Source organism: Nostoc piscinale CENA21 (assembly GCF_001298445.1).
Classification (GTDB): domain Bacteria; phylum Cyanobacteriota; class Cyanobacteriia; order Cyanobacteriales; family Nostocaceae; genus Nostoc_B; species Nostoc_B piscinale_A.
This window is the reverse complement of the sequence record NZ_CP012036.1, coordinates 2,343,347-2,804,719: the sequence shown is the minus strand read 5'-3', so window position 1 is coordinate 2,804,719 and position 461,373 is coordinate 2,343,347. Positions and strand designations below refer to the sequence as shown.

The window sequence follows — 461,373 nt, the reverse complement described above, 5'->3', positions numbered from 1 at the left end:
AGAGTAAGTATTTAGCTTGTGCTTGCTGAAGCATTAGCTGTTGGCGTTCTATAGGAAGTTGCGGATCAAGCGTGAGTAATACTCCGCCACTCAACAGAACAGCGATCGCACTAGCAATCAATCCAAAACTTGGGCTTCCGTACACGGCGACGACATCACCCTTGGCGATACCATAACTCAGTATCACCCTGGCTAAAGCTTGAGATTTATTGCCTAATTCGCCATAGTTCCAAGTGCGATCGCCTTGACGCACTGCTGAAAGTTCTGGGTTGCTATTTACTAAAGAGGTAAAGGTTGTAGTGACTAATTCGTATTCTGGTTGTGGTATAGCTGTTGTGGGTTCTGGTAGCAACAGTTGAGCTTGCGGTGTAACAAGAGAATAAGCGGCGATCGCCCTATCAGGCTCGACAACAATTTGATTCAACAAATGATGGTACTGTTGCAGCATTTCCACCATTCGTTCAGAAGTAAATAGGTCAGCATTATAGAGTAGTTGCAGAGTTGTGCCTTCTTCTTGTTCTGCAACATACAAGCTTAAGTCAAACTTAGAAGCCGCTTCTGAAATCAAGATAGGTTTTACAGACAGCCCAAATAGTTCTAGTTCATTTTGTGCCAAGTTCTGTAAATTAAACCACACCTGAAAAATTGGGTTATGGCTGAGATTCCGTTCTGGCTGTAATGCTTCCACCAACATTTCAAAAGGCAAATCTTGATGAGAGTATGCTCCCAAAGCTACTTCTCGCACCCGTGATAATAACTCCCTAAAACTGGGATTCCCATCTAAACGGGTACGCAAGACCAGAGTATTGATAAAAAAGCCAATTAGTGATTCAATTTCTGCACGGTTGCGGTTAGCGATCGGTGTACCTATGCAGATATCATCCTGCCCACTATAACGCCATAGCAATATTTGGAATGCTGCTAACAGCGTCATAAACAAAGTGACACTTTCTTTTTGACTTAATTGTTTAAGGGCAATACTTAACTCTTTTGATAGCGTCAACTCTTGATAAGCACCGTGATAAGTTTGAACAGCCCCTCTAGGGCGATCAGTGGGTAGTGATAATAAAGTTGGTGCATCTTTTAGTTGTTGTTGCCAATAATTCAGTTGGCTTTGCAGTACATCCCCTTGCAACCACTGTCTTTGCCAAATTGCAAAATCTGCGTACTGAATCTGCAATGATGCTAAAGGCGACGGCTGACCTTGAGAATAAGCATTATATAAAGCTGCTAACTCTTGGAGAAACACACCCATTGACCAACCATCAGAGACAATGTGATGTATAAAGACCAACAATGCGCGTTCTGTCTGGGACAGTACAACTAACGTTGCCCTAACTAAGGGTTCATCTGCCAAGTTAAAAGGTTGTTGTGCTTGTTTTTGCACTAATTGCTGTGTAGCGATTTCTTTTTCGGTGGTTGGTAGATGTTGCCAGTCAATAATAGATAGTGACCAATTCGTTTCTGTTTGAATAACTTGAATTGGTTGTCCATCAACGCTAATAAAATTAGTGCGTAATACTTCGTGGCGATGAATAATTTCTTGTAAGCTTTGTTGTAGCGCAGCTTGATTTAAGTTTCCCACCAAACGCAAAGTTAGGGGCATATTATATGAGCTACCCAAAGACTGTAACTGGTCTAGAAACCACAAACGCTGTTGAGCATAAGACAGTGGTAATTGTGTATTGTTTGTCCTTCTTAAGATGGGTGGTGTAGAAAGTTCTAATTCCTGTTGCTGTAATTGCTCAATAAAATGCCCTAATTCGGCAACTGTTGCTCTGGCAAATAACTCACGCAATGGTAGTTCCACTTTAAAAATGTTGCGGATACGTGAAAGTAATTGCGTAGCTAGTAACGAATGTCCCCCCAGTTCAAAGAAATTATCATGTATCCCCACTTGCTCTACTTTCAGAACTTGCGCCCAAATATGTGCCAGCATTTCTTCAATAGGAGTACGTGGGGCTACATATTTGTCTATTCGTTCGCTTTGTAAATCTGGTGCGGGTAAAGCACGACGGTCTATTTTTCCGTTGGGAGTGAGTGGCATTGACTCCAAAATCACAAAAGCATTTGGAACCATGTACTCTGGGAACTTTGCTTTGAGGAATTGGCGTAGTTCGTCCATTGTGAGTTGGCAGTGTTGATGCGCTACTACGTAACCAACTAGGCGTTTATTATCCCTGTTATCTTGGCGGGCGATGACACAAGATGTCTGCACACACTCATGTTCGCTCAATGCTGCTTCAATTTCTCCTAATTCAATACGGAAACCGCGTATTTTTACTTGGTTATCAATTCGTCCCAAATATTCAATATTGCCATCAGGTAAATAACGCGCTAAATCTCCAGTTTTGTAGAGACGACCAGTGCCGAAGGGGTTAGGAATGAATCTTTCCTGCGTTAGTTCTGTCCGGTTGAGGTAGCCTCTTGCTAACCCGATTCCACCGATGTGTAACTCTCCTGGCACACCTACAGGTACTGGCTGTAAATTCTTATCTAAGATGTAAACTTGGGTGTTAGCGATCGCTCTCCCTATAGTGATTTTCTCATCTTCAGGGGTACATTTAGCGATCGTTGCACACACACTCGCTTCTGTCGGCCCGTAAGCATTGAAGAAGTTTCTACCAAAAGACCATTGCCTGATTAATTCCGCAGGACAAGCTTCTCCAGCGACAACTATTGTTTGCAATGCTGGCAGTTTCTCCACAGGCATAACTGCTAGTGCCGATGGTGGTAAGGTGATATGGGTAATCGCATAATCACGTAATCGCTCAATTAACGGCTGTCCTGGTAATAGTGAGTCTTTTGTTCCCAAGTAAAGCGTTCCACCTGAGCCAAAAGCCATGACAACTTCCCAAATAGAAGCATCAAAACTGAAGGAAGCAAACTGGAGAACGCGACTATCCGCAGTCAAGCCAAACGTTTGAATTTGGGCTTGAGCTAAGTTGCATAATCCTTTATGCTCAACCATCACACCTTTAGGTCTACCTGTTGAGCCTGAAGTGTAAATCACATTCGCTAAATGAAAGGCTCTAACTCCACTGTTTGGATTATCTTGATTGTTTTGGGCAATTTCTGACCAAGCTTTATCTAAACAAATAAGTTTGGCTTGATTTGGAGGAAGTTTATCAACGAGTCGTTGCTGAGTTAACAAAACTGGAACTTGAGCATCTTCTAACATGAAGCTCAAACGTTCAGGTGGATATTCTGGGTCAAGTGGCAGATATGCTCCACCAGCTTTAACAATCCCCAACAGCCCAACAATCATCTCTAAAGAACGCTCGACACAAATACCGACTAAAGTATCTGGTTTTACACCCAATGAGCGCAAGTAATGAGCTAAAGAGTTAGCACGACAATTCAACTGGTGGTAGGTGAGTTGTTGATTCTCAAATACAACCGCCACAGCCTCCGGTGTATGCTCAACTTGTTGCTCAAATAATTGATGGATACACTTATCAAAAGGAGAGTCTGCTCTCGTATCGTTCCATTCAACTAATAACTGTTGTTGCTCAAATGCTGTCAGCAGTGGTAATTGGGAAATCTGCTCTTTGGGGTTAGCAATAATGCCTTCAAGTAATGTAACAAAATGCCGACTCATACGCTCGATAGTGGCTGCATCAAATAGGTCAGCATTGTACTGCCACATTCCTACTAATCCACTGGCGGTGTTCTGGAATAATAAAGTTAAATCAAACTTAGCAACTGTGCTTTGTGTCGGCAAAGGACTGATAGTTAAGCCAGGAAGCTTTACTTCCGATATAGGAGCATTCTGAAGGACAAACAACACCTGAAATAGAGGCGTATAGCTGAGGTCGCGTTGTGGCTGCAATGCTTTGACCAACTCATCAAAAGGCAAGTCTGCATGAGTATAAGCTTGCAATATGCGTTGTCGTACTCGACCTAGCAATTCTTGAAAGCTGGGGTTGGCTGACAAATCGGTGCGTAATACTAAGGTATTGACAAAAAAGCCAATTAGCCCTTCTATTTCCAGGCGATCGCGGTTAGCAGTTGGCGTACCCACTAAAATATCATCGGAGCCTGTATAGCGATAAAGCAAAGTAACATAAGCGGTAAACAGCGTCATGAATAGGCTGGCTCCTTCTTGCCTACTCAAGTCGCTTAGTGCCTGACTCAGTTCGTTTGATAATTGGACATATTGAACTGCGCCCCGATAAGTTTGAATAGCTGGGCGAGGTCTGTCTGTAGGTAATTCCAGCAAAGTAGGAGCATTTTTAAGTTGGTGCTTCCAGTAATCAAACTGCGTTTGCAGGACTTCTTTTTGCAAATATTGTCGTTGCCAAATTGCATAGTCAGCATACTGAATTGGTAGCTTTGGTAGCTCTGGCGACAAGTTATTGCAGAGGGCTGAGTAAATAGTTGCTAACTCACGCATCAATATGCCTGTTGACCAACCATCCACAATAATATGGTGTACTGTGAGTATAAAAGCGTGTTCTGCCTCTTTGAGTTTCACTACACAAGCTCGAATTAGAGGAGAACTAGCAAGGTCAAACAAGCAATTAGCTTCTGTAGTAGCTATTTGTTGACAAGCAATTTCTCTTTCACTTTCAGGTAATGCTGTTAAGTCTATTACTGGCACAGTGAGAGTTAATTTATCAGCAATGACCTGGACTGGCTGTTCGTTGATGGTGCGGAAGTTGGTACGTAAAACTTCGTGGCGAGCAATAATTTTGTTGAGGCTTTGCTCTAGTGCCACAGTGTTTAATTGACCGTGAAGTTTTATTGCTGTTTGTTCATTATAGAAAGGACTATCTGGTTCTAATTGGTTTAATAACCAGAGTCGTTCTTGAGCATAAGATAGAGGTAAGTTTTGAGGGCGATCGCTTTTAATTAGAGTTAAATCTGTATTGGTGGCGGCATTTTTCTCTTGCAAAAACAAGATAATTTCTGCTTTGTTCTGAGCCAATAAGTTACGAGTTTCTGATGTCAATACTCCTTTTGGAGCATTAGCACGTAACTGCTCACCTTCAACCCACAACTTAACACCCTGGTTACTAAGGTCAGCTACCCATTGCTCAATATTCACAGAAAAATTACCTCCAATCACCTAATTCTTAATCCCTATCAAATATTTTTTCCTATTTAAATTGCAATTTATTATATTTATTGCATATTGATTTAATTGCTAAACTTACTGTCTAGAAATTGAAATTATTACTAGTTAATTATTATAAACTTTACTTTTTTAAATTATCAGTAGACAGATGATCCCATTTTTACCAATAAAATGCAATGCCAGTTAAGACATTTAAGATGTTAGAAAAGAGGACATTTAAGACACTTAAGACATTTAATAAGACAGTTAAGACATTTAAGAAACTACTTAATTTAATGAATAATTACTAACTTGTCCGGCACTAGGTTCTGCGCCTGAACTACTCAACTGCTATTAAAATACCCGCTTATATCCCCTAACCTTCTTAAAAAGAGCGCAGAAGAGTAAGAGAGAGACTTGAAAATCCTAAATTTTTAGTTAAAAACTCAGAATATTTTTGTCCCTCTCCGTGTGGGAGTAAAAAGTTGGAGTTCAAGCCTGCGGCGATCGCTTTACCAAAGACAAACTGAACTTGTCACAACAGGGATTGAGGAGAAATTTATCTAAATTGCAATTTCTTCTCGCTCATTCGTACTTAAGTTGGTATCTAGTTGGAGTTGTTCTTGTAGCTTGGATGTAATTTCAGCTATTGTGGGAGATTCAAACAAACTGGCAACAGTTAATTTAATAGAAAAAGCATTTCTTAATCGGGATAGTACTTGCACAGCTATTAAAGAATCTCCTCCTAATTCAAAAAAGTTATCATGGATGCCTACCTCTTTTACTCCTAATAATTCTTGCCAGATACCAGCAATTTTCTGCTCAGTTGCATCACGAGGAGCTACATAAGAATTAGGTAAATTGGGTCTTGAATAGTTTGCTGATAATTTTTCTGACTCAAAAGTTTCTGGCTTTATTTGTAATAGAATTTCTGATTCTTTCTGCCCAGATTTTGTACTAAATGCGGTTGATGCAGAAGCAACAGCCATAATAACCTGATGTTCAATTGCTTCAGTTTCAGGAAAAGCAGCAACTTGTACAAAATCTTGCTCTCGTAATGCTTCAAACCACTGGTCTAAGATAATAAAAGGCTGACCTGGGCTACGTCTTTTATCATCTAATGGTTTTAAAAGCAGACCCCAACTAATATCAAAGTCGATTTTCGGCTGAGTTATTTCCCACATTAAAAGGAAGCCGCCAGGAGCTAACAAAGAGCGTACATGATGGAAAGTTTGATCTATATTCCGAGTGGCGTGCAAAACATTAGTAGCGATGATGATATCAAAGCTGTACTTTTCAAAACCTTGTTCGGTTGGCGACTTGTCTATGTCTAGTAAGCGATATTCAACAAATGGATAGTCTTTAAATTTCTCTTGCGCTTGAGTTAGGAAACCACTACCAATATCCGTAAAAGTATAGCTGGTTTGTTGAGGTGGCAATACAGGTAATAATGCTTGTGTAGTGACACCAGTACCCGCGCCGATTTCCAAAACTCTCAGTTGAACAGATGATGGTAATGATTTGATTAGCTGCTCCAAGCTGGAACACACAATAGAGTTGTAGTAAGTAATTAAAGCAGATTCTGAATATGAAGGTTTGTTTTCTTTTTGGTAAACCAGTTCATTGAAAATCTCTAATGGTTCTTGTTCACCAGTAATAATAGTCGCTAAATTTTCACCACAACTTTGGATTAAATCTAAATCTATTAAAGATGAACCAGCAAACCTTGTTCTAACTTGTTCTAAATGTTCATGAATATAATTTTGGGAACATGGTACTAGTCCAGTAAATAATCCTTCTTGTTGTTGTAGTTGTTTTTGTTCGACTAATATTTGTAACCATCTAGAAAACAATTGCTCATAGCGGGGAGAAATATGATATTTCTCCAATAAATTCTCTAAAGCATACTTGTCTTGAGAATTACTAAAAGCCCCTAATTGTTGGAATGCAGAGTTAATGTAAGCTGTACATAAACCATCTAACCACTGTCTATTTTCCTGATAGGTTAACTCGTCGAGTTCTGCATTTCTAACACTCGCTTGCTTTTGACCTGCTTGTGTAAGCAGGTTCCACAGTTGTGATGTCGCAGGTATTTGCGAATTTTCCCAAGCTGTTTTTTGTGGCGGATCGATCCAATAACGTTGACGTTCAAAGGGATAAGTCGGTAAGGGAATATGATAATACTCATCCTGACTATAAAATCCAAACCAATCTACTTTGACACCAGCCAACCAGAGTTGACCAAATGTATTGCATAAAACATGAATATCGGATTGCTTTTCTTGAGGATGACGTACTGAGGTTAAGACAGTTTGTGCAGGTGGTTTGTCTGGATGTCTTTTAACTAATGTAGCTAATGTATGTCCTGGGCCTAATTCTAGTAAGACTTGCTCTGGTTTTGCTAATAACTTCTCAATACCAGAAGCAAACAGCACTGTAGAACGTAGATGTTGAGTGTAGTATTCAGGATTTGTGGCTTGGGTAGTTGTAATCCAAGTACCAGTTAGGTTGGAAATATAAGGCAGTTTTGGCGGATTTAAAGTAACTTTTTCAACTTGCTCTGTAAATGCCTCTAAGATTGGTTCCATCATTTGCGAATGGAAGGCATGGGAAGTATGCAGACGACGAGATTCAATTCCTTGAGCCGCAAGCTGATTTTGTAGTGTATCTATTGCTGCTATGGAACCGGAAACTACGCATTGTGATGGTTGATTAATTGCTGCAACAGAAAGTTCTTGTCCTAACAGAGGTTGTATTTTGTCTGCGGAGAGGGGAACCGAAAGCATTGCACCTGTGGGGAGTTGCTGCATTAGCTGTCCGCGTGCTGCTACTAGAGATAAGGCATCTTCTAAAGAGAAAACTTCTGCTAAAGTTGCGGTTACATACTCGCCAATACTATGACCGATCGCAGCTTGCGCTTCCACTCCCCAAGACTGCCATAATTTAGCTAAGGCATACTCAATTACAAAAATAGCAGGTTGGGCGATCGCAGTTTGTTGAAGTTGCTTTGACGCTTCATCAATCTTTTCATCACTAGAATAAATAATATGACGTAAATCTAATCCTAGTAAGGGTTGAAGGAATTCTGAACAATAATCAACTTGTTCTTTAAATACTGCCTCAGTTTCATAAATTTCCCGCGCCATGTTGACGTACTGAGAACCTTGACCGGGAAACATGAAAACAACAGGTCGTTCTGTAATCTCTGTATAGTTGGTAAATACTTGTTTTGACTCTAGACCCTTGACAGCATCTTCTAAGTCACGGCAAACTAACATCCGTCGATAATTAAAACCCCTGCGACCACTATTAAGGGTATAAGCTACATCGCCTAAATCAAGTTCTGAATGCTCTTTTAAATGTGTGATTAAATTAGCCGTCGCCTTCTCCAGCGCACTTGTAGTCTTAGCCGACAGACACAACAAATATTCTCTTTTGACTTTTGACTTTTGACTTTTGACTTGACTTGGTGCTTCTTCTAAAATCACATGAGCATTCGTCCCCCCCATCCCAAAGGAACTAACGCCAGCACGGCGAGGAGTGTTATCTGTTTTCCATTCCTTTAGAGTTGTGTTGACATAAAAAGGACTGTTAGCAAAATCAATTTTGGGGTTAGGTGTCTCGAAGTGCAAGCTAGGAGGCAGCATTTTATGTTGCAGTGCTAACACCGTCTTAATTAAACCTGCCACACCTGCGGCTGTATCCAAATGTCCGAAGTTGGTTTTGACTGAACCGATGGCACAAAAACCTTTTTTATCGGTGGTTTGATTAAAAGCTTGAGTTAAAGCGGCAATTTCTATCGGGTCTCCTAAAGGTGTCGCTGTACCATGAGCTTCGATGTAGGAAATTGTTTCGGCATCTACACCAGCTATAGCTTGAGCTTCACCAATGACTGCGGCTTGTCCGCTAACACTAGGAGCAGTGTAGCCGACTTTTGTTGCACCATCGTTATTAATGGCTGAACCTTTAATGATTGCATGGATGTGGTCGCGATCGCTGATTGCATCCTGTAATCTTTTTAATACCACAATACCAGCACCGCTACCTGCGATCGTTCCTTGTGCCTTAGCATCAAAAGTACGGCAGTGTCCATCAGGAGACAGAATCATTCCCTCTTGATGCAAATAACCTATTTTTTGAGGAATACACAGAGTCACACCACCTGCTAAAGCTATGTCACATTCACCATTTAAAAGACTTTGACACGCTACATGAACAGCAACCAAAGAAGTAGAACAGGCTGTTTGCACGTTGACTGCGGGGCCAGTCAAATCGAGTTTATATGCAACTCTTGTCGGTAAAAAATCTTTATCGTTGGATATTCCTAGCTGTACGGGGTCAAACGTTCCTAGTAATTGATGATGAGAATAGATATTGTTGAGAAAATACCTGTTCATCCCCACACCACCATAAACCCCAATTAAACCATTGTAGGTTTGCGGGTCATAACCAGCTTTTTCGACAGCTTCCCAAGCTAATTCTAAAAATAGGCGTTGTTGTGGATCTATTAACTCAGCTTCTTTGGCACTATAAGCAAAGAAATTTGCATCAAACAATTCAATATCTTCTAGAACACCGCTTGCTTTTACATAACTCGGATTACTTAGTAAATCAACAGAAACACTAGAGTTGATTAATTCTTCATCTGTCAGCCAAGAGATAGACTCTACACCTTCTCGTAGATTGTGCCAAAATGATTCAATATCTTTTGCGCCAGGAAATCTACCAGCAACAGCAATTATTGCTATTTCAGAATTATTAAATTCGTTATTTTCATGCACTATATTTGTCATCTTCCACCTTTTTTCTGAGAGCGATATTGTTGTCTGGATTGTAATTGCTGTTTTCTGATAGCTTTAATTTCACTCTGGGCTTGAGTTCGATAATTGTTTTCCTTAATAGTTTTTTCTTTTTGGGTTTTACTAGCTAAATATTGGCTGAGGCTATGGATAGTTGGGTAGTTAAACATATCAACTATTGATAGTTCAAAACCCAATTCTTTTTGTAGTTGTTGATTGATTTTTACTAGGAGTAATGAATGACCTCCAAACTCAAAGAAATTATTGTAAATTCCTACATTTTCTAGAGCTAATGCTTTTTGCCAAATGCCAGCAATAATTCTTTCTACTTCTGTATTTGGCATTACATAATCTAATGATTCTTGGTGTAAATCTGGGTTAGGCAGAGCGCGACGGTCTACTTTACCGTTAGGTGTCAAAGGTAAGAACTCTAGTATGACAAAAGCGGCTGGAACCATATAACCAGGCAATTGATTAGCCAAGAATTGACGGAGTTCTTCGGTTGTGAGTGTGACATCTTTTTGTGGCGCTACATAGGCAATTAAACGCTTATTACCTGGGGTTCCTTCATGAGCAATGACACAACAGTTTTGTACATCACCATGCTGTCCCAATAAGTTTTCTATTTCTGCCAATTCAATGCGGAAACCGCGTATTTTTACTTGGTTATCAATTCGTCCCAAATATTCAATATTGCCATCTGGTAAATAACGCGCCAAATCTCCAGTTTTATATAAAAGTGCTGAGTGCTGAGTGCCGAGTGCTGAGTGCTGATGTGTCCCCCTGCTCCCTGCTCCCTGCCCCCTGCCTCTTTCAAAGGGGTTAGGAATGAATTTTTCCTGAGTTAATTCGGGACGGTTGAGGTAGCCTCTGGCTAACCCGACTCCACCGATGTGCAACTCTCCTGGCACACCGACGGGTACTGGTTGTAAATTTTGGTCTAGGATGTAAACTTGTGTATTGGCGATCGCTTTTCCAATCGATATTTTCTCATCTTCTGGGGTGCATTTGGCGATCGTTGCACAGACAGTCGCTTCTGTCGGCCCGTAGGCGTTAAAGAAGTTTCTGCCCACAGACCATTGCTTGATTAATTCCGCAGGACAAGCTTCTCCGGCAACAATGATTGTTTGCAATGCTGGCAGTTCATCCACGGGCATAACTGCTAGTGCCGATGGTGGTAGGGTGACATGAGTAATTGCATAATCACGTAATCGCTCAATTAATGGCTTTCCTGGCAATAGAGAGTCTTTGGTTCCCAGATACAGCGTTCCACCTGAGCCAAAAGCCATGACGATTTCCCAAATAGAAGCATCAAAACTGAAGGAGGCAAACTGAAGAACGCGACTATCCCAAGTCAAGCCAAACGTTTGAATTTGAGCTTGAGCTAAGTTGCATAGTCCTTTATGCTCAACCATCACACCTTTCGGTCTACCTGTTGAGCCTGAAGTGTAAATCACATTAGCCAGATGAAAAGCTCTAACTCCACTGTCTGGGTTATCTTGATTGTTTTGGGCAATTTGTGACCAAACTGCATCTAAACAAACAACTTTTGCTTGATTTGGAGGAAGTTTATCAACGAGTCGCTGCTGAGTTAACAGTAGCGAAACTTGAGCATCTTTTAACATGAAGCTCAGGCGTTCAGGTGGATACTCAGGGTCAAGTGGCAGATATGCACCACCAGCCTTGAGAATGCCCAGTAGTCCCACTACCATATCTAAAGAACGCTCTACACAAATACCTATCAGCGTATCTGGTTTTACACCGAATGAGCGCAAGTAATGAGCTAAAGAGTTAGCACGACAATTCAACTGTTGGTAGGTGAGTTGTTGATTCTCAAACACCACTGCCACAGCATCCGGTGTACGCTCAACCTGTTCCTCAAATAATTGATGGATACACTTATTTTCAGGGTAGTCCAGCCATGTATTATTCCAATCAACCAATAACTGCTGCTGCTCAACTGCTGTCAGCAGGGGTAATTGGGAAATTCGCTCTTGAGGATTGGTGACAATTGCTTCCAGCAATGTTACAAAATGACCAGTCATTCTTTCAATTGTGCTGGCATCAAACAAGTCAGTATTGTACTCCCACACACCCAACAATCCTTGGGTAGTGTTTTCCATCGATAAAGCCAAATCAACCTTTGTAGTTGTACTTTCTACTGGCAATGAACTAACAGTTAACCCAGCAAGCTCTAATTCCTGTACTGGTGAATTCTGAAGGTTGAACACCACCTGAAACAGAGGCGTATGGCTGAGATTCCGTTCTGGTTGTAATGCTTCCACCAACATTTCAAACGGCAAATTCTGATGAGAGTATGCTCCCAAAGCTACTTCTCGAACGTGATTCAACAACTGCAAAAAACTGGGATTGTTTGCCAAGTTGGTACGCATGACTAGGGTGTTGACAAAAAAGCCAATTAACCCTTCTATCTCCGAGCGATCGCGGTTAGCAATTGGTGAACCCACCAAAATATCTTCTTGCCCTGAGTAGCGATAAAGCAGGGTATCGAATGCTGCCAACAGCGTCATAAACAGAGTACAACCTTGCTCTTGGCTCAGTTTTGTCAACCCATCAGTTAACCCATCTGAAATTAGAAACTTTTGATATGCGCCCACGAAAGTTTGCACAGGCGGTCTTGGTCGGTCTGTCGGTAGGGATAACAAGGCTGGTGCATCTTTTAGTTGCTCTTGCCAGTAATTTAGTTGCTTTTGTAATACATCTGCTTGTAACCACTGTCTTTGCCAAATTGCAAAATCTGCATACTGAATCGGCAATGGCGTTAAAGGTGACGGCTGACCTTGAGAATAAGCATTGTATAGTGCCATTAATTCTTGGACAAACACACCCATTGACCAACCATCAAAGACAATGTGATGTATAAACACTAACAAGGCGTATTCTCTCTCGGACAACCGTACTAATGTTGTCCTGATTAATGATTCATCTACTAGGTTAAAAGGTTGTTGCCCTTGTTGTTGCGCTAATTGCTGCAAAGCGATTTCTTTTTCGCTTGTCGGTAGATGCTGCAAATCAACAATTGATACTGATACTAACCCCTGTTCCCTAATCACTTGAGAAGGTTGTCCATCAACTGTAATGAAGTTAGTGCGTAATGCTTCGTGACGATAAATAATTTCTTGTAAGCTGTGTTCTAAGGCAGTTTGATTGAAAGTTCCAACTAGACGCAAAGCAACAAGTAAGTTATAGAAGGGACTATTGGGATTTAACTTGTCTAAAAACCACAAACGCTGTTGAGCATAAGACAGTGGTAACTCTGCATCTTTTGTTCTTGGTAAGATGGCTGATGTTGTTAGATCCTGTTGCTGCAACTGTTGAATGTGTTGGGATAATTCAGCAACCGTTGGCGCAGCAAATACGCTCCGCAAGGGTAATTCTATATTCAAGCTACTACGCACGCGGGAAACTAGTTGCGTTGCTAGTAGAGAATGTCCGCCAAGTTCAAAGAAATTATCGTGAATACCAACTGGCTCAACTTTCAGCACTTGCGCCCAAATTACTGACACAATTTCCTCAATTGGGTTACGTGGGGCGACATACCGATCCGATAATTGGTTGTGTAAATCAGGTGCAGGTAAAGCGCGGCGGTCTAGTTTCCTGTTAGGAGAAAGCGGTAGAGTCTCCAAGATAACTATTGCACTTGGAACCATATACTCTGGTAACTTTTCCTTAAGGAAGTTACGTACTTCGCTAATAGAGATTGTCTGCTCTGGTTGCGGCACAATATAAGCGATTAGGCGTTTATCGCCCGGTGTATCCTCACGGACAACCGCACAAGACGCTTGTATATCACTTAGTTGACCCAGTACCGCTTCAACTTCGCCCAACTCAATGCGGAAACCCCGAATTTTGACTTGATTATCAATACGTCCTAAAGATTCAAGCTTCCCGTCAGGTAAATAACGCGCTAAATCCCCCGTTTTATATAATCTACTCCCTCCTGCCTCCTGCCTCCTGCCTCCTGCCTTCTCAAAAGGATTTGGAATAAATTTCTCTTGTGTTAACTCAGGACGGTTAAAGTAACCTTGGGCTAAAAGCGCACCTGCAATGTACACTTCTCCTTGAACACCCACAGGTACAGGCTGTAGATATTTATCGAGGATGTAGATTTGGGTGTTAGAAATAGGTCGCCCAATGGAAGGTAGTAGCGGCCAAGTGTCTATGAAGTCAGGTAGGGTATAACTGGTGGCTAAATGGCTTTCTGATGGCCCATACTGATTGTGTAGAGTAATATCAGTTAGTTTACTCAACCAGCCAGATATCGCTGGCGTAATTTGCAACTGTTCTCCAGAAGTAATAATTTCCCGCAAACCAGTATTAACTATGTCATTCCCCAAGGCAACTTCTGCTAGTTGCTGTAAGCCAACAACAGGGAGAAACATTCTCTGAATTTGTTTCTCTTGCAGAAAACCTAACAGTCCTAAAGCATCACGGCGTAATTCTTCTGTAATTAAAAACAATGTACCGCCAGAACACCAGGTAGTGAAGATTTCCTGGAAGGAGACATCAAAGCTAACCGAAGCAAATTGCAGGGTTTTTGCGTCACGAGCAATTTTGAGATTGTCCCGATGCCACAAGATATGATTGCAAAGGGCAAGCTGACTCATGGCTATACCCTTAGGTTGTCCTGTGGAACCGGAAGTGTAAATTATATAGACTAAGTTATTGGGTTGTACGCCAGAAATTATGTTCTCTGTGCAGCACAGAGAAATATCTTCAGCGTCAGTATCTAAATAAACAAGTTTTGCCTGATTTGGGGGCAGTCTGTCAATAAGTCGCTGTTGAGTCAGTAAAACTTTAACTTGAGTATCATCTAAAATAAAGCTCAAGCGATCGCTCGGATATTCTGGATCAAGTGGTACATATGCTCCACCAGCTTTGAGAATCCCCAGCAGTCCGATGACCATTTCTAAAGAACGTTCGACACATAGACCAACTAAGGTATCTGGTTTTACGCCTAATGAGCGTAAGTAGTGTGCCAAAGAGTTAGCGCGGTAGTTTAATTGCTTGTAAGTAAGTTGTTGATTTCCAAACTCCACCGCTACTGCATCGGGTGTCAGTTCCACTTGCTCTTCAAATAACTGATGGATGGACTTATGTAGTGGATAATCTACAAAAGTATCGTTCCACTCCACTAATAACTGCTGTTGCTCACCTGCTGTTAGCAGTGGCATTTGAGAAATGCGTTGTTTTGGATTAGCAGTAATACCTTCCAGTAATGTGACAAAATGACTTGTCATGTGATCGATGGTACTAGCATCAAACAAGTCTGTGTTGTACTCCCACCACCCTGCTAATCCAGTAGGAGTGTATTCCATCGATAAAGTTAAATCAAACCTGGAAGTTGTGCCTCTGATTGGCAATCGATTTACGGTCAACCCAGTTAGTTCTAATTCAGATGTGGGCGCATTCTGGAGAACAAACATTACCTGAAACAGTGGTGTATAACTGAGATTGCGTTCTGGCTGCAATGCTTCCACCAACATTTCAAACGGTAAGTCTTGATGAGTGTATGCCTCCATTGCTATTTCTCGGACACGACCAAGTAATTCACTAAAACTGGGATTACCTGTTAAGTTGGTACGCATGACTAAGGTATTGACAAAAAAGCCAATTAACCCTTCTATCTCTGAGCGATCGCGGTTAGCAATGGGCGAACCCACCAGTATGTCTTCCTGCCCTGTATAGCGATAAAGCAGGGTATCAAAGGCAGCCAACAGCGTCATGAACAAAGTTACCCCTTGTTCTTGGCTGAGTTTTGTCAGCTGATTAGTTAGTTCAACAGACAGTGCAAATTCTTGATGTGTGCCGTTGTAAGTCTGCACAGGTGGTCTGGGTCGGTCTGTGGGGAGCGACAATAAAGCTGGTGCATCTTTTAGTTGTTGTTGCCAGTAATTTAATTGCCTTTGTAATACTTCCCCTTGCATCCACTGTCTCTGCCAAATAGCGAAATCTGCATACTGAATTGACAATGGTGCTAAGGTTGACTGCTGACCTTGAGAATAGGCGTTATATAGTGCTACTAATTCCGAGACAAACACACCCATTGACCAACCATCAGAGACAACATGGTGCATACACACTAACAAAACCTGTTCTGTCTCATTCAGCACTACTAATGTCGCTCTAATTAACGATTCTTTGGCTAAATCGAAAGGTTGAGTAATTTGTTGTTGCACCAATTGTTGGCTAGTAATTTCTTGTTCTGTTGTCGATAAATGCCGCAAATCAACAACTGAAACTGTCCAAATAATTTCTGTTTGAATAACTTGAGAAGGTTTGCCATCAACTGTAATAAAGTTAGTACGTAATGCTTCGTGGCGAGCAATTATTTCTTGTAAGCTTTGTTTTAGGGCTGCTTGATTCAAATTTCCCACTAGCCGCAAAGCCATAGGAATGTTGTAAAAGGGGCTATTCGGTTCAAATTGGTCTAAAAACCACAAACGCTGTTGTGCATAAGACAGTGGCAATTTTGTATCCATTGTCCGCCTTAAAATGGGCGGGTAAGTTAGTTCTAAACCTTGTTGTTGTAACTGCCCAATTGATTGTGCTAATTGGGCTACTGTCGATGCGGCAAATAACTCACGTAATGCTAGTTCTACTTTAAAGTTGGTACGAATACGTGAAAGCAGTTGGGTTGCTAGTAGAGAGTGTCCTCCAAGTTCAAAGAAATTATCATGAATGCCTACACGCTCTACTTTCAGCACTTGCGCCCAAATTTGTGCCAGTATTTCTTCAGTTGGAGTACGTGGTGCAACATATTTTTCTAACAGCGTGCTGTCTAACTCTGGTTTTGGTAGAGCGCGGCGGTCTATTTTGCCGTTAGAGGTGAGAGGTAAGGATTCCAGCAACACAAAAGCACTGGGAATCATGTACTCTGGCAGTTCTGCCTTAATAAACTGACGCAGTTCTGGGACTGTAGGAGATTGTTCGGTCTGCGGCACTACGTAAGCTACTAAACGTTTGTCGCCCGGTTCATCTTCTCGGACTATGACCACGCTTTCCCAAATGCCTGGGTGAGAAGCCAGTAATGCCTCAATTTCGCCCAACTCAATCCGGAAACCGCGAATTTTTACTTGATTATCGATGCGTCCTAAATACTCTAACTCGCCATTGGCTAAATACCGAGCCAAGTCACCTGTTTTGTATAGTCGTGCTTGAGGGTTATTGCTAAAAGGATGAGAAATAAACCGTTGTTGTGTCAATTCGGAACGATTCAAATAACCACGTGCTACCCCTTCTCCACCAACATACATTTCACCCGTAACGCCTATGGGTACTGGCTGTAAATATTCATCTAGTACATATACTTGTAAGTCGGGTATTGGGTGACCTATTACACTTGCCGTACTTTGCAAATCGGCTTTGCTCAATGGGCGATAGGTAACGTGTACGGTGGTTTCTGTAATCCCGTACATATTCACTAATTGAGGTGAGGTGTCGCCATGTCGCTCAAACCAAGGTTGTAAACTCTTGAGTTCTAAGGCTTCTCCACCGAAAATTACTAAACGTAAGTTCAATGAAGGGGCAGCAGTGGCGATCGCACTTTCGGCTTGAATTAACTGGCGGAATGCTGATGGTGTTTGATTGAGAACTGTGACTTTTTCTTGACACAATAAATTGTAGAAAGATTCGGGCGATCGCGTCACTAAATACGGCACTACTACCAGCCGTCCACCATACAGCAATGCACCCCAAATTTCCCACACAGAGAAATCGAAAGCATAAGAGTGGAACATTGTCCACACATCATCAGAATTGAAGTTATACCAAGCGTCTGTAGCTGCAAATAGACGAGTTACATTAGCGTGATTGACTAAAACGCCTTTGGGTTTACCTGTGGAACCAGAAGTGTAGATAACATAAGCTAAATTATCCGGTGTTGCGGTATTTTCTGGGTTTTTATTGCTATGTTGCGCTATTGTCGAGCGATCGCTGTCTATGCAAACAAGCTTTGCGCTATGTTCTGGCAGTTTGTTGAGTAATCCTTGTTGGGTAAGTAGCACAGAAACTTGAGCATCTTCTAACATAAAGCTCAAGCGGTCTTGGGGATACTCACTGTCAAGTGGCACGTAAGCACCACCCGCTTTGAGAATGCCCAGTATCCCCACGATTGTTAAGAGCGATCGCTCTACACACAACCCAACTAAAGTATCTGATTTTACACCCAATGAGCGTAAGTAATGCGCTAACTGGTTAGCGCGAGTATTTAACTCTTGGTAAGTCAGTTGTTGATTTTCATACACAACTGCCACAGCATCGGGTGTATGCTCTACCTGCGCCTCAAACAGCTGATGGATACACTTATCCTGAGAATAATCTGCTTGAGTGTTGTTCCACTCTACTAATAACTGCTGTTGCTCAGATTGTGTCAATAGAGGCAATTGGGAAATTGGCTGTTGTGGATTTGCCACAATCCCTTCAAGTAACGTTACAAAATGCCCTACCATTCGGGTAATTGTGCTGGCATCAAAAAGGTCAGCGTTGTACTGCAAAATCCCAGTTAAAGAAGAACTTCCTTCTGAAAGTGTCAAATTTAGATCGAACTGACCCTGCATCTGAGGAATTTCAAAAGGTTCGAGGATAAATCCTTCTTTATCTACTCCACCTTTTAACAAAAGTTTTTGTGCATGCTCAAACTGCCCCAAATTTTGGAGAATAAAGTTGAATACAGTTTGAAAAATTGGAGAGCGACTGGAATCGCGCTGTGGCTGCAATCGTTCTACCAGTAAAGCAAAGGGAAAATCTTGATGTGCCAGTGCTTGTGATAGTGTGTGACGAATTTGAACCAGAAAGTCCCTAAAACTGGGATTTTCTGAAAGATTTGCCTTTGTAACAACTAGACCGACAAAGTAGCCGACAATTGACGCAAATTCTGTCTGAGTTCTACCCGAAGTAGGAACACCAACTAGAATATCCTCTTGCCCTGTATAACGATACAGGAGAACCTGATATGACGCTAGAAGCAGGATATATAGGGTAACGCCTTCTTTTTGAGCTAATTTTTTGAGTTTTTCGCTAAGGTCTGGGGAGAGGCTAAAGTGATGGGAAGCACCGTTATAGGTTTGGATGGGTGGTCGTGGCCGGTCTGTTGGCAGATTAAGTACAGGTAATTCCCCTGCTAGTTGTTGCTGCCAGTAGTTCCAGAGCTTTTCTCCTTGGGCAGTGTTTAATAATTCTTTTTGCCAACGAATGAAATCAATGTAAGAGTGCTTAAGAGGAGTTAGAGATGGCTGATTCCCTGACTCTAGTGCAGGATAGCTTGTGATTAATTCTTCCAGCAGTGATGCCATCGACCAACCATCAAAAGCAATATGGTGTATCGACATCAACAGGATGTGTTCCTGTGGTGAAGAAGTGAATAAACGTACCCGGATTACTGGCCCATTTTCGAGGTCGAAGGGTTGCTTATATTCCCGAATAACTCTTTGCTCAAGTTCCTGCTCGCTCCAACTGGAGACATTTATTTGTTGAAAATCTGGTAGCTGACTTGGATGAATCTGTTGAACAACTTGATTCCCTTGCTTATAAAAGGTGGTACGCAACTGGGGATGGCGGTCAATCAGGAGTTGAAAGGTTTTTTGCAAAGTCGTGACATTTACCTGCGAACAGATACGACAAGTAAACGCCATATTGTAAGCTGGACTTTCAGGTGCTAATTGCCATAAAAACCACAGAGCTTGTTGACCGTAGGAAAGAGGATAAGTATTTAAAATATCTGGGCGATCGCGTAGTAACCCTAAAATCTCAGTTTTGTGCTGCTGTAGTTGAGCAACTATATCAGGAGTTAACAGCGACTTAGAACCACCAATACGCAATTTTTCTCCTTCATGCCCTAACTTAACCCCTTTAAAAGAAAGGTCTTGTAAAAATTCAACCAAGCTCATAGTTCTAACTCCACCCAATCGCTGTTTTCCAGATTCACTAACTGAAATTGCTCACTATCTTTGCTCTGGCTAGAAGCAAATTCTTGATCAACATCTAGAGGAAAAATTTGTAATGCCAAATAATTAGCCAACTTGGCAACCGTAGGATAATCAAAAGCTAAATTTGCAGGAACAGAGCATTTTAAAGAGTTTTGCAGACGGTTTCGCAATTCAACAGCAGTCAGAGAATCCATCCCTAGTTCAAAAAACCCTAGTTCCATATCTCGGTTTGAGAGATTACGCCCTAGCACTTTAGCGACTTGTGAGGAAATATGCTCAATTAAAAATGATTGGCGATCGCTTGCATTAGCCTTTTCTAATCGAGTACGAAAATCAGATTGTTCAACTTTCTTGGCTAAGGTGTAGCTAAAGTTAGCAAAGAACGGCGAACCAAAACTCGATTTACTCAAAAATTCCGACCAGTTGAAGGGTATTACTGCTACTTGAGCAGAAGATTGGTTCAACAATTGCTCTAGCACAGTTAATCCCTGTTGCGGCGCAATTGTACCAATACCACTCATCTGTATGCGATTTTGATTTCGGCTATCTAAGTTAGCTGTCATACCCACTTGTGACCAAGGCCCCCAGTTAATACTTATTCCAGGCAAACCCAAAGCTTGGCGATAATGGCATAAAGTATCCATAAAAGCATTGGCGGCTGCATAGTTGCCTTGTCCTGGAGAGCCAATCAGCGAACTCATCGACGAGAAACAGACAAAAAAGTCTAGTGGTAGATGTTGGGTGAAAGTATGGAGATTCCATGCACCTGCCACTTTGGGAGCCATCACTCGCCCAAAGCGTTCTAAGGATTGCTGCTGCAATACTCCATCATCTAGTACTCCTGCTGTATGTATAATTCCCTTGAGTGACGGTAGCTCTGAGTGGATTTTTTCTAGAACTTCAGCCACTTGATGAGGTTGAGAAACATCCGCTTGTAATACCAGAACTTTTGCACCTGATTTTTCAAAGCTGGATATTCTTTGTTTTGCAACAACAGATACCCCACTTCGCCCAATTAATACCAAGTGTCGCGCGCCTTTTTCTACCAACCACTGGGCTATCTCTAAACCCAATGCACCTAATCCACCAGTAATTAAATAACTCGCGTCTGGTTGTATAGATAATTGCCCTTCATTAGCTGATGTAGTGATTTGCGGCATTGATACTACTACTTTACCGATGTGCTTGGCTGCTGCCATATAACGGAAAGCATCTACTACTTGTTCTAAGGGGAATACTGTTTGAGGTAAAGGCTTGAGAGTACCTGTTTGGAATTGTTCTATTAGGTGCTGCAACATCGGGGAAATTAAAGCAGGATGCTGATGGTGAACTTCCCCTAAATCAAAAGCAAAATATGAAATATCATCTCTTAGGGCTTTGACTTGGCTCTCATCCCAGATGCCAATTTTGCCGATTTCGACAAATCTTCCCTCATGAGCCAGCACTTGTATGCTTTTGTTGATAAATTCACCATTCAAGCTATTGAGAACAACGTCTACGCCTTGTCCCTGTGTCAGACTCATCACCTCATCAGCAAACTCCAAGCTGCGGGAGTTCATGATATGCTTGACTCCCATTGATTTGAGAAATTCCCACTTGTTAACCGAAGCAGTCGCATATACCTCTGCACCAGCACTTAGGGCTATCTGCACTGCTGCCAAACCCACACCACCAGCCGCCGCATGAATTAAGACTCGTTCTCCTGGTTGGATTTTTGCTAGATGGTGCAACCCGTAGTGGGCTGTTAAAAATGCTAAAGGTATAGTCGTCGCTTCCTGAAAACTTAAGTTGGTGGGCTTTTTCTCTACAGTCGTTGCTGGTAAGGTGACAAAACTGCTGAAGGCATCGTGAGTTGTCACCCATGCCACAACTGCATCCCCGACTTTGAGATGGTCAACATTCTCTCCCACAGCCACGATATTTCCAGCACACTCAAAGCCAAAAGTCAACTCACTCGCTTGGGTAATGCCCATGTTTTCGGCATAATAATCTTTCAGCATTCCCAAAGCATTCAGGACATCCCGGAAATTGACTGCACTAGCTTGCACTTGAATTTCCACCTCGTTGCTTTGCGGTGGGCGACGAGTCATTGCTGCTAACGAGAGATTATCTAAGACACCATACTCAGATAGCTTTAATTGCACAGGTTGATGCGGTGCGATCGCAATTTGTTTGTCCTTATCAGAAATGGCTTTGCGCCGCGTCAGTCGCGCTACATATCGTTTGCCGTGACGAATGGCTATTTGGTCTTCTGCATCTGGAGAGCAAATTTCTGACCACAGCGATTGCAGATTGTCCTCATCAGCAGCTAAATCTAAGCGCACACATTGTAATTCCGGATGCTCTAGGGCAATGACTCGACCTAATCCCCATAATGCCGCCCCACTCAGTTGAACTGGCTGTAGCGATGTGCTATCTACCGCTTGAGTACCACGAGTCACCAACCATAGCCGAGGAGGTGTTGGGAAGTTGGCTTGCACTAGGTGTAAAACACTACCGCAATTGAGAAGTTGTTCTTGTTCTAACGCTGCAAGGGAGTTTTGCGACTGCTCTTGGTAACTCCACAGATGGATAATATTGCTTATTCCATGCTGGCTGACGGCACTGATTAATTTTTGCCAGTGATCTGGGAAACTAGGATCGATTTGATAATGTTGCTGGTCAATTTTCTGATAGCTAATACCAGCAGACACTAGGATATAATCGGCTCCTTGTTGTTGCAATTGGTTAGCCAGTTGTTGCCCTAGTCCTTCTGGGTCAGCCAAAATCAGCCAACTACCACTAGGGACGGCAAAAGATTGACTTTTTTCCACCGCTTGCCATTCAATTTCATATAACCAATCTGCAACATCTTGCTCCAGAGAATGCAGCAACAACTGGCGAGTCGCTTTTTTGGCTTCTAAACCTTTGATGTCTGCAATTAACTTTCCATAAGTATCAAACAGTCTAATATCCGTTATTAACTTGTCAGAATGGGAATTTTCTAACTGTCTTTGTACTGCATGACACCATAGCTGCTGACTTTGAGGACGTTGGTAAAACTGAAAACTCTCAATTGCGAAGGGTACAAAAGTATCATCATCCGGGAAGAAAAGGCTGGTCAGTTGCAAGCATGAGTCCAAAAGACCTGGATATAATTGATACTCCTCTAAGCTATCTATTGTCGAAAGCCATTTGAGTTGTGCTAAGGCTTCTCCTTCTCCACGCCAGATAGAATCAAGCCATTGGAAGCTTGCGCCTAATTGAATATGTCGCTTTTGCCAACTTTGATAAATTTCTTTTGAATCTATTTGTTGAGTACAGCGTTTCTGTATCTGTTGGAGAGAGATAGTTTCTGGTGCAGTGTTAACGCCAGAGGAAATTTTACCTGTGGCATGAACTAGCCACTCACTCACCTGAGTATTACCATTTGCACCTATATCAAAGCTAATCAGTTGGAAAGATGCGCTACTCTCCTCAAAAGACAATACTAACTGCACTGTCCGTGCTTTATCTTTGGAGATAGCCAACGCTTGCGGGAAAACAATATTTTCTAACAGAGATGACTCACTGCCAAAAGTCAACTCTGCTGCACCCAATAGTAAGGAGAGATGACAGGCTCCAGGTACGATAACTTGGTTATAAACTTGATGCTCTGCTAAAAACGGTAAGGTTTGAATACTAAATTCAGTTTCAAACAAGATTTCCTTGCTTAAGGGCAACTGGAGCTTTTTGTCTAGTAATGGATGCAGTTTTGCTGGTTGTAGCTGTTGATGCCGTTGTGGAGTATGTTCAAGCCAATAGCGTTGTCTTTGAAATGGATAGGTTGGTAGTGCTACTTTGCGGCGAGGATAATCTTGCTCCAGTCCTAACCAATTAACTTTGGCTCCGGCTACGTATAACTCACCTAAACTAGAGAGTAATTGTTGCCATTCTGGTATGCCTTCACGTAAAGAAGGTAGCCATAACCCTTTACCATCTGGCAAACATTGACGACCCATGCCCAGTAAAACTGGTTTCGGCCCGATTTCTAAGAATACTCCATATCCAAGAGTATGTAATGTTTGCATACTATCAGCAAACCGCACTGTTTGACGGATATGGTTCACCCAGTATTGCGGCGTTGTGATGCGATCGCCTGCCAATTCTCCAGTAACATTAGATACTAACTGAATTTGGGGCTGATTATAGATAACTTGATTAGCTATTGCTTCAAACTCAGCCAACATCGGGGTCATCAATGGCGAATGGAAAGCATGAGATACTTGCAAACGCTTGGTTTTGATTTTCTCTGCTTCTAGTTGCTGACAAACAACGGCGATATCTTCCCTAGTTCCAGAAATTACTACACTTTCTGGGCCATTAATGGCTGCTATTGCTACTCGTTGATTATAGGTTGCAATAACTTCTTTCACCTTCGCCTCACTAGCCATCAGGGAAACCATTTCACCCCCAGATGGTAACTGCTGCATCAACCGTCCCCGATGGGCAATGAGTTTTAGTCCATCTTCCAGGCTAAAAACACCAGCTACAGTTGCCGCTACATACTCACCAACGCTATGCCCCATGACGACATCTGGCTCAATTCCCCAGGATTTCCATAGTTGATACAAGGCATACTCAATCGCAAATAAGGCAGGTTGAGTATATGCAGTTTGATTCAGTAAATGCTCAAAAGCTTGTCTAGGATACAGTACCTCTAATAGAGAATGCTCCAGATAGGGGCGGAGAATTTCATCGCACTGCTCTAAAGTTTGGCGGAATATCGGTTGGGTGTCGTAGAGATGACGACCCATGTTGATGTACTGGGAGCCTTGACCAGTAAACAAAAAAGCTATTTGGGCTGGCTTGTTATGAGACTGGACACTCTGAGAAGATGTCAAATTAGCCAGTTTCTCTACCAACTCCTCCCTAGAGTCAGCCACAACAGCCAGGCGGTGGTTAAAATGCTCCCGGCCTGTATTCGCTGTATGGCATACATCTGCAATAGATACTCCAGAATTCGATATCAAAAATTCCCGATACCGATGTCGCAATTCATCTAAAGCCCTCAGAGTTTTTGCTGAAAGCGTAAGCAAGTGGAAAGGACACTCCCTTGCTCCCCTGCTCCCCTGCTCCCCTGCTCCCCTGCTCTTTCCAGAGGGTGCTTCTTCCAAAATCACATGGCAATTAGTACCACCAATTCCTAAAGAATTCACCCCAGCACGACGGGGATATCCTTCGCTCTGCCAATCTTTCAACGTAGTATTAACGTAAAAAGGCGTATTAGGTAAATCTAATTGGGGATTGGGTTGTTCAAAGTGCAGGCTTGGTGGAATTTTCTTATGGTACAGTGACAAGACTGTTTTGATAAAACCCACCACACCAGAGGCTATCTGAAGATGGCCAACATTGGTTTTGACTGAACCAACAGCACAAAAGTTTTTTGACTGCGTACTAGCGCGAAATGCTTGAGTTAGTCCGCCAATTTCAATCGGATCTCCTAAAGGTGTACCAGTTCCGTGTGCTTCTACGTAGCTGATGGTGTCTGCCTCAATTCCAGCGATCGCCATTGCTTCTGTGACTACGGCTGCTTGACCATCTCCATTAGGAGCCATGTAGCCAACTTTTGTACCACCGTCATTATTCACGGCGGAACCTTTGACAACAGCATAGATGTTATCGCCATCTGCGATCGCATCCTCTAACCGCTTCAAAACCACAAGCCCCACACCACTACCAAAAATCGTCCCCTGCGCTTTCGCATCAAAAGCCCGACAATGACCATCTGGTGTGACAATCATGCCCTCTTGATACAAATGGCCAACCTTTTGGGGTGCATTTACAGAAACCCCACCAGCTAAAGCCATGTCACTTTCACCACTCAGTAAACTAGCACAAGCCATGTGAATTGCTACCAAAGATGTAGAGCAAGCGGTTTGCACATTCACACTCGGCCCAGTCAAGTTGAGTTTATAAGAAATCCGTGTGGTTAAATAATCTTTATCATTAGCCACCATCATCTGCAAACCACCCATAGAATCGGTGGTTGCTACTTGCAGATTATCGTTAATATCAAGCTGATGGCGGTTGGGATAAACATTATTCAATAAATAAGTGTTCATCACCGCGCCGGCATAAATCCCGATCGCACCATCATAGGTTACAGGATTATAACCAGCAGTTTCTAAGCTTTCCCAGGCACATTCGAGTAAAAGCCGCTGTTGCGGGTCTAGTAATTCTGCTTCTTTAGTGCTGTAGCCGAAGAAATCAGCATCAAAAGATTCCACATCCGCTAATATTGGTTTGGCTTTGACGTAGTTCGGATTTTTCACCAGCACCGGATCTACACCTGCGGCGATAATTTCTTCATCGCTGAAAAACGATATCGATTCCACACCATTGCATAAATTTTGCCAAAATTCATCAATATTATTTGCACCAGGGAAACGACAGGACATCCCAATGACAGCGACATCTGCGTTGCCGACAGAATGGCGAGAACTCCGAACCTTCGAGCGTTTTTGACCTTGCACTACAGCAGGCGATTCTGTTTGCCCTTGGCTTAAGAAGTTCGCTAAGGTGCTGATGCTGGGATATTTAAACATATCCACAATGGATACTGGAACGCCAAAGAACTCCTGCAATTTACTCTGAGCCTGTACCAACAGTAGCGAATGTCCTCCAAGCTCGAAGAAGTTATCATGAATGCCGATTTCTTCAATACCCAAGACTTCTTGCCAAATCTGTGCTACTTGACGTTCAATGTCTGATACTGGTTGTGCTTGGTCGGCTTTTTGGTGTAACTCGCCTCTAGCAAGCTTATCTAAATCAATAGTGCCTGTCTTAGTTAGCGGCATTTGTTGTAATTGTACAAAATTACAACTACTGGGTGTGCCGAAGCGATCGCGCACCACTAATTTAGACAATTGCTCCCCAACCGAGGAATTACTAGCAGTAAAATAAGCCGTTAGTTTTTCGAGAGGGTAAATATCTTCTACATAACGGCGGATATATCTGTTACTAGCATCTAATCCCACTAACAATTGCGCTTGATTATGATGTAAACCGACGAGCAAAGAATACAGTCCTTGTCGTGCAGACATGGCATAGTAACCCGCTTTTTGAGCTAACTTGCTTCTTTGAGAATCCTGGCTAATGCCGATACCATCCCACAGACTCCAGCTAAAGCAATAGCTGTTCGACCCCTGAGTGCGCTGATAGTATGCAAAACTCTCTAGAAACCGATTAGCTGCGACAAATGTGCCTACAGCAGCGCCTCCCATGAAACTACTTACCGAAGAAAAGCTGATGAAAACTGCTTGGGGATGATCTAGTAGTAGTTGATTCAGTACCCAAGCTCCCCCAACTTTTGAGCGTAAGGCTGCTGACCAGCTTTCGTGAGTTTCTTCGATGAGACTGCGCTCTTGATAAGTTCCTGCTAGATGCAACACCCCATCTAATTGACACCCCCAACTAGACTTAGCCAGCTCAACTACCTGTTGCAAACGCTGCTTATCGCAGACATCCACAGCCTCATAGATGATTTCGCCACCTAGCTGTTCTAGTTCTTGATAAGCCGCGATTTTTTGAGATATGGCATCAGACTGTCCTGTATAGTTGTTCCATGTACTTCTTTCGGGTAGTTCAGTCCTACCAACCAACAGCAGCCTAGTTTTGTAATGCTTCAGCAAATACTTAGCAATTTCAACACCAACACCCCCAAGACCGCCGCTAATTAAATACATTCCACCTGGTTTAAAAGCAAAATCTTGCTTTTGTTGGGAGCTAAAATCTATTTTCTCTAATCGAGTAATCCAACGCTTTCCTTGGCGATAAGCCACTTCTTGTTCTTTTGATAAGATACGCAATTCTTGTAAAATACACTCTGTATTTACCGCAGTTTCATCTACTGTTAAGTCTAAATGACGACTAGTTAATCCTGGTATTTCCTGCCCGATGACTTTCACTAACCCAAGCAGTGGCGATTTCTCATAAGCAATCTCGTCAGCAGATGATACTAGCTGCGTATAATTAGAAACTACTAATAACTCAATAGAATTTTGAAATTTCTGAATATTAGCTAACGCTTTAATTAAGGATAGTAGACTAAAAGCACCATAAATTTGAGCCTGTTCCAAGAACTCTAAACTGTCAACTTCATTAATACAACTGTCATAAGTCCATAGGTGCAAAATTCTATCGATTTGAAAGCTGTTAGCGGACAAAGCAGATAGCAAACGCTGATAATGTTCGAGATTATTTGGCGCAATTTGATAGCGATTATTACTTATTTGCCTAAAGTCTCCTCCTGCTTCCACACCAACCCACGGTAGCCCCTGCTGTTGAAGTTCTGCACACAAATATTCCCCTAATCCTAACTGGTCGAGAAATACTAAGAAGTTACCATTAATTGCAGACTTTTGGCTGACAGGGAGTTTTCGCCGCCATGTTTTACGATAAAACCAATCTGGTAGTAAGTTGGGATTTTCTAAATTAATACCTAACTGTTGAATAATACTATCGAATTCACCCGCCACAAACATTTTGCTTAATTGGGCGCGTTGAATCTTGCCAATAGCAGTTTTGGGAATCATCTCCTTGTTTACAGGAATAATATAATTCGGATTAACGCCAATATTTTTAACAACTGCGCCGCGAATCTTTTTGATGATTTCTTTTAACAAGCTCTGCTCAGAAATAGCAGAATTAAAAAAGATTGCTAATTGATCTGCGTTACTATCAGAAAATTGTACGGCACAAGCAGCCGTATAAGATATTTCTACACCCTCAACTTCTTCAACTACTGACTCAATTTCGTGACTGTAATAGTTGATGCCATTGATAATAATGTCATCTTTATCTCTGCCAGTCAGTACGATGCGTCCTGACTGTAAATAGCCGATATCTCCAGTATTAAACCACCCATCTTCAGTAAAGGCTTCGCGGTTGCGCTCTAGATTTTTGTAGTAACCAGAGGTGACAGAAAGTCCTTTAACTTGAAATTTCCCAATCGTACCTTCAGGAACGACTTGATTATTTTCGTTAGTGATGCGAATTGATGCTCCTGGAATTGGTGGCCCAAGTTCTACAAATGACATCTCATCTGATGACGTTTCTAAAGAAAAACCATCAGACCAAGTTATTCCTGAGCAAGTTTCAGACATGCCAAAAGCTGGATGAATGGCATTAGGTGGTAAACCATGTGGTTGAAAGAGTTTCAGAAAAGTACGTGCTGTTTTCGGTACGATTTGCTCTCCAGCGTTCACTAAAAAGCGCATGGAAGATAAATCCCATGAGCGTTGATTTATTTCACTAGCACGTTCATTGAGTAAGGAAAAAGCGAAGTTTGGGGCCCAAGAAATAGAGGCTTTGTGACGCTCAATTAATTCCAACCAGCGGATAGGATTTTGCAGAATGTACTCTGTAGATACATGGACTTGCTTGCAACCTAAATCAACTGCCATTAGTCCTAAAAATACTATTGCACCCACGTGTTCTAATGGCATCCAGTTCAAAACAATGTCATCACTGGAGAACTTGTTCATTTGGGCTGTGCCAGCCGTCATACTTAAGAGGTTGCGATGAGTTAACATCACACCCTTAGGAAAACCAGTACTACCTGAAGTGAGTAATAGTAGTGCTAAATCATCTTCCTGACTTTGATGAATATTGCTATCTGGTTGGTTTTGGCGTAAATTATCTACTGTCTCTACTTTCCACTGTTCTATATTTAGAAGTGCTGGTAATCCCCGAAGGCTTTGCAGTAACTTCGAGCTTGTCAGAACAAGAGGTTGTTCTAGCATTTGCCAAGCATTATGCAATTTATTAACAGCACTATTAACCTGCTCATAGGCAGGCGCAATAGAAACTGGTACGGGAATAAAACCGCCTAGTATACAACCCCAAAAAGCGGGAATGAAATCTTGACTTTGATCAATTTGAAATATTACTTTGTCTAGCGGTTTTAAACCTAGCTTTCTTAAACCAGCTAATATTTTTTGAGCATCTAATAGTAAATTATTATAAGATTGACTAATCTCAGAGCCATCAGGTTGAATATAAATTAATTCTTTATTTGGAAATTTTAGAGCAGTCTTCTGTAGTGCTTCGCCAAGAATGTTTGGCGCGTTCTTTTCTCGCTTGAGTTCTCCACCATAATTGATAGCTAGTTTGTCATCAGATGAATTACGATTGTTATTTGAGCGAGAAGATTTAGATTTACTTGAAGTATGATCTGCTTCGCTTGTTAGAGTTTTCCAATCATTGAGTAAGTCTGATAAACGTAAGGATTGCTGCTGTTTTAAATCTTCTTGAATTACTACTGCTACTTTCTCAACTTCAGGTACTAATTGGATTTGCTCTGACCATCGCTGCAATAAATCATTATCCCTAATCTCAAAATGACTTAGAGCAGTTTCATCTATCTGTCCTAATGCAGTTAGCGGTAATGCTGATACTGGCACAATTTCTGTAGGTATCAATTCGTTAGGTAGAACTGTTTGTAGGTAAGACAATAATTGTTCTGGTACTAACAAACCTGATGAAACAACATAAGCAACTAACTCTGGTTTTTGGTTTTCTGCCTCTCTCTCTATTACTACGCAATCATCTACAGTCAAACTCGACCGGATAGCAACTTCTACTTCCCTATATGTAAAATTTTTATTACTTGAATTGACTAGAAATTGGTTACGTTCGTTTAACTGCATAAGGTTCTATATCCTTTTTATTTTTGGCTATTCAAAAATTAAAATTTAATAGTCATAATAACTAAAATTTTCACTTATAATTTTTTGCAATTATTTCAGTAGATAAATAATCTCAGTTTTATAGAAAAAATGCAATAGAAGTTAAGACACTTAAGTGAATAGCTAAGTGGACAGTTAAGACACTTAAGACACTTAAGATAGTAAAGTGGACAGTTAAGACAATTAAAATATTTCAAATCTTCAAAAGATAATTACTTACTGTCAGTTTTTTCTAACTAGATAATCACGCAGATATTTAATTGCTCTTGCTTTATACCTCTCAAGGTGATGCTGTTTCTGCACTACAAACTGATCCACTGCTGTTAGATTTATAAAAAATAGCGGCTTGTCGTAGTCATTGCCCTAGCCTGTTACTCTTTGTGATACATGGCAAACGCATCTAATACCAAACAAATTGCATTCAAAGATAGTAACTTGGGGCGGGAGTGAGGAGTAGGGAATAGGAATATGATGTTTGAGCGCAACTTATAGTTTTACGTAGCTAAACTACTTTTAACATTTTGTTTGCTGAAAACATTTTTATTTTAAGCAACTGCTTGCAATGAACAAAAAAAAAATTTACCTTTCGCTATTCTCAGAATAACGAACAATGGTAATTATGGCTTACGAATCTTGGTCAAAAGTTGTAATTCGTACAGTTTTGGAATGGGAAAGACGTAAAGCCGAGCTACAATCTACCTCGGCTATTCCAGAACAAAAAACAAAGTCCAAAAACAAAACTGCTTAGTAACGATACTCAATGGCTGTAACGAAGTGGCCATCTACACATATTTTTTTTTAGGCAGCCATTGAGTATTAATCGTTTATCTTGACCTTTCAACTCTTGCCAGTAACTTTTATTAGCAAAAGCCTGTATAATTCTTTCTTTAGCAATCAGGGATTCTTTGGCTGCATTATGAGTTGTTCCAAGCGCGATCGCAATTTGTTCTTTGAGGTCATTTTTGATTTGTTCGATTGCTGAACTTGGTGGTAAAGTTTCTAAAGTATTCAGTGATGCACGCAGCGTTTTTACTTCTGGCGGTTCCTCTACAGGAATTTGTTCATCTGTGTCAACTAAGTTCGCTAACCGTTCAGCTTCTTTCGCTAAAAAATCTACTACTTGGATATCTAATATTTTGGATGAAATCATATTTTTATTGCTACAGTTGCCAGCTTTATACAAACGGCACTGAAAATAATAGATAGCTTCTCCATCCTTATTTACCCGTTTTGCATGGCGTGTCATCGAACCTCCGCAATGAGAGCATTTGATTAAATTAGAAAACGGGTTGACTTCGTTATCTTCTCTGGAAGCCCAGCGGTTATTGCGATTTTCTCTAATAATTTGTTTTACTCTTTCATGCTCTTCGTAAGTGATGATTGCCTCATCGTCATGAGTTCCCCATTTTACTTTCCACTCATCAAAGTTTTTGCGTTTTCCCTTTGATTTAACGTAGGTATCATAAGGCAAACCCCCAGCATAAACAGGGTTTACTAATAACGCTTTTAAACCTGCGATCGACCATCTCAACCCAGACCAGGGATAACGCAAAGGATGGTTTACTTTATTTGGTGTAAAGACAATTTTATCTAAGTCATCATCATTGACAATTCGTGAAGATGTTTCTGGTTTGTTCAAATCAAAAGCTTTTGTTTCTATACCGAAATCTGCGTGCAGTTTACGCACAGTCGCCGCAACGGAACCGCACTCAAAAAAAGTATTAAAAATATACCTAGCTACATCAGATACAGTTAATTCTCTGCGTCCTTCTAATAAGCAAACGCATGGTGAGCGATCGCAAACATATTGATCTTTGTCGATACGATAACCTAATGGGGCAACTCGGTGACTTTTTCCTTGATTCACCCGATGACGACGTTCACTCTTTAACCTTTCTGTCACCATTCGCACCTCAAATTTGGCAGCCGCCAGCAACATATCTATTGTTAATTCACCGCCAAGGCTATCAGGGTCAACTCCTTGGTCTAAGGCTATCAGTTTAATTCCCTTGGAACGCAACACCTCCAACAATGAATAAAACAACCGCGATGATGAACCAATCCGGTCAATTCTGGTAAATTGCAGAGATTTAACTTTACCCTTGGGCGAAGTCTTCAAATCATTAATTAATTGTTGTAACCCTTCCCTAACTTCAGTTGTCCGCGACTGAATATCCCAGTACACTTTGGAACATCCTGCACCACGCAAGCGTTCTATTTGTTTACGCAACGCACCTTTATCTGTTTGCTGTTCCTCACCACTAACTCTCGCATAACCCCAAATTTCCATAACAGCGTATAGATACGACTTTCAATTATATTTGATAGCTCATACTTCTAGTCTCAGAAGTTCTCAGAACAGATGCAAAAGCATCAGGGTGAAATATTAGGGGTATAAATAAGAATGAGCGTCATTTATCTTGATAATAATGCGACTACTAAGGTAGATCCACAGGTTATAGAGGCAATGATGCCCTATTTAACCGAATATTACGCCAACCCCTCAAGTATGCACACCTTTGGCGGGCAACTGGCTAAAGCAGTGAAAACAGCCAGGGAACAGGTAGCCGCCCTCTTAGGTGCAGATGAATCAGAAATTGTTTTTACGAGTTGTGGAACCGAGGGAGATAACGCAGCCATTCGCGCCGCTTTGTTAGCCCAGCCAGAAAAGCGCCACATCATCACCACCCAGGTAGAACATCCGGCGGTGCTGAATGTCTGCAAACAACTAGAAACCCAAGGTTATAGTGTTACTTATCTTTCAGTAAATAGTCAGGGGCAGTTGGATCTAGATGAACTAGAAGCCTCGCTGACAGGGAACACCGCCTTGGTAAGCATCATGTATGCTAACAACGAAACAGGCACAATTTTCCCGATAGAGCAGATTGGATTACGCGTCAAAGAACGCGGCGCATTGTTCCACGTAGATGCAGTGCAAGCAGTGGGGAAGATTCCCCTGAACATGAAGACCAGTACAGTAGATATGTTAACTATGTCTGGTCATAAAATTCACGCACCCAAGGGTATTGGCGCGTTGTATGTGCGCCGGGGCGTGAGATTCCGTCCCCTGTTGATTGGTGGACATCAAGAACGCGGTCGCCGCGCGGGTACAGAGAATGTTCCTGGTATCGTTGGTTTAGGTAAAGCAGCCGAGTTGGAATTGCTGCATTTAGAAGAAGCAACTGCTAGAGAAAGACGGTTGCGCGATCGCCTGGAACAAACTCTCCTCGCTAAAATCCCTGATTGTGAAGTTAACGGCGATCCCAAAAATAGATTGCCCAACACCACCAACATCGGTTTTAAATATATCGAAGGTGAAGCAATCCTACTTTTGTTAAATAAACACGGTATCTGTGCCTCATCTGGTTCCGCTTGCACCTCCGGTTCACTCGAACCATCCCACGTTCTCCGGGCAATGGGTTTACCATACACTACCTTACATGGTTCCATTCGCTTCAGTCTTTGTCGCTACACCACCGACGCTGAAATCGATCGCGTCATTGAAGTCATGCCCGAAATTGTAGAACGTCTCCGCGCTCTGTCGCCATTCAAAAACGACGACGCAGGTTGGTTGCAATCGCAGTCATTAGTCAATAGTCATTAGTCATTTGTCAATGGTCATTTGTCATTGGTCATTTGTTATTAGTGACCAAGGACAAACAACAAAGAACAAATGACAAACAACAAAGGACAAAATTCATGTGGGACTACACAGATAAAGTATTAGAACTGTTTTACGATCCCAAGAATCAGGGAGTCATCGAAGCAACGGGTGAACCTGGAGTTAAGGTTGCAACGGGAGAAGTAGGAAGCATTGCCTGCGGTGATGCGCTGAGACTACACCTGAAAGTAGAAGTAGCAACTGATAAGATTCTAGATGCACGCTTTCAAACCTTTGGCTGTACCAGTGCGATCGCTTCTTCTAGTGCATTGACCGAAATGGTTAAGGGTTTGACTTTAGATGAAGCTCTGAAGGTATCTAATAAAGATATTGCCAATTACCTCGGCGGTTTACCCGAAGCCAAAATGCACTGCTCAGTTATGGGTCAAGAAGCCTTAGAAGCCGCAATTTATAACTATCGTGGCATTCCGCTGGTTGCCCATGACGATGATGACGAAGGCGTTTTAATTTGCTCCTGCTTTGGTATTACTGATACAAAAATTCGCCGCGTAGTGAAAGAAAATAACCTTACTACTGCGGAGCAGGTAACAAATTATGTCAAAGCTGGTGGCGGATGCGGTTCCTGTTTAACAAAAATTGATGATATTATTAAAGATGTAGAGCAGGAAGTCGCCACAGTCAGTAAAAACAGCAATAACGGCACAAAAACTACAGAAATTCTTAATTCCGGTCAAATAGCTACAGCCACAAGACCACTAACAAACGTTCAAAAGATTGCCTTAATTCAAAAAGTTCTCGACGAAGAAGTAAGACCCGTTCTGATTGCAGACGGTGGAGATGTAGAACTCTACGACATAGAAGGAAACACCGTTAAAGTCATCCTAAAAGGTGCTTGTGATTCTTGTCCCAGCAGCACCGCCACCTTAAAGATAGCGATTGAATCGAGACTGCGCGATCGCATCAGTAAAGAAATCGTAGTAGAAGCAGTCTAATTAAGAGTCATTTGTCATTAGTCATTGGTCATTAGCGAAATACAAATGACAAAGGACAAATGACCAATGACAACCAAAAGAACTTTCACAACTTCATAACCAACCGTATGTACATTATGCCAGCGAGATTTTCGGTAGAGCGATCGCCTCCGGCGGCGTTCTACAACCCCTCACAGCCATAGCTCAACAGGCGTGAGATTCTCAAACAAACGCAAAGACCGACTAAACCAACCAATTGTAGGAAAGAGAACCATGACTGACGATAAAATTAGACAGATAGCTTTCTATGGTAAAGGCGGTATTGGTAAATCTACCACCTCCCAAAACACCCTGGCAGCTATGGCAGAAATGGGTCAACGCATCATGATCGTAGGATGCGACCCTAAAGCAGACTCCACCCGTTTGATGCTCCATGCCAAAGCACAAACCACCGTATTACACTTAGCTGCTGAACGCGGTGCAGTAGAAGACCTAGAACTCGAAGAAGTAATGCTCACCGGTTTCCGTGGCGTTAAGTGCGTAGAATCTGGTGGCCCAGAACCCGGTGTAGGTTGCGCTGGTCGTGGTATTATCACCGCTATTAACTTCTTGGAAGAAAACGGTGCTTACCAAGATCTAGACTTCGTATCCTACGACGTATTAGGTGACGTTGTGTGTGGTGGTTTCGCAATGCCTATCCGTGAAGGTAAAGCACAAGAAATCTACATCGTTACCTCTGGTGAAATGATGGCGATGTACGCTGCAAACAACATCGCTCGTGGTATTTTGAAATACGCTCACTCCGGTGGTGTACGCTTGGGTGGTTTGATTTGTAACAGCCGTAAGACAGACCGGGAACACGAACTCATCGAAACCTTGGCAAAACGGTTGAACACCCAAATGATTCACTTCGTACCTCGTGACAACATCGTTCAACACGCTGAATTGCGTCGGATGACCGTTAACGAGTACGCTCCTGACAGCAACCAAGGTAACGAATACCGTGAGTTAGCTAAGAAGATCATCAACAACGACAAACTCACCATTCCTACACCAATTGAAATGGATGAATTAGAAGCACTGTTGATTGAATACGGTATCCTTGATGATGATTCCAAGCACGCAGAAATCATTGGTAAGCCCGCAGAAGCTACCAAGTAGGTAATTCCCTAATTAGGAGACAAGGAAAGTATGAAGATTGAAGTGTGAAGTATGAAGTGTGAAGTATGAAATCTAGAATATTTCAACCTTTAACCTTCAGCTTTGATCCTTTAGCCTTCAACCTTCATCCTTCTCCTCTCCCTCATCTCTTTTCCCCATCCTTAACAGTAACCGAGGCAGACATGACACCTCCAGAAAACCAAAATCTTGTAGATGAAAATAAGGAACTTATTAAAGAAGTTCTGAAAGCTTATCCCGAAAAATCTCGCAAAAAGCGCGAAAAACACCTCAACGTCCACGAAGAAAGCAAGTCCGATTGCGGCGTTAAGTCTAACATCAAATCCATTCCTGGTGTAATGACCGCTCGTGGTTGTGCTTACGCAGGTTCTAAAGGTGTGGTTTGGGGCCCTATTAAGGACATGATCCACATCAGCCACGGCCCAGTAGGATGCGGTTACTGGTCTTGGTCTGGTCGTCGTAACTACTATGTAGGTATCACAGGTATCAACTCCTTTGGTACAATGCACTTCACCTCCGACTTCCAAGAACGCGACATCGTATTCGGTGGTGACAAAAAATTAACCAAAATCATCGACGAACTAGAAGTTCTTTTCCCCCTCAACCGTGGTATCTCCATTCAATCTGAATGTCCCATCGGTCTAATTGGGGATGACATCGAAGCTGTAGCTAAAAAAGCTTCTAAGCAATATGGTAAACCAGTTGTACCCCTACGTTGCGAAGGTTTCCGTGGTGTATCCCAGTCTTTAGGTCACCACATCGCTAACGACGCTATCCGTGACTGGATTTTCCCTGAATTTGACAAGGCTAAGAAAAACAACACAATCGACTTCGAGCCAAGCCCATACGACGTAGCATTAATCGGTGACTACAACATCGGTGGTGATGCTTGGGCCAGCCGGATGTTATTAGAAGAAATGGGCTTGCGTGTTGTAGCTCAGTGGTCTGGTGACGGTACACTGAATGAGTTGATTCAAGGCCCTGCTGCTAAATTAGTTCTGATCCACTGCTACCGTTCTATGAACTACATCTGCCGTAGTTTGGAAGAACAATACGGTATGCCTTGGATGGAATTCAACTTCTTCGGCCCCACCAAGATTGCTGCATCTTTACGCGAAATTGCCGCTAAATTTGACTCTAAGATTCAAGAGAACGCTGAGAAAGTCATCGCTAAGTACACACCAGTGATGAATGCAGTACTTGAAAAGTATCGTCCTCGCTTAGAAGGCAATACCGTTATGTTGTACGTAGGTGGTCTACGTCCTCGTCACGTTGTTCCCGCCTTTGAAGATTTGGGTATCAAAGTTGTCGGTACAGGCTACGAATTCGCTCACAACGACGACTACAAACGTACCACCCACTATATCGATAACGCCACCATCATTTACGATGACGTTACCGCCTACGAATTCGAGGAATTCGTTAAAGCTAAGAAGCCTGACCTAATCGCTTCTGGTATTAAAGAGAAGTACGCCTTCCAAAAGATGGGTCTTCCCTTCCGTCAAATGCACTCTTGGGATTACTCCGGCCCTTATCACGGTTATGACGGATTTGCTATCTTCGCTCGTGATATGGATTTAGCACTCAACAGCCCAACTTGGGGCTTGATTGGCGCTCCTTGGAAGAAAGCTGCTACCAAAGCTAAGGCTGCTGCTTAATTCCCAAGAATAAACGGATAGCCTGGGGTTTGTCGCCCCAGGAACCGAGGGAAGAATGGTGAATGCTGAATGCTGGATAAAGACTTTTATTCATTATTCATGATTCATCACTCGTGACTCCCAAAGGGGAGGAGCGAAGTCCCCAGGCTCTCCCAACACTTCAATTACTACACCAACCAGCAAGCGTAGAGAGACAGACAAATGCCACAGAATCCTGACAGAATTGTAGACCACGTTGATCTATTCAAACAGCCAGAATACACCGAGCTATTTGAAAACAAGAGAAAGAACTTTGAAGGCGCACACTCTCCTGAAGAAGTTGAAAGAGTGTCTGAATGGACAAAATCTTGGGACTACCGGGAAAAGAACTTCGCTCGTGAAGCTTTAACCGTTAACCCCGCTAAAGGTTGCCAACCCGTAGGCGCAATGTTCGCTGCTTTGGGTTTTGAAGGTACTCTTCCCTTCGTTCAAGGTTCTCAAGGTTGTGTGGCTTACTTCCGTACACACCTCAGCCGTCACTATAAAGAGCCTTGCTCCGCAGTGTCTTCTTCTATGACAGAAGACGCAGCAGTATTCGGTGGCTTGAACAACATGATTGAAGGTATGCAAGTTTCATACCAACTGTACAAGCCTAAGATGATTGCTGTTTGCACCACCTGTATGGCTGAAGTTATCGGTGATGACTTGGGTGCGTTCATCACTAACTCTAAGAATGCTGGTTCTATTCCTCAAGATTTCCCAGTACCTTTTGCTCACACCCCCAGCTTCGTAGGTTCCCACATCACTGGTTACGACAACATGATGAAGGGAATTCTGTTGAACCTGACAGAAGGTAAGAAGACAGCTACCAGCAATGGCAAAATCAACATCATTCCTGGTTTTGATACCTATGTAGGCAACAACCGCGAAGTTAAGCGGATGTTGGGTGCTATGGGTGTTGACTACACCATTCTGTCTGACAGCAGCGATTATTTCGATTCACCCAACACTGGTGAATTCGATATGTACCCAGGTGGTACAAAGCTGGAAGATGCTGCTGATTCTATCAATGCTAAGGCAACAGTAGCTCTCCAAGCTTACACCACTCCCAAAACCCGCGAATACATTAAAACCCAGTGGAAGCAAGAAACACAAGTTCTGCGTCCCTTCGGTGTTAAAGGTACTGACGAGTTCTTGACTGCGATCGCTGAATTGACTGGTAAAGCGATTCCTGAAGAGTTGGAAATCGAACGCGGTCGTTTAGTTGATGCTATCACTGACTCCTACGCTTGGATTCATGGTAAGAAGTTCGCTATCTACGGCGATCCTGATTTGATCATCTCCATCACCAGCTTCTTGTTAGAAATGGGTGCAGAGCCTGTACACATCCTCTGCAACAATGGCGACGAAGCTTTCAAGAAAGAAATGGAAGCTATTCTCGCTGCTAGCCCCTTCGGTAAAGAAGCTACTGTTTGGATTCAAAAAGACTTGTGGCACTTACGCAGCTTGCTCTTCACCGAGCCTGTAGACTTCTTCATCGGTAACTCCTACGGTAAGTACCTGTGGCGCGATACCAAGATCCCAATGGTACGGATTGGTTATCCTCTGTTCGATCGCCACCACTTACACCGCTATGCTACCCTCGGCTACCAAGGTGGTCTAAACATCCTCAACTGGGTTGTTAATACTCTGTTGGATGAAATGGATCGCAACACCAACATCACTGGTAAGACCGATATCTCCTTCGACTTGATTCGCTAGAAATTGCTACAAGCTTGTTTGTTAAAAACAGCTAAGTAAGTCAAAAGGTAAAAGGCAAAGGTAAAAAACTTACTCTTTTGCCTTTTGACTTTTTACCTTTTACTTTTTAACCTACCTATCCCTTGATTCGTTTTCTCTATCATGGACAGCATCAATCACACTCACTCTCACGTTCATTTCCATCCACCTAACTATAAAAAGTCTCCTCTACTTAATCCTCTGCGTCGTCTGGTGGACGGAATTCAAGTTAAACATAATCGCTTCGCTCATCTAATCTGCCAGGTTATTCCTTGCTGTTGTCCTTTTGAGCGAAATATTAGTTTATTTGGTCGGACTTACCATATTCCGGCTTTATGTAAGCTGAATCCTCTCTATGATGAGTTTGTTGGCTTACGTTTTCGGGCTTTGTCTTACCTCGCTGATGAATGTGGTGAGGATGTGACAAGGTATATTTGCTAATTATCTTCAATCTCGCCTGAAGATAGGGGTTTGGGGCTATTTCTAAATATATATTTGTGTAGTTATATAAATGTCTCACCCCAAAATCAGGTAAACATTTTTTTATCTTTCGTAGTGAACGATACTTTTAAGTTTCTTGTAAAAGTCGATGTTATAGAAATGAATTACTGATGCACATGGGGAATTGTGTGTCGGGTATGGAAAAGATTTTTGCAGGAAGTTTTTGTGACAGTTAACAGTAATCGGTAGACTTCTGGCATAAGTGTTTTTTTGTTTCGCGCAAAGGCGAGGCAGCGCGTTGGGCGGGTTCCCCGACTTGAAGCGACTGCCGTCGCAAAGAGGTCTAGTGAATTGATGGGTGATTATTGTTAACTGTTTTTTCTAAAGTAGGATTTAACGAACCGCAAAGGACGCAAAGGACACTAAGGAATGAGAGTTTGAGAGAGTTCTTAGTTCAGTCCTAATCAAAGAATACTGAATTTTTATCGAACCACAGAGGCGCGGAGAACACAGAGGAAGAGAAATGAATACCCAAAAGAAGGTTAATGAACTGCTGAATGAGTCGGGATGCGAACATAATCAGCAGAAGAAGGGCGAGAAGAAGAATAAGTCTTGTACGCAACAAGCGCAACCTGGGGCGGCTCAAGGTGGCTGTGCTTTTGATGGGGCGATGATTGCTCTAGTCCCGATTACTGATGCGGCGCATTTGGTTCACGGCCCGATCGCCTGTGCTGGTAATTCTTGGGGTAGTCGTGGTAGTCTCTCTTCTGGGCCTGTGCTTTATAAGACGGGTTTTACTACCGATATGTCTGAAAATGATGTGATTTTCGGTGGTGAAAAGAAGCTTTACAAGGCAATTTTAGAAATTCATCAGCGTTATAATCCAACGGCTGTGTTTGTTTACGCTACTTGTGTGACGGCTTTGATTGGCGATGATATCAATGCTGTTTGCAAGGCGGCGGCTGAAAAAATTGGGACTCCGGTTGTCCCGGTGATTGCGCCGGGATTTATTGGTAGTAAGAATTTGGGCAACCGTTTTGGCGGTGAAGCTTTATTAGATTATGTTGTCGGGACAGCAGAACCGGAGTTCACAACGCCTTATGATATAAACTTGATTGGCGAATACAATATCGCCGGGGAAATGTGGGGAGTCCTGCCTTTATTTGAAAAATTAGGCATCCGCGTACTATCCAAAATCACGGGTGATGCTCGTTATCAAGAAATTTGTTACGCTCACCGTGCGAAGTTGAACGTGATGATTTGTTCGCGGGCGTTGCTGAATATGGCGAGGAAGATGGAGGAGCGATATGGGATTCCCTACATTGAAGAGTCTTTTTATGGCATTGATGATATAAATCGTTGCTTGCGGAATGTGGCTGCTAAGTTGGGCGATCGCGATTTACAAGAGCGCACGGAAAAGCTAATTGCAGAGGAAACGGCGGCTTTGGATATCGCCTTGGCTCCCTATCGCGCTCGACTCAAGGGTAAGCGTGTAGTTCTATATACTGGCGGTGTGAAGAGTTGGTCTATTATTTCTGCCGCTAAGGATTTGGGGATAGAAGTTGTGGCTACTAGCACCCGCAAGAGTACGGAGGAAGATAAGGCAAAAATCAAACGCTTGCTCGGTACAGAAGGGATGATGCTAGAAAAAGGCAATGCTCAGGAGTTGTTGCGATTGGTCAAAGACACAAACGCTGATATGTTGATTGCGGGTGGTCGTAACCAATACACAGCCCTAAAAGCGCGGATTCCTTTCCTCGACATCAACCAAGAACGCCATCATCCGTATGCTGGGTATGTGGGAATGTTAGAGATGGCACGAGAGTTATACGAAGCCCTCTACAGTCCTATCTGGGATCAAATTCGTAAGCCTGCGCCTTGGGATGAAGAAGCCGGGACTTTAAATAATTTTATGTCAGCAGATGAGATGTTCTCTGAAGAAATAGGGGTGTAGGGGGGTAAGGGTGGTAAGGGTGGTAAGGGTGTAAGGGCAAGAATTAAAAACGAAGTAATCATTATTTCCTCCCCTACACCCTATACCCCACACCCCTACACCCCCCCGAAGGGTCAAGGTCAATAGAAGAGGTATTTTAGATGGCGATCGTTACTGTTCCCGAAAAATCAGTTGCAGTTAATCCCCTCAAACAAAGCCAAGCTTTAGGTGCATCCCTCGCCTTTTTGGGATTAAAGGGAATGATACCTCTGTTTCACGGTTCTCAAGGGTGTACCGCTTTCGCCAAGGTTGTGCTTGTACGGCATTTTCGGGAAGCTATTCCCCTAGCCACTACAGCCATGACTGAAGTAACTACGATTTTGGGCGGCGAAGAGAATGTGGAACAGGCACTTCTGACGCTAGTTGAGAAGGCCAAGCCAGAAATTATTGGTTTGTGTACCACTGGATTAACAGAAACCAGAGGCGATGACATTGAACGCTTCTTGAAGGATATCCGCGATCGCCATCGGGAATTAGACCACATCCCCGTTATCTTTGCACCGACACCAGATTTTAAAGGTGCATTACAAGATGGTTTTGCTACTGCGGTGGAAAGCATTGTTAAAGAAATTCCTCAAGCTGGTGGAATTAGAAGCGAACAAGTCACAATTTTGGCTGGTTCTGCTTTTACTCCAGGCGACTTACAAGAAATCAAAGAGATTGTCACTGCTTTTGGATTAGACCCTATCTTTGTACCTGACCTCGGCGCATCTTTAGATGGTCATTTGGAAGATAACTATAGTCCGGTGACAGGTAGCGGTACGAGTGTGAAACAACTACGACAAGTAGGTTGTTCTGCTTTTACCATCGCTTTGGGTGAAAGTATGCGAGGTGCTGCCAAAATTCTAGATGAACGGTTTAACATTCCCTACGAAGTGTTTGGTGAACTGACTGGTTTGGAACCAGTAGATGAGTTTCTGCAAGCATTATCGATTTTGAGCAGCAATCCAGTACCCGAAAAATACCGCCGCCAACGTCGCCAATTGCAAGATGCGATGCTCGATACGCACTTTTATTTTGGTGCAAAAAGAGTATCTCTAGCATTAGAACCTGATTTACTTTGGGGAACAGTGCGCTTCTTACAATCAATGGGAACACAAATTCATGCGGCTGTGACCACGACGCGATCGCCTTTACTTGAAAAACTGCCAATCAAGAGTGTCACCATCGGTGATTTAGAAGACTTTGAAGAACTAGCAGTAGGTTCTGACTTACTGATTGGTAATTCTAACGTGGCGGCGATCGCAAAACGTCTGTCGATTCCTCTTTATCGTTTAGGTTTGCCCATTTACGACCGTTTAGGAAATGGTCTGTTTACAAAAGTTGGCTATCGCGGCACGATGGAGCTTTTGTTTGGCATCGGCAACCTATTTTTAGAAGCTGAAGAAGAGCACGTTAAACACTTTTTCAATGATGTTTAGGGGCTAGGGACTAGAGGCTAGGGGTTAGATATTAGGAAACGTTTTCAAACTCTATGATCCCCCCAACCCCCCTTAAAAAGGGGGGCTAAGAAACTCTTAAAGTCCCCCTTTTTAAGGGGGATTTAGGGGGATCTAAAAAGTTAAGAGGCTAAACGAATAGTTTGAAACAAGCCCTAGTAACTGGTAAATCTTCAATCAGTTTACTCATCACTAACACCCAAGTCCTAAAACTTAATACCTAATACCCAAACCCCACAAAGTAGGAGAACAGAATGAAAATTGCCTTTACAACCAGTGACCACACACACATCAATGCTCACTTTGGCTGGGCGAGAGAAATTGATGTCTACGAAATCAATGCCGAAGGATATCAATTTTTAGAAACTCTCAACTTTGAGGGTGAGCTAAAAGAAGATGGTAACGAAGATAAAATCACACCCAAACTTGACGCACTGGTTGACTGTGCAATTGTTTATGTGACAGCAATTGGTGGAACTGCTGCTGCTAAGTTAATCAAGAAAGGTGTTACCCCAGTTAAAGCACGCACCGAAGAAGAAAAAATTGAAGAAGTGCTAACTAAACTAGTCCAAACTCTTAAAGGTAATCCTCCACCTTGGTTGCGGAAAGCTCTCCAACCTAAAACAAAAAGTTTTACAGATGAACTTGAGAACGAAGCAACTGTATGAACGCAGATAATACTGTTAACGGAACTACTAGTCTCGCAGCCTTAAACTCTCCCTTCATTAAGGCTTTAATCCTTCAAATTCGGGGACAAGATAGTTATGGATTCTACCGTAATTGGTCAGATGAATTAATCTTGAAAGCATTCGTCGTCCCTAAAAAAAAAGAAACGCGAAATTCCCATTGAAGGCGAGGTAGATGCAGCAACACAAGCCCGGATTTTAGTATTCTTTCGGGCGATCGCTGCCAGAATTGAACAAGAAACAAATCTGATATCTCAGGTTGTAGTTAACATCAACCATGAGGGTTTCGGCTGGGCATTAGTGTTTTCTGGTCGGCTTTTGCTAACAGTCAAAACCTTAAGAGATGCTCATCGGTTTGGCTTTGAATCTCTAGAAAAGTTAGCAGAAGAAGGCGAAACTTTTGTCCAAAAAGGATTGGATTTAGTTAATCGCTTCCCCGAAGTAGGAAAAATTTAAAAGTAGTAGGTTGGGTGAAGCGTGAGCGTAACCCAACAAAGTCTTGATAATGTTGGGTTTCGTTCCTCAACCCAACCTACATTTAATTATCAATGACCAATGACAAAGGACAAATGACCAATGACCATCGAGGAATTGAAAACTCAAATTAAACGCCTCAACAGCAAAGCAGGTCAAATGAAAATGGATCTGCATGATTTAGCAGAGGGATTGCCAACAGATTACAAACAACTTATGGATGTTGCGGCGGCAACTTATGAAATATATCGACAACTAGATGAGTTAAAGCAGCAGCTAACAGAATTGGAGGGTAAATGAGTAAAACTATTGATGAATTCAAAAAATTAAATGATGCCGAAGAATATTTTCAATTCTTTGAATTACCTTACGACCAAAAAATTGTAAATGTAAATCGTCTGCATATATTGAAAAAGTTCTCGCAATATATCCAAGAAATTGACGAACAATCTGCTGATTTAACTGCTGAAGAAAAGCTAAATCAATATTGCTTGGCTTTGCAAAAGGCTTACGAGGTATTTCTCGAATCAACACCCCAAGAACAAAAGGTGTTCAAAGTCTTTAAAGACAAGCCTAAAAATGTAATTACGCTGACAGAACTCTCTTCTGATTAGGAGGTAAATAGTGGTTAACCTAACTCCTACCGAGTTAGAACGTTATAGTCGCCAAATGATGCTCCCTAATTTTGGCGAAGCGGCTCAGAAGCGCCTGAAGTCAGCGACAGTATTGGTTACTGGTGTGGGAGGATTAGGTGGTACAGCCGCGCTTTACTTAGCAGTAGCAGGCGTTGGTAAGCTCATTCTAGTCCGGGGTGGCGATTTACGCCTTGATGATATGAATCGTCAGATTCTGATGACGGATGACTGGGTAGGTAAGCCAAGGGTATTTAAGGCTAAAGAAACCTTGCAAGCTATCAATCCTGATATCGAAATTGAAGCGGTTCATGATTACATTACCCCAGAGAATGTAGATTCTTTGGTACAGTCCGCAGATATGGCGTTAGACTGCGCCCATAATTTTACAGAACGCGATTTGTTGAATGCAGCTTGCGTGCGCTGGCGCAAACCAATGGTAGAAGCTGCAATGGACGGGATGGAAGCTTACCTGACAACGATTATTCCAGGTGTAACTCCTTGTTTATCTTGTCTGTTTCCCGAAAAGCCTGATTGGGATCGGCGTGGTTTCTCGGTGCTAGGTGCTGTTTCTGGGACATTGGCTTGTTTGACGGCGTTAGAAGCAGTCAAGCTGATTACTGGGTTCAGTCAGCCTTTATTGTCACAATTGCTGACAATAGACTTAAACCGGATGGAATTTGCCAAGCGTCGTTCATACCGTGATCGCTCTTGTCAAGTATGCGGCAATAATGCACCTTGGAGATACTCGCAATCTCCATCAATGGAAACCACCAGTAATTTTACAACTTAATAATAAAGGTCAATAGTCATTGGTCAATGGTGAGTCAGTGCGGTCTTGGGGGTTTCCCCCATGAGCAACTGACGTTAGCGCAGCGTTAGCGACGCAGGAGCGTCACCCGAAGGGTCAATAGTGATCTTTAAACTCTGGATTTTTGACTATTGACTAAATTATCAAATTCTAAATCAGAACAATCAATCGCTACAGATTAGGAGATTGAATGACTGTTACTTTAACAGAAAAAGCAGAATTTCGTTTGCGGGCTTTCCTGCGAGGTTCCGGTTCCGATGAGACTAGTACTAAAGGTATCCGAATCTCTGTCAAAGGTGGCGGTTGCAATGGCTATGAATATGGCATGGATGTTACCAGCCAACCTCAACCAGATGATTTAGTAATTCAGCAAGGTAGTGTGCTGGTTTACGTCGATGCCAAAAGTGCGCCTTTATTAGAAGGAATTGTGATCGATTTTGTCGAAGGGGTGGTAGAAAGCGGTTTCAAATTTACCAACCCTAATGCAACTAGTACCTGCGGTTGTGGCAAATCTTTCCAAGCAGGAGACTGTACGCCTACTGGTGTTCCTTGTAGCTAAAAGAAGAATCTTTTAGTGTCAAATCAACCATAGAGGCTTTCCGTAAACGTACTCCGCACCAAATGTCAGAGACACTAGCTACAACTCATCAAATGCAGTGTCTTCCTATTCATGCTTTCTCGAAGAGGAGACTGACACACTTCGAGAATTAACCGAACCGTAATGAGGAGAATCGGAAAATGGCTACCTATCAAGTAAGATTAATCAACAAAAAGGAAGACATCGATACCACAATTGAGGTGGATGAAGACACTACAATTCTGGACGCAGCAGAAGAAGCTGGTATTGAGTTACCTTTTTCTTGCCATGCAGGTTCTTGCTCTAGCTGTGTAGGTAAAGTTACAGAAGGTGAAATTGATCAATCCGATCAAAACTTCTTAGATGATGAGCAAGTATCTAAAGGATTTGCTTTATTGTGCGTTACCTATCCTCGCTCTAACTGCACAATTAAAACTCATCAAGAACCTTACCTCGTTTAAGTAGTGCTTTAGTTGCTATTTTTAGCAATTAATAAAAGGATGAAAGATGGAGAAATTTTCTTTATTTTTCATCCTTTAAACTTTATTCTGATGGTGAAATACATATCCCTGGCTTTAAATAAGTCGGGGATATTGTATATACAGCTTGTAAATTACATATTGATTATTCGACAGCAACGATAACATCTGATGCTTTAATCACAGCATAAGCTTGTTTCCCTTCTTGCAATTCCAGTCTATCGGCTGATGATTTAGTAATAATAGATACCAGCTCTATCCCAGGTGCTAATTCTAAAGTTACTTCGGTATTAACAGAACCAGTTACAATCTTTTTAACAGTAGTTTTGATTGCATTACGCGCGCTAATTTCCATGTTTTATTTCCTTTTGTGAGATACTAGTTCCAAACAATACCAACTTTTTGGAATTAAAAAGGAGTTTTTTATAATTTCTTTATAAATTAGCAGATATAATTTATACAAAATAAGTTGACTAAGCGATCGCAAATAAAAATACTCCACTAGAAAGAGATATTTCATCCTAAGAAGTAGCAAAATTCATATCCAATGGTTGATTTATTTGTTTAAAATTTTTATACGTCAACTACAGATGTAAAAATTAACTTTACAAACTAAGTATTACTATTAGCTTATATAAAACTTAAGTCTTTAAATGCAGATTTGTTTACAACATAAGTTTTAAAATTCAAATGTATTCTTTGCTGCAATTTGATAATTTTTTGAGTTAATTAACTCATATCGTTATGAGAATACACACTTGTTTATAGAACAAACTTATCAGAGTGATAATATATAAGTAAGCTAAATTGTTGCTAGTGAACCAAACTTCAGCAGCAAATGATTACAGGGTTATCGAAGACGTTTCTACCTAAATCCTGGTACATCTGAAAGTTAGGCAGACGATGCGATCGCTTCAACAATATATTAGGGAAATGTGTAAATCTTATACTGATAATTGATGATTCTACTAAGTATAACTTAGGGTTAATACTGCGTAATACCTGTGTCTAATTTTCGTAATGCTTAAACTAAGCAAACATAGTTTGGGAATAAGTGCAGCAGTTTAGAAATTCCCTTACTTGCAATACATAAGGAGCAGGAATTATGCGAGCCAAACATATTATGACTCAAGATGTAGCTACCATTCGCGGCTCCGCTACAGTAGCAGAAGCAGTGAAATTATTAAGGCTCAAACAACTGCAAGAATTGATTGTGGAACCTCGTCATAGTGGTGATGCTTACGGCATTGTGACTGAGAGTGATATTGCAGGCAAAGTGGTTGCTTATGGAAAAGATCCTCAAAGAACTTATGTTTACGAAATAATGAGCAAACCCTGTGTCACTGTAGATCCTGACCTTGATTTAGAATATGTTGCAAGGTTATTGATTAATACAGGGATGCGGAGTGCGCCTGTCATCCGAGGTGAATTACTTGGGATGATTACTATCAGCGATATTATCCATAAAGGCGACTTTGTAGATAAACCAAAACTCCTATTCTTGCAAAAAGAGATATATAAAGCTGTCTCCAACGCACGGGCAATTTCTGCGAACTACGGTGCAGACTCTAAACGCACAATTGAAGCTTGGGATTTCGTAGACGAACTCGAAGCTGAAGCTGGTTTTTATGGCGCACCCAAGCAAGATAAATCTTCTAGAGAACTATTCTCTGAAGAACCCAAACCAATGGTATCTGGGGAACAGCCAAACCAAACTATGAATGCTGTCTAAATGAGAGCATCTGAGAATTATTAAACTTTTGATCCCCCCTAGCCTCCCTTAAAAAGGGGGGAACCGGAATCAAAGTCCTCCTTTTTAAGGGGGATTTAGGGGGATCTACAAAATTAAAAAATTCTCAGACAACCTCTAACTATAAATTGACAGTATTGTCAAAAAGTTTTTTGTGAATGGTGGGCATTGTCCACCATTATCTTTTATTAGTCAATTGAGGCAATTTATGAAGCAGCACAGTCAACAACGTTTAAGTAAAACAACTTGTGAATGGTTAATAGCAAACAATTACAATCCTGAAAATTTAAATCAGCCTGGAGAAAATGGTGATACAGCTTTGATGAAAGCTACTAGGCAAGGTATTTATTCAGTCGTTCAAGAATTAATTAGTGCAGGTGCAGATATTAATGCCAAAAATAACGATAATAACAATGCCTTATGGTTTGCTTGCTTTGGCAACCATTATGAATTAATTAGTTTGCTTTTAAAAATGAAAATAAATATCGATAATCAAAACGATAATGGGGCGACTGTTGTAATGTATGCAGCTTCAGCAGGCAAAGCAGAAGTGGTTAAGTTACTTTTACAACACCATCCCAATTTGGATTTAAAAAACTTAGACGATTACAAAGCTATAGATTTTGCCAGCACCGTCGAAGTTTTAAGGATGCTGAAAGATGCTACAAAATGATTTATCTAGCAAAAACTTTCATCAAGCGACTAAACATTCTTACTTATCAGTGCAGCTTGATCCTAATTATGTAGACTCTACAACTCAACCATATGCTTTTAAGAGATATCCAAAATTTTATCGCAGGCTGCAATTAAATCTCCATCATCCAATCCACTCATTCATTTACTTAACAAGTGCAATCACCCTAGAAAAGACTTATAAGGATGTAGCCTACAAACTCCGTGTAAATCCCTCAGCAGGTGGGCTATATCCAACAGAGATTTATGTACAAATTCGTGGCATCCCGGAAATAGTTGATGGCATCTACCATCTAGAAGTTGAGAATAATTGTCTAACTCTTATCTATGAATTAATCGATGATGGCTTAGAAAGTTATATTATACAGGGCAAATGTATCAAAGGAATCATTTTTTTAATTAGTTGCGTTTATTATAGGTCTAGTTGGAAATATAAAAACAGAAGTCTGAGATATTGCTTTTTAGATAGCGGACACCATTTGGGTACAATTGCCGCATCGGCTGATCTCCATGACAAAAATATCCAGCTAATGTTTGATTTTGATAAGTTAGCTCTTAACTCTGACTTAGGTTTTGAGAATAAAGAGTTTGTGACTGCTTGTGTTTTATGTGGGGAAGTAGAAGAAAAGCAGGTGAGACGCTTAAGGCTGAAAGTTCCTTTTGTGAGTGGTACAGATTATTTTGAAGCTAATCAATTTATTGAGGATGGCTATCAAGTAACCGCTTTACAAAAGAGTCCAAAACAACAGCTAGAGCATCCCAAGTTTAAGTTTGACAAGGATAAATTTTATCAAACTGTTTGGCATAGACGTTCAAATAGACGTTTCCGGAAACAGTTGATTTCTCAAGAAGATTATTTCAGGATATTGTCACAACTAAAGCAAGCAATTCCCACAGAAAGTTGTGCAGCAATCAAAGTTTATTCAGTCGTGCATCGAGTAGAGGGGATATCCCCTGGGTTATATCAAAAACAATCATCTGATTAAAAAGTGGCGATTTTAGCGAACATACTGGTTATTTGTGCATTAATCAGGCTATTGCGCGTGATTGTGCAGTAACTTTGTTTTTTGTGTCTGACTATACAAGTTATCAAACCGCTATGCAGTTAGCAGGTTTTTTAGGACACAGAGTTTACCTGAGTAGTAATTACTTGGGGATACAATGTAGCGGAATTGGCGCGTTTTATGACGATGAAACCCAGAGTTTCTTAGAAACAAAAATGGATATTCTCTACGCAATGGCTATTGGCAATTAAGTAGTTTTGTAAGTAGAGATGGCTAGGTATATGTTCTGTTACAACGATGATTACGATTACCGTCCAATGCAACCGTCATCGGCAGATATTATTTTACGGCAACAACTAGAGCATTCTATTAGTAAATACTTTTATGAAGCGTGCGATCGCACAATTCAAAGTCTTCTTTCTCATTGTCGCTGGTATGTCACCAGTGATGCTAGTGCGATGACACTAGTAATTGAATGTCCCGACCCTGTTACCAACTGGCGAGTTTTACAACAAATTGTCGCAATGGGGACATTACTCCAGTCAATTGTGAGTAGTGCAAAAATTCGCGTTTGTCCTCCCGAAAGCCAAGGTATACCTTTTGAAATGAGGGTAGATGAAATTGCTGTTTACCGTGACATGGCTGGCTAGAAAGATGTATGAATGAGGAGAGTAGTAAAGGTCAATTAAATATTAATAATTGACCATTGACCAATTACAAATAATTGTAACTACCTCTTCAAAAACTCGGTCAGCCGCACGTTGAATTACAGGACTTAACTCTAGTCCAAGGCTAAGATTTGCCGCCTCAATTAAATAAACTGTCACATCTTCAGGAAACTCATCTTGAAATATTTTTCGTCCGGCGGCTAACGCATTATCCCAACGAAAATCATGCAAGTTATAACTGGGTTCCGGTAAAGCTTCCAATTCTTTACCCGGAACCTTAAATATTGCACCCGCTTCAGAATTAGTTGAACTAGCATCAATAATTACTAATTTTTTACTACCTCTAGCTTGAAACATTACCTCCATCCCTGCGGTTCCACAGTCATACACACGCACATGGGGGTGAGGATTTTCGGCTAGATATTGTTGTAAGCGTTGGGCGATAATTACACCCACCGCATCATCGCAGCGATTAAGATTTCCGCAACCGATAATAGTTAGCATAAATTACTAATTGTGCAAGTTGAAAGCATATTTTAGCTTGTGTTGGAGATAGGTGAGCGATCGCGCCTAACAAAAGACAATGACAACACCTCTAAAATCCTTCTTTGCGCCTCCGCGTGAGATAAAAATAGAACCAGTAATTTATCTACCAAAGATTTCATTGCCAAATCATTGTAACTAGTAGCAACACGGGGATGTTCTGTTCCTAACCGACTTATTTTTAATTCTAAAGCTTTTTGATATAAGGATTCAGCTTTACTATACTGTCCTGCTGCATAGTAGAGTGTTGCCAGATTACTGAGGCTAGTGGCGAAATAGAGATGTTCTGAACCATAACGATGTTTAATTATTTGTTGACACTGAAGCAAAAAAGGTTCTGCTTCTTTATATAATCCTTGTCCTTGATAAAACCAGCCTAATCCAGTAAAAGCCCAAATTAAATCTTCATCTTTAATAAATGCTGTTAGATTATCAGTGGCTTCTACTAAATGAGGAATTAGAGGAGTGAGTTGTTGAATCAAATCACGGGTAGGCTGTTGGGGGATTTGCTTGGTGACTTCTACCATTTGCGCGGTAAAAACTGTCTTCACCTCATCCGCCTCGCTTGACTCATCCAATTTCATCTGAAAATATTGCCGAATTAGTGGATGTAAACGATAAATTCCTTGACTTTGGCGTTGTAATAAATGCAGTTTGAGTAAATCAGCAATGGCTGTCTCCCAAATTTCTTGCAGTTCATCATCTTCAATTGCTTCCACATTAAAAGGAATGTCAGCCAAAGCATATAAACTTAGCCAACAACCCGCGCCTTGTGCATTCTCATCTAACTGTTCCCAACTCAAATCAAAAGCTTCAGCCACACCGTACTTATATTCCATCAACGGGTTAGCCTCAGCCATTGCTTCATGTTCCAGCCGCTTTTTCTCTAACCGCTTCAACAGTGTTTGCAGTGATAAATCTGGCATTGTATCCAGATATCGTCCCACCAACTCTAAAGCCAAAGGCAGATATCCCAAGAATTTACAAATTTTTCTCGCTACCCAAGGCTCATTTTTTAATCTTTCTCTGTCCACAAGCGACTTTAATAGTTTCATCGCCGCCAATGGTTCTAGAACACGAAGACTTACTTGTGACAGAGTTCTATCAAATTCCAGGCGGGTTGTGAGCAAAACTTTAAACTTAGATGAGTTTGCAGGTAGATAAGGCTTAACTTGGGTTTTGTAGTCTGTGACATCATCAAACACCAGCAAAACATCTCCAGCATCCCACCTATCCCAGCAAAGTTTTACCCTATCTACTAATTCCCTATCATCGGGTGCAATAAATTTAAACTTCGCTTCTGCAAATCTGAGAATTTGAATCCCAACATCAATACCTGGTGCTGATAACCAGCAAACTCCACCAGGATAATTTTGCAAATTTTGTTGAGCATACTGGGTTGCAAGTTCAGTTTTCCCAACGCCACCCATCCCAGCCACGGCGACAATAGCAACTTGCTGCGATTTTTGTATCATCTCGTGCAGTTGTTGTAATTCCGCCTCTCTCCCGACAAATCTTTCCCAAGGTACAGCCTGGAGGATATTGTGCTGAATTTCTTTTTTCGGCTGTGTCTCATCAACACCGTTATATTTTGTTGTCAGGTAAGCCTTTAATGTTTCCAGTTTTCCACGTTTAGAAGTAGCTAACTCAGGACAACTCTTAGCAAACTTGTCATAAACCTCAGTCATACGCTTTTTGAACGCCGCCGCACTGATATTAATGTCGCTGGCTAGTTTCGCTTCACTTTTACCTGAGTTTTCCGCCTGCAACCTGACTAAAAATGCCGCCGTTTGCTCTGGGGATAATTCATGAGTAGCCGCTTCTTGTCTTAAAAACTCAACCCATTGCATAGACAGCCTGAAAAAATTTACTTGATTCTACTTATCTTCTATTTTGCTTCTACTTTATCTCTATTTCCCAGGAATCTCCGGCTGTGATGTCAAGAATACGATTTATACAGTCGAGTTTTTCACAAAGTTCACTATGAATAACACCTCTACCAACTCCCAAACTTCACAGTTAATCCCCGCAACTTCCCCAGTAATTGAAAAACCTTCTGCTTGGATGCGCGATGGGTACAGTCCAACAGAAATCATTCTTGCAGCAGCGATTCTTACTTCCTTATTAATGGGCGGAACGGCTACTGTAATTATGGCAATGGTTGAGTTAGTCAAAACTGTAGTCCCAAGCCAAAAAAGAAAGTAGTCGCTTGTTAATTACTAGCGCCATTAGCCAGTGAGTTTAATCACTGGCTAATGGATATACTTTATGTCATCGAGAATTGATATAACCATTGTGGCGATCGCACAACAGCCGTAAATCTACCTGTAGTAGTCCGATATAATATTGTGTCATTCTTTGTTTTCCTAACTGGAGAAACCAATGGGTCGCGCCAAAAAGGTTGTCTTAGCATATTCAGGTGGTGTAGATACTTCTGTGTGCATTCCTTACCTCAAGCAAGAGTGGGGTGTGGAGGAGGTGATAACTCTCGCCGCAGATTTAGGCCAGGGAGATGAATTAGAGCCAATTAAAGAAAAGGCTCTCAAGTCGGGTGCTAGTGAGTCTCTGGTAATTGATGTCAAAGACAGCTTTGTAAAAGATTACGCTTTCCCGGCGATTCAAGCTAACGCACTTTACGAAAATCGCTATCCCCTGGGAACGGCGCTGGCTCGTCCCTTAATTGCCAAGATATTAGTAGAAGCAGCAGAGAAATATGGTGCTGATGCGATCGCACATGGTTGTACTGGTAAGGGTAATGATCAGGTACGCTTTGATGTTTCTTGTGCTGCCTTAAATCCCAGTCTCAAAATTTTAGCACCGGCGCGGGAATGGGGTATGAGCCGCGAAGAAACCATCGCCTACGGGGAAAAGTTCGGTATCCCCGCACCTGTGAAAAAGTCTTCGCCTTACAGTATTGATAAAAACTTGCTCGGCCGCAGTATTGAAGCGGGTGTGTTGGAAGATCCAGCCGCCGAACCCCCAGAAGAAATTTATCAGATGACGAAAGCGATCGCTGATACCCCCAATGAGCCAGAATATATTGAAATTGGTTTTACTCAAGGTATCCCCACTACTGTCAACGGTCTAGCTAAAAACCCCGTTGAATTAATTGAAACACTCAACGAGTTAGCAGGCAATCATGGCATCGGTCGCATTGACATGATTGAAAACCGCTTGGTCGGGATTAAATCACGGGAAATCTACGAATCGCCAGCAATGTTGGTGTTAATTCACGCACACCGCGATTTAGAAAGCTTAACTTTAACCGCAGATGTTACCCAATATAAGCGCGGTATAGAAGACACTTATACCAAATTGGTTTACAACGGTTTGTGGTACAGTCCCCTCAAAGCTGCTTTGGATGCGTTCATTCAAAAAACTCAAGAACGTGTCTCAGGAACAGTGCGGGTGAAGTTGTTCAAAGGTAACGCCACTATAGTCGGTCGTTGGAGTGACAACACACTTTACACACCCGACTTAGCCACCTACGGCGCTGAAGACCAATTTGACCACAAAGCAGCCGAAGGCTTTATCTACGTTTGGGGTCTTCCCACCCGTATATGGGCGCAACAAGATAGATAATTATTGTTCTAACAGGATTTTGATCCCTTTGAGCCTGCCATTAAAAAGGCTACAGTGTACACACAAGTCTTACTCAAGTTGCCTAGTAGCATTTTGATCCCCGCTAACCCCCCTTCAAAAGGGGGGAACTAGAATCAAAGTCCCCCTTTTTAAGGGGAGCCACTGCGTTGCGGAGGTTCCCTCCGTTGTAGCAAGTGGCGTGGATTTAGGGGGATCTCAATTTTTTTTGTTACTCACAGGATAACTTTTAAAACATCCTCTAAATACATACTGAATTAAATGTTTTGCATTCACTGATTTTCAACACATCGGTGAGCAAATCTATGCTTTTTGTTACGGAATTATAGCCAAAAAAGATAAGTTATGTATGATATGTTAGGGATTTTAAATTATGCCAATAAATATTAATATTTAAAACATGATACCCTTACAGGGACTGATTTCTAAGGAATATTCTGAGTTAAAAATAATGCTGAGAAACAGCAATAATTGATACAACTGCTAATTTTTGAAAACTAGTCTTCATTACAACTTTAAAATTTAATTGGCGGCACAATGGGGGCAGAGAAAGATTATTAAAAACTTGCGCTCGGAGACGAATAATGGTAGCGATCGCAGAAAATGTTCAGCATCGGCTTACTGTCCAAACTGTAGAAATTGCCCCAAACACCACGGCGATTCGCTGTCTTGACTGGGATCGCGATCGCTTCGATATCGAATTCGGACTGCAAAACGGTACGACTTACAATTCCTATTTAATTCGAGGCGAACAAACAGTTTTAATTGACACTTCTCACCAGAAGTTTCGCCAACTGTATTTAGACACCCTCAAAAGTATCGTCAACCCCAAGACCATTGATTACATTATTGTTAGCCACACAGAGCCAGACCACAGTGGCTTAGTGGAAGATGTATTGCAATTAGCACCACGGGCTACGGTGTTAGCTTCTAAAATTGCGTTGCAATTCTTAGAAGGTTTGGTACATGATCCTTTTTCCAAGCGAATTGTCAAAAGTGGCGATCGCATTGATATTGGCAAAGGTCACGAAATAGAATTTGTGAGTGCGCCTAACTTACATTGGCCTGACACCATTTTTAGTTTTGATCGCAAAACCCAAACCATCTATACTTGCGATGCGTTTGGAATGCACTTTTGTGATGATCGCACCTTTGATGAAGATTTAGAAGCGATCGAAGCTGACTTTAGATTTTATTATGACTGTCTGATGGGGCCAAACGCGCGATCGCTGCTGAATGCGATGAAGCGGATGGGCGAACTCGGCAAGATTAAGATCATCGCCAACGGTCACGGGCCTTTACTTTATCATCATCTGGATATTCTGACTGAGTGTTATCAAAGCTGGAGCCAAAGACAAGCCACAGCCGAAACCAGTGTTGGCTTATTCTACGCTTCTGAGTATGGTTATAGCGATCGCCTCGGTCAAGCCATTTCGGAAGGGATTCAAAAAACTGGTGTGGGTGTAGAGTTTCTCGACATCAGCACCGCCGAAGCTCAAGAAATTCAAGAACTTGCAGGTAGAGCAGCTGGCATTATCATTGGGATGCCTCCTTCTACCTCCGTCGCCGCCCAAGCTGGTATTAGTTCTTTAATATCAGTTGCTAAAGACAAACAGTTCTTTGGATTGTTTGAATGCTTTGGTGGGGATGATGAACCAGTCGATACCCTCCGCCGGAAATTCATCGACTCTGGTGTAAAAGAAGCCTTCCCCGCCATTCGGATTAAAGAAGCTCCCACCGCATCTACATATCAATTGTGTACAGAAGCCGGCACAGATTTAGGGCAAATCGTCACCCGCGAACGTAACATCAAGCAAATCAAAGCTCTTGATGTGAACATGGAAAAAGCCCTGGGCAGAATTAGCAACGGACTGTATATCGTCACAGCTAAAAAAGGTGATGTTAGCAGTGCCATGTTAGCTTCTTGGGTCAGCCAAGCCAGCTTGCAACCATTAGGATTTACAATTGCCGTTGCCAAAGACCGTGCCATTGATGCTTTAATGCAGGTAGGCGATCGCTTCGTGTTGAACGTCTTAGAAGAAGGCAACTATCAAGAACTCAAAAAGCACTTCCTCAAGCGTCTACATCCCGGTGCTGATAGATTTGCAGGTGTGAAAACCCAAACCGCCAAAAACGGTTCACCCATTTTGACAGATGCCCTGGCATATATGGAATGTGAAGTGCAGAGTAGTATGGAGTGCAGCGACCACTGGATTTTATACTGCACAGTCCAAGATGGTCGTGTTTCTAAACCCGATGGCTTAACCGCAGTCCGCCATCGCAAAGTCGGTAATTACTACTAAATCAAGTCTGAAGTCTGAATTATGAAGTCTGAAAGATGAATTGTTATGACTTCACACTTCATACTTCAATACGGTTCGGTTAAGATCCCCCCGCCTACGGCGACCCCCTTAAAAAGGGGGTAAAAGATAATTTTCAGCCCCCCTTTTTAAGGGGGGTTGGGGGGATCTCAAAATACTAAAAAGTTAACCGAAGCGTATTGAGTAACAGACAACGGCATAAAAAGACTTTCCTATTTCCAACTTCATACTTCATACTTCATCATGCCTTTTTCAGATTTTATTCAATCCGTTAAAGCTCGGTTTTTGCCCTTTTTATCTCAACATCAACCAACACCTATGAGCGATCCCAAACCCCGTGACGTACAGGTTTCTCCCATTGCGACCAACACCAAAGTTCTCAGAGCGCGTAGTCAGTCACGTTTGCGGTTTGAAATTGAATACGCATTAGAAAGAGGTACAACCTCTAATTGTTATCTGCTTGAAGGTGATAAAACTGCAATTATTGACCCACCTGCTGATACTTTCACAACCATTTTTTTGGAAGCCTTACAGCAGAACATTAATTTGAAAAAATTAGATTACGTCATCTTGGGACATTTCAGCCCCAACCGGGTGGGAACTTTAAAAACATTGCTGGAAGTGGCTCCGCAAATTACCTTTGTTTGTTCCCTTCCTGGTGCGGCTAATTTAAAGGCAACTTTCCCTGATGATAGTTTAAATATTTTGGTGATGCGGGGGAAAGAAACCCTCGATTTAGGCAAGGGTCATGTACTGAAATTCTTCCCCACGCCTAACCCTCGCTGGCCAGAAAGTCTCTGCACTTATGACCAGCAAACTCAAATTTTGTTCACAGATAAACTTTTTGGCGCACATATCTGCGGTGATGAAGTTTTTGATGACCACTGGGAACAAATCAAAGAAGACCAACGCTATTATTACACCTGTTTGATGGCTTCCCAAGCGAAGCACGTCGAATCAGCTTTGGAAAAAATTTCTGATTTCCAAGTGCGGATGTATGCAGTTGGTCACGGGCCGATTGTTCGCAGTAGTTTAATTGAACTGACCAAGGCTTATAGCGACTGGAGTCGTTCTCAACGAAATCGAGAAATCTCAGTGGCATTATTATACGCCTCAGCTTACGGTAATACTGCCACATTAGCACGAGCGATCGCTCTCGGATTAACTAAGGGTGGCGTTGAAGTTCAATCGATCAACTGTGAATTTGCTACCCCCGATGAAATCCAAGCCGCAGTGGAGAAATCAGACGGTTTCATTATCGGTTCACCTACCATCGGCGGTCATGCACCTACACCCATTCACACCGCTTTAGGTATTGTTTTGAAAGTTGGCGATAACAACAAAGTTGCGGGTGTCTTTGGTTCCTACGGCTGGAGTGGCGAAGCTGTAGAAATGATTGAAGGTAAGTTACGGGATGCTGGCTATCGTCTTGGTTTTGAAACTTTGAAAGTTAAGTTCAAACCTGACGATGTTACCCTCAAATTCTGCGAAGAACTCGGTACAGACTTCGCCCAAAACTTGAAAAAAGCAAAAAAAAATCCGTGTTCCTCAACAAGCTGCAACCCCTGTAGAACAAGCCGTAGGCGCATCGTTGGTTCAGTTTGCGTGATTACCGCCAAGCAAGGCGATGTTTCTACCGGGATGCTTGGTGCTTGGGTATCGCAAGCTACCTTTAACCCACCGGGTTTAACTGTAGCGATCGCCAAAGAACGCGCCATAGAATCTTTGATGTATCCTGGTGGTAAGTTTGCCTTAAATATCCTGGCAGAAGGCAATCACCAGGAATATATGAAGCATTTCCGCAAGAATTTTGCCCCTGGCGAAGACAGATTTGCTCAATTTACCACCACTGCGGCCGAAAATGGTTGCACAGTTTTAACCGATGCACTGGCTTACGTCGAATGTTCTGTTGAGCAACGTATGGAATGTGGCGACCATTGGGTAGTTTATGCCACCGTGGACAACGGTAAATTAATTAAGCCGGATGCTGTTACAGCAATTAATCACCGCAAAACAGGTACTCATTACTAACAATTTTCTCTTTCCCTAACCGCCCTGCGGATATTTACAACCAAAGCCGGTGCTGAAATTATTCTGGACAGCACTGGCTCTTTTTTATCTATAGGGATTTTTACTTGGCTAGAATACAAATTCATCTGCGTTTATCTGCGTCCATCTGCGGTTAATTATTTTTCGGCGTTATATAAATGCGGGATGATTTATCTCACGCAGAGGCGCAGAGGCGCAGAGAGAATAAGGAGTTGACAGGAAGTAGAGTCTTTCCCCTTGCACCCTGCACCCTGCCCCCTGCCTACACAGTGATAATATATCTTTTTAGTTGGGAGTTCTAATGTCCAACTGGGGCTTTGGCTCCTGCGCCACCCTTGCCTAAGAATAGCAACAAAGGTAAGGAGCAAAGAAACGCCACACCTACAACTCGAAAAATATCTGCAAATGACAAAACAGCAGCTTGGATATTTACAGTTTGTTCAAGTAAAGCCAATGCTTGTGTTTGGGCTGTGGTTGCATCCATTCCTTGACTCTGCATTGCGCCAGTGAGCATATCGAGGCGCTGATTGGTTTCAACATTATAGGGGCTGAGATCGGTTAACAAAATAGCACGGTGAAAAGCTTCGCGTTTATCTAGCAAAGTTGTGAGTATGGCAATGCCGATGCTACCACCAAGCTGTCGTGTCAGGTTGTAAAAGCCAGAACCCGCAGAAATATCTTGTTTGGGTAGCGGCCCCAAGGTCGCTAAACTCAGAGGTAAGAACATCAAGACTGTGAAAGCTCCCCGCCATACTAAAGGCCAGAATAAATCATCTGTACCTGTTTGGACAGTGAGTTTTGATAAGTCAAACATCACAAAGGCTGTTCCCACACCACCGATCGCAATCAATAATCGGGCATCAATTTTGGTGGATAATTTGCCTAAGAGAATCATCACAATTGCTGATGCTAACGCCCCAGGAGCCAGCAATAACCCTGTTTGTGTAGCGGTGAAATGTAGGATACTTTGAGCAAAAATCGGCACGGCGAAGAGTGCGCCATAAAGTCCCATACCAACAATTGCTGATAAAAAGCTTCCCGCCGCTAAAGAACGATGACGTAGTACTCGCAACGCCACAGCCGGATGAGATGTTTTTAATTCCCACCAAATAAATAGCCCTAATCCAATCACACTGGCTACTGCCAAACTAATAATGAACCCAGATGCAAACCAATCTTCTTGTTCGCCTTCTTCTAAAAAAGTTTGCAGACAGCCAATGGCAATTACCAATAGCCCAATTCCTAACCAGTCTACAGCTTGATTCTGGGTTTTACTTTTGTTGTCTGGGGGCAGAAACATCACAGCCATCACAACTGCTAAAATCCCAAAGGGAATGTTAATGAAGAAAATCCAGCGCCAGCCTAAAGCATCGGTGAGATAGCCGCCTAAAGTGGGGCCGATGGCTGGGCCTGATATTACTCCTACGCCAAATACTGCTTGTGCTAAACCTTGCTCGGCTGGGGGAAAGGTTTCAAATAAAATGGCTTGCGCTTTGGCTAATAGTCCACCACCAAATAACCCTTGAGCAATGCGCGATAAGATGAGCATCTGTAAGTTAATTGACAGTCCACAGACTACGGAAGCAGCTGTAAAGCCAATCAGGGAAAAGATAAAGTATGTCTTTTTGCCAAAGTAATCTCCTAACCAAGCAGATAAAGGAATTAAGACGACGTTGGCGATCGCATAACCAGTTACTACCCAGCCAATCTCACTCACGGTTGCTCCTAAACTGGCTTGCATAGAAGTCAAAGCTACGTTGACAATACTGGTATCAATTACTTCTAAAATTGCGCCCAAAGATGCTGTAAAAGCGATCGCCCATTTCAGCCTTCCCTGTACATAGCCAGCTTGGTTGAAGGTAGAAGTTTTAATATTAGCCATTTTGAATAGCAGTGATATTTAAATTTAGAAATTTTGAGACTTAGCTTTGATTTTTTTCTCTCGTTTATAATACGAGACTGTATCGTATTATATTAAGATAAGTCAAGGGTAAAGTTTGGTAAACCTAAAAAAAACTGCCTCAAGATAGATAAAGCTGCAATGGCGATATTTGATGTCAGAAGTTTGAGACTAACGCGATTATGAATAAGCACATCAGTTCACCCGGAAGACCACGTAGTATCAATGCAGATCAAGCCATTCTGCAAGCAACTCTGGAACTGCTGGCGGAAGTAGGATACCAAAGTATGAGTATGGAAGCGATCGCCATCCGGGCTGGAGTCGGAAAAGCGACAATTTACAGGCGTTACACCAGTAAAGAGGAACTTGTTGCAGATGCGATCGAAAGTGTGCGAGAAGATGTACAAATACCTGATACTGGTAGCTTTTGGGGAGATATGGATATTGTGATTGATCATGCAGCCCAGAGAATCCAGAGTCCCCTGGGCTGTCAGACACTAGCTTTAATTATTAGTACAGCTTCTAGTAATCCGCAGTTTGCTCAAGTCTACTGGAAAAAATATACAAAACCTCGACGTGATGCCTTTGCCGAGGTGCTGCAACGCGCTAAATTAAGAGGTGAAATTCAACCAGATGCCGATATTGAATTGATTATTGATTTGGTGAGTGGGTCATTATATTATGCGATCGTCTTTAAACCAACACCAAAACCACTGGCAGCTTATATGCGTCAGACTATGGAGCTAATTATTCAAGGTGTTGGCAAAAATTGACAATAGAAACTTTTGGACTCGATATTCTATTGATTGATTTTGACTTCTGAATTATTCAATTAATTGCTTGTTAGTTTTTAAGAATATTTTTAGGAAGGGCATTATTTAGTATGTAATGCCCACTTGACGAACTATTAGAAAAAAGCAAATAGATTAGTCAAAATCGCCTCTAAAGTTCTCAAGTTCTCGTCTAACTCGTCTAGGTGCGTTATCGTAGTCTACTTCTTGACATCCCCTTCTACCTCGGAACCAGTAATAGCCATCAGTATTGGTGACGTATCTATCTCTGGGACAAGCATACAAAACTCTAGGACGACGTTGACCGCCACTGATAAATTCAGATGCTTCACTGTCTAGTTCTTGGAGTAAAGTAGAGTTTTCACTCATGATTTTTCCCTCCGTTTTGACTAATTTGGTTAATTTTGCAATGAATAACAAAACAAATGTTTATTCTGCAAAGACTTAATATTTTCTGGTTGTAGTTTAAATAATTTGCTAGTAATATATCGTCCTACTATATGTATAATCAATTGAGTAAAAATTAATTCCCTAGATAGACGTACTCCCAAAAATCAGCGATCACACAATTTAACATTTGGTAAATTAGGCTTTTCTATGCTTAGATATTTTTAATCGACTTATTCCCAAGACTTCCAACGCACGTATGGACGAGAAGCAACTAGCTCCTTATATGCAATTCCAATATACGGTGTCCCATTAACTGACTCATTGATAATAGCTGGGAGATCGACACGAAAATAAACCTTTCCATTTCGGAACTGGAAATTATAAAAGCGAAATTCCTGCGAGTTAGCACTACCGATACAAGATGCGTAAGATTCACGAAGTATTGCTTCATATTCCACAAATCTCTCACCAGATGCTACCAATCTTGCAGGATTTGCAATTGGTCTAGTATCGGCAACAACAGTGTATTCCCCACCACCTTCAGAGAGAAGTGAAATAGCCCAAAGTCCAACTGTCTTAGGACATGTTCCTGTTTGAGATTTGATCTCAAGTATGACATTTGGTTTAGATAGTGATGACTCACTAGCCGTTGTAGTTTCACTCTTATTGTGAATACAGGCAGTTAATATCCCTAAACTGATGATTGAAAAAACTAGGAATAAGGTCAGACTTTTTATACTTTTGGCAGACATTTTTATAGCTCTCTTAATAAGATTTATTTGATAAGCAACAAGATACTAAATGTTGTAACACTAAAACATTTATCCTATTTGATATTAGTATTTATTATGAATAGTTACATCAACAAAAAGTTCCACATTTTTTGATAATTGCATCTAGACTGCCTTTATCGCAGTGTCTGCCGTCAGCAGATTTAGTTTCAAAGCTCTTTGACATCGATTTGACTCCAAGTAATTTTCCATCAAGAAATTGAATTCATCTGATTCATCTTGCTCTGAAATCAAATTCATTTTTTACACTGTCTCTACTCACTCTCTTCTTTGATTTGTCAAGTTTTTTTATACCAAATTAGATGAGCTTACCCTGATATTTTTCACTAACCAATGCCATCCATGTATAGCGATCGCCTATAGAATCAAATTCTGGATCAAGTTTCATCGGTAGTCTGATGCGCCAAAGCTTTTTGTGTAGTATTTGCCAATTAGGATAGAGCAGCTTAGGCAACATTTCTTGATATTCAAGCTCAGATATCTCAAAAGCTTTCCAGCTAAACTTGGGACTCATCCCACCACCAGCCCAACCCCTGAGCAGAAGAATATTGAGAATATGCAATGGGGGGAAAATATTACAAGCAGTTAAGTTGGGTAAGTCATATAAGAAAGTGGTTAAAAGCTCTTCTCGTTCACCACATTCACATTTACACCAATCTTGTCTAGAATATTTTACAATTCTTTCCATAATTTTTGAAAAGAACTCAGAGTTTAAATATTAACTCATAATTTTTAAGAAATTCAATCGCTTATACTCGATAAGATAACAATTTATCTGGTAAATTGGTTAGAGCGATCGCGCAACTCAATATTTGAGAAGCTTGGCTAAAATTTACTATGTTTGTAGCCAGGATTTTTTGTAGCAACAGTTAACTAATAAATATTAAGATAATATTAAATGAGTACATACAAAATTGCCAAGGAAGATAATGCTTTTGATCTACTCAGATTAATACTTGCTATTTTTGTAGTCATAACACATGGATATCTTATAGGTGGTTACGGATCGTCTGAACCTCTCGCTAGAATAATGGGCTTTAAATCTTCTTTTAATCTAGGAGAGACTGGGGTTATGGGCTTTTTTTCCTTAAGTGGATATTTAATTACTGCCAGTTTTGAACGTTATCGTAATCCTTTAATTTTTATCTATCACCGTTTTTTTAGAATATTTCCTGGTTTTTTGTTTTGCTTGTTATTCACGTCTTTTGTTATCGCTCCAACCATATATGTTTTAAACAATCATTATTTATCTGCTTTCCCTTGGAATGAATCATGTTCATACATTGTAAATAATATTTTTATTAATATTAAAAAAGTGGACTATTGGTAATATTATAGAACAGTCTGCCTACAAAGAATCTATAAATGGAAGCTTGTGGAGTTTATTTCCAGAAGTACAGTGCTATGGGTTCACACTTTTTGTTGGAAGTTTAGGATTATTTAGACAGAATCGAATAATATTGCTTGGAGTTGGTATTGGCATATTTTCTCTTTTTGTACTAAAAAGCTATGACTTAATATATGGCCCTACATTTATGATGCTTGGGGCATTTAACAGAATGCAAGCATATACTTCCTATGTAATAGGTTCTTTACTATACGTGTACAAAAAAAATATAAATATTGATGCAAAAGGTATTATCTTTCTTACGATCATTACGATTTTCCTCCTTAGATTTGGTGGTTATACTGCCATAAGCCCTATATTAATCTCATTAATTCTAATATATGGATTTACTTCTTTTAAATTCAGAATTACTTTCGATATATCTTATGGCATATATATTTACTCGTTTCCTTTTCAGCAACTACTATATAGTCTATTTGGTAACTATTTGCCTATTTATGTGTACTTATTGTTTAGTATTTTAGGTTCATGTATACTAGGGTTATTCAGTTTTTATCTAATAGAGAAACCGTTCATAAATATAAGAAAAATCTTAGATAAGCTAATATCAAATCCTGTTCAATCTTCAATTGATTTTAATTCAAATAAGTAGGATAAAAAGTATTGGTAGGTAGGCGATATATGTCTGTTTTGATTACTTTTGTTACTTATCACCAAACTCAACAAAAGTGCAGAATTGTAGGATGGTGGGATAAGCAAATAACTCATCCCACAAAACTATAAAAATCCATTGTAATTATTAACTACGCTGCCAGATTTTAATGGTTTTATCTAAGCTGGCACTGACTAACATATCACCAGAAGTTGTAAAGGCTAGGGCTGTGACTATATTACTATGTCCGGTAAATGTGCCTAGCAATTCTCCGGTGTTGAAATGCCAGAGTTTAATGGTTTTATCTGCACTACCACTGGCGATAATTTGCTCATCTGGACTGAGAGCGATCGCATATACTCGATCAGTATGACCTTTGAGGGTGCGAATTAATCTACCTGTCTCTAAATGCCAGATTTTAATTGTCTGATCCCAGCTACCACTAATTAACCACTGTCCATCAATACTAATAGTTAGGGAACGCACAATGTGAGAATGTCCAGTTAAACTGTGCAGTGGTTCGATTTCTTGCAGGGTGCTACATTCTGAGAGTTGGGCTGTTTTCCAGACTTTGATTTTGCGGTAACTACCAGTCACCAAGGTTTTGCCGTCGGGACTCAAGGCCAGGGCATGGGCGGCTGTATCATCTAAAGAGAGAGCGATCGCTACCTGACGCTGCATTAAATCCCAAAACAGAACTTTTCGATCATCACCACCAGTCGCTACCATCCGCCCATCTGGGGTAAAAGCAGTACAGCGCACCACACCATTATGTTTGTGCAAGATATCAATCAATTCTGGTGCGCCGACGTGCCAAATTTTCACTGTCGAATCTGCACCAACACTGATTAATGTATGTCCATCGGGGCTGAAAGATATAGAGTTCACATCATCCACTAACCCTGATGCTATCCAAGGCGCTTCAGATAATGTATCAATTAATTCCCCTTTGCTTAAGTCCCAAAGTTTTGTTTCGCCGCGACTCCCACTAGCTAAAATCGGGGTGACATTGCCATTGTGACAACGGGAAGCAAAATCAAGGCAATAAATACCTCTAGTATGACCTTTTAATGTTTGCCAAAATTCCCAATCACCAATGATTTCTTTTTGGGGATGATCTGATGAGACAATTTGAATGCTTTCTGCGATCGCTTGCTCTTCAATTGTTGGCAATATATCTTTTTTAGTAGTCTTTTTCGCTGTGAGTGACTCTAAATACCAACTTAATCCCCCTGCATATAAAAGGCTACTGGGAGTCACATAAGATTTAGTTTCCGAGAACTCCAGTTGATTACTCGGCAAAAACCCAGCAATTACAGCGTGCTTTTCATAGCCTAATTTGCCATTAGAAGGATAAAACAGACACAAGAAAATTAAAACTTGGTGCTGGCGTAACTCATCTTGAGTAACTGTCCACCTAATTTTATCTTTCTTGATACCGTTAAAACTTTCGCCATCAGCAGCATAAACTAACACGCTGTGTTTTGGACTATCCGCTAGGCAGTATGTAAATTTACTTTCGCCGCGTAAATTGCCTTCATCATCTAACACCATATTTTGAATAGTGTCTTGGGGCAACTTTTTCACTATCTTACCCAGCCGTTCCGCCATCACTTGTTCAACAATTTGCTCTCGCAAAAGATAATCTTCTGCTTGTTGTTGAAAGTGTTTGGGATAAGGAATCACCCAATCAGGCGGTTCGGGATATTCTGGCGGTATTGGCGGCGGATTTTTGGCGAGAATTTCGGCTTGTTGGTGCGATAATTCTTGGATTTTTGCCAATGAATCACCCCAAAATGCCATAATTTCGCTGTGACAACCTTTAACTTGACTGTCCAGTAAAGATAGGTCGTAAGTTTTAGGTTTTTTAATACGTTGAAGGAAATCAGCTTGCTGGGCTTGAAGTAAGCTAATCCAATCCATCTGCATTCCAGCGATACAATTTTGCATACCTACGGTAAGCTATACCAACGTAATTACTCAAGTTATATAACTTCTAGTAAAATAAAAATTCGGTAATCTTCGCAGTCTAACAGAACACATTTATGGAGATGTATCTGTAAAGTTCAGTGTGTAAAGATCACCCAAATCTCAGCATAATGATCTAATTGATACCACATTTGGGATCAGCAAGCTTCTTTGAGATTTTGCAAAAAGACTTTTAGTCAAAACTTGCTCCTAAAATCTCAAATCGTTATTGGGTATGAGTTAGATAGAGTTCTATGATGTCCACTAATTCTATCGGAACTAGAGAATGAGATACTGTTTTCTAGAAACAGTAATATTTCTAAAGACTAGTATGATTTAAGCAGAACTGGCGGGTTATTGGCAAAGTTCTTGAAATTTTGGCTGATGATGAATATTTTTGCTAAATTAAGAAGATTATGCTCTAAAAGTAGCAGAAGTGTTTTCCTCAATTGTGTATACTAACAAGCCGCAAAAGTGCTTGAAGCAATAGGAATTTAGGAAATAGAATGATGGTTGCGATCGCTGGTTTCTAACTGTTTAATCTTCATTTGTAAATCAAATTCTTCATGACTGACTATTGTTTCTAAATTGGCTATTCTTTGCTCTAATAGTTCTAATTGCTGTGATTGTAAAGCACCAGGCGGCGATTTTTTCTCATCATTCCGCCAGATAGCAATGGTTCCGGCTGTAGCACCACCAATAGCAGCTAAAGGTAGCAACGCTCCACTTCTCGTCACAGCCGAAAGCGGAATACACACTGCTAAAATACCCACTGTGATTCCCCAAATTCTCGTGGTAGATATTACTCTGATATCTTGAGATGTATTGGACATCTGTCTATCTCTATATAGATTTACTTGCTAGAATCGCATAATCGCCAGCAAAAATACCTCCTACGATGGGATTAAGCAAAAATACTCTACTGGATTTTAAGTATTAAAAATAACTCAAATATAAAAGGTTGAGTGGAGCGATCGCGAAACCCAACAAAATTAAGATATAGCAGTCCTAAGAGACAAGGGAGACAGGGTAGACAAGGGAGAGATGTTTGTAACTTATCGAGTATTGCTATGGATACTGAGTTTCGTTTTCATCTCAGCCGCAAGAATGTTCACCTTACTCAGCACTCTTCATAATTTGATACAATCCCTGGAGCATAAGTAACGAGTAGTTCAGCAATTCGTCATGACAAGTGAATCATACATTTTTCTAGCTGGGGCAAGTCGGGGTGTTGGCAGAGAAATTGCCAACTGTTTAACAGCACAACAACTCAAAGTCAAAGCACTGTTGAGAACTGAAACAGCTGCGGCTGAATTACAAGCAATAGGTGTCAAGACTGTTTTGGGTGATGCTATGAATGTTGGTGATGTGGAAGCAGCTATGCTCACCAATGAACCCATCCACACTGTTATTAGTACTATTGGCGGTTTACCGACAGATACAGAAAAACCAGATTACCTGGCGAATAAAAATCTCATTGATGCAGCAATCAAAGCCAAAGTCCAAAAATTTATTTTAGTAACTTCCATTGGCACGGGTAATAGTGTTGGCGCATTATCCCCGCAAGCATTGGCGGCGCTGCAATCAGTTTTAGTCGAAAAAGACAAAGCCGAACAATATTTAATTGCCAGTGGACTCACATATACTATTATTCGCCCTGGCGGCTTGAAAACAGAACCAGCCACAGGTAATGGCGTTTTAACTGAAGATACACGCATTGTTGGTAGTATCCATCGTACTGATGTAGCGCAATTGGTATGTCGTTGCTTAAATAGCGATCGCACCAATAATAAAATTTTGTCAGCAGTAGACAAAAATATGCTGTTCGGACAAATAGAATTTACGCAGTTTACTTTAGATTAGGGAATCGGCAAGATAGCGCCAGAAATTGATATGCTAAAAACCGAGACTAGTGAAGCATGACAGAAATAATTGCTCAAGTCTCGCCTCCTGCCTTCATATCATTTTTCCAAACAATGCCTGCGCCTACTATCACTCCAACGATCGCCTCTTTTCCCTTGACTGCCGTAGTCGGTCAAGAAGCGATAAAATTAGCCTTGCTGTTAGCAGCGGTCGATCCTGGTTTGGGAGGAGTGGCGATCGCAGGTCGTCGCGGTACGGCAAAATCTGTAATGGCTCGTGCTATTCACGCCCTACTACCGCCCATTGAAGTTGTTCCAGATTCCATTAGCAACTGCGATCCCACCCGCCCCGATGAATGGGATGATCTATTGTTGGCAGAGTACGCCGAAAAAGATATCCAGGATGTCCCTACACAAATCATTCCTGCGCCTTTTGTGCAAATTCCCCTCGGTGTGACTGAAGACCGACTTTTAGGTTCTGTGGATGTGGAACAGTCGGTGAAGCAGGGAGATACAGTTTTTCAGCCTGGGTTACTCGCTACCGCTAACCGGGGTGTACTGTATGTGGATGAAATCAATTTATTAGATGACCAAATTTCTAATCAACTTTTAACAGTATTATCCGAAGGTCGCAACCAAATTGAGCGCGAAGGTATTAGTTTTCAGCATCCTTGCAAGCCTTTATTTATTGCTACCTACAACCCAGAAGAAGGCGCACTACGAGAACATTTATTAGATAGAATTGCGATCGCCCTCTCGGCTGATGGTGTACTCGGACTAGATCAAAGAGTCCAAGCAGTAGAACAAGCGATCGCTTTTTCCAAATCTCCTCAAGAATTTCTTCAACAGTACAACGAAGACATCGACGGACTAAAAACCCAAATTATCCTAGCGCGGGAATGGTTAAAAGAAGTCACCATCACCCACGACCAAATTGCTTACTTAGTTAATGAAGCCATTCGCGGTGGTGTCCAAGGACACCGTGCTGAGTTATTTGCTGTACGCGTCGCCAAAGCCGCAGCCGCCTTAGAAGGACGCACCACTGTCAACGCCGATGATTTACGTCGTGCTGTCGAGTTGGTAATTGTACCAAGGGCAACTGTAGTCCAAACACCACCGACTGACCAACCACCGCCACCTCCTCCCCCACCACCACCACAAAACCAAGACGAGTCTGAACAAGACCAACAAGAGGAAGAGGAAGACAAAGAAGAAGACCAGCCAGAAGAACCAGAAAACCAAGAACCACCAAGCATCCCTGAAGAATTTATCTTCGACCCAGAAGGCGTAATTCTAGATGACAGCGTGCTGTATTTTGCCCAAATGGCGCAACGTCAAGGTAAATCAGGGAGCCGCAGCTTAATTTTCTCTGAAGACCGGGGACGTTACGTCAAGCCAATGTTACCCAAGGGTAAAGTCCGGCGTATTGCCGTAGATGCTACTTTGCGAGCTGCTGCACCTTATCAAAAAGCTCGACGTGAGCGACAACCAAATCGCAAGGTAATTGTCGAGCAAGGTGATATTCGCTCAAAACGCTTAGTACGTAAAGCCGGGGCATTGGTAGTATTTGTAGTAGATGCTTCTGGCTCGATGGCTTTGAACCGGATGCAGTCTGCTAAAGGTGCGGTTATGCAACTGTTAACTGAGGCTTACCAAAACCGCGACCAAGTAGCCTTGATTCCCTTCCGAGGAGAACAGGCGGAGGTTTTATTACCCCCAACACGTTCTATTGCTTTAGCAAAAAACCGTTTGGAAAGATTACCTTGTGGTGGCGGTTCACCCTTAGCACATGGTTTAACCCAAGCTGTACGTGTTGGTTTAAATGCTCAAATGAGTGGCGATATTGGGCAAGTTGTAGTTGTCGCCATCACTGATGGCCGGGGTAATATTCCGTTAGGGCGTTCTTTAGGCGAACCCCAAGAACCAGGAGAAAAACCAGATATCAAAGGCGAGTTATTAGAAATTGCTGGCAGATTTCGAGCTTTGGGAATGCAATTATTGGTAATAGATACCGAAAGTAAATTTGTTTCCACTGGCTTTGCCAAAGAACTAGCCCAAACAGCCGGAGGTAAGTATTATCATTTACCAAAAGCTACTGATAAAGCCATTGCCGCCATGACCAAAGGTGCGATCGCTGATCTAAAATCACGGTAGTTAGTCAATGGTCAATGGTCAATTGTCATTGGTCATTGGTCATTGATAGCTTTCTCCCCATATAACTCAGCACTTTTTAAACCTATGGTTCAGTCTTCTAATCAACGGCTGACTCTGGAAGAGTTTCTCGCACTTCCTGAAGGTGATATCACATACGAATTTGTTAACGGTGAAGCTGTTCCTAAATATAAAGACGATGAAATGTCACCGAAATTTTTTCATGGCTCGACTACTGGTGCTTTATTTATAATATTGTCTTTATGGGCAGAAAAAAAAGGGCGAGTAGTAGTTGAGTGGGCAGTCAAATTAACCCGAAATCAACAAGATTGGATACCCGTTCCTGATTTGACATATATTTCTTATAACCGCCTTGCGGCTGATTGGTTGCAAGATGAAGCTTGTCCCGTTGCACCCGAATTAGTAATTGAAATTATCTCACCCGGACAAACTTTTGGAGACATGGCCGAAAAAGCCACAGATTATCTCAAAGCAGGTGTTTCGCGGGTTTGGATAGTTGATACAAAAGCTAGAACCATTACTGTATTTGCCCCAGCTTCCTTACCTATCACATATCGTCATCATCAAGTAATTACTGATGACTTGTTGCCAGAGTTAGAAATTAGCCCTAACGCTATCTTTCAACGTGCAGGCTTAAATCCCTAAAATTTATTTGAATAGATGAAATTCTTTTTGGAGACGGCACCCTGACTTATATGCCCATGACAACCCTAAACATCTAGAGTAATATAGCGTTTCCTCATCTGCTGAAGTACAAATTTATCTGCGTTTATCCTCTTCAATCGGCGGTTAACTTATATAGCTGTACTTCATCAGCGTAGGGATAGCGATAAGTGGTTGGGCAAGATTAAATTTATGTGTTGAGGCAGAGAATATTTAACAGGAAAACAATGTTATTAATTAATCTTGTCTAAGTACTTAAATCCAGAACTTGGTTTATTAGTTAGAAGCGATTGGAGTTATAGAGTTTTCCTGTCAGCAATTTTGTAGTATCAAACATCAAGATCCTGAAGCTACAGCTTGAGGCTGTAAATAATTAATCAAATCATTAATGCCTTTTTGCAAATACCGTGTCACGGTCATTGGACTAGTACCAATGTTTTTAGCGGCATCTTTGCGTGAAAGTTCTTTTAAGAATACCATTTCTACTGCCATCCGGGGTTTGTCTTCTAGCATATTGATTGCCCCTTGGAGTTGTTGGCGTTCTTCTTCTTGTTGCTGCATCACCGCAGAACGAGGACAAGGTAGTGCTTCACCTAGAGTAATTTGACAATCAACATAGTGAACTGCTGTAGCATCCAAACTCAAAGGCATCCGATTTTGTGCAGCTAACTTTGTTTCTTGCCATTCTTGTACAGAAACCTTCAGTACCTTAGCAATTTCTGAATCTTTGGGAGGACGACCTAAAGATAAAGCCAATTCTTTGCGAATTTTCTGCCCTTCATTGTACAATTCTTGCCAACGACGAGGAATTTTTTAATAGCGTACTGCGATCGCGCAAGAAATGCAGCATCTCGCCACGAATATATGGCACAGCAAAGGAACTAAACGCATATCCTTGACTGGGGTCAAAACGCTCAATTGCCCTAATTAAACCAAAATAACCGATTTGTTCTAAATCTTCATAAGGTTCATTACATTGATGGCTAAATTTATGAGCCATCTTCCGCACTAAGCCAGTATGTAGCTGTACAAGTTGATTACGAAGTTTAATTGAGGGGTTCTGGTGGTATAAGTGTAATAACTCTATCCCATCAATTCGCATAGAAGACTCAATTGCTGCCATATCAAATCCTTTGTATTAACTCCTTTTCCTAGAAAAACGGAGTTGCGTATATAGTTCTTCAAAGCTGTAATTATTTTCCTTAGACCACGCTGATTAAACCATCGTCGTTCCACTGAACTTAATTCGGCTCTATCTCTGGCATTCAGTGTTTTTACGCATGATTTTCCCGACTCAGTTGTTGCAGGTGATTAGTGTTTTATCTATGAACTTGCTGAGTTAATTAATATTTATTTTTCGTAGCAAATCTAGATATTTTTGTAGTTAAATACTGGACTTATCCAAAAATATTGAGCCATCGGTCGGCAATATACAAAAAATCAGCAGTTGAAATTTTTGATTTAAATATATTTCTCCCAAGAAATAAAAATACGCGAAATATTAAAATTAATATTTATCTCACAAATTGTTAATTACTAAAACTAATGAAATTCCTCAAACCTAACCACAGCTAAGTTTGTAAACTTGAGTATCATCAAAAATTGCTTCCGGATTCTGAATTTTGACTGTTGAATTATTCTGCAACAATGATGCAGGCTAAGGTTTAGCACAAAATACCCTAGCTGATAAATGAAAATCTTGGTAAGAATAGGAATATACAGAACTTTTTTGCGCGAAAAACTCCAGTATGAGCAATACAAGTAACTTTCGTGAAGCTATCCGAGACGCTAGAACCCAAGCCCTCATCGGCCCAAATGTAATTGCGAATGCCTTACCTTACGTTGGTGGTGGTCTTGTTCTCACTGCCTTGGGAACCTACGGTGGTTTAGGCATTATCCGTACTAACCCTGAAATATTCTTCCCTACTTTTATTGGTGCAGTAATTCTAGAATTAATTCTGTTCTTTGTTGCCCAAAATGTTGCTGAAAAAGGCAATAAAGCTATTGCCCTGCCTTTATTGGCAACTTACAGCCTTTTGTCTGGTTATACTCTCAGTGGTTTAGTATTTGTCGCCTTAAGAACCCAAGGTGTCGGCATTCAAGGCATTGGTTTAGCCGCCCTTGGTTGCGGTGTCACCTTTATTGTTGCCCGTCAAGTTGGTTCAAATTTGTCTGAACAAGACGGAATAGCTTTGACAAAAACCATCAGTCTCGGTGTTATCGCCTTGATTGTGGTTTGTGCAGTGCAATTTCTCTTTGCTTTGTTTGGTGTTTATACCCCAACTTGGCTAGAAATCGGCATTTCTGGTTTAGGCGTGTTTTTATTTGTGGGAGTATCTGTCGTAGATTTCTACATCCTGCCCCGTACTTACCGTAACGACCAATACTTACCTGCGGCTTTATCGATGTATTTGACTTACATCAACTTGTTTGTCTTTATCCTACGGTTACTGATTGCCCTCAATGGCCGTGATTAAGTAACGATCAATAGCAAAATTTAAGAATTTTTTTAACCGTGGTGCAAACTTCAGTCGCCACGGTTTTTTATGGCTATGAGATATTCAAGGTAATTTTCGTAATACAATATGTAGTAATGTTTAACTGCAAGTAAGTAAAACTATGCTGACACTCTTAAGTCTCAAACACGAAGTAGAAAGGTTGTCGAATATCTTAGCTAAGGCTGAGGATTGTCTTTGACCTGCAAGAACTAAGTGCCAGAATTCAAAAGTTAGATCAATTAATTATCCAACCACATTTTTGGGAAAATCCAGAGCCTGCCTATCAAACACTTCAAGAAATTGAGTACATCATATATTACAGGCAGAAACAATATCAGCAATGGCGTTCCACATTAGAAGATATCAAGGTTGCTTTAGAATTAGTCGAAATATCAGCAGATGAGCAATTGTTACAAGAAGCAAAAACTAACCTTGCTCAACTTCAGAAAGAACTCGAAACAGCAGACATCAGACAATTACTATCTGAACCCTATGACAAAAAAGGCGCACTGCTGAGTATTACGGCTGAATCTCATGATGCAAATGCTCAGAAATGGTTGTACACTTTGTTCCAGATTTACTATAACTGGGCGAAAAAGCAAAATTACCACATAACTCCGATAGAAGAATCTTGTGGTAATGGTGGCATTATATCGGCTAGTTGGGAAATTACAGGGCGTTACGCCTATGGTTGTCTGAAATCAGAATTGGGAATACATCAACTCCAACGAATATTGCCTTTTGATACTAGCGGGAATTTACAGATAAGTCTGGCTAGAGTGGAAGTATTTCCCATCTTAGATGAATCCTCGGAACTTGAAATACCACAGAAGCATTTAGAAATTGCTCTGCCTCGTAATCAGGGAAATAGAAACCGTGCAGAAGTATGGGTGAGAGTTGTTCATCTTCCTACTAGGATAACTGTATTTTGTGAGTACGAACGCAGTCAGTTGGCAAACAAAAAGAAAGCCTTTGATGTTCTTAAGAGTAAACTAGCTGCGATCGCATTAGCTCAAGGTGTAAATTCAATTGCTGAAATTCAACCTCAGCGAATCAAAGATTTATCCAACAACATCATCCGTGAATATATCTTGCATCCTTATACCCAGGTGAAGGATTTACGCACCAATGCGGAGACAACTGCTGTCACAGAAGTTTTTAACGGTGAAATTAACTTATTCATCAAAGCTTATTTGCAACAAAATGTCCGCACCTCATACCATTTCACGAAAAATTTGATACCGATGTAAACCCTAAAAGCTTTGCTGTATCTAAGTTTTTTAATTGCGAATTGCGAATTGCGAATTGGTATCACCCAGCCAATAGCCGATTCGTTTTGTATAATTTCACAGTCACAGCAAAACAATTGGTTCAACTGCCGCTAAAATCAAAAAAACAAATAAAATCTCAAGAGCAAACTTAGAAAATCCATCCAAGTAGCTCTTAATTTAGCCAGCACTATGGAAGTCTTAGAACTCAAACGCGAAATCGAAACGTTGTCTAACCGCCTGGGTAAAACCCAGGACTATCTTTGACGTACCTGCACTGACAGCGAAAATTCACGACCTCGAACAAATATCAGCGCAGCCAGAATTTTGGGAAAATCAAACCGAAGCCCAAAAAACGCTGCAAGAACTGAACGACCTCAAATCCCACTTGGATACTTACAACCAGTGGCGAGCCAGCTTAGAAGATACTAAAGCAATGGTGGAACTGTTGGAGTTAGAAACCGACGAGTCTCTACTGCAAGAAGCGGAATCTACTATCACTAAGCTCAACCGTGACCTTGACCAGTGGGAGTTACAACAGCTACTCTCTGGCCCCTACGATGCGGAAGGTGCAGTGTTGACAATTAACGCTGGTGCGGGTGGTACAGATGCTCAAGATTGGGCATTTATGCTGCTGCGGATGTATACCCGTTGGGCAGAAGCACATGGTTATAAAGTAGCACTCAGTGAAGAATCTGAGGGTGATGAAGCTGGGATTAAATCAGCCACTCTAGAAATTACTGGGCGTTACGCTTATGGCTATCTGCGGTCAGAAACAGGCACACATCGCTTAGTGCGGATTTCACCTTTTAATGCCAATGGCAAACGGCAAACTAGTTTTGCTGGGGTGGAAGTTATGCCCCAAATCGATAATTCTGTACAGTTGGATATTCCAGAAAAAGATTTGGAAGTTACGACATCTAGGGCTGGTGGTAAAGGTGGACAAAACGTCAACAAAGTAGAAACGGCAGTCCGAATTGTGCATTTACCTACAGGTCTAGCTGTGCGCTGTACCGAAGAGCGATCGCAGCTGCAAAATAAAGAAAAAAGCCCTCGCCCGTCTCAAAGCCAAACTGCTAGTTATCGCCCGTGAACAAAAGGCGCAAGAAATTGCCCAAATTCGCGGTGATATGGTGGAAGCTTCCTGGGGTAATCAAATTCGCAACTACGTATTCCATCCTTACCAGATGGTAAAGGATCTGCGTACCAATTCCGAAACAACTGCGATCGCTGATGTGATGAACGGCGACCTCGATATGTTCATCCAAGCCTACCTGCGGCAAGAAAATCAGCTAGTAGATAGTAGTTCTGGTTAATGTGTAGAACTGCTGGGGGTAAGGGTTTAGGGGTGTAAGGGTTTTGCTCACTCACACCCTGACACCTTCTCCAACTGAAATTAGTCCGCGCAGGCGGACTTTGTTTGTGTAGCCGCGACTTCAGTCGCTGGGTGCAATATGTGACTTACTCACACCCTGACACCTTGTCAACCGAAAATAGACAAAATGGCAAGAGAACTGTAAGGAAACTGTTACATTTATATATAAAAGAGTTGGTTACGAAATTATTATGAGTGACTCTCCCTCAACGGAACCCCAACCAAGCTATGTCAAACTTGCTATGCGGAATATGGTACGCAAGGGTGGCACTTCCATAAAACATTTTTTGTTATCTACTGTGGGGCTATTAGCTGTTTTAATTGGTCTTGCTTACTTAACCCGTTAAAGACCAAGAAAAATCCTGCATTGCTGAGGAGTGTTTGTACTTGGTACAAGTTGAACTAAATTTGCAAGATATTTTTTCTGAGTCTTCCCCCGAAGTAGCTGTCAATGTTGAGGCTGAAACTTGGGAGAACTGGTTTTATCGCTGGTTAGAAAATCTTCAATCTGATTTACCGCCAGCGCCAAGCTATGAAATAGGGCTGCGCTTAACAGACGATGCAGAAATTCAATCATTAAATGCTCAATACCGACATCAAGATAAACCTACAGATGTGTTAGCCTTCGCTGCATTAGAAACGGATTTTCCAGACTGTGCGGAAATGGAGGGTGAACCTGTGTATTTAGGTGATATTGTGATTTCGGTAACTACCGCCCAACGCCAAGCCCAACGACAAGAGCATAGTTTAAAAACTGAGTTAGCTTGGTTAGCTGCTCATGGGCTATTACACCTTTTGGGCTGGGATCATCCTGATGATGAGAGTTTAATGCAAATGCTAAAGCAGCAGGTAATAATACTGGAGACAGTTGGTATTGATATTGACATAGAATATTAAAGTTTTTATGTCTGTCAGTGTTAATTTTTAGGCATCCTTTTATAATACTCGTGTAGAAAATTGCCGAGAAGTTGATTGGATGATTACAATCAGCGAAAATTCCCAGTTTACCCAAATGTATTGTTCTATTTTTTAGCTTATGTCCCAACAAGTTTCTCCTCCACCGCCAAACAAGCTATCATCACTGATCACTAAGGAAAGGGAATTCTCGTGGCAAGTTGCTGCTAATTTATTTGTGAGCTTTAAGTATGCTTGGGCTGGTATTACTTACAGTTTTCAGACTCAACGTAATTTTCGCATTCATGTGAGTTTTTGTGCTTTGGCGATCGCTTTAAGCTTATTCTTGCATTTGTCACCTGTGGAAATCGCTGTCATTGGGATTACTAGTGGCTTAGTTCTCGCACTAGAACTACTAAACACTGCGATCGAATCGTTGGTAGATTTAACAGTAAAGCAGACATACCACGAATTAGCCAAAGTTGCCAAAGATTGTGCGGCGGGCGCGGTGCTGGTTTCTGCTTTAGTCGCTATCTTGGTCGGTTGTACCTTATTACTACCGCCATTAGTCATATTAATTATGTCCAAGTTTTAAGTTTAGGTATTAGTCAAACTTATCCATAAAAAATTTCTCAACTGTGAATGACATAATTACTGACGCTGACGGCTAGAATCTGGTAATGATCACCAGGAGTCTAGGCCGTGATTGTAGTCATTGATAATTACGACAGTTTCACATACAATTTGGTGCAGTACTTGGGAGAACTAGCAGCAGAGTTCCCTGTAGCATCAGACATTCAAGTTTTTCGCAACGATAAAATCACTATAGAAGAAATCCAAGATTTACAGCCCGACCTTGTAGTAATTTCACCTGGGCCTGGTCGTCCAGAAGATGCGGGTATATCGCTGGATTTGATTGAAAAACTCGGCCCCAGCTTGCCAATTTTAGGTGTGTGCTTGGGGCATCAAAGTATTGGTCAAGTATTTGGTGGTAAAATCGTCTCTGCTCCAGAGTTAATGCACGGCAAAACTTCCCAGGTAACGCACACTGATATGGGAGTTTTTCAAGGAATAGAAAATCCGATGACCGCCACCAGATATCATAGTTTGGTGATTGACCGCGAAACTTGCCCGGAAGTGTTAGAAATCACTGCTTGGGTTGAAGATGGCACAATTATGGGAGTGCGCCATCGGAACTATCCTCACATCCAAGGAGTCCAGTTTCACCCAGAAAGTGTGCTAACTTCTTCAGGAAAACAGTTATTGCGAAACTTTCTGGAACAATTACCGACGAGAGAGTGATTAATGAAACGACGACAATTGATGGGCTATGCTGGGGCGGGGTTAGTCACAGCTTTAGTTTCTACTTTAGGTTCTCACTCTGAAGCTGACGCACAGTCTGGCGGTTTATCAGTTCAGTGGTTGGGTCATACTTGCTTTCTAATTTCTGGTGGCGGAGTCAAAATTCTCGCTAATCCCTTCCGTACAGTTGGTTGTACTGCTGGTTATCGTGCGCCAAAAGTCAGTGCAAACTTGGTCTTGATTAGCAGTCAATTATTAGATGAAGGCGCAGTAGAAGATTTACCAGGAAATCCCAAACTAGTATACGAAGCTGGCGTTTATGAGTTTCAGGGAATAAAATTTCAAGGAATTTCTACAGATCATGATCGCAAAGGTGGGAGACAATTCGGCAAAAACACCGCTTGGAGTTGGCAACAAGCAGGGATTAATATCTTACATCTAGGCGGGATTGCTGCACCCATTTCTCTAGAACAAAAAAATTCTCATGGGTCGTCCTGATGTGCTGTTTGTTCCGGTAGGTGGTAGTGCTAAAGCTTATAACGCCGAGGAAGCTAAACAAGCAATTGAGGTGTTAAATCCTAAACTGATCATTCCGACTCACTACCGCACCACAGCTGCTGATGCGAATGCTTGTGACATATCACCCTTGGATGAATTTCTCAATTTGGTGCAAGGGATCACCGTCCGCCGTAGCAATAGTGACACCATTACCATTACTTCTGGGAAGTTACCAGAAGATAAAGTGATTCAAGTTTTAAGCTACAAATTTTAAACTAACGGCTCAATGGATTTCTGTTTTGCGCGGCTGAAGTTACGGTTTGCTCAATTCTCTTTAACCTAGTTTCTGGACGTTTAGCATTTTCAATCCAAAAAAGAATGTTTTTCTTGGTGGAATTACTAAAGGCTGCAAAATTTAGGTTAGCCCAAGAGTTGGCTGCTAAAGCTTGTTGCAAATCTAGGGGAATGATTAATGCTTCGATCGCATCTAAAGAAGTCCATGAGCCATCTTTTTTCGCATCGGCAATTTTAGCAAGACCAGATTCTGCCATTAAACCTGCTGCAATTAACTCTTCAATATATTGCTTATTTAATTTTGACCAAACGCTTTTGGGTTTGCGGGGCGTAAAAATTTGCTGATAGCGGTTTTCATCTAAAGACTTAACTTTACTGTCAATCCACCCAAAACATAAAGCTTCTTGAACTGCTTCGCTATATCTAACGCTTGGTTGACCACTTTTGACTTTGTAATAAACTAACCAGATACCAGGGGAAGTGAGATGGTTTTTGGCTAACCACTCGCGCCATTGGCTGCGATCGCTGGCATAAATAAATTCTAATTGTTCCTCAAATTTTGGCATCGTCAAAAATCAGTGATTAGCTGAATTAATCTTCTCTTCCCTCTCCCTCTGAACGCAAGTTCGTATACATTAATTGATGGGCTGCAACAATCGGAGGGCAAAATGGTAGAAGAAAAAAAATGTGGTAGTCGTCGGTGCTGGTTGGGCTGGTTTAGGCGCAACCTACCATTTAGCCAAGCAAGGATACAATGTGACACTTCTCGAAGCAGGCCCCTATCCTGGCGGACTTGTTGCAGGCTGGAAAACTCCAGGTGGTAAATCTGTGGAAGCGGGGATTCATGGTTTTTGGTATCCTTACAGAAATATTTTTGCCCTGATTAACGAATTAGATATTAACCCCTTCACTACCTGGACTCGTTCAGCCCAATATTCACCCGCCGGCTTAGAAGTAGAATCACCAATTTTTCAAGAATTACCCCAACTACCCGCACCTCTAGGCACATTTCTCTACACGTACTTTCAGCGATTGCCATTAATTGACCGTCTCAGCGCCTTACCATTACTGTATGCTGTGGTTGATTTTGATAATTCTGATGCAGCTTGGCGGCGTTATGATTCTGTTACGGCGCGGGAATTGTTCAAAGATTTTGGTGTATCTGCCAGACTTTATCGTGATGCCTTTGAGCCGATGTTGTTGGTAGGTTTGTTTGCCCCTGGTGAACAATGTTCTGCCGCCGCCACATTAGGAATGCTTTATTATTTTATTTTGGCGCATCAGCCGAATTTTGATGTGGTTTGGTGTCGCGGAACTGTAGGCGAAAAAATCTTCCGTCCTTGGGTGGAAAAAATTGAAAAAGCTGGCGGTAAAGTATTAGCAAAACATCGTGTAACTGACTTAATTATTGATGATCAAAATCGCGCCACGGGTGTAGTTTGTGGTGATCAAGTCTTTAATGCTGATGCTGTAGTTTTTGCGGTTGGGGTAACTGGAATGAAGAAAATTGTTTCTTCCAGCCCTAGTTTGCAAAGTCGAGAAGAATTTCGGAATCTGAATAATTTAGGCGCAATTGATGTTTTAGCAACACGGTTATGGTTTGACCGGAAAATTGATATTCCCCGTCCTTCTAATGCTTGCTTTGGTTTTGATGTAACTACTGGATGGACATTTTTTGATTTGAATGCTTTGCATGATGAATATCATAATGAACCAGGAACAGTCATTGAAGCTGATTTTTATCATGCTAATCAGTTCCTCGGTTTGAGTGATGAAGAAATAATTCCAATTGTGCAGAATTATTTAGCAACTTGTGTACCAGCATTCAAACAAGCGAAAGTAATTGATAGCAGTGTAATTCGTTTACCAAATGCGGTAACGCACTTTGCACCAGGTAGTTATCGTTATATGTTGCCAGCTAGGACAAGTTTTGCCAATGTATTTATGAGTGGTGATTGGATTATTAACCGTCACGGTTCATGGTCGCAAGAAAAAGCTTATGTGACAGGTTTAGAAGCAGCGAATTTTGTTATGTCCTATTTAGGAAATGGTCAACCTGCTGAGATTTTACCTGTACATGAAGATGAAGTACATATCAAAATTGGGCGATCGCTCAACGAAAATGTACGTAATTTAAGTAAGTCTATCTTGCCTAATTTCTGGTTACCCTAGCAATTGGCTAACTTGAAATCAGTGTTAGACAAATCTGAAAAACCCCTCTCAAAACCTCTCCCCTCGAAACGGAGAGAGGCTTTCAAATACCCTTCCCTACAAGAGAAGGGGGTAGGGGATTAGATTTTTCAGGCTTTGATATTAATAAAAATACTTTTAAACAACCTCTAAACCCCAGATCCAAAAATTGGTATGAGTAAGATTTTCAACAGACGGCGACTACTACAATTACTTGGGATGACTGCTGTAGGAACTTCTGTTTCTAGCTGTGTAACTTCCTCAGCAGCAGCCGCAACAAATTGGGGATATATCGGCAAACAAGGGCCAGAATATTGGGGTAAGCTTTCACCAGATTTTCAACTTTGTTATACAGGTACAAGACAAACACCAATTAATTTACAATTTGATAGCGTCAAAAGTCTTGATAAAAATAATCAAGATTTATTAATAGTTAAATATCAGCCAGCGCCCTTAAGTTTAGTTAATAATGGTAAAACGATTCAAATTAACTATCAACCAGGAAGTTATATAGAAAGCGATCGCCAAGTTTATCAGCTGCTTCAGTTCCATTTCCACCACCCCAGCGAACACCACCTCAACGGCGAAGAATACGATATGGAACTGCATTTCGTTCACCGCAGTCAAGCAGGTAACTTAGCAGTAGTTGGCGTATTCTTAAAAGCAGGAGAGTTTAACCCCAATCTGCAAACAATTTGGGATGGTATACCCCAAACCCAGGGAAAAGAAAATCAGCTAAAAGATACCATCATCAACGCTGCTGAATTTTTACCAACAGAACGCAGATTTCTCACTTATTCTGGTTCCCTCACCACCCCACCCTGTTCCGAAAATGTGACATGGTACATCATGGAAACTCCCGTTGAGGTATCCAGTGAACAGATAGCTAAATTTTCCCAGCTATTTCCCCATAACGCACGTCCAATTCAGCCGTTAAACCAGCGCATAGTTTTTGAGAGTGTTAATGCTGATCAAACTTAATCAAGTAGTGTGCGCTGAGTTGACAAAAATAGATTTTGCGATCGCATTTTCTATAAATGGAGTCACAGAAATAGAAAGTGCGATCGCTTATCAGTGTGTTGTCTAGGTAAAAGCTTATTGCTTTGCACCCATTTCTAGTACAACACTACGCATAAAATCAATGCGCTTCTCCAAATCTAATTTTTCAATATTTTCTACAAAGTCATTTGTTTCTTCAGGTAATTCATAGTCAGAAGGTACAGTAATAATCTGATTACTTTCCATACCTTGTGCTAAACGTAACCACAATTCCAACTTTCCACTAGAATGTAAGGCAGTGTAAGCACGGCTAATATCACTGTTCGCACAGCCAGCAATATCACGCTGCGCTTGTAATTGCTGTTCTTTGGGTAAAGCTAGGATTTGATCATACACCGCGTTAGCTGTATCTATTTCAGCGTTATCGTTTCCCGAAGGAAGTATTTCATCTTTGATATCAAGATAGCCGAACCACAATAAAGCCAATTGAGTATCAACATCAAACTGGCGAAATTGTTTTACAGCTTGTCTAGTGCTTTCGTCGGTTGCGTAAGTCATAAAATATCTCCGATCACTTGAATTAAACTAAGTAATCAAAATTACTCAGGACAGTTAACTGTCGCTCACTCTCAAAATGCTATAAATCAAGCATTGTGGTTTAACCCTACCGGAGACAGAAATGATTTTTGCAGCTTTTGACAGATGTAAATAATACATTCCAAGCTAATAAATAACTGATCCTACTCAAATAGTTGAGTGTGATCGCTTACACAACAAATAACAGGTTTAAATGAAAATTTATTTAATTACTTGAAATTCACCATCTTTAGGTGAAACTAAAAAAACTAAATCTTTAATGTTTTGTGCGTTAACTAGGCGATCGTGATTCTTATCAAACCTTACTTTGGTTTTAGCACCTTCCACTACGAAATCAGGCTTGCTGAGTTCTTCATATAGACGTTTACGAGTTAAATTATTCCCACTTCTCTTTAACCCTTCTACAAGTGCTTTAGTTGCATCATAAGTCATTGCAGTTGCAAAGTTAATGTCTGTATTGTCTTGAGTTTCCCAAAGTCGCAGAGATTTCTGTTCAAAAATGGACAATTTATTATCATCATTTCTATGCCAATGAACAGCAATAATTAAATTACTCAATATGTCTTTTCTTTTTGATATATTTTCCAAGTAAGCAGTAGTTCCAGATAAAATAATTACATCTTTTCCATTTGCCAATATCCTATCAATCTCCCGGCTTAAAATATCATTACTAATTGGTAAAAAAAATTGTATCAGCTTGTTTACTATTGGCTTCTTGTAAACATTGTGTCATAACAATAGGATTATTAATTTGATATTCAGCAAAATCACATTCTGTTACAATGCTTACCTGTGGAGAAATTGCCTTTTTAAATTCTTGGCCAAAAGAAAAACTATAAGGATCTAAATGATTAAAAAAGATAGCAATTTTCTTACGTTTTTGTTTCAAGCTATAATTAGCTAAAGCTTTAGCAAAATGTGAGTCAATGGGAGATACTCGAAAGACATAGTTATTAATATCTAAAATTTCTCTTTTGTTAAATTTGATGCCTCTAATTGCAGTGCTAGTAGGAGAAATACTCACTAATTTGTTATCTCCTAGTTTTGGAGCGGCGTAAATTTTGCCTGCTTCCCAAGTCATTAAGCTATAGTAATGACCGATAACACCCAATATGCTTTCATCCTTGACAATTTTCTCCGCAACTAATCGAGCAGTATCTGGACTTTGTTCATCATTACAAATTTGAATGAATAATAATTTTCCGTTAATTTTGTTTTGAGGTTGTGTATTAATTTCGTCTTGAACAACAGCAACTCCGCGCAAATAATTTTCTATGCCTACACCATTATTTGGGAGAATTGGCACACATATTGCGACTTTAATAAACTTACCATTTTTAGCTGCGATCGCATTATTTAAATAAATCCTGATTTCTGGACTATTTGGATAATTTTTAAGATAATTAGAAAAGTTCTCAATCGCTAAATCATATTCTCCTTTTTTAAAAGCTGCCGTTCCTTTATTAAAATTTCTTTGTCCCAAAATAGGTTGAGTAGATTCAGGTTGTAAAAGAGATTTTTCTCCACAACTAAATAGAGGATCGTCAATACAAAGCGATGTAGGCTTCAAGACAAAATACGCCCAAACAGCCAATCCTAAAATTACACTTCCTAAACCTCCCATCATTAATTTTGTCCATAATGTTACAGGTTTCAATGATGAATTTTGGGATACTGGTTGTGCAGGCTGTTCTGGTAGCGATAAATTTTGAGGTTTGCTTGGTGATGAATTTTGAGAAGGTATTTGTACAGGCTGCTCTGATATCAATAAAGGCGGAGGTTGAGTATTAAAACTAGATTCTGGTAGCGGTGTTGGTGCAGATATTGTGGCATTATCTAATACTGCCATTACTTGACGCGCTGACTGGAAACGATAACCGATTTCAGCCGCCAGCATAGTATCTAAAATTGTCGCTAGTCGGTCACTAACATTAACATATCTTCGCCAACTCCATATATCGCCAATTCGCAGGTTTTCTGGAGTTTTGAATGTGAGTAAACAAACACAAGTTGCAGCGAGAGAATATAAATCTGAAGATGGAGAGACAGCTAAACCTGCTCGTTGTTCTGGTGAGGCGTATCCAGGAGTTGATATAGCAATAGATTGTTCTGCGGGTACACCTGCGATCGCTTGTTTTACAGCCCCAAAATCTATAAGATAAGGTACGCCTCTTTCTTCCAGAATAATATTTTCTGGTTTAATATCCCTATGAATTAACATCATAGTTTGTTGACTATGAATGTAATCTAAAACTGGCAAAATTTGCCGCAAAAAATTAACAACTTCATCTTCTGACCATTGTGTGTTTTTTATTTTTCTAAGATTACTACCGCGAATATAATCTTGTACTAAATAAAATACTGTTTGTGGTGATTCTAATGCTTGCTCAGATTCTTCTAAATTGGGAGCAGAAATTTCAAAGAAGTCTAATAATCTAGGTATTTGTGAATGATTTAGCTTACGTAAAATTTGTGCTTCCCTTTTAAAAGAATTTTGGATATATTGCAACTGTTCAGGTGTCCAAGGTGCATTAGAAATATTTGTAAGTCGTAATTGCTTAATTAAACATTCATGTTCTAAATGAGAATCCCAGGCACGAAACGTTCGACCAAATCCTCCACTACCGATTTGTTCTAAAGCTAAGTAACGCGTCTTTAAAACAAGTCGCATTCCACAATTACTACAAAATTTTTGTTTACCTTTGGCGTAACGAAATTCATCAGGAAGATCGTTTTCTGGGGTGCGGCAGTTAGGATTTGTACAGTAAACTTTCATAGATTAGCCTAGAGGTAGAAGAAAGTAAATCAATTTCCACCTGTGTTTAATGTTAGCAATTTGACACTTTCCCGAACACACCAGAACAATCGAAACTATACTAGTTCCTTGCTGAGTAAACTATAAAAAACAGACCTAACCCCTCAATTGCAAACTTTGGGGATGTGGTGCTAGACATTACGGTACAGTTATTATTGCATTTTTTTTTGACTTTTCTGTAACTCCGTAGCTATAAACAAAAGCTAGCAAAACCTCTCCTTTGAAAAATTTCTCTCTTAATCTGTTCTCGTTTTTGCTGTTCTGTATGAAACAGTCTTTGCTGCTTTAACCTTTCTTCTAAAAAAGCTTGTTCTTCATGTGTCAACGATTGAATAATTTGTGCTAAAGATTCAACTAACTTTAAATTCATAACACCTCTTCGTTTCCATATCAGAGAAGTCGTAACGTGAGGATAGATTGCGTACAGTTATTATGACAGTTTTCTTCAAATAGATACCATTAAAAGCTACTGGGTCTAGCTTCCACTCAATGCAACATCCAACTACACATCAGCTGTTGGTTATTACATCAACGCAAAAACTAGACCCAGTATAAAATTTAGACAACTAAATTGTTAATCTTAGCGTCTGTTGCCGCCACGGTAAGGTACTGCACTCATATAATCAATGTCAAAGGATGACATTTTTTGAGCGTAGTTACCGCTAGGATTGATTGCTGCTGCCAAATCTGCAAATTTGCGTGGATCGCCTTCCGCCAGACGTTTTTCTTGGAACTTGCGGGTGTAGAATTTGTCCAGGGTAAAGCGCCAGTCGGTTTGAACTGTACCTGCTTTTTCTTGGAAGTCTTCGCCGTAGCGGGGTGTTACCAAGTTGTGAGGACGGTCTACCAAGCGTTTGCGTTGGTAGGGTACGGTGTTCTCACCAAAGGCTTGGTTGTATTCTTCGCTGTCTAAAATAGCATCAACAAAGCCACCAAAACCTTTGGTAGCAATTACAATTGACCAAGCTATTTCTTCTTCTTTGTTGTAAGCACAACGACCTAATAAGCGTTTGAGGGCGATGTCAACTAAACGGTAGTTATTGTTGACAGAAACAACCAAACGATAGAAGGCTTCAGATTTAGCTAAACCCCGGATAAAATCACGTACAGAAACTGCACCAGTTTTCAGCTGAGATTCTAAAGTTACTTGGCGGTTGAACTTGAGAATTTCATGTTCGCTGAAAACTTGGCGGTAAGCTGCCCAAATAATGTTTTGGATATCAGTATAAGAACTGACATCTTCTATGCGATAGATATATGGTGTATTTTCGTTTTGGTCAGCAACACCAAAGCTTTTAACACGGTGGTTTTGACTGCTGGGTTTGTATTCAAGTAATGGCAGTGCCATGCTGCTTTTTCCTCTTATTAAAAGATTACACAGAGATTTAGCTGCTGATTAATGAGGAGGTTTGATGACTCAAATCCTCACTCATGCTTTATCTATTGTCCCGCATTAGGTTAGAACCCAGTATGAATTCCTAACCAATTTAGTACCAACAAGAAAGTTATTCCTGCGGACATAACAAGCAATACACCTAACAGTGCAGCACCATCAACATTTTGACTAGGTAGATATGACAAGGAGCGATAACCGCCACCTTTCACAATACCTGCACGTTCTCGATAGTCAGCACCATAGCGGGGAGTAAAGCTGAATGGTCGGTCTACGGTCATACGTTTGCGCTGATAAGGTACAGTGTAGTCACCAAAGGTTTCGGTATATTCTTCACTGTCAATCAAAGCATCCACAAATCCATGCCAACCGCGAGTAGCAATTTGAATAGACCAAGCTATTTCTTCTTCACGATTGTAAGGAGAGCGACCTAACAACCGTTTTAAGCACATTTCTACCAGCCGATAGTTATTATTGGGTGTGACTACTAGCTGATAAAATCGTTCTGATTTGGCCAAACCCCGGATAAAATCTTTAACCGTGATTGACCGATTTTTAAGTTGGGTTTCTAAGGCAATTTGGCGGTTAAATTTCAGAATTTCCTGCTCGTTAAAGACTTGGCGATAAGCTGCCCAAATTAGTCTTTCAATCTCGCTAGGAGAGTTGGCTATTTCTGTACGGTAGATATAAGGTGTATCTTCGTTGGTATCTGCCGCACCAAAACTACTAACTCTTTGATTTTGAGTTGTGGGTTTGTATTCAAGTAAAGGTAATGCCATACTAAAGACCGCCTTAAGAATAAAGTTGGCATTTTATAATTAGTCCGTCTTGACCATTTTGGATTTGAAACCCATGATTGTTCCAATTGGTATGAGTTACTTGCTCTTGATGATTTGGTAACTCGACGGAAAAACATTTAGAAGGTTATGAGTTAGCCTTTGCAGAGCTGATATCCTTCTTATACTTTTATCAAACCACTGAAAAACAACCCTTAGCGCACGGGGAAATTAGCACTGGAACTAATCGACACCGGGATACCTTGGGGTACGGTTTCTCTGGTGGTGTCGGGAATTTTGATGTTGGTGAGGTTAACTGGCGTGTAAGTAACTTGTCTGATGCTGAGGGAGTTAGCCAAAGCCAAGAAGTTTTTGATGTCTCCTTCTTTGTAGCGAGCATCTTCTAGCTTGTCGCGCCAGTAGTTACCGTAGCGGGGGGTAACTAGGTTGAAGGGTCTATCTTTATAGCGGCGGCGTTGGTAAGGAACGATGTTTTCGCCAAAGTTGGTGAGATATTCTTCGGAGTCAATTAAAGCGTCAACAAAACCATCCCAACCAGCTGTTGCTATTTTGATTGACCAAGCAATCTCTTCGTCTTTATTATAAGGCGCACGACCTAAAAAGCGTTTCAGGGCAATTTCTACTAAACGGTAGTTAGAATTTGTCTCAATGACTAAACTCCGAAAGGCTTCAGATTTGGCTAAACCGCGAATAAAGTCACGTACAGTAATGGCGCGATTTTTTACCTGAGATTCTAAATTGCCTTGGCGATGAAATTTTAAAATTTCATGTTCGCTAAATAGTTGGCGATAAGCTGCCCAAATTAATTCTTGAACATCGCCATCACTAGCACAGTTTTCGATGCGATAGGGTCTGGGGGTATTTTCGTTAGGGATTTCGTAACCAGGGACGCGCTGATTTTGAGAACTGGGTTTGTATTCTAGTAAAGGTATTGCCATAGTTTTAGGATTTGTCCTTTGTCATTTGTCCTTTGTCATTTGTTAATACTGACTTTTGACTACTGACTACTCAAGTTGTCTTAGTGCCAGGAAGATAACGGTAAGGTAGGGCAACGGCTGTGGGTTTAACTGTTGGTTGGGGTGTACCACCTTCACGGCTGTTGTCGGGGATATTCATGTCTTTGATTTGAGAGACAACGGACGCGGTTATGCGTTGATAATTACGTTCCTCGGTAATTAATTTGCCAGCCATTGCTAAGAAGTTGCTGGGAATTACACGCCGAATTTCTTCTTTGCTGGCATAACCTGTGGTGCGGGCGCTGTAGAAGGAACGGCCACCCAGGAAGTTGAGGGTTTGACGATCGCGCCAGTAATTGTTGTAGCGTGGATTAACTAAGTTAAAGGGTCTATCTTTGAAGCGACGGCGTTGGTAAGGTACGATATCATCACCAAAGTTCTGCTGATATTCGTCGCTGTCTAGCAATGCGTCGATAAACCCATGTAAACCTTTGGTGGCAATGACAATTGACCAGGCAATTTCTTCATCTTTATTATAGGCAGCCCGTCCTAAGAAGCGTTTCAAAATAATGTCAACTAAACGGTAGTTGGAGTTGATGTCGGCTACCTGTGTCCGGAAAACTTCAGATTTGCCCAAGCCTCGGATAAAGTCTCGGACATTAATTGCCCGATTCCGCAGTTGTGACTCTAAGAAGTTTTGGCGATTACTTTTGATAATTAAATGCTCGCTAAAAATCTGCCGATAAGCTGCCCAGATAATGGCATCAATATCTGTATCGTCAATAGCAGCAGATAAGCGATAAATAGTTGGAGTATCTTCGTTAGGTACTTCGTAGCCTTCTACCCGTTGGTTTTGGGAACTTGGTGAATATTCAAGTAGTGGTATTGACATATTTACTTTTACCTTGTTTTATGGTATACAAACAAGCTTATTAACGATAAGCTAGTTGCACACGAGCGCGGACGGCTTTTTCGGTATCGGCTGTGAGCATTTCGTTGAGTCTGGCGAAAATAGGCTGTTGCAAATCGCTATTTTTTGCCAAGGCTTGTAAACCCACAACAGCAGCATACCGAATAGACCATTCAGAGTCTTGAGAAATAAATATAAGTGTTTCTAAGGCTCTTTTGGGCGCTGTATGGCTTTGAGGAAAATCTAGCTTATGCCAGTGCAAGTTTCCTAAACCTTTGGCAGCAGCACGGCGGACACTGGGGGCAAAGTCTGTAGCAGCTGCACTAACTAATAAATCTAAAGCACGAGGGTCTGCGATCGCCGCTAAAGTGCGAATCGAATAAGCCCGCGCGCCATAGTTATAGTCATCAATTTCAGATATTAGCTGCGGTACTACCGCTTCTCCCATTTCTGTGAGGGCGGTGGCGGCTACTGCTGCTGCGGCTGGATTGTTATATCCAAACACGGCAATCAGGGTAGGAATTGCAGCTATATCTTTTGTGGCTGCCAAGTTCTGCACTGCTGTCACCATTTTTGCTGGTGTATCTGCTAAGGCGACGGCACGAATTAGTTCTTCAGTCATTGGTCAATGGTCATTGGTCAATAGTCACTTGTCATCAGCTTTGGACAAATGACAAGTGACTATAAAAGTGAATCCATCAAGTTCATTACCCGAATTGCGTCATCAGATACAGCAAGTTCTTCTAACTCGTCTGTTAATTGATGCTCTAGCAATCCTTTGAGGGCAATAAGTTTGAAGCTATTTTCGACCTGAGCTTGAGCGATCGCTTCTGCTGCTGCCAAATACCCAATTGCACCCAAATCCCCTAAGACAACGCGGCGCAATTTCAGATCGCCTGTTGCCAACATTTTCACTAACCTGTCTCCGTAGATGGGGTTGTGTGTGAGTTGGTACATGGCTCTGGCGGCGGCACATTGTACTCGTGGTAATGGATGCTCTAGGAAAGGCTCTATGAGTGGAATTGCCTCAGTGGCGTGAATCGCGCCCAAGGCTTCTATGACTGCTTCGTAGGGCTGGGTTAGATGAGGGAGTCCCTGTACTTGCACGGCCTCGGCTACACCCCCATCTAACATTTTGATCAGTGCTGGTGTGGCAGTGTGATCGCGCAACATTTCTAAAGACTGAGCAGCAGCTTCGCGCACATAGAAATCAGAACATTCTAGGCATTCAATTAAGCTTGGTACTGCTCTGGCATCACCTAACTTACCTAATGCTCTAGCTGCATTCCGGCGCAGAGGATAACCACCAAGTTCTGTTCTATCGGCTTCATCTTTTAATGCGGCAATCAACCCATCTACAGCATCTGCTCTGTTAACCCGGAACTTGCCCAGCCACCAAGCTGCATAATAGCGGAGACTCAAATCTGATGATTGCAGGTTAGCGATCGCTAGGTCTGGTGTGAGCTGTGGCCCGTTCTTTGGGGAAAATTGCTCCCCACTGGGTTCTATCATTGCCAGGGGATTATTCCTCGTCAGCAGTTAATGGCTCAATCTTGACGATTTTGCCGCCCAAACGGGTAATTCTTTGGTATTCTTCATTCATCCGGCTGTATGGCACGGTAATAAATACGCTACCGCTATTGCGAATGTTGTATTTATTCTTGTCAGTTTCGGAGTTTTGCCGCAAGCCTACAACTTCATAGCGAAACACACGACTAGCAGATGAAGAAACGCTACTAGCACCCAATGTGGTTTGACCGAACATTACTTCTATATCTCCTGTTTGGTTTACAATCCCTCTAGCAGCAATTTAAGCTGGTGTAACGCTGGCTATTTTGCCGCCTTGCTTATGAATTTGCTGGATTTTCTCAGAAAGCCGTTCGTAAGGTACGATAAAAGCGGTGCTGCTTCTTCTCACGCTCGGATAGCCGGGATTGCGAAGTCCTGTAACTTCAATGCGGTAAACACGATCAGCTTGTCCAACAGCATTGCCTAAATTCCGCTTCGGAGCTAAGTCTGCTGTTGCACGGAAACTCCAGTTGCTATTGCTGCCGGAGGGACCAATAATTGAAGATGATAGATTGCTCGCTAATTCCCGCGCTAACCGTGGCTTTTTACCTTCTACTTGGGCGCGATCGCTATTGGCATAGCCTCTGTATAACCGGAAAATCCGGTTAAAACCTACTGTCTTCTGCCCAGGCTGAGTTTCAAAACCACGATAGTAAGGCACGATGTTATCGCCGAAGTTGTTTTGATACTCTACAGAATCAATGTAAGAGTCAATTTCTGCGTCGTAGCCTTTGTTTTGGTACAAGTCGAGGTGATGAACAACTTCTGACTCATCGTAAGGAGCGCGACCCAACAAATGCTTGTAGTTGAGTTCGATCAAACGAGTTTGGAAGCTGTTATAGAAAAACTTGGTTTTGTAGAGTTCTGATTTGGCAACGCTACGCACGAACTCCCGCACTGTCAGGTTTCCATCCCGCAAGAGTGATTCTGCGCTTACCAGACGTTCTGATGCCATGATGTAATCATTACCCAAGACTTGCCGATACACGGCATGAATCACGGCTTCGACTTCTGCTTTGCTGGCGTTGGGGCGCAGTTCAACTCGACGTGCTTCGCTGTATGGCTCTGTCCCTAGCCTAGATGCTGCTGCTGTAATTGCCATCTTTTATCCCCTTATTGATGTTCGGCGGTTTACGCCTACTGCTTGCTCTAAAAAGCTTTTTGAATAAGAATTCAGGAGTCAGAAGTCAGAATAAATAGATTTAACCAATGCTGAATTCTGGATTCTGCATTCTTCTTCCTATCCCTACATAAAACTATGCCCGGAGCTTGATCCAACTGCTAGGTGATTACCATCCAGCACTTGCATCCCTCTCCGGGCAGAAAACTATCTAGCTGAGAGCGTTGATAGCGTAGTCGATGTAGGTGTTAGCTTCGTTAGCAGCTTGACCAGACAAACCATGATTAGCTTTGATGTATTTCAGAGCTTCTACGTACCAGCTAGGAGATAAATCAAAGGAGCTGTTGATTTCAGCCAAACCAGCAATCAGGTATTCATCCAAGGGGCCAGTACCACCAGCTACTAAGCTGTAGGTGATGATGCGGAGGTAGTGACCAACGTCACGAGCGCACTTGGATTTGCCACGGCTGTCAGCAGCAAAGTTAGGGCCAGGAGTGTTGGTGGTGTATGGGAATTTTTGGTAAACAGCTTGGGTTGCACCATCGATCAAGCGTTGAGCGTTGGAGGTCAAACCACGAGCAGCTTCCATACTAGCAGCAGCACGTACATAACGACCGTTAACAGCTTGTAATTCGGTGTTGCTCAGGAAACGTCCTTGGGTATCAGCAGCTGCGATAGCTTCGGTAATTGGTGTTTTAACCATCTTTTCAAATCTCCTTGGTATTTTTTAGTCTTTTTACCTGGTTGCCTAAATACTTTCGTATTGAGACTCTAGACTGCTATTAAGCAACAGCAGCAGCAGCACGATCAAAGTAGCCAGCTACTTCGGAGATCAATGCACTGCAATCACCTTTGGTGATACCGTTGGGATCGTTAGCAATGCTGATAGCTGCATCTTTCATTTTTTGAACGCCAACAGCTACGGAAGAACCAGGAGTACCTAGGGCGCTGTAGGTTTCACGCAAGCCGTTCAAGCAGCGATCATCCAGGACACTGGCATCACCAGCCAAAATAGCGTAGGTTACATAGCGCAAAATGATTTCCATGTCGCGCAAGCAAGCTGCCATACGACGGTTGGTGTAAGCATTACCACCAGGAGCAATCAATTGGGGTTGTTCTTCAAACAAAGAACGAGCAGCGTTGGTAACGATCGCAGAAGCGTTGCTTGTGATGCGGTTAACAACATCTAGGCGCTTGCTACCATCTTTAACAACAGCAGACAGAGCATCTAATTGCTCGTTGCTCAAGAACTCGCCTCTAGAATCGGCTTGAGAAGTTACCTTGGTGAATACATCTAATGTCATGGACTCTAATCTCCTAATTCCTTAGTTGAGAGATGTCTCGATTAAAACTGGTAATGTTTTATCAATTTGGGATGGAACCTAACAGACCAAGTAACCATTTCTCGTTTTGCTGCTCTCAAGTCCGCCTGTTGCTTCATGAGGAAAATTATGAGAACTAGGGTTTGTTTTATGAGAAACCAGCAAACTTTACGAATTGATTGCCTTGTTTATGTTCTGTCTGTTATTTACCCCTCCAGCTTATGTTTATACAACGCTATAGATCCTTTATTTGTTACAAATTGTGAATAAATAAGTTGCAGTCATAAGAACCACCTCAAATCCTTTACATACAAGGGCTGTAACTGAGAAGGTACACTTTTTTTTTGTTACACAACTTTACATTTGATAATTTTTTCCGGAAATATTGCGTGTTTAATATTTTCTTAAGCTTCTTGGAACCCTTACTGAGCAAGATATTGCTGTTTTACACCAGTTTTTGCATCCGGAAGGTTATTGTGAAGAAACATAAAATAAATATTTCGCAACATTTTCGTGAGTGCTGGGTTTAGGGTCAAGAGACGGTTCTCATCGGTCATAGGTCATGGGTAATTTGTTCGTTTTCCCTGACTCCAAGGCTAAAGTTATGCGCGATCGCACCACAGTATCGGCTTCTTGTGCGATCGCAGTTTGTAAAGCCGCCTTTGCTGTTGGTGTGGCTATTTCTTGTAAAGACACAGCCGCCGCATAACGCAGTCCCCAATCTTCAGGAGAAACCAAAGCCCAAATCAACTTTTCTTGTGCACAACCAATCACTTCTGCATCTTGAGAATTGCTAGCAATTTTTCCTAACCCGCGTGCTGCAATTCGCCGCACATTACCTTGGCAATGATTTGCGACAGTTGTACCCAAAACTTCCGCTAATAAATCCATAGCTTCCGTTGAACCAATTTGAGCTAAAGCTTGAATAATATACGCTTGTAATCCCTGATCACGAGAAGTTTCATAAGCAGCAATTAAGGGTTTTACTGCTACATTTCCCAACTTAACTAACGCCTCTAATGCTGCATTTTTCACCATTGGGTGATGATGACTTAAAGCTGTAATTACAGCATTGATAGAGTTTATTTCTGGAGTATCACTCACAGCTATAGCGGTAATTGCTGTAATGGCTTCTTCTGGTGTTGCAGCCTGATTTATTTGAGAAATTAATTGCTCATTCATGGTTTTGCTCATTGATAAAAAATGGCATAGTAAAATTGCATAGTAAAAAAGTAAAAAGCAGGAAAAAATAATTTTTTGCCTTGGAATTTGCAAAAAATTGATGATTTATCTTGTGGGGCAGTTATTCTGACCACAACATATTGAGAGCGTGTGAGAACACCCACCTCACAAGAAAATTTAAGTTTCTTGAATGGATTTCCCTTTTTACTTTTTACTTGCTATTACTAATCTCAAAAATTTATTCTGATTTTTAAAGTTGAATTAGTAAATCATCTACCGATTGAAAAATTAATAAAACTGTCTCTTCGGCATAATTATGACTTTCCAACAAAGCTTCTAAAATACGCTTTAAGTTTAATAACTTCAAACTATTAGGAACCTGGGCTTTTAAGATAGCCTGAATAGCTTGTTGATGACCAACTGCACCTAAGTCAAAAACAGCCGCCCAACGTAAATACATATTGTCGTGGTTAAGGTTTTTGACGATACGTTCAATGTATTCTGGTTGTTGCGTTAACAGATACATATATCGTGCCGCAGCACATTGAACTCGTTCCGAAGGATGTTGCAAAAAATCTTCGATTTGCGGACGTGCTGACCAAACTTGGAGTGTCGCTAATGCTTCAATTAAGGCTTCATAAGGTTGTTCTTGACTGGTTTCTAGGAGATGTAACAAAGGAGTCACAGCCCTTTTGTCACCAATAGCAGCTAAAGCCGCGATCGCAGTTTCCCTCAAACGCAAATCCTCATCGCACTCTAACGCTTTTACTAACGCTGGTACAGTTGGGGATTTTTCAATTGTCCTAATGCGCGGGCGGCTTGACGGCGTAGCGGATAACCCCCACCAGGAATGCGATAACCTTCATCAAACAAAGCCTCACACAATACCATACAGCCAGCTTGGACTTGATGTTTACCTAACCACCAAGCAGCGTAATAACGAATTTGATTATCCTCACTAGATAATGCCGCGATCGCACTTTCTGGTGAAAGAATGGGTTCAGCAGAGTTAGTAATAGTCATAGTGAAAAGGGTGTAAGGGATTAAGGGTGTAGGGGTGTAGGGATTTTTTGACACCCTTATACCCCTACACCCTCACACCCTATCAAAAAGAGAATTCCTGATTTTCGCTCTCAATTTACACTTGCGAAATGTTGATTATTTTACCGCCACGCTTGTGAATTTCTTGGTAGGTAGCGGAGAGACGTTCGTAAGGTACAGTGTAAACTTGGCGGCTACGGCGTACTGAAGCTTTAGAACCAATTGTACCGGCGATCGCTTCAATGATGAACATCCGACTATCTCCGCGTTTAGCCGCACTAATTAAAGTTGGTGCAGCTGAAGCAAAACCTGTACCTGCGGAAGTTGGAGGTAAAATTCCATTAGATAAATTCAATGAAACTTTCGTCCGCAAGCGAGAATTTCTCCGTCCCATTTGAGCATTATCACTATTACCAGAACCGCGATAAAGCTCACATATACGGTTAAAGCCGACGGTTTTCATGCCCGGAATTGATTGAAATCCCCGATGATAAGGCACAACAGAATTCCCAAAAGCATTGTCATATTCTGGGCTGTAAATGTAAGATTCAATATCTGCATCATAGCCACGCGCAGCATATAAATCTACATGGAAAGCAATCTCTGATTGATCGTAAGGCGCACGTCCCAATAAGTGCTTATAGTTTAATTCGATAAAACGCACTTGGGAGTTGTTATAAAAAAAGCATTCTTTGTAAAATTCAGATTTTGCCAAAGTTTCTACAAATTGCCGCACGCTAATTTTGCCATTTCGCAATAAAGCTTCGGCACTAGTAAATTTTTGACTGGCGTAGATTCCTTGACGACCAAAAATTTGCTGATAAGCAGCGCGAAATACTTTTTGTAATTCGTCTTCGCTCCAATTTTGGCGTAGCTCTACTTTAATGGCAATTTCATCTCTAATGGCTAGTCGGTCTGCAACAGAAGCACTCATTTGGAATATCGCTCCTTTGGAAATTTTGGTTAGCAATAAATTTGGGTCTTTGGCAGCAGAAAAACGCAACAATCAAAGTAGAAGTTTTCCCTACTAATTGAGCAATTTTCTATTGACAAAGACCCACAAGTTTGTATTAGCTTAAAGCATTAATTGCATAGTTGAGATAGGTGTTAGCTTCACCAGCAACATCACCATTTAAACCATGATTGTCACGTACAAATTCGAGTGCAGCTACATACCAACTAGGAGATAAACCCAAAGCACTATTGAGTTCACTTAAACCAGCAACTACATATTCATCTAAGGGGCCAGTACCGCCAACAACACAGCAATAGCTGATGGTGCGGAGATAGTGATCAATATCGCGTACACACTTGGATTTACCTTCGGGAGTAGACGCATATTGAGGGCCACTCATTTGAGTGGTATAGGGGAATTTTTGATAAACATGATTGGCTGCTGCTTCTGCCCATTTTTTGCCATTATTGCTAAATGCTTTCGCAGCTTCTAAACCTGCACGAGCGCGGTTGAAACGACCAAATACTGCTTGCATTTCGGTATTGCTGAGATAAGAACCGCGTAAATCAGCAGCAGCGATCGCTTCCGTTAAAGGTGTTTTCATAATTCTCCTAATCTCCTCGATTTTTGACTAATTCCTAACAACCAGTTTGCGAAAAGTTGGGACAAACAGTTTATTAAACGACAGCACCAGCAGCGCGATCAAAATAGCTGCCTAATTCAGCAATTAATTGGCTACAATCACCTTTTGTAATCCCCTTGGAGTCATTGGCAATTGCAATAGCAGCATCTTTCATTTTTTGAATTCCAGAAGCTACAGCATCGCCAGGAGTACCTAGTGCTTGATAGGTTTCACGCAGACCATTTAAGCAGCGATCATCCATCGCACTAGCATCACCAGCTAATACAGAATAAGTAACGTAACGCAGAATAAATCCTAAGTCACGAATACATGCAGCTTGGTTGCGATTGTGGAAACAAGCACCACCAGCATTAAAAAATTTGTGGACGTTCAGCCACTAAAGACCGATAAGCATTAGCCACAATTGAAGAAGCATTACTAGTGAGTCTGTTAACGATATCTAACCGCTTATTGCTATCAGCAACCATCGCTGATAATGCGTTGATTTCGTCGCCACTTAAATATGAACCTTTTTTATCGGCTTGTTCAACTACTTTGGAAAAAGCGTCGAGCATTTTCTATTCCTCCGACCATTCATTGCAGATATTTATGTGGTTCATAGCAATTAATCTATAGAGCAAAATTTATTGCAACCCAAAGTTACCATTTCAAATTAACTATTTGAAATAATAACTTTTTGCCGCAATTAACTATTCTTTAAAACAGCTAACTTTGCTTGTTTTTTAATTGCTTTTAAAACCTTGTTCGTATTTTATATATTGGTTGAGTTAGTTTATTCTTAAGTTTTATAAAATAGTGTTTCCCCATACAGCTTTTTCGCTAAACTGTCGCTCTACAAAGCTTTGACCCATTATCAGAAAATTTTTGCTTTACATTCCAACATTTTTAGACAACTTACTTAATATATTCTCTAGACTTTTTTGCGCTTAGTAACAAATACAACTTATATATCAAGAATTTCTGACAGTGTGGCTTGAGGAAATGATTAGCACAGCAGGAATCAAGCTACTGTTCAATCAGAACCAAAAGTTGAAAATTCAGGGTTCTTGATTGTTAACTTTGCATCTTTGGCTTCTAACAGGTGTTAGTAAGCTGTGAACACTTTGTTAGAGAGAAATTGTGATTTAAATCACAATTTCTCATTTTTCTGCACCAGATAAAAATCAAGGAGATGTAAAGTCTGAAATATATTCTTAATTTGCTTATAACTTTCTGTTTATAAGCATTTCATCTATTACTACAGCTTGTAAATCACATTTTTGCCCAGAATCTCTGTGTAAGCTTTTGTAAACCAAAGTAAAGCAGAATCTGAAAATTATTTATATTCTCTTTTTTTTAAGAAGAGACTGCGATTCTGCGACGCAGGACTTCTAACAAAGTTGTAAACGTTTGGGGTATGGGTGCTGTTACTTCAATCAAATCTTCTGAAATTGGGTGCTGCAACTTGAGTCGCCAAGCGTGTAATGCTTGACCAGGAAGATTTACGCCTACCGAACGACCAGAACTATAAACAGGATCACCCACAATGGGATGACCGATTTTGGCGCTATGAACCCGAATTTGATGAGTACGACCTGTTTCTAACTGGAAATTAATTAATGTGTAATTACCTAAACGCTCTAATATGTGCCAGTGTGTAACTGCTGTGCGTCCACCGTCTTCTACCGGAACGACAGCCATTTTTTTTTCGGTCTTGGGGATGGCGACCGATAGGAAAATCTATCGTCCCACTTTCAGTTTTTGGCGCACCGTAAACTACACCTAAATATTCTCGCCGCGCGGTTTTGGCTTGCAGTTGTGCTTGTAAGTGTTGATAAGCAATGTCAGTTTTGGCGATCGCGATCGCACCAGTGGTATCCTTATCCAATCGATGCACAATTCCCGGACGCTGAACTCCGCCAATACCGGGAAGGTTAGGACAATGTGCCAACAAAGCATTTACCAATGTGCCATCATAATGTCCCGGTGCAGGATGGACAACTAACCCAGCAGGTTTGTTGAGGATGAGTAACTGTTCGTCTTCGTAAAGGATATCTAGGGGAATATCTTCTGCTTGTAGCTCTAGGGGTTGTGCTTCTGGTATTTGTAGAGTAATGCGATCGCCTACTTTCACATTCTCCTTTTTAGACGTGCAGACTTGACCGTTAACTTGAACATTTCCCTGGTCAATTAACTGCTGAATGCGAGAACGAGAAACATCCGATAACTCTTGTGCAAGATAACGGTCTAAACGTGCGCTATTTTCTAAAACTTCTAAATTAATATCAGTCTGCATTGAGGATAGGAAGTGAGGAGTAAAGACTTTCAAGTATTCCAGTTAAAAGCTAAATATGTAAATTTCAGAGTTCACACTTCATCAGGGTTAATTCCCCTATCGTGGAGTAAAGCGCGGAGTGCTTCTAGTTGAGTTTCGGCTTGTTCGGCGCGTTGGCGTTCTCGTTCAGCTCGTTGACGTTCTTGCTCGGCTATTATTTGTGCTTGTTCGCGCTGTTGTGCTAATTCTAAATAGGTGAGAAACTTCTGTCCATCGGGACGATAAATTTGAAGTTCACCATCTGATAACTCAAAGCGAATACCCAAACGCGGACTTATCCAGTTGATCATTTGCGGAATTTCGGCTAATTCATTTTCTGAACGCAACCAACCACTCAACTCTGTTGTCTCTGGGTCATATATATAGTATTCTTCCACCCCATAGCGATCATAGAATTTATATTTGGCAATCATTTCTTTAGCAGTGTTGCTAGGGGAAAGAATTTCAAATACCACCTGTGGCGGAATGTTACCTTCTTGCCATTGTAAATAGGAACCGCGATCGCCTTTTGGTCTACCAAACACCACCATCACATCAGGCGCTCTTCGATTTAGGTTATTACCCTCAACAGGGTACCAAAACAAATCACCCGCTACAAATACATTTGGCTCATTTTGAAATAAAGTATCTAATCCGCCTTGAATCGTTACAATCAAGCGATATTGTTTCGTATTTTCCGCCATCGGCTGTCCATCAGTTTCCGGGTAGATGATGTCTTTTTTTTGTAGAAGAAGATAATTGAGTCACCATGAGCGTAAGTCCAAATTACACAAGTGGCATAGTTAATTCTAGCTTAATCATTCAATAGTTAGAATTCAGAATCCATAAGTCAGAATTCATTAGATTTGAATAACTCACCAAGCATTGCCAAATAAACAGCAAATAAATCTTGACTTTTAAACACTGAATTCTTACTTTTTTTCTACTCCTATTCAAGATGATTAATTACTGTACTTCTTTAAATTCTCCGGATCTATTGCTATATTTCCGACAATTAAAATCTTTAAATAATAATTATATTCCTATCTTCAGAGGTTGTTTATCATAAAACTAACTAGTTTTTATCTGAATACAGAAAAATCTATGATGTTGCCATCTACCATTTAGCTGAATTTAGATAACTAGCTTCTATCAAGTACATTTTTGACTTTTACATCAGATTGGATTGACAAAACACAAAAATATTTCCGGATAAATATTTTTTGACTAATAACAGCAAAGCCTGTTTTTAGTGCTGATGCTTCCATTAACTGCTGTAAGTCTTGTTCAGAATCAATTTTCAACTTATTACCGAGAAAATTCTACTATGGAGTTTTAAAATATACTAGAACTATAAAAAATTAGATGAGTCAGTATATACTTAAATTCGCATTTTTAGCGAAAATATCAGTATATAGAAGTTCATTTTGTTACTGATGGGTTGGAGCCAATACTTCTAAATGCAAAATATGATGTACTGTTAAACTAGCCAGATTATTGCAAGCGAAGAAAGCAAAATTGTTTTTTGGATAATGTTTACTGTGAACAAATCCAACTACTTTTTTGTTGAGCGATCGCTTAGTTTGGTATTTCCTAGTTAAGTGTAGTTAGGTTAGCAACATCTTATCAGAGATTGACTACTTTAGAGTTAGGGGTAAAGAATCTCTGTACTAACTTAAATGTGACCGCTATATTTAGCTCAATAGAATCTCGAAAATATTTACTTGTGGATACCGACTAGGTAATTCACTAATTTGACTTGCCAATATGTACTTATATCTAAAGATATTCCTATGAAAACCCTACCTATTAGTAGATATAGATTCTTTCAAAAAATCCAGCCCCTATCTTTATTAAAAAAAATCACCAATAAATCTGTCACTGGTTGTTTACAAGTATTTAGTACATCTGGTGCTTGGTCAATATATATAGATGAAGGTAAGCTAATTTATGCCTGCTATTCCGAAAAGATGTTTGAACCGCTTTACCGGAATTTACAACATTTGAGTGAGCAAATTTCGACTTTACCTTATGGTATTGACGCTCAACTCAGGGCAATATTTGAAAATGGCGCTGGTAGTCAAGCCATACCTAACCCAGATTATTTGGCAATTTGTTGGTTAGTTAATCAAAAGTATATTAGCCCAACAGAAGCAGCCGTACTCATTGAACAATTAGCGTTAGAAGTTCTCGACTCATTCTTGAACTTAGAAGAAGGTAGTTATGAATTCATCCCCGAAAGCTTTTTGGATGATATGCCTAAATTCTGCCATCTTAATCTCCGCTTGTTAGTCGAACGCTGTCAAAAGCGGGGAAAAGATGGAGTTTATCAAGATACTTCACCATATACAGAAAGTAGCTCTGTTGGGTTCAATCATCAAGGGTTCCGTTCATCAACAACTGTAGCGCAGCCATCGCCATTTACCACCCCAACTCGGACACAACCCAAACCGGAACCACAATTACCCAAAATCAACCGCTATCCATCACAGGCTAATAGCCCTAGCCATCATAACTATCAAACTCATTCTTCACCATCACCAGAGAAGAAAGTCTACACAATCTTTTGTATTGATAATAGTCCTGCTTTATTAAATGTCGTTAAGAATGCTTTAGATGAGCAAATATTTTCTGTGATTGGAGTTACAGATTCTTTAAAAGCTTTAATGGAAATTCTGCGGACTAAACCAGACATTATTTTATTAAATGTCGATATGCCTGACTTAGATGGCTATGAGTTATGCACTTTATTACGAAAACACGCATATTTTAAAAATACACCCATAATTATGCTGACTGAAAAAGTCAGTCTTATCGACAGAGCAAAAGCTAAAATAGCCAGAGCTTCCGGCTATTTGACTAAACCTTTTAACCAAGGAGATTTAATGAAAATTATCTTTAAGCATATTGTCTAATTTTTAGATTTAGTTAGAATAAATCAACTAAATCGCTTTTATGGAGATTCAGAATTGAGTATTACATGGGTAGGGACAATTCTGATATTAGAAGATGCTTTCAGTGAACTAGCAAATGTGCTGGAAGATAAAGGTTATAAAATTATTAAAGCCAAAACTGCAAAAGAAGCTTTAGAAATGGCTTTAGAAGAAAAGCCAGATGTAATTATTACTAATGTATTTATGCCAGGGATGAATGGTTTTGAATTGTGTCGCTTCCTTAAAAGTCATCCCAGTCAGGCGAAAGCACCTATCTTAATTTGTAGTACCACAAATCAGACTAGTCATCTTGTGTGGGGTAGAAAACAGGGTGCGGATGCTTATTTAAGCAAGCCTTATACCGCCGAAGAATTGCTGAATGCAATTCAACTGGTTGAGATTAACTAATTAGAACTAAGGGTGTAGGGGTGTACTTATTCCAAACCCTTACACTCAATCTCCACAGACAATCTGTGCCTAAGTCCTGATTGAGAATATCAGACTGATATAGCAATCCTAAATGATTTACAAACATTTCTCTCCCTTGTCGCTGTTGTTCACATATCAAATAGGAGTGCTATATGCACTAGACTTTAGCTTGAAATTTTTAAGCTTTCATAGCCAAATTCAAATTAATTGATTCGTCAAATTTCCAAGTGTAATTACCCGCAGCAGCAAAAGCCTCAGCTACGTGTAACACTTTTGCTTCTAAAATATCCTGCAATGACTCATCTGCATAATCAGCAGTATGCGCCATTTTTAACATATTGTAGTTGATAGTATCATGGGGTAATTTTAGCTGGTCAAAATCTGGAGTCAAATCATATTCGCCATTCTCTAATAGATGATGGTCTCCAGAATGATAATGAACATCAAACCACTCTCTGGTGATTCCTCTTCCATTGGGTGCAAACAGTATTTGAGACTCTGGCGAGTCGATAACACATTCTGAAATACCTACAGCGATAAATTCAACAGCTAACATTCCAATTAAGGCGTTTCGCATATCGGTTTCTTTATTAATCAAAGTATCCATTGCCATAATTGGTTCTGCTTTCTCAAGCTGGGCTAGGAGTTTAGCACCTTCAGGTGAAAGTTTACCTGTATGGGAATCAGCCATTATTCCCACAGCCGTCATTAACTTCTTCCAATAATCTAAATGACTACCTTCTTCAAAACCATAGTCTTTGGCAATACCAGAAATACCATGTTGTAGGGAAGCTAGAATTTTTTCGCGTTCTTTACCTGTGTAGTTGAAGACTAAAAGCAAATTACGGCTGGAATTTTGTTCAGAGAAGCGGTTCAAGAACTTTTTGACGTTTCTGATAACGGTGCGAGGAAATGTTTTGACTATTCCCCAGTAAATTGCTGAATATGACACTAGAGAAAAATAATCACCTGCACACATACCTTGGACTACCTTAGAAGCACCCATGATTTGTTTAACTCTCTGAGAGAGTTGAATTATCTCATCAGGCATTTCGGTTAGCAACCCCAATTCATCAACAAGAACTTTACCTTGTTGCAATTCTTCCAGTTTAATCAAGGGTGTATTCATGATGATTTTCTCTGTACAAGTAGGTGTGTTGATTCTGACCAAAGTGAACAATTAATTGCCAGCAAACTGAGAGAGTTTTTCAAAAAAAGTTGCTTGTGAGTATCAGCATTTTTTATTCTTCTAATCCTCAGTAACTATCCTCCTCAGATATGCCTGTAGAGTACGAATAGCCATACAAAGTCTGATCAGAAATTGGGAAATACGACGTAAGCCGCTTTAAATCAGCAGAAGATTTCAGCAGTTCTTTCTAGGGTAAATCCTAAGACTGGACTGCCTTACCACAGCGATTTATTTCCAACAAACTGACTCTTCTTTCGGGGGAGGATTTGAGAGAATCTAATACTTGTTGCTAATAGTCAAGAAGGCTTTGAAAATATGCTTTTCAGAGAATTTTTGAGAGGTTATCAGTACCTATACTCACCACTCAAAATGCTCCTAAGTATCCTTTTTTAAGGGGAATTTAGAGTAATCTGTCAAGGTTCATTACAACATTAAAAAGTTTTCAGACATCCTCTATGAGTAAGGTTAATTCTATCGAACTAGTAAGTAGTATAACTTAGCTTTTTTGGATTCTAAATAAATTATTAACGAGTAAGGTTATGACGATTTATCAAAAATAATAAAAAATTGATTTACACAAGGTGGTATAATGCGTTTTTTTATACATATTTATGGAAATTCAATAACTTATTACTGACAGTATTCTTACGTAAAAAAATTATGAATTTACAGAATATATTAATTAAAATTTACGCAATGCTGATAATATCATAAGATTCAAATTTTTAAAGCAAAAGTCGATTAAATAAGTATATTTCATTGTATACAGTCTTTAATTATCCGCTTTTATTTTAGTAATATTAAAAACATTATGTGAAATTAATGTAAGTTGTGATGTTTATTTACTTAAGTAATCAAATTAGAAAATATACTTGATATTAAGAGTATATTCTTTGGATTAAATTTAAACTTCTACTTTAATCTTTAACGAGATTATATTTACTTTCTAACTTGATACTTCAACTTGTTATGACTTTATTCATAGATATGTTCATGACTTTCTATTCATGTGGGAAGCGTGACTACATCTTTAAAATTGAAGCGATTTAGTAAAAATACGTGGGAGCATTCAATGCCTTTGACAAAATTTCATGTCATTACTGCCATGACTGCAACTGCTTTAAGCCAATTGACACAGAATTTTCAATTGTCAACTAATTCAGTTACACAACCCCATCTACTAATGCAACAGTGTCCGATGATAGCTCTTATAGCAGAAGAAGCAGAAGCAACAGCAGAGCAGAAATCTGAACTAAATCAAATTTGTCAGGATACACGCTCTCAAATCGAAAGTATTCTCACTCCAAAACAAAGGGAGGTGTTCGATGCAAATTTGAATCAGGGTAAGAGTTTACCTTCAGCTATTTCTGTCTTACAAAGTTCCCCTGAACTAAAATTTTCAGAGCAACAATGGGAACATCTCAAAATGATTCGCCAATCAACTCGAACACAAGTTGAACTCAAGATTACTTGGAATCAACGCCAAAAAACTCGCAAAACTCATTATTTACCAAGGTAAGAGGAAGTAGTAGACTGCCCCAACCTTGGTCAAGTCGCCAGCGTGTAATTGATGATTTAGATACTTTGTAATATGTTTTTAACGATGGTATTGAACGCTTGACTAACGGGAAAACCAGCCATAATTGCTATGAGTAGACCAACTAATAGCACAACAAAAATATCAATCACTACACTTAGCCTGGAAAATAATGCTTTATAGAAGACCAACAAGATAAAACCTATGATCACCGATAGGTAAAATCTCATCTCTTTAAACCATGCAGATTGATATGAAGATACTTGCTCTTGCTGAGGTTCAGATTCAACAGGTGATTGATTGTTTGTATTTAAATGAAAATATGAATTTTCTGGACGACAACCAGATAGTATGTCGTGCAGATTTACCACATAACCAATAACCGCGATCGCCGGCGCATCAAATTTTGTTTGTTCAACTTGCTCTACAATGGTGCCTAACTGACCAATTAATTCTTCTTGATCTGGTCTTGTACCCCAACGCACTAACGCAATTGGTGTTTCTAAACTTAAACCCGCAGCTGCTAACTCTTCAATAATGTGCGACAAATTATGAACGCCCATATAAATGACAATTGTCTCTGAACCGTGAGCGATCGCTTGCCAATTTACTTTCGGTCTATACTTACCAGCAGACTCATGACCAGTTACAAATGTGACTGAAGAACTATGTAGCCTATGAGTTAAAGGTATGCCAGCATAGGCTGGAGCCGCAATTCCAGATGTAATTCCTGGCACAACTTCAACGGGAATTCCGGCTTTGACTAAATCTGCCATTTCTTCGCCACCACGACCAAAAATAAACGGATCGCCGCCTTTGAGTCGTACAACAATAGTATGTTCTTGGGCTTTATCTATTAATAACTGAGTGGTTTCATCTTGTAATAGTGAATGTCTCCCCATCCGCTTACCAGCGTTGATTTTTTCGGCTTGGGGATTAATCATGGCTAAAATAGCTAGACTCACCAACGCATCATAAATAACTACATCGGCACATTCTAATAAACTTTTGCCTTTGAGAGTCATCAGTCCGGGGTCTCCCGGCCCTGCACCTACTAAATAAACTTTTCCCAAATTCTTCTGCTCTTCTTTTTCTGTGCAGTTCATTCCTTCATCAAATCCCAAATCAAATCAGCTAACTCTGCACTTGCTCCCAAAGGTTGAGCTAATTGGAAAGTCACAGCCGGAAATTTTAATTTTAGCGTTTCTGTGAGTTGAGCGATCGCATCGGTTATGCCACCTGCGAATAAAAAATATGGCAAAATCGCAATTTTTTCTTTACCAGCCGCTACCAACTGCTCTACTTGTGCTTCTAAACTAGGAGCCACAGACCAATAAGCTGCTACTGCACCTATATTTGCTGCTATGGTTTCGACTGGCTGTTGAAAACCCGGACGGCGGCTACCATGAGCAATTAAAACCCAGGCTTGGGTGATAATTTCAGCCATTTGTTGAGACAACAACTTGGTTAAACCAGGGTTACTACCTATATATGGTAGTAATTCCAAATTAAAATCTTTGCCCACGGCTTGTTGTGCTAACGCTACTTCTTCAGGGATTTCTTGCATCACATGGACTCCCGGTAGCAGAAATAACGGTATGATTTTGAGACTATCGCATCCAGCCAAAACAGCATGATGAGCAAATTCCTTGATTTGGATGTGCAGAGGTTCTGGACGTGTTTCTAAGTAAGCCAAGCCGACTAGCTTTTTGCTGGATGAGTAACTTTGCTGTTTTTGATTGATTAATTCTGTCAATTGCTGTAAAGCAATTTCTGGACGAGGATCACGGCTTCCGTGAGATACCAACAGATATGCAGATAACATGGGTAAAGGTGTAACTCTTGCTAACTAAGCTTAATCTTAGATGCGGGAGTTAGTTAAGGCTATTGCTGTTCAGCACTGTACGTATAAAAATTATGAAAAGCTCCGACTGTTTCAAACTTGTACCCAGGTAGCCAAGCACCAAGGGTTAAATCTGTACGATACACACTAAACAACAGAAAGTCTTGCCGTTCCGTTGTTGTTCTGATCAAATCTCGCATTTGGGGATTAGTGGAATCAACAAGTTTGTCACAGCGAGAATTAAGTAGGTTCTCAATTAACTTTGAGGTTTTTTTACACACATCATTTTTGAGATATTGGGTGAGTTGATTGACTGCATAATCTTCATACTCTTTGGATGTCGGATTGGTTTTAGACATAGCTACGCCAACTACAGCTATACTAGTGGCGATCGCCAATGCCATCATCGTCAAAAGCTTCATATTTCTCAGTTTCATCTTCTGATAGCTATTAGTGTTCCTGGACTATACATTAGTAAAGTCCGTTCCTTGAAAAAAAACGCTTGCTCAATCACTAAATAGATGCTATGATTATTAATCGATAAGTCAATGGCGAGCGTAGCCAAGTGGTTAAGGCAGTGGTTTGTGGTACCACCATCCGTGGGTTCGAGTCCCATCGTTCGCCCTAGATAATATAAATTACTCTAATTAAAAGTTATAAACCGGAATGGCTACAACTACCTTTAGCTATCCCAGTCACACTTTTATCAAAACTTTAATTTTAAGGATAGCGCAAGCAAGCACTTAGCCCCGACGAATGGAATTCGCGGCTATAAAAACGTAGACGCGCAAGCGGTGAAGCAGTGCGTTGGGAGGGTTTCCCGACTTGAAGCAACTGCTGAACCCGAAGGGCTTCCCGAAGGGTAGTCTGCCTATCGCGCTTGCGCTGCGCTTGGCGCACCACGCGGACTAGCAGAAAATTAAGGCTTTTGAACCCGCACAGGCGGGTTTTGTGTGTGTAGCCGCGACTTCAGTCGTTTGGTGCAAGATGTGAATAAATCTCAATTAAAAAGGGAAGCAAATTTAGTTGTTTGCTTCCCTATAAATCCTTTATTTTCCAATGTCACTGTTAGAAAATTCCTAAAAGAAAGATAAAAGTCATTCCGCAGAATATCATGAATGAGACAATTAAAATGTTGCCTATGCTGTGGTCGGTAGTTGTTAATTTATGTGAATGATCTTGCATATATACCGTCCCTGTTTCTAATTACTTCGTGGTGCAATTATAGCGAGTACAAATTTAAATTATTCTCACGAATCTCAAAAGTTGACTTTATTTGATTTAAATACAAACTCATTGTTGATTTCATAACATAAAGATTAATTTTTATTGCTAAAAATCCGGTGATAATTTTGTCAGTTGATATAGAAATTCGGTTTGATTAAAATTGACTGACTAATATAAATAATTATAATAAAATGTATATAAAATGATAAGTATACTGAATCCGAATAAGTATGATTTTTTTTACAGTTAAATCAAACCAAATTTAATTTTTAATTAGCCTTTGTTGATAAATTAAGCCAGGAAAAAATGAGATAATTTATCAGTCGATCGCTTTTCGATATCAATTGATAATTGAGGCATTTCAAGCAATAAATGTACTGAATCAGCCAAAAGTTAGGAAAATTGTCCGCCTATAGTTAGAGGGAATAGTACTGAGTCTTCGATACTTTAGGTAAAGAAGAACACGCGAGAAGTTTATACGCTTTGTAAAACACAGATAGAAAGAGTTTATCTGTGTTTATTCGTGTTTGTACTTATTGACTGTGAGGTGAATATGTCTGAATTGATTCAAGCAGTTCTAGAAAGTGAAGAAAAAAAATGATTTGCGTGCTTTCATTAGTGAATTACGCCAACAAGAAAAAAAATTATTTGCTGAGAAATGACATACTCCAGGTATATAGTGAATATTGCTCCAAAAATGGGAAGCCAGAAAAGTTTAATGCTTTATCTCTTTTAGGAAAACTCCTTTACTACACACAAGAAATCATTCAAGAAGACTCCAATTTTTGCTTTATTATCCGCCCTTACATTGCGAGTCAAGAAGTGTATCGACTCACAGCAGATTTGACGGCGGAAGCAATGACAGTACAAGAACTGCTGGATATGCGCGATCGCCTCGTCAACAAATATCATCCCAACGAAGGCGACTTGCTAGAATTAGACTTCGGCCCTTTTTACGACTACACCCCTGTTATCCGCGACCCCAAAAACATTGGTAAGGGGGTGCAGTATCTCAACCGTTATCTTTCTAGCAAACTCTTCCAAGACCCCAAACAATGGCTAGAAAGCTTATTTAATTTTCTGCGCCTGCACCAATATAACGGCATTCAACTACTAATTAATAATCGCATTCAATCACAGCAGCAACTTTCCCAGCAAGTAAAAAAAGCGATCGCATTTGTCAACGAACGCCCTAGTGATGAACCTTATGATGAATTTCGCTTTCAATTGCAAACAATGGGTTTTGAACCAGGTTGGGGTAATACCGCCCAACGGGTACAAGAAACGTTAAACATACTAGACGAATTAATTGACTCACCCGACCCCCAAACCCAAGAAGCTTTTATTTCCCGCGTCCCGATGATTTTTAGAATCGTCTTGGTTTCCGCACATGGTTGGTTTGGACAAGAGGGAGTTTTAGGAAGACCCGATACAGGTGGTCAAGTAGTTTATGTACTCGACCAAGCCAGAAATTTAGAAAAGCAGCTACAAGAAGATGTCTTACTAGCGGGTTTAGAAGGACTCAACGTCCAACCAAAAGTGATTATTCTCTCGCGCTTGATTCCAAATAGTGATGGTACTTTATGTAACGAAAGGTTAGAGAAAGTCCACGGTACAGATAATGCTTGGATTTTGCGCGTACCTTTGCGGGAATTTAATCCCAACATGACCCAAAACTGGATTTCTCGATTTGAGTTTTGGCCTTATCTTGAAACCTTCGCCATTGACTCAGAAAGAGAATTATTAGCAGAGTTCCACGGTAAACCCGACTTAATAGTGGGTAACTACACTGATGGAAACTTAGTCGCCTTCCTGTTAGCGCGACGGATGAAAGTTACCCAGTGTAACATCGCCCATGCTTTAGAAAAATCTAAATACTTGTTTAGTAATCTTTACTGGCAAGATTTAGAAGATAAATATCATTTCTCCCTACAATTTACTGCTGACTTGATAGCCATGAATGCTGCTAACTTTGTCGTCAGCAGCACTTATCAAGAAATTGTCGGTACGCCAGATAGTGTGGGACAATACGAATCTTATAAATGCTTCACCATGCCAGAGTTGTATCATGTGGTGAATGGCATTGAGTTATTCAGCCCAAAATTTAATGTTGTTCCACCAGGGGTGAACGAGAGTTATTACTTCCCCTACACACGCACTCAAGAACGGGTAGAAAGCGATCGCGATCGTCTTGCCGAAATGTTATTTACTTTAGAAGACTCTAGTCAAATTTTCGGCAAACTCGATGACCCCAACAAGCGCCCTATCTTTTCAATGGCGCGTCTCGACCGCATTAAAAACTTGACTGGTTTAGCCGAATGTTTTGGTCAAAGTAAAGATTTGCAAGAGCATTGTAACTTGATTTTAGTTGCGGGTAAATTACGCACAGAAGAATCAGACGACAACGAAGAACGTGATGAAATTATCAAACTTTATCACATCATTAATGAATATAATCTTCACGGCAAAATTCGTTGGTTAGGCGTACGTTTATCAAAAAGCGATTCTGGCGAAATCTATCGCGTAATTGCTGACCATCAAGGTATTTTTGTTCAACCTGCTTTATTTGAAGCCTTTGGTTTAACAATTTTAGAATCAATGATTTCTGGATTACCAACTTTTGCCACTCAATTTGGTGGGCCGCTAGAAATCATTCAAGATAAAGTTAATGGCTTTTACATTAACCCCACTAATTTAGAAGAAACAGCCACAAAGATTTTAGATTTTGTTACCAAATGCGGACAAAATCCTAACTACTGGGAGACAATTTCTCAAAAAGCGATTGACCGAGTTTATAGCACATATACTTGGAAAATTCATACTACCAAGCTGTTATCTTTAGCAAGAATTTACGGCTTCTGGAATTTTACTTCCAAAGAAAACCGCGAGGATTTATTGCGCTATCTTGAAGCACTGTTTTACTTAATTTATAAACCAAGGGCGCAACAACTTCTAGAACAGCATAAATATCGGTAATAATTTAAGGCAAAAGTTAAAAGTTAAAAGTCAAAAGAAAATAAACTTTTGCCTTTTACCTTTTAACTTTTCTTTTTATCTTGTCAGATGGAACCAAGTTCTTGGGCCGACTATGCCATCTACATTGATATTGCGACGATTTTGAAAGGCTTTGACCGCACTTTCTGTCAACGCACCGTAAACTCCATCTACACGAATTGTATAGCCATTAGCTATGAGTAACTTTTGTAAAACTCTCACAGCTAAACCTGAATTTCCAAAACGTAGATTAGGTACAGTGCGGCTACCTAATCTTGTAGACCTAGCTAATAAAAGTTCATCGTCACTCAGTTTTTGAGCGATGAGGCGTTGTGGACGCGGAAACTTGATATTTACAGGTTGAAAGTTCTTAAATTCTGATACGCTATATAAGTCTTTAGTAGGTTTTTTGTCGGTTTTTTTTACTAGATTTTTTTCAGAATTAGAATTAAAAGCTACTAGAGTAGCTTGGTGTTTTTCTTGCAGCTGTATAAATTCAGACGGCGTGTTTTGTTTATCTAAATCAACTTGAGATGACTGCCCCTGTGGTGTTTTCTGCACGCCATTGTCTAGCTGAATTACAGGCTGCTGGTTGATATGAGACGGAGTTGGTTGTTTGACAATTAACACGCCCGTCATCAGCAGGACAATATCACTCATTGTTTTTGATGTTATTAACACCCATATTTCCTTTGACAGAAAAATTGTCGTAGTTCCGGAATGGTGTGTCCTAAAAATAAAAAATATAATAATTTTGCGTAATCATAATCAACCGCGATCGCCTAGAAATCCTCAATCATGCCTGACACAATTGAAGCTGAATCGTTGATTTGGTTTTATGTCCCTGCTTTCCTTGAAAATAATAAACTCTAGATAATAAAAAAATTGACTCTATCTGAAGCAGTATCTCTGATGGTTAAGAAGATTTGAATAAGAAATTACTTTGATTTTTCAAACTTAATAAAGATACAAAATTATGGTTACGTAGCGAACAAAATTACAATTAATTCTATCTATCAGCAGAAGCGATCGCTAAATCAAAGTAACAGCGATCGCTATCTGAAAAATTATAACTATCCAATACTGGTAATTACTGGATGGAAGTAAAAAGCAAAACCTAAAACGGTATATGCAGCTAACAACAAAGTACCTTCCAACCAATTAGATTTACCATCAGAACTAATACTGTTGGCAATTAATACCGCCACAGTCACGGCTACCAATTCAAAGGGATTAAAATCTAAATCCATTGGTTGACCAAATATCCACCCGGCGATGACTAATACCGGGGCCACAAATAAAGCAATCTGCATACTGGAACCCACAGCTACAGATACAGAAAGATCCATCTTATCTTTCATCGCTACAGTCACAGCCGTGGCGTGTTCTGCAGCATTACCCACAATCGGCACTAAAATTACACCAGTAAACAGTGCTGTTAACCCTAATTGGGATGTGGCGGTTTCTAAGGAATCTACTAACATTTCTGATTCCAGTGCGACTAACAACGTGCAAACCAATAACACCCCAGTCCACAACCAAATATTTGGTTGCTCGTGAGAACCTTCATTGTCTTCCGCCTCAGCCACACCCACATCGTACAAATAGGTATGGGTTTTCATCGAAAACAGCAATGTCAAGGCATAAACCACAATTAACACCACTGCTACAGCCAAGGAAAGATTTTGCAGAGTTTGTTCACTAATTCCTTGAGAAGTATAGTTCATGGCGGTGGGAAGTAACATGGCAATCACCGCCAAATTCATTGAAGAAGCATTCACACGCGCTACAATCGGCTGGAAAGTTTGTTCTTTGTGGCGCAGTCCTCCCAAAAACATCGAAAGACCCATCACAAGTAATAAGTTACTAACAATCGAACCTGTGATACTGGCTTTGACTACACCAACCAGTCCCGCTTTCAAGGCAATTAAAGCAATAATTAATTCTGTTGCATTACCAAAGGTGGCGTTTAATAAACCTCCCAGCGTTGGGCCGACCACCACAGCAATTTCTTCGGTTGCTGTTCCCATCCAAGCGGCTAAAGGCAAAATCGCTAAACCAGCAGCGACAAACACTATTAAGTCTCCCCATTCGAGAAAATGCGCCGCTAGGGACACTGGAATAAACAGTAACAGCACGAAAAAAATAATGTTTTTACCTGACATTTGGTTACTTTAGTAAAAGTTATCCTGGAAAAATTCTGAGTGAAATATGGGGAAGATGAGGCAGTGAAGCAAGTAAAGTGAGTTAACAAAAATTATTCTTCCCTGTTTTGCTTATCTTCCTCATCCCCCGCAGTACTCATAACTCAGCACTCCAATAGGATACTCTCAACCTTTACTTAACCCATTGAGAGAATTTACTAAACTCGTGGCAATTTATCAAAATTGATGAAAACAGATCAATGCACAATGTAAACTAACGTTGTGTTTTGCAGATTTTCTGCAACATTTTGTAGCAATAATATCAATTTTCGGGTAGCATACTACACAGAAAATAGAGTTTAATAGATTCAAAGACAATTCATTTTGACCAATAGTCCCTAAATGTTGCAAATACCCAGATTTATCTGTGGGGTCAATCTAAAATCTAAAATTGTGAAATAGCTGAAAATTTAGCGATACTTGAGAAACAGAGATAAGATAACGCAGATTTCACACTCTAGTCAGACTGCTTTCTCAAGAATTAGACTGTATCCTATAGCCATAGTTTTAGTCTATACCGGATTTTGTGTTCAAGCCTGTGTAGATGAGGTTGGAAAACAAGCCTTTCCTTGTTGCCGCAAGTTTTTTGTTTTGGATAAATATACTACATGACTTCTGCTGCTGAATTGCCAGCCAGCTCTGGCGCTACGTCTATTAATCATCCCACTGCCCAAGATACTCACCAGCATAATCCCCTGAAAACAGCTACTGGTGTGTATGTCACAGTGCATGGTCATTTTTATCAACCACCGCGCGAAAACCCTTATCTAGACGCAATTGAGCGTCAACCAAGTGCTGCACCTTTCCATGATTGGAATGAGCGAATTCACTATGAATGCTATCGTCCTAATGCCTTTGCCAGAATCTTGAATGACCAAGGCGAAGTGATGGGGATCGTGAATAATTACGAGTATCTCAGCTTTAATATTGGCCCTACCTTAATGTCGTGGCTAGAACGCTATGATGTGGAGGTTTATCAACGAATATTAGAAGCAGATGCCAAAAGTGCCGATCGCCTGCAAGGTCATGGCAATGCGATCGCGCAAGTATATAATCACATCATCATGCCTTTGGCTAACGAACGGGATAAATATACGCAGATTCGCTGGGGCAAAGAAGACTTCAAATCCCGCTTTGGTCGTGATCCCGAAGGCATCTGGTTGGCAGAAACAGGTGTAGACTACGCAACTATAGAAGCTTTAATTGCGGAAGGGATTCGTTTCATTATTTTGGCACCATCCCAAGCACAACGTTGTCGCCCTCTACCCACAAAAAATGATCCCCAGCCAGAATGGCACGAAGTTGGTGGTAGTCAGATTGATCCCACCCGTCCCTATCGTTGCTATTTGAAAGGAAGTAAAGAATGGGGAATTGAAAAGGGGGATATCCTCAACTCACCACTTCCAACTCCCGACACTTCTAAATATATAGATATCTTTTTCTACGATGGCCCAATATCCCGCGATATGGGTTTTACCGATGTCACCTATAGTTCCCATCATTTAGCCGGACGTATAGGTTCAGCTGTGCGTGGGGATCATCGTCCCGCCCAATTGATATCTGTGGCTACCGATGGGGAAACCTTTGGACATCATAAAAAGGGTACAGAAAAAACCATCGCCTACGCCTTTACAGCCGAATTCCCCCGTCATGGTTGGACAGTTACCAACTTTGCCCACTACCTCAGCTTAAACCCCCCGACTTGGGAAGTAGAACTCAAGCCTATCACTGCTTGGAGTTGCGCCCACGGTGTTGATAGATGGCAAGATGATTGTGGTTGTGGTGGTGAGGGCGGTGTTTGGCATCAAAAATGGCGGCGGCCTTTACGTAATGCCTTAAATTGGCTACGGGATCAGTTAGTAGAAGTGTATGAAGAATATGGTCAGCAATTCTTCAAAGATCCTTGGTTAGCTAGGGATGAGTATATCAAAGTCATTCGCGATCGCTCACCCGCCAATGTCAGCCGCTTCCTTTCCCGCCATCAAACCCACAAACTCAACGCTGCCGAACAAGTAGATGCTTTGCGCCTCTTGGAAATGCAGCGTCACTCTTTATTAATGTTTACCAGTTGCGGCTGGTTTTTTGAAGAACTATCTCGCCCAGAAGGTACTCAAATTCTGCGTTACGCAGCCCGCGCCTTAGAACTGGCGGGAGATGTTGCAGGTGTGCAGTTAGAAAAAGGCTTCGTCAAACGCTTGGGTTTAGCACCAAGCAATGTAGACTTATTCAAACACGGCGGTGAAATATATCGTCAGTTAGTTCTCACCGCTCAAGTTAGCTTCAAGCAAGTTGCTGCTCACTATGCCATTACTTCGCTGTTTAATAATCATCGACCCGTAGAAACTTGCCATTTACCAGGACAAGATACCTCTGGTAAACTGCATCATCCTTGCCAAAAGCGAGTTTATTGCTACACAACTCATGAGTTAGACTATCAACGGCAACGGATGGGGGCGTTGACTTTAGTTGTCGGACATTTAAAATTAGTTTCCGAAATTACTTGGGAAAGCGAACATTTAGTGTTTGCAGTCCTGCATTTAGGCGGTTGGGATTTTCACTGTTGCATTCAACAGTTTACAGGGCGACGTGATTACAGCCAGTTAAAAGAAAAATTGTTTACCGCACTCCAGCAAGCCAGTGCAGCCCAGACTATTTTGGTGATGACACAGGTATTTGGCAATGAAACCTTTAGCTTACAGAATTTATTTGCCGAAGAACGCCACCGGATTATGCGGTTAATTAATCAAGAAACATTAACTCGACTCGACCAACTGTATACCCAAACATACCGCGAAAACTACGGTGTACTCATGGCCTTTCATCGGGATGAACTCGAAGTACCCCAAGAATTGCAAGTTGCTGCCGAGATTGCTTTAGGATATCGCTGTATGACAACATTGCGATCGCTAGAGCAAGACATCACAGAACCGCAATCTTGTGGTAATCACATTGTAGAATTAGAAGCGATCGCCACAGAAGCCAAACATCTGCGTTGTCGCTTAAATATTCCCGAAGGTAAGCAAATATTAGAGCAATTGATTTTGCGATCGCTCTGGCAATTATTACATGACACTAACGGTAGTTTTGCCACCGATATCCAACTATTAGAAAGATTAATTGATGTGGGATATCAACTCAATTTGGGTATTTCTCTCTATCGTTCTCAAGAACTATACTTCAGTTGTCTGCACAGTCAAATAGCACCAGCTTGTCTTACCAGCCTGATGAATAAACAAGATACTAGTCAATGTCGGCAGTTATTAAAATTAGGTCAAAAGTTAGCTGTTGATGTAAGGGCAATTTTAAGTCAGTTAGATTAGTATATTCCTCAAACTCAGATCCCCTACTTCTTGAAGAAGTCGGGGATCTTGCTATTCACGAATGATTGAGAATTGCTATAAAACTAAATTAATCAGCCAAATAATCTGGTCTGACTATATATAGGAATGATCGCTCCTATTAGCCTAAATTAAGGGAGCGATCGCTGCACAAACAAAAGTGGAACATTAGTAATTATGTATTGAGTAGCAATCTCATCTAACATACTTAAGATAGATTTACTATACGTCGTTAGACTGATATAGTAACTTGTCTGATTTATTTAACATCCCCAACTGTACCCTTGTGGTCACAGTCCATCCAAAATTGATTGACTGATGACTATTGAGCAATCAAACTATTAATTATCTTTTATGACTCGCATTATCGGTTTAATTAGTGGTACATCTGTAGATGGCATTGACGCTGCTTTAGTAGATATTTCTGGTACAGATTTAGACCTGAAAGTGGAGTTATTAGCAGGACAAACATATCCTTATCCTGCTGAACTCCGAGACAGTATTTTAGCTGTTTGTGCAGGTAAAGCCATTTCAATGGCAGAATTAGCAGCATTAGATGATGCGATCGCCTTTAGTTTTGCTCAAGCCGCTCAAAACATTCAAACAGCTCATCAGCCAGCAATTTTAATCGGTTCCCACGGGCAAACAGTTTATCATAGACCACCACAAAGCCAGGGAATCGGCAAACCCCAGTCCCTAGGTTATACGCTGCAACTGGGACGAGGCGAATTGATTGCTAGTCTCACAGGAATTACCACCGTCAGTAATTTCCGTGTCGCCGATATTGCGATTGGTGGTCATGGCGCACCCCTAGTACCCAGAGTTGATGCCTTTTTACTCAGCCATCCAGAAGAAGCACGCTGCATTCAAAATTTAGGCGGTATTGGTAATGTTGCTTACATCCCACCCCGCCGCGATAACTGGTTAGAAAAAATGCGCGGTTGGGATACAGGCCCAGGCAATAGCTTGTTAGATTTAGCAGTAGAGCATTTAACTAATGGTGCTAAAAAATATGACGAAGATGGTAAATGGGCAGCTACAGGTAGTCCTTGCCAATCTTTAGTAGAACAGTGGTTACAGCAAGACTACTTTCATCTACCACCGCCCAAATCTACAGGACGTGAGTTATTTGGTGTAGATTACTTAAATCAATGTTTAAAAGATGCTGGGCCATACCAACTCAGTCCAGCGGACTTTCTCGCCACCCTTACCGAACTGACAGCAGCTTCTGTTGTTCATAGTTATCAAACATTTTTGCCACAAATGCCACAACGGGTATTTTTATGTGGTGGTGGTAGTCGAAACCTGTATTTAAAAGAACGTTTGCAGTCATTATTAAAGACAATCCCTGTTTTAACTACCGATGAAGTCGGTTTGAGTGGAGACTTTAAAGAAGCGATAGCTTTTGCAGTTTTAGCCTACTGGCGACAGCTAGATATACCCGGAAACCTGCCATCCGCCACAGGCGCACCCCATGAAGTCCTGCTGGGAGAAATTCATCCAGCCGAAAAATAAGTTTTGCGGACTTAGCACCTGACATTTTTAGGTTTCAAATATATCTTTAAGTCGTAAGGGTACTTGATTAAGACAAGGAACTGAGAAGGTGGGTCATACTTTTTTTAATGGAACCAGGACGCTGGTCATTACAAGGCAATTGGCTAGAACACAATGGAATGCCAATCAGCGTTAAGGGTATGACCCTGGTTGCTTGGAATCGAGATAACTGGTTTACAATGGCAACCAAGCTGATTTTTCCTGGTAGCGATCGCTCAGAAATTTCCTTAGTATACAAAGGGCGGTTGCATGAAGGTGAACGCCAGTATACTTTTTTACTTCAACATAATTTGTTCGGGCAGATCGAAGGCGAAGGTTGGATTGGTCTGGATACAATTGTGCAACGCTATTGGGTACTGAGTGATCGTCAACGTCGTAGCGGCTTTGAAACAGTGTATCGTCTGTCAGATGATGCTTACTATTTAAGTTGTGGTGTCATGTCCGGCCATTCCCTCACGAGTACAATGGAAGCCAGTTTAGAACGGCAACCTCTGAAATAGTGCTGAGATGAAAGTACTGAGTGCTAAGTTGTAGAGATACTAATAACAGCACTGACATAAAACCTTTCAAACTCTCATTTCTCTGTGACGCGCCAGTGAGGGAGTCGGGGAATCCGCCCAACGCACTGGCTTCTCTGCGTCTCTGTAGTTTGAATTTCCGTATTTTATGTATTAATTCTGACATCAAAATTACATAATTTCTCCTCAGCACTCAGCACTTTTTCATATTTCAGCGATTGTAAATCAATAGAAACTATAGATAATTATTTAGTCAGATTTGGGCAGACTAGAAATACATCAACATTAGCGTGCGGAATGTGAGCAAACTTCAGGATGAATCTACCATTCCGTAGATTTGAATTGGCATCTTCCATCAGTTGAAAAAACTACTAGCTGACAAACCGCAGGCCAAAAGTAGAAGTTCTCGCTCCAGAGAACTAAAAACTGCTTCTGAACTTTATTGATCAGTCTAGAAACTCTTTCTATATTAATCAAAAATCCCAGTTTGAAAATACTTGTTTTCCTACACACTTAACATCAATCTGCTTTTGGAGTCGAATATTTTATGTCAGACCCCAACATTGGACGCTTACTCGGCAAACGCTACCAGCTTCAGGAATTAATTGGTACTGGAGCAATGGGTCGAGTTTATCGTGCTAAAGATATTTTGTTGGGAGGTGTACCAGTTGCAGTCAAGTTTCTCGCCCTCTCGATTCAAAATGAAAAGATGCGGTTACAAGAACGCTTTGAGCGAGAAGCAAAAACCTGTGCTTTGCTAGGACAAAAAAGCATTCATATTGTGCGAGTCATGGACTATGGCGTAGATGAAAATAATACGCCCTTTTACGTGATGGAATATCTTCAAGGACATAGCCTCAGTCAAATTATTCGTCAGCATCATTTAGCTTTACCCAGATTCTTGAGTATGGTGCGTCAAATCGGACTGGGGTTACAGTGCGCTCATGACGGGATTCCCGTTGATGGTGCTATTTACCCAATTATTCACCGCGATATTAAACCCAGTAATATACTCGTAATTCAAGACTCCAGCTTTGGGGAGTTAATCAAAATTCTTGATTTTGGCATTGCTAAGTTACTCCAAGCCAATAGCAATGACCAAACAAAATTTTATTTGGGAACTCTGGCTTATTCTTCCCCCGAACAGATGGAGGGTAAAGAATTAGATAATCGGTCGGATATTTACAGTTTAGGTGTGATGATGTTTGAGATGCTAACTGGCAAAATGCCGTTAGTAGCAGCAACTCATTCCTTTGGTGCATGGTACAAAACCCATCATTTGCTAGAACCACGTTCTTTTGCTGAAGTTAATCCTGGGTTGGAAATACCCAAACAAGTAGAAAATTTAGTCATGAGTTGTTTGGCTAAATCACCAAGCGATCGCCCCCAAAAGGTCAGCGAAATTTTGCAGGTGTTAGAATCCATCGAACAGAATTATCGCTCGCCCATCATTCAACCAGATAAACCCGCACCGAAAGCTGTAGCGACTCGTAGCTTAACAATTCCTGTAGAAGTTCAGCCTAAGACAAAAGCTGATGTACAGGTATTATCTTCCCATGATGAAATCCTCCGTTCTACTGCTTGGCCAGAAAACAAGCCAATTGCTGATATTGTCTTCCCCAAAACAATTCGTGTGAATAACGAAGTTTTACCAACTCTTTGGGTGATGCTACCACAGCAGGAAATTATCAAAAGGTTTGCCTGTAATCGTTATAATCAATTTCTCTTTCTGCCTGCACCACATCCGATGACACTGTGGATTACTGTTATTTACAATCGTCAACATGGTGTAAAGTGGCTGCCTTACTATCTTGATCTCAAAACTAGTTTTGGCCAAGAAATAACTAGATTACTCGCAAAAACTGGTTATTATCGATTGTTATTCTTTGCCAGAGAAGCACCAAGTCGCTGTTCTCACATCTTACTTTGTAGTATCGCTACGGCTCAACGCAAAAATCTTGAACAATGGGCTGAAGAAAGTCAAATATCAGCTTCATCTGTTGATCCGCAACTTAGTAAAAATGTACTAAAAAATGAATACGAAAGAATTAAACCCCAAATTTTATCTAAATTAGAAGCAACGGCTACAGACATTCCCTTTGATCTTTCCTGTTAGTAATGTTGTAGATTGCAAAATGTAAACTTTTGTGACGAAAAAACTATATTTGGTTGTAAGCCTTACGTTATAGCAAATATAATGATTAGCGATGGCGAGTGGTCAACTAAATTTAATTGGATCTACGCAAATCGTGCTATGTATCCAATACAGCACCTAAATTAGTTTGCTTAAATAGCCTTGAGTTAATCACCTGGGCTACCTAAAGTTGCTAATTTATCCCCTTACAATACAGTTTACTCTTAACAAATATGTGCAGCCTTTTATTTGGCTGGTCATAGTTTTGGGTTAAAACAATCAATTTACAATCGCTGATTTAAAGTTGACGCCCCAGCATCCCCAGCTCCTTTCCTTCTTGGAACCGAGCAAGAGAAGGAGGTCGCCCACTGCGACACAAAAATAAGTCTATGCCAGAGTGGAACCTGAATCTAAGCCCCACTGGTGCTTAAGTAACTCTTGGTAGGTAGCCTCGCGCACAACCATTTGCTCATAGAGCTTGACCAAAAAATCTTTTGCTTGGTCATGGCTCATGTGCTGTACCTGAGTAGCAAATGAACGAATGCTGAATTGTTGTTCCAAAGATAATTCAATTGGCTGGTTCATAGTTAGTAAACTCCGAAAAACAACGCGTAAAGGTGAGATTTAGGGACAGAAATCCTACAAAGGATAGTTTTGGGACTAGCAGTAGTTCTACATTTGTTCCTACGTATTAAGAAAGATAACAATTGTTTGACTATTTGCCCACACCCCTTGGGATTAATTTTTTTGTGCCCTTAACCGTCTTTGCCTAAACCTACTGGTATACAACTCAAGTATATCGAGGCAAATTCCGGGAAATTTCACAAATAGTGAATCTAAATACCTGATTTTGAGCCTTGCCGAGTTAAGCTTCTCTGGGAGGGAGAAACTAATGAGCGCAAAGGCAAATACAAGGTATTAAACCTGAATTATATTCGCCATACCGTATTAGGTGCAAGATGTCAATTCAACAAATTATATAAACTCTACCTCCAACTGCTAAATTTTGGAAGTTAAGAGTATTTTTATCAAGTTGTAAAAAATAAAAATGCTCAGGCTGAACAAATTGCTGAGTATATCTACTAAAAATAACGTTTGGCAAAAATTTGAGTCAGTTCATTTCAGGATTTACGCACAAACATTGTCTGTCAAGATTGAGTGAAAGGGTATAGGGGTAAGGGTTCGGATACAACATCCCTACACCCTTGATTTTTCATATCACTGTGTAAGTTCTACATTCTGGGCTTGTGGAGGTGGGCTGTATGGTCAGGCAGTGCATAGGAATGAAGAAACTGCCATTAACCACAGTAAACTTTACCAGCAGGGCTACTGGCGGGCGGAAAACATGAAAAACTTTTAGTCAAAAGTAATTTTGACCATTGACAATTGATGATTTTTGTGTTCAGTCTTGTATTTCTACGATCACGACTGTGATGTTATCATGTCCCCCTTGTTCTTTGGCAGCTTCTATGAGGGAGATAGAGGCTTTTTCCAGTATTGGGGTTTTGTGCAGATAATCAGCAATCTGTTGGTCTGCCAGCTCTTCGGTAAGACCATCACTACATAATAGCAAGCGATCGCTCCTTTTCACGTCCAGTGGTTGCACATCAAATTGATTCAGGTCTTCTCGACCCAAACACCGGGACAGCACATGGCGAAAAGGGTGCATTCTGGCTTCTTCCGGCGTGATGTCACCAATTTTAATCGCTCTGGCTACCCAAGTATGGTCTTCAGTGATTTGCTCTAGTTGTGAATCACGCAGGCGATACAATCGAGAGTCGCCAACGTGAGCGCACAAAGGAATGTGTGATTGACGGAAAAGTACTACAACTACAGTAGTACCCATATCAGCGCGTTCTGGATGATTTTGCTGATCTTGTAAGATGGCTTCATTGGCTTGCCATAAAGCTTTTTCGAGGATTTCGTCATCTGATTCAGCCCCATCCCAATTGGCTACTAAATAGGCTTGAATTTCCCTTGTAGCAATATGACTTGCTTCTTCACCGCCTGCATGACCACCCATCCCATCAGCGACGATAAAAAATCGCCCTTCAGGATCGATATAATAAGCATCTTGGTTACTAGAACGAATAAGTCCCGGATCACTAAAACCCGTGAATTTTAATTTCATAATTTTTTAAGGCAATATTTAATACATACGTTCATAACGGTCGAGGCGAAGAAGCAAACGGATCAGAATTACTGAGACGGCTGCTGCAATCAAGCCAGCTACTACCGCTAACCATACATAATGATTCACCAATAAAATGGTAGCTGACAGAGTAAATCCACTGATTATCAAAGCGTAGCTAATTCCGAGTTGAATACTTCCCTGTCGCCGTAATAGGCGTTCTGATTCGATAGAACGCACCCGCACCCGCATATCGCCCCGCTCTAATTTTTCCAGGGTATCTTCTAGTCTGCGGGGTAGACCAAATGCGGTTGTACTTACCTGTACTGCTTGACGACTTAGTTCATTTAAAAAGCTATTGCTGTCAGCGCCATTCATGTTTGTCATAAGCTGCATTGCATAAGGTTGGGCAACTTCCATAAAGTTAAATTCTGGATCTAAGCCCTTACCTACCCCCTCTAGAGTGGAAAAAGCTCGCATCACAAAAGTAAACGTTGCAGGAAATCTAAATGGCTGATTATAAGCTATTTCGTATAGATCATCACTAATTGCTGCAACTGATTGTGTTTCAAACGGCTTATCCATAAAATTGTCCAGCATATACTGGACAGAACGCCGGACTGGCCCCATATCATCGACTGGTGCGATCGCTCCTAAGTTAACTAGTGATTCTACTACGCGATCGCCATCTTTTTGGGCAATGCCAAACAGGGTTTCCATCAGTCCTTCTCGGACATTGGACTTAATGCGCCCCATCATTCCAAAGTCGTAGAAGATTAAACCACCATCTGCACCGACAGCAATGTTACCTGGATGGGGGTCAGCATGGAAAAAGCCATTATTCAGCAGTTGATGTAAATAAGCTTGAGCGCCTTGACGCGCAATTAATTTCCGGTCTAAACCCGCCGCTTCTAAAGCTTCATATTGACTAATTTTAATGCCAGGTAAATATTCTAAGGTCAAAACTCGCGGTGAAGCGTAACGCCAATAAACTCTAGGCACTTTCACCCAATCATAACCACGAAAGTTGCGACGAAATGTATCAGCGTTACGGCCTTCCCCAAGATAATCAATTTCTTCCCAAAGAATGCGGCAACATTCTTCATAAATCCCCATCCAATCTCGTCCCTTCCCCCATTTAGGATGGTTTTGGAAGTAACGAGCAATTCCTTTAAGAATCTGTAAATCGATTTCAAATAACTTTTTTAATCCAGGACGCTGTACTTTAACGACAACAGCTTCCCCACTGTGCAGCACAGCTTTGTGTACTTGTCCTAAACTCGCAGCCGCTAGTGGAATCGGTTCAAAACTTTGAAAAAGTTCCGGAATTTTCTTCCCTAATTCTTGCTCAATAATCGTTTCTACTTGCTCATAGCTAAATGCCGGGACTTTATCTTGCAGTTTTGACAACTCTTCAACATATTCACTCGGAAAAATATCAGCACGAGTTGAAAACAATTGCCCAACTTTAATAAAAGTCGGCCCTAAATCTAGTAATGTATTTCTCACCCAAATTGCTTGGGCTTTGCGCCTTGCTGCTTGTTTGGCTTCTGTTACACCACCTGGATAACTCCAAGATTTGTTATAACGCCAAACTTTGAACATAAAGGTCAACACAAAAGACCAAATGTCCACAAAACGGCGTTTACTAGAGTAGTTTTCACGATTCCAACGGTATGCTTTGTCTGAATAACTTTGTTCCATATCTTTTGCGTACCGTTGGTTTGTCACTGAATCAACTGGAAGATAAGACACTCTGATTCCTAAACTGTGTTTGATTAAAGAGTCATTTGTCATTCGTCATTGGTCATTTGTCAGTCGTCATTTTGACTCTTGACTATTAACTCTTGACCATTAACTAAACAGAACTGCTGCGATATCGCTGTAGTTCATTACGCAATAGGGCAATTTCGGCGCGTAGTTCGTCAATGTTGGCTTGCAAATCAACTGGGTCTTCTCCTACTGTTGTGGTTTGACCAACATTAGCCGCCTCTGCCGCCCGATTTGCTCTGACTGTGACTTCTTCTGTAAACTGACGCAGTTGCTCTCTGGCTTCGGCATCAAATTTACCTAGTTCACTGAGCGCATCAGTCAAGGCAACCTCTAGGCGCTCGTTAATCACTTCTGCTACTGCTCTGCCTACAAAAAAGGCTTGTAAAAGGGGGTTACTCATAAATTTTTGTTACGCTCGTCCGCAAGAGAATTATAACTTGCTCGTATGCTTTACCGCTTCTATCTGAGAGTTTGGAGTTAATTTTACAGGTTTAAAGTTACACCCTTTACAATTTTTTATTATAGTCATATAACTATATATTTATTAGTCACTCATAAAACATCAAATTAAGAAAATCTAAAAAAATCAGTTTAATTTAATTTTGATGGTGTTTTTTTTTGGATTGGTGAATTTTTTATTTTCACAGCTAAATATATATTTACATTTCTTAGTTTAGTTAGGATTTTAAATATTTTTTCTGCTTAAATGAAAAATAAAATGCTGAATTTTTGTTTAAGTTTTAAAAATTACAGCATTTAAAAGATTATAGTAGCAGATATCAAATAATAGTATTTTATCAAGATTGGCATATTTCTTTTACAAAATTATGTCCATCAAGTTTTGCTGTTTACCCAAAAATACACTTGGTAAGTTGACTTTAATTTTTGTTGCTATTAGTTTTACTCTTAGCAGCTGTACACCAGAAAGAAGAGCTATGCTCAGAGTTACGGCAGAAAATTTTCGTAATCAAGCTTTTGATGCGATTAATTTATATAGAGAGATTAATCAACTACAACTTAGAGATTCCACCAGGGATGATCCAGAGAAAATGATTGAGGAATTATTAAATAATCCTATTCTGGAAGATGATAGTAATGGTGGTAGTATCAATTTTCAAGAGTTAGATTTAATTATTTTAGGAGAAAAAAAGCAGCCAACAGAGCTTGATGCAACTTTAAACAATTTACAGGCAGAATATGATCAAGTTGTCGAGATATTTAGCAATCTGGAAGCAATTGATTATGGTAGTAGCAAGATAGTAGCACAAACGGCTCGACCAGCAAGGTGTTTAACTGTGAAAATGCTCCGTTTAGCGAAACTTTTGCAAGAAAATCCGCCAAAGCCCAAAAATCCTGAACGAGCAGATATTGGAGCCGAGTTAATTAAGCTGCGTCAAGCATATAGACAAGCGGATATATCAGACGCAGAGAAGGAAGCAATTGAAAAGCAAGTTGGTGTGTTAGTTAATCAGTGGCGCAGTTTGGATATTGAAGAAAAGGAACTGATAGAAACAGCGATCGCTAAATTTATAGTAGCAGCAGATAAAGGACAAAGACTATCCAAACTTATTGATGAATATCCCCATCTTAGCTTTGATGTGGTGGCAGCGAGAATTACCCAAATCTTAAATTTAACTACAGATATTACTGATAATAATTACAGTTCACTCAGAGCCAGAATCAATATTGTTGAGCAAGAAATAAAATCGGATAAAACTCTGAGTAGTTTCTTCATAGATGTTGTCAACGGACAATCTCAGCCTGATAAATCTCAACTTAAATGCCAAATTTAACAAGGTAAACACTATGAATAATCAGCCTGTGAATAACATTATAGCTGTAGTTGGCAACAAAGCAATAGAGAGTTTAGCTACAATTATTCAACAGTTACAAACAGAACCTAAAGATAGCATTGACTTATCAAAATTACAGTCTACAGAAGATGAATTAGAAGATATTTTACTCATGCTGCAATTTGAATTAAAGCAAGCTAAAGATAAAAGTAATTGGGATTTGGTGAATACCTTAAGACCAGCAATTCAAGAGTGTAAATATACTATTGATAGTGTGAGAGCCGCCATTATAAATAAAATTGTGATTGAAGTCAATTCTGATAATTTTGCCGAAATGCAGAAAATTTTAGCGAATATAGATGAAGCCAGTAAAACTCAAACGCAGATTAATGTGGCAATTGGTTTATTTGGCTTTGTGCGTAGGCTATTATCTGGAAGGATTTTGCTTTAGCAATTTATCTTACCCCCACTGATAACTGGTACAGGACTTAAACTAATACCCCGGACAAAAATATCTACACAAGTATCAATATATTCATCACTGGTATAACTCTTGTATTTGAGTTTAGCATTATGACAGAGCATACCTGCTAGTAGCATTCCGGTAAACATATCAACTGCGGGTGTGGGGTCAAGTTCCGGTCTGACTGTACCATTTTGCTGGCAAGATTTGAGATAAGCAATGAGTTTTTCGCTTAAAGGTTGAACAGCTTCTTGAATAACTTGTTTAGCTGCTTCGGGATGACGTTTAGCTTCCCCAATGAAAGTACGAATTAAATCTTCTTGCGCTTCTAACATTGAGTTATAAAGTTTGGCATAGTGTCTCAAATCAATACTGAGATTTTGTGTCCAGGTTTCGGGGTGAGCTAAAGCTTCTAACTGGAGTGCTAAAGCATTTTCAATAACTGCTTTGAGGAGTTGTTCTTTGCTGGCAAAGTGACGAAATAAAGTGACTTCATTTACGCCAGCAACGCGAGCTATTTCGCGGGTAGTTGCGCCTTGCACGCCTAAACTGGCAAATACCTGTGAGGCTGCTGCAATTAAACGTGTACGAGTGAGGGTGGATGAACGAATGTTTTTAGTCATTTTGCTTGCAAGTACTTACTTGCATTATATTTAAGGTTGAAAAAGGTTTTATTAAGCAACTTACTACAATATTTAGCAAACATTTGCAAAGTTATAACAGACTGATACTACTGAGATTAATAAAGTTTTACGAAATGCCTATCTACGTGTGTAACGATGCTTAACACCGATGGGGAAATATTCGCGATCGCCTGTTGCGGTTAAAGTTACCTGTGGTGTTTGATATTCTGGGGGGACGTAATTAGCAAACTCACCGTTCAGGCGTAAGAGTTGCACCAAAATTGACTCAGTAATAACTTGGCGTTTTTCTTCACTTTCTTCAACATCGGGTGCGAGTTCTACAACTACAGATAAAAATCGGTTCTTGTCTGCATCTTCTTGGACTTGCAAGACAAATTTACCTGTTACCCACCCTTGTACAGCTGGTTGTTCTAAACCGACAGATACATTTTCGGGATAGATATTGGCACCAAAATAAGACACTGTAAAGTTAGAGCGTCCAAAAACGTAGACGAAAGGTAGGGGATGTATTCCTCTTGATAAGTGCTGAGTGCTGAGTGCTGAGTGCTGAGTTTTGAGTGCTGAGTGTTGTACACTGAGCGCAGCCGAAGTGTGAGTGCTGAGTGCTTCTAGTGGGTTGAAGTTCCACTCTGCTAAAAACTCAAGCATTGCATCGTAGGTAATAACTCCGCCAGTGTCGAGGATGTCGTAACGTACTAGAGGAACGCCATTATCGCCAGAAAATAATAATGAGTTGTTCTGCACCTCGAAAAAGCGACTGCTGGGGTCATATTGTACTAATGTGGGTAGACGAGATTCGCCAAATAATGCTCTAGCAGCGTCGGGGTTTTTCGCTAAGAAACGGCGAATGCAAATACTCAACGGCGTTTCATTTCCCAATACTCCAGCATCCGCAGTTCCGTAAAGTGAGGCGAAATCATAACAAGGGTTTTGGGAACCTAGTCTGTCAGCAACTAAACTGCGCCATTCTTCGCTGAATACTTCTCCCGCCATCACTAGTTTGATGTGATATTGTGACCACTGCACACCACGACTTAAACCAGTATCAATAACATCCTTGAGGAATGGTGGATAACCCAAAAGAACAACTTGTTCAAAGTTTCCCCCTAGTTCTTGAACGACGCGCAAGATATCTTCTTTATTGTTACCGGGAGTAATAACGGTTATGGGATAACCTTTACTCGCCAAATAACGACAACAACTGGTAGTGAACATTCCTCCTACCCAAGTTCCCAGGGTGAAACAAATTACAGCTAGGGTGCGTCTAGTGTCTGCAAAAAAACTATCATGAAAAATCTGCTCAAAACGGACAGCAATTTGCAGTTCATCGGTGAAGAAGCGCGGCCAAAATGTCGGTTTACCTGTAGAACCAGAGGAAGCGGCTATCATATCGCACTCTGCTAATTGACCATTGCGACACAAGTCTGACAGAGGATAACGTTGTATATAATTTTCTTTAGCGATCGCAGGTAATTGCTGAAAATCTTCTAAAGTTTGAATAGTCGCTGGATTAATGCCTTTTTCGGCTAAAAACGCCTGGTATGCTGGTACATTCGCCGCCACATCCCGAAAAAATGTTAAGACTGTTTGTGAACCAGCAGTGTTGTGATGTCTCTGTAGTAGGGTTTCTATAGGAGTCGAGATAAAGTCCGTAAATGCCTTTGTAGCTCGCTGTTGTTGGAAATTAGCGTTCATAAATCTATATCCAGTCGTTGAATATCAAGCTAGATTTGATTTTAAACGCACAGTAAAGCGGAGTGTTCAGTTGGCTCAATAATATGTCTTACAGCCAGTTTAGTTTGCCCAGAGTTATTCAAGATTTCAACCTGACTTTGGTCGAAGGTGGTTCATTTTTACCACTGATGGAAACTGATGTGACTGCTCCCCCGTATTTGTTGGAGTTTTTGCAGCGTCACCTCCAGTTAGCGATCGCGCTGAATACGGAAAAGGCTCGGTCTGAATTAATTATCTGTCCATTGTTGTTAGCAGTCAAAGAAGCTTTACAAAATCAGATTAGTTTATTTTCTGGCGAAGATTTTAATGTTGATGCAGAAGCTGGTTTAACAGGTGTATGTGATTTTATTCTCAGCTTGTCGCCAGAGCAATTGTTTGTCAAAGCTCCTGTAGCCGTGGTGGTGGAAGCCAAAAAAGAAGACTTAAAAGGCGGTTTAGGACAATGTGTTGCAGAGATGGTAGCAGCATGGAAGTTTAATCAAGCAGCAAACAATACCATTAATACGATTTATGGAACTGTTACTACTGGCACAGTTTGGCGTTTTCTGCGGTTGCAAGACAGTACAATTACTATTGATTTGACTGAATATCCCCTACCACCAATAGAGCCTATTTTAAGAAGATTGGTGTATATGGTGAGTTGTCCGTAAACAGAACTATCCCAGTTGTAGTAATTTATAAAAACCCTACCTTATCCTTCAGCACCATGCAGGTTTATTGCAGTAAACAACACGCAAATTTTGAAAGTAATCGGTTTTGTACCTCTTGTGGTGAGCCGTTACCTCTTGCGGTTGGGCAGATTGTTAATCAACGCTATCAAATTATACGTCAGCTAGGGCAGGGCGGTTTTGGACGTACTTATTTGGCAGAGGATAAACAAAAAGCGAATCAAACGTGTGTGCTGAAGGAATTTGCACCCCAAGTCCAAGCACAGCAAGATTTACAAAAAGCCAAGGAGTTATTTGAAAGAGAAGCCAATGTTCTCAAGCAACTCCAGCACCCGCAAATTCCCCGGTTTCATACTTCTTTACAGGTGCAGATCGGCAGTAAAGATTTTTTCTTTTTGGTGCAAGATTATATCCAGGGTGAAAATTATTGCCAGTTATTAGAACAGCGTCAAGCCCAAGGACAAACTTTTACTGAAGAAGAAGTCATTCTCCTACTGCAACAAATCTTACCTGTGTTGTCCTACATCCACTCTAAAGATGTTGTTCACCGGGATATTTCACCCGATAATTTAATTTGGCGACGTTCTGACCATTTACCTGTATTGATTGATTTTGGTGGGGTGAAGCAGTTACCCGCTTCTCAAGGTTTTTGGTTTACTAAGTTAGCCGTGAATCATACTTTATTAGGTAAAAAAGGCTACGCCCCAGAAGAACAAATTCGCCAAGGCAAAGTATTTTTAAGCAGTGATTTATATTCTTTAGCGGTGACAATACTCGTATTATTAACAGGGAAGGAACCGCAAAAATTATACGACAGCTATCAAGGTTTGTGGTATTGGGGTAAGGAAATTAAAGTTAGCCCCAAATTAGAATCTGTATTGAAAAAAAATGCTGGCTTATAAACCAAGCGATCGCTATCAAACAGCCGAACAAGTCCTCAAAGATTTACCATCGCCAGCTGTCACCCAACCCAGCAATCCTTATCTTACCAAGCTGAAAACTCAAATCGTCGCCCCCGGACAAAAAACGCGCTAACGCCATTGTCAGTAAAATTCATCAAAGAACTCAAGCTGTCAGCCGCAAATTACCTTTACCTGTATGGTTACGTCCCTTTGCTGTAAGTATGGCGGGGACAGCCATAGTCGGGTTAACAGTAGCGGGAACTTGGGCGGCGGTAAATGCAGTAGTACGAGGCATTACATCTATCAGCATACCTTCAATTTCCTTGCCCACCATACCATCATTACCAAATCCCCTGGCGCAACCAGTCAGCAACAAAGGAAACGGGGATGTGATGGCGCGTCGTCAAGAATTAGAAATTTCCGAAGTCTTCTTTATTCGTATGGTAGACTCGTTGTTTTATGGTCAAAAGCCGGAAATGCAAGGGCGTACCATCACCTCAAAATCAGAAGATAAGGCTTTGCGGGATGAATGGTTGAGGATTGCTGATGACTTGTTGGATAAACTAGAACAGGCTGAACTCAGCCCCGCCGCCCGCCGGAAATTAGGTAGTTACAGTCAACAAGATTACGAAAGATGGAGACAGCAAGCTAGAAGTGGAAAATTAGGTGACTATACAATCAATCAATTAAATAGAGAAACCAATCAAAAATTTGAAGAGTTATTTCCGGGAAAGCAACGGGAGAAACAGCAGCAACAAACTTACGGTCAAATTTGGTATGCGATCGCGGCTGATAAAGTTAGTAAAATACAATCGAACAATTAGTTAAGGTGTCAGGGTGATGAGTGTGAGAGGAAGCAGGGGTTTAAGGGTACAGGGGTGTAAGGGTGTAGGGAAAGAATATATGACTCCGCATTCACCACTATTGACTATTGACCAATGACTAAATTTTATTGCTCTAAAGGTCATGTAAATCCCGCAGGTAGTCGGTTTTGTCTCCAGTGTGGTGAAAATTTGCAAGATATACCTGTAAGTTATGGTATCCAACCTGGGTTAACTTTAAGCGATCGCTATGTCATTGTTCGCCAAATCGGACAAGGCGGTTTTGGACGCACTTATTTAGCGGAAGATATCAACCGCTTCCGTGAACTTTGTGTTTTAAAAGAATTTTCTCCCCAAGTGCAAACAGCTTATGTGCTGCAAAAAGCCGAAGAACTGTTTCAGCGCGAAGCTAGTGTTCTCTACAAATTGCAACACCCCCAAATTCCCCGCTTTCGGGAACTGTTTCGCACTAATCTGCAAGGTAAGGAATACCTGTTTTTAGTCCAAGATTATGTAGAAGGACAAACTTACAACTCTTTATTAAATACCCGCAAACAGCAAGGGTTACGGTTTACAGAAGTAGAAGTCAGACAACTATTACAGCAAATTTTACCAGTTTTAGATTACATTCATTCTCTGGGTGTAATTCATCGAGATATTTCCCCAGATAATTTAATTTTACGCACCGCCGACCAACTACCAATCTTAATTGATTTTGGTGGTGTAAAACAAGTAGTCGCCACCGTAGCTTCTCAATATTACCAACCAGATGCAGCAGGTCAAACTCCACCACCGACTTTATTAGGAAAAATCGGTTTTGCACCATCCGAACAAATGCAAACTGGTGCAGTATCTCCCCACAGTGACTTATATGCTTTAGCAGTCACAATATTAGTATTATTAACAGGTAAACAACCGCAAGAATTATTAGATAACTACACCCTAACTTGGAAATGGCATCAAGAAGTTAGTCTGAGTCCGATGTTAGGTCAGGTGTTAGACAAAATGTTAGCACCCCGACCAAGCGATCGCTATCAATCTGCTAGTCAAGTTCTGCAAGCCCTGAACCCGACACCAATTAACTACGCCGTCACTCAACCACCAACACCACCAGCACCCGAAACCTCTGCAACTGTCGCTGTCTCCCCTTCTCCTCATATCAACTCCATACCACCCCGTCCGATTTCACCATCTCCTGCACCTATTCCCCAACCGCAAAGCCGTTGGACACCGACGAAAACTTTTGTGGCCACATTAGCTGTAGTGGGTGTGATTGGGGTAGTTTGGTTAGGCACGAATCGCCATCGTGGTGACGGTGGAAAAGTTGAACCCACACCCACCCCGACTGTGACTCAACCTGTGGATGCTTCGGAAAATTATTCCCCCGAAGAAAAGCAACGCAAAGAAAAATTAAGCGATCGCCGTCAAGCCTTGGGAATTGATCAAAGCTTTTATGTAGACTTGGTAAATCAAATCTTTTGGCGGAGAAATCCAAGTTTGCAAGGACGCACCCTCAGCAATAAACCAGAAGATGAAAGTCTGCGGGCGAAGTGGGATAGCACAGCTGACGAATTGTTAGGTAAACTAGGCTTTATCAGTGACCAATCCCGACGGAAACTAGGGAATTATACCGCAGCCGATCGCGATCGCTGGAAAGCAGCCGTAAATAACATTAACGTTGGTAGCCGCGCCTTATATGATTTAGGTGATGCAGCTTTTTACCGTATCTTTCCCGAACAGCGTGGCCGAGATTTTATGAAGGAACCCATCGGGCAAGTTTGGCATGGGTTTGTGAACGATCAACTAAATGCTATCGTCAATGGCAATGCTTTTGCCAAGATTGTCTTTGATACAGGCGCAACGAGTGAAACAGTCAGTGGAACTCTCAAACCAGGGAGTGGTAAAGTCTTCATTGCTGGACTAGCCAAAGGGCAAACCTTAGATTTAAACCTCAAAGCAAATTCCAAAGTTTTGTTATCAATTTATTCCCCTTCCGGCAAACTCAAACTCTTAGAAGACTCGACAAAACGCACTTTAACTACAGAGCTACCAGAAAAAGGATACTACGAGTTTGTAATTGTTTCTACAGCTACAACCCCAGTAGATTATCAACTCACCATCGCTGCGGAAAGCCCCATCCCTGTAGAAACACCCACACCCACACCCACAGACACACCAACAGAAACGCCTACACCGATAGAAACCCCTACAGAAACACCTACGCCTGTGGGAACAGAGCAGTAAATATTTACGCCGCTCTACTTAATCAGTCCACGATGGAATTTTCATTAATTACTTTTACCAAAGATATGGTAAAAGCTTGTATCGAACTCTTTCGATATAAACATCGTAACCTTTTAATTCCTGGCGTAAGAATTTTTCTTCAACTTGAATGCGTACAATTAACAGTACTATAGGTAATATCGAGTACAAAACTGCTGTGTATGATTCTAACCACAAAGGCATCCCAATCATCAATAAAATTGCACCTGCATACATAGGATGTCTCACCAAGCTATAAACTCCGGTGTCTATTACTATTTGTTGACGATCTGTCTGATGCTTGACTACTGGCGCAGCAAAAGTATTTTCCTTGAAAGAAAGAGAAATAATCCACCAACCCACAATAAAAACCAACAGTCCTAAGCTTGAAATTAGTTTACCCGGTTTGCTCAATAAGTGAAATTGGAACAAGTCTAGGGGAATAATAGCAATTAGACAGAAGAATGTAATGACGAAAAGGCTAGTAAGAATTTTGTCAGCAATAGGTTGACCTTCCTGGATAAATGGCTTGAGGCGTTCATTCCATAATTCTTCATTCTCTCGGAACACAGTGATCATCACTGCAATCACGCTAACAGAAACAACACCAAGAAATATCCACGCACGCCACCAAAAAAGTGTTCCTGCTGGAATAAATAATAGTCCCCCAAAAATCAAAAGATTCCAGAAAAGAGCAAGCAGAACCTTAAAAATGAACATACTCTTTTCCCTCGTTGTTTTTCACCAAAGGATTATTTTATTGTATCCAAATTTGTCAAGCCCAGTCACTGTCAGCATTTGCCATGTGCTGATGAGTCTATTAAACGACTCCATTCATTCCAAGAGCCATCGTAATTGCGAACATTTGGATAGCCTAGTAAATACTTTAAGACAAACCAAGTGTATCCAGAACGTCCACCGATCGCACAATAGGGGAAAATTTCTTTATCAGGTGTAATACCTTGGCTGGTATACAGATTTTTTAACTCAGCAAATGATTTAAAAGTACCGTCCTCATTCAGTGTCAGAATATGCTCAAGATGAACTGCGCCGGGGATATGTCCAGTGCGTTCATTAGCTTTGGGTGGCTGGTTAAAAAACCACTCGCCGTTGTATTCTTGAATTGTGCGGACATCTAACAAAATGCGTTCCTGTTGATGAATTGCAGTTTCAACTTCAGGATGTAATACTCTCAAACTATGATCAGGCGCTTGGGGTTGATAATCAGTGGTGGGAAATTTAGATAACTCAGTTGCAAGTGGATGATTTTCAGACTTCCATTTTTGATAGCCACCATTGAGAACTCGGACATTATCATGACCAAAGACTTTTAATAACCAAAAAATCCAGCCGCCGATGCCGGGATAATTGCCATAAGCAACGACTGTTGTATCATTGGTGATACCAGAGCGTGCCATGAGTTTAGCAAAAGCGATCGCATCTAAATTAATTTTGAAATCTGGTAATAGTAGGTCTGTAAAAATATTCCAAAATACAGAACCCGGTATGTGAGCATTTTGATAAAGCTCTGGACTTGTATCTACTTCAACAATGCGAACATTCGGATCATGGAGATGATCTGCTAACCATTGGGTATCAACGATAACTGATGGGTAAGCGTAATCAGAATTTGTAGTCATAGTTAATGTATCCCAAAATTTACACTCAGTACTTTGCTCTAAGATAAATTTGGTGGCAGTATTGCTACTAGACCTCAAAAGTGTACAATTTGCCTATGGTTGCATTACAAGATATATTTCGGGTAATTGCTCAAGCTGAAGATGAACAAACATTGCGATCGCACATATCCACAGATATCAGTCAGTATTTTGCTGCTACCCGCAGTGGGCTATTTTTCTTTGAGGAAACTCATCTGATTGACAAAACAATACTAATTGCCTTATCACCCAAATACAACCCAGTCGCACACTACTTACTAGAACGCCACGCCCCAGTTCACGAAGCCTTAGTAGTCGAACCAAAAACATGGAAAATGATTTGTCCCCGTCCTGATCACTATCATGTTATGGCTGGGCCAATTGTCAGCAATGGTAAATTAGTAGGTGCATTAGGTTTTACCCGTCAGCAAGACATACCTGCATTCGATTCGCAAAATCTCACAGATTTGAGTGCGATTTGTCTGCATATTTCTACTTGGGTAACAGTGACAAAATCCCTATATCCTTCTTTACAAACAGCAAATTTAACTCCTAGAGAAGTAGAAATTGCTACCCTAGTGGCGCAAGGGTGTAGCAATGCAGAAATAAGTCGTGAACTGTGGATTACCCAAAACTCTGTTAAACAAGCTTTAAAAAGAATGTTCCGCAAGCTAGAAGTTTCATCTCGCACGCAAATGTTGGCGAAGCTTTCTACAGCTACACAGTCCCAGCAATTGCCGAAACAGCAATTGTAATCCTCATCATAGAAATATAAATTTTGGTATTTTTTTAGATGAATTAAGAAATAGTAAATAAGGGTAATATACGCATCAGCGTCATGCACCTTACTTGACTAGTACTGGTTCTTGCTGAGGTAACGCAGAAACTGTGAGTGGGTCGTAGCCTAATTGTTGAGTAATTCGTTGTCTAGCTAAAACGCGGTACTCCCAAAAATGTTCTCCCGCAGCGCATAGTCCTAAATACATATTCAGAACTTGCGGTTTTGTCAGCAGAATTGCCCAGAGTTGTTGCCAGAACTGCACACGAATTTCTGGTTGACGTAAGCCTTGAAGCCAGATTAACTGAACAACAAGCCGCAATGCCTTTCCTGGAGACAATTGCATAGTTTGTTTTCGCCCTGCGAGGGAACCAAGACTCAGACATTGCTGAAAACAGCGTCTCAGATAGTTTCTGGGTTCATATAAATTCCATAAGCCTTCTACATATTCTCTCGCAATTTCATCAATGGAGCGTGTGGGGATGAAATTCATTAAGGTATTCTGGTCTCCTACTTCAGTTGCACCAATACCCTGATTCTCTAACAAACGCTGCTCTTTTTGCAGACGATTCCATAAAGCAGTATTGGGCAAAGCTTGAAGAATGCCCAGCATTGGTTGAGGAATATTAGTTTGTTCGACAAAAGCTTGAATTTGTTCTCCTGCGCCTGGACGTTCTCCATCGAAACCGAGAATAAACCCTGCATAGATGAGTATTCCTGCTTGATTAATCTTCTGACAGGCTTGCACAAGAGGACTACGAGTATTCTGCACTTTTTGTGTTAATTGCAAACTTTCTTGGTCAGGAGTTTCTATACCGAGAAAGACCGCATAAAAACCTGCTTCATTCATTAATTGCAACAGTTCTTCATCTTCGGCTAAATTCACAGAAGCTTCAGTGATGAATGTGAAGGGATAGGAGTGCTGTTTCATCCAAGGAATCAACTCTCGCAAAAAACGTTTGACGTTTCGTTGATTGCCAATAAAGTTATCGTCAACAATAAATAGTGACCCTCGCCAGCCTAAATCATACAGAGCTTGTAACTCAGCGATGGTTTGCTGAGGCTCTTTTGTGCGTGGTTTGCGACCGTAGAGTGTAATAATATCGCAAAACTCGCAGTTAAAGGGGCAACCGCGAGAAAACTGGATAGCCATCATTAAGTAAGCGTCCCGCTTTAGCAAGTCAAAACGGGGCATCGGGCTTTGGCTAACATCAGGTTTTTCGAGGGAGCGAAATATTCCTTGTTCTTGACCTTGATTGAGAGCTGCTAAAAACTGAGGAACAGTTAATTCCCCCTCATCCAAAATTAAATAATGCGCTCCAGCGTTCAAAGCATCTTGTGGAATAGATGTTGGGTAAGGGCCACCGACTGCTACTTTTTTACCTAAGCGCACTGCTTTTTGAATCAGGGCATGAAAATCTGGTTTCTGCACTAGCATGGCCGACAAGATGACAATATTGCACCACTCCCAATCAGCTTCTGTTTCCAGATTGACGTTGCGATCGCAAAATCTAATTTCCCATTCTTTGGGTAGTAGTGCTGCAACTGTGATAATTCCTAGTGGTGGTAAAACGGCTTTAAGTCCGGCGATTTCCATGAAGCGATCATAAGACCAAAAAGACTGGGGAAACTGAGGGTAGAGTAATAATGCTTTCATAAAATCCTGTTTGCAAAACTTCTGCTATCTCGGACTCCCATCAATAGCCAACATCATCAGTTTGGGAACTGATATGTTGCTCCAAACAAATTAACCTCTAATATCTGCATTACAGGTTGGGCATATAGGCATGATAAAAATAATAAAAGACTTAATTTGTTTTAGTCTTTTAAATTAGCAATACATTTGTTAAAAGATAGAGAATATATTCTTACTAAATGACTCAACAAAGACATCTTAAATACTACAACTCAGAAGATTGTTCCTCTCTCTGCCTAAAGTTATAACAACCTAAAATTCCTAGTCTACAGTCAGAATATTAATTGAAGAAGAATTCAGAAGTCAAAGTCAAGAATATCACCGAGAATGTAATACCAAATTCTCGCTCCTGACTCCTGAATTTTATTTTGAGAAACCAAACATTACCAGACTTAGCAATTTTTCAAACTATTGTTTTTTCGCCTCTGGTTTTTGATATTTACCTGGGTATTTTTTTTGGTAATAGTCTTCCATAATTTGTAGAATCATGGGGGCGGCGACGCTACCACCACCACCACCAGAATGTTCTGCAAAGGCGACAATTAGCAGGTCTGGATTATCGGCTGGTGCGTAAGCACCAAACCAAGCATGATTTTGTTTAACACGCCGTTTCCAGGCTTCGGCTGTACCACTTTTACCCGCTACAGGAGGAATTGTGGGTTTATTTAAAACCTTACCTGTACCGTCAGAAACAACTTTGCGTAGTCCATCACGCAAAATTTTAACGGTTGTCGGCTTCATATTTAAAGATTCGCGCCAATTTTGAGCATCTTCATTATCTTTAAGTAAATGTGGCTGGACTCGATAGCCGCCGTTAGCGGGGACTGCAAACATAATCGCTACTTGTAAAGGTGTGGTTTGTAAAGCACCTTGACCAATAGACATATTAATTGTGTCGCCTACAGTCCAGGGTATTTTCCAAGCTTTTTGTTTCCAATTTTCATCCGGGACTAAACCTTTGGTTTCTTCTGAGGCGAACTCAAAACCAGTTTTTTGACCAAATCCATATTTACGAGTCCATTCAATTAAAGTCGGGCCGCCAACACCTCTACCTATTTGATAAAAGAAAGTGTCACTACTCCATTGCATCGCGCCGACAAATCCCAAAGGCCCGAAACCTGCATGGTTCCACTCGCCAAATCGGGTTCCGCCAATATTTAAGGAACCGTAGGTTTGTAAAATGGTGCTGGGAGAAAATTTTCCTGATTCTAAGCCAGCCGTGGTTGTGACAATTTTAAAGGTGCTGGCGGGGGGAAAGGCGCTGAGGGCGCGATTCACTAGGGGATGGTCTTCACCTTGTACTGATTCCCAGTCTTTTTGCGTGAGTTTTTGTTTAGAAAAGATGTTGGGGTCAAAGGTGGGATGAGAAACTAAGGCTAAAACTGCACCATTTTTGGGGTTGATGGCTACTATAGCACCGTCGCGATCGCCTAAAGCTTTTTCGGCAGCCCTTTGAATGTCTAAATCTAAAGTTAAATGCAAATCATTCCCGGCTTTGGCTTGTTTTTCTCCTAATACCCGCAATGGTCGCCCAGCCCCATCTACTTCTACTTGCTGACCACCCCATTCACCCCGCAATAGTTTCTCATAAGCTTTTTCGACTCCCATTTGGCCAATAACATCACCTAAACGGTAGCCATCTTTTTTTCTTTCTTTTAACTGTTCTGCCGTTAATTCTCTGGTATAACCTAGTACATGAGCTAAGGCTGTGCCGTGGGGGTAGTAACGCACAGCTTCCGTATGAATTTCAACTTCTGGTAGTTCGTTTTCATACTCCTTGATTGCTGTGACTTGGGCTTCGTTTAAATCACGGGCAATTCTAATTAAAGAAGATGAATTTGCACCTGCTTCGTCTAGCTTTTTTTCAATGTCTGCTTGGGGAATATCTAAAATGCTGGCTAACCTCGGCCCCACAATTGGCCAAGAAGGTTTGGTATGCGCCATTGGCCAAAGATACACAGAACGAGGATAACGAGTACTGGCCAGAAGTTTGCCATTACGGTCAAAAATATTCCCCCGTTCTGGCTGTTTGGCAATAACTCGAATGCGGTTAGACTCTGCGCGTTGGCGGTGTGTGTTTCCCTCAACAATTTGCAAATATGCTAACCGCGCACCGATGCCACTTAACATTGTGAGGGTAAATATCATCAAAAATATAGACTGAAAATTGCGCCCGACTGTACGTGTATTTTTTTTGCCACCTAAAGGAGAAGGGTGTAATACTGCCATAAATAATGTTAATTACTGATAAGTACTATCTGTATACAATGGTTCTGAGCTTGTACCGGGTATTACTGTTAATTACAATAATTTTTTTGTATATAGTATTACTGATTTAGGTAAAACCATATCGCTGATTCAGTTTATCAATAATTATTGCAATTAGCCATTCGCAAAGTCTATGAGCAGCCTAAATTCTTCTAGAGAAATTAGAGACAAGGGAAGGGATACAAGGTAGATAGGATGTGGTAAAGAGTGTTTTTCAGGGGAAATGTTTACGCATTTGGGATATTTGAATAAAATAATCTAATTCTCACATTCGCAGATATATCAGTCTCCCGACTCCCTGTCTCGACAAGATGTTTAGAAATCAAATAGGATTGTGATATATCAATGGACTGGATTACGCTACTGCGATCGCTACAGTCTGATTTTATTCAAAGGCTAACATCTGGTTCTCTGCTACGTTGCGAAACAGAAGGTCAATATAGTGAATTAACTATAATTTCTGGGGAGAGATTAAAAATACTCCGCGACTTTTGCTGGCAAATGGCTGAAAAATACAAGCGGGTTTCGCCAGTACGTGATGTTTTTATCAGCTACCTCAAAGGTAAATTAGGTGAGGAAGTTGTTAAAGAACGTTTGGCTGATTTAATTACCGAAGTTGACTATGAGAAACGCTTTGGTGGCGATGGCAAGATAGATTTTACCCTAACTACTAACCCATCAGTCGGAATTGAAGTCAAATCTCGGCATGGTGGCCTTGATCGGGTGAGATGGTCTGTTAGTTCGGAAGAAGTAGAAAAAAATGCTGTTGTAGTTTGTATTTTAATTCAAGAAGAAGTACACGAAGCGCAATCTGAGTATCATCTTTTTTTAGCCGGATTTTTACCGACTCGGATGATTAAACTCAAAACAGGGAGAATTGCCTTTGGGATAGAACAATTATTATATGGTGGTGGTTTGCGTTGTTATTTAGAACAATATCAATCTACTATTAATTATCAGGAATTTCGGTCAGAAGATAATCAGAAAACACCAATTTTAGTTGCGCGTCACGCAGTTAATCAAGATAAGAAATTTTTGGTTATGCAGACAGAAATTGATTATGTCAAACTAGGTAATGATTTTTTTTATCAAGGGACAATATGCAAATGCGATCGCTAACTACAGTCAAGCTTTAAAATTACACCCAAATGATGCAGAAATTTATTATCAACGTGGGTTAAGCTATTATCAAATAGGAGATTATACAGAAGCGATCGCAGATTATTCCCAAGCTATTCAACTTAACTTCAGTGATGCCAAGCTATATATTAAACGTGGATTAGCGAGTTATCAATTAAGCGATTACACTTCAGCAATTAATGATTACTCTCAGGCAATTAATATCAATCCTCATCTAGCAGTAGCTTATAAAAAATCGTGCCGATGCTCGTTCGCATTTAGGGGATAATCAAGGCGCAATTGAAGATTACAGCCAAGCACTTAAAATTAATCCTAACTATGCCATAAATTATCAAAACCGTGACATGGCACGTTATTTTTTAGGGTATCAGCAAAGCTTTACTAAAGCTATTAAGTTAAATCCTCACGATGCTATTGCTTATAAAAACCGTGGTAACGCGCGTGCAGATATTGGTGATTATGAAGGTGCAATTGATGATTATACTCAAGTAATTGCTATTAACCCTGATGATGCCCATGCTTATTATAATCGCGGTAATGCTCGTTATGATTTAGGCGATCATGCCGGGGCTTTTGAAGATTATACTCAAGCTATACAAATTAATCCAAATTATGCCAATGCTTATTATAATCGCGGCAATGTGCAATCAGAAATCGGCGATAAGCAAGCAGCAATTATAGATTTTCAAAAAGCTGTAGAACTTTATCGTAAAGAAGGTAAATTAGATGCGCTTAAAGATGCGCGAGGACGAGTGTTAGATTTACAAATTGAAGAGTCGTTAGATATTTTGAATTTTTAACTTAAGTTAGAGGTTGTTTTAGTATAATTTCATACTTTATTCCAAGCTATGGAAAAAGCAATCGCCCTCGGCCAAGAGTCTGCGATCGCCTTTATGTAATCCCTATATCGGAGTACTACTATTATGATGCCACAAAATCAAATTTCAGCCCAGTCAAATTTACAACTATACTCCCTGGTTCAGAATCCAATTCCCTTATCCCCTGCTATGGTAATCTGATAGTATTTCTACTCGTTTCTATACATAAGTAGATTCATTTCCCATTTACCACTTCCTTTTGATTGCCGTTACAAAAACTGTAACCGTCAAAGGATGAGCCTCGAATTAATGCAATAGTTAATCATTAACGCATTGAGCATCAATCTTGATTAATCTTGGTAAGTGAGGTGGAAGAATGAATCGGCAAAAGTTAAGCGGAATGAAAGCAAGTTTTCTGCAAAGACGTTACGCTGTGAGTCTAGGAAGACGCTATGTTCTAGCGGCTGCGAGTGTAGTTTTGCTAGGTGTACTTGGTTGTTCTCAAGTCAATAGTAATAGTGATGCTCTTGCCGACTCGAAAATGCCTCAACCAGAATTACCATTGCAAAAAAAAACCGTCAAAGCTGATACAAAATTAGTAAATGCTAATAACAAATTTGGCTTTAAGTTGTTTTCGGAAATTTTACAAGCAGAAAGTAACGAAAAAAAACATTTTTATTTCACCTACTAGTGTAGCGATCGCCTTAGCTATGACTTATAACGGTGCTAGTGGTTCTACCCAGCAGGCAATGGCTAAAACCCTGGAATTACAAGGTTTGAGTCTGCCAGAAATTAACTCTAATTATGCTACTTTAAAAAGTGGTTTAGAAAATCCTGATACTAATGTGCAGTTAAGTATTGCTAACTCACTTTGGGTAAATAAAGATGTGAATTTGCGTCCAGACTTTTTGCAACGAAACCAAGAATTTTACAAAGCCAAAGTAGCCAATTTAGACTTTAAATCTGCATCTGCCTTAAATACTATTAATAACTGGGTTAATGATAATACCCAAGGCAAAATCAACAAAATAGTTGACCAAATAAAACCCAATCAAGTGCTGTTTTTAATTAATGCTATTTACTTTAAAGGGCAATGGAGTGAGAAGTTTGATAAAAACCAAACTGCTGAACATCCTTTTTACAGCGCATCAGGACAGCAAAAACTACACTCTATGATGTCCCAAACTGGGGAGTATCAATATTATGAAAACGAGCAATTTCAAGCAGTAAATTTACCTTATGGCAAAGATGGCAAAGTTAGCTTTTATGTCTTTCTGCCAAAACAAAACTCCAATCTCAAATCTTTTTATCAAAACTTAAATGCCCAAAACTGGGAAAAATGGTTAACACAATTTCATAGCCAAGAAGGTTTCATTCGCCTACCCAAGTTTAAAACCGACTACGAAGTTACACTCAACGATGCCCTAAAAGCTTTAGGGATGCAAGAAGCTTTTAGTCAACAAGCTAATTTTTCTGGAATGGGGAAAGATTTAGCTATTAGCGAAGTAAAACATAAAACTTTTGTGGAAGTCAATGAAGAAGGTACAGAAGCGGCGGCAGCGACATCAGTAGGAATTGTAGCCACATCCGTGAGAGAAAAGCCAGAACCATTCCGTATGATTGTTGACCGTCCTTTCTTCTGTGCCATTCGAGATAATCAAACAGGTAGCATTTTGTTTATGGGTTCGATTTTGGAACCAAGCTGATTTGATACCAAGTTGCAGTCGGGGTGGAAGTGGAAGGGGGACAAGGGAAGGGAGAGACTCAGCTTAGATTTAATTTTTCTCGCACTAATGTCTCATTCTTGAAACCAGTCAATACGGCTGTTCCATCTTTAACGAACAATGGGCGTTTGAGTAACATAGCATCAAGTGTGAATGCGTCTATCCATTGTTGTTCAGTCCAAGTCTTTTTTTTGTTCGCCTAAAGCGCGGTAAGATTGCCCGGAGGTATTTCGTATGGCAGCAGAACCCAGAGACTTTACCCAGTTTTCGACTTGCTCACGGGTAGGTGGTGTTTCTTTGGTGTTGATAAACTCATAGTCAATTTGGTTGTTTTGCAGCCAAGTTAGAGCTTTTTTGCAAGTACCACAGTTGGGTATGCCGTAGACTTGAACAGACATAATCAAATTTGAGCAACAATTTCCAGATATACCATTGATAGGTTTGAGATGATGCCTATGAATTATTTGCTCCTAGTTGGAGGCTATAAAGATTGGCATAGACTCCTTGTTGTTCTATTAGTTGTGTATGAGTGCCTTGTTCGACAATTTGTCCTTGTTGAATGACTAAGACTTGATCTGCTTGGGTGACGGTGCTGAGGCGGTGAGCAATGACAAAGCTGGTACGACCTTGTAACAACCGCGCGATCGCACTCTGTACTAATGCTTCTGTACGGGTATCAATACTACTAGTTGCTTCATCTAAAATCAAAATCCGGGGATTAATCAACACCGCACGGGCAATACTAATGAGTTGTCGCTGTCCTTGACTGAGGGGCGCACCTCGTTCACCTAATTGAGTTGCATAACCTTGTGGTAATGAAGTAATAAATTCATGCACATTTGCCAATTGAGCCGCACTTTCAATTTCGGCTTGGCTGGCGTAAGGAGCGCCAAAGGCGATATTTTCGGCTACAGTTCCACTGAACAGAATATTATCTTGCAAAACAATGCCAATCTGACGGCGCAAACTTGCTTGGGTAACACTCCGCACATCGATGTCATCTATTTTGACTGCTCCACCAGAGACATCATAAAAACGCAATATCAAATTAATGATTGTCGTTTTACCTGAACCTGTCGGCCCTACCAGTGCAATCATTTGTCCAGGACTGGCGTGTAAATTTACTCCTTTGAGAACGAGTTGCTCTGGATTATAGCCAAAGGTGACATTCTCAAATCTCACCTCGCCTTGAATTGCTGGCATTTCTTCCGCATTCCGCGCATCTTGGAGTCGGGCTGGTTCATCTAAGAGCAGAAAAATTCGCTCTAGTCCGGCAAAGGCTGATTGTGCTTGAGTGTAAAACTGGCTGAGAATTTGAATCGGGCGAAAAAAATTGTTGGACGTAGAGTAGAAAGGATGTGACTACACCAACGGTTGCGGCTCCAGTAACAGCGAGATAACCACCATAAGCGAGTACGCCTGCGGTGGCGAGGGTGTTAAGAAAATCAATTGAAGGTAAAAACGCCGCAGTAATGGCTACCGCTTCGACATTGGCATCCCGGTTAGCTGCGTTGAGGAGGTCGAATTCTTGAATATTGGTTTGTACGCGGTTAAATGCTTGGGCTTCGCGCACACTACTAATATCTTCTTCTAATTTGGCGGAAAGGTCGCCAATGGTTTGACGAGTGACGCGAAATTTAGTTCTAGCCCAACGAGCAAATAAGCTAGTAGTAAAAATCATCAGTGGCACAACTAGGTTACTCAATAAACCGAGTTGTACATTAATCGCCAACATAGCAATGACAATCCCAATCAAACTAAAAACGTTACCCAACATTTGGGCGACGGTTTGTCCAAATGCTTGATTGACTGTATTGACATCATTTAGTAGGCGACTCATCAAATCGCCTGCTTCACTGCGGTCAAAAAAGCTGAGTGGCAAACTCTGAATTTTCAGAAAGATATCTTGGCGCAGTTGTGCCAGTAATCGCTGCATAATCCAGCCAACACGCATAATTTGACCACGGGTTGCCGAAATACCAAGTACGTAGATGATTGCTAATAGTCCTAACAGCAGCAACAAACCGGGTAAATTACCTTGGGCAATTAGATGGTCAACTGACCAACCAAGCAAAAAAGGTGCGATCGCCTGAGTTGATGCACCAATTAGTACTAATGTCAAGGCAATGGGAATTTCTTTGCGATATGGTCGCAGGTATTGTAAAAATCGCCTGACGGTTGAGAGTTGCTGAGTTGCCAGTTGCTCAGATGCAACAATTGGGCTTGTACCTCTCATATTGTGACCGTTAAAAGACTGATCATAAAGGCTGCAAAGGAGCAGGGAGCAGGGGGAGAAAGAGTTTTGAGATTCCTGCACAGATGTGCTGAATCATAACTGTTTTACTGGGCATAAGGGACTTCCAACTCAAAAATATACTATCACTGCGTAGGCAGGAGACAGGGGGAAAAAGAAAAATATCCTCTCTCGAAAATTAGATATTTTCTTTTCTGCAAGTCCCTTGAGGCTTGATAGGAGTGTAAATCCCTTCCCTGTTCCCTTTATGTTGATGTTTACTGAAACATTACCAAACCAAATTCTTCGCCAGTGGGACGAAAACCGATCGCTTGGTATGCTGCTAGGGCTGGATAATTTTCTCGATTGGTAAATAAGATAGCACGTTCAACTCCGTGCGATCGCGCTTCTAATAATGAGCCAGCTACTACACATTTGGCGTAACCTCTACTCCTTAAGGCTGGTGGTGTCCATACGCCACCAATCTGCACAATATCAGGTAGCCAAGCATTAAAAGTTGTATAAGCGATGGGCATATCTTGGGCTACTAAAATCCAATGTCTCGCTCTGGCTTGGCGTGCTTCTAACTCACGACGACAATTTAAGACTAAATCAGGCGTGTGGAGATGTCCCAAGGCTTCGATATTATAGTCAGCACACCAATAGCTAAGTAAATCAAATTCTTCTGGGTAAGGTAAACGACATTCAACTTCTCCTGATGCTAAAGCGGGAGGTACTTGTAAATTTTGCAAGGTTAAAGATAACAATATTTCACTGTCATCAAGTTGAATTGGTTGTTCAACTAGTCCCAAAACTTGCTTTGTGGCTGCAACTTGCACTGCTGGGCCTGCAATTCCTAAAATTGGGCGATGGGACTGGTTGACTAGTGCTTGCACCACTTCCGCCAGATGCACTGGCGCTTGGACGATGATCATCCCATTCCAATAATGTGCGGCGACTGCAACTATAGTTTCATTAGCGATCGCCGCTATGTATGTTCCCTGAAATCTTGCACCTTGGTCAAGTAACCCTGCTTCGCGCCAATTTGAGCGCAAAAACATTGAAGTATCGGCGTGTTGCAACAAAAAGTTTTCGAGCAATGCTTCATCGCCAGGTTCCAAGGTTTTTAAGATAGCCACAAAAAACTCCGTTGCTTAGATGAGATATTGATCCTTTATTTCAAATAAATCAGTAAATTTAATCCAGGAATTGTGCGCGAAAGTGTCCACAAAATGAGGGTAATATAAACTACACCCAAACTCCATTGATACCAAGCAAGGGTAGCAATAATTCCTGGTAAATGTTGGTCACGCAACCGAATATCATTAAATCCTAATCGCACTAAATTATTCAAGCTAAAGTCATAGTAATTCAACCAATTCCAACGGCGATCGCTCAATAATGGCATATATCTTTCCCGAAATGTTTGATTGCGGGGAATCACTGGTAAACGTCCAATTAATAATCTTAATTGGCGGAATGTTCCATCTTCGGTGAAGTAAGAAACATCCATTAAATCATGATAGCGTCCTTGTTGATATAAACGAATTATTAAAGTGATTGGTACTGGGATAATAATCATCAATAAACAACCCAAGGTTAGCCAAGGCTGTTCAGCATTGCGGAATATAGCTAATAAACTGAAAAATTCTATACAACTAAAACCTAACAATATCGAAACAGTTTCGGAGCAAGTGGGAACTATTGGTATAGGATGAAGACGACGACAACGGTCTACTAACCAAAAGAGTAACCCAAAGTAAGCGATCGCCACACCACCCACACCAAAAGCTAACCAAAAATTTGTGCCATAACCACTTAATAAAAGTAGTAAACTTAAAGCCAACCAACTCCAAGCTTGTAACATCCATCCACCGACAGCTAGAGGTTCACCAAAACTCAGGTGATCGCTCAATTTATGATATGTTTCTAAATCAATATCTGCTAAAGTTAATAGCTCAGTATTATTACGAAACATTCTGATCTGACGACGGTTAATTATTTCTTCTGCTTGGGTTGCGGAAAAACCCAAATTTCTCAACCGCGTGCTAGAAGCAATATTAATATTTGTTCTCAACAACCTTTGATTTAACTCGATTAATTTGAGTCGCTGTTTGAGATACTCCAATTGATTAGCATCGGCAATTTGCTGCTGCTGACGAAAATTCTGACTTAAATTCCGTAAAACATTTTGATTACCTTGTAAACTTGGTACACAAAATCTCTTACCAATTTGACCAAGATTTCCTAAGATTTTGGCTTGGTTAGAATTAAAACTCAATCCTGGCACATTTAAAAAAAGCAGTTTTCGCAAAAATTGCATCACTAAAATCTGCTAAATTGAGAATACTAGCACCGCGTAAATTTACAGGCTGATTAAATTGGGCTTCCCGAAAGCTCACAGCTTGTTCAAAAGTTGCCTCTGTCAATAACATAAATTGATGAAAATTCGCTTTCGTAAATTGCAATTGACCAGCAAAGCGAACATCAGCAAAATTAACATTACTTCGCCATTGCACTTTATTGAATTTAGCCAACTGCTTAAACAAAGCTTGATTAAAGTTGGCAGATTGAACAAAAAAAACTACTACGAAAATCAGCCAGTTCTTGAAATTGGGCTTGTTTAAAATTAACGTTATCAAAAAAAATACTACCTTGAAAATTACTACCTTGCCGGAAAGTTGCATTCATAAAGCTAACTAGCCGACTAAATCTAGTTTCACTCCAATTTGCTGGTTGTAAGAATGTGGCATTTTGAGCATCTACAGCCTGAAGAAAGAAAGTATTTAGAAAATTTACTTGTCCATTAAAGCGAGTATTTACCAGCGTTAAAGTGCCACGAAAAACATTAATTTCACCAGAAGTATTTGAATCAGTTGCCAAAAGTGAGCGACAATCTTTAGAGTTAGGTAAAGCAATGGCTAATAACTGTAAACAAACTAGACGTAAACTTTCTAATTGTGCTTGTTCGGTAACAGTGAAAATTGGTGCGATCGCTTGAGCATATAAAGGTGTACGTAAACCTAAATCACTCCCAATAAAATCACCTTGAACTATAGAATAGCTCAAGTCTAGACCCAAAGGTTTTGCACCAGCCTTTTGCAATTCTTTCCGCAACAACTGATAAAAAGCATCCCGAAAATTGCTATTTTCTGGACGCAAATCAATCACCATCTGCCGCAAATCAACAGTTAAATTACCTTCGCGGAGTCTTGGTTTACCTATTCTTTCTTGTAAAATTTCCAGCGTTAGGGGTGTGCGTTCTAGTTGCGTTTGTGCAGCGACAGCAGACGCAGGTAGTGAAAAAATCAAAAATAAACCACAGAGGAACACAAAACATCAGATTATGAGCGAACCTCTGGGCTTTTCTCAGCATACCTTGGCGTTGAAAAAATAAATTACTCAAATGTCAGTTATTCATCACTAATCAGCAGCACAATTTTACCCGCGATCGCACCAGTTTCAATTAATTCATGGGCTTTTGCTGCATCTTTTAACGGAAATTGATGATTAACCTGAATTTTCAGCTTCCCTTGTTCCATCCAATTCGCGCATTGTTCTAAAATTTCCCCATGATGTTGCAGACTTTCATCCATTCCCAACAACATCGGTGTCAGCATCAATTCCAACCCTATGCGAAGATTGCGATTCCGCGCCGTTTTCCACACAGTATTAGCATCAGGTTCCAGAATCGTCACAATATCACCATACACCCGCACCGCCGGAAAGGTTTTTTGAAAAGTTTCACCACCTACGGTATCAAAAGCTAAATCTACACCTCCGCCATCAGTCCAATCTAAAGTAGCTTGAACAAAGTCTGTTTGTTTGTAAAATATCGGGTAATCTGCGCCAAGTTGCTGCACAAAATCCGCTTTTTCCGGAGTACTCACCGTTGTGGCGACAGCAGCATTTTTGAGTTTCGCCAGTTGAATGGCTACGTGTCCGACACCACCAGCGCCAGCATGAATTAGCACCCGTTCCCCTGGTTCTAATCTCCCCCGTTCGTATAAAGCTTCCCAAGCCGTAATCAATACTAATGGTGCGGCGGCTGCTTCCGCAAAAGACACAGATGCAGGTTTACGCGCTACAAATCGCTCATCGACAACTGTATATTCTGCATAATTACCTTGGTGTCCACCCAAGCCACCATAGCAGAAATAAACTGCATCTCCTGGACGAAACTTTTGTACACCAGCACCCACAGCTTCCACAACACCAGCACCATCACATCCTAAAATTGCCGGCATTTGATCAGGGTAAAAAGTGCCACGTTTACGCAGTTTCGTATCAATCGGATTAATCCCCGCCGCTACCAAACGAACTAAAAGTTGAGTATTATCCAAAGGAATACTAGGGGTTGGGACTTCCTGTAATTGCAGCACTTCGGGACTACCGGCTGCTTTCATTAAGACGGCTTTCACAATACTTTCCTCTTGGCTGACACTAGATGCTTGTTCTTTTGCAACTTTACCAGTATTACTATGTGTTGGAATCGTGGAGGTTTGATTAATTGATTTAAGATTGCTAATTTTAGCAAATCACTTTAGTAAAATAACAGAAATTACACGGCCTATACCAATTCTGTATGAAGATGCACTGATTAAAGAACGAACCACAAAGAGCGCAAAGAACACAAAGAAAGAAGAGATAAAAAATTCAATGCAGACTCACATAGAATTGCCATTTGACTATTTCTGACAAAAGTGGATGCTCCCTAGGTGTGTTCAAAACCCTTCATCCTTACACCCTCACTCCCACATTTTAAGTAATGCTAGGGATGTAGTTTGTCGTTAAAACAATCTATAACAGGTAATAATACTAAGTTATACCGTTTTTGTATGAAGAGGCAATTAATAGGTTGTTGTAGAGATGTTGTATACAAAATCTCTTCAGAATTTATAAAGTGTAACCTCTCATAGAATTGGTATGAGAATTTTAGATTTTGAAGTTTAGCCACAGACTATCTGTATTCAATTTAGTATGAACAATTAATTATTACTTACTAAATAAACACATGACTCCAATGAAATTATCTTTATTTGGTTTATTATCCAGTCTTAGTTTTATTTGTTGTTTAACTACACCATCAAATGTCACAGCAAATACTGTTACTGACAAACAACATCAACAAATATCTGTCCAAGAACTAGATTTGAAAAAGCAAATCTTATTCAGGTTAGGTTCAGTAGGTCGTGTCCAACAAGCATATTTTCTAGAACAGCAAGTTTTTGCCACTCAAATTAAACAATTAGGAATAGATGATCTAGAAAATAGTATCCCTGGTTATCAATGGCAAATATTTACTGATAAAAAAGCTAAAAAAAATTGCCATGACTGTATTATTACCACAGCAAAATAACTCTCGTACTTATGTTAACTTTGTTACCTTGACTACAACAGATACAAATGAGTATATTACACTCTCAACTTTATGTGAAAGTGAGCAAAATCAATTAATAATTCCCAAATTACCAACTAAATTTGTCAAGAATCAAGGTATTGAATGTCCCTCTGGGTTTAGAACATTAGAACTGAGTGAGAACGAAAATCAAACATTTGAACAGTTAGACAAGGAAAAAGAGCAGAGATTAATAGTGAGTCTGCTTAATTCTTTACAACAGCAATATTATTCCCAGAATCAAGCCTTTACGGATGATATTGATCAGCTTTTTGGGTTTTCCATAAATAAATTCGTCTCAAATCAAGACTTAAAAATTGAATTATTACCAATCAATAATCTCCAAAATGGGATTATTAGCATTGCATTGTTTCCTAGACAAACAAAAAAAAAGTTATCTGGGGATAGTGAGACGAAATCAATCTAAAATAGAACAGCCAAAAACAATTGTTTGTGAAGTGCCAGAAAAGGTATCTCTAGATTTAGAAAAATTTAAAAATCTACCCTTCAATAATTTATTTGCTTGTCCTCAATATTCTACCAAAGTAAGTCTTAGTCCAGAAGAAACAACAACTATCAACCAAGAAATAGAGAATTTTAAAAAGTATCAGGCTAAAATTCTCGAAATTAATCAACCTCAAAAGACACAGATTTTACAAACTGCTGATAAACTAGCCAAAGAGGGTAAATATCTCGACGCTCTACAAAAATATTATTTAGCATTAGGAGCTTTGGAAATTACTGAATATGATATTTTGACAGTGATGACTGAAGAAGTTAGCTTTAATCCAATTGTAGATAGTTTTTTTAAGAAAATTACACCTGTTTTAGAAGCAGCAAAACCTTCTCTACTGGCACAAAAACAAGAAATAAAATCAGAGATATTTGCGTTATTTGATAATTTTTCTGTAGAAGCGAACAGCCCAGCTAGAAAAATTCAAGAGATAGCAGCTTTACAATTAGGGTTCAATGTTTTAACTGTACATAGTCAAGAGTTTAAAATACCCGAAAATAAGGTTTTAGCTTTTGTTGATGTTGCGGACTTGTTGCAGAAACATTTTAATGATAAATCACAGGCATTTAATCATAAGTTAGATAAAAGATTGCGTAGTTACATTAATAAAAACAAAACTGCGATCACTACTATTCGTAACTTGCTATTAAATGATGCAATACCACGTTGGGGTATAGATTATAAGTGGGTCAAAGAAGGAGATTTTAATGCTCCTAGTCCTAGCTATATCGGGATGGTGAATTTACAACGTTTATTAATAATTGATATTTTAGATAAACAACAGCAAAGAAATACCCAAGAGATGCTGAAATCTTTAGAAGCATCTTGGAAACTCAGTGAATCATTACAAGATGAACCATCCTTGATTGGTCAACTGGTGAATCTAATTATTAGGCGATCGCAACTCCGCGTGCTGGAAAAAAATTGATAATTTACCTGTAGTTTGGCAACAGCGATTGCTAGAAAAAGACTATACCCAAGCCATGATTCAGGCATTAAATACAGAAGCTTTTTCACAGTTGCAAGGTTTAGAGAAAATCATTCCTCCAGAAAAAGATACGCAACTATCTCAGTTGTATCGTGATTGGTATGGAATTAATAACTTTAAACTCAATCAAGAATTATATACGGCGATCACCCAGAAAAAAGATAATCTTTGTTCTCTGAATGTGCAAGATTTAGAAAAACAGTATTTTCCTCAAAATGCCACAATTAGTCCCAGCTATGTTAAACAGGTGTTGAAGGCTCATTATCTGATGTTGGAATCAGAAATGCTGCAAAAAGTCTTACAAGTAAAAGCAGCTATTTACCAAGGAAAAGCACTACCCAGTGAGCTATCGCAAATGCCATCAAACATCTGCTTAGGTAATAAATGGCTATATAAATCTGCCGCTGATGGCAAATGGTTGATTTATCTTGATAAATCACCAATTTGGCAATCAGAAATTGAGCGATCGCCATTAACTTACACAGGGAAATTTAATGGTAGATGATAGGTTTCGGGAAGGGTGTAGGGGTGTATGTATATAAAACCCTTACACCTGATACCAATTCACAATTCGCAATTCGCAATTAAAAAACCTAGATGCAGCAAACTTTTTAAGGTTTGCATCTGTATGAAACATTTCATGAAATGGTATGACACCCCAAATCAATCACCTGTCAGCACTCCCAGTCTCTACTCACCACTTCCTTTTTTGCTAGTGCAGTTAAAAACTAGGTCATTGTGGGAATACTAAACATAGGGTACGGCGACTAGTTTATGAAGGGAGTCTTAATGGGTTTGGTGAATCTAATACTCTTGAGTTCGATGCTCTTGCCATTAAGAGTGAGCAACCCTATTCAAATCACTGATGGCACTGTTGTTGGGCATAATTTATTTCAGAGCTTCAGGCAATTCTCGTTTCCCAGCAACGGCTCTGTAACTTTTAGTCGTAATTCTCATATCCAAAATATTGTTAGTCGTAAAAGCGATCGCTCTTGGTCAGATATTTCTGATATCTCTGCATTGCGTAAATTTGGCACTATGAACGCACAAGCACCTCCTCCTACTGCACCAGTGCTTGTGTAAAAAACTTCTTGGCGACGTAATGTCAATTGACTCTCTAAATTTCTTCTCTCTACTCTTAATCTATAACTAACTATGAAATTCCTCATTCAACAACGTCGTTGGTTATATATCAGTCTGAGTGTTATGAGTTTGTGCTTGGCAATAACAATCACACCGGCTCAAGCATCTCGACCTGTCTCGACCAATTCTGTTGCTAGTCTTAATCTCAATGTATCTGCTACAGAATCTACAAATTGGCTAGAACAAGGACGAAAACTTTACCAATCTGGTAGCTTTGCAGAAGCAGTGAACGCATGGCAAATGGCAGTACAAAGTTACCATAACCAAGGCGATCGCTCCAACGAGGCCTTAAGTTTGAGTTATCTTTCTTTAGCACAACAAGAACTCAATCAATGGGAAGCAGCAGAAAAATCCATCACCCAAAGTGTAAAAATTCTGCAAACTGCACAACCGGCTGCCGATGCTATTATCTGGGCGCAAATACTGAATACTCAAGCCAATTTACAACTCCGCACTGGTAAAGCAGAAACAGCCTTAGATATTTGGCAAAAAGCGCAAAAATATTATGAGCAGGCTGGGGATAAAATTGGTAGTCTAGGTAGTCAAATTAACCAAGCCCAAGCCTTACAAAGTTTAGGATTTTATCGTCGCTCTAAGCAACAGTTAGAGACTTTAGCGCAAAAGTTGGCAGCTATGCCAGATTCTGAAATTAAAGTCAGTGGGTTGCGATCGCTGGGTTTAGCATTACACGCCATTGGCGATCGTAATAGCAAATCAGTATTAGAACAAAGTTTAGCAGCAGCCAACCAAATTGCAGCTAAAACCCAATTAAGTTCGATTTTGGTGAGCTTGGGGAAGGTGGCTTCTGATTTCCAAGACCCAGAAGCCGCCTTAAATTACTTTGAAGATGCAGAAATAGCTGCTACTAACCCTAATGAAGCTTTACAAGCGCGGTTAGCTCGATTCAAACTCTTGGTGGATTACGACAAACTAGAATACGCCATTCCTCTTGCACCACAATTACGTCAACAATTGGCTGAACTGCCACCTAGTCATAGTTCTTTAGGTGCAGCAATTAACTTTGTCGCCACCATGAATCGCATAGAAAATTCAGAGCGAGTTTTACCTAGTCAAGAGTTGGCACAACTAATGGCAGATACTGTTAAATCTGCCCAAAAAATTCAGGATAGTAGCGCCCAAGCTTATGCACTGCATGAATGGGCAGAACTCTACAGTCGCAAAAAACAGTGGTCTCAAGCACAGGAATTAGCCGATAAATCCCTGAAGATTGCCCGTGAAATTCAAGCAGATGATTTGATTGCTCAATCAGCTTGGCAGGTCGGAAAGTTGTATAAAAAACAAGGCAACCGTCCCCAAGCAATTACAGCTTATACCGAAGCCGTTAAGTCATTAAAGGCATTACGTGGGGATATGGTCGCGGTTAATCCTGATGTCCAATTTTCTTTCCGGGAAAGTGTCGAGCCTGTTTATCGGCAACTAGTGAGTTTACTGCTAGATGACCAACCTAGCCAGACAGCATTAACTCAAGCACGAGAATTAATTGAATCACTACAAGTTGCTGAACTGGATAACTTTTTCCGGGAAGCTTGTTTAGACAAAGCCCAGCAAATTGATCAAGTTGACCCCACAGCAACAGTAGTTTATCCAATTATTTTAAGCGATCGCTTAGGTATAATTTTCTCCCAAGCTGGAAAACCACTACGTTACTATGCCACTCCTAAATCTCAAGCGGAAATTGACCAAACTCTAGAGAATTTCCTGGTGGCTCTTAACCCAGTTTCCGACTCTAGTGAGCGAGAGAAATTATCCCAACAGATTTATGACTGGCTAATTCGTCCCGCAGAAGCTGATCAAACCTTTAAAGATACCAAGACATTGGTATTTGTCTTAGATGGTCGATTGCGAAATATCCCTATGGCCGCCTTGTACGACGGTAAACAATATCTGATTGAAAAGTATGCCGTGGCGCTTTCACCGGGATTACAACTGATGGCTGCTCAATCACTCCAACAAAACCGCATTGATGCTATTGTCGGGGGCATTAGTGAATCTCGTGCTGGTTTTAGTGCCTTACCAGCAGTGGAATCAGAAGTGAAACAAATATCTAAAAAAGTCCCTTCTTCCACATTGCTCAATCAACAATTCACCAGTGAAGCCCTAGCTGAGTATGTCAAATCTAGTAAGGCTAATGTTGTTCACCTCGCCACCCACGGACAATTTAGTTCTCGTCTGGAAAATACTTTCTTACTGACATGGGATGGCGAAGTTAACGTCAAGGAGTTGTCTGAACTCCTGAAAAATCGGAGTGGTAATTCTACCAAAGCGATCGAATTATTAGTCCTGAGTGCCTGTGATACAGCTAGTGGGGATGATCGCGCGGCTCTGGGACTAGCTGGTTTAGCTGTCAAATCCGGCGCACGTTCCACCATTGCCACACTCTGGCCAGTTAAAGATAAAGCTGCCCAAATGCTCATGACTCGCTTTTATGACCAGCTAAAACAACCCAAAATCACCAAAGCTGAAGCATTAAGACAAGCCCAAATTAATCTGATTCGCCAAACCGATTTCCGTGATCCGTTCTTTTGGTCTGCCTTTGTTTTGGTAGGGAATTGGTCTTAATTATGTAATATTACTTAGCTTGTCTGCCTCAAGAAAACATTAGCTTTATGGTTTTTTTACAGAGATTCAGATATAAATGCTAGTAGTGTTCCCATATTCACTAGAGCTTTTCAGTCTTCTAGAAATTTTTCCCACAATGGACTTGAAAGTATTTTCCATCACTGCATCAATGGGATAAGGTCAAATATGAAAAAACTTCGATATCTAACTAGCACATTGAGCATTATCGCTCTCATTGCTAGCAGCACATGGGCTAGTGCCTATGCTGTAACATTTACCCCACCTGTAAAAAATTCTGCGCCTAGAGACTCTACTGGTGGAGCTTCTCGTGGCAGTATATTTGTACCAAATAAAGGTAATAGTGCGCCCAGACAAGCAACTGGTGGAGCTTCTCGTGGGAATCTCTTTACGCCCAAAAAAGATAACAGCGCCCCCCAACAGGCATCAGGTGGGGCTTCTCGTGGGAATATCTTTACCCCTAAAAAAGATAACAGCGCCCCCCAACAAGCATACGGAGGAGCTTCCCGTTTAGGTACTTACTACTTGAATCCTGGAACTGTAGCAGCAACCGGGCCAGCAGCGTTGATAGCCCTTCTACCGGAAAACTTCTACGGCACTACAACTTCTGAACACCCGACAGTTTTGGTTTATCTTCCTGCTTCTAATGCTGAAGAAGCTGTATTCAGCCTCAAGGATGAAACTGGTAATACCCAATATCAAATGACCATTCCAGTGACTGGGAAAACTGGAGTTATGGCCATCAAATTACCAGCAGATGCACCTGCTTTAGCTGTAGGTAAAAACTATCAATGGTTCTTGGCGCTGAAGGTGGATGGAACACTTAGCCCCAGTACACCTTATGTTGATGGTTGGATTGAACGTATTCAGCCGACTGCTGAATTGACAACAGCAATGCAGCAGTCAGATGCTCTCCAACGGGCAGTTGCCTTTGGTAAAAGCGGAGTGTGGTATGACTGTGTAGCAACAATGGCTGCACTACAAACTGCTCAACCCGACAATCCCACAATTGTTAAGCAATGGCAAGAACTTCTTTCTTCCGTGAGCTTAAAGGATATTGCAACTGCTCCCTTAGTCGCATCAGCTAATTAGGGACTGAGGACTAGTAGTTCACCAACCCGACATGCTGTGTAGACCTAGCAGGGGTACAGGGGGCAGGAGGCAAGGTTGCAGGGGGAATTGGGTCAATATTTTATTCTCCTCCTTGCGCCCCGCTCTCTGCTCCCTATCCTCTACTCAGACAAGTGTTAGTGGAGTCATGGCTGATGAATACTAATCAATGTTATGTGCCTCCGGCGAAATTATGTGGCGTAAATTACAAAGTTTGATGCAACGCTCGCGTAGCGTTTTAATTATTACTCCCAGTGTCGCTCTTACAGTTATTGTTGGGCAGTCATTGGGACTTTTTAATTTGCCGGAGTGGAAACTTCGTGATGAATGGATGCGACAGCGTTCGCAAAATATAATAGCTGACGAAATCGTGATTGTCACAATTGATGAACGGGATATTCAATCGGTTGGTAAATGGCCGATTCCCGATGGGTCACTAGCGCAATTACTTCAAAAAATCCGATCGCAAAAACCCCGCGCCATTGGCTTGGATCTCTACCGAGATTTACCAGAAGGCAAAGGATATGAACAACTGGTAGAAGTTTTCCGTAGCACACCTAATTTAATTGGGGTGGAAAAAATTACTGGGGAGCGTGTCAATCCCCCACCAGAATTGCAAAAACTGGGGCAAGTGGGATTAGCAGATTTGGTATTAGATGGTGATCGCCATGTACGGCGTGCCTTACTCACAGCTGCTGATACCAAACAAGCCGGACAAATTAAAGCAGGATTGGCAACTATGGTTGCTCTCAAGTATCTGGAAACCGAAAAAATTTCTTTAGAACCAGTGAACGAAGAGCAACAGAAATTCCGCTTAAATCATCAAATTTATCTGCCCCTGCAAAACCAAGAAGCAGGCTATTCCGATACTGATGTGGGTGGTTATCAAATTCTGCTCAATTGGTATGGTGCCGAAACAGCATTTCGCACAGTGGCGATGCGGGATGTGTTAGCCGAAACAATTCCCGCCAACATGATGCGCGATCGCATGGTGTTTATCGGTTCAACGGCCTCCAGTACCAATGATTTCTTTAGCACACCCTTTAGTTCCTCTTTGATTGCTGCTCAAAAACCCACAGCTGGAGTTGTAATTCATGCCAATATTGCCCATCAAATAGTCCAAGGAGCAAAAACAGGTAAAGCAAACCTACATGGTTTTTCTGGCAATACCACGTCATTTTGGATTATTTTGTGGTCTTTGATTGGTTCTGGTGGTAGCTGGTGTTTAGCAAGTTGGCGTACCCAGCGCAACATTCCCGGCGGCAAAATTCTCTGGGCAACAGTAGGTATCAGTGGTGGTTTTCTGGTAGGTGGCTATGGGATATTTTTACAGGGTTGGTTGATTCCTGTTACACCAGGGTTAGCTGCCTTTATTAGTAGTGTGATTGCCACAACCAATGCCTATAAACAACAAAAGTTAGAAGAAGCCAACCGACAACTAGAAATTGCCAACTCTCAACTCTTAGATTATTCTAAAACTCTTGAGTTTAAAGTTGAAGAACGCACTCGTGAACTACTGGAAGCCAAACAAGCTGCTGATGCAGCTAACGAAGCCAAGAGCGAGTTTTTAGCCAACATGAGTCATGAGTTACGTACACCATTAAATGGCATTTTAGGTTTTGCCCAGGTGCTAGAGTTATCGCCAAACTTAACCGATAAAAATCGAGAAGGAGTCAACATTATCTATCAATGTGGTTCCCATTTACTCATGCTGATTAATGATATTCTCGATCTCTCAAAAATTGAAGCTCGTAAATTAGAATTGGTAGCAACTAATGTACATTTAGCAACTTTTTTACATGGGGTGACCGAGATTTGTAATATTCGAGCCGAACAAAAAGAAATAGGCTTTAACATCGTAGCTGATAATTCTTTGGCAACTGTAATTCAAGTAGATGAAAAGCGGCTCAGGCAAATTTTGATTAACTTACTCGGTAATGCTATCAAATTCACAGATAGCGGCAGCGTTACATTGAAAATCGATGTGATTGAGCAAAATTTGTCACAAAAAAGCCAGAATAATCCAGAAATTACTTATCAGAAAATTCGCTTCCAAATAGAAGATACAGGTATTGGGATGTCATCAGACCAATTAGAGAAAATCTTTTTAGCTTTTGAACAAGTAGGTGAAGCAAATAGAAAATCTGAAGGTACAGGTTTAGGATTAGCCATCAGTCAAAGAATTGCTGGATTGATGGGTAGTCAAATTCAAGTGCAAAGTAATTTAGGAGAAGGCAGTTTATTTTGGTTTGATATCACAGTACCAATACCAGTTTCCCATGACTGGAATACACATACTGTAACTGTCAGCAATCAAAAAATAATTGGGATTCGTGGTCGTGTACCACGAATTTTGATTATTGATGATGATCGCAACCACCTCTCGATGTTGAGTAGTCTACTACAAAAAATTGGTTGTCGCACTTTAGAAGCAACTGATGGTAAACAAGGACTACAGGTGGCAACTGAACATGAACCGGATATGATTGTGCTGGATTTAGCTATGCCAAATATGGATGGCTTTGAGTTAATGGTGCAATTACAAGAAAATCCCCAAACAAGTTTGATTCCGATTATTGTCTCTAGTGCTAGAGTCTTTGAAGAAAATCAGCAACGAAGTTTAGAAGCTGGTGCAACAGCATTTTTTACCCAAACCTTTACAAGTTGATGAACTATTAAATGCACTGCGATCGCTACTCAATGTGGACTGGATTTATGCCGAATCACAGTCAAAGCAGTTACCAAGTAAAAATGAGCCAATAGATGATAATGAACTGATTTTGCCATCTCAGGATATTTTGCAACAACTATATCATTTGTCCATGATGGGAGATATTCCTGCGATCGAGGCCATAATTGCTGAGTTAATCAAGCAAGATAGTCAATTTACTGCTTTTGCCAATACATTAGGTAAACTCACTGCTAATTTCCAAACTACAAAAATCCGTAAGTTCTTGAAAACATTTGTCACCACGGAGTCACATCAATGATTACTGAAGCTGTTTTGAAACCAATGCACATTTTATTGGTGGACGATAATCCAAATAATCTCAAGGTGCTATCAGAAGCGATTAAGGGATGTGGTTGGAAAGCACTGATGGCAACAGATGGTGAGTCAGCAATTGAACAAACAGAATACGCTCATCCTGATTTAATTCTCCTTGATGTGATGATGCCGGGGCTGGATGGATTTGAAACTTGCCGCAGACTGAAAGCTAATAATATTACCCAAAATATTCCGGTGATTTTTATGACGGCTTTATCTGATGCTACGGATAAAGTTAAAGGACTGGAAATTGGTGCTGTTGATTATATTACTAAGCCTTTTCAACAAGAAGAAGTTATTGCTCGACTAAAACTACATCTCAAAATCTCCCATCTCACAAGGACTTTAGAACAACGGGTGCAAGAACGTACTGCCGAATTAACTCATTCTCTACAACAATTACAACAAACTCAACTACAACTTATCCAAAGTGAGAAAATGTCTACTTTAGGACAATTAGTTGCAGGTATTGGTCATGAGATTAATAACCCGATTGGTTTTATTAGTGGTAACTGCTCTTATATTGAACAATATGTAAATGATTTATTTCGTTTGGTGGATTTGCAACAGCAAAAACTACCAGACCCAGATCCAGAAGTGGAAGAACTCATCGAAGAAATTGACTTAGAGTATTTATATGAGGACTTACCAAAACTTCTTTTATCAATGCACCAAGGAATTGAGCGTCTCAAAGACATCAGTCTTTCTTTAAGAACTTTTGCTAGGGCTGATATTTCTTCTAAAGTCGAGTTTCAAATTCATGAAGGACTTGATAGTACTATTATGCTCTTAAAGCATCGTCTCAAAGACCAAGGCGATCGCCCTAAAATTGAAGTTGTCGCCCAATACAGTGAACTACCCCCAATTACTTGCTATCCTGGGCAGCTAAATCAAGTTTTTATGAATATTATTGCTAATGCTATAGATGCTTTTGATGATTTACATCAAAACGTTTCAAAACAGGCGATATCACCTTGTCAATACACCATCACGATTACTACGTCTGTTGATAATCAGCAAGAAACTGTTTCAATTTGCATTGAAGATAATGCTTTAGGAATGCCGCCAGAAGTGCAAGCGAGAATTTTTGAACCATCTTTTACAACTAAACCTGTGGGTAAAGGAACTGGACTAGGATTAGCTATCAGCTATCAAATTATTGTGGATAAACATCATGGCAACATCCACTGCTTGTCTACTGCTAGTCAAGGAACAAAGTTTGTGATTACTCTGCCAATTTGATTTTTGGAATTTCAATCACACATTAACAGGTAATCAAAGCAAATATTTTTTATTAAGTGCCAACTGATGTAGATAATATAGAGTTTGAGTGTTTATAGATTTGGCTAGATCCCACACATAACCAACTAATATTTATCCTCTGGAATCAACTGGGATGTCTGCAATCCCACTAAATTTTGCTTCACATTTTTCCTTGAATAATTTTTGTCGATTAATCCCTCTTTTGTTACTTTAGGAAGAGAAAAAATCGCACTAGCATCATCAATGTTAACAGCAGTTCCTGCATAGCCATTGCCCACATTTTTCACACCTTGTTCATTTAGGACAAACCCACCAGCTAATACTAAATTCGCAGTGTTACTACAGCACTTTGCGTAACAGTTAGGCACAATATTTAAGAAGATAAAGTAAAAAATAAGATGAAACCATACTCAATAGATTTAAGAGAGAAAATAATTAGTGTTTACGAAGCAGGAAATACATCAATTAGGAAAGTAGCAGCAAGATTCAAGGTAAGTAAAAATACAGTGCAAGGATTGGTAAAGCAAAAACGGGAACAAGGAACGTTACAGCCAAGACCAGCAACGGGAGGAAAAGCAAGTCAACTGTCTGGTTATGAACACCAGATAGAGGAAATGGTGGCGGAATTTCCAGATTATACCCTAGCCGAATATTGTGAATATTGGGGAGAAAAAACAGGAGTCAGATTGAGTGAGAGTGCAATGTGCAGATTTCTCCAAAAACAAGAATTGACAGTCAAAAAAAACACTCAAAAGCAGCCAAGGTCACAGAGAAACAACACAAAATAAACGGTTAGAGTATTGGGAAATTATCCGGGATGTATTTGTAGATGACTTGGTGTTCCTGGACGAAATGGGAATATTGCTAGGGTTAATGCGGGAACTGGGCAGAAGTAAAAAAGGAACGCGGGTGTATGATGTCAAGCCATTTTATCGTGGAAGTCGGGTAACTGTCGTCGGGGCAATCAGCCACAAGTCCATCCTAGCAATGAAGACATTAGGCAAATCTATGACGGGTGATGACTTCAAACAATTTATTCAAGAAGAACTATTGCCTCAATTATGGCCCGGAGCAGTAGTAGTAATGGATAATTTGAGGGCACACAAGATCAAAGGTATCAAGGAGATGATAGAGTCCGTCGGTGCCAGAGTCGTTTACTTATCACCTTATTCCCCAGAATTTAATCCCATCGAACATTTATGGTGGCAACTCAAGGCATTTATCAGAAAGTTTTCTCCACATAATAAATTTGCCGTCGAACAACTCTTAGCTCTTGGAGTACTTTTATGCTCCAGTCAGCAACTTCAAAACTATTTTTCTCACTGCTGCTACTGTACCAGTTAGTCTCGCAAAGTGCTGTATATACTTGGCGATGCTGAAGGTCTATTAACCAGCCTAATTTTATTTCTGATTCCTGCATATATTCTGCCATGTTTTCTTGAATTAATTGCAGGTTCTGGTTGATGAATCTAATTTCAACTACAAAATCAGGACAAGTAGGAATAAACCATTCTTTTGGTGCTGACGAAAATGTATTCCATCGGTCTAATTTCATCCAAGCAGCATAAGGTAATCTATTTGCACCTGTTGATAACTTAAATCTTGTCTTTGCATCAAAGATTATACCTGCATGATGTTGTTGCGACCAAACACGCAGTTGCTCAAAGATACTTCCACTAAGATTTGCCATCTTCTCATCAATAGCCGACATAATTGATAGGTGTCCAAATCTATCTTTCTCAATACGTAAATGAGAATTTACTTGACAGAAATCAAAGAATTGTTGGTCTGTCATTTGTATTGATGGCGGCACTTGTAGAATTAAAGGTGATGGCAGCATCATATTTTAAAAGCTGGCTTGATTTTTCATTTTTATCTAAATACAAAAGAACGCAAAGATAAACTATTCTTTGCGTCTTGTACACAAACTGAATTAAAAATTTATCTACCGAGTGCTAAGTATTCAGCACTCAGCATTCATTACTTATTAGGCTGAGGAGTCATCCGTAAGTAGGGTTTAACTTCTTGGTAGCCTTTGGGGAATTTTTCTTTTAATACTTCTGGGTCTTTGAGAGAAGGTACAATTACACAATCATCACCATCTTTCCAGTCAGCAGGGGTGGCTACGCTGTAATTGTCGGTGAGTTGTAGTGAATCAATTACCCGCAACAGTTCATCAAAGTTGCGTCCGGTGCTGGGGGGGTAAGTGAAGGAAAGACGCAGTTTTTTTGTTGGGATCAATTACAAATACGGAACGCACTGTGACAGCAGCGTTAGCATTGGGGTGAATCATATCGTAAAGGTCAGAAACTTTACGATCTGCGTCTGCCAAAATGGGGTAATTAAGGGTGGTGTTTTGAGTTTCTTCGATGTCACCTACCCAGCCGTTATGAGATTCTACATCATCAACGCTGAGGGCGATCGCTTTAACATTGCGCTTATCAAATTCTGGTTTGAGTTTGGCAACTGTACCTAATTCAGTTGTACAAACTGGTGTGTAGTCAGCAGGGTGAGAAAACAGCACCACCCAGCTATCACCAGCCCATGTGTAAAAATCTATGTCGCCATGTGTAGACGCTTGTGTAAAGTTGGGTACTGTATCACCAAGACGGAGAGCCATAAGAGATTCCCTGTAGATAAAGAGGCAGATGTAGTCTATTTTGCCATCATCCCATAAAACATCGGTTTCCCTATCGGCTTTTAGCTATTTGTTACAAAATTTTAAGTCCTTAGCACGGAGGCAGGGAGAGATGCTGTGTAACTAGATGCGGCTTGATTATTATACAGATATAATGTTTATCTTTTACACTTAACCAATTAACTGAAAATTAACTTTTTGAGCGCACAATAGAAGCAGAATTTACTATTTGATTGCAGAGATTGCTAGATTACTCATCATTTTGGGAGAAGTGCATGGTTTTTCAAAGGTCTCGGTTTGTTACCAATCTTGTAGCAATCTCTACTTTAGTGTTAGTCACGGGATGTAACACTGATTCAACTTCTGATAATAATTTTTCAGGGTTAACAGTCAAGTTACTAGTCGGTAGTGCTTTGGGTGACTTTTGTAATCAAGCGGCGAAAAATTTTAATGCTACCCAACCAAAGCTAGATAATGGTACAGCTTTTCGAGTGAAATGCGAATCTTTGGGTAGTGGTGATGTTGTGACTGAGGTAGTGGCTTTAGCCAATCAATTGCAAAAGGGGACAGTACAAGCCAACGCACCAGATTTTCCGACAATTATTTCTCTAGATGGGGACATATATCACAGTCAGTTAATTTACCGGATGAATCAAATTTTTCCGGGGAAAAATTACATCCCAGAAATCACAGAATCACCACTGGTTGCGAACACGCCAATGGTTTTTATGGCGCAAGCTGATATCGCCAATGGTTTGCGGAAATTTGCAGATCCTTACAAAGCTTTGGTGACGGCTAAAACTCACCGTGATATTGACCCAACTTCGCCACCTTTAACAGTTCATTATGTACATTCTGCCCCGACTCGTTCTAATTCTGGGTTGCAGACTCTGGTCGCCCAATACGCCAGCGTATCAGGTAAGCGTCCTGAAGAAATCACTGTGGCGGATGTGCAGCAGTTTCAACCCCAAATTCAGCAAATCCAAAGCAAAATTACTCGTTACGGGGTTTCGACTAATTCTCTCGCCCAAGCAATGGTCAAGAATGGGCCATTTTGGGCTTCGGTTGGTTCAGTATACGAGTCGAGTGTAATTGTAGCCAATTCCGGTTTAGCAACAGGACAGCAGCGTTATCAAGCTGTTTATCCCAAAGCTACTTTTACCTCTAATATGCGGGCGATTATCCCGAATGCACCTTGGGTAAGCGCAGATGAAAAAGCTGCTGCGGAAAAGTTTATCACTTATTGGCGATCGCCAGAAACACAAAAAATTGCGACAGATTTGGGTTTACGTCCTGGAACCCCAGGAGTCGCTTTAGGTGCTAAGTTTCGTCCTGAATTTGGTGTAGAAGCCCAAGCCAAGTATGATTCCTTGCGTCCACCAAAGCCAGAAGTTGTGGATGCAATGTTAAAATCTTGGCAAGAATTGGCGAAAAAACCATCGTTGGTGGTGGTTGTTGTTGATTCTTCTGGTTCAATGTCGGGTGATAAATTGCCTGCTGTACAAAATACTTTACAAAACTATATTAAGAACTTGGGGCCGAAAGAACAAATTGCCTTGATTGATTTTGATTCGGTAATTCGTCCGCCTGTATTAGTCGATGGTACACCCCAAGGACGCGATCGCGGTTGGCAATTCATCAATGGACTGCAAGCTGATGGTGGGACAAAATTATACGATGCAGCTTTAGAAGCGAGAAATTGGCTACAACAAAATCTGCGTAAAGATGCAATTAACGCTGTGCTGATATTAACTGATGGTGAAGACGCTGGTTCAAATATTAAGTTGAATGAATTAGAAGAAGAATTGCAAAAAAGCGGTTTTGCAACTGACCAAAGAATTGGCTTTTTTACGATTGGTTATGGTAAAGAAGGTGAATTTCAACCGGATGTTTTAAAAGCAATTGCTGAGTTAAATGGAGGCTATTATTCTCAAGGTAATCCTGAGACGATTTCACAGGTTATGTCAAACTTACAGGTGGAGTTTTAAACGCAAAGGTACGCGGAGTTTTTTATGGTGAAGTTAGTCAATCCGTTGTATTATCCGTTGGCTATTTTGGTTGGTGGTTTAACTCTGTTTGTTGGGGTGCGGTTGGGGAATTTGTCTAGTTTGGTAATGTTACCTGTGGCGACTGGTGTAGCGGTAGCTGGTGCGAGTTTTTTCAAGTCTCGTGAAGCTGAGGTATTAGAGTTAGATAACCCAGCTTTAGAACGGGAAATATTAACAGTTAAATCGTCAGCTTTGGCATTAGCTAATCAATCTAATACTATGCGTGTGGAGGTGCAGAAATTATTAACTGATACTTTTCATGTGGAACTGTTGACAACGGTTTTAATCAGTTGCGATCGCGCTGCCGAACTTCCAACTAAACTTGATAAATTAGGAGTTAGTCTACATCACACAAATTCACTCCTTTCTATCGCAGCTTTACAACAGCAACTTACAGAAGTGAAAACCAAATTACCAGCTAGTTCTGGGGTGTCTCAACGACATCTCAATCAGTTGGCAGAGAGTCTAAAACGTAATATACAGTTAGCACAAGAAGGTGAAGATAGTCGCCTCGCCAGAGTTATCAATATTGCGACTTTAATTCAAGATTTTGCAGGTGTATTACAAAAACTGCAAACAAGATTACGTACATCTGATTTAACTGATTCTGAGCAAATTAACGGATTGCAATTAATTGCTGATGAACTCAACAGCCTTGCAGAAAATCTGGATTTAGTAGTAAGACAGTGAAATCATAAGTTCAGGAATCAAAACGGATTCCTATATATGCAGAAAAAAATCAGCCATCTCAAAAAGTTTACTTTCGCTGTCATCTTTGCCGAGTCGTTGATAGTTATCCCTATGCTGGTGTTGACACTTGGTAAATCAGTTAACTTAAAATGTCAACGACTTGAACCTAATTATGTCAAATGTCAGCAGCAGGTTAGCCATATATACGGTTTATGGTCAAATACGCCAACATCATTTAGATTAACGGGTATAGAGGTAGAAGATTATGTCTTTAAAGAAGATTTACCTGCGGGGACTTATATTTACCTCAAAACCAATAATCAAGAAGAAAAACTATATTTTTACGGGAGTAATTTAAAACCGGCATTAGCAGATAAAGAACGGCTAGAAACACTACTAAGTAATAATGGTCAAGCATCCTTAGAAATCATAGTTAAAGATACTTATTTGAGTGCTTTAGATTTGCTGACAATCTTGATAGGACTCAACATTATGGTTGTCTTTTGTATGGCTTTATTATTCTTATTTCTTGTGACTTTATGTGCCTTTATATTAGTTATTGCAAATAACTTCTTAAACAAAACAAAATAATATGAAACCTAAAAAATCTCAATTCAAACGCAGAAAACAAGTTTTTACCTCTGTCGCCATTATCGCAGCAGCATTAGGTTTAACTTACGCCCCAATTCCTGGTTTACAGCAAACAGTGGTCATTGTTAGCGGTACAGAACTACAAGAACCACTGCAACAACTAGAAGTAAAATTTGAGCAAGAAAATCCCAATATCAAGTTAGAACTGAAATTTCAGGGTTCTCAGGATATGGTGAACAATTATGTTGACCAGAAAAATGATTTTAAACCTGCGGTGTTAATTCCTGCTAATGGGGAAATTTTAACAGAATTAAGCGATCGCCTCCGTACTACCACCCAAACTGAACCATTTTATGAAAATCCCCAACCACTAGCAAAAACTCTATTAGTAGGTATCGCTTGGCCAGAACGGGGTAAAGTCCTCTTTCCTAATGGGCGCTTTCAATGGTCAAAACTGGAACAAGCAATGCAAGCTGGTAACTGGGGAAAAGTTGGCGGTTCAAGTAACTGGGGTAGTTTTGATTTTGTCACCACAGACCCCACTCGTTCTAATAGTGGTCAGTTAACTTTGAACCTGTGGACACAATCAAAATTGAGTGGAACTATCAACACCGATAGTTTCAACAACTCCTCAGTGCAGACACTATTTAGTTTAATTAAAAAATCAGTTTATCAACCGCCTCGTTCTACAGATATTCTCCTACAAGAATTTATTGTTAGAGGTGCTAATGATGCGGATGTCGCTACTGTATATGAAAGTGTAGCTTTATATCGTTGGCAACAATCAGCCGCCAGTAAAGGCAGACCATACCAAGTTTATTATTTAGACCCATCAATTGAAACTACAGCCACCGCCGCAATTGTCAGACGAGATGTAGGCGCAGGTACAGCAAAAGCCGCCAAGCAGTTTTTAGACTTTCTCACCCAACCAGAACAACAAGCAGTATTTGTTCGCTATGGTTTTCGTCCGGTGAATAATAAGGTTGATTTAAAAACTGTACCGAATAGTCCGTGGAATCAAAATATTCCTGGCGTAGAAATTAAACCGAGTGTGAAAATTCTTCCACCACCTGATAGCAAAACAATTACAGAAATTCAACGCCAATGGGAAAGGGCGAATTAAAGCAATTCGCAATTCGCTTTTTCCGTATTGTAACGGGAATTTAGAAAGAGCCACAACACTGGCGGCTTGATAGAAGTCGGGGACTTAAACCCCTAACTTTTTTTAATTGCGGGATGTGAGTTAAAAAATGGAATTCACTAAAGGATTAATAGTATTTTTTGTGATATTTGTTTTACCTATAGGGGTATACTTACAATGTTTCACAGAAAGTGTGTTTATCTTCAATCCTTTAATTGATACTAAATTACCTCCAGGTTTTACACTGCAAAAGTTCGACAGTATCAAACCAGGAATGACCTAAGCTGAAGTATCGAAAATTTTACCCACACAGATGTCTTCATCAGATGATGGTGATTCTTGGCGTTATGGTGAAGATGGTGCAGCACCCTTTGGGGATTTTGCGTGGTTTGAATTTAAAATACACTTTGATGAAGCCGGAAAAGTGATGAAAACAGAACGCCAAACATTTCATGACTAAATTTTCACAGTCAATTGCTGATAAGCTTGAATCATTTGGCGTGCGATCGCATCCCAGCTAAAATTTTCTAAGGCATATTTTTGAGCATTTTGTCCCCGACGTTGGCGTTCTTGGGGATTTTGCATAGCTTGTTGCAATAACTCAAACAACGAAGATACATCATTTTTACCCACCCATCCCGACTGACTATCGCCTACTTGCTGCCAAATATGCACCTGGTCGGAAATAACTACAGGTATCCCTGCTACCATAGCCTCAGCCACCGCAATACCAAAGTTTTCGTAATAAGAAGGTAAAACAAATAAATCAGCAGCTTGCAATAAACCAGCTTTCAATTCACCACTCACAAAGCCTGTAATGGTAGTATGCGATCGCAATGGTGAATTTTCGATTTGAAATTTGATTTTGTTTTCATAGTCTGGGTCTTGAGGATTTGTCCCAGCTAAAACAAAATGAAACTTGCTATCATTTGCCAAGAGTTTTTCTAAAGCTGGAATCAACAAATTCAAGCCTTTTTTGGGGTCAATACGCGACATAAATAGCACCAAAGGCACATCCTCCGGTATACCTAACTGGCTGCGTACTGCACTTGATGAAATTCTTTGCGTCGGTTTCACACCCAAAGGAATTACTAAATCTTTTGTATTAACTCCAAATCTTTCCGATATTTTTGCTTCTTGTTGACTAGTGAAATGAATCGCTGCTGCACCTGCTAAATTTTGGCGTTCAATCAACTCTACATACAGCTTTTTTTAATTGTTGTTTCTTCTGTAAATCAGCCGGATCAAGAGTACCTAAAGGACGCAAAATATAAGGTAATTTTTTTTTCACGACATACCGTCGCGGCTGCACTACTAATAGGAGAAAACAAAGCATGAATATGTGCTAAATCAAATTCGTTAGCATGACTTTTTAGCCAATTGAGTAAATCCAGCGAAAATTTATAGCGACGAAATGGCGCACAGCGAAAGTAAATTATTTCATAACCGTCTTGTTGAATTGGGCGATTTAAAGGTACATCTAAAGGTTGTTGACCAGTATCACCATTACTATCAGTTGTCAGAACAGTAACTTTTACACCTTCTTTTGCTAAAGCCGGCGCTAACCCTAATACCATTTGGCTTGGGCCACCATAAATTAAAGAAATCGATGGAACAATTTGTAGTATACGCATTTTAATTTAATCTTATTAAGAGGCTGCATATAAACCCTTCAGACTGGAAGTCTAGGGCTATACAAACAAAGCCTACACTTCAACAAGCTTAGTAATCACCTTCGCAGGCTAATTATCTGCTTCTTCATATCAATTTTGCATCAGATCCCCGACTTCTTTAAGAAGTCGGGGATCTAAAGACTGCAACAGCAATTTTCAATTAGCAGACATCGACGGTTGTTTATCAACAACTAACATTTGGGATTGTTGATCCAACTTAGTATAAGTCTGCCCATCATTCCAGAGGGATTGAATTACACTAGATAACGCATTCATAAAACCTAAAACATAGAACATACCACGGGACAAAATCGCCGCAAAAGAACCATTTTTGTTACAAGGCGGATGTCCCATAACCTGACAATCAAATAGACTAGCAGATAGTTGTAGAAATTCACTAAAAGTCAGGTTTTTCAATGCCATCAAGAAATTATTATGATAGAAAGTGAATTGATATTTGAGCGATCGCGTACTAATATCATGACACCCACCTGTTTCTTCACCTAAGTGAATTAAATGTGCTTCTGGGTCATACCAAATCTTATATCCTGTCTGTCTGATACGCAAACAAAAATCTGATTCCTCCCGTACAGCACTCCCGCGAAATCTCTCATCAAATCTCAGACTATACTTACTAAAAATCTCGCGACGAAATGACATATTACAACCCCTAGCTGTTAGCACCTGTTGGGGTCTAATCGTATGTACTAAATCCAGATAATGCCAAGCAAGACCAGGATTCATGGCTTGGGGAGGAAGGTATTCAATCTGTAATTTACCTCCAGATTCGCTTAATTTCATTCTGTCAAAAACTCGCCCAGCCACAGCCCCAATTTCTGGATTTTGTAAATAATTTTTTGCATGAGCCATTAAAAAGCCAGGCGTTAATTTTACATCATCATCAATAAATAAAATTATGTCTCCAGATGACCGCCGCACACCATAATTTCGCGCCCCAGGTAAACTAGCCCAATTCAACCGAAACCATTGAATTTTACCTGAAGCAGCTACTTCTTCCAGATAAGCTTGTACTTCTGGCTGGTGTTTTGGCGATTGATCCACCACCAAAACCTCAAAATGGGGATAGTCTTGATTGAGAACATCCACAATACTATCTTTTAGTGGTTCCTCTCGTCCGTAGGTCGGGATGATTACGGAAATTAAAGGCAAATCATTCATGTAATTGCATTCTCAAATAAATTGGTTACTTTGATAGTAGAATTACCCGTGGTTATGTTTGTAAAATCTCAGAGAAATTCACTCAATTAAAACTTGATTTTTAGACGTTTTTTTCTTGTTGGTGTTTTCAGGGTCAGCATCTTCTTTTTCTTGTTTATCCAGTATTGGTAACTTAAATAGTATTCCCGCAACAAACCAGTAATACACAGCTACGGGATCAACATCTAAAGGATAGTAGTAAGTGTTATAACTAATAAACAATATAAACACCCACATCGATGCTCCGTAACTGCGGAAATTACGGTTTTTTAGGGAACGATAAGTTTTAAACCCTGTAAATGTCAGGACATTAACTAAAGCGAAAAAACCTAATACACCAAAAATCCCAACCTCATATAAAACTTTGGGATAGTATGTCTCTACTAACTTAGTCTCACCCAAGGCACGCGCCGAGTTAGTCGCTCGACCTAAACCGCTTCCTATGGGAGTGTCTACATTTTTCCAGTTTTCCGTAAATTGGGCGATAATAAAGTCTTGTGGCGGTGAAGCATTCCAGCGTACCAAAAAACTATCAAGCCGTTCTTGCACAACTACCGGGTTAGTCACAACTGCAATTCCCAAAATTACTGCTAGTCCTACCCCAATAGGAATAAACCTTTTAAAGTTAGCAATTTGTCCAGTAAGTAATAGCAGCATCACAAAGCAAGTCGGTACTAAAGCTAAAGCAATTCTTTGTCCCGAAATTACTGCATTGACGAAGATTAAAGCTAAAGAACCTAAACTTGTTAACCGCCAAAAAATTGACGGGTCAGAAAAGCCTGTAGCAAAGGCAAAAAAGGTACTAGAAATTAAAAACCATGCCCATTGCCAAGGAGCAACAAATGTTCCAGGTAGGCGAATAATTCCTTGGCTGGGACTATAAACTAAAGCTCCACCAAAATAACATCGGGCATCAAGTGTAGCTTTAAATAAAGCCGCACCTTCTAAATTTCTTGTACCTTCACAAATGCCAACTACTAATAGTATGTATTGCAGAAATCCTAGCGCACAGCAAATGATGATGAGAATAATTTGTAAGCGTGTTATCCTCAAAAAATCTTTTTTATCACGAATGAGATAATACGCACAAGTGATTAAAGGTACATAACCTAAAAATACTTTTAAACCTAAAATTCCTAAGCCGATAGGTATTTCTTTAGCAGGTGTTTTGAATAAACCTGCGGGTGGGGGGTTAAGCTGCTGTCCACCATTAATAAATACCAAAGTTAGTAAGCTGGAAGCTAAGACAAAATACAAAGGAATTTTAATTGCTTTGGGGATAACGAATGGCAGCTTTTGTTGGCGGCAAATCTGCCAAAGTGCGATCGCGACTGGGATATAGAATGAATCTTTAGCCAATTGTAGAATCGGGCTATTACCAATGTAATAAGTAATTGTGCCGCCAAAGGGAACGTATATGATAAAGGCAATTAAAGCCTGACGGGGGTATTTATAAGAAAAAGACATAACCATTACCCCCAAGACAGCAGGTAACGCGGCCTTAATGCCGGCACCTAAAAACAGCAAAAAGCCTAAAAATAACGCAACAGATAAGGATTTAGTGAGTAAATCCATGAATTCTTTGCGGGCTTTATTTGCTTGACGCTTTTGGGCTAACCTTTCTTGGAGGCTAAGAGTCGGTGCGTCCTTTTTAGGCTGCTTTTTTGAGTTTTTTGATTTCTGGACTTTTGATTTTACTTTTGCCATAGCAGCGCCCTAGCCTGTTAGCCTTTGTATAAAAAGTGCTGGTTACTGAGTCAGAAATATAAATTTTCCAGTGCTTTTTTCTGGTTGATGATGGCTAATTACTCAATCCCGAAAGTTAAAACCCGATAATAACATAGATACAGCTGGTGTCTAATGAGACGCAAAAACTTGCTGATACTAAGTTGTAGTAAGTCCAAAAGTATTCTTTTTCTACTTCCCACTCCCAAGATTATTCTTGGCGCACACCTCCAACCACAGGTGTCACTTGGTTAGTCGAAAATGGATCTGTACCACCAGTCCAATTAAAGTCACTAATGCGAATGCTGAAACCGCCTAATTCTAAGACAGGATTGTAGCGTAGGGTAATGCCATAGGTGCGGCGGCTATATTCCAAAACATAGTCTGTACTGGTTTCTCTGCCTGTATCCAAGTTAATTGAGGTCTGAAAACCAATCCGAAATGGCCCATAAATTTGTTGAACAATTCCCGCGCTCAGGACTTGGTTATCAACAAATCGGTCAAACAAAAAAAGGCGATAATCCGCTAGTTAAGCCTCTAGAGTAAATGATATTAAAGCCTGTGTAATCAAAAAAAGGACGGGAAAAATGCCCAATCTGTCCTTGTAAGCCAACTGAACCAATGAGATTGGTTTGGTCATCACCATTGGTGTAATAAGTACTAGTACCTCTAATACTAGCTACTGCTTGTATATAAGGAACTATAGGTCTAGGTGTATAACGCAATCCGGCGGTAGCTGTGGTGGCTAATGGTTTTCCTTGCCAGAGAAACACACCAGTACTAAGAGCGGCACTGGCTTGTAAACGACCTAAAGAAACACGATCAATTGTTTGACCAATGTTGGTGCTAAATAAGTCTTGACGATCGCTATTAGCAGTAATATATTGTGCGCTTGCTTGATAGTCGAGGTTAATACCACTTTTCCCCAAAGGAATAATCGGTGAGGTGACAATTGCCCCTAAATTACTTTGGACAGTTTGAAAGCCAAGAGAACCGTTATACAAGCGATCTCGGTAACTATATTCCACATTTAAAAGATGGGGATTGCGATCGCCTAATTCTTGCCGCAGTCGCAAACTCGCTCGCAGATTTGAGTCTAGTTGGCTCAAGTCAAAACTCGTTAATTCTCCTGAACCGCGCAGTGTTGTTTTTGGGCCTAAAACCGAATTTAGTTTACTTCTCACACCAAACACAGATGCCGGATTCTCTATTCCTGACTGAATGGCTTTTTGTAAAAAAAACTGTGGTGTAATTGTCCAACTTGTTGTTTCGGTATTGATGGGTGTAAAACCCCGTTCCAAATATATACCACCACGGTCGTCACCATCATAACCAGGCGAAACAATTGCCGGAGTGACTTCTTGTTCTCGGCGGTCAATAGTTTGGCTATCTACGGGGATGGGTAAACTCAGACTTTGATCAAATACCAAACGCTGACGTTCGGTTTTAATACGGTCAATTAATGGGGCTTGGCGTGTTAGGGTAACTTTACTCGCCCGTAACTCTAGTTCGGGAGGTGAAAATGGGTCATTGGTAATTCGCACATCCCTGGCTTGCCAACCCCGTGGATAAAAATCGATATGTCTGGCTTCAAATCGCAGTCGCTTAACTTGTCCACCTTGTTTTGATAATGGTAAATTACTTGCACCACGACCACCGACAACCACATTCACTTCGCCCGGACTTTGAACATTGGTGAGGGGTTGATTGGCACGAATGCGATCGCTTGGTGGTCTGAGTTGTAAACCACCAGGGGTATTCTCAGCAGGTAAAAAGCCCAAATCTGTAGAGGATGTGGGGATATAAATTTCGCCTCTGCCATTTTCCAATTCCCCACTGTCTTGCAAAAAGTTATAAGTAAAACGTTGACCACGTAATACTTGATCACCTCTGGTTAAGGCAACATCCCCTTCCCCAACCGCAATTAAATTGGCTAAATTCACTTGTAGGCGATCAGCATCCACTACAGCCCCATCAAATCGAACCACCACATTACCTTCCGCCGTCACAATTCGTCGTTGCTCATCATATTCCTGGCGGTCTGAGATCACTTCCACAATTCTTTCTCTAACTACTGGTGTGGTTGTCTGTGATGGTTGTTGGGGAGTGGGAGAAGTTGTAGTTTGTGGAGTTGTTTGGCTGGGAGATTTAAATTCTATATTTGTTGGGGTATTTGATTGGCTGGTGAGGCTGCGAGATTTAAACTCAATAATATTTTGAACTGGCTGAGTGTTAGGTATATGGTCGCTAAATTTCCCCGAAAGATTAATAGTTTTTGGTTGCTGTGGCTGTGTGGTTGTGCTTTGTGATGCTGGTGGAGTCACTTGTTCAGCAACGACTTTTGCGGCTGGGGGGAATTGCTGAACAGATGACGGCTGAGTAATTTTTTCTGTGACGACTTTTGCGGGTGCGGGGATTTTTTCTGCCGATGCTGGCTGGGTGACTGGTTCAGTGACAAATTTTGCGGGTGCAGGGAATTGCTGAACAGATGCGCCAGTTTGTAAAGGATTTTCACCAATCACATTCCCTGACTGAACGCCATAACCAATGCTGAGTGGTTGCCCTAAACTTGTAGCATTTCTGGAGGGAGAAAACGGCGACAGTGCTGAGGGTAATGTTTCTGGTGTATGGGGAGTGGGTAGAGTTTTTGTCGTGACTAAATTATCTGAAGTTGATGCGATCGGTACTAATTGAGGTGATAGATTTTTAGTATCGGCAATTTTGGCAGTTTCTGGTTTTTCAGCAGTGTTTTGGGCATCACTAGCTGGTTCTACAAAAGCATGAGTTTGAGTCTTGTCAACTGATGACAGAGAATTTGTCGATTGGATCGGTTCAATAACAGGAGGCGGCGCAGGCGGCAGAACTGGGTGAAGCATATCTGGGCAATATTAACCTAACAAATAGCCAACGAATAGCCGGAAAGATGGGAACACCTGTGTCTTCCGACTTTTGCTTTCTGCCTACGTGCAGCAAGCTGCTAAAAAGAGGAAATCGCACTGTCTAGGACGCTGCTAGAAAACGCCTTCCTACTGGGGAGCAACTTTGCGATCGCCTCAACTGATGCCAGTTTTCTAAGTAGTATATTTTACTACTATTACTTTAGTAAAAACCCAGTTACTGTGAAGGGAAACTCCGTGTTAGCCAATGGCTGCGGATTTTCCCTGTGTAGCAACTGCTAATCAGTATTTAAGCGTAAAGCTTTCCCGTAGGATAGCAAGCAATTGTCTGTGACTGTGAGTGTTTTCCACCTTCCGGCAGTCGCGGATAATTTGTCTTGTTCTTACTCTAAATCCCGACGACCAGGGTTACGAGCAGGATCATTTGACAAGAATCCGAAGACAAAGATAGTCACAAAGAAGGCAACAACAATATAAACAGCGATTTTTAAAGTCAGCATAGAAATATCTCCAAAGGGGGTCGGAAAAAGCTTCTCTCGGTATCTGCTATGCAGAAAAGATAGCTCCTTTATCTTACCCAAATCTTGTCTCGTTTTGAGCGCACTCTGTTGAGAGGGGAGGCTATGTTATGACTACCCCATAGAGTATGGCACAAGTTCGGATATTATCTCATGCTGTGGGTTGTTTTATGGCAGAAGGCAGGAGGTAGGAGGCAGGAGGTAGAAGGCTAAGAAGTTTTCTTATTCCTGGCATTCAAGCTTTTATAAGTTGTTGACTGGCTAATGTTGTGACGTTAATTAATGCCAGAGGTTTCCTGAACTTTTAGGGTGTGAGGGTGTGAAGGTGTGGGGTGTAGGTATTCAAAACCCTTACACCCTTATACCTCTATACCCTTACACCCAGTCTCAACAGACAATATTGGTGCGTAAGTCTAACTTCATCAGTTCACTTTCAAACCAGCCCTGGCTTGAATATATTCTGCTAGTTCGATTTTTACGGGTACAGCATTCCAAATTTCTTGGCAATATTCTTTAATGGCTCGGTCAGAAGAGAATTTACCCATCCTAGCTGCATTGAGAATTGACATTTTTTGTCCAGTGTTCTTGGTCACTGTAAGCATGATTTACTTGGTCTTGACAGTCAATGTAAGACTGGTAATCGGCAAACAGCAAATAAGGATCGTGGTACAACAGTGAGTCTACTAATGGCCGGAACAAATTAGTATCACCATACGAGAAGAATCCGGAACTGATTAGGTCAATTACTTCTTTGAGTTGCGGATTGCTATGGTAATAATCCCAAGGGTTATAGCCTTTGGATTTTAAATCATATACTTGTTCGGTTGTCAGTCCAAACAAGAAGAAGTTTTCTGCGCCTACTTCTTCGCGGATTTCGATGTTAGCGCCATCAAGTGTGCCGATAGTTAGTGCGCCATTCATGGCAAATTTCATATTGCCAGTCCCGGAAGCTTCTTTACCAGCAGTCGAGATTTGTTCGGAAAGGTCGGCGGCGGGGTAAACTCGTTGACCAAACCTGACATTGTAATCAGGTAAGAATACTACTTTTAGGCGATCGCGCATATCGGGATCATTATTAATCACATCACCAACGGAGTTGATGAGTTTAATGATTAATTTCGCCATGAAGTAGCCAGGAGCGGCTTTACCACCAAAAATAAAGGTACGGGGTGTAATTTCCAGATTGGGATTGTCTTTGAGGCGTTTATAAAGGGTGATGATGTGCAGCACATTCAAGTGTTGGCGCTTGTACTCATGCAGTCGCTTCACCTGAACATCAAACAGTGATTCAGGATTGACTTCAATCCCGTGGTTTTCCTTAATATAATTTGCCAAATAAGTCTTAATATCTTGCTTGGTTTGCCGCCATTCATCACGAAACTCAGCATCTTCGACAAAAGCTTCGAGTTGCTTTAAATCTTCTAAATGGCTAATCCAATCTGTACCGATTTTACGAGTAATTAAGTTAGCTAGTAGGGGATTGCTGACTACTATCCAACGTCGGGGTGTGACACCATTGGTTTTGTTGGTGAATTTCTCTGGCCAAAATTCGTAAAAGTCACGCAGAACATCTTGTTTGAGTAACTCTGTATGTAAGGCGGCGACACCGTTAATTGCATGGGAACCAACACTGGCTAAGTGTGCCATGCGGACGTACTTTTCCCCACTTTCATCAATTAATGATAGCCGCGCTAGGCGATCGCTATCGTCGGGATATTTAGCACGCACTTGACCGAGAAAGCGTTGGTTAATTTCATAGATAATTTGTAAATGTCTTGGCAGTAAGTGACTAAATAGTTTTAAAGGCCACTTTTCTAGAGCTTCTGGTAACAGGGTGTGATTGGTATAGCCAAAAGTATTCTGTGTAATTTGCCAAGCTTGATCCCACTCTAGTTGATATTCATCTACCAATAGCCGCATCAATTCTGCCACACCGATAGAGGGGTGAGTGTCATTGAGTTGTACAGCAAATGATTGATGAAAAGTCTCTATGGTTTCGCCTTTTTGCAAATGTAGCCGAATCATATCTTGCAAAGAACAAGACACAAAGAAATATTGTTGTTCTAGGCGCAGTTCCTTACCTTGCACCAAATCATCGTTAGGATAGAGAACTTTGGTAATATTCTCGGAAACTACTTTTTTGTTGACTGCACCGTAATAGTTCCCATCGTTAAATGCTTTAAATTCAAAAGATTCAGGCGCTTCGGCTTTCCACAACCGTAAAGTATTAGCCGTGTTGACGCGATAACCTAAGATGGGCGTATCGTAGGGAACACCTTTGACCACTTTATCGGGAATCCAACGTACCCGATAACGGCATTTTTCATCGTAATAACCTTCGGTGCGACCACCAAACTTGACTTCTATGGTTTCTTCTAGACGGGGAATTTCCCAAGGGTTGCCTAAATGTAGCCATTTATCTGTGATTTCTACTTGCCAACCATCCCGAATTTCTTGGTCAAAGATGCCAAATTCGTAGCGAATTCCATAGCCAATGGCGGGAATTTCGAGAGTTGACAGAGAGTCCATATAACAAGCAGCCAGACGACCTAGACCACCATTTCCTAGTCCTGGTTCTTCTTCAATTTCGCGCAGTTGGACAAAATCTAGCCCGGTTTCTTCCACGGTTTGACGGACTAAATCGTAAATACCCAAGTTGATTAAGTTATTGCTCAAGTGCGGCCCCAAGAGAAATTCTGCTGAGAGATAGCTGACAACTTTGACACCTTTTTTTGTATAGGCTTCCGTAGTCTTGAACCAACGTTGCAACATGCGATCGCGCACGGTGTAAGCCAAAGCCATATAATAATCGTTAGGCGTGGCTGTCCCAGGATATTTACCTTGGATGTAAAAAAGATTATCAGCCAAAGCGCGTTTGATAGTTTCTTTACTTAACCCAGTGCGATCATCTTCAAATTCACACTGAAATATTGGAGCTTGCTCAAATGTCGTCATAATTATTTCCTATCAAGAATAGAGAGTAGACAAGAGCGAAATCACCACTCCTCACCCCTAAGTCATCACAGTTGGTTTCATGCTGTTAGTTCCTTCAACCAGAGTAATGAAACAAGCAAGTACTTATTAGGTATCAAGGTGATGTGCGGTGTGATTTTTCTCTAGCTGGCTCAATAAACTCTGAGGATTGCACCTTGAGTACCTGTACCGGAAAGTTTCACCATTACAGGAGAAGCTTGATAAAGCCAATGCGAATACCCTGTTTATGACTAAAACTGTCATTCACAGGGTTGGTATAACTTAAGTCATGATTATTCTATGACTTGGTTTCTTGAAGGGAAAAAAAAGACACACTTTTCTTTAGATACAGTGGTAAAAAGAGGCAGGGGAGCAGGGAGCGGGGAGCAAGGGAGAGAATATTAATATTTCCCCAATTCCCTCTGCAATCTTGCTTCTGTCCTTCTGCATTCTGCACCCCTGCGGTCTCAATGTGCAAATTTAATGCTTAACAGCTTACCCCTGTTTCGGATAATTGCTGATTCATCCGATTTTTGACGACTTTTGCAGGTACACCCACAGCCACGGAAAATGGCGGAATATCTTTAGTGACGACTGCACCTGCACCAATGACACTACCTTGACCAATGGTTACGCCATCTAATATTGTGACTCCATGTCCCAGCCAACAATCATCTTCAATCACAATTCCTTTGCGTGTAATGCCTTGGTCTTTAATTAGTTCTAAGGGATTTGTAAAATTGTGATTGTTAGCATATATGCCGGAGTGGGCTGCAATCATACAGTTTTTGCCAATGGTAATATCTCCCGGCCCAGCAATACATACATGAGGGCCGATGAAGGTTTCTTCGTCAATATAAATTGATGTGTTGTCTAAACAACCAATATCAACATTGCGTTCAATAGCTACACCATGACCTAAATAAATTTTATTGTTGGAATGTCCTTGAGCATCAATTCTCACGCCTTTAAAAATATGCACTTTTTTACCAATGGCGATGCAATTTGTACCCAAAAATTCCACACCGTTTTGAATATAAACTGAATTGTCTAACTGAGCAAAAATACTGCGATATAACCAATTGCGGAATTTTGTGCCGAAGGCAATTGTCGGAATATCTGCTAATAAGGTTGTCAGTATTACTTCTTTGAAGCGTTGAATTTTGGAGGCATATTTTTGGTTACTCATAGCTAGATTTCTCTGGGATAATTTTCTTTGAACGAAGTGAAATATAGAAGCTTTTGGTAGATCAATTTATTTGAAACTAATCCAATGCTGAATAGGTGAGCATTGAGCCGCAATTTGTCAAGATAAAAAAGTATTTGATGAACGCTAATCTCGTTTTATCAATGAGCGATCGCTTGAGATTTTTTATCTCTTCATCAATTACTTTTGGCATTTATTTTTTGCATTTAGTATCAAGATTAATCTCAGCCAGATACTAATGCTGCTGCTAATTTTTCCAGCAAATTCCAGATAACAACATCAACTATTCAACTGTTTGATAGTTGAAATAAATTGATATCTTTATCATCAAATTGCTATGTGCAGTTTTTTAAATATGTTCAATGACCTAATTAAACAAGAACAAATTGTTTCAACAACATATATATGTGATTGCTGAAGCTCAACACCTGCTGCGGACTGTTTAACAATCACAAGATAATTGCTGCTAATTGTCTTGTTATTTTTAAGTCAATTAAAAATCAATTTTTAATTAAGGTGGAGTATCACCAACTTCAGCCATCACATTAAAGTTTACCATCGGTGCAAACAAGTATGCGCTTCCCCGACTGCAATGACGACTTTCTTGCAATAAATTTCTAGAGTATACCGCTACGCTCATGTTGCACACGGATGATTTACAACTTAACCAAGTCACGATTTCATTTAGATGGGTGGCTTTTCATAACAATTGCCTCCCAGAATAACACATTTTATTTTTGATGGATCACTCCCAAGTCTGAAGTTTTTAACAATATAATTAATTTCCTAAAGTTGGTAGTTTAAACAACATTTGTTTTATTCCAACCAGCAAGATTACAAATTTTAGATTCGTAATTTAAGATACATTAAAATAATATAAAAAAATTTTGAATAAAGCAGATGAATTCGGATTCCGTTCTCCACCCAACCTACATTTGTAGCTATAGCAATCCTAAATTATTTATAAACGTCTCTTTCCCTTGTCTTTGTTGTTCACATATCAATTAGGACTGCTATAGATTTATACTCAGCACTCACACTTCGACTCCGCTCGGTGTACAGCACTCAGCACTTATTTCAATACAGTTCCGATTAGCTTAATTCTTTGTTTCTTTCCTTTCATACAGAAACTTTCGGCACGAAACCGGATATATAGCCATAATTGCCAAATTTGTAAATCACCCAATCAGGTGAACCATCTGGACGATGTGCCTAGGATATCTCTCATTATAAATTGTGAAGTCTAGAGAAAATCCACGTTATGAGAAGGAATCCTCACAAGAAAACCAAATTTACAGACTAAGCTCCTTTAAATTAACTCCCACACTTGGTTGAAATTATGGTTGAAATTAAACAAATCGTCCAGCAAGCTTTTAGAACTGGTTATTTGAGTATCGCCGATCGCAACCAGATACAAACTTTACTGCGGCGAGATTATGACTCAGAAGACTTGGATGCTTTTATCATTTTGCAACGAGCGATCGCCTCTGGTGAAGTGATGCAAGAATCAAAACCTCGTCCAAAAACTTCTGCCACCCACCACAAGGATAGCGCATCTAATATAAAACTCGCTTATAAGATAGCAGCAGAGTTGGCTTATGCGGCGGCTCAAACTCTGACAATGCCAAAAACACCACAAGATCAGCCTTCTTTGGGTAGCTAAATATTGCTAGTCAGACATTAACCTCTCTGTTCTTGTCAGAATAGGGAGCTTTGTTGTCATTTGTTGGTCAATTATTAAATTTTGCTTACCAAGCAGACACTCAAAAAGAACTTAAAAAATGAAAAATCCGCTTGGGGCAAGGTTCTGCACTGATTGTAGTCTCAGTTTTTAATACTTAACAAAGTCATCTGTACTTTACAAACACAGTATAAAGAATTGGCAGCATTAGATAAAGAAGGTAAACAATAACCATAGCTGAACTTGGAGAATTGCTAACCTATGCAGCCAATTCGCACATTCAATGTTTCCCCGTCACTACCGCCGCGCCTGGAACCACTGCGGCGGTTAGCATATAACTTGCATTGGGATTGGAATGTTGAAACCAAAGATTTATTTCGCCGTTTAGATACAGACTTATGGGAATCTAGCCATCACAACCCAGTGTTGATGCTGGGTACTATCTCCCAAGCACGGCTGTTGGAGGTAGTAGAGGATGATGGGTTTTTAGCACAAATGGATCGCGCTGCTCGTCAGTTAGATGATTATCTCCAAGAAGGAACTTGGTATCAAAAACAACGCGCTCAAAAGCCAAAAGAATGTTATGCCTATTTTTCAGCAGAGTTTGGCTTGGTAGACTGTTTACCTGTTTATTCTGGTGGTTTGGGGGTTCTGGCTGGTGATCATTTAAAATCTGCCAGTGACTTGGGACTACCACTAGTGGGTGTCGGCTTGCTTTATCAACAAGGGTATTTTGCTCAATATCTCAACGCTGATGGCTGGCAACAAGAACGTTACCCCATCAACGATTTTTATAATATGCCTTTGCACTTAGAACGCAATCCCGATGGTTCTGAATTGCAAATTGCCGTTGATTATCCGGGGCGCAAGGTATATGCCAGGGTTTGGCGGGTACAGGTGGGGATGGTGCCTTTGTATATGTTAGACACCAACATCGAACCCAATAACCAATATGATCACGACATCACAGATCAACTGTATGGTGGCGACATTGATATGCGTATCCACCAAGAAATCATGTTGGGAATTGGTGGTGTACGGATGCTCAAAGCTCTGGGCTATGATGTCACTGCCTATCACATGAATGAAGGCCACGCAGCTTTCTCGGCGTTAGAGCGCATCCGCATCTTAATTCAAGAAGAAGGTTTGAGCTATGCCCAAGCCAAACAGGTAGTAATGTCTAGCAACATCTTTACGACACACACGCCTGTACCTGCGGGGATTGACTTGTTCCCTCCCGATAAGATTTTGTATTATCTGGGATATTACGCAGATATCTTTGGTTTGCCCAAAGAGCAATTTTTAGGGCTGGGGCGAGAAAATACAGGCGATTTATCCGGGCCTTTCAGTATGGCGGTGCTGGCGTTGAAAATGGCGACATTTTCTAACGGGGTGGCGCAGTTGCATGGTGTGGTGTCGCGGCAGATGTTCCAAGGTTTGTGGAAAAAAGTCCCTGTCGAGGAAGTGCCAATCACCGCCATTACCAACGGCGTTCATGCTCGCAGTTGTGTGGCAAAATCAACCCAAGAGTTGTACGATCGCTACTTAGGGCCAAACTGGTCATCAGTACCACCAGATAACCAACTGTGGGAACGGATGGAAGCAATTCCCGATGAGGAGTTGTGGCGCAATCACGAACGCTGCCGTTTGGATATGGTACTGTATGTGCGGGATCATCTTGTCAAACATTTACGCGATCGCGGCGCTTCCCCTTCGGAAATTGCCCAAGCCCAAGAAGTATTAGATCCCTACGTTTTAACAATTGGTTTTGCCCGTCGGTTTGCAACTTATAAACGCGCTACCCTGTGGATGCGCGATTTAGAACGCATTCAACGCATTTTACTGGGTGATAAAAACCGTAAAGTCCAATTTGTCATTGCTGGAAAAGCCCACCCCAAAGACATCCCTGGAAAAGAACTGATTCGTGAAATCAATCATTTTATCCGCGAACATCATTTAGAAAAACAAGTTGTTTTTGTCCCTAACTACGATATTCATATATCTCGGTTGATGGTGGCTGGTTGTGATATCTGGTTGAATACACCACGTCGTCCCAGGGAAGCTTCGGGAACTAGCGGGATGAAAGCCGCAATGAATGGCTTGCCAAATTTAAGTGTTTTAGATGGTTGGTGGGATGAAGCTGATTATGTCCGCACCGGTTGGGCGATCGGACATGGGGAAAATTACGAAGATCCTAATTATCAAGATGAGGTAGAAGCTAACGCCCTCTATGATTTGTTAGAGAAAGAAGTTGTGCCTCTATTTTATGACCACCGCGACGAAGATGGCCTGCCCCGGCGTTGGGTAGCCAAAATGAAAGATGCAATTCGCCTGAACTGTCCGTTCTTTAATACAGCGCGGATGGTACGGGATTATGCTCAACAAGCTTATTTCCACGCCAGCGATCGCTATCATACTTTGGTGGCTGATAATTACGCCCCAGCCAAAGAATTAGCCGCTTGGAAAGCTAAACTCAGCGACCACTGGTTTAACATCAGAATCAAAGATATTGATGTATCTGTAGGTTCCGATATTAAAGTTGAGCAAAAGGTAGCAGTGAAAGCCAAAGTTGATTTAGCTACTTTGAGTAATGATGATATCCAAGTAGAGTTATATCAAGGTGCGATCGATGCCAACGGTGAAATCGTCAATGCGGTTCCGGTTGTCATGGATTACCAAGTCAAGATGACCAAGGTTTGAGTCTCTACACTGCCGATATTGTTTATACCACCTCTGGTTTTCAAGGCTTATCCTTGCGCGTGTTACCCAAACACCCGCACTTGTCTAATGCTTATGAACCAAGATTGATTGCTTGGGCGGAGTAGAAGGCAAAAGTAGAAAGGCAAAAGTAAAAAGGAAGACTTTTACCTTTTTATTTTTCACTTTTGACTTTTATTTGGGATGACAATGTAACCTGTGGTGCGATCACCTAATACTAAGTTGCGTTGTTCTCCCCAATACCACCAGTGTGCAGCCACATAGGCACAGATTAAACTATCTAGTTTGTCTTCGATGGCTTTGAGGGCTGCACCTGTGGAAGGTAAAAGGAAAAAGTCAAAAGGAAAAAGATGAGATTGTGGTGCTTTCAGACTAGGTTCGAGAATAGGTAAAACTTCGAGAATATATTGATAAAGTTTGATTAATTCTAAGCGACGCTCATTGATGCGTCCTTTTTTATATTTAAGAATGCGTTCTAAATTAAATAAATGCACAATTGCTGGGTGCGGAAAAACTTCTATTTGATATCTACCAAGTGTTTTTGCTGCTATCGTTGGTGCATGAGCAAAACCACGTGATTCTAATTCTAAGCCAAAGTTAATTGTCCGCTCGGCAAAAGCTAAATTTTGATTAGCAGGATAGCAGCCGGCGTGATATTTGCCAAAGTATTTATGAGTGAGTTTATCGGGGAGACGGCTACTTGTAGCGTTAGGAATCAAAGTCGGTGCATCAACTGCAATCATCGCTGGTGCTTCTGGTTGTACCCAGGTATCTATCCAAGTTAAAATATCGGCGATCGCATCTTGGCGATCTAAATCTAGTAATTGCAATTGTCCATCGATTAATTCTAAACAGCACAAGCCACTTGGTTGCGATTTCCAACCTAGATCAATCCCAAGAAATTTCATTTATAACTAACTAATTTATTTGTCAATACAATTGCACTATAGCAATCATCTGAGATTTTGCAAAATCGACGTTCAAATCCCCGACTTCTTCAAGAAGTCGGGGATATTGTAGTAAACACAATTGTATTTACAAGTAAGCAAAGAAATCAATATTGATTTCTCTGCTTGATCAACTTACTTTATTGAAAGGAAAAAGAAGACTTTTTCCATTTGTTCAAAATCTCATTAGTATTGAGTTTGAGAACCTTGGCCGCCGTAACAATCTTGTCCGGGTAAACACTTGGCAAATGGTGTTACTGTAATAATATTACCTACAACTAGACGTGCTGATGGTTGTTGTGAAATTATTGGCGATGACATTTCAGGTGATGATTCTTCTGCTGGGGATACTCCTTGAGTTGGTTGTTGACCACGACCATAATATTTACATCCTCCAGCTAAAAATTCTTGTTTTTCTGGAGATAAATCCACAAATAAATCGGATACTTTTGTTTGAAACAACATAATCTTGACCTCACTTACGTTACATAGGTATTTGTTAATTACCTATGCTTAATTTATAGACATATTTGTGAAATCAAAAATTATTCTTTGGTTATAAAAAAATAAATACATATTCTATCTTTAGAGGTTGAATAACAATGTTTAAATCCCTAGTTAGACATTTGAGAAAAATTTATTGCATCTTTTTGGATAATCAATATAATTAATCAGCGCCTTTAGTTATACATTCGTGAACAACAAGATACCCGATTTCTGAAAGAAGTCGGGTATCTGACATTGATGCTAAGTTATACCAATTCACAATTCGCAATTCGCAATTCGCAATTCGCAATGACGCACGCTCGCTACCGCTTCGCTAACGCAATTAACAAACTTAGATTTAGCAAGGATTTTAGGGTTTACATCTGTATCAGATTTTTCGTGAAATGGTATGACCCCTCTTTTGTTATTACGGGGAGAGAAAAATACTAATCCACTTATGAATGTTAAACAAATTAAAGAATTGAGCGATCTCCAGCTCACTTTATCATTTAAACACCCTTGTTGAGAATAAACGTAAAACTAGGAGTTTCGGATTATTTTCTGCCGAAGGTAACAAAAGAGGGATTACTTTAAGTTAATTCCAGTCGTCCACGATAGCCAGTGACAATGCGGCTACCATCCTTGAGAATGTGGATTTCGATTTGGTCACTAGCCCAAGTAATTTGGTCGGCTAAAGCAGGGTTAAAAACGGTTACTCTTTGATTACTGGAAGAAACAGGGGAGTTGGGAGAATTAATCGCCAGGGATTCGACAAATGGCCCATCAATTACAATATCTAATTGTTCTAATAATTCTTGTGAACCTGGAGGTGCGGAGTCGGACTGGAGTTGCTTGAGAGTAAAACCTGTAAAAGACATCACATTTAAGCCAGCAGCTTTCAATTTACGTGCTAAAGCGGCTAAAGCAGATGCTTGCCAAAAAGGTTCACCACCAGAGAAGGTAACACCTGTGTTTTGTGGTTTACTGAGAATTTGCTCGGCGAGGGTATCAACAGCAATCAGTTGGTTAATCTCAAAGGGCCAAGACTCAGGATTAAAGCAACCAGGACAGGCGCGGGGACAACCTTGCACCCAAATCACAGCACGACAACCAGGGCCATTCACTTCTGACTCGTCAACATAACCCATAATGTTGAGATAGCCAGGGGGAATTTCTAGAAGTGTTGGTGATGGGTAAGTTGGTTGCGTTTCCATCTGTTTCCTCCTGTGCTGAAATTACCCAATACTCTTGATGTGTTGATTTGGAATTATGCGGTGCGATCGCAATCAAAACCTACATCAAAGCAATTATCGCTATCAGTCACTCGACATACTGCATTTGATTTGACTAAACGGCCATTCTCAATAATTCCATCAACATTGAACCCGAAAAAAATGAGGAACTTGTGAAGATACCTCGCCTAACCCGTGAAACAGGTTTTTTTGCAGAAATCAAAAATGATTGACTATACAATTCAATTCGACAATCAAACCAAATTACTATCTCTGCGTTATATTTATTAATAATATTCTAATTTTATGAAAATCGTTTCACTTTGATCCCCGGAAATTTTTTAATAAATTATAAAATCAAGAGACATTATGTATGATCAATCGATGAAAATTCTATTGGTTGATGATCAGCCTACTGATTTAAATTTTTTAACTCAAATTCTTGAAGGTGAAAATTATCAAGTACAAAAAATCACTTCAGGTAAACTGGCAATTGACGCAGTACTCAAAACATTACCTGATTTAATCTTACTTGACATTCTCATGCCAGAAATGGATGGTTATGCAGTCTGTCAATATCTCAAAACTCAGCCACAAACTCAAAATATTCCGGTGATTTTGCTCAGTTCTACAGAAACTTTACTGGATAGAGAGAAATTCTTTGAATTAGGGGCTGTTGACTATATTACCAAGCCACTATGCGCTCCAGAAATTCTCATCCGTGTGCAGAATTGCATTCATCGTCGCATTCAGCCTCAGCAAATAAAGTTGGCATCAACACCAACAGAGGATACATTTCAGGCACAAGCTTTACAACTACTTAATAGTAAACTCCGTAACCATAACTTAGTATTAACGGAATTAGCCAAAAATCAGATATTGTATCAAGGTGATCTCAAAATAGCATTTGGAGCAATTACAGAAGCAGCTACTAAAAATTTAGAAACTGAACGAGCTAGTATCTGGTTATATAATCAAACTGCAACTGCGATTTCTTGTCGGGATTTATTTGAGCAAAATCATCAGCGTCATAGTGAAGGGCGTACTTTAGCTGTAATAGATTATCCGATTTATTTTCAAGCTTTGCAGCAAGAAGAAATCATTGTGGCGGAAAATGTTCAAACTGATCCGCGGACTCAAGAATTTGCTCAACCTTATGCAGCCCTCAACGTTATTTCGATTTTAGATATACCGATTCGATCAGCCGGAAAAACGGTGGGAGTTTTGTGTTTAGAAGCGGTGGGAAGATTGCGGACTTGGACATTAGAAGACCAAAACTTTGCCCGTTCCCTGGCAAATATAACATCTTTAGTACTGGAAGCACGGGAACGTCAACGCGCTGAAACCGCGCGTCAAGCGTCGGAAGCCAAGTTAGCATCCGCCTTTAAAGCTTCTCCTGACCCAATTGTTTTGTGTCAACTGCCCGAAACTCGCTACATCGAAGTTAATGATAGTTTTTGTCGGTTATTTGGTTATTCTCGTAACCAAGTCATTGGTCACACTGATCAAGAATTGCAGATTTGGGCTAATTCGCAAGAAAGTGTGTTTCTGACACAAATTTTGCAACAAACTAAATCTTTACGCAATTATGAAGTTGATTTCCGTACCGCTAATAGAGAAATCAAAACTATGTTATTCAGTGCGGAAATGATTGAAATTGATGGGCAGAAATATGTGTTAGCCACAGCTAAAGATATTACAGACCGGAAACAGGCAGAAAATGAAAGTCGGCTACTATTGTTAACATCTCAAGCTATTACCCGCGCGGTGGATGTGAATAGTGCTTTAAAGGTAGTTTTGCGTTTAATTTGTCATTCTATTCACTGGGATTTTGGCGAAGTATGGCTACCGAGTAAAGACGGGAGACGTTTAGAACATAGTTTAGTTTGGTATGGAGAAGAAAGCAGCTTAGGACAATTTTCTCTCAATAGCCAAACAGTCAAGTTTGTTGTAGGTGAGGGGCTACCTGGGCGGATTTGGCAAAATAAACAACCAGAATGGATTGAAGATGTTGCTGCGGCTACACAACCAGTATTTTTGCGATCGCCACAAGCTGCCCAAGTAGGATTAAAAGCAGCCTTTGGTGTGCCAATTTTAGCTGATGGTGAAGTTTTAGCAGTTTTAGTATTCTTTAAACGTAGTGCTGCATCAATTGATAAGCGGTTACTGATGTTGGTTGGGGCTGTGGCGACTCAGTTAGGCAGTTTAATTCAGCGCAAAATGATCGAAGCTGCCCACAGAAAAAGTGAAGAACGTTTACAACTCGCCTTAGAAGCCAGCGACTTGGGTTTGTGGGATTGGAATCTAATTACAGATCAAGCTTACTGTGGCTGGCAGTGGAAACACATCATGGGATACGAAGGCCATTATCTAACAAATATTTCCCAAGCACTTGAGCAATATATCCATCCAGAAGACTTACCAAAAGTCAGTTCTGCTTTAAAGGCGCATCTGCAAGGAGTGAGTGCTGTTTATGAAGTTGAGTATCGGATGCGCGGTGCCAATAATGAATGGAAATGGATTCATTCTCGCGGAAAAATTGTTGAATGTGATGATTGGGGTCAACCTGTGCGGATGATCGGTACTCATAAAGATATTACAGAACGCAAAACTTTAGAACGAGAACTGGCACTGCGAGAAGCGCGTCTTAATGCCTTTTTTAGTAGTGCGCCTGTAGGGATGAAAATACTTGATCATCAATTGCGCTATGTGCAGGTTAATCAAGTTTTAGCTGACATTCACGGATTAGCCCCAGAAGAACATATTGGCAAAACAGTATATGAAGTTATACCCCAAATTGCACCATTAGTAGTGCCATTTTACGAACATATATTATCGACTGGTGAAAAGATTCTGAATATAGAAATTTGTACATCCACACCCAAGCAACCAGAAATATTGAGTTATTTTTTAACTTCTTATTTTCCGATTCCTGATGAAGACAATCGGATTTCGGGAGTAGGTACAGTGATAGTAGACATTAGCGATCGCAAACGGGCAGAACTGGCTTTACAAGAAAGTCGGCTACGCTATCAAACTTTAGCCGATGCTTCACCCGTCGGCATCTACCATACTAACAAATTAGGTCATTGTATCTATCTTAATCAGCGTTGGTCAGAAATTACGGGTTTACCACAAGCAGAAGCAATGGGTACTGGCTGGTCACGAGCCTTGCATCCAGATGATCGCGATCGCGTTTTTGCTACCTGGAATGAAGCCGCCGCCGCCAAATCTTTATATACTTGTGAACATCGTTTTCTGCGTCCTGATGGGAAAAGCGTTTGGGTGATTTGCCAAGCCATACCAGAACTTGATGAACATGGAGAAATTACCGGACACATAGGGACAATTACGGATATTACCGAGACTAAACTCGCAGAAGCCGCTTTGCGGGAGAGTGTCGAACGGGAAAAAGCAATTGCCCAAGTTATTCAAAGAATGCGCCAAACTTTAGATTTACAGACAATTTTTGCTGCGACAACTGAAGAACTACGCCAAGCATTAAATTGCGATCGTGTGGTTGTCTATCGTTTTAATCCTGATTGGAGTGGTGAATTTGTCTCAGAATCAATGAGTGAAGGTTGGATTTCTTTAATGTTAGAACAGATCAGCGATCCCATCATTGCCAACGATGTTTTAGAAGATGGTCGCTGTCTAGAAACAATTTTGCAAAGGGCAGCTTATCCTATTCAAGATACTTATCTGCAAGCAAACCAAGGCGGTGTTTATAGTCAAGATGCGAATTTTCGGTGTGTAGCAGATATTTACACGGCAGATTTTGATTCTTGTTATTTAGATTTATTAGAACGTTTTCAAGCTAAAGCTTATATTATTGTGCCAATTTTTTGTGGTAGCAAACTGTGGGGTTTACTCGCCAGTTATCAAAACTCTAATCCGCGACAATGGAAAACAGGTGAAATTAATATTGTTGTTCAAATTGGCAATCATTTGGGAATTGCCTTACAACAAGCCGAACTACTAGCACAAACCCAAAGACAATCACAAGCATTACAAGCCGCCGTGATTACTGCTGATGCTGCCAACAAAGCCAAAAGCGAATTTCTCGCCAATATGAGCCACGAATTACGGACACCACTCAACGCAATTCTTGGCTTTACCCAAGTTATGAGTTATGACAGTCAACTGTCAACAGAACACCAAAAACACCTAGCAATTATTAATCGTGCTGGCGAACATCTGCTGAATTTAATTAACGACATCTTAGAAATGTCTAAAATTGAAGCTGGCAGAACCACATTAAATATCAGTCATTTTGATTTAATTACTCTATTAAATAACCTAGAAGAAATGTTGCGGTTGCGTGCCGAATCAAAAGGTTTACAACTACATTTTGAATACGCACCACAACTACCCCAATATGTACAAACAGACGATAACAAACTGCGGCAAGTTTTACTCAATCTTTTAGGCAATGCAATAAAATTTACTACCCAAGGTAGCGTGATTTTGCGTGTCAAATTAGCCCAACAACCCCAAGAATACACAGAAAATATTTACCCCCATTCCCTCATATTCGAGATACAAGATACAGGTGTTGGTATTTCTCCCCAAGAAATTGATTTGTTATTTCAAGCCTTTGAACAAACTGAAATTGGACGCAAATCTCAACAAGGAACTGGACTAGGTTTAGCAATCAGCCGTAAATATGTGCAGTTGATGGGAGGAGATATCACTGTTACCAGTCAAGAAGGTGTTGGCACTACTTTTACCTTTCAGATTGATATTGGTTTCGCCTCAACTAGTCAACTTGCAATCAGACAAAATCAGCGTCGAGTTCTTTGTTTAGCACCAGGACAACCCGAATACCGAATTTTAGTTGTAGATGATGTTTTAGAAAACCATTTGGTACTAGTTAAATTGTTACAACTTAGAGGTTTTGTAGTGCGTGAAGCTACAAATGGACAGGAAGCTATTAACTTATGGCAGGGATGGCAACCACATCTGATTTTTATGGATATGCGTATGCCTGTGATGGATGGTTATGTAGCAACAAAGTTAATTAAAACTGCAAATGAAACGGCAATTTCTTCGTCATTGAAAACGATTATTATTGCTTTAACAGCCCATGCTTTTGAAGAGCAAAGAGCAGCTATCCTCTCAGCAGGCTGTGATGATTTGATTAATAAGCCGTTTCGTGAATCAGAAATATTGGAAAAAATTCAACAATATTTAAATGTTCAATATATTTATCAGGAAGAACCTCAGCCCGCGATTAATGAAATCCAATCAAATATCAGCCATAATAATATACACCAAGAGGTATTAGATTGGTTAGCTCAAATGCCAGATGAATGGCGGGGCGAATTACATCATGCTGCGGCTCAGTGTAGTGATGATCTCATCTTAAATTTAATGTCGGAAACTCCGGTTGAAAATCCTATATATCAAAAGTATTTAACCGATTTAGCGCAAAACTTTCGGTTTGAAATCATTATGGATTTAGCAAGTCAGAAATCAAATATAATTAAATGATAATATTGCAGCAATTACCAGAGTTTCATTAATTGTCTGCTCTGTAAAAACAAATCAAATCTATGGATATCTTTTTCACTTTCAAAAGCGGCAACTGGTAAATAATAAAATTGGACTTTAGTCATGTATAGAAAATAATAGTCTGCTTTTTTGACGACTTGAATAAAGTGCGAGTAATTAATTTTAACAATACTGCCATCTTCATAAAAGACTGCAAAGAAATTTTCATCAATTTCACAGTAGCGATTTTGAAACTCTAATGTAGAATTGCGCTTTTGTGGTTGAAAAAACAAAGGTAAGGAAACAAAATACGCTCCTAAGCCGACAAAATATATTAACCACCAATCAAAGCGATTTTGTAAGACGGAAAAAACAATATTGATAATTAACAAAATTGCTAAGAGAATAAAAATAAATTTCATCCGCCTGTAATAGAAAAAAGTTAAGAGTGCGCCTAATTCTTTTGGTGTAATTTGAAAAGTTTTGGTTTTGATATACATTCTATTTAAATCACTGGTAAGAAAATTTGAGAATTGCGATCGCCACCACAATGTACTGTCAATGTGATAACTTGAGCATTGCGTAAATCATTGCTGTTCAGCACTGCACCATTACCAGAGTTCATAGCATAAGCAGGAAAACAAGCCGCACTCAAACTCAAACGCAAAGCATTACCTTTGGCAATGCGTACACAAGTTGTTTGCAGTTGAATTTTAATCGGCACAGCAGTGTTTTGTGGACAATGTATATAGCCCTGAGTCAGATTATATACTTTGCCATCAGGCTGTACTTGCGATAACACAGCGCATACATCATAACTAGGTTGGTCAGCATAGCAATCAATTTCTACTACTACCTCCCCTAAAATATGCAGGTCTTCGGTGAGTAGTGTACTAGTATAAGTTAACACATCCGAACGACAATCAAGATGCGATCGCTCAAATACACCTGCTGATAAGCCAGCATGACCGCCTAAAGACGGTACAGGTCGCCAAGGGTCGTGGACTAATACATCAACAGAATTTTGGATTTGGGATTGGGGATTTTGGATTAAAATTCCTGAGTCTTCACGGATGCTGGCGAGTCCGGTAGTTGACAGAAAATAAGATTTTTGGTTAGCTGTATTTAAGTTAGGGAAAGTGTGCCAAATATTACTTCCCATTTCAAACAAGCAAATAGAAGACTCCCGCAATAAGCCTGTATCTATATCTTTCAAAAATTGATCAAACCAGCGAATTTGCATCCTATCTACAGGGCTGGCGGCTTTCGCACCAAAGTCAACTTCGCCGACTTTTCTTCCCCAAGGCAAATGCGCCCAAGGGCCGACTAATAAATGTTGGGGTTGGGTGCTGCGGGCTGCCATATCTTGATAAAAACGTAGAGTACCACGCAGATAAGTATCAAACCATCCACCAATATGAAATATAGGCAAGTCCACAGCTTGTAAGTGGCGCTTGGGTGAAAGTTCTTCCCAATAATTATCTGCTTGGGGATGGGCTACCCATTCATGATAAAACGACTCTGGGGCAAGTTGTTGGAGAATTTCGGGATTATTTAGCGGTAAGTTGCGTGCCGCAGTCAATAAAGCTTGATAAGCTGTGTGATCATGGCGTAGACGCGCGGTTTCTGTAGCTAATTGAATTGCCCAAGCAAGATTAGTTTGTAAACAGAATGCGCCACCTTCATAAGCCCAATCTGTATATAAATCATAACCAATCATGGCTGGACAAATTGTTTTTAAAGCACTGGGTTTAGCAACTGCGGCGTAGAGTTGGGTCATTCCTTGATAAGAAAAACCATACATCCCGACTTTGCCATTACTACCCGGTAAATGGGCTGCCCAATAAATGCTATCTTCACCATCAGCAATTTCATGGGCAAATAACTTAAATTCCCCAGCCGAAGTACCGCGTCCACGAACATCTTGAATCACGACAATATAACCTTGGGCAGCATACCAACTGGGATGGGCATAGACTACAGTTGATGCGATCGCTCTACCATAAGGTTGTCGCATTAATAATACCGGAAAACTCTCTGCGGCATCAGGGCGATAAATATCTGCATCCAGTCTGACACCATCGCGGGTGTACATAGATGCAGTTTGTTTAGGAAGAACTCTATACATAAGTAGTTGCACAAAATTACATTAGGGAACAAGCAACAGGAAGAGAATGTGTGTAATTTCTGTGTGATTACTTAATACAAGCACAGATGAGTAATGGCGTGTCTAGACTAAAATATTGCATTAGATTGGAAAAATTAACCGCAGATCCACGCGGATAAACGCAGATGAAATCGGTTTTTTAATGCAACATTTTAAAGCTAGACACGCTACTAATGTTTACTCAGCACTCATCACTCTTCATGCACCTTCGCGTAATTTATCTAACACGCCACGGTCTTCTAAGGTTGAAGTGTCACCAGAAACTTCTTGTCCAGCCGCTAGGTTACGCAACAAGCGCCGCATAATCTTGCCCGATCGCGTTTTGGGTAAAGCATCGGTAAAGCGGATTTCTCCGGGACGGGCGATCGCACCAATTTCCTGCACGACGTGTTTTTTCAGTTCCTTACTTAGTTCCTCGCTTGGTTGATGCGTACCTTCTAAAGTCACAAACGCCACAACATCCTCACCTTTGAGTTCATCTGGCTTACCAACAACCGCCGCCTCTGCAACGGCTGGGTGAGAAACTAACGCTGATTCAATTTCCATTGTGCCGAGGCGATGTCCTGACACGTTCAACACATCGTCAACTCGTCCCATCACCCAGAAATAACCGTCTTCATCTCGTCTCGCACCATCGCCAGCAAAGTATGTATACTTGCCATCTTGGGGCGGAATATGTTCCCAATAGGTGCGGCGGAAGCGTTCAGGATCACCGTAAACAGTCCGCATCATTCCCGGCCAAGGATGACGCACTGCCAAATAACCGCCTTCGTTATCGCCTAAAGAGTTCCCATCTAAATCAACGATGTCTGCCAAAATTCCGGGGAAAGGACGTGTCGCGGAACCGGGTTTAGTCGGAATTGCCCCTGGTAAGGGTGTAATCATAATTCCGCCTGTTTCAGTTTGCCACCAAGTATCGACAATCGGACAGCGATCGCCACCAATCACGCGGTGATACCACATCCAAGCTTCGGGGTTAATTGGTTCGCCGACAGTTCCCAATAAGCGCAGTGAAGACAAATTGCGCGATTTAGGATGGTGTTCGCCCATCTTAATAAACGCCCGAATCGCCGTCGGTGCAGTGTAGAAAATATTCACACCGTATTTTTCTATGACATCCCAGAAGCAACCAGGATTAGAAGCACGGGGCGCACCTTCATACATCAGCGTGGTTGCACCGTTAGATAATGGCCCATAAACAATGTAACTATGTCCGGTAATCCAACCCACATCGGCAGTACACCAATAAACATCAGTGTCTTGCAAGTCGAATATCCATTTGGTAGTCATGTGGGTGTACAAGTTATAACCAGCAGTGGTATGCACAACGCCCTTGGGTTTACCTGTACTGCCAGAAGTGTAGAGAATAAACAGCATATCTTCGCTGTCCATTGGTTCCGCCGGACAATCAGCCGAGACACCTTTTTGTAAATCGTGCCACCAATGGTCACGTCCGCCCAACTGCATATAAATATCTTGTCCGGTGCGCTTGACTACCAAGACATTTTCTACAGAAGGAACAGCGCCATCTGCCAAAGCTTTATCGACTTGTTCTTTCAGGGGAACGATCGCATCTTTACGCCAACCACCATCAGCAGTCACAACTAATTTAGCTTGGGCATCAATTAAGCGATCGCGTAAAGCTTCGGCACTGAAACCACCAAATACCACACTATGGGGTGCGCCAATTCTGGCACAAGCTAACATAGCGATCGCCGCTTCCGGTATCATCGGCATATAAATACCCACGCGATCGCCTTTTTGGACTCCCAACTGTTTTAATACATTGGCAAATTGGCAAACTTCTCGATGTAGTTGGGAGTATGTCAAAGTCCGGGAATCTCCTGGCTCACCTTCCCAAATCAACGCCGCTTTATTCTTGCGCCAAGTTGTGAGATGTCTATCTAAACAGTTGTAAGAAATATTCATCTTGCCACCGACAAACCACTTCGCAAACGGTGGTTGCCAATCTAGAATGGTGTGCCACTTTTCAAACCAATGCAATTCAGTTTCCGCTAAATCTGCCCAAAATTTTTCCGGGTCAGCCTTGGCTTTATCGTAAAGTTGTTGATAATCTTCTAAGCTTTTAATATGGGCGTTTTGCGAGAATCCCGCAGCCGGCTGGAATAAACGCTTCTCTTGTAGGATTGATTCTATAGTTGGTTGAGACATAGTTGATCAGCACAATCACTATATGTTAGTAAAAACCATTCTTAGCTTAGTTAGGCGCTACAGAGTTTAGATTTTCGTTAAGCTGGTAGACGGAGGGGCTAGAGGCTAGTACAACAAGGCAAAAGTAAAAAGGTGAGGCAGTGCGTTGGGCGGGTCTCCCGACTCCCTCACTGCCATTAGCGAAGCGGTAGCGACGTTAGGAGCGTCACCCGAAGGGCAAAAGGAAAAAGAAAGAATAACGATACCACAAGCCTTTTAGCAATTCTAGATAGTCTCTTTATTTACGCCAACCTGTACTAGTTTTTGTTGAGTATTAAGGATTTTCCCATTAAATAAAATAAGTATAAAATTTCATACTTCATACTTCACGCTATGCCGCTAATTCTCGAAGCTAATAACTTATCCCTCAATGATGTTCATCGCTTGCTCAAACTCGAAAAGCTGGCAAATGGTTCATTCACAGACTTTTTACCTTTAGAAACACTCTCTGAGTTTGAACAGCAGGATTTATTGCGAATCAGAAGCGACTTCGAGCGTTACTCTAGTGAGGGTAAAATTTCTGAAGGCTTAGTAAAATTTTTAACCCTAGCCCCATTAATGCGGCTGGCTGGATTTTATGATGTGCCGATTCGGTTAACAATGGAAGATAGTGTGGCGATCGCAGTCGAAGATGAAGACAGAAGAATTACCGGACGGATGGATATTTTAGCCGTCAATAACTCTCAGACTCATACCACAGCACCTTTTTGGATTTTAGTCATTGAAACAAAAAATAGTGCGATCCATGTAGGTGAGGGTTTGCCGCAATTAATTACTTACGCCTTTAAAAGTTTAGAGCAACAACCATCTGTGTGGGGTTTAGTTACCAATGGACAGCTTTATCAATTTGTTCATTTAACCCGCGCCCAACAGCCTACTTATCAACTTATGCCATTATTAAATCTTAATGAATCCCCCGATGCGATCGAGTTATTACAAGTTCTTAAAGGCATCTGTCAGTTAGTTAATTGTCAGAAATAATTAACGTAGATATTAGGTAGAAGCCGCTTATGTCTGAGCCTACTATTGTAGACAGGATTCCTAGCGAAATTATAGAAGATGGTATACTTTTTCCGCCTAGTGATTTACTCAGTGACGAACCACCATTAGAAAGTGATCTCCACCGCGACCAAATTGAACTGCTAATTCGCACCTTAAAGTTATGGTGGCAAGAAAGACAAAATTTCTATGCTTCTGGTAACTTGACAATTTACTATAGCCCCAAGCAGAAAAAATCAGAAGAATTTCGCAGCCCAGATTTTTTCGTGGTGTTAGGTACAGAAAAAAGAGACCGAAATAGTTGGGTGGTATGGCATGAAGATGGCAAATATCCCAATGTGATTGTCGAAATTTTGTCAGATTCCACAGCCGCAGTAGACAGAGGCTTGAAAAAACAAATTTATCAAGATACCTTCCGCACCCCTGACTACTTCTGGTTTGACCCCGTTACTCTTGAGTTCCAAGGATTTCATTTAGTAGAAGGTAAATATCAGCCAATTACACCCACTCCAGAAGGCAAACTCTGGAGTCAGCAGTTAGAACTGTATCTCGGCGTGTATGAAGGCAAGTTAAGATACTTTACGACTGACAATCACTTAATCCCCACACCTGAAGAAAAAGCCCAGCAAGCCGAAACCCGCGCCCAACAAGCCCAAGCTGAAGTTAATCGGTTAAGGGAGATTTTACTAGCACAAGGTATTGACCCCGACCATATTTAATAGCATGATGAAGGTAATACGAAGTTTTTTAAATAGAATAAGTATTATTGACCACAAGCAGGACATCATTTGCAAGCGAAAGAGATTAAGGAGCAGTTAAAATTACTTATCGAGGAAGCATCCTTGGTAGATCAAAATCTAGCGAGAAAATTGCATGAAATTAATCGTTGGGTTAAAGATATTAAGTTAGGTTCCCTGACGGCAAAACCTTTTGTTCTGGCATTCCTGTTGGAAGTAATTACGGATTCTACCATTTGGTTAATGATTCAATCATTACCTTCAGAAGCAGAACAACAAGCTAAATTTGCCCAAATGACAGCAAATGAAAGATATTGGTATAGTTATCTTTTTCCTAAGTGGATTAATGCAACTGACACTAAATTTTATATTTGGAAACAAAAATTAATGTCGGGTGAATTTAATCAAGTGGATGATGATATTATTAAATCTATAGCGCAAGATATTGTGAGTCGTGAAGGTAGTTTTTGGCAGAGATATATTGCCGACCTTTCGATGGCGACAGACTTAATCGTTAGCAGTCGCAACAATCAACCATTATGTATTCAAATTACCAGTGTATCGGAAGAACTAAGTAATCAAAAATATCATGATTGGAAAAGTACACTTAACTCATGGGAGATAGAAAGAGGCTTGTTTGTTAGTTACAATCCTAAAGATGCAAATTTCATTAATCAGTTAGTCAACGTTGCTTTGTATAACAGTGATTATCTTGCGGAAGGCAAATATCTGAAATTTGCCTAATTTTTGATGTATTCATTCAATTAACTGCTTATCACAGCCTTTATGCCTAATCAAAGTGAAACTGCAAGCTACGAAGGACAATTAGATAAATTTGCCCAAGCTTTAGCAACAGCCCGTAAAATGCAACAAGATTGGCTAACTTATGGTTTAGATTTTGTACATATCTATGTTGAAGATGTTGATGGAGATTGGCTAGAAACCTGGGAATATGATGAGATTTTAGGGAATCAGTTATTAGATGCAGTTAAAGAATTTTTGGTTAGTGATGATATATTAGCTGTCCAGGTGAGACAGCAATTAGGTGAAAAATCGCTGTTTGATTTTGCAGTTAACTTAGCAGCTTGTGAGCGAATTGCTGAAGAGGGTGAGAGGTTATCTGCAGTGGTTAATTTATTAGCTGATGATAATGTACATAATCTAGATGTTGAAAATTTAGCAGCCCATCTGGTAGAAAGATTTTTTCGATGAAAATCCATCACCTTAGTAGTAATTTTCAGCAGTATTTTTGTTGAATAAATTCAACTTCTTTTTGAAGACCATCTGGCATGAATTAAGTCTACATAACCCAACGTTCGAGCATACTGAATGCGTTCACACAGGATATCGTAGGCGATCGCCCTGCCAAAATCGCTGTAAAGTAGCTCTAGAAGTGTGAGCATCTTGCCCCTAACGAGCCGTACTATTTCTTCCAGCCAAGATGTTTTCGCGCCTTGACCACAATTGTCAGTCCAGCCGTTGATGCTTTGAGCGAGTTTGACATATATCTGTTAACTGAGCAGATGATTTCAACGTCAAAGGGTTTGAGCTTTGCTCACTAGTAAGACTGAGTTACGCTTGAAAATACAATATTGATTTGGATCAACCTGTTAATTTTAAGCATTATTCTCGACTAACTTTATGACAGGCTCTATTACTAAAAATGGTGCTGAATTACTCTCTGTAGCTCAAGCTGCCAAATTACTTGGTGTCACACGCCAACGAGTACACAACTTAATTAAGAATGGTCAAATTATAGCTTGCAAACTTGGACGTTATTACTACATAGAAAATGTTGAAGTCGAGCGATATCAAAATCAACCGATGGGAAAACCTTATCAACCTCGTAGTACAAATACACCATAAATCTATTGACGATTGTCAATAGAGTTTTTATACTAGTTATATACAGCAAAACTCAAATATACAGTAATGCTACCTTTTCAACTGATTGCTACTGATGATGTAGAACAACAAGAATTAAAAGAAATCTACAAAAGTGAATATGGAATTCTTTATCAAGGAGATTGTCTAAAATTTCTCTCAGCATTACCGAATGAATCTGTAGATATTGTATTTGCTGATCCACCTTTTAACCTTGGTAAAGAATATGGTAAAGGCGTGATTGATCAGATGGCAGATGATGAATATCTAAGATGGTCAAAACAGTGGTTGAATCAGAGTATTCGAGTTTTAAAAAATGGTGGCAGTTTATTTGTATTTAATCTACCTAAATGGTGTATAGAATATGGTGCATATTTGAATCAGCAAGGAATGAATTTTCGGCATTGGATTGCTTGTAGAATGCCGAAAGCGTTTCCTAGAGGCAAAAAAAATGTCTCCGGCTCATTATGGATTACTTTACTACACTAAAGGAGAAGCAGCAGTTTTTAATAAGGTTTATACACCCATTCAAGTTTGCCGACATTGCGGTGGGGAAATTCGTGATTATGGTGGACATCGCAAAAAACTGAACGCACAGGGTATTAATTTAATGGATGTTTGGGATGCGCCGGAAGATGTTTGGGAAGAAACTTCTGAAGCTAACTCTCAAGATATTTTATGGACACTAGCAGAAGAAATGTGGACGGATATTCCACCAGTGCGCCATCGTCAACACAAAAAACGAGTTCCTAACGAACTTGCACCCATTATGCTAGAGCGAATTATTGCAATGTCATCTCATCCTGGACAAATTGTAGTCGATCCGTTTGGTGGATCTGGTACTACATTTTATGCAGCAGAAAAGCTACAGCGTTACTGGATTGGTTCAGAACTTGGAGATACAGATCCGGCTGTAGAAAGATTAACTGATCTCGCTAATGGAATGATTGAACAATGGGAATCAGCAAGGGGAAATAAGAAATCAAAGCAACGGAAAATCAATGCTTCACAACTTTCCATCCCCTATTCTTAATAAATATTTAAATCAGAAAATTTAGACTAAAGCACGTCCATCTGTTCCTTTAGTAAGTGTTGGGACATTACTATCTAGCTGATCATGTTCAATTACAAAAATCGCCAGAAACCCTTCTTGGAGTTGAACTGATCGCCACACATCGAAATATGGTTCTAACTCTTCGTAGTTACCAATTCTATCAGTTAAATAAGGGTAAAGTTTCCGACTGGGAAGAACTAAAGCAGCACCGAGAAAAACACCACGGATTAATCCCAGCACCATTTTATTAACTGCACGATGGCTGGAAGAAATATTTCCAGTTTCCCACTCAAGCGCAAAGAAATAATTATCAATTACTTTTGTAGCATCAACTTTTCCTGGTGATTTCGTAGCATAGTTAATGGGGGCTTCTAATCTCCATCCAAATCTATCTCTTAATGCAATCATGCAAGCTTCTTTAATAGGCTTGACACCATTACCATGCTTTTTTGGATTGATGGTAAAGCTAGATGTACCAGTAGGGTGAACAATTAGAGCGATCGCATCACGAATTTCAGAGCGAATTATAGCCCAATCACTCGATTCTTCAAAACTCCCTATACTAATTAATGAAACTTCTTGAACAATCTTCATCACAAATTCTCGCTACCACTAATTACACAAGATATTCAGCATATATTCCAGTGAAAACCGTCTTTTAGCAATGAACCAACCACTGAGCATCGACTGAACACAAAACTGAGCATATCTGCTAAGTCAACGCGCCTACGCTAGAGACATAACAAAACAGCGTGAGGTAACAGATATGACTCAAACTATAGAACGCCAAGCCGGTGGCTTATATGTTCAAACTCCTGAACAACAGCAAATTGCTTTCCCCCTGAAGCATACGGAGGTACAAGCCAAAATTGCCGGGAATATCTCGCGGGTGGAAGTTACCCAAAGTTTTGAAAATCCTTTCACAACTACCCTAGAAGCTGTTTATATTTTCCCGTTACCGGATGAAGCGGCTGTTGATGATATGCTGATTCGGATTGGTGACAAGACTATTAAAGGTAGTATTAAAAAACGCCAAGAAGCACAGCAAATCTACGAGCAAGCAAAGGAACAAGGACGCACCGCAGGACTGTTGGAACAAGAACGGGACAACATTTTTACTCAGTCCCTCGCCAATATTCAACCAGGTGAGCAAATTGATGTGATTATTCGCTACTCTGAAAGTTTGAAATTTACTGCGGGTAATTATGAGTTTGTTTTCCCGATGGTGGTTGCTCCGCGTTACATTCCAGGGATACCAATTGAGGGAAATGCAGGCGGTGTAGGTTCGGCTACTGCACCGATGACACAAAATCAAGATACAGATATAGTTCCCGATGGTTCACGGTTGAATGCACCTATCTTACCATCGGGTATGCGATCGCCCCATAATATTAATGTCACCATAGAAATTGATGCGGGGGTTGAGGTTCAAAATGTCCAGTCTCCTTCTCACCAAATTCAGATAAGTTACGCAGAAAAGCGGGTGTTGGTGAAGTTAGCGGGTGGGGACACAATTCCGAATAAAGACTTGATTTTACGCTATCAAGTAGCTGGTGAATCTACCCAAGCTACGGTACTCAGCCAAGCTGATGAACGGGGTGGACATTTTGCACTCTATCTAATTCCTGCACTCCAATACCGTCAGGATCAGGTTGTCCCTAAAGATGTGGTGTTTCTCATTGATACTTCCGGTTCACAAATGGGTGCGCCACTGATGCAATGTCAGGAGTTGATGCGCCGCTTTATTAATGGACTTAACCCTGATGACACTTTTAGTATTGTTGATTTTTCTGATACGACTCGGCAATTATCGCCTGTTCCCCTGGCTAATAATGCCCAAAATCGCACACGCGCCATCAATTATATTAATAAATTGACTGCTAACGGTGGCACGGAGATGTTACGCGGAATTCGTGCTGTGTTGAATTTCCCTGTTACAGATCCTGGACGGTTGCGGAGTATTGTGTTGTTGACGGATGGTTATATCGGCAATGAAAACCAAATCCTCGCCGAAGTACAACAACATCTCAAGTCTGGAAACCGCCTTTATAGCTTTGGTGCGGGTAGTTCGGTGAATCGTTTTCTACTCAATCGCATTGCAGAATTAGGAAGGGGTATATCTCACATTATTCGCCACGATGAACCAACGGATGAGGTAGTCAATAAATTCTACCGTCAAATTAACAATCCAGTTCTGGCTAACATTAATTTGCAATGGGAAGGTGATGGTGATTCTCCAATTATCTATCCTGCCACGCCGCCAGATTTGTTTGCGGAACAGCCGTTAGTTTTATTTGGTAAAAAGCCTGATGCGTGTGGGGGAAAACTCCACATTACGGGAATTGTTGCGGGTGGTACACGCTACCAAAATACAATTAACTTGGAATTTGAGGAAACTGGAAACCCCGCCATTGCTCAACTTTGGGGACGTTCCCGCATCAAGGAATTAATGAATAAGATGGTGCATGGTGAAACTAAGTTGGGTGTGGAAGCGGTGACAGATACGGCTTTGACTTATCAACTGTTGTCGCAATATACAGCTTTTGTGGCGGTGAGTGATGATGTACGAGTTAATCCACTTCAGGGTTCAGTTTCGGTGCAAGTACCTGTAGAAATGGCTGAAGGTATCAGCCATCAAGGTATTTATGGTAGTGTTGCTATGAGTATTGAGCCAATTAGGGCGTGTATAATGCCTGCTGCACCTCATGTAACGCCTGATACACCGGAGTTTTTGACACGCACAAGGATACCCAAAAAACAAAAAAAGAAAAATCGACCCTCTCCAGGCGCACCGGAAGCGGAGAGTTTTCTGTCTGAACCACCTTCAGGAAGGTTACAAAATAAAGAAAAGTACAGTTATGCTGATGAAAGTCTTGAAGATATAGACTTAGCAGCAGTCAACTTTGCATCAAGAATTGCTCCTGTCGTGCATTTAAAGGTTGTGAGTGTGACAGGGTTGAATGAGCAGATGATTGCGCTTCTGACTCAGTATTTAGAAGCTGTCTCATTACATACGGGTTGCTGTGGCGATTTAGTGTTTGAGTTGCAGATAAATAAGGGACGAGTGAGACAGGTGTTGTTAGATGAGCAGGCTTCTACTTTTAAGGAACAAGCTGTAATTGATGTTATCAGACGATCGCTCATCTCTTGGCGCATCCCTCAATTGCTCACAACTACGGTTTCACTAACAGTCCGAGTGCAAACATAATATAAAATTATACCGGGTTTATCCCGGTTTTTTTGTTGCAGGCGATCGCAATTCATCTTTTAACTATCACAATTGCAATTTAAATTTTTGATTACATTTCAATATTTCTTGGTTTCCAGTAATTTGGTTTGCGCTTACCATGTGCGATCGCAACATATCCGTGTGGAATTTAATGTAATACAATACCGCCCTAGCCCATTCTCTACAAGGGAACTACGGTGTATACATAAGTAGAGTTACCACGCCTTGTATAAAATACAATACTGTGAGCTTCACATAAAATTGGTATTGAATATCATATCGGAGTACCCAAATGTGTAAATTTGTACTTCATGCCAACGACAACATCTGTATTTGCGTGGATACTTAATTTAAGGTAGACAGTTGTCGGAATGCCATTAACAGTGTCATAAAGATAAGGTAAAGGATTTATCCTGGTATCCTTTACCTCAATTGTGGTTCCCTTGCTTCCAGGATAAACAAACCATACTCATGACTGAACTTACACTGCGCCTACAACAAGGAGAAACAGAAACAACGATAACAGTGAATCAAAATGAATTCACCATTGGTCGTTTACCAGAATGTGACCTTTACTTACCTTTTGGTGGCATCTCCCGAAAACACGCGCTGTTACGAAAAAAAGCTAACGGTGCATGGGCTATTGAAGATTTGGGTAGTAAAAATGGCACGCAAGTTAATCAGAGTTTTGTGACTGCCACACGAGATTTACAAAATGGCGATATTATTTGGTTAGGAAACATCAGCTTGGTAGTAGTGTTGGTCAATCCAGTCATACCAATCAAACCTCCACCACCAATTGCTGATAATAATGAACAACGAACCATATTACGCAACGTCAAACAATTACAACAGCAGTGGATAGCAGCCGAAAGTCAAGATGATGATATTACTACTAAAAACAAAAGCATCGCCCGCCTTAAAGACTTGGTAGATATTGCCAAAAATCTCTGTGCAGCCGCATCAATAGAAGAAATTTTCTCCCAAGTCCAACAAGTAGTGTTTCGTTATCTCGACAGTATTGACCGCTTGGCTTTATTAATTGATGTGAATGGCTGCAATCATTTAGAATTAGTTAATGCTGGGACGAGAAATGCTGCGGAACAAAAATACTTAGCAGCTGATGGTAGTTGGATTAGTCGGAGTATTTGTCAAAAAGTATTTGAAGAAAAAGTCGCAATTCAAACTGCTGATACACATAAAGATGAAAGATTTGCCGGCGAACATAGTATTTTAGTCAAAGGTATTCGCAGCGCAATGGCTGTACCCTTGTGGGATGAAAATAAAGTTGTTGGCGTTCTTTATGCTGATGCCCATCTTTCTTCTTATCATTGGGAAAATGATGGTGAAGAAGAACTCAGCTTTTTTTCAGCTTTAGCAAATTTGGTGGCTTCGAGTGTCCAGCGTTGGCTATTAGTAGAAAAACTTAAAACCGAAGAAGTAATTCGTCACCGCTTAGAACGTTATCATTCCCCTGCCGTTGTACAGCAGTTAATTTCTGTGGGTGGTTTACCCGATGGACGTTTGCCGACAACAGAAAGCGAAATTAGTATTGTATTTGCAGATTTAGTCGGGTTTACAGCACTTTCAGAAAGGTTAACACCAAAAGCGATCGCCCAACTATTAAATAATTTATTTGAAGAAATGCTGCAAGAAGTATTCGCCTACGGTGGCACTTTAGATAAATATATTGGCGATTGTATCATGGCATTTTTTGGCGCTCCCGAACCACTGCTAGACCATGCAGACCGCGCCACCGCCGCCGCCAAAGGAATGCTCACACGTCTGCAAAGATTGAACGCCAAAGGTTTTTGGGAAGAACCTCTACAATTACGCATTGCAATTAATAGTGGTAAAGCCGTCGTTGGTGATGTTGGCAGTTCCCAAAGGGTAGATTACACCGCCCTAGGCGCTACGATTAACTTAGCCGCGCGGATGGAAGCTGTTTGTCCCCCTGGGGAATGTGTAATTAGTGAAGCCACCTATCAAATGCTGACAGATGCTTCAGATTTTCAAGAAATGGGTGATCATCGGTTTAAAGGTATTGATAGATTAGTCAAGGTTTATCAAACAAAAATGAGTTAATCTTATTGCCTCCAAATTTCATTTTTGTATCGGTATTTTCATAATAGTTAATTACGAATTGGCATACAATACTTGTGGAGGTAAGATTATGACTCAAGCTTTGCCTAAATTATTTACCTTCAATGAATTTATTGAATGGTATCCCAACGATAGTAAACTCTACGAATTACACAGGGGAGTAATTTTTGAAATGCCACCTCCAAGCGGATCGCATGAAAAAGTGATTGCATTTTTGTCGCGTAAATTAACAGTGGAGTTTGATCGTCTGAATTTACCTTACTGTATTCCTAAAACTACATTTGTGAAAACTCCATCTGCTGAATCTGCATATTTACCTGATGTGTTGCTGCTAAATCTTGAGAATCTTGACAATGAACCGCTTTTTCAAAAGTACTCAACAGTCAGTCAAGCCGCATCTGTTCCTTTGGTAGTTGAGGTTGTCTCGAGTAATTGGCGTGACGATTACTACAATAAATTTAGAGATTATGAGGAAATGGGAATTTCTGAATATTGGATTGCCGATTATGCTGGATTGGGTGGTAGAAAGTTTATCGGAAATCCTAAACAACCGACTATTTTTGTGTGTGAGTTAGTTGATGGTGAATATCAAATGACTCCGTTTCAAGGTAACGCTAGTATTGTCTCACCTACTTTTCCGCAATTAAATTTAACTGCACAACAAATTTTTGATGCGGCTAACTAATAAGTGGTTACGCAAAATTATTTATGTCATTGCGAGCAAAGTGATAGCGTAGCGCGGCAATTGCCAGGACTTGGCGATTGCTACATTCCGCTTTGCTCCATTCGCAATGACGAATGTATATTTAATTTTGCATTACTACTTATTTTGAGCTAACAACATCCGCGCTTCAATTGCTTCCCAGGTTTGAGGAGACACCCGCACGGCTGCTTGTTTGCATTGGATGATGAGGTGATTTGCATAAAGATAATTTTCTAACGCTTTATGTTCTTCCCTAGAGAAATCGATCATATCTGGGATAAGGTTGAATATATTAAGTAGAGTTTGTTGCAGACGTTGAGCAAACGGTGAAAAATCTTGCAGTGATCTTGTATTATTAGAAATTTGAGCTTTCAACTCTTCTAATTGAGAAATCATCAGTACACTAAAGTTGAAGTTATTGAAGATTTCTAGTTTTTCAATTTTCAGAATATGAGCAACTGTGTTAGAGATACCATTCGCATCAGGAACAAAAATCTCATCTGAGATATAGTGAATGTCATCAATGATGTAATCAATGTTGTCAATAATGTTATTACTTATGAAAATTGCATTTGCTTCAGCTATTGCTAGAGCTGTCTCAGAGATAAAGGCAATACCTCCACTTCTGCTTATTCTGTATTTTCTGATATTCACAGAGATGTCTCTATCGGCTTTAATATCTATTCTGGAAACAGACCTAAGTTTTAGATATTTGGAATAGAGCAGATTAACATTATTGGTTGTGTTAGCGATAGCAGTCGCAATAGCAATTGCCACCGCACGTTTACCAACTGATTTATAATCTCCTGGTGAGCCAGCCGTCATTTGTTCCGCCCAGTTTAATAAATCTCGCAACTTGGGTGAGTTAATATACTTGTGCGCTTCCTTTTCCATCAACAACAGCAAATCATCTGCACCACTACGCATCAAACCAGCGACAAGTAAAAATACTTCTTTCCAGCGTTCATCTGTCAGGTGTACAGTAACTAATTTCTCAACTAGGCGATGGTCATCAATATATTGTGCTGTTAAATATTCTTGTAGCGTGAGGTGAGAAAAAGAAAAGATATCTTCGGCGCGTTCTACTAAAATTCCCTGCTGCACAGCAATAGCATTCAGCACCGCTTCTCCATCTAAATGTTGCGGTGCATTTAAATTACTTGCCAGAAAAGATTTGATTTGCTGGACAATATCACGCTGAGAAAAGAACAGTCTGTCAGATTCAAAACCTGTATAAGCAATTTCTGATAATAATATTTCTTCTAATTCTGTATGCAGTCCTTGATATATTTCATCTCGCAAAATTCGCTTTTCTGAAGCCCATTCTTCTAACAATATCCGCAAAGCTTTTTTATAAAGCACACTGCGATTATCAGGAAAGTTTTGGGAACGGTCATATACTAAACACAGAAATGTTAGTAATAAAGGTGTGTGTCCTAACTCCTTAGCCGCAGAGTTTTCTGATTTTTGTAATAATTCCCAACATTTATCGCCAGTCTTGGCTTGCTTATCTGCTTCTGATTGAAACCAATTAGCAATGAATTGCTGCATCTGCTCATCATCAAAATCTGCCATAATCACATCGCTAAAGCGGCGGAAACAGTTACGGTGAGCAGCAGTACGACATGAAGTAATAAAGCGATTACCATCATATTTATCAACAAAGTTTTGTATTTGGTTAATTGCTTCAGTTAAGTTTTTAGTTGGTATTTCATCCAACCCATCTAATAAAATTAGTAGTTTACCTGCTTCTAAAGCCTTAGCTGTAAATTTATCGGCTGATGGAAAGCCACAAATACTAAATTCTTCTGTAATGAATTTTTCAATATCTACATCACTAGAGGTAAATCTTTTTAACTCGATAAATACAGGGATACAGTTATGTTGAAATCCTCCTCTTTTTCCTTTCAATGCTTCTAGTCCCATCTTCCGCAAAAATGTAGATTTGCCAGCACCAGGGCCACCAAGTACCATTAAATATTGCTTTTGATTAGCAACTTTAATACCTACTTGTTTAGGCGCATCTTTAGCTTGAAACCTGCGGCTGTTAGCTTCTCGATAAAATTTTTCTAAGTTCTCTATAGATTCAAAACTTTGAATTGCATCATCATTTAAAAAATTGCACTGCTGTATAAACAGATTCCAAAGTTACAGGTTCACGCATTCCTAATACTTTGAGAATCCCGTGTCGTTCTTGGTAGTTCTGTACATATTGTTTTGATGCTGCAAAAATTAGTTCTTGAGTTTTTTCGTCTAAAGTTTTGCCAAAAAATCTTAAACCTCTACCGCCACCTTCCCAAAGAATTTGAAAAATCGGTACAGCTACCCCACTAACAACAGATATTGCCCAAGGTTCCATTCCGGTCATAGGATTTAAATCTAAGTTTATATAATTATTGGACGAGCTAGAAGCTCATCCTACAAGAGTACATAATGTAATATTTTACGATTGCTACGCCAGAAGGTGATGTGGTAATCCTAAATTATTTGTGAACAAAAAGATCCCCGACTTCTTAAAGAAGTCGGGGATCTGAGGCTCTTGATTTTTAATAAGTAAAAATCAGCTTTTACTTTAAATACTGGTTATTACAATATTCTAGAGTTTCTTTAATAGCAACAACTTCTACTATAACTGGTTTGTCGTTAGTACCGTTGATGAGAAATTCACTAGCACCAACATGAGGCTTTTTCGGATTTCCCCAATCGTATGTATAACCTAAACCAGTCCAAGGATAATATTCTTTTTTATCATTCTCAAAAGAGTTTTGATAAATATCGTGCAGCAAAGAATTACTTTTAATTACAGGAACAGGTAAAACATTGCAAGTCGAATCGTTAATTTCTGGGTCAATACATGGTCTGCTTAAGTCTTCTGCTTTGACCCACATTTCTACAAAGTGGGTTTTATTAGCACTTTTATTTAAAATCAAGCCTAAATACTGCTGTAATCTCAAAGCTAACATTACATTTCCTGTTAAGTTAATTCCTGTTCCTTTGCAGTTTTGGCAAAATTCTTGGACTTGGGGAAACGCTGTTAACCAAGTTTGACGGCTGATTTCTTTTGTGCCTACAGGCCAGTCTGTACTAGGATTTGGTGTATATAGCCAACTCACCATCAAAAATTCTGTTTTACCGTCCCGTTCTCGCGTTTTAATTTTGGAGTTAGTGGTGGATAATGCCCAAAGGTTATTGATTACTTTATCTTGACTTGGCTTTTTAGCATCTTGAATAGATGCGTCTAGTTGCTTTTTCAAAAAGTTGTAACTTTCTGGTTTATTTTTATCTAAATATTCATATACATAAGGTATGGTTTGGGACTGTGCAAATAATTGCTTTGGTGAATTAGCCGCTTGCCGAAGATGATTTTCAGTAGCAAATAAACTTGAATAACTGACTGATAAACCAACAGTAGTCAAAGTTAAAAATATAGATTTATTAATTTTTCTCATAGCAAATTTCCTGCTATTAAATAGCAATATTGGCATCAACATAAAGATTGAGTCTGATTTTATAGTGGGTTTAGAGAATGCGCCACTAAATTCAAACTTTTTAATTTTATTTACTGGTATAAAAATTTTGCGTTTCGCTGGTAGTCTTCCTGAGAGTTGGATGAACTACAAAAGCGCGATCGCCAGCAGAAATACAGTAGCAAAATCTTGGTATTTATAGCGATACAAAACTTATCAATATTTACAAGTATCGCTGTTGCAATCAAGAGTTCTTTACACCGTAATTTCACGATTATTTACTGTTATTCTGCCTCAGTATTTGGGTAATCTAAAATGAGAATTATTCTGAAAAAGGTATTGGCTGACTCACCGTGAAAATTATTACTACTCGAATTCTCTTAGGATTAGTCGTGTTAGGACTTTGTAGTTGTAACTCTGTCAAATCAACTAGTCCGACAAATAACAGTCAAAATAATCCCCAAACCCAGCCACCTATCAAACTGGCTGGTTCTAGTTCATCTGTCACTGTTTTAAAAGTACTCACAGAAGCTTATCAAGCTAATAACCAAACAGCCACATTTGAGTTTGTTTCACAAGGTCAATCAGAAGGAGCGATCGCTGCACTGAAAAATGGTATTGTCGATATTGCTAGTAGTAGTCACAAACTCAAGCCAGAAGAGGATAATGGTAAAATTCAATATCGAGAATTAGCAGAAGATTTGCTTATCGTTGCTACTCACAACAGCGTTAAAGGCGTAACGAATGTAACAACTGATCAGTTAAAGTCAATTTACGCTGGCAAAATTACCAACTGGAAAGAATTAGGCGGGCCGAATGCTAAAATCTTGGTCTTAGATAGACCTGAAGATGAGTCTGCGAAAAAATTACTGCGAAAATACTATTTAGGTCAAGATAAAACTACAACTCAGGCTGTCATTTTAAATAAAGAAGGAGAGCTAATTGATACTTTACAAAGCACTCCTTATTCCATTGGTGCTTTTTCTTTAGCTTATTCCTTAATTAATCAATTACCAGTCAATCGCCTCAACTTGAATGGTACTGCACCAAATAAAGCAAATTTCACTAATGGCAAATACCAAATGGTACGTCATTTAGGGCTAATTTGGCAGAAGACACCTACATCTAACACCCAGAAATTTATCGATTTTGTCTTTAGTCCAGAAGGAACGAAACTACTGCAAGATAAAGGCTTTATTCCTCATAATTAAATACATTTATAACTGCTATGCGAAGAAAGTTTCGCTTCCGGCTCAATCTCAGCCAGAAAATAGTTTTCTCATCTCTTGCTATATTTTTGAGCATATTTATATTGTGTTTATTAATTATTGGACATTGGTTTACCAATAGCCTTGAACAGAATATTCGCCAAGAAGTTGCGAGTTTTGCAGAAAGAGTCTACAAAGATTTTCAGCATGAACAGGAAGATTTAGAAATTCAAGTGAATTTAATAGCCGGACGTGAAACAATTCACTTAGCTATTGAACAAAAAGATACAGAAAAGCTGCTACAGGATTTACTACCGATCAGAACTACATTGGAGCTTGATTGGATCAAAGTAGTTGATACTAGTAGTAATACTTTGGTCGAAATGAGACATGCAAGATTAAATGATGCTAAGTTACTTGATAAAACTATTACTAACCTTGCCACTAGTGGAGCTAATTTCAATGATTTTGTGGATGTAGAAGGTAGTCCACAAATATTAAAAGTAGCCATTATACCAATTAAATCTGCTGAAAAAATTATTGGCGGAATTATTATTGGTAATTTAGTAGATGAGTCATTTTTAAAACAAATTGCTATTGGCTCTGCTAAACAAATAGTCACTACAAAACAAGACACAATTATTGCATCAACTATACCAGAAATTAAGCAGTTAAAATGGCAACCTCCTGCTCCTACTTTATCTACCATCAAAGTAGTTATTAATCAACAAGGGTATTTCGTCAAAAGTATCTTATTTCAAGGAGCTAGTCAGTCTTTAATTACCACTGTACTTTATCCAACCTTGAAATTAGAAACAGCTCAAGACTGGCTTTGGGTACGCTTAGAAATTTTGTTTTTATTAGGAGGAACACTTGTTACATTTATCGGCTATTTAATTAGTCAGAAAATCACTCGTCCTTTGCAAGCTGTGACCAAAATTGCCAAAAAAGTTACAGAAGATGCCAATTTTGACTTACAAGCACCAGTAACTACTCAAGATGAAGTTGGTGTTCTAGCTATTGCTTTAAATCAGCTAATTCAACAAGTAAAACAGCTTTTAACAGAACAGTATGCTGCTAAAGAAACATTAGAGGAGAGAATCAAAGAACGTACACAAGAAATTGAACGCAAAAATCGTGATTTAAAGCATACATTAAATGCGTTAAAGCAAACTCAGGCTCAACTCATTCAAACCGAGAAAATGTCATCTTTAGGACAATTAGTTGCTGGTGTTGCCCATGAAATTAATAATCCCGTGACTTTTATTTATGGTAATGTGGGACACGCGGAAAATTATGTTAAAGATATCTTGCACTTAATTCAACTTTATCAACAATCCTATCCTTATCCAGACGCTCATATTCGAGATGTCATGCAGGAAGTTGATATTGAATACATCCTCCAGGACTTACCAAAAATCTTAACTTCCATGAAGGTAGGTGCAGAACGTATTCATCAAATCGTTCTTTCTTTGCGAATTTTTTCACGCTTAGATGAAGCTGAATTTAAAAGTGCAAATGTGCATGATGGTATAGATAGCACTTTGTTAATTTTGCGCCATCGTCTGAAAGCCCAACCTCATCGCCTCGAAATTCAAGTTATTAAAGATTATTGTGAAATGCCTGAAATTAAATGTTTTGCTGGGCAATTAAATCAGGTATTTATGAATATCTTAGCCAATGCCATTGATGCTTTAGATGAAGCTTGGGAAAAAAATCTTTGTTCACAGCCAATAATTCGCATTTCTTCTGTATGTGACCAGGAAAATATTAGTATTCATATTGCTGATAATGGGACAGGAATTCCCCAGGAAGTACAAAGTCGTTTATTTGATCCTTTTTTCACTACTAAACCAATTGGTAAGGGAACTGGTTTAGGCTTATCGATTAGTTACCAAATAGTGACTGAAAAGCATCGCGGGTCATTACAGTGTATTTCATTACCAGGCACAGGTACAGAATTTGTGATTACAATTCCAATCCGCTAAATTTGAGAATTTTGATTGTTGCTATTATCAAAATTATTATTTTTTTTGTAAGCGAATTAAGGTATTGTAAATTTGCCTTTTTAAGTTATTGTTATTTTGAATTTCGAGAGTAATATTATTAAACCGCTCAATGGTTAAACCATTTTCTTCCACGATTTTTTGAGAGCGATTACAGTAATTGACGGCAATATCTCTGGCTTTGCGTGGTAGACTGTTAATGCTTTGAGGCTCGTTACAAACAATCTGGGGAATTTCTCCGCCACCGATTAATTTTTTGATTTCGCTAAAGGCTTGTTGGCGTGATGGCTCCATTGCTAAGACAGCTTGGGCATAGCTGACGATTTCATTATTATTGACTGTAGGAGTTTGAGCATCAGCTTTGGCTGTAAATGTCAATGTGCTGGCTAACAAACTTACAGTAGTCATCACTCCTAAAAAAAAAGTTTTTAGGTAATAAATTTTCCAGCGCATCTTGGAAAAAAAAGTTAGTAATTTTGTTCATCATGTCTGTGACACAGGACTCAATCTTAAAGGTGCTTTATTGATTGTGAATTATTTTGGGAGTGAGAAGTTCCAATCGAAATTTCAGTGTACCGAAATTTTATATGTATTTTCCGTTGCCTTTACATATTTGACAAAGTTCAATTACTTTGGTTTGGAGTGTGGATATTTCCGCAGATCCTTGTTTAAGGCTGATTTCTAACTCCAACAGTAACGGTAAACACGAAATTAGTTGCTGCACAGACAGTAATTTGACTTCTTGTTGTAAAAAGTAGATACGTTTAGGATTGCTCACATCAGAGGCTTGAGCGATCGCTTGCGGGTTACGCTCACCGCTATCTGTGACAATTTTGACCCATAACCAAGTGCGAAATTGACCAATTAATGTTGCCACTATCCGTAATCCTGGTTCGGTCGCATTTAGCAAATCAGTCAATACAGTTAAAGCTTTGCCTGTATCACCTGTTCTAATTGCTGCTGCTAATTGTAAACTATTTTGCGTAGTATTTCTGACTAATTTACTAACAGTCTCGACATCTAAAGGCTTTTTACTATCCAGATGATACAGCCGCAATTTTTCTAACTCGTTGTAAAGCAGCCTTGTATCATTACCCACAGTTTCTGCTAACAGTTCGGCAGTTTTCGGCGCGAGTTGTACACCTATAGTTTGCGCCGCTTGCTGAACAGCTTGCACAATTAATTCGGTTTTCCACGGGGGAATCAGCGAAAATTCCCGAAACTCTGTGGCGAATTGTTTTAGCAATTTGGTAGATTTCAGCCGTTCATCTGGTTTATTGCGACTGGTAAGCAATAAATAGGAATTTTCTGGAATGACTGGTAAAGTGCGTGTCAATTCCGCCAACACATTTTCAGGACATTGTTGACAAAGGTTGGTATTTATCAGCCAAACCAAACGTCCACCAGCACCAAAAGTCGGTGTCATCGCTTGATTTAAAGCGGCAATCGCAGCATCAGATTGATCAGGCGCAAAATAAGAATAGTTAAAATCTGTCCACAAGGGATCTAAAATGCGATCGCGTAACGAATTAACCGCTTTTTCCATCGCAAAGTCATCTTCACCCCAGTAAACCAAAATCGGCATATATATCAACCTCGTATCTATAAAGGGAGTGGGGAGTAGGCTTGGATTTCTCACAAGAGAGAAATCTAGGGGTGTGGGAGGGGTGGGAGGTGTGGGTGGATGGTGAAGAAATCTTTCCACCCACACTTCCCTCTCTCCCCACACTTCCCACACTCCCTACCCATGCGTGAGAAATTCGGGTTACACCCATCTCAACATTTTCTCCCCACTCCCTTACTCCAATCCTCAATACTTTTTAAGTCAACTTAGTCACAACTGGATAATTTTCCCTAAAATCTATCAAGTAAGAACGTGAGGCTATTGAAGATTGGACGACAACTACCAAACTTACCTGAACCGGGTAGCAAGAATGATGCTACCAGAATCATATAAAACCCAAGTTCAGCATATCCAGGAGTCTTCTAAATTTTTACCTGCTTCTGGAACCAGACAAGCAGCGCCTTTTCCTGGTTATACATTAATTACCCCAACCGCAGAAGAAGCGGCGGAAAACGCTGCTTTCTACGCAACCTTAACAACCTACCAACAGCAACTTTTACAGTTACCTGTAAACCAGGATTTGATTGTCCCTGTACCACCTGCCAGCTTTCATTTAACTTTGGCAGATTTGATTTGGGATCATGCTTATCTTGATGCTTGTGAGAAAAATCCCAAGTTTGAGGAAGAATTACACCGTTACACAGGGGAAATATTTCAACAATATCAACAAACCATAACACCAGCAACTCATCCAATTTACTGGCAAATGTTGGGATTAGTTCTCATGCCAAGAGCTTTGGCGGTTTGTTTAGTCCCCAAAGATGAAAGTTCTTATGAACAAATAATTCAATTCCGCCGCACAATTTATCAAAATCCCAAATTGATTGCACTGGGGATTGAACAACATTATCACCTCACAGCCCACATTACATTGGGCTATTTTGGCGATATTACGCCAGATTTAGACCGTAATAAATTCAGTGATTTACTTGCGGAATTAAATCAACAATGGCTAGAAAATTCGCCAGAATTTCTGGTTAACCGAGTTGAATTGCGGAAGTTTGATGATATGACACGTTATTATCGTGAATCAGACTGGCCGAGTTTAGATTTTTAAATCAGTTATCAGTTATCAGTATGTTATTGATAACTGTTCACTATTCACTGTTAAATTTGTATCTCTTAGACTGGAGTTTAAGGCTACACAAACAGCGACTTACTAGCGGCTTGGTGGGTTTTGCCTGTGTAGCCAAGCCAGTATTTTTTTAGCAGCTGGCCTGTGACTTCAGTCTTCTAATGCAATATTTGAGTTTATACACCCCTTGATTTATTGGAAGTCAACGCTCAGATGATTCTTCTCCGAAAAAGATATCATTGACACTGATTACCCAAGGAACGCCTTGGTTAACTGGAGAACTAATACTAATTTTGGCTTGGTTAGCAAATTGCTTTAACTTTTCCGCTAAATGCGGCACAGTCATCATAATGTTCTGATAACTTTCGATATCATGGCAAACCATAATTAATATGAGAATACCGCTATTGATTTTGAAATACCAATGACAACTAGATAATAAAAGACGGACAGTGCGATCGCAAACTGCAAAAAACCTTTGTTTGACTGTCTCTTCTAACTGACTAAGTAATACTTCACTAATTAGTGTTGTTTTATGAGAAGGTAAATCATCGGGAGAGAGATATGGTTGATTCATAGAAATTTTCCCTAATTCTAAAGGGTTAATTACTGATACAAACTGAATAATTTTCCTATACTTGCTTGATTGAAGAGATTCCCTTTATTCAGATATATCAGCTTGTAAAACAGGCTAATCAGATATCCATTCACTCCTAGTACAACTTTTATATAATCTCCATCGCCTGCGGTTGGAGTTTCATCATCTTTCTTTAGCAATTGCTCTACAAAAATATATATTTTGTGTTTTTTCTTCAAATAACAATAAATCACAGATAACTTATCTGCCCTTACTCTAGAGCATACATTAACACTATAGCAGTTATAAATAATTTGTGAAAAAATGGCTCCCAACCTTTGAATAAATCAGGAATTTAAGCTGATTAGTGTTTACTTTTCGCAACAATTCAGTAGAATTTTATTTGCTATTCCATCTTTTGTATTTCTGCGAGTTATTCACGAAGATGATTAAAATTATGAACACCTATGTAATTACTTATTGATATGTGAATAATAGAGACAAGGGAGATGAAGAAGAAAAGGGATAGGGATGTTTGTAAATTATCCACATAAATGTGTTCCCTATTTCCTCTATTGACAATCATCTTAATTAATCAACTTGTGAATATTGGCTTCCCAATTCATCCCATCAAAAGGAACAATTTCAAAATTTGAGATGACATCGCCATCTAAGCATCTAACATTGACATCAATACAATCAGGATGACTACGGGGAATATAAAAAGAATGTATCCCGCAAGTCTTACAGAATTTATGTTGAGCAACGCCTGTATTAAATTTATAAGTTGTTAACTCAGTTTCACCTTGCAATAACGTAAACTTTTCCTTGGAGACTATTAAATGTAAAAAGCCCTTTTTTCGGCAAATTGAACAGTTACAATCATCAACTTTGTGGTTGTTAACAATAACTCGAAAACGTACTGCGCCACAATGACAACCACCCTCGTATGTCATTGCATCTGAAATATTTTCTACCATATTAATTAACGAGATTCTAATTTAGTAATGCGTTGTTCTAAAGTATTCACTTGTTGTTTTAATTCAACCACTAAAGTCGCTAAACGGTCAAACATTTTATCCCGTTCTGCTTGTGATAGATTCCGTCGATTTGACTGTGGTACAGTAATTCTTGTGCGTGAGTTAGGAGACTGGCGAGTGTTTCCGAGTTGAGATTCTATTTGGTTTAACCGTGACTCTATACGATTAAAATCAGCCTGTAAATTATTCAGGCGAGATTCGATTTGCTGTGATGATGCTGTGTTAGAGAATAACCCAGCCCAGAGAATGATGGCTAAAGCTATCGCAATTCCTAATGCTTGAATGCTTTTCATTGTCCAAACCGCAAAGAAGGCTAAGGGCGCAAAGGAAGAAGATATAGCAGAGTTAAAAAAGGTAGGTTTGGTAGTGCGATCGCACCACCAAAAAAAGTATGCTGATATATATTAATCAATCTATAGAGTATTGATTTATTTATCAGATTGTAAACCAGAAAATAACGTCTCCCAATTGCGAGAGTTCACTTTATTTTCTGTTGCTTTGACTTCAAAAGTGACATTATGTACTTGACTTTCTTCTAACGCTTGTACGCAAAGTTCTGCCACATCCTCGCGGCTGATTTTGCCACGTATGTTATCACCTTGTTCTAAAATTAACTCTTGTCCACTGCTTTCTTCAGTTAAGGCGCAAGGTCTAATAATTGTGTAAGGAATACCACTAGCTCTTAAACTATCCTCGCCTTTTAATTTCCAGGTTAAAATACCACCTAACTGGTCATTTAATCTGACTGCGGGAGGTTCTTCATCTAAATTAATTCCTGGTCTTCCGGGACGGGTGACACCTGCGGAACTAACAAGAATAAATTTTGGTAAAGTCTTCTCTCCGTAGGCTTTGATAGATTCCACCTGTAAACAAAAACCACCAGGGCTAAATTTAGGATTTAACGCCCCATCATATTCAAATTTGCTCAACATCAGTTGAAATGAGCTAATTTTACTAGTATTTAATGGTGGAGCATCTTTAACAGTTTTTGCCCGAAATACAGGTGTTAATTCTGCAAAAGGAATGCGAATATTTATCCAACTATTAGCTACAGTATCGAAAGAATAGCTATAACCTAAACCATCCCAAGTTGCATCAGGGCGGAGAAAAAGTTTATAACGTTGTCCATCACCTTTAACTCGGATTTCTACACCTGTGTACCCAGATAGATTAAAAGGTGGGTCAAAGTTTTTCGTTCTCACAGATGCAAAACCACCGGAGTTTGCTGTAGAAACATTTCCAGCAAACACAGCAGTATTTTCTGTGAGTTGAATATTACTAGAACTCACTCCACCCATAACCACATCATCTAATGCACCCCAAATATTTCTTAATTCAGCAGAGGGATGGGTAAAATCAAAAATCAGTTTTTCATTCGCGGCGGGGAGATATTTGGCGGCGGCTGCTACTAAGTTTTTCACACCTTGATATTCGACATTTTCGGGAGTGTCCCCAACAATTTCCGGCTGGTAAAATTTCACGCCTTGATAATATTTGTCTCTATTGGCGGTGTCACCTTCCACGGGTTGGACACGCACGGCTGTGCAACAAATTAAGGCTTGAATATTCGCCATGACTAATGCGGTTAAAGTTTCGGGTTTGGTGATGTCTGCAACTACTAAGTCAACATCGTTACCCAAAATTGACCTTGCTTTGTCAATATCACGTACCAAACCGCGAACTTGATAACCTCGTTCTCTCAGTCGCCTGATGACTCGCTTACCAAGTCCACCCGTTGCACCCGCTACTAGTATTACACCCACGCTTTTTTCTCCATTAGGTCTATGTTGTGTGTCTTGGGGACGACCTTGGATAAGTTTTTGTATGCAGTTGAGAAAAGGAATAACCTCGAAGTAAGACAAGGTGTTGATAAACCTGCCTAAGTCCCATTGAGAACGATTTTTGTCATTCACAATTGCGTCCTCATTACTTGATTTCTTGTTACATGATATCGATTTTGGTCTTGAAGATGAGGAAGTAGGTACAATAAGTTGGTGTTTTGCGATCGCAAAAACACCCTAAAATACTTACTTAAACGTTATTAATCATACAAAAACTTACTTATGAGTCAGCTAGAAAAAGCTCAAGCTGAATACGTCAATTTTCTGCAAGAGTTTCAGAGTGTCATTATTAGCACTATCAGTCCAGAAGGCATACCTAACAGCAGTTATGCGCCTTTCGTTAGTGATGCAGCCAAAAATATTTATATTTATATTAGCGACTTGGCAGCCCACTCACAAAATATTTATGCTAATCCCCGTGTGAGTATTTTATTTATTGAAGATGAAACAAAAAGTAATAACATTTTTGCTCGTCGTCGTCTAAGTTTTGATTGTACTGCGACGTTAATAGAACGAGATACAGAGACTTGGAATAAAATTGTTGACCAACTGCAAGAACGCTTTGGTGAAATGATTGAAGTCTTAAAAAGCTTGGGTGACTTTCGGATTTTTCAACTAATTCCCAGTTCTGGCCGTTTTGTCCTTGGTTTTGGTAATGCTTATAAAATTAGTGGCGACAATTTAAATGAATTAACTCATATTACGAGGGATAATCGCTAGGTTGTTGATTATTTTGCTGGAAGACAAGGGAGACAAGGAGGACAAGGGAGACAAGGGAGAGAGATGTTTGTAAAGTATCTAGGAATATCTTGACTTCACACTTCATACTTCATACTTTTTATGCTTCAGTTTCAACCTCCTGGCTTTGGGCAGAAAGTGATTCATACTTCCTTGGGAGCGATGGTGTATTATACTCAGACATCTGCACCTTGGTTGAATGCTGATAGTGAAGATTTATCGCCACTATTATTTCTACATAATTTTGGGGGTGGCGCTTCGGCTTATGAATGGTCGAAGGTGTACCCAGCTTTCGCGGACGAATATCGTATTTTAGCGCCTGATTTAATTGGTTGGGGAGATTCTGCACACCCTGTACGCGATTATCAAATTAAGGATTATTTGACGACGCTGGCTGAATTTATTACTCAAACTTGTCGCCAACCTGTAACAGTTATCGCCTCATCTCTGACGGCTGCTTTCACTGTTCGTTTGGCTATTACTCAACCACAATTATTTCAATCACTATATTTAGTTTGTCCTTCGGGGTTTGATGATTTTGGTCAAGGTGCTGGACGCAGGCTCCCACTTTCTGTTATCAATACACCGCTAGTAGATAGTTTAATCTATGCTTTGGGTGCAGAGAATGAATTGTCAGTGCGAAATTTTTTACAAAGTTTTCTGTTTGCCAAACCCGGACGCGTTTCACCAGAAATGGTCGCTGCTTATTTAACTTCAGCACAACAACCGAATGCTAGGTTTGCAGCTTTGGCATTTTTGCGGGGTGATTTATATTTTGATTTGAGTTTATATCAGCAACAGTTAACTATTCCAACTGTGTTTTTTTGGGGTGAGGAAGCCCAATTTACCAGTATCAAATTAGGGCGGAGGTTGGCGAATTTAAATCCCAATGCTGTATCTAAATTTTATGCGATCGCTGATGCTGGAGTCCTCCCTCATTTAGAATTACCCGAAGTCATAATTGGTTTATTACAGCAGCATTTATAGTGCCAGAGTTTATCTAATAGGTAGCTCAATTACAAACTCTAAACCTTCACCTATTTTGGAATTGTAATATAATTTGCCATGATGATTGTTGACCACAATTTGGTAAGAAATCGATAGACCCAAACCTGTGCCTTTACCTATGGGTTTTGTGGTGTAGAAAGCATCAAAAATTTTAGTTTGATCGACTTCACTAATTCCTGAGCCATTATCGGCAATTTTGATTATAGCTTTATCATCAATTGCATCTGTTGTAATATGAATTAAACCAGGGCTTTGGGCAATTTCTGGAAATGTTTTACTTTTTTGATTTTCCTCAATCGCATCGATAGCATTACAAATCAAATTCATAAAAACCTGATTGATTTCGCCAGGATAGCAATCAACTAGTGGTAAATCTCCGTAATCTTTGATTAATTGAATCGCTGGACGATGATTATTTGCTTTCAACCGATGACCAAGAATGAGGAGTGTACTTTCTAAACCTTCATGGAGATTTGCTGGTTTTTTACCTGCTTCTCGGTGGCGAGAAAACTTATTTAAAGAGGATACAATTTCTGTAACCCGTTCTGTACCAACCTGCATAGATTGGAGAATTTTCGATAAATCATTTAATAAATAACTCAGATTAGTTGATTTAATAGCAGATTGAATTTCATTGGGTGGGTCAGGTAGATACTTTTGATAGAGTTGGAGTAAATTAACTATCTCCTGAACATACTGTTCGACAAAACTTAAGTTACCAGCGATAAAATTAATGGGATTATTCACTTCATGGGCGATTCCGGCTGCTAATTGACCTAAAGTTGCTGCCTTTTCGGCGTGAATAAGTTGTGTTTGAGTTTTTTGCAGTTCAGCATTTTTGGTCATCAAAGTTTTGGTCAAGTTCCGCAACTTTAAATGATGTTCAATCCTCACTAATACTTCTTCATGTTGAAAAGGTTTGGTAATGTAGTCTACAGCGCCTAATCGTAATCCTTTGACTTTATCGGCAGTTTCCGAAAGGGCAGTCATAAAAATTACTGGAATATTCTCAGAACGAGGATCATTTTTGAGATGTTGACAAGTTTCAAAGCCGTCCATACCTGGCATCATCACATCTAGCAAAATTAAATCGGGTAAATTATTGTTGTTTAATTTTTGTAGGGCTTTTTCGCCACTACGAACCGCCCAAACTTCAAAGCTAGATTCATCCAAAAAGCTAGATAAAACTTGTAAGTTGTTAGGATTATCATCAACAACTAAAACAATGCCGCGTGGATGGCGATCGCCAACATATTTTTCGTCTGATATTGTGACTGTCATTTTGACTCTACCTCATATTGATGCAAAAAACTAATCAGGACATCTTCATCAAATTGCCTTGCTAGTTGTCGCAGTTGATTAGCAAAGTTAGTAAAATTTTGATCAGAAGTCTCCAGCTGATCAGCACACTTGAGAATTCCATTAAAATTGCCTTTATTTGCTAATGTGATCAGTTCTTGCAAAACTTCCGCAGAGGGAGGAATTAATAAATCTGCTTGATGATTAGCTGTAGCCAAGTTATTAGTTATTGCTGCTTGAGTCTGAGACGATTGGTAAATCCATGTCAAACTTAAAAGATGTTCTAATTGATTGAGTAATTCATCTACTTGTACAGGTTTACTGAGAAAATCATTACCACCAGCTTCGAGGCTGCGATGTTGATCAGTTTCAAAGACACTAGCAGAAGAAACAATAATTTTGACATCTTGAATCTCTGGAGTTTGGCGCAGATGTTGAATCAATTCAAACCCGTCCATTTCTGGCATGAGTAAATCTGTAATTACCAAATCTGGTTTCAATGCGATGGCTTTTGCTAAACCTTCTTTACCGTTGGTTGCTTCGACTAAATTAAAACCAAGTGGTTGCAGCAAGTTGGTAATGACTGTGCGATTTTCCCAGCGATCATCTACCATCAAAATTGTTAGCGGACTGTCTTCAAAACCAATAATTTGTCCGGCGGATGCAGTTGTCGCTGATTGTACCCATTCGCTGGCTTCTGGGATTTCCAACTCAAACCAGAAGGTGCTACCTTCTCCAAGCTGACTTTTAACATGGATATCGCCACCCATCTTCTGTACCAACTGACGAGTAATGGCTAAACCCAGTCCTGTACCTTCAGTTTGACGCTTTTTCTCTCCCACTTGCTCAAAGGGGAGGAAAATTTTGTTAAGTTCGGCTGGTGCTATACCAATTCCTGTATCTTGAATCCAAAAGCGAATGCAGTGGTTTTTTGTTGGTTGATGATCAGCGATCGCTTCTACTTTAAAACTAACTTGACCTGCATCGGTAAATTTAAGAGCATTTCCCAGCAAATTCAACAATACCTGACGCAATCTCTTAACATCGATATGAACCCCTGTAGGTAAATTACTCGCAGGTTCATAAACAAACAAAATATTTTTTTGTTCGGCTCGAATTTGGCAAATTTCAGAAATTCCCTGGAGAAAAGAAGGAAAATAAACATCATCAGGATGTAGTTCTAGTTTTCTCGCTTCAATTTTTGACAAGTCTAAAATGTCATTAATTAATGTCAATAAATGGGAACCACATTGTTCAATAATATTGACGTGATGTTTTTCTTTTTCTGGTAAACCTTGGGAACGTAGTAAAATTTGAGCGCAACCTAAAATCCCATTTAAAGGTGTCCGCAGTTCATGACTCATGTTAGCTAAAAATTCGCTTTTGGCGAGGTTTGCTGTCTCAGCCGCCGCTTGAGATTTTTTCAGTTGTGCTTGTTCAAAGGCTTGCACCCGCCACAAAACAGTAATCATTGTGATTGTTAATCCTGCCACAATCAAAGCAATTACATCTAAAAGACGCAAGCGAGATTCAATATTTTCGCGGGGAATCACTAAAGCCAAAGACCAATTAGCTTCATGTAAGGGAAGATATGCCACATATTTTTGAGTACCATCAATTTCTAGTAACTCAATTCCCTGTTTTTTGTTGACCATCTGCTTGGCGATCGCCCTTAAATTAGGATTTTGCAGCAGACTGGGAGCGGGTTTTTCGACTGTTGACATTAATGCTGCATCAGGATGAACAATTGCTTGTCCTTGAGAATTGAGGGCGAAAGCATAGCTGTTCTTGCCATAGCGCAGCGAGTTAACAATATTATCAATGCTATCAACTTTGACATTGCCATGAAACACACCAATTGGTGAATTATTAGCTTGAGAATTGGCATAAATAGGGGTAGCGATCGCAATTAAAGGAATCCCTGTGGAACGGCTAATAAAGGGATCGGAAATATTGCTTTGTCCTGCTAATGCTTTTTGAAAGAAGTCTCTATCCTTAATATTCTTGGTTGAGCGACCAACTTTCGTATTAGCAAATGAACCATCGGGACTAACTATTTGAAAGAAAAAAAAATTCATGAATTCGCTGCACTTCTGCTTGTAAATACGGTTCTGCTACAGACCATTCTAGGGAGCGAACCGTTGAAGTATTAGCAATTGTTTGTACTTCTACTTTGCGGACGTGTAACCACTCTTCAATTTCATCAACGCCTCTTTGCACTGTTTGAAAAGCAGTTTGTTTTAAATCTGCTAGTGCGATATGGCGAGCCGCTATATACGTGTAATAAGCGCAAAGGCTCACAAAAATGGTAGTGCTGCCTAGAACAAAGCGGAGTAGGAAATTACGTTTAACCGCATATTTAAATGGAATTGAGTCAAGCCTTATCCCAAGTTTCATACTTCCAGTAAGTATTAGAAAGTTATTTTTAGATTGCCCAATTCATCATTGATAATCACAGGTATATTTAAGTTGAAAATAAAAAGTCAGCAGAGGGGAAAATATCAAGAAATATTTAGAAGATTGTGTAAAGTATTCATAATATTTTGGCTATATAACGGTTACTTAACAATTCGCTTCGACCAAAAGACGAATTGTTGATTGGGAATAATTGATTACAATAAAATAGTCACGCACCCAACCCTGGAGTTCTGGCAGTGGGCTTATTTGATGATTTGAGTCGGTTTTTAGAAAACCGTTTAGAAGAATTCTTGCGTAATAATCCACATTTGGAGTTAGAGGCGCTGTTAGAGCAACTACGTCAGCAAGAAGAAGATACTTTAAAGCTAATAGCAGATTTACAAGTCCAAGAAAAGCGATCGCAAGACGATATTCTCTCCACCGCCCAAGAAATTCAGCGTTGGCACATCCGCGTGCAGAAAGCCAAGGATGCGGGTAGGCAAGACTTAGCCGCCGCCGCCCAAGAACGAGAAGCCGCCCTCCTGCGAGAAGGAAACCAAAAATGGGGACACATGCAAGGGCTAAAAGAACGCCTGAATCAATCTCAAGAATTATTGCGAAAAATCCAGGTACGCAGACAGGAAGTGCAAGCCAAAGCCGCAGAAGCACAAACAGCACGCGCCCAAGCCCAAGCCCAACAACAACGCATAGAAACTAATGGTTGGTGGAATTCTTCTACAAGTGCTTCGAGAAGTTTCGATGACTTAGAAGAAAAGTTCCGCCGTTGGGAAACAGAAGACGAATTAGAAGCCATGAAACGGAATTTAGGGAAGAAGTGAAAATTTAAAGGGTGTAAGGGTGTAGAGGGTGTAGGGTAGAACTTCCGTATCCTATGGGAACGTCGATTTATACGCCCTTACTTGTGTTTGTATCAAGATTTTAGCGAATTAATATCCAAAAAGGGAAATTTTTTCCCAACTACCCATATCTGATTGTCAACAATGTCTGCTAAACCTATAGATAAAAGTCGAAGTTTGATTCAATATGGTGACTGGCCGATTGAACAATTACCGGGATTAAGCCAAGAAGAACGATCGCAACTACAAATTTGCGGCATTAAAACTACACGCAGTCTTTTCAATCAAGGCAAAACTCTAGAAGCTAAATTAGCGTTAGCTAGTAAATTACAAGTTCATCTCCAGTATGTCAATAAATGGGTAGCACTAGCTGATTTATCCCGCATTCCCAGTGTTGGCACACAATATTGTGGCTTATTGCTTCATGCAGGAATCGGTTCTGTCGCCCAATTAGCCCAAACTCCCAGCCATAGATTGCACAGACAAATTATGCGTTTGCAAGTAGCCACCTTGCAACGACGAGACTTGTGTCCATCAATTGAGTTAGTCCAGCAATGGAGTCAACAAGCTAAGACAGTGCTGAGTACTGAGTAAATATGTCTCCCCCTGCCCCCTGCCTCCTGCCTCTACTCCTTCACCAATACACCATTGAGAAAAATATCCGCCAATCCTTCAGCCATGTGCTGCATTTCTTGGGGAGAAGCGTCGGGTTCCATGAGGGTGTTGTTAGAAAAACCTGCGATCGCAAACATCCCTAAAAATACTTTAGCAACAAGTTTGGCATCGGTTTGGCGATAAATGCCTTTATCCATTGCAGTTTGAAAAAAGGCTTCGGCTACATCTGTCATTTTATTGATAACTTCGATTTGAATGCGATCGCGTAAATCAGGATGAAACTGCACTTCCATAAAACACACCCGCATCAAATCAGCATTTTTCTGGAAATTCCACATCCTCCGGCGCATCACCTGGGCTACAGCCTTATAACTGCCCATTTCACTCAATTCTGTTAGCAAATCCGTTAATATCTCCACCCAGCCACCCGTCGCTACTTCTACTAAAATGGCTTTTTTATTCGGAAAATGCCGAAATAACGTACCCTCAGCCACGCCAGCAGCTTGGGCTAAATCGCGGGTAGTTGTACCATCAAATCCTTGCGAAGCAAATAGTCGCCGGGCCGCTTGTAAAATGCGGGTGCGTGTTTGTGCTTCTGAAGGTGGGGGAGAATTAAAAACTCGCATAACAGTTACGGTGTGATTTCCGGAACACGATTGGTAGCATTATTGTCTAACGTCGAGTACAAAAAGCACGGAAAGCTTAATACAAGATTAACGCCCTGCCCAAATATTGACCTGTTTCTCTGGATGGGGAATTTGACAATACCAGTCTGAAGTGTAAAAGATGAAGATGAAATTTGTTGTTCTATCAAGTCCAGTTGATTAGTTATGATTTCCACAATCATTGCACCCCACCCCCAAACCCCTCCCCGTTTACGGGAGGGGAGACGAAGCACAGCTTTGGCGGGGTGGGGTTTGAAAGTTATTTGGCATAAGTAATCAAGCGGATACGATATTTCAGACTTCAGACTTCACACTTTACACTTCAACCTATATTGCTTATGAATCATTTGCGTAGCCTGAAAACAGTTTTAAATTGGTCAAATCAACTCTCGCTCAAACTGTTGCGGCTGTTTATTACCTTGTTTGCTGTCACAATTTTAGTTTCGGGTTCTCTACCAGAAATGGCTGTGGCGCAAACTCAAACTGCACCACCTCCACCACGCACAGTCCAACCCAGCAAAGCACCAGAGAAAAGCTCGATTCAGCCTTATTTAGACCGAGTAGTCAAGCAATTGACGAAGTTTCAACTAGATAATGGGATGAAGTTCATTGTTTTAGAACGCCATCAAGCGCCTGTAGTTTCTTTTTTAACCTACGCTGATGTTGGTGGTGTGGATGAGCCTGATGGTAAAACAGGCGTGGCGCACTTTCTAGAACATTTAGCTTTTAAAGGTACGCAACGGATTGGTACTACAGATTACAAAGCTGAAAAGCCGCTTTTAGAACGCCTAGAACAGTTAGATAGCCAAATTAGAACGGCTAAGGCAGAGAATAAAAAAAACTGATGTGGCGCGGTTACAAGCGGAATTTAAGCAGGTGGAAGCCCAAGCCGCCAAGCTAGTCAAGCAAAACGAAATGGGACAAATTGTCGAACAAGCGGGTGGTGTAGGCTTAAATGCGAATACTTCCACCGAAGCCACCCGTTATTTTTACAGCTTTCCATCTAATAAGTTAGAACTGTGGATGTCCCTGGAGTCGGAGCGATTTTTGGAACCTGTACTCAGTCGGGAGTTTTATAAAGAAAAAGATGTAATTTTGGAAGAACGGCGCTTACGGGTAGAAAATTCACCTATCGGGCTAATGGTGGAGAAATTCATCGATGCGGCGTATAAAGTTCATCCTTACAGACGGCCTGTGATTGGTTATGACCAAGATATCCGCAACCTCACACCAAAAGATGTGAAGCAGTTTTTTGATACTTACTATGCACCAAATAATTTAGCGATCGCAATTGTCGGTGATGTCAACCCCAACGAAGTCAAACGACTCGCACAAATTTACTTTGGGCGTTTTCCCAGCAAACCCAAACCCCAATCGAAAATTCCTGTAGAACCCAAGCAAACTAAAACACAAGAAGTCACTTTAGAACTACCTTCCCAACCTTGGTATTTAGAAGGTTATCACCGTCCGGCAATTACTCATCCAGATAACGCTGTTTATGAAATTATCAGCCGACTGTTGAGCGAGGGGCGCACTTCCAGATTGTATAAATCTTTGGTGGAAAAACAACAACTAGCTCTGACAGCCCAAGGTTATAGCGGTTTTCCTGGCGATAAATATCCCAATTTGCTGCTATTTTATGCCCTGACGGCTCCCGGTCACACTGTGGATGAGTTAGCTACGGGTTTACGTCAAGAAATTGATAACTTAAAAACTCAACCAGTCACAGCCACCGAATTACAACGTGTGAAAACTCAAGCCAGAGCCGATTTACTCCGCAGCCTTGATTCTAATACAGGCATGGCGCAATTGTTATTGGAATATGAAGTGAAAACAGGTGATTGGCAAAACTTGTTCAAGCAATTGGATGAAATTGCGGCGGTAACTCCGGCGGATATTCAACGAGTGGCAAAAACAACTTTTACCCCCGAAAATCGCACTATTGGTAAGTTGTTGTCGAAACAAGCTTGAAAACTAACCGCAAAGGGCGCAAAGGGCGTGAAGAAATATGCACAGAGATAAATATCAGGTGAAGGGTAAGAGGTCGATGAAATTCAAACTATTGCATGGGAAAAGGTTGATTTATGTTGTGATGTTTGCCTTTGCCTTTTTACTTTTGACTTTTGACTTTTCTTTAGCGGCGACAACAGCAGCCAAACATTACACAGAGTTAAAATTACCAGCTTTACCAGCGGTTAAGTTACCCAAATATGAACGCTTTGTTTTACAAAACGGCATGGTTGTGTATTTAGTAGAAGATCATGAACTGCCGTTAGTGAGTGGTTCTGCTTTGGTGCGGACTGGTAGCCGTTGGGAACCAGCCGATAAAGTTGGGTTAGCTGGTTTAACAGGTGCAGTAATGCGGACTGGGGGAACGAAAAAGCATTCGCCAGATGAACTCAATGAAATTTTAGAACAACGGGCTGCATCGGTAGAAACTAGTATTGGTGAGGGTTCCGGGAGTGCAAGTTTTGACTCGTTAACTGAAGATGTGGAAACGGTGTTTGGTTTGTTTGCGGAAGTGCTGCGGGAACCAGTATTTGCCCAAGATAAACTGGATTTAGCGAAGAACCAAACTAAAGGCGGAATTGCCCGCCGCAATGATGATCCGAATAGTATTGCTAATCGAGAGTTCAGGAAATTGGTTTATGGCAAGGAAAGTCCTTATGCGCGGACTGTAGAATATGCCACATTGGATAAAATTAACCGGGAAGATTTAGTCCAGTTTTACCAGCAATACTTTCATCCCAATAATATAATTTTGGGAATTGTGGGCGATTTTGATAGTAAAAAAATGCGATCGCTCATTCAAGCTAAATTAGGTAATTGGCAACGTAACCCCAAAATCACTAAACCCCAGTTACCAGAAGTTTCCCCAGCTAACAAAGGCGGAGTATTTTTTGTCAATCAGCCCCAGTTAACTCAAAGTAGTGTACTTTTAGGGCATTTAGGCGGACAATTCGACAGCCCCGACTATGCCGCACTGGATGTTTTGAATGGGGTATTAAATGGTTTTGGTGGACGCTTATTTAATGAAGTGCGATCGCGCCAAGGTTTAGCTTACTCTGTATATGGTTACTGGAGTCCCCGCTTTGATTATCCTGGTATTTTCTTGGCTGGCGGACAAACCCGTTCTGAGGCTACCGTCCAGTTTGTCAAATCCTTACAAACCGAAATTAAACGTATCCAAGCCCAACCAGTAACAGCCCAAGAACTAGCCTTTGCCAAAGAATCGACTCTCAATTCTTTTGTGTTTAATTTTCAAGACCCTGGTCAAACTTTATCGCGGCTGATGCGCTATGAATATTACGGCTATCCATCAGACTTTTTATTCCGTTATCAAAAAGCCGTCGCCGCCACCACCGCCGCCGATGTGCAACGGGTAGCCAAGCAATACCTCAAACCAGAAAATTTAATAACTTTAGTTGTCGGCAATCAAACCACGATTCAACCACCGTTGACGGGTTTAGCCAAACAAGTCACACCAATAGATGTTACAATTCCTGGTTCACCATCACAAGCCAATAATTAATCATCTAGGAGTTACGCACCAAGATTGGCGGTAAAAATGGGTGTAAGGGTGTGAGGGTTTGAGGGTGTAAAGGGTTTTTGAACATCTACACCCTCATAAAGAAGTCAAAATTCAAAAGTCAGAGAATTTTTGAGTTTTAACTTTTGACTTGATTTTTCCCCTTCACCCATTCTCAACCAATAGCCTTTGTGCATAAGCCACAACCAAACAAAATTCTTCTCGATTCTCTCTGCGCCTCTGCGTGAAAAAACTCATTCCAAATTTAAACTCCTCCCCCCATACCCATCTATGAAAAACTGCGGTAGAAATTGCTGAATTTGGCTAAAGTCGAGTTAGTGACGAGTTAATTATAAAGTCGAGAAATTAGACAGCCCCAGCAATTATTACAAGGACGTAGATTAGGAATGTTACTGCATTTAAGTACTTGGCAAGAAGTTGAAGCTTATTTACAGCAATCTCAGGGGATAATTTTCCCGATTGGTTCTACAGAACAACATGGGCCGACGGGGTTAATTGGTACTGATGCGATTTGTGCAGAAGCGATCGCTCGTGGTGTGGGTGATGTGACAGGGGCGATTGTTGGCCCTACAATCAATGTGGGGATGGCATTACACCACACTGCTTTTCCCGGTACAATTAGTCTCCGTCCTAGCACCTTAATTCAAGTCGTGCGAGACTATGTAACCAGTTTAGTCAAAGTTGGTTTTAAAAAGTTCTACTTTATCAACGGTCACGGTGGTAATATTGCTACCCTCAAAGCCGCTTTTTCTGAAACTTATGCTTACCTAGAAGATTTACAAATTGCTCATGCTCATCAAGTGCAATGTCAAGTAGCTAACTGGTTTATGTGTAAATCTGTATTTGAGTTAGCTAAACAATTATACGCTGATCAAGAAGGTTCTCATGCTACCCCCAGTGAAGTAGCTGTGACTCAATATGTTTATCCCGAAGCTATTAAACAAGCACCCCTTTCTCCAGAAATAGCACGGGGACATAACATTTATAGCGCCGCCGACTTTCGCAACCGTTACCCAGATGGACGTATGGGTTCAAATCCCGCCTTAGCCACACCAGAACATGGTAAGCAATTTTATGACTTAGCGGTAAAAGAACTGAGTAATGGATATTTGGAATTTCTCAACGCAGATTAAAGGATAGTAGGTAATAGGGTTTCAGATCCCCGACTTTTTTTAAGAAGTCGGGGATCTTGTTTTTTGAAGCAGAAAGACTCATTAATGGAGAAAAAATCCTCATTAATCCAGTTCTAAGACTCATTAATGAGTATCAAAGGCTCATTCACGAGTATCTAACACTCATTAATGGAGAAAAAATTCTCATTAATCCAGTTCCATATACTCATTAATGAGTATCCAAGCTTCATTAATGAAGAAAACATCCTCATTAATCCAGTTCCAAGACTCATTCACGAGTATCCAAGCTTCATTAATGAAGAAAAAATCCTCATTCATAAGCTAAAATACTTGTCTACCAATTTCTGCTCTGTCACCTTCCTCGCAGCTATGACCAATTTCTTCCGCGCCAATGTTGATGCAATGGCTAGTTACGTTCCTGGTGAACAGCCGAAACGCGGTAGCCAAGTAATTAAACTCAACAGTAACGAAAATCCCTACCCCCCATCACCTAAAGCTTTAGCTGCACTACAAAATATTGATGGTGAGTGGTTGCGGCGTTACCCGGAACCTTTTGGCGACCAGTTTCGCCACGCTGCTAGTCAAGTTTTAAAAGTGCCGAGTGATTGGATTATTGTTGGTAATGGCAGTGATGAGATTTTAAATGTCGTGATGCGAGCCTGTACAGAACCGGGACGGAAGGTAGTTTATCCGACACCGACTTATGTTTTGTATCGTACACTCACAGAGATGCAGGCAGCAGATGTTGTGGAAATTCCTTACACTCAAGACTATCAATTACCTGTTGCGGAATTAATTGCTGTGGATGGTGCTGTGACATTTATTGCTTCACCTAACAGTCCCTCTGGTCATGTTGTCCCTAGCGCAGATTTAGAAAAACTCGCCAGTCAGTTATCAGGGGTGTTAGTCATTGATGAAGCTTACGTAGATTTTGCGGAAGCTGATGCTTTAGCTTTGGTCAAAGACTATGAGAATGTGATGATTATCCGCACCTTATCTAAAGGTTACTCGTTGGCTGGTTTGCGTTTGGGCTTTGGGATTGCTCAACCCAAGTTATTGCAGGGATTATTTAAAGTTAAGGATAGTTATAACATTGACGCGATCGCCTGTACAGTTGCCACAGCAGCCATCACTGACCAAGCTTATAAAAATGCTTGCGTAGCCAAAATCAAAGCATCACGCACTCAACTCACCAAAGAATTTCAACAATTAGGCTTTCAAGTTTGGGAGTCGCACACCAACTTTTTACTCGTCCAGCCATCCCAACAAAACGCCGCATATCTCTATCAAAAACTCAAAGAACAACAAATTCTCATCCGCTACTTTCCCCACCCCGGACTCTTAGATAAACTCCGCATCACCATTGGGACAGATGAGCAAAATCAAATATTAGTCAATGCCATTAAGGCATTACTCTAATCAAAAATTTAGATAAAATAAATTGCTAAAACTCAAGTCGCTATATGAGTAAATGGTATAAAGAAGACCTCGCCTTTATCCATGATGACGGTTTTCGGGATTATGCGCTCAAATCAGCCCCCGGTATTTTAGAGATTTTACGGCAAAACAAAATTAACTCAGGGTTAGTTGTAGACTTGGGTTGTGGGAGTGGGTTATGGGCAAATGAACTGGTCAAGTCTAATTATCGGGTATTGGGAGTTGATATTTCAGAATCGATGATTGCGATCGCGCAAAAAAGAGTACCCCAGGCAAAATTTTATGTTGGTTCAGTCTTTAAAATTGCCATTCCCCCATGTCACGCTGTTACTTCTATTAGTGAATGCTTGAGTTACTTGTTTGATACTGACAACAACCGCCAAAACCTGATTCAACTTTTCCAGCGCATATATCAAGCTTTAGTTCCTGGCGGTGTCTTGATTTTTGATATTGTAGAAGCGGGACAAATTGCCGTCGGTAATAAAGCTAAAAATTTTACGGAAGGAAAAGACTGGGTTGTTTTAGTTGAGAAAGAAGAATTGCGATCGCAAAATATTTTAACCCGCCGCATCATCACTTTTCGCCAAGTCGGACAATACTACAGAAGAGATGAAGAAATTCATCATGTGCAATTATACCGAGCCACACAAATAGCCACAGACTTACGCAAAATTGGCTTTCGTGTCCAAACAACTCGCAATTATGGTAGCTTTTATTTACCAAAAGGAAATGTGGCATTTATCGCACGTAAACCCTTTCCTGATTAAAGATACTTTTCCCATGACTTACAAATTTGTTGACACTCTCACAGAAAAGCAAATTTATCAATTAGTAGAGTTGTATAAAAACGAATTCTGGAGTCAGCAGCGGACATATCCAGATGTTGTCAAAATGCTCAAAAATTCAGATATCGTTGTAGGTTTGATAAATAATAATGCAGAACTCATTGGGTTTACACGGGTTCTCACTGACTTTATTTATCGAGCAACCATTTACGATGTCATCATTAAACCAGCCCATAGAAATCAAGGACTTGGTGCTAAATTAATGGATGCAATTGTCCATCATCCCCAATTACATCAAGTCGAACAAATTGCGCTTTATTGCTTGCCAGAAATGATGCCATTTTATCAGCGTTGGGGTTTCACAACAGAAGTTGTTAATCTCAACTTAATGTATCGATATCATCGCTCACATCAGGATAAATGATATGATTATTAACCCAGATAATGTTCCTAACCGCACAACTTCAATTTACCCAGAAAAATTCCGACATCTCGTTGCTGGTAGAGTCAAAAAAGCATTAGGAAATGCCGCCGGATTAAAAAATTATGGCGTGAATTTAGTCACCCTAGCACCAGGAAGCCGTTCTGCTTTAAGACATTGGCATACTCGGCAAGATGAATTTATTTATATTATTGAAGGTGAAGTAACACTAGTCACCAATGAAGGAGAGCAAATTCTCACACCAGGAATGATGGCAGGTTTTCCAGCCAGCGAAGAAAATGGACATCAACTAGTAAATCATTCTGAGAAAATCGTAGTTTATTTAGAAGTTGGTGATAGAACACCTGATGATGAAGCTTACTATCCAGATGATGATTTAATTGCCAAAAATGGTGCCAATGGTGAGCGAATTTTCACAAGAAAAGATGGAACTTTGTATGAAAGTTAATAGTAATATATCAGTCCTATTTGAAATGAAGTTAACGAATACATGAGAAAGTATGATGATAATCTAGATTCGAGAATTTCTTTAGAGGATGTCTGAGAAGTATTAAATATTTCGTCAGATCCCCTTGAGCATCCTCTTAAAAAGGGGGGAATAATCTCAAAGTCCCCCTTTTTAAGGGGGATTTAGGGGGATCTAAATGTTCACGTTGTAGGTTGTTTTGCAGGAGATTGCAAAACAACTTTCCTTGTTGAATAGCATCTTCTAGGGCGATATGGCTTAAGGGAGACTCTTCTAACCATTCAGATGGGAAGTTTTCTTTACCGGAGTCACTATAATTTTTTTGCAAAAATGCCATTGCGTAGGAACGGATATCGAGTGCTGAATGTTTAAAGGGACTATCACCAACAAATTTCAGCAAATACCAATAAACAAACATAAAATCGTAGGCTGCGGGATAGGCAACAAAGATAGGTTTGCCAGGTAATGCTTTTAGCCAAGTATAATATGCTTGCATCACTGATGTTGGTGGTTGAGGGTTGATTCGGCAGGCTTCCCAAGCTTCTGGCTGTTCTGACCACCATTTCATAGTTTTGGGATGGCCTGCTGCTCCTGGTAAGGTTTCCAGGTTTGCCGAAAAGGTGGCGATTAATTGTTTATCTGCGGTATAAGCTGCTGATCCAATACTGAGCATGGAATTAGGCCCAGGAATTGGGCCATCTGCTTCTATATCTGTGCTGACGTAGATTTCGATTGTCACCTTTTTTACTGCTATTTCAACCCAACAAATCAAGTAATAATCTGACTTTAGGCTTTATTTATGGCAAATATCCTACACATTGATTCTAGTCCTCGTGGTGAACGTTCTATTTCACGATCGCTCACCTATGAGTTCGTGACATCCTGGAAAAATTCTCACCCAGGCGATACAGTTACCTACCGCGATTTGGGTCATCATCCTGTCCCCCATGTAGATGAATCATGGATAGCTGCGGCTTTTACACCACCTGATGCACGCACACCCGAACTAGTGGAGGCGATTCAGCTTTCGGATAGTTTAATTGATGAGTTCTTGGCTGCCGATCGCTATGTTTTTGGTATACCAATGTATAACTTGAATATTCCTTCTACTTTCAAAGCTTATATTGACCAAATTGTGCGTGTTGGTCGTACCTTTGGAATTGATGCGAACGGCTATAAAGGTTTAGTTGATAGCAGCAAAAAAGTATTAATTATTACCTCTCGCGGCGGAGCTTTTCCCCCAGGTACACCGTTTGCGGCTTACGACTATCAAGAACCTTATCTCCGCGCTATTTTGGGCTTTATTGGTCTAATTGATGTCACATTTATCCATGCTGACAGCCTCAACTTAGGTGACGAGGCTCGGCAACAATCATTAGCAGCTGCTAAAGAAGCGATCGCACAGACTATAACTAGTTGGTAAAGATGTAAATTTTATCAAAATAAAATTCAGGAGTCAGGAGTAAGAATTCAGCATAAATTCTGTACGCAGATGCGAATAAATAAATGGTGAATTACTATACTAAAGCTCAATGAGTGTCAGGTCTTTCTCCTTCACTCATTGATTCTGACTCCTGAATTCTTCTTCAACCAATTGTTAAATCTGGTTCTTCACAAAAGTTAAATAAGGCTGAATCAGATTCTGATTCATCTTCAAATACGGCAGATATGTACCATTCACAAGGTGAATCATTGGTATATTCAGCCCAAACAATTGTTGCGGTTTCACCTGATGGAATTCCATCATCGTTCAAGGTGAATGGTAGCCACTCATCTTCATCAACAGATACCCACAACTCTGTAATGGCTAGGTCGGTTTGATTGGTAACGGTAAACGTAAATTGATCTGACATGGATAACCTTTTAGCGATAACTAAATTGTCAGTCATCGATTATACTCGCTCTTTTTTCGATGCTTGTCTATTTAAATGCCAGAAGCATTATCCAGACAAGATTTACAGCTTTTTTGGTTCAATTTTCATTGAAAAGAGAGGATTAAAAATTTTACCTAAATTAGTTATTTACACAGGGTAGGATGTCCGGTGTAACGGCACTATGTTGCGTCATATAAACTACACCTATCCCAAGGTAGACATTAATTTGAATTTTAAGCTAAAGTTGTAATGAGTTTGCTTTAGCAAGGAAGATAATGAATCAACCTCAACAAGCTGTAAATACTGTGGTTAGAGAGTGTGAGTTATTGAGCGATCGCTAACAACAACACAGTTAGACAGAAAAAGCATCATATAATATTTTTTTTATATCAAAAAGCAAAAATAAACCTGGAAATCACAAATTTCCTGAATACTTAGCGAAATCTAATATGCAAAAACCAACGATAGCTAAAAAACCAATTCGTTCTCTAGAAGATGCGCTAGATCGGTGCCAAACGCTGGGTATGCGCGTCAGTCGCCAGCGCCGTTTTATTTTAGAACTGCTGTGGCAAGCAAATGAGCATCTATCTGCGCGAGAAATTTACGATCGCCTTAACCAAGAAGGCAAAGACATTGGTCATACCTCTGTATACCAAAACCTAGAAGCCTTATCCAGTCAAGGTATTATTGAATGTATCGAACACTGTGATGGTCGCTTATATGGCAACATTAGCGATGCTCACAGCCATGTCAATTGTCTCGATACTAATCAAATTCTGGATGTACATATAGAATTGCCAGAAGAATTGTTGCGTCAAGTTGAACAACAAACAGGCATAAAAATTACAGAATATAGTATTAACTTTTATGGCTATCGCCATCCATCAGAAGATGTGTAGGGATGTAGAATTAAAAACCATTGACTGAATAAAGCAAAAGTAAAAAGTTAAAAGGCAAAAGAAAGAAAAAGAATAATGGTCACAAACCCACGTCAGGCAAGCTCAAATTTTACTTTTTACTTTTTACTTTTTAACATCAATCATAATCACTGGGATTCACACTAAATACAGTTTCATCTTCCACATCATCATATAAATCAATTGAAGCAACTGGCTCTCCTTCTAAGCCGCTAATTGTGCCGATGTTAGTATTGCTTAACCAAGCTGCTGTTTGGTCGTCGCTTTCTATGACACTTGCCACAGATGACTGTGAGAGTAATTTTTTCAGGGTGTAGAACTGTTCTAAAGAGAATACAGCACCGTTCATCGTGGCAATTTCGCGGTCAGCATCAGTCAGGATTGCATCAAATAAGCAGGCATTGGCAAGATTGACATTCTCAAGATTAATGCTGCTTAGATTAGCACCAGTCATATTAGCACTAGTCAAGTTGGCATAACTCAAATTGGCATTAGTTAAATTGGCATAACTTAAATTGGCATTAGTTAAATTGGCATAACTTAAATTGGCATTAGTTAAATTGGCATAACTTAAATTGGCACTTGATAAATTTGTCTGCTCCAAATTTGCTTTAACTAACATCACTTGCAGCAAGGATGCGCTAGAGAGATTCAGTTTAGTTAAAGATTGGGGGAGTATGCGTTTGAGCCAGACAGAATTAGATAAAATTGCAGCTTTACCCATCAGCATTGTCAAAACTTCTGGGTAGAATTCAGCAACATTTTGCGGATTACCACAAGGAGAAAAAGCAACTTTAGTAACGCGATAGCCAGCAGATAATAGTAAAAATACATTTATGCCTACACTGGCATTAATTTGCTCAACATTGATCGGATTGCCGAGTGTATGAAAATAATTCCAAGCTTGATGCGCTATTCCTTCATTCAACCAACGACCTTGACAATAACCACGCCAAAATAATTCTAGACGTTGTAATAAGAAATCTAAAGAAAAATCACTTTGAGACTGATGTAGTAAAGTTTCAATTACCAGTTGCTTAATTTCTGTAGTGAGGACACCATAACCAAGTAGTTTATATAGATTTTGAGCAACACTCTGAGGAGAATCGAGAGCGAAAACTAATGTTCCGTAGTCATCTTTTTGCTGCTGTGTCAGAATTTTTAGTTGATGAGCAATAGCTTCTGCACAGAGATATTCGCCTAATTTGGGGTGAGAAAATTCTGTGAGGAGTGTTGAGTGCTGAGTATTGGGTGCTGAGTGCTGAGTCACCGAAGTTTGCTCAACGGGGGAAACCCTCCGAACTTTGCTCAACGAGGGGAACCCGCGCACGCAAGTTCTCTCCGCACGCAACTTCTCGCTGAGTGCTGAGGGGGAAGTTTTGAAGTAGAAAGCGGGTAAGGTATGGGGAAGGGAAGTTTCTGTGAGATGAATTTGATAGCGATCGCTGTGTAAAATTTGCAGAGCGATCGCCTGGATTTGGTTTAATAAATCTTGGGGATGACAACCAGAAAGTAAATTGGCGATCGCTTCTTGTGTACGATGAATGTGAGCCGAACCGGAACGCAATAGCATGGTTTTAATTCCGCCAGTCACAGGATAGCCTAATAACCAACGACTCAGGCGATGATAAATTTCCCAAGCTACTTTAGTAGTACTAGGTGATTGCGCTAATTGCCAGATTTCATCATCTATAAGTGCATCACGATGTAAAACCCCCAGTAAATACAGCAACAATGGTTGGCGCACCAAAGCCGAAAGTTCGGGAAACTTGGAGTTACTGACGAATAACCCAGATTGCTTTAAAAAGGTAAAGAAATTTTGGGCGATGGGTAATGATTGTAACATTGCCCACTGTTGAAACCATTGTTTTAATTGTTCTTGTTCTAATGGTTGAATAATAATTTGTGGTAACTGCGATAAGATATCTGGGTCAATTTCTTCTAAGGCATTTTTGCGAGTAGTTAAAATAATTTTATGTTTACCCTTAGCTTGCAATGCAATTAATTGCTGAATAAAAATTGTCTTGGATCTTGTTCCTAAATTAGCAGCAGGTAATTCATCCAACCCATCAAGCAGTAACAAACAGCGCAGATGTTCTTGTTCTAACCAATTACTTAAATTAGTTTGAGCATTCAAAGCAAAACCATAATTCAAAGTTTCTGCTAAAGTTTGAGCATATTTAATATCTCGCAGGCGAATAACCACCGGCATCCAATTAGGATAAAGTTCTCTGGCTACTTCTGCTGCCCAAATTTGACAGAAACTAGTTTTACCATATCCTGGTTCGGCAGTAATCACAGCAATATTTTCACTATCTGCTAACTGCTCCTGCGCCCATTTTTTGATATCAACAGATGGAGTATGGGTATTTGCTACTAAACCTTTTAGGGGAATATAAATATCCTTAAGGGCAAAAGATTCTATAAATAAAGTTTGGCTGAGATTTTGCAGTAAAAATACTCGATAATTTTCTCGACATAAATCAATTTTTTCCCCTACAGATGACTTTTGAGATGTGTCTACATTACCTAATTCTGGGGGATAAATATTACTTGTAGAACCTAATTGGAAAAATTTTTGTAATTGTGCCAGTTGTGGGGCATTTTCCGCCACAACTTTTAGTAAGTAACCACTGAGAGAATGAGTTAAACGCTGGGTTAATAATTTTGCTTCTAAATCTTCTGCACCATTGGCAATTAACCAAGCAACAGTGGCATTATTCATTTGTTGGACTAATAAGGAATCTGCCACAATAGAAAGGGCTTGTTCTGCTTGAGTATCAGTTAACTTTCCCTGGGTTAAAGTTTTTAATAATCCTTGGAGTTGTACATCTTGGAGACTGAGTTTGCCAATAATTTCCTGTAAAATTTCTCCTTGACTGGAAATCATGGCTCGGTTCAGCCAAGGTTTTTGTAGGTTGACTTCTTGTTGAATTATTTGATGTAAAGCATAAAGATAAGCAATTTGAAATGCCAGCCATGTGCCTTCGTTACGTTTTAAGGCTTTTTTCTCACTGAGACTACGCAACAGGCTTTCTGTTAATCGCGCAATGAGATTGATATCTTGCCAAACAGAACCCAAAGGTAGTTCTAAAACCTCGGCTAAAGTACAGACATCAAGTGGTGCAAGACTTTTAACTTCCATATCTTGGACAATGCGGTAGGCTACACCCGCCAATTGACCAAGAGAAAATTCTCGAATTTGACTGATTTCAATCTGGCGTTCTGCCAACCATTGCCTGATACTGAGGTTCATTTAATTACACAATTAAGACTCCGCCTATGTCATTATGATTCATTTATTGAGTGACGAAAACAGGTAACAATGAGTAGGAATACCCCTTGCATCTCAGCCAATGATGAGCGATCGCCCTCTCAAATTATTATTAATTGACCAAGATCCGATTTTCCGCTTAGGACTGCGGGTAACTTTGGAAGCAATGCTGAATTTGCAAGTTGTGGCAGAAGTAGAAACAGATACTGCGGCTTTGCAAATACTAGCAGCACTTACCAATCAAGACCCAGAAGCAGTAAATTTAGTGGTTTTAGAACTGGGAAGCGATCGCTCTGTTAACAGTCAGTTACAAGGTTTAGAACTTTGTCGCCTGCTAAAAACGTCATACCCCAACTTGCCAATTTTACTGCTGAGTGCTGTCCAAAACCAAGAAATATTGGCGGCTGTTAGGGCTGCTGGGGTGAATGGCTATCTTCTTAAAGGTACTCCTGCATCTGAAATTATTGCTGTGATTTCAGAAGTCGCCGCTGGTGGTTCCCATTGGGTATTAAATACTACCCCTCCTTCGGTTCCCATCTCACCGCCTCCCCAAATGCCTTGGTTGCGGCTATGGCAAAATCAGTGTTTATCGGGAATTAATTATGTTAACGCTTCCCTAGCAAAAGTTACAGTCAAACTACAAACTCCAGGCTTACCAATACTAGACCGGGCTGTGCTGGCGGGACAACGAAGAGAACTGTTAGCGGCGCGTTGGCTACTCAATCACTTGTTAATTTCCGCCCCAGAACAATCACCATTGATTTCGCCGACAGAAGAATTACCAGTGATTTCCTCAGCCAGCAGGGTAATTGTGCCAACAAATTTAGAACCACCTCTAACTTTGCTCCCAGAAATTAACCCAAGTGCTTTGCAATTTGACTTATTTTCGACTTGTATAAATAAACTACAGTTTTCTTTAGAAAACGTTTCAGATGTCCCCTTAGAAATTGATATTCTCCGGGAAGATAAGAAACGAGAATTACTTTATTTGATATTACAGAAGTTAGCCAAACAAATCGAAGATTTACGCGCTTATCAAATTACAATTGAACAGTTAGAAGGATTTAAAAATACTATTTTATTTGATTTATGGCAAGCCACAGTTACAGATTTTTTTGGTAAGTTTTCCCAAGTACCAATCGGCGGGCAGAAGATTGAAGTTGTCAAGGTATTATTACAAAATCCCAGAATTATTCAAACTGACATATTTAATAAAATTCCCTTTGTAGTAGAGTTACTTGCTTATTTGCTGTTTCAAACAGATTTACAGATTGATAATCAGGTTTATTTGGCTGATAGTGATGCTGCTAAAGCTCAGGCATTAATAATTTTAGAAAATTTATTGATTCAAGTAGGCAATAGTGTATTACAACCACTGTTAAATTATTTGGCAGATGTGGAAGCAATTAAGAAAAACTTTTATACTCGTAAGTTAATTTCGACGCGGGAAATTGAACGGTTTAGAAATGATTTGTCTTGGAAATACCGTTTAAATAATTATGTGAATGAAGCTAAAGCAATTTTTGAAAGTCGCTATGAGTTATTTGTGTTAGCATCACGGGGAATTGCGAAAACATCAGTTTACGCGCCGCGCAACGCAGAATTGGCCAAGCTTTCAGGTGTGCCGTTATTTGTGACGCTGGGACTAGAATTTTGGGATGCGATCGCTCCCCGCCTACAATCGCTATTATCTTTTTTAGGTAGTGGTATTGTCTTCGTTTTAACTCAAGTCATTGGTCGTGGTTTAGGTTTAATCGCTCGTGGTATTCTCCAAGGTATCGGTAGTGTGTCGTTATCAGAGAAAAATTTCAACCGCAACAGCGAAAGACAAAAGTGATATTTAAATTGAAGTTAATTAAAATGAACCCGAATTTTCCCGAATCTCTTCTAAGCTAGGAAAATCTTTTTCCCAACTTCCAGCTAAAGAATAAACTAGTTCTGTCCATTGCTGTGAAGTGGCTGTATGGCTGGGTTGATTGGCCTTGAGATATTGATCACGAATAGATTCAGCAAAGAAGAGAATCTCACTAGCTTGGTCTTGCGGAAGAGATTTGACAAGTTCATAAATTTGTTCGGCTATAGTCATACAGAGTTACTGAGCAAGTAAATAAAACTAGAAAACTCCTGTTCTTGTACAAAACATCTTAACGTAAGTTTCCTCCAGAGACAGAAGTTAATTAAAATGAACGAGGTGCGATCGCGAGTTTTATGAACAAATTGCAACTACCACCCGGAAGCTTTGGTTTACCTGTTGTTGGCGAAACTCTGTCTTTTTTGGCAGACGTAAACTTTGCCGAAAAACGCTATCAGCGTTATGGGTCGATTTTTAAAACCCATATTTTAGGTAGACCAACAGTAGCAATGATAGGGCCAGACGCAGTTGAGTTTGTCCTTTCTAGCCATATCGAAAATTTCTCTTGGCGTGAAGGCTGGCCAGAAAATTTCAAAATATTGTTAGGTGAATCATTATTTGTGCAAGATGGTGAAGAACACCGTCGCAATCGTCGTTTGATGATGCCAGCTTTACATGGCCCGGCACTAGCAAACTATTTTGCCACAATGGAAGAAATCACTGGCAGATATCTTAAAGAATGGGCAGTTAAACAAGAATTTACTTGGTTTGAAGAGTTTAAAAAACTCACATTTGATATTGCCAGTCAACTGTTATTAGGTACAAGTTCTAGTGCAGAAGTTATCCGCTTAAGTGGTTTATTTACTAACCTCACAAACGGTTTTTTCGCGCTGAATACCTTGCCTTTGCCTTTTACTACCTTTAGTAAAGCGATCGCAGCTCGCAATCAAGTTTTAGAGCATGTGGCTCAGGTTGTAAAAGCACGTCAGAAAAACCCTACCAAAGATGCTTTAAGTTTATTAATTCAAGCTAGAGATGAAGAGGGTAACAGCTTAAGTGAAAAAGAAATTATCGCCCAAGCAGTGCTGTTACTTTTTGCTGGACATGAAACCACAACTGCAATGTTAACTTGGTTAGTCACCGAATTAGCACGCCATCCAGAAGTTCTGCAACGCGCCAGAGAAGAACAGTCACAACTTGCTGCATCTGGTTCTTTAACTCTAGAGCAGTTGGGGAAAATGCCCTACTTAGACCAAGTTTTATTGGAAGTTGAACGACTATATCCACCAGCCGCCGCAGGATTTCGTGGGGTAATTAAAGAATTTGAATATAACGGTTTCTATGTCCCGGCTGGTTGGCAACTATATTATTCAATTTTAATGACCCATAACCTAGCAGAAATTTACCCTGAACCAGAACGGTTTGATCCTGAGCGTTTCAGCCCTCAGCGCCAAGAACATAAAAAATATCCTTTCAGCTTAATTGGTTTTGGTGGCGGGCCGCGGGTGTGTATTGGGATGGCGTTTGCCAAAATGGAAATGAAGATTGTTGCTGCCCATCTTTTACGCAGCTATGATTGGGAAATCTTACCTAACCAAAGTTTGGCTTCAGTCAGGATTCCCACAAATCGTCCTAAAGATGGGTTGCGAGTTCGATTTCAACCTCGGTGAAATTGTTATGACATCTGAAATAAATCTCAGTTTGCCGTCAGGAATGTCTCAAAGTTGGCAAAGCATGAAAAATGTTGTCAACCAAGGGGTTAACTCTGTGAATAATTCTCTGCAACAAGTTGGCGAGTCTTGGCAAGCAACAGCTACAACAACCTTGGAACAAGCTAAATCTTCGATTAGCCAAGGTTTGCAAACTGCTGACCAATTTAAGAATACAACATCCGGTGCAGTGGAAAGTGCGATCGCCTCTTCCATCAACGATTGGCTAACACAACATCCCACAATGTTGCGCCTACTGCACGCACTCAATTGGGCTGCAAATCACCCGATTATTAGTTTAGTAATTATCCTATTAAGTCTGGCGCTGCTTTTTGGTCTTGTGAATGCAATTATTCGCTTATTTACAACAGCGAGTTTTTCTTTATTACAAGCACCATTAAAATTATTACAAGCTTTAATTAAATTTATTTTTATTGGTATAGCTAAACTTACTGGTTTGACTTGGCACAAAATCAGTAATCATCAACCAATAGATAATCCAAATACTATTCAACCTCTTTACCTAGATAAACAGCAAAGATTAGCCGAAATTTCCTCTCGATTAGAAGCACTCCAACAAGAACAAAAACAACTTTTACAAGAAGCCTCTGAAATCATTGCCACAGATAGCACAAATCTAGAAATTAGATTCAGCCAAAATCATACTAATGTTGTTTAACCAACTTTCCATCCGCGTCTATCTGCGTTTAATTTTATTCAAAATATATAAAAAGCTATCACATTCAAGGTGATAGCTTATTGGTATATGAATCTTGAGGTTTATGTTACAGAAAGATGACTGAAATAATTATTGCGCCAACTTCCTATTTCAATACCATAACACATTACCGTTTACTTAGAACTAACAATTACGACGTAACTGTGTTAATAGGACAACAACCTCATCAACAGCTTGGCGAATTGTACTAACTGGTTGATCAGATTGATTCACAATAATGCTAAAAACTAGCGGTTCATACTGTGGTGAATCTATATATCCTGATAAAGCAACTACTCCTTGTAAAGTACCAGTTTTGGCTTGCACAATTCCCTGTGCTGATGTGTTGCGAAAGCGACTTTTTAAACTACCACTCACCCCAGCTACAGGTAGAGTAGCACGAAAAACTTTGGATTCTGGTGATGCTGCGATCGCTTGTAAAAGTTGTACTATAGCTTCTGGACTAATTAAATTTTTCCGCGATAAACCAGAACCATCAACTACGCTATAACTGGTGGGGTTAACTCCAAATTGAGTCAAGGTTTCTTGCATGACCTTTAAACCAACATCAGCAGTGTTTTGATTTTTGGTTAATTGTTGTTTATGCGCTAAAGTTCTTAATAAAGCCTCAGCAAATAAATTGTTACTATTAACATTGGTTTCAGTTAATAAATCAGACAAAGGCGGAGACTCAATGGCGGCAACTTCTCGTTCATTATTATCACCACTAGCAATAGATGTTTTTTGTACAGAAATTCCTGTGGCTGCTAAACTTTGCCGAAAGTGACGTAAGAAATTTTGTGTAGGATCAAAAACTGCGATCGCAGTAACTTCTGGTGCTGCATTCACAGGTAATTGTCCTTGCAAATACAGCACAGCCCCTTTTAAATCACGCTTAATTTCTACTAACCTTGGTTCATCTTTCTGCACAGTTACAGAATTATTTTCGACTCGCCATTGATACGCTTCTGTAGGATCAGTCCATTTAATTTGTAATGGGTTGCCTACTGTTTGCGGCAATAAAGTTAACACAGCAGCATTTTCATTTAAAATTAAACTGTTAACTGGTGCGCCATAATCAGCTTGCACATCTTCCCATTGCCAACTAGGGTTTACAACGTCTCCTTGAAAGTAACTATCATCAGCAATTAAGTTAGTAACTTGAGTAACTCCTTGTTGACGTAATTGCTTGGCTAATTCTGTTAATTGAGCATTTTTTAAACTCGGATCTCCTCTACCAACAACACGCAAACTACCATCAGCACCTTGATAAACAGAAGTGCGAATGCGAAAGTCTGCACCTAATTGCTTGAGGGCTGCGGCTGTAGTTAATAATTTAGTATTAGAAGCAGGAATAAAATATTTTTCCGCATCATGACTGTAAAGAGTTTGCGTAGAAACTAAATTTTTCACTAAAATTCCCCAACGGGCGCGACTAAATAAGGGACGATTAATAGCAGTATCTATAAATGTGCCTAATTGAGCAGGACAAACTGATTTTGTATTAGTTGCAGAGGGAACTGGAATTTGAGCTTTAACTGCTTGTTGGGTAATACCAATGTGAGTTCCCAGAAACAGTAGCAGCAAACTCAGAGAAATTTTGCGAGAAAACATACTTAAACTTCTACATTCAGAACTGGCAGTGATATTATTTTGTCGTGTTTGGTGATCGCTGCACAAAATTATTAAAATTTGCTACGGCTTAATTCACTCAGAGTTGGTTAAAATCTTCTCAACAATCGCAAGCCGTTAAGAGTAACTAACACTGTCGACCTTCATGACCAATTACGCCAATCGGTAGGTTAATATTTCCCAAAAAGTTAGCCAGCATTAATAAAATAATTGATGTAAGCGCAAAGGCGATGTTTTGTTTGATAATAAATTGCGATCGCCTGCCGAGTTCCATTGCTACAACCATTTTTTCGAGTCTGTCTGCTATTAAAACAATATCTGCCGTTTCTAAGGCGACATCACTACCCGCACCACCCATTGCTATCCCCACAGATGCTTGGGCTAAAGCGGGTGCATCGTTAATTCCATCGCCCACCATTGCTACAGTTTCATACTGTTTCTGTAAACTGCGGATGAGATTGAGTTTATCTTCTGGTAGGAGTTGGGCGTAAATTTGAGTTATGCCGATGGTTTGAGCGACACTTTGGGCTGTACGCTGATTATCACCCGTAATCATGACAATTTGTTCTACTCCCAACTGACGCAGACGGCGAATAGTAGCAGCAGCTTCTGGTCTAATCATATCTGCAATCGCGATCGCGCCGATAATTTCTGTATTTTGGGCGACCCAAACCACAGTTTTTCCTTCAGATTCCCAACTATCAGCCAAATTTTGTAGTTTATCTGGTAGCTGTGTCACATATTGCTGAATAAACGCAGCATTGCCCAGGGTAATTTTTTGATTATCAAGCATCCCCACAATACCCTGTCCTGGTATAGCTTGCACATCAGTACCCCGTTGCCAATTTAAATCACTCGCTCCTTGGACAATGGCTTTGGCGATAGGATGTTCCGAAGATGCTTCTAAAGCTGCTGCTATTTTTAACACATCCGTTTGTGTATATTCATCAGTGGAAATTACCTGAGATACTTGCACTTGTCCTGTAGTTAAAGTACCAGTTTTATCAAAAGCGATCGCCCGGACTTTACCAATATTCTCTAACTGTGTGCCGTTTTTGAACAAAATCCCCTGTTTCGCGCCATTGGCAATACCTGATAACAATGCTGGCATAATTGCTGCCATCAACGCACAAGGAGAAGCCACCACCAAAAAAGTCAATGCCCGATAAATCGTCGTTTCCCAATCCCAAGCCCAAATAAACGGCGGTAAAATTGCCAGCAATATGCCAGAAATTACAATTACCTTGGCATATCCCCGTTCAAATTTTTCGATAAACTCTTGGGAAGGTGGCGCTGTTTCTTGGGCTTCTGCTACTAACTTAATAACTCGCTGAATCAAATTACTCGCAGCAGGTTTGTGAACTTGCAACTTCAGCGCCCCATAACCGTTAAGTGTCCCAGCAAACACTTCCTCACCAACTGTCTTTTCTACAGGTAAAGATTCCCCAGTAATCGCTGCTTGATTAATCGTGCTGTAACCAGACAAAATGATCCCATCGGTGGGAATTAACTCTCCGGGTTTGACAATAATTTCATCCCCCACCTTTAATTGGCTAATGGGTAGCATCTGTTCTTGTCCCTGATGCAAAACCCTGGCTGTATCTGGTGTCAAACTCATCAAGCTGCGAATACTCCGTTCTGTGCGCCCCATTGCATAGCCTTCTAACGCACCACTAATCGCAAAAATGAGAATTAACACCGCGCCATCAATAATTAGGTGATATTCTCTGCGCCATAAACCCAAACCAGCCGCACCAACAGCCGCCACAATCATCAGCAAATCTACATCTAGTTCTTTTTCTTTAATTAATGTCGTTATTCCCTCACGGGCGCTTTCATAACCACCAATGATATATGCAGCAGGTAACAACAGCATTGCCCATCCCAACCAACCTAGATGTAAGGCGAACCATCCGAGAAATAACAACAGTCCACAAACCAAGGCTGCTAAGATATCGGCGTGTTCTTTTGTGAATTTGGTGAAATGCTGTGGGTAAACCATGAGAGTGAATTCATTGACGACTGATCTCACGTTAAACCTTGACATTAATGTTAAGGTCAAGCAATTATTTTTCTACAAGACTGATGCACAAAGATTCTCGGTTAAGAGTGGGTGTAAGGGTGAGGTGTAAGGGTGTCAGTGGTTTAAAAACATACACCCTTACACCCCTATACCCCTTCACCCTTCCTAAACCCTTGATTTTTAATTCCTATCTACCAGGAGGCATTGTAAATGGCACGCTTGCATAACAAAACTGCTGTAATTACCGGGGGTACATCAGGTATTGGTTTTGAGACGGCAAAACAGTTTGTTGCGGAAGGTGCGCGAGTAATTATTACTGGGCAAGATGAACAACGTTTACTCACAGCAGCCCAAGCACTTAATTCTCAGGTAATTCCAGTATTAGCAGATGTGCGATCGCTTTCTCAACTTGATAATTTAGCAGCACGAGTCAAATCAGAATTTGGCAGTCTTGATATTTTATTTGCTAATGCCGGTGTCGGATTTTTTGCTGCTTTAGAAGCAATGGACGAAACCTTGTATGACAATCAATTTGATATCAACGTTAAAGGTGTGTTTTTCACCGTACAAAAGCTGTCTGGCTTACTGAATCCCGGCGCTAGTGTCATCTTAAATGCTTCATCAGTTAATGAAAAGGGTATGGCGATGGGCAGTGTTTATTGTGCGACAAAAGCGGCTGTGCGTTCCTTGGCTCGCAATTTAGCGGCAGAATTAGGATCACGCCAAATTAGAGTGAACGCCATTAGCCCTGGTTTAATACCTACTGATTTTCAAACCAAAATGGGTTTATCACCAGAAGCTTTGGAAAATTTTGGCAATTACATTAAGCAAACCGTACCTTTGGAACGCTTTGGTAAACCAGAAGAAATTGCGGCGGCGGTAGTGTTCCTGGCTAGTGATGAATCATCTTACATAACTGCGGCAGATTTAGTTGTTGATGGTGGGTATATGAACGTTTAGTAGTGTAGCAAGGCTCAAATAGTTTCAGTGCGATCGCCCTACCTGTTGTCGGAAGAATTAGAAAAAGCGGCTAAAATAAACAACACAGTCATGAAGCGCGAAGCCATGAGCAATCACGAACTAGAGCAGCAACTCCTTAGCCTCGATTTTGCAGAAAGAATTCGCATTCTCCAACTTTTGGCTCAAAGCTTGACAGTACCAAAAGCATCACAGGTATCCCTATCTCCTGATGAAATGGATTTAACCCGCAATCGCAGTCCTCAGCATCCTCTACGTGGAATCGCCATGACAATTCCTCCAGATTTTGACGAACCTATGCCTGAATTTTGGGATGCTTTGGAACAATGATTTTACTCGACACTTGCCAGGAGACTTCCACAAAGATCCTGCTGATCGTATGATTGTAGCGATCGCCTACCGTCGCAATCTAGAACTCATAACCTGCGATCAAAAAAATTCTCAACTATCCACATATCAAAACACTTTGGTAAATGCGATCGCTTGGTTGTAAAGATTTATGGAGGCGATCGCAGCTTTAATACATTGTCTGGTGTGAGCTGGATGAAAGCAAGCTCATCTAAAGCAGCCATTGGTAGAAGTTGTCACTCTGTTAAAAGAGCGAATTTATCTAATAACTTTTGATGAGAAAACCTCTGTCTCTAGCACGATTTGGCACAGTGGAAAAATCCAGTAAATCTTAGAATGCTAAATCTCAAAGAGAAGGTATTCTATGTTAATGAAACGGCTTTCTGTTATAGGTAATTGGATAGCTACCACAGTTCTTTGTTTATCTGCGATCGCTTTTATTTGGCAAGGTGCATTTTTCACCAATAATTCAGCGATGGCGGCTCCCTCTGTCAACTTAATTGCATCTTCAGACGCAGGCGATAAAGTTCAAGAAAAAGCCCGTGAAGATGCTGGACGCGCTAAAAATTTCATTCGAGATACAGCCAATAAAGTTGAGCGCACCGCCAATAAAAATGCTAGTAAAGTTGAAGATGCTACCGATAATAGCGGTAACTTTATTGAGCGCAAAGCCAAGCAAGATAGAAACACTATCCAAAAAAGAGCCGAAGAAGATGCAGCCCGGACAGAGAAAGCTGTAGATAACACCAAAAATGCTATTGAACGTACTGTTGATAACATTAAGGATGCTTTAAGTAAGTAGAAACCTAACATAATTATCTTACTTAATTTGTAAGATTTTCTGTTAGTTACTACTTATTAATTACCAATGCTTTAGGAATACTTGCGTACCTTAATATCAATGTACATTACATGAATAAAATAATGTACATTGATTATCTCTTGAAACAATTTATATTTATCAGCCAAGGTTAAATACTATGCAAGACAATGCTAATTTTATCAGCAAAAAATTCTGGCAAAATACATCAATCTTCATCATATTATTAGTCAGTGGACTGACTGCCTGTACTTCTGAACCAAAGCAACCTGATGTTGTTGTCGTCCCTACACCGCAAGCCACAGTCACCGTCACCGCAACTCCTACACCAACAACTAATGTAGTTGTTACTCCTGATCCGCAAGTAACAACCATTGTTCAAACTGAACCAATTACAGATGTCTTAGTAATTACCAACGCCAATAAACAGACACTTGTCAATAAACCCGTACAGTTTCAAAATATTAATGTTCAAAGTGTAGTAGGCGATCGCGCCTTCTGGGTTGGTTCAAGTAATACTCAAAGGGTATTTGTAGTTTTAGCCCCTAATCTCGATGCTGGAAGTGCGGAAAATCAAGTCGTTGTGAAACAAGGACAAATCTTAGATTTAGCAGGTGTCCTCAAACCAGTTCCTAGTGTTAAACAAGCCCAACAGCAATGGAAGGGTTTAACCGCAACTGAAGCCCAAGGACTAAAAAATCAAATAATTTATCTTGAAGCGAATCAAATCAAGTTCAAGTCTAGCTGATATTTGTTTAACAAGTCTCAGGTAATATCGCAATCCTATTTGATATGTGAAGAAAAGAGACAATGGAGAGATGTTTCTTATTCATTTAGGATTGCTATAGCTAAACAATACGTAAGTGCCTGTGTATTGTTTGTGAAGCATTGGCTCATACAAAGATATATTTTATAATTATTATTTATTTCCAATTATTAAGTTTTGAAAAATTAACTATGTACTTTGAAATCATAACTATATAGTTATGAAAGCTGAGTTCGGTTAAATTTGAATGTCAAAAACTTTTAGTCAATTTTAAGTTTTTCTTAAGAATTTAATTGCAAGGCTTTAGCAAGTGTTTGTATTTTAATTAGCAGAAAATTATCGGTAAAGAGTAAGAATTCAGTACCTAGAAGTCAGAGGTAAAGAAGCATAATTGCTACATTTAGTTATCACTTTTTTCCTGACTTGTAAAACTATTATAACTCCTGGATTCTTACGATAAATATTTCTGCAATTCTGCACTTGCTAGAAGTAGGCTAACAAAATTACAAGTATAAAACTGTCGGTTCTTCTGATAGAAATTAGAAGGTAGGTAGAACATGCGGATTCTGATGATTCAACCTAATTACCATTCTGGTGGTGCTGAAATTGCGGGAAATTGGCCGCCAAGTTGGGTTCCTTATGTTGGTGGAGCTTTAAAAGCAGCTGGCTTCAATAATATTCGTTTTATTGATGCGATGACTGATCATATTGCGGATGATCGTTTAAGGCAAATGATTGCTGAACATCAACCGGATATAGTATTGGCAACAGCAATCACGCCAATGATTTATCAATCTCAAACAACGCTCAAGATAGTTAAGGAAGTTTGCCCCGAAGCAACCACAATTATGGGTGGAGTCCATCCCACTTATATGTATAATGAAGTCCTCCATGAAGCTCCTTGGGTGGATTACATTATTAGGGGAGAAGGGGAGGAAATTACAGTTAATTTAGTGAAAGCGATCGCTAATGCTACAGTCGAGAGTGAGCGACGCAATATTTTAGGTATTGCTTTCTTAGAAAATGGACAAGTTGTAGCGACACCAGCCCATCCACCAATTGCAGATTTAGATACTTTAGCCCCTGATTGGAGCTTGTTGGACTGGAGTAAATATATTTATACTCCCCTGAATGTACGAGTAGCAGTGCCTAACTATGCTAGAGGCTGTCCCTTTACTTGCCGTTTTTGCTCTCAATGGAAATTTTGGCGCAAGTACCGTTCTAGTAGTCCTAAGAAATTTGTCGATCAAATTGAAATTTTAGTCAAAAAACATCAAGTAGGTTTTTTCATTCTGGCAGATGAAGAACCAACCATTAATAAACCCAAATTTATCGCTTTATGTAACGAATTAATCGAACGCAATTTAGGCGTTTATTGGGGAATCAATACCAGAGTGACAGATATATTGCGGGATGAACATGATTTACCACTTTATCGTCAAGCGGGGCTAGTGCATGTTTCCTTGGGTACGGAAGCAGCAGCACAGCTAAAGTTAAATTTGTTCCGCAAAGAAACGACAATTGAACAAAACAAACGAGCGATTCAATTGCTGCGGCAAAATGGCATGGTAGCAGAAGCTCAATTTATTATGGGCTTGGAAAACGAAACACCAGAGACAATTGAGCAAACTTATCAGATGGCTTTGGACTGGAAAGCCGATATGGTGAACTGGAATATGTTTACTCCTTGGCCATTTTCGGAGTTATTTGAAGAGTTAGGCGATCGCGTAGAAGTGCGAGATTATTCTCAATATAACTTTGTCACTCCCATTATGAAACCGGAGGCAATGGAACGAGAAGAAGTCCTCAAAGGCGTGTTACGTAACTATGCCAGATTTTATCTGCGTAAAACAATAGAATACTGGTTTGAGAAAGACCCATTTAAGCGTAAATATCTTTTAGGATGTCTCAAAGCATTTGTGAAAACAACTTTCAACAAAAGCTTCTACAATCTCCAACGAGTTAAATACAAAGGTTTACGCACCGAAATTGAGCTAGGGTTTGATAAATCCAAAATTCTCACCCGCGAACAAATTAATCAGCGCAAGCAAGAACATCCAGAATTGATGGCAGATGTCAATTTTGCAGGTAATATTTCTGCTTGTGGCGCTCCTAATGATTTACCAGAATATATTGAGTAATTACTAATAGGGCGGGTTTACCCAGATCATCGTCAATCATCTCAACCCGCCCCTAAAATGTTGCTCTTGTCTCATTTCAAACCATCACCGCGATCGCATTTGTTGATAAAGTATCTTTGTCCTGATTGGATTTTTGCTCAAAAATCTCAAAATTATGGCAAAGCTTACCGTTTGCGGAACTCCTCTAAGTACTTATGTTCGTACTGTTCTATTGTTACTTGAGGAAGCAGGTGTAGACTATACCGTTCAAGACATTGATATTTTCAAAGGTGAAAATCAGTCGCCAGAGTACCTCGCCAAAAATCCTTTTGGTAAAGTGCCGACACTGGAAGTAGATGGAGAAGTAATTTATGAAACTCCAGCAATTACTGACTACCTGAATACAGTCTTTGCCAATAATCAGTTCAGCCCATCAGAACCGATGCTTCAGGCGCGGATGCGCCAGATTATCACAATTATTGACAACTATTTTTATCCTGCTGCGATCAGTAAAATTGTCATTCAACGTCTGATTGTACCAATTCGCGGTGGCAAGCCAGATAAGGAGCAAATACAAAATGCGATCGCACCTGCACAAAAAGCAATACAAGCAATTGAGTCGATAACTGTTGGTAGCCTCTATCTACTCGGTAGCCAGCTAACTATTGCCGATTTTTACCTCATTCCTGTTTTTATCTATCTTTCTCAGACTCCAGAGTATGAGACAATTACTGCTCAAACTCCCAAACTGCAAGTTTGGTGGGATGCAGTTAAACAACTTCCGAATGTGGAAAAAGTCTGTGCATAACCACAGTTAACTAGTAACACCTGATATTCTTACTTGTTCATAGCTTTCTCGGTTGGGTATCTTGCTTGTTGTGCTGTTCAGACAGGCAAGATATCTCTACATTAATAATGCGAAGCATCACATTAACAATGCAAAGCATCACATTAACAATGTGTTAGATCACATTAAAAATGTGAAGTATGGCATTAATGATGTAAAGCATCGCATGAACAATGTCAAGCATTGCATTAACAACGTGAAGCATTACATCATTGATGTAATAAGTAATCATACAGAATTAATTACACACATTCTCTTGCTGTTCCCCGTTCCCCTCTTCCATAAATGAATTTAATTTTGTGAAACTGCTTACCAAATCGATATGAAGAAGCATATCATTCAATACAGTTCAGTTTGGTGTAGTGTTTCAGCAGGAATTTAACTGATAACTGATAACTGTTAATTCAGCAACATACTTTGTAAATCTCTTGCGTCTGAATCAGATGCTTTGAGATAGTGTTTAAACCATCGACTTGCCAATCGTGCTACTTCTTCTAAAGTTCCCGGTTCACCAAACTGATGAGTTGCGCCAGAAATCATCTCTAGTTGTTTGTTGAATGCGGGAATATTTGCCAGTGCATCTTCATTCATAGCAATGATGGGTAAGTCATTACCGCCAACAATTAACAAAGTCGGGGCTTGCACACAAGCTAGGGCTTCACTGACTAAATCAGTTTGTCCACTACGAGAAACAACAGCTTGCACAGCCATTGGACGTGTAGCCGCAGCTAATAATGCAGCACTCGCACCTGTATCTGCACCAAAATAGCCAAGCTTGAGATGACGAGTGCAGGGATTTGCTAACAACCAGTCGGTAACAGCCAATAAGCGGTTGCTGAGAAAGCTAATATCACGGCGAAAATGTTTGGTACGTTGGTCTATGGCTTCTTCTTCTTTGGTAAGTAAGTCTATTAACAAAGTTGCTAGTTTTGCTTCCTGACGTAGTACATGGGCGAGATAATGGTTGCGAGTACTGTAGCGACTACTGGCACTACCATGTGCAAACAATACCAGGCCTTCGGCATTAGCAGGTATAACCAATTCACCTTTGAGCCTGATGTTTGCGAGTTCCACAATGACTATTTGTTCTTCAACGTTGAGTAGTAATGTAGTATTCATAACTTGACCCTGATGATTAATAAAAGTAGATTGAGCCTTTGATTTTGCGTTTTTAGGCGTAAGTTTTATCTGCATTGTTAATTACTGACGGTTTGGCTAGTAAATGCCGTACTTCTGCATCGGTTGTTTGCGAAAAGTCTTCATACCACAGACCGATCGCATACAATGACTCTGGCATCACTAAACAAACTATTTCATCAACTTCTGCTTGTAACTGTTCGCAAGTTGTTGGTGCAGCAATTGGTACAGCTACAATTAGCTGTTGGGGTTGCTGTTGTTTAACTATGGCGATCGCCGCAAGCATGGTTGAACCTGTAGCAATACCATCATCTACTAAAATTACAGTCCGATTTTTGATTTCTGGGAGGGGACGTTCGCCTCGATAAGCGCGATCGCGTCGTTGTAATTCCCACAATTCTTGAGTTGCAACTTTGTCAATTGTGCTACCATCAATACCCAAATTATTGATGACATCATAATTTAACACCCGCACACCACCAGCAGCGATCGCACCCATCGCTAGTTCTTCATGACTAGGTACACCCAGCTTTCTGACTAAACATATATCTAGTGGTGCATTCAGGCTAGTAGCGATTTCATAAGCTACAGGTACACCACCACGGGGCAAACCCAACACTAACAAATCTGGATAGTTAGTATACCCTGTTAGTTTTTTTGCTAACATCTTGCCTGCATCACTGCGATCGCGGAATTTACTTGTCATAATCTCAAGCTCCCGTGGAGAGGGACATCTAGCTGACAAAAAAGAAAAACCTGCCATTGTCTTCACCCCACTTTGCCGAGAGGGTGAAAAGTGCAAATTGCTAGTTCAGCGAAAACTTACTTTCATACAGTTTGATTGATTAAATTAATAGAGATATCTGGAAATTAATGCTCGCCACAGCATCTCAAAATATCTCTTCCTCTCCCCACATATTCAACTTAACTAGCTATCTTGCTGTTTGTGTGATCAATGCTCACAGCAATAAAACTTAATGCTAGTGATGAACATTTTTCACTTGATGATCACATTTTTCTTATACTTTAATAGTATCCCTATCTGAGATTAAGTGTTTCAGATTGATACAAATTACCTAAAAAAATTTTATATGTTTCAACAATATCAGTCGAGTCTATTACTGTAAATATAAAAAAACTGACTTCTGCATTGCGGCGTATTTTCCAACTATTCCATTCAATACATGAACTTGATTATTGATGTCCCTCTAGCAATTAGTTTAGGAGCCGTCCCAGGTGCGCTTAGTCGCTATTACCTCACCATATTATTTGGGCGCTGGTTTGGGCTAACCTTTCCCTATGGCACCTTGTTTATTAATGTGTCAGGTGCTTTTTTGATGGGCTTTTTTGCTACCCTTGTATCCAAGTTTGCGATTTCTTCTACAGTATCTTTGTTAATCGCAGTCGGATTTTTAGGCTCTTATACAACATTTTCAACTTATGCTCTCGACACCTCTAACCTCTTACGCACGAAAAATTATCAAGCTGCATTACTTTACTGGTCTGGAACTCCAATTTTAGGGTTTATCAGTATAGAATTGGGAATTTTATTCGCAAAAATTCTATGAATTGATTGGTCAAGCTATAATTCTTTCTTCCCCTGCATAAATTCAGCTATCTTATTTCCTAATAAAAGACCTAGCAGTGATAATACAGGACTAATGAGCCAGTAAATTAAACTCATTTCTAAACTCTGCTTTTCTAGCAATTTTACTACATCTAATTCATAAGTAGAAAAAGTAGTATAAGCCCCTAAAAAACCAGTGGTGACTACTAGCCGAATTTCAGGACTAATTACAATTAATCTCCCTAACACCAACATCGTAAACAAACCCATCAAAAAACATCCACTGACATTAATTATTAGTGTGCTGTATGGAAATGCTTGTCCAAAAAGCTGAGTGAACCATAACCCCAGATAATAGCGTGAAAGTGCGCCAGCTATTGCACCCAGACTAATACCTAAAGAGTTACGAAGCACCAAATTTTGCAGCATAATCGTTAGAGGTTGTTAGTAAAATATATGACTTAGTGTGAGTGCGATCGCCATCTGACCATGTAAAAACAAAGCGTGTTAAAGCATAGTTTATTTTTAACAAAGCAAATTTAAAAACAATAGAATTGCGTTCTGTACCAAATGTGTACTTATCACAGCGTATAAGTTCTCCAGTATATTTTAGTACTCCTAAGCTAAATTAAAACCTGTAGCTAACAATAGCTGTAATCGTGTAAAAATTTATAGTCATTTTTTATAGCGTTTCTCAGTATAAAGTGTTAAGTTCTTAGTAACATCATAGGTCTGCTACTCATAGCACCAATTGAAACAACGATGGCGATAGTATGGATAGCTGAAAAGCTTACCAATCAACTATTTAACCGTCCCCCATCCCAAATGGTATGACCCAGAGTTTAGCGGCCTTGAGGTCAACGTAAACAAACAACCATCACTCAAACTTACATCTTGCGTAAGTTAGAATTAGCGGAGTTATTAAAAGTGTTATATGATACTGGATTGTAAGTAAATTTCAATAGGCTCTGAGCATCTTAAAAATTGATCAATTTACGCTGGCGACAAAATGTCTTAAATTTTACTTAATCTTGGTATTCTCTAACTATGGATACACTTGCTTATCTGCATTTAGCTGAAAGCTACGAAACCTCTGCAAATTCAGAATTGGCAAATCTCGCGGATTCTGACTTGTGCTATCCAGAACTCAACTGGGTACCAGAAAAGCGTGGAGCGTTCATGCTGTTTCTCTCTTGTGCTTTTGGTCTGAGTTCTTTGGGTTGGAGTAACCCAGCGCAAGCATTAAAAAAAAGGCGAAAAAAAATTCACAAGTAGCATCACTACAACAAAAACTGCAAGCAGCGGGATATTTTAAACAAGCTGTAACTGGATATTTTGGCCCTGTAACAGAAGCTGCTGTCATCAAATTTCAAAAAGCTCACGGCTTAAAAGCTGATGGAGTCGTTGGTTCTCAAACATTAGCTGTACTAGAAGCTGATTTGGGAATAGCTACTCCAGCTGTGGTTAAACCTAAGCCTGCTGTCACTAAAACTACTCAAAGAAAATCATCACCCCCTAGTTCTCAGGTAAGCTCTCAGGTAATTTTACAAAGAGGTGATCTGAGTTATGAAGTGATGGCAATTCAGCGGAAATTAGAAGCAGCAGGATATTTTGACCAACCAATCACCGGAGATTTTAACGCTGCGACAGAAGCAGCTGTCATACAATTTCAGAAAGCGCATGGACTTGTTAGTAATGGAATTGTTGACCATCGGACGTTAACAGTACTAGAATCTGGTGCAAGTATCAAAACAATTACACCGCCCCAGCCTACCACACCTGCTGTAGTCAATTCACCAAAGTTGCGGCCTAATACTTCTATGTTACGCAGAGGTGATATTAGTGCAGAGGTAAAATCTATTCAACAAAAACTGCAAGCATCTGGATATCTCAAACAATCAATTACCGGGTCTTTTGATGCAGCCACAGAAGCAGCTGTACTGAAATTTCAAAAAGAACATGGACTCATTGCTGATGGAATTGTTGGGCCGAAAACATTAGCAGCCATGAAATCGCAATCGATCAAATCACCTACACCTACAGGTCAAAACTCTGTAGTTCCAAATAAATCGAAAGAACTCAAAACTCCCATCAAAAAACCAACTCCCCCCGCACCAAAAACTAACTCCATCAAATTTGCCACCGAACCAACTCAACCCATAAATCAGCCACTACAACTAGAACAACCAAACGACGAAAAAGTATTAGCAGCTGCTGTGTCAGAATATGATTTCGCTCAACCTTGGCAATTAGAAACTAAAGATAATATTCCAAAAAATTCATCCAGTCATTCTCATAAAATGACGCTCAAAAAAACTATTTCTGGTAAGATTTCGCCAAAATCTGTCGTACATTCAGGCAATGGGTTATTTTTTGCCCAAAACATGATGTACAACCATACCATCACTGTTTACAATCGGGAGCATAAATTAGTTAAGGTAATCCCCGATAAAGTTGATTTATCAAAATTTGGTTACTCCAAATTCAAAGGTAATTATCGCGGCGCACCTGTTGAAGCTAGTTTTTCCCAAGATGGTAAGTACGCCTGGATTTCTAACTACCAAATGTATGGGCCAGGATTTAACAATCCAGGTAGTGATAAATGTAGTCCTCAGCAGAAAACAGACAAGAGTTTTTTGTATCGCATTAACACTGATTCTTTAGAAATTGATCATGTGGTTCAAGTTGGTTCAGTACCAAAATTTGTGGCAACAGCTAATGATGAAGGTTTAGTACTAGTTAGTAACTGGTGTTCTTGGGATTTAAGTGTTGTCGATACTGCTAAAAATAAGGAAATTAAAAGAATTCCCCTTGGCCCTTATCCCCGTGGTATAGCAATTGATGCAGCCAATAATCAAGCTTATGTTGCGGTTATGGGTTCTTATGATATTGCCAAAGTTGACCTCAATAACTTCTCAGTCAAATGGTTGAAAAATATTGGTAATGCGCCACGACATTTAAATATAGATCCCACTGGTAAATATCTCTATGCTTCTTTGAATGGAGAAGGAAAAATAGCCAAAATTCAATTACCACAAGGCAAGTTAGTTAATAAAGTCTCTACAGGTAACGCACCACGTAGCATGGTTTTATCAGAGGATGGACAAAGACTTTATGTTGTTAATTACAGTGACAACACAGTTAGTAAAATTCGGACTAATGATCTGAAAGTTATACAAAAAGTGAATGTTGGTGCTAACCCAATTGGCGTTACCTATGACCCACAAACTAGAGAAGTTTGGGTCGCCTGTTATTCTGGTAATATCATGGTATTTCAAGATTAAGTGATTATTGGGGCTAAATTTTAACTGTCTCTTCCTGTGGAGCATTAGTAGCTACAGTAGATAAAAGAGACAGTTTTTTATTCTTATTTTCGGCAACTTATCCAATCAAGCAGTCAGTTTATAGCACTAACACTATAAAATTCATATATTTCCATATATTTCTTTTATAGCTTGTTTGTAAACATCAATATTTACTAGTTAATCAATGTTTTAAGAAAGGTAACACATATATCTTTGCAATACTTAACAAATAAAAATATTATCTTGAAAATCTCTAAAAGACTTAACGGTTTTAAAATCAGGATTTACACGGTTATTTCTGCCATTAAAGTTGCTTAAGATAATGTTAATGAGATTTTAGTGTTATATAGCCATTCCACTTTTAAATAAAAAATAAGTTTAGTTGGGTAACCATTAACGAAAAGTTTGTATTAGATAGGTTTGCTACTAATACAACATTTCCTATTGCTATTTTCTGACTCTGTTCAATCTTACTTAAGGAAGGCTATATATCAATGTCCATAAAATAGCCATATAAAAAAAGAAGGTTGCAAAATTTATTTCGCCAGCTTTTAGATTCTTGGCAAGAGCTATATAGCTAATGTGGATTTGGGCAAGCTGACTTTTGCATTATATAAAAACGGTATGACACACCCGGAACTAATGGTATCAAACAACATCATTCATGAATTTAGAACTTGTACTCAGCTACAATACAACGGTCAGTTAAACATCAAAAGTGCTAAAGGACATCACTGGTCTTTTTATTATCGGCTAGGTCGGATAGTTTGGGCCGCAGGGGGAACTCATCCTTTTCGACGTTGGCGCAGATATATGGCACAATATTGTCCGCAAATAGATGTGGAGAAAATTCAGTTTCGTCAGCAAGATTTTGCCGTTTATTACTGGGATTATCGCCTGTTAGAAATTTTATACAAAAGGCAGAAAATTCATAGAGAACAAATTCAAGCAATTGTCGAAAATACAATTACGGAATTGTTATTTGACTTAGCCCAGCACACAGATTTTGTGGCTTTCAGTTGCGATCGCAACCAGGATACTATTTTAGAAACACCAATGAGTTTCACGAGTGCAGATTTGTCTGTCAAACAGATGCAAGACTCATGGAAAAGTTGGTCAGAAGCTGGCTTGGCAAACTTTTCGCCTGACTTAGCACCGATTCTACGGAGACCAGAACAACTCCAACAACAGGTAAGTCCATCTGTTTACAATAACTTTGTCACTTTGATGAATGGTAAACAGACACTGCGAGATTTAGCTGCAAAAATGAAGCAGAATGTTTTACCTGTAACTCGCTCATTGCTTCCCTACATTCTCAAAGGCATTGTTGAATTAATAGAAGTACCAGACCTACCTTTGTTATCTACTGAAGGTGAAAATAACTCTACTTCTATGCAACCAAAAAACTCTCATATACCATTGGTTGCTTGTGTAGATGATAGTCCTCAAGTCTGTAAAATTCTAGAGGAGATTGTTACCGCTAATGGGTTAAGATTCATCAAAATTCAAGACCCAATCCAAGCACTCCCGACCTTAATTCAACATAAACCAGATTTGATTTTTTTAGATTTAATTATGCCAGTTGCTAGTGGCTACGAAATCTGTACTCAGTTGCGACGCGTATCTGCTTTTGCTAATACACCCGTAATCATCTTAACTGGTAATGATGGTTTATTAGATAGAGTCCGCGCTAAAGTAGTTGGTTCTACAGATTTTCTGACTAAACCTGTAGCTGCGGATAAAGTTATGAGTGTAATTCGCAAATATTTGCAAGTTCAGAAACCTGCAAACGTGACACCGCCTAAATCGCAGAGTAACTCTAACTTAGAAATGTCTTTAGGACATTAGTCATCAAGCCGAAATACTGACTCTGTTCAAATTTACTAATAACTAGTTAGACTGGATATTCCTAAAATAGTTATCCAGATTATTCTAGTGTGTTTATTGATTGCTATTTTTCTGCAACTTGATAAATTGTAACATTTTGCTTCCGGATATTTTTGCAGGAAAATTCAAAATGTAAGTGTTTTTTCTCTAACATTTACAAAAATAATCAACCAAAATTAAATCATTGAAGCAGAATTCAGAAGTCAGCATTCAGGAGCGATGCCCAGCGATTTCCTGAGCTTGTCGAAGGGTCTCGGAGATTCAGACCTATGACTGATTGAATATCGGTAAGTAGTAGATTTGGTTAGTTTTTAAAACTGTTTGTTTATCCACTAGTAGCACAGAATTCTTTTTGAATTCTGGCTGCTAACTCCTGAATTATGTTTCGATGAAGAACTCATATTCATCTATAGATGAATATTGAGATTTTTTGTCTCTATTTGTAAGTGAATCGAGTAGGAAACTTTTATGAATACTGCGTTAATTGTTGAAGATGGTTTGACAGATATGGAAATACTCAGCCGTTACTTGCAACAAGCCGGCTATTCCGTAATTAGTGCCAAAAGTAGTGAAGAAGCCCAAGCCAAGATAGATGGGAAAACGCCAGATGTGATTTTTCTAGATGTAATTTTGCCAGGGAAAAGTGGATTTGAAATTTGTCGAGAACTAAAATCGAATCCGGCGACTAGTAAAATACCTGTGGTTTTTTGTTCAACGAAAAATAGTGATGTGGATAAAATGTGGGGCAATATGTTAGGTGCAGAAGCTTATTTATCTAAGCCAATCGACAAAGAAGAATTGGTAAAAACACTGAAGCAAGTCGTACAATAAAATTGCTTAAATATGTCATTTAATCTATTAGTTAAAACAGTTGACTAATAGATTGATAACTTAAAAATAACTTGTTAAAGGATGAGTTGACGTTGGAAAGCCAGCAAAAATTTTTAGGATTTACCCTAGGTAACAACGATAAAGCAGTCATCTCATTGCAACATATTACTGAAGTTTTACAAGTATCTTTGGCAGATATATGTGGTGTGCCTCAAATGCCTAGTTGTATTTTAGGTATATACAACTGGCGGGGTGAAATGCTTTGGTTAGTTGATTTAGAGGAGATGCTTGGTTATCCATCACTTTTACAAGGAGTGAATTTCCTCTCTAAAATGATGGCAGTGATTTTAGAAATTGATGGCAAAAATATGGGGTTTTTAGTTAGAAACTTGATGGATATTGAATGGGTAGATACTGAACAAATAAAGTTACCTGGGGCTGATGTTTTTTCTCCCAAAGTTTCGGCTTTCACCCAAGGTTACTTTATCAATACCTTGGAGGAAATGGTATTCAACCTAGATGCAGCCGCAATTATGAAATCTCCTATGTGGACGAGCCAGCATTAAACTCAATATTTTAATATTTGTTGCAAATGAAATTTGTTATTTAATCATCAAAATGAGGGATTTTGAAATGACAATTGCGTATCACAATAGTAAAGATAATGAAGAAGTGTTTCCTGAAGTTGAAGCAAGAGAAAATCAAGCTGTTAATAATCTGACTACCAATAATTATCATATTGCTCAAGATTTTAAACTCTGGAGGCAGCAATTACAAGCTATTAGTAATGTTATGCGTCAAGCTAGAGATGTAGATACATTACTGAAACTCAGTGTAGCTCAAATTAGAGAAAAAAATTAATTGCGATCGCGCCTTAATTTATCAATTTACATCTATAGATTCTGGGATTGTTTTGGCTGAATCCAGAACCCTAGGCTGGACACCAACATTAGGTGAAAGCCTTCCCGGAATGTTATTTGGTTTGTATAACAATCAAGATTATTTAGAAGCTGTAGCGATTGAAGATGTCGAGCAAATTCAAGTTACACCTTATCAAAAACAATTACTAGAAAAATTTCAAATCAAAGCAAGTTTAAGTTTACCAATTTTGGTAGGCGGTAAAGTTTGGGGATTATTGGCAGTTAATACTTGCACTCAAGCTAGACAATGGCAAGAAACAGAAATTACATTTCTGTCTCAAGTTACCACAGAATTAGCTTACAAATTCCAGAGTTTTGAATTTCAAAGAGAATTAGACCTGCGAACCCAAGCGAAAAAATCTGTCGCCAAAGTGATTGAGAAGATTATTCGAGTCTCTGACATTGACAAGATATTTCAAGCCACTACTCAAGAAATCAGACAATTATTACGTTGCGATCGCGTGGCGGTGTATCGCTTTTATGATAATTGGAGTGGTGAATTTGTTGCTGAATCAGTTGGTCATGGTTGGGTTAAGCTTGTCGGGCCAGGTATTAACACAGTTTGGGAAGATACTCATCTACAAGAAACCCAAGGCGGCCGTTACCGCGATCACGAAAGCTTTGTCGTAAATGACATTTATAAAGTAGGTCATTTTCAGTGCCATATCGAAATTTTAGAGCAATTTGAAGTCAAAGCTTATGTGATTGTCCCTGTATTTGCTGGGGAAAAATTGTGGGGTTTATTAGCAGCTTATCAAAATTCTGGTACCCGTGATTGGCACGAGTGGGAAGTCAGCTTTTTAGAACAAATTGGTTTGCAATTTGGTGTAGCCATTGCCCATGCAGAGTATCTTGCACAAATGCAAGTGCAATCTCAACAATTAGTGCAGATTGCGGAACAAGAAAAAATCTTAACTAAAATCGTCAACCGCATCCGCCAGTCTCCCGATGTGGAAAGTGTTTTTAGAACAACTACCCAAGAAGTGCGACTTTCATTAAAATGCGATCGCGTGGCTGTTTATCGGTTTAATTCTGACTGGGGTGGTGAGTTTATTGCTGAGTCAGTCGGTAGCAATTGGGTAAAATTGGTAGGGCCAAATATCAAAACCGTCTTGGATGATACTTATCTGCAAGAAACTCAAGGCGGACGATATGCTAGAGGAGAACATTTTGTAGTTAATGATATTTACAAAATTGGGTTAGCTCCTTGCCACATTGAAATTTTAGAACAATTTGAAGCCAAAGCTTATATTATTGTTCCTATATTTTTTGGTGAACAATTATGGGGCTTATTGGCTGCTTATCAAAACTCTGGCAGTCGGGAATGGCAACCTTGGGAAGTTAACTTTTTAAATCAGATAGCCTTGCAATTTAGTATTGCGAAATCACAAATAGACTATCTCGCAGAAGTGCGAGTGAAAACTGAAAAGTTAACTCAGATTGCGGAACAAGAAAAAGCCTTTACTAAGATAGTAAACCGCATTAGACAATGTGTAGATTTAGATGAAATCTTCAAAGTTACAACTCAAGAAGTCCGGCAATTATTACGATGCGATCGCATGGCTGTGTATCGCTTCTCTCCTGATTGGAGTGGTGAGTTTATTGCTGAGTCAGTTGGTCATAATTGGGTCAAACTTGTCGGCATAGATATCAAAACTGTTTGGGAAGATACCCACCTCCAAGAAACCCAAGGCGGAAGATATGCCAAAGGCGAAAGCTTTGTTGTTCATGACATTTATCAAGTCGGACATTCCCCTTGCCACATTGAAATTTTAGAGCAATTTGAAGCCAAGGCTTATGTAATTGTGCCGATATTTTTTGGGGAAAAATTGTGGGGTTTATTGGCAGCCTATCAAAATTCATGCACCCGTGATTGGGAAGAATCGCAAGTTAGCTTGTTAGCCCGGATTGGTGATCAATTGGGATTAGCACTGCAACAAACTGAATCTCTGCAACAACTACAAACACAGTCAGCACAACTAGCAGAAGCCGCCGAACGAGAAAAAGCAGCCAAAGAATTACTCCAACAACGTTCTATTCAACTTTTGATGGCGCTGCGTCCGGCTTTAAATGGTGATTTAACAGTCCGCGCCCCCATCACAGAAGATGAACTCGGCACCATCGCCGATGCTTACAATAATACTCTGCAAGCATTACGACAAATCGTCATTCAAGTACAAGCCGCAGCCCAGCAAGTAGCACAGACTTCGGCTACTAGTAACGCTTCGCTGGCAGGGCTGAATAATTTAGCCCAACAACAGTCTGAAGATATTGCCTCGGCTTTGGGTGATATTCAACAAATGCTAGACTCTACGCAAGCTGTGGTGGCTAATGCCGAATTAGTGCAAGTAGCAGTCCAAAAAGCCAACCAAACAGTAGAGTCTGGTGATATTGCCATGAACTTGACTGTCAAAGCTATTGAAGGCATTCGAGAAACCGTTGCCCAAACTAGTAAGAAAATTAAACGCCTCAGTGAATCTTCGCAAAAAATCTCGAAAGTAGTCAATTTGATTAGCAATTTTGCTACCCAAACCAACGTTCTAGCCCTGAATGCCGCCATTGAAGCAACCCGCGCGGGTGAGTATGGTAAAGGCTTCGCAGTCGTAGCTGATGAAGTGCGTTCTTTATCTCGTCAATCAGCAGCAGCCACAATTGAAATTGAAAAATTAGTGCAAGAAATTCAAGCCGAAACTGGCGAAGTTGCACTAGCAATGGAAACAGGTATTCAGCAAGTCGTTGAAGGCACAAATTTAGTTAGCGAAACCCGGCAAAACTTAAATGCCATTGTTTTAGCAACCGCAGAAATTAGTCAATTAATTCAACAGATTACCGCAGCTACTCAAACTCAAATGGGTCAATCTGAAACTGTGACTAATTCAATGCAAGATGTGGCAGGAATCGCCAATAAAACCTTTGGTGAATCTCAAGAAATTGCTGCTATTCTCCACGATTTATCAGGAATGGCACAAGAACTATTAACAACTGCTAGTCAATTCAAAGTTAATTAATTTAAAGGGAGTAGGGAGTAGGAAAGACAATTTTTTTTAACTCACCACTCCCAATTCACTATTCCCAATTCCTAACTCCCAACACACTACTCCCAATTGCCCCACTATGATTACAGATGCTGAAATTCGTGAACAAGGTTATGTTTATTTCCTAGCAGAAGCCCCAGAGTTATTACAAACAATTGAACAAGAACTTTTAAGTTTAACGGAGGAAGAAGATAAGCGAAAAAATAAAGTTCATACTTTAATGCGAGCGACTCATACCCTCAAGGGTGGTGCTGCTACTGTGGGACTAGAGGCAATTCAAACTATTGCCCATTCCCTAGAAGATGTATTTAAAGCTTTATATAATCCAGATATAGTTATTGATAATGATTTACATACACTTTTGCTGAAAGCTTATGAATGTTTGCGTCTCGCTTTAACCACAACATTAACCAGTAGTGCTGCTAATGTGCAAGAAGTGATTGAACGAGCCACTAATATTTTTACCCAATTGCAAGCTAGACTTGGCGATGATTTCGGCACAGATAATTATATTCCCACTTCACAAGAATTAGGCTTTGATGTTGTCAAGTCAATTTTTGAAGTTGGAGTTCAACAACGCATTGACAATATTACTGAGATTATTAATAATCCTCCAGAAAAATCGGAATTTAGAGATTTTATAACTTCTCAAGCAGAAGTATTTCTAGGCTTGGCTGAATCTTTAGATTTACGAGGATTAGAAGAACTCGCGCAAAAAATCTTGGCGGCGCTACAAGCTGATCCTTCGCAAGCGATGGAAATTGCTGAACTGATGCTGCAAGATTTACAAACAATCCAAACAGCAGTATTCGCAGGCGATCGCACTTGCACTAATCTACTTTCTCCAGCTTGGCAAAACCTTATACCAGTCATCGAGTCAGAACAGTTATTGCCAGAGGTTCCAGATAATTCAACAACTGACAACTTACTACAAACTGCGGCAGAATTCTACCAATTTTTAACTACATCAGGCAACCATAAGCACGAACAAATTCAACCAACAACAGCTAAGTTTTACCTCAAGTTAGTGCAATCTATTTTAAGTTGGTTTCAGCAGCAGCAACAAATACAGCCAGCAAAATTAAATTTATCTTTATTAATTCCTAAATTTGATACAGAGCAGCAAATAAATTATATTGAAACTTGGTTAAAAGAATTTTTAGCTTTCGTGCAGAATCCCGATGATAGTTATAGTCTTTGCCTTTATCGTCATGGCATGATTTTAATTGTACTGCTGGCAATTGCTCAATTTGAGTATGGTAACGATAAAGGTGATAGTTATATTTTGTTAACTCGGTACTTACAAAAACAAATTATCACATTAGCTAAAGAATATAAAAATTATCCCCCTGTAAACAGTCAAGAAAAAAACTGGTTAGAGCATCCCCAATTCCAAAATATTGTAGTTGCAAATGAAAACGCCAACCCCTTAGAGACTGAGACTGAGCATCTTTTAGAATCAATTTGGGGAGGAGAAACTTCAAGTGAGCCAGCAGTAATTATCGATGATCCTGTTCTAGAGCAGCCGAGTGTAGAGGCTGTTACCGAAGTAGTCAGTAATATTCGTGAGCAGTTAGAAGATAAAAGCTCGCCAGTTGTCAAAAGTCAGAAATTTGTCCGTGTTGATGTTGAAGGATTGAGGAACCTTAATTATCTAGCGGGAGAACTGCTCATTTATCACAAAAAGCGCAATCTTTATGATGAACAGATTCAAGAATTGATTGATAAGTTATTACAGCAGATTAATAGACATCAAATAATATTACATCAGTTAAGAGATGTACCACTAAATTTACCTACTGTTACACCTCAGTTATCGCAGAATTTTGCCGCAGTTAAATTTGACTCGCTGGAAATGGATGTGTACACAGAATTTAATTTAGCACTCCACACAGCTATCGAAGAAACTCTGCAATTACAAGAAACCACAGAATCGCTAGATTTAACTGTCAAACAAGCAAATCAAACAACTGATAAACAACAAAATTTAGTTTTTACGATTATTGATAACTTGGTAGAAGCAAGAATGTTACCTTTGGGTGATATTTTGCATCGTTTCCCCCCGATGGTGAAAAAATTAGGCAGTATTTATTATAAAAATGTAGAGTTACAACTTATAGGCACAGATGTATTGGTAGATAAAGCGATCGCCGAGAAATTGTATGAGCCACTATTACATTTAGTACGTAATGCTTTTGATCACGGAATTGAATCTCCACAAATACGTCAAGAACGTGGTAAACCAGAAGAAGGTTTAATTACAATTCGGGCATATCATCAAAGTAGCCAAACTATTATTGAAGTTCAAGATGATGGACAAGGATTGAATTTAGAAAAAATTCATCAAAAAGCAATTGAGATGAAATTAGATATTTCTGGTAACAGTGAATCAGAATTATTAAATTCGATGTTTGCACCGGGATTATCAACCGCTGAACAGGTGAGTAATATTTCAGGACGTGGTATAGGTTTGGATATCGTACGTTCTCAAATCGAAGCTCTTCATGGTTCAATTGCGGTGCAAACTTTACCCCAACAAGGGACAAAATTCACACTTAAAATACCTTTTTCTATGACTACTGATAAATTGATGCTGGTACAAGCGGGAGGCGTGGTTTATGCGCTATTGTTAGACAGCGTAGAAAAAATTATCATTCCGGCTCCGCAACAAATTAAGGAATTTGAAGGGAAAAAAGTTTTATATTGGCATACAGAGCAGAACGAAACTTTAATTGGTTTACATCAACTTTCAGAGCTAATGTCTTATAACTGCTCTGTTGTGAAGAGTAATAGCCTCAATAATCCAGCAACTACTCTTGACACAAAATTGATGAATAATCCTATATTAATCCTCAAAACTCATCAAGGTATTTTTGCCTTAGAAGTTGACCAAATAATTGGCGAACAAGAATTAGTAATTAGACCATTAGGAAATGCGATCGCACCACCAAAATACGTTTATGGTTGTAGTACTTCTGCCAATGGTAATCTCATTTTAGTGATTGATGGCGCTCTCTTATTAGACTCTATTAATCTACCAGCAACACCAGAACTTGTACCCCTACCAATAATTCCTGCTGCTGAATCGGCTTTACCAATAGCCGAAGACTTATCTATCTCGACTCCTGCAAATTCTCCAGCCAGACCATTATCTCAGCAGATAGAAGCTAATTTTCCAGCACCCAAAGTAGTGTTGATTGTTGATGATGCTATTAGTTTGCGCCAAACTCTCTCGTTAACTCTACAAAGAGATGGCTATCAAGTAATTCAAGCACAAAATGGTGTGGAGGCTCTCGAACAGCTACAAAAATATCCCGACATTCAAGTGATTATTTCTGATTTAGAAATGCCGCGAATGAATGGATTTGAGTTATTAACTAACGTTCAGCAAATTCCCAATCTTGCTAAAATTCCTGTAGTCATTTTATCTTCTCGTAGTGCTGATAAACATCGTCAGCTAGCAAAAGAACTTGGCGCAAGAGCTTACTTAACTAAGCCTTATCTAGAGCAGGAATTTTTGTCTACTATTTCATCTTTAATTCAACAAACAAGTGGGTCGAATAATTTGTTAATGGAGTTAACTGTTTAAATCCTCGTCTAAACCCAGTACTGTTTCCTCTGTCTTGTAAAATCTAATTGCCCATTTTTAACCAACTAAAAACTTGATTAACAGTTAATACTAGTGAAATTTCAGGTAACATTGGCAAAATATCATTTCCCTGAAATAACTCTGGTTGCTGTTCTGGTAAAAATACTAAAATACTTAAATCATCGGGGTCAATAAACCACCCCAAACGACTACCAAATTTTAAACAATACAGAATATTACCAATTACTTTGTTTGGTTTTTGTTCTGGGGATAAAATCTCAATTGTCCAGTCTGGCGCTAGTTCAAAGTTATCTGGAACTTCGTCATCAACAGTTAACGGTATTCTGCTCCATATAAATACTGCCACATCTGGTACGATTGAGCGATCGCCAAAGCTACACCTTAATTCAGGAAATGCGTAAGCAATTTTTTTGCGGTTCAGTAATGTCATTAACTGCACTGTATAATTTACCTTGTAAACGGCTATGTCTCCCTTTTGGCATTGATTTCGGAACAATTTCGCCATTAATGTATTCTAAGCTGGGCTTAGTTTCTGGCAGCTTGAGAAATTCTGCTAAGGTGAGAGCTTGAGTTGGAGCAATCTTCATAGCTCTGTAAATTTATGTTGATGTCTCTAAATTTAGTTTAGCGGCTGGGTGTTGGTTCACCATATTTAATCAGAAAGGCGATCGCCACACTCACTGCTAAAATTAATGCCATACTCAATGCTGAACCAAAACCCCAATTTTGGGTTACACCAAGAAATTGATTGTAAACTAACCGCGCCGCAGTCATACTGGAAGCACCACCCAAGAGTTCTGGGTCAACAAAGTCTCCTAATCCTGTAATAAACACTAAAATTGAACCAGCCGTAATTCCTGGGGAAACTTGCGGTACTGTGACTTTCCAAAAAGTCTGTGTTGGGTTTGCACCTAAATCAGCAGCAGCTTCTAGTAACCGCCTGTCTAATTTTTCTAAAGAAGCATACAAAATTAATACCATGTAAGGCAATAAGCTGTAACTCATACCGATAAATACAGCCGGAGTGCGGTTTAGTAATTCTAAAGTAGGTAAACCTAAATTACTCAGAATACTATTGAATAAACCCGTGGGACGCAAAATTGTAATCCAAGCATAAGAACGCAGTAAAGAAGAAGTCCACAAAGGTAAGATAAAAGCTAATAATAGTAAATTGCGCCATTGTTTTGGGGCGATTTGTGCTATCCAATAAGCCACAGGAAAGCCGAAGATTACACAAATTATAGTTGTGCCTAATGCTAACCACAGCGATCGCACAATAACTTGCAAATACAACGGGTCAAATATCCGCAAATAATTCTCTAATCCGCTAGGATTGACTAAATCTCCTGGGCGAATATTGGGAACTAAACTAAGTTGAAAAATGATGATTGCTGGCAGAACTAGTAATAATAATAACCAAATACCTGCCGGGGCTAGTAAGATTAATGGTTGTAAAAAGTTAAATGTAGGGCGATGTACTTTTTTAAAGTCGATAATATCGCCGGATTCATTGATTTGCGGAGAATTTTTGATAAACACAAGCTTATACCATTTTGGATTTTAGATTTTAGATTGGGTAATCTTTCCAGTTAGGCACTAGTTAATTGAGTCCAGTAACGTTCATAAACTTCCTCAAAGTCACCTAGAGGAGTAATACGTTCGCATTTTTCTAAAATGGCGGTTTCGGGGAATAAATTTTTATTAGTTTTGATTTTTTGGGGTAATTGTTCAAACCCTACACTATTCGGAGTAGCAATATTCAAATTTTGGCTAATACTGGCTGCAATTTCTGGTTGCAAAATAAAGTTAATCCAAGCATAAGCCCCATCAGTATTAGGAGAGCTTTTCGGCACGACAATTGTATCAGTCCATAAAGAAGAACCACTGCGCGGAATAACATATTTAAATTTAGGGTTTTCTTGAATGACGCGAATTGCATCGGCTGAGTAACACATTGCTAAGACTAAATCTCCCGCCAGCATTTGATTTTGCCAAGCATCAGTATCGAAAGCAGCGATCGCTGGTTTTAATTGCTTTAATTTGTTATATGCTTTTTGTAGTTCTTCCTCCTCTTTTGAGTTATAAGAATAACCCAACATTCTTAATACTGCACCCATTACCTCACGTACGTCATTGAGTAAGGTCATTCGCTTATTGAGTATCTCTTGATTTTGCCAGAGATACTCCCAATCTACTGGGGCTTTGGGCAGAACTTCAGAATTATAAATTAAACCTGTTGTTCCCCAATTAAATGGTAAACTGTAGCGGTTATTGGGGTCGTAACTAGGGTTTTTAAATTGCGGAAATAAATTATCTAAACCATTGAGGCGATCGTGATTTAATTCGATTAAGAGATTTTTTTCAACCATCTTCTGTACCATATAGTCAGATGGATAAATTACACTGTAAGCACCACCACCTCCGGCTAAGATTTTGGCTAACATCACTTCATTAGAATCATAAGTATCCACCAACACTTTCAACCCAGTTTGAGTGCTAAAAGTTTGGATTAATTTTTTATCTGCATATTGTGTCCAAGTATAAAGGTACAATTTATCATTTTTACTCGATTGTGTTGCCGCCCGCACATTGGCTAATCTCCAACCACAACCAGTTAAGGATAAGCTGGAAAATGCTATTAATTTCTGTAAGAATTTTCTTCTATTTGTCATTTTTTATTTGTCATTTGTTCTATGTCTGGGAAATATTGCCTATTGATTTTAAGTATGAGTTTAACTTTATGTGCTAATTCATTAATAAGAATTATTTATCTGCGTCCATCTGCGTTCATCCTCTTCAATCGGCGGTTAAATTTATATTGCTGTACTTCACCACTGTGAGAACAGTTATAGTTGACATTAGTTCAAATCTATATTTAGATTGCAAGATAATTTTCCATGATATTTACTGAATTGCCCTTCAACAAATAACCAATGACAAATGTCAAATGATCATTGACTATTGACTAATAGCCAAACAATCACTTTCAGCCCATAAAACATAAATTGGTGTATCTCTGTCTGGCAAATTACCAAAGGTATTGGGTTGGAGAACATTGATATTTATGCCATTGGTTAATTCCACCACATAAGTAACATGAGTTCCTAAATACATGACGTTAACTAGTCTGCCTTCAAAGCAGTTAGTTGGTAAATTGGGTGGATAGATTGATAGTTGAATTTTTTCGGGACGCACACTCACCACTACAGATTGAGATAATTCGATGGGTGTATCTTCATAGCGGGTGACGATAATTTTGAGGCCTGTTTTTGTGACGACTTGGATACATTCAGCCTCGACGGCGGCGATTTCCCCACTAAATAAATTGGTATCACCAATAAAATCAGCCACAAAAGCAGTTTGGGGGTGTTCGTAAATTTCGCTGGGTGTACCAATTTGCTCAATTTTGCCTTGATTCATCACCGCAATGCGATCGCTCAAAGACAATGCTTCTTCTTGGTCATGAGTCACTAAAATAAAGGTTAAGCCTAACTTTTGATGTAAGTTAGATAACTCAACTTGCATTTCTTTCCGCAGCTTTAAATCTAACGCGGCTAAAGGCTCATCCAACAGCACTACAGCCGGATGATTTACTAACGCCCTAGCTAATGCTACCCTTTGCTGTTGACCACCAGAAAGTTGATTGGGAAAGCGCGATCGCAAACTTTCCATTTTGACGAGTTTTAAAGCTTCTGTCACTCGATTTTCAATTTCAGATTTGCGGAGTTTTTTTTAATTGCAGTCCAAAGGCGATGTTATCCCAAACATTCAAGTGATTGAACAGCGCGTAACTTTGAAATACAGTATTGACTGGGCGGCGATAAGGCGGAACATTTGTCATCGCTTGACCTTGAATCAATACCTTACCCGCATCCGCAGTTTCAAATCCAGCAATTAAACGTAATGTTGTTGTCTTGCCACAACCAGAGGGGCCTAAAATACTAAAAAACTCCCCTTTGCGGACATCCAAATCGATTCCATGTACGGCTGGTTCTTGCTTGAAGAACTTAAACACGTTACGCAGTTCCACATCTAGTGGCTGAAACGACGTAATCCCCCTCTGATTCTGCACAACAGATTGAGCCATAATCCTCAGTAGAATGCTGTGATTTAACCTGATTGTTTCCGTGAATGTAGCCTATTAAGCAGACTTAAAAAACACTTTGGTTTATTGTATCCGCCAAAAACCCCAGATCGGGAATATACGTTGGTGATTGTTACAAGCTTAATATCAAGAGTGAATTTTGGGCATCCTATAGCAAGTGTTGGGAGTGCGGACTAGAAAGATTATTCAACCTCAAATCTAAAATCTAAAATTATTTGTCTTATGGCGTTATTTTCATCACCCTTATCGAACAGCAGAAAAGATACACGGACTGTTGGACGCGGTATTCAATCAATATTTTTAATTGGATTCACTTTATTGACTCTGGCTGGAATTGAAGCACGATTAGCATATTTACAAATCGTCGAAGGATCTCAACTGCGAAAACGTGCCGAATCTAACCGCGTTCGCACCATTCTCAAACAACCAGAACGCGGTAATATTTTTGACCGGAATGGCAAGTTATTAGCCACTACCAGATATCCCCATTCTGTATATTTGTGGCCGCTGGCCCACACTAAACCATCTTGGTCGGTAGTCGCGCCACGATTATCAAAAATTCTGGGTATTTCCCAAGAAGAAATGGAAAAGAAACTAGATGCAGCTGGCGCTAACTCGGCTTCCTTGATTCGGATTGCGCGTGATGTCAGCGAAGCCCAAATTACAGCGTTAAAAGAGTATGAAAGCGAACTAAAAGATGTGGAAATTAACACAGATGCAGTACGCTACTATCCACATGGTCAAGAATTAGCCCATGTACTGGGTTATACACGAGAATTGACCCCTGAACAGTTAAAAGATAAGCAGAAAGAAGGCTACCGTCTGGGTGATGTGATTGGTCAGATGGGCATAGAAAAGGCTTATGAGACTACCTTACGCGGCGAATGGGGTGGTCAACAAGTGGAAGTAGATGGTGCAGGTCGCCCAATCCGCATTTTGGGTGAAAAACAAGCTAAATCTGGCAAAGATTTACACTTAACTATAGATTGGGAACTGCAAAAAGCCGCAGACAAAGCTTTAGGTAAGTATCAAGGTGCAATTGTCGCCATTGATCCCAGAAATGGTGCAGTTTTAGCAATGGTGTCTCATCCTGATTTCGACCCGAATATTTTTTCTAAGCAAAAACTCTCCGAGAAAGATTGGGAAAGTGTTCAAGGAAAAGACCATCCTCTAGTCAATCGCGCTTTAAGTGCTTTTCCGCCTGCGAGTACGTTCAAAATTGTCACCACAACGGCGGGTTTGGAATCAGGTAAGTTTTCCCCTGGAACAGTGCTGCAAACCTATGGTTCCTTAACTGTTGGTGGTGTAACTTTTGGTGAATGGAACCATGCAGGATTTGGGCCTTTGGGATTTCCCAGGGCGATCGCTATGAGTAGTGATACATTCTTTTATCAAGTTGGTAAAGGTGTTGGTGGCCCGACTTTAATTGCATGGGCGCAGAAGTACGGTTTCGGTCAAAAAACTGGCATTGAGTTCCCCAGTGAAGAAACGAGAGGTTTGGTTCCAGATGAAAACTGGAAACAAAAAGCTTGGAAGATACCTTGGACTGTGGGTGACACAATTAATATGTCCATTGGTCAAGGTGCTTTGCAGGTGACACCACTGCAATCAGCGATTATGTTTTCTGTTCCCGCCAATGGAGGATATCGTGTCAAGCCCCATTTATTGAAAGATAACGAAGAAGCAAAAAGTTGGCGCGAGTCTTTAAATATGAAGCAGTCAACTATTAACGTTCTCCGCGATGGACTGCGGAAGGTAATTACAGAAGGGACAGGAAAACGCTTAAATCTGCCAACAATTGCCCCTGCTTCTGGTAAGAGTGGTACAGCCGAGGCTGGTGTTGGTCGGCCTAATCATACTTGGTTTGGTGCTTATGCCCCAAGCGATCGCCCTGAAATTACCGTTGTCGCCTTTGGGGAAAATTCCGGGGATCATGGTGGTACAGTCTGCGGCCCAATGGTTTTACAGGTATTGGAAGCATATTTCCAACATAAATATCCAGGTAAATACCAAAAACCAGAATCAGCTAATTCTCAAAACGCTAGTGGTGATAACAGCGACTAATACTAAATTGGTCATTGGTCATTTGTATTCACAAAGAACAAAGAACAAATGACCAATGACAGTCTCCAGCAGAAAATTAGCACTCAAAGGAGAGTGAAGATGAAAAAAGTAGCAGTATTTGGTAATGCTGGCGGTGGTAAATCAACTCTCAGCCAGAAATTATCCCAGATCACTGGTTTACCACTTCACGTCTTAGACAAGATTAAATTTCAACCAGGCGGTGCTGAAGTTTCTCAAGAAGATTATCAGCACACCCATCAGCAAATTTTAGCTACTAACCGATGGATTATTGATGGCTTTGGCAGTATGGAAACCCTCTGGCCACGCTTGGATGAAGCGGATACTCTGGTTTATGTTGATTTACCGCTATATGTGCATTTTTGGTGGGTCACAAAAAGATTGATCACAGGTTACTTTCAACCGCCAGAAGGCTGGCCACAAAATAGTCCAATCTTCAAGAGTTCCTTGAGTAGCTACCGCGCACTTTGGTTATGTCATAAATATTTAACCCCAAAATATCGTGAGTACACCAAGCAGGCTCAAAGCACTAAAAATGTCTATCACATTCGCTCAACTCAGCAGATTTCGCAGTTTTTGGAACTAATTGAACATCAGGCTAAGTTGAAAGATATACACTAACTTTAGCGTAGACGCTTTAGCGGCTTCGCCTGCTACAGACCAACTCTTAGAAATTTTCCTTTTGATACGATTCTAAAATTCCACTGCGAATCATCAACTTTGGCCAAATAAACACAAAAAAGCCCATCCAAATGAGTACAGGAATTGACACAAAAATTGTTAACCAAATAATTTTAAATAAAAACCAACTACCACTAATCAAGATTACAGATGTCAAAACTATAGACCAAGGTTGACACCACCAAGGTTTATAATCCCAAGGATTTAAAGGCTTTTGTTCAGACATAAAACATTATAGACTGCGTAAATTGAACAGGGATGTGAGGCTAGGGATTAGAGTTGTTCAGAACTCAATACTTTTCTTACCTTACACCCCTGTGTTTTTCAATTAACCATTCACAATATATTGCGAATCGATAGCTGCTACACGTCCAGCATCGACCAAAGCTTGATAAACCATCACCGCTACCTCTGCCCTTGTGGCATCGCGGGTGGGGTTGAGTTGCTTCAAGTTGGGATAATTGACGATAATTCTTTTATCTATTGCTTTGGCTATCTCATCTTTGGCATAGTCAGGAATTTTGGCTTGATCATCGAAAATTTTGATAGCGTTGGCAACATTACTAGCTGTACCTAGCCCTAGCCCATTCACGAGAGAAACCAGAACTTGCACACGCTGGATATTTTGGTTAGGGCGGAATGTATTATCTGGGAAACCAGAAAGAAATTGACCTTGATAGGCTTGCTGAATGACTTTAGCTGCCCAGAAGTTAGCTGCCACATCTTTAAATTGTGTTGCTGCCCGTTTTGAGGATGGTGCAAACGCTTTGACAATTAATGCTGCATATTGCGCCCTGGTCATGGTTGCATTTGGTCTAAAGGTGCGGTCTGGGAAACCGTTAACTATGCCTTGTCTGACTAATTCTCGAATAAAGGCTGCTGCCCAATGATTAGCAATATCGGTTAAGTCGATAGGTGCGGGTGTGGGCGTAGGTGTAGGTTTTGGTGTGGGTGTGGGCGTTGGTACAGGTACAGGGGTTGGTGTGGGTGTTGGTTCTGGGTCTGGTTCTATTTCCGGTTCTGGGTCTGGGGTGGGTGTCGGTATTGGTATTGGTATTGGTATTGGTAAGGGTACGGGTACAGGTGTAGGTTTTGGTGTGGGTGTGGGGGTCGGTACTGGTGTGGGCGTGGGTATGGGAGTAGGAGTAGGCGTAGGGGTCGGTACTGGTACTGGTGTGGGTGTTGGTACGGGAATAGGTGTAGGGGTAGGGGTTGGTACTGGTGTTGGTGTGGGAATTGGAGTACTAGCAAACTCGATATTACCGCTGACTTTGCTGGGGTCAATTTGATTACCAACGGAAATTAGTTTATTGGAACTGGCATTTTGTAAGTCGAATTTACCATTATTGCGGAAAATATTGCCACCGGAACTGGAAGTACTGCCTAAGTCTGGTAGGGCGGCAGCAATTACAGTTAGACCATCATCGGTATTATTTTCACTAATATTGTTACGTAATACGGGGCGGGCGCTACCAGAAACAACGATACCGGAGCGATTTTCGGTAAATTTGTTATTTAATAGTGTGGGCGAGGCTGTATCACTAATCGCTATACCAAAACCTGTTTTAATGCAGGTGTTATCTTGAATTTGACCTTTGGAATTTTTAGCGATCGCAATTCCATTGGCTGCATTCTCTGTAAATACATTACCCTGAACTACTGGGTTCGCATCACCAGTGGCAAATACTCCCTCACGCTTACAATTTTTGAAGGTGCAATTGGCAATGGTCGGAGTTGTTGATTCTGACCAAATACCACTACCGCGAGAAGCTGGGTTGGTCACAGTTACTCCCCGCAGTTCCGACCCATCCAACATCACAAAGGTGACGTTTTGACCCGCAAAAGTCCGACTAAGATAGTTACCACTACCTTCAATTAAAATATTGCTGCCTTTGTTGGCTTCGTTACCAATGACTTTGACACCAAATGGAATCGTTAAGGGAAACACTTCTCCACTAGTAACGCTGTAATTTCCATCCGTGAGTTGAATAATGGTATCAGGTGTGGCAATCTTGAGAGCTTGGGTAATGGTTTTAAATGGCGCTTGCTGGCTACCAGGGTTAGTACTATTGCCAGTTAAAGGATTTACGTAAAATTTTTGAGGCATATTTATACCGCTAAAACATAGTCATACTATTAGCTCTAACTGGAAAAATGGCTAGTTATTGCTAAAATTTGCAACATTGACTACCAAATTTAACGAGTAAATTCCTGAAATTCCAACATAGACAGACTTACGCACAAAGATTTTCTGTAGAGATTGGGTGTAAGGGTGAAAGGGTGTGGGGTGTAAGGGTTTTATTTACATCTTGCACCTAGCAACGGAAGTCGCAGTTCATCTTGCACACAGATAAAACCCCTTCGGGTTCGGGGGTGACGCTCCTGCGTCGCTAACGCAATCGACGGGAACCGCCAAGACTACGACCCCCTCACCGCCTTCGCGGGTTCAAAACCATTGATTTTAAGTTAGTCCGCGTTCAGCTTTGTTGTTGCCGCAGGCTAGGCGGACTAAGTTTTTATAGCCACAAATTCCATAAGCCATAATTTATGGCTCATTAATTCGTCTGATGGTTAAGTGAATGGCATCTTAAGATTTTGTTTACGAATCAGCTCTTACACCAAAACTGTGCAGAACTTTCAGGTTTGATTTAGGCAGATTTAGAAACAGCAGGATAGCCAATAGGATTAGCAGATGTTTGAATAGCTTCTATAGCGATCGCAAATAACTTAGTTTTAGTAACAGATAATACTAAACATTATCAAAAAATCCAAGCATTAGGATACGCTTTAGTAATCGATAATTGGCGAGGATGAGTTTTTCTTTGATTGATAGTCTATTCAACAAAGTGGGATGCTTCCTAACTTCATACTCCATACTTCATATTTGTATGAGTATAAATCAGGAGCAAATTCCTGTTATGCAGCGTCATATTCAGTAAATCTCACTAAAGTTTAGGTTTCACTCGATGTCCAACAGTCTTAGGGGTAAGCTGCCACTTTTACTGACATTTTGCTTATTTACTAGCTTGTTACCTGTATCTGGTTCTATATTATGTCCAGCGATCGCTAATAACAAATATATTGCTGATCGAGATTATGGCAGAGAGGGGAGTGTGGGGACAAGTGGGCGATCGGGTAGAGATGGCCGCGACGGTCAAAATCAAATTATTTTTGTCGATGGTTCAGCAGTCAACCTCGACTTATCAGGTCAAGATGGCGAAGATGGGGAAGATGGCGGATATGGTTATCGCCCTGACTGCGGTTATCAACCAGAGAAGGGAAATCGTGATATTCACGCAGCCAATGGCGGTGCTGGTGGCGATGGTGGTAAAGGCGGAAATGGCGGAAATGGCGGTTCTCTCACAGCTTACTACACTAATTTAGCCGACTTACACAAAATTCTGGTGCGTGCAACCCCAGGTGAAGGTGGACGTGGTGGACGTGGTGGTAATGGGGCGACTGGTTGCAATTGTCGCAGGCGCAGTTGGGAAGTGGAAACCTGCAAAGGTACTCCTGGTAGTTCTGATTACAAATGTACTAAAAAGCGTTACCGATGTTACGACGGGCGGAATGGAAGCAACGGTAGTGACGGTAGTGACGGTAGTACTGGGCGCTTGGGAGTGTTGAGTATTGTGAATAGTAAAGAACCCTTAGCGGCTGACACTCCTAGCATCAAGTTGTCAATTACCGAACTCGCTGGTAAACAATTCCCACTCTCAAAAAATAAATGGAATCTGCGTACAGGTGCAGCTTTATTACTTGCGCCTGGTTCTATCATCGCTGATGAGTACCGCGAATTTGACCAGCGTTTAGAAGAGTCGTTTCAGTTGGTTTGGCAGGAAAAACAACCGAGTCAAAGTTTTAGCAATCAAGCTGTCACAGTCACTTTAAATGATAGTAAACAAGTAGAAGTGACTTTTCATGAAGATTTGTGGGTTGATGGTAACAGTCAAAGTGAGAATAATTTGACAACTTATACTGTGAATCACGCAGTTCTCAAACAAGACGTGACTCGGTTAGCAGTAGCCGAATTTGCAGGTGCGGGAGAAAACCTCAACTTAAAAATCGTTGATTTAGCAGCAAAATCTGATGTGCTGCAAACTAAATTTCGCGTGAAATTCCGGGCGCGAGATAACTCTGGCGGTTTCTCTGATTATCAAACTGTTTATACAGGTGATGTTCCGCCTGAATTTGTCACCCGTGACTATAATCGTTTTACTTTGGCATTAGGCAAGTTAAAAATACCAGAAAATGCCCTAAGTCCTGGTACCAATGTTGATATTGAAGTGACAGCAACACGTTCATTAGGCGAACGTTCTACCAAGCAAACTATTAACTGGCAAAGTGTAATTCGGCAGCCTAGATAAAAGTTTAACTAGATTTTTTACTTTCAGAAATCATTTGTGCCAGTAGAGAACCCATGAAATCTAAAAATTGATCTAATAAAGTGCCGATAATACCAATGTAGAGTAATACCTGAATCATGCTATTGGTATTACCTGCTTTGTACGCTTCCCAGAGAAGAAAACCCAATCCTCTAGGGCCAATTAACATTTCAATCGCAATTACTGTAAACCACGCTACCCAAATGCCAACTTTCAAGGAGTGAAATACATGAAATATGGCAGCGCGAAAGTTATTATTTTGTCTGCGAAAATGTTGTAAACCGATAGCCACATTAATGATAATTGCCCAAAATGTGGCAAGAAATATCACCATTACTGATGCTGGTTCACTGTCTTGAAATAAGATGAGGGCAATTGGCAGTACGGCTAAAGGCGGAATGCTATGTGGTATCTGAAATATCCTTCTGAAAATCTGATAAACTGTAACATTTATGCCAATGAAGTATCCAATAAAACTGCCGAAAACAGCAGCCGGAATATAACCTACAAACAGTTTTTGTAAGCTGGCTAAAAAGTCTAAAAATAAAGTCTGTTCCATGCCTCAGTTTTTATTTGGAACGTCTATATATTACTGCGGCAATCAATAAAAAACAGTCAACGGATAACCCAGGGGAATGAAAAGAAGTCAGACTTTAATCACAATTTGATATGTCTGAAACATTGATATAGCAATAAAAGAGACAAGGAGGACAAGGGAGACAAGGTAGAGATGTTGGTGATTTTTTTGATAGGAATTACCCAAATGTTAATTTACTAGAGAATAAATTTAGACTCCTAAAAATAAATAAAATCTCAATAATTCGTGAAGAACAAGATCCCCGACTTCTTAAAGAAGTCGGGGATCTGAATTTTAACTAATTTTTACAGAATTTCAACAGTAAATCATCGAGTCATGATGTCTCAAAGATTAATAGACAACTGACGCTTGTGCCATCTCTGGAACTGGTGCATGATCATCTGCTGATTGATTAACTCGATTGAGCCATCTTTCGGCTTTGGAGTAGTTATCTTTCTGTACTTGTTTGATGGCTTGTTTGTAGTTGAGGGTTACGCCCCAAACATCAGAGACGAAGCGTTTTTTCCTGTTTCATGTTGTCGAAAAACTGGATAGCTTCTAAAAGTGATAAACCACCTTCAGTATTAGCGATCGCTAACATGACTTCATAAACATCATCGGCCATTTTGGCATCGCCGCAAACATAATAATGGCATTTTGGATGACTCAGCAGTTGCCAGATTTCTTTGGGTTTGCGCTGCATTAAATGTTGGACGTATACTTTTTCACCGCCTTGGCGAGAAAATGCCACATTTAATTCCGACAGCACGCCCTGACTGTACCATGTCTGCAATTGCTCTTGATAAAGGAAGTCATCGTGATTGCGACAACCAAAGTATAAAGTCGCATCTGCGAGGGGTTGTCCTTGCCGTGCCAAGGCTTCTCTGTATTGCAAGAAGCCAATTAAAGGTGAAACTCCTGTACCAGGCCCGACCATCAGCATCATCGCTTCTGGGTCACTGGGTGGACGGAAACTAGAGGTACGCACATCAATTCGCACTTTAGTTCCTGGTTGCAGTCCTGCGAGGTAATTAGAACATAGTCCCTGACGGACTTTGCCTGCATCGGTGGTAATTTGCAACACCCCGACGGTGATTTGAATTTGTTGGGGATGCAATAACGGACAGGAGGAAATGGAGTATAGACGTGGTTTTTGTTTTGGTAACAATTCCAGTAAGGCGGCGAGGGTAATGTTCGCGCCCGGAAATTCATCGAATAAATCAGCCACGCTCATGTAATTGTCGGTGATGTTTTTGGTGAGCGTAATGCTGTCGGGATGGTCTTCACCTTGGCGGAGAATTTCTAACCAAGTTTCCAGGCGTTGTTTTTCTGTGTGGTTGGAGGTGGCGGAATGTAAATATGCTAATAAATCATTGAATGGTTCCCGCAAAGCTAAATCTAATTCTTCCGAGAAGACATGACCAACTGTTGTGGGTATGGCGATGGGTGGTTGATCTTCGGTTTCCTGACCATCGGCGGTGATATAACTGGCACTAAAGTAGGTGTCGGGTGTCAGATTCAGGCGATCGCAAATTCGCTGTACTAATTCTGGGGGATTATTAGGATATACCGCTACATGATCACCTGTTTCATATTTCAGGTGAGTGTTAGCAATATCAAAACTAATAAATCGCGTCGAACGACTACCGGGAATAACTTCTTGCAGCAATTCTTGATTGGCAATTACAGGTACTTCTATCCCTCGTTCGCCACTCACCGCCACAGCTAAGTTATCTGCGGTGCTACTAGTGAGGAATTTTACCTGTAATTGGGGTGCGTTGATGGTCGTCCCATCAGCCGCAGTTGCATCTTCACCCAAGACGCGGCTAATTAATCTCAGCCATTGTTTGAAGGTATCAGCTTGGCCTTTGATTTCGTCGGCTTTATGCAAAGGCACAATACAGTTAGCACCGGAACGCGCCAAGGCTTTATCCACCGCAATTCCCGCCGCACAGAAATGTTCATAAACCGTGCTACCCAGTCCCAAGACAGAATAATTCAAAGTCATCAATGAACCAGGGGGTTGCTTTCTCAACCAGTGCAAGAATTGTTTACCGTTTCCTGGCATTTCCCCATTCCCAAAGGTGGAAGTGACAATCAACACCAGTTTTTCGGAACTTAAATGAGTTTTGTCGTACTCATCCAGCGCCATCACTTTCGGACGGTAACGATTTAATTGCCGTGCTGCTGTCCGGGCAAAACCTTCGGCGGTGCCGGTTTCTGAGGCGTACAAAATCAAAATCCGGTCTTCTTTGTTGTCGTCTTCTTCCAGAGATGTGGTGAATTTTTCTAAGTCAATGCCATCTTCAACTGCCCAGCGATCGGCGGCATGGTGATAAGCTGGTTCTAAATAAAAGTCCCGTGTTTGGTGATGCCATACTGGACAAACACTCCCGCCAGCAGGGGGTAGCACCCAACCCCATTCTGATGGGCATTCTCTACCAGCTTTCTTTTCGCGCAAATCATGGGTGAGGTATTGGCGTGAGGCAGATTGGTGGTCTACCATTGTCACCTTAGCTTTTTGGAAAGAATGCAGGATGGCGATATTCAATTCTAAGGCGACGCGATCGCGCCATAAGGTATGCTCGGAACTGGTATCTAATTTCAGTACTTGGGCGATGTCTTCGAGTTTGTTGTAACGCCCTTCTTCTAAGAAGTCGCGCATCAGTTCTGTACCCATATACCAGCCATTAAAGGGTACACAAGCATAGCTAATGCCACCAATATCCATACGGAAATTACTGATAGCTGGAATCGCATACCAACGCAACCCCAAAGATTTGAACTCGGCAATGGTGGGATGTTCAATATCGATTTCTAAAATTTCCTCTTTCGGAAATTCATATAGCTTCGGCTCCATTCCCGGCACTTCAATGACTATCGGTAAAATATCGTAGGGTGTGCGCGGTTCGGGGGGTTGCCAACCTAATTTAATGATGGTGTTGGTTAAATCTAAGTTAGCGCGATCGCCCATCACGCTACCATCTGGTTGTTCATAGGCAGCGTAACGTAATAATTGTGAATTCCACAGTCGCGGCCCCCAGCGTTCTTTGGGGAGTTTGGGACGAAATGCGGTCATAATCACTTGAACATTACCGCCATTGGTTCCTAAGCGCAAATGTTCGACTAATTCTTTGAACATTTCATCAGGGTCGGTCACATGGCGACAATCACGCACCACCATGTTATTCCACTGAATCCGACCAATACATTTAGACGCATTCCGCCAAGCTAACTGTGCGCCATAAGCCAATTCTTCGTAGGTATGATTATAAGTACGGGTAGCTTTGATTTCAGCTTGAATTTCTGCCCAACGTCGCGCTTGATGTTCTGGTTCCCAACCTTGTTCACTAGCAATTACTTCTAGAAATTGCTTGGCTTTTTTCAGTAACCGCTCTTCATTCAGCTTGGGCAGTTTCATCACATTGGTGACGCGATTAAACAATGTCTGCCATGCCCGCCGTAATTCTGGGGTAAAATTCGGCACATATTTTTCAAACAAGACAAACATCGTGTCAGAAATGGCAGGATAAGCACAAGATGGCACACCGACACTGCCGTGAATTTGTCCTAATAATCGTAGTTCTAGCAACAGTTCATCCGTGCTTTCACTCCGCAAGCAACGCATGAGAAAGTCTAAAGATTGGAACAGGTGCAGCGATAAATAATCAATATCGGCTCTGCCGAAAATTGGCAACACAAAGGGATATTTTTCAAATAAGGTTTGATAAAATACCATCCCCATTTCTTGTTTGTTTTGGCTAAATACCTGCCAAGTATCTGCCATTTCCTTGAGTAATTCTGGTGGTAAGGCATCTTCGTAGTAACGCACTGCCTCTACCATCGGCACAATAATATTAGTATTGAAAAATTTGTAAAGCGCAGAGTTAAAACCTTTCGCTAAATCTTGGCGGTCGTATTCTTCTAGGTAAGGAATTGAAGGTAACATCCACATCCACACTTGTCGCGCTTTTACCCAGTGGTGGGGACGCATCCCAATATCCGCAAATAAAGCCCCGTAGTCTTCGACGGTATCGAAGTCATCGCCTGTTTCGTAAGGTACACCTGTCAGGGGTTCGGAAATGATATTTTGGGTGTGGGGCTGGAGTTGGTGAATACAGTAGTCAAATAACTCATAAAAGTAATCTGTCATACTGTCGATCGCTTCCCCAAAAATATGTTCTAATTCTGGTTCTTCTAACAACAGCCGCTTTAAGAACTTTTCCATTTGCAGTTCTTTCCAAGCCCGCAGTTTATTCCAGACATCTTTGACAATTACTTCTTCTTGGGATGTCAGGGGAATAGGTTCAGGAATTTCAACTTCTTTGTCGGTGGTTGCAGTTGGTTTGAGTTGAAAACGTGAATGAATTGGCTGATTCGCTAACAGTTTGATTGTGTTGCTACCTGCTTCACCAACAGTCTGGGTGATTCTGGCTTTGAGGGTTAAATGAGGTGCGAGACTCCAGGTAGTGATCGGAAATTCTAGTTCAATGGAGTTGTGTCCATGCAGAAAATCCTGGGCTGCAAAGGTAACTGTCCCCGCATCTTGCCAAGGTTGGGTCATATCGCCTTGACGGTAACACAGTGTAAGAGCGATCGCGCAGTCTTTATAATTAGTGAAATTCACTAACCAGCTTGGCTGCATCCGCGAAAACAAATCTTTGGATAATATTTCTTGTCCTTGCTCAGAGAGAATTTGTACACGACATTTATACTTAAAATCTCTACCTGCGGGAAAATCGGCGGCAGATATTTCTGTTAAATGAATGAGTTGTTGAGTGTAATCCATGTTTAAAAATTACTGGGATAAATAGTTAAGCTTAACTTACACACTGAAATCACAAATCAACAGTTTGGCAAGGGCGTAGAGATTAAGAGTGTGCTTAGGTGAATGATCATCACACCCCAACACCCTGATAGCACTGGCCTCAACCGACCAACTTTGTGTGTAAGTTTTATTTGGTTACAAACTGCTCTTGATCAAGCCCGTTCGGATCTGTAACAGAGAAAAGAAGGATACAAGCCCTTTAATTCATGAATGGAGAAAAATCAAATATTTGAAACCAGATGGCAAAACCACTCAGTTTCAATACATCTTTATCCTTTTAAGTATGAAGATTTCCCTGTTCCTTTTGAAACAGTCAGAAAAGCCAAATTTTACAAATATAGAATTCAGGAGTCAGCCAACGAGAAATCAGAAGAGATTAGAGTTTGCTCAATCAGTTGTGTAGAAAACCTCTGAGTAATTGACTCTGATTCGATGACTCTTATTTCTGGATACCTTTTCAACAGGTATTTACACATATATACTTACTCATATTTCTTTAAATGTGCATTAACTAAGTTGAAAGTTACGTGCTAGATGATACTAGAACTAGCATTATACAATTTTTAAGTGTAAATCACTACAAACTTGTCGTTAAATGTTACTTTTTATGGTCATTAACTCAAAAGTTCCCCTTGTAGGATGGTAACTGCTTGACCAGAAAGGAGGACGCGATCGCCACCATCGTAATACAACTTGACTACTCCACCGCGATGGGATGCTTGATAAGCCAAGAAAGTATTTTTACCCAAGCGATCGCGCCAAAACGGGGCTAAACAGCAATGGGCAGAGCCTGTCACCGGGTCTTCATCAACACCAATTGCTGGCGCAAAAAACCGAGACACAAAATCATATTCTGAGCCTGGATGAGCTTTACTAGTAACGATTACTCCATGTACAGGCAATGTTTTCAAAAGTTGAAAATTCGGCTGCATTTGTCGTACTACATCTTCCGTGGATACTTCTACGAGATAACCGAGAGAATTTTCGTAAACGGCTTGATAATTTACACCTAAAACTGTACTGAGTTCCGGTGGTGCGGTTGCCACTTGTGAGTGATTAGCGGGAAAATCCAGTTCAATCCATTCATTTTGGCGCTTGGCAATCAATAACCCACTTTTGGTATGAAATCTCGCCACCTCATCACTAGCTAAATGTCCTTGCGACCACAACACATGGGCGCTGGCTAAAGTTGCATGACCACAAAGCGGCACTTCTACCGTTGGCGTAAACCACCGCAGATTAAAGCCATCATCCTGTTTTACCAAAAAAGCCGTTTCCGACAAATTCATTTCCTGTGCTACCTGCTGCATCCAGCCAGTGTCTTTTGGTGCAGGCAAAACACAAACAGCCGCAGGATTCCCCGCAAAAGGTTTATCGGTAAAAGCATCAACCTGAGTAATGATTTGTCCCATGAACTTACTCTAGAATATGAAAGCAATATATATCTACGAGAGTACATTAAAGATTTACGCAACTTCTCTGCGCCACTTTGCGTTTGAAATTATGCAAATTCACCATATCTCCCACACCCTCAGCGATACTTTACGCCACAGACGGCAAAAACTAGCTCAATTAATTGATTTCCCGGTAATTCTCTGGTCAGGAAGCAGCAGCCCCCGCAACTTTAGAGCTAATACCTATCCATTCCGCGCCAGCAGCCATTTCTTGTATTTTGCCGGCTTACCTTTACACAACGCTGCCATTCGTCTAGAAGCCGGCAAATTAGAATTATTCATTGATGATCCCGAACCCGGTAGCGCCTTATGGCATGGTGAAATGCCCAAACGCGAAGAAATTGCCGCCAAAATTGGTGCAGATACGGCTAGAACCTTATCTGAGTTGAAACACCGTGGTCATGGTGCAGCCTCAATTCCTGTGCAGAATTATCGTACCAGCCTTGTGCAGTCCCAAATTCTGCACAGAGAGATTTCTTCACCTTATGATTTGGAGGGGTTAGATTTAGAGTTAGCCAAAGCAATTGTCAGTTTACGCCTCACCCACGATGGGGAAGCCTTAGCAGAATTACGTCAAGCGGCGGCTGTAAGTGTGGCTGCACACAAAGCCGGTATGGTAGCCACCCCAAAAGCAAAACAAGAAGCAGAAGTGCGGGCGGCAATGGAAGGGGTAATTATTGCCCAAAATATGACCACTTCTTACAACAGTATTGTGACTGTTCACGGTGAAGTTTTGCATAATGAGGCATATCACCACCCATTGCAACCCGGTGATTTACTGTTGGCTGATGTGGGTGCAGAAACAGAAATGGGGTGGGCGGCTGATATTACCCGGACTTGGCCTGTGTCTGGTAAATTTTCCCCCACGCAACGAGATATATATAATGTTGTTTTAGCGGCTCATGATGCTTGCATTGCCACAATTCGCCCTGGTGTAGAATATCGAGATATTCATTTATTAGCTGCAACCGTGATTGCGGAAGGGTTAGTTGATTTAGGCATTTTCCAAGGCAACCCCCAAGATTTAGTCGAATTAGATGCCCATGCGTTGTTTTTTCCACATGGAATTGGGCATTTACTGGGTTTAGATGTGCATGACATGGAAGACTTGGGAGATTTAGCCGGATATGAAGATGATAGAACCAGGAGCGATCGCTTTGGCTTAAGTTACCTGCGTCTTAATCGTCCCCTAAGTCCGGGAATGCTAGTCACAATTGAGCCAGGATTTTATCAAGTCCCAGCAATTTTAAATGATCCCCAAAATCGTGCTAAATATCAAAACATAATCAATTGGGAGCGTTTATCACAATTTGCCGATGTCCGGGGTATCCGCATCGAAGATGATGTTTTAGTTACCACCAATGGCAGTGAAATTTTAACAGCCGCTTTACCAAATGATGCTGATACCATAGAAGCTTTAGTAAACAACCTTGATGAAGAGGCTGGAGGCTAGGAATAAAGAAATATCCCATCTTCTGGGGACAAGGGAGATAGATTTTATATTCCGCTACCTATGATATTAAAAGGCCATTTAAGTATGTTGTGTTACGGCTCTGCAAGGATTTCAGAACTTAAGAGTATGAAAATTAGCCAAAAAATATCATTTTTCTTGGTGTGTTCAGAGTTGCTATACATATTCTAGAAATCCACTCAGATCACTCTATGATTTTAGAATGTAAAAAATAAATATATTTGAAAATATTGTGGTATTATTTCATGTCTTTTTCTGTGAAGTTAGGACTAAAGTAATAAGGCAATTTCCCTCTCTAGACACAGATTTTTAGAATCACGCTGATTAAAATTAAGTTAATAATTTTTAATTTTTTACTTCAAATTATATTCATATAATATAATTATTAATTACAGCAATTTAATTGATATCTATAAATATCCATATCTTGATACCAGATAGAAAACTAGAAATTTGTATCTCATCATTGATATTTATAGAACTTAGATGATTTATATTTAACTTTTTTATTTAGTTCAAAAATCAATATACATTATTTATTTATTAAATTAATTTGATTATGAGCCAAAAAACCAATAATAAAAATCCACATATTCTTGTCTGTGATGATTGTCATATCACTTGTTTTTTAGTAGAAACAATTTTAGAAACAAATGATTATCAAGTTACTACCGTCTTGCGTGGAGAAGAAGCATTGCAAAAAATAGCATCTCAAACATTTGATTTGCTTTTACTAGATGTCACAATGCCAGGAATGGATGGTTATGAAGTAGCCTATCGCATCCAACAAAATCGCAGTTGCAAGTGTTTACCAATTTTGTTACTCAGTGGCTACGAAGAAGACACCATCAAAAAAAAAGTGCCAAGCCAAAGTAGCAGGTATTATCCGCAAGCCAGTTGACATGAATGTCTTGATAACCGTTGTGCAACAAGCCTTACAATTATGTACTTGTTAGCAAATTAGGGTTGCTTAACCCAGCTTTGCCAAACCGCCAAAATCATAATTTACACACAAAATACGGTTTACCACCCTAAACCTAGTAGGTATCGAGTTGCTCAACTCGGAGTGAAAACTACTAAGCTGGTAGATAGCACGTTAAAACTCTACCGGAAATTCTGCATCGCTCTCAGCGACAATTCCGGCTTCCTCATTGGCTAACTACTTGTAATTCAGATATGTTTGATGCACTAGCAGACCGTTTAGAATCCGCCTGGAAAAAACTTCGGGGTCAAGATAAAATCTCGCAATCCAATATTCAAGAGGCTTTGCGAGAAGTCCGCCGCGCCTTATTAGAAGCAGATGTCAACCTCCAGGTAGTCAAAGATTTTATTAGCGAAGTTGAAGCCAAGGCGCAGGGAGCCGAGGTAATTTCTGGCGTGCGCCCAGACCAGCAGTTCATCAAAATTGTTTACGATGAATTGGTACAGGTGATGGGGGAAGAAAATGTTCCCCTGGTGGAAGTTGAACAAAAGCCGACAATTGTATTAATGGCTGGTTTACAAGGTACTGGTAAAACCACAGCCACAGCCAAGTTAGCGTTACATCTACGGAAATTAGAGCGCAGCTGTTTGTTAGTCGCTACAGACGTATATCGCCCCGCCGCAATTGATCAGTTGATCACCTTGGGTAAGCAAATTGACGTACCAGTGTTTGATATGGGCAGTGATGCTGACCCAGTAGAAATTGCTCGCCAAGGTGTAGAACGAGCCAAAGCCGAAGGTGTCAACACAGTCATCATTGATACTGCGGGTCGTCTGCAAATCGATGAAGACATGATGGCGGAGTTAGCGCGGATTAAAGAAACAGTCCAACCCCACGAAACTTTGTTGGTGGTGGACTCTATGACTGGTCAAGAAGCTGCCAATCTCACCCGCACCTTCCATGAGCAAATCGGCATTACTGGGGCAATTCTTACCAAGTTAGATGGTGATAGCCGTGGTGGTGCAGCGTTATCAGTCCGCCAAATTTCCGGCGCACCCATCAAATTTGTCGGTGTTGGGGAAAAAGTCGAAGCCCTACAACCTTTTTACCCAGACCGGATGGCATCGCGGATTTTAGGGATGGGCGATGTTTTGACTTTGGTAGAAAAAGCCCAAGAAGAAATTGACTTGGCAGATGCCGAGAAAATGCAGGAGAAAATTTTGTCGGCGAAGTTTGACTTTACCGACTTTCTCAAACAACTGCGTTTGTTGAAAAATATGGGGTCGCTGGGAGGAATCATGAAGCTGATTCCTGGTATGGGTAAGCTATCTGATGATCAACTCAAGCAGGGCGAAACTCAGCTAAAACGCTGCGAAGCGATGATTAATTCTATGACCAAACAAGAACGCCAAGACCCGGATTTATTGGCAAGTTCTCCCAGCCGTAGACGACGGGTGGCCAAGGGTTCTGGTTACAAAGAAGCTGATGTGAGTAAGCTGGTATCAGACTTCCAAAAAATGCGATCGCTCATGCAACAAATGGGTAAAGGTAACTTCCCCGGTATGCCCGGTATGCCGGGAATGTTCGGCGGCGGTGGTATGGGCAACGCCTACGCAGGGGGTCGTCCCGCCGCCCCCGGATGGCGCGGTTACAATAGCGGCGGTGGCACGAAAAAGAAAAAACCCAAGGATAAGAAGAAAAAAGGCTTTGGGAATCTATAGAAGAGGGGACAAGGGGGATAGGGGGGACAAGGAGGACAAGGGAGACAAGGGAAGAGAACAGGGAACAGTTTTTCATCCCCTACACCCACCCACTCCCAACTCCCCATTCCCAACTTAATAGCCGCAAACACTAATCAAGTGTTAAAATAAGCATTTCAGCATGGGAAGTAATCAACCAAGGCACTTTCGCCAAGTTACTTCCTAAATTTATCAGCTGCAAAAATACATACAAACAGGAGAACGATTCTTCAACATGATCAAACTGCGCTTGAAGCGATACGGAAAAAAGCGGGAAGCGAGCTACCGTATTGTCGCCATGAATAGCCTTTCTCGCCGCGATGGTCGTCCTTTAGAAGAACTGGGCTTTTACAACCCCAGAACCGATGAAGTTAGACTAGATGTTCCCGGCATCGTCAAGCGACTACAACAAGGCGCACAGCCCACTGACACAGTACGTCGCATCCTAGTAAAAGCTAATGTTCTTGAACAGGTCAGTGCAAAACCCGCATCATAACCTCAATACGCCATCTTTCGCAGCTAATCCTAACTATGTCGGACTAGTGCGATTTTTGATGCAGCCGTTTTTAGAATCTCCAAAGACCTTAAGCGTTGATTGTGAAATTTCTCACACCCTGAAAAAAGCTTGGATTCGCATTGCCTTTGACAGTGCAGATAAAGGCAAAGTATTTGGCCGAGGCGGACGCAATATTCAGGCGATTCGGACAGTAGTTGCTGCTGCGGCAGAACTGGCTGGACAGTCTGTATATCTAGATATCTATGGCAGCACTGCTATGGGGCGAGATGGTATGTCTTTTGAGGAAGACCGCGAAGAGCGACCGCCACTGCCAAAAACTAGGGAAAGACGTGGAAACAACGGGCCTAGTAGACCAGTTGCTAAACCTCGTTTCCGCTAGGTTTAAACTATAAAGAAAGGAAGATGAGGGAGAAAAGTATGAAGTGTGAAGGATGAAGTCTGAAACTTAATTCTTCTGCCTTGTGCCTCCTCTCATTGACCTGATTTCTAAATGCTATTTTTGAATGCAACTTCTAAATATCTCTGTCAGGGGGTGAAATTAGGGAGTGGCTGAAGTCCGTCTAGGTGAAAATGAAACAATTGACTCGGCACTAAGACGTTTTAAAAAGAAAATTCAAAGAGCCGGGATATTATCTGAGGTTAAACGTCGGGAAAGATACGAAAAACCCAGTCTGCGCCGGAAGCGTAAAGCAGAAGCAGCACGTAAAGGCGTTCGCTATTAAGCGATTAACCGCAGTCAATGGTGAAATTTGAGGTAAGCAAGTTTATTAACTTCAACCTCATCAAAGTAGAGATGCGATCGCGTCTCTACTTTACTAGACAATATCTCAAACATAAATAGCGCAGCGATGCAAAAGCGCAAAACTAGAAAATAATGTAAAAATATTAATTAAAAACTGTAATCAAAAATCTAAAGAAATAATAGACCGTTGTTAAAAATAAATCCTCACACATTTAAGAAATAACTATGGCAGATGCTTTAAAGATTCAGCTGCCTAATATTCCGAGTGCGATCGCTCTTGCAGGTGATGGTGAAGAAAATCTCAAAATCCTGTCTCGGCAAACAGGCGCGGTGTTAGTGCTACGGGGACAGGAACTACAAATTACTGGTACAGATGCCCAAATTAATTTAGCATCAAGATTAGTGCGATCGCTTGAAGACCTGTGGATTAAAGGCAATACGATTTCCAGTGCCGATATTTTAACAGCTCGTCAAGCCTTAGATAGCGATCGTGAAGACGAACTCCAAGAATTACGTCGAGATGTCCTTGCTAGAACTCGCCGTGGTGAAGAAGTCCGCGCTAAAACATTTCGTCAACGACAGTACATTGAAACCATCCGCAAACGAGACATTACCTTCTGCACCGGGCCTGCTGGTACAGGTAAAACCTATCTCGCTGTTGTGGTTGCTGTGCAAGCACTCCTCGCCAACCAAGTAGAAAAGTTGATTTTAACTCGTCCAGCCGTCGAAGCAGGTGAAAGATTAGGCTTTTTACCGGGAGACTTACAGCAAAAAATTAATCCTTATCTCCGTCCACTTTACGATGCCATTTACGAATTCATTGATGCCGAAAAAGTCCCCAATTTAATAGAACGCGGCATTATTGAAGTTGCGCCACTCGCATATATGCGCGGACGTACCCTAAATCATGCTTTCATAATAGTGGATGAAGCTCAAAATACCACACCCGCACAAATCAAAATGGTTTTGACGCGGTTGGGTTTTCGTTCCCGGATGGTGATTACAGGCGATACAACACAAACAGATTTGCCGCATAATCAACAATCAGGTCTATCAGTTGCTTTAGACATTTTAAAACACGTCGAAGGCATTGGTTTTTGCGAATTTACCCAAAAAGATGTAGTGCGTCATCCCCTAGTTCAGCGAATTGTCGCTGCTTATGAAAAATACGAAAAATAGTCAATGGTCAAACATTACCAAATGACCAATGACAAATAACTAAGGACAATTAATTATGAGTGCAAATTTAAAAGAATTTTTAGAAGCTTGTGAAAATTTAGGAACTTTGCGTTTAATTGTTACCAGCAGTGCGGCTGTATTAGAAGCACGCGGCAAAATCGAAAAATTATTTTATGCTGAATTACCTAAAGGTAAATATGCCAATATGCACACAGAAGGCTTTGAATTTCATTTAAATATGGACAAAATTACCCAGGTGAAATTTGAAACAGGAGAAGCAAAAAGAGGTAACTTTACAACTTACGCCATCCGGTTTTTAGATGATAAACAAGAACCTGCTTTAAGCTTATTTCTGCAATGGGGTAAACCAGGAGAATATGAACCCGGTCAAGTAGAAGCTTGGCAGGATTTAAAAGAGAAATATGGCGAAATTTGGCAGCCTTTACCAGTAGAGATATAAGTTATTTGTCATGTGTGTTAGGTTGGGTGGAGCGGCAGCAAAACCCAACATCAATCTTGATGTAATAAAATTATGACTTACGCAAAACATCTCTCTAACTCTCATGTCTCCGTGAACTCCCGAAGTTTGCTCAACGCGGGGAACCCGCGCACACAACTTCTCTCTGCGCCTCTGTGGTTCATTCTTCCGTAGCCTGTGCGTAAGTCCTGATAATATTTAATTAATTACAAATTATAATGAAGGCAATTTGCAGTTTTTGCTTAATTGTTTTGTTTTTGCTGGGATGGAGCGAAAATGCAATAGCTGGTGAATTATCTGAACGTTTAGAGAACTTTCCTCAGTGGGAAAAATTAACTTCTGTACAGCAAGCTAACGGCGATTTAGCTTATCCAGAATGGATGGCTGGTACTTGGAAAGTTACAAGTACATTAGTAGATTTATCAGCACCCTTAGCACCAGATATTGTGACTCCTGGTTTTGAAAGTAACCGTCAACAACTGAATCAATCTGTAGGTTTTATTGTCAGATTTATTAAAACAAAACCATCAATAAAAACTGGCGTAAAATTTATTCCACAAATCAATAATTTACAAACAATTTTAGTAGCAGATAGAGCCTTTAATAGTTTAAATTTAGCTAAAGCTTATTTGGGTGAAGAGGCAGTGTTATCTGTCAAAGTTGACCCCGATTCGCCTAATCGCCAAATTACATTGTTACGCGGAGAACGGCAATTAATCTCTATTGTCACAGCACGCGCTACAGAAAGTATTTCTGAGCATAAATACATCACTGCGGAAGTATTTCAACAACTATTTAAAGGTGGTTCTCGCCCTTATTTTAATTCTGTAGAATCTACAACTGCTTATTATAAATTAGCCACAAATAATCCTACAATTGAGGCCGATCAAGTTACTGCTGTCTATCTTTCTCCTCAAGATCCAGATTATTTTCGAGCGGGTTCTCGACCTGTTGCACTTTATCGCTATCGCTTGGAATTTTTTCCGGTCGAAATGCCTCATCCTCCAGAAGAATGATTTGCTAAATTAGCTCTTGACTATTTTGTAACACGCATGTAGTATATTGTTCCAAGCTCACGATCGCACTCTTGGACAGAATAGATCATGGCAACATTTCGAGATATTCTCAACTATTATCGTCCCCACTGGAAACTGAGCCTTTTCAGTATTACTGCATCGAGCATTTACGAAATTATTGATTTGGTTGTCCCGTATGCGATTGGGCAGATTTTAAACGTTTTGTCTAACCAACCGTTAGATAAACCTTTACAAAGTGCGATCGCATCTATTTCTGAAATTAGTAATTACCCAGTTGGGAAAACATTATCTTTGGTAGTTTTACTCGGTTTAATTTTTATCGTAACTGTAGTGCGATCGCCTACACAACCTTGGTTAACTCATTGGTTTCATTGGGATATCGCCTTAAGGTTGCGTCGTGCTAAAAGTCAAACAGCCATAGAAAAAAATTCTCACTCTCCCTTTGGAATTTTATGATGTAAATAATCCTGGGCGCATTGCCGGCAGAATAGCTAGAGGTATTTCAAACCACACTTGGACTTATCCAGAAATTGCCGGACAGTTGATTCCCAAACTATTACGTGTGTTGGGAATTTTTGTGTTTATCTTGTTAATTGAGTGGCGAATTGCGCTGTTATATCTGATTTCTTTTGTAGTTATCCTCGGTTTTAGTTTAAAGGATTTGCAAAAACTGATCTGGCATGAAAGCCGTTTAGATAGATACGCAGAAGATACAGAAAGTCGTACATCAGAAATCGTCACAAATATCAAAACAGTCAAGGCATTTGCTACAGAAAGCCAAGAACTTAAACGCCAAAATCTGCGTTTGCAACGTGAACTCACAGTAATCGATTATCGTATCCACAAAGGTTATGTGAAACTGGCTACTTGGCAGAGAAGTGTTATTCAATTTTGTGTGTTTATGATTTTGGGTTTAACTTTAGCAGCCACCGTCGATGGTCGAATTTCTCTTGGTCATTTTGTTATGACTTTAACTCTTTCTAGCATGGCTTATGCTGAACTAGAACCAATTAGTACCTTAGCAGAAGTTTTTGCACGGCGCTATTCTTCAATGTTGCGGTTTCACGAATTTTTGCAAGAACCAACTGGGTCAGATGCAGCGAGTTTATTAAACACAGAAACCGAGACAGAATCACCCTATACATTTACAGGTAAATTAGAGTTTTCACAAGTGAGTTTTGGATATGATGCCAATCGTAAAGTATTACAAGACATCAACTTATTGATTGAACCTTACCAAACAGTCGCCTTAGTTGGGCGTTCTGGTTCTGGTAAATCAACTTTGGTGAAACTACTATTGCGGTATTTTGAACCTCAAGATGGTCAAATTTTAATTGATGGGCAAGATATTCGTACCTTGGATGTAGGTAACTATAGACGCAGATTAGCGATCGTTCACCAAGAAGTAGACGTTTTTAACGGCACAATTTTGGACAACCTTACCTACGGTAGACCAAACGCCACCTTGGAAGAGGTGCAAGAAGCCTGTAAGATTGCCAGAGTTGATGAGGTACTACAGACCTTACCCCAAGGCTATTACACCGTTGTGGGGGAACGTGGCGTAAGGCTATCTGGCGGACAAAGACAGCGCCTCGGAATTGCGAGAGCATTGTTAGTGAAACCAGATGTGCTGATTTTTGACGAAGCTACCTCTAGCTTAGATTATGAGTCAGAACGTTCCATTCAATTAGCAATGCGATCAATTCAAGGGACTTGTACCACAATTGTGATTGCTCACCGTTTGAGTACAGTCCGCGAAGCCGACAAGATTGTAGTGTTAGAAAAAGGCCGAATTGCCGAAGTTGGTAGCCACGAAGAATTGCTGCGTCATGAAGGTATTTACCAACGCTTACACTCTCTCCAAGAAACTGGGGAACTTTTGAGTTAATCTCTAGTTGCAGTCAAAGATAGTGATCTAGGGTGGGTATGATTATCCTCACCCTACACACATCTCTAGAAACTGACTAAAAATTTTGCTTACTCCCCTTGCAGTTATTAAAATCTACTGCTAAGATAATAAATCGTGGGACATGCGGGTCGGTGTCCGAGTGGTTAATGGAGACGGACTGTAAATCCGTTGGTTTACGCCTACGCTGGTTCAAATCCAGCCCGGCCCACCTTCTCAAAATAAAATTATGAGTTATAATGACTGAGTATTCAGTAGAGTTAACAGCATTATAGCTCATAGCTCCAAAGATAAGTTATGCCCGTGTGGCTCAGTGGTAGAGCACACCCTTGGTAAGGGTGAGGTCACGAGTTCAATCCTCGTCACGGGCTTTTTATAATCATTGATAAATCAACAATTTCAGCAGGTTGCATAAATTGGCTGTACTCTATCAGTATCTCCTTACACCACTGTAGTTGCATAGAAGTTGCATAACATTATTACTTATCAGATAAAGTCTAAACATAAGTTATTCCTATTAATAAAATAGGATGCTGTGGCTTTATCACTCATCAGGACATTAATCACGCCATATCAGCCTGTAACTCCTCCGTTTTGAGTTTCAGGTATAAAACTGCAATAGCTTTGCATAGCGAGTTACAGAGGCTTACAGAGGCAAGTATCGATTCCTGACAGATAATCGCGTCAATGTATTACTTAAATATATGCAAATATGCTGTGACGCATGAAGTGTCTGGAAAGAATATGAATTGCAGTATTAAATATCAATAAACTGCAATAACTGATATATCAACATACAATATAAATTCATTCAATTAATAAATCTATAAATCTATCAATGTATATGTAAATATATTAATAGTATAATATTATCTTCTTTATATAAAAGAAATGAATAAAGTTAGAAAAACAATTGCGGCACTTTGAATATAATTTTAATAATATTAAATTTACTATATATAATATCTCTCAGGAAAATTAATGGATGAAATAACTATTGATCACAGGTTATGGTAAACACATTAGGTATCGAAATACAACATTTAGCAAAAAGTTTAATTAAATAATAAAACATATAGCAGTTACTTGTTTATGTATATACAGATATTAAGTAAAGGGACGTAACATTGTCACACTTACAGGGAATTTGAAACCTTTTTTATCTCGTATTTGATAGTAATTTCTATTGAGTCGTTTAACTATCCAATGCTTACTCTTTTGTTCCCCATTTTTTGTAGTAGTAACTAACCATACTGGCTCATCTAATTGATAATTATACTTTGGTAAATGATGCTGTCTCAAATCTTGCGCTTCACTCATAGCTATTCCCTTGCTGTTGTGGTTAGCTTTAGCTTTATCACGTAACTCGATAAACTTTTGTTCATCTAGGTTTTGAATGACTCCTACAACCTCATAGCGTGTCATTCCTAATTTACACATTAGATACTCAGCTATAATATTAGATAACTCTACAGTCTCTTTATCTCCTAACTTAGTAAATTGTTTGATTGTTTTATTGATAGTCCTCAAAAGTGTTTTGATGTTGTGCTTTGCTTTTGTTAATTTGTCGTGATCCTCAGCCACTAACTCATTAGACTTAAGCTTATGCTCGACTTCTCTGGCATTGTTACTTATCATCTTTCTAGATGCAATTTTACATAACTGATATAACCAGTGATACTCCGGCAAAACTTCACCATTGACTTTGTATTTTGTGAGCATATTGACATGAATCAATGGTTGTTTGCCGATAAATACACGTTTAGCTAAGATGCGATCGCCTACTGTCACGGTATTATTGCTTGTTTGTATACCGTTGTATTGTTGTATAGTAGCTAATGACAATACACGTCTCTTATTCATCTCCTTTGCTATACTTTCGTATCTTGGTTGAGTAGCAATCCATTCCCATACATCAAATTGTTCTACCGATAGAGTGCCAATTGTTAGTAACTTGGTGCGATCTTGTATCATGTTTAAGTTTTGTACTTGACCAACACTCTGACCAGCTAACACAGTAATACCGTTTTTAGTACTAGTCTCATTCTCAAATAATCTAGTGTAACCTTTACCTAACTTGTACAATACAAGCTTTTCTTGTTCTAAACAAAGTTGTAATGTCATCTTAGGACAATTCGCATTATATAGGTAATCACCGTTTTGCAGTGTCACTTGGAATGGGAAACTCCAATTATCAATTAAACCTGATTTAAATGTATTAACTACTGTTTTTACTTGTTCGATTTTTGCTAACTGTTGTTCACTTTTTAATTCCTGTGTTTTACATAGGTCTGGATACCCTTCTTTAAAACTTACTGTTAATGATGTAGTAGATTGAGCATTTAATGATTTAAGTAAATGCTGATATGTTACAGGAATAGACTTGAGAGCATTCTGTAACTGCATACAGTTAGGTAGTAAATTAGCACTCTCGATTATTGACTCCCACCACTGAGTTTCGGTAAATGGCTTGACTTGTAATGTTTCTTCAATCGATTTTGCACTATTTTCTTCATACGTAGCTTTCACCCATAATTTACTAACTACTAACCATACTGGTGCTAGTTGGTTTAGTCTCACATATTGACTAGCGTTGTCTATCCAGTACGGTAACGCTAATAAACTAACAACTTCGTAATGGAAATTAAACGTGGTTTCCTCACCGTCTACCTGGCTAGAGAATACCATCTTGTCCTCTAACGGAAGATTATTAAATGTAGGTTTGAGTATACCTATACCCGCTTCGATGCTCATTACTTCCAGCTTATTATTAATTAATTCACCTTTGCGACTTCTAACACTATGGAAGTAAATAGTTACCTTAAACGGTTTAGTGCTAGTAACTTCTAGCGTATATCTCATTACTTGATCGAGTGTCTTACCACCATAACAGTTAAATGGTATAGGTAGTTGAATAGGAGATTCAATAGGCTTAGTTAAACTTTTGTTTTTATAAATTTTGATAATATTGGGTTGTGTTTTATTATTGCTATTGTTAATTTCAAGCTTATGAAATGCTGATATCCAAGGATTGAGTAGAATAATTTTCGCTGTATATTGGCATATTTCATCTATATGTTTTGTTAGAAAAATTTGCTCAAATAGCTTATGTTGTTCATGTTTATATAATTTATATATACTGTAATATAGTAGGTGGCGCAGATGAAAATTATATTTTGCGTTTGCACATAAATAGTTCATTACTTCCAAAGCTATCTGCTGTTGAAGTCTAATGTGTTTATTTGTTGTTTTGGCTGGATGAGTAATATACTTATCCTCAACTAGCTGCCGATTTTTTATGAAATATTCAATACAATTATCAATAATTTTATTAATTGTTGGATTATTATCATTTTTGATTGAATTAAACCAGTAACTAAAACTTATGTCATCAACAAGTTTTTCTTTGCCAATGTATAACATACTCAAAATATGCTGTTGAATTATCTTTAGTCTTTGCCCTCTATCTTCGATAATCTTACTTGTATCTATAGCGTTTTCATCAGATGATACTCTTAGACTGCATGGCTTTACTTTTCTAGAGTTAGTAGCATGAAAGTGAGCAAAATAAGGTTTGATAAAATTACCATTTCTTAGATAAACTTCCTGTTTACACTCAGGACAAAGTAAATATAAATCGAAATAGGAATTAAAATCACATTGCTCTGGATAAACTCTTTCACCTGGTTTATATATTGAGATTGCGTATTCCATATCCAATCGATGCTTGTAATACCCTCACTATTATGAGAATAACTATGAATATGGAAAAATTACTATAGTAAAGTTACCTATTATACTTTTTTCTACTTATACATATATTTATCTTGTAACTGATGTAACTAAGATGCAAATGCGTAGATTTATAATAATCGCTGAAATTATTGCGGCGAATAGGTTTTACGTTAATGTGTAACTGTAACTGATGTAACTAACTTTTGTAAAACTTTTCTTAAATGTGGCTGAATCAAGACTCAATACAAATATTAATGAGAAAGTTTTTAAATTATTGGTTACATGGTTACACAGTTTTAATTAAGCTGAAACTCTTATAAAATAAGAGCCTCAGCCTGTAACTAATATGTAAATGAATTATTAGCTGGTTACTTGAGTTAAATCATTATTGGTAATTGGATGATAATATTTACCACCCTTACCATTAACTCTAGTAGTGGTCTTAGGTTTCTCCAACCCTAAAGATTGTAATATCTCACTTACTCTAACTTCATCTGAACGTTTCCAGCTTTTAGGTTCTTTATGGAGAGCCATAATTAGAACATCAGATAGAGTAAAAGGTTCTATTTGAGCTTAGTAGCAGCATAAGGTTTCCTAAAGCAATCTGATCTTTGGGTAATAAATGCTTTAAGTTTAGCCATAGCAGATGTTCTGATTGTTTCTTCGCATTCTCCTAACTCTATAATCCATTTACTATGACATACCATTAATTCATCTTTGTTATAACTAGTTAGTTGTTTAGTCTCAAACCAATCACTACTAGCTAGTTCTCTAAAGAAAGAGGTTTTGTATAATCCTTGCTGTTCACTATAAAGTATCAACACAGTATCATGTTGACATCCAGGTTCATATATCCTTTTTACTGCGGCTACTAAAGTTTTAGGTAGGTATAGTGCCTCAAGTGACTCAGGATCAATATGTAATACTTGCTCATTGATGTGTCTAAATAAATCTTTATAGTTTGTATCTTGATAGTTAGAATAACATTTATTTAAGTAATCTTCTATGGGTGAAACATGCTCTTGTTCCACATCAGCGCGAAACTTAGCAATATCAAATAGTTTTTTATCTAGATATACATCTTGATTAACTTTGTGCCAACTTAGTCTATGAGCAAAATGCTGTTCTATAATTTGTTTAGTTTTCGTATAGTCATTCATAGTTATAATAGTGAATATTGATTTAAAACTTAAAAGCATTAGGTAAAATAGCTAAACCTAGTGCTTTTACTTTAATTAGATAAGGTTACAATTACAAAATTTTGTTTTAAGTATTCTATAACTAAGTTTCTTATGAAACTTGTACTTGTCAACTTATGGAGTTTTGCTGTATTAGCTAAATGCTCGTAATCTTGTTTGCTTAATCGAATACTAACTATGTGGGTTAGAGGTTTATTTGTGATTTTCGGCATTAATTTCCTCATTAAATTTACGTAAGTTTGAATGGACACGACCTAGCCATATAACTTAATAGATGACTACCACTTTCTTACAAAAAGAGATAACTAGACTTCGTTTCAAAGTGTGGTTAGGTACTATTTGGTTTTCAAGGTTCTGTAAGGATTTTTAACCCTCATGCTGATATTGTAAATAAGAAAAATCACTTTGTCTCTGATTTTTTATAGAAAAATGATTAAAATCTCTGCTAAAACAAGCACAGTTTTTGTGATTTTACTTATTGATATTTCTGCTATTACAACTTAACGTTGTTGATGTAAATAAGCTAATTCATGTACTCTATGATCACTTTGATTACCTTATGGTACTTGTTGCGTGATGTGAAAGGATAAACTAACTTGGATAGTACTACTTATTCAGGATAGTATTACTTCAATTGCAATGATATACATTCATTGCATCAATTCAATCACAATATAGTAGATGTGAATATATTAGTTAAGTAACTGTATGTATTCATAATCGAAGTAAATGTATATCATTAGCTGACATAACGTATCACTTCAGCTAGTGATCATATACATTGTTGAGTAAGTTAGTGCAGATAAGGTAAGTGCAATAATACAATTAGTGGTTAAGCATAGTTATGCTGTAGCAAGTAAGTTATTTAGAGTAACTGAGTTGATGTTGAAAGTCGTGTTATATCAAATAACTGTTAGCTGTGACATTACAGTAGGTAAGAAAGAAGGGATAGTGTTGTTTGTTTCTATCCCTTGCTAATGTATGTATTGTGAGTACTGCTAGTGCAAGTATGATGAATGCTGTCAGAACACCGATACGCAAATTTTGGGTATCGGCTTGTTGAGTGCTGATAGTGTAAATATGATGAATACAGTTATAACTGTGGTACTTGTGCCTGTATCATCACTATGGTTCTAAATCTCTGGTAACTGAGCATTATTATTGATAATGTCATCATCTGGACTCCAGTAATGCTGGTTAATCATTTCTTCTGATGTTTCCATAAGCGCCGCTACAGTAGCTATATCAACACCTTGACGCAGATAATGAGTAATACTCGTGTTTCTCAGGTTATAAGTAGGTAAATATTGCTTTATCTTACCTTCGCTTACTAAATTTTCTACAATTCTCTTGGTATACCTTCGTGTAAAGTTTCTTAAATTGATGTAGCCATCGTTTTGTGCTGGAAAGACTAGTTTACTTGGAATGATAGAAACATAAGTTGAGCGGCGCTCCAACAACTCTTTGATTTGTGGTGTGATAGGGAAGATCCGAGCTTTTTTTGTTTTTTAGTAGTTTTTTAGCACACCACAGGAATATGCTTTATCAAAGACAATTACTCTATCTTTGATGGAATCCCAAGTTAATGCGATCGCATCTTCAGGACGACAACCAGTTAGAAACAGGAATTCAACGAAATCAGCATACCAGCTATCTTTGAACGCTGACTTAGCGTTGCAATAACAATCACCTCTAAACGCTTGAATGATAGCGTTAACTTCTTCTCGTGAGTATGCTTTTTTGGTTCTAACGCTTTGAGGCTTATCAGGTAATTGCTGTTTCAGCCTTCGCCAAGGGTTAAGACTAATCAATCCAGTCTCGAATGCCCAATTACTACAAGCTTGTATATCGTTGATTATGCGTTCAAGTGTAGTACCAGAATAAGTTTTGAGTAATTCCGGTATCAACAAACGAGCGTTATCTGAGTTCAGCATTTCAGGTGATACCTTTGGCAAGCATCTATCAATCTGTGACCACTTCTCTTTTTGAGTAGTTTCAGCCACACTTGCTTGTTTAGCCACCTTGTACTGTTGCCATAAATCTTGTAGGTTTGGCGCTACATCTTTATTTATTGAAACAACGTTATCAGGCTTTTGAACCTTTGGTTGATATTTTTCTAACGTGGGGTCGAAGTAGCCAGCAAGGATATCAGTTTTGATTTGACTAGCGATTCTATTGGCGTTTGCGATCGCTAGTTTATCGCTGTATTTACCACCGGGAGAGACTGAGTATTGTTTCCCTTGGTATTGAAACCTAATGATGATTCCGCCGTTGTTGTTGCGTGGGGTAATCTTAGGAACTCTAGATGATGGCTTTCCACTCTCGTACATTCTCTAAGTTGCATAGTTCTTGCATAACCCAACTATGTAACTCGCTCAAAGCCTTGATAATCGGTTGTTCTGCACACCCTTGGTAAGGGTGAGGTCACGAGTTCAATCCTCGTCACGGGCTTTTTATGAAACTCTTGCTATACTTGGTCTTTGAGATTCGATTTGTGGAAAGAAACAAACTCTCTTAAATTAATTTCTACCAATTGTAAATGCTACTAAATGAAATATTTTATATTTAGTACATTTGTATCCATAGAAAATCTTATTATCTACTAATAGTACATTTGTATCGTCTAGATGCTTAAAGATTTACTTTATAAATGGTCTCTAACGTAGAGATGCTTCACTACTTCCCTCTGCGTTTAAAAAAGCTACTAACTTATGCAAAAGTTTACTTAACTGCCTTTAAAAATCCTCATCATCCACAAAAAACTCTGCATCCTCTTCCAAGCGATTCTCGCCGGAACCAGCTAACCCCCACAGAGGTTGCAGTACTGCTACCCCAATTACACCAATCGCTGCACTAAAAGCCAGAACTAAACCAACTGGTATTTGAATTGATTGAAAACTTAAAAACTTTAACGATACTGGTGTGGCATTTTGAACTGAAAGAACTGCGATCGCCACTATCCAAACAGCCACAACAACAGATATTAACAAATTAGCAAAAGTCTTCATAAAACATCATAAATTGAAACAGATGAACACAGATATTTATCAATGTTCATCTGTGTTCATTTGCGGTTTAAACTCTTATCCTAATTTAGCAATTTCACTCTCCATTACTTGCGCGATTTGGGAGAGTTTTTCGGGGCTGTTGGTTTCCATATAAACGCGCACCAGTGGTTCTGTTCCCGAAGGACGCAGCAACACCCAGCTACCTTCTTCTAGGTAAAGTTTAACGCCGTCTTTGCGCCCGGCTTCTTTGACCTTAATACCCGCTACTTCTGAGGGGGGATTTTTGGTGTAGGAATCGATAACGGCGGTTTTGTGGGCTTCAGTGAGGTGTAAGTCCAAACGCTTGTTATACAAGGGGCCGTCAGCTTCCGCGATCGCTTCTTTGACAAGTTGACTCAGGGGTTTGCCTTCGTAGGCGATCGCTTCGGCAACTAGCATATCAGCTAAAACACCATCTTTTTCGGGAATATGCCCAATCACGCTTAAACCGCCTGATTCTTCACCCCCAATCAAAACGGTGGTTTCTCGCATTTTTTCACCGATGTATTTAAAGCCTACGGCTGTCTCATAAATTGGCAAACCATATTTAGCCGCCAGATTATCTAATAGGTGAGTTGTGGCGACAGTACGAACAATTGCGCCGCTTTTGCCTTTATTTTTAATTAAATGCCTTGCTAACACCAACAGCACAGTGTTAGGGGTGAGAACATTACCTTGTTCATCAACAATACCAAAGCGATCGCTATCACCATCGGTTGCCAAACCTAAATCAGCTTGGTCACGACGTACAGCTTCCACTAACTCTTCTAGTTGTTCGCCTTTGGGTTCTGGCATTCCACCGCCAAATAATACATCCCGCCAAGTATGAAAACTTTCTAATTCTGTGCCACTTTGTTGCAAAACTTCATCTAAATAACCGCGAGATGTCGAATATAGCGCATCATATTTAACTTTTAAATGGGCGCTTTTAATGCGTTCTACATCCAACAATGTGTAGATAAATTGCAAATAATCGGGTTTGGGGTCAAAAATAGAAATTGACCCGCTAGGGTTGTTACTAGGCAGATCATCCGCAGCACTTTCAATATTTGCCACAATAGTATCAGTGATTTCTGGAGTGGCAGGCCCGGCATAATCGGGGATATATTTAATTCCACAATATGGTGCAGGGTTATGGCTTGCTGTAAACATCAACGCCCCCGCCGAATTTAAGTGACGGGCGTTATAAGCAATTACTGGTGTGGGGCAATCTCGATCAGTAATTTTCACTGTCCAACCCAAATCTGCTAAGACTTGGGCAGCGGTGCGGGCAAACTGATCAGCTAAAAACCGCGTATCGTAAGCAATGAGAACTGGTCTATCTTTTGTGTAGGCTGTTTCGAGATAACTTGCGATCGCTCTAGTTACTTTCCGCACATTGGGGAAAGTAAAATCATCAGCAATAATCCCTCGCCAACCATCAGTACCAAACTTGATTTTGCTGGAATTGCTAGTAACGCTCATTGTTGCCAATTTCTCCCGTCCATCTTCAGTAGTCTATTACGAAGCTTCCCGCAAAGCGTGCCTAGCCGCAAGTATCAAAAGAAGTTATGAGCAGCTAATTATGCTCAAATTTCTGCCCATTGTATTTTTTCTCACTGCTTGTTAGCGATGTCAACCCCCGACCGACCTTTTGTCAGTTATCACCTTTGGTCTTTAATTGCCCCAGCAATAGGACAAGAACGCTGGCATTGTCAAATGCGACGTGGGTTTATTAAAGCACGTCAACATGAACCCCAAGTTAAAGCACTGTTAACAAAGGCTACGGCACCGCAGCGGATTGGTATACTCGCCCAAAAAGGCGTTTATGAGTTTCATCATAATAGACATTTGTTAAATAAAGCAGATGGTGTAGAAAAAGTTGCCCAGTTGTTAAAACTCAACAATACCAGCTCTCATGTGAAGCAGCGCGTCATTCAAATTTTGAAGAAGTATCAAAATGCGCCTTTATTGAGAGGCAAAAATATTCTGCAATTAACCCCTGGTGACGAAGGTTTTCCCAAGCCAATTTTAATTGAACAAGGCGACTATTGTTTTCGCTTATATGCAGCTATGGACTGCATTTTTTATTGATGGCGATCGCACTTTACATATTTTAGATTTCAAAACAGGTAAATCTGCTTTTGATCAAAGACAAGCATTAGTTTATTTACTAGCGGTGCGTTATCTTTATCCTGGTAGACAAGCAGTCGCATCATTTTATAATTTAGAACTCGGTAAAAAATCTGATTTAATTAAAATCACAAATCATGAATTTGAAAATTTAAAATCTGAGTTAGCGATAATTGCTCATAAACATCAAGCCGATTTACATAAATATCACGAAAAAAACAGTAACTTCAGTAAAATATTCCCCCCAAACCCTGGACAACACTGCCGATTTTGTCCCTTTAATTCAATTTGTGAATTTGCCGCCGTCAGTGCTTATTCCGATGCAGTAGTGCCGATTTAGTAATTTAGCTGGTTAGGGGTTAGAGAATATAGAAATCCTAAATGCTTGACAAACAGCTCTCTTCCTTGTTTCATTTGTCATCCTTGTCTGTTTTGTTCATATATTAAATAAGACTGCTATATATCCACATTAACCAGTCTCTTTAAAATAAGATATATCAATATTGCCAAAATAAATAACCATAGCAATATTAACTTGTTCTAAAATTTTGACAAGCCACTTAATATCACTAGTATTTGCAGACTCATAGTGCTGAAATAAAATTGTTAATCGCTTTTCTAAATAAGGTTTTACTTTAGGACAGATTAATACTATTTTTAATAATAATTCAGTAGTAACTAGTGTACCTTGATTAGTAATCAAGTCAATAAAACTAAAATGCTGGATTGATAAATGACTTTCAACAATTAAAAAATTCAATAGCTGACTACAAATTCTCATGATTAAAAATTCATCAGGTTTTTGAGAATTAGCTTGTGTTAATGTATTTTTTAGTTGTGTATGTAACTTTTGCTGCCATTGGCGTTTTCCCGAACCGCCAGTAATTGAAGATATGAGATATTCATACAAATTATCTTTAAAATCACTTAAAGAATTTACCTTTTGATTAGACTGTAAAAATTTTTGGGCTAACTCTTGGTATGTATAGTTACCTTCGACCTTACTATTCCAATGTTGAAGTGCTGTATGCAGATCGCGATCGCTCAATAATGTAGGATTATTTACAGGACGTAAAATTCTCTCCGCCTCTTCTACTGAGGCTTTTTTTGAGTATCTGATTACGACGCACTTGATAAGTGACATATTTGGATAAATCAACTTCAAATTGCTTTTGCGCCTGTGCTTGAATTTGCTTAACGCGCCACTGATGTTCAAAGGTAGAATCATCACTAATCAAACAATGTTCATATAAATATGAATAGCGCCAAATTAAAGTTATTAAAGCTTGAGATTCATCATGAATATTTTCCTCAGTTGTTCTTGTCATTACCTGCACAAATCGCCGTAAAGTTAAATACTGTTCGCTGACAAGAAACATCTGCATTAATTCCCGCAACTTTCTAATGTTGCGATAACGGAAACTAGTGGTTCTTGACCTAGTGGGTGCAGTAGCGAATAATTTGATTAATTCAGGAATCGCATAATGCAATTGCGGCTGCATGTGCCAACGATTAATTAAAATATGACAGCAACGATTAATAAAAAATTTAAACTCATGTACAGCAGTTTTTGATGCTGTAATTTTATCTAATATTAATAATATTTCTGGTTCAGGATAATCTGCACCTTCAACAAATAAGGCACGACAACGTTCTAGCATTTCATTTGGCGATTTAACTTGTACCAAATGCAATAAATGTTGATATATTTGCTTTTCTTCAGCATTTGACTGAGAATTTTGTGTCAAATATGAAGGTATATAAGATTGATGACTGGTGGCGATAAGATTACTACCAGCAATCTGCTGTTTAGGAATTTTTTTGAGACTTGCGATTTATCCAATCATTCACTGGATTATTACCATTTTAAATTGGGTTGATAAATTGTATTGAATAAAAATTTTGTTTGAAAAAACTTAAGAAGGCTAGTTTCTATATTTACCAGTATCTTTAGGGAACTTCAGGAAAGGAAATATCAATCTTATGATTGCTTTACGACTTCCGCCTTCCGACAACTGGCGGCTGAACTACATATATACAGGAAGACTATCCTAATTATTAATAGCTGTCTTGAGGGTGTATACGGTTTCTGCTATGTGGTTTGATTACAGAACCATATCCTTACTGTTACTGGGAAATATTGGTTTATTTAAGAATTGATGAATTGGACTGTTAAGAATGGGTGTGAGGGTGTGGGTGACATGGGTGACATGGGGGACAAGGTAGAAAGTATTGTCATTTCTCCTTGAGCCTCTAACCCCTGTACCCTTACACCCTGGTTACTGAGCGCAGTCGAAGTACACCCTTACACCCCTTGTATGTACTTCCAGATCAAAAAGGTGGTAATTCTTGAAGAATTGTAAAGCGAATATGATTAATTGCTAAATCACCTATGGGAATATCTTCTTTTGTCAATCTACTACCTTGACTGCTTAAAGTTTCAAAAGAGATACCCTTGCCTATTTCGATGTGATACCAGCACAACCCCATAAAAAAGCGAGTGGGGTAAGGGCCTCCATATCCGACATCATCGGGGTTAGATTCCATTGGCAACCAGCCAAAGTTGGGGATATAAAACTCTAACCAGACATGATTAAAATCAGGTTGTAATGGTACTTTTTGATGTTCGCCGTAGGGAGGGCATTTATATCTGCCAACTGTGCGGCAGGGGATACCATTTAAACGGCACAAGGCCAGTAAAACGCCAACATACTCACCGCAAGAACCAACCCCTCGTTCTAAAACTATATCTGGGGTGTCAATGTAAGGTTTAATACCGTAAGACAACTCGTCGTATACGTAGTTACGGATACTATACATCTTCCGTAGTAAGTTGGTTTCGGAACCGATGGCATCACGGGCGGCATTGCGAACTATAGAAGTATCCATTGCCAAATCATCGTTATCTACGAGGTAACGATTTTGGAGTTCTGGAGAAAATTCTGGCAAGTCTTCGGTATCTTTAGGCGTAATGCGATACTTAATTCCTCGCACTTCTAACAAAGCCTTCCAGCCAAATACATGGCGTTCGCCGGGGGTGAGGGCATCAAATTTAAATACTGCTACCCGTTGCCCATCAATGACTTCTTCGGTAAAAGGAATACCAATGGGTTCAACTTGTTTAACTGTTTGGCGTTCAGTTTCGGAGGGTAAGGCGATGCGCCATTCTACATCCGGGAGATACACTTCTTCTAAAGGTGCAATTTCCTCAGCGTAGGACATTTCGATCAGATAGCCATTTGATAGGGCGTAACGCTTATCTGGGTTGTAGTAGTAATAAAGTGGGTGAATGAAAGTCCGATCACGGTAAGTTAATTCATGATTCGGGTCAGCATTAGGATTATCCCGAATATAAGGTTCCTCAGAAGCATAGGCGACATACAAAGTTTCCTGACCATCACTATCTTGATGTACCGCTATGCCTGTGGGTGAATCAAACGGTGTTAGCACACTAAAGTTTACTTCTCCTGTGGCTCGATCCATCGAGTAAACTGTTTGTTCAGTGCGATCGCAAATCCACAACGTTTCTTGGGTGACTGTCAAATTTTCTACACCAACCCCAGGCGCATAAAACTTAGTAATTTCTTTGCGCGTACTACGGTCAAAAATCACAATGTAACCCAGCTTTTGACAGCTAACATACACTGTCGATTCCCACACAGCCACACCATTAGCCGTATAAGGCAATGTGGCAAAATGTTCTAACCCCCAAGAACCCAGCTTTGATAAATAAATACTATTGCCACGAGTTACCCAGAGGGTATCTTCCCAAACTGCTAAACCAGTGACATCATTAAATTCCTTAACTTGGTGCGGATTGATAATTTTGCTGTTGTCAGACTCAGGATCAATCTCTAGTAGATGCCCTTTTGTACTGTCAATCGCAATGAGTGTATCTTTAATAAAAGCAATGCCACATAGGGAGGCAGCCGTAAGCGGTCGAATTGTCCTTTGCCCAAACATCTGGCTAGCAGTCTAACTAGGGAGTGCAAAATTTATATTAAGCATATATATTCCACGGTTTAGCACGCCAAGCAGTAATTTTGCTATAACCTCTAGACGGAACCGCAAATTTCTTAGGGGAATAGTTTTTCTAAAATGTTCTGATAAATACTAAAAACTACATAAAATTACATAGAAACATCACTCATATCAAGTTATGGCAGTCGAAGTATAGGTTAGGACATTTAAAAAGCAAGAATGCGAGGCATAGTAAAACTCTTACCTCCTGCCTCAAAGTTCTGAGTTCTGAGTTCTGAGTAAAAATGCTATTCCCACTTTCATGCTTGGTGATGAAACAAGTTTCATCGGGTCTGCCTCCTGCCTCCTGCTATAGCAAATGTCGAGAAACACATTTAAACTTGTACAAGCTACGCCATTGGGAATTTAAGATTTTGGATGGAAATTACTGTCTAAGTCTGGCTTAGGGTCAATCCATCTATGGTCATCATTTTTCCAATTGGTGTGAGCAAGAACTTGAATGTAACTTTGGTGGATGGTTTTATCGCCATCACTAAATTATGATCGAATTTTGTAACCTTTTCTGTAACCTAAACAATGTCTGCTAATTCTCTGCCTGAAAGTACCCCGATTTGGCATACTTTAGAAGTTGATAAAGCTCTAGACCTGCTGGACAGTAAGGCAGACAGTGGCTTAACACCCCAAGAAGTTGAACAACGGTTGCAAAAATACGGCACCAATGAATTAGAAGAACATGGTGGTCGTAGTGCTTGGGAAATACTGCTAGATCAGTTCAAGAACATTATGTTGTTGATGCTGATTGCTGTCGCTTTTATCTCTGGGTTTTTGGATTTTACGGCTTGGCAAGCTGGTCAACTCAAGCCAGGAGAAGTGCCGTTTAAAGATACAGTGGCAATTATGGCTATTGTAATTTTGAATGGCATTTTGGGTTATGTCCAAGAAAGTCGTGCCGAACAAGCTTTAGCTGCACTTAAACAGATGTCTTCGCCCTTAGTGCGAGTCATTCGTGACAAAAAACTATTAGATGTGGCAGCCAAAGAAATCGTCCCAGGAGATATCATGCTGCTGGAAGCGGGAGTGCAGATAGCCGCAGATGGACGCTTAATTGAACAGTCTAATTTACAAGTGCGAGAATCAGCACTGACAGGTGAAGCAGAAGCAGTTAACAAACAGGCCACTCTTCAACTACCTGAAGATACATCTTTAGGCGATCGCGTTAACTTAGTTTTTCAAGGCACCGAAGTTGTCCAAGGACGCGGGAAAGTTCTGGTAACAAACACCGGAATGCAAACCGAACTAGGTAAAATTGCCACCATGTTGCAGTCGGTGGAAAGTGAACCTACGCCTTTACAGCAACGGATGACGCAACTGGGTAATGTTCTAGTTTCTGGTTCCTTGATTTTAGTAGCGATCGTTGTGATTGGTGGTGTCATTCAGGCCAGAGGTTTTAGCAATTTACAAGACTTGTTAGAAGTTTCCTTAAGTATGGCGGTGGCGGTAGTGCCTGAAGGATTACCCGCTGTGATTACCGTCACTTTGGCATTAGGAACCCAGCGAATGGTACGCCGCAATGCCTTGATTCGCAAACTACCAGCCGTAGAAACCTTGGGTTCTGTCACCACTATTTGTTCTGATAAAACAGGTACACTCACCCAGAACAAAATGGTGGTGCAATCGATTTTCACCAATAACAATACTTTTCGGGTCACAGGCGAAGGTTACGCACCTGTGGGTGATTTTCAATTAGATAATCAAAAAGTTCCAGTTGAAGATTATCCCGAAATTTCAGCTTTATTAGTGGCCTGCGCTGTTTGTAATGACTCAGTATTACAAAAAGAAAAAGGTGAATGGGCAATTTTAGGAGACCCCACCGAAGGCGCATTAGTGACATTAGCAGGCAAAGCGGGGATTGAAAAAGACCAATGGAATAGTAAGTTACCCCGTGTCAGTGAATTTCCCTTCTCTTCCGAACGTAAACGGATGAGTGTGATTAACCAGGTAGAGGAAGTAGCGACTGGGGAACCATCCTTGACCAGTGTAGATCCAGCGATCACAGGTTTTGTTAACTCTGAACCTTACTTGATGTTTACCAAAGGTTCACCAGAGTTAATTTTGGCGCGTTGCACAGAAATTCGTTTGGGTACACACTCCGCACCGCTCACAGAAGAACAACGCAGCAAAATTTTGGCAGCTAATGACCAAATGGCCAGTCAAGGTTTGCGGGTGTTGGGTTTTGCTTACAAACCCCTCACCGAAGTTCCCCCAGAAGGCACAGATGAGGAATCAGAGACAAGCTTGGTGTGGCTGGGATTAGTCGGAATGCTGGATGCACCCAGACCAGAGGTTAGGGCAGCTGTAGCAGAATGTCGCCAAGCGGGAATTCGCCCAGTTATGATTACAGGCGACCATCAATTAACAGCCCGTGCGATCGCCATTGATTTAGGTATTGCCCAAGAAGGCGACAGAGTTCTAACTGGTCAAGAATTGCAACGGATGAGTGACCAAGAACTAGAACAACAAGTTGATTTAGTCAGCATTTATGCCAGAGTTGCGCCAGAACACAAACTGCGGATTGTGCAAGCATTACAACGCCGTGGTCGATTTGTGGCAATGACTGGCGATGGTGTGAATGATGCGCCAGCCTTAAAGCAAGCAGACATCGGTATTGCAATGGGCATTACTGGTACTGATGTGAGTAAAGAAGCCAGCGACATGGTGCTGTTAGATGACAACTTTGCCACCATTGTGGCAGCTACCAAAGAAGGTCGAGTGGTTTACACCAATATCCGCCGCTTTATTAAATATATTTTGGGCAGTAACATCGGTGAAGTTTTAACTATTGCTGCTGCACCAATTTTAGGTTTGGGAGGTGTTCCCCTCACACCCTTACAAATTCTCTGGATGAACTTGGTAACAGATGGTTTACCAGCCTTAGCCTTGGCAGTTGAACCACCAGAACCGGATGTGATGCAGCGCCCGCCCTTCAGTCCCCGCGAAAGCATATTTGCCAGGGGGTTGGGTTCTTACATGATTCGCATTGGGATTATTTTTGCGATTATCACAATCATCCTTATGGAATGGTCATATTATCATGCTCAAACGGTAACAGGGGATGGACTTGACCCAGAACGTTGGAAAACAATGGTATTTACTTCATTATGTATTGCCCAAATGGGTCATGCGATCGCCATTCGTTCCAACAACCAGCTAACTATTGAGGTGAATCCTTTCTCTAATCCTTATGTGTTGGGTGCGGTTGTGGTGACAACGATATTACAACTAATGCTAATTTACGTACCACCTCTGCGCGATTTCTTCGGTACTCACTGGCTACCCCCTGCGGAGTTGGCAATTTGTATTGGTTTCAGCGCCTTAATGTTTGTCTGGATTGAAGGCGAAAAAATCTTCTTCCGTTTCATGGGCAAGAAAACTGTTTAACAAGTTAAAAGGTAAAAGTAAAAAGGAAAAAACTGCTTTTCCTCTTTTACCTGTGTAATTTTATCAAAAGGTAAAAGTAATGATTATTTACTTTTGCCTTTTACTTTTTGCCTTTTTACTTAAACTATGTACCTGAAAACTTTACAACTCAGACAATTTCGCAATTACCAAGACCAAAAAGTTGAGTTTAATGCAGCCAAAGCAATTTTAGTAGGAAATAATGCTCAGGGTAAGTCGAATTTGTTAGAGGCGGTAGAGTTATTAGCAACATTGCGATCGCACCGGATGGCACGCGATCGCGATTTAATTCAAGATGGGGCAGAATTCGCGCAAATCAATGCCAGCTTAGAACGAGATGTAGGTATTAGTGATTTAACTTTAACTCTCCGCCGTAACGGTCGCCGCAGCGTGGCAATTAATGGCGAGATTGTGCGGCGACAAATGGATTTTTTAGGTGTCCTCAACGCCGTGCAGTTTTCCAGTTTAGATTTAGAATTAGTCCGAGGTAGTCCGGAAGTTCGTCGCAACTGGTTGGATACTTTATTAATTCAACTAGAGCCAGTTTATGCTCATATTTTGCATCAATATAACCAAGTATTGCGCCAACGCAACGCCTTTCTAAAAAAAAACCAAGAATCAGCACTAGCACTCAACACTCAAAATACACAACTTGCCCTTTGGGATGCACAATTAGCAACCACAGGTACAAGAGTTATTAGAAGACGCGATCGGGCGATTCAAAGATTAGCTCCCATTGCTGCGGCTTGGCACGCTAGTATCAGCGGCAGTACCGAAATCTTAGAAATTAAATATTCACCTAACATTCCTTTGGAGCAGCAGCAACCAGAACAAGTCCAGCAAGCTTTCCTCAACAAAATTCAACAACGCGCTGTCGCCGAACTCTACCGAGGTACTACCCTTGTCGGCCCTCATCGTGACGAAGTAGAATTGACTATTAATCAAACGCCTGCTCGGCAATATGGTTCTCAGGGTCAGCAACGCACCTTAGTCTTAGCCTTAAAACTAGCAGAATTACAGTTAATTGAAGAAGTAGTTAAAGAGCCACCACTGTTGTTGCTTGATGATGTTTTAGCGGAATTAGATCCATACCGTCAAAATCAATTGCTTGATGCTATTCAAGACCGTTTTCAAACTTTAATCACGACAACTCACTTAAGTTCTTTTGATGCTCAGTGGCTAAATTCTTCTCAAATTCTGTTTGTCAAGGCTGGAGAAATATCAATTAATTAGTCAATAGTCAATGTTCAACATGACAAATGACCAATGACCAATGAACCATGAAGTTTCAATTATGCAACAAACTAATTATAAATTAGACCCCCAAGAAATTGCCTATTTAGGTGCATCATTAAGAGCAATTGAGCAAAGATTCATCAAACAAAGACGGCAAGAGGGGTATAAAAAAATTTGGTTTCAAGGTGAAGAACCTTATTTTGATGTTTTTTTTGAATTTGAGTATGAAAAAATCATCTGGTTCCAATTTACCTTGCGTGGCAAAACAGTTTCGTGGGATATCCGTAAACCAGAACTACAAACAGGTAATACTAATGAATTATGTACTGATGATGTAAGTTTTTATGCAGCTAGTAAAACTATTGAAAATGACACCCGAACAGATTGGGAATTTATATATTTAGCTAAATTAATTTTAGAAACTAGAGCCGAAGAAGAGATTTTTTCTCAAGCCTTGGCATTATTTAATAAATGATAAATAAACACCTGATACAGTTTTTTGATGACAATAAAATTGCTCATTTAATGTAGAGACTTTGTATACAACGTCTCTACATAATTTAGAGAGTAAATTCTAGTAGTTAACTGGTATTAACTTTTTTCTATTCTCTTAAATAGATTCAGTACTAAAATGGTCAATAAAGCCGCTATTAATCCTAATTGCCATAGACCACAACCAGCAGCAATTCCTAGCGCAGCCGAAACCCAAATCGCTGCGGCTGATGTCAGCCCGTGAACTTCCAGGTGCGGCGATTGTTGCGAAGATTCACGGATAATTTCTCCCGCACCCAAAAATCCAACACCTGCGGCAATACCTTGAATGACACGACTTAAGGCATCGGGGCTAGGTTCTGATATCCCTGTTTGCAAAGGAATGAGAGTAAACAAGGCAGAACCCAAACTCACAAGTATATGAGTTCTTAAGCCTGCTGGTTTACGTCTAAATTGACGTTCAATGCCAATAATTGCGCCGAATAGCAAAGCGAGGCATAATCTAAACAGAATATTCAGCCAATCATTTGGTAGTAAGTAGTAAGTATTTAGCAATTTTGTTTTAAAATGTATCAAGTAATATATGCTACTTTAACTGAAAAATATTCACATTAAGTCTAGTCAATTTAACTGGGTAAAATATATTTTAATGTTTTTTCGTTTTAAATTAACAAGTATTTCTATTAAGTAAGGATGCTGAGTATAAATTATTTTATACAAATATTCTGAATAAGTTGCATAAATTTGAAATCACCGCCTGATGTGTGGGTAAATTACCAGATATGATTAATTAACCTGCCAATCATCGTAATTATCGATGATAAACTGCATTCAGCCTAGTGTGGTTTTAGGCAGATGATATAGAATTTTGAGGGAAATTTATGGCAATATTAATGAACTAGACTAACAGTGTAGTTTTCCAACTGATGGACTAGCTATTTGAGTGTTAAAACAGACGAATAAGTAAAATTTTAACTCAAACTACTAGGTTTAGCCATGAACTCAAGACATAAAGGCTTGATGCCTGTTTAGGGTTTTAGCTATGACTATGGCACAAGAAATATTAACTAACCAAGGGGTGAGATGATTACCAAACAGCATTGAATGAGAACTTAAACTGATAACTAAGTCCTAATAATTTTCAATAATCAAGTGGAAACAACCTCTCTCGGCAGATAATTTATCAAAATAGAATTCATGAGTCAGTTGCCAGAATTCAGAATTGAATTCTATGCGAATGGCGGATGAATAAGTGGGTTTAAGACCCCCACTGAATCGAAGCTGGAGTGGTCTTTAATTGATTCTGACTCCTGAATTCTGACTTCTGAATTCTTCTTCAAGCAATAGCCTGGGAGTATTTACCGAGAGTAAAGCCTGTAGTGGCAAATTGACAAATCATTAAAAATGAAGTGAGTGGAAAAAGTCTACTGGCTTGACCAAATTAAACTACAAGACCGCGCCAAAGTAGGCGACAAAGCATTTTATTTAAGCAGAATGATGCAGCGAGGCTACCCTGTGGTACCTGGTTTTGTAATTTCAGCAGAGGTTTTGCGGCAATTTTTAGAAACTATTAACAGTTCCGAATCTTTAGTTGCAGACTTACCTGATTCTTCATTGCACCTTGATGTAGCTAATTGGCGACAACTCCAGCAGGTGGCTAGTCGTTTGCGTCAAGAAATCATTGCGGCAAATGTACCATCACAGTGGGTAAGTACAATTTTTGCTGCGACAAAAGAATGGCAAACTAAATATTTGATTTTGCAACCCACATTATCAGTCTTCAATATTAGCCAAGATATCGGAAATATATCTGGGTTACTAGAGCCAATCTTTTGTGGTTGTGATGAAGATGCGATCGCTTCGGGATTAAAGCGGATTTGGAATCAGTTATTTCGCGCCAGAAGCTTATTGTATTGGCAACGCCAGGGAGTTGATCTGCAAAATGTGAATTTGGCGGTGTTAGTACAACCAATGCAAAATGCGATCGCCAGTGGTTCACTTCATGCTAATGCCTCTGGGTGGACAATTGAAGCTACTTGGGGATTAGGAGTAGCCCTCACCAGAGGAGAAGTTTTGCCAGATGTTTACTATATTCAGCCAGAAACAGGTATTGTTCTGGAACGACATTTAGGAAATAAATTGCTGGCTTATCGTCTGGATGATGGGATTAGCGCCACCACTCAAGCACCACTCCAATCAATACTCACTGATGAAAACAACGGTCTAGTTGCTTATTTACTTTTAGAAGAATCACAAAAACAATATGCCTTGCCAGAGTCGAGTTTGCCACAGATAATCGCTTTGGGAAATCAGTTAGTAAGTGAACTGGGGAACAGTTTTACTGTCCAGTGGAGTATTGCGGAAATAGATGCTGTTTCCCATCTCCAAATCACAGAAGTTAATACTCCCCTAACACCAGTCCCTAACTTAAAGTTAATCAAAGGGTTGGGTGCAGCCACAGGCAAGGTAACGGCTAGTGCTTATGTGATCAATTCTCTCGAAAAACCAGAGCAAATACCCGAAGGAGTTGTGCTTGTCGTCCCGACGATCGCACCTGATTGGTTAGCTGTAATGCAAAAAGTTGCGGCGATTGTGACAGTGCAAGGTGGTTTGACTAGTCATGGCGCAATATTATCTAGAGAATTGGGCATTCCCGCAGTTGTGAGTGCAAAAGATGCTACAGTCTTAATTCAAACCGGAGAAAAATTGCTAGTAGATGGCGATAGGGGAGAAATTTATCGCCTCAGAGACAGCAAAGCCAGAAATCAAGAAATTAGTATCCCTGTTCCTTCTGTTTCACCCGATCATCCGCATCTTAGTTCGCAACCGCCCATGATTGCTACTCAACTAATGGTGAATCTGAGTCAGCCTAATTTAATCGAGCGATCGCAGACCTTACCAGTCGATGGTGTAGGATTGTTACGCTCAGAATTAATGCTGTTGAATATTTTGGAAGGACAACACCCCCACAATTGGATTATGAGTGGTCGTCGCTCAGAATTGTTGGAGTTGTGGACACAGCAGATTATCAACTTTGTACGTGCTTTTACTCCCCGTCCGGTATTTTATCGCGCTCTTGATTGGCGATTTTCGGAATTTTCCTCAACTTATACACCCCCATCTGCAACCCATTCGATTTTGGGCGATCGCGGCACATTGAGTTATCTTAACAACCCTGGCGTTTTTGAATTGGAACTCACAGCTTTACTGAATGTCCAAAAAGCAGGTTACAGCAATCTGCGGTTATTATTACCCTTTGTGCGGAGTGTAGCTGAGTTTAGCTTTTGTCGTCAGAAAGTAGAGCAAATCGGCTTAACTCAAATGTCCCAGTTTCAATTGTGGATCATGGCAGAAGTACCGAGTGTATTATTTTTACTGCCAGAGTATGTTAAAGCCGGGGTAGCAGGAATTTCCATTGGTACGAATGACTTAACACAACTGTTGTTAGGTGTTGATCGAGAACAAGGACAACTCACAAAAATCTTTGATGAGCGCCATCCAGCAGTTATGGGTGCGATCGCTCAATTAATCCAAATGGCGAAAAATGCCGACATCCCCTGTGCAATCTGCGGTCAAGCACCAGCATTGTATCCTGAAATCATCGACAAACTAGTGGAATGGGGCATTACTTCCATTTCCGTCGAACCAGAAGCAGTAGAACGTACACATTATGCGATCGCGCGTGCTGAACATCGGTTAATTTTGGCAGCAGCACGGCGAACAATTCATTGAAGAAACATTGATGAAAGCTATGAACAGTCAACAAAAACCAATGCTCAGTGAGCTACATGAATTTTATAGTCAAGATATTGAAGCCATAACTCTATTGTTGGCAAAAGTTTCCCATCGTCCGCCATCGGAAATTCAGCCTTACTTAGATGCTATGCTTCAACAACTAGTGCAATCATCACCAGAACAACCTTTTTATGAAACTGCGACTCCCCAAGAATGGATAGCAGCATTTCAAGAATGGGTGGAAAGCCACCGAGAATTGAATCTTCCCACACTTTCAGATGAAGATATCAGCCGAGAAACTATTTATGGAGAACGTATTTAAGTGGCGTATCTTATAGATACCAATGTTCTATTAAGGAGTGTAGACCTTAGCCATCTTATGAACTCGGATGCCGTAAATGCTATTAGAACATTACGCAATTGTGGCGAACAGTTGCATATTGTACCTCAAAATTTGATTGAATTTTGGAACGTCTATACACGCCCAACCGAAAGAAATGGTTTAGGGCGTAGTGTAGTAGAAACGCAGGCAGAAGTGAACCGTTTAAAAAAGTTGTTCCCATTGTTGCTAGATACTCAATTGATTTACCAGGAATGGGAAAAGCTAGTTATTGCTTACAGCATTCAAGATATCAATGTACATGATGCTCGCCTAGTTGCAGCTATGCAAGTGCATGGGTTAACTCATATCCTGACATTTAATATTAGTGATTTTGCCCGTTACTCAGAAATCACGGCTGTTAACCCTAGCACTGTTGTATCTACTTCTTGAGTGAATAAAATTACTTCGCATATCCAGTTTCGCGGAGAAACTTGCGTAAATCGGTAAAATATTGAGTGCGATCGCTTTTTGTATAAGCTTGTCGGACTCTTTTCCAACCATCTTCTCCTTGACCTAGCAAATACTTATCAGCTAAATACGCAGCTAAAAATCCTCTACCATCATCACCTTGCTGGCGAATCTCGGTGTAAGTTTTCCATATCTCAGAAGCGTGACTGTAAATTAACTTGGGATAGCGACGAGTTACATCAACCATTTTGCCTTGGCGATATTGCCAAATTTGCAACGGATAAGCAGAAGCAGCATAAGCTGTAAAAGCATAAGCAAAACGATCGTCTCGACTTTCAAGTTCGATGATGCCATCTTTATCAAAGTCCTGAAATCGATAAGCCCCATTACCCCAGTCTTGGCGAATTTGAGTGTACTTTTGAGATTTTTTGTCGTAGCGGTAAATCAACGAATAAGTACAACAATGTGCGCCGCCTGTAAAGAAATCGGCAATAACTTCTGGTTCTTTGTCACCATCTAAATCTAATATTGGCAACTTATCTTCTTTTTCATATATCCCGCCAACAGGACGATCATATTCACTTTCTTGGGGCAGTTTTTGATCTAAAACAACTTTACCTGCGCGGCTAATTTGCAAACGCACATTTTTATATTGATATTCTTCTGGTTTGTCATAAGATATTTCTGCACGAACATTGCCTAATTGCCCAACAATAGTTTCTGCACTACTAGACTGGGCAAATATAGCAATTTGGCTCAAAACAGCTAAACCGATAAAAGATTGACTCAGCAAAGCACGAAAATTCTTCAGCATAAGTGTTGTATATAGCTTGTTCAACTGTATACAACACTACAAAAATCATCAATATCGGAAAATTGCTGCTACTTGTAACTGACTTGGCATTTTTTCTGGTTCCACCGCATAAACACTACCGCCATTGAGAATCGTGTGAATCGCGGCAAAATCTAACAAATCTTGATCATCTGGCTCTGGTTCTGAGTGGATATCGACATTCATCGTTTCTGGGTCAAACTTACCCCAAATTTGTTGTCCTACAGGGACAAACAAAGAATCAACTCTTTGGTAATAAGCCGCAGCCACAATTTCCTTGAGATCACTAGAAGCTGTACTACTACCTTCACCTAGTAGTTGTTGATAAAGCTCCATAGCTTGATGTTCCGACTCATGAAATAGCGGCTCGACAATTTCCCAAGCATCTGCGTGTAATTCATCAATTTGGAAAAGTTCTGGTCGGCGGGTAATGCCTTGTTCTAGTAAATTGGTATAACTATTGGCTTGGCGGTAAATGGGATGAAGGTAATCTACTCCCGCCAAAATTAATGGTGCTGTTTCTTCGCGGAGTTTTTCATGCAGTTCTCCATCAACTATGTGAAAGAATTGCAGGATGGCTTCTTGGTGTTGATCTCGGTCTGGACTTCCTTGACCGTGGAATGCACCTGGCTGTGAGCGAGAGAAAGGGTTTGAGGTGCTACCTTTTGATGTGGCAATGCGAAATTGACCTTCTCTAGCGGTTTCGTCGTACAAGAGAGCTTCATCAAGGCTCTTGGGCAGATTTTCGATTTCTACCTCATTCAAGCCAGAACGCGTACCTTCAAAAAATTTCAAATCTTGTTGGCTTAAAGCCAGAATGTAAAACTTCCCATCATTATTAATTAAAGGTAGTAATGGCTTGATATGGAAGCGATCGCTCACAACTACCAATTCTTGAAATTCCGTTGGTAACTGATAATAGCGAAATACTCCCGGCGCAATAAAAATCGCTAAACCTTGGTCTTGATTTTCCCAAAATTCCCCTGTATCCAGTTCCATCGCTGGCTGAAGTAACTCATTTGCCTCGTCTTGGTTCATTTTCATTGCTTCCAAGCGAGCTTGTGCATCACGAATGAGATTTTTAAAGCGAATCGGATTTTGCCGAATCTCTGGCCCTGCTTTTTGCATTGGCATATATAGAGAAACACAGGGTTGATTAGTATTTTCAGTTAAAGTCTTTAGCTCATCAATAGATAATAGCGTCATATTATAAAACTCCTATGCACAGCAATCTCAATTGCATGATCTAGATTTATTTCATAACTAGACACTAAATATTTCATCTTTCTTTTGATAAAAAATATCGACAAACTTACCATTCTTGAGAGAGATATAGGAGTCCGCAAGCGTTCGTGAACAAAAAGCTCCCTGACTTTTCAAAGAAGTCGGGAAGCTAAAGACAAAACGAATAAAAAATATGCCACTTTCTGGCGTATTTATTCAAATTATTATGCAAATTTTTGAATTAAAGTTGATGTTTATCCAGCATTAGATGTATCAGTATTAGCTGAATTTGAGTTAACTACCATTCTTTCTGGTGCTTGATTCACAAAACCCAAACTCACTCGTTTCATCAGCCAATGCAATCCAAGCAGAATCACAAATGTAAGAGTTATAATCACTAAAGGCTGTTTACCCAATAGTTCTTCTACACCTTTAGTTAATAAAGCATCTGGTTGCGTAATAAAATCCCAGCTGTTGAAACGCAAAAATCTTCCCCAATAAATCCCAATAGCACAAAGAGCATGAGTAATTAACTCAACTCTAAAAATCCAGTGACTTTTGCCAATGCGGTGTAAATAGTATCCGAAATTAATTAAAGAGATAACGTAAGCTTCAAACCCGGCAAAAATTACCAAAAAATAAACTGGAATTAGTATTAAAGTAATCATCCACACTGATTGAATTGTCCGAATATCATCAATCAAGTGAATAACATCGGTTAATAAATAAGGTGCATTTGGCAAGAAAGCATAAAATACGAGAAATCCTAACCACCAAACCCAAGAACGTCCCCGGCGAGTGCGGAACAACCAAACACTTAAAACCAAAGGTATGAAAGCCAAAAATAGGTTCCACGTCATCCAATTCATGTTGATTCGCAAGACCTGTAAAACTTTGACTATCAATACAATCAATTCCTCTTTCATAAATGCTCGCTTGCCAGATGTGTGATTGATGTAGTTTTGTTGTATAGCCTTAACTGCTATGTTTGACTGATCAGTTGGGTAAAAATTAGCTGTGTGATTTTTTGTATGTTCTTTGTCAGGTTATGAAAATCTGACACTGGATAGATAAATATACTACCCATAATAAATAACCTGGAAGCTGTTTATACAGGTTGACTCATTTCAAAATTCACACTTTTTGTACTAGTATAACCAGAAAATGATTAAGGATATATTTAGCAGAAATCTGGAAGTATGAGCCGCAAAATTGCCACTCAAACTCCCAGTATAATTTTTGCTCTAGGAGGTCGTATTTTTGTAGTCGTGGTTTAGATACAATCTCCCCTGGGCCAATTCCCGAAAAATGGAAAATTTGACTTCTTTGGGGAGGAAACAGGCAAACTGTTGCCCGTTACCTGTTCCCTTTCATCAGCAATTAACGCACTAGAACGCGGCTGCGGGGGCCAATTGCTTGTTTAGTTGCAGTTACTTGTGGTCGACAATTGAGAGAATCATCGTGACAAATTTTAGCTGCGACAGGAGAAACTTCTAAACTGACAGGGTTAGCTGTGGGAGAATAACCACTGCTGAATTCCATATTGGAGTCAGTAGAAAGAGATGGGCTAGATTGACCAGATGTCCCACCAAGATTAGATTTTATGGGAGTCGTGGCGATCGCACCACTATCTACTGAGACAGGAATCGGTGTACTGGGTGTAGGCGTAGAAGTTGAAGGGTTATTAACGCTGGGTGGAGTGGGAGTTGTGGGAGTTGGAGTCGTCCCACCACCAGGATTAATCAGGGTAGCATCAGCAGGTACGGTAATTGTCAACCTCACCAAAGGAGTATTTTTCATTTCATAGGGTGTCGGATCTGGCTTAGTACCGGGAATATCAGACTTATAATCAAAGACTGTCGGACTTTCGCCACCATTGCGATCGCTATATCTTGGCCCTTGGCCATTTAACTGAAAAGTACCTTGATATTGTTTACCTGTTTTGGGGTCGGTGACAATCCCCGTATAGAAAGCTTTAGCAAACCCAAATTCATCTTGTACGATACCTTGAAAGGAAACATTCGGGATTTTTCCTTGATAAGTAAAGGGTGTTAATTGACCACCAGACAGCGCCGGCGAAGTCAAAACCCCATTAAAAGAAATCACCGGGATGCCTTTAAAGTCAACAAAGTAATGTAAACTCCCATCAGTGCGTGTTTCTACTTTCACATAGTCGGACTTATAAACAGGCACATAATTGGGCTTACTGGCAGTACCGATATTCCGTTGATAAACTCCTTGAGAGTCAGTATCGATGCGTGTGACGGAGTTATTAAAATTAGGGTTGAAACTCGGTAGTTCCAAGGTTCCTGAGATTCTACCAGTACTTTGAATTATTAATTGGGCAGAAGCACTACTACCAGTCAAACCAAGCAAAACTGCGGCTAAACTACTACTACCTAAAACTGCACAGCTAATCTTTTTTGTTGATGAATTCAATTGCATGAAAAATTTGCTCCTTATTTCTTCATCAAAAACAACACGCATGAAACTTCTAGCGCGTGATCAAAAAGTCGAAATATAAATTGGATATGCTTTAAGATTGCTGACAGTCAAAAGTAGTAAGGCAACACAGCAGGGGGTTTCGCCCCTTGTGATTACATTTACATGCTTACGGAATTAAAACCGGAAAGCTGCTCTTAATGCACCTACTATCAAAGGGTCATTAGCAGCATTATGATCAGGATTGAAAACAACTAATAAGCCTGGTGTGAGGGAAAGACGGTCATTGAGTTGGGCGCGATAAAAAAGTTCTACATGCAGTGATGTATCGCTACGTCCCCCTGGCGTTCCCCCATTCGAGAAGTTAGGAAAATTGTAGCCATCGGGTAAGTTACTCGCAGTAATTTTGGGGGGTTGTCCCACTAAAATACCGCCGAGATTTCCCGCCTTACCTAAATTTGGTAACGCTGCAAATACCATCCAATTAGTAGTTTCTACACTACCAGAGAGATTATCTGGTTTAGAAGTAGAAAAACCACCCCAACCGCCCAACTGTAAATTATCATTTAAACGCCATACCACAGTTGCACCAACCGCATGGGTATTAAAAGCTGTAGTGGGTGCAAATGGCGAAATTAATTGCGCGTCACCAATGCCAGTACCGAGTAAATCATTTGGGGAGTGGGAATATATGTAATGTATGCCGATATCTAAATCGTCGGTGGGTGCGAGGGTGAGTTGTGCGCCTGCGCTATATCTACCGCCAAATAAGCCTGCTGAATTGGCATTACCGGGAAAGCTGGGGATTTCGGAACTGTACACGCCTTGAAGACTGATGCGATCGCTAATTTCCCAGTCAAAACCTATACCACCAGTCCCATTACCAATATTTAAAATCGGATTCCTCTGACCAAATTGTGAAATTGCCCCATCTCCCGAACCTTCTAACGGATTAATTCCGCGAAAAGTTGTAGCAGCATTCACTCCAGCCGAACCAACAACAACTCCTAAATTATCCGCCAGTAAAAATCGATAAGATAAATCATTAATAACTACTCTATTCTCAGTATTCGATTCAAAACTCAAGCGCCCCATATTATGAGAAATTAACGAGGCATTAGAACCTAAATTTCCTGCCGATAGCCCTGTAATTAATAAATCTTTTCCGGTAAATGATGTTGCTAACGTTAACTGGACACTATTTGTAAAAGTCAGATTAGTTTTACCTTGCCTTTCTGCTACACCATCTCTAGGAAACAAATCCACATTAGTTGTATTTGTGCCTTGAAGACTAAAAATAGCTTGTCCAAATAATCTGGTTGTAGTCGAAAACTGATGAGATGTTAATTCAATATTTTTATTTTCTAAAACATCAACACGTTGCGCTATTTCCTGTAATTCTTTTTGAAATTCACTTTGTAATTTTTGAATTTGATCTAAATCTGCTTGACTAACAGTATTAACTTGAGTTTTAGTAATTAATTCTTGAATTTGATTCAGACAAATATTTAAACTATGAGCAAATTCATAACGATTGACAGCACTATTACCTAAATACTGGCCGTTGCTATTTCCTGCAATACAGCCATAACGCTCAACTAAAGACTGTAAAGCACTAAAAGCCCAGTCAGTTGGTTGGACATCATCTAATTGCGATACCGATGTCACTTGAGACATCTGATCATCTGATTCAGTAGTGTCAGAAAACTCTGGTGCGGCGGGAGATTCTGGAGAAATTGGGAGTTGAACTGCTGGTGAAATTTCTACGGGAATTTGCGAATCTTGGGAACTAGTATTTTGAGGTATTTTATTAAGTAGATTTTGATACTGGTCATTTACAGGCGCAGTCATAGCCTCGGAAGTGCTATCCGGCTGCATAAATTCAGGTGGTGTAATTTCCGCAGGGGGAGAAATTTGTGATAAGTTCTCTGTTTTTAGCTGCTGGATTTCTGTGTCTGACTGAACTACAGGCGGTTCTGGTAAATTATTAGGTGGAGATGTTTGCCCGGCTGTCAATACGCCTAGCATCAGTAGACTTAGGTCGCTCATGGTATACCTGTTGACTAACACCAATATTTCTTTTGACAAAGTTTTTTGGTGTTCTTCAGGATATTTCTGTATAAAAAGTTATAAAAACAAAGATTGTCTGTGGAGATTGGGTTTAGGGGTGAAAGGGTGTTGGGGTGTAAGGGTTTGGGATACATACACCCCCATACCCCTACACCCTGACACCCTTTCCCAAACCCTTAGTTTTTCGTCTCACTGCGTAAGTCCTAACTTCACACTTCAGACTTTCACTCTGACTGGCTACAGTATTTATTCAGATCATTCATTAAAGTATCTGATTCTTTACCAGCCGTTTTAGCTGCGGCGCTTAAAGCGGTATCAATGTCGGTTCTGGCTTTTTTGATTTTTTCTCTACCAGTTGGTGAAGCTTCGGCTGTTTTCGCAGCAGCTAAAGCTTTAGCAGCCTTAGCAATACCATTACTGAGGTTATCAAATACCTTCTGAAAACGACTTTGATATTCTTTGAGTTTGGGATCTGCCAATTTTAATTCTTCTAAAGATGTATTAATCGCTTCTAAATCTTTAGATAGTTGTAAGCTAGTAACTGCTTGCTTACCTTTATTTTGATCAATAAGTGCATTTCCTTCGTTCACGACTTGAATTAGTCGCTGACACTGGGAGGTTTTATTTTCACAACCAGCCACTAATAAAGCGAGACTGAGACTAAGACTAGTAATAAAACTATATTTACGCCACACAGAGATTCATACCCCACCAGCTGTAAAATCCAGACAATCGTAACCAATAATTTCCACAATTGTGGGAAGTGTTGCGTTAATTTCCGTAAAAAAGCTGATCTTAATTTCAAGAACAAGGAACCGAATCAGCCACCATCACCTGTTACTGAAACTAGACTTTTAGCTATTCTTAAGCAGGATTGCGGATGATTTAGGTTAAAGTAGCGCAAACAAATGTATTTATGAGGTGAAAGCTTATGCGCCTTTTTGTTTGTTCTCTTTTACTAGTCCTCAGCTTATTATTCTCATTTACGCCGCTAGTCAAATCAGCGACACCTCCTTCTGATATTGAGGAATATCTGATAAATGCTCAATTTCAGGAGGCAGAAGCAGCTTTTACAGCTAAACTTCAGGAAAACAACAATGATGATTTGACGCGATTTAAGTTGGGAGTTGTGCAGTTGATGGGTGCAACTCAAAGGTTAACCCAGTCGCTTTATCGTTATGGTGTGCAGCAAAATTTTGTTACCCAATTTTTCCCAATTTTACGTTTGCCTGTACCGATAAATCCTAAACCAGAGCCAGTTACATACCAAGATACAAGAAATGTTTTGCAAAATTTACTCAATGATTTAACTCAAGTCAAGGATACCCTTGAACCAATCAAAGATAATCAAGTTAAGCTACCACTAAGGCTGGGTTTAACAAGATTGGATATCAACGCGGATGGCAAGTTAGTAGAAGATGAATCTTTCTGGAAGACTTTTAGCTTATTGACAGGTATACCAGCCAGCGAAAAAGCTGCCCAAAATTTAGCGATCGCTTTTGATGCAGGTGATGTAATTTGGCTAAGGGGATACTGCAATTTACTATCTGCGATCGCTCAGATAGTTTTAGCTTACGATGAAAGTAAACTCTTTGATGCCACTGCTCATTTAATTTTTGCTCAACCAAAAACTCCTTATCCCTTTCTGGTTGCAGGTAGAAGCCCATCTGGTAGTTTTGATTTTGATATTATTACCGATATCGTTGCGTTTGTTCATCTGATGAATTTTCCCATTGCTGAACCAGAACGTTTAACAACTGCAATGGAAAATTTACGAACAGTCACAGCCTTAAGTCGTCAATCTTGGGATTTGATTTTAGCTGAAACCGATAACGACCGAGAATGGCTACCCAATCCTCAACAAAAAGGGGTAATTCCCAATGCAGTCGTCACTCAACCCATGATTGATGAGTGGCTGACTTTTTTAAATGAAACTGATGCTTTGTTAACAGGTCAAAAACTAGTCCCACTCTGGAGAAAACGCGAAGTTAGAGGTATTAATCTCAACAAAGTCTTTACTCAGCCGCAAACCTTTGATTTAATTTTATGGGTGCAAGGAACTGCTGCTGCACCTTATTTAGAGTTAGGTAAAGTCACAGATACAAATACTTGGTTGCGGTTATTAGAAGTTTTCCGGGGGCAATTCTTCCAGTTTGCAGCTTGGTTTAATTAACGCTAGTTCGATTAAGAGGATGTCTGAGAAGTATTAAATATTGCACTTGATCCCCCCTAGCCCCCCTTTTGAAGGCAGGGCTGTTTCATTCTGGGAAGAAAAATGGTTGAATCGGATAGTCAGTGCATTGTTAAACAGTAGTAATGACAGTTGCGATTATCACGCAACTGAAGAAAGTTAGGGATTTTCGGACAAAGCAAGGACAAAGACACCGATTATGGCTGGTACTAGTACTGGTAATCATGGGAACAATGAGTGGTTGTGTAGGATACAGAGGTAATGAGAGATTTTGTCAAACGCCATCAACAATCATTAATCGAAATACTAGAGATACCAAAAGATAGAGTGCCATCGTACTCGACAATTCGCCGTGTGATGATGCGTGTAAATTTTGAGGAATTGACACAGATATTTAATGAATGGGCAAGTCAGTATGTAGAATTAAGCTCCTTAGAATGGTTAGCAACTGACGGTAAAAGTATCAAGGCGACAGTCCAGGACTATAGCAGTGCCTATCAAAGATTCATTAGTGTCGTATCGATGTTTAGTAGCCACCAAGGTCAAGTCGTCGGGTTACAAACGATGGATAACAAGCAAAGCAGTGAAATTGCTACGGTTCAAAACTTAATTGCTATCTTGGATTTAAAGGGTGTAGTGTTTAGTTTTGATGCACTTCATTGTCAAAAAAAACAGTCCAGCAAATCATCCACAGTGGCAATGATTATGTGATTGCAGTCAAAGCCAATCAGCCCAAACTGTATCACCAAATCCAACAGAATATGCAGCACTCACAGCCCACAACTATACATACTGATTTTGAACGAAGGAGTGGTCGCTTTACTCAACGTCGTGTTTGTGTATTTGAAAACTTGAACAATATTTCCCATGATTGGCTGGGTTTAAAGTCGATTATTCAAGTCGAACGAGTTGGTACTCGTGCTGGTAAAGCTTACCAAGAAACTGCTTACTACATCAGTTCTCTGTCCCTGAAAGCATCCGATTTTGCCTGTGGTATTCGTCGCCACTGGAGCGTAGAAAATCGATTACATTGGGTGAAAGATGTTGTCTTTGATGAAGACTCTGCCCAAATGGTTGATGGTTATGCTGCTGCCAACTTCTCAATTCTCCGCAGTTTTGTGATTAATCTTTTCCGCCACAATGGTTTTGATTCCCTTACCAGAGCTATCAGATTCTGCTCCCACAACATCCCATTACTTTTTTCCTTTTTAGAATGAAACAGCCCCACCCCTGCACCCTACCACCCTGCACCCCTACACCCCTTACCCCTACACCCAGTCTCCACAGACAAACTTTTTGCGTAAATTTTCATGGGTAAACTTCATCACATCGAGTATAAAGAGTGATTACGATTTACTTTTGTGATGTTGGGGTGGTCTGTGTTTAAATTTCTCACGAAACTCGACTATTTACTGAAAGAAACTTTCTTAGGTTTATTGCGTGGCGGCTGGATGAATTGGGCTGCTGTTAGCACTGTGGCGGTATTATTATTTCTGTTCGGCTTGAGTCTGCAAACTTCTTGGCAAGTCGAAAAACTCCTGAATCAATTCGGTAGCCAATTGGAAGTTTCAGTATATTTAGAACCGGGAATAGACGCTAAAAGCATCGAACATTTGGTAGTAAAAATGCCGGAAGTGGTTTCGATGCAAAGCATTACCAAAGAAGAAGCTTGGCCAAAATTAGTCAAAGATTTGGGAATTGCAGATATTGACGGTGCGACTCAGCAACTAGGGGAAAATCCTTTAGTGGATGAGATGAAAGTTAAAGCGCGTAGTTCTCAAGTAGTACCAGTTCTAGCCACAAATCTGGCGAAACTGCACGGTGTTGATACTGTAGAGTATGTTGATGAAGCTGTGAAACGAATTGCTCAGTTGCATCGCGGGTTGAACTGGTTTACTGTGACAATTACCAGTATTTTGACCTTAACTGCGATCGCTGTTACTACAACCACCATTCGCCTCATTGTCTTGGCGCGAAAGCGAGAAATTGAGATTATGCAGCTAGTCGGCGCAACTTCCGCCTGGATTTATCTACCGTTTATTTTACAAGGAATTTCCTTTGGTTTAGTTGGCGGTGCGATCGCTTGGAGTTTCATTTCGGTAATTGAACAGTTTTTAGGCAAATTACTAGCTAATCAACCAGAGTTTATTCAATTCCTTGCCAATGGTTTGCAACTTGCACCCACACAAATCTTATTATTACCGTTGATTCTCTTAAGTTTCGGTGCAACGGTAGGATTAATAGGCAGCTTATTTGCAGTACATCGATTTGCGAAGGCTTAGTCTATGCTCCAGAGTTCTCTATTATATTTATCAAATAACAAATGACAAATGACAAATGACCAAGGACAAATAACATGACATCTCAATGGGAATCTTTATTAAAAAATCTCGGTGAGTGGCGAGGTTCATTCACCCGATTTTCCACTCAAGGTCAACTCTTAGAAGATATTAAAAGTGTTGTTTCCTTTGAAGGATTAAACGAAAACAAAACTATGCGTCAAATTGTCCGCCGTGAAGGACAAGAAGATTTAGTTTTAGAATATAGTTCTTTAGCTAAGAGTATACTTTTCTTTGAAAATGGTGCATTTTCTCAAGGTTCCATTCAATTAGCACCATTTACAGAATTTGGTGCAGAACTTGGTTTAATTTATGAAAACCGCCGCGTACGTTTAGTTCAATTATTTGATAAAAACGGTCAACTTGATAAACTAACTTTAATACGAGAACATTTAGCCGGAACCGAACCAGTAGAAAATCCTCCCTTAACGGTAAATGATTTATTGGGAGAATGGCGTGGTGAAGCAATTACAATATATCCTGACTGGCGATCGCCTGATACTTTCTCTTCAACTTTAAAATTACATTTAGATGATACTGGACGATTAGTCCAAAGTTTGACTTTTGGACTAAGAACTATCACTTCAACAGCAACTATCAAAGGTTCTCTCATTCACTTTGACCAAGACCCAGAAAAGCAAGTACAAATTTTATTATTACCTAACGGTGCTTCAGCAACATCGCCATTGCAAGTAAAACTACGTCAACCCTTATTTTTAGAAGTTGGTTGGTTAATTCAACCTAACTTGCGCCAGCGTATGGTTCGCACTTACAGCGATAAAGGTGAATGGGTAAGCCTGACTTTGGTAACTGAACAAAAGGTGTAAGAATTGTTATGAAAGTAAGTCCTAATTAATAATTCCATTGATTAAGAATAACAAATTGATTCTCTAGAGAATAGCTTGCGGCTTCTATATTGGCAATTGCCTTGACAATTGTTTGATAGGTCATATTCTTAGACACTACAAAATCTTGATAAACCGCCAAAATGCCTGGATGAGATGGATTGATTTGATGTAATTCTTGAAAATCATTACAGTTACGGGTAAGCAGCACACGCCCATCTTGTCTCGCATAATCTAACACAACTACATCGGGACAATTCATCAAACCTACTAAATTAACAGTCACTACATCATGACCTACTGCTTGAAGAAGATTAACCAAGTATTTTGCTTGAGAATCCTCATCAAGCAGCATTCGTAGACTCAATTGATACTCCTTTTACTTGTAGGCGATAGAGTTCCTCATCCGCTTCTAGTTTTAGTAGTTCTTGGTGACTCTCGCAGTAATTAATCACTTCTTCAATAGCAGATAGGGGCAAATCCCAATTTTCGGCGGCTTCCTCTGAGGACATCTGATTGGCCATCATATCTTGCCAAATAGTTGATGCCAGAAGTTTGCGTCCTTTAATATAAAGTTGTTTACGCCAGGGATGAGGACGAGCTACTAAATATTGCCAGTTTTCAGTTTGAGGTATATCTTGTAGAGATTGAATAATAGCGTTGACAAGGGCGAGGCGATCGCTTACAGAAAGTTTACAAACTTGTTCTTTCAGTTCTTGTAGGGACATCAAGCCACTCCAAAGAATTCTTTTCACTTTAAGCAAATTATAGCTTGGCTGAAGAACTGATAATTCCAAATAATCTTAACAACTCTCTTAAACTGAACAGATAGAATATCAGCCTCTATATCCAAGTATGACTACGAAAAATAATTATGAATTGCCCTTTGCGCTCCAACTAAATGAGTGCCCCAATGAATTTTAAAATGAAAACGCCATTCCCATAATGCTTTTATAAAATAAGCCTGATCGTAAATTATAAGACCTCGTTTTATGTCTTGATAAATATCATTGAAATCATTGATAAGACTGTTGAGATCAGGTTGATAATCTGTGTAGTACCAGTAAACTTCTGCACCCATAAAAATTGGTCGCTAAATTGTTAGAGTAAGCTACATAATGCCCTACATTCTTACACCAAAGAACAGCGCCGCTGCAACGCTTTATGAAGTAAAGTTTGATATTCTTCATCACCAATACCGTAAGCACCAAAGCGTTCTAAATGTGGGTTCATCATTTGAGCATCAAACAGGACAAATTGTTTTTGGCGCAATCTTTCCACTAATTTGACCATTGCTACTTTTGAGCCTTCGGGGATGCGGTAAAACATCGATTCACCGATGAAAGCGCCGCCAATGACTATTCCTAAAATACCGCCTGCAAGTTCATCACCTTGCCAAGTTTCAAAACTGTGAGCAAAACCAGTTTTATGTAGTGATAAGTAAATTTCTTTTAATTCATCTGATATCCAGGTTGTTTCTCGGTTCGCGCAGCCAGCCACAACAGCCGGAAAATCGCGGTTAATCGCAACTGTAAACCGTTCTTGATTCAAAACACGCTGCAAGGACTTAGGATAGCGGAATCGCTGATCTAAAGGAATCAAAGTCCGATCGCGGCTGCCATACCAATCCAAGCCATGATCGTCATCAGCCATGAGAAAATAACCTTGGGCATATCCTTGAATAATTGCAGCGATATCATATTGCATAGATAGATCAAAATAAAATAAAAAAATTCAGAGGAACGCCGTTTGATGCGATCGCCATCCTCTGCGCTCCTCTGGGATATATTTAGCATGACTCTGCATTTACCAAAATGACACAACCAATCCCATCCATTACCCTACCACCAGCTAACAACCCCCTCCTTGAAGGTGAGTGGTTACAAGAGCGTTTGTTGCGGTGGTTAGATGCAGAATTTATCCCCGAAGCAGTCAACCAAACGATTGCTCAACGAGCCGCGCAAATTTATGTCCGCCAACGAATGGAAGGAGAAAACGACTTGGGTTCTCTGGTAATTGCCATTGTCACAGAGATGCAAGGATTTGATTTTTCCAAAAGCTTTTATGGAGAGTTTGCGATCGCTAACGCCGTCAGCGATCTACTCTTAGAAAGTCTGGGTATAGACCGTTGCTGCGGTCAATAAACTTTGTCATTTGTCATTGTCATTTGTCTTTAGTGAATAACCAATGACTAATGACTGATGACTAATGACTACCAGCTAGACTTAACAACTCCAGGTAATAAACCTTCGTGCGCCCACTCCCGCAGAACGTTCCGAGACAGTCCGAAGTCACGGTAAACACCTCTGGGACGACCAGTTACCCAACAGCGATTGCGGCGACGGTTGGGCGCACTGTTACGAGGTAGTTGTTGAATTTTACGGTGAGCGTCCAGTTTCTCTTCTAAAGATTCTGCTTGCTTGAACTCTTCCATCAGAGTTTCACGCTTTTCCGCATACTTTGCGACTAATTTGGCGCGTTTTTTTCTCGCGCTCAATCATACTTTTCTTCGCCATACATTCTAAATAAAGACAGCATTTTCCATTCTACAGTGTCAGAATCAATTCTAGGGATAGTTTTGATATTGCCTAGCCTATTGTGATCACTTTGTCAGATGTCGGGCATAAATCAGCCAACTCACAAGCTGCACAAGCGGGAGAACGGGCTTTACAGATAGCGCGACCATGATAAATCAGCCGAATTGACCAATTTTCCCAATCTGGTTGGGGTAATAACTTCATTAAATCTTGTTCAATTTTAATGGGTTCAGCATATTTAGTTAAACCCAGGCGTTGACTGAGACGCTTAACGTGAGTATCTACAGTTACTCCAGCATTGATCCCATAAGCGTGGGCTAAAACTACATTTGCTGTTTTTCGCGCCACACCAGGTAATTTTAATAATTGCTCCATTTGGTTAGGAACAACCGAGTTAAACTCAGTCACAATCATCCGACAGGCGGCTTGAATATTTTTAGCTTTATTGTGATAAAACCCTGTAGAACGTACCAAGTTTTCTAATTCTTCTAAATCAGCATTGGCTAAACTGGCTGCATCGGGAAAACGGCTAAATAAAGCTGGTGTAACTTTATTAACGCGCTCATCTGTACATTGAGCAGAAAGAATAGTTGCAACGAGTAGTTGTACAGGTGTTGAGTAATTTAATGAACAAGTGGCATCTGGATATAAATGCTTGAGGCGATGGAGAATTTCTAACGCCCGTTGTTTTTTTTGAAGGAGATTTGCGTGTGGTGGTCATAAAAAAGGCAAAGGTAAAAAGGCAAAAGTAAAAAAAATAATTGCCTATTTACTTAGAGATTAGTAAGTAAAAAATAAATTAGCCTGCTTGTGCAGGCTTGGTTTGATGAGCTTCAGATTTTAGTCTGAGTGCTTTAATTTTGCAGCATTACTACTGAGTAGTTAACTGGATGGTTTCTTTGACAATTAAGAAAATACCTAAACCCAAAAGTAGGACTAAGCCAGTTTGCATTACACCTTCTTGAATGCGGCTAGGTAAGGGTTTACCGCGCAAACCTTCAATTAATAGAAAAGCTAGTTGTCCGCCATCTAATGCTGGGAGGGGCAAGATATTGATAATGGCTAAGTTAATGCTGATAATCGCTGCAAAAGATAACAAGTTTGTGCTGTCATCGGCGGCTAATTTTGCACCAACCTTGACGATATTAACTGGGCCAGAGACTTGTCCAATGGTTTGTTGGAAGTTGGTAATTAATTGTCCAAAACCATTGAGTGTGCCGACAAATAATTGTTGGAAGCGGTTAGCTGCAATACCAAAAATCTCAAAAGGATTACTGGGGCGGCGAAAAACAGGTTTACCATTTGGCCCTAATTGAATGCCAACCAAGCCTTTACCATCTGCGCCTTTTGTGGGGGTTATTTTCAGAGAAACTTGTTGATCTTTCTGCTGAACTTTGAGGGAAATTTCCTGGTTGGGATGGGTTTGAATTTCTTTGGTCAAGATAGCGGTGGACTTTTCGGAAGCTGGGAGTTCTTGACCGTTAATGGCTAAAACTATATCACCTTCTCTAATTCCGGCTTGATAGGCAATAGATTGTTCATTAACTGGTTGAACAATTACACCAGGTTGATAATTGAACTTTTCAGGGATGCCCACAATGCCCAATTGCAGCACTAGGACTAAGTAGGCAAAGATTAAATTTGCGATGACTCCCGCACTGATAACGATCGCCCGGTCTAAAATTGGACGGTTACGCAGCAGATTTGGGTCGTTGGGTGGAATGTCACTATCTGGGTCATCATCGGGAAAACCAACAAAGCCACCCAAGGGAAAAGCACGTATGGCATATTCGGTTTCCGTTCCTTGGTATTTCCACAAAATCGGCCCAAACCCCAAGGAAAAGCGGTTAGCGTAAATGCCTTGAGACCGCGCTGCCACAAAGTGTCCCAGTTCATGTACCAAAATTAAAACAGCCAAGACTGCGATCGCTGCTAAAACTGACATAAAGCAAATAAGTCAAAATATTCGGATATATTTCCTTATTGTAGTAGTTGAAGAACGGACGCTGAGAGTTCATGCTGTTATACGTCCTGAAGTTCTAGCTTGAGTTTACGAGCCAGGAAGGCAGCAGACGAGAGATTTTAACTTACTTATTTATAGGTGGAAAAAAACCAAAGTATGTCAAACAAGAACGCTAAGAATGCAGAGTTATCAGAGTTTGAGAGAGTTCTTGCGTCAGTCTTAATGGTATTGATTCAAGAAGGCAGTCCTGATGAAACTGATTTTACAGCACTAAATAAAAGCTTGGGCATTGCTCAAAGAGCATTTGCTACTTGGACAATGCCTTCAGCTAGTTGGGTATGTAGATTTGGCTGACTCGATTTCTATTATGTCTAGCCGATGTATGAAATGATGTTGGGGTTTTTGTTTAACTTAGCGTATAACTTGTATAAGTTGTATACGAAAAAATAAACTTATACAAATTTTGGTGGTAGATTATGGCAAAGCGATCGCTCCAAGCATCGGCTGAAGGGATCAGAAAAGCAAAACAATCCTTTAAACGCAAAGGTTGGACACAAGAATATTTAGCAGCTGAGGTAGGCTTAGAGACTCGCCAAGCCATTTGGAAGTTTTTTACCGGTCAACGGATAGACCGTCATGTATTCAACGATATTTGCTTTGCTTTGGAACTGGATATCGCAGAAATCGCTCAGTCTTTCACCACAGATGAATCAAGTTTGTTAGACAACTCTGCAAATCTGTCTTTAGATATTGAGACAGTCGTACAAAAACTGCGGTCTGTTTATCACGAAAACATTCAAATGCAGTGCGGTACTGTACAAATTTTGGATGTTGCCCAGCCGATACGATTCAATGATCTTTATGTTGATATCGAGATTTTAGAAGAAATTAACAGTCGCAGATGGCTAGAAATTAAGAAATTTCCCCAGGTATGGATGAAAGAAAATAACTCCTTGGGTGTAGCTGACTGGCCGCAAACTAAAACTTCGGGAATCGCAGCAGTCAAAAAATATGACAAGCTGATGGTGCTAGGTAAGCCTGGTGCTGGCAAAACCACATTTTTGCAGGCGATCGCCAATAGTTGTAATCTGGGATTGTTTCAAGCTGATTATTTACCCATCTTTGTCCGTTTAAAAGACTTTGCGGAAGATATTCGCGGATCGAGTCAAATAAGTTTATTTAACTATCTGTGTGCATCTTTTCTTAATTTGGGAATTAGTGAACAAGAACTAAATACAATTTTTACGCATGGACGGGCTTTAATTTTATTAGATGGCTTAGATGAAGTCGTTGGTAAAGATATCAGTAAAATCATCAGCAAAATTCGTCAGTTTACAGAAAAATTTTACAAAAACAAAATAATTATTACTTGTAGACTAGGTGTACAAAATTATAAATTTTATGGCTTTACCGAAATCGAAATTGGCAATTTTAGTCAATCGCAAATAGCTAATTTTGCCGAAAAGTGGTTTCTTTCAGTTGCCAAACAACCACCAGCCATAGCCAAAGACTTAGCCAGCCGCTTTATGCAGAAGCTGGAATTAAAAGAAAATTTTCCAATTCTAGATTTAGCAACCACACCACTTTTACTGAACTTTATTTGTTTAGTCTTTCAGTTCACTGAAGATTTTCCTATTAACCGCACTGAAATTTATAAACAAATTTTAGATTTATTCCTCACGCGCTGGGATGAAGCTAAAGGCATTAAAAGAGATGAAATTTATCCTAATTTTTCATTGTTACACAAAATTAAATTACTCAGTCATATAGCGGCAATTACCTTTCCCCAAAGCAGTTATTTCCATCCTGAATCGCATCTGTGCCGACTAATTACAGATTATTTAGTGCAGAATTTTAATCCACCTAATGATACCGCAGCTTTAGAAATAGAAAGTGCATCTATATTACAGGCAATTGAAGCCCAACATGGATTATTAATGCAAAAAGCACTGGGAATTTATGCTTTTTCTCATTTCAGCTTACAACAATATCTCACCGCTAAAGAAATAGTAATTAACATCAATTCGCCAACACTAGCAGAATTGATGAATCACCTGAGTAAAAAATCTTGGCGGGAAGTTTTTTTTACTCAGTGCCGGAATGTTAAACCCTGCCGATGAATTATTAAAATCTATGAAGGAAAAGATTGATGATTTATCTATTAAAAATTCTAGACTACATCATTTTCTGACTTGGTTGATGCAAAAATCCGCCGCCGTCAACACACCTTATCATATAGCAAGTGTGCGGGCTTTTTACTTTACTCTAGCCTTGCCTTCAGAATCTGCTTTAGCTTGTAATCAAGAACTCGCTATACTGTTGGATAATCAGCTTGCAGGTAATCTCGCCACAGATTTAGCCTTAGACTTGGCTTTAACACATGGATTGACTGTGAGTTTAGGCATAAATCCTGAGATTTTTTTTAGCACGATTTTCGGCTTTGAGTTTATCTCTTGACTTCAAGCATTTGTTAGCAAATCAACTAGACTTGCTAACAGAATTGCAAAACATTAAAAACCAGTTACCTTCCCCCAGCCAAGGTGGAGAAGTTTTAAAAATTTGGTGGCAAGAAAATGGCAAACACTGGATAGAAACATTACGTATGTGGATGATTAGCACGCGACAAATTGGGCATGATTGGCAATATAATCCTCAAAATTTGGAGGAGATACAACAGTATTGGGATGCTAACAAATTACTTTTAGACTGTCTAAAAATTGCAACTGACGTTTCTCCCGGCTTACGGAATTATATAGAGACGAGTTTGTTTTTACCTGGGAAGTCTGACGATTAAAATCGCGGCTACAGAAACAAAGTCTGCCATTGCAGACTTCAAAATCCTTACATCCATACACCACTACACCCATTCTCGAATGACTAAAGACGATAAATCAAACTAGAGACAGGCGACAAAAATTTAGGTTTAGTTCTAAATTACAAAAGTTGCATATAACTTCTCACAGTTATGGAATTTCCTCGGCGTTGTTGGTGGTTGGCTTTGTTATTGATGACAGCAGGTTGTAACCAAACTCGTGCCGTTTCTGATGATGTCATAACCCAAGAATCTACACCTGCACCTTTATTGGTAGCAAATACACAATCAAAAAATGTCATCCGTACTGAAACGCTTACGCCACAACCAATTCGCATCAATTTGCAGAAGTTACCGCCACCTTTTGCTACCAAAAGTGCATCGAAGCGCCCAGAGTTAGTATCCATTCCGCAAAATCCCGTGTTGCGCGTACCGCCAGGATTTCAGGTGAATGTTTTTGCGGAAGGTTTGAACGCACCCCGGTGGTTGGCTTTAACTCCTAGTGGCGATGTGCTGGTGACAGAAACCAGAGAAAACCGCATTCGTTTGTTGAGAGACAGTAATGGCGACGGTGTGGCTGATGTGACTCAAACATTTGCGAGTGCAGACAATGGCTTAAATATTCCTTTTGGGATGGCGTTTGCGGGGAATTATTTCTTTTTGGGGAATACTGATGCAGTGTTACGGTTTCCTTACAGCAAAGGACAAAAGCAACTATCGGGGACTGGGACAAAAAATTGCTGATCTTCCTGGCGGTGGTTATAACCAACATTGGACAAGAAATGTTGTCGCTGCACCAGATGGCAAAAAGTTGTATGTTTCGGTTGGTTCTCGTTCTAATGCAGATGAGGAAGCTTTACCAAGGGCTTCTGTACAGGTGATGAATTTGGATGGTTCTCAGCAGCAAACTTTCGCTTATGGTTTGCGAAATCCTGTGGGTTTGGATTTTCATCCGGTGACAAAGGAACTCTACACAACAGTGAATGAACGGGATGGTATTGGGGATGATTTGGTTCCTGATTATTTCACTCGCATTCAGCAGGGAGAATTTTATGGTTGGCCTTATACTTACTTAACACCAAATAAACTTGACCCCCGTCAAACGGCAAATGGTAAAAGTAAACGCCCAGATTTAGCAGCCCGGACTCGTACGCCTAATGTATTATTTCAAGCTCATTCGGCAGCTTTGGGTGTGCAGTTTTACGATGGTAAAACTTTCCCTGCAAGATACAAAAATGGTGCTTTTGTGGCATTCCGGGGTTCTTGGAACCGCGATCGCGGGACTGGTTATAAAGTTGTATTTGTACCTTTTAATACTCAAGGACAACCACAAGGTGATTACGAAGATTTTCTCACAGGATTTTTGTTAAACCCCAGCACCCCAACTACTTGGGGAAGGCCTGTTGGTTTATTAGTTTTGCCTGATGGTAGTTTATTAGTTACAGAAGAAGCTAATAACCGGATTTATCGCATTCAATATGTAGGTAATCAAAAATAGACTCAAAATAGCAACCGCCGATACAAGCTGATATCCGCAAATAATTTTAAATAAAAATTAGTGTTTCGTGGCGGTTCATGTCTATTCCTAATAATAGTAATGCTTTAGCAAGTTTATCTAATTTACCTTTATCACCAAATGGTGCGGAGGTAATTTTAGGTACTAGTATTGAACCGCAACAATTAGCTATACCAATAGCACCTAGTCCAATAACAATGTTCGGCCCCCGTGGGGCTTGTTTAGTATCAGAAAATAAGTCTTTGTGGGTGTCAGATACAGGGCATCATCGGTTATTAGGATGGCGTAATTTACCAACAGAAGATCATCAACCTGCGGACTGGGTAATTGGACAACCAGACTTTTATCATGAAGGGCAGAATGCTAAAGGTAAGCCAGGTAGAAATACGGTTAGCGTCCCCACAGGAATTTGTGTTTGTGGGACAGGTTTAGCGGTGGCTGATGCTTGGAATCACCGAGTTTTGATTTGGCAAAATGTCCCAGAAGATAGCAATGTGCCAGCCGATTTGGTATTGGGACAAGCGAATTTTATTGAAAATGAACCTAATCGCGGAACTCAACAAGCAACTGCAAATACAATGCACTGGCCTTACGGGGTTTTCTATTATCAAGGTCAGCTATTCGTGGCGGATACTGGTAATCGCAGGTTGTTAATTTGGCAAGAGTTACCTACAGAAAATGGTCAACCTGCTGATGTCGTTCTGGGACAACCAGATATGATTTCTCGTAATGAAAATGGTGGTGCTTCTGCAACGGCGGCGAGTATGCGTTGGTGTCACGATATCGCAGTATGGCATGATAATTTGGTTGTCGCTGATGCGGGTAATCATCGGGTGATGATTTGGCAAGGTATCCCCACCAAAAATAATGCGCCTTGTGCGGTAGTGTTAGGACAACATAGCTTTGATTTTGTAGAGATGAATCAAGGGTTATATTGGCCGAGTGGAAGTAGTTTAAGTATGCCTTATGGGGTGGCGACGACTGCGGAATGGTTGCTAGTGGCGGATACGGCGAATTCACGCTTGCTAGGATGGAGGCAGGCGGAATCTATATTATCATTGCAAGGTGCGATCGCTTCGGCAATCATTGGACAAAGTAGCTTTGCAAGTAAAAGCGAAAACCGCAATTATGGACTCCCGACGCGCGATAGTTTGAATTGGCCTTATGGGGTGAAAATTTGCGAGAATACGGCGGTAATTGCTGATTCTGGAAATAATCGGATTTTGTTGTGGGGGTTTGATAAATAGAGTTAAACGAACCGCAAAGGACGCAAAGGACGCGAAGAGAAATGGCGAGTGAAGAAATTAGAGTTAGAGGTACTGTTCAAGGGGTAGGGTTTCGTCCGACTGTCTACCGTCTGGCTAAAGCTTGCGGGTTGCGGGGAGATGTTTGTAATGACGGACAAGGTGTATTAATTCGTGTCTCTGGAAGTGAGGAAGCAATAGCTGAGTTTATAGCGAGGTTACAGCAAGAATGTCCGCCACTAGCAAAAATTCAAGAGTTAATCAGAACTCGATGTACAGAAGAATTGAACTGTGATGAATTTGTAATTTCATCAAGTGTCAGTAACAAAATCAAAACTGACATTACACCAGATGCGGCGACTTGTCCCCAATGTCAAAAGGAAATTTTTGACCCCTTTAGTCGGTTTTACCGTTACCCTTTTACTAACTGTACTCATTGCGGCCCCCGTCAGAGTATTATTCGCGCCATTCCCTATGATAGATGCAATACCAGTATGTCTGCGTTTGTCATGTGTGCTGAATGTACAGCAGAATACAATGATGTCGAAAACCGCAGATTTCACGCCCAACCTACAGCTTGCCATAGTTGTGGCCCTTCTGCTTGGCTAGAACGTGCCGATGGTAAACCTGTGACTGCTTCGATGTTCTCGATGATGGATGATGTGGATGCAGTTTGTACATTGTTACAAAAGGGTGAGATTGTAGCCATTAAGGGAATAGGTGGATTTCATTTAGCTTGTGATGCAACAAATGAAGTTGCTGTGCAGAAATTACGTCAGCGCAAGCAACGTTATGATAAGCCTTTTGCTTTGATGGCGCGAGATTTGGCAGTAATTGAAGAGTATTGTGTAGTTAGTGAGAAGGAAAAAGAGTTATTAGCTAGTCCTGTCGCGCCGGTTGTTTTGTTGCGGAAGAAGGAAGAAACGAACCGCCAAGGACGCGGAGGGCGCGAAGGAGAGGAGGGAAGAGGAGTTTCCGAGGATGTTAGTATAAGTCTTCTAAATAATCAAAACACTCAGCACTCAGCACTCAGCACTCAGCACTATATAGCAGAATCTGTTGCACCAGGGCAAAATACTCTAGGATTCATGTTACCTTATACGCCTTTACATCATTTGATTTTGCGGCGGATGAATCGACCAATTGTATTAACGAGTGGCAATATTTCTGATGAACCACAGTGTATTGATAATGATGCGGCGTTAGAAAAGTTGGGGAAGATTGCTGATTATTTTCTCTTACATAATCGAGATATTGTGAATCGTATCGATGATTCTGTTGTGCGGGTGGTTGGTGAGAAAATTCAAATCATCCGTCGTGCGAGAGGATATGCACCAGCACCGATTAAATTACCACCTGGATTTGAGGAAGTACCGCCAATTTTAGCAATGGGGAGTGAGTTAAAAAATACTTTTTGCTTGTTGCGTGATGGTGAGGCAATTTTATCGCAACATTTAGGTGATTTAGAGAATGCGGCGGCGTTTAATGCTTATCAGGAAACGCTGAATTTATACTTGAATTTATTTGAGCATAAACCAGAAGCGATCGCTATCGATAAACACCCTGAATATCTTGCTAGTAAACTCGGTAAAGAACTCGCCACCGTAAATCAAATTCCCCCGGATGAAATTCAACATCATCATGCCCACATCGCCGCTTGTCTGGCAGAAAATGGCATTGCTTTAAATACATTACCCGTTTTGGGTATTGCTTTTGATGGTTTGGGTTACGGTGAAGATAATACCCTTTGGGGCGGAGAATTTCTGCTGGCTGACTACCGTCAATTTCAGCGACTCGCAACATTTAAACCAGTGGCAATGATAGGCAGTGAACAAGCCATTTATCAACCTTGGCGTAATACCTACGCGCAATTAATCTCAGCAAATCTTTGGGATAAATGTCAACAACAATATACTGATTTGGAAATATTAAAATTTTTGGAAAAAAAGCCATTAAAATTACTAAATCAGGTTATAAAAAAAGGCATTAACTCGCCTCCAGCCTCATCAGTCGGGCGATTATTTGATGCTGTAGCCGCCGCTATTGGTATTTGTACTGAAGCATGTAGCTATGAAGGACAAGCTGCGATCGCCTTAGAATCTTTAGTTGATGTTAACATCTTAAATAATAATGAAGAAAATCTAATTTATCCCTTTAATTTTAACTTTTCCGATAATATCTATTGTATAGACTCAGCCCCAATGTGGTCAGCTTTACTCAGTGATTTGCAGCAACAAATTCCCCAATCAGTCATCGCTGCTAAATTTCACCAGAGTTTAGCTAAGATTACAGTTAAAATGATTAAGCTTCTGTGTCAAGAATATCAAATTCAGCAAGTAGTTCTCACAGGAGGAGTATTTCAAAATACTATCTTATTACAGTTAGTTACTCAACAGTTACAAACATCCAATATTAACGTACTAACTCATAACTTAGTTCCTACTAACGATGGTGGTTTATCGTTAGGACAAGCCATAATTACAGCAGCTCAATATTTTTAACCTCTTCTTCTCCGCGCTCTCTGCGTCTCTGCGGTTCGTTCTTATAAAGGAAAATACAAATGTGCTTAGGAATTCCTGGACAAATTGTCGAAATTACCGACATTCAAAAAAAAATTAGCCATTGTGAATGTTGCTGGTGTCAAACGTCAAATTAACATCGCTTGCATCGTCGATGAACAACATCCTCCCGAAGCTTGTTTAGGAAATTGGGTATTAGTTCACGTTGGTTTTGCGATGAATCGAATTAATGAGGAAGAAGCTGCGGAGACATTAAAGTTATTAGCAGAAATTGCCGCTATGAGTTAGAGTATTACTGCTAAGTACGCTGAATTATTAACACTAATTACCTAAATTTTATGAAATATGTAGATGAATTTCGGGAACCCGAAAAAGCCCACGCCCTACAAAAAGAGATAGTAAAAATCAGCCACCAAATAAAAAAACATATCAAAATTATGGAAATCTGTGGCGGACATACTCACTCTATTTTTAAATACGGTATTGAAGCAATACTGCCCGACAATATTGAATTAATACATGGGCCTGGTTGTCCAGTCTGTGTGATGCCAAGAGGAAGGTTAGACGATGCGATCGCTATCTCCCAACATCCTAACGTCATCCTTGCCACATTTGGCGACACCATGCGCGTTCCTGGTTCCAAAGATAGCCTCCTACAAGCCAAAGCTAAAGGCGCAGATATCCGGATGGTGTACTCGCCCCTAGATAGCTTACAACTCGCCAAAGATAACCCTGACAAAGAAGTTGTTTTCTTCGCCCTTGGCTTTGAAACCACAGTCCCCAGCACAGCTTTTACCATCCTGCAAGCCGATGCAGAAAACATACATAACTTTAGTATGTTTTGCAACCATGTCTTAGTTATTCCCGCCCTCAAAGCACTATTAGATAACCCAGATTTACAACTAGATGGATTTGTTGGCCCTGGTCATGTCAGTATGGTAATTGGTACTGATCCATATCAATTTATCGCCCAACAATATCATAAACCAATAGTTGTTTCTGGCTTTGAACCATTAGATATTCTCCAATCAGTTTGGATGCTATTAAAACAGTTATTAGAAAATCGTTACGAAGTCGAAAACCAATATAACCGACTAGTTGAAAAAGCTGGAAATCAAATAGCATTAAAAGCGATGAATCAGGTTTTTGCTGTACGCGAAACTTTTGAATGGCGTGGTTTAGGAGAACTACCAAATTCTGGCTTAAAAATTCGTCCTGAATATGGACAATTTGATGCAGAAGTCAAATTTACCATCCCAAATCAAAAAGTTGCCGACCATAAAGCTTGTAAATGTGGTGAAATTCTCAAAGGAGTTTTAAAACCTTGGGAGTGTAAAGTATTTGGTACAGCTTGCACCCCAGAAACACCGATAGGTACTTGCATGGTTTCCTCGGAAGGTGCTTGTGCAGCTTATTACAAATACGGACGCTTCTCCAATTTCACGCAAAAAAAAAGTAACTGAAAAACAAACAGCAGGCCTAACTTCATAACCTAATATAAGAGTGAGCAATCCGCACTCTACAAGACAACAATTTTAGGATTGGAGTAGGAATTTATGCCTTTTGTTACAGTTAAAATTGCCCGTGGTCATTCCATCGAAAAAAAAACGGCATCTAGTCGAAGCCATTACTAATGCCCTAGTCACATCTTTAGATACCAAACCCGAATGGATAACTATTCATATTGATGAATTTGAACGTGAAAATTGGGCTGTCAATGGTATCTTACACTGCGATAGACATCGTGGTAGACATGACGAAACAGGCAGATAAAACTAGTTAGAAGGCAGGAGGCAGGAGGCAGAAGATATTAATAGTTATTAAATCAAAAAACTCTGTCACCTCTCTCCTGTAACCTGTCACCTATTTATCATAAATTATTTTAATCAATTTTATATGGATTTATCATCATCAAATCAATTACAAAATCCCCTGTTGCAAAAAATCGCACAAGCCAAGCGTCGCCAATCAAAAGTTCGAGATAGTCACATAAATTTAGCACATGGTAGTGGCGGTAAAGCCATGCGTGATTTAATTGATGATGTATTTATCCAGAGTTTTGATAATCCTATTCTTTCCCAATTAGAAGACCAAGCCAGTTTTAATTTAGCTAATCTTTTACAACAAGGAGACAGACTCGCATTTACCACAGATTCTTATGTTGTAGACCCATTATTTTTCCCTGGTAGCGATATTGGAGAATTAGCAATTAACGGCACAATTAATGATTTAGCAGTTAGCGGTGCAAAACCTTTATATCTCACCTGTAGCGTCATTTTAGAAGAAGGATTACCCCTAGAAACTCTACGCCGTGTAGTAGCCAGTATGCAAGCCGCAGCCAAAAATGCAGGCGTACAAATTGTCACAGGTGACACAAAAGTAGTTCATCGTGGCGCGGCTGATAAATTATTTATTAACACTGCTGGTATTGGTGTTATTCCCATAGGCGTAAATATTTCCGCACACAATATTCAACCAGGAGATGCCATTATTATTAACGGCGAATTAGGAAATCATGGCACAGCCATTTTAATCGCCCGTGGTGAATTAGCCTTAGAAACTGATATTAACAGTGATTGCCAACCCTTACATACTTTAGTAGAAACTATCCTCAAAGTTTGCCCCGAAATTCATGCCATGCGGGATGCAACACGCGGCGGTTTAGCAACAGTATTAAATGAATTTGCCCTCACATCTAATGTTGGTATTCGCCTCCATGAAGATTCAATTCCTATTAGAGAAGAAGTCAAAGGAGTTTGCGAAATTTTAGGTTTAGACCCATTGTACTTAGCCAACGAAGGTAAATTAGTCGTAGTAGTAAAACATGATTACGCTGACAAAGTTTTAGCAGCCATGAAAACTCATCCAGCAGGCAAAGATGCTTGTATAGTCGGTGAAGTTATTGCCTCACCTCCCGGCGTTGTCTTCCTCAAAACAGTTTTTGGTGCTGAACGTATCGTAGATATGTTAGTAGGCGACCAACTACCAAGAATTTGTTAAATATTAACCTCTTCTTTGCGCGGCAGTTGCTTCAAGTCGGCAAAGCCGCCCAACGCGCTGCCTTGCCTTTGCGCCTTTGCGTGAGACAATTAATTCTCTCTTATCTATATGCACGAACTAGGAATAACCCAAAATATAGTAGCCATCGTCACCGAACACGCCAATGGCATGAAAGTGCAGAAAGTAGTCTTAGAAATTGGCAAACTTTCAGCCATTATGCCAGATGCGATTAAATTTTGTTTTGATATTTGCTCAAAAGGTACAGTTTTAGAAGATTCTATATTAGAAATTATCGAAATACCGGGATTAGCCAAATGCAGTCAATGTGGTGCGGAAATTGCTCTTGATAAGCCTTTTGGGGTTTGCAGTTGTGGTAGTGTGCAACTTGATTTAATAACTGGTGAAGAACTTAAAATTAAAGAAATAGAGATAGAGGAAATATGTGTGTAACTTGCGGTTGTTCTGATGATGCTGAAGGTAAAATTACCAATCTCCAAACCGATGAAATTAATCACCATCACGACCATCATACCCACACTCATACTTTACCCGATGGAACTGTGATTACCCATACCCATCATCATGATGAAGCACCACAAATTCATGCCAAAATTCACGGCACAACCATATCTTTAGAACAAGATATCTTAGCAAAAAATAACTTATTAGCAGCCCAAAACCGGGGATGGTTTAAAGGTCGAAATATTCTCGCCTTAAATTTAATGAGTTCTCCCGGTGCAGGCAAAACAACATTATTAACTCGCACTATTCACGATTTAAAACAACAATTACCGATTAGTGTAATTGAAGGCGACCAAGAAACCACTAATGATGCTCAAAAAATTAAAGAGACAGGCTGTAAAGTTGTCCAAATCAATACAGGTACAGGCTGTCATTTAGATGCGTCGATGATAGAAAGAGGTTTACAACAACTCAACCCGCCGCTAAATTCTGTGGTGATGATTGAGAATGTGGGTAATTTGGTTTGTCCGGCTTTATTTGATTTAGGTGAATACCTCAAAGTTGTAATTCTGTCTGTCACGGAGGGAGAAGATAAGCCGCTAAAATATCCCCATATATTCCGCGCCAGTGAGATGATGATTCTCACCAAAGTTGATTTATTGCCTTACGTGCAGTTTGATGTGGAACGTTGCATTGAATATGCAAAACAAGTGAACCCAAATATACAGGTTTTTCAAGTGTCGGCGATGACTGGTGAGGGTTTAGATAATTGGTATAAGTGGCTGACGGCAAAGGTGGGGAGTTTGTCTATCTTTCTTTTGTAACTCTGGGAAGAGTAAAATCAAAAAAGAAGTCTGAAAGGCAGGTGGGGAATTAATAAACTAAAATATAGTAATATTTAGCCCAAATATTACTATATTTTGAGCTATTTTTATAGGCTTTTTCTTAACATTCAACACTTCTGGGTTTTAGCTATCACTGTCTATGTAGAAAAGTTAAGGTTTTTGCTGACTTAAACCAGACAGATTACACCGATCGCCACCACTTTATGCCCGGTTGCACAAACTTTCTATTTATGCCTACTTGTAAGTTTCAAATCAATTTCCAAATCACGAATATATTCAGTAATCATGTGCTTCTTAATCGTCACAGGTGTATAGGGCTTAACTGGTATTCCGACTAGAGACAGGATTGTGGATATTAAGCGTGTTATTAGCGTTAACATAAACTCAACAATCAATATTAGAAGGACAATTGTATCTTCTCCCCAAAATGTTTTGACTTTGCGGTGACGATTCTTTGAAAAATAAACTAATTTATTGATGTGACTAAAATCGAGAAGAACTGGAACTCGTGGTGGTAAACGCGGTACAACATCAATACCGTTCACAATCCGATGCGATCGCCCGTCAAACTTCTGAGTGATCTTTTTTGCTAGAGCTTGTTGAACAGTCCTGGGTGAGCCAAAGGTGTAGAGTGCTGTTATGTCAAAACTCTTTTCATACACCAGTGATTTGTAAGCTGCCAACGTAGCTAAAGCCCCGCCCAGACTATGCCCTGTAATGTAGAGTGCAGTATCATTAGATTGCTGATATAAGTTAAGTAAGGCATTGCTTATCCCTGGAAGACCAAGCCAATTGACCTTTTGATTTGGCTCACTATAAAGGTCTTCAATTTCTTTGCTTACAGCCGTACCCCAGATGTTTTCAATACCTGCCACAAAGCCTCCGTGGGCATAAAGTTTAGGAAGTTTGGCAATGGAATTTTCCTTAAGACCTGCATTTTCTAACAGGTTTTCGTCAGGAAATAGTCTCTTCACAAAATTAATATCAGTCAGGATATCGATAGAGTCTTCCTCTGTTCCGCGAAAAGCCAGCACTGCAAACTTGCCGCCTCCATCCACACCTGGATGGGTTGCTAAAAATGCCTGTGTGCCTTGAGTATCAAAGAAAAGAATGCTATCAAATCCCACATTTTTTTAACTCAAAGGCAACAGTAATTTTATTTTCATAGACTAAGTTTGAGCATTGAGCTAACCACCAGGCAATGCCTGAATCATAGGCTGATTTACCCGCCGGAAAAGGCACTTTCAATGGCAGAATCGGTGTATCACAACCTTGCTCTAATCGCAGTCTATCTTCAAGTCTGCGAAAATACTTGTAAAAGTAGAGCATAATAATATCCTCTTGTACAAGAAATATTGAGTGCATTCCCTACCTATAGATTGTTTAGGTAGAGTAAGCGAAACCAATATAAAACGCGAAACAACAATACAGTAAATCTACCATTCATAATACAATAATTGTAGGTATTACAGTACTATGAATGGCAAAAAAAGAACCAAAAATACAGAAAAAATCTGAATTGATGTGTGGGAATTGGTGGCAACAAAAGACCAAAAACATTAGATAATTTTCGCAGTGGAAGAATATTGGAAGTATTTAACTCCATTGCTTCTCATTATTAATGCTCAGTTGTTTGATATCACTGGCTTAACAGCAAATCAAACAATGTCTGCGTTAGAACGAATGATTCATCAAACCGTAAGTAAACCTAACCCAAAACATCCCGCAGGTTGCAAGTAAATGAGGTACACAATTAGAGCATTAAACATAAAAATTCTTCCTCCTGCCTCAGAAGGTTTTTTTAAGATGATTGTTTTAAAACATCAAGAAGTACAATGATTGTGAACACGATTGATTAGTTAGGGTTGGCGATCGCTATTATGAGCAAAGCCAGGATTCTCGACCCATCTGAGAGCTATACTTTCAGCAAATACGCCGAATTAGCCTATGATAGTGCTGATATCCTAGCTGAATTTGGTGTTATCCTCAACAATACCTCGCTTCAACTTCCACAGCAGTTACCAATAGATCCCGAACCACTGAGAATAGAATTACAAGAAAATCTCACATTGGTAGATCCTGTTTCTGAGATAGCTAGACGTGAAACACTGATATTTCCAATTCTCAAAACGATTTGTAAATTTATTCAAGTACCACTCAAAAAAGCTAGTGCAAAATAAGTTGTGGTAGATTTAATCGCTAAACATTTGGACTGCATAAATTTGGCCATTTTTGCCGACAGCCATACCATAGCCAAATTTTTTATATTCACGTCGGAGGAGATTTTGGCGATGACTGTTGCTGTACATCCAACCGCGTTGAAAATCTTCGACTTTACCGTAAGTTAAACCTAAACCTTGCACACTATCTTGAATAATATTTTCGCCAACTGCCACACGCCGATTACCACCAACTTGAATGTAGCGATCGCTGGGATTTTTCCCATCTAAAGAAATATGATTAAAATACTGCCGCTCTAGCATATCTTGGGCGTGGAATTGGGCGGCGAGTGACAGTAAAGAGTCGGCTGTTAAAGGTTTTAAACTATTTAAAGTGCGATCGCGATTGACTAATTCTAAAGCAAATTGTCTTAACTCTGGCTCAGAACGCAACTGTTCCGCATTCCAAATGGTAACTTTCGGCCGGCCGATTTTCCAATCTGCACCGCCATTTCCGTTATATAAACCTTGTTTGAGCAGTCCAAAAGGAGAAAGTTCTGTCCAAAAATAATTAATGTCTATTGGATCTTCCCGCAAAGCCTGACGAATAAAATATGTAGTTGGTCTAAATGCCAAAATCAGCATAAATAGAACAACGTATTTCCACCAAACGTTGACTTTGCGTTTTGTATCCATTGTCTTGATTTAAAGGGATGCACAAACTACTTAAACGGTCTTACATCTACATCTTGCCTGATTAAGTAACAATTTAGCACTTATGGTTGCTTGATAGCGATCGCCATTAGTCAAAAAAACATAAATTTCCACCATACCTAAATTTAATCCCAGAATTCACCTAGAGCCGCCAATTGGTCGCGGTATTCAATCCGAATTACCCAATCTTGGGGCCATGCAGCCATACCTAAATATGCTCCAGCAAAAGCACCCGCTAAACAAGCGATCGAGTCAGAGTCGCCTGCTGTGAGTGCAGCACGCCGCACTGCGGCTAACGGTGCTTCTGGAAAGAACAAAAAGCATAATAAACCTGTAGCAAAAGCCTCTTCGGCTACCCAACCTTCACCTATGGCCAAACAGGGGTCAATGTCGCGGCTGGGGTTGACTAATGCTGCGTCCAGACGGTCAAGCACTGCTAAACACTCATCCCAACCACGACTAATAAATTCTGTTGGTGTATTTATGCCTGGGCGTTGCCATAAATCACCCAGCCAATCAGCATGATAAACTGAACGCTGACTTAACGCATAGTTGCGAAGATAAGCCGAACATTCTTGCGGTTCACCGCCCTTGACAAAATAAGTAATTGCTGCTGCCGTTAAATCAGAAGCAGCCAGGGCAGTTGGATGACCATGAGTCAATGCGGCTTGAAATTGAGCAACTGCCGCACGGGTTGTATCATCTGTGGGTAATAAACCTACAGGCACAACACGCATATTTGCACCACATCCTTTAGAATTTGGCCTAGTTGCTTGCTGCCAAGGTAAACCTGCTTCCAGATATTCACAAGCCTGTAAGCAAGTCATCCCCGGAGCGCGATTATTGTCGGGACTGTGTAACCACTCTACAAAAGTACGTCTAAGAACAGGTTCCAAATTAGCTAAATTTAAGTTTGGAGTATCAACCTCAACTAAAGCTTGTGCGACTGCCAATGTCATTTGTGTGTCATCGGTGACGCGTGCAGGATTACCCACAATTTCTTGCGGCCCATTTGGTGGAAAGCGACGACGAATTTCTTCCACACTTAAAAATTCTGTAGCAGCACCCAAAGCATCACCACAGGCAAGCCCAAATAAACATCCAGAGGCACGACGCATAACTAACATTTTTAATTACATTTTTAATACATAAACGCTACAAAATCTACCCTTACCCGTACCAATTTTAGATTTTGGATTATGGATTATAGATTAGCCAATCTCAACTCCAAAATTACTTTACTAATACTTAAGTCGCTGTCAGAAATAGTATTACTACTCCCCCACTCCTCATTCCCTACTCCCGCCACAAGTTACTATCTTTGACTGCACTTTGGATAAGTATCCGCATTTTGACTGAATTTATTAGGCAAGGAATCCTTTTATAGCTCACTGATTCTCTGTATCTCTGGAGTTAATGTTGTTTAAAGACGGCAAACACCACATGGTGATTACGGTTCACCCTAATTACTGGATGTATTAATTCTCATAAATTAGACGAAGTGAAAGCAAATTAATCCATGAACCAACTAGACAAAACTTTAAAATTAACCGTCCCAAAGCAGGTTCGGGAAACCACCCTTCATGGACTGGCTATACAAGCTCAGTATATATATCAGCAGAAATTGGGGCTATAACCCCAACACAACCGAGCTAAAGGTCATCGATGCTGAAGTAACTGCTTTCATAAAATCAGTTGGTTCAAGATTTAGTCCTTATATTCCCATTCATTCATTTGTAGTTATACGGAGCCAGCAGCTAACATGGCAAAAGTAGTTGGAATTGACTTAGGAACAACTAACTCCTGCGTGGCAGTGATGGAAGGTGGTAAACCCACGGTTATTGCTAACGCAGAAGGTTTTCGCACAACACCATCAGTAGTAGCATTTGCGAAAAATGGCGACACCTTGGTAGGACAAATTGCCAAGCGCCAAGCGGTCATGAACCCCGAAAACACTTTTTATTCAGTTAAGCGGTTCATTGGTCGCCGCTTTGACGAAGTTACTAACGAAGCTACAGAAGTTTCTTATAAAGTGTTGAGCAGTGGCGGTAACGTCAAGCTAGACTCTCCTGGCGCTGGTAAGCAATTTGCCCCAGAAGAAATTTCTGCTAAAGTTCTGCGTAAACTCGTTGAAGACGCAAGCAAATATCTGGGTGAAACTGTTACCCAAGCTGTAATCACAGTTCCGGCATACTTCAACGACTCTCAACGTCAAGCTACCAAAGACGCTGGTAAAATCGCTGGTATTGAAGTGCTGCGGATTATTAACGAACCTACCGCCGCTTCTTTGGCTTACGGCTTTGATAAAAAGAGCAACGAAACTATCCTGGTATTTGACTTGGGTGGTGGTACATTCGACGTATCCGTCCTGGAAGTAGGCGACGGCGTATTTGAAGTATTAGCAACTTCTGGCGATACTCACCTTGGTGGTGACGACTTCGATAAGAAAATCGTTGATTTCTTAGCAGAACAGTTCCGCAAAGACGAAGGTATCGACCTCCGCAAAGACAGACAAGCACTGCAACGTTTGACTGAAGCTGCTGAAAAAGCCAAAATTGAGCTTTCCAGCGTCACCCAAGCGGAAATTAACCTCCCATTCATCACCGCTACTCAGGACGGGCCAAAGCACCTGGATATGACCCTGACTCGTGCTAAGTTTGAAGAACTTTGCGCTGACTTAATTGACCGTTGCCGTATTCCTGTAGAGAATGCGCTCCGCGATGCTAAGTTAAGCAAAAATGACATCGATGAAGTAGTATTAGTTGGTGGTTCTACCCGTATCCCCGCAGTCCAAGAGTTGGTAAAACGAGCTTTGGGTAAAGACCCTAACCAAAGCGTTAACCCTGATGAAGTGGTAGCTGTTGGTGCAGCAATTCAAGCAGGTGTATTGGCTGGTGATGTTACAGGTATCTTGTTGTTAGACGTAACACCATTGTCCTTGGGTGTAGAAACCTTGGGTGGTGTGATGACCAAGATTATTCCTCGCAACACCACAATTCCCACCAAGAAATCTGAGGTATTCTCTACTGCTGTTGATGGTCAAACCAACGTAGAAATTCACGTCCTCCAAGGTGAACGGGAATTTGCTAACGACAACAAGAGTTTGGGAACCTTCCGCCTTGATGGTATTCCTCCCGCACCCCGTGGCGTACCTCAAATTGAAGTGGTATTTGACATCGATGCTAACGGTATCCTCAACGTTACCGCTAAGGACAAGGGTACTGGTAAGGAACAGTCCATCAGCATTACTGGTGCTTCTACCTTAGATAAAAATGATGTTGACCGGATGGTGCGAGAAGCAGAACAAAATGCTTCCTCTGACAAAGAGCGTCGTGAGAAAATTGACCGCAAGAACCAAGCTGACTCTTTAGCATACCAAGCTGAGAAGCAACTGCAAGAATTAGGTGATAAAGTTCCTGCTGCTGATAAGACTAAAGTTGAAGGTTTGGTGAAAGACCTGCGGGAAGCAGTTGCTAAGGAAGACGACGAGCAAATTACCAAGCTGATGCCAGAATTGCAACAAGCACTATTCGCAGTTGGTAGCAATATCTATCAACAAGCTGGCGGTGCTGCGCCTGGTGCTGAACCTCAAGATGGCGGTGCTTCTACTTCCTCTGGTGGCGGTGATGATGTAATTGATGCAGATTTCACTGAAAGCAAATAATTCCTCCAATGATGTAGGGAAGGTGAGACATTCCCTACTCAATATTTCCCCATCCACGCATTCGCCTGGGTGGGGATTTTTTTTTATGCGAGGATTTGGTATATGTAGGAGAAGGCAGAAGGAAAAGTCTTACTATTCATAGCATTTAAGTTTTCAAATTGTCCTAACATATCTGACTACCGCTATCGGTGATAGGTGATGGGTTAATATGACATATCCTGCAACACCTTGGATACTTTTAGGTAAAGCGATCGCCTCTCTCTATCTGGTAAATATTAATCAAGTACGCTCTCTCATTCCGTCCGAATTTCGAGTTTTCTCTGTCTGGCCGGGTAAAACTCTTGGTTGTGTGTATTTAGCTGATTACAGGGAAGGCTCTGTGTTGGAGTACAGTGAGTTAATTATTGCTCCGGCTGTGGTTAGTTATCAAAATCAAATTGGTGCTTGGATTTCGCACATTTATGTAGATAATGCTGATTCTGTGGCTGGTGGTCAAGAAATTTGGGGATTACCAAAAGAATTAGCAGATTTTACTTGGGAAGAAGATAAGCGGGTGAAGGTGCGTCAGGGCGATCGCAAATTGTGTACTCTGAATTATAGTCAGCAAAGTTTGGCGTGGCGACAACGGCTGACTGGCTCTGCATTTAGTGTTCGGGGTGTAGAGTTACTTCAATTTTCGGCTGAATGTGAGGCACTGTTGGGTTTGATTAGTTCCCAATTAGAAGTTCCTGGTGAAAGTCATTTTGCGAGTATAGGTTTAGGTCAGCCTTTTTTAACTGGGCGTGCTGAACAAATGAAATTAAAGGTTGCTGATCCTGAAGTAGTGGGATAAAGAGTAGGTAAGGTAGTTTATTCAGTAATACCAAATCTTTTCAGAAATCTAGCCTTAACTGAACCGTGTTGGCAGATCCTTAGCCTGCGTTCGGCTTTGCCGTCGCTGATAGGCTAGACAGGCTTTGTTTGTATGTTTATATGCAGCCTGATTAAATAAAGCAATCTGGTTTGGGAATAATAAATTCACGCTAGAAAAGTTCCAGACCAGATATATATGTTAAATGTAGTAGTTGGCCATAGTAATGACCCTGATTCTTTATCAGCGATTACTGAAGTTCTAGAGCAATGTCAAGAGAATTTAGACGGTAAACTTCCTCAAGCTGGGATTTTATTTGCTGCAATTGATTTTGATTATGCAATTGTATTGCAAGAAATTGTGCAAGCTTTTCCTGGTATTGAATTAATTGGTGGTACTACCGATGCCGAAATTTCTTCGTTATTAAAATTTCAGCAAGATTCTATAGCTTTAATGCTATTTTGTGCTGATGAAATTGAAATTTATGCAGGATTAGGTAGAAACTTATCGCAAGACCCAATTTTAGCTACTCAACAAGCTGTAGAACAAGCAAAGTCCAAAATCAAAAATCAAGCGAATTCTCAATTATGCTTGACTTTTCCTGAAAGTTTAACAGTTGATGGTGTAGCAATTGTAGAAGGACTAAAACTAGCATTGGGGAAAGATATTCCTATTTTTGGTGGCTTAACTGCTGATCAGTGGAAATTTGAAAAGACTTATCAATTTTTTCAAACAGAGATTCTGAATGATGCTGTTCCCGTATTAATATTTTCTGGTAACTTCTTGTTTTCTCAAGGAGTAGCTAGTGGTTGGCATCCTCTAGGTAAAAAAGGAAAAATTACCAAGGTCGATAAAAATATTCTTTATGAAATTGATGGCAAACCTGCATTAGACTTCTATCATCATTATTTAGGTGGTTTGCCTCCTTCTGGGGAATATCCTTTAGCGGTATTTGAGTCAGAAACAGAAGAATTTTATATGCGTGCGCCTAGTGTTTATGATCCCAAAATAGGCAGCATTACTTTTTTAGGAGAAATACCAGCAGATGTTTTTGTTCAAATAGCACAAGCCAGTCGTAATGAGATTTTAGATGCTGCAAAAACATCAATTACCAATGCGTTAAATAATTATCCTGGTAAACAGCCAAATGCGGCTTTATTTTTTTCTTGTGCAGCACGTAGGCTACTGCTAGGTACACGCACCATAGAAGAATATCAACTCGCTCAAGAGTTTTTAACAGCAGAAATTCCAGGTTGTGGTTTTTATACACATGGTGAAATATCACCTTTAAATGGTGGTGGCGAAACTAGACTACATCATGAAACTTTTGTCACTCTTTTAATAGGAAGGCATTAAATTATCATGTCATTAGAACATGAGCAAAGAATTAAGGAACTAGAAAAGGCTAATCGTATTCTCCAGAAAAAGCTAGAGCGTTCTGAATCTTTAAGAATTGCATTAGAAGAAACTAATGAAAAAAAAAGAGGCCTTGTTTCTCAAAGTAATTGACGAGTTACGTGAGTCACAAGTAATTTTAGAAGAGCAAAGCCGAGATTTGGAAGAAACTTTAAAAAAGTTACGTGCTATGCAAAGCAAATTAGTAGAATCTGAAAAGATGTCGGCTTTGGGAGTTTTGGTAGCTGGTATTGCCCATGAAATTAACAATCCTGTAAATTTTATATACGGCAATATTAACTATGTTGCTCAATATGCTGATGAGATTTTAGAACTACTCAAATGCTATCAAGAATCTTATCCAGAGCCAAATTTCCAGATAGCCAATAAAATCAAGAAAATGGATTTAGATTTTATCAAGGAGGACTTCTTACAAGTTCTCAGTTCTATGGAAATTGGCAGTCAGAGGATTATTGAAATTGTGCGTTCTTTACGTAGTTTCTCTCGCTTAGATGAAGCAGAAGTAAAAAAGGTTAATATTCATGAAGGCATTGATAGTACTTTAATGCTGCTGCAAAATCGCCTCAAATCTCGAACTAATTACCCAGAAATTACTGTTATTAAAGAATATAGCGATTTACCAAAGGTAGCTTGTTACGCAGGTAAACTTAATCAAGTATTGATGAATATTATTAGTAATGCTATCGATGCTTTAGAACAGAAAATAGATAATTTACAGCACAGTTACTATCCAACAAACGGTATAGCTACACTGCCAATATTAAATTTTAATCCTACAATCAAAATTACTACCGAATTAATCAATAACTGGATTTCAATTCGTATTAGTGACAATGGCATAGGAATTGATGAAAAACTCACTCAACAAATATTTAACCCATTTTTTACTACTAAACCAGTGGGTAAAGGTACAGGTTTAGGACTTTCGATTAGCTATCAAATTATTGTTGAGACTCATCAAGGTCAAATAGATTGTAAATCAATTCCAGGTATGGGTACAGAATTTATTATTACGATTCCTCAACAAAGATTGTAGTTATTATCTCAACAGACTATAGCAATCCTATTCGAGATGTAAAGAAGAGATACCAGAGAGATAAGGTAAACAAGGAAGATAGATATTTGTGAATCTTTTAGAGTTACTAAAATATTGCGATCAGTCGTAAAAGTATAGCAAAGATGATAATTCATGATTGTGTAGCGATCGCACACTATACTGCAAAGAATTGTGAAAATTATAAAAAATGTCAAAACCCAGTTTCTTGGCAAAAACTGGGTTTTGAGATGAGTAAATGATGACTTTACAACCAATCTCGATAAGCGGAGATTTCATTCACACTAATTTCTAACGGCCCACCTTTACCAAACGGCGGATAAACTCTGATTTTGGCATTAGTTGTAAATCTCTCTAATCTATTACCTAATTGGGGAATATTGCTGACTATATGCCAGTAAGATACAATGTCAGGGCAATCAATTACTAACAAGATTTTTGCATTTTTATCGGTAAGATACCACTGACAATTATTGAGTAAAGCTTGAGTAATGCGATCGCAACTGTAATAAAAACATCTGCCAATCGATTGCTCTAGCTCTAAGTGCAGCATTCCATCCTCTTTTGTTACTTGAGTTGGTGGTAAATCATCGGGTGGAAGCTGGTTTAATTTAGACATAACTGCGTACCTCTTGGTTGTAGCACTGCAAACTTTCGATGTTTTTTTGCAGATCAAACGATGCGGGTTTGAGTGCTAATGTACCTAGATTCAATTCGTCCTGAAATTTTTTTGATTTTGTCCCGACAGGTAATCACATCGCCAATGATTGAATTTTCAATCAAATAGTCTTCGTCAAAACAAATATTTGTCCGTTCAAATGGTTTATGACCGTTGGAATTATTCTGCATTACTACTGCCGTATTAGCTTTCATTTTTTGGCTAAATTGGCGGATAAAAGGTATGGCTTCATTCACCGCAGCTTCGTTGGTTTTACCCACAAAAAAGAACCGCGCTAAGACAAAATTATCTGCACCACTGGAATTAATATTGCGGTATTCGTTGACAGTTTTTTTCAGTCTCTCTAGCGCAAAGGGAGGCCCCCCCATTAAGCTAAAAGAATTTTGTGCGGCGAATTCGATACTTGAAGTATCACCACTGGCTATATATACCGGGATTTGCTGTTGCAAAGGTTTAGGGTACACTGTGAGGCGATCGCATTGATAATACTGCCCATAAAATGAAACTTCTTTTTCATATAAAAGCTTATGAATCAATGCCATTGCCTCTAACATTCTGGCGCGAGATTCTCCCATTGAAATCGCAAAATGTTTATTTTGCTGAGGGAAAGGCCCGCCTTTGGCAACTCCAAATAATAATCTGCCATTACATAAATTATCCAAGGTCGCAATATCTTCTGCTACCCGAATGGGGTTGTGAAATGGCAGTAAAACCGCCGCTGTACCTAAGCGAATTGTGGACGTGACACCTGCTAAATGTGCCATCAACAACAGCATAGAAGAACTGATATTGACTTCACTAAAATGGTGTTCACTTACCCAGGCTTCGTCAAAGTTTAAGCTTTCGGCTTGTCTGACTAAAGCGACTTGCTCAAAAATCGCGCGGCGGTAATTTTGGTGATGATTTTCGTAATTGCAGAAAAGTCCAATTTTCATTGTTTACTATTCTTAGGTTGCTACCATTTGCAACTCCAACCACAGGCGTGGATCGGTATCTTTAAGCGTCGATTTAGGGTCTCGAATCAAGCGTTTGGCATTCATACAAACTACTTGGACTAATCCCATATTGTCGGCTATGTCTCTGAGAATTTTTTGCTGTTCTCTAATATGGGGCAACATTTCTTCAGAGCAATAAATACCTATGTATTGCAAACGTCTAGGCGGTCTTCCCCAAAAACAGGTGATGACTTTCACATGACACCCGTCTAATAGTTCTCCAACCTTTGGATAATACTCGCTGACAATTCTTTTGAATTCTTTAGCGATGATATCTTCAGTAATCATTTTAGCTGATGTTTCTGTAGCTTTCATCACGCTATTTAATATAACACATATTTGTCAAATAAGCATGACATAAAATGTAGTTTATATTGCTTTTTGGTATTAAGTAATATATAGAAAAATGTAGCGGTTTATTTATTAAATTCTGAGGGAGATAGGGAATAGTGTAATTCATTTAGAACAAAAAAGACTAAAATACCCGACTTCTTTAAGAAGTCGAGTATCTGAGCTTTGACGATATTGTATAAATCATCAATTTTAAGTCATCAGGTTGATTATCGAGATTTTCGCTCTGCTACTAATACTTCAGCAATTATTTCTGGTAAATCACAAAAATCAGAAAATCCTTCTTTACCATTAATCGGAGAAGTAAAAGTATAGCTTGGATCGCATTCTCCTGTATCGTAGACTTGAATAAACCATTTATCAGGAAAACCTTCTACACCCAACTCAACAATGTACCAATACTCGCCAACTAAACGAGATTTGATAATAGTAAACCACTCTCTGTATTCGTCACGAATATTCCAGTCTGCTAAGAGAAACTCTAACGCTATATGTCCAGCATCAGTAGCCGTCAGTAGCATGATTACTCCTTGTTAGGCACTTCATTCAGATTTTGCAGCTTCGGAATTATTAAAATCAGGATATAAACCTAATTGCTTGGCAAGCTCACGAGCTACATGAAATAAAAATTTAGCGCCATCTTGATTCCCATCGTGAGCAAACATTGTGGCTACTCTCGCCATTGCTTCGATAAGGTTAGCATCAATTAGTTCTGAGTTTGCTTCTAAAACTGCTGGCTCTTGACCATTAGGACATTGTAGTAATTGATCGATTAAATCAAAATATTGAGCTTGCCGTTCTTCAGTCATAATATTTTGTAATTGTGTAACGTGAATTGATTATTGTTCAATACTTTGTCGCCAAAGTCTTTCTAACATCTCTACTTGTTCTTGAAATACGGCGGCGCGATGCGCTAGATACCTGTCGTATACAAGAATTCCTAACCCGATACATACAGGGGTTAGCAAGATAAACCATTGCAAAATAATGGCAAGTTTATAGATAAAATCAGTTGTGAGCGGTTGGTTCACGACGTAGCGATCGCAATTATTAATACCAGCCGTTACTGGAGGATACAAGCCTTGATTGACTTCGTTAATCTTATTAACTTCACAAGTTAAATTCTGTGCCTTAACTAACTCTCCATGCTTTTCCCAAACTACTCTCAGGACTACCATTGCTGGAGAAATTACGATTAATGTTACTAGGCAAACAGTAAGAACATTGAGAATTTTGACTTTCATCCTTGAGCTAGAGGCTAGGGGTTAGAAGTTAGAGATTATGGCTAGATAAGAGAGTTTTAGATACTCGACTTTTTTTAAGAAGTCAGGTATCTATTTTGTAGATTTAATAACTAGTGAATAATTACCTAATTTTCTTAACTTCTATTTTTATATTTATCGAATTAACGCAGTCTTATCTGAAAATGTCTGGTTAAGAAGTCCCCCCTAGTTCACTAGCAAGCTAGGGAATTTCGGGGGGTAGAGGGGAATCTCTGCGTAAATCCTATATGTTTTATATCAGTCGCCTTTGGGGGTGGCTGTTTAGTTGGTGTGGATTAAGTTTATTAAATTGATTAAATTTGTACTCAAAACCTCCAACCATTGCTGTGTAAGCTTGATAAAAATTGCTGGGGGTATAGGGTCTAGTATTGTCAGGCAGAGGGGCTGGTATTACTTGGCAGGGGTGCTGGGATTTTTGCACTCAGCTTTAAAGCTAGACTGGCTATAGATAAAAATGATTTTTTTAGATAAGTTTTGATGAAGATTTTTTGTACTCAAGATGAAGAATAATGCTTTAAATAGCAGTTTTTGAGCGTAATTTCAATTAATTAATTATCAAATATCAATGTTTGGTGAATTAAATATATCGCTGTATATAACTAACATTTTAGGAACATATATCTGGAAAATTGGATATTTTAGCAAACTGTTCAATAAGTTGTTGATTTGATTGGTAATGTATTGAAAAATATGAAATGAGTTTTTATATATTTTTTAGATGTAAATTAACTAATTAAGTTCCTCCAAACAAGCTGATGTTTAGTATTGAGCAATACTTAAATACTACTATTTGTAGTCAATGGTCATCAAAAATACGAATTTAGATGTAAATTAACCAAAATTATTTATGTGTGTTACGTATTTATGCTTTAGTGAAAGTAAATCGTTTTGGCGATCGCTAACCTCAACAGTTACCGAAAAATGATAGTTATAAGTAAATAGGCAGTTTTAAAATTAAAGGTTTAGGAGTTAATTTATGCGAATTGCTAAAGATGTTACAGAACTGATCGGCAGAACTCCCTTAGTTCAACTAAATAAAATTCCCCAGGCCGAAGGTGCAGTGGCGCGGATAGTTGCCAAACTCGAAGGAATGAATCCAGCCGCTTCTGTAAAAGACCGGATTGGCGTGAGTATGATTAATAGCGCCGAAGCTGAAGGGTTAATTACACCAGGAAAAACAATTTTAGTCGAACCGACATCTGGAAATACTGGAATCGCTTTGGCAATGGTCGCCGCCGCCCGTGGTTACAGCTTAGTTTTAACTATGCCAGAAACCATGAGCCAAGAACGGCGCTCAATGCTGCGTGCTTATGGTGCCAAACTAGAATTGACACAAGGCCCGGAAGGAATGCGGGGTGCAATTCGCAAAGCCGAGGAAATTGTGGCTAACACACCAAACGCATATATGCTGCAACAGTTCCGCAACCCAGCTAACCCCAAAATTCACCGGGAAACCACCGCCGAAGAAATTTGGGAAGATACAGACGGAGAAGTTGATATTGTGATTGCTGGGGTTGGGACTGGTGGAACAATTACCGGAATTGCTGAAGTATTGAAGCAACGTAAACCCAGTTTACAAGCGATCGCAGTTGAACCCAGCAATAGCCCTGTCCTCTCTGGTGGCGAAGCAGGCCCCCATAAAATTCAAGGTATCGGTGCAGGATTTGTCCCCGATGTGCTGCGCTTGGAATTGGTGGATGAAGTCATCAGAGTCAGCGATGACCAATCTATGATTTACGGGCGGCGTTTAGCTAAAGAAGAAGGTTTATTATCTGGAATTTCTTCAGGTGCGGCTTTGTGCGCGGCTTTGCAAGTAGCAAAACGACCAGAAAATGCTGGTCGTTTGATTGTGATGATTCAGCCTTCGTATGGTGAACGTTACCTCAGCACAGCAATGTTTCAAGATTTGAGCATTAGTTAAGAAGGCAAAAGTTAAAAGGAAAAAGTAAAAAGTGAAGAGTAAACAGTAAAAATATAAAATATTTTTTTACCTTTTGCCCTTTTACTTATTACTTATTTCCTTTTACCTTTTACCTTTTTACTTTTTCCTTAATTTAATGTTTACAATTACCATGACCGTGGCCATGTTCATGGTCATGGTGGTGATTACCACCGTGGGCGCAGCCTTGTAAATCCTTACTCATCAGGTCTTCACTCATAGCTTGGAAGGATTCATCTACAGGTTTTAAGCCAATCCAAGCGTCAAGTTTTTCCACCTCAAAACCAACTTCGCGGCGATCGCCTACTTGAATTAGAGGACGGCGAATTAATAGCGGATCACGCAACATCTGTACCAATGCGGTTTCCGCGTCGATGTTTTCAGGAACAATCTCGCCAGATTTTACCTTGGGTGCAGCCCGATTAAACCATTCAGATACGGGGCGATTACCAAAAAATGACCGTAAACGCTCAATTGTCCAAGGTTCGGTTAATAAGTTGTATGAAATTACTTCATGACCAGCCGCAGTTAACAACACTTTTTGTCTAGTACCATTTTTACAGCCTGGTTTTTCATAAAAAATTACTCTTGCCATTGTGCTTGCTCCCAATCCACTTAAATGGTTTAGGACTTACGCAGAAAACCCTCTAAGTTAGGGTGTAGGGGTGTGAGGGTATAAGGGAAAGACGTTTATGTTTTTGGTATTTTCTTGTGATTAAAAGTGCTGAGTAAGATAATCTTCCCCTACACCCTTACACCCTTTCTTCCCTTACACCCCTGTCTTAAAACTTCCTTACCGTATGGGTAACTAAGTCAAACTCAAATCTTTGTTTTGGATCAGTTTCCCCATAAATATTGAAAGTCACAGTTGGTTCATCACCGACTGCTTGCACGCTGTGAATTGCATCAGGAGTAAAGCTCACAATATCTCCTGGAGATAAGATTATTTCTCCTGTTTGTTCAATTTTACCGGAAAATGTTGAGTTGTCTGTGTGTCGCCAAACAGTGTTTTTTTCTTGACCTTTTAACACCGCTACAACTCCCCAAGTGCCATGATTATGAATGTTTGAAGTTGTCCCTGGTGCAAAGGTTACTGTTTGGACAGTCAGTGGAAAACCCAATTCATCGTATAAGAGAACAACAGAAGTACCTGTTTTGGGACAAGGTTCTAAATGTTGACTTCTCACCCAGTAGGAATTGGCAATTAAGCGCCTCACCAACATCCTAATTTCTGGTAGACGGCTAGATTCATCCCCAACACCATTGAGAACATCTTCTACCTCAGTCAAAAAACGATAGAGGCGATAATTTTCTCGCAATAAATCCCATGCTCTTACAGATTTACAAATTTGATACTGACCCTCTCCAGTAAGTAGCCAATCCCTACCTTGCATAACTTTTAGAATCTAAATTGAGAAGTGGAAGGCATAACAATTACTGGTGCTGCATACCAAGGAGAGTTAGTTTCAGGAAGACTTATAGGCGATAAAGGAACAGTATTAGGCAAGGGATTTTCGGGTAGGGTAAATGTGGAAAGAGGTCGAGCAAAAGAGAAATTGTTCATCATGGTTTGTAAATTTTGATCGTTGAGTGTTGGTCAGTATTGGTCAATAGTCAAATCAGTTATGAATCTTAACTGTTGACTTAATCTTCTTCCTCGGCTGGACGTGTCAAAATATCCAGAAGGATACCAGCACCATAATCATTTTTGGGGTCAATTTCTTGCACCCTGATGCTGATTTCTTTGGCTTGTTCGATGTCTCCTAATTTAGCTAAAACCAAACCAGTAGCAGCATAAGCATTTAAGTACAATCTGATTTGGTTTTCTTCCCTCCGATTGATGAGTATGGGTTTTAGCTGTTCCCAATTTTCAGGGAAATTTTCTGCTTTCTTAATTTTATCTAATAATTTCGTTGTTGTTTGCAAGGCGAGAGAATAATTATTTTTGTAGTAAAAATATCTATATGCCGAAACTAAAATGTCTGTATTATCTCCGGCTTCGGTGATGGCTTGTTGCATATAGTTCTCGGATTCAGAATTATTATGCCAAGTATCAGCAGCTAAGATTAGTAATTTTTTTTGACGTTTTTCTGGTACTTGAAACCAAGAAAATCTGTTGGTATCGATTTGCATAATTGTGAATGGGGAGTGGGGAGTAGGGAGTAGTGAATGGGGTAATTTACTACTCCCTACTCGCTTTTAAAACTGTGTCAGAACGTACAGCAAAGTGAAGAGAACAATCCAAATGATGTCTACGAAGTGCCAGTAAATTTCTGCCATTTCGATGCCGGTGTGTTTGGTGGCGGAGTAATGGCCGGGACGCTGCGATCGCTTCAATACTCCTAAAATCAATAACAGCCCCACAAATACGTGCAATCCGTGGAAACCTGTCATGATATAAAAGCAGTTGGCAAAGACATTGGCTGTCATGCCATATCCCAAGGTTAGGTACTCATACACTTGACCTAACAAAAACATTGCGCCCATAACGGCGGTCACTTTGTACCACCATTGCATTCCGGCGACGTTATTCTTTTTAATCGCCATTTCACCAAAGTGAATGACGAAGCTGCTAGACACTAGAATGATGGTGTTAATTGTCGGTACGAGTAATTCTACTTCTGTACCTTCTGGTGGCCAGACATCTGTGGTTTGGCGAAAAAACAAGTAAGTAGCAAAGAATCCGCCAAACATTAAAGATTCGGAGATGAGGAAGGTTAATAATCCCGGAACTCGCAAATCTGGATGATGTTCGGCATCATGTCCGTGATGTTCGCTGGGTGTGGCGACTGTCATATTTTTACCATCTGAATTTCTAACAAGGGTGTTGGAGATCCCCCCAACCCCCCTTTTTAAGGGGGGCTAAATTCTCATCACTTAATATATACCTGTGTCTAATCTAAATAAGTGAGTCATGTTCCCCCCTTTTTAAGGGGGGTTAGGGGGGATCTAAATTACGCACTCACTTCAGGTGTTGCGGTGGGTTGTGCTTCGGGGCTATGGCCGTAGTCGTAAGGGCCGTGAGTGGCTACGGGTAAGACTTCCCAGTTTTCAATCAATGGAGGTGAACTGGTTGTCCATTCTAAGGTTAAAGCCCGCCAAGGATTATCACCAGCAACTTCGCCTCTACTCCAACTCCACAGTATGTTGATGGTAAAGGGGATGACTGATAAGCCTAAGATGAATGCGCCGATGGTACAAATTTCATTCAAGCTAGTGAATTGGGGGTCATACATGGCGACCCGTCGGGGCATTCCCTGTAAACCTAATTCGTGCATCGGTAAGAAGGTGAGGTTTGTCCCGATGAAGGTGAGGAAAAAGTGAGTCCGTCCCAAAAATTCGTTTAGCTTGTGTCCGGTCATTTTGGGGAACCAGTGATATATACCTGCGTAAATCCCAAATACGGAACCGCCAAATAAGACGTAGTGGAAGTGTCCGACTACATAGTAGGTATCGTGGACGTGAACATCAAAGGGGGCTGTTCCCATTGTCACGCCGCTTAAACCACCCATGACGAACATCGACAATAAGCCGATCGCAAATAGCATGGCACTGGTAAAGCGGATTTTTCCACCCCAAAGGGTAGCAACCCAAGCAAATATTTTTACGCCAGTGGGAACAGCAACGATGAGGGTAGAAATAGTAAAGAACATCCGCATCCAACCGGGTGTACCACTGGTAAACATGTGGTGTACCCAAACGAACAAACCAACAACGCAGATTGCTACGCTGGAATAAGCGATCGCTTTATATCCGAAAATTGGTTTACGTGCGTGAACGGGGATGACTTCGGACATGATGCCGAAGATAGGCAGAATCATCAGATATACTGCCGGGTGAGAATAGAACCAGAATAAATGCTGGTAAATAACAACGTTACCGCCTGCATCTGGTTTAAAGAAGGATGTGCCGAAGTTCAAGTCAAACAACAGCAATACCAAACCCGCAGCTAACACAGGTGTAGAGAGAAGTGCTAGTACGGAGGTGGCTAAGATTGCCCAGCAGAATAAGGGAAGTTGATCCCATTTCAGACTGGGGACTTTCATCATTAAGATGGTGATGACAAAGTTTAAGGAACCCAAAATTGAGGAAGTACCTACTAAAACAATTGCCAAAATCCATAAAGATTGGGCAACTGGCGCGGTGACTAAACTCAGTGGTGGGTAAGCTGTCCAACCTGATTGGGAACCACCAAATAGGAAACTCAGCAGCAGTAATAATCCGGCTGGTGGGTTTAACCAAAAGGCGATCGCATTCAGTTTCGGGAATGCCATATCTCTAGCACCAACCATCAACGGTACTAGATAGTTGCCAAATCCCCCAATCGCACTCGGAACAATCCACAAGAAAATCATGATTGTTCCGTGGTTGGTCATGAAGGCGTTATACAGATTGGGATCGAGAATATCTGCATCTGGGGTGGCGAGTTCGGCGCGAATGGCGATCGCCATCAATCCACCGATCAGGTAAAACAAAAACGCCGTGACTAGATACTGAATCCCGATTACCTTATGGTCAATGTTGAAGGTGAAGTAGTCGTACCATTTCCACTTTTTGGGATGTGCGGTATGGGTAACGGCTACTTGTGGATTTTTATCGGGCGGTGTATTCCGAGGTAATTCTGTTTGTGTCATACGTTTGTCCTTTGTCATTGGTCTTTTTTGTCTCACGCAAAGGCGCAAAGGCGCAAAGAAAAGTTCGCAAATAACGACTATTGCAAGAGGTTTATTGACTATTGACCTTTGACTATTGACTCTAGAGTTGCTGCACTCACGCCCATGTGTTGGATATGAGGCGCAAGGAACTCGGAGGGTGATAAGTCGGCGGGATTAACAGCGATCGCTTTTTGCAAGTCTGGCTTTTGGGCGAGTTGGGTTTCTTTCAACCAACTGTCGTATTCTTCGGGTGTGTGGACGATGACTTGCGATCGCATGGAACCGTGATAGCCACCACACAGTTCCGCACACACGACGGGATATGTACCTGTTTTAGTGGCGGTGAAGCGCAGTTCGGTGGGGATACCAGGAAGTGCGTCTTGTTTCAGTCGGAATTGAGGAACCCAAAAAGCATGAATCACATCTTGGGCTGACAAATTCAACTGCACATCAGCACCTACAGGAATATGTAGTTCACCAGTAGTAACGCCACCGTTGGGATACTCGAAAATCCAAGCAAACTGCATCCCAGTAACGTTCACTACCAAATCCGCAGGTTTGCTTTGGCTGTTGCTTGCACCAATCCCAATGCTTGGGGCTGAAGTGGATTCTGGGGTATTATTGAGGGTAGCAGCTAGGGCAGTTCCAGAAGCATGGGCAACATGAGCCGGAGAATGGGCATGAGTTCCTGGTTCAAAACCACCCATCTGATTAAAGACATCTACGCTATAGATGCCTAAGCCAATCACAATCACGGATGGGATAGCTGTCCAGAAAATTTCTAAAGGAACATTGCCCTCTATTGGTAAGCCATCAGTATCGTCACCGCGACGGCGACGAAACTTTACTAAAAAAATCAGAATGGTGCCTTCTACAACCAGAAATAAAGCGATCGCAATGGTAAACATGATGTTAAAAAAATCCGTCTACCAAAGGTGCTTGTTTTGATGCTTCTACTGGTAGTAGTGCGTGATTTTGTCCAATCCAAACACTAAACGCTGTAACTACTATGCCAGCAACTAGCGTCCATAGTGAAACAGGAATTTGTTGCATAAAAGCTCCTGTAAGTATGAAGTTTGAAGTGTGTAGACGCGCAGCAATTTGCCGCAGGCTAGTATGAAATCTGAAGTATGAAATTTATCTTTGTAACTTCATTTTTTGATCCTTCAGTAACACACCTAACTTCACCATTTAAATCAGTACAAAAGCTTATAATCAAATTCTGCCGATATTTGATTTTTGACTTTTGAGTTCTACTTATTAACGTTGTATCTTACATAATGTAAAACTTGGGGGAATTTTCCAAATCTCTTCAGATCCTTCCCCCAAAAACTTAACAATATTTCTAATGAATTCGACAAGAGTACCTTCTAGTTCTACAAGCAGTAATAGTTGTTGTCAGAGGGTACTATTATTTCTCATTTTTAACATTCAAAATAGCAGCAAGTATGATTTAGTTAATAAGTAACAATTTAAAATTTACGCATTTGTTTACTATGAACTTTTTGACCAGTTCTAGTAATTAGATCAATTCCCCTCAATTTACCTTGCTGAGTACCCCCTTATCAAAACAACAACTTTCAACATTCCGCAAATATTTAGTTGTTTAATTCAGCGTGGGTGTAGCAGTTCTTAGGACAAATCCGAGAACAAGCTTCACAACCAATGCAGTTCTCAGGATGAGCAACTACCATTACTTTGCGCTCGATTTCATCATCTTCTTCATCTTCTACAAATTCACCTTCCTCATTGAGTGCTTTTAAATCCAGCACACTATACCCACACACTTTAATACATCTGCCACAGCCGATACATTTATCTTTGTCAATCTCCTGGGCAAATTTAGGTGTCCAGGTTTTACCTCCAAATGTCAATCCTGTTAGTGTTGCCATGAATAAACCTTCGGCGATTTCGCCAATCTAATCGTTTGTACTTAATTTCATACTAACTTAATCTAATTGTTTTGTTTTGTTGTGAAACGATTAATTTTTCTTTCATTAAAGTTTGATGACTTTTTATCTATTTTTAGGTTTATTTTGATGATTTAAATGAGAGTCTATAGCAATAAATATTATTTTTTTTTGATAATAATTTTAGTAGTCAATTATTCGTGTACACCAATATTCCTGACTCCTTCAAGAAATCGGAAATCTGAATTGCCTATATTTAGTTAAATCAATTACCTTGAAATTAATTACTACCTTGATTAATAATGCAATTCTTTTGCAGCTTTTAGCCGATATCAAAAAGACAGTAAATCACTATACAAAACTTATGTTCTTGAGTTACATAAATATATTTGCAATTTGTATTAGCAACGTATTGTTATTTAGCAATAAAAATGCCCAAGTTATTAGTAATCTGGTAACTTGAGCATTTCAGTTAAAAATGTGATTTTTGTAGCAGCAGTTAGCTTGATATTAAATATTAAAATTATTAATAAATGGGATTATGCTAAATGATTGTGTGTATAAAAATTCAGCAAAAATCCTTGGGTTAAGGTTTTGATGCCAAACATTAAAGTTTATTAGTTAAAAAAATGTGAAAGCTTAAGAAAATTTCCTAAGCTCATGATGAACAAAATCATCTAAATATTTATGAAATTTATAGTTAATGAACAATAAAGATTCGGCTGGGCTGAAAAGCCTGATTGAGCCTCTACTTGGATACTAAGTCTGAATATGGATGTGGGCAATTATCGCAGCAAGTAAATTTACTTCTTGCTAGGTAATTAATGTGGTTGCGAGTGATAAATAAACAGGACACATCCAGGGGGAGACTTGAGCCAAACATCTCAACGATTAGGTGGGAAGAAGTTTTATGCCGTATACAATTCCTAACAACAGTTGCGTTGGATGTGATAACTGCCGTCCCCAATGTCCTACGGGTGCGATTCAGTTAGAAGACGATGAATATTGGATTGATCCTTGTCTGTGTAACAATTGTGAAGGCTATTATCCAGAACCGCAATGTGTAATAGCTTGTCCGACAAATTCTCCCATACCCTGGCAGGCAAAAAAGGGGAGATGTAAAGTCGAACCGCGAGATGCTACCAGCCCGGATTTATTTTCTAATGGGAAGAATAACCCTTTTGCTTCAGCGATCGCAATTTGGGAAGCGTGTAATGTATTGGCTCAACGCACATCCTTAAATTGGGAACATGACGCAGAAGGATATTTATGTTACAGCCGACAAGTCAGCCAAGGCAAGGGTTCAATTGCTTTTCACATTCAACATCCTTTTCAAGTTAGCGATCGCATCACTAATTTAGAAGCGATTGAGACAATGGATATTAGGGCAGCTTGTATCCATTTAATATTTGCCGCCTACGCGACAACATTAGAACAACCTTGGGAACAAGAATTTTCACTAGATGAACGGCAAATAGAGAAATACTTGGGGCTAGAAAAGCGCAAAGACTTAAGTAAAACTGCCAAACTCACCTTAATGAAAAATCTTGTCCAACAAGCTTGCTCACTGTTAATATCCATTGACTGGCCGCAACAAGGGCGCGTCAAAGGATTTTCAGTTACTCAATCTCGCTTGTGGCACTTAGTTCATATTCAACACCACTTCCAAGAAGATGACATAGGATGTAAATACCTGGTTGGGCTAACCTTCAAAATTAAAGCCGGAGTTTGGGCGCAGTATTTCTTAAACAAACAAGCTTGTAAAGAACGCACCGCCTTTTATCAATACGGTAGCTTGCCCAAAACTTTGTTAACCACCGTTATGAGTATTTGGCAACAACACGAAGGCGCAGTCCGACTCATGTTGTGGTTATTATTCAAAACCAAGATGGGTAGAGAACAACGCATCACTGTTCCTACCTTGTTACGCATTGCTTATGGCGAAGAAAAAGTCACCTTAGCCTCCCGACAGCGAGAAGAACGCAAACGACTGCTGCGGACATTTGAAAATGACTTAGAAGTGTTGAACCATTTGGGAATCAAACCTATGTTTGACCCCGTAACTTACCCGCCAGAAATTCAACCATTGTGGGCGAAACTCATGGCGATACCCGAAGATCCAGACGAAGCTTTAGAATTTTGGATTAACGATGGTGGTGGTGAAACCCGCTTGACAGATTCCGGCCCCCGTGGAAAGTGGAACCTGCTGATGAATGCGCGGATTTTGTCATTTGAATTACCGCCAGAATGGGAACAGCAAATTTCTGACTCGGAAAAGAAGCAACGACGGACTATCAAAAACCGAAGACGAGTCAGACTGACAGGCGATTTAGTTGGCGAACAGATTTTAGAAGCCCGCAAAAATTTAAATCTCTCCCAACGGGAATTAGCTAAACTCACCGGAAAAAGTCAAAGCTGGATTCGAGATGTGGAAAATGGCCGTCTCAAAGCCAAAATAGAAGACCAAGCACTGTTACGCAAGGTGTTGAATCTCGCTTGACGCAGATATATATTAATAAACACAGGTGACAATGTGCATCTGTGCTTTTATGTTTGGTGTTGCTGACGAGATGATTTTTTCCTCACGCAGAGGCGCAAAACATTTAGAAACGGTAGGTTGGGTGAAGCAACAGCGTAACCCAACAAAGTTTTGATGATGTTGGGTTCCATTTCATTCCACCCAACCTACAACTACTCTTTCCAAACTAGTTTTTTTGCATCTTTTTGTGCTTGCTTTGTGTAAACTAAATGCCAACTCACCAATTCAATTCCTCATCGCATTCTTGAATCGGAGTTGCTAGTCCTTCTTTGATAGATTCTCGCATTCCAGGAACAGATAACAGGTAGAGAGTTTCTTGAATTGCAGACCAATCTTTTTCTGACAGCAGAATAGTATTACCGCGATCGCTTTGAATAATTACAGGTTTACCTTGTTCTGTAACTTGGTCGATTAGCTGTTGTAAATGCTTTTGAGCTTCGTTGACAGGAAGCGAAGACATGATGATGTTTTTGTTTGGAAATCACTTTAGTTTATTCTATCTACGAACAGCGATCGCCTACAGCAAAACTATCACATCTTGATTATTGATGAAAAACCAGAAATGGTAGATTGGGTGAAGCGACAGCGTAACCCAACAAAGTTTTGATGATGTTGGGTTCCATTTCATTCCACCCAACCTACAACTACTCTTCCCAAACGAGTAAAATGTTCTTCTCTCAATTCATCTATAAAAGTATTGATATCAAAGTTTGCTGGTAATTCTGCATCTACAACTAAGATTCCGTCTTTGCGATAGAGGTTTGTTTGGTTGAGGTTGGGTTGAGTCTCTTCTGCTAGTTTTTGCTGACTGAGAGTCGCAATTTTTTCTGTAATGGCTTGCAAGATAAATTGCTCAGTTGATATTCCCTGACTACTTGCCCATTTTTCAATATTTTCTTGTAGTTGGGGCGGAAGGTTCATAAATATTGTTTTGATTTTGTCTTGATATGAACTAGGTTAGCATTGCGATCGCCTACCACAAAACCATCGTATCTTTATTGTTGATGAGAGCGATCGCCGCATCTACAACTATCCCTTTTATACTTTTAAGCTAAGTTTTATAATTAAACTATGGCTGATATCGTTCGTCAAAAAAACTCTAAAAGTCTACGCTACAGAAGATGGCAAGGAGCCGTACACCGAATGGTTGGAAAACTTTAAGGACTACACGATCCGTTCAAGGATAATCCGACGGATAGAGCGACTTAAACAGGGCAATTACGGCGATTGTAAGTCAGTTGGAGATGGCGTGCTGGAACTGAGGTTTTTCTTTGGCAGTGGCTACCGCGTTTACTTTGGAGAATCTGCGAATGATCTGGTAATTCTTTTGTGTGGTGGCGACAAGGATAGCCAAGATAAAGACATAGAAAAAGCTAAAAAATATTGGCAGGCTTATCAGGAGGAACAGGATGAGCAAGAAACTGAGAAACCATGACGAGATTGTGTTTGAGCAGATGCAGAACCCGGAAATGGCAAAGGCTTACCTGGATGTTGCTCTTGAAGAGTACGAGCAGGATGGCGATATTGCGTTTTTTCTGGAAGCACTGCGAAACGTGGTGGAAGCACGGGAAGGGATGACGCGCCTTGCGGAAAAAACGGGTTTGAACCACCAGAATCTTTACCAGGTTTTGTCGCCAGAAGGCAACCCCGAACTGCGAACCATCAGCCTTATTCTGCATCATCTCGGCTATCGCCTGAGTGTGCAACCAATTCAAAGTTGAAAATTTATACGAACAAAGCGATAGCGAAGTAAAGTAATTGCAGAGTTTTTGCGATCGCGTCGTTCCACTTCGTTGCACTCGCGGCGGATATATTATAAGTGATTGAGTGGACTGGATATGATTAAAGAGAGATTACGAATTACGAATTAATTTTATTATTTTTTTAGCTAGTTGCCACAATAAATAAAACGGTAAAATTAATATACCTAATAATAATTGGAACAACCAACTTAACCAAGTTTGCCAAATAGGAACAGGAGTTAACTGGCGTTGCAGAATTGCTAGATTGTTCCTCACTGTCACTGTATTGGGATGATTATCCCCTAACACCCGTTGCAACATCGCCAAGGCTTCAGTGTACAAAGGTTCGGCTTCGCTGTACCGCCCTTGGCTTTTGTAAAGTCCGGCTAAATTGTTCAAGCTAGTTGCGACATCGGGATGATCGCCTGTGAATAACCGCTTTCTCATCGCCAAGGCTTGAATGTACAAAGATTCGGCTTCACTGTATCGCCCTTGGTTATCGTAGATTCCGGCTAAATTGTTCAAGCTGAGAGCGACATTGGGATGGTCGCCTGTGCATATACGCTGGTACATCGCCAAGGCTTGAATGTACAAAGGTTCGGCTTCACTGTATCGCCCTTGGTCACTGTAGAGGTAAGCTAAATTGTTCAAGCTAATTGCGACATCGGGATGATCGCCTGTGAATATACGCTTTGTCATCGCTAAGGCTTCAATAAAAAAGGGTTCGACTTCGCTGTACCGCTTTTGGTTGTAGTAGAGCGCGGCTAAATTGTTCAAGCTAATTGCGACATGAGGATGGTCGGCGACAAACAAGCACTTTGTTATAGTCAAGGCTTGAATGTACAAAGGTTCAGCTTCTCTGTACCGTCCTTGGTCACTGTAGAGGTTAGCTAAATTATTCAAGCTAGCGGCAACCTGGGTAAGGTCGTGGACAGACAGACGCTTTGTTATAGCTAAGGCTTTAAGATAGAGGAGTTCGGCTTCTCTGTATTGTCCTTGGCTATGGTAGAGTTCAGCTAAATTGTTTAAGCTAATGACGACAACAGAATGATCTCTGACAGGCAAACTTTTATACATTGCTAAGGCTTCAATGAAGAGGGGTTCAGCTTCTCTGTACTGCCCTTGGCTTTTGTAGAGTGCGGCTAAATTGTTCAAGCTAATTGCGACATCGGGATGATAGCCTGTGAATATACGCTTTTTCATCGCTAAGGCTTCAATGAAGAGGGGTTCAGCTTCTCTGTACTGCCCTTGTCTTTCGTAGAGTACGGCTAAATTGTTCAAGCTAGTTGCGACATTGGGATGATCGCCTGTGAATAAACGCTTTCTCATTGCTAAGGCTTCGATGTACAAAGGTTTAGCTTCGCTGTAGCGCCCTTGGTTATCGTAGATTCCGGCTAAATTATTCAAGCTGATAGCAACATCGGGATGATCGCCTGTGAATAAAGCTTGGCAAACATTGACGCATTTTTGACACCAAGTTTCTACTAATTGATATAGTCCTTGTTCCTCATAAAATCTTTTCACTCCAATAAATATTTTAATTACTTGCTCATTAGGAACTGATACCGGCGAAACTATCTGTTTTTTATCTGCTTGGTTTATTTCTACAATTATACGGTTTCCTATGTCTTCTAAATGGGGAACAACAACACTGAAAAATTCAATATCTTTAGAAGTGGGTGATTGGGGAAGCCGTAGGGCAAGATTTATCATTTTTATAGCAAAAGTTTTTTCTAAAACTAGTTTCATCTCGCCAGCATCGGCTAATTGCTTTTGCAAGAACCACCGTGCTAAAGCATGTATTTTATAAAAATATCCTTTGCTGTCTTCTACCTGTTGCAGCAAGTGATGCTTGTATAATTGCTTCTTCGCATTGTTTAATTCATCTTCTGTCCACATTAGCCGTCTTGTTTCTTCCTCATTTTCATCTTCTGTTTTCTCTGCATCCGTCGCCACCACAATCACCAAATCCCAAAAAATTGACTGGGGCGCAAATAAACTCAAAAATTTGCCTAGTTGTTGCGTCAGTGGTTCTAGTTCATCCCAAGTTAAAGCAAAGGCGGCTTTCACTCCCAGTTGGGTTGAGTTGAGAGTTTCCCTGTCTTGTAAAGCTGCTTCGGCTAACTTGCGTTGTTGCAATCGCTCCAACATTATATATAGATGTAAATCTGGGTCTTGTGCTAAGTAAGCACCGACTAACTCTATCCCCAAAGGCAAATATTCTAAAAATTCACATATTGCGTCTGCGGCTTCTGGTTGGTTGTCTACTCGCCTGTCTTTCCCCAACAATTTTTTTAACAGTTTTAATGCTTTCTCTGGTGAGAGAACATCTAAGGGAATCTCTTGAATAAAGTTTGGATCTAAATTTCGCAGGCGAGTTGTCACCAAAACACGAAAGCGGTTATCGCTAGGAACAACTTCGCGCAAGTTGTCTAAGCTAGTGACATCATCAAAGACTATTAATATAGGTAAGTCAGCTTGGGGATATTGCAACCAACACCAAGCAACTTGTTCTTGTAGGGTTAACAGTCTCCCGCCTTGTTCTTGGGGAATCTCGAAACCAAGTTGGATAAAAAACCCCAATACTTCAGCCGCGAGATTACTGGCTCTGTCATTAAACCAAGTTATTCCGCCATAATTATTTTGATATTGTTTGGCGTATTGGGTGGCAAGTTCAGTTTTACCTACACCTCCCATTCCTGATATTGCCACATAGTTACCACGCTGCAAGTCTTCATGTGCTTGTGTCAGTTCTGTTTCTCGCCCGACAAAGTGAACAGAACCGCGTGGTATATGTTTTGTGGGGGTTAACTTTGTCCGTTCCCCGTCAGACGACTTTAGTCAATTAAAGGTGACTGGGGCGTTAAATGTATTACCTTGAAAAAAGTTCTTGATTTCATCTGCAAACTTTTGATTGTTGTTAAAAATCGGCTGTTGTGACTGAGATTTGAGCGCGTCGGCGATTTCCTGGATTAATTGAATAAAATTTTGATTTGTCTCTGCTTGTGCTGCTGTCGCTACTTCTTGTAAAACTTGCGCCACTTCAGGATCAGCTTTCGCCGCAGCTTCTACTTCAATTACAGCTTTGCCATAATCTAACGGTGTAGCTGGTGCTTTTTCAATAGCGGCGACAACATTCGGTGAGTGTTTTCTTAGCTTGACGAGAAACTCACCAGTTTTTATTCCATAGAGTTTCGCCAACCATTTCACCTGTTCTTTCTAAGGCTTTGGTGGCGACTACAGAGCCAAGTGCGATCGCCGCAGTGGTTAAAGGTTCCATGTGCTACTTTAATTTAGGTGCATCCTATTTATTTAGTAACACAACAATTGAGCCTGAAATTACGCAATTTAAAGCAAAAATTTAGTTAGTCCAGTAGAGTTGGTTAGGCGTAAGACGTAACGCACCCAAAGCAAAAAATCAAGGGTTTTGAACCCGCGCAGGCGGGTTTTGTTTGTGTAGCCGCGACTTTAGTCGTTAGGTGCAAGATGTAAATTTACTGTCGTTAGGACAAAAGGTTTCGTCGTTAGGACAAAAGGTTCTGTCGTTAGGACAAAAGGTTTCGTCGTTAGAACAAAAGGTTTCGTCGTTAGGACAAAAGGTTCTGTCGTTAGGACAAAAGGTTCTGTCGTTAGGACAAAAGGTTCTGTCCTTCAAATCTAAAAAGATGTTTCAAAAGTTCTATTGTTGGTAGCTAAACATTTTAGATCCCCCTAAATCCCCCTTAAAAAGGGGGACTTTAATTACTCTTAGCCCCCTTTTTTAAGGGGGGTTGGGGGGATCTATCAGTGTAAATAAACATAATGAACCACTTTTAAAACAACATCTAAACAAAATATATCTTTCTAGATTTTATTCTCTCTACTCTCGCACTTATTTTTAGCAGAGATATTACTGATAGACAAAATCTAAACACCACCAGATTTTGTCAAATATACTGACGCAAAATTTAGTGAAATTAGGACACACTAGCTTTAGCAAGATTTATTAAGTAAATAATTATGTCTCAAAAAAGACGCACATCTCGCATTGTCGAAAAAGCTGAGTTGAGAATATCTGGACTCAAGGCGATTGACCCTAACATGGATTTTGGCGATAATCGCAATCTACAAAATATGATTCAATTAATTGAACAATATCGGGCTAAACTTAACGCTTATAATACGGCTCTTGTTGTTATAGATTCAACTAAACTTGAAATGGAACAGTTAGAAAAAAGTTTAGGTGAATTAAATGATAGAATGCTGATTGGTGTTGCTTTTAAATACGGTAAAGACAGCGTTGAATATGAGATGGCTGGCGGTGTTCGCAAAAGTGAACGTGTTCGCAGAAGTTCTGTCAGTCGCTTAAAAGCCAACACACAAGAAACTTTTAACACTACAACTGAAAACGCCTAAAATTAGGACTATAGATTGTTTTAAACCTAAGTAGTAAATCAGCCAAAATTCCTGTTCACCAAAATATCCCCGATTTCTTGAAGAAGTCGGGGATATAATTTTTGTTTCAACACAAACTCGCCAATAATTTTGTTAATTGATATGACAAATATCACGCTCATACAACATAATTTGTCTTCCTTACAACCAGAAAATTACTAACAAAAATTTTTGCGTTAGTAGTTGACAAGTATAAAATTATACTTTAATATAAAAGACATGATAAAGGCGATCGCTTCCTTCCCCAAAGAATAAAGCAACCGCCCTTATCTAAACTCAAATAAAGGATAAAAGCGATCGTCTGGTTCTGGCAAGAAAAGAGCGATCGCTTTTATAAAACCCAAATACAGGAGTTTCAACATAATGATGGCACAATTACTCAACTTCGCCCAATCTCAAATCGCCCAATTCTTAAGACACAACTTCCACTTCCCCACTCCCAAGCAAATTCCCCAACAACCATTTCCTTTCCGGGAACCAATTAAACATTTGTTGATTGGTTCACCCAAAGCTGTGACTAGTACAATTCACTATTTGCAAGTTATTGGTTACGCCAGTGTGGGAGATTGGAGTCCCCTGCAACCCACAGGTAATCCAGACGAGGTGATGAGCATTTTAAGCCGTCAAATCTCGATACAGTAACACTGTGTGTAACTTTATCTCAAACTAACCCCAACCCCACTTCCCTACGAGGGAAGGGGAGCAAGATTCAAAGCCTCTCTCCGCTTCGGGGAGAGGTTTGGAGAGGGGTTTCAAAAATAAGTCGCACATCGCGTTACAGTAATTAAAATTTAAAGACGTTGCATTGCAACGTCTTTTTTAACTCAACACTCAACACTCAGCACTCAGCACTAAATTAAGGTAGCCAACGGGGATGAAAGCCAATTAAAGGTAGCTTTTCTGGTTTAATTGTAGTAACTGCCGCATCAGCAATGGGTAACAATGGCATTAACCACAAACTACTAGTAGCGATCGCTTCACCGTCATCTGTCTTTAAACTATTGGCAGGTGCGGGTACGTTATCGGCTTGTGGTACGACTTGGTCAAACAATAAACCCAGCCCATCCGGTGATAAACTCATTTCTACATTTCGCTGATCAACTGGTAGAACTAATAATGGTCTTTGTTGTCCAGTTTTCAAATCAATAGCGACTAAATAAGGTTGTTCTACATATTCTGCTTGGGTGATTAACTGAGTTAACAAGCAATATAAGGTGGGTGAAGCTGGGTCAAATTGACAATCGATTATTGAGCCTGTAGTTTTTACCAAGGGTTTCTGCACACCTTGGTTAGTGACTAAAAATAAGTCACGGGTGTAATCAGTATTAAATTTGACCATCGCCGCTTGAGAACCATCCTTAGCAAAAGCTTGCACTAAACCAAATTGCGGCAAAAAGTCTAAGGGTTTACTCGCATCTTGTTGTAGTGGTAATATCGCAGCCCCTTGACCTTGGGCAACGGCTACAGCTTTACTATCAGGAGTAATCATAAAATCTCCCCCTGGTTGGCTTTGTAAACGTTGGGGAGTGGGTTTAGGGCTGGATTTATCCACAGTGGTTGGTAGATACCATAACCCAAAGTCACCGGGATTATTTTTATTCCCACGTTGGACGACGATAGTTTCTCCGTCTGGTGATAAGTCAAATTTTAAGTTTTGATAATCCTTATTATCTAAAATTAAATCAACTTTCGCGGCGGCTTCTGGTTTGGTGTCAGATTTGCCAGCAATTCCGGTAGTGACGGTATATAACTGGGCAGAAAGTAAATCTTGGTTGTTGGCTGTGCGAGCCGAAAATAAGATTTTTTCCCCGTCAGGAAATGGTTTAAAATCCATTACCGTCAGGTCTTTGGGAGTCAGGATTTTTTTCTGCTCTTGGGTTAAGTTGTAGAGAATTAATTGCCCTTGTTCTTCTGGGTTAGCACCTATGTAAACAATCACGCGATCGCGGGTGCGAAAATTGCCCACAAAAGGCTGAATGACTTTATTGTTAGCTTCCTTTTGAGCAAATTTATCTTTTGCTTGTTGTAGCTGAACTTTATAGTTTGTACCGTAAGGAGCAGGTGTTAACAGCGTATAAACCATCCGCCTACCTGCCCAACTAAATTTTCCGGCTAAGGGTGGCTCAATTTTTAAATTATCCTCCACACTTTTAGTATCCATTGGACGGCTAAAAGTGAGGCTAAAGGCAATATCATCGGCACCAATTTGCTGATTTTGCCAAGTAAAGTTGCGGACGCGGGGAGAAACAACATCACCTTGAAAGATGATAAAGCCAATCAGCAAACTCAGCAGCAGCATCAAGGCGATCGCTACACGGTCTAGTGGTTGGATAAAGGTTTTGCTAGTCATTGGTCAAAAAAATTCGTAATTTACGCTACATATCAATCCAAAATCTCAAATTGGTTGACTAAGTAATACCAATTCACAATTCGCAATTCGCAATGACGCTCGCAGGCTCGCTACCGCTACGCTAACGCAATTAAAAAACTTAGATACAGCAAAGCTTTTAGGGTTTACATCTGTATCAAATTTTTCGTGAAATGGTATAAGTTGGTGGGAAAAAATCAAACTATATTAAGGCAGGTTGATTAAACTAAAACCCTCTTCTGCCTTTTGACTTGAAAGTGCTGAGTGCTGAGTAAAAATGCTAGTCCCACTTTCATGCTTGGCTATGAAACTTGTTTTATCGGGACTGCCTTCTGCCTCCTGCCTTTTCCCAACTACAAAGATTTACACCACTTTTACTTAATAACTATAGGGATTTTGGGGTTGGGGAATTTTTTTTGACAGAGTTCGCCACAATGGTAAGTTGGCGTTTCTCGTTGAGGTTGTCTGTAGCCATTTGTCCTTCGACTTCTAACCAGGTATCAGGGGTGTATTGTTCTGGATTTGCTGGTAATTTCACGGGTAAACCAACAGGGTAAGCATCCGCAGCACAGCATGAGAGAACAAAGCGGGCGAGGAATATATATTCTTTACTTAAATCTGGGGGACGAATCACAAAGCCTTGGACTTTGGCTTTTTGTCCTGTGTATGCGTCTGGTTCGGGATAAACGTTGAGTGTTCTTACCCAGTCTACTAGCGATCGCTCCTCTGGACGAACCGAAGCCCGGAAGGCTTGGGGTTTAATCCGGGAAGTTCCCAGTAAATCACTCACACCACGGTTGAGAGCTTTGTCACTGGCAAAAACTTGCGGTGTAATTATGAAACCTAAAATGGCCGCTGTTAACAGCAACGCACCACCCCAACCAGGCGGAAATAAAGTTATATGCTGGACATTTGGCAAAACATCGCGGTGATGACGTTGCCAAAGTTCTTGCATTTTGAATAAACCAACAATAATTAAGCCAATACCAGCCACTACCACCAAACCAAAATAATTGGGATGAATCAGCAAATTCAGCTTGCCAGTCAGCCAGTATTTCAACATTAAAATTCCCCAAGCTGTGATGGCTAAGACATCCAGCCAAGAGAGTAATAAATTCAGGCGTTGTGGTTTAGGTGTCATTTTTCATTTGTCCTCTCTTACAAAATTCTGAGTGGAGGAAACCTCCACAATCAGACTTTGCGTTTTGTCCTTTGTCATTGTTTATCAGACGTATCCATCTTTTAACTCAGCACTCAGTACTCAGCACTCAGCACTTTAAAGAACATGCAAGTTAATAAACAGCGTGAATAAAAATGTCAATTGTCCGGCTAAGGCGAAGAGGTAGAAAATTGCCCTTGGCTTAAACATGGATAACATTAACCCAACGCTTTTAATGTCAATCATCGGCCCAAAGACCAGAAATGCCAGCAAGGAACCGCTACTAAATGCTGATGCAAAAGATAAGGCAAAAAAGGAATCGACTGTGGAACAAATTGAGACAACGGCTGCCAAAATTAGCATCACAATGATAGAACTAACCGGGCCAGCACCGAGGCTCAAGATTAAGTCACGGGGTGCAAAGACTTGGATAGCAGCTGCGATCGCACTACCAATCACCATAACTCCGCCCAGTTCGCGCAATTCTTGGATACTGTTATCCATCATCAGCCGGAGTTTTGCCGCCAGTGGTTTATTTGAGCTTGCTAGGGGGTCATCTGCTGTGCCATCCATCCGGCTGGGTGTACCTGCTTTCCCGCCCAAAATATATGTCCCAGATTGCAACAAAGTTGGTGCTGTTGATTCTGGGGGAAGTTGGTAACGTTTGCCCCGACGTTGGGTTTCGACTTTCGCTGGGGGATTAAACTTCATATAACGGGCGATCGCAGGTTGGACTATGGGATTCAAGTCCTTTTGAAAACTAAACACAAAGCCAACAGTTGTGGCAATTAATAGGGAAAATACTACCCGTAAAACTACTATTTCTGGCTGATCGCGAAACGCTGTCCAAGTTGCCCAAATCACAATCGGGTTAATCGTTGGCGCTGCTAGTAAAAAACCAATCGCTACAGGTGTGGGTACGCCCTGAATCAACAAGCGCCGCGCTACCGGCACATTGCCACACTCACACACCGGAAATAAAAAACCCACCATACTGCCAACTAAAGCGCCCAATAGCGGATTTTTGGGCATTTTTTCCACTAATTTGCGCTCATCAACAAAAAATAGCAGCAAACTAGAGAATAAAACCCCTAGAAGCAAAAACGGCATCGCCTCGACTAGCAGACTCAGAAATATCGTGAAACCATTGTTCAGTTGATTCATGGGTGTCGCAGTCAAAAGCGGTTGAAAGTTTTGAGGTTATGTCTAGTCATTCTATCGAAATGGGGATCAAAATCATGTACGGATAATTAAACATCATTGACACAACCAGACCATCTTTAATTCGTAGTCTTGTTTAAGCGCCAACTAGCGCCCGTGAGTTTTAGTATAGCCATTTTACATGAGTGCATTTACGGATGATTGTTCTTGTCGAAATTGCCTAATTTCCGAAATAGTTCTGAATTATCGGTTGATAGCCATAGGATTAGGTGACGTTTAATTACCTAATGTTTATACTTACTGTAAATTAGCTGATTCGTGTATTATCTTCCACGCATTTTCATCAAGGATTCACAGTCTTTAAACATTTGGGGATCACTCTGAGTTGCTGATATGCGTGTTTTAACCTAATTTTTTCAACTCAAGAGTGTCTGTGGTTGATTTCTACTACAAAAATCAGCAATCCGCAATACCAAAATGGAATAATTTTAGTAAACATTATGTATGGCGCTAATTGTCCAAAAGACTCCAAGTATTTTCACGGCTACTACTACCTAAAATCTGGCAAATTCTCATTTTTGTTATTATTATTTAATATTTTGATGAATTCAGTTGTTTAAATTATCCTTCTGTTAATAAAATGAATATCTAAGTCAGTTAAGACAAATAAAGCTAACGCACGAGGGTCGCTAAGTTGTTGTTAATCAAGGTTTTAGATATGTTTAACTTGCGTCACATCGTTATATTGATAGCTGCATACTTACTGAATAGACTTTAAAATCTCAGCTTTTTACTTATTAATTACTTGTTAAAATTTATATATATCAGGGTTGCCAGTGTCATCAGAATTAACTGCTTTAATTTCACCACCAGTTTTATCTATTGCCAGCAATAACTATCTCAGTTTAGAGTCAAATCTCCAAGAATTACCCATGTACGACTTTGCTGTAGATATTAGTTGTACATGCACTGAAGTAGCTAATTTTTTAGAAAAATACCCGCGCTTACCAGGAGTAGTTTTACTCGAACGGGGAAAATTCCTGGGGATGATTTCTCGGCGACGTATTCTAGAATTTCTCATTCGTCCTTTCGGGCAAGAGTTATTTGCTAAAGCCAACCTCAACGAGCTTTATAGCTATGCACGTACAGAAATTTTGCTGCTGCCAGAGACGATGACGATTTTAACAGCAATGCAGCATACACTCAAGCGATCGCCTGAACTTTTTGCTGAACCTATTATTGTTCAAACAGATGCCAATACTTACAAATTATTGGATATTCACGACTTGAGTTTAGCCGCATGGCAAATTCGCGGTATTGAAACTCAAGTACGCTACGAACGTAGTCAAGCCCAAATGATTCAAAATGATAAAATGGCACGTTTAGGGCGTTTAGTCGACGGCGTAGCCCATGAAATTTTAGATCCCGTAGGTTTTATTTGGGGCAATTTAACTTACATCTCAAAATATAGTCAAGACTTGCTGAAGCTGATAGCTGCTTACGCCGAAGATTTACCCGAAGGTTCAGCAGCTATTAATTATCTCAAAGACGAAATTGAATTTGATTTTTTAGAAGAAGACTTATCCAAAGCTTTAGCCAGCGCCCACACTGGTGCAGAAAGATTAAAAAAACTCGTCACCAGTTTACAAAATTTCTGCCATATTGATGAAATTTATCCCAAACCAGTAGATATTAATGCTTGTATAGATGGGATTGTTCTTCTCTTAAAAAGCCGTTTAAAAGGTGAAATTGAAATTGTCAAGAAATATGGCAAAATTCCACCAGTCTCTTGCTTTATGGGACAACTGCACCAAGTATTAATGAATATTTTTAGTCAAACTGTAGATGGCTTATTAGATGAAGCTGTACGCCAACAATTTCAACAAGCATCTTGTCCTGACGCAAATCAACCCCAAATTATTATTACTACAGCCGTTGTTTCTCAAGCACCAACTCGCCCAAACGCCCCGGATTCTCGTTGGGTTTGTATTAGCATCGTTGATAATAGCCCCGGAATGTCGGAAGAAGCACAGAAACAAATTCTCGATTCTTTTTCAACAGAAAAACGGGCTGATGTAGAAACTAGTTTAGGCGTTAGTTACCGAATTATTACCGCCAGACATGGGGGTAAATTAGATTTCCGTTCCCAAGAAGGTGTAGGTTCAGAATTTAAAATACTTTTGCCGTTGGTGTAGAGTATATTAATCAGAATGATACCAATTTTATGTGAAGTTACACATATTTAGATCCCCTTAAATCCCCCTTCAAAAGGGTGAATTTGATTTAATTTCTTATTCCCCCTTTTTTAAGGGGGGCTAGAGGGGATCGAATTATATGCAGCTTCATAAAGAATTAGTATGAAATAAAAAACAAAGAAAACATTATTAATCAAAATCTACGAATTAGTGTGAGATTTAGTAATAAAATTGAATTTACCAAAACCAAGAAATTGACCATTGCCTGTTTCCCCCAATGGAAATGCTGTAACTCCAAAGCTATAAACACCACTTTTTTGAGGATTCTGCATAGCTTTTAAAGCAATAGTAATTTCCGTACCAGGAGACACAGCAGGCTCAAAAGTAAATGATACTTTTTGGTTTTTTTCGTCGCTGCTAATATCTTTTAATTCTAGTTTTTCTCCTTGCTGAGAACGTGTCCCTTTAAAAGCAATACTCTCGTTGAGATTGAAGCGAATATATTCTGCACCTTCAGGCTGGTTAATTGTAATTTGTTGCAATGTGGTTCCAGCATTTTTTGGCAAATGAACTGTAAAGTAATAGGTGGCTCCCAAGTTTTTAATTCGACTATAACTAATAGTTACCTCAACTAAACTCGGCGGTTGGACAAAAGCTGTTGTTCCTGTTGCAACTGGTGGAGTCGGAGGAGATGCTGGAGGTGTAGGAGGTGGTAAATTGTCTATCTTACTATCATCATTTGTCCGATTGAAAGCAAAAGAACCAACTAAAGACGAAGATTCCCAAGGTGTTTGTTTGCCGTCAGTTGTTTGGAGTACATCAGCCCGCACTTGTTTAAACATTTGCTCCACATCTAGATTAGGAGCTTTCAGGCTGCGTAACAAAGCTGTAGTGTAGGGGCTGTTGCGCCCATCTCCATCTAAGGCAACTTTTCCAGGTGCAGTAGAATAAGCAATGAGTGTACCTTTAACAGATTGTATTGGTGCTGCTAAACCGCGTTGTAGAGAACGCCATTGACGAGAGAAGGGATTATTTCGACAGGCATCTAAAATAATAAAGTTAGCATCGTTAGCTGCATCTTCCATCACATTCAGAACTTTACCCATCGCCATCGCTTCGTAACGTACATCTTGTTCTCTTTCTAGCCGCGCATTGACTGGTATTAAATAATTTTCTCCGTCTACCTGTAGTCCATGTCCAGCAAAGTAAAATAATCCTACTCCTCCCTGACGCAGTTGGCGATTAAACTTGTCAATGGCTTCTTCCATTTGTCTCAAATCTGCATCTTTGAGGAGAGTGACATCAAATCCCAATCGCTGTAAGGAGTTAGCAATATCTGTCGCATCGTTGACAGGATTGGCTAATGTGTCTGCTGATGTGTAATTGGAATTGCCAATAATCAGTGCAGTACGGTGTTGACGTTGTGCAAGGATAGGATTTTGGGCAATGGCTTTGGCTGCGATCGCTCCGTTTATCTTGATCCTTGGGTGAGCTAAACTAAACGTTAATGGTAATACTAATGCCACAGTTCCTAACAATAGTTGCCATTTGTGCCACAACATTTTGTTACTCAGTATTTTTATTTAAATTCAAGTTAAATTATTTGTAACAATTTTAATTCACATTAAGTAATCATTTGAAGAAGATTTAATTAAGTTTACAAGTAAACCTCTAAGGTAAGCTGAACATACCTACACAAACAATATTTGATTATTTCAGGACTTACGCAATATTTCTCTACAACTCTCAGAGGTTATTTGAAAAGTATTTGTTTGTGACTTCAAACACTGATTGATCTCCAGCCTGACGGCCACGCTTCCGCGAACGTCCTTCTGCTTACTTAAATTAAATATGTTGATAAAACTGTAATCTGCCAAAACCCAAAAATTGACCATGAGGCTTTTCTCCCATTGGTAATGCGGTAACACCAAAGAGATAAACACCACCTCTTTGGGGATTTTGTTGGGCTTTTAAACCAATGGTAATTTTTGTTCCAGGTGAAACTAGCGGATCAAAAGTAAAAGATACTGTTTGAGTTTTGCGATCGCTGCTAATATCTTTTAGTTGCAGTTTTTCTCCTTTTTGAGAACGCCCCCCTTTAAAGGCGGAAGTTTCTTTGAGATGAAAACGGATATATTCTGCACCTTCTCGCTGGTTGATTGTAATTTGTTGGAGGGGTGTCCCAGCACCTTCTGGTAGATTAACTGTAAAGTAATAAGTTGCGCCTAAAGCTTTAGCTTGATTGTCATTGGTTGTGACTTCTACTAAACTTGGCTGTTGAGCAAAATATGTTGTTCTGGTTGCAGTCAATGGCTGGGTAGTAGGCGATGTAATTTGAGGTGATGGAGTGGTAATGATTTCTTGATTGCGCGGTGATTGAGGTGTTGTAACAGAAGATGTCATATTATTTCTGTTACTATCATTTGTTGAATTAAAAGCAAAAGAACCAATTAAAGACGAAGATTCCCAAGGTGTTTGTTTGCCATTAGTTGTATTAAGAACATCAGCCCTGACTTGTTTAAACATTTGCTCCACATCTAAATTTGGAGCCTTCATATTGCGTAACAAAGCTGTAGTGTAGGGGCTGTTGCGTCCATCGCCATCAAAAGCAACTGTCCCTGGTGCAGTAGAATAGGCAATGAGTGTACCTTTAACAGATTGTATTGGTGCGGCTAAACCACGTTGGAGCGATCGCCATTGTCGCGCGAAGGGATTATTCCGACAAGCATCTAAAATAATAAAATTGACATCGTTATTTGCATCTTCCATGACGTTTAGAACTTTACCCATCGCCATCGCTTCATAACGTACATCTTGTTCACGTTCTAGTCGCGCATTGACAGGTATTAAATAATTTTCTCCATCTACTTGCACTCCATGACCAGCAAAGTAAAATAATCCTACTCCTCCTTGACGCAGTTGGCGATTAAACTTTTCGATGGCTTCTTCCATCTGTCTTAAATCTGCATCTTTGAGGAGAGTCACATCAAATCCTAATTGGCGTAGAGAATTAGCAATATCCGTTGCATCGTTGACAGGATTAACTAATGTATCGGCTGATTTATAATTGGAATTACCAATAATGAGTGCTGTACGATGTTGGCGTTTTACTGGAATGGAATTTTGAGCGATCGCCTGATTTATTCCTATCCTTGGGTGAGCTAAACTAAACGTTAATGGCAATACTAATGCCGCAGTTCCTAATAATAGTTGCCATTTGTGCCACAACATTTTTTTTACTCAATATTTTTATCTAAATTCAAATTAAACTATTTGTAATAATTTTAATTCAACTTAAGTAATCATTTGAATAACATTTAATTAAATTTACAAGCCCCGACGAATGGAATTCGCGGCTATAAAAACTAAGTCCGCCTGCGCGGACTAAAATAAAATCAAGAATTTTGTCTGTATAACTGTGACTTCAGTCACTTAGTGCAAGATGTAAACAAACAACATTTGATTGCTTCAGGACTTACGCAATATTCCTCCAAACTCTCATACCTCTGCGTCCTCTGCGCCTCTGCGGTACCCTGGGAAGCCGCTTGCACGTCTACGATATTGCAGCACTTGTGCGTAAGTCCTAGAATTTAAAAATTTGCTTGCAATAGAGCTTCTCCCCTTTGATAAATTGCTTTAGCATAATCTGTCCAAGTGCCTTGTCCCCAATAGCGAAAACAGCTAGTTTGCAGCAATAAATTATATATTAATGCCTGACGGTATTGGGATTGTTTAGTAATCTCTCCCGACTCATTATTTAGGAGTTTTTCATGAAACAAACTGCTGAGTTGATTCATCGGAGACAATACATTTTCATATCCTTTCACCCAACTAATATGATTTGTCCAAGAAGCACCATCTACATGAAAATTAGGATTGCTTTGCTTTAATTCTTGAATGGCATTTTCAACAGCTTCGAGTTGACAATTATCGGGTGCAACTCTTTGCCAAATTTGATGCTGTCCTACTGGCTGACAAGTCGGATAATCTTCCGGGTTACAACCTGCGGCTGTAATTAACTCTAAATATTCTGTACCACACATCCCGACAACACCAGATTTACCACCGCCATGATTAACCATATCCCACCAAGCTTGTTTGAAAGCACTGGGAAATTCATTCATCATTACGCCGCCATTTTCACCATCACCAATTTGACTAACTATTGGTGGTACTAATACATTACCTATTTGTTGTTTGGATAGTGTTTTAGCTTCGTAGTATGGCTGCATTTGAGCAACTAATTTTGTATCAGAACCTTGAGTTTTAATTAAGGCTGTAATACTAATTGTTTCGCCTTGAGAGTTACGCGCTATTAAACAGTGTGGTAAGTGTTTATATCTGAGAGGTTCACCATTGAGTGTTTCTACAGAATGTTCTTGGACTAATAACCAGCGATAGCCACATTCTTTGAGAGATTTTACAAATTCAAATAAAGTATCAGGGTGATTTGGTAAGTGCATTTCTGGCGGTGAAAATCCTTTGACTCTTGCCAATGCTTCCCAGCCAAAAATAGCAGCAAAATGTTGTTGCCAAGCTAAAATATGCAATTTAATATCGGGTATTGGTGTGGAAGGAACAACAGCGTGACTCCACATTGTCCCCAACCATTCGACGTAAGGTTGATAAGCAGTATCGCAAGTAATTTTTTTGAGGTTGTCGAGGATGTCATTGCGTCCCATTTGACGTAATCCCCACAACAAATTGCCAGAGTAATCTAACATGACGCGGGGATTGCAACCTTGACTGACAAGTTCAGGAATGAAATCACCCATCCGGCTATAGCAATAAGCAAAAGGCGCGGCGTTGTGGTTGTCGCCTTCGTGGGGATGTTCAAACATATATTGCAGATTGCTGATCAGTCCGCCGTTGTATCCTGCGGGGATAGTCGGCTGGTGCATGTGTAAGGCGATCGCAAATACTGCATTAATATCCTCTAACCTGAGATTAGTTGAGGGTAAAAAAACAGGTTCGTTGTGATTCACTACCGCAAGAACTTCTTTCTCCCAACCAGAAATATTTGGTAAACCGTCAACGATTTCTGGCGGGAGATGTGTAGGAACAGACAGCATAAAGTATGAGGAATAAAACTTTTCATCCCTCATACTGTATCTTTATTGTTGCAGTAGGCGATCGCGTCCCAGAATCTTTTAAGACTTACGTGCAGTTACCAAACGAGTTGCGTTTCTGGATAACAAAACATCGCAAAAACGATTGATACGGGTGAATAAACTGGGTTTTTCGACAACTTGCTGCTTTCTTGGTGCTGGTGGCGCGGCGATTTTCAAAATTAACTCTAACAACCAAGGGGCGAGGCGTTGACACCACACAGCTAAATGACTTTGCCATCCAACTAAAATTTCTGGTGCATCATTCTGCAATCCGACTATCAATGCTTGCGCTACTTGTTGGGGTGTCATCGGAATCACCCAACGGAATAGTTGCAAGTCACGCACCATATCTGTGTCGGTGAGAGAAGGTAATAAGGCTTTGACTTGAATATTGTACTCGGCTAATTCTTGACGCAAGGCTTGGGTAAATCCTAAGATGGCAAACTTTGTAGCTGAATATGTTGCCATTGTTGGTGCAGCGACTTTCCCCATTAAGCTAGAGACATTGACAATTGTCCCTTGTTTTTGGCTGGCCATGCGTCGCGCAATCAAACTGGTGAGGGTATACATTCCCAACAAATTCACCGACAGTTCTTCTTGGAGTTGGGGAAGTTTGGAACGCAAAAATGAGGTTTGATAAGCAACACCAGCACAATTCACCAGCAGATGAATCGGGCCATGATTGCGCCACAATTGAGCTACAGCAATATTTACATCTGTAGCGCGGGTTAAATCTAGCGGGATAATGACGGCTTCTGTTCCCATCGCTGCAATTTCTTGAGCGACTTGGGTTAACTTTTGGCGATCGCGTGCTACTAAAATTAATCTTTTCATCCCTTGTTGTGCCAGGGCAAGGGCGATCGCTTTGCCAATACCGCGAGAAGCCCCCGTAATTAGAGCAACATTACCTTGAATCTTCATCGGTTTTTATCTCCAGAATTTAAGTCTTAACCCGCGTTTTGTGTTTGTAAATAGACGCAATTACGGTTCCTCATTTTCCGCAGGTAAGACAAATCATCTATCCTTGTTGACTTCAGAAGAAAACTCAGCTATTTGCAATGGAGATTTTTGGTTTAATCTGCATTGCAGAAATCTTCTGACTTGAAAGTGCTGAGTAAAAATCCTAGTACCTATCTTTCTTTTTCCTTTTAACTTTTGCCTTGTTGTACTAGTCCCTTTTCTATGCAAGGCTTCGGAACTTCATCAATACTTCCAGCAATTGGCTGAATGGATATGGCTCATAATTTTTACCTCTTTTAGATTCAGAGCATTGATCAGCAGCGTTGCTAAACACACGTTAACAACAAAATCAAGTAGCAGCAATATTTTTTAATAAGAATTTCTTAACACTTTGTAACCAAGATGATATATATATCAAATATTTCGGGAAATAAGTTTTCATGAATCATGCTAGATAAATATCATCATTTCTTGACAATTAGTGATAAAGTCCCTAGAGTCAAGAAAATATCTCACCAATTGTTAGCAAGAGAAAGGAAGCTGATACGGGTAGACAGACATAATAAAGACGCAAAAAAGTCATATAGTAGGAAATAGGAGATAAGCTGGAAAGTCTCTTGGTATAAGTGTTTGACGATTAGTTTTATCTTAATCTAGCTGGCACTTGCTATAAAATTATTATCCCTGCCTGATAGAATAAAACAGGGATCAATAATTTACTAAAAGGGATCTTTTAATTAATAAATAATTTGATAAAGCTGTGTATGCTTACTGAATTTAGTTCAGAAATAGCAGATGACCAACAACACACCACAATGAATTAAAACCGCAAAAAATACATTAATTGTGCGATCGCTTCCGCAGGTAACTGCAATCTTTGTTGAAAATCAGCGATATTACGATATAGTCCATAAGCTTGGCGATTTTCCACCACTGCTTGAGCCAGGGACAAATCAATCAATGGCGTTTGCGCCAACATCTCGACTGTAGCGGTGTTGGGATTAACTAAATGATTTGAATGAACCAGAGACTCATTGTCGTAGTAAACAAAATGCAGCAGTGGTTCTAAAGGTTTGAGACGCTGCACAGGTAAACTCAAAGCGGCGGCAATATCTTCGATACAGTAAAATTTAACCCCAGAACGAGAAAGTTCGACAAGCGATCGCGCTTGGTGAATCGACAAACCCGGTAAGCGCAACCAATCATCCACCGTTGCTTGATTCACATCAATCCGAATACCCAATTGCGCCGCTATTTGAATTTCTTCACCAGACTGCAACCGATAATAAGGATCATTGAGCAATTTGGCGCGGAGTTTTTGTAACTTAAAGTTTAGAGGTAGCCAGTTGTGCATTATCTTTGCTGACGTAAACAGTATCCAGAAGCCAGAAATCAGTAATCAGAATGGCTACACAAAGGTTTTACAACTTTCAGACGCTGGTTATTTCCATTTTCTTGTAAAAACGCCCAAATTATTCTGAATTCTGACTCCTGAATTCTCAATTCTTTTGTATCAAGAAATTTGGTCGAGTAGCTGACGGCGTTTTTGCTCAAATTCATATTCTGAAATTAGACCATCTTGACGCAGCGCATCAAGTTCGCGCAAAGCATTCGCCACCGTTTCTACCTGATTACTGGCTGATTGAGAAAACTTGACAGCCGACTTACCCTGATTAAAATTTCGGTCAAAAGCTTCCTCATCTAAGGCTAAATACCACACACCTTCAATCGCACTAGCCACCTTGGGGATTGGTGTCCAAGACAGCAGCACATATAAAATCCCCCACAACGGCTGACCCAAATAAAACTTGTGTAATCCTGAGACGGTGAGCGTACCAGAAAAAGCGAGAATAGCAGCAATACTACGGCTTTTGCGTTTTACCAACATATTTATTATAAAGTTACCACTATCACAGTTAGGTCAGTTAAACAGCGATCGTAGCAAAATACCTACATAAATTCAGTATCATATCGTCTTTAAAGATAGCCAAAATCCAGCCCTATCCTGATGCTATATTAAGATATTCTGGCTGTATGGGTGTTGAGGGTGAGAGTAAAGGCGATCGTGAAGCTCGATTTCAGCCAGAATTTTGAGAAGACTTGAAATACTGAAAAAGATAACAGTAGTGAGATTGAAATAGCTAGTTAAACACTTTAACTTTCATACGGGCCAAGAAATCTTTCCCCATTAAAATGAATCATGTGATCAGGTTGATCTGATATCCACACTTCTGTTTCCCAAGAAATCTCAGCTAGATATCGAGTCATTTCTTGACGACTGGGAAAGGCAGTTACAAACACTAATCCTTTACGGCTAGACTGAAACAGTTGCTGTAATTCATTGCGACGTTTCAAGTTTACCGGGCCATGACTTGTCACAGCTTCTATTAATATCAGCCAGTCTTGTTGTTCATAGTAAACTACAACATCTGGCATTTTACCGTGAGTGTCTATCTCAATTCCCAATTCTTGGAATTTCTGAGTTTCATTGATAATAAACTTATCCCCAGCATCACCTACATAAATCACAAAACCTCCTGGTGTAAATTTAGGACAGAAACTTTCTAAAATGTTCTTGATTAATAAGTTCTGTCCACCTGATGAAAGCTGAATAGCTTGACCATTAGGTAAGGTTACAGGAATTATTGGTCTATTTCGCTTTCTGTCCTGTAATAAATTTGTCACTGAAATAGCATAATTGTGACGAGCTTCTTCCCATTGTGCAGAACCATAGGATTTAATTAGTGACAATGCTTGTTGATGAAGCTGATAACACCATTTTGGGCTGTTAATCGGTCGCTCCGGTTGATCAGGATTCTCCACAACAATCCCCATCTGCACAAACTGGTGCATTGTCTGTCGTCGCACAGTTTCGCGTGTATTCGGTGCATATTGTTTACCGTAGTGATCACGAAACCAATCCATCATTTCTGTAATTCTGCGTCTTGGTGCTGTTGCTTGATACCAAGGTGTGTCAGGGCGAATGTCTGCTAAAGCCAGTAAGCACAATGCAGATCGTTCGTTCTGTTGAGCTTTAGGAGCAGAAATAGCTTTGAGAATTGCTAATGCCTCCTCAATTCGTTTACTCGCCTGAATTGCATTTGTGGCTTCGCTCATAATCGACAAAGTTTGATGTACAACTTGATCCAGTTGCTCCTGATCTAAGTGAGAATCACCAATTTGGCTTCCTAATCGAATTAAATCATCTTTGCTAGGGTATTTAAGTTTACGTAAGTCTGTGGCGTTGACTTGTGTGTGTCCACTAAATTGCCGGAAGTAACTATCTAATAAAGTTGAATTGAGAAATGCTGTTAAACCTCGTGCTAAATCAGGGTTCATTCCCTGACCTTGAGCATGGTAGTAATTTAAGTGATTTTCTATACCGATTACAGGGAAATCGCCAGGAGGATACACAGCAGCCACAACACGACGCTTTTCTTCCTTGGCAGAAAACCGCTTTGTTAAAACATACCAACCTGACGGGACTAACCATTTTGCTGTTTCTGGGTTTTGTGTAATAGCGATCGCTTTACGAGGATTACTAGGCGGAAAAAATACTTTCCCTGCTTTGATCGCTTCTGGGTAAATCAATGGCACACTTTTATCATCCCAGCAAGTTCTCAACGCTGATTTGAGACGAAAATCCACAACTGGCCCCGTTGAAATTTCTAAACCAAGATCATCTAAAGTAGATGAAAATCGATTCATTTGCACTCTCAAATAATCTTCAAGAGAGTTTGTAACAATATGAATAAAGCTTTCAGAATCATGAGGTTCAACAACTTGGCTATAAGGAACATATCTTAATTCAGAACATTCATCTAACTTGCTTTCAATATTTTTAGTTATTTCAACGTAATCTGGTATTATTTCAGTTTTAATTGCATGAAAAATAATATTTTCTTGTAATACCTTATCTTCTACAAAAGCTGCTGAACGACTTTCAAAAATATGAATGTTTGAAAGTACCATATTTCGCAAAAAAGCTTGCCGAAAAGGTCTAAAATAAAGACCATTGCAAAAACTTCTAGGCGTAATAGCAACTATTTCTCCGTTGTCAGATAGATTTAAAACAGTTAGCCAGACAAATGCGCTATATAAATTTACAGTTTCAACACCTAGTTGTGCCAGGGTTTTTCTTTCTACTGATTGGCTATTAATTTTTTTATAAGGTGGGTTGATAATAGCATGGGTAAAACCACAAGATGAATGACGAAAAAAGTGGTAAACTTGTTTTACTAATATCCTGAATAAAACTTTCTTGATGTAAGCAATAATTGGCTGTAATCCCAATTTTTTCTAAAGCAACACAACACTCTGTCAAGCATTGCCTTAGAGATGGTATAAAAGCTGATTCAATTTCATAAACTGTGAGCAAACAACTTTTGACATTGTGAGGATTTGCTAATAGTTGTTCGACAAATGCAGCTGTTAACGCACCAACTCCAGCCCCAGGATCTAAAAGACTAATATGACCAGATAGATTGCTGAATTGTCTCGCCATCAACCGCGCAACTAAAGCGGGAGTAAAAAACTGTCCAAATTCACTGCGCTGCTTTAAATTCAGTTTTGAGGAGAAATGAATCCGGTTAATATCGGTGGAGTCTGTGAGGAATGTCGTCATTTTGATATGAAAAAATTAGCCTGCGATCGCAGGCTATAGTTAATAGCCTCAGACTCTTAATCTGGAGGCTATTGGCAACTCATTAACCTTGTACTACAGCTTCTTTAGCCAAGAACTTCTCTAGTTCAGTCAACGCATCAGCATCAACTTTGGTTTGCATCGGACAGAACTTCGGCCCGCACATTGAACAAAACTCAGCAGTTTTGTAAATGTCTGCGGGTAAGGTTTCGTCGTGATATTCCTTCGCTCTTTCTGGGTCGAGGGATAATTCAAACTGGCGGTTCCAGTCAAAGTTGTAACGAGCTTTCGAGAGTTCGTCGTCTCTGTCTCTTGCGCCTGGGCGATGTCTAGCGATATCGGCGGCGTGGGCTGCTATTTTGTAGGCAATTAACCCATTACGAACATCTTCGGCGTTTGGTAATCCTAAGTGTTCTTTTGGTGTCACGTAGCACAACATAGCTGTTCCATACCAGCCAGCCATTGCTGCACCAATAGCGGAAGTAATGTGGTCGTAACCAGGAGCAATATCTGTTACCAAAGGCCCCAATACATAGAATGGTGCTTCGGAACACTCTTCCATTTGCTTGCGGACGTTAAATTCAATTTGATCCATTGGGACGTGTCCAGGCCCTTCTACCATCACCTGTACATCGTGTTCCCAGGCTTTGCGAGTTAACTGTCCGAGGGTTTTCAATTCAGCTAATTGTGCAGCGTCGGAAGCATCATGGGTACAGCCAGGGCGCAGGGAATCACCTAAGCTGAAGGAAACATCATATTTCTTGAAAATTTCAATGATGTCGTGGAAGTGGGTATAAAGTGGGTTTTGTTTGTGGTGATGCAACATCCATCGTGCCAAAATACCACCACCACGAGAAACTATTCCTGTGATGCGGCTTCTGACTAAGGGTAAATGCTCCATCAAAATACCAGCATGGATGGTTTGATAGTCTACCCCTTGCTGGGCGTGTTTTTCGATGACGTGGAGAAAGTCGTCTGCGGTGAGGTTTTCAATTCTGCCGTGGACGCTTTCTAATGCTTGGTAGACTGGTACTGTTCCAATGGGAACGGGTGAAGCATTAATAATCGCGGTGCGAATTTCATCTAAGTTACCGCCACCTGTGGACAAGTCCATCACGGTATCAGCGCCATACTTCACCGCCAGCTTTAATTTGTCTACTTCTTCTTGAAGGTTAGAAGAGTTGGGTGAAGCACCGATGTTGGCATTGACCTTACATTTAGAAGCGATACCAATAGCCATCGGTTCTAGGTTGGTGTGATTAATGTTAGCCGGGATAATCATCCGCCCCCGTGCTACTTCATCACGAATTAGGTCAGCAGGAAGATTTTCCCGTTGAGCAACGTAGTGCATTTCTTCGGTGATAACACCCTGACGTGCGTAGTGCATTTGAGTTACATTGCTCTGCCCACGCCGCTTGGCAACCCATTCTTTCCGCATGATTGAAATCCTCAATAAACAGCTTCCCTCCGCTGGTATTACCCAGACTCAGGTGTTAAGGGTGTGATCTCAGCCTTGATGATTTAGGCACCCCTAGCATGGATGTAGATTGTACCATTTTGCTTACGGTTGAGGACAAGGAGGTTAACAATTTATGAGGTGTGGGAGAGTGCGATCGCTATTTCTGTTATCACTTTATGAATCTGCTGTGGTGTGATTGAGGCGGTGTAACTCACAGTTAGAGGTTTTGTTGCCAAACAATATTTTTATCTCACGCAAAGGCGCAGAGACGCAAAGAAGAGCGCGGAAGATGTCTATACATTAACAAAAATAGATGGTGTGTAGTACTTTCTAATTAGGTTTCTAGCATTCTCACGACCTTCTCCTGTAAATAAGTTAAATACTACCTCTTCACTGTGAGAGTAAAGTTGCAATAACCCAAAATCTTTAACTCGTGAGTACAAAAAAGGAATACCAGCACTAGTCAACAAAGTTGCTTTTTTAGTATCACGTTTTCTTGCTTCAAGAGAGTCATGATATGAAGACTGAAACTCTATAACTAAACATGGTTTATAGTCTTGATTGGTGATGAGAGCATCTACATTAGAGCTAAAGAAAAACCTTTTTAATTCTGAATCAAGGAAGCCATTTATCTCACAGAATTGACATAAGCTCACTTGTGTATGAATTTTATAATTATCATCAATACAAGTTTGTAAAAACTCTAGCATTCTTTCTTCATAAGTATTTATAAGTCTTTTTGGCTTTAAAGACATTATTATTGCTCCAGGATAATTTTCGCAAAGTAACTAATAAATTCTTCTAATACTTCCTTTGAACTAATACAAACCTGCCAAGTATAAGGAAAAAGTTTGTCATCGTGGAAAAGAAGATAGTAATCACTACTTCCCATGCTTTTAATATCGAATTCTTCTGGGGAATTAATGAAATTCCGATATTCGTTTATATTAAAGTTAGAAAATTCATTTGAATAATATTCAATCTCCTCACGTTTATTTAGTGCAAAAGTACCAGTTGTTTGTCCAAGTGTTAATAGATTTGGATAATTAAATTGCATTGATTCCCAAAATCTATCTTCTTTACTTGGCAATATCCAAAATTTACCTAAGTCAGTACTAGGCTCTTCATTCCATACATTGGAGTATTGTAAACATAGGATATTTGGAATTAAAACATCTTTAGAAATAGAGATACATAAACCCTCTTTACGTGGGGCTAAAACCAGTTGATAACGTTTAACTCCTTTCCCAGGATTTTTAAGCCGATATCCTATGTACTGAGATGTCTGATTTTCCTCAAACTTGTCGTAAAAACCAAGTTTAGCCAGCATATTTATAGCTAACGAAAGCAAATCTTCCCCACCTTCAATAACCTGTATATTCGTTGAAACTAGACGAGGAACACCATTTTCTACCTCAAAACGTTGGACGACATCGTATATTATTTTTGACATTAGCTAATTTCCAAAAACCTTGGCTAAGGTTGCTGGGAATAGTGTAACTCTAATTTCTAAAATTTCCAAGAGTCTTAGCTAAGATTTTTAGATTTTGTTGTAAAACGCTAATTTTTCCAATGACTTGCAGTCTTGGGAAACTCAATCTATATGGATGCTGAAAGCGATCGCACCTCGCCTTGCTAAACACCAGGTATTTTCGGGCGATCGCCTTGTTGAAATCTCATCCAATCTTGTTTTAACGCTGCTGGAGCCGGATTCTTGGCATCATAGACAACAATGACATTGGTTAAGGGTCTACCAGCCGGAACTAAAATTTTATTATTAGCTGCTAAAGCTTTCGATGCACCACCATCTAAATTCATGGCTTCGTGACAGCCGATGGCTTTCATAGCTTGGGCTGTTTGTTGCAAACTTAAACTACTGTCAAAATTCACTAAAAATAATTTTTTGCGATCGGCGGGGAAACCAATGGCTGTACGTGCGCCTTTACCCAAAACATGAGGATCTTTAAATCCCTCTATTCCTGGATTGAGCCAAATTTGTCCATTTCTTAACAATCGGGGGCCGCAGGTAAGAGAAAACCAATGTTGATGCCATTCTGGTTTACCATCCACCCGTGCAGTAATCATTTCTGGTTGATTGCCAACTCGCAAACCCAAGGTAGTACCAAAATTTTCCCATTGGCTGTATTTCAAAAATCTACCGCCTGCTACCATATTACCCATCACTGTTTTTTGGGCATTTTTGGCGAAAAAAGTCCCATTGGCAATCACCGCAGCACGATAACGCGATACGATTTTGTTAAATTCCTCATCTCCGCTACTTTTCTGCTGCGTATTAGCAAAAGTTGCATTCTTGGCTAAACCAATGGTGATGAAAGTTTGGGGGTCAGTGAGGTCAATAATTGTCTGGTAAAAAGAAATACCGTTGATCTTGGCTTTTTTAATTTGGACGGTTTGAGCAGTGGCGGGGAGATTCCATGTCAATCCTTTGACTAGGGAAGCACCGCCCAGGAACAAGAAAGAACGTCGGCAAATCTTAGAGTTCAGCATAATCAACTCATCTTTATCTGGTTTTTATTAAAATTCCCAAATTTTTGCATAATTTCACTCAATCAACCCTGTTAAGTCTAAATTGAGACTTCTAGGAGTAGCAAAAATCCATAAATATCTAATGACCAATAGCTTTCGGTATTTAATTTTTCACAAACCCTATGGTGTTCTCAGTCAATTTACGCAGGAAACACCAAACCATAGTACCCTCAAAGATTATATTGATGTGCCTGATGTCTATCCGGTGGGGCGTTTGGACTGGGATAGTGAGGGGTTATTACTGTTGACAAACGATGGAAAATTGCAACATCGGCTCTCTGATCCGCGTTTTGCCCATCAGCGAACTTACTGGGTACAAGTAGAGCGTATTCCCGATACAGATGCTATAACCAAATTGCAAAGGGGTGTAGAAATTAAAGATTACCGCACTCGCCCTGCCCAAGTGAGGCTGTTAACCGTAGATCCACCAGTGGGCGATCGCCACCCACCTGTTAGATTTCGCAAAAATGTACCAACAGCTTGGTTAGAAATGACTTTAACAGAGGGCAAAAATCGTCAGGTGCGGCGAATGACTGCGGCTGTAGGGTTTCCCACTTTACGACTGATTAGGGTAAGCATAGCCCATCTTAATTTAGACGGACTACAACTCGGTCAGTGGCGTGACTTGAGTGCATCGGAACTTAAATTACTACTAAACAAGTCTTCTGAATCTAAAACTAAAAAGTCTCAATTCTCTTAATTAATAAATAGATGTAAATAAACGTGAGAATTAATCTGTGAATGTCAGCTATTCGAGGAAAGCATTAAAAACTGGGAAAGATATTTTTTGACTGTAAATTGGCTAAATTTTGCCAAAAAAAATTATAATAAACTTTTTTTCTTCCCTTTCCCTATTAATGAACGTTAGCCTGTGAGTACAAGTTTAGGTCTTATGAGCTTAAATCAGCGATCGCTCTGGCATCAAACACACACACAACAAGATACCTTGTCAGCCCCTCCGGCTCGCTTGGAACTTGTGCCTGACTGCACCTCGAATTTAGAACTGTACACAGCAGATATGCTGCGGCGTACACAAGCAGAACTCCAGTGGTATCGCAGCCTGTATGAACATACTCCAGCAATTTACTTGAGTGTGAATGCAGCCGGGATAATTCTTTCTGTCAACCAATTCGGCGCTAACTTGCTGGGTTATAAACCAGAAGAATTAATCACAACCTCTGTATTTAATTTGCTGGAGTTATCAGACAGACAAAGATTATCAGAAACATTCATTGAACTGTTCAGTGCTGTTCACCCCAACCACTCTATCAAGGCAGAATATAGCCTCAACTGCCCTAGTAGTAAAATTACCCAGGTCAAAACAACTCTCACAATATTACCTGATGGTGAATATCCTGAGAAAAGTCCGGTAATTTTGATGGTGTGTGAACAAGTCAGCCAACCAACTAACCAAACTGCAATGCAGGTACAGTTGGCAGAAATGGAAAGTCTGACTCACCTTAAGGAAGAATTTCTCAGCACAGTTTCTCATGAACTCCGCACACCGCTGACAAACATGAAAATGGCAATTCAAATGTTAGGAATTGCACTACAGCCAGAACAAAATTTTTTGCAGGAAATGGCCAAGCCGCCAGCCGAACGCTCAAAAGCCGCTCGCTATTTTGCAATTTTAGATAACGAGTGCGAACGAGAAATTAACCTAATTAATAACTTTCTGGATTTGCAACGCTTAGATAGCAACGCTAAACCTTGGGTGCTGGAAACCATTCAAGTCCAACAATGGCTGTGGCGAGTTGTAGAGTTATTTAACGCCCGTAACCGAGGTATATGTAAACAAAAAATTCACCTACGTCTAGCCCCGCATCTGCCGCCACTGGTTTGTGATCCTTTTATCCTAGAGCGCATCTTCATCGAACTACTGACTAATGCCTGCAAGTTTAGCCCTCCAGAAGCTGAAATCACTGTTTCTGCCGCATTAAATTCCCAAAATATGCAGTTTCAAGTGATTAATTCGGGTGTAGAAATCCCTAATTCGGAATTACCCCATATTTTTGAAAAATTTTACCGGATTCCTAGTAATGACCCGTGGAAGCAAGGCGGGACAGGATTAGGATTGGCATTAGTGCAGAAATTAATTAAGCAATTAGAAGGAACAATCGAGGTAGAAAGCGGGTCAAATCGTACTTGTTTTATGATGCAATTACCATTGCATCGTCAGGTATAACAAAGAAGTGTAATTATACCAGTTTCTCCCTAAAAAATTACTACTCCCCTTAGACAAGCGCAAAATTTATTTGCAGGTATCTGAAATATTTAGCTAATATGCGTCACAATTAATACTGCCACCAACATTCACTGGTGAAACCACAATCTCTTGTAGGTCTATTGTAGGCAGGGGCAGTTAATTGTGGCACTTTGGATATTAGTGGCTAGAAGCACCTTGGAACGGGAATAAAGGAACTTCCACTATGCTGATTTGCCCTCAGTGTAAATTTGAGAACCCCAATGCTAATAAATTTTGCCAAAACTGTGGCACTTCCCTGACTCACCATGCTTGTCATGAATGTGGTATGGAAGTGCCATTAAATGCCCAAAATTGTCATAATTGCGGTGCTGAATGTGGGACAGTTTGGTTGGCGATTGTGACTAGGGAAGAAGGCGGGGACTGGGAACTAGGCAGTTGGCAAGATGATCAGGATGATTTACCAACTTTACCTCTTTCCACAGAACAGACTTTACCGCTTGCTGCTAGACCTGTGTTGAAAGCTGGTTCTTACATAGATAAAGAACAACGCTATCAACTGCTAGAACCCCTAGAAATCTTGGATGACAATGCCCAAGCTACAGAAGTTTGTGTGCGAGTCTTAGATTGTCAGCCGTATCAAATATCACCGATTGAAGCAATTTTAGATAATCAAAACCAAGGATTGTTCACAGCAACAGATCCAGAGATTAGTATTCCTAAATTGGCTAAGGCTTACGTACAATTGCAGTCAAAAGGTCAATTAGAAATACCAGCTATTCACGATGCTTGGCAGGAAGGAAACACCCAGGTTGTCTTAATTGAAGACCGTTCTGATTGGCCCCTGTTAATTGACTTGTGGAAAGAAGAGACAACAAGCTCGTTACAAATTTTACATTGGTTTTATCAAATGACCCAACTGTGGGCAGTGTTGGAACCTGTGAGATGTCGCCAAAGTTTGTTGGAGTTGTCAAATCTGCGCTTGGATGAAGACCAAACATTGGCTTTGGCAAGATTGTATAGGGAAAGTGACGCAGAAACAGATGAGACAGCCGAAGATGAAACATTATCACTAACGGAACAGCCGTTTAGTGTAAAAGTTTTGGGAGAAATTTGGCAGGAATTATTTAGACAGTCCCAACGCACGCAGTTTGGGGCGGTATTGCAGATTTTGGAGGATTTAAAACTAGGGAAAATTCAAATGATTGCCCAGCTGCGATCGCGCCTAGAAGCGATCGCCTCAGACCTAGAAGCCTCAGCAATTCCTAGTTTTTCGCCAACCGCTCACCAACATCCAACAGCACCCACACTCATTCAGCTAGAAGATGATCCAGATGAAGACAGTTCTGCAAGAAGCGACGACTTACCCACCATTGTGCTGTCAATGCAATTAAGCAGTCTAGAAGATGTGGGATGCACCGACGTAGGTCGTCAGCGTCAACACAACGAAGACTACTTTGGCATCGACACGAAAATTGAAAAGCAAGAATTTCCCAGAAACCGCGTCTACCAAGCCCGTGGTTTATATATTCTCTGTGATGGTATGGGTGGTCATGCTGGTGGAGAAATAGCTAGTGAATTAGCTGTTAACACAGTCAAACAATACTTCCAAGAATTTTGGCAAACCAACCAGCGCCCAACCGAAGCAAATATGCGTGAAGCCGTTTATTTAGCCAATCAAGCAATTTATCAGCTAAATCAACAAGATGCGCGATCGGGCATTGGGCGGATGGGTACAACTTTGGTAATCTTGGTCATTCAAGATACCGAAGCTGTAGTGGCTCATGTGGGAGATAGTCGTCTCTACCGCTTAACCCGCAAACGCGGACTAGAACAAATCACCGTAGACCATGAAGTTGGACAACGGGAAATTGCGCGGGGAGTAGAACCCAGCATAGCTTATGCCCGTCCTGATGCTTACCAATTAACCCAAGCTTTAGGGCCACGTGACGAAAGCGCCATCTATCCTGATGTAGAATTTTTTGACATTAATGAAGATAGTTTGCTAATTCTCGCCTCTGACGGTTTATCAGATAATGATTTACTAGAAACCCACTGGAAGACTCATTTACTTCCTTTATTAAGTTCTGGTGCTAGCTTAGAACGGGGTGTCAACGAATTAATTGATTTGGCAAACCAAAAAAATGGTCATGACAACATTACTGCAATACTTGTGCGGGCTAAAGTCCGCCCAAACATGGACAGTCAAAAGTAAAAATTTAAAAGGTAAAAGTCTTTTTACTTTTAATTTTTAACTTTTTAATTTCTACTCCCTATCTTTTATGCAGGTTTGATTGTGGTTATTGTGACACTGTTAGAACCGCAACACAAAACACCCCTGAAACAGTGGTGCTTTGATAACTCCGCCGTCATTCGCATTGGTCGAGCGGCGGACAATCATGTGGTTTTATCCGATAGTTTGGTTTCCCGACATCATCTAGAACTCAGGCAAGTCAGTACTGTCAACAATGAAGAATCTTGGCAGATATATAGTCAAGGTACAAATGGTACTTTTCTCAATGGTATTTTGGTAATTCAAAGTCCTCTACCTAACAATGCAGTTTTACAACTGGCGCAGGGAGGCCCAATACTGCAATTTCAAATTCAGGAGATATCACCAGCGACTAATGCAGAGTCAGAAAAATTGGCTGGGTTTGTGTCTGGAAATCAAGACCCTGCTAGGGCTGCTTACACTTGCACCCATGAAGGTAATTCTCCGCAAAATTTATTTTGTATTCATTGTGGTCAACCTCTTTTAGTGCAACAGACGATTCGTCAGTATCAAGTGTTGCGAACTTTAGGCCAAGGAGGTATGGGAACCACTTATTTGGCTTGGGATACAAAAGGCTGGATGAGTGGAAATCCACAGCTTTTGGTCTTAAAGCAAATGAATGCGGATATGGCGAAAATTGCCAAAGCCCAAGAATTATTTGAGCGAGAAGCCAATACGCTGAAATCTCTCCATCATTCAGGCATACCCAAGTATTATGACTTTTTTGTTGACGGTGGCAAAAAATACTTGGCTATGGAATTAGTACATGGGCAAGATTTAGAAAAACGAGTCCAGATGACTGGGCCTGTAACGCCTAGCCAAGCGATCGCCTGGATGATTCAAACCTGCAACATTTTAGACTATTTACATAGCCAAGAACCACCACTGATTCATCGTGATATTAAACCCGCTAACCTGATGGTACGAAATGCCAACAATCACATCGTCGTCCTAGATTTCGGTGCTGTGAAAGAAATTGGCACAACACCAGGTACACGAATTGGTGCAGAAGGTTATTGCGCCCCCGAACAAGAACGGGGACAACCTCTGATTCAATCGGATTTATATGCCATTGGGCCAACACTAATATTTCTGCTGACTGGGGAAAATCCCTTTAAATTTTTCCGCCAAAAAGGACGAAACTTCCGGTTTGATGTGGCTAACTCTCCCACGATTACACCTCAAATCAGAGAGGTGATTGAACGTGTGACTGAGCCATTACCACGCGATCGCTATCAAACCGCTAAGGAATTAGCTACTGCTTTAACAGCTTGCAAAGTATAGATTAGGGAGTGGAGAGCAGTTAGAGGAAGCGGTGCAGGGAGCAGAGGGGAAATTTTCTTCCCGTGTATCCCTGCTGTTTCTCTGCCTTGTCTACCTTGTCTTCCCCATTTCCTTGACTTATTCCCTACTCTTCATCCCACGCTTCCACTGCCAAAAGTTCGCTGATTGGGTCTTGCATACTGAAGCCAAAGTCCAACAGTTCCTGTTTCCAGTGCTGCCAGTCATTGCCATAGAGAAAGGCAATCTTCCAAATGCTATCAGTGGGTTTGATGATATTTGATTCTACGAGTGATTGCACGTTACGCTGCAATTTCACCATTGGGTGAATTACTTGCTGAGTCATAACCTATGATTGAGTTCAGATTTCGTTTAGGTAAATGCTTAATCAAAACTGCTTTCCGCTTGGCAATTATTATCGATGCGTAGAGCGTTGGAATTGGTAAAGCTAGTCTTAACTTTCTAACTATACCATAACAAACCCTGCTTGTTTTGGCATAAATTCGGTTTTGTACGGTAATTACCACCACAAAACTGAAATTTTTACTCACAAGCGATCGTGTATGCGTCACGAAAAAACTAACTGTTTTGAAAGTTGCATTGATAACACAAGTTGAATTTGCAGAATTTTATCTACATCAGCCATGAGTATGTGAGTACTTGTTAGAAAAACAAGGATTTTAGGCTGGTTTGAGGTCGTTTAAGACACGGCTAAGGAGAGTTTACCGCGTATATTTAGACGTAATATACAATATCCCAAACATCTGAAGTTAGATAGATTTATTACAAAAATTTACAAAATATTAATTTTTTAGCAGAGATTAAATCGTGGCTTAGGGGTACTCCAATATATACAGGACTTACGCACAAAGATTGTCTTGAAGAATGGGTGTGAGGGTATGAAGGTGTAAGGGTTTTGAACACCTACACTGCTCGGTTGAAACTCATAGCGAAGCCTTGTCTTCCTTGTCACCCTTGTCCTTAATGATTAAAAGTCCCCATTCAAGTAATTCCTACGTACCGCCTGAAGAAATTTTCAAAACTTTACAGCTATGATGTTAGTTCCTCTGGGGTGCTGGGTACTCTGATAACTGGAGGCTTGCTGGTATCTCAGTATTTTTAACAGCAACTATTGAGACATGTCTAGTTCTGGGGATGATTATATTATTTCCCGTCAAAAGAAAATTGAGCGAAAGAAAAGGATTTTAACGGTAGTAGGTTTAGCGTCTTTCGTTGGTTCTACTGTATTTGGTGTGATTAGTGGAATACCACAAGCTCATCAGCAGCCTCAGACTAAGAATGTATCTGTTGAGTCTTCTTTACAGGAACAAGCACGGGGATATGAACTAGTTTTGCAACGAGAACCAAACAACCAAGTTGCTTTAGAAAAACTAGCCATAGCTAGAGTGCATTTAAAAGATCCCAAAGGAGCGATTGAGATTATGGAAAAGCTAGTCAAACTGCATCCTGACAGACAAGATTACAAAACTGTTTTAGAGCAGATCAAGAAGCAGCAAGTTAATAGCGATCCCTAAGTTGGTCAATTTGTAAACTCTCCATTGTTCTTAAACATAAATTACTAGCTACAAAAGCAGAGAAAAAATTAATTTAAAAATATGAATGTTGACTATTTAGTAGTTGGTTCTGGGATTACAGGTGCAACAATTGCTAGAATTCTTGCTGATGCAGGTCGACAAGTTTTGGTAGTTGATCGCCGTTCACATCTTGGTGGCAACGTTCATGATTATGCTCATCAAAGTGGTATTCGTATCCATACTTATGGGCCTCATTATTTTCGTACTTCCTCTGAAGTTGTATGGAAGTTTGTCAATAAATTTGCATCCTTTTACCCTTATGAAGCAATTTTAAAAACTTATGTAGATAATTGTTATGAAAACTGGCCCATAGCAGCTAGTTATATTCGGCGCATGATAGGAGATAACTGGATACCTGATTTCAAAGGTACACCTAGTAATTTTGAAGAAGCTTCACTCTCTATTATGCCTCGTTTAATATATGAAAAGTTTGTTAAAGAATATACAGAAAAACAGTGGGGAGTACCAGCAACACGGCTTTCACACAGTCTAGCTAAAAGATTTGATGTTCGTGAAGATGATGAACCACGCTTAAAAACTAATAAATATCAAGGAATTCCTTATGAAGGTTATGCCAATTTCATGAATAATCTTTTACAGAGTATTCCTATAATTATGAACTTTGACTATCTACGCCATAAAAAATTTAATTACCGTCGATAAAATGGTGATTTTTACAGGCCCAATAGATGAATATTTTAATTATGATATGGGAAATTTAAAATATCGAGGTCAGCAAAGAGAAAATCTTTATATTCGAGATATAGAATATGCCTTTCCTGCTGCTCAGATTAATAACCCAAGCAAGGTATTCGGTACGCATATTAGAGTTCTTGAATGGAAACATATGATGCCTAAAGAGTATGCTGAAAATATTCAAGGAACAGTTATTACTAAAGAATTTCCTTTTACTCCCACAAATCCAGATAACTATGAATACCCATTTCCTGATGAAATTAATAATCATTTATATTTAAAATATGAAAAACGCGCAAAACAAATTGATAAATTATTGGTCTGTGGCAGATTGGGAGAATATAAATACTATGATATGGATCAAGCAATTGCTAAAGCAATGACATTGGCAAAAAAAAATTTTAGCTGATTAATTAATAAACTAAAATTTTTAGACAAATATCACATTTTATAAATTGATAGAAGGTACATAAATATGAATTCTGTATTTCAGCAACTTACTAATATTTTACCTATTACAACATCCGAAATACGACCTTTTTGGTCTGTAATGATTCCAACTTATAATTGTGCCAACTATTTAAAAGAAACACTTTTAAGTGTTTTAACACAAGACCCAGGTTTGGAACAAATGCAGATTGAAGTTATAGATGATTGTTCTACCAAGGATGATCCTGAAACAGTAGTTAAAGACATTGGTCAAGGAAGAGTTTCTTTCTTTCGTCAACAGCAAAATGTTGGAGCAACAGCTAACTTTAATACTTGTATTCAACGTGCTAAAGGGGAATGGATACATATCTTACATGGAGATGATACGGTATTACCTAATTTTTATAGTCGCTTGCGACAAGGTATAGAACAAGATCCAACAGTTGGTGCAGCCTTTTCTCGTTATCTGCATATTGATGAAAGCAGTAATTGGAGACTAATGTCTCACTTAGAGAGAGAAACTGCCGGAACTTTACCCAATTTCTGGCAAACACTTGCTGTAATTAATCGAGTGATGACACCTTGCATAGTAGTCAAGCGTAGCGTGTACGAAGATTTAGGTGGATTTCATCCTGAATTAATTCACGCTGCTGACTGGGAAATGTGGAGACGTATTGCGGTAAATTATCCTATTTGGTTTGAACCGCAACCTCTTGCTTGTTATCGTGAACACTCTTCATCAGATACGTCTCGCTTGACTAGATCAGGTGCTAACCTTATTGACATTTGTAAATCTATAGATATTGCCGAGTCATATCTCCCAGAGCAAATTTCTGTGCAATTATCCAATCAATCTAGAGAGTATTATGCAGGTCAAGCTTTAAATACAGCTCATCGGATGCTAAATAAAGGTGATATGTATGGAGCAATCAATCAGATTCAAGAAGCTCTCAAGTGTTGCAAATCTCCTCAAATAATCAGTTCTTTTGCAACTCTTTTAACCAATTCCGAAGCTTGTCTAAGGTTAGCGGCTTTTCTTTTTACATTTAGTGATGCTAATCAACTAATTACAGCACTGACTAATGAATCACAATTAGAGGAAGATATAGAATTTGAATTTAGAGATATAAACTTAATTATTTTCCCTAATTGGGAAAATCAGCATGAATTACTATACGAAGATTTAGCAATTGTTATTAAATTTATTCTTACTAGTCCTGACAGGGAGAAAATATCCCTATTTATAGAAAATAGCCAAATTGCTGATGAAGATGCCAATTTTATTATCTCTGATGTTATTTTTAATTTGCTCCAACAAGAAAATATCGAAATTATCGATGAGCCAGTTATTAATGTATTTGGGAATATTAGCCAAAAGCAGTGGCACGCTATTCTAACAAAAATGCTTGGTCGCATTGATTTAAATAATCAAAATCAAGAAGCAATAATTAAGTTGGAAGCTGACAGAATTTGTAGTATAACTGTAGAAAAATTATCTACTCATCAATTAAGTTTTCCTAATCCAGCAATAAAGTTAATTTTATCTCAAATAGAAAATTTACCAAGTGATTGGCATACAGGTGGTGCTTTATCGGGAAATGTTTTACAAGCAATTGCTAAGTATGTAAGCTTTCAAGATATTTTTTATTCTGTAGAAACAGGCTCTGGAGCTAGTACTTTATTACTATCACATATTAGTAAAGAACATAAGGTTTTTTCCTATGATTGTGGTAGTAATGGATTAAGTATTGTTCGTTCATCTGCACTAATTAATCAGAATAATATCGAGTTTATAGAAGGGCCAACACAACAAACACTACCAAAGTATAAGTTTAATCAAAAAATTCAATTAGCACTAATTGATGGGCCTCACGCTTATCCATTTCCAGAATTGGAATACTATTTTATCTACCCTAATTTAGCTGAAAATGCTTTATTAATATTAGATGATATCCACATCCCTAATATACATAATATGTTCATTTTCATTGCTGAAGATGAAATGTTTAGATTAATAGATATTGTAGGAAAAACTGCATTTTTCCGAAGAACTAACAAACCTGTATTTAGCCCCATCGAAGATAATTGGTTCTTACAAAACTTTAATAAATTACGATTTCCAATCACAGAATAAATAGAGATTAAACAGAGCAATCAGCTTGATGTATACAAAGAAATTCAGAGGTAGTATAAGGTTCATCATGAATAGTTATAGAAATAGTCAACTTCATATAGATGTAGTGTTACAAGCAACTGGTGTTCATGGATGGTCTGCTTCACATGGTTGGATAAACACTTTACAGCGAGAAGGTTTACTAAATCGGGTATTTCGTCCAGTTGCGGGATGGGGTATAGAAGAACCTTTACATGATGATGGTTTGTTTGAGTATCTTCAAAACCCCCAAGCGGACATTATATTAATGCTGGGTTTTGACTGGCATTCTCAACCTCTACATACAACTCTCAAGTGGCAAGAAAGATGGCATCAATCGCCAATAATAAAAATAGCTATACTTCAGGAATGCTATTCAACACATATAGTACAAAATACTCCTGTATGGCAGCAGCAAATGCACCAAGCGATTACAAGCACAATTCCTTGTGTCGATGGTTTAGTGTGTAATCATGAACCTGATGTAGATTTTCTCCAAAAACAATTAGGTATATCTCTACCTATAATTTTTCTGCCATTTGGTATCGATCCGGAATTTTTTAGAATTAATCAGCCATTTGTAGAAAGATTCAATCGAGGGTTATTCAGAGGTAATGCACCTCGTTATTTTACGGAAGAATCATATAAGCAACGTCATCAATTAATAGAAGTGTTAAGCCGTTGTCATAATGTCGATTTATTTTCAACTAATCTACATTATGAACAAAATCCTTTACAAATTATGCAAGAATATGTGCAAGAAATTAATAAATATCAAATCGTCTTAAACTTACCTTCTAATTCCACAACATTAACAGCACGTCCCTTTGAAGTCATGGGATGCGGTAGTTTACTTTTACAAAATAAAATTTTTGGAATTCAATCACAGAATTTACTGAAAGACTGGGAACATCTTGTCTATTATGACGCAGAGCAACCAGAAGATTTAATAGAAAAAATAGAATACTTGATATCAAATCCAGAATTGACAGAGAAAATTGCTGTTCAAGGCTATAATTTATGTCATGATTTACATACTTTAAAATGTAGAATTACAAGCATTTTAGAATGGGTGAATACTAATATTCCAATTAAAGTTAAACAATGTGAAGAAAATAATAGAACGCATAGATTTTTCTCACATTCAGCTGTAAATTTTAAGATTATTATTGACGGAATATTTTTCCAACTTTACCAAACTGGTATTGCCCGCGTATGGAAGTCATTATTAGAAGAATGGGCAGAGAATAAATTTGCACAACATATTCTGTTACTTGACCGTGATGGAACTGCACCGAAAATTGGTGGAATTAAATATGCTAATATTTCCGCCTATGACTATAACGATACGAATACAGATAAACAGATGCTTCAACAAATCTGTGATGATGAAGGCGCAGATTTATTTATCTCTTCTTACTATACAACTCCATTAACAACACCTTCTGTGTTCATGGCTTACGATATGATACCAGAGGTGTTGGGATGGGATGTGATTAATAATCCTATGTGGCGAGAAAAGCATTTAGCGATTCAAAGTGCATCGGCTTGCATTGCCATTTCTCAACATACAGCGCGTGATATTAACAAATGTTTTCCTGAAATATCTGTAGAGTCTATTACTGTTGCTCATTGTGGAGTTAGTAGCACTTTTTCGCAAGCAAAAACTGAAGATGTTAATAGTTTTAAATCGAAGTATGGTATTACAAAACCTTACTTTATTTTAGTTGGAGCTGGTAATGGTTATAAGAATGGTATGCTATTCTTTCAAGCATTTGCTCAGCTTGCTAATAGCTATGGATTTGATATTATTTGTACAGGTAGTGGTGGGATATTAGCATCAGAATTTAGAGCTTGTACATCGGGTAGTACGGTTTATATGTTGCAACTTAGTGATGAGGAGTTAGCAACAGCTTATTCTGGTGCAGTGGCGTTGGTTTATCCTTCTAAATATGAAGGTTTTGGGATGCCAATTGTTGAAGCAATGGCTTGTGGTTGTCCAGTAATTACTTGTCCGAATGCTTCAATTCCAGAAGTAGCAGGAGATGCGGCAATATATGTTAAGGATGATGATGTAGATGGAATGGCAAATGCTTTATGTGATATCCAAAAGCCGAGGATTCGTCAAGTATTGATTGAGGCTGGTTTGGTGCAGGCGCAAAAATTTTCTTGGTCAAAAATGGCTGAGATTGTCAGTTCTAGTTTGATTAATGCTAGTCTGCTATCTTTGAAGTTGAAGGAAGTTAATGTTATTGTTTTCCCTAATTGGTCGCAATCGGAAGAGTTAATTGGTTTAGAATTGGAAGCTGTAATTAAAGCGATCGCAACTTATCCTGATAGTCAAAAAACTACTTTATTAATTTACACAAGTAATAGTTCTACTGAAGATGCAGAACTATTAATTTCTGGCATTACCATGAATCTTTTGATGGAAGAAGATTTAGATATCAGCGAGGGATTAGAAATTTCTTTGGTTGGCAGTTTAGCAGATATTCAATGGCAAGCTTTATTACCTCGTCTCAGCAGCCGAATTATTTTAGAACATGAAGATAAAACGGCTTTAGCAGAACTCCCAATAGAAGCACTACCGACTTGTGAACTAGATAGCTTTATTAATCAACTTTGTGTTTTATAAAGTATGAGCTAGCAGTCTGAATAATTTTTCATTGATAGTGAGTGCTTTAGTATTAAAGCACTCACTCTAGTTTAAAAAGAAGGAGAAGTTAACTTGATTATTACAACAGAAGAATTAAATAATGATTTATATTTTCTGAAAAATAATATTAATATAATTATATTTCTTGACTGGTCACAAGCAGAAGACACTATTTATCAAGATTTAGAGAATGTAATTCAGGTAGTAAATAATCATCCTGCCAGCAGTCAGATCAATTTAATGATTGATATTAGTAATGTTGCGGAAGATGTTGCTAATTTAGTGTTGTCTGGGGTATTGATGAATCTGTTGATGGCGGATGGTGCTGATATTAGTGCAGGCTGCGAAGTTTCTCTGGTTGATAGTTCGGATGTTCAGCAGTGGGAGATGGTATCTAATCAAGTTCATGCGCGAATTACTTTAGATAATTTCAATCAAGAACTAGCTGCTAATATTCCAGAATATTCAATCGATGAGTTTGGTAAAATATCGACATTTCAACTGATTTATGACTTAGCCAATAGATTATTTCAAACAGAACAGTGGCAAGGTGCGATCGCACAATATCAAAAACTGCTAGAATTGCAAATCAGTAGCTTAGAAATTTACTGGAATTTAATTCATTGCTACAGAAATTCTCAGCAAACTGAGGCTTATTATAAAACACTACATCAGGCGATCGCACTCTACCCCACAGAAGGAAGTTTGCATTTTTCTTTAATCATTGACTTGCGGCGTAATGGTCGAACACAAGAAGCAATTTTTAGTGCGGAACATGCTTGTATATGCTTGCCAGATGATTATACTTTTAAGCTACTGAAATATTTAACAGTACCTAGCATTTATAATCATACAGATGAAATAAACTTTTATCGTCAGCGTTATACCCAAGGCTTACAAGATTTAATTGCACAAACAAGATTAAATACTTTAGAAGAAAAAACTAATGCTTTCAATGGTATAGGTCGCCTGACTAACTTTTATTTATCTTATCAAGCCCAAAATGACCGATATTTGCAACGTCAATATGGACAGTTAGTGCATGAGATTATGGCGGCTAACTATCCCCAATGGATTGCACCTTTATCTATGCCAAAACTCCAGCCACAGCAAAAAATTCGCATTGGCTATCTTTCCCATTATTTACATTCTTATAGTGGCACATTATGGTTAACTGGTTGGCTACGTTATTGTAGCCATCAACACTTTGAAATTTACTGTTACTATATAGGTAATGATCCAGATCCAGTTACAGAACAATTTCAAGAATATAGTGATATTTTTCACCATATTCCTTATAACTTGCCTGGAGTTTGTGAACAAGTAATTGCAGATAGTTTACATATTTTAGTGTTTCCAGAAATTGGCATGAACCCACAAACGATGCAAATTGCTGCACTCAGACTTGCGCCTGTGCAGTGTGTAGCTTGGGGACATCCGGTAACAACTGGTTTACCAACAATTGATTATTTTTTATCCAGTGAGTTAATGGAACCAGAAAATGCCCAAGAACATTATTCGGAAAAACTAATTCGCTTGCCTAATATTGGTGTATCGTATCCTAAACCTTATATTCCGCCAATCATCAAAACTCGTTCAGATTTTCAACTTCCAGATGATGCGGTGATTTATTTATGTTGCCAAGCACCGTTTAAATATCTGCCACAATATGATTTTATTTTTGCAGAAATAGCCCGTCGTTTGCCGCAAGCTAAATTTGTATTTTTGCGAGGAACTTTACTTCAGTCACGCCTACAACTTGCTTTCGCAGCGATAGGTTTAAACAGTGAAGATTATTGTGTATTCTTGAATATTCCCGATCGCCTAGATTATTTGATGATTAACTTATTATCAGATGTTTATTTGGATACTTTTACTTGGTCTGGTGGTAATACTACCTTAGAAGCGATCGCCTGTAATCTTCCTGTTGTTACTTGTCCAGGAGAATTTATGCGTGGTCGTCACTCAGATAGCTTTCTCAAAATGCTGGGAGTAACTGAAACCATCGCCGCCAATGCAGCAGAATATATTGATATCGCCGTTAAGTTGGGACTAGATTCAACTTGGCGAAACCACATCGCTGAAAAAATTAGCCAGCGTCATCATTTACTATTCGATGACCAAGCTTGTGTTAAGGGGTTAGAAAATTTTTATCAACAAATTGTGGAAGCGCATTTTCATTAAAAACTCTATTTCGGTACTCAGAGTCAAACAACTAGCACAATCAAAAACCCCTGCGGCACTTGCGTTGTAGACATAATCAGAACTTATACAAAATTATGAAAATTTGAGTTCCGTTCCTCCACCCAACCGAAATCAGTCTCAACACTCAGCGAGAAGTTGCGTGCGCGGGTTCCCCGCGTTGAGCAAACTTCGGTGACTCTGCACTTTGCTTGACTAACTTCGATTATCTATTTGGGCGCGTTGTAAATTACCAGAAAAGTCAACATACACACTCTTCCATTCTGTGAACACATCTAAAGCTGTAGTTCCGGCCTCGCGGTGGCCGTTACCTGTTTGTTTCACACCACCAAAAGGTAAATGTACTTCCGCGCCAATAGTGGGGCCATTAATATAGGTAATACCTGCTTCAATGTCACGCATCGCCGTAAATGCCCGGTTAATATCGTGGGTATAAATGGAAGAAGACAGACCGTAATTGGTATTATTGAGAATAGCGATCGCCTCTTCAAAGGAATTAACTTCAATTAATGCCACTACAGGGCCAAATATCTCTTCACGGGCGACGCGCATATCTGGCGTAACTTTATCTAAAATAGTTGGCAAAAAGAAATTACCCTCTTTTAATTGTCCCTCACTGGCAATTTCCCCACCAATTAAGATTTTTGCGCCTTCTTCACGGGCAATTTTCATATATTCATTCACCCGTTGCAATTGTCTTTGATTAATTATCGGCCCAATTTCTGTATCTTGGTCATAACCAGCACCCAAGCGTAACTTACTAGTCCGCTCATACAACATAGCCGTAAACTCTTCTTTAATGTCACGATGCAATATCAGGCGACTTGTAGCTGTACAACGTTGCCCAGTTGTCCCAAAAGCCCCCCAAACCGCACCATCTAAAGCCAGTCCTAAGTCTGCATCTTCCATTACAACTTGGGCATTTTTGCCGCCCATCTCCAGACAGACACGCTTGTGAGTGCGTCCGCAAGTTGCACCTACAAAAGCCCCTGTTTCGGAAGAACCAGTGAAAGAAACTAAATCAACATTGGGATGTTCGACTAAAGCTTTACCAACTTCTTCACCAACACCATGCACTAAGTTAATCACACCTGGGGGTAAACCTGCGGCGGCGAAAATTTCTACTAGTTTGGTTGCACAACCCGGAGTATCTTCAGCAGGTTTGAGAATGACAGTATTACCACATACCAAAGCTGGCATAGCTTTCCAACATGGAATAGCCACAGGGAAATTCCACGGTGTAATTAAAGCACAAACACCAATGGGCATTCGCACTGTCATCGCAAATTTATTCGGCATTTCCGAAGGTGTTGTTAACCCAAACAGCCGCCGTCCTTCACCAGCACTATAAAAAGCGCAGTCAATACCTTCCTGCACATCACCCCTAGCTTCGGTGAGGGGTTTACCCATTTCCCGACTAATTAATTGAGCGAGTTCTTCTTTATGTTGAAGTAGTAATTCTCCCACACGAAAAATATATTCGGCTCTAGCTGGGGCAGGAACTTTCCGCCAACTGCTGTAAGCTTGACGGGCGGTGGCGACGGCTTTATCTACATCTTCAGTGTGAGAACGGGGAAAGGTGGCGACAACTTCGCTTACCAAAGCTGGGTTATAACTTTCCAGAATGTTTCCTGTCGTAGCATCCACCCACTGACCATTAATATAATTGCGACAAGTTAGCAGAGTCATAATTAGTATTTAAAAATTTCTTTGAGATAATTGCTATGGATTAGATTCGCTTTCTAAGTTAACGCCAAGTTTCAAGAATGGGCAGAAGGCGAAAAAGTTATACACAAAAGTTAAGGCACAAAAGCCAACACACCCACAGGACAACCAGAACCACCACGTAATCTGAGAATTGCGATCGCTAATGTAGTACCTTGAGGGGGTAGTTGATCTAAATTCGTCAAATTCTCCAACACAATACCCTGCTGCGCCAATACTAAACGGTTAGTCGTAAAACTGTTATCTTGTCCGGGGTCAACACCATGAGTATCAATTCCTACACCAGCAATTTGCCTTTCATCCAACAAAAACTGCGCCACATTGCCACTAAAACCCGGAAAGTGCATAATTCCTTCCGCATCCTGGTTAAAAAAGGCATTTCTATCACTCCACTTCTGCTGCCAGCCAGTATACAGCAGTACTAAACTACCACTGGCAATCACACCGTATTTTGCCTCCCAAGCCAGAATATCAGCAATACTCAAAGCATAATCAGGATTATTCACGGCAACTTTGCAGATATCTATCACTACCGCCGATAAAACCAGTGATTCCGCCGCATATTCATCAATTCCTGCACCAGCAGGATCAAAACTGTTCGGGGCGTTGATATGGGTAGCAGTATGTTCACCCATAGCAAAATGCCGCAGATAGTAACCATCATTTTGAATATTAGCAACGGTAGTAAATTCTATCGCTGGGTCGCCCGGCCATAAAGGAATGTTTCTATCAATAATATGGCTTAAGTACACAACACGAGAATAATTAATTTGCATAGTTTTTTTAAAGTACAAACTCATCAGTGTATATCTGCGGTTAATTATCTTAATTTTATTGAACTATAAACAATGAAAGACGTTGCTATGCAACGCCTTTAATTAAATGAGAGATAATTTGTGACAACTTAGCCTTTATTTTTAATAATCATCACATTCACAATACTACGTGCTGTTTCGTCGGGAATTTCTAAATTACTCCAGAGAACATTTAACAAGTCTTCTTCTTCTTTAGTGACTTGACCATCGGCTAAAATCAAGTCTGTGGCTACAGCAAAAGCAGTGTCATATAAATCATGGGGAAGTGCAGCGATCGCAGTTTTGATAAAATCATCAAATCCTTGACGTTTAATCATCCCGCACAGTTTATCAAACATCCTTCTGATTACATCATTGGGATAACTACGAAATAAGTGCATTCTCGACAAAGAGGCCATCATTGTTTGGATTTCTTCATCTGTCAAATAACCATCAGCAGCAACCGAAGCTAAAGTAATAGCCGCAAACGCTTCGGCTGGACTCAAAGTTACATCATTTTGAGTGCGGATAGATAACTTATCAAATAAACCCATAGGAATCAATTTTGAATTCTACAGTTTTATGATTCCCATTACCGACCTAATCTCTACTATGTAATCCTATTTTATTGATAAGTAGAAAGGTGTAAAAAAACCGAAGTATGTAACTAAAAGTAAAGTTGCCCCAAACCCTCTTCCCTTCTGCCTCCTGCTTTCTGCCTCCTGCCTTTCCCTAGCTATAAATATTCATACCCACTTACTTAAGTCTATTCGTCAATAAAGGCAACGGGTAACAGGGAACAGATTTGTTGTTTATCCTAAATCATTTACAAACATCTCTGCCTTGTCTCCCTTGTCTCTTTCTTGTACTTAATCCAATAAGACTGCTATATACCAATAACAAAAACTCTCACCTAGCCCAAAAAACATAGAGCTTAAATGAGAGTTCTCAGAAGTCAAAAGCTAACATTCACCGTATACAACATTACCGGAAATTGCCAGGATTTAAGCGAGTCCGATTTTGAGATTGAGTCGGAGTTTGACGGCGAATTGCCACACCATTACGTAATTGTGTACCAGTTCCACCATCTTTGCGATCAAGGAAAGGTTTAAGATTAATTCCACTTCTAGATGAGCTAACTTTGCGATTACTGCCACCTAAGATTGTGCGGCCAATGTTGTAAATTTCATCTACGCTGCCTCTGTTATTACGATAAGTATTTACAGCCGTAGTTTGTTGACCATCGTCCGCAGAAATTAAGTTTTGGAAAATGCTATTACGGACAGTATAGGGGTCTTTATCTCTGGGTACTGTCAACACAATTCGACAACTAGGGTTAGCTTCAGTGGTTACACAAACAATGTTTTCGTTATTCAAGAAACCTGTTTGGAGTTCTTGCAAACCATCGGGACGATATTCTTCTAAGCGTTGAGCAATGGTAACACAACGTTTGTACGGGTCCCAACCACCGCCCAATTGTGCAGGGGCCGCCCAAGGAAAAAATCTTCCAGGTTGGCTTTCTGGTTGATACATCACTATGTATTGACCATTGCTGTTTTGACAGCTAAATCTCGTACCCGTCACTACAGTACCACTAGAAGAAGTGTCTACAGGATTTGATGAACCGGATGGATAAGGATCGGAAGTGGTTGGTACTACAATACCACCATCATTAACTTGAGCAAAGGCGGCGGAATTACCTAAAAATAAAGACAAGCCCAAACCGCTTAAACATAATAACTTCAAGGGTTGAAATGCCATAAATTATCCTTTAGTAGATATGAGGTTAGCTAATTGATAATTTCACTGACGCAGAAATTTGTTTTTTGATTCATTCAGAACGCCGCTTTTTCTCTTCTCGTTCTTTTTCTTCTTTGAGGATTTGTTTAACTTTGGCTTGAATGGCTGTGTGACGTTCAACTCCTTCGTAACTGTAGCGGTTGTATTTACCGCGAATAATTAAGTTTTCGAGATAATTCACCCGTTCTTTACCACCTGGGTGGGATGATAACCAAGTCGGAGGCGCATTTTTTTGTTGTTTTTGTAGCGTCGCCATCAAGTTACGTAACCCATCAGCAGCATAGCCATTCGCCACAATTAAACGAGTACCAAGAACATCTGCTTGACGTTCCATATCACGACTGTAGCTGAGGGAGAAAAGTTGACCGACTGTACCACCAAAAGGCAGATATTGAGTAACGTTAGAAATTAAGTTTCCTTGGGTAACTAGTTGAAAGCCGTGGGATAAAACTACGTGAGATAATTCATGACCAATTAACCCAGCTAGTTCAGCTTCGGAGTTACTTTTGGCGATCGCACCAGCATTAATAAAAACTTTACCCCCTGGTAAGGCAAAGGCGTTCAATTCTTCTTCAGGAATCACAAAAAATTCGTATTTAAATTCAGTGCGTCCTGAAACTTTCACTAGTTTCTGCCCAATTTCGTTAACGTAGGCCAGCACTTCCTCATCTTTTACTAATGGTAGCTGTTGTTTTGCCTGTTTCGCTACCGACTCACCCACTGCACCTTCGCCTTGTAGTAACAAGATGGTAGAGTCTAAGGCCGAAAATGGCCCTAACAAACTACCTGTCACCGCATAACCAACTGCACCTGTAATGATGTTAGCAAGAGTGTTACCTCTAATTTCTTCGCGGATATGGGCTTTATAGCGTTTGAGATTTTTTTTCTGCAAGCTGGGTAAATTCCTCGGCTTGCGGATCATTAGGATAAAGAATCGCAAATTGACGCGCTGCTAAGGATGCTTCCATCCATTTTTTTTTCATCAGCTAGTGCTGTAACTTTGGCTTTAATTAAATCTGGTTGATCTGGATATAGTGATGATGCTCGTTCTAAAATCTCTACAGCTTCTTTAGGGCGATTATATTGCTTGAGAATCTCAGCATAGCGAATATGACCAGGAATAAATTCGGGATATTGTTCAACTAAGAGTTTTAGCGGTACTTCTGTTCTTGTTTGCAACTTAGCCGCAATTCCCGCTTCTGATTCTCGCCAGTAAACTTTGCCAGCTGGTGATAGTTGCGTCGGGTCAAGAATAGCTGATTTGCGTTCTTGAGTTGCAGTATCTGTGTTAGCAAATGGTGTTTTGACTTCCCGATAGAGTTTTTCTGCCTCAGTAATATTTCCCGCGAGGTATAATTTGTCTGCTTCGATAAACTTTTGTTGACGGGCAATTTCTTCGGGAGTGAGTGCAGGTTCCGTGGCTGTGTCTGTTTTTTTAGGTTCAGTCGCTTCTGGTTTTGGTGTTTGGTTGGGCTGTGAACTTTCGGAACTGGGTGTATCTGTTGTTTCTACTGTGGTGGCAGGTTCTTGGGCTGGAACAGGTGCTAAAGGTTGCGTCAGAATAATTACAATTGAAGTACTAACTGACAACAAAATCCAACTCAAGGTGAGCAGCAGAGACTTCCTGGTTCGTTTCATGCTGAGTTCATTTATGCGAAGGGGTTGTTTTAATGCTATGAGTAACTGACCCCATCCGCCTAGAGCGATCGCTACTGTTTTCCTACAATCTCAGGGTATAAACTTTTGCAGTCTTAGTCCTTGGTTTAATATCATAATTATTCTGAATTCAGAGCTATCCAATAGTAATAAATACTCTATTAAAATTATCATTCTGAAATAGGTTAAGTACCAAAAGAAGAAACGTTATAATAGAGATATATTTCTGTTAATATGATTCAAGTGAATGCTATGCAGCAAAAAGCTGATGAGATTGTCAAAACACTCAAGAGCAAAGGATTGCGAGTAACTCCTCAACGCTTCGCAGTCTACGCCAATCTACTAGGGCGAGAAGACCACCCCACAGTAGACCAAATTCTGACAAACTTGAATCAAGATGCACCAACTTCCTCTCAAGCCACAGTGTATGCCGCACTACAAGCATTACGGGAAGTCGGCTTAGTGCGAGAAGTGCTTTTAGAAGAAGGTGTATCACGTTACGATGCCAAGGTTGGGCCACATCATCATTTTCGCTGCAACTGTTGTGGTGCAATTGAAGACATTGATTGGAATACTTTTCAGTGCATTGATTTAAATAAACTGCGTTCGGGGTTAAAAGCCGAACGCTATGAAGTAACTGTCCAGGGAACTTGCGATCGCTGTCAAACCAAGTCGGAAGTGTGAAATTTCAGTGCGATCGCAATACAATGGATAAGATATTCTATCGATATCTCAGTTCTTATGAATGGTTCAGGTGACATTGATGCTCAAGTGACATTGCCGATGGAACTATATCAGGCGATTGTGCAAAGGGCGCAAGCTCATGGACATTCGGTCAGTGGGGAAATTATCGCACTCCTGACTCCTTTGCTGGTGGAAATACCCAATGAGTTAGAGGAAGAATTTGCAGCATGGGAAGCAGCAAGTGACGAGGATTGGCTGACTACAGAAGGAATGTTGGCATCTCTGGGAGAATGAGATAGTGAGAGGGGATGTTCTGTTAGTAAGTTTACCAGATTCAGATAAACGAGAAGAAAAAGGTAATCGCCCAGCGATCGCTGTTCAAACAGACATTGCGGTTTCGCCCATGTTAATGATTGTCCCAGTTACTTCTTCCTTGGGGCATCAAGGTTTCCATTTACTGTAAGGATTGAGCCATCAGTGCTGAATGGTTTGACGTTGCTTTCGGTAGGAATGGTTTTTCAGATGAGGGCGATCGATCCTAAGCGAATTATTCGTAAAATTGGTGAGTTGGAGCCTGAGTATTTGGTGCAGATTGATGGGGAAATTTGGCGAATGTTGAAGCCCCCAGAGGTTTAAAAGTAAGCATCGTTACTACAATTTAGATATTAACAAGCCAACTGTCACGCGCCTTACTTCACACTTCACTTCGCATTACCGCATCTAACAACAACCCAGCCCCAAACCGCACCGGATCAGTACAGGCTAAACCGGTTTCGGCTGTTGTTTGGGCGATCGCTTCTTGAGCAGCAAACTCATTTAAATGTGCAGTATTCAAAGCTATACCCACCACAGGTACTTTCCCAAAAGCACCCCCCGCACTCGCTACAGATTCATACATTTGAATCACTTTCGTTAACGGCGGAATCGGGACATGGGGATTATTCCGGTTGTGGGTTTGTCCCGCCCGATGTACTAATACCAATTGTGTGGGTTGGGAACCGCGAATCAAAGGCAAGGTAGCTGTAGAACCAGGATGTAACAGCGAACCTTGTCCTTCAATATGCAGAATGTCATAGTTTTTGCCATAACGCATCACTATTTGTTCTACAGCACCAGCCGCAAAATCTACTCGAACTGCATCTAAGGCGATACCATCACCTTCTAACATCAAACCAGTTTGACCTGTAGCAATAAACTTAGAACGCCAACCCCGTAACTTTGCCGCCCAGTGTAGTTCTAAACTAGTAGACATTTTCCCAATCGCCATATCTGTTCCCACCGTCAACACGCGGCGACAGGGAAGAGTCCGCGCCATCCCACTCGCCACCTCTAGATTTGGTGGTTCTTTGCGGACATCCCAAATTAATTGTCCTGGTTTGAGAATTGCATTTAACTCTGCCATCGTCGCCAATGGTGTGTGTAAACCATTTACCAAAGACATACCCGCTTTTAGCGCATCTTTAATTTCTATCCAATAATCATCGGGTACAGCGCCACCTTTGGGTGCAATCCCAATTACCAATACTTCTGGTTTATATGTCAAAGCTGCGGTGACAGATTCCACAATCGGCACATCACGCTTGATACCTGTTAATTCTGGCAAAGATTTACCAGCAGTTACCTTATCAATAACTGCGACAATCGGGGCTTCACTGTAGCGTAAAATTGCCAACCCTGTTTTGCCCTGTGTTCCTGTAGTTCCTTCATGCAGCAGAATAGCGATTCGTTGATTAAGCGGCAAACGCACTGTATTGTACCCCCAAGCCTGGTAAATCGTTTGGTAAAACTTTTCCTTCTACTACTAATGCACCCATAAATGGGTCATCAACTAAGTTGAGATGACTATCTAAATCTAAATAATCAGCCAGTGGTGCTAATTGTGCTGCTGCTGTGTTAGCGAGTGAACTGTCAGAATAGCAGCCAAACATCACTTGTAAATTGTAAGCCCGCGCTGTGTGTACCATCCGCAATGCTTCGGTTAAGCCCCCCGACTTCATCAGTTTGATATTAATTCCATCCACGTAGTTCGCCAAATGGGGAATATCAACACTGGTAAAGCAACTTTCATCCACAAAAATCGGTAGGGGTGACTCTTGTTTGAGTTTGGCTAAACTTTCTTCCTGACCCCTTGGTAGTGGCTGTTCTACATACTTTACACCTAAATCAGCCAGCCAATGACACATCTTAATTGCATCTGGCAAACTCCAGCCACCATTTGCATCCACAAAAAATTCTAGATGTGGTGCTTCTTGTTGGACTGCTAATAGCATTTGCTGATCCGCTTCAATACCATCGGGGCTACCTAATTTCACTTTAAACAGCCGCACATCCAAATAATTTAACCAGTCCCGCGCCCTCGCCCTAGCACCTTCTGGTGAATTTATGCCAATAGTTACTGACGTTGGGACGATAAGATTGCGATCGCATCCCCAAATCTGCCACAGTGGTAAACCAACAAACTTACCTAACCAATCGTGCATCGCCATATCCACAGCCGCCCGCGCCGCAGAAGGAATCTGCTGTTGAATTAACAATTGCTCGACTTGCTGTCTCTGCAATGGGCTAAAAGTTGTTAATAATGGTATAACTTGCTCGATAGCATCTTTAATTTGCTCGGTTTTTTGAGTATGATTCCCGACACCAAACGGTGATGCTTCACCCCAGCCCTCAACGCCATCTTGCGAAATTTTTACCCATACATTCGTTGTCTGTGCAGTTGTACCCCGACTAATAGTTAAGGGAAATCGTTTATTGACAGTAAATACTTTGACTTCTACTTGCATAAGTCTGCTCTATGATGGCTAGGGCAGAAAATAGTTTAAGGTATTTTAGCTGATTTTCTGCATCTGTTATACTTTTTTACATTTATTAATTAGCATCTATGAGCAATCTCAAGAAATGGAAAATCCTGCAATCAAAAATGGTACTAAACCATCCTTGGTGCAGAATCAGGCAAGATAAAATTGAATTACCTAACGGTAAGGTTATTGATGATTATTTTGTCAGTATTAAACCAGAAATTGCCATTATTTTGCCAATTACCAGTAATCAAGAAATTGTTTTCGTTAGGCAATACCGACACGCAGTCGCAGATTTTTTTATAGAATTACCAGCCGGACATTTTGATCCTACCCAAGAAAGTGCAGAAATCGCCGCTATTCGAGAATTACAAGAAGAAACTGGTTATCTTGCTCAACAAGTTAAAAAAGTCACTGTTTTTTATGACAAACCCAGCAAAGATACCAACCGCATACATTTATTTTTAGCTGAGAATGTCATGAAAGTTGGTGAGCAAAATTTAGATATTACAGAAGAAATTGAAGTAATCTTAATTCCAGTATCAGAAGTATTAGATAAAATTCATCAAGGTAAAATTTCAGTTTCAGGAACTATTGCGGCTTTATTTTTAGGTTTAAACCTGATGAAACAACTTTAATAACTATTAATAAAAAATAGCGATCGCATCTATAATTCAGAACAGCGATCGCCAAAATATTAATCCAGTAAATCAAACAGTTTGAGAATTGATAGATATATGCACCCGAAACTAAAAGTTTCTCTTTCCCTGATAACATCGGCAATAAAATGTAAGAACTTAGAATTCAAACATCTTCTCAGAGTTTGATGAATAATATTATGAGAATATTCAAATTTATATCTAGCATACCCTTAATTTATTCATGATTCTGAATTCTGCCCAGGAAATTAATTAGCCACCTGTTTTTTCGACTTCATTCTTAAAGCTAATGCAAGTGTAGCCGCAATCCCAACAACTGCGCTTGGTTCAGGAACAGAAGTTGTATCATTTGCATATTTGGCACTGGATAAGTTATTGACAGATTCTGCATTAGTGATATCAACTAACATTTTTTCAGTGTTGTCACTGTAAAAAATATCATTAACTGCCAAGAATAAAAACTTAGCGTTGGTGGGAATCTTAATTGTCATCTCGCCTAAGATTCCGAATACACCATTAAACAATGTTTTTTGACCGCAAGTTCTATTAACATCACTTAAAGTTTCTCCATTACACATATAAGCACCTTTTGATTCATCGTAAGTAGAACCTGCTTGCTTAGTGGTGTCAAATAAAGTGTTAGAAGTCCAGTTTGCTTCTGTATAGCCATACTTACTCGCATCTTCAGCATCAAGGCTAATAGCATCAGCTACACGCTGTTGAAAAGACGAATCAAGTAGTGTATCTGACGCACTGAAAACCCCAATCATATCGTTTCTTTGTCCAGGGTTCCAAACACTCCAATTAAATGCACCAGAAGTAGTTAAACGAATTGTGTTTCCAGCTTCCAGACCTAAATCAGCTAAAGAGATGGCTTTAGTATTACCTGCAATTGTCTGAACATTATTGTAATAAGTTGTATCAGACTGGGTTTTCAAAAAAGTGTAGGTAGAGTCAATTTCAAAAGAAGCTGCTTGGGCTTTAGCATTGAATAAAGTACCCAATCCAACCAAGCTAGAAACCATTAAAATACGCCAGATTCTGTTCATGTTCTTATACTTATTGCCGACTTCTCTAGCATAAGTAATAAGTTCCATATAATGTATAAATTATCTTGTGTCTTCGGCGAATTTAGAATAAACTTTATACTGCTATTTTGGGGTATTTTCTCAGTATATTTCTTTGTCTACTAATTTCAAATAAATAACATTTTAAGACTTCGTTATCAGTACTTTTACGACGGGACACTTACAAGTTATCGAAACTTATTATGTTTCTCTATCTCGAATTTATTCACCACAAATTGGCTATCAGCCAAGAGAACTAATGATTCTGCTATGAGATAACCAGTTAAAAGGCAGATATTAAACAAAGTACGATCACCATTCAATAAAAAAACTGGGCGATCGCACCCATAACACCAACTAGCGATCGCCCAAATATAAATCTAAAACTGATCTGGACTGAGAAAAGGTAGATAATATTACTGTCATATCACCCTATTACCTTTCACCTGCTATCCAAACAAGCTCTTCAACTTAAAACAATTTGAGCCTCAATTCTGACTTCCATCAATTTCTGGGCAAAACTCGTCAATTTGCAAAATTCTGATCATTTCGCACCCAGGATGTTTGAATAACAAATAAAATTCACTATTGGGCATTCTCAAGTTTTCAGGAATCAGCTGCGTCGGGATTGCTTCTGTTAGCACTAACCCATGTCCAGGAAAGAGAATAACGGTAATTTCGCCAGGAAGTAGACATCCTAATACTCTTGCGAAGACACGCACATAAAAGTCTGGATGGTCTTCATATCGCATATCAATTTCCAAAGCGAACAAAACTTTGTATTTCTACCACAACCATAAAGTTAAACAAGCGCATAGGCGTTTTGTTTTAACGGAATTTGAATCACAAACGCTGTTCCTTGACCAAAGGTGGAAAAACAAGTCAATTTGCCATGATGTCTTTCGACAATTATCTGATGGCTAATTGACATACTAATTCCTGTACCCTTACCAACTGGTTTTGTCGTGAAAAATGGATCAAAAATGTGTGGCTGAAGCTGTTCAGGAATCCCCACTCCATTATCTTTGATAGTGATTTCTACCCATTTGTCCGCCGTTAAAGAAGTTTTAACTGTAATTTGAGGTGGGTTATCTTGAATTTGTGAATGGGATGTTTGCGTAATTTTCTCTTCTAAGGTATCTATCGCATTTGTGAGAATGTTTAGCACTACTTGATTGAGTGAACTAGGATAACACTCTACAGTCGGTAAATTACCATAATCTTTGCTCACCTTAATTTCTGGACGCTCTGGTTTTGCTTGCAGGCGGTGATGCAAAATCATGAGTGTACTATCAATACCTTCGTGAATATTCACCACTTTCAGTTCCGCTTCATCCAAACGCGAGAAATTTCGTAATGATAATACAATTTGTTGGATGCGATCGCATCCGGCATTCATTGAGTTTAAGATTTTTGGTAAATCTTCTTGCAGAAAGTCTAAATCAACCTCTTTAATTAGCCTGTGAATGGGCAATGGTAAAACCGGAAAATGAACTTGGTAAGCATTGACAATGCTCAATAAATAATTTGCATATTCTTCAACATAAGTCAAGTTGCCGTGAATAAAGCTAATAGGATTATTAATTTCATGTGCAACCCCAGCTACTAATTGTCCTAAACTTGACATCTTTTCTTGTTGGACTAACTGCATCTGCATCTGCTTTAATTCTGCCATTGTGGTTTCCAAAAGTTGATTCTTGCTTTCCAGTTCGATTTTTGAGGCGAATATCTGACTGAAACAAGCAAGTAAATCAAAACTTTTATAGAAGCTGAGAAAGCGTAATGCAATCACAACTGTCAACAAATCCGCTATTGCTTGCCAAAAATGTGAATTAACCAAACCCAGCATTCCCACCACATGCAAGCCATGACCAAAAGCGCAACTGAAGAAAATCCCAGCTACGGTAACTACCAGTGGGTCAACACCTGCTTGTCGATTACGCCACACCCCATAACCAATGACACTACTAATAATGAAATAACAACAAGAGATGACTAAATTTTCCCCCGCTATTAACCTACCGATTTGATCAGCATTCAAAAAATGATTCATAAATCTACTAGTACCCTAAAGCCCTCAGATCCTTAAAGTACCCATTTGCTCACTCATAATTGATATAAATGTTTACAATAGGTATTTTTTTATTTCTGCGAAGTTAAAATATTACTAATATCAAGCTAAAAAACTGATATTACTATAGTGGGCGATCACCACAGGTTTACGGTATGGGTGCAATATTGGGGTGTTTTCCCGCGTAATAAACAATAACCTTCAATTGCTGCTCATCAGGAATGTAAAATACTCTGTCTCCTTTTGTGACTTCATATTCCCATACTCCTTTGTAAGTTTTACCCTTCAAAGGAAAAACACGTCCTGGCTGTCTAGTTGTTGGAGTAGAACATAAATCCTCATAACAGCGCAGAGAGTTTTCTGGATGACGTTGTATTAAAGCTTCCCAGTCCCGATTAACTCGACGATTTTTAGCTACTACCAACCAAGTGCTTTCTCTCTCAGATAATGCAGGAGCAGTCAATTTCACTTCAGGCGGCTCTACATTTTCTACTATGGGGTTTTCTTCTTGGTTATCTGACATACACCCTTACTCAGCACTATGAGCAGATGGTTTGGTTAATGGTATTTCATCAGTTTCAGCACTAAAAGCTGCTGCTAGTTCAGGGCTAAATATAGCAATAGCACTTTCATACCATTCATGGATGAGCGCCTCAATCATCTCCCATGCTGTAGTTGAAGAATCTATCAACCGAAACGCTTCACTTAGCTCCTTAATAAACTCTTGCAAATCATCCGCATCAAACACACTCAACCATCCATAAGGATGTTCAACGCCGATTTCTTTTCCTAGTAATAAAGAAAAAGCAACAGTTAATGCTTCAAAGACGGCTTGACTTTGGGTAGCTGCTTTCACCAAAGAAGTTACTTCCTCTCGACGCAACAAAGCAAAAGCCTGATCATTGCGAGTAATTGTCACCGGACGTTCTAAAGCTTTGTCTAGCACTCGCCCAGGCTGACGATTTAACTCAGTGGCGGTAATTAGCTCATCTGAGTAAATATTGCCAAAATTGCCTAAAACCATAAGTTATGTGTTTTCAGCCAAGGAGATTTCATGAAATTATTGACTACGTATAATTGTACGTACTATTTTTAAAGGGTCAATAGGGTTATCTTAGTTGCTATGACCTTAGATTTATTGAATATTTATCAAAGGTATTATTGCGCGTATGTTAATCGCAATGGCATGTTTATAAATATAATCGCAACTTCTCCCAAAAAATAAGCGATCACCGCAGGTTTAAGGTGTAGTTGCAATTTTGTTTTTTACTTGATGTTGAGTAGTCTGATCAAGTAAAAGCCCGGTGACTACTCGCCGAGGATATTAAAAAATAAAATGATTATATGATCCACATTATCAGCCGTAAACTGCTTCGAGAATTCTGCCAAACACACGCTGATTCGTGCGAAGCACTTGATGACTGGTTTCGGACTGCAAGCAAAGCAAGCTGGACTAATCTAATTGAGGTTCAAGCAGTCTACCCAAAAGCTGAAGCTGTTAGTAACTTTACAGTTTTTAATATTAAAGGCAACAAATATCGCTTAATTACCAGTATTAATTACGAAAAGCAGGTTATCTATATCAAGTACGTTTTGACTCATGCCAATTATGACAAAGACGACTGGAAGCATGACCCATACTATTAATTCCACAATTTACGGTGAGTTATTGTTACACTATCAACCCCGTATCATCAAAACTGAGTCAGAAAATGAGCAATTTTTGGCAGTGGTTGAAGAATTATTGGCTCGTCCTGACTTGAGTCCAGAAGAAGATATCTTGTTAGAACTATTAGTCAAACTCATCGAAGACTTTGAAGCAAAGCACTATCAACTTAATGCTTCAACCCCTGGTTCTAGACTTTTGCATTTGATGGATGCTCGAAACTTACAGCCATCTGACTTGGTGGAAGTACTGGGTTCAAGTGAGATAGTGAATAGGTTACTTGATGGAGAGCAAGAAATAACAAAGGAACAGGCTAAGGTTTTAGGACAGTTTTTTCACGTCGAGCCGGAGTTATTTTGCTCATGAAAAACAAAGGCGATCGCACTCTCATATAAAAAGCGATCGCATCTATGAAATCAGAAATGCGATCGCCCTTGTTGTAATCCAAAAAATTACACAGCCTGAGAACTAACTGCGAAGGTAGCTGTCAAAGGCTTCCATTTGAAAGCACGACTACCGCCTCTTTCCACCACTACTTTGACTTTGGGTTCCAATTTAGGCAATTCTGCCAAAAACTCAACTTCTTGGTCAGATAAAATATGCCCTTCAATAATCCACAGCACCAAACCCTTAGATTTGGGTGGTAACTGTTCTAGCTGATAGTTAACAATTGGGGGTAAATAGTAGACACTACCCACAGCCGCACCACTACCAGTACTTTTCTTACCCAAGTGAGGTGGTCTGACACCATGAACTCCAGTGAGATAGGCAGCCACATCGCCCAATCCCCTAGCAGTCATATTCAAAGTCACATAGCCAGCAGCACGCAGTCGGCGGCGATATCGACCTTCAAAACCTCCCTCTAAAGGGACGTACGTACCGAGAGCGCCAAATTTCTCCAAATCTCGGATTAAACCATTGCCAGTGGTAATCAGTGCCATAGATTTTCGTTTATCCTATCCCACTTACATATCTCTATTATTTACTGTTAAGTAAAATATTTAAGGTGCAGTCCGATAGCAACTACTCAAAAACTTGCCAAAGTCTTGCCCGACAAGAGAAATCGCATCCAAAAGCTGATTTATGCACTCAATAATATAGATATGGTCTGGGCTATCCAAAGCATGATCCACAACTCTCATAAAAATACTCGACAAACATCACACCCCTCATCTATAATGTGAGATTGTGACCAAACGGCCAAATCAAGCTTTCCTTGGTGAGTTGCATGAGCGTAACATCTAACCTCTGATTAAATAGAATCAAGTTAGAAGTTAAGCCAAGCTACCAAGAGACTGCTAAACTAAAAAAGCCTTGATGTTCACTAAATATAATGATGGCGAAGTCATCAAAGCCATAAGCCGGATACAATCTGGATTCTCTCTTGTAGCCCGGATCAACTAGGCAAAACCTTGAACAATAGTTTAAGGTAATCCTAAAGGTAGAAACTGAGTCGTAATACTAGTGCTGTAGTACAAAAGTCTTAGTTATAGGGATACTGAGTGGTAATTAACTACTTAAGTCCTTCTACAACAAGGAGGCCATCACAAACGCAGCCTCCGAGAAGTGCCTAAGCAAATGCTTGGACGAGAGCATTGCTGCACAAAAAGCAAAGCTTTAGAGCATTGCCTTAAAACCAGAGATTTGTGATTCCATTTGGAAGCAACTCTTGGCTGTTCTAGTAAGCAACTGAATTCAAGTAAACGGATTCAACCAAAATTTAGGGAACGGTTTTTGTTTTCTGGATAAGAGAAAGCAACACTAGTTGCTGGAAATTACTGAGGATCGTCCTCCCTCAGTCAGAACATCACCGAGCATCCCGATGAATCTGCTCAGTAAGTAAAAAGGAGAACCAGTTACTGTGTCTGTAGGTATTCTCGGCACCAAGCTGGGCATGACCCAAATATTTGACGAGGCAGGAGTAGCAATTCCTGTCACAGTCGTTCAAGCAGGGCCATGCACTGTTACACAAGTTAAAACCAAACAAACTGACGGTTACGCCGCCATTCAGCTTGGTTATGGCGAAGTCAAGCCAAAAGCTCTAAATAAACCCGTATTGGGCCACTTAGCTAAATCATCAGCGCCAGCTTTACGTCACCTAAGTGAATTTCGCACAGATAATTCTGGCGAGTATACATTAGGTCAAGAAATCAAGGCAGATATTTTTAGTGCTGGTCAAATTGTAGATGTAATTGGTACAAGTATCGGTCGCGGTTTTGCAGGCAACCAAAAGCGGAATAACTTTGGTCGCGGGCCAATGTCTCACGGTTCTAAAAACCACAGAGCGCCCGGTTCCATTGGTGCTGGTACAACACCCGGTCGTGTGTATCCAGGAAAAAGAATGGCAGGGCGCTTAGGTGGTACTCGCGTCACCATTAGTAAATTGACAGTTGTGCGTGTAGACGCAGAACGCAACTTATTACTCATTAAAGGCGCAATTCCTGGTAAACCAGGTTCCTTAGTGAGTGTTGTACCCGCAAAGAAAGTTGGTAAATAGTCAATCGTCAATGGTCATTAGTCATTGGTTATTAGCTGAAGACAAATGACAAAGGACTAATGACAAAAGACAAATGACAAAGGACAAAAAAAATGGTTGAGACTGTAGTTAAAAACTGGCAAGGAGATGAAGTCGGACAAAAGACGTTCGACTTGCGGGTTGCCAAAGAAGAAACAGCGGCCCATATTGTACACCGCGCCTTGGTTAGACAAACAACCAATGCTCGTCAAGGAACCGCTAGTACAAAAACTCGCGCAGAAGTTAGAGGTGGTGGCCGCAAACCTTGGCGGCAAAAAGGCACAGGTCGCGCTCGTGCTGGTTCGATTCGTTCGCCCTTATGGCGTGGTGGTGGTGTGATTTTTGGGCCTAAACCCAGAGATTACGACCTGAAAATGAACCGGAAAGAACGACGGTTGGCATTACGCACAGCCTTCATTAGCCGTGCTGAAGACTTGATTGTGGTCGAAGAATTTAGCAACGAACTGTCTCGTCCGAAAACTAAAGATTTAGTTGCAGCTTTAGCGCGTTGGGGAGCAAGCCCAGAACAAAAGACACTCTTAATTTTGTCTGAGATTGCCGAAACCGTTTATCTGTCAGGACGCAACATAGAGAACTTAAAAATTATTGCAGCAGATCAGTTGAATGTTTATGACCTGCTGCACGCTGACAAGCTTGTAGTTACAGCACCAGCATTAGAAAAAATTCAGGAGGTCTACAATGGCTAAGGTTGCGCCCCGTGATCTGCCTGACTTGGTGCGTCGCCCGATTGTCACCGAAAAAGCAACGATTCTGATGGAACAGAATCAATACACTTTTGAAGTAGTCCTAAAAGCTACCAAGCCAGATATTAAAGCAGCGATCGAAGACTTGTTTCAAGTCAAAGTAGTCAAAATCAATACTGCTACACAGCCGCGAAAAAAAACGTCGTGTTGGCAAATTTATTGGCTACAAACCCCAATATAAGAAAGCAATTGTCACCGTCTCACCTGGGGACGCACAAAAGATTAGACAGATTCTATTCCCAGAGGTCTAACAAAAAATGGGTACTCGTTCTTATCGCCCTTATACCCCCAGTACTCGTCAAGTTACAATCTCCGACTTTTCGGAAATTACTAAAAAAGAGCCAGAAAAGTCTCTGACGGTGTACATCCATCGCGCCAAAGGTCGCAACAATCAAGGGCGGATAACCAGCCGTCGTCGGGGTGGCGGCCATAAAAGACTTTATCGAATTATTGATTTTAAAAGAGATAAGCGTAACATTCCCGCTACAGTGTTAGCGATCGAGTATGATCCCAACCGCAATGCTCGTATTGCCTTGCTGCAATATCAGGATGGGGAAAAACGCTATATCCTCCAACCGAATGGATTGACTGTAGGTAAAACCTTAATGGCTGGCCCTGAGTCGCCAATTGAAGATGGTAATGCCTTACCACTGGCAAACATTCCTTTAGGTACAAACGTACATAACGTAGAACTAACTGCTGGTAAAGGTGGACAAATTGTCCGTGCTGCTGGTGCAACAGCACAAGTAGTTGCTAAAGAAGGTAATTATGTCACCCTCAAGCTGCCTTCTGGGGAAGTGCGGATGATACGGCGTGAATGCTACGCTACCATCGGGCAAGTAGGCAACACCGATGCGAGAAACCTGAGTGCTGGTAAAGCAGGACGCAATCGCTGGAAAGGTCGCCGTCCGAAAGTTAGAGGTAGCGTCATGAACCCAGTGGATCACCCACATGGTGGTGGTGAAGGTAGAGCGCCCATTGGTCGTTCCGGCCCAGTCACACCTTGGGGTAAACCAGCATTGGGAGCCAAGACACGCAAACCCAAGAAACCTAGCAGTAGGTTGATTGTGCGCCGTCGTCGTAAATCTTCTAAGCGCGGTCGTGGTGGTCGTCAGTCTTAAAATTTTAGATTTCAAATTTTGGATTTTAGATGGAAAAACTATCTAAAGTCCAAATAAATAAATCCAAAATCCCAAATCCTAAAACCGAAATTTAACTATGGGTCGTTCACTAAAAAAAGGGCCTTTCGTTGCCGATCATTTACTCAGCAAAATTGAAAAGCTGAACGAAAAAAACGAAAAGCAAGTTATTAAAACTTGGTCAAGAGCCTCAACAATTCTGCCCCAGATGGTGGGACATACGATCGCTGTTCACAATGGCAGACAACACGTCCCTGTGTTTATCAGCGATCAGATGGTAGGCCATAAGTTGGGAGAATTCGCCCCAACACGCACCTACAGGGGTCATGGCAAAAGTGACAAGAAAGCGGGTAGATAGTCATTAGTTATGAGTCATTAACTAAATAAAAATAATGACTTATGACAACAATGGAGAAAAACATGGCAACTAATACTACAGAAGTAAAAGCGATCGCCCGTTATATACGCATGTCTCCCTTTAAAGTGCGTCGTGTACTCGATCAAATTCGGGGGCGGTCTTACAGAGAAGCGTTAATTATCCTGGAATTCATGCCTTATCGGGCTTGTGAGCCAGTTCTGAAACTAATCAGAAGCGCAGCCGCAAATGCTGAACACAATGCAGGTCTAGACCGCGCTCAACTGGTAATTACTCAAGCTTACGCTGATCAAGGCCCAGTCCTAAAACGTTTCCAACCTAGAGCGCAAGGTCGAGCTTACCAAATTCGCAAACCTACATGTCACATCACAGTAGCTGTAGCTGCTGGTGAGACTGCGGAATAATTACCAGAACTTTAGAGGAAGCATTTGTGGGACAAAAAATTCATCCAGTTGGCTTTCGCCTTGGAATTACCCAAGAACACCAATCCCGGTGGTACGCAGATCCTGAACGCTATCCAGAACTTTTACAAGAAGATTACAAACTGCGTAATTACATCGAACAAAAACTGGGTAGACTCGCTCAAAATAACGCTGGCATTTCCGAAGTCAGAATTGAGCGCAAAGCAGACCAAATTGATTTGGAAGTACGCACAGCCCGCCCTGGTGTAGTTGTAGGTCGTGGTGGACAAGGTATCGAATCCTTACGCACTGGACTGCAAGATTTATTAGGCGGTACTCGTCAAATTCGGATCAACGTCGTCGAAGTCCAAAGAGTTGATGCTGATGCTTACTTGATTTCGGAATACATCGCCCAACAATTAGAACGTCGGGTTTCCTTCCGTCGCGTAGTCCGCCAAGCAATTCAACGGGCGCAACGTGCTGGTATTCAAGGAATTAAAATTCAAGTCAGCGGACGGCTCAATGGTGCGGAAATTGCGCGGACAGAGTGGACGCGCGAAGGTAGAGTACCTCTACACACCTTACGGGCTGATATTGACTACGCTTACTGCACAGCTAAAACCATTTACGGTATTTTGGGCATCAAAGTGTGGGTATTTAAAGGAGAAATTATTCCTGGACAGGAAGAAACTCAACCCCAACCCGCCGCCACCCGCGAACGTGAACCACGTCGCCGTCAACAACAGCGTCGTCGTCAGCAGTTTGAAGACCGTTCCAATGAAGGGTAAAAGATGAAGGCGGAAGGATAAAAAAATTTATCTTTCACACTTCACACTACCTTCGGGAAGCCGCGCCAAGCGCGTCTACACACTTCATAGTTCACACTTCATAGTCATGTTAAGTCCTAGAAGAACTAAATTCCGCAAACAACAGCGCGGGCGAATGGCGGGTCTAGCCCACCGGGGTAGCACCCTCAACTTTGGAGATTTTGCTCTCCAAGCCCAAGAACCAGCTTGGATTACCTCTCGGCAAATCGAAGCTTCCCGTCGGGCGATGACTCGTTATATCCGTCGGGGTGGTAAAATCTGGATTCGGATTTTTCCAGATAAACCTGTTACTATGCGTCCGGCAGAAACACGGATGGGTTCTGGTAAAGGTAATCCAGAATTTTGGGTGGCAGTAGTTAAGCCAGGGCGGATTATGTTTGAAATCGCTGGTGTTTCTGAAGAAATCGCCCGTGAAGCTATGCGCCTAGCTGCATACAAACTGCCAATTAAAACCAAATTTATTGTGCGCTCTCAGATAGAAGAGGAGCAGGAGTAGGTCATGCCGCTTCCCAAGATTTCAGAAGCTAGAGAATTAAGTGACGAACAATTAGCCGCGGAAATTGCCGCCACTAAAAAAACAACTGTTTCAGTTGCGCTTGCAAAAAGCAACCAGACAACTAGAAAAACCTCACCAATTCCGCCATGCTCGCCATCGCCTCGCCCAACTGTTGACAGTAGAGGGAGAACGCAAACGGGCAGCAGCAAGTCAAACTCCTAAAGAAGAGAACTAAGAGATTATGGCAATCAAAGAACGAGTTGGCTTGGTAGTGAGCGACAAAATGCAAAAAACGGTGGTAGTTGCCATCGAAAACCGCGCTCCCCATCCCAAATACGGCAAGATTGTAGTGAAAACCCGCCGCTATAAAGCTCACGATGAAGAAAACAAATGCAAAGTGGGCGATCGCGTGCGGATTCAGGAAACCAGACCCCTGAGCAAAACCAAACGCTGGCAAGTCACAGAAATCCTCAACACTAAAAACTCATAAGTTGTTACTTCACTAACAACTGCACAAGGGAGACTAATTGTGATTCAACCCCAAACTTACTTAAATGTGGCAGATAACAGCGGCGCACGGAAACTAATGTGTATCCGGGTGTTAGGCGCAGGTAATAGCCGTTACGGTTTTATCGGCGACAGAATTATTGCCGTTGTCAAAGATGCCATTCCCAACATGGCTGTGAAAAAATCAGATGTTGTGGAAGCTGTGATTGTTCGCACCCGCCATAACATCCGTCGTGATAGCGGTATGACCATTCGCTTTGATGATAACGCCGCTGTGATCATCAATAAAGAAGGTAATCCTAGAGGTACACGGGTATTCGGCCCAGTAGCAAGGGAACTCCGCGACAAGAACTTTACTAAAATTGTTTCTCTGGCTCCGGAGGTGCTTTAATGGCTATCCAAAAGGAAAAAGTATTCCATAAAATGCACGTCAAAACTGGTGACACCGTGCAAATAATTGCTGGCAAAGACAAAGGCAAAGTTGGTGAAGTAATTAAAGCATTGCCCGAACTAAGCAAAGTCATTGTTAAAGGTGTCAACATTAAGACAAAGCACGTTAAACCCCAACAAGAAGGGGAATCTGGACGGATTGTTAACCAAGAGTACCCAATCCACAGTTCTAACGTGATGCTCTATTCCACAAAACAAAATGTCGCTAGTCGCGTTTGTTACACCTTTACCCCCGAAGGCAAGAAGGTGAGAAAACTCAAAAAAAACTGGCGAGATTATTGATTAAGGATGAAGTTTCAAGTCTGAAGTAGAAATATTACTTATTTTATCTTCATTCTTCATAATCTTCCCTGACCAAGCCCAGGGATCTCAGGACAAAAACTATGGCGACAACAAGACTCAAAACTTTATATCACGAGACAATCGTCCCGAAACTCACAAATCAGTTTCAATACACCAACATTCATCAAGTACCGAAGTTGGTCAAAGTGACTGTTAACCGAGGTTTGGGCGAAGCAGCACAAAACGCTAAAGCTTTAGAAGCTTCTATCAACGAAATTGCCCTCATTACTGGTCAAAAGCCTGTAGTGACAAGAGCAAAAAAAGCGATCGCAGGCTTTAAAATCCGTCAAGGTATGCCTGTTGGGATCATGGTCACTCTCAGAGGCGCGAAAATGTATGCTTTTCTCGACCGCCTCATCAGCTTGACACTACCGAGAATCCGTGACTTTCGCGGTATTAGCCCAAAAAGCTTTGACGGTCGTGGTAACTATACTCTAGGTGTAAGAGAACAGCTAATCTTTCCAGAAGTCGAATACGATAGCATTGATCAAATTCGTGGTCTGGATATTTCGATTATTACTACAGCAAAAAATGACGAAGAGGGCCGCGCTTTACTCAAAGAATTGGGAATGCCCTTTCGCGATCAATAAGTTCATCTAAAGAGGGAACGATGGCGGCTAACGACACAATTGCAGATATGCTGACGCGCATCCGCAATGCCAACATGGCAAGGCATCAAACAACACAAGTGCCAGCCACTAAAATGACCCGTAGTATTGCTAAAGTACTACAAGAAGAAGGATTTATTTCAGAATATACAGAAACCGGAGAAGGCGTAAAACGGCACCTGGTGATTTCTCTAAAATACAAAGGGAAAAATCGTCAGCCTTTGATTACTGCCCTCAAACGGATTAGTAAACCTGGTTTACGTGTTTATTCCAACCGAAAAGAACTACCCAGAGTATTAGGCGGTATCGGTATTGCCATTATTTCTACCTCCAGTGGCATTATGACTGACCGTGAAGCTCGCCGTCAGAATTTGGGTGGTGAAGTACTTTGCTACGTCTGGTAGTCATTAGTCATTTGTCATCAGTATTCAAGACAAAAGACAAAAGACAAATAACAAAGGACAAAAGATCATGTCTCGTATTGGTAAAAGACCAATTACTATTCCCTCCAAAGTGCAAGTCACTATTGATGGCACAAAGGTTGTGGTCAAAGGCCCCAAAGGTGAGCTTTCACGGGATCTACCTGTTCAAGTAACAGTAAACCAAGAAGGCGAAACCTTACAAGTAGTTCGCAAAGATGATTCCCGTACCTCTCGCCAAATGCACGGTTTAAGCCGGACATTGGTAGCCAACATGGTAGAGGGAGTTTCCCAAGGTTTTCAACGTCGTTTGGAAATTCAAGGGGTTGGTTATCGCGCCCAAGTACAAGGACGCAACCTGGTGTTAAACATGGGTTTCAGTCACCAAGTACATATTGAGCCACCAGATGGAATTCAATTTGCAGTAGAAAATAACACTAACGTCATCGTTAGTGGTTATGACAAAGAAGTAGTCGGTAATACAGCTGCTAAGATTCGTGCCGTCCGACCACCAGAACCCTATAAAGGTAAAGGTATTCGCTATGCGGGTGAAGTAGTCAGACGCAAAGCTGGTAAGACCGGAGGTAAAGGTAAGAAATAAGCATGAAACTTACTCGTAGAGAATCCAAACAGCGCCGCCACCGCCGCGTCCGTGGTAGAGTTAGCGGCTCTCCAGAACGCCCACGCCTAGCCGTATTTCGTTCTAACCAACATATTTACGCCCAAGTAATTGATGATACTCAGCATCATACTTTAGTGGCAGCCTCAACTTTAGATGCAGAATTAAAAGCAAATTTAGCATCTGGCGCTAACTGCGAAGCCTCAGCACAAGTTGGTAAGTTAATTGCAGCACGCGCATTAGAAAAAGGCATTACCAAAGTAGTTTTTGATCGTGGTGGTAACTTATATCACGGCCGCATCAAAACACTGGCGGATGCAGCACGCGAAGCTGGTTTAGATTTTTAAAGTCATTAGTCATTAGTCATTAGTCATTGGTCATTAGGTAAATGACAAAGGACAAATGACAACTGACAAATGACAATTGACAAATGACATTTAGAGAGCATGAATTATGGCAACAGGTCGTCGTAAAGCTAACCGCGCAAAAAAAGAAGAAACCAACTGGCAAGAGCGGGTAATCCAAATCCGACGTGTGAGCAAGGTAGTTAAGGGTGGTAAAAAACTCAGCTTCCGGGCAATTGTCGTTGTTGGTAACGAACGTGGTCAAGTCGGTGTGGGAGTAGGGAAAGCCTCAGATGTTATCGGTGCTGTGAAAAAAGGCGTAGCCGATGGCAAAAAACACCTAATCGACATTCCAATTACAAAATCTAATTCCATTCCTCATCCGATTGATGGTGTTGGTGGCGGTGCAAAAGTCATCATGCGTCCAGCTGCACCTGGTACTGGTGTAATTGCTGGCGGTGCCGTGCGGACAGTATTGGAATTAGCAGGAGTTCGCAACGTTCTTGCTAAACAACTTGGTTCTAACAACCCACTTAACAATGCTAGAGCCGCTGTTAATGCTCTATCTACCCTACGTACTTTAGCAGAAGTTGCTGAAGACCGTGGTATTGCTATTGACAAACTCTACATTTAGTAGAGCTTCACTGACAGAGTTCTTGTACACAATACAAATAACATCATGAGACTCAACGATGTTAAGCCTCAAAAAGGCTCCAAAAAAACGCCGTCGCCGTGTAGGTAGAGGCATTTCTGCTGGTCAAGGTGCCAGTGCCGGTCTAGGTATGCGGGGTCAAAAATCTCGCTCTGGTAGTAGTACCAGGCCAGGGTTTGAAGGTGGTCAACAGCCATTGTACCGCCGGATACCAAAGCTGAAAGGCTTTCCAGTTGTGAATCGCAAGATTTACACTACGATAAATGTAGAGAAGTTATCTTCTCTACCTGCCAACACAGAAGTAACATTGGAATCCTTAAAAGCAGCTGGGATTTTAACCTCTGCCAAAGGTCCATTGAAAATTTTGGGTAATGGGGAATTGAACGTTGCCCTCAACGTCAAAGCGGCAGCTTTCACAGGTCAAGCTCGTAGCAAAATTGAGGCAGTTGGAGGAAGTTGTGAAGTTTTAGGGTGAAGCCTAACCGCGCACATAAATACCTGCCAACTTGCTTCCAGTGCCTGGTTCACGACAAAGGTAGCACTCTATGATCAGTCGAGATAAAGCCCCAACGGCTCAAGAAACTTTTATGCAGATGGCACAAGCAGCTGGGCTAAGAGGCAGGCTGCTTGTCACTGTCGGTATTTTAATTTTGGTTCGCCTAGGTATCTTTTTACCTGTACCTGGAATTGATAGAAATAGATTCCATGATGCCATTTCCGGCAGTAATTCCATATTTGGTTTATTGGATATCTTTTCTGGGCGTGGACTTTCTACTTTGGGAGTCTTTGCTTTAGGGATTCTGCCCTTTATTAATGCGTCCATTATCATCCAATTACTGACTGCGGCTATCCCATCTTTAGAAAATTTACAGAAAAATGAAGGTGAAGCAGGACGGCGGAAAATTTCACAAATTACGCGCTATGTGACTGTAGGTTGGGCAATTCTCCAAAGTACAGCGTTTTCTGCCTTCTTCTTGCAACAATTTGCTTTAACTCCTGGCCCTCTATTTGTAGCTGAAACTGCAATCGCGCTGACCGCAGGTTCTATGTTTGTTATGTGGGCATCCGAACTGATCACAGAACGAGGTATTGGTAACGGTGCATCACTGTTGATTTTTGTCAACATTGTCGCTTCGCTACCTAAATCTCTAGGCGACACCATCGACTTGGTACAAGTTGGCGGTCGAGAAATCGTGGGTCGGGTAATTGTGCTGGTGTTGGTCTTCTTAGCCACCATCGTGGGCATTGTCTTTGTGCAGGAAGGTATTCGCCGCATCCCAATCATTTCGGCTCGTCGTCAAGTAGGTAGAAGAGTTTTGGCAGAACAGCGTAGCTATCTACCCCTACGGCTCAACTCTGGTGGTGTGATGCCAATTATTTTTGCGGCTGCCATTTTGAGTTTGCCATTGCTAATTGCCAACTTTACAAAAAATCCTGACTTGGCAAATATTGTCAATACCTATCTCAGCCCTGGTGGTTCTGCACCTTGGGTATATGCCCTAGTGTATTTAACTTCCATTGTTTTCTTCAGCTACTTCTACTCTTCATTGATTGTGAACCCAGTTGATGTAGCGCAAAACTTGAAAAAAATGGGTTCGAGTATTCCTGGTATTCGTCCAGGAAAAGCGACCAGTGAGTATATCGAGCGAGTTATTAACCGCTTAACTTTCTTGGGAGCTATCTTTTTAGGCTTGGTTGCGATTATTCCTACCGCCGTGGAAAGTGCGTTGAAAGTACCAACCTTCAAGGGACTGGGTGCTACTTCATTGTTAATTCTAGTTGGTGTGGCAATTGACACCGCAAAACAAGTCCAAACCTACGTTATTTCTCAGCGTTATGAAGGAATGGTGAAACAATAGTGACGCGACTAATCTTCTTGGGGCCACCGGGTGCGGGCAAAGGAACTCAAGCTCAGGTTTTGGCAGAACACCTGCATATCCCTCATATTTCCACTGGTGAAATCTTGAGGCAAGCAATGAAGGAGCAAACTCCTTTGGGGGTAAAAGCTCAAAGTTATGTTGATAGCGGTGAGTTAGTTCCTGATCAATTGGTGCAAGACTTAGTGGAGGAACGTCTCGGTCAATCAGATGCCAAATCTGGATGGATTCTAGACGGTTTTCCTCGCAAAGTTACGCAAGCAGCTTTTTTAGAAGCATTGTTGGCAAAAACTGCTCAAGGTGGCGAAAGAGTAGTTAACTTAGATGCACCAGATGATATTGTGATTTCGCGGTTGCTGGCTAGGGGAAGAAAAGATGATACCGAAGAGGTGATTCGTCGTCGCCTAGAAGTGTACCGCAATGAAACTGCACCTTTGATCAACTACTATAGTGAACGCCAAAGGCTGTTAACAGTCAATGGTAATCAATCCCAAGAAGAAGTCACTAGTGAATTGAAACAAATTTTAGCCTCCTAGCTGGAGATGCAGGAGTAGTCATGGGGAAGAATAAAACTCACCACTCACTACTCCCAATTCTTCACTGAACTTGAGCAAGAGAATGCTGATCAATTTTAGCTAAGATATATTAATAAACTGTTGATATATTTCTCAAATTGTGTTCTCTTGCAGATTAAAGCTGCCAGCGAACCAAAAACTGTTGAGTTGAGGAACAAAAAAGTTGTCTAAACAAGATTTGATTGAAATGGAAGGTACTGTTACTGAGTCCTTGCCGAACGCGATGTTTCGTGTAGACCTGGACAATGGTTTTAACGTACTAGCCCACATTTCTGGAAAAATTCGCCGCAACTATATCAAAATTTTGCCAGGCGATCGCGTCAAGGTTGAACTCACTCCCTACGACCTGACAAAAGGCCGAATTACCTATAGATTGCGGAAAAAATAATTAAATCCAGAAAAAATTAGTTATATGTGAAGGATCTTACCATAAAATCAACTTGTTGGGAGATTCTCATTTACTTAACTGTAATATTTTTCGAGAAATGCTATAATTTTATATTTGGAGTCAATTAAGAAAGGCATGAAAGTCAGAGCCTCTGTCAAAAAAAATTTGCGAAAAGTGTAACGTGATTCGCCGTCGTGGTCGCGTTATGGTGATTTGCTCTAACCCCAAGCATAAACAACGTCAAGGATAACACTCTCAGTATTGGGGAGTTAACCGTGACTGGGAAAAATCACCAAAAAAAATCCTAGATGTGGCATATCAAGCACCCACATCTTAACCAAGAGAAATTGCGAGAACAACAGGGAGAGATTTATTGTGGCACGTATTGCCGGCGTAGACCTGCCACGCGATAAACGCGTAGAGATTGGTCTAACTTACATTTATGGAATTGGATTATCAAGGTCGCAGGAAATTCTGGCGGCTACAAGTGTCAATCCAGACACTCGTGTGAAAGACTTAAGTGATGCCGATGTCGCAGCCCTACGTGCAGAAATAGAAAGTAACTATCAAGTAGAAGGTGACTTGCGGCGCTTGGAAGGCATGAACATCAAGCGTCTAATTGACATCGGTACCTACAGAGGTCGCCGCCATCGGATGGGTTTACCAGTCAGAGGACAAAGAACTCGTACTAATGCTAGAACCCGCCGTGGCAGAAGGCAGACAGTGGCTGGTAAGAAGAAGGCTCCTGGCAAATAATTGTTCATTGCTTGCTCAACAGAGCAAGTTTTTCCTTAAATTAACTAAACAAATATGGCGAGACAACCAACTAAAAAAACTGGGAGTAAAAAGCAAAAGCGGAACGTACCTAACGGACTTGCTTACATCCAATCTACTTTCAACAATAGCATTGTCACCATCACTGATCAAAACGGCGATGTTATTTCTTGGGCAAGTGCTGGTTCCAGTGGTTTTAAGGGAGCTAAAAAAGGAACTCCCTTCGCAGCCCAAACTGCTGCTGAAAGCGCCGCCCGTCGAGCGATTGACCAAGGAATGCGTCAAATTGAAGTGATGGTCAGTGGCCCTGGTGCTGGTAGAGAAACTGCGATTCGCGCACTGCAAGGAGCAGGACTGGAGATTACCCTGATTCGGGATATTACCCCCATTCCTCACAATGGTTGCCGTCCACCAAAGCGCCGTCGAGTCTAGATCAAACTTGTTGGGTAATAAATACCAGAAGTTGCAATTAAAAATTCACTTGTGATAGCTACTAAAGTTTTGGTTTTTAGCTATCAAGCAGAGTAAAGAGTAAATAACTTCTGGATGCTTGGGTGGTAAAAAGCAAGTTAGCTCTTCCTGGAGGGAGAGCTGCTGCACTATCCGCAACACCATATTAATTATGGATAATCGCCCACAAGCTTCATCAGCAGGTCAGTTACCCTCACTAGATTTGAGTCGTTTGATCAGCCGGAAGCAAGCCGAGGGCAAAAGTAAATTGAATAGGCAATTAATTGCTAGCAGCACCTTAATTAAGGGAGGCTACTCCGTGGCGCAGTTTCAAATTGAATGTGTAGAGTCAAGTACAGAAGAAAGTCGGAGTCATTACAGTAAGTTTGTCTTAGAACCCCTAGAGCGCGGTCAAGGCACAACTGTGGGTAATGCACTGCGACGGGTGTTGTTGTCCAACTTGGAAGGAACAGCCGTAACCGCAGTGCGAATTGCAGGTGTTACCCACGAGTTTGCCACAGTTCCGGGTGTGCGGGAAGACGTGCTAGAAATCTTGATGAGAATGAAAGAAGTTATTCTCAAGAGCTACTCTTCTCAACCCCAAATTGGTAGATTGCTTGTAACTGGCCCAGCAACAGTTACAGCCGCTCATTTTGATTTGCCTAGTGAAGTTGAAGTAGTTGATCCTACCCAGTATGTTGCGACTCTCGCTGAGGGCGGTAAGCTGGAAATGGAGTTTCGCATCGAACGCGGTAAGGGTTATCGTACCGTAGAACGAGGACGGGAAGAAGCTACTTCTTTGGACTTTTTGCAAATCGACTCGGTATTTATGCCAGTGCGAAAAGTCAACTACAGTGTTGAAGAAGCCCGTGCGGACGGCTCGATTACCAAAGACAGACTGTTATTAGAAGTTTGGACAAATGGCAGTGTCTCTCCCCAAGAAGCACTATCCTCAGCAGCCAGTATTTTGGTAGATTTATTCAACCCACTGAAGGATATTTCTTTAGAACCAACAGATATTGGTTCTGATGTTCCAGACGACCCAACTGCTCAAATTCCTATCGAAGAATTGCAACTTTCTGTGCGGGCATACAACTGTCTCAAACGCGCACAAGTTAATTCTGTGGCAGACTTGTTGGACTTTACCCAAGAAGATTTGCTAGAAATCAAAAACTTTGGTCAAAAATCGGCGGAAGAGGTTGTGGAAGCGTTGCAACGACGCTTGGGTATTACCTTACCGCAGGAAAGAAGCTCCAAACACAGCTAAAGCAAAACCTTTCATAGTTCATAGTCCACTATTATGCGTCACCGTTGTCGAGTTAAAAAACTTGGTAAACCAGCTGACCAGCGTCGCGCTCTGTTGCGTACCTTAACAACTGAGCTAGTTCGTCATGGTCGAATTACCACCACTTTGATTAGAGCGAAAGCTTTGCGGAGTGAAGTAGATAAAATGATTACCTTAGCGAAAGACGGCTCCTTAGCATCTCGTCGGGCAGCTTTAGGTTACATATATGACAAGCAACTGGTTCATGCTTTGTTTGAACAAGCTCCTACTCGGTATGCTAATCGGAGTGGTGGTTATACCCGAATTATCCATACCATGCCTCGGCGTGGAGACAATGCCGAAATGGCAATTATTGAACTGGTTTAAGTCATGAGTCATTGGTCAAACTGACAAATGACAAAGGACAAAATCTGTATGCAAGAAATTAACCAGCCGCAACAAACTCAAAGAGTTGCCTTGGTAATTCAATACCTGGGAACTCATTTTCATGGCTGGCAAAGGCAAAAGGGGCAGCGTACAGTCCAAGAAGAAATCGAAACAGCGATCGCGACTATTCTTGGTCATCATGTCACACTACATGGTGCAGGACGTACTGATGCTGGCGTTCATGCTGCTGCACAAGTAGCCCACTTTGATGCTACAGGTTTAATTCCGGCCCAGAAATGGGCAACAGTTCTCAATAGTTATCTGCCACAAGACATCATAATTAGGGCTTCAGCACCAGTAAGTAACGCTTGGCACGCGCGGTTTAGTGCGGCTTATCGGCGATACCGCTACACGATATACACGGAAAAACGACCAAATTTGTTCATTAAACCCTTTAGTTGGCATTATTATCATGAGCCACTGGATGAATTATTGATTCAGACTGCCATGAAACCTCTATTGGGCAAGCATCATTTAGCAGCTTTCCATCGTGCAGGCTCCAAGCGAAAACATTCTTGGGTAGAAGTACAAGCCGCAGAATGTCATCGTAGCGGGTCATTGCTTCATCTAGAAATTCAAGCAGATGGATTTTTATATGGCATGGTTAGGCTGCTGGTGGGAATGCTAGTACAAGTAGGTGCTGGACAGCGAACCCTGGCGAACTTCACCGAAATTTGGCAAGAAGAACGCCGAGAAGAAGTAAAATATGCCGCACCTGCTCAGGGTTTATGCTTGTTGCGCGTCGGCTATCCTGATTTTCCTTTTTCTTGTGATATTTGGTACGATACCCAGCCCAAATTTAGTTTTTAGTCATTGGTCATCAGTCATTACTCAATGACGTATGACAAAGGACAAATAACAAAGGACAAACACAAATGAGTAAAACCTACCTTCCGCCTCAAGATGCCCTTGAGCATGATTGGTACATAGTAGATGCTACTGACCTACGCCTTGGTCGCCTCGCTACCGAAATCGCTATGATTCTCCGAGGCAAAAAGAAACCGGAATATACACCTCATATAGACACAGGTGACTTTGTGATTGTGATTAATGCCGAGAAAATCGCAGTCACAGGTAAAAAACGGACTCAAAAATTATATCGTCGCCACTCTGGCCGTCCTGGTGGGATGAAGACCGAAACTTTTGCCAAGCTGCAACAGCGCATCCCCGAACGGATTATTGAACATGCTGTTAAAGGTATGCTACCGAAAAATAGCTTGGGTCGGCAGTTGTTTACTAAGCTGAAAGTTTATGCAGGGCCGACTCATCCCCACGCAGCCCAAAAACCTCAAGAATTAAAAATTAGTACAATTCCTGGAGAAAGCTAATGGTAGTAGCAGAAGCAAATAGCGGTCGCGCCGTGTACTGGGGTACTGGTCGCCGGAAATCAGCAGTAGCAAGAGTCCGCCTTGTCCCTGGTAGCGGTCAATTGACAGTTAATGGCAAGCCTGGAGATTTATACTTCCAGTTCAATGCCAATTATTTGGGAGTGATTAAAGCTCCTTTGGAAACACTTGGCTTAGAAACCGAATATGACATTTTGGTGAAAGCTGAGGGTGGTGGCTTGACTGGTCAAGCTGATTCTATCCGTTTGGGTGTGGCTCGTGCATTGTGCCAATTAGATCCAGAAAATCGCTCACCTTTGAAAACAGAAGGTTATCTCACCCGCGATCCCAGAGCTAAAGAGCGCAAAAAATACGGTTTGCACAAAGCTCGCAAAGCTCCTCAGTACTCCAAACGATAAGGGATTGGGTTTTGGGTCTTGGGAATTGGGTAATTTTTGTAGCCTCTAGTCCCTAGTCCCTAGTCTCTAGATTCCACTGAAAGTTATAATTTATATAGATTCACCACAAAAGGAACAATGGCTAAACCTGATATTCATCCCCAGTGGTATCCAGAAGCTAAAGTCTACTGCAACGGTCAAGTTGTGATGACTGTTGGTTCTACCAAACCAGAATTACACGTAGATGTTTGGTCTGGAAATCACCCTTTTTATACTGGTACTCAAAAGATTATCGACACAGAAGGTCGCGTAGAACGCTTTCTGCGGAAATACGGCAAGTCAAGCGAGCAAAGCTCCGGCGGCAAAAAGAAAAAGTAGCGGTTTGGCTCTGCTGTTAACGACGACCCTGCGAATGCTGGGTCGATTGTCATTTTTTGAGCCAAGTTGTTATTTGAAGGAGCGATCGCACTTATGGCTGAAACATACCTGCTGGAGAAACTTAAATCTGTTGAACAAACCTTTAATGAATTGACACGCCGCCTAGCCGACCCTGATACCGCAAAAAACCCTGATGAGTATCAGCAAGTAGCTAAGGCCCGTTCTTCTTTGGAAGAGGTAGTGAATACCTATGAAACTTGGAAAACAGCCCAAGCCGATTTAACTGGGGCGCGTCAAGTTTATAAAGAAGCAGCCAGTGACCCAGAAATGCAAGAAATGGCCGCACTGGAAGTTAGTGAACTGGAAGAAAAAATAGAATACTTAGAAAACCGCTTAAAAGTATTATTACTGCCCCGCGACCCCAACGATGAGAAGAATATCATGTTGGAAATTCGCGCTGGGACTGGTGGCGATGAAGCGAGTATTTGGGCTGGCGATTTGATGCGGATGTACACTCGCTACGCTCAAACTCAAGGTTGGAAAGTTTCGCTGGCGAGCGAATCTTTGGGAGAAATGGGCGGTTGGAAAGAAGTCATTCTGGAAATTAAAGGTGACAACGTTTACAGCCAGTTAAAGTTTGAAGCTGGAGTGCATCGCGTACAGCGTGTACCAGTCACAGAAGCTGGAGGACGGGTGCATACTTCAACCGCTACTGTCGCAATCATGCCAGAAGTGGATGATGTAGAAATTCACATCGACCCCAAAGATATTGAAATGACAACGGCTCGTTCTGGCGGTGCTGGTGGACAAAACGTCAACAAAGTGGAAACGGCGGTTGACTTGATGCACAAACCGACAGGAATCAGAATTTTCTGTACAGAAGAGCGTAGCCAGTTGCAAAACAAAGAACGGGCGATACAAATTTTGCGGGCGAAACTGTATGAAATGAAGTTACGCGAACAACAAGAAGCTGTAACTTCCATGCGGCGATCGCAAGTTGGTACAGGCTCGCGATCGGAAAAGATTCGCACTTATAACTATAAAGATAACCGTGTGACCGACCACCGCTTGGGTCAAAATTTCTCCTTAAACCCTGTTCTTGAAGGTGATTTAGAGACAGTAATTCAATCTTGTATCTCTCAAGATCAGCAGGAGCGTTTGGCAGAGTTAGCGGCTTCTGGTGCAATGAACTAATCTTTAGCTTGAGAATTAATTTAATTACGAACCGTCTGGGGTGTTGCGATATTTAACACACTAGACGGTTTTTTAATCAAAATTGATTTCCGCAAATATACATAAGTTACGCACATATAAATAGTTTTAAAATGGTGAGCATCAAATTTTTATAGGTGCAGCTATGTCATTGTTACGGAACGAACCTTTAGATTGGCAATCTCATCCAGAAACATCTTATATACCTGTTTATCATAAAGGTAGTTTAGTTGGTTTCTTTAAGCAAGAATATGTGAATGAAATTCTTTATTTTTTAAATGAAGAAGAAGTTTTAAAGAAAGCTCTCAAGAAAGCTTGTAGTGATTTACTAAAAAAGACTGGTGGGGATACAAGTAAGGTTAATTATTTAGTACAAAAATATATAAAGGTTAGTGAACGTCCTAAGTTTGGCACAAGAGCGATCGCACTTTTATTACAAGAGCGACAAAAAGAACTTGACCTGAACAATCAAGAATTTGTTAAATTCTGCGATACCTTTAAAATCTCTCCTACCGAACTCAATAGTATTTATGCAGGGGAACCCATTGATGATAATTTATTAGCCCCAATCTCACGGGTATTAGGGATAACTAGAGAGCGCGTGCAAGAAGTTAGGGATGGTGTCGAAGTCCAAAAGAGTACATAATTAGCTGTTAATATTATTTTCTCTGTTCCATCTGTGAAAACAGACAGCATATTTTATCGCCTGTTTCAAGAATTTCCCGATATCTTCTTTGAACTCATTGGTGTTTCTCTAGAAAATACTGAATACTATCAATTTTCATCAGTTGAGATTAAACAAACGGCCTTCAGAATTGATGGTGTGTTTCTACCTGTACAAAACGAAGAAAAGCATATTTACTTTGTGGAGGTACAGTTTCAAACTGATGATGACTTTTATTCACGACTGTTTGCCGAAATTTGTTTATATTTACGCCAAAATAGACCGCCAAATGACTGGCGTGCAGTGGTTTTATACCCAAACAGAAGTGTAGATACACAAGATATAAAACATTATCGAGAATTTTTTGACAGTCAGCGAGTCCAATGTATTTATTTGGATGAATTAGGCGATGTTGCATCACTACCAATTGGCATAGCAACCATCAAGTTAGTAGTTGCTGATACAAACACAGCAATCGTCGAGGCTACGGAGTTAATTACCAGAACAAAACTTGAGTTAACATCTCAACGCCAACAACAGCAATTATTACAATTGATAGAGACGATTCTGATTTACAAGTTGCCGAACATGAGTAGAAAGGAAATACAGAATATGTTTGGATTAAGCGATTTAAAGCAAACGCGCTTTTATCAAGAAGCTTTTCAGGAAGGCAAAGAAGAAGGTAGACAGGAAGGTATGGCAGAAGGTAGACAGGAAGGTAGACAGGAAGGTAAAGAAGAAGGTCAACGCCAAGAAAAGTTGAGAATGGTCTCTCGCCTTTTGAGGTTGGGTTTGACTGTAGAACAAGTAGCGGCAGAACTTGAGTTAAGTATTGAGGAAGTACAACAAGCTGCACAAAATTAATCAGTAATTAAGAAAAAATACAGGCTATGTTTGAATTAAGCGATTTAAAGCAAACGCGATTTTATCAAGAAGCTTTTCAGGAAGGTAAAGAACAAGGTAGACAGGAAGGTCAACGCCAAGAAAAGTTAAGAATGGTCTCTCGCCTTTTGAGGTTGGGTTTGACTGTGGAACAAGTAGCGGCGGAACTCGATTTAAGTATTGAAGAAGTACAACAAGCTGCACAAAATTCATGAGTAATCAAAATTAAGCGATGTCTGGGTTTGATTGTTACTTCTTGGGAAGAATTATTGGTTAATTTTTGTTAATATTGGACACGGTGTTGGTACTTCGTCCTTAACCATCAATTTCCTACCCTGAGAGAAACTCGATGCTGCGACTCGAACATATCAGTAAAATTTATCCGACAGGCGAAGTCCTTAAGGATATCAACTGGGAAGTAAAACCAGGCGATCGCATTGGCTTAGTTGGCGTTAACGGTGCGGGAAAATCTACCCAGTTGAAAATTATCTCTGGGGAAATTGAACCTACCGCCGGCGATATTATTCGTCCTGCTAGTTTACATATTGCTTATCTCAATCAAGAGTTTGAAGTCGATCCCAGACGCACAGTTAGAGAAGAATTTTGGACAGTATTTAAGGAAGCCAACGAAGTACAGTTATCTCTGACGCAAGTGCAACATGATATGCAAACTGCGACACCAGAGGAACTAGATCGGCTAATTAACAAATTAGATCGTTTGCAGCGTCAGTTTGAAGCTTTGGATGGTTACGGTTTAGAAGCACGCATCGGTAAGATTTTACCAGAGATGGGATTTGAGCCTGAAGATGGCGATCGCCTCGTCAGTGCTTTTTCTGGTGGCTGGCAAATGCGGATGAGTTTGGGTAAAATTCTGCTGCAAGCGCCGGATTTATTGCTGTTAGACGAGCCGACAAACCATTTAGACTTAGAAACTATCGAGTGGCTAGAAAACTACCTCAAAGGCTTAACAACGCCAATGGTGATAGTTTCCCACGACCGCGAATTTTTAGACCGCCTCTGCA

General features: G+C 40.3%; 365 protein-coding genes, 3 tRNA genes, 50 pseudogenes and 1 riboswitch (2 of these 419 only partly in view). Of the genes and pseudogenes, 229 read left to right on the top strand and 189 right to left on the bottom strand.

Annotation, left to right across the window (positions count from 1 at the left end; all coding sequences use genetic code 11):
- From ACX27_RS12185 to ACX27_RS12170, 4 genes are all read right to left on the bottom strand, one after another.
- Positions 1-5,050: the 5' portion of a non-ribosomal peptide synthetase gene (locus tag ACX27_RS12185; protein WP_083468899.1), read on the bottom strand. 2,354 nt of this gene lie to the left of the window's left edge; 5,050 of the gene's 7,404 nt are visible here — the first part of the coding sequence; it begins with the start codon at positions 5,048-5,050; its stop codon lies beyond the left edge, outside the window.
- A gap of 572 nt (positions 5,051-5,622) precedes the next feature.
- A complete protein-coding gene (locus tag ACX27_RS12180) occupies positions 5,623-9,852 on the bottom strand; it encodes a type I polyketide synthase (protein WP_062292565.1) in 4,230 nt (1,409 codons plus the stop codon).
- Positions 9,849-19,766 carry a non-ribosomal peptide synthetase gene (locus ACX27_RS12175; RefSeq protein WP_062292562.1) on the bottom strand — a complete coding sequence of 3,306 codons (9,918 nt, stop codon included), beginning with the start codon at positions 19,764-19,766 and terminating at the stop codon, positions 9,849-9,851. The genes ACX27_RS12180 and ACX27_RS12175 overlap by 4 nt, the downstream gene beginning before the upstream one ends.
- Positions 19,763-30,475, bottom strand: coding sequence for a type I polyketide synthase (locus ACX27_RS12170; protein WP_083468726.1), 10,713 nt, complete (start codon positions 30,473-30,475; stop codon positions 19,763-19,765). Before ACX27_RS12170 ends, ACX27_RS12175 begins: the two co-directional genes overlap by 4 nt.
- Before the next feature lie 658 nt (positions 30,476-31,133).
- Between ACX27_RS12170 and ACX27_RS34895 the strand changes: the two genes are divergently transcribed.
- Complete coding sequence (locus ACX27_RS34895) at positions 31,134-31,262, top strand: hypothetical protein (protein WP_256364395.1); 129 nt, start codon at positions 31,134-31,136, stop codon at positions 31,260-31,262.
- Positions 31,263-31,271: 9 nt separating this feature from the next.
- Here ACX27_RS34895 and xisF read toward each other — a convergent pair whose 3' ends face one another.
- Positions 31,272-32,804 carry a fdxN element excision recombinase XisF gene (gene xisF, locus ACX27_RS12165; protein ID WP_335337804.1) on the bottom strand — a complete coding sequence of 511 codons (1,533 nt, stop codon included), beginning with the start codon at positions 32,802-32,804 and terminating at the stop codon, positions 31,272-31,274.
- A 114-nt stretch (positions 32,805-32,918) separates the two neighbouring features.
- Here xisF and nifS point away from each other — a divergent pair, with 114 nt between their 5' ends.
- From nifS to ACX27_RS12095, 16 genes and pseudogenes are all read left to right on the top strand, one after another.
- Positions 32,919-34,118, top strand: coding sequence for a cysteine desulfurase NifS (gene nifS / locus ACX27_RS12160; protein ID WP_062292559.1), 1,200 nt, complete (start codon positions 32,919-32,921; stop codon positions 34,116-34,118).
- A gap of 95 nt (positions 34,119-34,213) precedes the next feature.
- Entirely contained in the window at positions 34,214-35,128 is a 915-nt protein-coding gene (nifU, locus tag ACX27_RS12155) for a Fe-S cluster assembly protein NifU (RefSeq protein WP_062292556.1), read from the top strand.
- Positions 35,129-35,187: 59 nt separating this feature from the next.
- On the top strand, positions 35,188-35,310 hold the full coding sequence (locus tag ACX27_RS34890) for a hypothetical protein (RefSeq protein ID WP_256364394.1): 123 nt from the start codon (positions 35,188-35,190) through the stop codon (positions 35,308-35,310).
- A gap of 70 nt (positions 35,311-35,380) precedes the next feature.
- On the top strand, positions 35,381-36,268 hold the full coding sequence (gene nifH, locus ACX27_RS12150) for a nitrogenase iron protein (protein ID WP_062292553.1): 888 nt from the start codon (positions 35,381-35,383) through the stop codon (positions 36,266-36,268).
- Positions 36,269-36,450: 182 nt separating this feature from the next.
- On the top strand, positions 36,451-37,944 hold the full coding sequence (gene nifD / locus ACX27_RS12145) for a nitrogenase molybdenum-iron protein alpha chain (RefSeq protein ID WP_062292550.1): 1,494 nt from the start codon (positions 36,451-36,453) through the stop codon (positions 37,942-37,944).
- A 201-nt stretch (positions 37,945-38,145) separates the two neighbouring features.
- Positions 38,146-39,684, top strand: coding sequence for a nitrogenase molybdenum-iron protein subunit beta (nifK, locus tag ACX27_RS12140; RefSeq protein ID WP_062292547.1), 1,539 nt, complete (start codon positions 38,146-38,148; stop codon positions 39,682-39,684).
- Between the two features lie 141 nt (positions 39,685-39,825).
- Positions 39,826-40,143: a Mo-dependent nitrogenase C-terminal domain-containing protein gene (locus ACX27_RS30865; protein ID WP_083468725.1), complete on the top strand. Its 318-nt coding sequence runs from the start codon at positions 39,826-39,828 to the stop codon at positions 40,141-40,143.
- Between the two features lie 523 nt (positions 40,144-40,666).
- A complete protein-coding gene (gene nifE / locus ACX27_RS12135) occupies positions 40,667-42,097 on the top strand; it encodes a nitrogenase iron-molybdenum cofactor biosynthesis protein NifE (protein ID WP_062292543.1) in 1,431 nt (476 codons plus the stop codon).
- A 140-nt stretch (positions 42,098-42,237) separates the two neighbouring features.
- Positions 42,238-43,557: a nitrogenase iron-molybdenum cofactor biosynthesis protein NifN gene (gene nifN / locus ACX27_RS12130; RefSeq protein ID WP_062292539.1), complete on the top strand. Its 1,320-nt coding sequence runs from the start codon at positions 42,238-42,240 to the stop codon at positions 43,555-43,557.
- A gap of 272 nt (positions 43,558-43,829) precedes the next feature.
- Positions 43,830-44,243 carry a nitrogen fixation protein NifX gene (gene nifX / locus ACX27_RS12125; protein WP_062292536.1) on the top strand — a complete coding sequence of 138 codons (414 nt, stop codon included), beginning with the start codon at positions 43,830-43,832 and terminating at the stop codon, positions 44,241-44,243.
- A pseudogene (locus ACX27_RS12120) lies at positions 44,240-44,717 on the top strand (NifX-associated nitrogen fixation protein). Before nifX ends, ACX27_RS12120 begins: the two are co-directional and overlap by 4 nt.
- A gap of 120 nt (positions 44,718-44,837) precedes the next feature.
- The gene (locus ACX27_RS12115) at positions 44,838-45,035 is read left to right on the top strand and encodes a CCE_0567 family metalloprotein (RefSeq protein ID WP_062292533.1); all 198 of its coding nucleotides are present in this window, start codon (positions 44,838-44,840) and stop codon (positions 45,033-45,035) included.
- Positions 45,032-45,349, top strand: coding sequence for a nitrogenase-stabilizing/protective protein NifW (gene nifW, locus ACX27_RS12110; protein WP_062292530.1), 318 nt, complete (start codon positions 45,032-45,034; stop codon positions 45,347-45,349). The genes ACX27_RS12115 and nifW overlap by 4 nt, the downstream gene beginning before the upstream one ends.
- A 10-nt stretch (positions 45,350-45,359) precedes the next feature.
- Entirely contained in the window at positions 45,360-46,160 is an 801-nt protein-coding gene (locus ACX27_RS12105; RefSeq protein WP_062292527.1) for a HesA/MoeB/ThiF family protein, read from the top strand.
- A gap of 208 nt (positions 46,161-46,368) precedes the next feature.
- A complete protein-coding gene (locus ACX27_RS12100) occupies positions 46,369-46,737 on the top strand; it encodes a HesB/IscA family protein (protein WP_062292524.1) in 369 nt (122 codons plus the stop codon).
- Between the two features lie 179 nt (positions 46,738-46,916).
- Positions 46,917-47,216, top strand: coding sequence for a 2Fe-2S iron-sulfur cluster-binding protein (locus ACX27_RS12095; protein ID WP_062292521.1), 300 nt, complete (start codon positions 46,917-46,919; stop codon positions 47,214-47,216).
- Between the two features lie 163 nt (positions 47,217-47,379).
- On the opposite strand, the gene ACX27_RS12090 is transcribed toward ACX27_RS12095, so the two are convergent.
- The gene (locus ACX27_RS12090; protein WP_062292518.1) at positions 47,380-47,589 is read right to left on the bottom strand and encodes a TOBE domain-containing protein; all 210 of its coding nucleotides are present in this window, start codon (positions 47,587-47,589) and stop codon (positions 47,380-47,382) included.
- Between the two features lie 750 nt (positions 47,590-48,339).
- Between ACX27_RS12090 and ACX27_RS12085 the strand changes: the two genes are divergently transcribed.
- The 5 genes from ACX27_RS12085 to ACX27_RS12070 all read left to right on the top strand — a co-directional run bounded on the left by ACX27_RS12085 (position 48,340) and on the right by ACX27_RS12070 (position 51,331).
- Entirely contained in the window at positions 48,340-48,966 is a 627-nt protein-coding gene (locus ACX27_RS12085; RefSeq protein ID WP_062292517.1) for a CBS domain-containing protein, read from the top strand.
- Between the two features lie 226 nt (positions 48,967-49,192).
- Positions 49,193-49,657 (top strand): ankyrin repeat domain-containing protein, encoded by a 465-nt coding sequence (locus tag ACX27_RS12080; RefSeq protein WP_062292514.1) that lies wholly within the window; start codon positions 49,193-49,195, stop codon positions 49,655-49,657.
- Positions 49,644-50,663, top strand: coding sequence for a SagB/ThcOx family dehydrogenase (locus tag ACX27_RS12075; protein ID WP_235526605.1), 1,020 nt, complete (start codon positions 49,644-49,646; stop codon positions 50,661-50,663). The genes ACX27_RS12080 and ACX27_RS12075 overlap by 14 nt, the downstream gene beginning before the upstream one ends.
- A gap of 83 nt (positions 50,664-50,746) precedes the next feature.
- Positions 50,747-50,932 carry a nitroreductase family protein gene (locus tag ACX27_RS33715; protein ID WP_235526604.1) on the top strand — a complete coding sequence of 62 codons (186 nt, stop codon included), beginning with the start codon at positions 50,747-50,749 and terminating at the stop codon, positions 50,930-50,932.
- A gap of 18 nt (positions 50,933-50,950) precedes the next feature.
- Positions 50,951-51,331, top strand: coding sequence for a hypothetical protein (locus ACX27_RS12070; RefSeq protein WP_062292510.1), 381 nt, complete (start codon positions 50,951-50,953; stop codon positions 51,329-51,331).
- A 42-nt stretch (positions 51,332-51,373) separates the two neighbouring features.
- Here ACX27_RS12070 and ACX27_RS12065 read toward each other — a convergent pair whose 3' ends face one another.
- Positions 51,374-51,853: a hydrogenase maturation protease gene (locus ACX27_RS12065; RefSeq protein WP_062292508.1), complete on the bottom strand. Its 480-nt coding sequence runs from the start codon at positions 51,851-51,853 to the stop codon at positions 51,374-51,376.
- Positions 51,854-51,885: 32 nt separating this feature from the next.
- Positions 51,886-53,742, bottom strand: coding sequence for a tetratricopeptide repeat protein (locus ACX27_RS12060; protein WP_235526603.1), 1,857 nt, complete (start codon positions 53,740-53,742; stop codon positions 51,886-51,888).
- 133 nt (positions 53,743-53,875) lie between these two features.
- Between ACX27_RS12060 and ACX27_RS12055 the strand changes: the two genes are divergently transcribed.
- From ACX27_RS12055 to ACX27_RS12040, 4 genes and pseudogenes are all read left to right on the top strand, one after another.
- Positions 53,876-54,097 carry a hypothetical protein gene (locus ACX27_RS12055; protein WP_062292505.1) on the top strand — a complete coding sequence of 74 codons (222 nt, stop codon included), beginning with the start codon at positions 53,876-53,878 and terminating at the stop codon, positions 54,095-54,097.
- Between the two features lie 177 nt (positions 54,098-54,274).
- On the top strand, positions 54,275-55,474 hold the full coding sequence (locus tag ACX27_RS12050; protein WP_062292502.1) for an argininosuccinate synthase: 1,200 nt from the start codon (positions 54,275-54,277) through the stop codon (positions 55,472-55,474).
- Between the two features lie 602 nt (positions 55,475-56,076).
- Complete coding sequence (locus ACX27_RS12045; protein ID WP_062292498.1) at positions 56,077-57,795, top strand: diflavin flavoprotein; 1,719 nt, start codon at positions 56,077-56,079, stop codon at positions 57,793-57,795.
- Between the two features lie 336 nt (positions 57,796-58,131).
- Positions 58,132-59,844 (top strand): annotated as a pseudogene (locus ACX27_RS12040) (diflavin flavoprotein).
- Between the two features lie 316 nt (positions 59,845-60,160).
- Here ACX27_RS12040 and ACX27_RS12035 read toward each other — a convergent pair.
- The gene (locus tag ACX27_RS12035) at positions 60,161-61,744 is read right to left on the bottom strand and encodes a DHA2 family efflux MFS transporter permease subunit (protein WP_062292495.1); all 1,584 of its coding nucleotides are present in this window, start codon (positions 61,742-61,744) and stop codon (positions 60,161-60,163) included.
- A 200-nt stretch (positions 61,745-61,944) separates the two neighbouring features.
- Here ACX27_RS12035 and ACX27_RS12030 point away from each other — a divergent pair, with 200 nt between their 5' ends.
- On the top strand, positions 61,945-62,535 hold the full coding sequence (locus tag ACX27_RS12030) for a TetR/AcrR family transcriptional regulator (RefSeq protein ID WP_062292491.1): 591 nt from the start codon (positions 61,945-61,947) through the stop codon (positions 62,533-62,535).
- A gap of 153 nt (positions 62,536-62,688) precedes the next feature.
- Here ACX27_RS12030 and ACX27_RS12025 read toward each other — a convergent pair whose 3' ends face one another.
- From ACX27_RS12025 to ACX27_RS12015, 3 genes are all read right to left on the bottom strand, one after another.
- The gene (locus ACX27_RS12025; RefSeq protein WP_144427446.1) at positions 62,689-62,922 is read right to left on the bottom strand and encodes a hypothetical protein; all 234 of its coding nucleotides are present in this window, start codon (positions 62,920-62,922) and stop codon (positions 62,689-62,691) included.
- A 251-nt stretch (positions 62,923-63,173) separates the two neighbouring features.
- On the bottom strand, positions 63,174-63,695 hold the full coding sequence (locus ACX27_RS12020; RefSeq protein WP_062292489.1) for a hypothetical protein: 522 nt from the start codon (positions 63,693-63,695) through the stop codon (positions 63,174-63,176).
- A 337-nt stretch (positions 63,696-64,032) separates the two neighbouring features.
- The gene (locus ACX27_RS12015) at positions 64,033-64,422 is read right to left on the bottom strand and encodes a hypothetical protein (protein ID WP_062292488.1); all 390 of its coding nucleotides are present in this window, start codon (positions 64,420-64,422) and stop codon (positions 64,033-64,035) included.
- Positions 64,423-64,632: 210 nt separating this feature from the next.
- Here ACX27_RS12015 and ACX27_RS12010 point away from each other — a divergent pair, with 210 nt between their 5' ends.
- Positions 64,633-65,064, top strand: a complete 432-nt coding sequence (locus tag ACX27_RS12010) for an acyltransferase family protein (RefSeq protein WP_062292487.1) — start codon at positions 64,633-64,635, stop codon at positions 65,062-65,064.
- 817 nt (positions 65,065-65,881) lie between these two features.
- On the opposite strand, the gene ACX27_RS12000 is transcribed toward ACX27_RS12010, so the two are convergent.
- Positions 65,882-67,684: a WD40 repeat domain-containing protein gene (locus ACX27_RS12000; RefSeq protein WP_083468724.1), complete on the bottom strand. Its 1,803-nt coding sequence runs from the start codon at positions 67,682-67,684 to the stop codon at positions 65,882-65,884.
- A gap of 512 nt (positions 67,685-68,196) precedes the next feature.
- Positions 68,197-68,535, bottom strand: a complete 339-nt coding sequence (locus tag ACX27_RS11995) for a hypothetical protein (RefSeq protein WP_062292484.1) — start codon at positions 68,533-68,535, stop codon at positions 68,197-68,199.
- A gap of 352 nt (positions 68,536-68,887) precedes the next feature.
- On the opposite strand from ACX27_RS11995, the gene ACX27_RS11990 reads away from it, so the two are divergent.
- The 3 genes from ACX27_RS11990 to ACX27_RS11980 all read left to right on the top strand — a co-directional run bounded on the left by ACX27_RS11990 (position 68,888) and on the right by ACX27_RS11980 (position 72,381).
- Entirely contained in the window at positions 68,888-69,565 is a 678-nt protein-coding gene (locus ACX27_RS11990; protein ID WP_062292478.1) for an SDR family oxidoreductase, read from the top strand.
- A 113-nt stretch (positions 69,566-69,678) separates the two neighbouring features.
- Positions 69,679-71,718, top strand: a complete 2,040-nt coding sequence (bchD, locus tag ACX27_RS11985) for a magnesium chelatase ATPase subunit D (protein WP_062298301.1) — start codon at positions 69,679-69,681, stop codon at positions 71,716-71,718.
- An 84-nt stretch (positions 71,719-71,802) separates the two neighbouring features.
- Positions 71,803-72,381 (top strand): Uma2 family endonuclease, encoded by a 579-nt coding sequence (locus ACX27_RS11980; RefSeq protein WP_062292476.1) that lies wholly within the window; start codon positions 71,803-71,805, stop codon positions 72,379-72,381.
- Between the two features lie 354 nt (positions 72,382-72,735).
- Here the strand turns inward: ACX27_RS11980 and ACX27_RS11975 are convergent.
- Positions 72,736-73,522 (bottom strand): annotated as a pseudogene (locus tag ACX27_RS11975) (RNA polymerase sigma factor SigF).
- A 625-nt stretch (positions 73,523-74,147) separates the two neighbouring features.
- Between ACX27_RS11975 and ACX27_RS11970 the strand changes: the two are divergent.
- The 8 genes and pseudogenes from ACX27_RS11970 to ACX27_RS11940 all read left to right on the top strand — a co-directional run bounded on the left by ACX27_RS11970 (position 74,148) and on the right by ACX27_RS11940 (position 80,508).
- Positions 74,148-74,876, top strand: a complete 729-nt coding sequence (locus ACX27_RS11970) for a Bax inhibitor-1/YccA family protein (RefSeq protein WP_062292473.1) — start codon at positions 74,148-74,150, stop codon at positions 74,874-74,876.
- Positions 74,877-75,021: 145 nt separating this feature from the next.
- Positions 75,022-76,147 (top strand): PCRF domain-containing protein gene (locus ACX27_RS11965; protein ID WP_144427584.1). Its coding sequence is split into 2 segments (ribosomal slippage): positions 75,022-75,093 and positions 75,095-76,147, totalling 1,125 coding nucleotides; the frame shifts between segments, so codons are not numbered across the junction.
- A gap of 210 nt (positions 76,148-76,357) precedes the next feature.
- Positions 76,358-77,481: pseudogene (gene prfB, locus ACX27_RS11960) on the top strand (peptide chain release factor 2).
- Positions 77,482-77,731: 250 nt separating this feature from the next.
- The gene (locus ACX27_RS30860; RefSeq protein ID WP_083468722.1) at positions 77,732-77,887 is read left to right on the top strand and encodes a DUF3285 domain-containing protein; all 156 of its coding nucleotides are present in this window, start codon (positions 77,732-77,734) and stop codon (positions 77,885-77,887) included.
- Between the two features lie 40 nt (positions 77,888-77,927).
- Positions 77,928-78,437: an rRNA maturation RNase YbeY gene (ybeY, locus tag ACX27_RS11955; RefSeq protein ID WP_062298299.1), complete on the top strand. Its 510-nt coding sequence runs from the start codon at positions 77,928-77,930 to the stop codon at positions 78,435-78,437.
- A 139-nt stretch (positions 78,438-78,576) separates the two neighbouring features.
- Positions 78,577-79,029 (top strand): diacylglycerol kinase family protein, encoded by a 453-nt coding sequence (locus ACX27_RS11950; protein WP_062292466.1) that lies wholly within the window; start codon positions 78,577-78,579, stop codon positions 79,027-79,029.
- Positions 79,030-79,136: 107 nt separating this feature from the next.
- Positions 79,137-79,736: an anthranilate synthase component II gene (locus ACX27_RS11945; protein ID WP_062292464.1), complete on the top strand. Its 600-nt coding sequence runs from the start codon at positions 79,137-79,139 to the stop codon at positions 79,734-79,736.
- A 3-nt stretch (positions 79,737-79,739) separates the two neighbouring features.
- A pseudogene (locus tag ACX27_RS11940) lies at positions 79,740-80,508 on the top strand (MBL fold metallo-hydrolase).
- 1 nt (position 80,509) lies between these two features.
- Here ACX27_RS11940 and ACX27_RS11935 read toward each other — a convergent pair.
- Positions 80,510-81,094 (bottom strand): YdeI/OmpD-associated family protein, encoded by a 585-nt coding sequence (locus ACX27_RS11935; RefSeq protein ID WP_062292459.1) that lies wholly within the window; start codon positions 81,092-81,094, stop codon positions 80,510-80,512.
- Positions 81,095-81,215: 121 nt separating this feature from the next.
- Here ACX27_RS11935 and ACX27_RS11930 point away from each other — a divergent pair, with 121 nt between their 5' ends.
- The 3 genes from ACX27_RS11930 to ACX27_RS34885 all read left to right on the top strand — a co-directional run bounded on the left by ACX27_RS11930 (position 81,216) and on the right by ACX27_RS34885 (position 83,805).
- Entirely contained in the window at positions 81,216-82,700 is a 1,485-nt protein-coding gene (locus ACX27_RS11930) for a hydroxysqualene dehydroxylase (RefSeq protein ID WP_062292456.1), read from the top strand.
- Positions 82,701-82,892: 192 nt separating this feature from the next.
- A complete protein-coding gene (locus tag ACX27_RS11925; protein ID WP_062292453.1) occupies positions 82,893-83,699 on the top strand; it encodes a carbonic anhydrase in 807 nt (268 codons plus the stop codon).
- Positions 83,683-83,805 carry a hypothetical protein gene (locus ACX27_RS34885; RefSeq protein ID WP_256364393.1) on the top strand — a complete coding sequence of 41 codons (123 nt, stop codon included), beginning with the start codon at positions 83,683-83,685 and terminating at the stop codon, positions 83,803-83,805. Before ACX27_RS11925 ends, ACX27_RS34885 begins: the two co-directional genes overlap by 17 nt.
- Positions 83,806-83,813: 8 nt before the next feature.
- Here ACX27_RS34885 and ACX27_RS11920 read toward each other — a convergent pair whose 3' ends face one another.
- The 21 genes and pseudogenes from ACX27_RS11920 to ACX27_RS11820 all read right to left on the bottom strand — a co-directional run bounded on the left by ACX27_RS11920 (position 83,814) and on the right by ACX27_RS11820 (position 102,014).
- A complete protein-coding gene (locus tag ACX27_RS11920; RefSeq protein ID WP_062292449.1) occupies positions 83,814-84,275 on the bottom strand; it encodes an orange carotenoid protein N-terminal domain-containing protein in 462 nt (153 codons plus the stop codon).
- Between the two features lie 240 nt (positions 84,276-84,515).
- Entirely contained in the window at positions 84,516-84,950 is a 435-nt protein-coding gene (locus ACX27_RS11915; protein ID WP_062292446.1) for a type 1 periplasmic-binding domain-containing protein, read from the bottom strand.
- A 34-nt stretch (positions 84,951-84,984) separates the two neighbouring features.
- The gene (locus ACX27_RS11910) at positions 84,985-87,090 is read right to left on the bottom strand and encodes a protein kinase domain-containing protein (RefSeq protein WP_062292444.1); all 2,106 of its coding nucleotides are present in this window, start codon (positions 87,088-87,090) and stop codon (positions 84,985-84,987) included.
- A 229-nt stretch (positions 87,091-87,319) separates the two neighbouring features.
- A complete protein-coding gene (locus ACX27_RS11905) occupies positions 87,320-87,499 on the bottom strand; it encodes a hypothetical protein (protein WP_062292442.1) in 180 nt (59 codons plus the stop codon).
- Between the two features lie 210 nt (positions 87,500-87,709).
- Positions 87,710-88,477, bottom strand: coding sequence for a phycobilisome rod-core linker polypeptide (locus tag ACX27_RS11900; RefSeq protein ID WP_062292439.1), 768 nt, complete (start codon positions 88,475-88,477; stop codon positions 87,710-87,712).
- Positions 88,478-88,587: 110 nt separating this feature from the next.
- Positions 88,588-89,301, bottom strand: coding sequence for a phycobilisome rod-core linker polypeptide (locus ACX27_RS11895; RefSeq protein WP_062292434.1), 714 nt, complete (start codon positions 89,299-89,301; stop codon positions 88,588-88,590).
- A 212-nt stretch (positions 89,302-89,513) separates the two neighbouring features.
- Positions 89,514-90,257, bottom strand: a complete 744-nt coding sequence (locus ACX27_RS11890) for a phycobilisome rod-core linker polypeptide (protein WP_062292431.1) — start codon at positions 90,255-90,257, stop codon at positions 89,514-89,516.
- A gap of 70 nt (positions 90,258-90,327) precedes the next feature.
- On the bottom strand, positions 90,328-91,167 hold the full coding sequence (locus ACX27_RS11885) for a phycobilisome rod-core linker polypeptide (protein ID WP_062292429.1): 840 nt from the start codon (positions 91,165-91,167) through the stop codon (positions 90,328-90,330).
- A gap of 40 nt (positions 91,168-91,207) precedes the next feature.
- Positions 91,208-91,807, bottom strand: coding sequence for a HEAT repeat domain-containing protein (locus tag ACX27_RS11880; protein WP_062292426.1), 600 nt, complete (start codon positions 91,805-91,807; stop codon positions 91,208-91,210).
- A gap of 59 nt (positions 91,808-91,866) precedes the next feature.
- Complete coding sequence (locus tag ACX27_RS11875) at positions 91,867-92,697, bottom strand: HEAT repeat domain-containing protein (RefSeq protein ID WP_062292423.1); 831 nt, start codon at positions 92,695-92,697, stop codon at positions 91,867-91,869.
- A gap of 10 nt (positions 92,698-92,707) precedes the next feature.
- Positions 92,708-92,950: a phycobilisome linker polypeptide gene (locus tag ACX27_RS11870; RefSeq protein WP_062292420.1), complete on the bottom strand. Its 243-nt coding sequence runs from the start codon at positions 92,948-92,950 to the stop codon at positions 92,708-92,710.
- 45 nt (positions 92,951-92,995) lie between these two features.
- Entirely contained in the window at positions 92,996-93,856 is an 861-nt protein-coding gene (locus tag ACX27_RS11865) for a phycobilisome linker polypeptide (protein ID WP_062292418.1), read from the bottom strand.
- Between the two features lie 229 nt (positions 93,857-94,085).
- Entirely contained in the window at positions 94,086-94,577 is a 492-nt protein-coding gene (gene cpcA / locus ACX27_RS11860) for a phycocyanin subunit alpha (RefSeq protein WP_062292414.1), read from the bottom strand.
- 79 nt (positions 94,578-94,656) lie between these two features.
- Positions 94,657-95,178 (bottom strand): phycocyanin subunit beta, encoded by a 522-nt coding sequence (locus tag ACX27_RS11855; RefSeq protein ID WP_062292411.1) that lies wholly within the window; start codon positions 95,176-95,178, stop codon positions 94,657-94,659.
- 564 nt (positions 95,179-95,742) lie between these two features.
- Positions 95,743-96,378 (bottom strand): HEAT repeat domain-containing protein, encoded by a 636-nt coding sequence (locus ACX27_RS11850; protein WP_235526602.1) that lies wholly within the window; start codon positions 96,376-96,378, stop codon positions 95,743-95,745.
- Between the two features lie 250 nt (positions 96,379-96,628).
- Positions 96,629-97,401: pseudogene (locus ACX27_RS11845) on the bottom strand (HEAT repeat domain-containing protein).
- A gap of 115 nt (positions 97,402-97,516) precedes the next feature.
- Positions 97,517-98,353, bottom strand: coding sequence for a phycobilisome linker polypeptide (locus tag ACX27_RS11840; protein WP_062298297.1), 837 nt, complete (start codon positions 98,351-98,353; stop codon positions 97,517-97,519).
- A gap of 136 nt (positions 98,354-98,489) precedes the next feature.
- Complete coding sequence (locus tag ACX27_RS11835) at positions 98,490-98,978, bottom strand: phycocyanin alpha subunit (protein WP_062292404.1); 489 nt, start codon at positions 98,976-98,978, stop codon at positions 98,490-98,492.
- Positions 98,979-99,051: 73 nt separating this feature from the next.
- A pseudogene (locus tag ACX27_RS11830) lies at positions 99,052-99,571 on the bottom strand (phycocyanin subunit beta).
- Between the two features lie 781 nt (positions 99,572-100,352).
- Positions 100,353-101,292, bottom strand: a pseudogene (locus tag ACX27_RS11825) (RluA family pseudouridine synthase).
- Between the two features lie 71 nt (positions 101,293-101,363).
- The gene (locus ACX27_RS11820; RefSeq protein WP_083468721.1) at positions 101,364-102,014 is read right to left on the bottom strand and encodes a Uma2 family endonuclease; all 651 of its coding nucleotides are present in this window, start codon (positions 102,012-102,014) and stop codon (positions 101,364-101,366) included.
- A gap of 1,089 nt (positions 102,015-103,103) precedes the next feature.
- Here ACX27_RS11820 and ACX27_RS11815 point away from each other — a divergent pair.
- Together ACX27_RS11815 and ACX27_RS11810 are read left to right on the top strand one after the other, a co-directional pair.
- On the top strand, positions 103,104-104,225 hold the full coding sequence (locus ACX27_RS11815) for a response regulator (RefSeq protein WP_062292398.1): 1,122 nt from the start codon (positions 103,104-103,106) through the stop codon (positions 104,223-104,225).
- Positions 104,226-104,279: 54 nt separating this feature from the next.
- Positions 104,280-104,651 (top strand): response regulator, encoded by a 372-nt coding sequence (locus tag ACX27_RS11810; protein ID WP_062292395.1) that lies wholly within the window; start codon positions 104,280-104,282, stop codon positions 104,649-104,651.
- A 199-nt stretch (positions 104,652-104,850) separates the two neighbouring features.
- Here ACX27_RS11810 and ACX27_RS11805 read toward each other — a convergent pair whose 3' ends face one another.
- The gene (locus tag ACX27_RS11805; RefSeq protein ID WP_062292392.1) at positions 104,851-105,801 is read right to left on the bottom strand and encodes a hypothetical protein; all 951 of its coding nucleotides are present in this window, start codon (positions 105,799-105,801) and stop codon (positions 104,851-104,853) included.
- Between the two features lie 1,132 nt (positions 105,802-106,933).
- On the opposite strand from ACX27_RS11805, the gene ACX27_RS11800 reads away from it, so the two are divergent.
- Entirely contained in the window at positions 106,934-107,380 is a 447-nt protein-coding gene (locus ACX27_RS11800; RefSeq protein ID WP_062292388.1) for a hypothetical protein, read from the top strand.
- Between the two features lie 350 nt (positions 107,381-107,730).
- Here ACX27_RS11800 and cobA read toward each other — a convergent pair.
- The 3 genes and pseudogenes from cobA to ACX27_RS11785 all read right to left on the bottom strand — a co-directional run.
- Positions 107,731-108,504, bottom strand: a pseudogene (cobA, locus tag ACX27_RS11795) (uroporphyrinogen-III C-methyltransferase); the annotation flags it as partial.
- Positions 108,501-109,223 carry a sirohydrochlorin chelatase gene (locus ACX27_RS11790; RefSeq protein ID WP_062292385.1) on the bottom strand — a complete coding sequence of 241 codons (723 nt, stop codon included), beginning with the start codon at positions 109,221-109,223 and terminating at the stop codon, positions 108,501-108,503. The gene ACX27_RS11790 and the pseudogene cobA, both read right to left, overlap by 4 nt.
- 59 nt (positions 109,224-109,282) lie before the next feature.
- Positions 109,283-109,663, bottom strand: coding sequence for a DUF4359 domain-containing protein (locus ACX27_RS11785; protein WP_062292381.1), 381 nt, complete (start codon positions 109,661-109,663; stop codon positions 109,283-109,285).
- Between the two features lie 129 nt (positions 109,664-109,792).
- Here ACX27_RS11785 and ACX27_RS11780 point away from each other — a divergent pair.
- Both ACX27_RS11780 and ACX27_RS11775 read left to right on the top strand, forming a co-directional pair.
- Positions 109,793-109,865, top strand: a tRNA-His gene (locus ACX27_RS11780).
- Positions 109,866-111,021: 1,156 nt separating this feature from the next.
- Positions 111,022-113,444 (top strand): annotated as a pseudogene (locus ACX27_RS11775) (sucrose synthase).
- Between the two features lie 75 nt (positions 113,445-113,519).
- Here the strand turns inward: ACX27_RS11775 and ACX27_RS11770 are convergent.
- Both ACX27_RS11770 and cax read right to left on the bottom strand, forming a co-directional pair.
- The gene (locus ACX27_RS11770) at positions 113,520-114,122 is read right to left on the bottom strand and encodes a peptidoglycan-binding domain-containing protein (protein WP_062292379.1); all 603 of its coding nucleotides are present in this window, start codon (positions 114,120-114,122) and stop codon (positions 113,520-113,522) included.
- 413 nt (positions 114,123-114,535) lie between these two features.
- On the bottom strand, positions 114,536-115,627 hold the full coding sequence (gene cax, locus ACX27_RS11765; protein WP_062292377.1) for a calcium/proton exchanger: 1,092 nt from the start codon (positions 115,625-115,627) through the stop codon (positions 114,536-114,538).
- Positions 115,628-116,274: 647 nt separating this feature from the next.
- Between cax and ACX27_RS11760 the strand changes: the two genes are divergently transcribed.
- The 4 genes from ACX27_RS11760 to ACX27_RS11745 all read left to right on the top strand — a co-directional run bounded on the left by ACX27_RS11760 (position 116,275) and on the right by ACX27_RS11745 (position 123,192).
- On the top strand, positions 116,275-118,986 hold the full coding sequence (locus tag ACX27_RS11760) for a DUF3536 domain-containing protein (protein ID WP_062292374.1): 2,712 nt from the start codon (positions 116,275-116,277) through the stop codon (positions 118,984-118,986).
- Positions 118,987-119,358: 372 nt separating this feature from the next.
- Entirely contained in the window at positions 119,359-120,519 is a 1,161-nt protein-coding gene (locus ACX27_RS11755; protein WP_062292372.1) for an anhydro-N-acetylmuramic acid kinase, read from the top strand.
- Between the two features lie 107 nt (positions 120,520-120,626).
- Complete coding sequence (locus ACX27_RS11750) at positions 120,627-121,058, top strand: hypothetical protein (RefSeq protein ID WP_062292369.1); 432 nt, start codon at positions 120,627-120,629, stop codon at positions 121,056-121,058.
- Between the two features lie 565 nt (positions 121,059-121,623).
- Complete coding sequence (locus tag ACX27_RS11745; RefSeq protein ID WP_062292366.1) at positions 121,624-123,192, top strand: serine/threonine-protein kinase; 1,569 nt, start codon at positions 121,624-121,626, stop codon at positions 123,190-123,192.
- 405 nt (positions 123,193-123,597) lie between these two features.
- Here the strand turns inward: ACX27_RS11745 and ACX27_RS11740 are convergent, their stop codons facing one another.
- From ACX27_RS11740 to ACX27_RS11725, 4 genes are all read right to left on the bottom strand, one after another.
- Positions 123,598-123,795, bottom strand: coding sequence for an NblA/ycf18 family protein (locus ACX27_RS11740; RefSeq protein WP_015113604.1), 198 nt, complete (start codon positions 123,793-123,795; stop codon positions 123,598-123,600).
- An 817-nt stretch (positions 123,796-124,612) separates the two neighbouring features.
- A complete protein-coding gene (locus ACX27_RS11735) occupies positions 124,613-125,341 on the bottom strand; it encodes a Stp1/IreP family PP2C-type Ser/Thr phosphatase (RefSeq protein WP_062292362.1) in 729 nt (242 codons plus the stop codon).
- Between the two features lie 18 nt (positions 125,342-125,359).
- On the bottom strand, positions 125,360-127,045 hold the full coding sequence (locus ACX27_RS11730; protein WP_062298295.1) for an ABC1 kinase family protein: 1,686 nt from the start codon (positions 127,043-127,045) through the stop codon (positions 125,360-125,362).
- Positions 127,046-127,199: 154 nt separating this feature from the next.
- Positions 127,200-127,514 (bottom strand): DUF6825 family protein, encoded by a 315-nt coding sequence (locus ACX27_RS11725; protein WP_062292359.1) that lies wholly within the window; start codon positions 127,512-127,514, stop codon positions 127,200-127,202.
- A 427-nt stretch (positions 127,515-127,941) separates the two neighbouring features.
- Here ACX27_RS11725 and ACX27_RS11720 point away from each other — a divergent pair, with 427 nt between their 5' ends.
- The gene (locus ACX27_RS11720) at positions 127,942-128,907 is read left to right on the top strand and encodes a hypothetical protein (protein ID WP_062292357.1); all 966 of its coding nucleotides are present in this window, start codon (positions 127,942-127,944) and stop codon (positions 128,905-128,907) included.
- 13 nt (positions 128,908-128,920) lie between these two features.
- Positions 128,921-129,358, top strand: coding sequence for a hypothetical protein (locus tag ACX27_RS11715; protein ID WP_062292355.1), 438 nt, complete (start codon positions 128,921-128,923; stop codon positions 129,356-129,358).
- On the opposite strand, the gene ACX27_RS11710 is transcribed toward ACX27_RS11715, so the two are convergent.
- Together ACX27_RS11710 and ACX27_RS11705 are read right to left on the bottom strand one after the other, a co-directional pair.
- Positions 129,355-129,993, bottom strand: coding sequence for a TetR/AcrR family transcriptional regulator (locus ACX27_RS11710; RefSeq protein ID WP_062292352.1), 639 nt, complete (start codon positions 129,991-129,993; stop codon positions 129,355-129,357). The genes ACX27_RS11715 and ACX27_RS11710 overlap by 4 nt on opposite strands.
- Before the next feature lie 138 nt (positions 129,994-130,131).
- Positions 130,132-131,709 (bottom strand): phenylacetate--CoA ligase family protein, encoded by a 1,578-nt coding sequence (locus tag ACX27_RS11705; RefSeq protein ID WP_062292349.1) that lies wholly within the window; start codon positions 131,707-131,709, stop codon positions 130,132-130,134.
- Between the two features lie 83 nt (positions 131,710-131,792).
- On the opposite strand from ACX27_RS11705, the gene ACX27_RS11700 reads away from it, so the two are divergent.
- The 3 genes and pseudogenes from ACX27_RS11700 to ACX27_RS11690 all read left to right on the top strand — a co-directional run bounded on the left by ACX27_RS11700 (position 131,793) and on the right by ACX27_RS11690 (position 136,383).
- Positions 131,793-132,398: a hypothetical protein gene (locus tag ACX27_RS11700; protein ID WP_062292347.1), complete on the top strand. Its 606-nt coding sequence runs from the start codon at positions 131,793-131,795 to the stop codon at positions 132,396-132,398.
- Positions 132,399-132,454: 56 nt separating this feature from the next.
- Positions 132,455-134,142: pseudogene (locus tag ACX27_RS11695) on the top strand (protein kinase domain-containing protein).
- A 114-nt stretch (positions 134,143-134,256) separates the two neighbouring features.
- Positions 134,257-136,383, top strand: a complete 2,127-nt coding sequence (locus ACX27_RS11690; protein WP_062292343.1) for a serine/threonine-protein kinase — start codon at positions 134,257-134,259, stop codon at positions 136,381-136,383.
- Between the two features lie 54 nt (positions 136,384-136,437).
- Here the strand turns inward: ACX27_RS11690 and ACX27_RS11685 are convergent, their stop codons facing one another.
- Both ACX27_RS11685 and ACX27_RS11680 read right to left on the bottom strand, forming a co-directional pair.
- The gene (locus tag ACX27_RS11685; protein WP_062292341.1) at positions 136,438-137,121 is read right to left on the bottom strand and encodes a methyltransferase family protein; all 684 of its coding nucleotides are present in this window, start codon (positions 137,119-137,121) and stop codon (positions 136,438-136,440) included.
- Between the two features lie 71 nt (positions 137,122-137,192).
- On the bottom strand, positions 137,193-138,041 hold the full coding sequence (locus ACX27_RS11680; RefSeq protein ID WP_062292339.1) for a sulfurtransferase: 849 nt from the start codon (positions 138,039-138,041) through the stop codon (positions 137,193-137,195).
- Between the two features lie 95 nt (positions 138,042-138,136).
- On the opposite strand from ACX27_RS11680, the gene ACX27_RS11675 reads away from it, so the two are divergent.
- A complete protein-coding gene (locus ACX27_RS11675; RefSeq protein ID WP_062292335.1) occupies positions 138,137-138,814 on the top strand; it encodes a LuxR C-terminal-related transcriptional regulator in 678 nt (225 codons plus the stop codon).
- A gap of 90 nt (positions 138,815-138,904) precedes the next feature.
- Here the strand turns inward: ACX27_RS11675 and ACX27_RS11670 are convergent, their stop codons facing one another.
- Complete coding sequence (locus tag ACX27_RS11670) at positions 138,905-140,494, bottom strand: B12-binding domain-containing radical SAM protein (protein ID WP_062292333.1); 1,590 nt, start codon at positions 140,492-140,494, stop codon at positions 138,905-138,907.
- Between the two features lie 447 nt (positions 140,495-140,941).
- Positions 140,942-142,762, bottom strand: a complete 1,821-nt coding sequence (gene mrdA, locus ACX27_RS11665; protein ID WP_062292330.1) for a penicillin-binding protein 2 — start codon at positions 142,760-142,762, stop codon at positions 140,942-140,944.
- 384 nt (positions 142,763-143,146) lie between these two features.
- On the opposite strand from mrdA (ACX27_RS11665), the pseudogene ACX27_RS35295 reads away from it, so the two are divergent.
- Together ACX27_RS35295 and ACX27_RS11655 are read left to right on the top strand one after the other, a co-directional pair.
- A pseudogene (locus tag ACX27_RS35295) lies at positions 143,147-144,741 on the top strand (tetratricopeptide repeat protein).
- Positions 144,742-145,135: 394 nt separating this feature from the next.
- Positions 145,136-146,465 (top strand): annotated as a pseudogene (locus ACX27_RS11655) (serpin family protein).
- A gap of 58 nt (positions 146,466-146,523) precedes the next feature.
- Here ACX27_RS11655 and ACX27_RS11650 read toward each other — a convergent pair.
- From ACX27_RS11650 to ACX27_RS11630, 5 genes and pseudogenes are all read right to left on the bottom strand, one after another.
- Positions 146,524-146,881 (bottom strand): annotated as a pseudogene (locus tag ACX27_RS11650) (Spx/MgsR family RNA polymerase-binding regulatory protein).
- Between the two features lie 55 nt (positions 146,882-146,936).
- A pseudogene (locus ACX27_RS11645) lies at positions 146,937-148,719 on the bottom strand (ABC transporter ATP-binding protein).
- Between the two features lie 275 nt (positions 148,720-148,994).
- The gene (locus tag ACX27_RS11640) at positions 148,995-149,855 is read right to left on the bottom strand and encodes a GNAT family N-acetyltransferase (RefSeq protein ID WP_062292327.1); all 861 of its coding nucleotides are present in this window, start codon (positions 149,853-149,855) and stop codon (positions 148,995-148,997) included.
- Positions 149,856-149,890: 35 nt separating this feature from the next.
- Positions 149,891-152,049: pseudogene (locus ACX27_RS11635) on the bottom strand (pentapeptide repeat-containing protein).
- An 80-nt stretch (positions 152,050-152,129) separates the two neighbouring features.
- Entirely contained in the window at positions 152,130-153,137 is a 1,008-nt protein-coding gene (locus ACX27_RS11630) for a zinc-dependent alcohol dehydrogenase family protein (protein WP_062292326.1), read from the bottom strand.
- A gap of 593 nt (positions 153,138-153,730) precedes the next feature.
- Between ACX27_RS11630 and ACX27_RS11625 the strand changes: the two genes are divergently transcribed.
- The 9 genes and pseudogenes from ACX27_RS11625 to ACX27_RS11585 all read left to right on the top strand — a co-directional run bounded on the left by ACX27_RS11625 (position 153,731) and on the right by ACX27_RS11585 (position 164,755).
- A complete protein-coding gene (locus tag ACX27_RS11625; RefSeq protein WP_062292323.1) occupies positions 153,731-154,075 on the top strand; it encodes a type IV pilin-like G/H family protein in 345 nt (114 codons plus the stop codon).
- Positions 154,047-154,541, top strand: a complete 495-nt coding sequence (locus tag ACX27_RS11620; protein WP_062292320.1) for a hypothetical protein — start codon at positions 154,047-154,049, stop codon at positions 154,539-154,541. The genes ACX27_RS11625 and ACX27_RS11620 overlap by 29 nt, the downstream gene beginning before the upstream one ends.
- Positions 154,522-155,556: a hypothetical protein gene (locus ACX27_RS11615; protein ID WP_062292317.1), complete on the top strand. Its 1,035-nt coding sequence runs from the start codon at positions 154,522-154,524 to the stop codon at positions 155,554-155,556. The genes ACX27_RS11620 and ACX27_RS11615 overlap by 20 nt, the downstream gene beginning before the upstream one ends.
- Positions 155,557-155,584: 28 nt before the next feature.
- Positions 155,585-156,121 (top strand): hypothetical protein, encoded by a 537-nt coding sequence (locus tag ACX27_RS11610; RefSeq protein ID WP_062292313.1) that lies wholly within the window; start codon positions 155,585-155,587, stop codon positions 156,119-156,121.
- Between the two features lie 269 nt (positions 156,122-156,390).
- Complete coding sequence (locus ACX27_RS11605; protein ID WP_083468720.1) at positions 156,391-156,699, top strand: two-partner secretion domain-containing protein; 309 nt, start codon at positions 156,391-156,393, stop codon at positions 156,697-156,699.
- Between the two features lie 72 nt (positions 156,700-156,771).
- Positions 156,772-159,339: a CHAT domain-containing protein gene (locus tag ACX27_RS11600; protein ID WP_062292306.1), complete on the top strand. Its 2,568-nt coding sequence runs from the start codon at positions 156,772-156,774 to the stop codon at positions 159,337-159,339.
- 186 nt (positions 159,340-159,525) lie between these two features.
- Positions 159,526-160,449: a DUF928 domain-containing protein gene (locus ACX27_RS11595; protein WP_062292303.1), complete on the top strand. Its 924-nt coding sequence runs from the start codon at positions 159,526-159,528 to the stop codon at positions 160,447-160,449.
- A 211-nt stretch (positions 160,450-160,660) separates the two neighbouring features.
- Positions 160,661-163,457 (top strand): annotated as a pseudogene (locus tag ACX27_RS11590) (CHASE2 domain-containing protein).
- Positions 163,454-164,755, top strand: a complete 1,302-nt coding sequence (locus tag ACX27_RS11585; RefSeq protein WP_062292300.1) for a hybrid sensor histidine kinase/response regulator — start codon at positions 163,454-163,456, stop codon at positions 164,753-164,755. The pseudogene ACX27_RS11590 and the gene ACX27_RS11585 overlap by 4 nt, the downstream one beginning before the upstream one ends.
- A gap of 125 nt (positions 164,756-164,880) precedes the next feature.
- Here the strand turns inward: ACX27_RS11585 and ACX27_RS32370 are convergent, their stop codons facing one another.
- A complete protein-coding gene (locus ACX27_RS32370; protein WP_158507373.1) occupies positions 164,881-165,054 on the bottom strand; it encodes a hypothetical protein in 174 nt (57 codons plus the stop codon).
- 120 nt (positions 165,055-165,174) lie between these two features.
- On the opposite strand from ACX27_RS32370, the gene ACX27_RS11575 reads away from it, so the two are divergent.
- Positions 165,175-165,564, top strand: a complete 390-nt coding sequence (locus ACX27_RS11575; protein ID WP_062292294.1) for a helix-turn-helix domain-containing protein — start codon at positions 165,175-165,177, stop codon at positions 165,562-165,564.
- A gap of 64 nt (positions 165,565-165,628) precedes the next feature.
- Positions 165,629-165,952: pseudogene (locus tag ACX27_RS35705) on the top strand (IS630 family transposase); the annotation flags it as partial.
- Positions 165,953-165,998: 46 nt separating this feature from the next.
- Here the strand turns inward: ACX27_RS35705 and ACX27_RS11570 are convergent.
- Both ACX27_RS11570 and ACX27_RS11565 read right to left on the bottom strand, forming a co-directional pair.
- Complete coding sequence (locus tag ACX27_RS11570; RefSeq protein WP_235526600.1) at positions 165,999-166,571, bottom strand: Uma2 family endonuclease; 573 nt, start codon at positions 166,569-166,571, stop codon at positions 165,999-166,001.
- A 185-nt stretch (positions 166,572-166,756) separates the two neighbouring features.
- Positions 166,757-167,396, bottom strand: a pseudogene (locus ACX27_RS11565) (peroxiredoxin).
- A gap of 293 nt (positions 167,397-167,689) precedes the next feature.
- Between ACX27_RS11565 and ACX27_RS11560 the strand changes: the two are divergent.
- The 5 genes from ACX27_RS11560 to ACX27_RS33685 all read left to right on the top strand — a co-directional run bounded on the left by ACX27_RS11560 (position 167,690) and on the right by ACX27_RS33685 (position 172,344).
- Complete coding sequence (locus ACX27_RS11560) at positions 167,690-169,402, top strand: VWA domain-containing protein (protein ID WP_062292288.1); 1,713 nt, start codon at positions 167,690-167,692, stop codon at positions 169,400-169,402.
- A 24-nt stretch (positions 169,403-169,426) separates the two neighbouring features.
- Positions 169,427-170,152, top strand: coding sequence for a hypothetical protein (locus ACX27_RS11555; protein WP_062292285.1), 726 nt, complete (start codon positions 169,427-169,429; stop codon positions 170,150-170,152).
- Positions 170,153-170,188: 36 nt separating this feature from the next.
- On the top strand, positions 170,189-170,743 hold the full coding sequence (locus tag ACX27_RS11550; RefSeq protein WP_062292282.1) for a hypothetical protein: 555 nt from the start codon (positions 170,189-170,191) through the stop codon (positions 170,741-170,743).
- A 1-nt stretch (position 170,744) separates the two neighbouring features.
- Positions 170,745-171,866, top strand: coding sequence for a substrate-binding domain-containing protein (locus tag ACX27_RS11545; RefSeq protein WP_062292279.1), 1,122 nt, complete (start codon positions 170,745-170,747; stop codon positions 171,864-171,866).
- Between the two features lie 331 nt (positions 171,867-172,197).
- A complete protein-coding gene (locus tag ACX27_RS33685; RefSeq protein ID WP_235526599.1) occupies positions 172,198-172,344 on the top strand; it encodes a hypothetical protein in 147 nt (48 codons plus the stop codon).
- Here the strand turns inward: ACX27_RS33685 and hpsP are convergent.
- From hpsP to ACX27_RS34875, 9 genes and pseudogenes are all read right to left on the bottom strand, one after another.
- Positions 172,341-173,518: pseudogene (hpsP, locus tag ACX27_RS11535) on the bottom strand (hormogonium polysaccharide biosynthesis glycosyltransferase HpsP). The gene ACX27_RS33685 and the pseudogene hpsP overlap by 4 nt on opposite strands.
- 195 nt (positions 173,519-173,713) lie before the next feature.
- On the bottom strand, positions 173,714-174,736 hold the full coding sequence (hpsN, locus tag ACX27_RS11530) for a hormogonium polysaccharide biosynthesis glycosyltransferase HpsN (RefSeq protein ID WP_062292276.1): 1,023 nt from the start codon (positions 174,734-174,736) through the stop codon (positions 173,714-173,716).
- A gap of 78 nt (positions 174,737-174,814) precedes the next feature.
- Positions 174,815-176,482 (bottom strand): hormogonium polysaccharide biosynthesis protein HpsL, encoded by a 1,668-nt coding sequence (gene hpsL / locus ACX27_RS11525; protein ID WP_062292274.1) that lies wholly within the window; start codon positions 176,480-176,482, stop codon positions 174,815-174,817.
- 229 nt (positions 176,483-176,711) lie between these two features.
- Positions 176,712-179,376, bottom strand: a pseudogene (locus tag ACX27_RS11520) (DUF3769 domain-containing protein).
- A 404-nt stretch (positions 179,377-179,780) separates the two neighbouring features.
- Complete coding sequence (locus tag ACX27_RS30850; protein WP_015114068.1) at positions 179,781-179,897, bottom strand: photosystem II reaction center protein I; 117 nt, start codon at positions 179,895-179,897, stop codon at positions 179,781-179,783.
- 440 nt (positions 179,898-180,337) lie between these two features.
- Positions 180,338-182,870 (bottom strand): annotated as a pseudogene (locus tag ACX27_RS11515) (glycogen/starch/alpha-glucan phosphorylase).
- A gap of 505 nt (positions 182,871-183,375) precedes the next feature.
- Complete coding sequence (locus tag ACX27_RS11510; protein ID WP_062292271.1) at positions 183,376-184,077, bottom strand: acyltransferase; 702 nt, start codon at positions 184,075-184,077, stop codon at positions 183,376-183,378.
- Between the two features lie 76 nt (positions 184,078-184,153).
- The gene (locus ACX27_RS34880; RefSeq protein ID WP_256364392.1) at positions 184,154-184,288 is read right to left on the bottom strand and encodes a hypothetical protein; all 135 of its coding nucleotides are present in this window, start codon (positions 184,286-184,288) and stop codon (positions 184,154-184,156) included.
- 318 nt (positions 184,289-184,606) lie between these two features.
- Positions 184,607-184,735, bottom strand: a complete 129-nt coding sequence (locus ACX27_RS34875) for a hypothetical protein (RefSeq protein ID WP_256364391.1) — start codon at positions 184,733-184,735, stop codon at positions 184,607-184,609.
- A gap of 699 nt (positions 184,736-185,434) precedes the next feature.
- On the opposite strand from ACX27_RS34875, the gene ACX27_RS11505 reads away from it, so the two are divergent.
- Together ACX27_RS11505 and glgP are read left to right on the top strand one after the other, a co-directional pair.
- On the top strand, positions 185,435-185,758 hold the full coding sequence (locus ACX27_RS11505; RefSeq protein ID WP_062292268.1) for a hypothetical protein: 324 nt from the start codon (positions 185,435-185,437) through the stop codon (positions 185,756-185,758).
- Between the two features lie 279 nt (positions 185,759-186,037).
- Positions 186,038-188,601, top strand: a pseudogene (gene glgP / locus ACX27_RS11500) (alpha-glucan family phosphorylase).
- 54 nt (positions 188,602-188,655) lie between these two features.
- On the opposite strand, the gene ACX27_RS11495 reads toward glgP, so the two are convergent.
- From ACX27_RS11495 to ACX27_RS11485, 3 genes are all read right to left on the bottom strand, one after another.
- Positions 188,656-189,402: a DUF429 domain-containing protein gene (locus ACX27_RS11495; RefSeq protein ID WP_062292263.1), complete on the bottom strand. Its 747-nt coding sequence runs from the start codon at positions 189,400-189,402 to the stop codon at positions 188,656-188,658.
- Positions 189,403-189,627: 225 nt separating this feature from the next.
- The gene (locus ACX27_RS11490; protein ID WP_062292260.1) at positions 189,628-189,906 is read right to left on the bottom strand and encodes a hypothetical protein; all 279 of its coding nucleotides are present in this window, start codon (positions 189,904-189,906) and stop codon (positions 189,628-189,630) included.
- A gap of 611 nt (positions 189,907-190,517) precedes the next feature.
- On the bottom strand, positions 190,518-191,141 hold the full coding sequence (locus ACX27_RS11485; RefSeq protein ID WP_062292257.1) for a 4Fe-4S single cluster domain-containing protein: 624 nt from the start codon (positions 191,139-191,141) through the stop codon (positions 190,518-190,520).
- Between the two features lie 387 nt (positions 191,142-191,528).
- On the opposite strand from ACX27_RS11485, the gene ACX27_RS11480 reads away from it, so the two are divergent.
- Positions 191,529-196,652: a PAS domain S-box protein gene (locus ACX27_RS11480; RefSeq protein ID WP_062292255.1), complete on the top strand. Its 5,124-nt coding sequence runs from the start codon at positions 191,529-191,531 to the stop codon at positions 196,650-196,652.
- Positions 196,653-196,666: 14 nt separating this feature from the next.
- Here ACX27_RS11480 and ACX27_RS11475 read toward each other — a convergent pair whose 3' ends face one another.
- The 3 genes from ACX27_RS11475 to acs form a co-directional block, all read right to left on the bottom strand.
- Positions 196,667-197,152: a YcxB family protein gene (locus tag ACX27_RS11475; protein ID WP_062292252.1), complete on the bottom strand. Its 486-nt coding sequence runs from the start codon at positions 197,150-197,152 to the stop codon at positions 196,667-196,669.
- A 5-nt stretch (positions 197,153-197,157) separates the two neighbouring features.
- Positions 197,158-198,780, bottom strand: a complete 1,623-nt coding sequence (locus ACX27_RS11470) for a CocE/NonD family hydrolase (RefSeq protein ID WP_062292249.1) — start codon at positions 198,778-198,780, stop codon at positions 197,158-197,160.
- A 237-nt stretch (positions 198,781-199,017) separates the two neighbouring features.
- A complete protein-coding gene (gene acs / locus ACX27_RS11465; RefSeq protein WP_062292245.1) occupies positions 199,018-200,991 on the bottom strand; it encodes an acetate--CoA ligase in 1,974 nt (657 codons plus the stop codon).
- A 372-nt stretch (positions 200,992-201,363) separates the two neighbouring features.
- Here acs and ACX27_RS11460 point away from each other — a divergent pair, with 372 nt between their 5' ends.
- The 4 genes from ACX27_RS11460 to ACX27_RS11445 all read left to right on the top strand — a co-directional run bounded on the left by ACX27_RS11460 (position 201,364) and on the right by ACX27_RS11445 (position 203,978).
- Positions 201,364-202,011, top strand: coding sequence for a hypothetical protein (locus ACX27_RS11460; RefSeq protein ID WP_062292243.1), 648 nt, complete (start codon positions 201,364-201,366; stop codon positions 202,009-202,011).
- Between the two features lie 29 nt (positions 202,012-202,040).
- Positions 202,041-202,748 (top strand): Uma2 family endonuclease, encoded by a 708-nt coding sequence (locus ACX27_RS11455; protein ID WP_062292241.1) that lies wholly within the window; start codon positions 202,041-202,043, stop codon positions 202,746-202,748.
- 69 nt (positions 202,749-202,817) lie between these two features.
- The gene (locus tag ACX27_RS11450; protein WP_062292239.1) at positions 202,818-203,510 is read left to right on the top strand and encodes a hypothetical protein; all 693 of its coding nucleotides are present in this window, start codon (positions 202,818-202,820) and stop codon (positions 203,508-203,510) included.
- A 42-nt stretch (positions 203,511-203,552) separates the two neighbouring features.
- On the top strand, positions 203,553-203,978 hold the full coding sequence (locus ACX27_RS11445; protein ID WP_062292237.1) for a hypothetical protein: 426 nt from the start codon (positions 203,553-203,555) through the stop codon (positions 203,976-203,978).
- A 50-nt stretch (positions 203,979-204,028) separates the two neighbouring features.
- On the opposite strand, the gene ACX27_RS32365 is transcribed toward ACX27_RS11445, so the two are convergent.
- Positions 204,029-204,169: a hypothetical protein gene (locus tag ACX27_RS32365; RefSeq protein ID WP_158507372.1), complete on the bottom strand. Its 141-nt coding sequence runs from the start codon at positions 204,167-204,169 to the stop codon at positions 204,029-204,031.
- Positions 204,170-204,407: 238 nt separating this feature from the next.
- Between ACX27_RS32365 and ACX27_RS11440 the strand changes: the two genes are divergently transcribed.
- Both ACX27_RS11440 and ACX27_RS35700 read left to right on the top strand, forming a co-directional pair.
- Positions 204,408-204,632 carry a helix-turn-helix domain-containing protein gene (locus ACX27_RS11440; RefSeq protein WP_062292235.1) on the top strand — a complete coding sequence of 75 codons (225 nt, stop codon included), beginning with the start codon at positions 204,408-204,410 and terminating at the stop codon, positions 204,630-204,632.
- Positions 204,633-204,698: 66 nt separating this feature from the next.
- A pseudogene (locus ACX27_RS35700) lies at positions 204,699-205,683 on the top strand (DNA-methyltransferase).
- A 21-nt stretch (positions 205,684-205,704) separates the two neighbouring features.
- Here the strand turns inward: ACX27_RS35700 and ACX27_RS11430 are convergent.
- The gene (locus tag ACX27_RS11430; RefSeq protein ID WP_062292232.1) at positions 205,705-206,298 is read right to left on the bottom strand and encodes a PDDEXK family nuclease; all 594 of its coding nucleotides are present in this window, start codon (positions 206,296-206,298) and stop codon (positions 205,705-205,707) included.
- Between the two features lie 172 nt (positions 206,299-206,470).
- Between ACX27_RS11430 and ACX27_RS11425 the strand changes: the two genes are divergently transcribed.
- The 3 genes from ACX27_RS11425 to ACX27_RS11415 all read left to right on the top strand — a co-directional run bounded on the left by ACX27_RS11425 (position 206,471) and on the right by ACX27_RS11415 (position 211,721).
- Positions 206,471-208,912, top strand: a complete 2,442-nt coding sequence (locus ACX27_RS11425) for a VIT domain-containing protein (RefSeq protein WP_062292228.1) — start codon at positions 206,471-206,473, stop codon at positions 208,910-208,912.
- A 492-nt stretch (positions 208,913-209,404) separates the two neighbouring features.
- Positions 209,405-211,018, top strand: a complete 1,614-nt coding sequence (locus tag ACX27_RS11420; protein WP_062292224.1) for an adenylate/guanylate cyclase domain-containing protein — start codon at positions 209,405-209,407, stop codon at positions 211,016-211,018.
- Positions 211,019-211,106: 88 nt separating this feature from the next.
- Positions 211,107-211,721, top strand: coding sequence for a Uma2 family endonuclease (locus ACX27_RS11415; RefSeq protein ID WP_062292221.1), 615 nt, complete (start codon positions 211,107-211,109; stop codon positions 211,719-211,721).
- A 135-nt stretch (positions 211,722-211,856) separates the two neighbouring features.
- Here the strand turns inward: ACX27_RS11415 and ACX27_RS11410 are convergent, their stop codons facing one another.
- From ACX27_RS11410 to ACX27_RS11405, 3 genes are all read right to left on the bottom strand, one after another.
- Positions 211,857-213,713, bottom strand: a complete 1,857-nt coding sequence (locus ACX27_RS11410) for an NACHT domain-containing protein (RefSeq protein WP_235526598.1) — start codon at positions 213,711-213,713, stop codon at positions 211,857-211,859.
- A 133-nt stretch (positions 213,714-213,846) separates the two neighbouring features.
- The gene (locus tag ACX27_RS33680) at positions 213,847-214,107 is read right to left on the bottom strand and encodes a hypothetical protein (protein ID WP_235526597.1); all 261 of its coding nucleotides are present in this window, start codon (positions 214,105-214,107) and stop codon (positions 213,847-213,849) included.
- A gap of 199 nt (positions 214,108-214,306) precedes the next feature.
- A complete protein-coding gene (locus ACX27_RS11405) occupies positions 214,307-215,188 on the bottom strand; it encodes a hypothetical protein (protein ID WP_062292218.1) in 882 nt (293 codons plus the stop codon).
- Positions 215,189-215,559: 371 nt separating this feature from the next.
- Between ACX27_RS11405 and ACX27_RS11400 the strand changes: the two genes are divergently transcribed.
- A complete protein-coding gene (locus ACX27_RS11400) occupies positions 215,560-216,417 on the top strand; it encodes a substrate-binding domain-containing protein (protein WP_062292214.1) in 858 nt (285 codons plus the stop codon).
- A 17-nt stretch (positions 216,418-216,434) separates the two neighbouring features.
- Positions 216,435-218,402, top strand: coding sequence for a sensor histidine kinase (locus tag ACX27_RS11395; RefSeq protein WP_062292211.1), 1,968 nt, complete (start codon positions 216,435-216,437; stop codon positions 218,400-218,402).
- A 36-nt stretch (positions 218,403-218,438) separates the two neighbouring features.
- On the opposite strand, the gene ACX27_RS11390 is transcribed toward ACX27_RS11395, so the two are convergent.
- Together ACX27_RS11390 and holA are read right to left on the bottom strand one after the other, a co-directional pair.
- Positions 218,439-218,828 (bottom strand): DUF4168 domain-containing protein, encoded by a 390-nt coding sequence (locus ACX27_RS11390; RefSeq protein WP_235526596.1) that lies wholly within the window; start codon positions 218,826-218,828, stop codon positions 218,439-218,441.
- Between the two features lie 175 nt (positions 218,829-219,003).
- Positions 219,004-220,005, bottom strand: coding sequence for a DNA polymerase III subunit delta (gene holA / locus ACX27_RS11385; RefSeq protein ID WP_062292204.1), 1,002 nt, complete (start codon positions 220,003-220,005; stop codon positions 219,004-219,006).
- Positions 220,006-220,312: 307 nt separating this feature from the next.
- On the opposite strand from holA, the gene ACX27_RS11380 reads away from it, so the two are divergent.
- On the top strand, positions 220,313-221,101 hold the full coding sequence (locus ACX27_RS11380) for a DUF1868 domain-containing protein (RefSeq protein WP_200929939.1): 789 nt from the start codon (positions 220,313-220,315) through the stop codon (positions 221,099-221,101).
- Between the two features lie 220 nt (positions 221,102-221,321).
- On the opposite strand, the gene ACX27_RS11375 is transcribed toward ACX27_RS11380, so the two are convergent.
- From ACX27_RS11375 to ACX27_RS11355, 4 genes are all read right to left on the bottom strand, one after another.
- The gene (locus ACX27_RS11375) at positions 221,322-221,696 is read right to left on the bottom strand and encodes a hypothetical protein (RefSeq protein ID WP_062292199.1); all 375 of its coding nucleotides are present in this window, start codon (positions 221,694-221,696) and stop codon (positions 221,322-221,324) included.
- Between the two features lie 587 nt (positions 221,697-222,283).
- A complete protein-coding gene (locus ACX27_RS11365) occupies positions 222,284-222,676 on the bottom strand; it encodes a GFA family protein (RefSeq protein WP_062292192.1) in 393 nt (130 codons plus the stop codon).
- Positions 222,677-222,681: 5 nt separating this feature from the next.
- Positions 222,682-223,029, bottom strand: coding sequence for a hypothetical protein (locus tag ACX27_RS11360; RefSeq protein ID WP_062292189.1), 348 nt, complete (start codon positions 223,027-223,029; stop codon positions 222,682-222,684).
- A gap of 135 nt (positions 223,030-223,164) precedes the next feature.
- Positions 223,165-224,649: a CIA30 family protein gene (locus tag ACX27_RS11355; RefSeq protein ID WP_062292188.1), complete on the bottom strand. Its 1,485-nt coding sequence runs from the start codon at positions 224,647-224,649 to the stop codon at positions 223,165-223,167.
- A 150-nt stretch (positions 224,650-224,799) separates the two neighbouring features.
- On the opposite strand from ACX27_RS11355, the gene ACX27_RS11350 reads away from it, so the two are divergent.
- Together ACX27_RS11350 and ACX27_RS11345 are read left to right on the top strand one after the other, a co-directional pair.
- Positions 224,800-225,297: a HugZ family pyridoxamine 5'-phosphate oxidase gene (locus ACX27_RS11350; protein WP_062292185.1), complete on the top strand. Its 498-nt coding sequence runs from the start codon at positions 224,800-224,802 to the stop codon at positions 225,295-225,297.
- Positions 225,298-225,417: 120 nt separating this feature from the next.
- A complete protein-coding gene (locus tag ACX27_RS11345) occupies positions 225,418-226,302 on the top strand; it encodes an alpha/beta fold hydrolase (protein ID WP_062292181.1) in 885 nt (294 codons plus the stop codon).
- 9 nt (positions 226,303-226,311) lie between these two features.
- Here the strand turns inward: ACX27_RS11345 and ACX27_RS11340 are convergent, their stop codons facing one another.
- The 3 genes from ACX27_RS11340 to ACX27_RS33675 are packed head-to-tail and all read right to left on the bottom strand — an operon-like array spanning position 226,312 to position 229,923.
- The gene (locus ACX27_RS11340; protein ID WP_062292177.1) at positions 226,312-227,604 is read right to left on the bottom strand and encodes a hybrid sensor histidine kinase/response regulator; all 1,293 of its coding nucleotides are present in this window, start codon (positions 227,602-227,604) and stop codon (positions 226,312-226,314) included.
- On the bottom strand, positions 227,601-229,700 hold the full coding sequence (locus tag ACX27_RS11335) for an ATP-binding protein (protein WP_235526595.1): 2,100 nt from the start codon (positions 229,698-229,700) through the stop codon (positions 227,601-227,603). Before ACX27_RS11335 ends, ACX27_RS11340 begins: the two co-directional genes overlap by 4 nt.
- A complete protein-coding gene (locus tag ACX27_RS33675; protein WP_235526594.1) occupies positions 229,672-229,923 on the bottom strand; it encodes a hypothetical protein in 252 nt (83 codons plus the stop codon). Before ACX27_RS33675 ends, ACX27_RS11335 begins: the two co-directional genes overlap by 29 nt.
- A 353-nt stretch (positions 229,924-230,276) precedes the next feature.
- Here ACX27_RS33675 and ACX27_RS11330 point away from each other — a divergent pair, with 353 nt between their 5' ends.
- Positions 230,277-230,858 (top strand): TIGR04376 family protein, encoded by a 582-nt coding sequence (locus ACX27_RS11330; RefSeq protein WP_062292175.1) that lies wholly within the window; start codon positions 230,277-230,279, stop codon positions 230,856-230,858.
- Between the two features lie 162 nt (positions 230,859-231,020).
- On the top strand, positions 231,021-231,470 hold the full coding sequence (locus ACX27_RS11325) for a DUF4332 domain-containing protein (protein WP_062292172.1): 450 nt from the start codon (positions 231,021-231,023) through the stop codon (positions 231,468-231,470).
- A gap of 32 nt (positions 231,471-231,502) precedes the next feature.
- Here the strand turns inward: ACX27_RS11325 and ACX27_RS11320 are convergent, their stop codons facing one another.
- On the bottom strand, positions 231,503-232,117 hold the full coding sequence (locus tag ACX27_RS11320; RefSeq protein WP_062292170.1) for a TetR/AcrR family transcriptional regulator: 615 nt from the start codon (positions 232,115-232,117) through the stop codon (positions 231,503-231,505).
- A 377-nt stretch (positions 232,118-232,494) separates the two neighbouring features.
- Between ACX27_RS11320 and ACX27_RS11315 the strand changes: the two are divergent.
- The 7 genes and pseudogenes from ACX27_RS11315 to ACX27_RS11285 all read left to right on the top strand — a co-directional run bounded on the left by ACX27_RS11315 (position 232,495) and on the right by ACX27_RS11285 (position 239,951).
- Positions 232,495-234,127 (top strand): annotated as a pseudogene (locus ACX27_RS11315) (M16 family metallopeptidase).
- Between the two features lie 76 nt (positions 234,128-234,203).
- On the top strand, positions 234,204-235,688 hold the full coding sequence (locus ACX27_RS11310; protein WP_200929967.1) for a M16 family metallopeptidase: 1,485 nt from the start codon (positions 234,204-234,206) through the stop codon (positions 235,686-235,688).
- Positions 235,689-236,092: 404 nt separating this feature from the next.
- Entirely contained in the window at positions 236,093-236,839 is a 747-nt protein-coding gene (locus ACX27_RS11305) for a creatininase family protein (protein WP_062292163.1), read from the top strand.
- 369 nt (positions 236,840-237,208) lie between these two features.
- Positions 237,209-238,258 carry a histidinol-phosphate transaminase gene (hisC, locus tag ACX27_RS11300; protein ID WP_062292161.1) on the top strand — a complete coding sequence of 350 codons (1,050 nt, stop codon included), beginning with the start codon at positions 237,209-237,211 and terminating at the stop codon, positions 238,256-238,258.
- Positions 238,259-238,302: 44 nt separating this feature from the next.
- Entirely contained in the window at positions 238,303-239,043 is a 741-nt protein-coding gene (locus ACX27_RS11295) for a class I SAM-dependent methyltransferase (protein WP_062292158.1), read from the top strand.
- Between the two features lie 13 nt (positions 239,044-239,056).
- Positions 239,057-239,485 (top strand): GNAT family N-acetyltransferase, encoded by a 429-nt coding sequence (locus ACX27_RS11290; RefSeq protein ID WP_062292154.1) that lies wholly within the window; start codon positions 239,057-239,059, stop codon positions 239,483-239,485.
- Position 239,486: 1 nt separating this feature from the next.
- On the top strand, positions 239,487-239,951 hold the full coding sequence (locus ACX27_RS11285) for a cupin domain-containing protein (protein ID WP_062292151.1): 465 nt from the start codon (positions 239,487-239,489) through the stop codon (positions 239,949-239,951).
- Between the two features lie 136 nt (positions 239,952-240,087).
- Here ACX27_RS11285 and ACX27_RS11280 read toward each other — a convergent pair whose 3' ends face one another.
- Positions 240,088-240,708, bottom strand: a complete 621-nt coding sequence (locus ACX27_RS11280) for a 3'-5' exonuclease family protein (protein ID WP_235526593.1) — start codon at positions 240,706-240,708, stop codon at positions 240,088-240,090.
- Between the two features lie 60 nt (positions 240,709-240,768).
- Here ACX27_RS11280 and ACX27_RS11275 point away from each other — a divergent pair, with 60 nt between their 5' ends.
- Entirely contained in the window at positions 240,769-241,392 is a 624-nt protein-coding gene (locus ACX27_RS11275; RefSeq protein WP_062292148.1) for an FMN-dependent NADH-azoreductase, read from the top strand.
- Positions 241,393-241,555: 163 nt separating this feature from the next.
- Here ACX27_RS11275 and ACX27_RS11270 read toward each other — a convergent pair whose 3' ends face one another.
- Complete coding sequence (locus ACX27_RS11270; protein WP_062292145.1) at positions 241,556-241,822, bottom strand: hypothetical protein; 267 nt, start codon at positions 241,820-241,822, stop codon at positions 241,556-241,558.
- Between the two features lie 470 nt (positions 241,823-242,292).
- Between ACX27_RS11270 and ACX27_RS11265 the strand changes: the two genes are divergently transcribed.
- Entirely contained in the window at positions 242,293-242,742 is a 450-nt protein-coding gene (locus ACX27_RS11265) for a Fur family transcriptional regulator (protein ID WP_062292141.1), read from the top strand.
- A gap of 136 nt (positions 242,743-242,878) precedes the next feature.
- Here the strand turns inward: ACX27_RS11265 and ACX27_RS11260 are convergent, their stop codons facing one another.
- Entirely contained in the window at positions 242,879-246,016 is a 3,138-nt protein-coding gene (locus tag ACX27_RS11260; protein ID WP_062292139.1) for a pentapeptide repeat-containing protein, read from the bottom strand.
- 103 nt (positions 246,017-246,119) lie between these two features.
- Here ACX27_RS11260 and ACX27_RS11255 point away from each other — a divergent pair, with 103 nt between their 5' ends.
- Positions 246,120-247,871 (top strand): DUF3685 domain-containing protein, encoded by a 1,752-nt coding sequence (locus ACX27_RS11255; RefSeq protein ID WP_062292136.1) that lies wholly within the window; start codon positions 246,120-246,122, stop codon positions 247,869-247,871.
- An 18-nt stretch (positions 247,872-247,889) separates the two neighbouring features.
- Here the strand turns inward: ACX27_RS11255 and ACX27_RS11250 are convergent, their stop codons facing one another.
- Positions 247,890-248,120 carry a hypothetical protein gene (locus ACX27_RS11250; protein ID WP_062292133.1) on the bottom strand — a complete coding sequence of 77 codons (231 nt, stop codon included), beginning with the start codon at positions 248,118-248,120 and terminating at the stop codon, positions 247,890-247,892.
- 122 nt (positions 248,121-248,242) lie between these two features.
- Here ACX27_RS11250 and ACX27_RS11245 point away from each other — a divergent pair, with 122 nt between their 5' ends.
- Positions 248,243-249,556: a cytochrome P450 gene (locus ACX27_RS11245; RefSeq protein ID WP_062292130.1), complete on the top strand. Its 1,314-nt coding sequence runs from the start codon at positions 248,243-248,245 to the stop codon at positions 249,554-249,556.
- A gap of 7 nt (positions 249,557-249,563) precedes the next feature.
- Positions 249,564-250,274: a hypothetical protein gene (locus ACX27_RS11240; protein WP_062298294.1), complete on the top strand. Its 711-nt coding sequence runs from the start codon at positions 249,564-249,566 to the stop codon at positions 250,272-250,274.
- Positions 250,275-250,457: 183 nt separating this feature from the next.
- On the opposite strand, the gene dacB is transcribed toward ACX27_RS11240, so the two are convergent.
- The gene (dacB, locus tag ACX27_RS11235) at positions 250,458-251,927 is read right to left on the bottom strand and encodes a D-alanyl-D-alanine carboxypeptidase/D-alanyl-D-alanine endopeptidase (protein WP_062292128.1); all 1,470 of its coding nucleotides are present in this window, start codon (positions 251,925-251,927) and stop codon (positions 250,458-250,460) included.
- 107 nt (positions 251,928-252,034) lie between these two features.
- A pseudogene (locus ACX27_RS11230) lies at positions 252,035-253,947 on the bottom strand (heavy metal translocating P-type ATPase).
- 231 nt (positions 253,948-254,178) lie between these two features.
- On the opposite strand from ACX27_RS11230, the gene ACX27_RS11225 reads away from it, so the two are divergent.
- The 7 genes from ACX27_RS11225 to ACX27_RS11195 all read left to right on the top strand — a co-directional run bounded on the left by ACX27_RS11225 (position 254,179) and on the right by ACX27_RS11195 (position 259,808).
- The gene (locus ACX27_RS11225; RefSeq protein WP_062292125.1) at positions 254,179-254,928 is read left to right on the top strand and encodes a glucose 1-dehydrogenase; all 750 of its coding nucleotides are present in this window, start codon (positions 254,179-254,181) and stop codon (positions 254,926-254,928) included.
- 27 nt (positions 254,929-254,955) lie between these two features.
- Positions 254,956-255,276, top strand: coding sequence for a hypothetical protein (locus ACX27_RS11220; RefSeq protein ID WP_235526592.1), 321 nt, complete (start codon positions 254,956-254,958; stop codon positions 255,274-255,276).
- The gene (locus tag ACX27_RS11215) at positions 255,260-255,439 is read left to right on the top strand and encodes a PIN domain-containing protein (protein WP_062292123.1); all 180 of its coding nucleotides are present in this window, start codon (positions 255,260-255,262) and stop codon (positions 255,437-255,439) included. Before ACX27_RS11220 ends, ACX27_RS11215 begins: the two co-directional genes overlap by 17 nt.
- A gap of 219 nt (positions 255,440-255,658) precedes the next feature.
- Complete coding sequence (locus ACX27_RS11210; protein WP_062292120.1) at positions 255,659-256,096, top strand: hypothetical protein; 438 nt, start codon at positions 255,659-255,661, stop codon at positions 256,094-256,096.
- A gap of 178 nt (positions 256,097-256,274) precedes the next feature.
- Complete coding sequence (locus ACX27_RS11205; protein WP_062292118.1) at positions 256,275-256,862, top strand: hypothetical protein; 588 nt, start codon at positions 256,275-256,277, stop codon at positions 256,860-256,862.
- A gap of 575 nt (positions 256,863-257,437) precedes the next feature.
- Positions 257,438-259,021 carry a magnesium-protoporphyrin IX monomethyl ester anaerobic oxidative cyclase gene (gene bchE, locus ACX27_RS11200; protein ID WP_062292116.1) on the top strand — a complete coding sequence of 528 codons (1,584 nt, stop codon included), beginning with the start codon at positions 257,438-257,440 and terminating at the stop codon, positions 259,019-259,021.
- Positions 259,022-259,175: 154 nt separating this feature from the next.
- Complete coding sequence (locus tag ACX27_RS11195; protein WP_062292114.1) at positions 259,176-259,808, top strand: glutathione S-transferase family protein; 633 nt, start codon at positions 259,176-259,178, stop codon at positions 259,806-259,808.
- A 438-nt stretch (positions 259,809-260,246) separates the two neighbouring features.
- Here ACX27_RS11195 and ACX27_RS11190 read toward each other — a convergent pair whose 3' ends face one another.
- Both ACX27_RS11190 and ACX27_RS11185 read right to left on the bottom strand, forming a co-directional pair.
- The gene (locus ACX27_RS11190) at positions 260,247-260,966 is read right to left on the bottom strand and encodes a dienelactone hydrolase family protein (protein WP_062298290.1); all 720 of its coding nucleotides are present in this window, start codon (positions 260,964-260,966) and stop codon (positions 260,247-260,249) included.
- A 52-nt stretch (positions 260,967-261,018) separates the two neighbouring features.
- On the bottom strand, positions 261,019-261,690 hold the full coding sequence (locus ACX27_RS11185) for a phosphoribosyltransferase (RefSeq protein WP_062292110.1): 672 nt from the start codon (positions 261,688-261,690) through the stop codon (positions 261,019-261,021).
- Between the two features lie 478 nt (positions 261,691-262,168).
- Between ACX27_RS11185 and crcB (ACX27_RS11180) the strand changes: the two genes are divergently transcribed.
- The gene (crcB, locus tag ACX27_RS11180) at positions 262,169-262,552 is read left to right on the top strand and encodes a fluoride efflux transporter CrcB (RefSeq protein ID WP_062292108.1); all 384 of its coding nucleotides are present in this window, start codon (positions 262,169-262,171) and stop codon (positions 262,550-262,552) included.
- Positions 262,553-262,566: 14 nt separating this feature from the next.
- On the opposite strand, the gene crcB (ACX27_RS11175) is transcribed toward crcB (ACX27_RS11180), so the two are convergent.
- Complete coding sequence (crcB, locus tag ACX27_RS11175; RefSeq protein ID WP_062292104.1) at positions 262,567-262,980, bottom strand: fluoride efflux transporter CrcB; 414 nt, start codon at positions 262,978-262,980, stop codon at positions 262,567-262,569.
- 618 nt (positions 262,981-263,598) lie between these two features.
- Here crcB (ACX27_RS11175) and ACX27_RS11170 point away from each other — a divergent pair.
- The 8 genes and pseudogenes from ACX27_RS11170 (at position 263,599) to ACX27_RS11140 (ending at position 276,118) form a co-directional block, all read left to right on the top strand.
- Positions 263,599-263,826, top strand: coding sequence for a hypothetical protein (locus ACX27_RS11170; protein ID WP_062292102.1), 228 nt, complete (start codon positions 263,599-263,601; stop codon positions 263,824-263,826).
- A pseudogene (locus ACX27_RS35695) lies at positions 263,793-263,921 on the top strand (peptidoglycan-binding domain-containing protein); the annotation flags it as partial. The gene ACX27_RS11170 and the pseudogene ACX27_RS35695, both read left to right, overlap by 34 nt.
- Positions 263,922-264,011: 90 nt before the next feature.
- Positions 264,012-265,835 carry a peptidoglycan-binding protein gene (locus ACX27_RS11165; RefSeq protein ID WP_144427443.1) on the top strand — a complete coding sequence of 608 codons (1,824 nt, stop codon included), beginning with the start codon at positions 264,012-264,014 and terminating at the stop codon, positions 265,833-265,835.
- A 645-nt stretch (positions 265,836-266,480) separates the two neighbouring features.
- Positions 266,481-267,704, top strand: a complete 1,224-nt coding sequence (locus ACX27_RS11160; protein ID WP_062298288.1) for a response regulator — start codon at positions 266,481-266,483, stop codon at positions 267,702-267,704.
- Positions 267,705-268,211: 507 nt separating this feature from the next.
- On the top strand, positions 268,212-268,574 hold the full coding sequence (locus ACX27_RS11155) for a response regulator transcription factor (RefSeq protein WP_062292096.1): 363 nt from the start codon (positions 268,212-268,214) through the stop codon (positions 268,572-268,574).
- Between the two features lie 92 nt (positions 268,575-268,666).
- The gene (locus ACX27_RS11150; RefSeq protein ID WP_062292094.1) at positions 268,667-269,140 is read left to right on the top strand and encodes a chemotaxis protein CheW; all 474 of its coding nucleotides are present in this window, start codon (positions 268,667-268,669) and stop codon (positions 269,138-269,140) included.
- A 67-nt stretch (positions 269,141-269,207) separates the two neighbouring features.
- Positions 269,208-272,502 (top strand): annotated as a pseudogene (locus tag ACX27_RS11145) (GAF domain-containing protein).
- A gap of 106 nt (positions 272,503-272,608) precedes the next feature.
- Positions 272,609-276,118, top strand: coding sequence for a hybrid sensor histidine kinase/response regulator (locus ACX27_RS11140; RefSeq protein WP_062292091.1), 3,510 nt, complete (start codon positions 272,609-272,611; stop codon positions 276,116-276,118).
- Between the two features lie 43 nt (positions 276,119-276,161).
- Here the strand turns inward: ACX27_RS11140 and ACX27_RS11135 are convergent.
- The 4 genes and pseudogenes from ACX27_RS11135 to ACX27_RS11120 all read right to left on the bottom strand — a co-directional run bounded on the left by ACX27_RS11135 (position 276,162) and on the right by ACX27_RS11120 (position 280,226).
- Positions 276,162-276,726: pseudogene (locus ACX27_RS11135) on the bottom strand (Uma2 family endonuclease).
- 37 nt (positions 276,727-276,763) lie between these two features.
- Entirely contained in the window at positions 276,764-277,636 is an 873-nt protein-coding gene (locus ACX27_RS11130; protein ID WP_418006835.1) for an ABC transporter permease, read from the bottom strand.
- Between the two features lie 92 nt (positions 277,637-277,728).
- The gene (locus ACX27_RS11125) at positions 277,729-278,811 is read right to left on the bottom strand and encodes a polyamine ABC transporter substrate-binding protein (protein ID WP_062292088.1); all 1,083 of its coding nucleotides are present in this window, start codon (positions 278,809-278,811) and stop codon (positions 277,729-277,731) included.
- A 286-nt stretch (positions 278,812-279,097) separates the two neighbouring features.
- A pseudogene (locus ACX27_RS11120) lies at positions 279,098-280,226 on the bottom strand (ABC transporter ATP-binding protein).
- A 240-nt stretch (positions 280,227-280,466) separates the two neighbouring features.
- Here ACX27_RS11120 and mrdA (ACX27_RS11115) point away from each other — a divergent pair.
- Complete coding sequence (mrdA, locus tag ACX27_RS11115; protein WP_062292086.1) at positions 280,467-282,308, top strand: penicillin-binding protein 2; 1,842 nt, start codon at positions 280,467-280,469, stop codon at positions 282,306-282,308.
- Positions 282,309-282,407: 99 nt separating this feature from the next.
- Positions 282,408-282,947, top strand: coding sequence for a P-loop NTPase family protein (locus ACX27_RS11110; protein WP_062292084.1), 540 nt, complete (start codon positions 282,408-282,410; stop codon positions 282,945-282,947).
- Between the two features lie 46 nt (positions 282,948-282,993).
- On the opposite strand, the gene ACX27_RS11105 is transcribed toward ACX27_RS11110, so the two are convergent.
- Together ACX27_RS11105 and ACX27_RS11100 are read right to left on the bottom strand one after the other, a co-directional pair.
- The gene (locus tag ACX27_RS11105) at positions 282,994-283,233 is read right to left on the bottom strand and encodes a DUF6737 family protein (RefSeq protein ID WP_062292081.1); all 240 of its coding nucleotides are present in this window, start codon (positions 283,231-283,233) and stop codon (positions 282,994-282,996) included.
- A gap of 102 nt (positions 283,234-283,335) precedes the next feature.
- The gene (locus tag ACX27_RS11100) at positions 283,336-285,114 is read right to left on the bottom strand and encodes a DUF1565 domain-containing protein (RefSeq protein WP_062292079.1); all 1,779 of its coding nucleotides are present in this window, start codon (positions 285,112-285,114) and stop codon (positions 283,336-283,338) included.
- Between the two features lie 859 nt (positions 285,115-285,973).
- Here ACX27_RS11100 and ACX27_RS11095 point away from each other — a divergent pair.
- Entirely contained in the window at positions 285,974-287,374 is a 1,401-nt protein-coding gene (locus ACX27_RS11095; RefSeq protein WP_062292077.1) for a hypothetical protein, read from the top strand.
- Between the two features lie 4 nt (positions 287,375-287,378).
- Here ACX27_RS11095 and ACX27_RS11090 read toward each other — a convergent pair whose 3' ends face one another.
- From ACX27_RS11090 to ACX27_RS11075, 3 genes are all read right to left on the bottom strand, one after another.
- Complete coding sequence (locus ACX27_RS11090; RefSeq protein WP_062292074.1) at positions 287,379-287,951, bottom strand: ABC transporter permease; 573 nt, start codon at positions 287,949-287,951, stop codon at positions 287,379-287,381.
- A 523-nt stretch (positions 287,952-288,474) separates the two neighbouring features.
- Positions 288,475-292,758, bottom strand: a complete 4,284-nt coding sequence (locus tag ACX27_RS11085; protein WP_200929938.1) for a nitric oxide synthase oxygenase — start codon at positions 292,756-292,758, stop codon at positions 288,475-288,477.
- A 653-nt stretch (positions 292,759-293,411) separates the two neighbouring features.
- Positions 293,412-294,209: a PhzF family phenazine biosynthesis protein gene (locus ACX27_RS11075; protein WP_062292069.1), complete on the bottom strand. Its 798-nt coding sequence runs from the start codon at positions 294,207-294,209 to the stop codon at positions 293,412-293,414.
- Positions 294,210-294,300: 91 nt separating this feature from the next.
- Here ACX27_RS11075 and ACX27_RS11070 point away from each other — a divergent pair, with 91 nt between their 5' ends.
- From ACX27_RS11070 to ACX27_RS11015, 12 genes and pseudogenes are all read left to right on the top strand, one after another.
- A complete protein-coding gene (locus tag ACX27_RS11070) occupies positions 294,301-295,704 on the top strand; it encodes an aminopeptidase P family protein (RefSeq protein WP_062292066.1) in 1,404 nt (467 codons plus the stop codon).
- Positions 295,705-296,281: 577 nt separating this feature from the next.
- Positions 296,282-296,623 (top strand): response regulator, encoded by a 342-nt coding sequence (locus ACX27_RS11065; protein WP_062292063.1) that lies wholly within the window; start codon positions 296,282-296,284, stop codon positions 296,621-296,623.
- A 275-nt stretch (positions 296,624-296,898) separates the two neighbouring features.
- A complete protein-coding gene (ffh, locus tag ACX27_RS11060) occupies positions 296,899-298,365 on the top strand; it encodes a signal recognition particle protein (protein WP_062292060.1) in 1,467 nt (488 codons plus the stop codon).
- Positions 298,366-298,618: 253 nt separating this feature from the next.
- Positions 298,619-298,879, top strand: coding sequence for a 30S ribosomal protein S16 (gene rpsP / locus ACX27_RS11055; RefSeq protein ID WP_062292058.1), 261 nt, complete (start codon positions 298,619-298,621; stop codon positions 298,877-298,879).
- The gene (locus ACX27_RS11050; RefSeq protein ID WP_062292055.1) at positions 298,842-299,279 is read left to right on the top strand and encodes a KH domain-containing protein; all 438 of its coding nucleotides are present in this window, start codon (positions 298,842-298,844) and stop codon (positions 299,277-299,279) included. The genes rpsP and ACX27_RS11050 overlap by 38 nt, the downstream gene beginning before the upstream one ends.
- Before the next feature lie 166 nt (positions 299,280-299,445).
- A complete protein-coding gene (rpsU, locus tag ACX27_RS11045; RefSeq protein WP_062292053.1) occupies positions 299,446-299,622 on the top strand; it encodes a 30S ribosomal protein S21 in 177 nt (58 codons plus the stop codon).
- Between the two features lie 245 nt (positions 299,623-299,867).
- Positions 299,868-300,821: a PhoH family protein gene (locus ACX27_RS11040; protein WP_062292051.1), complete on the top strand. Its 954-nt coding sequence runs from the start codon at positions 299,868-299,870 to the stop codon at positions 300,819-300,821.
- Positions 300,822-300,876: 55 nt separating this feature from the next.
- On the top strand, positions 300,877-301,281 hold the full coding sequence (locus ACX27_RS11035; RefSeq protein WP_062292049.1) for a ChuX/HutX family heme-like substrate-binding protein: 405 nt from the start codon (positions 300,877-300,879) through the stop codon (positions 301,279-301,281).
- A 236-nt stretch (positions 301,282-301,517) separates the two neighbouring features.
- On the top strand, positions 301,518-302,315 hold the full coding sequence (locus ACX27_RS11030; RefSeq protein WP_062292046.1) for a DUF6816 family protein: 798 nt from the start codon (positions 301,518-301,520) through the stop codon (positions 302,313-302,315).
- Between the two features lie 87 nt (positions 302,316-302,402).
- A pseudogene (locus ACX27_RS11025) lies at positions 302,403-304,224 on the top strand (ABC transporter ATP-binding protein).
- A gap of 146 nt (positions 304,225-304,370) precedes the next feature.
- Positions 304,371-304,453 (top strand) — tRNA-Tyr (locus ACX27_RS11020).
- Positions 304,454-304,541: 88 nt separating this feature from the next.
- Positions 304,542-304,613: transfer RNA gene (locus ACX27_RS11015), tRNA-Thr, on the top strand.
- A 736-nt stretch (positions 304,614-305,349) separates the two neighbouring features.
- Here the strand turns inward: ACX27_RS11015 and ACX27_RS32845 are convergent.
- From ACX27_RS32845 to ACX27_RS10990, 7 genes and pseudogenes are all read right to left on the bottom strand, one after another.
- Complete coding sequence (locus ACX27_RS32845) at positions 305,350-307,956, bottom strand: competence protein CoiA family protein (protein WP_200929937.1); 2,607 nt, start codon at positions 307,954-307,956, stop codon at positions 305,350-305,352.
- Positions 307,957-308,540: 584 nt separating this feature from the next.
- Entirely contained in the window at positions 308,541-309,137 is a 597-nt protein-coding gene (locus tag ACX27_RS11005; RefSeq protein ID WP_158507370.1) for a VapE domain-containing protein, read from the bottom strand.
- A 71-nt stretch (positions 309,138-309,208) separates the two neighbouring features.
- Complete coding sequence (locus ACX27_RS35690) at positions 309,209-309,388, bottom strand: DUF6290 family protein (protein WP_418006821.1); 180 nt, start codon at positions 309,386-309,388, stop codon at positions 309,209-309,211.
- Between the two features lie 921 nt (positions 309,389-310,309).
- Positions 310,310-310,672: pseudogene (locus tag ACX27_RS33670) on the bottom strand (tyrosine-type recombinase/integrase); the annotation flags it as partial.
- Positions 310,673-310,684: 12 nt separating this feature from the next.
- Positions 310,685-311,506 carry a site-specific integrase gene (locus tag ACX27_RS11000; RefSeq protein WP_235526590.1) on the bottom strand — a complete coding sequence of 274 codons (822 nt, stop codon included), beginning with the start codon at positions 311,504-311,506 and terminating at the stop codon, positions 310,685-310,687.
- Positions 311,507-311,911: 405 nt separating this feature from the next.
- Entirely contained in the window at positions 311,912-312,184 is a 273-nt protein-coding gene (locus ACX27_RS10995; RefSeq protein WP_062292041.1) for a LapA family protein, read from the bottom strand.
- Positions 312,185-312,259: 75 nt separating this feature from the next.
- Complete coding sequence (locus tag ACX27_RS10990; protein WP_062292033.1) at positions 312,260-313,687, bottom strand: phosphoglucomutase/phosphomannomutase family protein; 1,428 nt, start codon at positions 313,685-313,687, stop codon at positions 312,260-312,262.
- Between the two features lie 147 nt (positions 313,688-313,834).
- Here ACX27_RS10990 and ACX27_RS10985 point away from each other — a divergent pair.
- Positions 313,835-314,675 (top strand): annotated as a pseudogene (locus ACX27_RS10985) (PD-(D/E)XK nuclease family protein).
- Positions 314,676-314,804: 129 nt separating this feature from the next.
- Here the strand turns inward: ACX27_RS10985 and ACX27_RS33665 are convergent.
- The 3 genes from ACX27_RS33665 to ACX27_RS10975 form a co-directional block, all read right to left on the bottom strand.
- Complete coding sequence (locus ACX27_RS33665; RefSeq protein WP_235526589.1) at positions 314,805-315,383, bottom strand: hypothetical protein; 579 nt, start codon at positions 315,381-315,383, stop codon at positions 314,805-314,807.
- 10 nt (positions 315,384-315,393) lie between these two features.
- Positions 315,394-316,083: a hypothetical protein gene (locus tag ACX27_RS33660; protein ID WP_235526588.1), complete on the bottom strand. Its 690-nt coding sequence runs from the start codon at positions 316,081-316,083 to the stop codon at positions 315,394-315,396.
- 583 nt (positions 316,084-316,666) lie between these two features.
- Positions 316,667-318,298, bottom strand: coding sequence for a transglutaminase domain-containing protein (locus ACX27_RS10975; RefSeq protein ID WP_062292027.1), 1,632 nt, complete (start codon positions 318,296-318,298; stop codon positions 316,667-316,669).
- A 594-nt stretch (positions 318,299-318,892) separates the two neighbouring features.
- Between ACX27_RS10975 and ACX27_RS10970 the strand changes: the two genes are divergently transcribed.
- From ACX27_RS10970 to ACX27_RS10960, 3 genes are all read left to right on the top strand, one after another.
- On the top strand, positions 318,893-321,754 hold the full coding sequence (locus ACX27_RS10970) for a cation-translocating P-type ATPase (RefSeq protein WP_062292021.1): 2,862 nt from the start codon (positions 318,893-318,895) through the stop codon (positions 321,752-321,754).
- 126 nt (positions 321,755-321,880) lie between these two features.
- Positions 321,881-323,005, top strand: coding sequence for a DNA replication/repair protein RecF (gene recF, locus ACX27_RS10965; protein WP_062292018.1), 1,125 nt, complete (start codon positions 321,881-321,883; stop codon positions 323,003-323,005).
- 61 nt (positions 323,006-323,066) lie between these two features.
- Positions 323,067-323,483 (top strand): hypothetical protein, encoded by a 417-nt coding sequence (locus ACX27_RS10960; RefSeq protein WP_062298285.1) that lies wholly within the window; start codon positions 323,067-323,069, stop codon positions 323,481-323,483.
- A gap of 116 nt (positions 323,484-323,599) precedes the next feature.
- Here ACX27_RS10960 and ACX27_RS10955 read toward each other — a convergent pair whose 3' ends face one another.
- Positions 323,600-324,055 carry an MgtC/SapB family protein gene (locus tag ACX27_RS10955; RefSeq protein ID WP_062298283.1) on the bottom strand — a complete coding sequence of 152 codons (456 nt, stop codon included), beginning with the start codon at positions 324,053-324,055 and terminating at the stop codon, positions 323,600-323,602.
- Between the two features lie 858 nt (positions 324,056-324,913).
- On the opposite strand from ACX27_RS10955, the gene ACX27_RS10950 reads away from it, so the two are divergent.
- From ACX27_RS10950 to ACX27_RS10940, 3 genes are read left to right on the top strand one after another with little or no spacing between them, the layout of a single operon-like run.
- Entirely contained in the window at positions 324,914-327,232 is a 2,319-nt protein-coding gene (locus ACX27_RS10950) for a putative PEP-binding protein (RefSeq protein ID WP_062292015.1), read from the top strand.
- Positions 327,233-327,251: 19 nt separating this feature from the next.
- Positions 327,252-327,557 carry a hypothetical protein gene (locus ACX27_RS10945; RefSeq protein WP_083468896.1) on the top strand — a complete coding sequence of 102 codons (306 nt, stop codon included), beginning with the start codon at positions 327,252-327,254 and terminating at the stop codon, positions 327,555-327,557.
- On the top strand, positions 327,558-328,007 hold the full coding sequence (locus tag ACX27_RS10940; protein WP_062292012.1) for a type II toxin-antitoxin system VapC family toxin: 450 nt from the start codon (positions 327,558-327,560) through the stop codon (positions 328,005-328,007).
- A 10-nt stretch (positions 328,008-328,017) separates the two neighbouring features.
- On the opposite strand, the gene ACX27_RS10935 is transcribed toward ACX27_RS10940, so the two are convergent.
- The 6 genes from ACX27_RS10935 to ACX27_RS10910 all read right to left on the bottom strand — a co-directional run bounded on the left by ACX27_RS10935 (position 328,018) and on the right by ACX27_RS10910 (position 335,294).
- Positions 328,018-328,839: a hypothetical protein gene (locus ACX27_RS10935; protein ID WP_062292010.1), complete on the bottom strand. Its 822-nt coding sequence runs from the start codon at positions 328,837-328,839 to the stop codon at positions 328,018-328,020.
- Between the two features lie 48 nt (positions 328,840-328,887).
- Positions 328,888-330,063, bottom strand: coding sequence for a baeRF7 domain-containing protein (locus ACX27_RS10930; RefSeq protein WP_062292007.1), 1,176 nt, complete (start codon positions 330,061-330,063; stop codon positions 328,888-328,890).
- Between the two features lie 272 nt (positions 330,064-330,335).
- Complete coding sequence (locus ACX27_RS10925; protein WP_062292004.1) at positions 330,336-331,007, bottom strand: DUF1361 domain-containing protein; 672 nt, start codon at positions 331,005-331,007, stop codon at positions 330,336-330,338.
- 454 nt (positions 331,008-331,461) lie between these two features.
- Complete coding sequence (locus ACX27_RS10920; protein WP_062292001.1) at positions 331,462-332,526, bottom strand: hypothetical protein; 1,065 nt, start codon at positions 332,524-332,526, stop codon at positions 331,462-331,464.
- 174 nt (positions 332,527-332,700) lie between these two features.
- Entirely contained in the window at positions 332,701-334,572 is a 1,872-nt protein-coding gene (locus ACX27_RS10915) for an iron uptake porin (protein ID WP_062291998.1), read from the bottom strand.
- A gap of 245 nt (positions 334,573-334,817) precedes the next feature.
- The gene (locus ACX27_RS10910; RefSeq protein ID WP_062291996.1) at positions 334,818-335,294 is read right to left on the bottom strand and encodes a hypothetical protein; all 477 of its coding nucleotides are present in this window, start codon (positions 335,292-335,294) and stop codon (positions 334,818-334,820) included.
- A gap of 230 nt (positions 335,295-335,524) precedes the next feature.
- Between ACX27_RS10910 and ACX27_RS10905 the strand changes: the two genes are divergently transcribed.
- The 5 genes and pseudogenes from ACX27_RS10905 to ACX27_RS10885 all read left to right on the top strand — a co-directional run bounded on the left by ACX27_RS10905 (position 335,525) and on the right by ACX27_RS10885 (position 339,950).
- A complete protein-coding gene (locus ACX27_RS10905) occupies positions 335,525-336,766 on the top strand; it encodes a hypothetical protein (RefSeq protein WP_062291995.1) in 1,242 nt (413 codons plus the stop codon).
- 143 nt (positions 336,767-336,909) lie between these two features.
- Positions 336,910-337,110 carry a transposase family protein gene (locus tag ACX27_RS35685; protein WP_083468651.1) on the top strand — a complete coding sequence of 67 codons (201 nt, stop codon included), beginning with the start codon at positions 336,910-336,912 and terminating at the stop codon, positions 337,108-337,110.
- Positions 337,046-338,001 (top strand): annotated as a pseudogene (locus ACX27_RS35680) (ISAs1 family transposase). Before ACX27_RS35685 ends, ACX27_RS35680 begins: the two are co-directional and overlap by 65 nt.
- Positions 338,002-338,163: 162 nt before the next feature.
- A complete protein-coding gene (locus tag ACX27_RS10890; RefSeq protein ID WP_062298280.1) occupies positions 338,164-339,066 on the top strand; it encodes a cell division protein FtsX in 903 nt (300 codons plus the stop codon).
- Between the two features lie 74 nt (positions 339,067-339,140).
- Positions 339,141-339,950: a DUF3598 family protein gene (locus ACX27_RS10885; RefSeq protein ID WP_062291990.1), complete on the top strand. Its 810-nt coding sequence runs from the start codon at positions 339,141-339,143 to the stop codon at positions 339,948-339,950.
- 25 nt (positions 339,951-339,975) lie between these two features.
- Here the strand turns inward: ACX27_RS10885 and ACX27_RS10880 are convergent, their stop codons facing one another.
- From ACX27_RS10880 to aat, 4 genes are all read right to left on the bottom strand, one after another.
- Positions 339,976-340,323, bottom strand: coding sequence for a DUF5615 family PIN-like protein (locus tag ACX27_RS10880; RefSeq protein ID WP_062291988.1), 348 nt, complete (start codon positions 340,321-340,323; stop codon positions 339,976-339,978).
- Positions 340,313-340,696, bottom strand: coding sequence for a hypothetical protein (locus ACX27_RS10875; protein WP_062291985.1), 384 nt, complete (start codon positions 340,694-340,696; stop codon positions 340,313-340,315). The genes ACX27_RS10880 and ACX27_RS10875 overlap by 11 nt, the downstream gene beginning before the upstream one ends.
- 131 nt (positions 340,697-340,827) lie before the next feature.
- Positions 340,828-341,049, bottom strand: a complete 222-nt coding sequence (locus ACX27_RS10870) for a DUF5063 domain-containing protein (protein ID WP_062291983.1) — start codon at positions 341,047-341,049, stop codon at positions 340,828-340,830.
- 50 nt (positions 341,050-341,099) lie between these two features.
- Positions 341,100-341,675 (bottom strand): leucyl/phenylalanyl-tRNA--protein transferase, encoded by a 576-nt coding sequence (gene aat / locus ACX27_RS10865; protein WP_062291979.1) that lies wholly within the window; start codon positions 341,673-341,675, stop codon positions 341,100-341,102.
- 107 nt (positions 341,676-341,782) lie between these two features.
- Here aat and ACX27_RS10860 point away from each other — a divergent pair, with 107 nt between their 5' ends.
- A complete protein-coding gene (locus tag ACX27_RS10860) occupies positions 341,783-342,112 on the top strand; it encodes a hypothetical protein (protein WP_062291975.1) in 330 nt (109 codons plus the stop codon).
- A 68-nt stretch (positions 342,113-342,180) separates the two neighbouring features.
- Here ACX27_RS10860 and rpsN read toward each other — a convergent pair.
- The 3 genes and pseudogenes from rpsN to rseP form a co-directional block, all read right to left on the bottom strand.
- Positions 342,181-342,484 (bottom strand): annotated as a pseudogene (gene rpsN, locus ACX27_RS10855) (30S ribosomal protein S14).
- A 72-nt stretch (positions 342,485-342,556) separates the two neighbouring features.
- Positions 342,557-343,226: pseudogene (nth, locus tag ACX27_RS10850) on the bottom strand (endonuclease III).
- Between the two features lie 150 nt (positions 343,227-343,376).
- A complete protein-coding gene (rseP, locus tag ACX27_RS10845; protein WP_062291966.1) occupies positions 343,377-344,450 on the bottom strand; it encodes an RIP metalloprotease RseP in 1,074 nt (357 codons plus the stop codon).
- Between the two features lie 174 nt (positions 344,451-344,624).
- Here rseP and ACX27_RS31665 point away from each other — a divergent pair, with 174 nt between their 5' ends.
- The 13 genes and pseudogenes from ACX27_RS31665 (at position 344,625) to hypB (ending at position 356,845) form a co-directional block, all read left to right on the top strand.
- Positions 344,625-344,822: a hypothetical protein gene (locus ACX27_RS31665; RefSeq protein ID WP_144427441.1), complete on the top strand. Its 198-nt coding sequence runs from the start codon at positions 344,625-344,627 to the stop codon at positions 344,820-344,822.
- A gap of 122 nt (positions 344,823-344,944) precedes the next feature.
- Positions 344,945-346,588 carry an NACHT domain-containing protein gene (locus tag ACX27_RS10840; protein WP_235526586.1) on the top strand — a complete coding sequence of 548 codons (1,644 nt, stop codon included), beginning with the start codon at positions 344,945-344,947 and terminating at the stop codon, positions 346,586-346,588.
- Positions 346,589-346,601: 13 nt separating this feature from the next.
- The gene (locus ACX27_RS33655) at positions 346,602-346,925 is read left to right on the top strand and encodes a hypothetical protein (RefSeq protein ID WP_235526585.1); all 324 of its coding nucleotides are present in this window, start codon (positions 346,602-346,604) and stop codon (positions 346,923-346,925) included.
- Entirely contained in the window at positions 346,909-347,262 is a 354-nt protein-coding gene (locus ACX27_RS33650; protein ID WP_235526584.1) for an NACHT C-terminal helical domain 2-containing protein, read from the top strand. Before ACX27_RS33655 ends, ACX27_RS33650 begins: the two co-directional genes overlap by 17 nt.
- Before the next feature lie 171 nt (positions 347,263-347,433).
- Positions 347,434-348,778 (top strand): annotated as a pseudogene (locus ACX27_RS10835) (PQQ-dependent sugar dehydrogenase).
- A gap of 77 nt (positions 348,779-348,855) precedes the next feature.
- Positions 348,856-350,043, top strand: a complete 1,188-nt coding sequence (locus tag ACX27_RS10830) for an NHL repeat-containing protein (protein ID WP_062291963.1) — start codon at positions 348,856-348,858, stop codon at positions 350,041-350,043.
- Between the two features lie 41 nt (positions 350,044-350,084).
- Positions 350,085-352,541, top strand: coding sequence for a carbamoyltransferase HypF (locus tag ACX27_RS10825; protein ID WP_062291960.1), 2,457 nt, complete (start codon positions 350,085-350,087; stop codon positions 352,539-352,541).
- Positions 352,542-352,600: 59 nt separating this feature from the next.
- Positions 352,601-352,847, top strand: a pseudogene (locus ACX27_RS10820) (HypC/HybG/HupF family hydrogenase formation chaperone).
- A 50-nt stretch (positions 352,848-352,897) separates the two neighbouring features.
- Entirely contained in the window at positions 352,898-354,022 is a 1,125-nt protein-coding gene (hypD, locus tag ACX27_RS10815) for a hydrogenase formation protein HypD (RefSeq protein ID WP_062291957.1), read from the top strand.
- Between the two features lie 93 nt (positions 354,023-354,115).
- Positions 354,116-354,332: pseudogene (locus ACX27_RS10810) on the top strand (tautomerase family protein).
- A gap of 123 nt (positions 354,333-354,455) precedes the next feature.
- Positions 354,456-355,559: a hydrogenase expression/formation protein HypE gene (gene hypE, locus ACX27_RS10805; protein WP_062291954.1), complete on the top strand. Its 1,104-nt coding sequence runs from the start codon at positions 354,456-354,458 to the stop codon at positions 355,557-355,559.
- A gap of 108 nt (positions 355,560-355,667) precedes the next feature.
- Positions 355,668-356,009, top strand: coding sequence for a hydrogenase maturation nickel metallochaperone HypA/HybF (locus ACX27_RS10800; protein WP_062291951.1), 342 nt, complete (start codon positions 355,668-355,670; stop codon positions 356,007-356,009).
- The gene (gene hypB, locus ACX27_RS10795) at positions 356,000-356,845 is read left to right on the top strand and encodes a hydrogenase nickel incorporation protein HypB (RefSeq protein ID WP_062291948.1); all 846 of its coding nucleotides are present in this window, start codon (positions 356,000-356,002) and stop codon (positions 356,843-356,845) included. Before ACX27_RS10800 ends, hypB begins: the two co-directional genes overlap by 10 nt.
- Positions 356,846-357,090: 245 nt before the next feature.
- On the opposite strand, the gene ACX27_RS10790 is transcribed toward hypB, so the two are convergent.
- Positions 357,091-357,993 carry a lipase family protein gene (locus tag ACX27_RS10790; protein ID WP_062291945.1) on the bottom strand — a complete coding sequence of 301 codons (903 nt, stop codon included), beginning with the start codon at positions 357,991-357,993 and terminating at the stop codon, positions 357,091-357,093.
- Complete coding sequence (locus ACX27_RS10785; protein ID WP_062291942.1) at positions 357,983-358,195, bottom strand: hypothetical protein; 213 nt, start codon at positions 358,193-358,195, stop codon at positions 357,983-357,985. The genes ACX27_RS10790 and ACX27_RS10785 overlap by 11 nt, the downstream gene beginning before the upstream one ends.
- Positions 358,196-358,441: 246 nt before the next feature.
- Here ACX27_RS10785 and ACX27_RS32355 point away from each other — a divergent pair, with 246 nt between their 5' ends.
- Together ACX27_RS32355 and ACX27_RS10780 are read left to right on the top strand one after the other, a co-directional pair.
- Complete coding sequence (locus ACX27_RS32355) at positions 358,442-358,606, top strand: hypothetical protein (protein WP_158507369.1); 165 nt, start codon at positions 358,442-358,444, stop codon at positions 358,604-358,606.
- Positions 358,607-358,746: 140 nt separating this feature from the next.
- Positions 358,747-359,046, top strand: coding sequence for a hypothetical protein (locus ACX27_RS10780; protein WP_200929936.1), 300 nt, complete (start codon positions 358,747-358,749; stop codon positions 359,044-359,046).
- 12 nt (positions 359,047-359,058) lie between these two features.
- Here ACX27_RS10780 and ACX27_RS10775 read toward each other — a convergent pair whose 3' ends face one another.
- Complete coding sequence (locus ACX27_RS10775; protein ID WP_062291939.1) at positions 359,059-359,721, bottom strand: CAP domain-containing protein; 663 nt, start codon at positions 359,719-359,721, stop codon at positions 359,059-359,061.
- 143 nt (positions 359,722-359,864) lie between these two features.
- Complete coding sequence (locus ACX27_RS10770; RefSeq protein ID WP_062298277.1) at positions 359,865-360,857, bottom strand: ADP-ribosylglycohydrolase family protein; 993 nt, start codon at positions 360,855-360,857, stop codon at positions 359,865-359,867.
- A gap of 644 nt (positions 360,858-361,501) precedes the next feature.
- Here ACX27_RS10770 and dnaK point away from each other — a divergent pair.
- From dnaK to ACX27_RS10745, 5 genes are all read left to right on the top strand, one after another.
- The gene (dnaK, locus tag ACX27_RS10760) at positions 361,502-363,403 is read left to right on the top strand and encodes a molecular chaperone DnaK (protein WP_062291931.1); all 1,902 of its coding nucleotides are present in this window, start codon (positions 361,502-361,504) and stop codon (positions 363,401-363,403) included.
- 208 nt (positions 363,404-363,611) lie between these two features.
- Positions 363,612-364,235 (top strand): acetoacetate decarboxylase family protein, encoded by a 624-nt coding sequence (locus ACX27_RS10755; RefSeq protein WP_062291928.1) that lies wholly within the window; start codon positions 363,612-363,614, stop codon positions 364,233-364,235.
- 216 nt (positions 364,236-364,451) lie between these two features.
- Positions 364,452-365,609: an FIST signal transduction protein gene (locus ACX27_RS10750; protein ID WP_062291925.1), complete on the top strand. Its 1,158-nt coding sequence runs from the start codon at positions 364,452-364,454 to the stop codon at positions 365,607-365,609.
- A gap of 6 nt (positions 365,610-365,615) precedes the next feature.
- Positions 365,616-365,762: a hypothetical protein gene (locus ACX27_RS35280; RefSeq protein ID WP_335337789.1), complete on the top strand. Its 147-nt coding sequence runs from the start codon at positions 365,616-365,618 to the stop codon at positions 365,760-365,762.
- Positions 365,725-366,705: a sensor histidine kinase gene (locus ACX27_RS10745; RefSeq protein WP_335337788.1), complete on the top strand. Its 981-nt coding sequence runs from the start codon at positions 365,725-365,727 to the stop codon at positions 366,703-366,705. Before ACX27_RS35280 ends, ACX27_RS10745 begins: the two co-directional genes overlap by 38 nt.
- 265 nt (positions 366,706-366,970) lie before the next feature.
- Here ACX27_RS10745 and ACX27_RS10740 read toward each other — a convergent pair whose 3' ends face one another.
- From ACX27_RS10740 to ACX27_RS10715, 6 genes and pseudogenes are all read right to left on the bottom strand, one after another.
- Positions 366,971-367,342 carry a hypothetical protein gene (locus tag ACX27_RS10740; RefSeq protein ID WP_062291923.1) on the bottom strand — a complete coding sequence of 124 codons (372 nt, stop codon included), beginning with the start codon at positions 367,340-367,342 and terminating at the stop codon, positions 366,971-366,973.
- Positions 367,335-368,337, bottom strand: a pseudogene (locus ACX27_RS10735) (LLM class flavin-dependent oxidoreductase). The gene ACX27_RS10740 and the pseudogene ACX27_RS10735 overlap by 8 nt, the downstream one beginning before the upstream one ends.
- A gap of 12 nt (positions 368,338-368,349) precedes the next feature.
- Positions 368,350-368,712 carry a hypothetical protein gene (locus tag ACX27_RS10730; protein WP_235526583.1) on the bottom strand — a complete coding sequence of 121 codons (363 nt, stop codon included), beginning with the start codon at positions 368,710-368,712 and terminating at the stop codon, positions 368,350-368,352.
- A 245-nt stretch (positions 368,713-368,957) separates the two neighbouring features.
- The gene (locus ACX27_RS10725) at positions 368,958-369,269 is read right to left on the bottom strand and encodes a hypothetical protein (protein WP_062291919.1); all 312 of its coding nucleotides are present in this window, start codon (positions 369,267-369,269) and stop codon (positions 368,958-368,960) included.
- Between the two features lie 21 nt (positions 369,270-369,290).
- Complete coding sequence (locus ACX27_RS10720; protein WP_062291915.1) at positions 369,291-369,557, bottom strand: hypothetical protein; 267 nt, start codon at positions 369,555-369,557, stop codon at positions 369,291-369,293.
- A 30-nt stretch (positions 369,558-369,587) separates the two neighbouring features.
- Positions 369,588-369,992 (bottom strand): hypothetical protein, encoded by a 405-nt coding sequence (locus tag ACX27_RS10715; RefSeq protein WP_062291912.1) that lies wholly within the window; start codon positions 369,990-369,992, stop codon positions 369,588-369,590.
- A gap of 1,015 nt (positions 369,993-371,007) precedes the next feature.
- On the opposite strand from ACX27_RS10715, the gene cysK reads away from it, so the two are divergent.
- Positions 371,008-371,952 carry a cysteine synthase A gene (gene cysK / locus ACX27_RS10710; protein ID WP_062291908.1) on the top strand — a complete coding sequence of 315 codons (945 nt, stop codon included), beginning with the start codon at positions 371,008-371,010 and terminating at the stop codon, positions 371,950-371,952.
- A 133-nt stretch (positions 371,953-372,085) separates the two neighbouring features.
- Here the strand turns inward: cysK and ACX27_RS10705 are convergent, their stop codons facing one another.
- From ACX27_RS10705 to fdxB, 8 genes and pseudogenes are all read right to left on the bottom strand, one after another.
- Positions 372,086-372,565, bottom strand: a complete 480-nt coding sequence (locus tag ACX27_RS10705) for an ArsC/Spx/MgsR family protein (protein ID WP_062291905.1) — start codon at positions 372,563-372,565, stop codon at positions 372,086-372,088.
- Between the two features lie 187 nt (positions 372,566-372,752).
- On the bottom strand, positions 372,753-373,364 hold the full coding sequence (locus ACX27_RS10700; RefSeq protein WP_062291901.1) for a cysteine dioxygenase family protein: 612 nt from the start codon (positions 373,362-373,364) through the stop codon (positions 372,753-372,755).
- 5 nt (positions 373,365-373,369) lie between these two features.
- Positions 373,370-373,537, bottom strand: coding sequence for a hypothetical protein (locus tag ACX27_RS32350; protein WP_158507368.1), 168 nt, complete (start codon positions 373,535-373,537; stop codon positions 373,370-373,372).
- Positions 373,538-373,614: 77 nt separating this feature from the next.
- Positions 373,615-374,103, bottom strand: a complete 489-nt coding sequence (locus tag ACX27_RS10695; RefSeq protein ID WP_062291899.1) for a hypothetical protein — start codon at positions 374,101-374,103, stop codon at positions 373,615-373,617.
- A 66-nt stretch (positions 374,104-374,169) separates the two neighbouring features.
- Positions 374,170-374,766, bottom strand: coding sequence for a cytochrome c oxidase subunit 3 (locus ACX27_RS10690; protein WP_062291896.1), 597 nt, complete (start codon positions 374,764-374,766; stop codon positions 374,170-374,172).
- Between the two features lie 158 nt (positions 374,767-374,924).
- Positions 374,925-376,604 carry a cytochrome c oxidase subunit I gene (gene ctaD / locus ACX27_RS10685; protein WP_062291893.1) on the bottom strand — a complete coding sequence of 560 codons (1,680 nt, stop codon included), beginning with the start codon at positions 376,602-376,604 and terminating at the stop codon, positions 374,925-374,927.
- Positions 376,605-376,702: 98 nt separating this feature from the next.
- Positions 376,703-377,678, bottom strand: a pseudogene (locus tag ACX27_RS10680) (cytochrome c oxidase subunit II).
- Positions 377,679-378,223: 545 nt separating this feature from the next.
- Positions 378,224-378,517, bottom strand: coding sequence for a ferredoxin III, nif-specific (fdxB, locus tag ACX27_RS10675; RefSeq protein WP_062291890.1), 294 nt, complete (start codon positions 378,515-378,517; stop codon positions 378,224-378,226).
- Between the two features lie 928 nt (positions 378,518-379,445).
- Here fdxB and ACX27_RS10670 point away from each other — a divergent pair.
- On the top strand, positions 379,446-381,035 hold the full coding sequence (locus tag ACX27_RS10670) for a helix-turn-helix domain-containing protein (protein WP_062291887.1): 1,590 nt from the start codon (positions 379,446-379,448) through the stop codon (positions 381,033-381,035).
- A gap of 47 nt (positions 381,036-381,082) precedes the next feature.
- On the opposite strand, the gene ACX27_RS34870 is transcribed toward ACX27_RS10670, so the two are convergent.
- The 3 genes from ACX27_RS34870 to ACX27_RS10660 all read right to left on the bottom strand — a co-directional run bounded on the left by ACX27_RS34870 (position 381,083) and on the right by ACX27_RS10660 (position 381,995).
- Positions 381,083-381,205 carry a hypothetical protein gene (locus tag ACX27_RS34870; protein ID WP_256364390.1) on the bottom strand — a complete coding sequence of 41 codons (123 nt, stop codon included), beginning with the start codon at positions 381,203-381,205 and terminating at the stop codon, positions 381,083-381,085.
- An 86-nt stretch (positions 381,206-381,291) separates the two neighbouring features.
- Positions 381,292-381,534 (bottom strand): type II toxin-antitoxin system Phd/YefM family antitoxin, encoded by a 243-nt coding sequence (locus ACX27_RS10665; RefSeq protein ID WP_062291885.1) that lies wholly within the window; start codon positions 381,532-381,534, stop codon positions 381,292-381,294.
- A 164-nt stretch (positions 381,535-381,698) separates the two neighbouring features.
- Entirely contained in the window at positions 381,699-381,995 is a 297-nt protein-coding gene (locus ACX27_RS10660; protein WP_062291882.1) for a hypothetical protein, read from the bottom strand.
- A 70-nt stretch (positions 381,996-382,065) separates the two neighbouring features.
- Between ACX27_RS10660 and ACX27_RS10655 the strand changes: the two genes are divergently transcribed.
- Both ACX27_RS10655 and ACX27_RS10650 read left to right on the top strand, forming a co-directional pair.
- Complete coding sequence (locus tag ACX27_RS10655; protein ID WP_335337829.1) at positions 382,066-382,509, top strand: type II toxin-antitoxin system RelE/ParE family toxin; 444 nt, start codon at positions 382,066-382,068, stop codon at positions 382,507-382,509.
- The gene (locus tag ACX27_RS10650) at positions 382,484-382,795 is read left to right on the top strand and encodes an addiction module antidote protein (RefSeq protein ID WP_062291876.1); all 312 of its coding nucleotides are present in this window, start codon (positions 382,484-382,486) and stop codon (positions 382,793-382,795) included. The genes ACX27_RS10655 and ACX27_RS10650 overlap by 26 nt, the downstream gene beginning before the upstream one ends.
- Positions 382,796-382,927: 132 nt before the next feature.
- Here ACX27_RS10650 and ACX27_RS10645 read toward each other — a convergent pair whose 3' ends face one another.
- On the bottom strand, positions 382,928-385,546 hold the full coding sequence (locus tag ACX27_RS10645; protein WP_235526581.1) for a tetratricopeptide repeat protein: 2,619 nt from the start codon (positions 385,544-385,546) through the stop codon (positions 382,928-382,930).
- A 111-nt stretch (positions 385,547-385,657) separates the two neighbouring features.
- Positions 385,658-386,017, bottom strand: a complete 360-nt coding sequence (locus tag ACX27_RS10640; RefSeq protein WP_235526580.1) for a hypothetical protein — start codon at positions 386,015-386,017, stop codon at positions 385,658-385,660.
- A 798-nt stretch (positions 386,018-386,815) separates the two neighbouring features.
- Here ACX27_RS10640 and ACX27_RS10635 point away from each other — a divergent pair.
- Complete coding sequence (locus tag ACX27_RS10635; RefSeq protein ID WP_062291870.1) at positions 386,816-387,211, top strand: hypothetical protein; 396 nt, start codon at positions 386,816-386,818, stop codon at positions 387,209-387,211.
- Between the two features lie 402 nt (positions 387,212-387,613).
- Positions 387,614-387,892, top strand: a complete 279-nt coding sequence (locus tag ACX27_RS10630; RefSeq protein ID WP_062291869.1) for a hypothetical protein — start codon at positions 387,614-387,616, stop codon at positions 387,890-387,892.
- A gap of 214 nt (positions 387,893-388,106) precedes the next feature.
- Here ACX27_RS10630 and ACX27_RS10625 read toward each other — a convergent pair whose 3' ends face one another.
- The 3 genes and pseudogenes from ACX27_RS10625 to ACX27_RS10615 all read right to left on the bottom strand — a co-directional run bounded on the left by ACX27_RS10625 (position 388,107) and on the right by ACX27_RS10615 (position 391,941).
- Entirely contained in the window at positions 388,107-389,600 is a 1,494-nt protein-coding gene (locus ACX27_RS10625) for a hypothetical protein (protein ID WP_062291866.1), read from the bottom strand.
- A 396-nt stretch (positions 389,601-389,996) separates the two neighbouring features.
- Positions 389,997-390,759: pseudogene (locus ACX27_RS10620) on the bottom strand (TIGR03943 family putative permease subunit).
- A 135-nt stretch (positions 390,760-390,894) separates the two neighbouring features.
- The gene (locus ACX27_RS10615; protein ID WP_062291863.1) at positions 390,895-391,941 is read right to left on the bottom strand and encodes a permease; all 1,047 of its coding nucleotides are present in this window, start codon (positions 391,939-391,941) and stop codon (positions 390,895-390,897) included.
- 833 nt (positions 391,942-392,774) lie between these two features.
- Between ACX27_RS10615 and ACX27_RS10610 the strand changes: the two genes are divergently transcribed.
- On the top strand, positions 392,775-394,133 hold the full coding sequence (locus ACX27_RS10610; protein ID WP_062291860.1) for a sensor histidine kinase: 1,359 nt from the start codon (positions 392,775-392,777) through the stop codon (positions 394,131-394,133).
- 200 nt (positions 394,134-394,333) lie between these two features.
- Here the strand turns inward: ACX27_RS10610 and ACX27_RS33645 are convergent, their stop codons facing one another.
- From ACX27_RS33645 to ACX27_RS10555, 14 genes and pseudogenes are all read right to left on the bottom strand, one after another.
- A complete protein-coding gene (locus ACX27_RS33645) occupies positions 394,334-395,695 on the bottom strand; it encodes a DUF2808 domain-containing protein (RefSeq protein WP_062291857.1) in 1,362 nt (453 codons plus the stop codon).
- 283 nt (positions 395,696-395,978) lie between these two features.
- The gene (locus ACX27_RS33640; protein ID WP_144427583.1) at positions 395,979-396,536 is read right to left on the bottom strand and encodes a DUF2808 domain-containing protein; all 558 of its coding nucleotides are present in this window, start codon (positions 396,534-396,536) and stop codon (positions 395,979-395,981) included.
- A 54-nt stretch (positions 396,537-396,590) separates the two neighbouring features.
- A pseudogene (locus ACX27_RS33635) lies at positions 396,591-397,364 on the bottom strand (caspase family protein); the annotation flags it as partial.
- Between the two features lie 359 nt (positions 397,365-397,723).
- Positions 397,724-399,205, bottom strand: a complete 1,482-nt coding sequence (locus tag ACX27_RS10595) for a glycosyl hydrolase family 57 (protein WP_062291852.1) — start codon at positions 399,203-399,205, stop codon at positions 397,724-397,726.
- Between the two features lie 78 nt (positions 399,206-399,283).
- Positions 399,284-400,165 (bottom strand): SDR family NAD(P)-dependent oxidoreductase, encoded by an 882-nt coding sequence (locus ACX27_RS10590; protein WP_062291849.1) that lies wholly within the window; start codon positions 400,163-400,165, stop codon positions 399,284-399,286.
- Between the two features lie 859 nt (positions 400,166-401,024).
- A complete protein-coding gene (locus tag ACX27_RS10585; protein WP_062291846.1) occupies positions 401,025-401,558 on the bottom strand; it encodes a ComEA family DNA-binding protein in 534 nt (177 codons plus the stop codon).
- 159 nt (positions 401,559-401,717) lie between these two features.
- Positions 401,718-402,092, bottom strand: coding sequence for an NINE protein (locus tag ACX27_RS10580; RefSeq protein WP_062291837.1), 375 nt, complete (start codon positions 402,090-402,092; stop codon positions 401,718-401,720).
- Between the two features lie 266 nt (positions 402,093-402,358).
- Positions 402,359-404,176: a BsuBI/PstI family type II restriction endonuclease gene (locus tag ACX27_RS10575; protein WP_418006834.1), complete on the bottom strand. Its 1,818-nt coding sequence runs from the start codon at positions 404,174-404,176 to the stop codon at positions 402,359-402,361.
- A gap of 27 nt (positions 404,177-404,203) precedes the next feature.
- Positions 404,204-404,365: pseudogene (locus tag ACX27_RS35675) on the bottom strand (hypothetical protein); the annotation flags it as partial.
- Positions 404,366-404,369: 4 nt separating this feature from the next.
- On the bottom strand, positions 404,370-404,828 hold the full coding sequence (locus tag ACX27_RS33630; RefSeq protein WP_235526579.1) for an rRNA adenine N-6-methyltransferase family protein: 459 nt from the start codon (positions 404,826-404,828) through the stop codon (positions 404,370-404,372).
- Between the two features lie 82 nt (positions 404,829-404,910).
- Positions 404,911-406,284, bottom strand: coding sequence for a phosphomethylpyrimidine synthase (thiC, locus tag ACX27_RS10570; protein ID WP_062291833.1), 1,374 nt, complete (start codon positions 406,282-406,284; stop codon positions 404,911-404,913).
- Positions 406,285-406,291: 7 nt separating this feature from the next.
- A riboswitch (TPP riboswitch) is annotated at positions 406,292-406,389 on the bottom strand.
- A 209-nt stretch (positions 406,390-406,598) separates the two neighbouring features.
- Positions 406,599-407,060 (bottom strand): DUF2726 domain-containing protein, encoded by a 462-nt coding sequence (locus ACX27_RS10565; RefSeq protein WP_062291831.1) that lies wholly within the window; start codon positions 407,058-407,060, stop codon positions 406,599-406,601.
- A gap of 2 nt (positions 407,061-407,062) precedes the next feature.
- The gene (locus ACX27_RS10560; protein WP_062291828.1) at positions 407,063-407,758 is read right to left on the bottom strand and encodes a hypothetical protein; all 696 of its coding nucleotides are present in this window, start codon (positions 407,756-407,758) and stop codon (positions 407,063-407,065) included.
- A 182-nt stretch (positions 407,759-407,940) separates the two neighbouring features.
- Positions 407,941-408,813 carry a phosphodiester glycosidase family protein gene (locus ACX27_RS10555; RefSeq protein ID WP_062291826.1) on the bottom strand — a complete coding sequence of 291 codons (873 nt, stop codon included), beginning with the start codon at positions 408,811-408,813 and terminating at the stop codon, positions 407,941-407,943.
- A 121-nt stretch (positions 408,814-408,934) separates the two neighbouring features.
- On the opposite strand from ACX27_RS10555, the gene ACX27_RS10550 reads away from it, so the two are divergent.
- The 4 genes from ACX27_RS10550 to ACX27_RS10535 all read left to right on the top strand — a co-directional run bounded on the left by ACX27_RS10550 (position 408,935) and on the right by ACX27_RS10535 (position 414,611).
- On the top strand, positions 408,935-409,552 hold the full coding sequence (locus ACX27_RS10550; RefSeq protein ID WP_062291822.1) for an rRNA large subunit pseudouridine synthase E: 618 nt from the start codon (positions 408,935-408,937) through the stop codon (positions 409,550-409,552).
- Between the two features lie 192 nt (positions 409,553-409,744).
- On the top strand, positions 409,745-411,037 hold the full coding sequence (locus ACX27_RS10545) for a sensor histidine kinase (protein WP_062291820.1): 1,293 nt from the start codon (positions 409,745-409,747) through the stop codon (positions 411,035-411,037).
- A gap of 244 nt (positions 411,038-411,281) precedes the next feature.
- Positions 411,282-413,270, top strand: coding sequence for a serine/threonine phosphatase (locus ACX27_RS10540; protein WP_062291817.1), 1,989 nt, complete (start codon positions 411,282-411,284; stop codon positions 413,268-413,270).
- Between the two features lie 81 nt (positions 413,271-413,351).
- A complete protein-coding gene (locus ACX27_RS10535; RefSeq protein ID WP_062291814.1) occupies positions 413,352-414,611 on the top strand; it encodes an FHA domain-containing serine/threonine-protein kinase in 1,260 nt (419 codons plus the stop codon).
- Positions 414,612-414,735: 124 nt separating this feature from the next.
- Here ACX27_RS10535 and ACX27_RS10530 read toward each other — a convergent pair whose 3' ends face one another.
- Together ACX27_RS10530 and ACX27_RS30830 are read right to left on the bottom strand one after the other, a co-directional pair.
- Positions 414,736-414,954, bottom strand: coding sequence for a DUF4327 family protein (locus ACX27_RS10530; RefSeq protein ID WP_062291811.1), 219 nt, complete (start codon positions 414,952-414,954; stop codon positions 414,736-414,738).
- Positions 414,911-415,159 carry a hypothetical protein gene (locus ACX27_RS30830; RefSeq protein ID WP_144427440.1) on the bottom strand — a complete coding sequence of 83 codons (249 nt, stop codon included), beginning with the start codon at positions 415,157-415,159 and terminating at the stop codon, positions 414,911-414,913. The genes ACX27_RS10530 and ACX27_RS30830 overlap by 44 nt, the downstream gene beginning before the upstream one ends.
- Before the next feature lie 588 nt (positions 415,160-415,747).
- Between ACX27_RS30830 and ACX27_RS10525 the strand changes: the two genes are divergently transcribed.
- The 6 genes from ACX27_RS10525 to ACX27_RS10500 all read left to right on the top strand — a co-directional run bounded on the left by ACX27_RS10525 (position 415,748) and on the right by ACX27_RS10500 (position 424,320).
- Positions 415,748-416,143 (top strand): tetratricopeptide repeat protein, encoded by a 396-nt coding sequence (locus tag ACX27_RS10525; RefSeq protein ID WP_062291808.1) that lies wholly within the window; start codon positions 415,748-415,750, stop codon positions 416,141-416,143.
- 81 nt (positions 416,144-416,224) lie between these two features.
- Positions 416,225-416,866 (top strand): FAD-dependent oxidoreductase, encoded by a 642-nt coding sequence (locus ACX27_RS34645; protein WP_062291805.1) that lies wholly within the window; start codon positions 416,225-416,227, stop codon positions 416,864-416,866.
- Between the two features lies 1 nt (position 416,867).
- Complete coding sequence (locus ACX27_RS34640) at positions 416,868-417,308, top strand: UDP-galactopyranose mutase (protein WP_062291802.1); 441 nt, start codon at positions 416,868-416,870, stop codon at positions 417,306-417,308.
- A 66-nt stretch (positions 417,309-417,374) separates the two neighbouring features.
- Positions 417,375-419,462 carry a glycosyltransferase gene (locus tag ACX27_RS10510; protein ID WP_062291799.1) on the top strand — a complete coding sequence of 696 codons (2,088 nt, stop codon included), beginning with the start codon at positions 417,375-417,377 and terminating at the stop codon, positions 419,460-419,462.
- Positions 419,463-419,529: 67 nt separating this feature from the next.
- Positions 419,530-422,115 (top strand): glycosyltransferase family protein, encoded by a 2,586-nt coding sequence (locus ACX27_RS35275; RefSeq protein WP_158507367.1) that lies wholly within the window; start codon positions 419,530-419,532, stop codon positions 422,113-422,115.
- 93 nt (positions 422,116-422,208) lie between these two features.
- The gene (locus ACX27_RS10500) at positions 422,209-424,320 is read left to right on the top strand and encodes an O-linked N-acetylglucosamine transferase, SPINDLY family protein (RefSeq protein WP_200929935.1); all 2,112 of its coding nucleotides are present in this window, start codon (positions 422,209-422,211) and stop codon (positions 424,318-424,320) included.
- A 213-nt stretch (positions 424,321-424,533) separates the two neighbouring features.
- Here the strand turns inward: ACX27_RS10500 and ACX27_RS10495 are convergent, their stop codons facing one another.
- The 5 genes and pseudogenes from ACX27_RS10495 to ACX27_RS10475 all read right to left on the bottom strand — a co-directional run bounded on the left by ACX27_RS10495 (position 424,534) and on the right by ACX27_RS10475 (position 430,295).
- The gene (locus ACX27_RS10495) at positions 424,534-426,030 is read right to left on the bottom strand and encodes an aldehyde dehydrogenase family protein (RefSeq protein ID WP_062291797.1); all 1,497 of its coding nucleotides are present in this window, start codon (positions 426,028-426,030) and stop codon (positions 424,534-424,536) included.
- 107 nt (positions 426,031-426,137) lie between these two features.
- Positions 426,138-426,839, bottom strand: coding sequence for a cyclase family protein (locus ACX27_RS10490; protein WP_062298272.1), 702 nt, complete (start codon positions 426,837-426,839; stop codon positions 426,138-426,140).
- A gap of 128 nt (positions 426,840-426,967) precedes the next feature.
- The gene (locus ACX27_RS10485) at positions 426,968-427,411 is read right to left on the bottom strand and encodes a tellurite resistance TerB family protein (RefSeq protein WP_062291795.1); all 444 of its coding nucleotides are present in this window, start codon (positions 427,409-427,411) and stop codon (positions 426,968-426,970) included.
- Positions 427,412-427,841: 430 nt separating this feature from the next.
- The gene (locus ACX27_RS10480) at positions 427,842-428,618 is read right to left on the bottom strand and encodes a COP23 domain-containing protein (RefSeq protein WP_062291792.1); all 777 of its coding nucleotides are present in this window, start codon (positions 428,616-428,618) and stop codon (positions 427,842-427,844) included.
- Between the two features lie 70 nt (positions 428,619-428,688).
- Positions 428,689-430,295 (bottom strand): annotated as a pseudogene (locus tag ACX27_RS10475) (M48 family metalloprotease).
- Positions 430,296-430,565: 270 nt separating this feature from the next.
- On the opposite strand from ACX27_RS10475, the gene ACX27_RS10470 reads away from it, so the two are divergent.
- Genes ACX27_RS10470 through ACX27_RS31650 form a run of 4 tightly spaced genes read left to right on the top strand, consistent with a single transcriptional unit; the run spans position 430,566 to position 431,633 of the window.
- Positions 430,566-430,997, top strand: a complete 432-nt coding sequence (locus ACX27_RS10470; protein ID WP_062298270.1) for a Fur family transcriptional regulator — start codon at positions 430,566-430,568, stop codon at positions 430,995-430,997.
- A 57-nt stretch (positions 430,998-431,054) separates the two neighbouring features.
- The gene (locus ACX27_RS10465) at positions 431,055-431,291 is read left to right on the top strand and encodes an Arc family DNA-binding protein (protein ID WP_062291789.1); all 237 of its coding nucleotides are present in this window, start codon (positions 431,055-431,057) and stop codon (positions 431,289-431,291) included.
- A 4-nt stretch (positions 431,292-431,295) separates the two neighbouring features.
- Positions 431,296-431,460: a type II toxin-antitoxin system PemK/MazF family toxin gene (locus ACX27_RS30820; RefSeq protein ID WP_158507366.1), complete on the top strand. Its 165-nt coding sequence runs from the start codon at positions 431,296-431,298 to the stop codon at positions 431,458-431,460.
- A gap of 14 nt (positions 431,461-431,474) precedes the next feature.
- Complete coding sequence (locus tag ACX27_RS31650) at positions 431,475-431,633, top strand: hypothetical protein (protein WP_158507365.1); 159 nt, start codon at positions 431,475-431,477, stop codon at positions 431,631-431,633.
- Positions 431,634-431,691: 58 nt separating this feature from the next.
- Here ACX27_RS31650 and ACX27_RS10460 read toward each other — a convergent pair whose 3' ends face one another.
- A complete protein-coding gene (locus tag ACX27_RS10460; protein ID WP_062291786.1) occupies positions 431,692-432,744 on the bottom strand; it encodes an N-acetyltransferase DgcN family protein in 1,053 nt (350 codons plus the stop codon).
- On the bottom strand, positions 432,728-433,780 hold the full coding sequence (locus tag ACX27_RS10455; RefSeq protein WP_062291784.1) for a dipeptide epimerase: 1,053 nt from the start codon (positions 433,778-433,780) through the stop codon (positions 432,728-432,730). The genes ACX27_RS10460 and ACX27_RS10455 overlap by 17 nt, the downstream gene beginning before the upstream one ends.
- Before the next feature lie 98 nt (positions 433,781-433,878).
- Between ACX27_RS10455 and ACX27_RS10450 the strand changes: the two genes are divergently transcribed.
- The gene (locus ACX27_RS10450; protein ID WP_062291782.1) at positions 433,879-434,433 is read left to right on the top strand and encodes an NUDIX hydrolase; all 555 of its coding nucleotides are present in this window, start codon (positions 433,879-433,881) and stop codon (positions 434,431-434,433) included.
- Positions 434,434-434,702: 269 nt separating this feature from the next.
- On the opposite strand, the gene ACX27_RS10445 is transcribed toward ACX27_RS10450, so the two are convergent.
- The 5 genes from ACX27_RS10445 to ACX27_RS10425 form a co-directional block, all read right to left on the bottom strand.
- Positions 434,703-435,551 (bottom strand): hypothetical protein, encoded by an 849-nt coding sequence (locus ACX27_RS10445; RefSeq protein WP_062291779.1) that lies wholly within the window; start codon positions 435,549-435,551, stop codon positions 434,703-434,705.
- 458 nt (positions 435,552-436,009) lie between these two features.
- Positions 436,010-436,273 carry a hypothetical protein gene (locus tag ACX27_RS10440; RefSeq protein WP_062291776.1) on the bottom strand — a complete coding sequence of 88 codons (264 nt, stop codon included), beginning with the start codon at positions 436,271-436,273 and terminating at the stop codon, positions 436,010-436,012.
- A 50-nt stretch (positions 436,274-436,323) separates the two neighbouring features.
- Positions 436,324-437,574: a sensor histidine kinase gene (locus ACX27_RS10435; protein ID WP_062291773.1), complete on the bottom strand. Its 1,251-nt coding sequence runs from the start codon at positions 437,572-437,574 to the stop codon at positions 436,324-436,326.
- A gap of 166 nt (positions 437,575-437,740) precedes the next feature.
- Positions 437,741-438,115 (bottom strand): hypothetical protein, encoded by a 375-nt coding sequence (locus ACX27_RS10430; protein WP_062291762.1) that lies wholly within the window; start codon positions 438,113-438,115, stop codon positions 437,741-437,743.
- 6 nt (positions 438,116-438,121) lie between these two features.
- Positions 438,122-438,616: a hypothetical protein gene (locus ACX27_RS10425; protein ID WP_062291758.1), complete on the bottom strand. Its 495-nt coding sequence runs from the start codon at positions 438,614-438,616 to the stop codon at positions 438,122-438,124.
- Between the two features lie 323 nt (positions 438,617-438,939).
- On the opposite strand from ACX27_RS10425, the gene ACX27_RS10420 reads away from it, so the two are divergent.
- Entirely contained in the window at positions 438,940-439,239 is a 300-nt protein-coding gene (locus ACX27_RS10420) for a type II toxin-antitoxin system HigB family toxin (RefSeq protein WP_062298268.1), read from the top strand.
- On the top strand, positions 439,223-439,624 hold the full coding sequence (locus tag ACX27_RS10415) for a helix-turn-helix domain-containing protein (protein ID WP_062291755.1): 402 nt from the start codon (positions 439,223-439,225) through the stop codon (positions 439,622-439,624). Before ACX27_RS10420 ends, ACX27_RS10415 begins: the two co-directional genes overlap by 17 nt.
- Positions 439,625-439,710: 86 nt before the next feature.
- On the opposite strand, the gene ndhN is transcribed toward ACX27_RS10415, so the two are convergent.
- Together ndhN and ACX27_RS32340 are read right to left on the bottom strand one after the other, a co-directional pair.
- Positions 439,711-440,199 carry an NAD(P)H-quinone oxidoreductase subunit N gene (gene ndhN / locus ACX27_RS10410; RefSeq protein WP_062291752.1) on the bottom strand — a complete coding sequence of 163 codons (489 nt, stop codon included), beginning with the start codon at positions 440,197-440,199 and terminating at the stop codon, positions 439,711-439,713.
- Between the two features lie 60 nt (positions 440,200-440,259).
- Positions 440,260-440,400: a hypothetical protein gene (locus ACX27_RS32340; RefSeq protein WP_158507364.1), complete on the bottom strand. Its 141-nt coding sequence runs from the start codon at positions 440,398-440,400 to the stop codon at positions 440,260-440,262.
- Between the two features lie 719 nt (positions 440,401-441,119).
- Here ACX27_RS32340 and rplC point away from each other — a divergent pair.
- The 35 genes and pseudogenes from rplC to ACX27_RS10240 all read left to right on the top strand — a co-directional run.
- The gene (gene rplC / locus ACX27_RS10405) at positions 441,120-441,755 is read left to right on the top strand and encodes a 50S ribosomal protein L3 (protein ID WP_062291749.1); all 636 of its coding nucleotides are present in this window, start codon (positions 441,120-441,122) and stop codon (positions 441,753-441,755) included.
- Between the two features lie 92 nt (positions 441,756-441,847).
- Complete coding sequence (gene rplD / locus ACX27_RS10400; RefSeq protein ID WP_062291746.1) at positions 441,848-442,480, top strand: 50S ribosomal protein L4; 633 nt, start codon at positions 441,848-441,850, stop codon at positions 442,478-442,480.
- Positions 442,473-442,788, top strand: a pseudogene (locus ACX27_RS10395) (50S ribosomal protein L23). Before rplD ends, ACX27_RS10395 begins: the two are co-directional and overlap by 8 nt.
- A 6-nt stretch (positions 442,789-442,794) precedes the next feature.
- Positions 442,795-443,658: a 50S ribosomal protein L2 gene (gene rplB, locus ACX27_RS10390; protein ID WP_062291743.1), complete on the top strand. Its 864-nt coding sequence runs from the start codon at positions 442,795-442,797 to the stop codon at positions 443,656-443,658.
- A gap of 97 nt (positions 443,659-443,755) precedes the next feature.
- Positions 443,756-444,034, top strand: coding sequence for a 30S ribosomal protein S19 (rpsS, locus tag ACX27_RS10385; RefSeq protein ID WP_062291740.1), 279 nt, complete (start codon positions 443,756-443,758; stop codon positions 444,032-444,034).
- Positions 444,035-444,096: 62 nt separating this feature from the next.
- A complete protein-coding gene (gene rplV, locus ACX27_RS10380) occupies positions 444,097-444,456 on the top strand; it encodes a 50S ribosomal protein L22 (RefSeq protein ID WP_062291738.1) in 360 nt (119 codons plus the stop codon).
- Positions 444,457-444,482: 26 nt separating this feature from the next.
- Positions 444,483-445,241 carry a 30S ribosomal protein S3 gene (gene rpsC, locus ACX27_RS10375; protein ID WP_062291735.1) on the top strand — a complete coding sequence of 253 codons (759 nt, stop codon included), beginning with the start codon at positions 444,483-444,485 and terminating at the stop codon, positions 445,239-445,241.
- 106 nt (positions 445,242-445,347) lie between these two features.
- Entirely contained in the window at positions 445,348-445,776 is a 429-nt protein-coding gene (gene rplP, locus ACX27_RS10370; RefSeq protein ID WP_062291731.1) for a 50S ribosomal protein L16, read from the top strand.
- Between the two features lie 3 nt (positions 445,777-445,779).
- Positions 445,780-446,011, top strand: a pseudogene (rpmC, locus tag ACX27_RS10365) (50S ribosomal protein L29).
- Positions 446,012-446,017: 6 nt separating this feature from the next.
- Complete coding sequence (gene rpsQ, locus ACX27_RS10360) at positions 446,018-446,266, top strand: 30S ribosomal protein S17 (protein WP_015113422.1); 249 nt, start codon at positions 446,018-446,020, stop codon at positions 446,264-446,266.
- Between the two features lie 39 nt (positions 446,267-446,305).
- Positions 446,306-446,674: a 50S ribosomal protein L14 gene (gene rplN / locus ACX27_RS10355; protein ID WP_062291728.1), complete on the top strand. Its 369-nt coding sequence runs from the start codon at positions 446,306-446,308 to the stop codon at positions 446,672-446,674.
- Positions 446,674-447,019: pseudogene (gene rplX, locus ACX27_RS10350) on the top strand (50S ribosomal protein L24). The gene rplN and the pseudogene rplX overlap by 1 nt, the downstream one beginning before the upstream one ends.
- Positions 447,020-447,116: 97 nt before the next feature.
- On the top strand, positions 447,117-447,665 hold the full coding sequence (gene rplE / locus ACX27_RS10345) for a 50S ribosomal protein L5 (RefSeq protein ID WP_062291725.1): 549 nt from the start codon (positions 447,117-447,119) through the stop codon (positions 447,663-447,665).
- Positions 447,666-447,685: 20 nt separating this feature from the next.
- Positions 447,686-448,087 (top strand): 30S ribosomal protein S8, encoded by a 402-nt coding sequence (gene rpsH / locus ACX27_RS10340; RefSeq protein ID WP_062291721.1) that lies wholly within the window; start codon positions 447,686-447,688, stop codon positions 448,085-448,087.
- A gap of 67 nt (positions 448,088-448,154) precedes the next feature.
- Positions 448,155-448,703 (top strand): 50S ribosomal protein L6, encoded by a 549-nt coding sequence (rplF, locus tag ACX27_RS10335; RefSeq protein ID WP_062291717.1) that lies wholly within the window; start codon positions 448,155-448,157, stop codon positions 448,701-448,703.
- Positions 448,704-448,705: 2 nt separating this feature from the next.
- Positions 448,706-449,068, top strand: a complete 363-nt coding sequence (gene rplR / locus ACX27_RS10330) for a 50S ribosomal protein L18 (protein WP_062291715.1) — start codon at positions 448,706-448,708, stop codon at positions 449,066-449,068.
- Positions 449,069-449,174: 106 nt separating this feature from the next.
- Positions 449,175-449,699 carry a 30S ribosomal protein S5 gene (gene rpsE / locus ACX27_RS10325; RefSeq protein ID WP_062291712.1) on the top strand — a complete coding sequence of 175 codons (525 nt, stop codon included), beginning with the start codon at positions 449,175-449,177 and terminating at the stop codon, positions 449,697-449,699.
- Between the two features lie 45 nt (positions 449,700-449,744).
- Positions 449,745-450,192, top strand: a pseudogene (gene rplO / locus ACX27_RS10320) (50S ribosomal protein L15).
- Positions 450,193-450,262: 70 nt separating this feature from the next.
- The gene (gene secY, locus ACX27_RS10315; RefSeq protein ID WP_062291706.1) at positions 450,263-451,576 is read left to right on the top strand and encodes a preprotein translocase subunit SecY; all 1,314 of its coding nucleotides are present in this window, start codon (positions 450,263-450,265) and stop codon (positions 451,574-451,576) included.
- Entirely contained in the window at positions 451,576-452,130 is a 555-nt protein-coding gene (locus ACX27_RS10310; RefSeq protein WP_062291703.1) for an adenylate kinase, read from the top strand. The genes secY and ACX27_RS10310 overlap by 1 nt, the downstream gene beginning before the upstream one ends.
- A 202-nt stretch (positions 452,131-452,332) precedes the next feature.
- Positions 452,333-452,557, top strand: coding sequence for a translation initiation factor IF-1 (gene infA, locus ACX27_RS10305; protein ID WP_006276978.1), 225 nt, complete (start codon positions 452,333-452,335; stop codon positions 452,555-452,557).
- Between the two features lie 135 nt (positions 452,558-452,692).
- A pseudogene (rpmJ, locus tag ACX27_RS30815) lies at positions 452,693-452,807 on the top strand (50S ribosomal protein L36).
- 125 nt (positions 452,808-452,932) lie between these two features.
- Positions 452,933-453,313, top strand: coding sequence for a 30S ribosomal protein S13 (gene rpsM, locus ACX27_RS10300; RefSeq protein WP_062291702.1), 381 nt, complete (start codon positions 452,933-452,935; stop codon positions 453,311-453,313).
- Positions 453,314-453,367: 54 nt separating this feature from the next.
- Positions 453,368-453,763, top strand: coding sequence for a 30S ribosomal protein S11 (gene rpsK / locus ACX27_RS10295; protein ID WP_015113409.1), 396 nt, complete (start codon positions 453,368-453,370; stop codon positions 453,761-453,763).
- A gap of 337 nt (positions 453,764-454,100) precedes the next feature.
- Positions 454,101-455,048, top strand: a complete 948-nt coding sequence (locus ACX27_RS10290; protein ID WP_015113408.1) for a DNA-directed RNA polymerase subunit alpha — start codon at positions 454,101-454,103, stop codon at positions 455,046-455,048.
- Between the two features lie 33 nt (positions 455,049-455,081).
- Entirely contained in the window at positions 455,082-455,432 is a 351-nt protein-coding gene (rplQ, locus tag ACX27_RS10285) for a 50S ribosomal protein L17 (protein ID WP_062291698.1), read from the top strand.
- A 48-nt stretch (positions 455,433-455,480) separates the two neighbouring features.
- Positions 455,481-456,302: a tRNA pseudouridine(38-40) synthase TruA gene (truA, locus tag ACX27_RS10280; protein WP_062291695.1), complete on the top strand. Its 822-nt coding sequence runs from the start codon at positions 455,481-455,483 to the stop codon at positions 456,300-456,302.
- Positions 456,303-456,367: 65 nt separating this feature from the next.
- Positions 456,368-456,820, top strand: coding sequence for a 50S ribosomal protein L13 (gene rplM, locus ACX27_RS10275; protein WP_062291692.1), 453 nt, complete (start codon positions 456,368-456,370; stop codon positions 456,818-456,820).
- Complete coding sequence (gene rpsI / locus ACX27_RS10270) at positions 456,820-457,236, top strand: 30S ribosomal protein S9 (protein ID WP_062291689.1); 417 nt, start codon at positions 456,820-456,822, stop codon at positions 457,234-457,236. The genes rplM and rpsI overlap by 1 nt, the downstream gene beginning before the upstream one ends.
- A gap of 117 nt (positions 457,237-457,353) precedes the next feature.
- Positions 457,354-457,593, top strand: coding sequence for a 50S ribosomal protein L31 (rpmE, locus tag ACX27_RS10265; protein ID WP_062291686.1), 240 nt, complete (start codon positions 457,354-457,356; stop codon positions 457,591-457,593).
- 93 nt (positions 457,594-457,686) lie between these two features.
- Positions 457,687-458,787 carry a peptide chain release factor 1 gene (gene prfA / locus ACX27_RS10260; RefSeq protein ID WP_062291682.1) on the top strand — a complete coding sequence of 367 codons (1,101 nt, stop codon included), beginning with the start codon at positions 457,687-457,689 and terminating at the stop codon, positions 458,785-458,787.
- 163 nt (positions 458,788-458,950) lie between these two features.
- Positions 458,951-459,451, top strand: coding sequence for a hypothetical protein (locus tag ACX27_RS10255; RefSeq protein ID WP_062291679.1), 501 nt, complete (start codon positions 458,951-458,953; stop codon positions 459,449-459,451).
- A gap of 33 nt (positions 459,452-459,484) precedes the next feature.
- Positions 459,485-460,333 carry an Rpn family recombination-promoting nuclease/putative transposase gene (locus ACX27_RS10250; protein ID WP_062291677.1) on the top strand — a complete coding sequence of 283 codons (849 nt, stop codon included), beginning with the start codon at positions 459,485-459,487 and terminating at the stop codon, positions 460,331-460,333.
- Positions 460,334-460,359: 26 nt separating this feature from the next.
- The gene (locus ACX27_RS10245) at positions 460,360-460,566 is read left to right on the top strand and encodes a hypothetical protein (RefSeq protein WP_062291674.1); all 207 of its coding nucleotides are present in this window, start codon (positions 460,360-460,362) and stop codon (positions 460,564-460,566) included.
- A 134-nt stretch (positions 460,567-460,700) separates the two neighbouring features.
- Positions 460,701-461,373 carry the 5' portion of an ABC-F family ATP-binding cassette domain-containing protein gene (locus ACX27_RS10240; RefSeq protein ID WP_062291672.1) on the top strand. Its footprint extends 1,022 nt past the window's final position, so only the first 673 of its 1,695 coding nucleotides appear in the window; the start codon lies at positions 460,701-460,703; its stop codon lies off the right edge, out of view.

What these genes read in the sequence shown, in the direction of transcription:
- ACX27_RS12180 (WP_062292565.1), bottom strand. Translation starts at nt 9,852, where the DNA reads ATGACAAATATAGTGCATGAAAATAACGAATTTAATAATTCTGAAATA.
- ACX27_RS12175 (WP_062292562.1), bottom strand. Translation starts at nt 19,766, where the DNA reads ATGAGCTTGGTTGAATTTTTACAAGACCTTTCTTTTAAAGGGGTTAAG.
- ACX27_RS12170 (WP_083468726.1), bottom strand. Translation starts at nt 30,475, where the DNA reads ATGCAGTTAAACGAACGTAACCAATTTCTAGTCAATTCAAGTAATAAA.
- ACX27_RS34895 (WP_256364395.1), top strand. Translation starts at nt 31,134, where the DNA reads ATGGCTTACGAATCTTGGTCAAAAGTTGTAATTCGTACAGTTTTGGAA.
- xisF (WP_335337804.1), bottom strand. Translation starts at nt 32,804, where the DNA reads ATGGAAATTTGGGGTTATGCGAGAGTTAGTGGTGAGGAACAGCAAACA.
- nifS (WP_062292559.1), top strand. Translation starts at nt 32,919, where the DNA reads ATGAGCGTCATTTATCTTGATAATAATGCGACTACTAAGGTAGATCCA.
- nifU (WP_062292556.1), top strand. Translation starts at nt 34,214, where the DNA reads ATGTGGGACTACACAGATAAAGTATTAGAACTGTTTTACGATCCCAAG.
- ACX27_RS34890 (WP_256364394.1), top strand. Translation starts at nt 35,188, where the DNA reads ATGACCAATGACAACCAAAAGAACTTTCACAACTTCATAACCAACCGT.
- nifH (WP_062292553.1), top strand. Translation starts at nt 35,381, where the DNA reads ATGACTGACGATAAAATTAGACAGATAGCTTTCTATGGTAAAGGCGGT.
- nifD (WP_062292550.1), top strand. Translation starts at nt 36,451, where the DNA reads ATGACACCTCCAGAAAACCAAAATCTTGTAGATGAAAATAAGGAACTT.
- nifK (WP_062292547.1), top strand. Translation starts at nt 38,146, where the DNA reads ATGCCACAGAATCCTGACAGAATTGTAGACCACGTTGATCTATTCAAA.
- ACX27_RS30865 (WP_083468725.1), top strand. Translation starts at nt 39,826, where the DNA reads ATGGACAGCATCAATCACACTCACTCTCACGTTCATTTCCATCCACCT.
- nifE (WP_062292543.1), top strand. Translation starts at nt 40,667, where the DNA reads ATGAATACCCAAAAGAAGGTTAATGAACTGCTGAATGAGTCGGGATGC.
- nifN (WP_062292539.1), top strand. Translation starts at nt 42,238, where the DNA reads ATGGCGATCGTTACTGTTCCCGAAAAATCAGTTGCAGTTAATCCCCTC.
- nifX (WP_062292536.1), top strand. Translation starts at nt 43,830, where the DNA reads ATGAAAATTGCCTTTACAACCAGTGACCACACACACATCAATGCTCAC.
- ACX27_RS12115 (WP_062292533.1), top strand. Translation starts at nt 44,838, where the DNA reads ATGACCATCGAGGAATTGAAAACTCAAATTAAACGCCTCAACAGCAAA.
- nifW (WP_062292530.1), top strand. Translation starts at nt 45,032, where the DNA reads ATGAGTAAAACTATTGATGAATTCAAAAAATTAAATGATGCCGAAGAA.
- ACX27_RS12100 (WP_062292524.1), top strand. Translation starts at nt 46,369, where the DNA reads ATGACTGTTACTTTAACAGAAAAAGCAGAATTTCGTTTGCGGGCTTTC.
- ACX27_RS12095 (WP_062292521.1), top strand. Translation starts at nt 46,917, where the DNA reads ATGGCTACCTATCAAGTAAGATTAATCAACAAAAAGGAAGACATCGAT.
- ACX27_RS12090 (WP_062292518.1), bottom strand. Translation starts at nt 47,589, where the DNA reads ATGGAAATTAGCGCGCGTAATGCAATCAAAACTACTGTTAAAAAGATT.
- ACX27_RS12085 (WP_062292517.1), top strand. Translation starts at nt 48,340, where the DNA reads ATGCGAGCCAAACATATTATGACTCAAGATGTAGCTACCATTCGCGGC.
- ACX27_RS12080 (WP_062292514.1), top strand. Translation starts at nt 49,193, where the DNA reads ATGAAGCAGCACAGTCAACAACGTTTAAGTAAAACAACTTGTGAATGG.
- ACX27_RS12075 (WP_235526605.1), top strand. Translation starts at nt 49,644, where the DNA reads ATGCTACAAAATGATTTATCTAGCAAAAACTTTCATCAAGCGACTAAA.
- ACX27_RS12070 (WP_062292510.1), top strand. Translation starts at nt 50,951, where the DNA reads ATGGCTAGGTATATGTTCTGTTACAACGATGATTACGATTACCGTCCA.
- ACX27_RS12065 (WP_062292508.1), bottom strand. Translation starts at nt 51,853, where the DNA reads ATGCTAACTATTATCGGTTGCGGAAATCTTAATCGCTGCGATGATGCG.
- ACX27_RS12060 (WP_235526603.1), bottom strand. Translation starts at nt 53,742, where the DNA reads ATGCAATGGGTTGAGTTTTTAAGACAAGAAGCGGCTACTCATGAATTA.
- ACX27_RS12055 (WP_062292505.1), top strand. Translation starts at nt 53,876, where the DNA reads ATGAATAACACCTCTACCAACTCCCAAACTTCACAGTTAATCCCCGCA.
- ACX27_RS12050 (WP_062292502.1), top strand. Translation starts at nt 54,275, where the DNA reads ATGGGTCGCGCCAAAAAGGTTGTCTTAGCATATTCAGGTGGTGTAGAT.
- ACX27_RS12045 (WP_062292498.1), top strand. Translation starts at nt 56,077, where the DNA reads ATGGTAGCGATCGCAGAAAATGTTCAGCATCGGCTTACTGTCCAAACT.
- ACX27_RS12035 (WP_062292495.1), bottom strand. Translation starts at nt 61,744, where the DNA reads ATGGCTAATATTAAAACTTCTACCTTCAACCAAGCTGGCTATGTACAG.
- ACX27_RS12030 (WP_062292491.1), top strand. Translation starts at nt 61,945, where the DNA reads ATGAATAAGCACATCAGTTCACCCGGAAGACCACGTAGTATCAATGCA.
- ACX27_RS12025 (WP_144427446.1), bottom strand. Translation starts at nt 62,922, where the DNA reads ATGAGTGAAAACTCTACTTTACTCCAAGAACTAGACAGTGAAGCATCT.
- ACX27_RS12020 (WP_062292489.1), bottom strand. Translation starts at nt 63,695, where the DNA reads ATGTCTGCCAAAAGTATAAAAAGTCTGACCTTATTCCTAGTTTTTTCA.
- ACX27_RS12015 (WP_062292488.1), bottom strand. Translation starts at nt 64,422, where the DNA reads ATGGAAAGAATTGTAAAATATTCTAGACAAGATTGGTGTAAATGTGAA.
- ACX27_RS12010 (WP_062292487.1), top strand. Translation starts at nt 64,633, where the DNA reads ATGAGTACATACAAAATTGCCAAGGAAGATAATGCTTTTGATCTACTC.
- ACX27_RS12000 (WP_083468724.1), bottom strand. Translation starts at nt 67,684, where the DNA reads ATGCAAAATTGTATCGCTGGAATGCAGATGGATTGGATTAGCTTACTT.
- ACX27_RS11995 (WP_062292484.1), bottom strand. Translation starts at nt 68,535, where the DNA reads ATGTCCAATACATCTCAAGATATCAGAGTAATATCTACCACGAGAATT.
- ACX27_RS11990 (WP_062292478.1), top strand. Translation starts at nt 68,888, where the DNA reads ATGACAAGTGAATCATACATTTTTCTAGCTGGGGCAAGTCGGGGTGTT.
- bchD (WP_062298301.1), top strand. Translation starts at nt 69,679, where the DNA reads ATGCCTGCGCCTACTATCACTCCAACGATCGCCTCTTTTCCCTTGACT.
- ACX27_RS11980 (WP_062292476.1), top strand. Translation starts at nt 71,803, where the DNA reads ATGGTTCAGTCTTCTAATCAACGGCTGACTCTGGAAGAGTTTCTCGCA.
- ACX27_RS11970 (WP_062292473.1), top strand. Translation starts at nt 74,148, where the DNA reads ATGAGCAATACAAGTAACTTTCGTGAAGCTATCCGAGACGCTAGAACC.
- ACX27_RS30860 (WP_083468722.1), top strand. Translation starts at nt 77,732, where the DNA reads ATGAGTGACTCTCCCTCAACGGAACCCCAACCAAGCTATGTCAAACTT.
- ACX27_RS11950 (WP_062292466.1), top strand. Translation starts at nt 78,577, where the DNA reads ATGTCCCAACAAGTTTCTCCTCCACCGCCAAACAAGCTATCATCACTG.
- ACX27_RS11935 (WP_062292459.1), bottom strand. Translation starts at nt 81,094, where the DNA reads ATGCCAAAATTTGAGGAACAATTAGAATTTATTTATGCCAGCGATCGC.
- ACX27_RS11925 (WP_062292453.1), top strand. Translation starts at nt 82,893, where the DNA reads ATGAGTAAGATTTTCAACAGACGGCGACTACTACAATTACTTGGGATG.
- ACX27_RS34885 (WP_256364393.1), top strand. Translation starts at nt 83,683, where the DNA reads ATGCTGATCAAACTTAATCAAGTAGTGTGCGCTGAGTTGACAAAAATA.
- ACX27_RS11920 (WP_062292449.1), bottom strand. Translation starts at nt 84,275, where the DNA reads ATGACTTACGCAACCGACGAAAGCACTAGACAAGCTGTAAAACAATTT.
- ACX27_RS11910 (WP_062292444.1), bottom strand. Translation starts at nt 87,090, where the DNA reads ATGAAAGTTTACTGTACAAATCCTAACTGCCGCACCCCAGAAAACGAT.
- ACX27_RS11905 (WP_062292442.1), bottom strand. Translation starts at nt 87,499, where the DNA reads ATGAATTTAAAGTTAGTTGAATCTTTAGCACAAATTATTCAATCGTTG.
- ACX27_RS11900 (WP_062292439.1), bottom strand. Translation starts at nt 88,477, where the DNA reads ATGGCACTGCCATTACTTGAATACAAACCCAGCAGTCAAAACCACCGT.
- ACX27_RS11895 (WP_062292434.1), bottom strand. Translation starts at nt 89,301, where the DNA reads ATGGCATTACCTTTACTTGAATACAAACCCACAACTCAAAATCAAAGA.
- ACX27_RS11890 (WP_062292431.1), bottom strand. Translation starts at nt 90,257, where the DNA reads ATGGCAATACCTTTACTAGAATACAAACCCAGTTCTCAAAATCAGCGC.
- ACX27_RS11885 (WP_062292429.1), bottom strand. Translation starts at nt 91,167, where the DNA reads ATGTCAATACCACTACTTGAATATTCACCAAGTTCCCAAAACCAACGG.
- ACX27_RS11880 (WP_062292426.1), bottom strand. Translation starts at nt 91,807, where the DNA reads ATGACTGAAGAACTAATTCGTGCCGTCGCCTTAGCAGATACACCAGCA.
- ACX27_RS11875 (WP_062292423.1), bottom strand. Translation starts at nt 92,697, where the DNA reads ATGATAGAACCCAGTGGGGAGCAATTTTCCCCAAAGAACGGGCCACAG.
- ACX27_RS11870 (WP_062292420.1), bottom strand. Translation starts at nt 92,950, where the DNA reads ATGTTCGGTCAAACCACATTGGGTGCTAGTAGCGTTTCTTCATCTGCT.
- ACX27_RS11865 (WP_062292418.1), bottom strand. Translation starts at nt 93,856, where the DNA reads ATGGCAATTACAGCAGCAGCATCTAGGCTAGGGACAGAGCCATACAGC.
- cpcA (WP_062292414.1), bottom strand. Translation starts at nt 94,577, where the DNA reads ATGGTTAAAACACCAATTACCGAAGCTATCGCAGCTGCTGATACCCAA.
- ACX27_RS11855 (WP_062292411.1), bottom strand. Translation starts at nt 95,178, where the DNA reads ATGACATTAGATGTATTCACCAAGGTAACTTCTCAAGCCGATTCTAGA.
- ACX27_RS11850 (WP_235526602.1), bottom strand. Translation starts at nt 96,378, where the DNA reads ATGAATGAGCAATTAATTTCTCAAATAAATCAGGCTGCAACACCAGAA.
- ACX27_RS11840 (WP_062298297.1), bottom strand. Translation starts at nt 98,353, where the DNA reads ATGAGTGCTTCTGTTGCAGACCGACTAGCCATTAGAGATGAAATTGCC.
- ACX27_RS11835 (WP_062292404.1), bottom strand. Translation starts at nt 98,978, where the DNA reads ATGAAAACACCTTTAACGGAAGCGATCGCTGCTGCTGATTTACGCGGT.
- ACX27_RS11820 (WP_083468721.1), bottom strand. Translation starts at nt 102,014, where the DNA reads ATGGCGGAAAATACGAAACAATATCGCTTGATTGTAACGATTCAAGGC.
- ACX27_RS11815 (WP_062292398.1), top strand. Translation starts at nt 103,104, where the DNA reads ATGAAAACCCTACCTATTAGTAGATATAGATTCTTTCAAAAAATCCAG.
- ACX27_RS11805 (WP_062292392.1), bottom strand. Translation starts at nt 105,801, where the DNA reads ATGAATACACCCTTGATTAAACTGGAAGAATTGCAACAAGGTAAAGTT.
- ACX27_RS11800 (WP_062292388.1), top strand. Translation starts at nt 106,934, where the DNA reads ATGCCTTTGACAAAATTTCATGTCATTACTGCCATGACTGCAACTGCT.
- ACX27_RS11790 (WP_062292385.1), bottom strand. Translation starts at nt 109,223, where the DNA reads ATGTTATCTGCATATCTGTTGGTATCTCACGGAAGCCGTGATCCTCGT.
- ACX27_RS11785 (WP_062292381.1), bottom strand. Translation starts at nt 109,663, where the DNA reads ATGAAGCTTTTGACGATGATGGCATTGGCGATCGCCACTAGTATAGCT.
- ACX27_RS11770 (WP_062292379.1), bottom strand. Translation starts at nt 114,122, where the DNA reads ATGAGTGATATTGTCCTGCTGATGACGGGCGTGTTAATTGTCAAACAA.
- cax (WP_062292377.1), bottom strand. Translation starts at nt 115,627, where the DNA reads ATGTCAGGTAAAAACATTATTTTTTTCGTGCTGTTACTGTTTATTCCA.
- ACX27_RS11760 (WP_062292374.1), top strand. Translation starts at nt 116,275, where the DNA reads ATGACTTCTGCTGCTGAATTGCCAGCCAGCTCTGGCGCTACGTCTATT.
- ACX27_RS11755 (WP_062292372.1), top strand. Translation starts at nt 119,359, where the DNA reads ATGACTCGCATTATCGGTTTAATTAGTGGTACATCTGTAGATGGCATT.
- ACX27_RS11750 (WP_062292369.1), top strand. Translation starts at nt 120,627, where the DNA reads ATGGAACCAGGACGCTGGTCATTACAAGGCAATTGGCTAGAACACAAT.
- ACX27_RS11745 (WP_062292366.1), top strand. Translation starts at nt 121,624, where the DNA reads ATGTCAGACCCCAACATTGGACGCTTACTCGGCAAACGCTACCAGCTT.
- ACX27_RS11740 (WP_015113604.1), bottom strand. Translation starts at nt 123,795, where the DNA reads ATGAACCAGCCAATTGAATTATCTTTGGAACAACAATTCAGCATTCGT.
- ACX27_RS11735 (WP_062292362.1), bottom strand. Translation starts at nt 125,341, where the DNA reads ATGAAATTAAAATTCACGGGTTTTAGTGATCCGGGACTTATTCGTTCT.
- ACX27_RS11730 (WP_062298295.1), bottom strand. Translation starts at nt 127,045, where the DNA reads ATGGAACAAAGTTATTCAGACAAAGCATACCGTTGGAATCGTGAAAAC.
- ACX27_RS11725 (WP_062292359.1), bottom strand. Translation starts at nt 127,514, where the DNA reads ATGAGTAACCCCCTTTTACAAGCCTTTTTTGTAGGCAGAGCAGTAGCA.
- ACX27_RS11720 (WP_062292357.1), top strand. Translation starts at nt 127,942, where the DNA reads ATGTCCATCAAGTTTTGCTGTTTACCCAAAAATACACTTGGTAAGTTG.
- ACX27_RS11715 (WP_062292355.1), top strand. Translation starts at nt 128,921, where the DNA reads ATGAATAATCAGCCTGTGAATAACATTATAGCTGTAGTTGGCAACAAA.
- ACX27_RS11710 (WP_062292352.1), bottom strand. Translation starts at nt 129,993, where the DNA reads ATGACTAAAAACATTCGTTCATCCACCCTCACTCGTACACGTTTAATT.
- ACX27_RS11705 (WP_062292349.1), bottom strand. Translation starts at nt 131,709, where the DNA reads ATGAACGCTAATTTCCAACAACAGCGAGCTACAAAGGCATTTACGGAC.
- ACX27_RS11700 (WP_062292347.1), top strand. Translation starts at nt 131,793, where the DNA reads ATGTCTTACAGCCAGTTTAGTTTGCCCAGAGTTATTCAAGATTTCAAC.
- ACX27_RS11690 (WP_062292343.1), top strand. Translation starts at nt 134,257, where the DNA reads ATGACTAAATTTTATTGCTCTAAAGGTCATGTAAATCCCGCAGGTAGT.
- ACX27_RS11685 (WP_062292341.1), bottom strand. Translation starts at nt 137,121, where the DNA reads ATGTTCATTTTTAAGGTTCTGCTTGCTCTTTTCTGGAATCTTTTGATT.
- ACX27_RS11680 (WP_062292339.1), bottom strand. Translation starts at nt 138,041, where the DNA reads ATGACTACAAATTCTGATTACGCTTACCCATCAGTTATCGTTGATACC.
- ACX27_RS11675 (WP_062292335.1), top strand. Translation starts at nt 138,137, where the DNA reads ATGGTTGCATTACAAGATATATTTCGGGTAATTGCTCAAGCTGAAGAT.
- ACX27_RS11670 (WP_062292333.1), bottom strand. Translation starts at nt 140,494, where the DNA reads ATGAAAGCATTATTACTCTACCCTCAGTTTCCCCAGTCTTTTTGGTCT.
- mrdA (WP_062292330.1), bottom strand. Translation starts at nt 142,762, where the DNA reads ATGGCAGTATTACACCCTTCTCCTTTAGGTGGCAAAAAAAATACACGT.
- ACX27_RS11625 (WP_062292323.1), top strand. Translation starts at nt 153,731, where the DNA reads ATGACTCCAATGAAATTATCTTTATTTGGTTTATTATCCAGTCTTAGT.
- ACX27_RS11620 (WP_062292320.1), top strand. Translation starts at nt 154,047, where the DNA reads ATGACTGTATTATTACCACAGCAAAATAACTCTCGTACTTATGTTAAC.
- ACX27_RS11605 (WP_083468720.1), top strand. Translation starts at nt 156,391, where the DNA reads ATGAAGGGAGTCTTAATGGGTTTGGTGAATCTAATACTCTTGAGTTCG.
- ACX27_RS11600 (WP_062292306.1), top strand. Translation starts at nt 156,772, where the DNA reads ATGAAATTCCTCATTCAACAACGTCGTTGGTTATATATCAGTCTGAGT.
- ACX27_RS11595 (WP_062292303.1), top strand. Translation starts at nt 159,526, where the DNA reads ATGAAAAAACTTCGATATCTAACTAGCACATTGAGCATTATCGCTCTC.
- ACX27_RS11585 (WP_062292300.1), top strand. Translation starts at nt 163,454, where the DNA reads ATGATTACTGAAGCTGTTTTGAAACCAATGCACATTTTATTGGTGGAC.
- ACX27_RS11575 (WP_062292294.1), top strand. Translation starts at nt 165,175, where the DNA reads ATGAAACCATACTCAATAGATTTAAGAGAGAAAATAATTAGTGTTTAC.
- ACX27_RS11570 (WP_235526600.1), bottom strand. Translation starts at nt 166,571, where the DNA reads ATGACAGACCAACAATTCTTTGATTTCTGTCAAGTAAATTCTCATTTA.
- ACX27_RS11560 (WP_062292288.1), top strand. Translation starts at nt 167,690, where the DNA reads ATGGTTTTTCAAAGGTCTCGGTTTGTTACCAATCTTGTAGCAATCTCT.
- ACX27_RS11555 (WP_062292285.1), top strand. Translation starts at nt 169,427, where the DNA reads ATGGTGAAGTTAGTCAATCCGTTGTATTATCCGTTGGCTATTTTGGTT.
- ACX27_RS11550 (WP_062292282.1), top strand. Translation starts at nt 170,189, where the DNA reads ATGCAGAAAAAAATCAGCCATCTCAAAAAGTTTACTTTCGCTGTCATC.
- ACX27_RS11545 (WP_062292279.1), top strand. Translation starts at nt 170,745, where the DNA reads ATGAAACCTAAAAAATCTCAATTCAAACGCAGAAAACAAGTTTTTACC.
- ACX27_RS33685 (WP_235526599.1), top strand. Translation starts at nt 172,198, where the DNA reads ATGTCTTCATCAGATGATGGTGATTCTTGGCGTTATGGTGAAGATGGT.
- hpsN (WP_062292276.1), bottom strand. Translation starts at nt 174,736, where the DNA reads ATGAATGATTTGCCTTTAATTTCCGTAATCATCCCGACCTACGGACGA.
- hpsL (WP_062292274.1), bottom strand. Translation starts at nt 176,482, where the DNA reads ATGGCAAAAGTAAAATCAAAAGTCCAGAAATCAAAAAACTCAAAAAAG.
- ACX27_RS30850 (WP_015114068.1), bottom strand. Translation starts at nt 179,897, where the DNA reads ATGCTGACTTTAAAAATCGCTGTTTATATTGTTGTTGCCTTCTTTGTG.
- ACX27_RS11510 (WP_062292271.1), bottom strand. Translation starts at nt 184,077, where the DNA reads ATGAGTAACCAAAAATATGCCTCCAAAATTCAACGCTTCAAAGAAGTA.
- ACX27_RS34880 (WP_256364392.1), bottom strand. Translation starts at nt 184,288, where the DNA reads ATGCCAAAAGTAATTGATGAAGAGATAAAAAATCTCAAGCGATCGCTC.
- ACX27_RS34875 (WP_256364391.1), bottom strand. Translation starts at nt 184,735, where the DNA reads ATGAGCGTAGCGGTATACTCTAGAAATTTATTGCAAGAAAGTCGTCAT.
- ACX27_RS11505 (WP_062292268.1), top strand. Translation starts at nt 185,435, where the DNA reads ATGGTTGAAATTAAACAAATCGTCCAGCAAGCTTTTAGAACTGGTTAT.
- ACX27_RS11495 (WP_062292263.1), bottom strand. Translation starts at nt 189,402, where the DNA reads ATGAAATTTCTTGGGATTGATCTAGGTTGGAAATCGCAACCAAGTGGC.
- ACX27_RS11490 (WP_062292260.1), bottom strand. Translation starts at nt 189,906, where the DNA reads ATGTTGTTTCAAACAAAAGTATCCGATTTATTTGTGGATTTATCTCCA.
- ACX27_RS11485 (WP_062292257.1), bottom strand. Translation starts at nt 191,141, where the DNA reads ATGGAAACGCAACCAACTTACCCATCACCAACACTTCTAGAAATTCCC.
- ACX27_RS11480 (WP_062292255.1), top strand. Translation starts at nt 191,529, where the DNA reads ATGTATGATCAATCGATGAAAATTCTATTGGTTGATGATCAGCCTACT.
- ACX27_RS11475 (WP_062292252.1), bottom strand. Translation starts at nt 197,152, where the DNA reads ATGTATATCAAAACCAAAACTTTTCAAATTACACCAAAAGAATTAGGC.
- ACX27_RS11470 (WP_062292249.1), bottom strand. Translation starts at nt 198,780, where the DNA reads ATGTATAGAGTTCTTCCTAAACAAACTGCATCTATGTACACCCGCGAT.
- acs (WP_062292245.1), bottom strand. Translation starts at nt 200,991, where the DNA reads ATGTCTCAACCAACTATAGAATCAATCCTACAAGAGAAGCGTTTATTC.
- ACX27_RS11460 (WP_062292243.1), top strand. Translation starts at nt 201,364, where the DNA reads ATGCCGCTAATTCTCGAAGCTAATAACTTATCCCTCAATGATGTTCAT.
- ACX27_RS11455 (WP_062292241.1), top strand. Translation starts at nt 202,041, where the DNA reads ATGTCTGAGCCTACTATTGTAGACAGGATTCCTAGCGAAATTATAGAA.
- ACX27_RS11445 (WP_062292237.1), top strand. Translation starts at nt 203,553, where the DNA reads ATGCCTAATCAAAGTGAAACTGCAAGCTACGAAGGACAATTAGATAAA.
- ACX27_RS32365 (WP_158507372.1), bottom strand. Translation starts at nt 204,169, where the DNA reads ATGCTCACACTTCTAGAGCTACTTTACAGCGATTTTGGCAGGGCGATC.
- ACX27_RS11440 (WP_062292235.1), top strand. Translation starts at nt 204,408, where the DNA reads ATGACAGGCTCTATTACTAAAAATGGTGCTGAATTACTCTCTGTAGCT.
- ACX27_RS11430 (WP_062292232.1), bottom strand. Translation starts at nt 206,298, where the DNA reads ATGAAGATTGTTCAAGAAGTTTCATTAATTAGTATAGGGAGTTTTGAA.
- ACX27_RS11425 (WP_062292228.1), top strand. Translation starts at nt 206,471, where the DNA reads ATGACTCAAACTATAGAACGCCAAGCCGGTGGCTTATATGTTCAAACT.
- ACX27_RS11420 (WP_062292224.1), top strand. Translation starts at nt 209,405, where the DNA reads ATGACTGAACTTACACTGCGCCTACAACAAGGAGAAACAGAAACAACG.
- ACX27_RS11415 (WP_062292221.1), top strand. Translation starts at nt 211,107, where the DNA reads ATGACTCAAGCTTTGCCTAAATTATTTACCTTCAATGAATTTATTGAA.
- ACX27_RS11410 (WP_235526598.1), bottom strand. Translation starts at nt 213,713, where the DNA reads ATGGTACTTGGTGGCCCTGGTGCTGGCAAATCTACATTTTTGCGGAAG.
- ACX27_RS33680 (WP_235526597.1), bottom strand. Translation starts at nt 214,107, where the DNA reads ATGACCGGAATGGAACCTTGGGCAATATCTGTTGTTAGTGGGGTAGCT.
- ACX27_RS11405 (WP_062292218.1), bottom strand. Translation starts at nt 215,188, where the DNA reads ATGAGAAAAATTAATAAATCTATATTTTTAACTTTGACTACTGTTGGT.
- ACX27_RS11395 (WP_062292211.1), top strand. Translation starts at nt 216,435, where the DNA reads ATGCGAAGAAAGTTTCGCTTCCGGCTCAATCTCAGCCAGAAAATAGTT.
- ACX27_RS11390 (WP_235526596.1), bottom strand. Translation starts at nt 218,828, where the DNA reads ATGACTACTGTAAGTTTGTTAGCCAGCACATTGACATTTACAGCCAAA.
- holA (WP_062292204.1), bottom strand. Translation starts at nt 220,005, where the DNA reads ATGCCGATTTTGGTTTACTGGGGTGAAGATGACTTTGCGATGGAAAAA.
- ACX27_RS11375 (WP_062292199.1), bottom strand. Translation starts at nt 221,696, where the DNA reads ATGAATCAACCATATCTCTCTCCCGATGATTTACCTTCTCATAAAACA.
- ACX27_RS11365 (WP_062292192.1), bottom strand. Translation starts at nt 222,676, where the DNA reads ATGGTAGAAAATATTTCAGATGCAATGACATACGAGGGTGGTTGTCAT.
- ACX27_RS11360 (WP_062292189.1), bottom strand. Translation starts at nt 223,029, where the DNA reads ATGAAAAGCATTCAAGCATTAGGAATTGCGATAGCTTTAGCCATCATT.
- ACX27_RS11350 (WP_062292185.1), top strand. Translation starts at nt 224,800, where the DNA reads ATGAGTCAGCTAGAAAAAGCTCAAGCTGAATACGTCAATTTTCTGCAA.
- ACX27_RS11345 (WP_062292181.1), top strand. Translation starts at nt 225,418, where the DNA reads ATGCTTCAGTTTCAACCTCCTGGCTTTGGGCAGAAAGTGATTCATACT.
- ACX27_RS11340 (WP_062292177.1), bottom strand. Translation starts at nt 227,604, where the DNA reads ATGACAGTCACAATATCAGACGAAAAATATGTTGGCGATCGCCATCCA.
- ACX27_RS11335 (WP_235526595.1), bottom strand. Translation starts at nt 229,700, where the DNA reads ATGAATTTTTTTTTCTTTCAAATAGTTAGTCCCGATGGTTCATTTGCT.
- ACX27_RS11325 (WP_062292172.1), top strand. Translation starts at nt 231,021, where the DNA reads ATGTCTGCTAAACCTATAGATAAAAGTCGAAGTTTGATTCAATATGGT.
- ACX27_RS11320 (WP_062292170.1), bottom strand. Translation starts at nt 232,117, where the DNA reads ATGCGAGTTTTTAATTCTCCCCCACCTTCAGAAGCACAAACACGCACC.
- ACX27_RS11310 (WP_200929967.1), top strand. Translation starts at nt 234,204, where the DNA reads ATGAAATTCAAACTATTGCATGGGAAAAGGTTGATTTATGTTGTGATG.
- ACX27_RS11305 (WP_062292163.1), top strand. Translation starts at nt 236,093, where the DNA reads ATGTTACTGCATTTAAGTACTTGGCAAGAAGTTGAAGCTTATTTACAG.
- hisC (WP_062292161.1), top strand. Translation starts at nt 237,209, where the DNA reads ATGACCAATTTCTTCCGCGCCAATGTTGATGCAATGGCTAGTTACGTT.
- ACX27_RS11295 (WP_062292158.1), top strand. Translation starts at nt 238,303, where the DNA reads ATGAGTAAATGGTATAAAGAAGACCTCGCCTTTATCCATGATGACGGT.
- ACX27_RS11290 (WP_062292154.1), top strand. Translation starts at nt 239,057, where the DNA reads ATGACTTACAAATTTGTTGACACTCTCACAGAAAAGCAAATTTATCAA.
- ACX27_RS11285 (WP_062292151.1), top strand. Translation starts at nt 239,487, where the DNA reads ATGATTATTAACCCAGATAATGTTCCTAACCGCACAACTTCAATTTAC.
- ACX27_RS11275 (WP_062292148.1), top strand. Translation starts at nt 240,769, where the DNA reads ATGGCAAATATCCTACACATTGATTCTAGTCCTCGTGGTGAACGTTCT.
- ACX27_RS11270 (WP_062292145.1), bottom strand. Translation starts at nt 241,822, where the DNA reads ATGTCAGATCAATTTACGTTTACCGTTACCAATCAAACCGACCTAGCC.
- ACX27_RS11265 (WP_062292141.1), top strand. Translation starts at nt 242,293, where the DNA reads ATGCAAAAACCAACGATAGCTAAAAAACCAATTCGTTCTCTAGAAGAT.
- ACX27_RS11260 (WP_062292139.1), bottom strand. Translation starts at nt 246,016, where the DNA reads ATGAACCTCAGTATCAGGCAATGGTTGGCAGAACGCCAGATTGAAATC.
- ACX27_RS11255 (WP_062292136.1), top strand. Translation starts at nt 246,120, where the DNA reads ATGAGCGATCGCCCTCTCAAATTATTATTAATTGACCAAGATCCGATT.
- ACX27_RS11250 (WP_062292133.1), bottom strand. Translation starts at nt 248,120, where the DNA reads ATGACTATAGCCGAACAAATTTATGAACTTGTCAAATCTCTTCCGCAA.
- ACX27_RS11245 (WP_062292130.1), top strand. Translation starts at nt 248,243, where the DNA reads ATGAACAAATTGCAACTACCACCCGGAAGCTTTGGTTTACCTGTTGTT.
- ACX27_RS11240 (WP_062298294.1), top strand. Translation starts at nt 249,564, where the DNA reads ATGACATCTGAAATAAATCTCAGTTTGCCGTCAGGAATGTCTCAAAGT.
- dacB (WP_062292128.1), bottom strand. Translation starts at nt 251,927, where the DNA reads ATGTTTTCTCGCAAAATTTCTCTGAGTTTGCTGCTACTGTTTCTGGGA.
- ACX27_RS11225 (WP_062292125.1), top strand. Translation starts at nt 254,179, where the DNA reads ATGGCACGCTTGCATAACAAAACTGCTGTAATTACCGGGGGTACATCA.
- ACX27_RS11215 (WP_062292123.1), top strand. Translation starts at nt 255,260, where the DNA reads ATGCTTTGGAACAATGATTTTACTCGACACTTGCCAGGAGACTTCCAC.
- ACX27_RS11210 (WP_062292120.1), top strand. Translation starts at nt 255,659, where the DNA reads ATGTTAATGAAACGGCTTTCTGTTATAGGTAATTGGATAGCTACCACA.
- ACX27_RS11205 (WP_062292118.1), top strand. Translation starts at nt 256,275, where the DNA reads ATGCAAGACAATGCTAATTTTATCAGCAAAAAATTCTGGCAAAATACA.
- bchE (WP_062292116.1), top strand. Translation starts at nt 257,438, where the DNA reads ATGCGGATTCTGATGATTCAACCTAATTACCATTCTGGTGGTGCTGAA.
- ACX27_RS11195 (WP_062292114.1), top strand. Translation starts at nt 259,176, where the DNA reads ATGGCAAAGCTTACCGTTTGCGGAACTCCTCTAAGTACTTATGTTCGT.
- ACX27_RS11190 (WP_062298290.1), bottom strand. Translation starts at nt 260,966, where the DNA reads ATGAATACTACATTACTACTCAACGTTGAAGAACAAATAGTCATTGTG.
- ACX27_RS11185 (WP_062292110.1), bottom strand. Translation starts at nt 261,690, where the DNA reads ATGACAAGTAAATTCCGCGATCGCAGTGATGCAGGCAAGATGTTAGCA.
- crcB (WP_062292108.1), top strand. Translation starts at nt 262,169, where the DNA reads ATGAACTTGATTATTGATGTCCCTCTAGCAATTAGTTTAGGAGCCGTC.
- crcB (WP_062292104.1), bottom strand. Translation starts at nt 262,980, where the DNA reads ATGCTGCAAAATTTGGTGCTTCGTAACTCTTTAGGTATTAGTCTGGGT.
- ACX27_RS11170 (WP_062292102.1), top strand. Translation starts at nt 263,599, where the DNA reads ATGGATACACTTGCTTATCTGCATTTAGCTGAAAGCTACGAAACCTCT.
- ACX27_RS11160 (WP_062298288.1), top strand. Translation starts at nt 266,481, where the DNA reads ATGACACACCCGGAACTAATGGTATCAAACAACATCATTCATGAATTT.
- ACX27_RS11155 (WP_062292096.1), top strand. Translation starts at nt 268,212, where the DNA reads ATGAATACTGCGTTAATTGTTGAAGATGGTTTGACAGATATGGAAATA.
- ACX27_RS11140 (WP_062292091.1), top strand. Translation starts at nt 272,609, where the DNA reads ATGATTACAGATGCTGAAATTCGTGAACAAGGTTATGTTTATTTCCTA.
- ACX27_RS11125 (WP_062292088.1), bottom strand. Translation starts at nt 278,811, where the DNA reads ATGACAAATAGAAGAAAATTCTTACAGAAATTAATAGCATTTTCCAGC.
- mrdA (WP_062292086.1), top strand. Translation starts at nt 280,467, where the DNA reads ATGGCGTTATTTTCATCACCCTTATCGAACAGCAGAAAAGATACACGG.
- ACX27_RS11110 (WP_062292084.1), top strand. Translation starts at nt 282,408, where the DNA reads ATGAAAAAAGTAGCAGTATTTGGTAATGCTGGCGGTGGTAAATCAACT.
- ACX27_RS11105 (WP_062292081.1), bottom strand. Translation starts at nt 283,233, where the DNA reads ATGTCTGAACAAAAGCCTTTAAATCCTTGGGATTATAAACCTTGGTGG.
- ACX27_RS11100 (WP_062292079.1), bottom strand. Translation starts at nt 285,114, where the DNA reads ATGCCTCAAAAATTTTACGTAAATCCTTTAACTGGCAATAGTACTAAC.
- ACX27_RS11095 (WP_062292077.1), top strand. Translation starts at nt 285,974, where the DNA reads ATGTCCAACAGTCTTAGGGGTAAGCTGCCACTTTTACTGACATTTTGC.
- ACX27_RS11090 (WP_062292074.1), bottom strand. Translation starts at nt 287,951, where the DNA reads ATGGAACAGACTTTATTTTTAGACTTTTTAGCCAGCTTACAAAAACTG.
- ACX27_RS11085 (WP_200929938.1), bottom strand. Translation starts at nt 292,758, where the DNA reads ATGGATTACACTCAACAACTCATTCATTTAACAGAAATATCTGCCGCC.
- ACX27_RS11075 (WP_062292069.1), bottom strand. Translation starts at nt 294,209, where the DNA reads ATGGGACAAATCATTACTCAGGTTGATGCTTTTACCGATAAACCTTTT.
- ACX27_RS11070 (WP_062292066.1), top strand. Translation starts at nt 294,301, where the DNA reads ATGCAAATTCACCATATCTCCCACACCCTCAGCGATACTTTACGCCAC.
- ACX27_RS11065 (WP_062292063.1), top strand. Translation starts at nt 296,282, where the DNA reads ATGAGCCAAAAAACCAATAATAAAAATCCACATATTCTTGTCTGTGAT.
- ffh (WP_062292060.1), top strand. Translation starts at nt 296,899, where the DNA reads ATGTTTGATGCACTAGCAGACCGTTTAGAATCCGCCTGGAAAAAACTT.
- rpsP (WP_062292058.1), top strand. Translation starts at nt 298,619, where the DNA reads ATGATCAAACTGCGCTTGAAGCGATACGGAAAAAAGCGGGAAGCGAGC.
- ACX27_RS11050 (WP_062292055.1), top strand. Translation starts at nt 298,842, where the DNA reads ATGTTCTTGAACAGGTCAGTGCAAAACCCGCATCATAACCTCAATACG.
- ACX27_RS11040 (WP_062292051.1), top strand. Translation starts at nt 299,868, where the DNA reads ATGGCAGATGCTTTAAAGATTCAGCTGCCTAATATTCCGAGTGCGATC.
- ACX27_RS11035 (WP_062292049.1), top strand. Translation starts at nt 300,877, where the DNA reads ATGAGTGCAAATTTAAAAGAATTTTTAGAAGCTTGTGAAAATTTAGGA.
- ACX27_RS11030 (WP_062292046.1), top strand. Translation starts at nt 301,518, where the DNA reads ATGAAGGCAATTTGCAGTTTTTGCTTAATTGTTTTGTTTTTGCTGGGA.
- ACX27_RS32845 (WP_200929937.1), bottom strand. Translation starts at nt 307,956, where the DNA reads ATGGAATACGCAATCTCAATATATAAACCAGGTGAAAGAGTTTATCCA.
- ACX27_RS11005 (WP_158507370.1), bottom strand. Translation starts at nt 309,137, where the DNA reads ATGAATGACTATACGAAAACTAAACAAATTATAGAACAGCATTTTGCT.
- ACX27_RS35690 (WP_418006821.1), bottom strand. Translation starts at nt 309,388, where the DNA reads ATGCCGAAAATCACAAATAAACCTCTAACCCACATAGTTAGTATTCGA.
- ACX27_RS11000 (WP_235526590.1), bottom strand. Translation starts at nt 311,506, where the DNA reads ATGTACGAGAGTGGAAAGCCATCATCTAGAGTTCCTAAGATTACCCCA.
- ACX27_RS10995 (WP_062292041.1), bottom strand. Translation starts at nt 312,184, where the DNA reads ATGAAGACTTTTGCTAATTTGTTAATATCTGTTGTTGTGGCTGTTTGG.
- ACX27_RS10990 (WP_062292033.1), bottom strand. Translation starts at nt 313,687, where the DNA reads ATGAGCGTTACTAGCAATTCCAGCAAAATCAAGTTTGGTACTGATGGT.
- ACX27_RS10975 (WP_062292027.1), bottom strand. Translation starts at nt 318,298, where the DNA reads ATGTTTGGGCAAAGGACAATTCGACCGCTTACGGCTGCCTCCCTATGT.
- ACX27_RS10970 (WP_062292021.1), top strand. Translation starts at nt 318,893, where the DNA reads ATGTCTGCTAATTCTCTGCCTGAAAGTACCCCGATTTGGCATACTTTA.
- recF (WP_062292018.1), top strand. Translation starts at nt 321,881, where the DNA reads ATGTACCTGAAAACTTTACAACTCAGACAATTTCGCAATTACCAAGAC.
- ACX27_RS10960 (WP_062298285.1), top strand. Translation starts at nt 323,067, where the DNA reads ATGCAACAAACTAATTATAAATTAGACCCCCAAGAAATTGCCTATTTA.
- ACX27_RS10945 (WP_083468896.1), top strand. Translation starts at nt 327,252, where the DNA reads ATGAACAGTCAACAAAAACCAATGCTCAGTGAGCTACATGAATTTTAT.
- ACX27_RS10935 (WP_062292010.1), bottom strand. Translation starts at nt 328,839, where the DNA reads ATGCTGAAGAATTTTCGTGCTTTGCTGAGTCAATCTTTTATCGGTTTA.
- ACX27_RS10930 (WP_062292007.1), bottom strand. Translation starts at nt 330,063, where the DNA reads ATGACGCTATTATCTATTGATGAGCTAAAGACTTTAACTGAAAATACT.
- ACX27_RS10925 (WP_062292004.1), bottom strand. Translation starts at nt 331,007, where the DNA reads ATGAAAGAGGAATTGATTGTATTGATAGTCAAAGTTTTACAGGTCTTG.
- ACX27_RS10920 (WP_062292001.1), bottom strand. Translation starts at nt 332,526, where the DNA reads ATGCAATTGAATTCATCAACAAAAAAGATTAGCTGTGCAGTTTTAGGT.
- ACX27_RS10915 (WP_062291998.1), bottom strand. Translation starts at nt 334,572, where the DNA reads ATGAGCGACCTAAGTCTACTGATGCTAGGCGTATTGACAGCCGGGCAA.
- ACX27_RS10905 (WP_062291995.1), top strand. Translation starts at nt 335,525, where the DNA reads ATGCGCCTTTTTGTTTGTTCTCTTTTACTAGTCCTCAGCTTATTATTC.
- ACX27_RS35685 (WP_083468651.1), top strand. Translation starts at nt 336,910, where the DNA reads ATGACAGTTGCGATTATCACGCAACTGAAGAAAGTTAGGGATTTTCGG.
- ACX27_RS10885 (WP_062291990.1), top strand. Translation starts at nt 339,141, where the DNA reads ATGACATCTCAATGGGAATCTTTATTAAAAAATCTCGGTGAGTGGCGA.
- ACX27_RS10880 (WP_062291988.1), bottom strand. Translation starts at nt 340,323, where the DNA reads ATGCTGCTTGATGAGGATTCTCAAGCAAAATACTTGGTTAATCTTCTT.
- ACX27_RS10875 (WP_062291985.1), bottom strand. Translation starts at nt 340,696, where the DNA reads ATGTCCCTACAAGAACTGAAAGAACAAGTTTGTAAACTTTCTGTAAGC.
- ACX27_RS10870 (WP_062291983.1), bottom strand. Translation starts at nt 341,049, where the DNA reads ATGGGTGCAGAAGTTTACTGGTACTACACAGATTATCAACCTGATCTC.
- aat (WP_062291979.1), bottom strand. Translation starts at nt 341,675, where the DNA reads ATGCAATATGATATCGCTGCAATTATTCAAGGATATGCCCAAGGTTAT.
- ACX27_RS10860 (WP_062291975.1), top strand. Translation starts at nt 341,783, where the DNA reads ATGACACAACCAATCCCATCCATTACCCTACCACCAGCTAACAACCCC.
- rseP (WP_062291966.1), bottom strand. Translation starts at nt 344,450, where the DNA reads ATGTCAGTTTTAGCAGCGATCGCAGTCTTGGCTGTTTTAATTTTGGTA.
- ACX27_RS31665 (WP_144427441.1), top strand. Translation starts at nt 344,625, where the DNA reads ATGTCAAACAAGAACGCTAAGAATGCAGAGTTATCAGAGTTTGAGAGA.
- ACX27_RS10840 (WP_235526586.1), top strand. Translation starts at nt 344,945, where the DNA reads ATGGCAAAGCGATCGCTCCAAGCATCGGCTGAAGGGATCAGAAAAGCA.
- ACX27_RS33655 (WP_235526585.1), top strand. Translation starts at nt 346,602, where the DNA reads ATGAAGGAAAAGATTGATGATTTATCTATTAAAAATTCTAGACTACAT.
- ACX27_RS10830 (WP_062291963.1), top strand. Translation starts at nt 348,856, where the DNA reads ATGTCTATTCCTAATAATAGTAATGCTTTAGCAAGTTTATCTAATTTA.
- ACX27_RS10825 (WP_062291960.1), top strand. Translation starts at nt 350,085, where the DNA reads ATGGCGAGTGAAGAAATTAGAGTTAGAGGTACTGTTCAAGGGGTAGGG.
- hypD (WP_062291957.1), top strand. Translation starts at nt 352,898, where the DNA reads ATGAAATATGTAGATGAATTTCGGGAACCCGAAAAAGCCCACGCCCTA.
- hypE (WP_062291954.1), top strand. Translation starts at nt 354,456, where the DNA reads ATGGATTTATCATCATCAAATCAATTACAAAATCCCCTGTTGCAAAAA.
- ACX27_RS10800 (WP_062291951.1), top strand. Translation starts at nt 355,668, where the DNA reads ATGCACGAACTAGGAATAACCCAAAATATAGTAGCCATCGTCACCGAA.
- hypB (WP_062291948.1), top strand. Translation starts at nt 356,000, where the DNA reads ATGTGTGTAACTTGCGGTTGTTCTGATGATGCTGAAGGTAAAATTACC.
- ACX27_RS10785 (WP_062291942.1), bottom strand. Translation starts at nt 358,195, where the DNA reads ATGCTCTACTTTTACAAGTATTTTCGCAGACTTGAAGATAGACTGCGA.
- ACX27_RS10780 (WP_200929936.1), top strand. Translation starts at nt 358,747, where the DNA reads ATGAGCAAAGCCAGGATTCTCGACCCATCTGAGAGCTATACTTTCAGC.
- ACX27_RS10775 (WP_062291939.1), bottom strand. Translation starts at nt 359,721, where the DNA reads ATGGATACAAAACGCAAAGTCAACGTTTGGTGGAAATACGTTGTTCTA.
- ACX27_RS10770 (WP_062298277.1), bottom strand. Translation starts at nt 360,857, where the DNA reads ATGCGTCGTGCCTCTGGATGTTTATTTGGGCTTGCCTGTGGTGATGCT.
- dnaK (WP_062291931.1), top strand. Translation starts at nt 361,502, where the DNA reads ATGGCAAAAGTAGTTGGAATTGACTTAGGAACAACTAACTCCTGCGTG.
- ACX27_RS10755 (WP_062291928.1), top strand. Translation starts at nt 363,612, where the DNA reads ATGACATATCCTGCAACACCTTGGATACTTTTAGGTAAAGCGATCGCC.
- ACX27_RS10750 (WP_062291925.1), top strand. Translation starts at nt 364,452, where the DNA reads ATGTTAAATGTAGTAGTTGGCCATAGTAATGACCCTGATTCTTTATCA.
- ACX27_RS35280 (WP_335337789.1), top strand. Translation starts at nt 365,616, where the DNA reads ATGTCATTAGAACATGAGCAAAGAATTAAGGAACTAGAAAAGGCTAAT.
- ACX27_RS10745 (WP_335337788.1), top strand. Translation starts at nt 365,725, where the DNA reads ATGAAAAAAAAAGAGGCCTTGTTTCTCAAAGTAATTGACGAGTTACGT.
- ACX27_RS10740 (WP_062291923.1), bottom strand. Translation starts at nt 367,342, where the DNA reads ATGTCTAAATTAAACCAGCTTCCACCCGATGATTTACCACCAACTCAA.
- ACX27_RS10730 (WP_235526583.1), bottom strand. Translation starts at nt 368,712, where the DNA reads ATGAAAGCTACAGAAACATCAGCTAAAATGATTACTGAAGATATCATC.
- ACX27_RS10725 (WP_062291919.1), bottom strand. Translation starts at nt 369,269, where the DNA reads ATGCTACTGACGGCTACTGATGCTGGACATATAGCGTTAGAGTTTCTC.
- ACX27_RS10720 (WP_062291915.1), bottom strand. Translation starts at nt 369,557, where the DNA reads ATGACTGAAGAACGGCAAGCTCAATATTTTGATTTAATCGATCAATTA.
- ACX27_RS10715 (WP_062291912.1), bottom strand. Translation starts at nt 369,992, where the DNA reads ATGAAAGTCAAAATTCTCAATGTTCTTACTGTTTGCCTAGTAACATTA.
- cysK (WP_062291908.1), top strand. Translation starts at nt 371,008, where the DNA reads ATGCGAATTGCTAAAGATGTTACAGAACTGATCGGCAGAACTCCCTTA.
- ACX27_RS10705 (WP_062291905.1), bottom strand. Translation starts at nt 372,565, where the DNA reads ATGGCAAGAGTAATTTTTTATGAAAAACCAGGCTGTAAAAATGGTACT.
- ACX27_RS10700 (WP_062291901.1), bottom strand. Translation starts at nt 373,364, where the DNA reads ATGCAAGGTAGGGATTGGCTACTTACTGGAGAGGGTCAGTATCAAATT.
- ACX27_RS32350 (WP_158507368.1), bottom strand. Translation starts at nt 373,537, where the DNA reads ATGATGAACAATTTCTCTTTTGCTCGACCTCTTTCCACATTTACCCTA.
- ACX27_RS10695 (WP_062291899.1), bottom strand. Translation starts at nt 374,103, where the DNA reads ATGCAAATCGATACCAACAGATTTTCTTGGTTTCAAGTACCAGAAAAA.
- ACX27_RS10690 (WP_062291896.1), bottom strand. Translation starts at nt 374,766, where the DNA reads ATGACAGTCGCCACACCCAGCGAACATCACGGACATGATGCCGAACAT.
- ctaD (WP_062291893.1), bottom strand. Translation starts at nt 376,604, where the DNA reads ATGACACAAACAGAATTACCTCGGAATACACCGCCCGATAAAAATCCA.
- fdxB (WP_062291890.1), bottom strand. Translation starts at nt 378,517, where the DNA reads ATGGCAACACTAACAGGATTGACATTTGGAGGTAAAACCTGGACACCT.
- ACX27_RS10670 (WP_062291887.1), top strand. Translation starts at nt 379,446, where the DNA reads ATGCCGTATACAATTCCTAACAACAGTTGCGTTGGATGTGATAACTGC.
- ACX27_RS34870 (WP_256364390.1), bottom strand. Translation starts at nt 381,205, where the DNA reads ATGGAACCCAACATCATCAAAACTTTGTTGGGTTACGCTGTTGCTTCA.
- ACX27_RS10665 (WP_062291885.1), bottom strand. Translation starts at nt 381,534, where the DNA reads ATGTCTTCGCTTCCTGTCAACGAAGCTCAAAAGCATTTACAACAGCTA.
- ACX27_RS10660 (WP_062291882.1), bottom strand. Translation starts at nt 381,995, where the DNA reads ATGAACCTTCCGCCCCAACTACAAGAAAATATTGAAAAATGGGCAAGT.
- ACX27_RS10650 (WP_062291876.1), top strand. Translation starts at nt 382,484, where the DNA reads ATGAGCAAGAAACTGAGAAACCATGACGAGATTGTGTTTGAGCAGATG.
- ACX27_RS10635 (WP_062291870.1), top strand. Translation starts at nt 386,816, where the DNA reads ATGTCTCAAAAAAGACGCACATCTCGCATTGTCGAAAAAGCTGAGTTG.
- ACX27_RS10630 (WP_062291869.1), top strand. Translation starts at nt 387,614, where the DNA reads ATGATGGCACAATTACTCAACTTCGCCCAATCTCAAATCGCCCAATTC.
- ACX27_RS10625 (WP_062291866.1), bottom strand. Translation starts at nt 389,600, where the DNA reads ATGACTAGCAAAACCTTTATCCAACCACTAGACCGTGTAGCGATCGCC.
- ACX27_RS10615 (WP_062291863.1), bottom strand. Translation starts at nt 391,941, where the DNA reads ATGAATCAACTGAACAATGGTTTCACGATATTTCTGAGTCTGCTAGTC.
- ACX27_RS33645 (WP_062291857.1), bottom strand. Translation starts at nt 395,695, where the DNA reads ATGTTGTGGCACAAATGGCAACTATTGTTAGGAACTGTGGCATTAGTA.
- ACX27_RS33640 (WP_144427583.1), bottom strand. Translation starts at nt 396,536, where the DNA reads ATGACATCTTCTGTTACAACACCTCAATCACCGCGCAATCAAGAAATC.
- ACX27_RS10595 (WP_062291852.1), bottom strand. Translation starts at nt 399,205, where the DNA reads ATGCTGTCTGTTCCTACACATCTCCCGCCAGAAATCGTTGACGGTTTA.
- ACX27_RS10590 (WP_062291849.1), bottom strand. Translation starts at nt 400,165, where the DNA reads ATGAAGATTCAAGGTAATGTTGCTCTAATTACGGGGGCTTCTCGCGGT.
- ACX27_RS10585 (WP_062291846.1), bottom strand. Translation starts at nt 401,558, where the DNA reads ATGCACAACTGGCTACCTCTAAACTTTAAGTTACAAAAACTCCGCGCC.
- ACX27_RS10580 (WP_062291837.1), bottom strand. Translation starts at nt 402,092, where the DNA reads ATGTTGGTAAAACGCAAAAGCCGTAGTATTGCTGCTATTCTCGCTTTT.
- ACX27_RS10575 (WP_418006834.1), bottom strand. Translation starts at nt 404,176, where the DNA reads ATGGTACTTTCAAACATTCATATTTTTGAAAGTCGTTCAGCAGCTTTT.
- ACX27_RS33630 (WP_235526579.1), bottom strand. Translation starts at nt 404,828, where the DNA reads ATGACGACATTCCTCACAGACTCCACCGATATTAACCGGATTCATTTC.
- thiC (WP_062291833.1), bottom strand. Translation starts at nt 406,284, where the DNA reads ATGCGGAAAGAATGGGTTGCCAAGCGGCGTGGGCAGAGCAATGTAACT.
- ACX27_RS10565 (WP_062291831.1), bottom strand. Translation starts at nt 407,060, where the DNA reads ATGTCTTTAAAGCCAAAAAGACTTATAAATACTTATGAAGAAAGAATG.
- ACX27_RS10560 (WP_062291828.1), bottom strand. Translation starts at nt 407,758, where the DNA reads ATGTCAAAAATAATATACGATGTCGTCCAACGTTTTGAGGTAGAAAAT.
- ACX27_RS10555 (WP_062291826.1), bottom strand. Translation starts at nt 408,813, where the DNA reads ATGCTGAACTCTAAGATTTGCCGACGTTCTTTCTTGTTCCTGGGCGGT.
- ACX27_RS10550 (WP_062291822.1), top strand. Translation starts at nt 408,935, where the DNA reads ATGACCAATAGCTTTCGGTATTTAATTTTTCACAAACCCTATGGTGTT.
- ACX27_RS10545 (WP_062291820.1), top strand. Translation starts at nt 409,745, where the DNA reads ATGAGCTTAAATCAGCGATCGCTCTGGCATCAAACACACACACAACAA.
- ACX27_RS10540 (WP_062291817.1), top strand. Translation starts at nt 411,282, where the DNA reads ATGCTGATTTGCCCTCAGTGTAAATTTGAGAACCCCAATGCTAATAAA.
- ACX27_RS10530 (WP_062291811.1), bottom strand. Translation starts at nt 414,954, where the DNA reads ATGACTCAGCAAGTAATTCACCCAATGGTGAAATTGCAGCGTAACGTG.
- ACX27_RS10525 (WP_062291808.1), top strand. Translation starts at nt 415,748, where the DNA reads ATGTCTAGTTCTGGGGATGATTATATTATTTCCCGTCAAAAGAAAATT.
- ACX27_RS34645 (WP_062291805.1), top strand. Translation starts at nt 416,225, where the DNA reads ATGAATGTTGACTATTTAGTAGTTGGTTCTGGGATTACAGGTGCAACA.
- ACX27_RS34640 (WP_062291802.1), top strand. Translation starts at nt 416,868, where the DNA reads ATGGTGATTTTTACAGGCCCAATAGATGAATATTTTAATTATGATATG.
- ACX27_RS10510 (WP_062291799.1), top strand. Translation starts at nt 417,375, where the DNA reads ATGAATTCTGTATTTCAGCAACTTACTAATATTTTACCTATTACAACA.
- ACX27_RS35275 (WP_158507367.1), top strand. Translation starts at nt 419,530, where the DNA reads ATGAATAGTTATAGAAATAGTCAACTTCATATAGATGTAGTGTTACAA.
- ACX27_RS10490 (WP_062298272.1), bottom strand. Translation starts at nt 426,839, where the DNA reads ATGCAAATTAATTATTCTCGTGTTGTGTACTTAAGCCATATTATTGAT.
- ACX27_RS10485 (WP_062291795.1), bottom strand. Translation starts at nt 427,411, where the DNA reads ATGGGTTTATTTGATAAGTTATCTATCCGCACTCAAAATGATGTAACT.
- ACX27_RS10480 (WP_062291792.1), bottom strand. Translation starts at nt 428,618, where the DNA reads ATGGCATTTCAACCCTTGAAGTTATTATGTTTAAGCGGTTTGGGCTTG.
- ACX27_RS10470 (WP_062298270.1), top strand. Translation starts at nt 430,566, where the DNA reads ATGCAGCAAAAAGCTGATGAGATTGTCAAAACACTCAAGAGCAAAGGA.
- ACX27_RS10465 (WP_062291789.1), top strand. Translation starts at nt 431,055, where the DNA reads ATGAATGGTTCAGGTGACATTGATGCTCAAGTGACATTGCCGATGGAA.
- ACX27_RS10455 (WP_062291784.1), bottom strand. Translation starts at nt 433,780, where the DNA reads ATGCAAGTAGAAGTCAAAGTATTTACTGTCAATAAACGATTTCCCTTA.
- ACX27_RS10450 (WP_062291782.1), top strand. Translation starts at nt 433,879, where the DNA reads ATGAGCAATCTCAAGAAATGGAAAATCCTGCAATCAAAAATGGTACTA.
- ACX27_RS10445 (WP_062291779.1), bottom strand. Translation starts at nt 435,551, where the DNA reads ATGGAACTTATTACTTATGCTAGAGAAGTCGGCAATAAGTATAAGAAC.
- ACX27_RS10440 (WP_062291776.1), bottom strand. Translation starts at nt 436,273, where the DNA reads ATGCGATATGAAGACCATCCAGACTTTTATGTGCGTGTCTTCGCAAGA.
- ACX27_RS10435 (WP_062291773.1), bottom strand. Translation starts at nt 437,574, where the DNA reads ATGAATCATTTTTTGAATGCTGATCAAATCGGTAGGTTAATAGCGGGG.
- ACX27_RS10430 (WP_062291762.1), bottom strand. Translation starts at nt 438,115, where the DNA reads ATGTCAGATAACCAAGAAGAAAACCCCATAGTAGAAAATGTAGAGCCG.
- ACX27_RS10425 (WP_062291758.1), bottom strand. Translation starts at nt 438,616, where the DNA reads ATGGTTTTAGGCAATTTTGGCAATATTTACTCAGATGAGCTAATTACC.
- ACX27_RS10415 (WP_062291755.1), top strand. Translation starts at nt 439,223, where the DNA reads ATGACCCATACTATTAATTCCACAATTTACGGTGAGTTATTGTTACAC.
- ndhN (WP_062291752.1), bottom strand. Translation starts at nt 440,199, where the DNA reads ATGGCACTGATTACCACTGGCAATGGTTTAATCCGAGATTTGGAGAAA.
- ACX27_RS32340 (WP_158507364.1), bottom strand. Translation starts at nt 440,400, where the DNA reads ATGAGAGTTGTGGATCATGCTTTGGATAGCCCAGACCATATCTATATT.
- rplD (WP_062291746.1), top strand. Translation starts at nt 441,848, where the DNA reads ATGGTTGAGACTGTAGTTAAAAACTGGCAAGGAGATGAAGTCGGACAA.
- rplB (WP_062291743.1), top strand. Translation starts at nt 442,795, where the DNA reads ATGGGTACTCGTTCTTATCGCCCTTATACCCCCAGTACTCGTCAAGTT.
- rpsS (WP_062291740.1), top strand. Translation starts at nt 443,756, where the DNA reads ATGGGTCGTTCACTAAAAAAAGGGCCTTTCGTTGCCGATCATTTACTC.
- rplV (WP_062291738.1), top strand. Translation starts at nt 444,097, where the DNA reads ATGGCAACTAATACTACAGAAGTAAAAGCGATCGCCCGTTATATACGC.
- rplP (WP_062291731.1), top strand. Translation starts at nt 445,348, where the DNA reads ATGTTAAGTCCTAGAAGAACTAAATTCCGCAAACAACAGCGCGGGCGA.
- rpsQ (WP_015113422.1), top strand. Translation starts at nt 446,018, where the DNA reads ATGGCAATCAAAGAACGAGTTGGCTTGGTAGTGAGCGACAAAATGCAA.
- rplE (WP_062291725.1), top strand. Translation starts at nt 447,117, where the DNA reads ATGGCGACAACAAGACTCAAAACTTTATATCACGAGACAATCGTCCCG.
- rpsH (WP_062291721.1), top strand. Translation starts at nt 447,686, where the DNA reads ATGGCGGCTAACGACACAATTGCAGATATGCTGACGCGCATCCGCAAT.
- rplF (WP_062291717.1), top strand. Translation starts at nt 448,155, where the DNA reads ATGTCTCGTATTGGTAAAAGACCAATTACTATTCCCTCCAAAGTGCAA.
- rplR (WP_062291715.1), top strand. Translation starts at nt 448,706, where the DNA reads ATGAAACTTACTCGTAGAGAATCCAAACAGCGCCGCCACCGCCGCGTC.
- rpsE (WP_062291712.1), top strand. Translation starts at nt 449,175, where the DNA reads ATGGCAACAGGTCGTCGTAAAGCTAACCGCGCAAAAAAAGAAGAAACC.
- secY (WP_062291706.1), top strand. Translation starts at nt 450,263, where the DNA reads ATGATCAGTCGAGATAAAGCCCCAACGGCTCAAGAAACTTTTATGCAG.
- rpsK (WP_015113409.1), top strand. Translation starts at nt 453,368, where the DNA reads ATGGCGAGACAACCAACTAAAAAAACTGGGAGTAAAAAGCAAAAGCGG.
- rplQ (WP_062291698.1), top strand. Translation starts at nt 455,082, where the DNA reads ATGCGTCACCGTTGTCGAGTTAAAAAACTTGGTAAACCAGCTGACCAG.
- truA (WP_062291695.1), top strand. Translation starts at nt 455,481, where the DNA reads ATGCAAGAAATTAACCAGCCGCAACAAACTCAAAGAGTTGCCTTGGTA.
- rplM (WP_062291692.1), top strand. Translation starts at nt 456,368, where the DNA reads ATGAGTAAAACCTACCTTCCGCCTCAAGATGCCCTTGAGCATGATTGG.
- rpsI (WP_062291689.1), top strand. Translation starts at nt 456,820, where the DNA reads ATGGTAGTAGCAGAAGCAAATAGCGGTCGCGCCGTGTACTGGGGTACT.
- rpmE (WP_062291686.1), top strand. Translation starts at nt 457,354, where the DNA reads ATGGCTAAACCTGATATTCATCCCCAGTGGTATCCAGAAGCTAAAGTC.
- prfA (WP_062291682.1), top strand. Translation starts at nt 457,687, where the DNA reads ATGGCTGAAACATACCTGCTGGAGAAACTTAAATCTGTTGAACAAACC.
- ACX27_RS10255 (WP_062291679.1), top strand. Translation starts at nt 458,951, where the DNA reads ATGTCATTGTTACGGAACGAACCTTTAGATTGGCAATCTCATCCAGAA.
- ACX27_RS10245 (WP_062291674.1), top strand. Translation starts at nt 460,360, where the DNA reads ATGTTTGAATTAAGCGATTTAAAGCAAACGCGATTTTATCAAGAAGCT.